Source organism: Halomonas sp. FeN2, assembly GCF_020595105.1.
In the GTDB taxonomy this organism is placed as follows: domain Bacteria; phylum Pseudomonadota; class Gammaproteobacteria; order Pseudomonadales; family Halomonadaceae; genus Vreelandella; species Vreelandella neptunia.
The window spans coordinates 1,211,104-1,672,476 of record NZ_CP074200.1 but is presented as its reverse complement, the minus strand read 5'-3'; the positions used below and the strand labels follow the sequence as shown (position 1 = coordinate 1,672,476).

General features: G+C 55.5%; 407 protein-coding genes, 10 tRNA genes and 3 rRNA genes (2 of these 420 cut by a window edge). 257 read left to right on the top strand and 163 right to left on the bottom strand.

All coding sequences use genetic code 11. The annotated features are described in order from the left end of the window. From KF947_RS07770 to dctP (KF947_RS07760), 3 genes are all read right to left on the bottom strand, one after another. On the bottom strand, window positions 1–998 hold the 5' portion of the coding sequence (locus KF947_RS07770; RefSeq protein ID WP_133733315.1) for a TRAP transporter large permease. Its footprint begins 337 nt before the window's first position; 998 of the gene's 1,335 nt are visible here — the first part of the coding sequence; the start codon lies at window positions 996–998; the stop codon falls past the left edge of the window. A gap of 2 nt (window positions 999–1,000) precedes the next feature. Next, entirely contained in the window at window positions 1,001–1,522 is a 522-nt protein-coding gene (locus KF947_RS07765) for a TRAP transporter small permease subunit (protein ID WP_133733314.1), read from the bottom strand. Between the two features lie 100 nt (window positions 1,523–1,622). Next, on the bottom strand, window positions 1,623–2,618 hold the full coding sequence (dctP, locus tag KF947_RS07760; RefSeq protein WP_133733313.1) for a TRAP transporter substrate-binding protein DctP: 996 nt from the start codon (window positions 2,616–2,618) through the stop codon (window positions 1,623–1,625). A 156-nt stretch (window positions 2,619–2,774) separates the two neighbouring features. Between dctP (KF947_RS07760) and KF947_RS07755 the strand changes: the two genes are divergently transcribed. The 3 genes from KF947_RS07755 (at window position 2,775) to KF947_RS07745 (ending at window position 5,740) form a co-directional block, all read left to right on the top strand. Beyond that, window positions 2,775–3,458, top strand: a complete 684-nt coding sequence (locus KF947_RS07755) for a GntR family transcriptional regulator (protein ID WP_133733312.1) — start codon at window positions 2,775–2,777, stop codon at window positions 3,456–3,458. Window positions 3,459–3,578: 120 nt separating this feature from the next. Beyond that, window positions 3,579–4,586 carry a GlxA family transcriptional regulator gene (locus KF947_RS07750; RefSeq protein WP_227405877.1) on the top strand — a complete coding sequence of 336 codons (1,008 nt, stop codon included), beginning with the start codon at window positions 3,579–3,581 and terminating at the stop codon, window positions 4,584–4,586. Beyond that, the gene (locus KF947_RS07745) at window positions 4,577–5,740 is read left to right on the top strand and encodes an MFS transporter (RefSeq protein ID WP_223288631.1); all 1,164 of its coding nucleotides are present in this window, start codon (window positions 4,577–4,579) and stop codon (window positions 5,738–5,740) included. Before KF947_RS07750 ends, KF947_RS07745 begins: the two co-directional genes overlap by 10 nt. Here KF947_RS07745 and KF947_RS07740 read toward each other — a convergent pair. From KF947_RS07740 to KF947_RS07720, 5 genes are read right to left on the bottom strand one after another with little or no spacing between them, the layout of a single operon-like run. Further along, on the bottom strand, window positions 5,737–6,183 hold the full coding sequence (locus KF947_RS07740; RefSeq protein WP_133733309.1) for an HAD family acid phosphatase: 447 nt from the start codon (window positions 6,181–6,183) through the stop codon (window positions 5,737–5,739). The two genes, KF947_RS07745 and KF947_RS07740, sit on opposite strands and share 4 nt — an antisense overlap. Then, entirely contained in the window at window positions 6,171–7,262 is a 1,092-nt protein-coding gene (locus tag KF947_RS07735) for an MBL fold metallo-hydrolase (protein ID WP_227405876.1), read from the bottom strand. Before KF947_RS07735 ends, KF947_RS07740 begins: the two co-directional genes overlap by 13 nt. Then, window positions 7,259–8,350, bottom strand: a complete 1,092-nt coding sequence (locus KF947_RS07730; protein WP_227405875.1) for an ABC transporter ATP-binding protein — start codon at window positions 8,348–8,350, stop codon at window positions 7,259–7,261. Before KF947_RS07730 ends, KF947_RS07735 begins: the two co-directional genes overlap by 4 nt. After that, window positions 8,338–10,068, bottom strand: a complete 1,731-nt coding sequence (locus KF947_RS07725) for an ABC transporter permease (protein ID WP_227405874.1) — start codon at window positions 10,066–10,068, stop codon at window positions 8,338–8,340. Before KF947_RS07725 ends, KF947_RS07730 begins: the two co-directional genes overlap by 13 nt. Before the next feature lie 2 nt (window positions 10,069–10,070). Then, a complete protein-coding gene (locus tag KF947_RS07720) occupies window positions 10,071–11,075 on the bottom strand; it encodes an ABC transporter substrate-binding protein (RefSeq protein WP_227405873.1) in 1,005 nt (334 codons plus the stop codon). Window positions 11,076–11,209: 134 nt separating this feature from the next. Here KF947_RS07720 and KF947_RS07715 point away from each other — a divergent pair, with 134 nt between their 5' ends. Beyond that, window positions 11,210–11,962 (top strand): DeoR/GlpR family DNA-binding transcription regulator, encoded by a 753-nt coding sequence (locus KF947_RS07715; RefSeq protein WP_035538847.1) that lies wholly within the window; start codon window positions 11,210–11,212, stop codon window positions 11,960–11,962. A 223-nt stretch (window positions 11,963–12,185) separates the two neighbouring features. Next, complete coding sequence (locus KF947_RS07710; protein ID WP_035580731.1) at window positions 12,186–12,452, top strand: DksA/TraR family C4-type zinc finger protein; 267 nt, start codon at window positions 12,186–12,188, stop codon at window positions 12,450–12,452. 110 nt (window positions 12,453–12,562) lie between these two features. Here the strand turns inward: KF947_RS07710 and KF947_RS07705 are convergent, their stop codons facing one another. Further along, the gene (locus KF947_RS07705; protein WP_227405872.1) at window positions 12,563–12,847 is read right to left on the bottom strand and encodes a YrhK family protein; all 285 of its coding nucleotides are present in this window, start codon (window positions 12,845–12,847) and stop codon (window positions 12,563–12,565) included. Window positions 12,848–13,040: 193 nt separating this feature from the next. Between KF947_RS07705 and KF947_RS07700 the strand changes: the two genes are divergently transcribed. Continuing rightward, on the top strand, window positions 13,041–14,288 hold the full coding sequence (locus KF947_RS07700) for a diguanylate cyclase (protein ID WP_227405871.1): 1,248 nt from the start codon (window positions 13,041–13,043) through the stop codon (window positions 14,286–14,288). 52 nt (window positions 14,289–14,340) lie between these two features. Continuing rightward, the gene (gene mtnK / locus KF947_RS07695; protein ID WP_133733300.1) at window positions 14,341–15,603 is read left to right on the top strand and encodes an S-methyl-5-thioribose kinase; all 1,263 of its coding nucleotides are present in this window, start codon (window positions 14,341–14,343) and stop codon (window positions 15,601–15,603) included. A gap of 80 nt (window positions 15,604–15,683) precedes the next feature. Here the strand turns inward: mtnK and KF947_RS07690 are convergent, their stop codons facing one another. From KF947_RS07690 to mtnB, 3 genes are read right to left on the bottom strand one after another with little or no spacing between them, the layout of a single operon-like run. Then, window positions 15,684–16,232, bottom strand: coding sequence for a 1,2-dihydroxy-3-keto-5-methylthiopentene dioxygenase (locus KF947_RS07690; RefSeq protein ID WP_133733299.1), 549 nt, complete (start codon window positions 16,230–16,232; stop codon window positions 15,684–15,686). Between the two features lie 11 nt (window positions 16,233–16,243). Continuing rightward, on the bottom strand, window positions 16,244–16,930 hold the full coding sequence (gene mtnC / locus KF947_RS07685) for an acireductone synthase (RefSeq protein ID WP_133733298.1): 687 nt from the start codon (window positions 16,928–16,930) through the stop codon (window positions 16,244–16,246). Window positions 16,931–16,944: 14 nt separating this feature from the next. Beyond that, window positions 16,945–17,532, bottom strand: a complete 588-nt coding sequence (gene mtnB / locus KF947_RS07680; protein ID WP_227405870.1) for a methylthioribulose 1-phosphate dehydratase — start codon at window positions 17,530–17,532, stop codon at window positions 16,945–16,947. Between the two features lie 111 nt (window positions 17,533–17,643). Here mtnB and mtnA point away from each other — a divergent pair, with 111 nt between their 5' ends. Further along, a complete protein-coding gene (mtnA, locus tag KF947_RS07675) occupies window positions 17,644–18,669 on the top strand; it encodes an S-methyl-5-thioribose-1-phosphate isomerase (RefSeq protein ID WP_227405869.1) in 1,026 nt (341 codons plus the stop codon). 3 nt (window positions 18,670–18,672) lie between these two features. Here mtnA and KF947_RS07670 read toward each other — a convergent pair whose 3' ends face one another. The 8 genes from KF947_RS07670 to KF947_RS07635 form a co-directional block, all read right to left on the bottom strand. After that, on the bottom strand, window positions 18,673–19,353 hold the full coding sequence (locus KF947_RS07670; protein ID WP_227405868.1) for an RES family NAD+ phosphorylase: 681 nt from the start codon (window positions 19,351–19,353) through the stop codon (window positions 18,673–18,675). Beyond that, window positions 19,350–19,751 carry an MbcA/ParS/Xre antitoxin family protein gene (locus tag KF947_RS07665; RefSeq protein ID WP_133733294.1) on the bottom strand — a complete coding sequence of 134 codons (402 nt, stop codon included), beginning with the start codon at window positions 19,749–19,751 and terminating at the stop codon, window positions 19,350–19,352. The genes KF947_RS07670 and KF947_RS07665 overlap by 4 nt, the downstream gene beginning before the upstream one ends. A gap of 166 nt (window positions 19,752–19,917) precedes the next feature. Continuing rightward, window positions 19,918–21,744 (bottom strand): DNA helicase RecQ, encoded by a 1,827-nt coding sequence (gene recQ / locus KF947_RS07660; RefSeq protein WP_227405867.1) that lies wholly within the window; start codon window positions 21,742–21,744, stop codon window positions 19,918–19,920. 62 nt (window positions 21,745–21,806) lie between these two features. Further along, window positions 21,807–22,649 carry a carbohydrate ABC transporter permease gene (locus tag KF947_RS07655; RefSeq protein WP_227405866.1) on the bottom strand — a complete coding sequence of 281 codons (843 nt, stop codon included), beginning with the start codon at window positions 22,647–22,649 and terminating at the stop codon, window positions 21,807–21,809. After that, on the bottom strand, window positions 22,646–23,530 hold the full coding sequence (locus tag KF947_RS07650) for a carbohydrate ABC transporter permease (protein ID WP_133733291.1): 885 nt from the start codon (window positions 23,528–23,530) through the stop codon (window positions 22,646–22,648). Before KF947_RS07650 ends, KF947_RS07655 begins: the two co-directional genes overlap by 4 nt. Before the next feature lie 63 nt (window positions 23,531–23,593). Continuing rightward, the gene (locus KF947_RS07645) at window positions 23,594–24,874 is read right to left on the bottom strand and encodes an ABC transporter substrate-binding protein (RefSeq protein ID WP_227405865.1); all 1,281 of its coding nucleotides are present in this window, start codon (window positions 24,872–24,874) and stop codon (window positions 23,594–23,596) included. A gap of 29 nt (window positions 24,875–24,903) precedes the next feature. Next, a complete protein-coding gene (locus KF947_RS07640) occupies window positions 24,904–26,034 on the bottom strand; it encodes an ABC transporter ATP-binding protein (RefSeq protein WP_227405864.1) in 1,131 nt (376 codons plus the stop codon). Between the two features lie 113 nt (window positions 26,035–26,147). Continuing rightward, a complete protein-coding gene (locus KF947_RS07635) occupies window positions 26,148–27,566 on the bottom strand; it encodes a sigma-54 interaction domain-containing protein (protein ID WP_133733288.1) in 1,419 nt (472 codons plus the stop codon). Between the two features lie 223 nt (window positions 27,567–27,789). Here KF947_RS07635 and speB point away from each other — a divergent pair, with 223 nt between their 5' ends. The 6 genes from speB (at window position 27,790) to KF947_RS07605 (ending at window position 35,414) form a co-directional block, all read left to right on the top strand. Beyond that, window positions 27,790–28,740 carry an agmatinase gene (speB, locus tag KF947_RS07630; protein WP_227405863.1) on the top strand — a complete coding sequence of 317 codons (951 nt, stop codon included), beginning with the start codon at window positions 27,790–27,792 and terminating at the stop codon, window positions 28,738–28,740. A gap of 105 nt (window positions 28,741–28,845) precedes the next feature. Then, window positions 28,846–30,228 (top strand): YjiH family protein, encoded by a 1,383-nt coding sequence (locus KF947_RS07625; RefSeq protein ID WP_227405862.1) that lies wholly within the window; start codon window positions 28,846–28,848, stop codon window positions 30,226–30,228. Between the two features lie 10 nt (window positions 30,229–30,238). After that, the gene (locus KF947_RS07620) at window positions 30,239–31,897 is read left to right on the top strand and encodes a 5-guanidino-2-oxopentanoate decarboxylase (RefSeq protein ID WP_227405861.1); all 1,659 of its coding nucleotides are present in this window, start codon (window positions 30,239–30,241) and stop codon (window positions 31,895–31,897) included. Then, window positions 31,887–33,197: a purine-cytosine permease family protein gene (locus KF947_RS07615; RefSeq protein WP_223288649.1), complete on the top strand. Its 1,311-nt coding sequence runs from the start codon at window positions 31,887–31,889 to the stop codon at window positions 33,195–33,197. Before KF947_RS07620 ends, KF947_RS07615 begins: the two co-directional genes overlap by 11 nt. Beyond that, entirely contained in the window at window positions 33,194–33,928 is a 735-nt protein-coding gene (locus KF947_RS07610; RefSeq protein WP_223288650.1) for an MBL fold metallo-hydrolase, read from the top strand. Before KF947_RS07615 ends, KF947_RS07610 begins: the two co-directional genes overlap by 4 nt. 13 nt (window positions 33,929–33,941) lie before the next feature. Further along, entirely contained in the window at window positions 33,942–35,414 is a 1,473-nt protein-coding gene (locus KF947_RS07605; protein ID WP_227405860.1) for an aldehyde dehydrogenase family protein, read from the top strand. Here the strand turns inward: KF947_RS07605 and KF947_RS07600 are convergent. Next, window positions 35,411–36,352: a hydroxymethylglutaryl-CoA lyase gene (locus KF947_RS07600; RefSeq protein WP_227405859.1), complete on the bottom strand. Its 942-nt coding sequence runs from the start codon at window positions 36,350–36,352 to the stop codon at window positions 35,411–35,413. The two genes, KF947_RS07605 and KF947_RS07600, sit on opposite strands and share 4 nt — an antisense overlap. Before the next feature lie 10 nt (window positions 36,353–36,362). Next, window positions 36,363–37,568 (bottom strand): CaiB/BaiF CoA transferase family protein, encoded by a 1,206-nt coding sequence (locus tag KF947_RS07595; RefSeq protein WP_223288652.1) that lies wholly within the window; start codon window positions 37,566–37,568, stop codon window positions 36,363–36,365. A gap of 149 nt (window positions 37,569–37,717) precedes the next feature. Here KF947_RS07595 and KF947_RS07590 point away from each other — a divergent pair, with 149 nt between their 5' ends. The 4 genes from KF947_RS07590 (at window position 37,718) to KF947_RS07575 (ending at window position 41,850) form a co-directional block, all read left to right on the top strand. Continuing rightward, window positions 37,718–38,617 carry a LysR family transcriptional regulator gene (locus KF947_RS07590; protein ID WP_133733279.1) on the top strand — a complete coding sequence of 300 codons (900 nt, stop codon included), beginning with the start codon at window positions 37,718–37,720 and terminating at the stop codon, window positions 38,615–38,617. A 309-nt stretch (window positions 38,618–38,926) separates the two neighbouring features. Further along, entirely contained in the window at window positions 38,927–39,907 is a 981-nt protein-coding gene (locus KF947_RS07585; protein WP_227405858.1) for a TRAP transporter substrate-binding protein, read from the top strand. 108 nt (window positions 39,908–40,015) lie between these two features. Continuing rightward, the gene (locus KF947_RS07580) at window positions 40,016–40,558 is read left to right on the top strand and encodes a TRAP transporter small permease (protein ID WP_227405857.1); all 543 of its coding nucleotides are present in this window, start codon (window positions 40,016–40,018) and stop codon (window positions 40,556–40,558) included. After that, window positions 40,555–41,850: a TRAP transporter large permease gene (locus KF947_RS07575; RefSeq protein ID WP_133733276.1), complete on the top strand. Its 1,296-nt coding sequence runs from the start codon at window positions 40,555–40,557 to the stop codon at window positions 41,848–41,850. Before KF947_RS07580 ends, KF947_RS07575 begins: the two co-directional genes overlap by 4 nt. A gap of 74 nt (window positions 41,851–41,924) precedes the next feature. On the opposite strand, the gene KF947_RS07570 is transcribed toward KF947_RS07575, so the two are convergent. From KF947_RS07570 to KF947_RS07560, 3 genes are read right to left on the bottom strand one after another with little or no spacing between them, the layout of a single operon-like run. After that, the gene (locus KF947_RS07570) at window positions 41,925–43,346 is read right to left on the bottom strand and encodes an FAD-binding oxidoreductase (protein WP_227405856.1); all 1,422 of its coding nucleotides are present in this window, start codon (window positions 43,344–43,346) and stop codon (window positions 41,925–41,927) included. Then, complete coding sequence (locus tag KF947_RS07565; RefSeq protein WP_227405855.1) at window positions 43,346–44,647, bottom strand: L-fuconate dehydratase; 1,302 nt, start codon at window positions 44,645–44,647, stop codon at window positions 43,346–43,348. Before KF947_RS07565 ends, KF947_RS07570 begins: the two co-directional genes overlap by 1 nt. 46 nt (window positions 44,648–44,693) lie before the next feature. Beyond that, window positions 44,694–45,857 carry a fumarylacetoacetate hydrolase family protein gene (locus tag KF947_RS07560; RefSeq protein ID WP_133733273.1) on the bottom strand — a complete coding sequence of 388 codons (1,164 nt, stop codon included), beginning with the start codon at window positions 45,855–45,857 and terminating at the stop codon, window positions 44,694–44,696. 236 nt (window positions 45,858–46,093) lie between these two features. Between KF947_RS07560 and KF947_RS07555 the strand changes: the two genes are divergently transcribed. The 8 genes from KF947_RS07555 (at window position 46,094) to nanR (ending at window position 54,241) form a co-directional block, all read left to right on the top strand. After that, window positions 46,094–46,858, top strand: coding sequence for an SDR family NAD(P)-dependent oxidoreductase (locus tag KF947_RS07555; RefSeq protein WP_133733272.1), 765 nt, complete (start codon window positions 46,094–46,096; stop codon window positions 46,856–46,858). Further along, on the top strand, window positions 46,855–47,856 hold the full coding sequence (gene pdxA, locus KF947_RS07550) for a 4-hydroxythreonine-4-phosphate dehydrogenase PdxA (RefSeq protein WP_227405854.1): 1,002 nt from the start codon (window positions 46,855–46,857) through the stop codon (window positions 47,854–47,856). The genes KF947_RS07555 and pdxA overlap by 4 nt, the downstream gene beginning before the upstream one ends. Beyond that, the gene (locus tag KF947_RS07545) at window positions 47,853–49,043 is read left to right on the top strand and encodes a four-carbon acid sugar kinase family protein (RefSeq protein WP_227405853.1); all 1,191 of its coding nucleotides are present in this window, start codon (window positions 47,853–47,855) and stop codon (window positions 49,041–49,043) included. The genes pdxA and KF947_RS07545 overlap by 4 nt, the downstream gene beginning before the upstream one ends. A 208-nt stretch (window positions 49,044–49,251) precedes the next feature. Beyond that, the gene (locus tag KF947_RS07540; RefSeq protein ID WP_133733269.1) at window positions 49,252–50,253 is read left to right on the top strand and encodes a sialic acid TRAP transporter substrate-binding protein SiaP; all 1,002 of its coding nucleotides are present in this window, start codon (window positions 49,252–49,254) and stop codon (window positions 50,251–50,253) included. Between the two features lie 109 nt (window positions 50,254–50,362). Beyond that, entirely contained in the window at window positions 50,363–50,896 is a 534-nt protein-coding gene (locus KF947_RS07535; protein WP_133733268.1) for a TRAP transporter small permease, read from the top strand. A gap of 36 nt (window positions 50,897–50,932) precedes the next feature. Then, complete coding sequence (locus KF947_RS07530) at window positions 50,933–52,312, top strand: TRAP transporter large permease (RefSeq protein WP_223288657.1); 1,380 nt, start codon at window positions 50,933–50,935, stop codon at window positions 52,310–52,312. A 62-nt stretch (window positions 52,313–52,374) separates the two neighbouring features. After that, entirely contained in the window at window positions 52,375–53,451 is a 1,077-nt protein-coding gene (locus KF947_RS07525; protein ID WP_227405852.1) for an Ldh family oxidoreductase, read from the top strand. Window positions 53,452–53,515: 64 nt separating this feature from the next. After that, window positions 53,516–54,241 carry a transcriptional regulator NanR gene (gene nanR, locus KF947_RS07520; protein WP_133733265.1) on the top strand — a complete coding sequence of 242 codons (726 nt, stop codon included), beginning with the start codon at window positions 53,516–53,518 and terminating at the stop codon, window positions 54,239–54,241. 175 nt (window positions 54,242–54,416) lie between these two features. Here nanR and KF947_RS07515 read toward each other — a convergent pair whose 3' ends face one another. The 5 genes from KF947_RS07515 to KF947_RS07495 form a co-directional block, all read right to left on the bottom strand. Beyond that, window positions 54,417–56,054, bottom strand: a complete 1,638-nt coding sequence (locus KF947_RS07515; RefSeq protein ID WP_227405851.1) for a UxaA family hydrolase — start codon at window positions 56,052–56,054, stop codon at window positions 54,417–54,419. Next, window positions 56,051–57,106: a zinc-binding alcohol dehydrogenase family protein gene (locus KF947_RS07510; RefSeq protein ID WP_227405850.1), complete on the bottom strand. Its 1,056-nt coding sequence runs from the start codon at window positions 57,104–57,106 to the stop codon at window positions 56,051–56,053. The genes KF947_RS07515 and KF947_RS07510 overlap by 4 nt, the downstream gene beginning before the upstream one ends. Window positions 57,107–57,120: 14 nt before the next feature. After that, the gene (locus tag KF947_RS07505; RefSeq protein WP_227405849.1) at window positions 57,121–57,972 is read right to left on the bottom strand and encodes a fumarylacetoacetate hydrolase family protein; all 852 of its coding nucleotides are present in this window, start codon (window positions 57,970–57,972) and stop codon (window positions 57,121–57,123) included. Between the two features lie 125 nt (window positions 57,973–58,097). After that, window positions 58,098–58,847 (bottom strand): SDR family oxidoreductase, encoded by a 750-nt coding sequence (locus tag KF947_RS07500; protein ID WP_227405848.1) that lies wholly within the window; start codon window positions 58,845–58,847, stop codon window positions 58,098–58,100. A 302-nt stretch (window positions 58,848–59,149) separates the two neighbouring features. Next, a complete protein-coding gene (locus KF947_RS07495) occupies window positions 59,150–60,226 on the bottom strand; it encodes a TRAP transporter substrate-binding protein (RefSeq protein WP_227405847.1) in 1,077 nt (358 codons plus the stop codon). A gap of 324 nt (window positions 60,227–60,550) precedes the next feature. Between KF947_RS07495 and KF947_RS07490 the strand changes: the two genes are divergently transcribed. The 4 genes from KF947_RS07490 to KF947_RS07475 are packed head-to-tail and all read left to right on the top strand — an operon-like array spanning window position 60,551 to window position 65,078. Beyond that, window positions 60,551–62,353, top strand: a complete 1,803-nt coding sequence (locus tag KF947_RS07490) for an IlvD/Edd family dehydratase (RefSeq protein WP_227405846.1) — start codon at window positions 60,551–60,553, stop codon at window positions 62,351–62,353. A gap of 16 nt (window positions 62,354–62,369) precedes the next feature. Beyond that, window positions 62,370–63,314 carry a DMT family transporter gene (locus KF947_RS07485; RefSeq protein ID WP_227405845.1) on the top strand — a complete coding sequence of 315 codons (945 nt, stop codon included), beginning with the start codon at window positions 62,370–62,372 and terminating at the stop codon, window positions 63,312–63,314. A 31-nt stretch (window positions 63,315–63,345) separates the two neighbouring features. After that, on the top strand, window positions 63,346–64,116 hold the full coding sequence (locus tag KF947_RS07480; protein WP_227405844.1) for a FadR/GntR family transcriptional regulator: 771 nt from the start codon (window positions 63,346–63,348) through the stop codon (window positions 64,114–64,116). A gap of 35 nt (window positions 64,117–64,151) precedes the next feature. Beyond that, window positions 64,152–65,078 carry a Gfo/Idh/MocA family protein gene (locus KF947_RS07475; RefSeq protein ID WP_227405843.1) on the top strand — a complete coding sequence of 309 codons (927 nt, stop codon included), beginning with the start codon at window positions 64,152–64,154 and terminating at the stop codon, window positions 65,076–65,078. 6 nt (window positions 65,079–65,084) lie between these two features. Here the strand turns inward: KF947_RS07475 and KF947_RS07470 are convergent, their stop codons facing one another. The 5 genes from KF947_RS07470 to KF947_RS07450 form a co-directional block, all read right to left on the bottom strand. Beyond that, window positions 65,085–66,659 carry an aldehyde dehydrogenase (NADP(+)) gene (locus KF947_RS07470; protein WP_227405842.1) on the bottom strand — a complete coding sequence of 525 codons (1,575 nt, stop codon included), beginning with the start codon at window positions 66,657–66,659 and terminating at the stop codon, window positions 65,085–65,087. Between the two features lie 31 nt (window positions 66,660–66,690). Further along, entirely contained in the window at window positions 66,691–67,677 is a 987-nt protein-coding gene (araD1, locus tag KF947_RS07465; RefSeq protein ID WP_227405841.1) for an AraD1 family protein, read from the bottom strand. A 33-nt stretch (window positions 67,678–67,710) separates the two neighbouring features. Continuing rightward, window positions 67,711–69,012 (bottom strand): TRAP transporter large permease, encoded by a 1,302-nt coding sequence (locus tag KF947_RS07460; protein WP_133733254.1) that lies wholly within the window; start codon window positions 69,010–69,012, stop codon window positions 67,711–67,713. Beyond that, on the bottom strand, window positions 69,012–69,617 hold the full coding sequence (locus KF947_RS07455) for a TRAP transporter small permease subunit (RefSeq protein ID WP_133733253.1): 606 nt from the start codon (window positions 69,615–69,617) through the stop codon (window positions 69,012–69,014). Before KF947_RS07455 ends, KF947_RS07460 begins: the two co-directional genes overlap by 1 nt. Before the next feature lie 83 nt (window positions 69,618–69,700). Continuing rightward, window positions 69,701–70,720: a TRAP transporter substrate-binding protein gene (locus KF947_RS07450; protein WP_133733252.1), complete on the bottom strand. Its 1,020-nt coding sequence runs from the start codon at window positions 70,718–70,720 to the stop codon at window positions 69,701–69,703. Between the two features lie 237 nt (window positions 70,721–70,957). On the opposite strand from KF947_RS07450, the gene KF947_RS07445 reads away from it, so the two are divergent. Next, window positions 70,958–72,703: an IlvD/Edd family dehydratase gene (locus KF947_RS07445; protein ID WP_227405840.1), complete on the top strand. Its 1,746-nt coding sequence runs from the start codon at window positions 70,958–70,960 to the stop codon at window positions 72,701–72,703. Here the strand turns inward: KF947_RS07445 and KF947_RS07440 are convergent. Continuing rightward, entirely contained in the window at window positions 72,700–73,641 is a 942-nt protein-coding gene (locus KF947_RS07440; protein WP_133733733.1) for a LysR substrate-binding domain-containing protein, read from the bottom strand. The genes KF947_RS07445 and KF947_RS07440 overlap by 4 nt on opposite strands. Window positions 73,642–73,811: 170 nt before the next feature. On the opposite strand from KF947_RS07440, the gene KF947_RS07435 reads away from it, so the two are divergent. From KF947_RS07435 to KF947_RS07415, 5 genes are all read left to right on the top strand, one after another. After that, window positions 73,812–75,023 carry an aldose epimerase family protein gene (locus KF947_RS07435; protein ID WP_133733732.1) on the top strand — a complete coding sequence of 404 codons (1,212 nt, stop codon included), beginning with the start codon at window positions 73,812–73,814 and terminating at the stop codon, window positions 75,021–75,023. 106 nt (window positions 75,024–75,129) lie between these two features. Continuing rightward, window positions 75,130–76,125 (top strand): arabinose ABC transporter substrate-binding protein, encoded by a 996-nt coding sequence (locus tag KF947_RS07430; protein WP_133733731.1) that lies wholly within the window; start codon window positions 75,130–75,132, stop codon window positions 76,123–76,125. A 46-nt stretch (window positions 76,126–76,171) separates the two neighbouring features. Beyond that, complete coding sequence (gene araG, locus KF947_RS07425; RefSeq protein WP_133733730.1) at window positions 76,172–77,665, top strand: L-arabinose ABC transporter ATP-binding protein AraG; 1,494 nt, start codon at window positions 76,172–76,174, stop codon at window positions 77,663–77,665. 55 nt (window positions 77,666–77,720) lie between these two features. Beyond that, window positions 77,721–78,737 carry an L-arabinose ABC transporter permease AraH gene (gene araH / locus KF947_RS07420; protein ID WP_133733729.1) on the top strand — a complete coding sequence of 339 codons (1,017 nt, stop codon included), beginning with the start codon at window positions 77,721–77,723 and terminating at the stop codon, window positions 78,735–78,737. Window positions 78,738–78,800: 63 nt separating this feature from the next. Further along, window positions 78,801–80,546, top strand: a complete 1,746-nt coding sequence (locus KF947_RS07415; protein WP_227405839.1) for an IlvD/Edd family dehydratase — start codon at window positions 78,801–78,803, stop codon at window positions 80,544–80,546. 42 nt (window positions 80,547–80,588) lie between these two features. Here the strand turns inward: KF947_RS07415 and KF947_RS07410 are convergent, their stop codons facing one another. Continuing rightward, complete coding sequence (locus KF947_RS07410; RefSeq protein WP_227405838.1) at window positions 80,589–81,902, bottom strand: ROK family transcriptional regulator; 1,314 nt, start codon at window positions 81,900–81,902, stop codon at window positions 80,589–80,591. A 125-nt stretch (window positions 81,903–82,027) separates the two neighbouring features. Here KF947_RS07410 and KF947_RS07405 point away from each other — a divergent pair, with 125 nt between their 5' ends. From KF947_RS07405 to KF947_RS07330, 16 genes are all read left to right on the top strand, one after another. Beyond that, window positions 82,028–83,539 (top strand): sugar ABC transporter ATP-binding protein, encoded by a 1,512-nt coding sequence (locus KF947_RS07405; protein ID WP_133733246.1) that lies wholly within the window; start codon window positions 82,028–82,030, stop codon window positions 83,537–83,539. Next, window positions 83,532–84,557 (top strand): ABC transporter permease, encoded by a 1,026-nt coding sequence (locus KF947_RS07400; RefSeq protein WP_227405837.1) that lies wholly within the window; start codon window positions 83,532–83,534, stop codon window positions 84,555–84,557. Before KF947_RS07405 ends, KF947_RS07400 begins: the two co-directional genes overlap by 8 nt. A 114-nt stretch (window positions 84,558–84,671) precedes the next feature. Continuing rightward, on the top strand, window positions 84,672–85,625 hold the full coding sequence (locus tag KF947_RS07395; RefSeq protein WP_133733245.1) for an ABC transporter substrate-binding protein: 954 nt from the start codon (window positions 84,672–84,674) through the stop codon (window positions 85,623–85,625). Window positions 85,626–85,716: 91 nt separating this feature from the next. After that, window positions 85,717–86,769 (top strand): sugar phosphate isomerase/epimerase family protein, encoded by a 1,053-nt coding sequence (locus tag KF947_RS07390; RefSeq protein WP_227405836.1) that lies wholly within the window; start codon window positions 85,717–85,719, stop codon window positions 86,767–86,769. Window positions 86,770–86,806: 37 nt separating this feature from the next. Further along, window positions 86,807–87,970 (top strand): Gfo/Idh/MocA family protein, encoded by a 1,164-nt coding sequence (locus tag KF947_RS07385; RefSeq protein ID WP_133733243.1) that lies wholly within the window; start codon window positions 86,807–86,809, stop codon window positions 87,968–87,970. Window positions 87,971–88,013: 43 nt separating this feature from the next. After that, on the top strand, window positions 88,014–88,784 hold the full coding sequence (locus tag KF947_RS07380; protein ID WP_227405835.1) for an SDR family NAD(P)-dependent oxidoreductase: 771 nt from the start codon (window positions 88,014–88,016) through the stop codon (window positions 88,782–88,784). A 331-nt stretch (window positions 88,785–89,115) separates the two neighbouring features. After that, entirely contained in the window at window positions 89,116–89,409 is a 294-nt protein-coding gene (locus KF947_RS07375) for a hypothetical protein (RefSeq protein WP_166650429.1), read from the top strand. 188 nt (window positions 89,410–89,597) lie between these two features. After that, on the top strand, window positions 89,598–90,722 hold the full coding sequence (locus tag KF947_RS07370) for a heparan-alpha-glucosaminide N-acetyltransferase domain-containing protein (RefSeq protein ID WP_227405834.1): 1,125 nt from the start codon (window positions 89,598–89,600) through the stop codon (window positions 90,720–90,722). Between the two features lie 56 nt (window positions 90,723–90,778). Continuing rightward, complete coding sequence (locus KF947_RS07365; RefSeq protein ID WP_133733250.1) at window positions 90,779–91,882, top strand: serine hydrolase; 1,104 nt, start codon at window positions 90,779–90,781, stop codon at window positions 91,880–91,882. Between the two features lie 49 nt (window positions 91,883–91,931). After that, window positions 91,932–92,210: a peptidylprolyl isomerase gene (locus KF947_RS07360; protein WP_007112840.1), complete on the top strand. Its 279-nt coding sequence runs from the start codon at window positions 91,932–91,934 to the stop codon at window positions 92,208–92,210. Between the two features lie 83 nt (window positions 92,211–92,293). Further along, the gene (locus tag KF947_RS07355; RefSeq protein WP_133733239.1) at window positions 92,294–93,229 is read left to right on the top strand and encodes an ABC transporter ATP-binding protein; all 936 of its coding nucleotides are present in this window, start codon (window positions 92,294–92,296) and stop codon (window positions 93,227–93,229) included. Further along, on the top strand, window positions 93,226–93,987 hold the full coding sequence (locus KF947_RS07350; protein ID WP_133733238.1) for an ABC transporter permease: 762 nt from the start codon (window positions 93,226–93,228) through the stop codon (window positions 93,985–93,987). The genes KF947_RS07355 and KF947_RS07350 overlap by 4 nt, the downstream gene beginning before the upstream one ends. 32 nt (window positions 93,988–94,019) lie before the next feature. After that, the gene (locus KF947_RS07345; protein ID WP_133733237.1) at window positions 94,020–95,033 is read left to right on the top strand and encodes a nucleoid-associated protein; all 1,014 of its coding nucleotides are present in this window, start codon (window positions 94,020–94,022) and stop codon (window positions 95,031–95,033) included. A 36-nt stretch (window positions 95,034–95,069) separates the two neighbouring features. After that, window positions 95,070–95,534 (top strand): TerB family tellurite resistance protein, encoded by a 465-nt coding sequence (locus KF947_RS07340; protein ID WP_133733236.1) that lies wholly within the window; start codon window positions 95,070–95,072, stop codon window positions 95,532–95,534. Then, window positions 95,527–96,120: an exopolysaccharide biosynthesis protein gene (locus KF947_RS07335; protein ID WP_133733235.1), complete on the top strand. Its 594-nt coding sequence runs from the start codon at window positions 95,527–95,529 to the stop codon at window positions 96,118–96,120. Before KF947_RS07340 ends, KF947_RS07335 begins: the two co-directional genes overlap by 8 nt. A gap of 31 nt (window positions 96,121–96,151) precedes the next feature. After that, window positions 96,152–96,712: a YqhA family protein gene (locus tag KF947_RS07330; protein ID WP_133733234.1), complete on the top strand. Its 561-nt coding sequence runs from the start codon at window positions 96,152–96,154 to the stop codon at window positions 96,710–96,712. Window positions 96,713–96,723: 11 nt separating this feature from the next. Here the strand turns inward: KF947_RS07330 and KF947_RS07325 are convergent, their stop codons facing one another. Further along, entirely contained in the window at window positions 96,724–97,746 is a 1,023-nt protein-coding gene (locus KF947_RS07325; RefSeq protein ID WP_133733233.1) for a serine hydrolase domain-containing protein, read from the bottom strand. Between the two features lie 206 nt (window positions 97,747–97,952). Between KF947_RS07325 and KF947_RS07320 the strand changes: the two genes are divergently transcribed. Genes KF947_RS07320 through KF947_RS07310 form a run of 3 tightly spaced genes read left to right on the top strand, consistent with a single transcriptional unit; the run spans window position 97,953 to window position 98,810 of the window. After that, window positions 97,953–98,249, top strand: a complete 297-nt coding sequence (locus tag KF947_RS07320; protein ID WP_133733232.1) for a helix-turn-helix domain-containing protein — start codon at window positions 97,953–97,955, stop codon at window positions 98,247–98,249. Further along, window positions 98,246–98,494, top strand: a complete 249-nt coding sequence (locus tag KF947_RS07315; RefSeq protein WP_227405833.1) for a HipA N-terminal domain-containing protein — start codon at window positions 98,246–98,248, stop codon at window positions 98,492–98,494. The genes KF947_RS07320 and KF947_RS07315 overlap by 4 nt, the downstream gene beginning before the upstream one ends. Continuing rightward, window positions 98,466–98,810, top strand: coding sequence for a HipA domain-containing protein (locus KF947_RS07310; protein ID WP_244286602.1), 345 nt, complete (start codon window positions 98,466–98,468; stop codon window positions 98,808–98,810). The genes KF947_RS07315 and KF947_RS07310 overlap by 29 nt, the downstream gene beginning before the upstream one ends. Before the next feature lie 356 nt (window positions 98,811–99,166). On the opposite strand, the gene KF947_RS07305 is transcribed toward KF947_RS07310, so the two are convergent. Continuing rightward, on the bottom strand, window positions 99,167–99,508 hold the full coding sequence (locus KF947_RS07305) for a hypothetical protein (protein ID WP_133733231.1): 342 nt from the start codon (window positions 99,506–99,508) through the stop codon (window positions 99,167–99,169). Between the two features lie 172 nt (window positions 99,509–99,680). Here KF947_RS07305 and KF947_RS07300 point away from each other — a divergent pair, with 172 nt between their 5' ends. From KF947_RS07300 to cysQ, 17 genes are all read left to right on the top strand, one after another. Continuing rightward, entirely contained in the window at window positions 99,681–101,009 is a 1,329-nt protein-coding gene (locus KF947_RS07300) for a UDP-glucose dehydrogenase family protein (protein WP_227405831.1), read from the top strand. Between the two features lie 129 nt (window positions 101,010–101,138). After that, the gene (fliD, locus tag KF947_RS07295) at window positions 101,139–102,500 is read left to right on the top strand and encodes a flagellar filament capping protein FliD (RefSeq protein WP_223288680.1); all 1,362 of its coding nucleotides are present in this window, start codon (window positions 101,139–101,141) and stop codon (window positions 102,498–102,500) included. A 208-nt stretch (window positions 102,501–102,708) separates the two neighbouring features. Further along, the gene (gene fliD, locus KF947_RS07290; RefSeq protein WP_227405830.1) at window positions 102,709–104,100 is read left to right on the top strand and encodes a flagellar filament capping protein FliD; all 1,392 of its coding nucleotides are present in this window, start codon (window positions 102,709–102,711) and stop codon (window positions 104,098–104,100) included. A 412-nt stretch (window positions 104,101–104,512) separates the two neighbouring features. Beyond that, the gene (locus KF947_RS07285; protein ID WP_133733227.1) at window positions 104,513–105,700 is read left to right on the top strand and encodes a FliC/FljB family flagellin; all 1,188 of its coding nucleotides are present in this window, start codon (window positions 104,513–104,515) and stop codon (window positions 105,698–105,700) included. Between the two features lie 187 nt (window positions 105,701–105,887). Continuing rightward, the gene (locus KF947_RS07280; protein ID WP_227405829.1) at window positions 105,888–109,547 is read left to right on the top strand and encodes a glycosyltransferase; all 3,660 of its coding nucleotides are present in this window, start codon (window positions 105,888–105,890) and stop codon (window positions 109,545–109,547) included. Next, window positions 109,548–110,333, top strand: a complete 786-nt coding sequence (gene rfbF, locus KF947_RS07275; RefSeq protein ID WP_287018803.1) for a glucose-1-phosphate cytidylyltransferase — start codon at window positions 109,548–109,550, stop codon at window positions 110,331–110,333. Then, complete coding sequence (rfbG, locus tag KF947_RS07270) at window positions 110,330–111,388, top strand: CDP-glucose 4,6-dehydratase (protein ID WP_227405828.1); 1,059 nt, start codon at window positions 110,330–110,332, stop codon at window positions 111,386–111,388. Before rfbF ends, rfbG begins: the two co-directional genes overlap by 4 nt. A 16-nt stretch (window positions 111,389–111,404) precedes the next feature. Then, on the top strand, window positions 111,405–111,965 hold the full coding sequence (locus tag KF947_RS07265) for a dTDP-4-dehydrorhamnose 3,5-epimerase family protein (protein WP_133733223.1): 561 nt from the start codon (window positions 111,405–111,407) through the stop codon (window positions 111,963–111,965). Further along, window positions 111,962–113,185, top strand: coding sequence for a class I SAM-dependent methyltransferase (locus tag KF947_RS07260; RefSeq protein ID WP_133733222.1), 1,224 nt, complete (start codon window positions 111,962–111,964; stop codon window positions 113,183–113,185). The genes KF947_RS07265 and KF947_RS07260 overlap by 4 nt, the downstream gene beginning before the upstream one ends. Before the next feature lie 7 nt (window positions 113,186–113,192). After that, the gene (locus KF947_RS07255) at window positions 113,193–114,341 is read left to right on the top strand and encodes a DegT/DnrJ/EryC1/StrS family aminotransferase (RefSeq protein ID WP_133733221.1); all 1,149 of its coding nucleotides are present in this window, start codon (window positions 113,193–113,195) and stop codon (window positions 114,339–114,341) included. Between the two features lie 2 nt (window positions 114,342–114,343). After that, entirely contained in the window at window positions 114,344–114,991 is a 648-nt protein-coding gene (locus KF947_RS07250; RefSeq protein WP_227405827.1) for a GNAT family N-acetyltransferase, read from the top strand. Between the two features lie 216 nt (window positions 114,992–115,207). Then, on the top strand, window positions 115,208–116,008 hold the full coding sequence (locus KF947_RS07245; protein ID WP_227405826.1) for a cephalosporin hydroxylase family protein: 801 nt from the start codon (window positions 115,208–115,210) through the stop codon (window positions 116,006–116,008). 161 nt (window positions 116,009–116,169) lie between these two features. Beyond that, window positions 116,170–116,361 carry a hypothetical protein gene (locus KF947_RS07240; RefSeq protein WP_133733218.1) on the top strand — a complete coding sequence of 64 codons (192 nt, stop codon included), beginning with the start codon at window positions 116,170–116,172 and terminating at the stop codon, window positions 116,359–116,361. 322 nt (window positions 116,362–116,683) lie between these two features. Then, window positions 116,684–117,454, top strand: coding sequence for an amino acid ABC transporter substrate-binding protein (locus KF947_RS07235; protein ID WP_227405825.1), 771 nt, complete (start codon window positions 116,684–116,686; stop codon window positions 117,452–117,454). A 68-nt stretch (window positions 117,455–117,522) separates the two neighbouring features. Next, a complete protein-coding gene (locus KF947_RS07230) occupies window positions 117,523–118,191 on the top strand; it encodes an amino acid ABC transporter permease (protein WP_022521971.1) in 669 nt (222 codons plus the stop codon). After that, entirely contained in the window at window positions 118,188–118,943 is a 756-nt protein-coding gene (locus KF947_RS07225; protein WP_133733216.1) for an amino acid ABC transporter ATP-binding protein, read from the top strand. The genes KF947_RS07230 and KF947_RS07225 overlap by 4 nt, the downstream gene beginning before the upstream one ends. 29 nt (window positions 118,944–118,972) lie before the next feature. Further along, the gene (cysQ, locus tag KF947_RS07220; protein WP_133733215.1) at window positions 118,973–119,776 is read left to right on the top strand and encodes a 3'(2'),5'-bisphosphate nucleotidase CysQ; all 804 of its coding nucleotides are present in this window, start codon (window positions 118,973–118,975) and stop codon (window positions 119,774–119,776) included. On the opposite strand, the gene KF947_RS07215 is transcribed toward cysQ, so the two are convergent. Beyond that, complete coding sequence (locus tag KF947_RS07215; protein WP_227405824.1) at window positions 119,763–121,739, bottom strand: diguanylate cyclase; 1,977 nt, start codon at window positions 121,737–121,739, stop codon at window positions 119,763–119,765. The two genes, cysQ and KF947_RS07215, sit on opposite strands and share 14 nt — an antisense overlap. Before the next feature lie 312 nt (window positions 121,740–122,051). Here KF947_RS07215 and rpsT point away from each other — a divergent pair, with 312 nt between their 5' ends. From rpsT to KF947_RS07150, 13 genes are all read left to right on the top strand, one after another. Then, a complete protein-coding gene (gene rpsT, locus KF947_RS07210) occupies window positions 122,052–122,318 on the top strand; it encodes a 30S ribosomal protein S20 (RefSeq protein ID WP_022521977.1) in 267 nt (88 codons plus the stop codon). A gap of 110 nt (window positions 122,319–122,428) precedes the next feature. Continuing rightward, window positions 122,429–124,012 carry a murein biosynthesis integral membrane protein MurJ gene (murJ, locus tag KF947_RS07205; RefSeq protein ID WP_166650426.1) on the top strand — a complete coding sequence of 528 codons (1,584 nt, stop codon included), beginning with the start codon at window positions 122,429–122,431 and terminating at the stop codon, window positions 124,010–124,012. A gap of 66 nt (window positions 124,013–124,078) precedes the next feature. Next, window positions 124,079–125,161 (top strand): bifunctional riboflavin kinase/FAD synthetase, encoded by a 1,083-nt coding sequence (gene ribF, locus KF947_RS07200; RefSeq protein ID WP_133733213.1) that lies wholly within the window; start codon window positions 124,079–124,081, stop codon window positions 125,159–125,161. Further along, a complete protein-coding gene (gene ileS, locus KF947_RS07195; protein ID WP_133733212.1) occupies window positions 125,145–128,009 on the top strand; it encodes an isoleucine--tRNA ligase in 2,865 nt (954 codons plus the stop codon). Before ribF ends, ileS begins: the two co-directional genes overlap by 17 nt. 55 nt (window positions 128,010–128,064) lie before the next feature. Then, on the top strand, window positions 128,065–128,562 hold the full coding sequence (gene lspA, locus KF947_RS07190; protein WP_133733248.1) for a signal peptidase II: 498 nt from the start codon (window positions 128,065–128,067) through the stop codon (window positions 128,560–128,562). A 19-nt stretch (window positions 128,563–128,581) separates the two neighbouring features. Further along, entirely contained in the window at window positions 128,582–129,028 is a 447-nt protein-coding gene (gene fkpB, locus KF947_RS07185; protein WP_133733211.1) for an FKBP-type peptidyl-prolyl cis-trans isomerase, read from the top strand. Between the two features lie 38 nt (window positions 129,029–129,066). Further along, complete coding sequence (ispH, locus tag KF947_RS07180) at window positions 129,067–130,044, top strand: 4-hydroxy-3-methylbut-2-enyl diphosphate reductase (RefSeq protein WP_208862727.1); 978 nt, start codon at window positions 129,067–129,069, stop codon at window positions 130,042–130,044. A gap of 81 nt (window positions 130,045–130,125) precedes the next feature. Continuing rightward, the gene (locus tag KF947_RS07175; protein ID WP_287018804.1) at window positions 130,126–130,539 is read left to right on the top strand and encodes a type IV pilin protein; all 414 of its coding nucleotides are present in this window, start codon (window positions 130,126–130,128) and stop codon (window positions 130,537–130,539) included. Next, entirely contained in the window at window positions 130,526–131,110 is a 585-nt protein-coding gene (locus tag KF947_RS07170) for a Tfp pilus assembly protein FimT/FimU (RefSeq protein ID WP_227405822.1), read from the top strand. The genes KF947_RS07175 and KF947_RS07170 overlap by 14 nt, the downstream gene beginning before the upstream one ends. Then, window positions 131,107–131,535, top strand: a complete 429-nt coding sequence (gene pilV / locus KF947_RS07165; RefSeq protein WP_227405821.1) for a type IV pilus modification protein PilV — start codon at window positions 131,107–131,109, stop codon at window positions 131,533–131,535. Before KF947_RS07170 ends, pilV begins: the two co-directional genes overlap by 4 nt. Beyond that, window positions 131,522–132,061: a PilW family protein gene (locus KF947_RS07160; RefSeq protein WP_227405820.1), complete on the top strand. Its 540-nt coding sequence runs from the start codon at window positions 131,522–131,524 to the stop codon at window positions 132,059–132,061. The genes pilV and KF947_RS07160 overlap by 14 nt, the downstream gene beginning before the upstream one ends. 8 nt (window positions 132,062–132,069) lie before the next feature. Then, window positions 132,070–133,539: a hypothetical protein gene (locus KF947_RS07155; RefSeq protein WP_227405819.1), complete on the top strand. Its 1,470-nt coding sequence runs from the start codon at window positions 132,070–132,072 to the stop codon at window positions 133,537–133,539. 64 nt (window positions 133,540–133,603) lie between these two features. Beyond that, window positions 133,604–134,626, top strand: a complete 1,023-nt coding sequence (locus tag KF947_RS07150) for a tryptophan--tRNA ligase (protein ID WP_227405818.1) — start codon at window positions 133,604–133,606, stop codon at window positions 134,624–134,626. A 138-nt stretch (window positions 134,627–134,764) separates the two neighbouring features. Here KF947_RS07150 and KF947_RS07145 read toward each other — a convergent pair whose 3' ends face one another. Continuing rightward, complete coding sequence (locus tag KF947_RS07145) at window positions 134,765–135,283, bottom strand: Hcp family type VI secretion system effector (protein WP_009287534.1); 519 nt, start codon at window positions 135,281–135,283, stop codon at window positions 134,765–134,767. Between the two features lie 644 nt (window positions 135,284–135,927). Between KF947_RS07145 and tssB the strand changes: the two genes are divergently transcribed. From tssB to KF947_RS07060, 17 genes are all read left to right on the top strand, one after another. After that, on the top strand, window positions 135,928–136,437 hold the full coding sequence (gene tssB, locus KF947_RS07140; protein ID WP_223288689.1) for a type VI secretion system contractile sheath small subunit: 510 nt from the start codon (window positions 135,928–135,930) through the stop codon (window positions 136,435–136,437). 53 nt (window positions 136,438–136,490) lie between these two features. Further along, a complete protein-coding gene (tssC, locus tag KF947_RS07135; protein ID WP_227405817.1) occupies window positions 136,491–137,972 on the top strand; it encodes a type VI secretion system contractile sheath large subunit in 1,482 nt (493 codons plus the stop codon). 15 nt (window positions 137,973–137,987) lie between these two features. Beyond that, a complete protein-coding gene (gene tssE / locus KF947_RS07130) occupies window positions 137,988–138,419 on the top strand; it encodes a type VI secretion system baseplate subunit TssE (RefSeq protein ID WP_022521991.1) in 432 nt (143 codons plus the stop codon). Window positions 138,420–138,437: 18 nt separating this feature from the next. Next, on the top strand, window positions 138,438–140,201 hold the full coding sequence (gene tssF / locus KF947_RS07125) for a type VI secretion system baseplate subunit TssF (protein WP_227405816.1): 1,764 nt from the start codon (window positions 138,438–138,440) through the stop codon (window positions 140,199–140,201). Beyond that, window positions 140,165–141,184 (top strand): type VI secretion system baseplate subunit TssG, encoded by a 1,020-nt coding sequence (tssG, locus tag KF947_RS07120; RefSeq protein WP_133733199.1) that lies wholly within the window; start codon window positions 140,165–140,167, stop codon window positions 141,182–141,184. The genes tssF and tssG overlap by 37 nt, the downstream gene beginning before the upstream one ends. Before the next feature lie 3 nt (window positions 141,185–141,187). Beyond that, on the top strand, window positions 141,188–142,654 hold the full coding sequence (gene tagH, locus KF947_RS07115; protein ID WP_227405815.1) for a type VI secretion system-associated FHA domain protein TagH: 1,467 nt from the start codon (window positions 141,188–141,190) through the stop codon (window positions 142,652–142,654). Continuing rightward, on the top strand, window positions 142,651–143,190 hold the full coding sequence (gene tssJ / locus KF947_RS07110) for a type VI secretion system lipoprotein TssJ (RefSeq protein WP_227405814.1): 540 nt from the start codon (window positions 142,651–142,653) through the stop codon (window positions 143,188–143,190). The genes tagH and tssJ overlap by 4 nt, the downstream gene beginning before the upstream one ends. Then, complete coding sequence (gene tssK, locus KF947_RS07105) at window positions 143,190–144,524, top strand: type VI secretion system baseplate subunit TssK (protein ID WP_227405813.1); 1,335 nt, start codon at window positions 143,190–143,192, stop codon at window positions 144,522–144,524. The genes tssJ and tssK overlap by 1 nt, the downstream gene beginning before the upstream one ends. A gap of 3 nt (window positions 144,525–144,527) precedes the next feature. Further along, window positions 144,528–145,373, top strand: coding sequence for a type IVB secretion system protein IcmH/DotU (gene icmH, locus KF947_RS07100; RefSeq protein WP_227405812.1), 846 nt, complete (start codon window positions 144,528–144,530; stop codon window positions 145,371–145,373). A gap of 8 nt (window positions 145,374–145,381) precedes the next feature. Continuing rightward, complete coding sequence (gene tssH / locus KF947_RS07095) at window positions 145,382–148,003, top strand: type VI secretion system ATPase TssH (protein WP_227405811.1); 2,622 nt, start codon at window positions 145,382–145,384, stop codon at window positions 148,001–148,003. A gap of 4 nt (window positions 148,004–148,007) precedes the next feature. After that, window positions 148,008–149,591, top strand: a complete 1,584-nt coding sequence (locus tag KF947_RS07090) for a sigma-54 interaction domain-containing protein (protein WP_227405810.1) — start codon at window positions 148,008–148,010, stop codon at window positions 149,589–149,591. 62 nt (window positions 149,592–149,653) lie between these two features. Continuing rightward, window positions 149,654–150,247, top strand: a complete 594-nt coding sequence (gene vasI / locus KF947_RS07085; RefSeq protein WP_227405809.1) for a type VI secretion system-associated protein VasI — start codon at window positions 149,654–149,656, stop codon at window positions 150,245–150,247. Between the two features lie 18 nt (window positions 150,248–150,265). Beyond that, entirely contained in the window at window positions 150,266–151,729 is a 1,464-nt protein-coding gene (gene tssA / locus KF947_RS07080; RefSeq protein WP_227405808.1) for a type VI secretion system protein TssA, read from the top strand. A 177-nt stretch (window positions 151,730–151,906) separates the two neighbouring features. After that, window positions 151,907–155,437 (top strand): type VI secretion system membrane subunit TssM, encoded by a 3,531-nt coding sequence (gene tssM / locus KF947_RS07075; RefSeq protein ID WP_227405807.1) that lies wholly within the window; start codon window positions 151,907–151,909, stop codon window positions 155,435–155,437. After that, the gene (locus tag KF947_RS07070) at window positions 155,421–156,038 is read left to right on the top strand and encodes a GNAT family N-acetyltransferase (RefSeq protein ID WP_227405806.1); all 618 of its coding nucleotides are present in this window, start codon (window positions 155,421–155,423) and stop codon (window positions 156,036–156,038) included. Before tssM ends, KF947_RS07070 begins: the two co-directional genes overlap by 17 nt. A 195-nt stretch (window positions 156,039–156,233) precedes the next feature. Beyond that, a complete protein-coding gene (locus KF947_RS07065) occupies window positions 156,234–157,445 on the top strand; it encodes a YeeE/YedE family protein (protein WP_133733188.1) in 1,212 nt (403 codons plus the stop codon). A gap of 227 nt (window positions 157,446–157,672) precedes the next feature. Beyond that, window positions 157,673–159,352, top strand: a complete 1,680-nt coding sequence (locus KF947_RS07060) for an NAD-dependent malic enzyme (RefSeq protein WP_133733187.1) — start codon at window positions 157,673–157,675, stop codon at window positions 159,350–159,352. 64 nt (window positions 159,353–159,416) lie between these two features. On the opposite strand, the gene acnA is transcribed toward KF947_RS07060, so the two are convergent. Continuing rightward, window positions 159,417–162,149, bottom strand: coding sequence for an aconitate hydratase AcnA (acnA, locus tag KF947_RS07055; RefSeq protein WP_227405805.1), 2,733 nt, complete (start codon window positions 162,147–162,149; stop codon window positions 159,417–159,419). A 271-nt stretch (window positions 162,150–162,420) separates the two neighbouring features. Here acnA and trxB point away from each other — a divergent pair, with 271 nt between their 5' ends. Further along, window positions 162,421–163,374, top strand: a complete 954-nt coding sequence (gene trxB / locus KF947_RS07050) for a thioredoxin-disulfide reductase (protein WP_227405804.1) — start codon at window positions 162,421–162,423, stop codon at window positions 163,372–163,374. 29 nt (window positions 163,375–163,403) lie between these two features. On the opposite strand, the gene KF947_RS07045 is transcribed toward trxB, so the two are convergent. Further along, complete coding sequence (locus KF947_RS07045) at window positions 163,404–163,931, bottom strand: GspH/FimT family pseudopilin (protein ID WP_223288702.1); 528 nt, start codon at window positions 163,929–163,931, stop codon at window positions 163,404–163,406. A gap of 134 nt (window positions 163,932–164,065) precedes the next feature. Here KF947_RS07045 and thiO point away from each other — a divergent pair, with 134 nt between their 5' ends. Then, window positions 164,066–165,169 (top strand): glycine oxidase ThiO, encoded by a 1,104-nt coding sequence (gene thiO / locus KF947_RS07040; RefSeq protein ID WP_227405803.1) that lies wholly within the window; start codon window positions 164,066–164,068, stop codon window positions 165,167–165,169. 13 nt (window positions 165,170–165,182) lie between these two features. Here the strand turns inward: thiO and KF947_RS07035 are convergent, their stop codons facing one another. Beyond that, on the bottom strand, window positions 165,183–165,455 hold the full coding sequence (locus KF947_RS07035; RefSeq protein WP_039859573.1) for a PP0621 family protein: 273 nt from the start codon (window positions 165,453–165,455) through the stop codon (window positions 165,183–165,185). 143 nt (window positions 165,456–165,598) lie between these two features. Between KF947_RS07035 and KF947_RS07030 the strand changes: the two genes are divergently transcribed. Further along, on the top strand, window positions 165,599–167,233 hold the full coding sequence (locus KF947_RS07030) for an NAD+ synthase (protein ID WP_133733182.1): 1,635 nt from the start codon (window positions 165,599–165,601) through the stop codon (window positions 167,231–167,233). Window positions 167,234–167,268: 35 nt separating this feature from the next. On the opposite strand, the gene KF947_RS07025 is transcribed toward KF947_RS07030, so the two are convergent. The 3 genes from KF947_RS07025 to KF947_RS07015 form a co-directional block, all read right to left on the bottom strand. Beyond that, on the bottom strand, window positions 167,269–168,987 hold the full coding sequence (locus KF947_RS07025; protein WP_133733181.1) for a putative bifunctional diguanylate cyclase/phosphodiesterase: 1,719 nt from the start codon (window positions 168,985–168,987) through the stop codon (window positions 167,269–167,271). A gap of 90 nt (window positions 168,988–169,077) precedes the next feature. Further along, window positions 169,078–170,781 (bottom strand): methyl-accepting chemotaxis protein, encoded by a 1,704-nt coding sequence (locus tag KF947_RS07020; protein WP_227405802.1) that lies wholly within the window; start codon window positions 170,779–170,781, stop codon window positions 169,078–169,080. Between the two features lie 237 nt (window positions 170,782–171,018). Further along, window positions 171,019–171,834: an outer membrane protein assembly factor BamD gene (locus tag KF947_RS07015; RefSeq protein WP_133733179.1), complete on the bottom strand. Its 816-nt coding sequence runs from the start codon at window positions 171,832–171,834 to the stop codon at window positions 171,019–171,021. A 216-nt stretch (window positions 171,835–172,050) separates the two neighbouring features. On the opposite strand from KF947_RS07015, the gene rluD reads away from it, so the two are divergent. The 9 genes from rluD (at window position 172,051) to rrf (ending at window position 185,779) form a co-directional block, all read left to right on the top strand. Then, entirely contained in the window at window positions 172,051–173,010 is a 960-nt protein-coding gene (gene rluD, locus KF947_RS07010) for a 23S rRNA pseudouridine(1911/1915/1917) synthase RluD (protein ID WP_133733178.1), read from the top strand. After that, window positions 173,007–173,762: a peptidoglycan editing factor PgeF gene (gene pgeF / locus KF947_RS07005; protein ID WP_227405801.1), complete on the top strand. Its 756-nt coding sequence runs from the start codon at window positions 173,007–173,009 to the stop codon at window positions 173,760–173,762. The genes rluD and pgeF overlap by 4 nt, the downstream gene beginning before the upstream one ends. A gap of 166 nt (window positions 173,763–173,928) precedes the next feature. Then, window positions 173,929–176,526 carry an ATP-dependent chaperone ClpB gene (gene clpB, locus KF947_RS07000; protein ID WP_133733176.1) on the top strand — a complete coding sequence of 866 codons (2,598 nt, stop codon included), beginning with the start codon at window positions 173,929–173,931 and terminating at the stop codon, window positions 176,524–176,526. A 475-nt stretch (window positions 176,527–177,001) separates the two neighbouring features. Continuing rightward, complete coding sequence (locus KF947_RS06995) at window positions 177,002–178,726, top strand: acetolactate synthase 3 large subunit (RefSeq protein WP_133733175.1); 1,725 nt, start codon at window positions 177,002–177,004, stop codon at window positions 178,724–178,726. Next, the gene (gene ilvN, locus KF947_RS06990; RefSeq protein WP_009287561.1) at window positions 178,726–179,217 is read left to right on the top strand and encodes an acetolactate synthase small subunit; all 492 of its coding nucleotides are present in this window, start codon (window positions 178,726–178,728) and stop codon (window positions 179,215–179,217) included. The genes KF947_RS06995 and ilvN overlap by 1 nt, the downstream gene beginning before the upstream one ends. Before the next feature lie 201 nt (window positions 179,218–179,418). Next, complete coding sequence (gene pssA / locus KF947_RS06985) at window positions 179,419–180,321, top strand: CDP-diacylglycerol--serine O-phosphatidyltransferase (RefSeq protein ID WP_133733174.1); 903 nt, start codon at window positions 179,419–179,421, stop codon at window positions 180,319–180,321. A 514-nt stretch (window positions 180,322–180,835) separates the two neighbouring features. After that, window positions 180,836–182,368: ribosomal RNA gene (locus KF947_RS06980) — 16S ribosomal RNA — on the top strand. A gap of 246 nt (window positions 182,369–182,614) precedes the next feature. Beyond that, window positions 182,615–185,513, top strand: a 23S ribosomal RNA gene (locus KF947_RS06975). A 150-nt stretch (window positions 185,514–185,663) separates the two neighbouring features. Beyond that, window positions 185,664–185,779: ribosomal RNA gene (rrf, locus tag KF947_RS06970) — 5S ribosomal RNA — on the top strand. Together the 16S, 23S and 5S rRNA genes form the textbook arrangement of a ribosomal RNA operon. A gap of 219 nt (window positions 185,780–185,998) precedes the next feature. Here rrf and hisC read toward each other — a convergent pair. Beyond that, on the bottom strand, window positions 185,999–187,060 hold the full coding sequence (hisC, locus tag KF947_RS06965) for a histidinol-phosphate transaminase (RefSeq protein WP_227405800.1): 1,062 nt from the start codon (window positions 187,058–187,060) through the stop codon (window positions 185,999–186,001). Window positions 187,061–187,226: 166 nt separating this feature from the next. Between hisC and KF947_RS06960 the strand changes: the two genes are divergently transcribed. From KF947_RS06960 to mnmH, 4 genes are all read left to right on the top strand, one after another. Continuing rightward, window positions 187,227–187,673, top strand: coding sequence for a copper resistance protein NlpE N-terminal domain-containing protein (locus KF947_RS06960; protein ID WP_133732045.1), 447 nt, complete (start codon window positions 187,227–187,229; stop codon window positions 187,671–187,673). Between the two features lie 154 nt (window positions 187,674–187,827). After that, window positions 187,828–189,198: a DNA repair protein RadA gene (radA, locus tag KF947_RS06955; RefSeq protein WP_053857190.1), complete on the top strand. Its 1,371-nt coding sequence runs from the start codon at window positions 187,828–187,830 to the stop codon at window positions 189,196–189,198. A 57-nt stretch (window positions 189,199–189,255) separates the two neighbouring features. Then, entirely contained in the window at window positions 189,256–190,293 is a 1,038-nt protein-coding gene (gene selD, locus KF947_RS06950; protein WP_133732046.1) for a selenide, water dikinase SelD, read from the top strand. Then, window positions 190,290–191,390 carry a tRNA 2-selenouridine(34) synthase MnmH gene (mnmH, locus tag KF947_RS06945; RefSeq protein ID WP_227405799.1) on the top strand — a complete coding sequence of 367 codons (1,101 nt, stop codon included), beginning with the start codon at window positions 190,290–190,292 and terminating at the stop codon, window positions 191,388–191,390. Before selD ends, mnmH begins: the two co-directional genes overlap by 4 nt. Before the next feature lie 27 nt (window positions 191,391–191,417). Here the strand turns inward: mnmH and KF947_RS06940 are convergent, their stop codons facing one another. Then, the gene (locus KF947_RS06940; protein WP_227405798.1) at window positions 191,418–192,107 is read right to left on the bottom strand and encodes a type 1 glutamine amidotransferase; all 690 of its coding nucleotides are present in this window, start codon (window positions 192,105–192,107) and stop codon (window positions 191,418–191,420) included. Between the two features lie 123 nt (window positions 192,108–192,230). Between KF947_RS06940 and KF947_RS06935 the strand changes: the two genes are divergently transcribed. Continuing rightward, window positions 192,231–192,833, top strand: coding sequence for a YjaG family protein (locus KF947_RS06935; RefSeq protein ID WP_227405797.1), 603 nt, complete (start codon window positions 192,231–192,233; stop codon window positions 192,831–192,833). A 3-nt stretch (window positions 192,834–192,836) separates the two neighbouring features. Here KF947_RS06935 and KF947_RS06930 read toward each other — a convergent pair whose 3' ends face one another. The 5 genes from KF947_RS06930 to hisB all read right to left on the bottom strand — a co-directional run bounded on the left by KF947_RS06930 (window position 192,837) and on the right by hisB (window position 196,204). After that, entirely contained in the window at window positions 192,837–193,337 is a 501-nt protein-coding gene (locus tag KF947_RS06930; RefSeq protein WP_227405796.1) for a hypothetical protein, read from the bottom strand. Between the two features lie 27 nt (window positions 193,338–193,364). Further along, complete coding sequence (gene hisF, locus KF947_RS06925; protein ID WP_227405795.1) at window positions 193,365–194,138, bottom strand: imidazole glycerol phosphate synthase subunit HisF; 774 nt, start codon at window positions 194,136–194,138, stop codon at window positions 193,365–193,367. Then, on the bottom strand, window positions 194,135–194,881 hold the full coding sequence (hisA, locus tag KF947_RS06920; RefSeq protein WP_227405794.1) for a 1-(5-phosphoribosyl)-5-[(5-phosphoribosylamino)methylideneamino]imidazole-4-carboxamide isomerase: 747 nt from the start codon (window positions 194,879–194,881) through the stop codon (window positions 194,135–194,137). Before hisA ends, hisF begins: the two co-directional genes overlap by 4 nt. Before the next feature lie 11 nt (window positions 194,882–194,892). Then, complete coding sequence (hisH, locus tag KF947_RS06915; RefSeq protein ID WP_223288920.1) at window positions 194,893–195,534, bottom strand: imidazole glycerol phosphate synthase subunit HisH; 642 nt, start codon at window positions 195,532–195,534, stop codon at window positions 194,893–194,895. A 76-nt stretch (window positions 195,535–195,610) separates the two neighbouring features. Then, on the bottom strand, window positions 195,611–196,204 hold the full coding sequence (gene hisB, locus KF947_RS06910; RefSeq protein WP_009288591.1) for an imidazoleglycerol-phosphate dehydratase HisB: 594 nt from the start codon (window positions 196,202–196,204) through the stop codon (window positions 195,611–195,613). A gap of 197 nt (window positions 196,205–196,401) precedes the next feature. On the opposite strand from hisB, the gene KF947_RS06905 reads away from it, so the two are divergent. The 7 genes from KF947_RS06905 to KF947_RS06875 all read left to right on the top strand — a co-directional run bounded on the left by KF947_RS06905 (window position 196,402) and on the right by KF947_RS06875 (window position 201,281). Further along, a complete protein-coding gene (locus tag KF947_RS06905) occupies window positions 196,402–196,884 on the top strand; it encodes a GNAT family N-acetyltransferase (RefSeq protein WP_009288590.1) in 483 nt (160 codons plus the stop codon). Continuing rightward, a complete protein-coding gene (locus tag KF947_RS06900; RefSeq protein ID WP_133732052.1) occupies window positions 196,884–199,223 on the top strand; it encodes an AsmA family protein in 2,340 nt (779 codons plus the stop codon). The genes KF947_RS06905 and KF947_RS06900 overlap by 1 nt, the downstream gene beginning before the upstream one ends. Before the next feature lie 121 nt (window positions 199,224–199,344). Next, a complete protein-coding gene (mutY, locus tag KF947_RS06895) occupies window positions 199,345–200,439 on the top strand; it encodes an A/G-specific adenine glycosylase (RefSeq protein ID WP_227405793.1) in 1,095 nt (364 codons plus the stop codon). 59 nt (window positions 200,440–200,498) lie between these two features. Then, window positions 200,499–200,774 (top strand): oxidative damage protection protein, encoded by a 276-nt coding sequence (locus KF947_RS06890; protein WP_223288922.1) that lies wholly within the window; start codon window positions 200,499–200,501, stop codon window positions 200,772–200,774. Window positions 200,775–200,976: 202 nt separating this feature from the next. Beyond that, window positions 200,977–201,052: transfer RNA gene (locus KF947_RS06885), tRNA-Phe, on the top strand. 6 nt (window positions 201,053–201,058) lie between these two features. Beyond that, window positions 201,059–201,133, top strand: a tRNA-Gln gene (locus tag KF947_RS06880). A 72-nt stretch (window positions 201,134–201,205) separates the two neighbouring features. Next, window positions 201,206–201,281 (top strand) — tRNA-Thr (locus KF947_RS06875). 224 nt (window positions 201,282–201,505) lie between these two features. Here the strand turns inward: KF947_RS06875 and KF947_RS06870 are convergent. Continuing rightward, the gene (locus tag KF947_RS06870; protein ID WP_166650393.1) at window positions 201,506–201,892 is read right to left on the bottom strand and encodes an META domain-containing protein; all 387 of its coding nucleotides are present in this window, start codon (window positions 201,890–201,892) and stop codon (window positions 201,506–201,508) included. A 357-nt stretch (window positions 201,893–202,249) separates the two neighbouring features. Here KF947_RS06870 and thpD point away from each other — a divergent pair, with 357 nt between their 5' ends. Further along, window positions 202,250–203,269 (top strand): ectoine hydroxylase, encoded by a 1,020-nt coding sequence (gene thpD / locus KF947_RS06865; RefSeq protein ID WP_133732056.1) that lies wholly within the window; start codon window positions 202,250–202,252, stop codon window positions 203,267–203,269. 118 nt (window positions 203,270–203,387) lie between these two features. Next, a complete protein-coding gene (locus tag KF947_RS06860) occupies window positions 203,388–204,053 on the top strand; it encodes a fumarylacetoacetate hydrolase family protein (protein ID WP_133732057.1) in 666 nt (221 codons plus the stop codon). A gap of 140 nt (window positions 204,054–204,193) precedes the next feature. On the opposite strand, the gene speA is transcribed toward KF947_RS06860, so the two are convergent. Beyond that, window positions 204,194–206,110, bottom strand: coding sequence for a biosynthetic arginine decarboxylase (speA, locus tag KF947_RS06855; RefSeq protein ID WP_227405792.1), 1,917 nt, complete (start codon window positions 206,108–206,110; stop codon window positions 204,194–204,196). Further along, window positions 206,107–207,066: a homoserine kinase gene (locus KF947_RS06850; protein WP_133732059.1), complete on the bottom strand. Its 960-nt coding sequence runs from the start codon at window positions 207,064–207,066 to the stop codon at window positions 206,107–206,109. The genes speA and KF947_RS06850 overlap by 4 nt, the downstream gene beginning before the upstream one ends. Before the next feature lie 179 nt (window positions 207,067–207,245). Between KF947_RS06850 and polA the strand changes: the two genes are divergently transcribed. The 6 genes from polA to cydC all read left to right on the top strand — a co-directional run bounded on the left by polA (window position 207,246) and on the right by cydC (window position 216,575). Further along, window positions 207,246–210,035, top strand: a complete 2,790-nt coding sequence (polA, locus tag KF947_RS06845; protein ID WP_227405791.1) for a DNA polymerase I — start codon at window positions 207,246–207,248, stop codon at window positions 210,033–210,035. A 259-nt stretch (window positions 210,036–210,294) separates the two neighbouring features. Then, window positions 210,295–211,866 (top strand): cytochrome ubiquinol oxidase subunit I, encoded by a 1,572-nt coding sequence (locus tag KF947_RS06840; RefSeq protein ID WP_227405790.1) that lies wholly within the window; start codon window positions 210,295–210,297, stop codon window positions 211,864–211,866. Then, window positions 211,863–213,005: a cytochrome d ubiquinol oxidase subunit II gene (gene cydB, locus KF947_RS06835; protein WP_287018769.1), complete on the top strand. Its 1,143-nt coding sequence runs from the start codon at window positions 211,863–211,865 to the stop codon at window positions 213,003–213,005. The genes KF947_RS06840 and cydB overlap by 4 nt, the downstream gene beginning before the upstream one ends. A 12-nt stretch (window positions 213,006–213,017) precedes the next feature. After that, a complete protein-coding gene (gene cydX / locus KF947_RS06830; RefSeq protein WP_053856982.1) occupies window positions 213,018–213,137 on the top strand; it encodes a cytochrome bd-I oxidase subunit CydX in 120 nt (39 codons plus the stop codon). After that, a complete protein-coding gene (cydD, locus tag KF947_RS06825; RefSeq protein ID WP_227405788.1) occupies window positions 213,121–214,836 on the top strand; it encodes a thiol reductant ABC exporter subunit CydD in 1,716 nt (571 codons plus the stop codon). Before cydX ends, cydD begins: the two co-directional genes overlap by 17 nt. Further along, window positions 214,824–216,575 (top strand): thiol reductant ABC exporter subunit CydC, encoded by a 1,752-nt coding sequence (gene cydC / locus KF947_RS06820; protein ID WP_227405787.1) that lies wholly within the window; start codon window positions 214,824–214,826, stop codon window positions 216,573–216,575. Before cydD ends, cydC begins: the two co-directional genes overlap by 13 nt. Before the next feature lie 90 nt (window positions 216,576–216,665). Here cydC and KF947_RS06815 read toward each other — a convergent pair whose 3' ends face one another. Beyond that, entirely contained in the window at window positions 216,666–217,691 is a 1,026-nt protein-coding gene (locus KF947_RS06815; RefSeq protein WP_227405786.1) for a Fe(3+) ABC transporter substrate-binding protein, read from the bottom strand. Window positions 217,692–217,934: 243 nt separating this feature from the next. Between KF947_RS06815 and KF947_RS06810 the strand changes: the two genes are divergently transcribed. Beyond that, window positions 217,935–219,053 (top strand): ABC transporter ATP-binding protein, encoded by a 1,119-nt coding sequence (locus tag KF947_RS06810; RefSeq protein ID WP_227405785.1) that lies wholly within the window; start codon window positions 217,935–217,937, stop codon window positions 219,051–219,053. Here KF947_RS06810 and KF947_RS06805 read toward each other — a convergent pair. From KF947_RS06805 to dctP (KF947_RS06790), 4 genes are all read right to left on the bottom strand, one after another. After that, window positions 219,050–220,735 carry an ABC transporter permease gene (locus KF947_RS06805; protein WP_223288120.1) on the bottom strand — a complete coding sequence of 562 codons (1,686 nt, stop codon included), beginning with the start codon at window positions 220,733–220,735 and terminating at the stop codon, window positions 219,050–219,052. The two genes, KF947_RS06810 and KF947_RS06805, sit on opposite strands and share 4 nt — an antisense overlap. Before the next feature lie 210 nt (window positions 220,736–220,945). Then, entirely contained in the window at window positions 220,946–222,277 is a 1,332-nt protein-coding gene (locus KF947_RS06800; RefSeq protein WP_133732068.1) for a TRAP transporter large permease, read from the bottom strand. Beyond that, on the bottom strand, window positions 222,274–222,777 hold the full coding sequence (locus KF947_RS06795) for a TRAP transporter small permease subunit (protein ID WP_133732069.1): 504 nt from the start codon (window positions 222,775–222,777) through the stop codon (window positions 222,274–222,276). The genes KF947_RS06800 and KF947_RS06795 overlap by 4 nt, the downstream gene beginning before the upstream one ends. Before the next feature lie 61 nt (window positions 222,778–222,838). Then, window positions 222,839–223,942, bottom strand: a complete 1,104-nt coding sequence (dctP, locus tag KF947_RS06790; protein WP_223288119.1) for a TRAP transporter substrate-binding protein DctP — start codon at window positions 223,940–223,942, stop codon at window positions 222,839–222,841. A 382-nt stretch (window positions 223,943–224,324) separates the two neighbouring features. On the opposite strand from dctP (KF947_RS06790), the gene KF947_RS06785 reads away from it, so the two are divergent. Together KF947_RS06785 and KF947_RS06780 are read left to right on the top strand one after the other, a co-directional pair. Next, complete coding sequence (locus tag KF947_RS06785) at window positions 224,325–226,466, top strand: tRNA(Met) cytidine acetyltransferase TmcA (protein WP_133732158.1); 2,142 nt, start codon at window positions 224,325–224,327, stop codon at window positions 226,464–226,466. Between the two features lie 27 nt (window positions 226,467–226,493). After that, window positions 226,494–227,960 carry an aminoacyl-histidine dipeptidase gene (locus KF947_RS06780; RefSeq protein ID WP_227405784.1) on the top strand — a complete coding sequence of 489 codons (1,467 nt, stop codon included), beginning with the start codon at window positions 226,494–226,496 and terminating at the stop codon, window positions 227,958–227,960. 63 nt (window positions 227,961–228,023) lie between these two features. Here KF947_RS06780 and KF947_RS06775 read toward each other — a convergent pair whose 3' ends face one another. Both KF947_RS06775 and KF947_RS06770 read right to left on the bottom strand, forming a co-directional pair. After that, window positions 228,024–228,500 carry a Dps family protein gene (locus KF947_RS06775; protein ID WP_027958621.1) on the bottom strand — a complete coding sequence of 159 codons (477 nt, stop codon included), beginning with the start codon at window positions 228,498–228,500 and terminating at the stop codon, window positions 228,024–228,026. A 233-nt stretch (window positions 228,501–228,733) separates the two neighbouring features. Continuing rightward, window positions 228,734–229,867, bottom strand: a complete 1,134-nt coding sequence (locus KF947_RS06770; RefSeq protein WP_227405783.1) for a glycerate kinase — start codon at window positions 229,865–229,867, stop codon at window positions 228,734–228,736. A 139-nt stretch (window positions 229,868–230,006) separates the two neighbouring features. Between KF947_RS06770 and KF947_RS06765 the strand changes: the two genes are divergently transcribed. From KF947_RS06765 to KF947_RS06750, 4 genes are all read left to right on the top strand, one after another. Next, on the top strand, window positions 230,007–230,567 hold the full coding sequence (locus tag KF947_RS06765; protein WP_166650395.1) for a hypothetical protein: 561 nt from the start codon (window positions 230,007–230,009) through the stop codon (window positions 230,565–230,567). Continuing rightward, complete coding sequence (locus KF947_RS06760) at window positions 230,564–230,923, top strand: hypothetical protein (protein ID WP_223288116.1); 360 nt, start codon at window positions 230,564–230,566, stop codon at window positions 230,921–230,923. Before KF947_RS06765 ends, KF947_RS06760 begins: the two co-directional genes overlap by 4 nt. Further along, window positions 230,920–231,579 carry a DUF1007 family protein gene (locus KF947_RS06755; protein ID WP_223288115.1) on the top strand — a complete coding sequence of 220 codons (660 nt, stop codon included), beginning with the start codon at window positions 230,920–230,922 and terminating at the stop codon, window positions 231,577–231,579. Before KF947_RS06760 ends, KF947_RS06755 begins: the two co-directional genes overlap by 4 nt. Window positions 231,580–231,657: 78 nt before the next feature. Then, on the top strand, window positions 231,658–232,707 hold the full coding sequence (locus KF947_RS06750) for a nickel/cobalt transporter (RefSeq protein ID WP_227405782.1): 1,050 nt from the start codon (window positions 231,658–231,660) through the stop codon (window positions 232,705–232,707). Window positions 232,708–232,714: 7 nt separating this feature from the next. Here KF947_RS06750 and KF947_RS06745 read toward each other — a convergent pair whose 3' ends face one another. Continuing rightward, window positions 232,715–233,134: an HIT domain-containing protein gene (locus KF947_RS06745; RefSeq protein WP_227405781.1), complete on the bottom strand. Its 420-nt coding sequence runs from the start codon at window positions 233,132–233,134 to the stop codon at window positions 232,715–232,717. Between the two features lie 173 nt (window positions 233,135–233,307). Between KF947_RS06745 and KF947_RS06740 the strand changes: the two genes are divergently transcribed. Together KF947_RS06740 and KF947_RS06735 are read left to right on the top strand one after the other, a co-directional pair. Next, on the top strand, window positions 233,308–233,439 hold the full coding sequence (locus KF947_RS06740) for an entericidin A/B family lipoprotein (protein ID WP_007113892.1): 132 nt from the start codon (window positions 233,308–233,310) through the stop codon (window positions 233,437–233,439). A 101-nt stretch (window positions 233,440–233,540) separates the two neighbouring features. Next, on the top strand, window positions 233,541–233,912 hold the full coding sequence (locus tag KF947_RS06735; protein WP_227405780.1) for an I78 family peptidase inhibitor: 372 nt from the start codon (window positions 233,541–233,543) through the stop codon (window positions 233,910–233,912). 6 nt (window positions 233,913–233,918) lie between these two features. Here the strand turns inward: KF947_RS06735 and KF947_RS06730 are convergent, their stop codons facing one another. Continuing rightward, on the bottom strand, window positions 233,919–234,524 hold the full coding sequence (locus tag KF947_RS06730; RefSeq protein WP_227405779.1) for a LysE family translocator: 606 nt from the start codon (window positions 234,522–234,524) through the stop codon (window positions 233,919–233,921). A gap of 98 nt (window positions 234,525–234,622) precedes the next feature. Here KF947_RS06730 and KF947_RS06725 point away from each other — a divergent pair, with 98 nt between their 5' ends. Further along, window positions 234,623–236,017 carry a PLP-dependent aminotransferase family protein gene (locus tag KF947_RS06725; RefSeq protein ID WP_227405778.1) on the top strand — a complete coding sequence of 465 codons (1,395 nt, stop codon included), beginning with the start codon at window positions 234,623–234,625 and terminating at the stop codon, window positions 236,015–236,017. A 1-nt stretch (window position 236,018) separates the two neighbouring features. Here the strand turns inward: KF947_RS06725 and KF947_RS06720 are convergent, their stop codons facing one another. The 7 genes from KF947_RS06720 to KF947_RS06690 all read right to left on the bottom strand — a co-directional run bounded on the left by KF947_RS06720 (window position 236,019) and on the right by KF947_RS06690 (window position 243,135). After that, entirely contained in the window at window positions 236,019–237,023 is a 1,005-nt protein-coding gene (locus tag KF947_RS06720; RefSeq protein ID WP_227405777.1) for an ion transporter, read from the bottom strand. Between the two features lie 23 nt (window positions 237,024–237,046). After that, window positions 237,047–237,574 (bottom strand): acyl-CoA thioesterase, encoded by a 528-nt coding sequence (locus KF947_RS06715; RefSeq protein ID WP_133732081.1) that lies wholly within the window; start codon window positions 237,572–237,574, stop codon window positions 237,047–237,049. Between the two features lie 91 nt (window positions 237,575–237,665). Continuing rightward, entirely contained in the window at window positions 237,666–238,976 is a 1,311-nt protein-coding gene (locus tag KF947_RS06710) for a short-chain fatty acid transporter (RefSeq protein ID WP_133732082.1), read from the bottom strand. A gap of 158 nt (window positions 238,977–239,134) precedes the next feature. After that, the gene (locus tag KF947_RS06705) at window positions 239,135–240,433 is read right to left on the bottom strand and encodes an MATE family efflux transporter (protein WP_133732083.1); all 1,299 of its coding nucleotides are present in this window, start codon (window positions 240,431–240,433) and stop codon (window positions 239,135–239,137) included. Window positions 240,434–240,438: 5 nt separating this feature from the next. Next, a complete protein-coding gene (locus tag KF947_RS06700; protein ID WP_133732084.1) occupies window positions 240,439–240,687 on the bottom strand; it encodes a YfhL family 4Fe-4S dicluster ferredoxin in 249 nt (82 codons plus the stop codon). A 73-nt stretch (window positions 240,688–240,760) separates the two neighbouring features. After that, window positions 240,761–241,255 carry a pantetheine-phosphate adenylyltransferase gene (gene coaD, locus KF947_RS06695; RefSeq protein WP_071694222.1) on the bottom strand — a complete coding sequence of 165 codons (495 nt, stop codon included), beginning with the start codon at window positions 241,253–241,255 and terminating at the stop codon, window positions 240,761–240,763. Next, window positions 241,252–243,135, bottom strand: a complete 1,884-nt coding sequence (locus tag KF947_RS06690) for a beta-ketoacyl synthase (RefSeq protein ID WP_227406282.1) — start codon at window positions 243,133–243,135, stop codon at window positions 241,252–241,254. The genes coaD and KF947_RS06690 overlap by 4 nt, the downstream gene beginning before the upstream one ends. A gap of 221 nt (window positions 243,136–243,356) precedes the next feature. On the opposite strand from KF947_RS06690, the gene trmB reads away from it, so the two are divergent. From trmB to KF947_RS06660, 6 genes are all read left to right on the top strand, one after another. Further along, window positions 243,357–244,022 (top strand): tRNA (guanine(46)-N(7))-methyltransferase TrmB, encoded by a 666-nt coding sequence (gene trmB / locus KF947_RS06685; protein ID WP_227405776.1) that lies wholly within the window; start codon window positions 243,357–243,359, stop codon window positions 244,020–244,022. Continuing rightward, window positions 244,019–244,348 carry a DMT family transporter gene (locus KF947_RS06680; protein ID WP_133732086.1) on the top strand — a complete coding sequence of 110 codons (330 nt, stop codon included), beginning with the start codon at window positions 244,019–244,021 and terminating at the stop codon, window positions 244,346–244,348. Before trmB ends, KF947_RS06680 begins: the two co-directional genes overlap by 4 nt. Before the next feature lie 9 nt (window positions 244,349–244,357). Then, the gene (gene dacB, locus KF947_RS06675; RefSeq protein ID WP_227405775.1) at window positions 244,358–245,827 is read left to right on the top strand and encodes a D-alanyl-D-alanine carboxypeptidase/D-alanyl-D-alanine-endopeptidase; all 1,470 of its coding nucleotides are present in this window, start codon (window positions 244,358–244,360) and stop codon (window positions 245,825–245,827) included. 34 nt (window positions 245,828–245,861) lie between these two features. Next, the gene (locus KF947_RS06670; RefSeq protein WP_133732088.1) at window positions 245,862–246,233 is read left to right on the top strand and encodes a diacylglycerol kinase; all 372 of its coding nucleotides are present in this window, start codon (window positions 245,862–245,864) and stop codon (window positions 246,231–246,233) included. Window positions 246,234–246,280: 47 nt separating this feature from the next. After that, on the top strand, window positions 246,281–249,268 hold the full coding sequence (gene glnE / locus KF947_RS06665) for a bifunctional [glutamate--ammonia ligase]-adenylyl-L-tyrosine phosphorylase/[glutamate--ammonia-ligase] adenylyltransferase (protein WP_227405774.1): 2,988 nt from the start codon (window positions 246,281–246,283) through the stop codon (window positions 249,266–249,268). A gap of 62 nt (window positions 249,269–249,330) precedes the next feature. Further along, complete coding sequence (locus tag KF947_RS06660; RefSeq protein WP_133732090.1) at window positions 249,331–250,224, top strand: AEC family transporter; 894 nt, start codon at window positions 249,331–249,333, stop codon at window positions 250,222–250,224. 47 nt (window positions 250,225–250,271) lie between these two features. On the opposite strand, the gene KF947_RS06655 is transcribed toward KF947_RS06660, so the two are convergent. Further along, on the bottom strand, window positions 250,272–250,655 hold the full coding sequence (locus KF947_RS06655) for a hypothetical protein (protein ID WP_133732091.1): 384 nt from the start codon (window positions 250,653–250,655) through the stop codon (window positions 250,272–250,274). Window positions 250,656–250,913: 258 nt separating this feature from the next. On the opposite strand from KF947_RS06655, the gene KF947_RS06650 reads away from it, so the two are divergent. Continuing rightward, window positions 250,914–252,539, top strand: coding sequence for a BCCT family transporter (locus KF947_RS06650; protein ID WP_133732092.1), 1,626 nt, complete (start codon window positions 250,914–250,916; stop codon window positions 252,537–252,539). 278 nt (window positions 252,540–252,817) lie between these two features. Here the strand turns inward: KF947_RS06650 and KF947_RS06645 are convergent, their stop codons facing one another. From KF947_RS06645 to KF947_RS06630, 4 genes are read right to left on the bottom strand one after another with little or no spacing between them, the layout of a single operon-like run. Continuing rightward, entirely contained in the window at window positions 252,818–253,492 is a 675-nt protein-coding gene (locus tag KF947_RS06645) for a GGDEF domain-containing protein (RefSeq protein WP_227405773.1), read from the bottom strand. Beyond that, window positions 253,446–254,105, bottom strand: a complete 660-nt coding sequence (locus tag KF947_RS06640; RefSeq protein ID WP_227405772.1) for a hypothetical protein — start codon at window positions 254,103–254,105, stop codon at window positions 253,446–253,448. Before KF947_RS06640 ends, KF947_RS06645 begins: the two co-directional genes overlap by 47 nt. Continuing rightward, window positions 254,105–254,860, bottom strand: a complete 756-nt coding sequence (locus KF947_RS06635; RefSeq protein WP_227405771.1) for a substrate-binding periplasmic protein — start codon at window positions 254,858–254,860, stop codon at window positions 254,105–254,107. The genes KF947_RS06640 and KF947_RS06635 overlap by 1 nt, the downstream gene beginning before the upstream one ends. Before the next feature lie 6 nt (window positions 254,861–254,866). Beyond that, entirely contained in the window at window positions 254,867–255,529 is a 663-nt protein-coding gene (locus KF947_RS06630) for a substrate-binding periplasmic protein (protein ID WP_227405770.1), read from the bottom strand. A 262-nt stretch (window positions 255,530–255,791) separates the two neighbouring features. Between KF947_RS06630 and KF947_RS06625 the strand changes: the two genes are divergently transcribed. From KF947_RS06625 to KF947_RS06605, 5 genes are all read left to right on the top strand, one after another. Continuing rightward, on the top strand, window positions 255,792–257,162 hold the full coding sequence (locus tag KF947_RS06625) for an MFS transporter (RefSeq protein WP_133732095.1): 1,371 nt from the start codon (window positions 255,792–255,794) through the stop codon (window positions 257,160–257,162). A 42-nt stretch (window positions 257,163–257,204) separates the two neighbouring features. Continuing rightward, entirely contained in the window at window positions 257,205–257,720 is a 516-nt protein-coding gene (locus KF947_RS06620) for a TIGR02281 family clan AA aspartic protease (RefSeq protein WP_133732096.1), read from the top strand. A 72-nt stretch (window positions 257,721–257,792) separates the two neighbouring features. After that, a complete protein-coding gene (locus KF947_RS06615; RefSeq protein WP_223288106.1) occupies window positions 257,793–257,972 on the top strand; it encodes a PLDc N-terminal domain-containing protein in 180 nt (59 codons plus the stop codon). A 507-nt stretch (window positions 257,973–258,479) separates the two neighbouring features. Beyond that, on the top strand, window positions 258,480–259,238 hold the full coding sequence (locus tag KF947_RS06610; RefSeq protein WP_064234128.1) for a response regulator: 759 nt from the start codon (window positions 258,480–258,482) through the stop codon (window positions 259,236–259,238). A 20-nt stretch (window positions 259,239–259,258) separates the two neighbouring features. After that, window positions 259,259–260,854: an ATP-binding protein gene (locus KF947_RS06605; protein WP_223288105.1), complete on the top strand. Its 1,596-nt coding sequence runs from the start codon at window positions 259,259–259,261 to the stop codon at window positions 260,852–260,854. Here the strand turns inward: KF947_RS06605 and KF947_RS06600 are convergent. Beyond that, a complete protein-coding gene (locus KF947_RS06600) occupies window positions 260,817–261,755 on the bottom strand; it encodes a LysR family transcriptional regulator (RefSeq protein ID WP_133732099.1) in 939 nt (312 codons plus the stop codon). The genes KF947_RS06605 and KF947_RS06600 overlap by 38 nt on opposite strands. Window positions 261,756–261,870: 115 nt before the next feature. On the opposite strand from KF947_RS06600, the gene metE reads away from it, so the two are divergent. Continuing rightward, a complete protein-coding gene (metE, locus tag KF947_RS06595) occupies window positions 261,871–264,168 on the top strand; it encodes a 5-methyltetrahydropteroyltriglutamate--homocysteine S-methyltransferase (RefSeq protein WP_227405769.1) in 2,298 nt (765 codons plus the stop codon). Window positions 264,169–264,244: 76 nt separating this feature from the next. Here metE and ppk1 read toward each other — a convergent pair whose 3' ends face one another. Together ppk1 and hemB are read right to left on the bottom strand one after the other, a co-directional pair. Beyond that, complete coding sequence (ppk1, locus tag KF947_RS06590; RefSeq protein WP_133732101.1) at window positions 264,245–266,434, bottom strand: polyphosphate kinase 1; 2,190 nt, start codon at window positions 266,432–266,434, stop codon at window positions 264,245–264,247. 107 nt (window positions 266,435–266,541) lie between these two features. Continuing rightward, window positions 266,542–267,552 carry a porphobilinogen synthase gene (gene hemB / locus KF947_RS06585; RefSeq protein ID WP_133732102.1) on the bottom strand — a complete coding sequence of 337 codons (1,011 nt, stop codon included), beginning with the start codon at window positions 267,550–267,552 and terminating at the stop codon, window positions 266,542–266,544. A gap of 200 nt (window positions 267,553–267,752) precedes the next feature. Between hemB and elbB the strand changes: the two genes are divergently transcribed. Further along, on the top strand, window positions 267,753–268,412 hold the full coding sequence (gene elbB / locus KF947_RS06580; RefSeq protein WP_227405768.1) for an isoprenoid biosynthesis glyoxalase ElbB: 660 nt from the start codon (window positions 267,753–267,755) through the stop codon (window positions 268,410–268,412). A 77-nt stretch (window positions 268,413–268,489) separates the two neighbouring features. Here elbB and tatC read toward each other — a convergent pair whose 3' ends face one another. From tatC to KF947_RS06515, 13 genes are all read right to left on the bottom strand, one after another. Then, a complete protein-coding gene (gene tatC, locus KF947_RS06575; protein ID WP_133732104.1) occupies window positions 268,490–269,281 on the bottom strand; it encodes a twin-arginine translocase subunit TatC in 792 nt (263 codons plus the stop codon). Then, on the bottom strand, window positions 269,278–269,763 hold the full coding sequence (gene tatB, locus KF947_RS06570; RefSeq protein ID WP_227405767.1) for a Sec-independent protein translocase protein TatB: 486 nt from the start codon (window positions 269,761–269,763) through the stop codon (window positions 269,278–269,280). The genes tatC and tatB overlap by 4 nt, the downstream gene beginning before the upstream one ends. Before the next feature lie 3 nt (window positions 269,764–269,766). Beyond that, entirely contained in the window at window positions 269,767–270,045 is a 279-nt protein-coding gene (gene tatA / locus KF947_RS06565; protein ID WP_133732106.1) for a Sec-independent protein translocase subunit TatA, read from the bottom strand. A gap of 139 nt (window positions 270,046–270,184) precedes the next feature. Continuing rightward, the gene (locus KF947_RS06560) at window positions 270,185–270,559 is read right to left on the bottom strand and encodes a phosphoribosyl-ATP diphosphatase (RefSeq protein ID WP_133732107.1); all 375 of its coding nucleotides are present in this window, start codon (window positions 270,557–270,559) and stop codon (window positions 270,185–270,187) included. Window positions 270,560–270,590: 31 nt separating this feature from the next. Then, on the bottom strand, window positions 270,591–272,213 hold the full coding sequence (ubiB, locus tag KF947_RS06555; protein WP_133732108.1) for a ubiquinone biosynthesis regulatory protein kinase UbiB: 1,623 nt from the start codon (window positions 272,211–272,213) through the stop codon (window positions 270,591–270,593). Next, a complete protein-coding gene (locus KF947_RS06550; RefSeq protein ID WP_223288102.1) occupies window positions 272,210–272,866 on the bottom strand; it encodes an SCP2 domain-containing protein in 657 nt (218 codons plus the stop codon). Before KF947_RS06550 ends, ubiB begins: the two co-directional genes overlap by 4 nt. 37 nt (window positions 272,867–272,903) lie before the next feature. After that, window positions 272,904–273,659, bottom strand: coding sequence for a bifunctional demethylmenaquinone methyltransferase/2-methoxy-6-polyprenyl-1,4-benzoquinol methylase UbiE (gene ubiE, locus KF947_RS06545; RefSeq protein WP_009287442.1), 756 nt, complete (start codon window positions 273,657–273,659; stop codon window positions 272,904–272,906). A 148-nt stretch (window positions 273,660–273,807) separates the two neighbouring features. Next, window positions 273,808–274,191 (bottom strand): gamma-butyrobetaine hydroxylase-like domain-containing protein, encoded by a 384-nt coding sequence (locus KF947_RS06540; protein ID WP_133732109.1) that lies wholly within the window; start codon window positions 274,189–274,191, stop codon window positions 273,808–273,810. Window positions 274,192–274,303: 112 nt separating this feature from the next. After that, the gene (gene hslU, locus KF947_RS06535) at window positions 274,304–275,626 is read right to left on the bottom strand and encodes an ATP-dependent protease ATPase subunit HslU (RefSeq protein ID WP_133732110.1); all 1,323 of its coding nucleotides are present in this window, start codon (window positions 275,624–275,626) and stop codon (window positions 274,304–274,306) included. Window positions 275,627–275,677: 51 nt separating this feature from the next. Next, window positions 275,678–276,211, bottom strand: a complete 534-nt coding sequence (hslV, locus tag KF947_RS06530) for an ATP-dependent protease subunit HslV (RefSeq protein WP_007113850.1) — start codon at window positions 276,209–276,211, stop codon at window positions 275,678–275,680. Between the two features lie 138 nt (window positions 276,212–276,349). Then, window positions 276,350–277,081, bottom strand: a complete 732-nt coding sequence (locus tag KF947_RS06525; protein ID WP_227405766.1) for an SPOR domain-containing protein — start codon at window positions 277,079–277,081, stop codon at window positions 276,350–276,352. Window positions 277,082–277,084: 3 nt separating this feature from the next. After that, entirely contained in the window at window positions 277,085–278,770 is a 1,686-nt protein-coding gene (argS, locus tag KF947_RS06520) for an arginine--tRNA ligase (protein ID WP_133732112.1), read from the bottom strand. A gap of 355 nt (window positions 278,771–279,125) precedes the next feature. Next, window positions 279,126–281,315, bottom strand: coding sequence for a primosomal protein N' (locus KF947_RS06515; RefSeq protein ID WP_223288100.1), 2,190 nt, complete (start codon window positions 281,313–281,315; stop codon window positions 279,126–279,128). Between the two features lie 265 nt (window positions 281,316–281,580). Here KF947_RS06515 and rpmE point away from each other — a divergent pair, with 265 nt between their 5' ends. Together rpmE and KF947_RS06505 are read left to right on the top strand one after the other, a co-directional pair. After that, on the top strand, window positions 281,581–281,796 hold the full coding sequence (gene rpmE / locus KF947_RS06510; protein ID WP_081742600.1) for a 50S ribosomal protein L31: 216 nt from the start codon (window positions 281,581–281,583) through the stop codon (window positions 281,794–281,796). Window positions 281,797–282,152: 356 nt separating this feature from the next. Continuing rightward, window positions 282,153–283,424: a malic enzyme-like NAD(P)-binding protein gene (locus KF947_RS06505; RefSeq protein ID WP_227405765.1), complete on the top strand. Its 1,272-nt coding sequence runs from the start codon at window positions 282,153–282,155 to the stop codon at window positions 283,422–283,424. 68 nt (window positions 283,425–283,492) lie between these two features. Here the strand turns inward: KF947_RS06505 and KF947_RS06500 are convergent, their stop codons facing one another. Next, window positions 283,493–284,311, bottom strand: a complete 819-nt coding sequence (locus tag KF947_RS06500; RefSeq protein ID WP_227405764.1) for an acyl-CoA thioesterase — start codon at window positions 284,309–284,311, stop codon at window positions 283,493–283,495. 113 nt (window positions 284,312–284,424) lie between these two features. Here KF947_RS06500 and tadA point away from each other — a divergent pair, with 113 nt between their 5' ends. Beyond that, on the top strand, window positions 284,425–284,892 hold the full coding sequence (tadA, locus tag KF947_RS06495; protein ID WP_133732116.1) for a tRNA adenosine(34) deaminase TadA: 468 nt from the start codon (window positions 284,425–284,427) through the stop codon (window positions 284,890–284,892). Window positions 284,893–284,895: 3 nt separating this feature from the next. Here tadA and KF947_RS06490 read toward each other — a convergent pair whose 3' ends face one another. Together KF947_RS06490 and mltF are read right to left on the bottom strand one after the other, a co-directional pair. Beyond that, window positions 284,896–286,854: a diguanylate cyclase domain-containing protein gene (locus KF947_RS06490; RefSeq protein WP_227405763.1), complete on the bottom strand. Its 1,959-nt coding sequence runs from the start codon at window positions 286,852–286,854 to the stop codon at window positions 284,896–284,898. 12 nt (window positions 286,855–286,866) lie between these two features. Then, window positions 286,867–288,330, bottom strand: coding sequence for a membrane-bound lytic murein transglycosylase MltF (gene mltF, locus KF947_RS06485; RefSeq protein WP_133732118.1), 1,464 nt, complete (start codon window positions 288,328–288,330; stop codon window positions 286,867–286,869). Between the two features lie 184 nt (window positions 288,331–288,514). Between mltF and purL the strand changes: the two genes are divergently transcribed. After that, the gene (purL, locus tag KF947_RS06480) at window positions 288,515–292,465 is read left to right on the top strand and encodes a phosphoribosylformylglycinamidine synthase (protein ID WP_133732119.1); all 3,951 of its coding nucleotides are present in this window, start codon (window positions 288,515–288,517) and stop codon (window positions 292,463–292,465) included. A gap of 98 nt (window positions 292,466–292,563) precedes the next feature. Here purL and KF947_RS06475 read toward each other — a convergent pair whose 3' ends face one another. Next, window positions 292,564–292,803 (bottom strand): hypothetical protein, encoded by a 240-nt coding sequence (locus KF947_RS06475; RefSeq protein WP_133732120.1) that lies wholly within the window; start codon window positions 292,801–292,803, stop codon window positions 292,564–292,566. Between the two features lie 115 nt (window positions 292,804–292,918). Here KF947_RS06475 and KF947_RS06470 point away from each other — a divergent pair, with 115 nt between their 5' ends. From KF947_RS06470 to nadA, 7 genes are all read left to right on the top strand, one after another. Next, complete coding sequence (locus KF947_RS06470) at window positions 292,919–294,709, top strand: DEAD/DEAH box helicase (protein ID WP_227405762.1); 1,791 nt, start codon at window positions 292,919–292,921, stop codon at window positions 294,707–294,709. 101 nt (window positions 294,710–294,810) lie between these two features. Continuing rightward, window positions 294,811–295,761, top strand: coding sequence for a segregation and condensation protein A (locus tag KF947_RS06465; RefSeq protein ID WP_223288092.1), 951 nt, complete (start codon window positions 294,811–294,813; stop codon window positions 295,759–295,761). Beyond that, window positions 295,758–296,609, top strand: coding sequence for an SMC-Scp complex subunit ScpB (scpB, locus tag KF947_RS06460; RefSeq protein ID WP_227405761.1), 852 nt, complete (start codon window positions 295,758–295,760; stop codon window positions 296,607–296,609). The genes KF947_RS06465 and scpB overlap by 4 nt, the downstream gene beginning before the upstream one ends. Next, entirely contained in the window at window positions 296,596–297,471 is an 876-nt protein-coding gene (rluB, locus tag KF947_RS06455; RefSeq protein ID WP_227405760.1) for a 23S rRNA pseudouridine(2605) synthase RluB, read from the top strand. The genes scpB and rluB overlap by 14 nt, the downstream gene beginning before the upstream one ends. Window positions 297,472–297,655: 184 nt before the next feature. Beyond that, window positions 297,656–297,731 (top strand) — tRNA-Lys (locus tag KF947_RS06450). Between the two features lie 115 nt (window positions 297,732–297,846). Beyond that, window positions 297,847–297,922: transfer RNA gene (locus tag KF947_RS06445), tRNA-Lys, on the top strand. Window positions 297,923–298,169: 247 nt separating this feature from the next. Then, the gene (gene nadA, locus KF947_RS06440; RefSeq protein ID WP_227405759.1) at window positions 298,170–299,198 is read left to right on the top strand and encodes a quinolinate synthase NadA; all 1,029 of its coding nucleotides are present in this window, start codon (window positions 298,170–298,172) and stop codon (window positions 299,196–299,198) included. A 122-nt stretch (window positions 299,199–299,320) separates the two neighbouring features. On the opposite strand, the gene KF947_RS06435 is transcribed toward nadA, so the two are convergent. Continuing rightward, window positions 299,321–300,784, bottom strand: coding sequence for a M48 family metalloprotease (locus tag KF947_RS06435; RefSeq protein ID WP_133732126.1), 1,464 nt, complete (start codon window positions 300,782–300,784; stop codon window positions 299,321–299,323). A 217-nt stretch (window positions 300,785–301,001) separates the two neighbouring features. Between KF947_RS06435 and KF947_RS06430 the strand changes: the two genes are divergently transcribed. Continuing rightward, entirely contained in the window at window positions 301,002–301,265 is a 264-nt protein-coding gene (locus KF947_RS06430; RefSeq protein WP_133732127.1) for a sulfurtransferase TusA family protein, read from the top strand. After that, window positions 301,262–302,371: an AI-2E family transporter gene (locus tag KF947_RS06425; RefSeq protein ID WP_133732128.1), complete on the top strand. Its 1,110-nt coding sequence runs from the start codon at window positions 301,262–301,264 to the stop codon at window positions 302,369–302,371. Before KF947_RS06430 ends, KF947_RS06425 begins: the two co-directional genes overlap by 4 nt. 67 nt (window positions 302,372–302,438) lie before the next feature. Here the strand turns inward: KF947_RS06425 and KF947_RS06420 are convergent, their stop codons facing one another. Next, window positions 302,439–302,915: a peroxiredoxin gene (locus KF947_RS06420; protein WP_133732129.1), complete on the bottom strand. Its 477-nt coding sequence runs from the start codon at window positions 302,913–302,915 to the stop codon at window positions 302,439–302,441. A 280-nt stretch (window positions 302,916–303,195) separates the two neighbouring features. Here KF947_RS06420 and dapA point away from each other — a divergent pair, with 280 nt between their 5' ends. From dapA to purC, 3 genes are all read left to right on the top strand, one after another. Beyond that, window positions 303,196–304,080, top strand: a complete 885-nt coding sequence (dapA, locus tag KF947_RS06415) for a 4-hydroxy-tetrahydrodipicolinate synthase (RefSeq protein WP_071694177.1) — start codon at window positions 303,196–303,198, stop codon at window positions 304,078–304,080. Window positions 304,081–304,157: 77 nt separating this feature from the next. Beyond that, window positions 304,158–305,141 (top strand): outer membrane protein assembly factor BamC, encoded by a 984-nt coding sequence (gene bamC / locus KF947_RS06410; RefSeq protein WP_133732131.1) that lies wholly within the window; start codon window positions 304,158–304,160, stop codon window positions 305,139–305,141. A gap of 32 nt (window positions 305,142–305,173) precedes the next feature. Next, a complete protein-coding gene (purC, locus tag KF947_RS06405) occupies window positions 305,174–305,890 on the top strand; it encodes a phosphoribosylaminoimidazolesuccinocarboxamide synthase (RefSeq protein ID WP_008955951.1) in 717 nt (238 codons plus the stop codon). 19 nt (window positions 305,891–305,909) lie between these two features. Here the strand turns inward: purC and tsaA are convergent, their stop codons facing one another. Next, complete coding sequence (tsaA, locus tag KF947_RS06400; RefSeq protein WP_223288088.1) at window positions 305,910–306,644, bottom strand: tRNA (N6-threonylcarbamoyladenosine(37)-N6)-methyltransferase TrmO; 735 nt, start codon at window positions 306,642–306,644, stop codon at window positions 305,910–305,912. 140 nt (window positions 306,645–306,784) lie between these two features. Between tsaA and KF947_RS06395 the strand changes: the two genes are divergently transcribed. After that, the gene (locus KF947_RS06395; RefSeq protein WP_227405758.1) at window positions 306,785–307,309 is read left to right on the top strand and encodes a GNAT family N-acetyltransferase; all 525 of its coding nucleotides are present in this window, start codon (window positions 306,785–306,787) and stop codon (window positions 307,307–307,309) included. Window positions 307,310–307,312: 3 nt separating this feature from the next. Here the strand turns inward: KF947_RS06395 and nadC are convergent, their stop codons facing one another. Continuing rightward, complete coding sequence (nadC, locus tag KF947_RS06390) at window positions 307,313–308,167, bottom strand: carboxylating nicotinate-nucleotide diphosphorylase (RefSeq protein WP_227405757.1); 855 nt, start codon at window positions 308,165–308,167, stop codon at window positions 307,313–307,315. 93 nt (window positions 308,168–308,260) lie between these two features. On the opposite strand from nadC, the gene ampD reads away from it, so the two are divergent. From ampD to KF947_RS06355, 7 genes are all read left to right on the top strand, one after another. Next, window positions 308,261–308,839, top strand: coding sequence for a 1,6-anhydro-N-acetylmuramyl-L-alanine amidase AmpD (gene ampD, locus KF947_RS06385; RefSeq protein ID WP_227406281.1), 579 nt, complete (start codon window positions 308,261–308,263; stop codon window positions 308,837–308,839). Between the two features lie 437 nt (window positions 308,840–309,276). Further along, the gene (gene aceE, locus KF947_RS06380) at window positions 309,277–311,949 is read left to right on the top strand and encodes a pyruvate dehydrogenase (acetyl-transferring), homodimeric type (RefSeq protein WP_133732136.1); all 2,673 of its coding nucleotides are present in this window, start codon (window positions 309,277–309,279) and stop codon (window positions 311,947–311,949) included. 58 nt (window positions 311,950–312,007) lie between these two features. Continuing rightward, complete coding sequence (gene aceF, locus KF947_RS06375) at window positions 312,008–314,056, top strand: pyruvate dehydrogenase complex dihydrolipoyllysine-residue acetyltransferase (protein ID WP_227405756.1); 2,049 nt, start codon at window positions 312,008–312,010, stop codon at window positions 314,054–314,056. A 272-nt stretch (window positions 314,057–314,328) separates the two neighbouring features. Further along, window positions 314,329–314,982, top strand: a complete 654-nt coding sequence (gene adk / locus KF947_RS06370) for an adenylate kinase (protein WP_133732138.1) — start codon at window positions 314,329–314,331, stop codon at window positions 314,980–314,982. 141 nt (window positions 314,983–315,123) lie between these two features. Next, window positions 315,124–315,822: a tRNA (adenosine(37)-N6)-threonylcarbamoyltransferase complex dimerization subunit type 1 TsaB gene (gene tsaB, locus KF947_RS06365; protein ID WP_223288084.1), complete on the top strand. Its 699-nt coding sequence runs from the start codon at window positions 315,124–315,126 to the stop codon at window positions 315,820–315,822. After that, a complete protein-coding gene (locus KF947_RS06360) occupies window positions 315,819–316,538 on the top strand; it encodes a class I SAM-dependent methyltransferase (protein WP_227405755.1) in 720 nt (239 codons plus the stop codon). Before tsaB ends, KF947_RS06360 begins: the two co-directional genes overlap by 4 nt. Window positions 316,539–316,579: 41 nt before the next feature. Continuing rightward, window positions 316,580–317,701 (top strand): phospholipase D-like domain-containing protein, encoded by a 1,122-nt coding sequence (locus tag KF947_RS06355; protein ID WP_227405754.1) that lies wholly within the window; start codon window positions 316,580–316,582, stop codon window positions 317,699–317,701. 185 nt (window positions 317,702–317,886) lie between these two features. On the opposite strand, the gene KF947_RS06350 is transcribed toward KF947_RS06355, so the two are convergent. Then, window positions 317,887–318,546, bottom strand: a complete 660-nt coding sequence (locus KF947_RS06350; protein ID WP_133732142.1) for a YecA family protein — start codon at window positions 318,544–318,546, stop codon at window positions 317,887–317,889. Window positions 318,547–318,609: 63 nt separating this feature from the next. Here KF947_RS06350 and KF947_RS06345 point away from each other — a divergent pair, with 63 nt between their 5' ends. The 3 genes from KF947_RS06345 (at window position 318,610) to KF947_RS06335 (ending at window position 322,213) form a co-directional block, all read left to right on the top strand. Next, window positions 318,610–319,158, top strand: a complete 549-nt coding sequence (locus KF947_RS06345) for a SprT-like domain-containing protein (protein WP_227405753.1) — start codon at window positions 318,610–318,612, stop codon at window positions 319,156–319,158. A 194-nt stretch (window positions 319,159–319,352) separates the two neighbouring features. Next, window positions 319,353–321,302, top strand: a complete 1,950-nt coding sequence (gene acs, locus KF947_RS06340; protein WP_133732144.1) for an acetate--CoA ligase — start codon at window positions 319,353–319,355, stop codon at window positions 321,300–321,302. A gap of 248 nt (window positions 321,303–321,550) precedes the next feature. After that, window positions 321,551–322,213, top strand: a complete 663-nt coding sequence (locus KF947_RS06335; protein WP_007113812.1) for a response regulator — start codon at window positions 321,551–321,553, stop codon at window positions 322,211–322,213. A gap of 38 nt (window positions 322,214–322,251) precedes the next feature. On the opposite strand, the gene KF947_RS06330 is transcribed toward KF947_RS06335, so the two are convergent. From KF947_RS06330 to KF947_RS06315, 4 genes are all read right to left on the bottom strand, one after another. Next, the gene (locus tag KF947_RS06330; protein ID WP_223288081.1) at window positions 322,252–326,193 is read right to left on the bottom strand and encodes a NahK/ErcS family hybrid sensor histidine kinase/response regulator; all 3,942 of its coding nucleotides are present in this window, start codon (window positions 326,191–326,193) and stop codon (window positions 322,252–322,254) included. A gap of 106 nt (window positions 326,194–326,299) precedes the next feature. Next, on the bottom strand, window positions 326,300–326,809 hold the full coding sequence (locus tag KF947_RS06325; RefSeq protein WP_133732146.1) for a hypothetical protein: 510 nt from the start codon (window positions 326,807–326,809) through the stop codon (window positions 326,300–326,302). A gap of 134 nt (window positions 326,810–326,943) precedes the next feature. After that, window positions 326,944–328,725: a sodium:solute symporter family protein gene (locus tag KF947_RS06320; protein ID WP_223288080.1), complete on the bottom strand. Its 1,782-nt coding sequence runs from the start codon at window positions 328,723–328,725 to the stop codon at window positions 326,944–326,946. Between the two features lie 6 nt (window positions 328,726–328,731). After that, window positions 328,732–328,992, bottom strand: a complete 261-nt coding sequence (locus tag KF947_RS06315) for a DUF4212 domain-containing protein (protein ID WP_133732148.1) — start codon at window positions 328,990–328,992, stop codon at window positions 328,732–328,734. A gap of 710 nt (window positions 328,993–329,702) precedes the next feature. Between KF947_RS06315 and KF947_RS06310 the strand changes: the two genes are divergently transcribed. The 3 genes from KF947_RS06310 to ttcA all read left to right on the top strand — a co-directional run bounded on the left by KF947_RS06310 (window position 329,703) and on the right by ttcA (window position 333,401). Further along, window positions 329,703–331,559 (top strand): DUF294 nucleotidyltransferase-like domain-containing protein, encoded by a 1,857-nt coding sequence (locus KF947_RS06310; protein WP_227406280.1) that lies wholly within the window; start codon window positions 329,703–329,705, stop codon window positions 331,557–331,559. A gap of 5 nt (window positions 331,560–331,564) precedes the next feature. Beyond that, entirely contained in the window at window positions 331,565–332,218 is a 654-nt protein-coding gene (locus KF947_RS06305) for a DNA polymerase III subunit epsilon (RefSeq protein ID WP_223288134.1), read from the top strand. Between the two features lie 262 nt (window positions 332,219–332,480). Beyond that, window positions 332,481–333,401, top strand: coding sequence for a tRNA 2-thiocytidine(32) synthetase TtcA (gene ttcA / locus KF947_RS06300; RefSeq protein ID WP_227405752.1), 921 nt, complete (start codon window positions 332,481–332,483; stop codon window positions 333,399–333,401). Here the strand turns inward: ttcA and fnr are convergent. From fnr to ccoN, 11 genes are all read right to left on the bottom strand, one after another. After that, window positions 333,394–334,140, bottom strand: coding sequence for a fumarate/nitrate reduction transcriptional regulator Fnr (fnr, locus tag KF947_RS06295; protein WP_133729747.1), 747 nt, complete (start codon window positions 334,138–334,140; stop codon window positions 333,394–333,396). The two genes, ttcA and fnr, sit on opposite strands and share 8 nt — an antisense overlap. A gap of 84 nt (window positions 334,141–334,224) precedes the next feature. After that, entirely contained in the window at window positions 334,225–335,658 is a 1,434-nt protein-coding gene (gene hemN / locus KF947_RS06290) for an oxygen-independent coproporphyrinogen III oxidase (RefSeq protein ID WP_227405751.1), read from the bottom strand. 78 nt (window positions 335,659–335,736) lie between these two features. Then, window positions 335,737–336,429 (bottom strand): sulfite exporter TauE/SafE family protein, encoded by a 693-nt coding sequence (locus KF947_RS06285; protein ID WP_223288077.1) that lies wholly within the window; start codon window positions 336,427–336,429, stop codon window positions 335,737–335,739. Further along, window positions 336,426–336,671 (bottom strand): cbb3-type cytochrome oxidase assembly protein CcoS, encoded by a 246-nt coding sequence (gene ccoS, locus KF947_RS06280; RefSeq protein WP_223288076.1) that lies wholly within the window; start codon window positions 336,669–336,671, stop codon window positions 336,426–336,428. The genes KF947_RS06285 and ccoS overlap by 4 nt, the downstream gene beginning before the upstream one ends. Continuing rightward, entirely contained in the window at window positions 336,668–339,157 is a 2,490-nt protein-coding gene (locus KF947_RS06275) for a heavy metal translocating P-type ATPase (protein WP_227405750.1), read from the bottom strand. Before KF947_RS06275 ends, ccoS begins: the two co-directional genes overlap by 4 nt. Then, the gene (locus KF947_RS06270; protein WP_088699413.1) at window positions 339,154–339,687 is read right to left on the bottom strand and encodes a FixH family protein; all 534 of its coding nucleotides are present in this window, start codon (window positions 339,685–339,687) and stop codon (window positions 339,154–339,156) included. Before KF947_RS06270 ends, KF947_RS06275 begins: the two co-directional genes overlap by 4 nt. Window positions 339,688–339,693: 6 nt before the next feature. Continuing rightward, window positions 339,694–341,130 (bottom strand): cytochrome c oxidase accessory protein CcoG, encoded by a 1,437-nt coding sequence (gene ccoG, locus KF947_RS06265; RefSeq protein ID WP_223288073.1) that lies wholly within the window; start codon window positions 341,128–341,130, stop codon window positions 339,694–339,696. 220 nt (window positions 341,131–341,350) lie between these two features. Next, complete coding sequence (gene ccoP, locus KF947_RS06260; RefSeq protein WP_088699415.1) at window positions 341,351–342,280, bottom strand: cytochrome-c oxidase, cbb3-type subunit III; 930 nt, start codon at window positions 342,278–342,280, stop codon at window positions 341,351–341,353. Beyond that, complete coding sequence (locus KF947_RS06255; protein ID WP_088699416.1) at window positions 342,277–342,501, bottom strand: cbb3-type cytochrome oxidase subunit 3; 225 nt, start codon at window positions 342,499–342,501, stop codon at window positions 342,277–342,279. Before KF947_RS06255 ends, ccoP begins: the two co-directional genes overlap by 4 nt. A 3-nt stretch (window positions 342,502–342,504) precedes the next feature. Beyond that, window positions 342,505–343,113: a cytochrome-c oxidase, cbb3-type subunit II gene (ccoO, locus tag KF947_RS06250; protein WP_088699417.1), complete on the bottom strand. Its 609-nt coding sequence runs from the start codon at window positions 343,111–343,113 to the stop codon at window positions 342,505–342,507. A gap of 19 nt (window positions 343,114–343,132) precedes the next feature. After that, window positions 343,133–344,557 (bottom strand): cytochrome-c oxidase, cbb3-type subunit I, encoded by a 1,425-nt coding sequence (ccoN, locus tag KF947_RS06245; protein WP_133729755.1) that lies wholly within the window; start codon window positions 344,555–344,557, stop codon window positions 343,133–343,135. Window positions 344,558–344,721: 164 nt separating this feature from the next. Here ccoN and KF947_RS06240 point away from each other — a divergent pair, with 164 nt between their 5' ends. From KF947_RS06240 to KF947_RS06215, 6 genes are all read left to right on the top strand, one after another. After that, complete coding sequence (locus KF947_RS06240) at window positions 344,722–345,498, top strand: alpha/beta fold hydrolase (RefSeq protein ID WP_223288072.1); 777 nt, start codon at window positions 344,722–344,724, stop codon at window positions 345,496–345,498. A gap of 104 nt (window positions 345,499–345,602) precedes the next feature. After that, a tRNA-Val gene (locus KF947_RS06235) sits at window positions 345,603–345,678 on the top strand. A 73-nt stretch (window positions 345,679–345,751) separates the two neighbouring features. Beyond that, window positions 345,752–345,828, top strand: a tRNA-Asp gene (locus tag KF947_RS06230). 40 nt (window positions 345,829–345,868) lie between these two features. Continuing rightward, window positions 345,869–345,945, top strand: a tRNA-Asp gene (locus KF947_RS06225). An 81-nt stretch (window positions 345,946–346,026) separates the two neighbouring features. Next, window positions 346,027–346,102: transfer RNA gene (locus KF947_RS06220), tRNA-Val, on the top strand. A 77-nt stretch (window positions 346,103–346,179) separates the two neighbouring features. Continuing rightward, window positions 346,180–346,256 (top strand) — tRNA-Asp (locus tag KF947_RS06215). A 126-nt stretch (window positions 346,257–346,382) separates the two neighbouring features. On the opposite strand, the gene KF947_RS06210 is transcribed toward KF947_RS06215, so the two are convergent. From KF947_RS06210 to glcD, 4 genes are all read right to left on the bottom strand, one after another. After that, entirely contained in the window at window positions 346,383–346,787 is a 405-nt protein-coding gene (locus KF947_RS06210) for a heme-binding protein (RefSeq protein ID WP_223288071.1), read from the bottom strand. An 85-nt stretch (window positions 346,788–346,872) separates the two neighbouring features. Further along, window positions 346,873–348,105: a glycolate oxidase subunit GlcF gene (gene glcF, locus KF947_RS06205; RefSeq protein WP_223288070.1), complete on the bottom strand. Its 1,233-nt coding sequence runs from the start codon at window positions 348,103–348,105 to the stop codon at window positions 346,873–346,875. A 14-nt stretch (window positions 348,106–348,119) separates the two neighbouring features. Beyond that, window positions 348,120–349,214, bottom strand: coding sequence for a glycolate oxidase subunit GlcE (gene glcE / locus KF947_RS06200; protein ID WP_227405749.1), 1,095 nt, complete (start codon window positions 349,212–349,214; stop codon window positions 348,120–348,122). 68 nt (window positions 349,215–349,282) lie between these two features. Beyond that, window positions 349,283–350,782, bottom strand: a complete 1,500-nt coding sequence (gene glcD / locus KF947_RS06195) for a glycolate oxidase subunit GlcD (protein WP_223288068.1) — start codon at window positions 350,780–350,782, stop codon at window positions 349,283–349,285. A 205-nt stretch (window positions 350,783–350,987) separates the two neighbouring features. Here glcD and glcC point away from each other — a divergent pair, with 205 nt between their 5' ends. Together glcC and KF947_RS06185 are read left to right on the top strand one after the other, a co-directional pair. Beyond that, entirely contained in the window at window positions 350,988–351,767 is a 780-nt protein-coding gene (gene glcC / locus KF947_RS06190) for a transcriptional regulator GlcC (RefSeq protein ID WP_223288067.1), read from the top strand. Between the two features lie 40 nt (window positions 351,768–351,807). After that, window positions 351,808–352,332, top strand: coding sequence for a gamma carbonic anhydrase family protein (locus KF947_RS06185; protein ID WP_133729762.1), 525 nt, complete (start codon window positions 351,808–351,810; stop codon window positions 352,330–352,332). A gap of 95 nt (window positions 352,333–352,427) precedes the next feature. Here the strand turns inward: KF947_RS06185 and KF947_RS06180 are convergent, their stop codons facing one another. Beyond that, window positions 352,428–354,119: an L-lactate permease gene (locus tag KF947_RS06180; protein WP_133729763.1), complete on the bottom strand. Its 1,692-nt coding sequence runs from the start codon at window positions 354,117–354,119 to the stop codon at window positions 352,428–352,430. A 378-nt stretch (window positions 354,120–354,497) separates the two neighbouring features. Between KF947_RS06180 and KF947_RS06175 the strand changes: the two genes are divergently transcribed. From KF947_RS06175 to KF947_RS06165, 3 genes are all read left to right on the top strand, one after another. Further along, complete coding sequence (locus KF947_RS06175; protein WP_133729764.1) at window positions 354,498–355,190, top strand: glutathione S-transferase family protein; 693 nt, start codon at window positions 354,498–354,500, stop codon at window positions 355,188–355,190. Between the two features lie 114 nt (window positions 355,191–355,304). Continuing rightward, window positions 355,305–355,994: a glutathione binding-like protein gene (locus tag KF947_RS06170; protein ID WP_223288064.1), complete on the top strand. Its 690-nt coding sequence runs from the start codon at window positions 355,305–355,307 to the stop codon at window positions 355,992–355,994. Window positions 355,995–356,174: 180 nt separating this feature from the next. After that, on the top strand, window positions 356,175–356,531 hold the full coding sequence (locus tag KF947_RS06165) for a phasin family protein (RefSeq protein WP_133729766.1): 357 nt from the start codon (window positions 356,175–356,177) through the stop codon (window positions 356,529–356,531). 105 nt (window positions 356,532–356,636) lie between these two features. On the opposite strand, the gene uraD is transcribed toward KF947_RS06165, so the two are convergent. Then, entirely contained in the window at window positions 356,637–357,176 is a 540-nt protein-coding gene (gene uraD, locus KF947_RS06160) for a 2-oxo-4-hydroxy-4-carboxy-5-ureidoimidazoline decarboxylase (protein WP_227405748.1), read from the bottom strand. A 137-nt stretch (window positions 357,177–357,313) separates the two neighbouring features. Here uraD and uraH point away from each other — a divergent pair, with 137 nt between their 5' ends. The 3 genes from uraH to KF947_RS06145 all read left to right on the top strand — a co-directional run bounded on the left by uraH (window position 357,314) and on the right by KF947_RS06145 (window position 359,841). Then, a complete protein-coding gene (uraH, locus tag KF947_RS06155; RefSeq protein WP_133729768.1) occupies window positions 357,314–357,667 on the top strand; it encodes a hydroxyisourate hydrolase in 354 nt (117 codons plus the stop codon). 59 nt (window positions 357,668–357,726) lie between these two features. Next, a complete protein-coding gene (locus KF947_RS06150; RefSeq protein ID WP_227405747.1) occupies window positions 357,727–358,929 on the top strand; it encodes a urate hydroxylase PuuD in 1,203 nt (400 codons plus the stop codon). Between the two features lie 165 nt (window positions 358,930–359,094). Further along, window positions 359,095–359,841, top strand: coding sequence for a GntR family transcriptional regulator (locus KF947_RS06145; RefSeq protein WP_088701988.1), 747 nt, complete (start codon window positions 359,095–359,097; stop codon window positions 359,839–359,841). Between the two features lie 69 nt (window positions 359,842–359,910). Here the strand turns inward: KF947_RS06145 and ilvY are convergent, their stop codons facing one another. Then, window positions 359,911–360,789 (bottom strand): HTH-type transcriptional activator IlvY, encoded by an 879-nt coding sequence (ilvY, locus tag KF947_RS06140; RefSeq protein ID WP_227405746.1) that lies wholly within the window; start codon window positions 360,787–360,789, stop codon window positions 359,911–359,913. Between the two features lie 208 nt (window positions 360,790–360,997). On the opposite strand from ilvY, the gene ilvC reads away from it, so the two are divergent. Together ilvC and modF are read left to right on the top strand one after the other, a co-directional pair. Beyond that, window positions 360,998–362,470: a ketol-acid reductoisomerase gene (ilvC, locus tag KF947_RS06135; RefSeq protein WP_088701989.1), complete on the top strand. Its 1,473-nt coding sequence runs from the start codon at window positions 360,998–361,000 to the stop codon at window positions 362,468–362,470. A 139-nt stretch (window positions 362,471–362,609) separates the two neighbouring features. Further along, complete coding sequence (gene modF / locus KF947_RS06130; protein ID WP_227405745.1) at window positions 362,610–364,112, top strand: molybdate ABC transporter ATP-binding protein ModF; 1,503 nt, start codon at window positions 362,610–362,612, stop codon at window positions 364,110–364,112. Window positions 364,113–364,182: 70 nt separating this feature from the next. Here the strand turns inward: modF and KF947_RS22110 are convergent, their stop codons facing one another. The 7 genes from KF947_RS22110 to KF947_RS06100 all read right to left on the bottom strand — a co-directional run bounded on the left by KF947_RS22110 (window position 364,183) and on the right by KF947_RS06100 (window position 369,807). Then, on the bottom strand, window positions 364,183–364,359 hold the full coding sequence (locus tag KF947_RS22110) for a type II toxin-antitoxin system RelE/ParE family toxin (protein ID WP_264478631.1): 177 nt from the start codon (window positions 364,357–364,359) through the stop codon (window positions 364,183–364,185). Further along, window positions 364,356–364,490 (bottom strand): type II toxin-antitoxin system RelE/ParE family toxin, encoded by a 135-nt coding sequence (locus KF947_RS22105; protein ID WP_264478630.1) that lies wholly within the window; start codon window positions 364,488–364,490, stop codon window positions 364,356–364,358. Before KF947_RS22105 ends, KF947_RS22110 begins: the two co-directional genes overlap by 4 nt. Next, a complete protein-coding gene (locus KF947_RS06120; protein ID WP_227405744.1) occupies window positions 364,490–364,744 on the bottom strand; it encodes a type II toxin-antitoxin system ParD family antitoxin in 255 nt (84 codons plus the stop codon). Before KF947_RS06120 ends, KF947_RS22105 begins: the two co-directional genes overlap by 1 nt. 115 nt (window positions 364,745–364,859) lie before the next feature. Beyond that, on the bottom strand, window positions 364,860–365,564 hold the full coding sequence (locus KF947_RS06115) for a hypothetical protein (RefSeq protein WP_227405743.1): 705 nt from the start codon (window positions 365,562–365,564) through the stop codon (window positions 364,860–364,862). 478 nt (window positions 365,565–366,042) lie between these two features. Then, window positions 366,043–367,512: an NCS1 family nucleobase:cation symporter-1 gene (locus KF947_RS06110; RefSeq protein ID WP_227405742.1), complete on the bottom strand. Its 1,470-nt coding sequence runs from the start codon at window positions 367,510–367,512 to the stop codon at window positions 366,043–366,045. 29 nt (window positions 367,513–367,541) lie between these two features. After that, a complete protein-coding gene (locus KF947_RS06105; RefSeq protein WP_227405741.1) occupies window positions 367,542–368,900 on the bottom strand; it encodes an NCS1 family transporter in 1,359 nt (452 codons plus the stop codon). 154 nt (window positions 368,901–369,054) lie between these two features. Then, entirely contained in the window at window positions 369,055–369,807 is a 753-nt protein-coding gene (locus KF947_RS06100; protein WP_287019090.1) for an aspartate/glutamate racemase family protein, read from the bottom strand. Between the two features lie 311 nt (window positions 369,808–370,118). Here KF947_RS06100 and puuE point away from each other — a divergent pair, with 311 nt between their 5' ends. The 6 genes from puuE (at window position 370,119) to KF947_RS06070 (ending at window position 375,177) form a co-directional block, all read left to right on the top strand. Next, a complete protein-coding gene (puuE, locus tag KF947_RS06095; RefSeq protein ID WP_088698977.1) occupies window positions 370,119–371,054 on the top strand; it encodes an allantoinase PuuE in 936 nt (311 codons plus the stop codon). 22 nt (window positions 371,055–371,076) lie between these two features. Continuing rightward, complete coding sequence (locus tag KF947_RS06090; RefSeq protein ID WP_223288050.1) at window positions 371,077–371,952, top strand: MurR/RpiR family transcriptional regulator; 876 nt, start codon at window positions 371,077–371,079, stop codon at window positions 371,950–371,952. A gap of 322 nt (window positions 371,953–372,274) precedes the next feature. After that, window positions 372,275–373,129, top strand: coding sequence for a transporter substrate-binding domain-containing protein (locus tag KF947_RS06085; protein ID WP_223288049.1), 855 nt, complete (start codon window positions 372,275–372,277; stop codon window positions 373,127–373,129). 8 nt (window positions 373,130–373,137) lie between these two features. Further along, window positions 373,138–373,815: an amino acid ABC transporter permease gene (locus KF947_RS06080; protein ID WP_133729782.1), complete on the top strand. Its 678-nt coding sequence runs from the start codon at window positions 373,138–373,140 to the stop codon at window positions 373,813–373,815. Next, the gene (locus tag KF947_RS06075) at window positions 373,812–374,468 is read left to right on the top strand and encodes an amino acid ABC transporter permease (RefSeq protein WP_022522260.1); all 657 of its coding nucleotides are present in this window, start codon (window positions 373,812–373,814) and stop codon (window positions 374,466–374,468) included. Before KF947_RS06080 ends, KF947_RS06075 begins: the two co-directional genes overlap by 4 nt. After that, on the top strand, window positions 374,449–375,177 hold the full coding sequence (locus tag KF947_RS06070; protein WP_227405740.1) for an amino acid ABC transporter ATP-binding protein: 729 nt from the start codon (window positions 374,449–374,451) through the stop codon (window positions 375,175–375,177). Before KF947_RS06075 ends, KF947_RS06070 begins: the two co-directional genes overlap by 20 nt. On the opposite strand, the gene KF947_RS06065 is transcribed toward KF947_RS06070, so the two are convergent. Continuing rightward, window positions 375,174–376,616 (bottom strand): YfcC family protein, encoded by a 1,443-nt coding sequence (locus KF947_RS06065; RefSeq protein WP_227405739.1) that lies wholly within the window; start codon window positions 376,614–376,616, stop codon window positions 375,174–375,176. The two genes, KF947_RS06070 and KF947_RS06065, sit on opposite strands and share 4 nt — an antisense overlap. Before the next feature lie 247 nt (window positions 376,617–376,863). Here KF947_RS06065 and KF947_RS06060 point away from each other — a divergent pair, with 247 nt between their 5' ends. The 7 genes from KF947_RS06060 (at window position 376,864) to KF947_RS06030 (ending at window position 383,085) form a co-directional block, all read left to right on the top strand. Further along, the gene (locus KF947_RS06060; protein ID WP_227405738.1) at window positions 376,864–377,694 is read left to right on the top strand and encodes a bifunctional allantoicase/(S)-ureidoglycine aminohydrolase; all 831 of its coding nucleotides are present in this window, start codon (window positions 376,864–376,866) and stop codon (window positions 377,692–377,694) included. A 133-nt stretch (window positions 377,695–377,827) separates the two neighbouring features. Next, on the top strand, window positions 377,828–378,316 hold the full coding sequence (locus tag KF947_RS06055) for an ureidoglycolate lyase (protein WP_227405737.1): 489 nt from the start codon (window positions 377,828–377,830) through the stop codon (window positions 378,314–378,316). A gap of 119 nt (window positions 378,317–378,435) precedes the next feature. Then, window positions 378,436–379,911, top strand: a complete 1,476-nt coding sequence (pyk, locus tag KF947_RS06050; protein WP_227405736.1) for a pyruvate kinase — start codon at window positions 378,436–378,438, stop codon at window positions 379,909–379,911. Then, window positions 379,898–380,674, top strand: a complete 777-nt coding sequence (gene modA, locus KF947_RS06045) for a molybdate ABC transporter substrate-binding protein (protein WP_227405735.1) — start codon at window positions 379,898–379,900, stop codon at window positions 380,672–380,674. The genes pyk and modA overlap by 14 nt, the downstream gene beginning before the upstream one ends. 65 nt (window positions 380,675–380,739) lie before the next feature. Continuing rightward, the gene (gene modB / locus KF947_RS06040; RefSeq protein WP_088698967.1) at window positions 380,740–381,408 is read left to right on the top strand and encodes a molybdate ABC transporter permease subunit; all 669 of its coding nucleotides are present in this window, start codon (window positions 380,740–380,742) and stop codon (window positions 381,406–381,408) included. Beyond that, window positions 381,401–382,549, top strand: a complete 1,149-nt coding sequence (locus KF947_RS06035) for an ABC transporter ATP-binding protein (RefSeq protein WP_227405734.1) — start codon at window positions 381,401–381,403, stop codon at window positions 382,547–382,549. Before modB ends, KF947_RS06035 begins: the two co-directional genes overlap by 8 nt. Before the next feature lie 2 nt (window positions 382,550–382,551). Next, on the top strand, window positions 382,552–383,085 hold the full coding sequence (locus tag KF947_RS06030) for a DUF192 domain-containing protein (protein WP_133729790.1): 534 nt from the start codon (window positions 382,552–382,554) through the stop codon (window positions 383,083–383,085). Here KF947_RS06030 and KF947_RS06025 read toward each other — a convergent pair. Further along, entirely contained in the window at window positions 383,082–383,936 is an 855-nt protein-coding gene (locus KF947_RS06025; RefSeq protein ID WP_133729791.1) for a DMT family transporter, read from the bottom strand. The genes KF947_RS06030 and KF947_RS06025 overlap by 4 nt on opposite strands. Window positions 383,937–384,277: 341 nt before the next feature. Here KF947_RS06025 and KF947_RS06020 point away from each other — a divergent pair, with 341 nt between their 5' ends. The 7 genes from KF947_RS06020 (at window position 384,278) to KF947_RS05990 (ending at window position 389,969) form a co-directional block, all read left to right on the top strand. Beyond that, on the top strand, window positions 384,278–385,165 hold the full coding sequence (locus tag KF947_RS06020; protein WP_227405733.1) for a sugar phosphate isomerase/epimerase family protein: 888 nt from the start codon (window positions 384,278–384,280) through the stop codon (window positions 385,163–385,165). 47 nt (window positions 385,166–385,212) lie between these two features. Beyond that, complete coding sequence (locus KF947_RS06015) at window positions 385,213–386,112, top strand: hydroxypyruvate isomerase family protein (RefSeq protein ID WP_133729793.1); 900 nt, start codon at window positions 385,213–385,215, stop codon at window positions 386,110–386,112. A 36-nt stretch (window positions 386,113–386,148) separates the two neighbouring features. Continuing rightward, on the top strand, window positions 386,149–387,837 hold the full coding sequence (locus KF947_RS06010) for a GMC oxidoreductase (protein WP_227405732.1): 1,689 nt from the start codon (window positions 386,149–386,151) through the stop codon (window positions 387,835–387,837). Beyond that, the gene (locus KF947_RS06005; protein ID WP_133729795.1) at window positions 387,834–388,493 is read left to right on the top strand and encodes a gluconate 2-dehydrogenase subunit 3 family protein; all 660 of its coding nucleotides are present in this window, start codon (window positions 387,834–387,836) and stop codon (window positions 388,491–388,493) included. Before KF947_RS06010 ends, KF947_RS06005 begins: the two co-directional genes overlap by 4 nt. A gap of 17 nt (window positions 388,494–388,510) precedes the next feature. After that, complete coding sequence (locus KF947_RS06000) at window positions 388,511–389,287, top strand: DUF1080 domain-containing protein (RefSeq protein WP_133729796.1); 777 nt, start codon at window positions 388,511–388,513, stop codon at window positions 389,285–389,287. A gap of 137 nt (window positions 389,288–389,424) precedes the next feature. Further along, entirely contained in the window at window positions 389,425–389,697 is a 273-nt protein-coding gene (locus KF947_RS05995; protein ID WP_133729797.1) for a CopG family ribbon-helix-helix protein, read from the top strand. After that, complete coding sequence (locus tag KF947_RS05990; protein WP_227405731.1) at window positions 389,694–389,969, top strand: type II toxin-antitoxin system RelE/ParE family toxin; 276 nt, start codon at window positions 389,694–389,696, stop codon at window positions 389,967–389,969. The genes KF947_RS05995 and KF947_RS05990 overlap by 4 nt, the downstream gene beginning before the upstream one ends. A 419-nt stretch (window positions 389,970–390,388) precedes the next feature. On the opposite strand, the gene KF947_RS05985 is transcribed toward KF947_RS05990, so the two are convergent. Genes KF947_RS05985 through KF947_RS05975 form a run of 3 tightly spaced genes read right to left on the bottom strand, consistent with a single transcriptional unit; the run spans window position 390,389 to window position 393,932 of the window. Continuing rightward, entirely contained in the window at window positions 390,389–391,615 is a 1,227-nt protein-coding gene (locus KF947_RS05985) for a nucleoside permease (protein WP_227405730.1), read from the bottom strand. 59 nt (window positions 391,616–391,674) lie between these two features. Then, window positions 391,675–392,751, bottom strand: a complete 1,077-nt coding sequence (locus KF947_RS05980; protein ID WP_227405729.1) for a sugar phosphate isomerase/epimerase family protein — start codon at window positions 392,749–392,751, stop codon at window positions 391,675–391,677. Window positions 392,752–392,753: 2 nt separating this feature from the next. Further along, window positions 392,754–393,932, bottom strand: coding sequence for a Gfo/Idh/MocA family protein (locus tag KF947_RS05975; protein WP_227405728.1), 1,179 nt, complete (start codon window positions 393,930–393,932; stop codon window positions 392,754–392,756). Between the two features lie 264 nt (window positions 393,933–394,196). Between KF947_RS05975 and KF947_RS05970 the strand changes: the two genes are divergently transcribed. The 12 genes from KF947_RS05970 to KF947_RS05915 all read left to right on the top strand — a co-directional run bounded on the left by KF947_RS05970 (window position 394,197) and on the right by KF947_RS05915 (window position 409,182). Then, on the top strand, window positions 394,197–395,195 hold the full coding sequence (locus tag KF947_RS05970; protein WP_133729802.1) for a LacI family DNA-binding transcriptional regulator: 999 nt from the start codon (window positions 394,197–394,199) through the stop codon (window positions 395,193–395,195). A 107-nt stretch (window positions 395,196–395,302) separates the two neighbouring features. Beyond that, window positions 395,303–396,313: a DctP family TRAP transporter solute-binding subunit gene (locus KF947_RS05965; RefSeq protein WP_133729803.1), complete on the top strand. Its 1,011-nt coding sequence runs from the start codon at window positions 395,303–395,305 to the stop codon at window positions 396,311–396,313. A gap of 61 nt (window positions 396,314–396,374) precedes the next feature. Continuing rightward, a complete protein-coding gene (locus KF947_RS05960) occupies window positions 396,375–396,854 on the top strand; it encodes a TRAP transporter small permease (protein ID WP_133729804.1) in 480 nt (159 codons plus the stop codon). Further along, window positions 396,844–398,151 carry a TRAP transporter large permease gene (locus tag KF947_RS05955; protein ID WP_133729805.1) on the top strand — a complete coding sequence of 436 codons (1,308 nt, stop codon included), beginning with the start codon at window positions 396,844–396,846 and terminating at the stop codon, window positions 398,149–398,151. The genes KF947_RS05960 and KF947_RS05955 overlap by 11 nt, the downstream gene beginning before the upstream one ends. A 323-nt stretch (window positions 398,152–398,474) precedes the next feature. Next, window positions 398,475–399,455 carry a TAXI family TRAP transporter solute-binding subunit gene (locus tag KF947_RS05950; RefSeq protein ID WP_227405727.1) on the top strand — a complete coding sequence of 327 codons (981 nt, stop codon included), beginning with the start codon at window positions 398,475–398,477 and terminating at the stop codon, window positions 399,453–399,455. A 156-nt stretch (window positions 399,456–399,611) separates the two neighbouring features. Further along, on the top strand, window positions 399,612–402,206 hold the full coding sequence (locus KF947_RS05945; protein WP_227405726.1) for a TRAP transporter permease: 2,595 nt from the start codon (window positions 399,612–399,614) through the stop codon (window positions 402,204–402,206). Between the two features lie 11 nt (window positions 402,207–402,217). Then, the gene (locus KF947_RS05940; protein ID WP_133729807.1) at window positions 402,218–402,646 is read left to right on the top strand and encodes a universal stress protein; all 429 of its coding nucleotides are present in this window, start codon (window positions 402,218–402,220) and stop codon (window positions 402,644–402,646) included. A 329-nt stretch (window positions 402,647–402,975) separates the two neighbouring features. Further along, on the top strand, window positions 402,976–403,794 hold the full coding sequence (locus KF947_RS05935) for a DUF2189 domain-containing protein (protein ID WP_227405725.1): 819 nt from the start codon (window positions 402,976–402,978) through the stop codon (window positions 403,792–403,794). A gap of 165 nt (window positions 403,795–403,959) precedes the next feature. After that, window positions 403,960–404,457 carry a molybdopterin-dependent oxidoreductase gene (locus tag KF947_RS05930; RefSeq protein WP_133730214.1) on the top strand — a complete coding sequence of 166 codons (498 nt, stop codon included), beginning with the start codon at window positions 403,960–403,962 and terminating at the stop codon, window positions 404,455–404,457. Next, window positions 404,447–406,690: an ATP-binding protein gene (locus KF947_RS05925; RefSeq protein WP_227405724.1), complete on the top strand. Its 2,244-nt coding sequence runs from the start codon at window positions 404,447–404,449 to the stop codon at window positions 406,688–406,690. Before KF947_RS05930 ends, KF947_RS05925 begins: the two co-directional genes overlap by 11 nt. After that, a complete protein-coding gene (nosP, locus tag KF947_RS05920; RefSeq protein WP_133729810.1) occupies window positions 406,671–407,837 on the top strand; it encodes a nitric oxide-sensing protein NosP in 1,167 nt (388 codons plus the stop codon). Before KF947_RS05925 ends, nosP begins: the two co-directional genes overlap by 20 nt. Beyond that, the gene (locus KF947_RS05915) at window positions 407,806–409,182 is read left to right on the top strand and encodes a hybrid sensor histidine kinase/response regulator (protein ID WP_227405723.1); all 1,377 of its coding nucleotides are present in this window, start codon (window positions 407,806–407,808) and stop codon (window positions 409,180–409,182) included. The genes nosP and KF947_RS05915 overlap by 32 nt, the downstream gene beginning before the upstream one ends. Window positions 409,183–409,192: 10 nt before the next feature. Here KF947_RS05915 and KF947_RS05910 read toward each other — a convergent pair whose 3' ends face one another. Beyond that, on the bottom strand, window positions 409,193–409,870 hold the full coding sequence (locus KF947_RS05910) for a response regulator (protein ID WP_133729812.1): 678 nt from the start codon (window positions 409,868–409,870) through the stop codon (window positions 409,193–409,195). A 116-nt stretch (window positions 409,871–409,986) separates the two neighbouring features. Here KF947_RS05910 and KF947_RS05905 point away from each other — a divergent pair, with 116 nt between their 5' ends. Together KF947_RS05905 and adhP are read left to right on the top strand one after the other, a co-directional pair. Further along, window positions 409,987–411,507: an aldehyde dehydrogenase family protein gene (locus tag KF947_RS05905; RefSeq protein WP_133729813.1), complete on the top strand. Its 1,521-nt coding sequence runs from the start codon at window positions 409,987–409,989 to the stop codon at window positions 411,505–411,507. A 137-nt stretch (window positions 411,508–411,644) separates the two neighbouring features. After that, complete coding sequence (gene adhP / locus KF947_RS05900; RefSeq protein WP_041158852.1) at window positions 411,645–412,673, top strand: alcohol dehydrogenase AdhP; 1,029 nt, start codon at window positions 411,645–411,647, stop codon at window positions 412,671–412,673. 99 nt (window positions 412,674–412,772) lie between these two features. Here the strand turns inward: adhP and dauA are convergent, their stop codons facing one another. The 3 genes from dauA to KF947_RS05885 all read right to left on the bottom strand — a co-directional run bounded on the left by dauA (window position 412,773) and on the right by KF947_RS05885 (window position 417,329). Then, complete coding sequence (gene dauA / locus KF947_RS05895) at window positions 412,773–414,500, bottom strand: C4-dicarboxylic acid transporter DauA (RefSeq protein ID WP_133729814.1); 1,728 nt, start codon at window positions 414,498–414,500, stop codon at window positions 412,773–412,775. 152 nt (window positions 414,501–414,652) lie between these two features. Continuing rightward, window positions 414,653–416,701, bottom strand: a complete 2,049-nt coding sequence (gene betT / locus KF947_RS05890; protein ID WP_133729815.1) for a choline BCCT transporter BetT — start codon at window positions 416,699–416,701, stop codon at window positions 414,653–414,655. Between the two features lie 205 nt (window positions 416,702–416,906). Further along, the gene (locus tag KF947_RS05885; protein ID WP_133729816.1) at window positions 416,907–417,329 is read right to left on the bottom strand and encodes a hypothetical protein; all 423 of its coding nucleotides are present in this window, start codon (window positions 417,327–417,329) and stop codon (window positions 416,907–416,909) included. A 149-nt stretch (window positions 417,330–417,478) separates the two neighbouring features. On the opposite strand from KF947_RS05885, the gene KF947_RS05880 reads away from it, so the two are divergent. Continuing rightward, window positions 417,479–418,441, top strand: coding sequence for an alpha/beta hydrolase (locus KF947_RS05880; protein WP_133729817.1), 963 nt, complete (start codon window positions 417,479–417,481; stop codon window positions 418,439–418,441). Here KF947_RS05880 and KF947_RS05875 read toward each other — a convergent pair. From KF947_RS05875 to KF947_RS05860, 4 genes are all read right to left on the bottom strand, one after another. Beyond that, window positions 418,426–419,121 (bottom strand): response regulator, encoded by a 696-nt coding sequence (locus KF947_RS05875; protein ID WP_133729818.1) that lies wholly within the window; start codon window positions 419,119–419,121, stop codon window positions 418,426–418,428. The genes KF947_RS05880 and KF947_RS05875 overlap by 16 nt on opposite strands. A 72-nt stretch (window positions 419,122–419,193) precedes the next feature. Further along, window positions 419,194–420,600, bottom strand: a complete 1,407-nt coding sequence (locus KF947_RS05870) for an ATP-binding protein (RefSeq protein ID WP_227405722.1) — start codon at window positions 420,598–420,600, stop codon at window positions 419,194–419,196. Beyond that, on the bottom strand, window positions 420,600–423,722 hold the full coding sequence (locus KF947_RS05865; protein WP_227405721.1) for an efflux RND transporter permease subunit: 3,123 nt from the start codon (window positions 423,720–423,722) through the stop codon (window positions 420,600–420,602). Before KF947_RS05865 ends, KF947_RS05870 begins: the two co-directional genes overlap by 1 nt. Next, window positions 423,719–424,933: an efflux RND transporter periplasmic adaptor subunit gene (locus KF947_RS05860; protein WP_227405720.1), complete on the bottom strand. Its 1,215-nt coding sequence runs from the start codon at window positions 424,931–424,933 to the stop codon at window positions 423,719–423,721. Before KF947_RS05860 ends, KF947_RS05865 begins: the two co-directional genes overlap by 4 nt. A 203-nt stretch (window positions 424,934–425,136) precedes the next feature. Between KF947_RS05860 and KF947_RS05855 the strand changes: the two genes are divergently transcribed. Beyond that, on the top strand, window positions 425,137–425,727 hold the full coding sequence (locus tag KF947_RS05855; protein WP_133729822.1) for a TetR/AcrR family transcriptional regulator: 591 nt from the start codon (window positions 425,137–425,139) through the stop codon (window positions 425,725–425,727). 22 nt (window positions 425,728–425,749) lie between these two features. On the opposite strand, the gene KF947_RS05850 is transcribed toward KF947_RS05855, so the two are convergent. Continuing rightward, window positions 425,750–426,553 carry a helix-turn-helix domain-containing protein gene (locus KF947_RS05850; protein ID WP_133729823.1) on the bottom strand — a complete coding sequence of 268 codons (804 nt, stop codon included), beginning with the start codon at window positions 426,551–426,553 and terminating at the stop codon, window positions 425,750–425,752. A 170-nt stretch (window positions 426,554–426,723) separates the two neighbouring features. On the opposite strand from KF947_RS05850, the gene KF947_RS05845 reads away from it, so the two are divergent. After that, window positions 426,724–427,608 (top strand): alpha/beta fold hydrolase, encoded by an 885-nt coding sequence (locus KF947_RS05845; RefSeq protein WP_227405719.1) that lies wholly within the window; start codon window positions 426,724–426,726, stop codon window positions 427,606–427,608. A 59-nt stretch (window positions 427,609–427,667) separates the two neighbouring features. Here the strand turns inward: KF947_RS05845 and fabF are convergent, their stop codons facing one another. Beyond that, window positions 427,668–428,939, bottom strand: coding sequence for a beta-ketoacyl-ACP synthase II (gene fabF, locus KF947_RS05840; protein ID WP_227405718.1), 1,272 nt, complete (start codon window positions 428,937–428,939; stop codon window positions 427,668–427,670). An 81-nt stretch (window positions 428,940–429,020) separates the two neighbouring features. Between fabF and KF947_RS05835 the strand changes: the two genes are divergently transcribed. The 3 genes from KF947_RS05835 (at window position 429,021) to KF947_RS05825 (ending at window position 432,368) form a co-directional block, all read left to right on the top strand. Then, window positions 429,021–429,662 (top strand): TetR/AcrR family transcriptional regulator, encoded by a 642-nt coding sequence (locus KF947_RS05835; protein WP_133729826.1) that lies wholly within the window; start codon window positions 429,021–429,023, stop codon window positions 429,660–429,662. 181 nt (window positions 429,663–429,843) lie between these two features. Then, a complete protein-coding gene (locus tag KF947_RS05830; RefSeq protein WP_227405717.1) occupies window positions 429,844–432,027 on the top strand; it encodes an OsmC domain/YcaO domain-containing protein in 2,184 nt (727 codons plus the stop codon). A gap of 125 nt (window positions 432,028–432,152) precedes the next feature. Further along, window positions 432,153–432,368 carry a DUF2798 domain-containing protein gene (locus KF947_RS05825; RefSeq protein ID WP_133729828.1) on the top strand — a complete coding sequence of 72 codons (216 nt, stop codon included), beginning with the start codon at window positions 432,153–432,155 and terminating at the stop codon, window positions 432,366–432,368. A gap of 67 nt (window positions 432,369–432,435) precedes the next feature. Here the strand turns inward: KF947_RS05825 and KF947_RS05820 are convergent, their stop codons facing one another. Continuing rightward, complete coding sequence (locus KF947_RS05820; RefSeq protein ID WP_133729829.1) at window positions 432,436–432,816, bottom strand: type II toxin-antitoxin system VapC family toxin; 381 nt, start codon at window positions 432,814–432,816, stop codon at window positions 432,436–432,438. After that, complete coding sequence (locus KF947_RS05815) at window positions 432,813–433,022, bottom strand: type II toxin-antitoxin system VapB family antitoxin (RefSeq protein ID WP_133729830.1); 210 nt, start codon at window positions 433,020–433,022, stop codon at window positions 432,813–432,815. The genes KF947_RS05820 and KF947_RS05815 overlap by 4 nt, the downstream gene beginning before the upstream one ends. Window positions 433,023–433,365: 343 nt before the next feature. Here KF947_RS05815 and KF947_RS05810 point away from each other — a divergent pair, with 343 nt between their 5' ends. Together KF947_RS05810 and KF947_RS05805 are read left to right on the top strand one after the other, a co-directional pair. Continuing rightward, the gene (locus KF947_RS05810) at window positions 433,366–434,829 is read left to right on the top strand and encodes an alanine/glycine:cation symporter family protein (protein WP_227405716.1); all 1,464 of its coding nucleotides are present in this window, start codon (window positions 433,366–433,368) and stop codon (window positions 434,827–434,829) included. A 39-nt stretch (window positions 434,830–434,868) separates the two neighbouring features. After that, the gene (locus tag KF947_RS05805) at window positions 434,869–435,882 is read left to right on the top strand and encodes an asparaginase (protein ID WP_227405715.1); all 1,014 of its coding nucleotides are present in this window, start codon (window positions 434,869–434,871) and stop codon (window positions 435,880–435,882) included. 5 nt (window positions 435,883–435,887) lie between these two features. On the opposite strand, the gene KF947_RS05800 is transcribed toward KF947_RS05805, so the two are convergent. From KF947_RS05800 to KF947_RS05765, 8 genes are all read right to left on the bottom strand, one after another. Continuing rightward, complete coding sequence (locus KF947_RS05800; protein ID WP_227405714.1) at window positions 435,888–436,754, bottom strand: DMT family transporter; 867 nt, start codon at window positions 436,752–436,754, stop codon at window positions 435,888–435,890. A 163-nt stretch (window positions 436,755–436,917) separates the two neighbouring features. Beyond that, a complete protein-coding gene (locus tag KF947_RS05795; protein ID WP_227405713.1) occupies window positions 436,918–438,147 on the bottom strand; it encodes a nucleoside recognition domain-containing protein in 1,230 nt (409 codons plus the stop codon). An 88-nt stretch (window positions 438,148–438,235) separates the two neighbouring features. Continuing rightward, window positions 438,236–439,573, bottom strand: coding sequence for a four-carbon acid sugar kinase family protein (locus tag KF947_RS05790; RefSeq protein WP_227405712.1), 1,338 nt, complete (start codon window positions 439,571–439,573; stop codon window positions 438,236–438,238). After that, window positions 439,570–440,838, bottom strand: a complete 1,269-nt coding sequence (locus KF947_RS05785; RefSeq protein ID WP_227405711.1) for a ribulose-bisphosphate carboxylase large subunit family protein — start codon at window positions 440,836–440,838, stop codon at window positions 439,570–439,572. The genes KF947_RS05790 and KF947_RS05785 overlap by 4 nt, the downstream gene beginning before the upstream one ends. A gap of 18 nt (window positions 440,839–440,856) precedes the next feature. Beyond that, window positions 440,857–442,131, bottom strand: a complete 1,275-nt coding sequence (locus KF947_RS05780; protein WP_227405710.1) for a TRAP transporter large permease — start codon at window positions 442,129–442,131, stop codon at window positions 440,857–440,859. Further along, on the bottom strand, window positions 442,128–442,658 hold the full coding sequence (locus KF947_RS05775; RefSeq protein ID WP_227405709.1) for a TRAP transporter small permease: 531 nt from the start codon (window positions 442,656–442,658) through the stop codon (window positions 442,128–442,130). Before KF947_RS05775 ends, KF947_RS05780 begins: the two co-directional genes overlap by 4 nt. Window positions 442,659–442,723: 65 nt before the next feature. After that, complete coding sequence (locus tag KF947_RS05770) at window positions 442,724–443,722, bottom strand: TRAP transporter substrate-binding protein (protein WP_227405708.1); 999 nt, start codon at window positions 443,720–443,722, stop codon at window positions 442,724–442,726. Window positions 443,723–443,781: 59 nt separating this feature from the next. Beyond that, on the bottom strand, window positions 443,782–444,609 hold the full coding sequence (locus KF947_RS05765; RefSeq protein WP_227405707.1) for a phosphogluconate dehydrogenase C-terminal domain-containing protein: 828 nt from the start codon (window positions 444,607–444,609) through the stop codon (window positions 443,782–443,784). Window positions 444,610–444,843: 234 nt separating this feature from the next. On the opposite strand from KF947_RS05765, the gene KF947_RS05760 reads away from it, so the two are divergent. Beyond that, window positions 444,844–445,554 (top strand): transcriptional regulator NanR, encoded by a 711-nt coding sequence (locus KF947_RS05760; RefSeq protein WP_227405706.1) that lies wholly within the window; start codon window positions 444,844–444,846, stop codon window positions 445,552–445,554. On the opposite strand, the gene KF947_RS05755 is transcribed toward KF947_RS05760, so the two are convergent. From KF947_RS05755 to KF947_RS05745, 3 genes are all read right to left on the bottom strand, one after another. Further along, window positions 445,551–446,483: a lysine exporter LysO family protein gene (locus tag KF947_RS05755; protein WP_227405705.1), complete on the bottom strand. Its 933-nt coding sequence runs from the start codon at window positions 446,481–446,483 to the stop codon at window positions 445,551–445,553. The genes KF947_RS05760 and KF947_RS05755 overlap by 4 nt on opposite strands. Then, window positions 446,484–447,125 (bottom strand): hypothetical protein, encoded by a 642-nt coding sequence (locus tag KF947_RS05750; protein WP_413614128.1) that lies wholly within the window; start codon window positions 447,123–447,125, stop codon window positions 446,484–446,486. Between the two features lie 172 nt (window positions 447,126–447,297). Further along, a complete protein-coding gene (locus tag KF947_RS05745; RefSeq protein ID WP_227405703.1) occupies window positions 447,298–448,233 on the bottom strand; it encodes a 2-hydroxyacid dehydrogenase in 936 nt (311 codons plus the stop codon). Between the two features lie 305 nt (window positions 448,234–448,538). Here KF947_RS05745 and doeA point away from each other — a divergent pair, with 305 nt between their 5' ends. From doeA to KF947_RS05695, 10 genes are all read left to right on the top strand, one after another. Beyond that, window positions 448,539–449,738 carry an ectoine hydrolase DoeA gene (gene doeA / locus KF947_RS05740; protein ID WP_133729841.1) on the top strand — a complete coding sequence of 400 codons (1,200 nt, stop codon included), beginning with the start codon at window positions 448,539–448,541 and terminating at the stop codon, window positions 449,736–449,738. A 38-nt stretch (window positions 449,739–449,776) separates the two neighbouring features. Next, the gene (gene doeB, locus KF947_RS05735; RefSeq protein ID WP_133729842.1) at window positions 449,777–450,796 is read left to right on the top strand and encodes a N(2)-acetyl-L-2,4-diaminobutanoate deacetylase DoeB; all 1,020 of its coding nucleotides are present in this window, start codon (window positions 449,777–449,779) and stop codon (window positions 450,794–450,796) included. A gap of 8 nt (window positions 450,797–450,804) precedes the next feature. Then, a complete protein-coding gene (locus tag KF947_RS05730; RefSeq protein ID WP_133729843.1) occupies window positions 450,805–451,281 on the top strand; it encodes an Lrp/AsnC family transcriptional regulator in 477 nt (158 codons plus the stop codon). 223 nt (window positions 451,282–451,504) lie between these two features. Continuing rightward, a complete protein-coding gene (locus tag KF947_RS05725; protein ID WP_227405702.1) occupies window positions 451,505–453,001 on the top strand; it encodes an NAD-dependent succinate-semialdehyde dehydrogenase in 1,497 nt (498 codons plus the stop codon). 200 nt (window positions 453,002–453,201) lie between these two features. Next, the gene (locus tag KF947_RS05720; protein WP_088698902.1) at window positions 453,202–454,635 is read left to right on the top strand and encodes an aspartate aminotransferase family protein; all 1,434 of its coding nucleotides are present in this window, start codon (window positions 453,202–453,204) and stop codon (window positions 454,633–454,635) included. A 129-nt stretch (window positions 454,636–454,764) separates the two neighbouring features. Continuing rightward, the gene (locus tag KF947_RS05715; protein WP_227405701.1) at window positions 454,765–455,442 is read left to right on the top strand and encodes a haloacid dehalogenase type II; all 678 of its coding nucleotides are present in this window, start codon (window positions 454,765–454,767) and stop codon (window positions 455,440–455,442) included. Window positions 455,443–455,503: 61 nt separating this feature from the next. Beyond that, window positions 455,504–455,851: a putative quinol monooxygenase gene (locus tag KF947_RS05710; protein WP_088698900.1), complete on the top strand. Its 348-nt coding sequence runs from the start codon at window positions 455,504–455,506 to the stop codon at window positions 455,849–455,851. A 33-nt stretch (window positions 455,852–455,884) separates the two neighbouring features. Beyond that, window positions 455,885–456,352 carry an S-ribosylhomocysteine lyase gene (locus tag KF947_RS05705; protein WP_035559056.1) on the top strand — a complete coding sequence of 156 codons (468 nt, stop codon included), beginning with the start codon at window positions 455,885–455,887 and terminating at the stop codon, window positions 456,350–456,352. A gap of 290 nt (window positions 456,353–456,642) precedes the next feature. Continuing rightward, on the top strand, window positions 456,643–457,680 hold the full coding sequence (locus KF947_RS05700; RefSeq protein WP_133729846.1) for a CNNM domain-containing protein: 1,038 nt from the start codon (window positions 456,643–456,645) through the stop codon (window positions 457,678–457,680). 226 nt (window positions 457,681–457,906) lie between these two features. Next, window positions 457,907–458,557 carry a peroxiredoxin gene (locus tag KF947_RS05695; RefSeq protein ID WP_133729847.1) on the top strand — a complete coding sequence of 217 codons (651 nt, stop codon included), beginning with the start codon at window positions 457,907–457,909 and terminating at the stop codon, window positions 458,555–458,557. A gap of 102 nt (window positions 458,558–458,659) precedes the next feature. Here the strand turns inward: KF947_RS05695 and KF947_RS05690 are convergent, their stop codons facing one another. The 3 genes from KF947_RS05690 to KF947_RS05680 all read right to left on the bottom strand — a co-directional run. After that, complete coding sequence (locus tag KF947_RS05690) at window positions 458,660–459,928, bottom strand: PAS domain-containing methyl-accepting chemotaxis protein (protein ID WP_227405700.1); 1,269 nt, start codon at window positions 459,926–459,928, stop codon at window positions 458,660–458,662. A gap of 577 nt (window positions 459,929–460,505) precedes the next feature. Beyond that, window positions 460,506–461,189, bottom strand: coding sequence for a DUF3047 domain-containing protein (locus KF947_RS05685; protein WP_227405699.1), 684 nt, complete (start codon window positions 461,187–461,189; stop codon window positions 460,506–460,508). After that, window positions 461,176–461,373 carry the 3' portion of a zf-HC2 domain-containing protein gene (locus KF947_RS05680; protein WP_227406278.1) on the bottom strand. The gene runs 12 nt beyond the window's last position, so only the last 198 of its 210 coding nucleotides appear in the window; its start codon lies off the right edge, out of view; it ends in the stop codon at window positions 461,176–461,178. The genes KF947_RS05685 and KF947_RS05680 overlap by 14 nt, the downstream gene beginning before the upstream one ends.

The window sequence follows — 461,373 nt, the reverse complement described above, 5'->3', positions numbered from 1 at the left end:
ATCAGCGCCCAGCGGTTAACTTCAAGATCGGCAATAGCGGCGGCTACTGTTTGGGTGATAAACATGGAAGAGAGTGCGTAGGCAAACACTTCGGCGGTGGCGATCACCAGCATGATCATCACGCTTTCGCGCAGTGAGTCGCGCATAATCAATTTGATTGGGCCCAACTGCCACATGCGGTAGATCAGGATAGCTAGCGCCAAACATAGGAAGGCACCCACGCCCGCCGCTTCCGAAGGTGTTGCCACCCCGCCATACAAGGCAAACAGGATACCCGCGACCACGCCCAGGAAAGGTAGAACACGCACGAGCGCTTTCAGGTTGGTATCAACATTCTGCTTAACGTTCTGCTTTAGCCGTTCGACGGACTCCGCCATCGGGTTGTTATAGCCACCGGCCATCTTGCAGGCGATCATCGTCCAGATCATGAACAGGCCCGCAAGCATAAAGCCTGGCACTACCCCGGCAATAAACAGTCGACCAATAGAGGTTTCGGTGGAGATGCCGTAGATGATCATGGTGACCGACGGCGGAATCAGGATACCCAGGGTGCCGCCCGCGGCAATACAGCCCGCCGCTACGCCATCCGGGTAGCCGCGCATGCGCATTTCGGGAATGCCCATTTTACCAATCGCCGCACAGGTGGCCGGTGACGATCCCGAGAGCGCAGCAAAGATTGAGCAGGCGCCGATATTGGAAACCGCCAAGCCGCCGGGCAGTTTGCCCATCCATAGATCCAGCGAGCGATACAGATCGCGCCCGGTGGGGGAGGAGGCTACCGCAGCGCCCATCAGAATAAACATCGGAATGGCGACAAAACCAAACTCGGCGATGCGGTCAAAAAAGGTTTCACCGAAATAGGTGAGCTCGGAAAGACCACGGTCATAAATCAGTGCCAGCAGCGATACACCGCCCAGGGCAAAAGCGATAGGGGTGCCAATGGCCATCAGCGCAATCAGTGCGATGGCGACAATAATGCCTAAGGTAATGGGATCCATGCTTAGTTCTCCCCACGCAAAATTTCAGCCACATACTGCAGTGACAGCACAGTGACGCCGACGGCCATAGGCAGCAGGGCTGGCCACAGTGGTGGATTCCAGACAGAACCCGTCGTCCACTCACCGTGAAGTGCTTCAAAAACATAGACCCAGCTGGCATACGCCAGGGCGGCGCAGAAACCTAATCCAAACAAGGAAGCGATCAAGCGCATGATGGTGCGGGTCATACCGCCCAGCGCATCGGGAACAATGGTGATAGCCACATGCCCGCCGGTCATCAGCACATAAGGGCTCCCCATCAACATCGCAGCGGTTACTGAGAAGATGGTAAATTCGGTCTGCCAACTGGTGCTCATTCCGAGTAAGTAGCGAATAAATACCATCTGGCAAATCACTAATACGCCAGCGATAAACATGGCGCAGGCTAAATAGGCGGAAAGCCGCGAAAGCTTATCCATGACGCGAATGTAGCCGCCGATAATGCCCCCTCGCGCCAGAGCATTGTGTGTCGTTGCAGGTGCCATATTTCCCTCGTCAAGCTGGTTATTTCACCAAGCTAAGCAAGCATCAGTTGAAAACGGCCACCCCGAAGGGCAGCCGAGCCGTTAGGCATTAATGGGTTGCTTACTCGACGGCCAGCGCTGCATCGATAATGGCTTGGCCATTGGGAACATTGTCGGCAAAGTTTTTGTAGGAGGTTTCCTTGGCGATATCGAGCCAAGCGTTGTAGTCGGCCTCGCTCATTTTGACCACCTCGACGCCGTTCTCTTCGTAAAGGTCGACCATCTCCTGGTCAATGGCGGCTGCTTCTTCAGCGAAGAACGCTTCGGCGGCTTCACCGGCTTCCATCAGTGCTGCTTGCTGCTCTTCGTTAAGCCCCTGCCACACTTGTTCGGAGATCAGAATCGGCTCGTACATATACCAGAGCGCGAAGTCGCCTGGCTCTGTCAGGCACTCGACCTGCTCGTAAAGCCGATAGGAGATAAACGACATCGACGAGGTGTTGGCGGCGTCCAATACGCCGGTTTGCATGGCGGTATACACCTCGGAAGAGGGCATGGAGGCAATAGAGGCACCAGCGGCCTCAAGCATTTGTTCAAACGCAGGTCCGGCAGCGCGGAAATTTTGGCCCTCGACGGTATCCGGGGAGGTAACGCACTGTTCACTAGATGCAAAGCCACCGGATAACCAGGCGTCTGCAAGTACTCGAGCGCCGCCTTCGCGAATGACCTCTTTAATCATGTCCATATATTCAGAGTCATTCAGGCGTTGAGCATGGGCCTGATTACGCACTAAGCCCGGCATCAGCGTAGCCGAAAATTCCGGATGCCGACCACTAGCGTAGTCCAGCGGGAGAGAGGTGATATCGAGGCGACCACGAGCGATAGCGCCCCACTGTTCACGCGCTTTGAACAGCGATTGGCCCGGATAAACTTCTATGGTCAGCCCTACACCGGCATCGGCTACTTCGCGGGCCATCATTTGCACCATTTCGTCGCGAACATCTCCCTGACCCCCGGGGAATTGATGCGATGCGCGTAGCACGGTATCGGCAGAGGCGTGGGAAGCGGCAATGGCGAGACCGAGGGCGGCAGCAGTTGAGATCAAATAGCGTTGCATTTGGCGTCTCCAACAGTTGTTGTTGTGTGTTTGGATTGACTATATGTATCTATCAGTCGAGCTGATATATATATCAATAGGCGTTGCGTATGCTAATGTCAACTCTATGGCAGCATTAAAACGGTAAAGGTGAGTTGCGATCCAAGGAGGTAAAACATGACGGGCACCAAGCGATCCAACGCTCAGAAATTAAGAGATTCTCTTGAGGATGACATCATCAATGGCCGCCGTTTACCGGGAGAGCGCCTTGATCCAGAGGCCTTGGGGCGCGAGTTTCAGGTTTCGCGAACGCCAGTGCGCGAAGCCTTTCAACAGTTGGTCGCCAGCGGCTTGGTCACCGTTTCCCCTAAGAAGGGCACCTTCGTGGCGAAAGTGGGGATTGATCAACTGATTGAGATGTTTGAGGTGATGGCGGAGTTGGAGGGCATGTGCGGCCGCTTGGCGGCACGCCGGATTACTGAGCTGGAGTTGGCCGCGTTACGCGAAGCACATCAGCGCTGTGAAGCAGCGGCCCTGGCCGGTGACAGCGACGAGTATTACTACGAAAACGAAGGCTTTCACGACTGTATCTACACCGCTAGCCACAACGCCTTTTTGGCCAGCGAAGCGCGTCAGCTAAAGCAGCGCCTAAAGCCCTACCGGCGCCTACAACTGCAGGTGCGCCAGCGGGTCAATACTTCCCTCAGCGAGCACCAAACCATCGTCGAGGCTATTGAGCGGGGTGACTCTGTGGTCGCTCAGCAAGCACTGAGCGACCATGTATTAATTCAGGGCGAGCGATTTAGCGATTTTGTTTCCAGTGTACGCAGGATGGAGTCACCGTTAGAGAGAACGGGCTGATCCGAATGTATCGGTTTTTATAAGTATGTCCGAATCGGTTGGGTAATCGTCCTTGCCGACATAGGGCGCAGCGCTGACACTCTCTCTAATGCTTCGAATCCCCGTTAGCGGAGAGAGACTGTGACTCGCCATATTGCTCTATTTGCCTACCCCGACTGCCAACTGCTGGACGTCAGCGGCCCCTGGCAGGTGTTTGCCAGCGCCAATGCGCTAAGCCCCCAGCCGCTCTACCAGTTGACCTTGGTCGCCGACGCCGTCGGCCCGGTTGCCACCAACGGCGGCTTAGCTGTGCACGCTACGCACTCCTACCACCAACTTACGCATTTACTGCCTCTGGATACACTGTTGGTGGCGGGCGGCAGTGGCGTGTTGCAGCAGCGTGAAATAGCCGCAGTGAAGCAGGTGCTTTGTGAGGTCGCCCCGGAGGTGAGGCGGCTAGGTTCGATCTGCTCCGGGGCATTTTTGTTAGCCGCTGCAGGGTTGCTGGATGGCTGCCGCGTCACCACCCACTGGCGCCATGCACCTCAATTGGCAGATGAATACCCCGCACTAAGCGTCGAGCCGGATGCGCTCTATATCGAAAGCAACGGCCGCTACACCAGCGCCGGTGTAACGGCGGGGATTGATTTGGCGCTTTCGCTGGTAGAGGCAGATCACGGTGCTGATCTAGCCGGGCGAGTGGCCCGTGAGCTAGTGGTGTTTTTGCAGCGCCCAGGTGGGCAGTCGCAGTTCAGCGAGATACTGCGACACCAACAAGAGGCGGGGCCACTGCGCCGCTTGCTGGATCAACTCCACGCCGATCCCAGCGTAGATCACGGGCTTGAGAGCATGGCCGACCTGATGGCGGTCTCCCCGCGCCATTTAACCCGGCTATTTAGGCGCTACTTAAATACCACCCCCGGCGCTTACCTGACCCAGCTACGCCTTGAACAAGCGCGCTTGGCGCTGCTCAACGGGCGCGAAAACGTATCCCTTGAGCGCCTGGCACAGCGCTGGCGGCTGGGCGGCGCGGAGCAGCTGCGCCGCCAGTTTCAGCGTTACTACGGCGTATCACCCTCGGTATATCGACAGCGCTTTGCGTCTTCCCAAACAGATGATTCTATTCAGGAGAAAGTTTCATGCCTTTAACCGTCACCCTATTGTCGCTCTGCCAGGCGCTACTGGTTACCGGTAATGTCTTACTGATTGCCGTTTCTCCGCTGATTGGGGCGTCTTTGGCGCCAAGTGCGTCCTGGTCTACCGCGCCTGTCGCCACCCAGTGGCTGGGGCTGATGTGTGCGACCATTCCCGCCTCGTTAATTATGGCCAGGCTGGGCCGGAAGCGCGGCTTTATGCTGGGCAACCTGGTGGGACTGGTGGGCGCACTGCTCGCCGTACAGGCGCTAATCGGCGAGCGCTTTGGGCTGTTCTTGCTGGCAACCTGGCTGATTGGTATCGGCATTGGCTTTGGTCAACTCTATCGCTTTGCCGCGGTAGAAGCTGCCCCTACGCCGATGCGTGATCGGGCGATTGGTTTGGTGATGGGGGGTGGTGTGCTGGCTGCGTTTGCCGGGCCGTGGCTGGCCAGAGTGAGCCGTGAGCTGGGTGAGGTGCCGTTTCTGGGCAGCTTTGTGGGCTTGGCAGCGCTCTACGCACTGGCGCTGGTGGTGCTGATGCTGACGCAACTGCCGCCTGCATCCCGTACCCACGGTGAAGGCACCGCACTGCCGCTGGGTAAGATACTCCGCCAGCCTGGATTTATTGTGGCGGTGAGCGCGGCAATGGTCGGGTACGGCGTAATGAATCTGGCCATGACCGCCACACCGCTCGCCATGGCGGGGGCGGGGCACCACTTTAACCACGTTTCAATGACCATTCAGTGGCACGTGGTGGCGATGTTTTTACCCTCGTTCTTTACTGGCCATTTGGCCACCCGCTTCGGCGCTAAGCAGGTCATTTTGGCAGGCTGCCTGCTGCTGGTGGCCAGTGCCTTGGTCGCTCAGTTGGGTATCGGTTTGGCCGGTTTCAACGTGGCGCTGATTTTGCTGGGCCTGGGCTGGAACTTCACCTTTTTGCCCGCCACCGGGCTGCTCACCGAGAGCTACCGCCCGGTAGATAAAGCGCGCACCCAGGCCGCCAACGAGTTTTTAGTCTTTGGCACCGCCGCGATCACTGCGTTGCTCGCTGGGCCCTTGGTCAGCGGCTTAGGTTGGGCGACGCTTAACCTGGTGTTGATCCCCATCGCGCTGGTGCCCTTGGCGGTGCTGGTGTGGCAGCACCGAACCCGGCTGGCAAACGCTTAAAAATCCCCCGGCGCGCACTGCAGGCAAGTAAGCCCGAGCGCGCGCCACTGGGCGACCACGGCATCACGATCATCCAGCACCAGCCAAGGCGCAAAGCCGTCGCTGCGCATGCGCTCCAGTAACGCCTCTTTTACCGCTTCATCATCCACATGGTCATCGCCCTTAGGACGCAGGTACATGGCATCAAAGGGGATGGTGTGGCGCTCTAGCCAGCGCTGGGTATGCTCACGGTGGCTATCCGGGCGACCGCTGCAGATAACGATCTGCTGGCCTTGGGCCTTCAGGATTTTAACCAGCTTGGCCACCGCTTCGATCACCGGCGCTTCGGCCATATGGGCAAAGAAGGGCTCCCACTGTTTTTGGCTGCCCAGCACCCAGTCACTGACCTGATGGGGGTGAAACTCGGCTAAGGTGCCGTCAACATCAACAATTACTGCGGACATGCAAAACTCCCTAAACTGGAAAGGGTGACTAGACGTGAATGAGCGGATAAACGCTGGGCAGTGCAGAGGCGCTCGCCTAGTAGTCCATGCCAGGCATTCAATTCGTTATTGGCAAGCTGGGTAAATAGCGGCACCACTTGAGTAGCGCCCAACTGATCGGCGAGCGCCACCAGGTGTGACGCGCGCAGGTGCACATTCCAGCGCTGCCAGCTGATTTGGCCTGCCGCTAGCTCGGCGCGGCGATCAGGGGTTAAGTAACCGGTGTGAAGCAGGCGATGGTCGGGCCACTGTTGTGGGGTGTCATCGCGATCACGCATTAGTCTTAGCGTGGCATTTTCATCGTCTCCTCGTGCCAATACCTTGGCGATAGCGTCATTAGTGCCAGGGCGCCGCAGCGTCTCAGGCATTGCCAGTAGGGCGGCAAGATTGGTGCGAATATCGGCGTCGATGGCGAGTGTTAACCCTCGCGCCGAAGCCTCATCAACCAGCCATAGAGCCATTTCCAACGCACGGCCGGTTTCCGGCACCGGAAACGCCAGCGGCTGATCAAGGCGCTCACTAATAGCCTGCACACACTGCGTTTGGGGTTGGTCGTAGCAGCCGTAGGAGGCATCCAGTAGCGCAATAGCCGCTTTAGGCGGGGTATCAAAGGGAAACAGTCGCGACTCAAAACAGGCGTCGCCGCTATAGTAAACACCGCCCCCTACAGCTAAATGTAGCCACACACCGCCTAGCGAGTGCCCCGCCTGGCCGGTGGTAACGGTGATGCCTTCCACCTCTAACGTGCCGCGTTCGGGCAAGGAGCGCCACGCGCGGTTGTGAGGCAAGGCCTTGGCTACCAGCGGCGTGCAATAAAGCGGCATGCCCTCCGCTAGCTCGGCCACGCCGCCGATATGGTCAATATGATCGTGGCTAATCAGTACGGCATCCACATCCAGGCTGTTCGCCCAGGTAATGGTGTCATCCGGGTGGAGTGCACCGCCTGCGTCCAGGAGTAGGCGTTTGCCCTGGGCTTCTACCACTATCGCGGCAGGGCCTTTGGCGCCTAAGCCACTGAGAATCTTGATATTGACACTCATTGGTCGGGCTCCAGGCACCAGCCCTGCTGAAGGTCGACGACAACCTGGCTACCCAGGTCAGGCGCGGATTGGTGGTAGGCCAGTAGTGTTTCCCCACTGGGCAGGCGCAGTGTGAGCTCATAGCGCTCGCCGCGGAAAATCACGCTTTCCACCTGGGCGACAAGCTGGCTATGCGAGGGAGCCGTGGAGGAGGCGGGTGGCATGGTGATCTGAATGTGCTCCGGGCGCACCAGCACGCTTTGGGTTCGTTCGGACGTGATGGCGTTCAGCCCGCGCATCAGGGCCGCGTTCTCAAGGCGCTTTCCAGGGTGACCGGCGGCGACCTTTAATTGACTGCCCTGGCCGATAAAGCCCGCCACCCAGGCGGTTCTCGGCTGCCGGTAAAGGGTTTCAGGGGTGCCCCACTGAACCAGCTTGCCCGCTTTCATCACCGCGATTTTATCCGCTAGCGCCATGGCTTCGGTCTGGTCGTGGGTGACGTAGACCAGCGTTGCGCCCGTTCGCTGATGAAAATCGCGGAAGCTGTGCTCCATAGTGGCGCGCAGGTGACGGTCAAGATTGGCCAGCGGCTCATCCAGCAGCACCACAGAGGGGTCGCTCACTAAACAGCGCGCCAGGGCGACGCGCTGGCGCTGGCCGCCACTGAGGGCCTGGGGCATGCGGTCGGCATAAGCATCGAGCTCCACCAGGGCCAGGGCCTGCTGCACCTTTTGGTGATACGCCGCCCCGCGCAGGCCGCGCAGTTTGACCGGGTAGCCGACGTTGTCCGCCACGCTCATATGCGGCCAAAGCGCATAGGATTGGAACACCATGGCCATATTGCGCTGCTCGGGGGGCACATGGATATCGGCGCTGGCCAGGGTACGATTGGCTAATTGGATCGTGCCGTCGTTGGCGGTTTCAAACCCCGCCAACATGCGCAGCATGGTGGTTTTACCACAGCCACTGGGGCCGAGCAGAGCGACAAACTCGCCTGGATTTATCGTCAGCGACAGCGCATCAACGGCCGTCTGTTCGCCAAAGCGCTTGGTAACACGATCGATCGATAGCCCTGCACTAGATGGCACTGCCATGCCTAACTCTGCCATGGAATGACTCCTTTAGGTAAACGCGGCGCCAGTAAACTGAGTGTCAGCATCAGCGAGGCGACCATGATCACCACCAGCACTGACACCGCAGAGGCCAGCACGCTTTCGCCGCCTTCGTCGAGGTTGAAAATCAGCACGCCGAGGGTTTCGTTACCGGCGCTCCATAGCAGGGCTGACACGGTCAGTTCGTTGACCGCCAGCAGAAACACCAGCAGGCCGCCTGCGAACAGCGCGGGCGCGACCAGGGGTAAAATAATGCTGCCCAGGCGTCGCCAGGGGCCTGCCCCCGCGAGCTGTGCTGCCTCTTCAAGGGAAGGATCCAGCTGCGCCAGACTGGTGGCGACAGTCTTGACGCAGACCACCAGAAAGCGTGCTAGATAAGCGATAAAAATCAGCCCCAGGGTCCCGTAGAGCGCCACATTGATAATCGGCAGCGGGCGGACAAAGAGCAGGATGCAGGCAATCGCCAACACCACGCCGGGAAGCGCATAGGGAATCTCGATGGCACTGAGTACCGCCCCCCGCCAACGTTCCGGCAGACGCTGTAGCCGGTAAGCCAGTGGCAGACTCAGCAGCATCAGTACCACCGCCGCGCTGCCCGCCAGCCACAGACTGTTGTTCACCGCTCGCCATGTGGCGCCTTGGCGTCCCATCACTTCAGCGTAAGCGTTCAGGGTGGCGGTCTCGGCGTTTAACGGCACGCCCATGGCCGGCACCAGCGAACTGATAATGAGCGCAAGCAGCGGCGCGACCAGAATAATCAGTAAGATCCCGACGAGCGTGGCGGTCACCAGCGAGCGCCAGCGGCCCAGGGTAAAATCGTGGGAGCGTCCACTATGGCCGCCCAGCCCAAAGCGGCTGCGGTTCATAAGCTGCTGCTGCAGCGCCACCCCGGCCAGCGCCAGCAACCCAATCAGCAGTGATAGGGCGGCCATTTCTGCCAACACGCCGGTACCGAAGTTGGCCATACGCTGGTAGATCAGCGTGGGCAGCACGTAATAGCCAGCGGGAATGCCTAGCATGGCAGGAATGCCGAAGTTGCCAAGACTCGAGATAAACGCCATCGCACCCCCGGCGATCAAGCCGCTACGGGTCACGGGCAGAATAATATGGCCCCACACCTGGGTCTGTTTGGCACCGCTAATGCGGGCGGCTTCGATCAGTTCCCGGGGCAGCGAGAGCAGGCTGGTGCGCAGGGCCAGAAACACCAGTGGCGCGCTCTGGATGCCCAGCAGTAAAGCGATGCCTTCAGCGGAATAGAGCGGTTGCGGGCTGCCTAGCGGCGGCGCTATGCCCATACTTTTCAGTAGCGGACTGGCCGGGCCAAAGAGCTGCAGCCAGCTCAAGGCGGTAACCTGGGGCGGAATCATCATCGGCAGCATAAAGCAGAACACCAGCCACGCTTTGCCGCGCACATTGGTGAGCGTGATGGCAAAGGCGAACAGGCTACCCAGGATCAGGGCGATCAGCATGCCGAGCCCCGAGGTATACAGGCTCTGCCACAGTGCTCGCCAAGTGCTGGCACTGTTGAGCACCTGCCACAGAGGTGACTGGCGGCCTTGGGTAAGGTCGCTCAACGCCTCGATCAGCAGGCGCAGGCTGGGCGCCAGGCTCAGCAGTACAATGGCGATCAGCAGGCTTGAAAGCAGCCAGCGGTGCTGGCTGCCGTACTTGTTGCCGCTGCCGGTCTTGTTGTCAAAGATGAGAGCGGGCGTCATGATTACCCGCCGAAGAGGTCGCTAAAACGCTGTTTAAGTTCTTCTTCCTGCGCCAATGCTTGCTCGGTATCAACCGGCATCAGGGTAATGCTATCGCGCTCGGGGAAGCCTTCAGGTGGGGGCACGTCGTTGTGGGCAGGCAGGTAGCCCTGCTGGCTGACCAGTTCCTGGCCCTGCTGGGAGAGCACGAAATCAACAAACTTTTGCGCGGCATCGACATTCTCTGCACCCTGCATAATAGCGACCGGCTCGGTCACCGCGCTCACGCCCTCTTCCGGGAACACGAATTCGACCGGCGAGCCTTTGGCAGCTTCACGAATTGGCAGGAAATCCACCACGATGCCGTAGGGCTTGGTGCCCGCGGCCACGGCGTTAAATACGCCGCCGTTCCCACCCTGGGCTTCGGTGCGGTTTTCATGAAGCGCTTCGTAATACGCCATGCCAAGGTCAGGGTTGGCAGTGATCGCCGCCATATGGATCAGCGCAGCGCCGGAGTAGAGTGGGCTGGGCATAGTGACCAATCCTTCGTAGTCAGGCCCCAGTAGGTCTTGCCAACTTTGCGGCTGATGCTCGGCGCCGGTGTTATAGACAATTCCGGTGGTGATCAGCTTGGTGCCGTAGTAGTAGCCTTCTGGGTCATACAGGTCGGCGTCATAGGCCTGGCGCTCATCGCTTAGGTAAGGCTGTAAATGGCCTTCTTGCTTGAGTGATTCCATGGTCATGCTGTCGGCAATCAGCAGTACGTCAGGGTTGCTCACCCCGGCTGAAAGCTCCGAGCGCAGCCGTGTCATCAAGCGCGTCGTACCGTCGCGTACCCACTCCACTTCAATGTCGGGATAGGCCGCTTCAAAGGCGTCAACGGTCTGTTGGGCGTCGCTATTGGGCTGGCTGGTGTAGAGCGTTAGCGTTTCGTTCGCCGCTACCTGAGCCGAAAGGGAAAAGCTGGCTACCGCAACAGCAGCAGTAAGGGCAGATGTCGGAATAGATAACAGGGGGCGCTTCAACATGGGTAAACCTCCAGTGAGTGAACCCCACCTAAGCTACTGTCATCTGCTTACAACAAAGTGACACTATGCTTTCGTTCAACATTTTATGGCTTTCGTTTACCGCACTTTTTGCTTTCGTTGTGCTGAGAGGGGCTATGCGCCAGTTCGAACGTCGACAACAGCTGTTGCAGCGAATCCACTCACAGGGGCGCCAATCGGTAGACAGCCTGGCAGGCGAGTTTGGGGTTTCTGTGCAAACTCTGCGTGGAGATATTCGCCACCTGGCTGATAAGGGCCTGGTGTTGCGTCGCCAAGGGGAGGTGCTGCCGTTTCCCGAGCAGGAAAATATCGGCTACGACCAGCGTCAGATTGTGAACGTGGCGGGTAAACGGCAGATCGCGGCCCGGGCAGCGAGCTTGGTACAGGATCATCAAGCACTGTTCTTAGGCACGGGCACCACGGTTGAGCAGTTGGCCGATGCGCTGAGTGATAAGCAAGGTCTGCATATCATGACCAATAACCTGCATGCGCTGATTAAGCTGTGCCAGTTGAAGTGCGAGCTAGTGGTGGCCGGTGGGCGAGTGCGTCGGCGCGATCAGGATGTGATTGGCGGCGATGCCTGGCGCTTTTTTCAACGCTACCGTGCCGATGTGGGGATTGTCTCGGTGGGGGGAATGGATAGCCATGGCCAGCTTTATGACTATAACGACGACGAAGTGATGGCCCGTGAGGCGCTGTTGGCCCATGCCGGTTATCGCGTGTTAGTGCTGGATAAAACCAAGTTCGACCTGCCACTACGCTGCGCCGCGGGTCAGCTGGGTGATTATGATGCCGTAGTGACCGATGTGCCGCTGCCAGACAAGCTTCGCAGCCCATTGGCTGCTCAAGGCGTTCGGTTTTTAGGCTAAGAAACCTCTGATTAACTATTGCGCTTGCCCATACGGCGTTAAAAATCGCCTCAAAATGCTCATTTACAACCCGTAAACTCCGCTTTTTCGTTGATTTTTGCCTTGTCTCGCCTGCGCCCATCACGTTAATTAGAGGTTCCCTAACGGTGAGTCGCCCAGCTTACTGCTATGCTTAAAGACAGATTTTGCACAGTTGTTTTTGAAAAAAAGGAGGGAGGACACCATGGCAGGTGGATGGGCAAAAGATGGCGCCGAACAAGAGCAGATGGAAAGCACACTGGAAGATGCGGTGCAGCGTGCCCGTAGCCAACTACCTCGGGGAGAAAGTCTTGAGACTTGTGAGGAGTGTGGCGACCCCATTCCGGAACCGCGCCGTAAGGCGATTCCGGGCGTTCGGCTGTGCGTGGTGTGTCAGGGTGAGTTAGATAAAAAACAGTCGGCCTTTAGTGGCTATAACCGTCGTGGCAGTAAAGATAGCCAGCTAAGATGAACGGGCTTGTATTTCACGGATTTAATGCGCCTCATTAATACAGGCATTACTGAAAAAGTAATGCCTACTTTAAACATTAGCTGAAGCCGCCAATGCTAAGCCTCGTACGTCTAAGCGTCCTGGTCGGTGTCCGGTAACTGCTTAAAATAGACATAGCGGTGAAGACGAATCGCTGGACGAATCAGCAGTTGGATGCTGCCTATCACAAACAGCCACACGCCGACAGTTTGAATCGCACCCTGGTAAAAAAAGCAGACACTGCCGATCGTAAACCAAATACCCAGCATAAAGTCATTGATCATGCTAAGCACTTCATAGCGCTGGTGCACAACGAGCTCGCGATGCCCAATGATGAAAGTCCAGTCGTTGGTCATTGGATCCTGCTGACGCTGCATCATTAGCCTCCTGGTTGAATGCTCAATTAATGAAAATTGGGATGAGTTTCGTTTAACGTTTGTATCAACATTCATTTTAACTAAACGCTATTGTGGCACACTATCTTTGTACTCAAAGGTAACGGTTGGCTTCTGGTGTTTATTAATGATGCATGAAAGCCGTAGGTAATCGGATGAAGCATTGAGGGCGACAATGTTCAATGACACGTTGCTGACAGCGGTGGAAGACGAGTTGGAAAGGAGGGCTTGGCGGTTACGCTTTAGCGATGAATTGGAGGCGCGTTTTGAAGCTGATACCCAGCGCAAACGAAGCCGTAGCTTGGTCGTGGCAGGTTTGATATCGGCGGTCATCTACTGCGTGTTTTTGATCAATGACTACAGCTTTCGTCCCGACTCTTTTACCACAGCCCTGATATTACGCATTGGGGTGATGCTGCCTATTGGCTTGCCCATTCTATGGTGGGTCTACCGAGGCGTGCCCCCGCCCCTTCGTGAGACCTTAATGGCAAGCACTGTAATCGTTGCTACGGTTGTCTCCTGCTTAATATTTGTGAGCTCCAGTGTTGCCTACTCGTATTTGGACGTTTTCTCTTTCGGTCTTATCCTTCTGGTAGGTAATATCGTTTACTCATTGCGGTTTAGCTATGCCTGTGTGTCATCCGCCATTAGTATATTTATAATATTAGGTTTTGTTTTGCACTACGAACCAATGCCGCCAGAAGTGAAGCGGCTAGCTATCTTTACTATCATCGCTCAGGCGCTGTTCACCTTAATGGCTAACTATCGCTTCGAGCGAAGCGAGCGAACCTCTTACCTGCATGTGTTGAAAGAAAAGCTCCGGGCGGGCTATTACTTCCAAGACAATCAAAAGTTGACCCAGATGTCGGTCACCGATTCCTTAACGAACCTTGCCAATCGACGCCAGTTCGATGCGGTCTTCCCTGTGCGCTGGCAGGAGGCCGCCGATAAAGGTCTCTGTTTAGGGCTGATGGTTATTGATATCGATCATTTCAAAGCTTACAACGATTACTATGGACACCCCCAAGGTGATGTCTGTTTGCAGCAAGTGGCAAAGGCCATGCAGGCCAATAGCCGTGACTCCGATTTAGTCGTACGCTTTGGCGGTGAAGAGTTTTTAGTGCTGATGACCAATGCAACACCAGAAACGGCAATACCCGCGGCAGAGCGAATAAGATGCAGCGTGGAGGCCTTAGGGATTCCTAATCACGGTAGCTCGGCACATAGCGTTGTTACCATCAGTATTGGTATTGCGTTGCTACGCCCCGCAGTAGGCCTTACGCCCACCGACTTGTTGTTAAAAGCAGATGAAGCGCTTTATGAAGCTAAACGGCAGGGCCGTAACCGTATCAGGAAGGCCAGTGTGGTTGATTTACCCTCCGCCGATGACGCTGTTGGTGGTTTAGGGGTATCAGCACGGTAGTTGCGGGCAGTGTGGCCAATAATACATTTAAACGTTCTGTGAGGAATGACCTTTGGAGATTGATCAAGATTACCGCGCGCTCAGTGTCGACACCCTATCTCAGCGGCTTGGTGGTGTTGACGCGGTGGCTAGTCGAGTGGGCGGAGAACCCGCTAGCTGGGGCATTCGCGAGGTGGGTGACGGCAACCTCAACCTTGTGTTTATTGTCTCCGGTGACGTGGGCAGTGTAGTGGTTAAGCAGGCGCTTCCCTATGTACGTATGGTCGGCGAGAGCTGGCCGCTACCTATCTATCGCGCCCACTTTGAGTACTACGCCTTGGTGCGCCAGGCCAAGCGCGCGCCGGGGATTGCCCCTGAAGTCTACTACTTCGACAAGCCCCAGGCGCTGATAGTGATGGAGTATCTCCACCCGCACAGAATCTTGCGCCGTAAGCTGATCGACGGTGAGCGCGTTGACCAGCTTGGCGAAACCATTGGCCAATTCTGCGCCCGCACGGCGTTTCGTGGCTCGGAGCTTTCGCTGAGCAGCCCTGAGAAAAAGGCGGATGTAGGGCTGTTTTCCGGCAATGTGGCGATTCCCGCTATTACCGAATCGCTGGTATTTACCGACCCCTATTACGGCGCCGAAATGAATCACCACACGCCGGAGCTTTCGCCGGTGGTGGACGAACTGCGCCGCAATGCGCGGTTAAAAGCCAAAGTGCAGCGGCTGTTGATGAAGTTCACCGCCAACACTGAAACCATGCTTCATGGTGACCTGCACTCCGGCTCGATCATGGCCACGGATACTGAAGTGCGCGTGATCGACCCCGAGTTTTCCCAGTACGGGCCGATGGCCTTTGACCTGGGCATGGCGGTAGCCAACTTCCTAATGGCCTATTTCAGCCAGCCCGCTCACCGTCAAGAGAGCGAGCTTGATGAGTATCAGGCGTGGATTCTTGAAGTGATTGAGGCGTGCTTTAACCACTTTAATGCCGAGTTCCGTCACCTTTGGCAAACCGAGCGGACGGGCATTCTTTTTCCCAAGTCGCTGTTTGAAGAGCAGGGCAATAGCGCCGATGACGCTTGTGATGCGCTGCTTGAAGAGATCCGCCTGGATGCGCTGGCCTACTGCGGCATCGAAATGCACCGCCGTGTTTTATCACTGGCCCACAACGCGGACTTTGAAGAGATAGAAGACACCGCGCTGCGCGCCAAGCTTGAAGCGCGCAATGTGCTGATGGGTCAAACGCTGATTATGGAGCCGGAAGCCTATAGTGACCTTACCGCGCTGGCGGATTTAGCCAGGGCATATAACCAGCAAGAAGTGTTGTAGCAAGGGCTGATTGTCCAATAGCAGCTTTAGCGGTTCGCGAGCTAAAGCTGCATCCATTATAGATGATGGTTACCGGCAGCTTACAACTGATCCAGGCGATCAAATTTCCCGGCGATATCGCTTTCAGTCCAGTGGGGTACCCAGCCTTCCACATTATCGAAGAAGCGTAGCGCGGTGAATTCTGGCGCTGGGCCCATATCGAACCAGTGGGGTGTGTTGGCGGGTACGCTGATCAGGTCATTGCGGGTACACAGTACCTGATACACCTTGTCATCAATGTGCAGACAAAATAGCCCTTGTCCTTTGACGAAGAAACGTACTTCATCTTCATGGTGGCGATGTTCGTTCAAGAACTTTTGGCGCATGGCGTCTTTGTCTGGGTGCGTTGGCACCATATGCAACACATCGACAGTTTGATAGCCGCCCATGGCTTTGACGCGGTCGATATCGTCTTGATAAAGCGCCAAAATATCTTCCTGGGTGGCGTCGTCGGCAATTTCGCCCGGCGCTGCCCAGCGCTCGAACAGCACGCCCACTTTGTTTAGCTCAGTAGTAATCTGCTCGCCGTCGGTGGTGTCGATCAGGGCATTGTTAGGGTTCTGATCAGCAAATACTTTCAGTTGCGACATCGTCGGTTCTCCTAAAGCGCAATTTCATCAAAGCGAGTAACGCAAGCATGGGTGTTGCCAGGCTGGGTGCCTTCGCGCACCAACTGCAGGGTTTGCATGCCTGCCTGTTTGGCGGCGTCCAATTCTTCGATCACGTCCGACAAGAACAGCACCGCTGCCGGTGGCAGGTCAAGCTCGGCGACAATACGCTGATAGGCAGTAGCCTCACGCTTATGGCCAATATGGGTATCAAAGTAGCCGCTAAATAGGGGGGTTAGGTCGCCCGCATCGCTATAGCCAAACAGCAGCTTCTGCGCCTGAACAGAACCAGATGAATAGACGTACAGCGCCTTGCCCAAGTCCTTCCACTGACGCAGGGTAGGGGCTACATCGCTATAGAGATGGCCTTTAAAGTCGCCGCGCTGGTAGCCATCGGCCCACACCATACCTTGCAGTGCTTTCAGCGGAGTTACTTTTTGGTCAGTCTCGATCCAATGTAGTAACTGCGCAATGACTGCTTCCAGCGTGGCATCAGGGGCACCCATTTCACTGCGCACGGCGTCGATCTGCTCGACAACCGCAGGTGTGTCTGAATTCGCGCGAAGAAAGTCTGGTAGTTTGGCGTGGGCGTAGGGAAATAGCACCTTATGAACGAAGTTAATGTCCGTGGTGGTGCCTTCAATATCGGTCACAATAGCGTGAACAGTTGAATTACTCATTTAAGGCTACTCATTTAAGACCAGCGACTCTCTTCAAGAACACAGGCAAGTAAAAACTCAATCGCTTCCAGGTGGCGGCGACAGCTGGCAATGCTATCGCCCACGGCATATATGCCATGCCCCGCGACCAAAAAGCCCCAGGGCATCGGCCAGCCGCTGCGTACGTGCTTGGCCAGTTCTTGCATATCCTGGGAGTTGGGTACCACCGGTAACCGGATGCTAGCCTCGTGGGTCACGTTACCCGCTAAGGCTTTTTGCATTTCAAAGCCGCTTAGCTCAATACCCTCTGGGAAGCGACGCGAGAGCACCGTGCTGGCTATCGTGTGGGTGTGCAACACGCAGTTAATGGTGCTGTCCAAACGATAGAGGGCGGCATGCAGATCGCTTTCCGCGCTAGGTTTCCCATCGCCGGATAGCACCTTGCCATCCAGGTTGCAGAGCAAGAGGTCATCGGCCTTAATGCGGGTTTTATCCCGGCCAGAAGCGGTGACAAGATAGCCCGCCTCGGTACGGGCGGAAAAGTTACCGCCAGTGGCGGGTGTCCAGCCTTGCTGCGCCGCCCATGAAATGGCGTCCAGCAGTTCAGTTTGTAGCGTCATCATAGGATCTGCGTCGCCTCTTCTAGTGGCAGCCATTCTATATGATAAGCTTCGCGCCTGATAAGCCGCGCTGTTGTTCTGCTAGTCAAGTTCAAGTGCTCAAGGAGCCCATCAATGCCTCATCTTCAATCACGCAGTTTGCGGATCTATGCCGACCACCTTGAGTATTTGGATCAAACCCAACTGCCTCAGGCGGAGCAGTGGGTGCGTTGTGACTCGCCAGAAGAGTGGCAGGTAGCGGTAAAAAGCTTAGCGATTCGCGGTGCGCCGCTGATTGGTTTGAGCGCCGCTTTCGTGCTGGCCCAATACGCCGCTCGCCACCCACAAAGTGATTGGCAGTTGGTGAGCGATCGCTTACGCGCCACGCGTCCCACGGCAGTTAACTTAATGTACTGCCTGGATGCCATGGAAGCCTGCTTTGAGCAAGGCGTCAACGCCCTGGCCAAAAGTGCCGCTGAACTGTTTGCAGAAGACCGCTCGCTATGTCAACGCATGGCCGAGCGGGGCGCTGACTTATTACACTCGGGCGACCGCGTGCTCACCCACTGCAATACTGGCGCACTGGCCACCGCAGGGGTGGGTACGGCCATTGGTGCGTTGGCAGTGGCCAAACAGCGCGGTATAGAGCTGCATGTGTTTGTAGATGAAACCCGCCCGCTGTTGCAAGGCGGCCGTTTAACCGCCTGGGAAATGGCCGACCTGGGCATTCCCTACCAGCTAATTACCGACAGCATGGCTGCAAGCCTAATGGCCGCAGGGAAAGTCGACAAAGTGATGGTGGGGGCCGACCGTATCTGCGCCAACGGCGACTTCGCCAACAAAGTGGGTACTTACATGCTGGCGGTGATCGCTCACTACCACCAGGTGCCGTTCTATGTGGTGGCTCCCTACACTACTGTTGATCCCGCTTGTGCCACGGGTGCCGAGATTCCTATCGAGCAGCGTGATCCCGCCGAGATCCGCGGCGTCGCTGGTGCCTTTGGTGAGGTGACTTGGGCACCCGACAACGCCCCGGTATGGAACCCCGCCTTTGACGTCACTCCCGCCAAGCTCGTGACGGCTTGGGTATTGGACACCGGCGTATTTGATGCCGCCGCGATCGCACGCGGCGAACACTGCCTGGGGCGGGGCGAAAGTTAATCGCTAACCCAATAGCGTTAGCTCATAGACATGGCGGATGTGCTGACCATCCCAGTCGTAGCCAAGATGCCGCCCTTGCCGTGTGGCGGAGAGCACGGGGGGACGAAGCACCGCGGCACACTCGCCTTCAGGGTCTCGAACGCTAGGGTAAACGATGCCGTCGGTTTGTTCCTCCCAGGCTTTTTTACCCAAGGTTTGTCCGGCTGCCCAGCTATCCGGTCTAAGAAGCGTTTGGGCCGCATCCTGCCGACGTAAATCAATCAGTTGGCCCGTTAAATCCGACAGGTAAACACGCTGCTGAAGCATCAAAGGTGGCTGGTTCGACTCGCCCATAAAGCGTTCTGCATGGTAAACGGTTTCGGCAATGGCGGTGGCTTCGGTGAGTGCGCAGTAGTAGGCGCCAAAGGTGCCATCGCTAAAACGCGAACCGGTCACAGGGAAGTGGCAGAAGGCCGCCATGACGGGCGTCCAGCCGGGGCCGTAGCGACGGTCATCATCACGAACCAAGTGAATAGCTCCCGCTTCCTCACGCAGCCTTGCGGAGGTTTCACCCTCCAGCTCATTGAGTAAGTCCCGGTCATCAGCGTTGCTGTTGACGCCTTCGAATAAATCAATGGGAGGAAATCGCGAGGGAATAACCCGGTAGCTGGGTCGCCACGTAACGTTGCTCAGCGGGAATGTCATGCATGACCCCCACCACGCGCGGCATCTAAATGTTGGCGAACAACGTAGAGGTCGGAGACTTGTCCATTCAACAGACGCTCCATTGGTGTGTGGCCAGCAAAAAGAGGGTTACGGTTGGCTCGCTGCAACCAGCTGTTAGCCGCCTCTTTATTGGGCAACAGTATATGCAGTGCTTTGTAGATGCCGAGAATCAACGACATCCGCTCTAGATGATTAGCATCCAGTCGGGCATTCTCTGGTGCCTGCTTCCAACGCCGATAGGTGGAATCAGGCACCCCTAGCAGCAGAGCGGCTTCGCTCTCTTTCAACCCCCATGCGTGTGAAATATTGGGGTAGGTACGCATCGCAGCGGCCCCCATTTCGCGGCGCTTGTCGGCTGTTTTGTGCTGAATAGCCATATATTTTCCTCCTCACTTATCTATACATTACGCCAAGTGAGCGAGTTTTGAAAATATCGACCATTTGAGCTTATCTAATTCCCACCCTTAACAAAGACTGCACGAGCTAGTGCTGGAAAAGCAGGACGCCGAACTAAATGGCGATACCGCCTGTGGGCACGCTGGTTTAGCTGTTTTGCTCGCTGTCCTGATGCGCCAGAATGACGTCCAGAAAGCCCTCGCCGTAATCCGCCAATTTGCGCGCGCCGATGCCGGAGATCGCGCCCAGAGCCGCTAAGCTCTGGGGGTTCTGCTCGACCATCTCGGCCAGGGTGGCGTCGTGGAAAATCACATAGGCAGGTACGCCCTGGGCTTCAGCCAGTTCCCGGCGGTGCTGGCGCAGGGCTTCCCATAGCGGGCCGTGGCCCTGGGGCGCAGAAGCGCTTTTGCTTCCCCGTCGAGTTGCTTTGGCTTTGCTTGGTTTGCGCAGGGTTAGGGGCTGCTCGCCGCGTAGCACCGGCTTGGCATTGGCAGTGAGCTTAATGCCGCCGTGCCCCTCCATATCCACGCTTAAAAAGCCGCTGGCAATCAGCTGGCGAAAGAGCGCTTTCCATTCGCTGGCCGCGAGGTCTTTACCAATGCCGAAGGTGCTGAGGCGGTCGTGACCAAAGCGGGTGATGCGCTCGTTGCTTTTGCCTAGCAGCACGTCCACGAGATAGGTCACGCCGAAACGCTGCTCGGTGCGGTAGACACAGGAGAGCGCCTTTTGCGCCGCCACGGTGGCCTCCCAGGTCTCGGGTGGGGTGAGGCAGTTATCGCAGTTGCCGCAGGGGGCGTCCAGGTGATCGCCAAAATAGTGCAACAGCGCCTGGCGACGGCAGCTGATGATTTCACACAGCCCCAGCATGGCGTCGAGCTTCTGCTGTTCGATGCGCTTTTGATGGTCGGCGGCGCTGGAGTCCTGCTGCATCTGGCGCAGCGTGATCACATCCTGAAGTCCATAGGCCATCCAGGCATCGGCGGGCAGGCCGTCACGCCCGGCGCGGCCGGTCTCCTGGTAGTAGGCTTCGATGCTCTTGGGCAGGTTAAGGTGGGCCACAAAACGCACGTCCGGCTTGTCGATGCCCATGCCAAAGGCGATGGTGGCCACGACGACCACGCCATCTTCACGTAGAAAGCGGGTCTGGTGGTGCTGGCGCTGCTCCGGGGGAAGCCCCGCGTGGTAGGGCAGTGCCGTCAGCCCCTGGCGCTCCAGCCAGGCGGCGGTCTCCTCCACTTTGCGCCGGGAAAGGCAGTAGACGATACCCGCCTCGCCGTCGTGGTGCTCGCGAATAAAGCGCAGCAGCTGTTCCTTGGCGTTACCCTGATTCTCAGCGATATGGTAGCGAATGTTGGGCCGGTCAAAGCCGCTGTTGTAAAGCGCTGCCTCCTGTAGCTGCAGATGCTCCATGATATCGCCCCGGGTGGGCACATCGGCGGTGGCGGTCAGGGCTATGCGCGGTACCTGGGGAAAGCGCTGGTGAAGCTGGGAAAGCTGGCGATACTCGGGGCGAAAATCGTGGCCCCACTGGGAGACGCAGTGGGCTTCATCAATAGCGAACAGCGCAATCCGGGTCTGCTCCAGCAGCATCTGCATACGCGGCGTAGCCAGCCGCTCGGGCGCGACATATAAAAGATCCAGCTCCCCAGCCCGTAGGCGATTCTCTACTTCGACCGCCTCATGGTAATCGAGGCTGGAGTTAAGGTAGTCCGCCCTGACCCCGTTCTGCTTAAGCGCCGCGACCTGATCCTGCATCAGTGCGATCAGCGGCGAGACCACAATGGCGGTGCCTTCGCGCAGCAGTGCAGGGATCTGATAGCACAGCGACTTGCCGCCGCCGGTGGGCATCAATACCAGCGCATCGCCACCGGCCATTACATGTTCGATGACGGCCTGCTGCGGGCCGCGAAAGCTGTCGTAGCCAAATACCTCCTGCAGTACCTTGAGGGCTGCCGGGTGAGGGTCGCCGTGCATCGATGCTCTCCTTATCGCGTGCTTGAGGGAGAATTGTCGCACGAAAGCTCAAAGGATTTTGCCTAGCGAATCCCCGCCCGTAAAAACGACTGCACGAACTGACGTTGGAATAGCAGGAAAGCTACTAGCAGGGGCGCGATACTGAGCAACGTTGCGGCGCTCACAGTCGCCCAATTGACGCCGGTTTCCGGCGCAGAAAAGACACCTAACCCCACCGTGAGCGGGCGGCTCTCTACCGAGTTGGTGACCACTAGCGGCCAGATAAAGTTGTTCCAGTGGTGGCTGATCGAGACTAGGCCATAAGCCAAATAGGTGGGCTTGGCGAGCGGTACGTACACCTTCCACAAAATTTCCAGCCAGTTGCAGCCTTCGATGCGGGCGGCGTCTTCCAGCTCACGAGGGATGGTTTTAAAGGTTTGGCGGAGCAGAAAGATACCCAGGGCGCTAGCCACATAAGGTAAGCCAATCCCGGTGATGGTGTTGATCAGCCCCAGCTCACTGGCGATGCGGTAGTTCTCGACAATCAGCACTTCGGGGAACACAAAGAGCTGAATCAGCACCAGCATAAACAGAACGTTTTTGCCGGGAATCGGAAAGCGCGCAAAGGCAAACGCTGCCAGGGTACACACGATAAATTGTCCGATCACCACGCCTGTCACCAGCGCAAAGGTGTTCAGGTAGTAGCGGGCAAAGGGCGCTTGAGACCAGGCGTTAGTGAAGTTCTCCAGTGTCAGCGGGGCGAAGAGCTCAAAGTTCACCATAAATTCGCTGGGGTGGAAGGCGGCCCAAAAGGCATACAGCAGCGGAAAAATCCAAATAATCGCCAGTAGCCACGCGGCCACGGTTTCCAGCGCTGGAATTGAGAAGAAAAGGGAGCGGGGCGCATAGGTAGTGGTTGTATTCATTGATAGTGCGTCCTGCGATCTAAAATCGTGAACTTAAGCGTGGCCACTACCGCAAGCACCAGCAGAATAACCACCGTAATGGTGGCTGCCGTGGTGCGGTCAAAGAACGAGAACGCATTCTCGTAAACGTAGTAGAGCAGCAGGTTGGTGGCGTTATTGGGCCCGCCCTTGGTCAAGATAAATAGGTGATCCACGACCCGCACCGAGTTAATCAGGGCATTGATCAGCACAAACAGCGTGGTGGGCATGAGTAGCGGAAATGTGACCCGCCAGAAGAAGCTCCAGCGGCTAGTGCCTTCTAAGTCAGCTGCCTCTTTTAGCTCGGGTGGCACACTCTGTAGCGCCGCCAGGTAGAAGATCATAAAAAAACCGGCTTCTTTCCACACCGACATCACGATCACCGAGCTTAACGCAACGCTTGGATCGCCGAGCCAGTTCACCCCTGAAAACCCCAGTGCACCGAGCAAGCTATTGAACAGGCCAATCTGCGGCGCGTAGAAAAACATCCAGATATTGGCCGCGGCGATCATGGGTAGAATCGTCGGCGTAAAGTAGGCCATGCGCACAAAGCCCCGCCCGCGAAGCTTGCCATTGACGAACAGCGCCATACCCAAGGCCAGCGCGATAGACGTAGGAATCGTACCGACGGCGTAAATTAAGTTGTTACGCGCTACTTTCCAAAACGTCGGGTCATCGAACAACACCTGATAATTTTCAAGGCCTACGAATTCAGTGGGTGCATCGCGAAAGCCGGGTAAAAACAGGCTGTTAATGACCGTTGTCACGGTTGGTAAATAAGCAAACGTCGTCAGCAGTAGCGCAGCGGGCAGCAGCAGAAGCGCGCCGTAGAGCTGCATTTTGCGGTGGTTGGTGAATGACATAGAGACGTACCGCACGTTGGAAAAGCCGGGGCATGCCCCGGCAAACAGTGAAATGCCTAACGATTAGCGGGCGTAGCGGCGCAACACGCTGTCGGCCTCTTGCTGCGCCTGACTAAGCGCTTCTTGCGGTGTCATTTGTCCGGTGAGTGCCGCCTGTACGGCGTTATCCAAGGCGCGGCGAATGCGGCCACCCTGGTAGGTAGAAAGCTCTGCCGTGCCGTGTTCAAGCTGGTCGCGGGCGACCGCTGCTGGCGCGAACTCTTCCACGTAGCTTTGCAGCGCGTCGGTCTCATAAGCGGCGGGGCTAACGCCCATATAGCCGGTCTCAATCGACCAGGCAGCGGCACGCTCGGGAGCGGTCATCCAGCGAATAAAGGTCATCGCTGCGCGCTGCTCTTCTTCCGTCGCATCTTCAAAAATGTAGAAGTTGCCGCCGCCGGTGGGGCTGCCGCGCTGGGTTTTCATCGGCAGCATGGCGACGCCAAAATCAAAATTGGCTTCGCTGCGTACGGCGGTCAGGTTGCCCGTGGTGTGCCACATCATCGCCGTGGACTCTTCAAGGAAGTTCTGGCGCAGGGTGCCCCACTCGATGGTGCCGTCGGGCATGGCATTGTGCTCGGTGGCCAGCGACACCCAGTACTCCAGCGCTTCAACCGCTGCGGGGTCGTCGAAGTAGACCTCGGTGCCATCTTCACTCATTAGCCGGTGGCCGTTCTGAAAGGCGAAGGCCTGGAACATCCAGTAGGGGTAGCCAGTCGACGGCACCATCACGCCCCACTGCTCGCCATTGGAGGCTTCGCGCACGGTCGACGCCATCTCGGCCATCTCTTCCCAGTTTTCCGGGGGTGTTTCGGGGTCTAGGCCAGCGGCTTCAAAGGCGTCCTTGTTCCAGAACAGTACGATGGTGGAGCGCTGGAAGGGGATGCCGTAGGTTTTGCCATCCAGCTGGCCATTTTCCATCAGCCCTGGGTAGAAGCCATCGAGCCATTCGCGCTCTTCATCGGTTTCGACCAGGTCGTCAAAGGCGACGATGGCGTTCTGCTCAATCAGCTCGTACAGGTCGATGGAGAACATGACCGATAGTTGGGGCGTATCACCCGCTTCCATCGCCGACATGGCGCGCACGCGGGTGTCGTCGTAGTTACCGGCGTAGATCGCTTCCACATTGATATCGGGGTATTCGCTCTCAAACTCTTCCACCAGGTTATCAACCACGTCGGTGAGTGCACCGCCCACCGCGACCGGGTAGTACATGGTCAGATCGACGCTATCCGCGTTTACCTGGGCGGCGCTTAACAAGCCCGCTGCCAGGGCGGTCATTGCAAAAGGGGTACGCAAACGCATAAGAGACTCCGCAAGTGTCAATACTGCTGTCAGTGTTGGAAAGAGCCCACCGCCGGTGGACGAGGAATGCTTCGAGATGAGCTGGGTAATGGGGTCGGCGTCAGGTCATCCCGCCGCAGGCCTTCGGCATCGAAAAGGTGTGTATTCTCTGACGTCCAATAGAGGCTGCATGGCTGGCCTGTTAGTGTCTGCTTGCCGCTAAGCCGCACGCGTAGGGTGTGCGAACCCACCGCGACATACGCAATAGTGTCCGCTCCCAAGTACTCTTCACTTAATACGTTAGCGGGCACGCCGGAACCGGGTGCAATTCGCAGCTCAACATCTTCCGGGCGGATGCCCAAGTGACAACCAGCGGCCTCCAAGGGGGCTACGGGGGTACTGGGTTCACCTTCGATAACGGCGCCATTCTCACCGGCCACTAATGGCAGCAGATTCATGGCGGGGCTGCCAATAAAGCTGGCGGCAAAAGCGCTAGCGGGGCGGTTGTAGAGCTCGTCTGGGGTGCCGTCCTGAACGATTTTGCCATGCTGCATCAGAATCACACGATCACCCATGCTCATGGCTTCCACCTGGTCGTGGGTGACGTAAATCACCGTCATGTTCAGGCGGCTTTGTAGTGCTTTGATTTCCCGGCGCATATCGCTGCGCAGCCGGGCGTCCAGGTTGGAGAGTGGCTCGTCCATCAAGCAGATCGGGTGTTCGGAGATCACCGAGCGCGCCAAAGCCACCCGCTGGCGTTGGCCGCCGGAAAGCTGGGCAGGTTTGCGGTTTAGGTAATCGGTTAAATCGACCAGTTCGGCGACCTTGGCCAGTCGCTGGCGCTGCTCGGCTTTGGGGACTTTGCGGCTGCGCAGGCCAAACACGATATTGTCAGCCGCACTCAAATGCGGAAACAGCGCATAGGACTGGAATACCATGCTTAGCCCACGGTCGCCGGGCGGCAGGCGCGTGACGTCGCGTTCGCCAATATGAATTTGGCCGTCGCTGGCTTCTTCCAAGCCTGCAATCATGCGTAGCGTGGTGGATTTACCGCAGCCTGAAGGGCCGAGCAGAATGACAAACTGCCCTGGGGTAACATCAAACGAAATACCATCCACAGCCGCAGAGGCGCCCCAACGTTTAGTGACGCCCTCTAAGCGTATTCGCGATTGGTTTGACATAGCACACACATCACCGGCTGTTGGTTGTTATTGGTTCAGCTTGTGTTGAAGGTGTTGCCGTTTCATGACACTTACATGGATGGTTGATGACAGCAGTTGTGTCAAGCAGAGAATCACCTGGCGACCTTAATGCCATAACGCTGCAGCCTGCGCACCACGCTGGATTGGCTAATGCCCAGTCGTTCGGCAATGGCGTAGGTGCTGGGGAGTGTGTTGCACAGCTCCTCAAGGGTTTCACGCTCCAGCCGCGCTAGGTATTGCTTGAGGGTTTCCTGGGGTTCGAGTGCTACTGCCGACGTTGCTGGCGAGGCGCTCGGCAAGTTGGCCGGATGCTGCTCGGCGTGAGGGAGTGCGGCGGGCACCTCGATTTGATCGGTGGGGCTGGAAAGCCAGGCTCTTTCTAGCCAATTCTCCAGCTCACGGACATTCCCCGGCCATTCGCTGCCCATCAGGGTCGACCAAACGCGGGTATCAAGGATTTTTTGCCGCCCATAGCGCTGGTTGAGCCGGTTTAAACACGCTTCAACCAGGTCGGGGATATCCTCCCGCCGGTCACGTAGCGGCGGCAGGGTCACGGGGATCACATTGAGGCGGTAGTAAAGATCCAGACGGAAAAGTCCGGCCTCTACTTGCTTGCCCAAATCCTGATTGGTCGCCACAACCAAGCGGAAATTGACCTTGCGTGATCGGGTGTCACCCAGTCGGGTCAAACTACCGTCCTGGATCACCTTGAGCAGTTTGGTTTGCATTAGCAGCGGCAGCTCGCCTATTTCATCCAAAAACAGCGTGCCGCCCTCGGCCTGCTCTAACAGCCCGGCTTTGCCCTGGCGAGCGGCACCGCTGAAAGCGCCGGGCTGGTAGCCAAACATCTCGGATTCAAACAGATTCTCGGGAATCGCCGCGCAGTTAACGTCAATAAAGGGGCCGTCACAGCGCTGGCTCCAGCGGTGTAGCTGTTTGGCAAAGGCGCTTTTACCCACACCTGATTCCCCCAGCATCAGCACGTTGGCATCCGAAGGGGCGACCCGTTTAAGCAGCAGCGCAATTTCACGCATCACGCTGCTGCGCACCTGCAAATTGTCCAGGGCGTCATCCAGCGCCTGCTCTTCCGCGTCTGGCGCTGCCTGACTGCGCTTTAAGTGTTCGCTAAAGCGTTTTTGCAGCAGCGCATACTCGTCCTGCAATAGCTGCAAGTCGGTTAAATCCCGCGAGCGGCTGATAATGCGCTCAAGCTTGCCGTCGACGAACACTGGGTAGGCTTCGGCAATCACCCGGCGGCCTGTTCCGGTGACCTGCATAAGCTGCGCAGGCCGGCGGGTGCGCATTACTTCCATGGTGATGGAGGGTTTGAGTACCCCGGCCGCTTGCAGTTGCTGCACACTGCTGGAGAGCAACTCCTCTCTGGATACTCCGTAAACCGCTTCGGCTCCTGGGCTGATGTCCACTATTTGCCCATCGCCACTGACAATAAAGAAGTGGTCGTTTGCGGTCTCCACAATGGTTCGCAGCACGCGCCTGTCTATTTCACTCATCGCAGCCGCCTCCTCTGAGTGATTCATTTTTGAATTTTTGATTCAAGAATGAATTGAAAAAGCTTCTATTTGATTCATTTTTGCATCGTTTGGTCGCTAATCCCACCACTTTATGGGCATCTTCGACTTGGCACGGTCTGTGCAGTGTCTTTAGAAGATGAGTGAAAAGAGCTAGGCCAATACCTACACCGTGCTCACCGCCAAAAAATATAAGGAGATGTGTATGTCGGAGTTTAATCAGCCCCTGGGCGGCAACACCATGCCGCGCTTTGCAGGCCCTGCCACCATGATGCGCCTGCCTACTCAAGAAACCGCCGAGGGATTAGACGCGGCATTTATTGGTATCCCTATGGATATTGGCACTTCAAATCGTCCTGGCACGCGGCTTGGGCCGCGCCAGATTCGCGACGAGTCGCGCATGCTGCGCCCCTACAATATGGCGACCCGCGCCGCGCCCTTTGAAAGCCTGCAGGTCGCCGATATCGGCGATGTACCCATCAATACTTTCCACCTGCCTAAAAGCGTCGACATCATCACCGCCTTTTACGATGAGGTGCTGAAACATGACTGCATTCCGCTGACCCTGGGCGGAGAACATACGCTCACGCTGCCTATCCTCCGCGCCATGGCCAAAAAGCACGGCCCGGTGGGGCTGATTCATATCGATGCCCATGCCGATGTCAATGAGCACATGTTCGGCGAGCCAATTGCCCACGGCACGCCGTTTCGTCGTGCCCAGGAGGAGGGTTTATTGGCCCATGGCAAGGTAGTGCAAATCGGCCTGCGCGGTACCGGCTATGCCGCTGAGGATTTTGACTGGTGCCGCGATCAGGGCTTTCGCGTCGTTCCCGCCGAAGAGTGCTGGTATCGCTCTCTAGCGCCGTTGATGCAGGAAGTGCGCGAGCAGATGGGCGATATCCCGGTGTACATCAGTTTCGACATCGACGGCCTGGATCCTTCTGTTGCCCCCGGCACCGGCACGGTGGAAATGGGGGGACTGACCTCTAGCCAAGGATTGGAGCTGGTTCGCGGTGCCGCTGGGCTGAATATTGTCGGCTGCGACCTGGTGGAAGTATCACCGCCTTACGACCCCAGCGGCAACACTGCACTGATGGGCGCCACGCTGCTGTATGAAATGCTCTGCGTACTGCCGGGCGTAAAGCGTGGCGAGTGACGCTAACCGAATAGCTATCAAAGAAATAGCGATTAAATAATAAACGTACTGACCTAACAACGCCGCCAGCCCACCTCCAATAATCACTTCCAATGGGTGAATCCTATGTCGTATAGCAACATTAAATCGGAAGAGCCGACCTCGTCGGCGCCGATACCGCTCGCGCATTTACTGAAGTTTATCATTCCCTCGCTAATTGGGGTGCTGCTGTTTCTCGTCCCTTTTCAGGTGGGCGATACCATTAACATCGGCATGGGGCTCATGGCCGATAGTTTGCAGGCCTTGCTGGGCTCGGCGCTGCCAGCTATTGCGGTAGTGGTACTCTGCCTATCGGTGGTAGCGACGATTTACGCCAAGTTAGCTAACCCATCCTGGGCCAAAAAGGGCATGCTGCACGAAATGTTTCATGTTGGCCCGGTGTGGCTTGCGATGCGCGTATTAGGCGCGCTTTTTGCTGTGATGACCTATTTTCAGTTCGGGCCTGAGTTCGTGACCGCTTCCTTTACCGGTGGCGTGATGCTCAATGACTTGGCGCCGGTACTGCTCACCTTCTTTTTCTTTGCCGCGCTGCTGCTGCCGTTTCTGGTCGAGTTTGGCTTTATGGAGTTCATCGGCAGTATGGTACGTAAGCCATTTCGGGTGATTTTTAACCTGCCGGGGCGCAGCGCCATCGATGCCACTGCCTCCTGGATGGGATCGGGCACCGTCGGCGTGCTGATCACCACGCAGCAGTACGAGCAGGGCTTCTATAACCGCCGCGAAGCCTCGGTCATTGCCACCAACTTTTCGGTGGTCTCGATTGCGTTTGCGCTGCTCGTCACCAGCTTCGTGGATATCAACCACCTGTTTGTGCAGTTCTACTTCACGGTGGTGGTCTCCGGATTGATCGCGGCGGTCATCGTGCCGCGCCTGCCGCCGCTGTCGCGCAAGTCCAATGACTATTACGAGCCGGTGGGCTGCCAGTTGAGCGAAGAGCGCACTGAAAAAGTGGGTCTGTTTCGTTACAGCTTGATTCAGGCTACCAATCGCGCCGCCGGAGCTCCTGGGCCCCGAGAGCTGGCACGTTTGGCGCTCCTCAACGTGATGGATATTTTCCTCGGCTTACTTCCCTTGGTGTTCGCCATTGGCACGGTGGCGTTGATTCTGGCGGAATTTACCCCGCTGTTTACCTGGCTTTCCTACCCCATGGTGCCGGTGCTTGAGCTGCTGCGGATTCCCGAGGCAGAAGCGGCGGCGCCTGCCACCCTGGTGGGCTTTGCCGATATGTTCCTGCCCGCGGTGCTGGCGACCAATATCGAAAGCGAACTCACCCGCTTTGTGATTGCCTGCCTGTCGCTCACCCAGTTGATCTACATGTCGGAAATCGGCGCGCTGCTGCTCAAGTCGAAAATCCCCATCAAGCTCTGGGAACTGGTCGCCATCTTCCTGCTGCGTACCGCCATTACGCTGCCGATCATTGCCTTTATGGCCCACACGTTTTTCTTCTAAGGGGCCTGCAATGAACGCTGATGCAACGAGCAATCAATCGACCATGACCTGTGCCGAACTGCTGATCCGCCTGCTGCGCGATACTTACGGGGTGCGGGCCCTGTTCGGCATCCCAGGTGTGCACACGGTGGAGCTTTATCGCGGTCTGGAAGGCAGCAATGTGCAGCATATAACCCCGCGCCATGAGCAGGGCGCGGGGTTTATGGCCGATGGCTATGCCCGCGCCAGCGGACAGCCGGGGGTGTGCCTGATTATCACCGGGCCTGGGATGACCAATATGGCGACCGCCATGGGCCAGGCCCTGGCGGATTCGATCCCCATGCTGGTGATCTCCAGCGTGAATCGTCGCGATACGCTTGGGATGGACCAAGGGCGGCTGCACGAGCTGCCCAGCCAGCAGCAGATGATCAGCGGCGTTGCGCGGTTCAGCCATACGCTGCTGGACGCCAATACGCTACCCGAGGTGCTGGCCCGCGCCTTTGCCGTGTTCAACGGCGCGCGGCCGGGCCCGGTGCACATCGAAATCCCCATCGACCTGTTCAATGCACCGGTGAACGCGCCGGTGAGTTGGCAGGCGCCGAGGCTTTACCGCGCCGCGCCTGATCCGGAAGGGCTTGTCGAAGCTGCTCGCCTGCTGAAGGCGGCGAAGCAGCCTCTGGTGCTGCTGGGCGGTGGCTGCGCGGCATCACCCGAGGCGGCACGAGCATTGGTAGAAAAGCTCGATGCGCCTACGGCGACCACGATCAACGCCAAAGGCCTGCTGGGCCGTGACCACCCGCTGGATTTGGGTGCCAATGCAGCTTTGCCCGCGGTGCGCGAGCTGGCGGCCAACGCCGATGTGATTCTGGCGGTGGGCACTGAACTTGGCGAGACCGACTATGACGTGGTGTTTGATGGTGGCTTTCATCTCAACGGCACGTTGATTCGTATTGACCTCGACCCAGAGCAGCTGGTGCGCAACCAGCGCGTAGCGTTGGGGCTAGTCGGCGATGCCGGGCGTAGCCTTGAGCTTCTACTGGGCCATTTCTCCGAGCCATTGCAGCGCGACGGCAAGGTGCGAACCGCTGCCGTATTGAGCGCGCTGAATCTACCCAACGACCCGGCCTTCAGCGACTTTGTGCCGCTGTATGCAACGCTTGCCGAGCACCTACCTGAGGCCATTCTGGTGGGCGACTCCACCGCGCCGGTGTATGCCGGTAACCATCTGGTCAGCCAGCCCGCGCCAAGGCGTTATTTCAATGCCTCAACGGGCTACGGCACCTTGGGCTATGGGCTACCGGCGGCGTTGGGCGCACAGCTGGCGCGGGCGGATCTGCCGGTGGTGGCACTGGTGGGCGACGGCGGGGTGATGTTTACGCTCTCGGAAATAGCAACGGCGGTAGAAGCGCGTCTGCCGGTGGTGATTGTGCTTTGGCACAACGCCGGTTACGAAGAGATTCGTCGCTATATGGATGCCAACGGTGTGGCGCGTTTGGGCGTGGATATTCAAGCACCCAACTTCCTCACCCTGGCCGAAGGCTTTGGCTGTCCCGGCGTACTGGTAGAAAGCCCCACTGAGTTTGCCAAGGCGCTCGCCAACCGTGAAGCGACCGGGCCGTTACTGATCGAAATTGACGCCGCTGCCTGGCAGAAAAACCTGATGTTACCAGGAGATAACAATGAAGAATAATCATGTGCTCGGCCAGGACACCCTGTCAGCCGACGACGTTGAACACAGCCTTGGGCTGCCGGGAACCTTTGCGCTGTGGCTCGGCGCCAACGTGGTGGTCACCACCATCCTGACCGGCATGTTTTTAGTCCCTGACCTGACCTTCCAACATGCCATGCTGCTGATCTTGATTGGTTCGGCAATCGGCATCATCCCGCTGGTATTGATCGGGGTGATGGGCCAGCAAACCGGCATGACCACCATGGTGCTGGCGCGGGGCACCTTCGGCAGAAAAGGCGCTAATTTCCCCGCCTGGGTGAATCTATTGGCGCTGATAGCGTGGAGCTGGATTCAGGCGCTGCTCGCCGGCATGAGTCTGGACTACGCCGTGGAAAGCCTGACCGGTTACTCCAATGTGGCGCTCTTCACGGTCATTTGTGAATCCCTGGTGGTGCTGATTGCTCTGCGTGGCCACCTGGGAATCGAGAAAGTCGAGAAGATAGCGGCACTGCTGATGCTGGGGCTCTCGGCGGTGGTGCTGTTCGCGCTCAATCGCCATTACGATCTGCCGAGCATCACCCAGCTGGAACCCGAAGGCGTGTTGGGCGGCGGCGTGGTGTTCGATATCGTGGTCGCGACGGCTTTCTCCTGGATTCCATTGGCGGCGGACTACAACCGCCACTGCCGCTCGCTAAAAGCTGCCGTTGTGGGCACCTGGGGCGGCTACGTGGTGGCAACGCTGGTGGCGATGGGCTTAGGTGCGACGGTATCAGCGCTGTCGATCAGCGTGGGTATGGAGCCCACCTACGACCCGACGACCCTGCTCAGCGGCTTCGGTTTCGGACTGCCCGCCGCCCTGGTGATTTTCTTTTCAGTGCTGACCACCAACGTGATGTGCGTCTACAGCGCGACGCTTTCGTTCATGAGCGTGCGCCCGAAGGTGCCGTTCTGGAAACCGGCGTTGATCATTGGCGTGGTGTCGGTCATCGGTGCGCTCATCCCCGGCATTCTTGACCAGTTCCAGACCTTTCTGTTGATTATCGGCAGCGTCTTTATTCCGGCCTTTTCGCTGATGATCGTGGATTACTACCTGCTGGGGCGCCAGCGCTATACCTCGGCACAGCTGATCCAGGCTGAACATAGCCTTCCCGCCTTCAACTGGCTGGCGCTGGGCAGCTACGCGGTCGGCGCGCTACTTGCTTACTACTGGAACTGGGTCGCACCGCTTGATTTTGGCGCGTCGCTGCCGGTTTTCGTGATCACCGGTGCGCTCTATTTTGTGGTCAGCAAGGTTGCCCTCGCCAAGCGGGTGCCCGCATGAGCCTTGAGCGCATCAATGCCCAGCAGTGGTACCGTACTGCCAGCAAGGCAGACGGTATCACCCTGATCGACGAGCCGTGGATCAAGCCGTTTTATCGCTGCAATATCTGGCATGTCCAGGGCAGCAAGCGGGGCATGGTCGTGGACTTTGGCCTGGGAGCAGTGCCGCTACGTCAGCACGTGGCACAGCTTGCCGAGCGTGACCTGCTGGCGGTGGCCAGCCACACGCACTTTGACCATATCGGCGCCGCCCACGAGTTTGGCTGTTGCCATGTGCATGCCGCTGAGGCGGACATCCTGGCCTCACCCGATAACACGCGCACCCTGGCTGACCTGTTTCTCAGCGATGACATGTTTGAAGCGCTGCCTGCCAAGCCTTATTCGCACAGCCGCTACCGCATCACGGCACCGCAGCAGGTGTGCCCGCTGGCGGATGGCGAAATACTGGACTTAGGGAACCGTCAATGGGAAGTGATCCATACCCCGGGTCACTCCCCCGGCGGCATTGCCCTGTGGGAGGCGGCCACCCAGACGCTGATCTCGGGCGATCTGATTTACGATGGCCCGCTCATTGAAGACCTCTGGCACAGCGACCTTACCGACTACGCTGCCAGCATGCGGCGGCTGCGCAGGCTGCCCGTCCGCACCGTGCACGGCGGCCATTTCCCCAGCTTTAGCGGCCAGCATCTCACAACGCTCATCGATGATTGGCTTCGCCAACACGACCTATAAAGGAGCCACGATAATGCCCATGACCTCCCTGATTGATTACCCTTCGGTTGTTGACCACCAATTCATCAACAACCAGTGGGAGCCCTCGGCGGGCACCCGCCTGCTCGACGTGATGAATCCTTACCGCGAAGTGCGGATTGCCCAGGTTACGGCAGGTGACGCCGCGGATGTCGATGCTGCCGTCAAAGCCGCAAAGCAGGCGCAGCCCGCCTGGCAGGCGCTGGGCGGCAGCGCACGGGCAAAATACCTTGAGAGGTTTGCCGATGCGCTGGAAGCCCGCCGAGATCCGATTATCACGCTTTCGGCGACCAACAACGGTAAGCCGCTGGCAGAAGCGGAGATCGATCTAGACGACGCGATTGCCTGCTATCGCTACTACGCCGGGCAGGCCAAGGCACTGGATGCCCGCCAGGGCGAGTTGGTCAGCGTGGAAATGGAGGGCGTTGAGGCGCGCACTTATCACGACCCCGTGGGCATAGTGGGGCTGATTGCGCCGTGGAATTTCCCGCTGGTGACCAGCGCCTGGAAGCTGGCGCCCGCCTTGGCGGCCGGTTGTGCCGCGGTGCTCAAACCGTCCGAAGTCACTCCGCTCCCCGAGCGGGTGCTGGCAGAAATAGCCCTGGAAATTGGCCTACCTGCTGGGGTGCTCAACCTGCTAAACGGCGACGGTGAGGGCATCGGTGCACCGCTGACCAACCATCCGGATGTGGATAAAATTTCTTTTACCGGCAGCAACCGCGTCGGTGAAGCGGTGATGCAAGCGGCAAGCGCCCGTACCGCCAGCGTCTCCTTGGAGCTGGGCGGAAAATCGCCGATCCTGGTGATGGAAGACACCGACCCCGAACAAGCCGCTGACTGGGTAATGGCCGGTATCTACTTCAACGCCGGCCAGATATGTTCGGCGACCTCGCGGCTATTGGTGCACGAAGACGTAGCAGAGGCACTCTATACCGCTCTCGCCGAACGTATGGATGCTCTTACCCTCGGCGACCCCCTCGACGCAGGCACGGATTTAGGCCCGTTGACCAGCGCCAAACAGCGCGACGCCGTGCAGCGCTATCTGGGTCTGGCCGAACAGGAAGGGCTCACAGCCGTGCGCGATGGCAAACACCGCACGCTGCCTGCTCAAGGCTATTTCCTCGCGCCCACGCTGTACCGTGATGTACCGGTGGAAAGCCGCCTATGGCAGGAAGAGATTTTCGGCCCGGTGCTCTGCGGCCACAGTGTGGCAAGCGAAGCCGAGGCGATTCAGCTTGCCAACGACAGTGCCTATGGCCTAGCCGCCACGGTGATCAGCGGTGACCCCGAGCGGGCAAAACGCATTGGCCGCCAGCTTAAAGCCGGTAGTATCTGGTACAACAGCGAGCAGCTGGTGCTACCCGAAACCGGCTGGGGCGGCTTCAAGCGCAGCGGTATTGGGCGTGAACTAGGCCCTTGGGGGCTAAGTGCTTATCTGGAAGTGAAGCATGTGATTGGGCCGGCTTAAGCATCGCGAACAGGCATCGCATAACGCCGAGTCGATTTCCCGGCTTTTACAACCTGCCCCGGCACATCATGGCCGATAAGGTCGGGAAGGGTGGCAGCTACTTCAAGCAGTGCATCCAGATCGACGCCGGTATCGACGCCCATGGCTTCAAACATATGCACTATGTCTTCGGTGCATACATTACCGCTAGCGCCTGGGGCGAAGGGGCAGCCGCCCAGCCCACCTAGTGAGGCATCAAATCGGCTAATACCTGCTTCCCACGCCGCTAGGGCGTTGGCTAAGCCCATGCCGCGAGTGTTGTGGAAGTGCAGCGTGAACGGCGTTTCCGGCCAGCGCTCCAGTGCTGCTTTGCATAGGCGTTTGACCTGGGCAGGGTTGGCCATACCGGTGGTATCGCAGAGCGTGACGCCCTGAATGCCAAGAGCCACGAGCTTTTCAACAAGCTCTAATACTCGCGCTTCGGGTACCTCGCCTTCAAATGGGCAACCAAAGGTCGTCGATAGCGAGGCGTTGATAAACACGCCGCTTCCCTGGGTCACTTCCAATATCGCCGCGAACTGTTCAAGGGACTGTTCCGGCGTCATGCGCAGGTTGGCCAGCCCATGGCTATTGCTGGCAGACATCACTAGATTGATCTCATCCACTTGGCAGGCAAGCGCCCGCTTGGTGCCCTTAACGTTGGGCACTAGAACGGTGATATCGACCCCTTCCCGACGCTGGATGCCGGTCACCACTTCAGCAGCATCGCGCAGGTTGGGAATCGCTTTCGGTGAAGTGAACGAAGTTGCTTCGATTCGCCGTAGGCCTGTGGTGGAGAGTGCGTCTATACAGCGGATTTTCTCTTCCGTCGGCACAAAGCGCGCTTCAATCTGCAGGCCGTCCCGAGGGGCAACTTCGTTGATCTCGATCTTAGTGGGGCATGGGATTGGCTGGGTCATGATGCGTTCCTTAAATAATGCCCGCTTGGCGAAGCTTGGCGCGAGTTTCGTGGTCAATGCCCAGCTCATCCAATACGTCGTCGGTATGCTGGCCAAGCGTGGGGCCGCCGTCGCCGATTCGCCCTGGGGTAGCGCTTAGCTTGGGCAGTACGCCGGGCACTTTTAACGGTTTACCGTTAGGGCGGGTAAAGGTTTGAATCATCTCCCGCGCCAAATAATGGGGATCAAAGGCAATATCTTCGGCCGTGTAGGGGTAGCCTGCGGGCACGCGGGCGTCATCCAGGGCTTGCAGAATGGCATCCCGTGGTCGCTCTGCTGTCCAGGCTTGAATGGCGGCATCAATCATATCGGCTTGCTGGCTGCGCCCATCGTTGTGTGCCAGTGCCGGGTCGTTGGCGAGATCATCACGACCAATCACGCCCATTAAGCGTTTGAAAATGCTGTCGCCATTGCCGGCAATCAGTACGTAATCGCCGCCCTGGCAGCGGTAGGCGTTTGAGGGGGTAATGCCGGGCAGGGCGCTGCCGCTGGGTTCGCGAACCTGGCCGCTGGCATCGAACTCTGGCAGCAGGCTCTCCATCATGGCAAATACCGACTCGTACAGCGCGACATCAATCTCTTGACCCAGACCGCTGCGGTTGCGCTCCTGAAGCGCCAGTAGTGTGCCAATCACGGCATAGAGCGCGGAAAGCGAGTCGCCGATGCTCACCCCCACCCGCACCGAAGGCTCTCCCGGCTGGCCGGTGAGGTAACGCAGCCCGCCCATGGCTTCGCCAATCACGCCAAAACCAGGCTTGTCGCGGTAGGGCCCCGTTTGCCCGTAGCCGGAAATATGCACCATGATCAGCCGTGGGTTGAGCTGAGAGAGCGCTTCCCAGCCCAGCCCCCAGTTGTCTAACGTGCCGGGGCGGAAGTTTTCCACCACCACATCGGCCTCGGCGGCGAGCTGGCGCACCAGGTCTTGGCCCTCTTCGCTGCGTAAATCTAACGCGACCGAGCGCTTGTTGCGGGTTTGGACGTGCCACCACAGCGAGGTGCCGTCTTCAATCATTCGCCATTTGCGAAGTGGATCGCCAGTGCCGGGGGGCTCGATTTTAATCACGTCGGCACCGAATTCGCCCAGCAGTTTGGTGGCGAAAGGCCCTGCAATCAGTTGGCCAAGCTCAAGTACTTTTAAGCCCTGTAGCGGAAGCTGGCGCGCTTCGGAAGCATTCATTAAGGCTCTCTCTTATCATTGGATTATTACTATGTTGCCAGCATGCGTGAGCTAACTAGAGGGGACAATTAGGCAATGGGTAACAAAGGGTTCGTGGCTGGCGAAGGTGTGGGCTACCATAGGGAGCTTGCTTTCAAGGAGTTCGTGGGATGCGCCGCTTTGATTTTGTCACCCTTAAACTGTTTATCTCCGTGGCGGATGAGGGTCGTTTGACGGCGGCAGCGGAGCGTGAACACTTAGCGCTAGCTGCGGTGAGTAAGCGAATAAGTGACCTGGAAGCGCTGGTGGGCACCACGCTGCTCTATCGACGGCCACGAGGGGTGGAGCTGACGCCCGCAGGCCAAGCGTTTCTTCACCATGCCCGCCGTATTATGGATAACATTGAGCGCCTGCAGGCCGAACTCAGCGAGTACGGGGAAGGCGTGCGCGGCCATGTGCGTATCCACTCCAATACCTCGGCAATCATTGCCTTTCTTCCCCAGGATCTCAGCGCCTTTTCTCGCCTCTATCCTGAAATCAAAATTGATCTTCAGGAGCGGGTCAGCAGTGAAATTATCGCTGCCGTTCGCGATGGCCTGACCGATATCGGTATCTTTGCCGGCCATGTGGCGGCGCCCGACCTTCAGCAGCTCTCCTATCGACAAGATCGACTCGTGTTGATGACCCCTATCGATCATCCTTTGGCTGGGCGCGAGAGCATCGCTTTTAATGAAGCGCTGGCCTTCGATTTTATTGGCTTACAGCAGGATGCCTCGCTGCAATCGCTGTTGAATGAGCAAGCTAACCTAGCAGGTAAAGCGCTACGCATGCGCATTCAAGTGCGCAGTTTCGATGCCATTTGCCGCATGATCCACCATGGTATGGGCGTTGGCGTACTGCCTGAGCAAACCATCTACCGTGACTTAGGCGATCTGCAGCTGAAAAGCATCCCGCTGAGCGACCCTTGGGCCCAGAGAGAACTGGTGATTGGCATGCGCCGTTACGCCTCGCTTCACGTGACTGCCCGGCATTTGGTGGATCACCTTACCCTGAAAGAGAATGAGCAATAGCTCAAGAAATTCTCCTTATGACTTCGTGGTTTGAGAAAGCAAAGCACCAATAGCTACCCTTTCAATGGCCTAAACCAAGCTAAACAGCGGTTGATTAAAGGAGCTCGGTATTCATCTTTGGTCGTACGGCCGTGATGGGGCGGATTTAAAAGCCCGTTATAGCAGCGTTTCTAGCCATCGTATTTTACGAAGTCAGCCTTCTTGAACGTCGATTTGAGCCCGTGGGATGCATGTTTCAAGATCACGTAAGCGTTACCTGAAAGTTACAAGAACCACATCCAATAACGACAACCGTAGAGAGTCTATCCCATGCGGAAACAACTGCTTGCCACGCTGGCTACCCTAGGCATGATAACGACGGCCCCGTTCGTTTTAGCTAACCCCATCGAAATTCAAGTTAACAACACCATGAGTGAAGGCGGCTCGGAAAGCGCTGCGGTGGAACGCTTTGCTGAGTATCTGGAAGAGCAGGCGCCAGGCCGCTTTGAAGTGCGTCCCTTTTTGGCGGGCTCTTTGGGCGGTGAGAATGCCGTGTTGGAGCTGCTTAACCTGGGCCAAACCCAGCTCTCCCTGACCGGTGGTAACTGGCGTCAACAGTATGCGCCTGAGTATGACGCCATTACGGTTCCCTTTGTCTTTACCACCTGGGATGAAGTCGACGCCTATATGGAGAGTCCTTCCGGCCAAGCGCTGGTTGAAAAAGCAGAAAACCAGGGCGGCCTGAAGTATTTTGGTCTGCAGCACCGCGGGCCCCGCCACATGACCGCTAACAAGGAGATCCACTCGCCGGCGGATCTGGAAGGTTTCCGCCTGCGCCTGCCTTCGCTACCAGTATGGCTGGAAGTGTGGGAAGAGATCGGCGCTCAGGTAGTGAACGTGCCAGCGCCAGAGATTTATCTCGCCATGCAGACCGGCCAGGTAGATGGCCACGAGAACTCGCTTTCCTCACCCTATACCCGTCGTTTATGGGAAGTGCAGGACTACCTGATCATGACCAGCCACGTGCAGTTTCCGTGGAGCTGGGTGGCTAGTTCTCGCTGGTGGGAGGGACTAGAAGAGGAAGATCAAGCGCTGATCGAAGAGGCGATCGACGTAGCTCGTCAATACGGATCAGAGCAAGAGCGTGAACTTGATGAGTTCTATCTGGATGCGCTTCAGGAGGAAGGCATGACTGTCATTGAGCCGGATGTTACGCCTTTCCGCGAAGCGGCGTTACCGGCCATCGATCGTGTCATGGCTGAAATGGCCGACGGCGTTCGTGAAGATGCGCTGGGTAACGACAGCGAGTAATATACGCACCGGACAGACGCAACGACGGCCCATTGGGCCGTCGTTGTTTTACCAGCCAAGTAAGTTGTCATTGACGACCAAGAAGACGTCAGGGTAAGGAGTTCTCCTGTGGAAGACGCCGTAGCGCCCAACAAGGGCCTGGATCGAATTGCTTTCTATACGCTGCGCAGCGTTACTCGTCTTTGTGACGGGGTGGGCGTGGCGCTCATGGCGGCTATTCTGCTGTTAATCGTGGCGGCCGTCATTGCCCGTGACCTGCTCGGAATCGGTATGCCCTGGACCGAGGAGATGGCGTCTATGCTGGCCATCTACGCGATTGGCTTTGGATCACTGTCTGCATGGGTACGCAGCGAGCACCTGGCGGTGGATCTGTTTAGCCATAAGCTTTCTGGTTTAGGTAAAAATATCCAATACCGTCTCACCACCCTAATCTCATGCGGCTTTTTCGCGCTTGCCGCCTGGGGCGCGTGGATCATGTCGGACATGAGTGCCAACAATAAAACCGTCTCGTTAAGTATTAGTTTTAGCTACCTCTATTACGGCATCTTTTTCAGCTTTGTGGGCATGGCGTTGATTGCCCTTTGGCAATGCTTGCGTGGCCCAGTGGTGTGGTTGGAAGTATCCCATGAAGAGGAGATCTCTCAACCATGACCGAACTTATGATCTTTGTCGGTGGCCTGTTGGTACTGATGGCCATTGGTTTGCCCGTTGTGGTCGCCATTGGCGTGACCTCGTTTATCGCCCTGGTGGTAACCGGCACCGGCGGGTTACCTGTCGAGCTGCTTCCGCTGCGCATGGTGCAAACCCTCAATAACTTTACGCTGCTGGCGATTCCGTTGTTCATTCTGGCCGCCAACATCATGAATATCGGCTCTACCACCACGCGCATTTTTGACTTTGCCACTGCGCTGGTGGGCTTTACCAAGGGCGGCCTGGGCCACGCCAACGTGGTGGCCAGCTCCATTTTTGCCACCATGTCGGGCACTGCCGTTGCCGATGCCGCAGGTCTTGGCAGCATCGAAATCAAGGCCATGAAAGAGCGTGGCTATGAGCTGGGTTACTCGACGGGCATCACTGCCGCCTCCAGCGTTATTGGGCCAATTCTCCCCCCCAGTATCGCGTTGGTGGTGTATGGCTGGTTGGCCAATGTAAGTATTGGCGGTCTGTTTATGGCGGGACTGGTGCCGGGCATATTGATGGCGCTGTTACTCATGGGGATGACCATTCTGCTGTCTGCCAGTGGCAAGGTGGTGATGCCTAAGCCGACACCCTTTGATGCCTGCGAAGTCGTCCGCACTGGTAAGCGTGCCATCTTGCCGCTGATGATGCCGGCGATTATCGTTGGCGGTATCTGGGGTGGTTTTTTTACACCGACTGAAGCGGGGGCGATTGCATCACTTTACGCAGTGATTCTCGGTGGCCTCGTTTATCGAGACCTGAATTGGCGAGATCTATTCAATGCCTTTCGGCGTACCCTGATGTTCAGTGCGGTCATCCTACTGATTATCGCCGTCTCCAGTTTCTACGGTTGGATACTGGTGCGCATGGGGATCCCTCAGGCGTTGGCGGGCCAAGTCGCCAGCATCGATATGCCCATGTTTGCACTACTCCTCTGCTTTGCGCTGTTTTTCCTGCTGATCGGCTGCTTTATGTCGGTGATCGAAAGCATCCTGATATTCACCCCGATTGTGGTGCCAGCAGCGCTGAGTGCGGGGTTAGATCCCGTTCATTTCGGTATCGTGATGGTCATTACGCTATCGGTAGGGGTCATTACCCCACCCTTCGGTACGGTGCTGTTTTTAATGGTTGGGATCACGCGGCTTCGCTACGGCCAGGTTGTTACGGCGATCATACCGTTCTTACTGCCAATTATTGCCACCATTCTGCTGCTCATCGCCGTGCCGGGGCTGGCTACTTGGCTGCCGGATATCATGGGCTATTGATCAAAGTGTTTACCTGGAGCAAAAGCCCCGCAGGGTTGTTTCTGCGGGGCAGGTGGGCATAGCTATTAATACGCCTATTCGGCAGGCAAAATCCTGCCTGGATTCATCAGGCCCTTAGGGTCAAACAGCGCTTTAACACCGCTGACCATCTCTCGCTCAATCGGCGATAGCCGCGCCAGGTAGGGTGCCTGCTTGGTGCGGCCAATACCGTGCTCGGCGCTGATGCTACCGTGAAAATCATCGAGCACTTCAAACAGCCGCTCCTCCAGGTCGTGCAGGTGGGCTTTCTTATCGCTATCCGCCATTGTCATGGGCGGTAGAATGTTGAAGTGTAGATTGCCGTCGCCCACATGCCCGTAGGCAATAATTTCGCACTCGGGTGACGCCGCCATGACCACGTCGCTGGCTTGGCTGACGAAGTCCGGTATCGCCGAGATAGGTACTGAAATATCGGTGCGCAGGTGCTCTCCGCGCCGCCGCTGGCCTTCTAACATGCTTTCGCGGAACTGCCATAGCTGAGCGGACTGGGTGTCGCTGGACGCTAGGGCGCCATCCAATACCAGTTCGCTTTCCATGCCATTTTCCAGCAGTTGTTCCAGCATCGAACCGAGATCCACCGGCCCCGTGGCGGCCACTTCCATCAATACGTACCAGGGGTAGGGGCTGTCCATCGGGTCACGTAGCTCGGGGGTTGCTTCCATGGCCAGCTCGATACAGCGGCGGGGAATCAGCTCGAAAGCGGTTAGCAGATCACAGCAGTCGCGGCGCGCCAGGCCATACAGGTCGATCACCGCTTGAACGGAGGGCAGGCCCAGCAGGGCGGTACGGTTCTGGGTCGGGCGCGGGCAGAGCTTTAACACCGCACCGGTGACGATGCCAAGAGTGCCTTCGCTGCCCAAAAACAACTGCTGAAGGTCGTAACCGCGATTGTCTTTATGAAGCGCGTTAAGGCTCTCCCATACACGGCCATCGGGCAGAACCACCTCAAGTCCCAGTACCAGCTCGCGCATCATGCCGTAGCGCAGTACGTTAAGCCCGCCTGCATTGGTGGCGATATTACCGCCAATCTGGCAGCTGCCTTGAGCGCCCAGCGAGAGCGGAAAGTCACAGTCATGATCAAAAGCCGCCAGCTTGACGTTCTCAAGGATGCAGCCGGCGTCTACGGTAATGGTGAAGTTAATCGGATCGATGGCGCGCACGCTATTTAAGCGCTCAAGACTGATCACCAGTTCCTGACCGTTTGCTGCGGGCAGTGCGCCTGCCACCAGACCGCTATGGCCCCCTTGAGGCGTCATCGCGACCCCTTGTTCGTAGCAGCGCTTTACCACCTCGGCGACTTCTTCTGTGCTAGCTGGGCGCGCTACCGCCAGCGGTGTGCCCAGCGTATCCCCTGCCCAGTCGCTAACGTAGCGGGCCATGGCGTCCGGCTCGCGCAGCAGACCGCGCTCGCCGAGCAGGTGGGTCAGTTCATCTAAAAAGGTGGTCGTGTCGGTCATTAATGCTCTTCCTGCCAGGCCGCGCCTTCGGGGAAGCGGTGCTGTGCTTGGGATTCTGTGTGCATGGCAATACTGTAACCTGGCGCTTCTGGCACTTGATAGCGGCCACGGTTGATGACCACTGGATCAATAAAGTGCTCGTGAAGGTGATCTACGTACTCCAGCACACGACCTTCGAGGCTGCAGGATACCGCGATGTAGTCGAACAGTGAGATATGCTGGGTATATTCGCAAAGCCCAACGCCACCGCCGTGGGGGCAAATCGGCACGCCGAACTTGGCGGCCATGAGCGTTACTAAAATCACTTCGTTAAGCCCGCCCAAACGCGCTGCATCTAGCTGGCAGTAGTCGATGGCATCTGCCTGGAAGAACTGCTTGAACATCACTTTGTTGTGGCAGTGCTCGCCGGTGGCGACGCCGATAGGCGCAACCCGATGGCGGATTTCGGCGTGGCCGAGAATGTCGTCAGGGCTGGTGGGCTCTTCGATCCACAGCGGATCAAACTCGGCCAGTCGACGCATCTTGGTGACGGTCTCATCGACTTCCCACACTTGGTTGGCGTCCATCATCAGCACGTTTTCCCAACCGATCTCATCGCGAAGCAGCGCTGCCCGACGGGCGTCTTCTTCGATATCGCCGCCAATCTTCTGTTTGAAGTGAGTCCAGCCTTCGGCCAATGCTTCCCGCGCCAGGCGGCGGACTTTCTCGTCGCTATAGCCCAGCCAACCCGCTGACGTGGTGTAGCCAGGGTAGCCATCGCGGCGCATTTCGGCTTCGCGGGCTTCTTTGCCGGAGGCCTGACGGCGCAGCAAACAGATCGCTTCTTCCGGCGTTAACGCATCGGTGACGAAGCGGAAATCAAGGCAGCGAACCAGCTGTTCCGGCGTCATATCCACTAGCAGCTTCCACACCGGTTTGCCTTCTTTTTTCGCCCACATATCCCATACGGCGTTGACGATGGCGGCGGTGGCCAGGTGAATCGCGCCTTTATCGGGGCCGATCCAGCGTAGCTGGCTGTCGCCGGTGATTTCCCGCCAGAAGGTGCCCATATTGTCGGTAATAGAGGCCAGCGAGCGACCTTCAATTAGCGGCGCCAACGACTGTAAAGCAGTGACCACAATCTCGTTGCCGCGGCCAATGGTAAAGGTTAATCCGTGCCCCTCGGGGCTGTCATCATCGGTGTGCAGGATGACGTAGGCGGCGGAGTAGTCCGGCGCGGCATTCATGGCATCCGAGCCATCCAGCGAGCGCGAGGTGGGGAAGCGGATATCCTGGATCTCGACGCGAGTGATGGTTGTCATGGTGCGCTCCTAGGTAGTGATATGAGTGGCGTATTGATTGTTACGATCAGCGGCGCGCCAAGTGGCGCATCAGTTCGCGAATACCGTAAGTCCAGGGCGGCAACTGATCGCTTCTACCTACCCGGTTGACCAAGGCGCCCAGAGCAGGCGTGGCGATGGTGACACGATCATTCAGATGATGGGTAAAGCCCTGACCCTCGCCGTCGCGATCCTGAATGGGCGAAAACATGGTGCCGAGGAACAGCATAAAACCGTCCGGATATTGGTGGTGATCGCCGATGGTTTGGCTTACCAAGTCAAGAGGATCGCGGCTGATCTCGCGCATATCGCTCTCGCCCTGGAGTAGAAAATCGTCATCCTCACCCTCAATGCGCAGCGAGACCTGGCAATTGCGCACGCTATCGATATCGAAGTGGTCATCAAACAGGCGAATGAAGGGGCCAATGGAGCAGGAGGCGTTGTTATCTTTTGCCTTGCCGAGCAGCAGGGCGCTGCGCCCTTCCACATCGCGCAGGTTAACGTCGTTGCCCAGAGTCGCACCGCGCACCTGGCCGCGGCTGTCTACTGCCAGGACAATTTCCGGCTCGGGGTTATTCCATTTTGAAGACGGGTGCAAACCCACCGGTGTGCCAAAGCCTACCGATGAGAGCGGCTGAGACTTGGTAAATACCTCTGCATCCGGGCCGATGCCAACTTCCATATATTGTGACCAGCCGCCGCGCGCCTGAAGCGCTTTTTTAAGCGACATGGCCTCGTCAGAGCCGGGCTTAATTTTAGAAAGATCTTTGCCGATCAGTGCCTGCAAGTCATCGCGTAGTTCCACTGCCCGCGCCGGGTCGCCGCCCGCTTGCTCCTCGATGACTCGCTCTAACAGGCTGACGGCGAAGGTGACGCCACAGGCTTTAACGGCCTGAACATCGCAGGGAGCGAGCAGGTAGGGCGCTTGTGGTTGGGGTAACTGAGAGTTTTCCAGCAGAGCCTCGACACTGCCCAGGTTAGGACCTTCCGCCCGTCGCACGACCTCTTGTAGGTCATCACGTTCCAGCAGGTCTGCCATGGTCGGGCCAAACGCGGTGATGTCGATCACCTGGCCGTTATTGACAGTCACCAGCGCAGGGCCAGAATGGCTACCGTCCAGCCATACCCGGCCAACCAGCAGCGCGTTATCCAGGTCGTCGGGAAGTGTGTCCGTCGATGAAAGTGGATTCATGTACTTCTCCATTCGTTCTTAGAATTAGTTTAAATCTTTAGCACGGGGTACGACTGGCGCTAAACACACCATCGGCTATCATGTTATAGATGTCGTGTTGTATGACAGGTATGCCAGTTCATGGCTTACTTTAGCGCACCGCTCCATTTCGGGTCGATAGTTAAATCTATCTGGTTGAAGACGGTATCGCTTAGCAGCGCGCTCACCATAAAACAAAAAGTGGTAAGGAGAATTTCATGTTAGACGAGTGGAAAGGGAAACGCGTGCTGATCACCGGTGCCAGTCGTGGCATTGGTGCGGCGGTTGCGAAACAGCTGGGGGCGTTAGGAGCGCACGTAGCAGTGCACTATCACAGCAGTGAAGCCCCCGCTGAAAAGGTGGTTAACGCTATTTGCGATGCGGGTGGAAACGCTTTTGCCCTTAAAGCAGACGTCAGCCGCACTAGCGAGACCCAACAACTTGTCGATGATGCCGCCGAGCGTCTGGGCGGTTTGGATCTGCTGATCAATAACGCGGGGGACATGATGGGCCGTGTTGGCTTGGATGAGATGGACGATGACCAGTATGACCGGGTCATGGATCTCAATGCCCGTTCAGTGATTATGGCTAGCCGGGCGGCGCTACCGCATTTCCGGCGCGCAGGCGGGGGTAATATTATTCACACTACCTCGATTGCCGCGCGCAACGGCGGTGGGGGAGGTGCCGGGTTGTACGCCTCTGCCAAAGGCTTTGTAAGTACGATAACGCGTAATATGGCTAAGGAGTTGGCAGGGGATAATATCCGCGTCAACGCCGTTGCCCCCGGCACGATTGCCACCGATTTCCATGAGCGCCACTCCAGCGACGCCCATTTAGCCGCGGCACGAGCGTCAATTCCTATGGGGCGGTTAGGCACGGCGGAAGAGTGCGTGGGCGCGTACGTTTTTCTGGCCACCGATACGCTCAGTGGCTACGTCACGGGCCAAATTATCGAGGTCAACGGCGGGCAGTTAATGCCATGAATGTCTCCCCACGCTGTTATGAAATTGCGATCACCATGGGGGATCCTGCTGGCATCGGTCCGGAGATCATCTGCCGTGCACTGAGTGCTATGTCCGCCACCGAACGCGCCACCGCGATGGTCATAGGTGACCCGGCTATTTATCGCCGTGCAGCGGTGAGTGTTGGTGCCGCGCTGGAATTCGTGCCATTGGAGCAGGCAGAAAGTGGTCAGGATCATGTGGCGGTCGGCGTGGTCGAGGTGCCGGAAGGCGTTGAGATTCCCGATGGTCAAATCAGCGCCGGGGCGGGTGACATGGCGTTTCGCTGCGTCCACAAAGCCGTGGAATTGGTTCAGGCTGGGCGGACGCAGGTGATTGTCACCGCGCCACTGAACAAGGCGGCGCTGCATGCGGCCGGGCACCATTACGATGGCCACACAGGGATGCTGGCATCGCTGACCGGTGCATCCTCGTCGTTTATGCTGCTGGCATCAGAGACACTTTCGACACTGCATGTTTCTACCCACGTATCGTTGCGCGATGCGATTGATCGGGTCACCCCCGAGCGCATTATTGCCACCGTTGAGGCGGGGCATGCGCACTTGGTTGCGCTGGGGATGCGTGCCCCGCGTATCGCCGTCGCCGGGCTTAACCCCCACTGTGGTGAAGGAGGGATTTTTGGCGATGAAGATAGCCGCTGTATCGCCCCGGCGGTGGAGCACTTACGCCAGAGCGGTTTCGATGTGAGCGGGCCTATCTCGGCAGACACGGTGTTTTACCGCGCCTCAAAAGGCGAGTTCGACCTGGTGATTGCCCAGTATCACGACCAGGGGCATATCCCCGTCAAGCTAATCGCCTTTGATACCACGGTGAATGTCAGTCTCGGCTTGCCGCTTCAGCGTACCTCGGTGGATCACGGCACTGCCTTTGATATTGCCTGGCAGGGCAAAGCCGACGCGACCAACATGGGATCAGCGATTGCCTACGCCCGGCGATTAGCCAGTGGCGCAAAGGAATGAGTCGCTGCCGGTTGGTGATTATTGCCGACGACCTGTCAGGCGCGCTGGACACTGCCGCACCGTTCGCCGCGCGGGGCGCAGATGCCCGGGTGGTGATCAGCCTGGAGGCATTAGCGACAACGCTAGAGGCGTGGCAAGGCCAGTGGCCAGAGGTCATTGCCGTGAATACTCAATCCCGCCATCTGCCATCCGATGAGGCAGCGCTTCGGGTGAGTGAAGCAGTGCGTTTACTCAAGCGAGTAGCGCCGCAGCAGTGGTTTAAGAAAGTCGATTCAACCTTGCGTGGCAACGTCGTCGCCGAGTGCACGGCACTGCGGGAAGCGCTTGGTTTGCCCCTGCTGCTGGCTCCCGCGGTACCGGCCCAGGGGCGAACGGTGCGTCATGCCGAAGTGTGGGTGGACGGCATTCCACTGGCCGATACCACCTACCAACAGGATGCTCTCTCAACACCCCTGGTCGGCCCCATTGATCAGGCATTTGCCGTCAGTGGTTTGCCGCTGCAGCGCTATCAACCTGAGCGTGACGTTCAACTCCCTAATGGCGACTGCATCGCCGATGCAGAAAGTGACGAGGAGCTTTCTGTGCTCTATCAGCTCGTGCTGAGTGCTGGTGGCCGCCGAGCGATGGCGGGGGCTGCAGGGCTGGCAACGGCTATCGCCCAGCAATTTTTCGGGCGCCCCGATGCACCGTTTCGAAGGTTGAGTAACGTAAATGCAGTGCTTTATGCCATCGGTTCCAGAAGCCCACGTGCTGCCGAACAGCTTCAACAGTTGCGCCGACATGTGCCCGGTTTGGCCGTGATTAAAGCGTGTACCAATCCCTTTGCTACTTCCTGCCAACCCAGTAACAGCAGCCCCGTTTTAAATGCTTGTGCGGTCGTGCCTGGAGAGGGTGAGGAACGCACGGCAAGCCAAGTCGCCGAGTCGATAGCGGCCAATGTGGCCGACATTACATCTGCCTGGCGGGAAGATGATGCGTGTTTGCTATTTTTAACCGGCGGGGATATCGCCATGGCCGTGTTGACCCAATTGGGGGTGAGCTATATCTCTGTCGAGACGGAGTGGTCACCTGGGGTGGCACTAGGGAGTATGGATGGCGATAGGCGAAAGCAAGTGATGACTAAAGCGGGTGGCTTTGGCGATCCTCAGTTGCTGGTGCGCTTACACCATCAGGTCGCGACGGCTTGAATCATCATCGGCACTACGAAAATCGTTACCTGGATAGTTGCGCGATTGCGGGTAGCCAACTAAGTTTGAAACTGGTGGTATGACACGTATACAGCACTACAATCGGTTACGCTGGCTGCCGCCGCTTAAAAAATAACCAATACACCACAATAAATAGCAGCAAATCACACTACCCAAAAACAAATCCAATGGTTGTGAGGAGTACACGATGAGCCACAAACGCCAACACTCGCTTAACATGGCCCGCCTGCTGACCGCTACGCTTATCGCCGGTGGTCTCTCAGTGACCGGTGCTGTGCATGCGCAAGAAGAACTCACCTTTGCTCACGTCTATGAGACATCCGAGCCTTACCACGAGTGGGCACTGTGGGCGGCAGATGAAATCGAGGAGCGTACTGATGGCCGTTATTCGATCGGTGTCCACGCGGCGTCGTCGCTGGGTAAGGAGGCGGACATCAACGAAGGTTTACAGCTTGGCACGGTTGATCTGATCTACACCGGCAACCAATTTGCCGGACGTTTCTATGGCCCGGTGGGTATCGCTGGCGCGCCCTATATGTTCCGCGATTTTGATCACTGGCAGGCCTATGCCGATAGCGACCTGTTCAAGGAAATTGCCCAGGGCTACCAGGATGAAACCGGTAACGTACCGCTGGCTATGAACTACTACGGGCGCCGCCATGTAACCTCCAATAAACCGATCAATACGCCGGAGGACATGAAAGACCTGAAAATTCGTACGCCCAATGCGCCTATGTACATGATGTTCCCCGAAGCGGTGGGCGCCAACCCCACTCCGATTGCTTTCTCTGAGGTTTATCTGGCGCTGCAGCAAGGTGTGGTGGATGCTCAGGAAAACCCACTGCCGACCATTCGCGCCAAGGCGTTCCATGAAGTGCAGGACTATATCAATCTGACCGGGCATATCACTGATTCGCTAATCACTATCGCCGGTGGCCCGCTGTGGAATCGTCTCTCCGAAGAGGATCGCGAGATTTTCCGTGAGGTCTACACCGAAGCCGGTGAACGCATCACTCAAGATATCCTGGCGTCCGAGGAAGAGCTGGTGGCTTGGTTCGAAGAGCAGGGTGTGACCGTCAACGAAGTCGATATAGAACCCTTCCGCGAAGCCACGATTCCTGCCCATAACGGTGAAGCGGCTACTTGGGATCAGGAAACCTATGATCGCCTGCAGGCTATCGGCCTGTAATACCGTGAGGCCTGAGTTTTCCAGGCTTTTTACGTTTCCGGGATCGTTTTTTTCGTAGACCAAGACTCGCCTCACCCAGGCCTTGGGTGGGGCGAAGCGGGAGCCTTCCATGAGCCAAACCGACCCCACTGACGAGACCAGCCTTGCAGGTCTCGACGATGATTCTTTTAACATTCATGACTATGCCCTGGAAGATTTCCTGACGCTTGGGATCTTCTGGCTGCTGGCACTGGATGTCTTTATGCAGTTTTTCAGCCGCTATGTGCTGGGTAATTCCATCGCCTGGACGGAGGAGATGGCGCGTTATCTATTGGTCATGGTGGGCTTTATGGGCAGCACCATGGCCGTGCGAAAAGGGTCGCATATCGCAGTGGAATTTTTCTATCGCTACATGCCTGGGTGGCTGGGACGCTTGATGTCGACGCTGGTAGACCTGATCAATATTGCCTTCTTCGCCAGCATGGCCTGGATCACCTTCAAACTGGCTGACCGTACCAGTGCCATGATGACCTCGGTGGATATCCCTAAAAGCTGGCTTTACTACCTGGTGATGGTGGGCTTTATCGTAATGCTGGTGAGAGGGGTGCAGGTGGCTATTCGTCACTGGCGCTCGGGCACCAGTGAACTGCTCAATACCCAATAACAACACGGCAACACGCTACTCTCGGAGATCACCCCAATGCCTAACATTCTGGCTGTGAGGCGCGGCGGTGCGATAGTGCCGCCATTGGTCGCGGCTGTCGCGATACTCGGCTGTATCGCATTGGCCGTCACCCAGCACTATCTACTGTTCCTGTTTGCAGCACTCTTTACCCTGCTGGTGATGGGAGTGCCGATCGCCATTAGTCTTGCTGGCTCGTGCCTGCTGTATGTACTGCTGACCGGCAGAGTACCCGATGTTGTTGTGATGCATCGCATGATCAACGGTGTCGACAGCTTTCCCCTGTTGGCGATTCCGTTCTTTATACTCGCCGGTAACCTGATGAACAACGGCGGCATTACCGTGCGGATATTTGATTTTGCCAAGGCGTTGATGGGCTGGATGCGTGGCGGTCTGGGGCACGTTAATGTAGGCGCCAGTATTGTGTTTTCCGGCATGTCAGGAGCCGCAGTCGCCGATGCTGGGGGGCTAGGCACCATTGAAATCAAGGCCATGAAAGATGCCGGTTACGACGAGGAATTCTCGGTGGGTATCACCGCGGCATCTTCGACCATTGGCCCGATTATTCCGCCGAGCCTGCCGATGGTCATCTACGGCGTAATGGCCTCGGTGTCTGTCGGCCAACTGTTCGTCGCCGGCCTGGTGCCGGGCCTGTTGATGGGGCTGGTGTTAATGGCCATGATCACGATCATTTCACGGCGGCGCGGCTATACCCGCGATGCGGTGTTCTCGTTTCCGGTGCTTGGTCATACGTTCAAACGTGCCTTCCTGTCACTCTTAACACCGGTCATCATCGTCGGCGGCATAATGTCGGGGGCCTTCACGCCTACCGAAGCGGCGATTGCTGCGGTGGTTTACGCCTTGGTGCTGGGGGGAGTGGTTTATCGTAGCCTGACCTGGCGCCGCCTGCTCAAGGTGAGCATGGAAACTATTGAAACCACTGCCGTGATCCTGCTGATCGTTGCGGGTGCCTCGATATTTGCTTGGATATTGACCAGCAACCAGGTCACCCAGCATGTGGTCACCCTGCTTGGGCCGTTTGCCGACAATCCCATCGCCACGCTGATCATTATCAACCTTGTGCTGATTCTGGTGGGCTGCTTTATGGAGACCATCGCGGCGATCACCATCCTGGTGCCGGTATTGTTGCCGGTGGCCGTGACTGCGGGTGTCGATCCGGTGCACTTCGGCGTGATCATGGTGCTAAACCTGATGATCGGCTTGTTAACGCCGCCGGTTGGCATGGTGCTGTATGTACTGTCGCGAGTGTCCGGAATTTCCTTTGAGAAGTGCATGCGTGGCACGCTGCCGTTCCTAGTGCCGCTGGTCATCGCTTTACTATTGGTTACCTTCATTCCAGCCATCTCGCTATGGCTGCCGACACTGATTTATCGTTAAGCATTACCGGGGCTGGCCAAAGGTCAACTAATAGCCCGACTGGCACCAGGAGCTATTGATTAATGAAAGATACATCGTCAAATTTTCGCGTCGCTCGCGAAGACCTTGCCCGCTTCATGCAAGCCGTTCTGAAGGCGGCAGGTGCCGATCAGGCATCAGCAAACGCGGTCACTCGCGCGTTGATTACCGCCTCACGTATGGGAACCGACAGCCATGGCCTGCGACTGCTGCCACACTATCTGCAGGCGCTCAAGGGCGGGCGGATCAACGGCGCGCCCGAAATGCAGTTCCACCAGCGCCTGGCGGCGACCGGTTTTCTGGATGCTGACAACGGGCTTGGCCACTTAGCGGGTTACACCGCCATGGAACACGCCATGGCGATGGCAGAGAAGGTGGGGATGGGCGCTGTGGCGGTGGGCAACTCTTCGCACTTCGGCGCGGCAGGTTGTTATGCATTGGCGGCGGCTGAGCTCGGTTATCTGGGTATGGCGTTCTGTAATTCGGATCCTTTTGTGCTGTTGCATGAGGGCGCTAAGCCCTTTCACGGTACTAATCCCATCGCCTTTGCGGCACCTGTAGAGGGTGAGGCGCCATACCTGCTGGACATGGCGACAAGCTCGGTGCCCTGGAATCGCGTGCAACAGTATGGTGCGATTGGGCGTGAACTGCCTGATCAGGTCGCGGCGGATGCTGCCGGGAAGGTAAGCCGCGCTCCCGGTGACGTGGCCGCACTGTTACCGCTGGGGGGGAGTAGTTTCGGCTTCAAGGGCGCGGGGTTGGGGGGCATGGTTGAAGTTCTGAGTTCGATGCTGTCGGGCATGCAGCATGGCTTCAAGCTGCTGCCCATGGGCGGGCCTGACATGTCGACGCCACGCGGGGTAGGGCACTTTTTCCTGGTCATGAAACCGGATGCGTTTGCGGATGCAGGCACTTTTATGCGCGCAATGGCCGAGTATCTAGCCGACCTGCGCGCGCAGCCCGCTGTACCCAATGCCCTGGTAATGGCACCTGGGGATCGTGAATGGCGATGCCAGGCCCAGCGTGATGCCGAAGGCATTCCGCTCGATTCTGCCAATCAAAGAGCCTATGCCGAAATTGCCGATCAGTACCACATAGCGCCGCTCTCTCGACTGGATTGAAGGATAATGACCTGAAATGCAGTAAAATGGCGGGAAATTCCAGGTTAACCAGGGGTGACTGCCTATGAGCAGATACCGGATCGAGCGCAAAACGCTGTCCGAACAGGTCGCTGAACAGCTTGAAGCGGAGATTCTCGAGGGGCGGCTGAGTGAAAATGATCAACTGCCTTCAGAGAGGGAGTTGATGGAGCAGTTTGGTGTTGGCAGACCCGCGGTGCGTGAAGCGCTGTTCCACCTGCAACAGCTAGGGCTTATCGCGATAAACAGTGGTACCCGTGCCAGGGTTATTCGTCCCACCGCCGAGGCGGTGATGGCCAGACTTTCCGGGGTAACCCGGCAGCTGCTTGCTAAGCCTGATGGCCAGCAGTACTTTCAAGAAGCGCGAGCCATGTTCGAGATTTCGTTGGCTCGCTACGCCGCTAGCCATGCCAGCGAAGAGGATTTGGCCAGGTTACGGGACGCCTTGGCAGACAATCGCGATGCCATCGGCGATGAAGCACGCTTCAAGCGTTCCGATAACGACTTTCATGGCGTGTTGGCGAGCATTGGTCGCAACCCCATTTTCGATGCCATCCACGTGGCGCTATCGGAATGGTTGGATGACCGACGTGCCCAGGTGCTGCAACAGAAGGATGAAGATAAAGCCGCCACCGCCGCGCATACTGAGATTATCGAGGCCATTGAGTCGCGTGATCCAGACGCCGCCGAGGCGGCGATGCGCCGTCATTTAGAACGCCACTACGGCACTTACATGCAGCTTAAAAAGCGCCTGGCACCCAAGCCTGATTGATACGGCCTGCCACACGAGCTTTGCATGCAATAAAAACCTGGCCCGCTTAAAAGCGGGCCGCTTTTTTGGAAGCATGGTTTTTCGGTGCGAAGCGTTTCGGTGTGTGGCTTTTCAGAGCACGGCTTTTCAGAGCAGGGCTTTTCAAAGCATTGTGATTGGAGCGTCTTGGGTAATGCTATAGCGACACCCCGCGTTTCCAGGGAATGAAATCGTACTGAGCAAGTTCCACCGCACGCGGCCTATAGCGCCCTGACGCTGTTTCGATACACATTTCTAGCAAGCGGTCGGCCAGCTCGCCGATCTCTACCTCGCCACGAATGATCGGGCCCGCATCGAAGTCAATGACGTCGCTCATGCGCGTGGCAAGCGCACTGTTGCTGGCGATTTTAAGTACCGGCGTGACTGGGTTCCCAGTCGGTGTGCCAAGTCCTGTGGTGAACATGATCAGATTGGCACCGGAGCCGGCAAGTGCAGTGGTTGATTCCACGTCGTTGCCGGGTGTGCACAGAAGACTCAGCCCTGCGCGTGTTTGTGGTTCGGTATAGTCGAGTACGTCGACCACCGGGCTGTCACCGCCTTTCTTAGCGGCACCGGCGGACTTCATAGCATCAGTGATTAGGCCGTCACGGATATTGCCAGGTGACGGGTTCATAGAGAAGTCGGCGCCAACCAGCGCCGCGTGACGCTGATAGGCTTCCATCAGCTCGCTGAAGCGTTGGGCGACTGCATCGTCACTGCAACGGGCGACAAGCTCGTGTTCCACGCCACATAGCTCCGGGAACTCGCTTAAGATGCCGCTGCCGCCCAGCGCCACTAAGCGATCTATCACCGCACCTACCAGCGGATTGGCGGAAAGCCCTGAAAAACCGTCCGAACCACCGCATTCCACCCCGATGCTGAGCTTCGACAATGGCGCCGGGGCACGCTGGACTTGGTTGGCAGTGGCTAGCCCATCGAAGATAGTGGTTAGTGACTCGCGAATCAGTGCTTGCTCACTTTGACTGGCCTGCTGTTCGAGATAGTGCACTGGCTTCAGCCCTTCGGGATCGCGCGTCTCGATGGCCGCCTTGATCATGTCGATCTGCGCCTTCTGGCAGCCAAGGCTCAAGACCGTGGCACCGGCCACGTTGGGGTGGCAGATATACCCAGCGAGCAATTGGCAGAGCGCTTGGGCGTCGCCATCTGTGCCACCGCAGCCCAGGGTATGAGTCAGAAATCGAACCCCATCGACATTCGGAAACAGTCGTTCACGGGGTGGCGGTGATTGCGCAGCTGCATCGCCATGCAGAAGCTTGCGGGCCAGCTGCTTATAGTCGCGGTAGGGGTCTTCGCCAAGGGCGTCAGCGACGCACTGGCGCAGCACCTCAATATTGCGGTTTTCACAGAACACCAGCGGTACCACCAGCCATACGTTGGCGGTGCCGACTTGGCCGTTCGGGCGGTGGTAACCATCGAAGGTGGCTCCCTGAAAATGCGCTACATCCGGCGCCTGCCAACTGCCGCGTTTCGCCTGAGGCGTTGAGCTGGCGGTACTGTGTTCTACGTTCTCGGTGGTAATGGCCGCACCTTGGGCGATGGGGCGGGTAGCACGCCCCACAGTCACCCCATACATGATCACGCTGTCCCCGTGCTCAAGGGCCGCGAGGGTGAACTTGTGCTTGTGACGAACCGCCTCGGTGAGGGCGATGCGCTGGTCGTTGTCGGCGACGATGGTGCCGGCAGGAAGATCCTTCAAGGCGACACGTACATTGTCGGCGGCATGCACACGCAGGGAGTCTTGCTGGCCGCTGTCACTGACGATGGTTTGGCTCATGAGGAAGATCTCTGTATGGATAGTCGAGGCGTGTCACTGATTTCGATCATCGCTTTAACTACGCCGGTGGCTGGCGTGCACCAGGCGGGCATCCGCTCGGGCACATCGGCCAGTTCAGCACGGTGAGTGATCATGGCATCGACCTTCAGACGACCACTTTCCATCAAGTGGGTCACGTGATCGAAATCAGCACGCGTAGCGTTGCGGCTGGCTATTAGGGTCAGCTCCTTGCGGTGGAAGTCAGGGTCGTGGAAGCTGATATCAGACTTGACGATGCTCACCAGTACATAACGCCCAGCTTGCCCCAATAGATCGAATCCGGCCTGCATGGCGGCGGGACTGCCGGTGGCATCGAACGCCACATCGGCGAGCTCATCATCGCTCAAGGCCTTGAGAGCGGCATTGATGTCGTCTTCGCTGGGGTTCAGGGTCATTTCAATGCCGAGCTTATCGCGGCAGAAGGCCAAGCGCTCGGCGTTGGTGTCAATCACTACCACCCGCGCACCGCACTCACGCGCAAACTGGGCTACTCCCATGCCGATGGGCCCAGCGCCGGTCACTATCGCCAGTTCGTCCTGGACTAGCCCACTACGGCGCACCGCATGGGCGCCGATAGCCATGCACTCGACCAGCGCCAGTTGATCAAGTTCTAGGGTTTCGGAAACCACCAGATGGTTGAGGGGAACCGCCAGGGTGTCACACATGCCGCCATCCCGGTGAACTCCGATGACTTGTATCCGCTGGCAGCAATTGCTGTGTCCTTTGCGACAGGCGCGGCACTGACCGCAGTGCAGATAGGGAATCACATAGGCGCGCTGCCCAATCAGCTTGGGGTCACCCTCGCTACCCACCTCGATGATTTCACCGGCCAGTTCATGACCCAGTACGCGTGGATAGCTGAAGTAGGGCTGATTGCCGCCGTAGGCGTGTATATCGGTGCCGCACACACCGATACGACGAATTCTCAGCAGCGCTTCCCCTTTGCCGCAGCGGGGGGGATCGCGATGTTCAAGAGCCATGTAACCCGGTTCGGCACATACGACAGTTCGCATCTTGGCCTCCTGGCTCAGCGTTTCTGGTCGGCTACGACGGTCTGCTGCTGCTCACCCAGCCCCTGGATACCCAGGCGCATACGTTGGCCAGGTTTGAGGTAGACCGGCGGCTGTTGCCCCATGCCGACACCGGGCGGGGTGCCAGTGGAGATCACATCACCTGGCTGTAGGCTCATAAAGCGGCTCAGGTAGCTGATCAGAAACGGGATCTGATAGACCATGGTGCGGGTGTTGCCATCCTGGTAGCGCTTACCATCCACGTCGAGCCACATGTCGAGCTGATGGGGGTCTGTAACCTCGTCGGGCGTGACAAGCCACGGACCCAGGGGGCCGAAGGTGTCGCAGCCCTTGCCTTTATCCCAGGTGCCGCTGCGTTCGAGCTGGAACTCGCGCTCGGAGACATCGTTGATCACACAGAAGCCAGCAACGTGCTGCATGGCATCGGCTTCTACGATGTAACGCCCAGCCTTGCCGATCACGACACCCAGCTCCACTTCCCAGTCGGTTTTCTCGGAATCACGCGGGATAATCACCTCGTCATTGGGGCCGCAAATGGCGCTGGTCCATTTATTGAAAATCACCGGCTCCGGGGGAACCTGAGCGCCGGTTTCGGCGGCGTGGTCAGAGTAGTTAAGACCAATGCAGATGAACTTGCCCACGCCAGCAACGCAGGGGCCGATACGCGTATCGGCGGGCACTTCGGGCAGACTCGATGGATCAAGCGCAGCAAGCGCTTCGAGGGCGTGGCGGTCGAGAGCTTCTCCGGCCAGATCGGTGACATGCGCTGACAGGTCGCGAATCACTCCGTTGTCGTCCAACAAGCCGGGCTTTTCATGGCCGCGGGGGCCGAAGCGTAAAAATTTCATTGATCCGTTCCTTTGTGGTTCAGAAAATTAGCTTTAAGCGCTAGTTGCTAAGAATTAGTTGCTAAGAGTTAGTTGTCTTACAAACCGACATCGCATTGGAGATGGGGAGCTCGGCGCTCACTCGGTCAGATCAGCCAGCCACCATCAATGATCTGGGTGGTACCGGTGGTATAACTAGACTCATCGGCAGCTAAATAGAGGGCCAAGGCAGCAATTTCTTCAGGGTTGCCCAGTCGCCCCTGGGGCTGACGGGCGATGAACTCGGCGTAGACATCCCCCTCCTTGCGCCCCTGTCGCTTGGCTTGTTCGCCAATGCGCTGGCGTAACGAAGGTGAGTCCACCGTGCCGGGGCAGATGGCGTTGCAGCGAATTCCCTGCCCGATGTAGTCGGCGGCCACTGATTTAGTCAGGCCAATTACCGCCGCCTTGGTAGTGCCGTATGCGCAGCGGTTGGGCACGCCTTTGAGGCTTGAGGCCACCGAAGCCATATTGATGATACTGCCGCCGCCGTTGTTGAGCATGGCCGGCAGCAAGGCGCGCGTCATGCGCATCATCGCCATCACATTGAGTGATAGCGATAACTCCCAGTCGTCATCGCTACCTTCCAGTAGCGAGCCGTTGGCCACAAAGCCAGCGCAGTTGAAGAGGATGTCGACGGCGCCCAGCTCAGCGGCTAATGCGTCAATGGCGGCGGTATCCAGCACATCGAGCTGGCGCGTGTTGATGCCAGGTGTCGCGGCCAGCTCTTCGAGGCTTTGGGTGTTGATGTCTGTGGCAATGACCCGCGCTCCTTCTGCGGCAAAGTGCAGTGCCGTAGCCCGGCCAATTCCTTGGCCTGCAGCGGTAATTAGAGCCGTCTTGTCTTTAAGTCGCATGGCGGTTCCCGGTGTGGTTGTTGTTGATCCGGTACTGCTGTTGATCCTATTAGCGCCCCTTGATGGTCTATTGCATTAGCCACTGCGTCAGTGGCGGTAATTACCTTTATGACGAAAGTCATATGGTATGACAGGATGCTAGGATGATGTTTGTCTAAGTATGGCCTAGATGATGGCAGTTGCCAATATTCTGCAAGTCATCATGAAACGCAAAAGGGACGGCCGAAGCCGTCCCTTTAAATACTCATGAATGAGTTTATTTTAAATGCTTGATAACGGGAGAGGTTCCAGCATTGAAGTGATCAGTCCGTCATAGACGACTCAGCAATGCGCTGAAACTCAGCCACTAGATCTTCACCAATACGCGGGGCCCACTCTTCGTAAACCGGCTCTACGGCTTCCTGGAAGGCGGCAATTTGCTCGTCATCAAGGCGGGTGATTTGCATACCACGCTCTTCAAGTTGATCCCGAGCCCAGTCGTCGTACTCGCTGGAAAGCTGGATTTCATAATCGGCAGCCTGCAGCGCCGCTTCCTGAACAAGCTCCTGATACTCAGGGTCGAGGCGATCCCAGGTACGCTGAGAGATCATCTTGATGAAGGGAGTGTAAACATGGCGGGTTTCGGAGCCGTAGTCCTGCACCTCATAGAAATTGGAGGTCAGAATGGTGCTCCAAGGGTTCTCCTGGCCATCGACCACGCCTTGTTCCATGGCGGAGAAGAGCTCACCAAATGCCATCGGGGTCGGGTTGGCGCCCAGTGCTTCCCAAATAGCTAAGTGCACCGGGTTTTCCATGGTGCGAATTGATAGACCGCGAACGTCTAGGCCCGCCACATCCTCTGGAGAGGAGACTTCCCGCGCGCTATTGGAGAGCTGACGAAAGCCATTCTCAGAAAATGCTAAGGCTTTGATGCCGCTACCATCGAAGGCGTCTAGCATTTCCTGAGCAGCATCGCTACGCATGGCCTCAATAGCCGCTTCCCGGGTAGGTAGCAAGAAGGGAAGGTCGAAAACTGCCAGCTCCTCAACGTAGCCGGTAGCGGGTGAAGAAGAGGGATAAGTCATATCCAGCGTGCCGGTCTGCAGCATTTCCATCATCTGCACATCGTCGCCAAGCTGGCTGTTAGGGAAGATATTAACGCTGATGCGGCCTTCGCTGCGCTGGTTAAGAATATCCGCGAAGTACTGGCTGGAGATGTACTGGGGCGAACTTTCCGCTAAGCCTAGCCCCATACGCAGGGTGACGCTGCCGTGGTCACCCACTATATCGCCATCAATCGCTGGCGGGTCAGATAGATCAGGGGTTTGCGCATTGGCGATACCTGAACTGAGCAGCGTAGCGCCGGTTATTAATAGAGTACGTTTCCAAAGGTGGTGCATAGTCGTCACTCTCCTGGCGAGCTACAGACCGCTTCGCTAAGGGTGTCTTCCAAGCGGACTGCAGCGTGGTTAATTGTTGTTGTGTAAACGGCGCTCGCTTCTAGAGGTGTGAGCGCCGCAACCCTTAGGTGAATGTCTAATGTTTTCAATATATGTTCAACATATACTTTTGTATGTATCGACGTCGCAGGGAAGAAAGCGTACCGTCATGCCAACTCTCCCCTACACTTTAGGGAGCTTACTTAATCGATAATGTCGGTGGGGCAGTTTCAGTGTCTACGCGCCGACTGACTTTTATATTTACTTTAGGCGTGGAGCGGAACCATGGCCAATTTTCAGCGAATAACGCCTGAGCAGTTACGTTCACGTTACTGGTTCGATAACCCTGATCACCCTGGAACCACGGCGCTGTGCATCGAGCGCTACCTTAATTACGGCATTACCCTGGACGAGCTGACCAGCGGCAAGCCGATTATCGGTATTTGCCAGTCGGGCTCTGATTTAACCCCGTGCAACCGCCACCACATCGACCTGGTCAAACGGGTGAAAGACGGCATTCGCGCGGCGGGCGGTGTGCCGTTTGAATTCCCCATGCATCCCATCCATGAGAACGTGCGGCGCCCCACCGCCGCGCTGGATCGTAATCTCGCGTATCTAGGCATCGTTGAAGTGCTGCACGGCTATCCGTTGGATGGTGTGGTACTGACCACTGGCTGCGACAAGACCACCCCGGCGGCGTTGATGGCCGCTGCAACGGTGAATATCCCCGCCATCGTGCTGTCCGGCGGGCCGATGCTCAACGGCTGGCGCGGCGCTGAGCGGGTGGGCTCGGGCACCATCATCTGGGAGCTACGCAAGCGCCTGGCGGCGGGGGATATCGACTACGCCGAGTTTCTCTCCCGCGCCAGCGATTCGGCGCCATCGATCGGCCACTGCAATACCATGGGCACGGCGTCCACCATGAACTCCATGGCCGAAGTGCTGGGCATGAGCTTACCCGGCTCGGCGGTGATACCCGCACCCTATAAAGAGCGCGCGATGGTGGCTTTTGATACCGGCACGCGGATTGTCGATATGGTCTGGGAAGACCTGCGCCCGCTGGATATTCTGACCCGCGAAGCGTTTGAGAACGCCATTGTGGCCTGCTCGGCCTTGGGTGGTTCTTCAAACGCGCCGGTGCACATCAATGCAATTGCTCGCCATGCGGGTATTGAACTGGATAACGACGACTGGCAGCGCCTGGGCCATGAAATCCCGCTGCTGGCCAACGTGATGCCTGCCGGTGCCTTCCTGTGCGAAGAGTTCTACCGCGCCGGGGGAGTGCCTGCGATTCTCCACGAGTTACAAACGGCGGGTAAACTGCACGGCGATGCGCTGACGGTCAATGGCCGCTCCATAGGCGATAATCTGCAGGGCCGCGAAACTCAAGACCCCGATGTGATTTGTCGCTATAACGACCCATTGGTGAGCCACGCAGGCTTCCTCAATCTCAAGGGCAACCTGTTCGACTCGGCGTTGATGAAAACCAGCGTGATCTCGCGGGATTTCCGCGAGCGCTTCCTCAATGACCCCAACGACCCTGAAGCCTTTGAAGGCAAGGTGGTGGTCTTCGATGGCTCCGAGGATTACCACGCCCGTATCGACGACCCGGCGCTGAACATTGATTCACGCACCATTCTGGTAATGCGCGGAGCAGGCCCCGTAGGCCACCCTGGCGGTGCGGAAGTGGTCAATATGCAGCCACCGGAGGCGCTGATCAAACAGGGCATCGAATCGCTACCGTGCCTGGGCGATGGCCGCCAGTCGGGCACTTCCGGCTCGCCGTCGATTCTCAACGCCTCTCCAGAAGCAGCCACCGGCGGTGGCCTGGCGCTACTGGAGAGCGGCGATCGGCTGCGGGTCGATCTTAAGCGTGGCGAGGTACAGCTACTGATCGAGGATAGTGAGTTGGAAGCGCGCCGCGAGCGTTTAGCCCAGCTGGGCGGGTACCGCTACCCAGGTCACCAGACTCCCTGGCAGGAGATTCAGCGCAGCATGGTCGAACCGTTGGATCGCGGTATGACGCTAGAACCCGCCACCAAATATCGCGATGTGGCCCGCCAGCATCCGCCCAGGGATAATCATTAAAGAGGCGAGCACTTAGATGAGTCGTTGGAGTACCTTGTCGCACCGCCAGCAGGGCCTGCTACTGACCGGTGGTGGCGCGATGATCATGGCGCCGGATGCCTTGCTGATTAAGGTAGCCGACCTGCCAGATGCAGAAATTTTGATGTGGCGCGGCTTTCTCTCTGGGCTGGGATTTTTGCTGATTGCCCTGCTGCGCTATGGGCGCGGCATCCTGGCGGCCTATCGGCGCTGCGGCTGGACGGGCATCGCCGTCGCGCTGCTGTTCAGCCTGACCACCTGTGGCTTTGTGCTGGGCAACCAGTACACCAAGGCGGGCAACGTGTTGATGATCCTTGCCAGTTCGCCGTTAATCGCGGCCGTGCTCTCCTGGATCATCCTCAAAGAGCGCCTGTCCAGGCGTACCTGGCTGGCGATATTGCTGTGTATGGCGGGTGTCGCCATGATTGCTCTCGATGATGCAGGGGCCGGTTCCTGGATCGGCAATGCGTTCGCCTTGATGGCGGCAACAACCCTGGCGATTAACTTTACCCTCTGCCGTACGCGTCCGGGCGTGGATATGAGCCCGATGCTGGTGTTTAACGGCCTGATTGTTGGCAGCACTGCTGGGCTGTTTTGGCTGGCGGGGAGCGAACCCGCACTGCCCGCTGTTAACCAGCTGGCTGTGGTGATCCTGCTCTGCCTGATTATTGTGCCCTGCGGCGTGACGCTGCTGCAGCGCGGACCACTCTACCTGCCCTCCGCTGAGGTGGGCCTACTGATACTGCTGGAAGTGGTGCTGGGCACGCTTTTGGCCTGGTGGATCCTGGCGGAGCAGCCCGCGCCGATGGCCATGGTAGGCGGCGTGCTGGTGTTGGGTACTTTGGGTGCCAAGGGTCTCTATGAGCGGCGCTTAGAGCTAAGGATGCGCGCCGGACTCGAACCTTCGCCATCGGTAACAGTAGACCGGTCAAGTACGTTATGATTGACAGGAATCGAAATAGGGTCTTATCGCAGTGACGTCATCTCCCAGCAAGCCAGCCGCTCGCCCCAGTATCGCCGAACATCTTGCCGAGGAGATCTTCGGTGGGCGCTACCACCCCGGTGATCTCGTGCCTCGGGAAATGGATCTATGCGAGCGATTCGCCATTAACCGCTCAGCGGTGCGCAGTGATCTGCGCCAACTGGTCGATGCCGGTATTATCGAGCGTATCTCCGGCCACGGATCCAGGGTGCGTGAGTACTCCGAGTGGCATATTCTCGACGCCCAGGTGACCGACTGGTTAACCCGCTACGCAGCGCCCAACCCAGACATTCAGCGTGAAATCCTCGCCTTCCGCCTTGACGTTGAACCCTATGTGGCGATGACCGCCGCCAAGCGCGCCAAGGCGCGGGATTTGGTTGCTATCGAAGAGGCGTTCGAAGGGCTGGGGCAGAATCTGCGCAATGCCACCTGCGAAGAGGAGCGACGGCTGCACAGCGAGTGCGATGTCGCCTTTCACGAAGCTATCTTTAAGGCGACCCACAATATCGTCTGGGCGCAGCTATCGCATATCCTGCGGCCCTCCATCTATATGCTGATCTCCATGTCCAATGAGAACGCCCCGGATCCTGAAGAGAGCCTTGAGCGCCACCGCCAGCTGATGGAGAGCATTCGGCTACGCCGCCCTCGGGAGGCGTTTTTAGCGTCCCAAGCGGTTTTGGCGGGCACCGCCGCCGCGTTGGGGCTTGAGCACAGCGTCAGTTCATTGGGGCTCAGCGTTGAGCTGCCCCACACCTCTTCCTGACCCCATTTTCAATGGTAAATAACAAAGGCAAGCGTATGTCTGACTTCAACCTCGGCTTAGTGGGCGTGGGCAAAATCGTCCGCGACCAACACCTCCCGGCCATAGCCGCCACCCCAAACTGCCATCTTGTCGCCACGGCGGATCCCTACGCCTCGCTGCCGGATCTACCCGGCTATCAAGACCTGGAATCGATGCTAGACGCCCACCCTGAAATCACCGCTGTCTCAATCTGCACGCCGACACATCTGCGCTATTCTCAGGCGCGGGCGGCGCTGATGCGAGGCAAGCACGTGCTGCTTGAGAAACCACCGGGGGCAACGTTAAGCGAAGTGGAGGACTTGATTGCCTGTGCCAAAGAACAGGGCGTTAGCCTATTTGCAGCCTGGCACTCGCGGTTTGCCCCCGGCGTGGCCCAAGCCCAGCAGTGGCTTGCCGAACGGCAGGTACAGCGGGTAGAGATCGAGTGGAAGGAGGATGTGCGGGTATGGCATCCAGGCCAGGCGTGGATCTGGCAGCCCGGTGGCATGGGAGTTTTTGATCCCGGTATCAATGCGCTGTCAATTGCGACTGAAATCCTGCCCCAACCGTTCTTTCTGCAACAGGCGCGGCTGCTGGTGCCGAGCAATGCGCAAACCCCAATTGCGGCAAAGTTATCCTTTACCGACCCAGAAGGGGCGGCGATCGAGGCCGATTTCGACTTCCTGCAAAGTGGCCCGCCGACCTGGGATATGCATATCGATAGCGATGGCAGCCGCTTGAGTCTCACCCAGGGTGGCTGTCGATTGGTCATCGACGATGAACTGATCATTGAAGAGGAGGAGCGCGAGTATCAAGGTTTATATGCGCGCTTTGCCGAGCTGATCGCAAACAAGCGCAGCGAGGTGGATGTTGCCCCGCTGCGCCAGGTCGCCGATGCGTTTCTATACGGTCATCGTGAAACCACCGACGCCTTTATCGAGTAACGCCAGTTATTCACGCTTGCCATCGACCAAGCGTGATACTCCACAAGGGTTACCGTCACGGATCGCTTCGGGCAGTAATCCTTCCGGCAGCGCTTGGTAGCATACCGGGCGCAGGAAGCGGAAAATGGCCGCGCTACCTACTGAGGTCGTGCGTGAATCCGAGGTTGCTGGGAAGGGGCCGCCATGTACCATGGCGTGGCACACTTCTACACCCGTCGGCCAGCCGTTGGCTAGAATACGGCCCGCCTTGCGCTCCAGCGTCGGCAGTAGTTGCTTGGCTGTCGCCAAGTCACCGTCATCCATCTGTAGCGTAATGGTGAGCTGGCCTTCCAACTGAGCAGCCACACGCGCCACTTCCTGGGCGTCCGCACAGGCGATCACCAACGAAGTTGAACCAAACACCTCTTCTTGAAGGGCGGGGTCGTTGAGGAATGCCTCGGCCTGGGTAACGAACAGTCCCGCCTGGCAAGGGTTCGCTGTTTCACCCGCTTGACCACGTGCGATCTCGGTGACCTTGGCGTGGTTGGCGAGCCGATCAACACCCTGTTGGTAAGCGTCGTGAATGCCCGGCGTCAGCATGGTTTGCGCAGCGCTGGCCTTGACCGCTTCACCGGCCGCTTCAACGAAGGCATCCAGCTCCGGGCCCTGAATCGCAATCACCAACCCAGGGTTGGTGCAGAACTGCCCGGCGCCCATGTTAAGTGAGCCGACAAACCCTTCGGCAATCGCTTTACCGCGTGCCTTGAGGGCTTCCGGCAGCAGAAAGACCGGATTGATCGAGCTCATCTCGGCGTAAACGGGGATTGGCTGTGGCCGCGCCTGGGCAGTGGCCATGAGTGCCGTGCCGCCATTGCGTGAACCGGTGAAGCCCACCGCCTGGATGCGCGGGTCAGCGACCAGTGCCTGGCCGATGTCGCGGCCTGAGCCAAACAGTAGTGAGAAAACGCCTTCAGGCAGGTTGCACTTGGCAACGGCGCGTTGAATGGCACGACCCACCAGCTCAGACGTTCCGGGATGGGCAGAGTGGCCCTTGACCACAACCGGGCAGCCAGCCGCCAGTGCTGAGGCAGTATCGCCACCGGCCACACTAAAGGCGAGCGGGAAGTTGCTGGCGCCAAATACCGCCACCGGGCCCAGCGCGATATGGCGCTGGCGCAGGTCGGCACGCGGCAGCGGCTCACGATCCGGCAGGGCGGGATCGATGCGCACATCGAGCCACTCGCCAGCCCGCACCACGTTGGCGAACAAGCGTAGCTGACCGCAGGTGCGGCCACGTTCGCCCTGCAGACGGGCTTCGGGGAGGCCGGTTTCGGCGACGCCACGCTCGGTTAGCTCTTCGCCGATGGCCTCGATCTCGCTGGCAATGGTTTCGAGGAAAACGGCCCGCTCTTCAAGCGAGGTTTCGCGGTAAGTGGCGTACGCCGCTTCGGCGAGTTCGCACGCTTGCTCGACTTCCGCTTTGCTGCCGCCGGGGTAAGCGGGCGCGAGGGTCTCGCCGGTGGCGGGATTCACCGCTTGAATGTCAGCCTGTTGGCCGCTGATGGCCTGCTGGCCAATAAGTAGTTTGCCTTCCAGAGTCATGCAACCTCCTGCTGGTGTAAAAATGCGGGTGTTAAAGCGATTTTACGCTGATGGCCCGAGCGTCTGTTTCCAACCGTAGCGGGTTGCGCAGTGCGCGGCCAAATTCATTGATTTTGATCTCAAAACGATCGCCTTCGCGCACCTTAATGCCGTCGGCGAAGCTCAGCGTCGCGGTGCCGAAAAAGTGTACATGCACATCGCCGGGGCGTCGGAAGCCCGGGTATTTAAAATGGTGATACTCCAGATTGGCCAGACTGTGAGCCATATTGGCCTCACCGGTCAAAAAGGGTTTTTCCCACAGTGTTTCGCCACTACGCTGGATTCGGCTGGTGCCTTCGAGATTTTCTGGCAGTTCGCCGATCAAAAGCTCGGGACCAAAGCTGCAGGCGCGTAGCTTGGAATGGGCTAGCCACAGGTAGTTGAAGCGCTCGGTCACGTGGTCAGAAAACTCGTTGCCGATGGCGTAGCCGACCCGCCAGGGCTGGCCGTCATCACCAATCACATAGAGGCCCGCTAGCTCAGGCTCCTCGCCTGCATCTTCGGCGAAGGCGGGGGATGGAATCTCTGCTTCTGGCGCCACCACGCACTGGCCGTCTCCCTTATAGAACCACTCAGGCTGGGCACCAAGCTGGCCTGCGTCGGGTTTGCCGCCCTCTACGCCGAGCTTGAACATGCGCATGGAGTCGGTCATGTCTTCTTCAGCAGCTTGGGCTTTAGCATGCATCGCCGAGCGCGTGTCGGCACTGCCCAGGTGGGTAAGGCCGGTGCCGGTGACCAGGCAGTGGGCCGGGTCAGTATGCGTTAATGGAGGCAACAGCTGCTTGGCATCGACCAGCGCTTGATAATCCAGGCGCGTGTCGGTCAGCGCTTCCGTCAGCATGTCGCTAAGCGGCTTACCGGCGCTAATGGCCCGGTTGGCCAGGGTGTAGGTATCACAGTCGAGCAGTCTTACCTGCTCTTCACTCTCGACCAGAGCGGCGCGAACCTGGCCCTGGTGGTCACACTGAATCAGTCGCATGGTGGTCTCCTCATGAAGCCAGTTTTGTCGTTATCAGAGCGGCCAAATGGCCAGTTGCGGCCACATCAATAGCGCCGCGAGTATGCACAGCTGAATGGCCATAAAGGGCAGTACGGACAAATAGATATCCTTCAGGCTGATATCCGGCGGTGCTACGCTTTTAAGGTAGAAGGCGGCCGGCCCGAAGGGCGGCGACAGGAACGATACCTGCATATTCACGGCGAAGAGAATGCCGAACCAGATCGGGTCGAAACCGAGCTGGATAACGATAGGCAGAAAGATGGGCAGGGCCAGCATGGCGATCCCGATCCAGTCGAGGAACAGCCCGAGCACCAGCATGATCGCCATCATCACAAGTATGATCACAATCGGCGCGACGTCGAGCCCGAGAATCAGGCTCGAAACAAAGCGATTGCCGCCCATCAAGTTATAGACGCCCACCAGGGCGGCGGCACCTATGCCGATCCAAATGATCATGCCGCAGGTGTTCATGGTCTGACCCAGACTATGGTGCAGCATGCCGGGAGAAAACTCGCCGCGCACAATGGTCGCCAGCAGTACGCCGAAGACACCCATGGCGGCTGCTTCGGTGACCGAGGCGATACCACCGTAGATAGTGCCCAGTACTAAAAAGGCAATCAGGCCGGGCAGCAGAATGGCTTTCACTGCCTCCAGCTTACTGGCGAAAGGGTTATCCTCAGTGTCTTTATCCAACGGAGGGCCTAGCGCGGGATTCCTCAGGCAGCGCACCAGTACATAGGCAATGTAGGAGCCCATTAGAATGACTGCTGGGGTTACGGCCGCAGCAAACAGGTCTGCAATCGATACGCTGGCGATCAGGCCGTAGATAATCAGCACGATGGAGGGCGGCATCATGGTGCCCAAGGCGCCACCGGCACACACCACCCCGATGGACAGGTGCTTGTCATAGCCCAGGCGCAGCATTTGCGGCAGCGCCAGAATCCCCAGCAGCACGATTTCACCACCGATGATGCCCGAAAGGGCGGCCAGGAAGAACGCCACGACGATGGTCTGCACCGCCACGCCACCTGGCAGGCGACCGGCGAAGACGCGCATGGCGTTGAACAGGTCTTTGGCGATGCCGGAGCGATCCAGCAGTGATGCCATCAATACGAACATGGGCACCGCCACCAGCGAATACTCGGTGATAAACCCATAGACCCGGCTGGTGACCAGCGGCAGTGCCGCCTCGCCGAACCAGCCGAAGGTGAAGGCCATGGCCACCAAACCAGTGATAAACGCCAGCGGTAGACCAGTGACCAGCAGCGCAAAAATCGCCCCGACCATGAGGATCGTAGCGGTTGAAATATCCATCAGCGCGCCTCCTCGGAGCGGGGTTTCGCCTTAATCGATTGCCAAAGATGCAGTGTGGCCTGCAGTGCCATCAACGTCAGGGCAAACAGAATCATGCCCTTGACCATGGCCGGAAAAGGTGGATTCCAGGAGGTGCCGGAGCGCTCCAGCGACCATTCGCCAAGCGGGTTATGTGACGCTCCCCAAAACATATGAAAAGCGGCGTAACTCATTGTCAGGCAAAAAATCAGGGTGAGCAGATCGTTGAAACGATCCATCCAGCATTTCAAGCGGGGGCCGGCGCTGTCGTACAGCACCTTGACGCGAATATGGCTATTGCGCGCCATGGCCGCAGGGCCACCCAGTACAAAGATAACGGCGATCAGAAATACCACGGTTTCGTGAACCCAGGAGGTGGGGTTATTGAACCCGTAACGCATGAATACCTCGATGACGCTGATGCCCATCGCTACCAGCACCAACCAGGAAACGGCGCGGCCACCCCGTGCCACCAGGCGGTCTAACGCATTACGTTCAGGTGCGATCTCCTCCACCGTTTCGAGGATCTCAGGAAGATCATGGGTGGGTGGGGAACGGTATTGATTGTCAGGTGTTTTTTGAGACATGGCGCGACTCTACGCGCATCGCTCGGGATGCTTCCCGAGCGATGCGTTGGTTAGGTTAATGAAGCAACGTTGAGAGCAGAGCGTTAAAGCAGATTGCGTGAGCGCAAAAAGGCGGTCGCGGAATCATAAACCTTCTGGGTCATTTCATTTTCACCCGCCCACTCTTGCCACTCCTGCTCAGCCGCGATGCGGAATTTCTGACGCTCTTCTTCAGGCAAGTTGAAGGGGTGAACATCTGGGTCATCCTGAAGCCGTTGCAGGGTCTCAATATCCTGCTCCTTGAGCCGGGCGATCAGGTCGTAGGCCATGCCATCAAAAGCGGTATTTAGGGTCGTCTGTAGCTCCTCGGGCAAGCCATCCCAGATGTCTTTGTTGATCGACACAGCGATCATGGGCATGGAGTGGAAGCCAGGATAGAGCGGGTAGGGGGCGAAAGCGTGCAGACCCATAGCGTCGTTGTTCGAGAGCACAGTGGAGTCCGCGGCATCAATCACGCCTTTTTCCAGACCGGTATACACCTCAGAGCCCGGCAGGTTGACAGGCGTGGCGCCAATGCGCTCGAAGATGTTGTAGACCATACCTTGGGGAGCACGGATTTTTAGCCCTTCAAAATCAGCGATGGATTCGATGGGAACCGTGGAAGGCACAGACTCCAATGGGAAGGTCGCCGCACTGATCAAATGCGCACCGTATGGCTCGACCAGTTCGTTGTAGAGCTCTTCACCGCCGCCGTACTTCATGTACTCAAGGAAGTCATAGGGGTTTTGCCACGCGCCGACAAGATTGCCGAGCATGCCGAAGGCGGGGTCCTGGCCTGAGAAGTAGCTGGGATCAGTCATGTGGCCTTGCAAGATGCCGGCACTAACGGCTGTCAGCGTTTCGGTGGGGCCCACCACTGAATTAATCGGCATTACCTCGATCTCGACACGACCATCGGTCATTGCCGTGATTTTCTCAGCCCACTCCTGCTTGATCTTAAAGCTGGGTTCGCCCGAGGTTTCTGACGCTTGAAATTTCCATTCGTACTCAGCTGCCTGGGCCGCGGAGAGACCTAGCAGTAGTACGGAACCGGTGAGTATTGAACTGTATTTCGATTTGAGCATGGCACTATTCCTCAAGATTGTTGTTGTGAAGAGCGTGGTGGTTAAGGGTGTGATGCAACGGGCCAATAACCCGTGTGGAAGGGTAATGTTGAACATTAAGAGCAATTGTTCAACATATACTTTTGTATGGTCGACTAGATTGGCGAGGTAGTTTAGTGTCTTGCGCATTCAACAACTGCTCTCGACGCAACGCTTAGGTCGTCAGCCGTCACCAAACTAAAACAAGGAGTTAACCCCATGGGCCAACGTCAACGTCCGCTGCGCAGTGCTGAATGGTTTGGTACGGCCGATAAGAACGGTTTTATGTACCGTAGTTGGATGAAAAACCAGGGGATTCCCGACCATGAGTTCCAGGGCAAGCCGATCATCGGTATCTGCAACACCTGGTCGGAGCTGACGCCCTGCAACGCCCACTTCCGCAAATTGGCGGAACACGTGAAGCAGGGCATCCTGGAGGCGGGCGGCTATCCGGTGGAGTTTCCGGTGTTTTCCAACGGCGAATCCAACCTGCGTCCCACGGCCATGTTCACCCGCAACCTGGCCAGCATGGACGTGGAAGAAGCCATTCGCGGCAACCCCATGGATGGCGTGGTACTGCTGGTGGGCTGCGATAAAACCACCCCGGCGCTGCTGATGGGCGCGGCAAGCTGCGATATTCCCACCATCGTGGTCACTGGCGGGCCGATGCTCAACGGCAAGCACAAGGGCAAGGATATTGGCTCCGGTACCGTGGTGTGGAAGCTCTCCGAGCAGGTCAAAGCCGGTGAGATTTCGCTGCACGACTTTATGGCCGCCGAGGCAGGCATGTCCCGCTCCGCTGGCACCTGCAACACCATGGGCACCGCCTCCACTATGGCCTGTATGGCCGAATCCCTGGGTACCTCGCTGCCCCACAACGCGGCGATTCCCGCGGTGGACTCCCGCCGCTACGTGCTGGCTCATTTATCGGGTAACCGCATTGTCGAGATGGTCAACGAAGACCTGCGGCTGTCCAAGATCCTCACCAAGGAAGCCTTCGATAACGCCATTCGCACCAACGCGGCGATTGGCGGCTCCACCAACGCGGTGATTCACCTCAAGGCCATTGCTGGGCGTATCGGCGTCGACCTGACCCTGGACGACTGGAGCCGCGTCGGGCGCGGCACCCCCACGGTGGTCGACCTGCAGCCCTCCGGGCGCTTTTTGATGGAAGAGTTCTACTACGCTGGAGGCCTACCGGCGGTACTCAGGCGCCTGGGTGAAGCCGACCGGCTGCCCTTCAAGGACGCACTCACCGTCAACGGCAAAACACTTTGGGAGAACGTTCAGGACGCCCCACTGTACAACGATGAAGTCATTCGTCCGCTGGACAACCCCCTCACCGCAGACGGTGGTATATGCGTGGTGCGCGGCAATCTGGCCCCCAACGGTGCGGTGCTCAAGCCCTCGGCGGCGACCGCCGAGCTGATGCAGCATCGCGGTCGCGCAGTGGTATTTGAAGACTTCGACGATTACAAAGCACGCATCAACGACCCGGATTTGGACGTGGAAGCCAACGACATCCTGGTCATGAAACACTGCGGCCCCCGCGGTTATCACGGCATGGCAGAGGTAGGCAACATGGGCCTGCCGCCCAAGATCCTCGCCCAGGGGATTACCGACATGGTGCGTATTTCCGATGCGCGTATGAGCGGCACCGCCTACGGCACCGTAGTGCTGCACGTAGCCCCCGAAGCCGCCGCCGGCGGCCCGCTAGCGGCGGTACGCAACGGCGACTGGATCGAACTCGACTGCTCCAGCGGCGGCCTGCATCTGGAGATCAGCGATGAAGAACTGGCCTCGCGTCTGGCCGAAAGCGACCCCACCGCCGCCTCGACGCTGATCGCCAGCCAGGGCGGCTATCGCCAGCTGTATATCGAGCGGGTGCTCCAGGCGGATGAAGGCTGCGACTTTGACTTCCTGGTCGGCTGCCGGGGGTCCGACGTGCCGCGTCATTCGCATTAACTGGACTGAGCAATCACTTCTCGCAAGGTACTCATTAACGCAGCGGCACCAGGTGAGAGGCGTTGGTGGCGCAAACTCACCAGCCCATAGGGCTGAACGCTCAGCGTCTCGCTGAAGGGCAATAGATGAAAGCGCTGCGGGTGGCACAGCAGGTCGGCGGCTTCCCGGGTAGTTACTGTGATGGTGTCGGATTTATCCACCAGCGCCAGCGATAACAGTAGATCCGCGGTATCGACGATCTGGCCGGGCGGCACGACCTTATGGTGAAGAAATAGACTATCTACCCGCTGGCGCATCAACGCGCCAGCGGGCTGCAGTGACCAAGGGAAGCCCGCCATATCAGCAAGGCTCAGTGTTTGTTTATCGGCTAATGGATGTCCTTGGCGGCACACAAAGCAGAGTTCTTCCTCGCCAATTTCCTCGAAGATAAAGCGCTCGGTATCGATGCCTGAGGGTATACGAGTAATCGCGAAATCCAGCTCGCCCTCCAGTAGGCGCGGTACCAGCACTTTACTTACATCCACATCAACGCTGATTTTTAACCCTGGCCGGTCGCGGTGCACTCGCTCGATAGCGCTAGTGAGCAGCGTAACCGCCGGGGCCATTACCGTGCCGACGGCTACCGTGCCAGCACTGCCCGCCCCGAGAGCATTCAGTTCCTCACCGGTGTGGCGTAGCGCTGAAAGCATGCTGTGCGCGTGGCGAATCATAATTTCGCCGTACCAGTTGGGCGTTAGCCCGCGGGGGTGGCGATCAAAAAGCCGAATTCCCAGGTGGGCTTCCAGATCACTCAATAGCTTTGACGCGGCGGGTTGGCTCATATTGAGCTGATTCGCTGCACGATGCATGTTGCGCTGCTCTTCCAGCGCCAAAAAAAGTTGAAAATGCCGCAACTTTAGTCGCACGTCTAGAAACCAGTTATCGCCGAGAACGCCCATAGGATAAGCCTTGAGTTGTTGTTGATATTGAGAAGTGTATCAATGTTGATGAGTTTGTATATTGGTTGGTTATGGCGGAGTTCTCTACTGTAAGGGCTGTAACAACGGTATCGATGCCGTTCTAATAACGACACTCCCATAACAACAATGATGCTCTTCAGGAGAAAGTTATGTCTCTCATATACGTCCAGAAAGCTGGCGTTGGATCAAAAGTACTGTTAGGCGTCGGGTTGGCTGTATTGATGTTCAATGCAGCTCAGGCACAAACCGAAACAGCCGCTGAGAGTGGCATGGAGGTAACGGTGTTTGGTCAATTGCCCGATGGTCGCCAGGTCGATGTTTATCAATTTACCAACGCCAATGGTATCGAACTGAGGGTGACCAACTACGGCGGCATCATCCTGTCGCTGAAAACCCCCAACTTAGCGGGTGAGTTTGATGACATAGCGCTGGGTTTCGACTCTCTTGAGACATATCTCTCAGAAGAGTACCGCCAGGCTAACCCCTACTTCGGGGCGATCATTGGGCGTTACGGCAACCGTATTGCGGGTGGTCGGTTCGCTCTTAACGGGGAAACCTATTCGTTAGCCACTAACGATGGCAACAATCATCTCCACGGCGGTGATCAAGGATTCGATAAAGTGCTATGGGAGGCCGAGCCGTTCGAGAGTGATGAAGGCACGGGGCTTGTGCTGCGCTATACCAGCGAAGATGGCGAGGAAGGTTATCCTGGCAGGCTGGAGACCGAAGTTACCTATACGCTGACCGATAATGATGAGCTGATGGTGGATTATCGGGCGGTAACCGATAAAGCCACCCCGATTAACCTTACTCAGCATAGCTATTTCAATCTAAAGGGCGAAGGTAGTGACACCATTCTCGATCATCAGCTAATGATTAACGCCCCTGCGTTTACCCCGGTTAACGACACGCTGATCCCTACCGGCGAGATTCGCGCAGTAGATGGCACGCCGTTCGACTTTACCCAGGCGACGCCTATCGGCGAACGGATTGAGCAGGACAACGAACAGCTCTCTTTTGGCGGCGGTTATGACCACAACTTTGTGCTGGCCCGTGATAACGCAGCATCGGATGAACTGGTCTTGGCTGCCAAGGTGTGGGAGCCGCAGAGCGGACGCATGGTGGAAATCACTACCACCGAACCCGCGATCCAATTTTACTCGGGCAACTTTCTTAACGGCGACCTGACCGGTAAACAGGGTAAGGCCTACGGCCACCGTTCTGGCTTTGCGCTGGAAACCCAGCACTACCCTGATTCGCCCAATCAGGATGCGTTTCCCAGCACCATCCTAGAGCCCGATGATACTTACCTTTCTCGTACGGTATACCGTTTTTCCGCCCAGGAATCTTTTGATGAGTAACGCGCAGCGTTCGTTACTAGCAACCTGAGCAAGCAACAATCGCCACAATTAAAAACAGCTCATTCACAGCGACGCAAAAATAATCAATAAAAGTAGGAGTAAGACCATGCAACTAACCAAAACATTTACTCGTTTAGCTCTCGGCAGCGCCATCATGCTGGCCTCGCTGGGGTCAGTACAGGCACAGGAAGACGAGGTGAAGATTGGCTTTATCGTTAAAAAACCAGAGCAGGCATGGTTTATTAACGAACAACAGGCCGCGACGGCAGTCGGCGAAGAGCTTGGTTTCGACGTGGTACGCCTAAGCGGCGAAGATGGCCAGGAAGTGCTCACCGCCATTGATAACCTCTATGCCCAGGGTGCTGAAGGCTTTGTAATCTGTCCGCCGGACGTGCGTCTGGGGCCCGCCATCATGAACCGTGCTAACCAGTACGATATGAAAGTAGTCACCGTAGATGATCAGTTCGTTAACTCGAGCGGCGAACCGATGGAAGGCGTACCGCACCTGGGCATGTCCGGTTATAAGATTGGTCAGCAGGTAGGCGATGCGATTGCCGCCGAAATAGAAGCGCGCGGCTGGAATCCTGAAGAGGTGGCCGCGCTACGCATCACCAATAACGAGCTACCCACCGCCGTTGAGCGTACTGATGGTGCCACCGCTGCGCTACTTGACGCTGGCTTCCCTGAAGGCAATATCTTTGATGCGCCACAGCAGAACAGCGATACCGCCAGCGCCTTCTCGGCCGCATCCCCGGTGCTCTCGCAGCGTGGCGATTATGAGCATTGGGTGATCTATGCCCTTAACGAGGAAAGTGTGCTGGGTGGCGTCCGGGCTACCGAGCAATACGGTCTGGCACCAGAAGATGTGATCGGCGTAGGTATTAACGGCTCCGGTGCTGCCTTTGCGGAGTTCTCACGCGATAACCCCACGGGCTTTCACGGTACCGTGGCTGTCAGCTCTACTATGCACGGACGTCAGACCGCTGAAGATCTCTATCGCTGGATTAGCGAGGACAAACAACCGCCAGCCAATACCGAAACCTCAGGCGTGTTGATGACGCGTGAGAACTGGCAGGAAGTGCGCGAAGACCTGGGTCTATAAGAAAACGGCGTCTGTAACGATAAGTGACCGCGGGAGTAATTGAAGCATGTCTGATGCTTATCTACGTTTCGACGCGATTAGCGTCGTCTTCCCTGGAGTGCGGGCGCTGGATGGTGTGAGCTTCGCGGCTCACACCGGCCAAGTGCATGCGCTAATGGGCGAGAACGGCGCGGGTAAATCAACCCTGCTCAAGGTGCTGAGTGGTGTTAACCGCGTGGCGGAAGGGGCGTTGTGGATCAACGGCCAGCGCCACGTGTTCAGTAACGCCCGTGAAGCGCTGCGGGAAGGGATTGCCATTATCTACCAGGAGCTGACGCTCTCGCCCAATATGTCGGTGGCCGAGAACCTGCTGCTGGGCCAACTGCCTACGCGGCGGGGCTTTGTTAACCGTCGCCAGTTGCGCGAAAAAGCGCTGGCGATTCTGGCCGACCTTGGTGAGGGGAATATCCACCCCTCGACCAAGGTGCGCGATCTCTCGATCGGCCAACAGCAGATGATTGAGATTGGTCGTGCACTGCTGCGCGACGCCAAGATTATCGCCTTTGATGAACCTACCAGCAGCCTTTCCATTCAAGAGACTCGCCAGCTAAAGCGCATCGTCAAACGGCTGCGTGACGAGGGTAGGGTGGTGCTCTACGTGACGCACCGTATGGAAGAGGTGTTTGACATGTGCGATGCGGTGACGATCTTCCGCGATGGTCAGCATATTCGCACCCACGAGGATATGTCGGCTCTGAATCACGACCTCCTAGTGAGTGAGATGGTGGGCCGGGATATCAACGATGTTTACGGCTATCGCCCTCGCGAGCATGGCGACGTGATATTGAACGTCGAGGGCATTCAGGGGCGTGGCCTTAAGGCACCGGTAAGTTTCTCCGTTAAGCGCGGTGAAGTATTTGGGTTGTTTGGTCTAGTCGGCGCCGGACGCAGCGAGTTGCTGCGGCTGGTCTGCGGGGTCGAGTCTCCCAAAGCGGGTAGCGTGCAATTCAATGGTGAGGTGCGACGGTTTAAAAGCCCTCAAGATGCCATTCGTGCAGGGATTGCCATGTGCCCGGAGGATCGTAAATCCCAGGGTATTTTCCCGGTGGCAAGCGTCGCCGACAACCTCAATATCAGCTGTCGACGCTTTTTTAAACGCTGGGGAATGTTCCGCCACCCTGGCCGTGAACGGCGTAATGCCGAGTCGTATATCCAGCAACTCAGCGTTAAAACGCCGGGCCCGCGAACGCCCATTGGTAAGCTCTCGGGCGGTAATCAGCAGAAGGTGATTCTGGCCCGTTGGCTGGCTGAAGAGATTGATCTGTTCGTGATGGACGAGCCGACCCGAGGCATCGACGTGGGCGCGCGGCGAGATATTTACTCGCTGCTCTACGACCTGGCCGAACAGGGAAAAAGCGTCGTGGTGATTTCCAGTGACCTGGCGGAAGTCAGTTCCATCTGTGACCGCATCGCGGTGATGCGCGACGGGGAACTGGTGGACGTGGTGCCGCGGGAATCGGCCACCCCCGAACGCCTGTTGGGGCTGGCATTGCCCGCCTAAGTCGGCTTTTTTTCAGCACGCTCGCTCTTAAAAGAACACGCTCAGGACGATAATCATGACAACGAACGATGTAACCCAAAGCGATGGCCATAAAGCGCCCGCTCGCCCGGCGGGGCGCCAAGGGCTTATCAAGCCGCTACGTACACTGCTCGATACCTCGGGCATGATCGCGATTTTTTTGTTGTTGTTTATCGCGCTAGCGGTGCTCATCCCTGACTTCCTAACCGGCCGCAATATGGTCGGGTTGCTGCTGTCGGTGACCTTAATCGGCAGTTTAGCCGCCACCATGATGTTGGTATTGGCGCTGGGTGAGGTGGATCTTTCGGTGGCCTCCACGGTGGCCTTTGCAGGGGTGGTCGCCGCAACGGTGACCACCAGCACCGGTAGCGTGTTTATTGGCGTGATAGGGGGCATTGTGGCTGGGGGCGCGGTAGGTGCCTTTAACGGCCTGGTCATTGCCAAGTTCGGCATTAACTCGCTGATCGCAACGCTGGCGGCAATGGAGTTTGTGCGCGGGTTGGCTTACATCACCTCTGGTGGTGACGCCGTGATGATTACCGTGCCGGGCTTCTTTGATCTGGGCAGCGCCTCCTTTCTCGGTCTAACCCTGCCGGTATGGACGATGCTGGCCTGCTTTGTGATCTTTGGCGTGATACTCAATATGACCGCCTTCGGACGCAATGTGCTGGCGACTGGCGGTAACTCCGAGGCCGCTGCGCTGGCGGGGGTCAACGTCCGCCGCCTCAAAATTATTGTCTTCGGTCTTCAGGGTGTGGTGGCTGGCATCGTAGGGGTGCTGCTGGCCTCGCGCATGGGGCTGGGCGACCCCAATACCTCCATGGGGCTGGAGTTGGCAGTAATCTCTGCCTGTGTGCTGGGCGGGGTCGCGCTGTCGGGCGGTGTGGCGACCATCACCGGCGTGGTGGTCGGGGTGCTGATCATGGGCTGTGTGCAGAATGCCATGGGCCTGCTCAACGTGCCGACGTTTTACCAGTACCTAGTACGCGGTGGAATTCTACTGCTGGCCGTGATGTTTGACCGCTGGAAACACACTCGTCGTCAGCGGGCCTAACACCACATATCGATGCCTTTTTTACCATGAACTTTTTCACCGATTTTTTCCGGAGAGATTCCCATGTCTGATCGCAAGCCGCCCCTACGCTCCGCCCAATGGTTCGGCACCGCCGATAAGAACGGTTTTATGTACCGTAGTTGGATGAAAAACCAGGGGATTCCCGACCATGAGTTTCAGGGCAAGCCGATTATCGGTATCTGCAACACCTGGTCGGAGCTGACGCCCTGCAACGCCCACTTCCGCAAATTGGCGGAACACGTGAAGCAGGGCATCCTGGAGGCGGGCGGCTATCCGGTGGAGTTTCCGGTGTTTTCCAACGGCGAATCCAACCTGCGTCCCACGGCCATGTTCACCCGCAACCTGGCCAGCATGGACGTGGAAGAAGCCATTCGCGGCAACCCCATGGATGGCGTGGTACTGCTGGTGGGCTGCGATAAAACCACCCCGGCGCTGCTGATGGGCGCGGCAAGCTGCGATATCCCCACCATCGTGGTCACTGGCGGGCCGATGCTCAACGGCAAGCACAAGGGCAAGGATATTGGCTCCGGTACCGTGGTGTGGAAGCTCTCCGAGCAGGTCAAAGCGGGTGAGATTTCGCTGCACGACTTTATGGCCGCCGAGGCAGGCATGTCCCGCTCCGCCGGTACCTGCAACACCATGGGCACCGCCTCCACCATGGCCTGTATGGCTGAATCGCTGGGTACCTCGCTGCCCCACAATGCGGCGATTCCCGCGGTGGACTCCCGCCGCTACGTGCTGGCCCATTTATCGGGTAACCGCATTGTCGAGATGGTCAACGAAGACCTGCGGCTGTCCAAGATCCTCACCAAGGAAGCCTTCGATAACGCCATTCGCACCAACGCGGCGATTGGCGGCTCCACCAACGCGGTGATTCACCTCAAGGCCATTGCTGGGCGTATCGGCGTCGACCTGACCCTGGACGACTGGAGCCGCGTCGGGCGCGGCACCCCCACGGTGGTCGACCTGCAGCCCTCCGGGCGCTTTTTGATGGAAGAGTTCTACTACGCTGGAGGCCTACCGGCGGTACTCAGGCGCCTGGGTGAAGCCGACCGGCTGCCCTTCAAGGACGCACTCACCGTCAACGGCAAAACACTTTGGGAGAACGTTCAGGACGCCCCACTGTACAACGATGAAGTCATTCGTCCGCTGGACAACCCCCTCACCGCAGACGGTGGTATATGCGTGGTGCGCGGCAATCTGGCCCCCAACGGTGCGGTGCTCAAGCCCTCGGCGGCGACCGCCGAGCTGATGCAGCATCGCGGTCGCGCAGTGGTATTTGAAGACTTCGACGATTACAAAGCACGCATCAACGACCCGGATTTGGACGTGGAAGCCAACGACATCCTGGTCATGAAACACTGCGGCCCCCGCGGTTATCACGGCATGGCAGAGGTAGGCAACATGGGCCTGCCGCCCAAGATCCTCGCCCAGGGGATTACCGACATGGTGCGTATTTCCGATGCGCGTATGAGCGGCACCGCCTACGGCACCGTAGTGCTGCACGTAGCCCCCGAAGCCGCCGCCGGCGGCCCGCTAGCGGCGGTACGCAACGGCGACTGGATCGAACTCGACTGCGCCAGCGGCGGCCTGCATCTGGAGATCAGCGATGAAGAACTGGCCTCGCGTCTGGCCGAAAGCGACCCCACCGCCGCCTCGACGCTGATCGCCAGCCAGGGCGGCTATCGCCAGCTGTATATCGAGCGGGTGCTCCAGGCGGACGAAGGCTGCGACTTCGACTTCCTGGTCGGCTGTCGGGGTTCTGACGTGCCGCGTCACTCGCATTAGCCGCTCTCCCGTCGCTAACGTATTACAACACTCCCAATCTGGTTAAGCCTCCCTAGCGGTTTGACTATCTAACAGCGTCTGGGCATCGGTGGCGTGTAGCGCCAGTGCGATGCCGCCCATGCAGGTCATGTCGCGATCCCAGGCACAGCTCTCGATGCGGGTGGTGCCAATCAGCTCTGTAACGAGCGCTTCGTCAATGGCGCTATGCATGGCGGCTTGCATGGCTTCAAAGCCTCGCACGCCAGAGCCGGTAATCAGCACTAGATCGGGATTGAACAGCGCCAGCACGTTGGCGATACCATGCCCCAGCGCGCGGCCCGCTTTTGCATAAATACCCTGTGCCAACGGGTCGCCTTGCAGTGCCATTTGCGTGAGGGCCTGCATTTGCTGTTCTGAAGGGTACGCGGTGTCGCTATTAAACAGCGCCAAATGGCGAACGGCTTCGCGATAGAGCGCGTAATCGCTGGCATAAGCTTCAATGCAGCCCCGTCGCCCGCAGGCGCATAGGGCGCCATCGGGCTGGTATTTGCTATGCCCAAACTCAGCCGCCGAGCCAGTGGCGCCGAGATAAGGCACGCCGTTAATCAACACCGACATGCCGATGCCATAGCCCAGCATAATAACCACCAAGTTGGGGCAGTCTGCATAGGCGGGCTGTGCCGCTAGCACGCTGGCGATGCAGTTGGCATCGTTTTCCAGCAGTACGCTGCAGTGAAAACGTTCTGCTAAACGAGCCGATATAGGTGCGTTCCGGAAGCTTAAAGCGGGGGACCAGATAATCGACCCGCTTTGCGATGACACCACCCCCTGCACGGCCAAACAGATCCCCGCCAAGCGTTGAAACCCTTTTAGCTGTTGCGCGCAAACAGCGCTGATCTTCTCTTCCAGCAACGCTTCCAGATCGTCGGCGCTCAGCGTCAGGGTGGGCACCGTGTGGTGCTCGCTATGGCGTACCTGACCCGAAAAATCGCCCACCACCAGTTGGATCTCATTGATCGATAGCTTGATGCACACCACGCAGGCGGCATTAGGGTCGAGTTCAATCAAGGTTTTTGGTCGGCCACGCCCGGTGGGGCGGGGTGTTTCGGGCGGCCGCTCACAGATCAATCCCTGCTGGAGTAGTTCGGCGCTGATCGAGGTGACGGTGGCAGAGCTAATGCCATTGAGTGCGCCCAGGTCGATGCGTGCCACCGATCCTTGGTCACGCAGAGTACGGATCACCGCCAGAGTGTTATCGAGGCGGCTGGTATCAGTCGACGGTAGGGCCATAGGGTCGCCGTTATAGTTCGTGTTGAAAAAAAGCAGTGCTGCACTTTGCTGAGCGCTCTCATCGTGGGGGTTGAGCGCAAATGCCAAAATACGACCTAAGTTGCATATGCAGATATTTATTTTAGCACCTAAAGTAAATCAAGCATCAGTCTAAAGCAATCGATGTTGATAAGCCCCCAACACAATAACAACAGACTTCATCAGGTGGCCCCATGCTGTTATCAGCGCGCAAACTCTGCCGCTCGTTTGGCGAAAACCAAGTGTTATTCGACGTTGATCTCGACTTGCAGGCGGGCGAAGTGCACGCCCTGCTGGGTGAGAACGGCGCTGGCAAATCGACCCTGGTAAAAATTCTGGCCGGTTATCTTCGCCCCACCGCCGGCGAGGTATGGGTAGACGGCAGGCAACGGCACTACCGCTCCAGCGGTGAGGCGGAGGCCGACGGCGTGGTAATGATCCACCAGGAACTGGCGCTAGCGGAACAGCTCAGCGTGGAGGAGAACATCTTCCTGGGCCGCGAACTGCGGCGTGGCATGTTTCTGGATCGGCGAGCCATGCGGCAACAAAGCCGGGAGGCGCTAGCGGAGCTTGAGACCGACGTTGACCCACGCGCCCGCGTGAAAGACCTGAGTACCTCTGATCAGCAGATGGTGGAAATTGCCAAGGCAATCACCCGGGATGTACGTGTGCTGATTATGGATGAGCCCACCGCGACCCTGACTGAAAATGAAGTGAAGGTGCTGTTCGCATTGATTGACCGTTTGCGAAAGCGGGGCGTGGCGATTCTGTATATCTCCCACAAGCTGCTTGAAATTGAGCAGATCGCCGACCGCGTGACGGTATTGCGCGACGGCCATTTGGTGGATAGCGGCTCCATGGCCGGGCGCAGCAAAGAGGAGTTGGCGCGGCTGATGGTGGGGCGTGAAATCACGGAAATGTACCCACCGCGCACTCAGCTTCCTGTCGATGCACCGGTGGTGCTGGAAGCGCGAGATATGGTGGTGCCCGGTGCCGTTAAACAGGCCAGCTTTACCCTGCGTCGAGGAGAAGTGTTGGGGTTTGGCGGCATCGTGGGCGCTGGCCGCACCGCGCTGCTTGAAGCCATGCTGGGGCTACGCGGTAAAAGCGCCGGTCAAGTGCTGCGCAACGGCCAGCCAGTGGTGCTGCGCCACCTGCGCGATGCGGTGCATCAGCGAATCGCCTATCTCACCGAGGATCGCAAGGGAAAAGGCCTGGTGCTCAATATGGACTTGCGCTCCAACGTTACGCTGCTCAATTTACGCGCTCACTGTCACCCGCTTATTGACCGCCGCCGTGAAGAGCAGGCCTTTCAACAGGCTATCCAGCGTTTTGATATCCGCCTGCGTACGGCGGCGCGCACCGCTGCCGAACTCTCCGGCGGTAACCAGCAGAAGCTGCTGCTCGCCAAAGTGATGTCCATTGACCCTGAAATCGTAATTATCAACGAGCCGACCCGGGGCATCGACGTGGGCACCAAGCACCAGGTTTATCACTTTATCCATGAATTAACCGAGGCGGGCTGCTCGGTGATATTGATCTCCTCAGAGATGGGTGAGCTGATCGGCCTTTCCCACCGGGTAGCGGTAATGTGCGCCGGGGTACTCACCGGGGTGCTTGAAGGCGAGCAAATTAACGAACACGAAATCATGCAGTACGCATCGGGTATCAAGGGAGCCGGGATCGATGAGCAGCGTTATGGCTAATAACAAAACAACTGACAAAGCAGCTAACAAAATGACCAAGCAGAAAGGCTTCGCCATAGACCTGAAAACCTGGGGGCCTTTTGTGGCGCTGGTGGCTCTGGCGCTACTGGGCGTGTTGATCAATCCGGCGTTTTTGGGGCTGGATAATCTCTCGAACATGCTCACCCGCAGTGCTTTTATCGGCATTATCGCCATCGGCGCCACCTTCGTGATTACCGCCGGTGGGTTGGATCTTTCGGTAGGGGCGATGGCGGCCTTTATTGCCGGGGTGATGATTATTTTGATGAACAGCCTCGTCGAGCAGTTTGGCGCGGGGCTGACCACCGTGCTGCTGGGCGTGGGCGCCTCGCTGCTGCTGGGGCTGTGCGCGGGTTTTATCAACGGCATGGTGACCACCAAAGGCAAGATCGAGGCTTTTATCGTCACTCTCGGCACCATGGGGATTTACCGCTCACTGGTGACGTACCTCGCTGATGGCGGCACCCTCACCCTGGACTGGGCAGTGCGCGATATCTATCGCCCAGTCTATTACGGCAGCTTCCTGGGCATCACCATTCCGGTCTGGGTGTTTCTGGCGGTCGCGATTATTGGCTATATCCTGCTCAACTATACCCGCTTCGGGCGCTACTGCTTTGCCATCGGCTCCAACGAAAAAGTCGCCGAATACAGCGCCATCCACGTCGACCGCATCAAAACCATGACCTACATGCTGCAGGGCGTGTGCGTGGCCTTGGCGACGATTATCTATGTACCCCGGCTGGGATCGGCATCGGGTGCTACCGGGGTGCTTTGGGAGCTGGAGGCAATTGCCGCGGTGATCATCGGCGGCACCATGCTCAAGGGTGGGCATGGACGCATCTGGGGCACGGTGGTGGGGGCCATCATGCTCACCATGATCGGCAATATTCTCAATTTGACCGACGCCATTTCCAACTATCTCAACGGTACGGTGCAGGGGATCATCATCATTGTGGCGGTCTACTTGCAGCGTGCATCGTGGAGGAAATCAGCGCCTTAAGGCACTGCAGCAAATGTAAAAACTGGGAGAACGTCCGCAACATCAACCCTTAGCAGCTCGCAACACAGCAAGTGAAAACAGCAAAACAATTACAAACATGAAAGGAGCACCACTATGCGAATCATCAAAACAGCCGTGGCGGCCTGCGTCACTGCCGCAGCAATAGGCCTTTCCGGCGCCGCCGTTGCCCAGGAATATACCATCGGCGTATCCATTCCTGCCGCCACCCATGGTTGGACGGGGGGCGTTAACTACCATGCCGAAGAAGCCAAAAAACGCCTTGAGGAGCTCTATCCCGATATTGAGATCACCATCTCCACAGCGGGCACGGCGGGTGAGCAGGCCAATGATCTCGAAGACTTGGTGTCGCTGCGCAACATCGACGCGCTGGTGGTGCTGCCGTTTGAATCCGGCCCGCTGACCGATCCGGTACGGCGCGTCAAGGATTCGGGCGTGTTTGTGACCGTGGTGGATCGCGGGCTCAATCAAGAGGGCATCGAAGACCTCTACGTGGCGGGCAATAACCACGAGTTAGGCCGCGTGTCCGGCGAGTACATCCGCGATCGCCTGGATGGCGAAGGCGACATTGTTGTGCTGCGCGGCATTCCCACCGTGATCGACGATGAGCGGGTGGAAGGTTTCCAGGAAGCGATCGAAGGTTCCGACGTCAATATTCTCGATATGCAGCACGCCAACTGGAATCGCGACGATGGCTTTGAAGTCATGCAGGACTACCTATCGCGCTTCGATAACATCGACGCCGTCTGGGCCCAGGATGATGATATCGCCCTTGGCGTCATTGAAGCCGTGCGTCAGGCGGATCGTGAAGACGAGCTATTTATCGTCGGTGGCGCGGGCATGAAGGACATCATCAAGCGAGTCATGGAAGGCGACGAACTGGTGCCGGTGGACGTGCTCTATCCGCCCGCCATGATTGCCACGGCCATGGATCTCACCGTGCAGCACTTTGTCTCCAATGGCCCGGTATTGGGCGAGTACATTCTGGGCTCGCCGCTGATCACCCAGGAGAACGCCGAGCAGTACTACTTCCCCGACTCGCCGTTCTGATTGCGTAGTGATTAATAGGCGCGGGTAAAAACACACCTCTCCTTCCCGCGCCTACCCAAGCACTTTATCCAAACGATATTGAGAGAGTCCTATGAAAACAATCAAAGGGCCAGCGCTCTTTCTCGCCCAGTTCGCCGGTGATGACGCCCCTTTTAATAGCCTCGACAGCATTGCTGCCTGGGCGGCGGGACTGGGTTATAAGGGCGTACAGATTCCCAGTTGGGATGCACGCATGATCGATCTCAAACGCGCCGCCGAGAGCCGCACCTACTGCGATGAGGTCAAAGGCACCCTGTCCGAGCACGGCCTGACGCTCACCGAACTCTCCACCCATCTTCAGGGCCAGTTGGTCGCCGTGCATCCCGTTTACGACGAGATGTTCGACGGCTTCGCGGTGCCCGAAGTGCGCGGTAATCCCAAGGCGCGCCAGGCCTGGGCGGTTGATCAGCTCAAGCTGGCCGCCAAGGCATCGCAAAACCTCGGCCTCACCGACCACGGCACATTCTCCGGGTCGCTGGCATGGCCGTTCATCTACCCCTGGCCCCAGCGCCCGGCGGGGTTGGTCGAGACGGCGTTCGACGAGCTGGCGAATCGCTGGCGACCGATTCTGGACGCCTTTGACGAAGCGGGCGTGAACCTCTGCTACGAGATTCATCCCGGCGAAGACCTGCACGACGGCATCACCTTTGAAATGTTCCTAGAACGGGTCGGTAACCACCCGCGCTGCCACATTCTTTATGACCCCAGCCACCTAATTCTGCAGCAGCTCGATTATCGCGGCTTTCTGGACGTCTATCGCGACCACATTCAGATGTTTCACGTTAAGGACGCCGAGTTTAACCCCAGCCCAAAGCAGGGCGTTTACTCCGGCTATCAGTCCTGGACGGAGCGCGCGGGCCGCTTCCGCTCCCTGGGTGACGGCCAGATCGACTTCAAGTCGATCTTCTCCTGGATGGCGGCCAACGACTACCACGGTTGGGCGGTGCTGGAGTGGGAGTGCTGCCTGAAACACCCGGAAGTCGGCGCACGGGAAGGCGCGACCTTTATCCGCGATCACATTATTGAGGTAACCGAGCGGGCGTTTGATGACTTCGCTGACAGCGGCTCAGACCAAGCCGCCAATCGGCGCATCTTAGGTCTTTAGCGATTTGGGCCTCCACTAGACGACAGGACAAAGCGATATGAGCAATCAACACGACACGCCGCGTCGGCTCCGCCTGGGCATGGTCGGCGGCGGCCAGGGGGCGTTTATTGGCGGGGTACACCGCATCGCCGCAAGGCTGGATGACCACTACGAGCTGGTCGCCGGGGCTTTTGCCTCTGACCCCGAGCGCAGTCGGGCCGCCGCCGCGGAGCTCCACGTTGACGCCGACCGCGCCTACCCCGACTACCAAACCATGGCCGAAGCTGAGCGCAACCGCTCGGATGGTATCGACGTGGTCGCCATTGTGACCCCCAACCATGTGCACTTCGACGTGGCGCGCACCTTTATTGAGGCGGGCTTTCACGTCATCTGCGATAAGCCGATGACGATTACTTTGGAGGAGGCGCAAACCCTCTCCGAGCTGGTGGAACGGACGGGGCTGTTCTTCGGCTTGACCCATAACTACTCCGGCTACTCGCTGGTTCGCCAGGCGCGAGAGATGGTGGCTAACGGTGAGCTGGGTGATCTTCGCGTCGTCCAGGTGGAGTACCCGCAAGATTGGCTCTCCACCCGCCTGGAAGAGAGCGGCGTCAAGCAAGCCGAGTGGCGCACCGACCCCAAACGCAGCGGCCCGGCGGGCTGTTTGGGCGATATCGGCACTCACGCCTACCACCTGGCGCGCTATGTGACCGGCCTGGAGCTCGAATCCCTCGCCGCCGATATGCACACCTTTGTGGAAGGACGCGCGCTGGATGACAACGTGCATATGCTGCTGCGCTTCAAGGGCGGCGCGCGGGGCATGCTGTGGTCGAGCCAGGTGGCGCCGGGCAACGAAAACGGCCTGCAGCTACGCGTTTATGGAAGTAAAGGTGGCCTGGCCTGGCGCCAGGAAACGCCCAATCAGCTAGTACATTCGCCACTTGGAGAGCCACCGCGGATCTTGACCCGCAACGGCCCTGGTCTGGGCGAAGCCGCCATGGCGGCCGTGCGAATCCCACCCGGGCACCCGGAAGGTTATCTCGAAGCCTTTGCCCAGCTCTATCGCGATTTCGCCGTGCAAATTCACGCCCATCAACGGGGTGAACGCGCCGAGGCACTGGCGATGCAAACACCGGGGGTAGCCGACGGTGTCGAAGGCCTAACCTTTATTACCCGCGCGCTGGCCTCGTCCGCCGCCGGTGGGCAGTGGGTGGATATGTGAAGACGGCCGCCTGAGATAACAACAACATCAAGAGAGAGCCGCTATGAACCAGCACTTAGCGCGTTATGGGTGCCTTGAGCAGCGTGTGGTCTTTATTACCGGCGGCGGGAGCGGCATTGGCGCTTCGCTTACCCGTGCCTTTCATCATCAGGGCGCCCAGGTGGTGTTTGTCGATATTGACGACGAAGCAAGCGAATCGTTGGTCGCCGAGCTGAGCGCCGAAGCCGGGGAACCACCGCTTTACCACCACTGCGATATTCGCGATGTGGAGAGCCTGCAAAAGGTCATCGCCGATACCGGCCAAAACGTCGGGCTGATTCATACCCTGGTGAACAATGCCGCCAGTGATGATCGTCATCGCTGGCAGGATGTCGATGTTGCCTACTGGGATGAGCGCATGTCGCTCAACCTGCGGCCAATGTTTTTTGCCGCCCAGGCGGCGGCTGAACAGATGATCCAGGCAGGCGGCGGCTCGATTATTAACTTCGGCTCGGTCAGCGTGCAGATGGCGCTGGGCGGCTTGCCCGCTTACGTCACCGCCAAGGCGGCAGTGCATGGCTTAACCCGTAGCCTGGCGCGCGATATGGGTGAGCACAATATTCGCGTCAATACCCTGGTACCGGGGGCGGTCATGACCCAGCGGCAGCTTGAAAAGTGGATTGGCCCCGACGATGAAGCCGCCATTCAAACCCGCCAGTGCCTCAAATTAAGGCTTGAGCCTGAGCATATCGCCCCTGCAGTACTGTTTCTAGCCAGCGACGAAAGCCTAGCCATCAGCGGCCAGGAGTTGGCGGTTGATGCTGGCTGGGGGTAGGCACGAAAGGTAATGATCGTTGGTAGGGCATCAGCTCTAAAAACCTTCCTTTATTGCCATGATGGCCTGATTCATTGGGGGGCATGTGCCTATTTTAAACAGCAGAGGGCTAGTTTTTGTTAATAAAATCAAAAGGTTGTTGTGTGTTTGAGATATATAAGCAATTGTTTAACAATGCTTTTTGTTAACGATTGGCACAGGCTGGCATGGGCACTGCAATGCAGTCGGTAAGAGTGGAACAGGTAGGACGACCTGACGCTCTTACCCATTAAACTCAGTGCGATGCTCGCACCGATGTTAAGTAGCAACGTTTGATAGGAGCAGTATCATGATGAAGACGGAATCTCTCAAGAAACTTGGCATCCTAGGTGTATCATTTGGCCTGTTGGCCAGCCCGCTTGCGTTTGCTCAAGTCGACAGCAGCGACGAGTACGAACCGACCCCACAGGAAGAAACGACGCAGGATGATCCAGGCACCTACAACAGTTACGACACTGAGCAAGATAAAGGTTCGGATGTAGGTACTGAGTACGAAGAGGAAGAGCAAGAATTCACTTACGAAGAAGAGGAAGAGGAGCAAGAAGTACCCGCCACCGATGAAGAGGAGGATGATTCCGGCTGGTAATTTGCAATCTTTAAGGAATAACTTTTCTCGGGCTCAAGGATGAGTCGATGGATGCCCCGCCCACTGCGGGGCATCTTTGTGTGTGGCCGTTAACAGCATCAACCAAAGCGCACGATATAATTTCGCGCTAAGGTGTTAAGCACCGGCGAGCTTAATAATTTGACGACGCTACCCACAAGGATGTCTCGATGCCCCCGAACTGGTCGCCCCTAAAATGGACAGAAAAGCCCCAACTGCCCAAGGGCGAGGGCCGCATAGCAGCGATTGATCTAGCCCGTGGTATCGCAATAGGCTTGATGATTGTCAGCCACTCGGTCAGCGGATTAGTGGGTATTCGCAACGTGCCTGATTGGGGCATGGTGCCGATCCATTTTCTGACCAAATTTTCTTCTTCGCTGTTTATTCTGGTCTTTGGCATTGCGCTGGCGGTGGCGTTTCTTTCCTACACTCAAAGCGATGACTGGCCTAAGCGTCGGTTAAAGTTATGGCTACGCGCCGTAGAAGTATGGTTTTGGTATAAGGCGCTGCTGGTCATCGAAATGCTGCCCTTTTACCCGCCCAACGAAATCGTCGATGCGCTCCTCTATGGCCGTTTTGCGATTTGGGTCGAAATCTTAGGCTTCTACGCCATCGCGCTGCTTTGGGTGCCGCTAATGTTGCCACTATGGGCGCGGGCGCCGCTCTGGGGTCGACTTGCCACCATTGGCGCGTTAATCGCGCTGACTATTTGGCTGCAAAGCCTTACGTTTGGCGGCAACGATATTCTGAAGGCGCTGCTGGTCGATCATGAAGACCACTACACCTGGGGGCAAATTAGCCGTGCGCCGATGATTCTCGTCGGGCTGCTTATCGGCGAAGCGCTGCTCCGCTGCTACTTCGACTCCGCCAAACGGCGCCGCTTAGTGCTCACTCTGTTAAGCCTGGGTGCGCTGATGGTGGCGGGGTTTTATGCATTGGCATTTGCCAGCGGCGATGTACCTGCGGCGATGCTAGCGGTGGCCAATAATGTCGGCAAACACCCGCCAGGGCTTGGGTTTATGCTGTTTAGCGTGGGCGGTGCGCTGATGCTGTTAGCCCTTGCGTTAGCCGGTGGCGCCAAAGCCGCGAAGGCACTTTTGCCGCTGACGATGGTCGGTTCAGATGCCCTTAAAGCGTTTATTTTCCATATTGTGATGGTTTTCTTAGTGCTGCGCTTTTTGTGGGAAGGCGAGGGGATGTACACCTATCCACAGGCACTGGGCGTAGGTGGCCTGTTGATACTTGGCGCCGCGGCGTGGATTTGGGTGACCCGCTGGATGGCGAACCATCGTTAAAAGCAATCAATAACTGCTGGAGTGACCAATTGCGACACTGGATACAACGTGGACTAATGGCAGTAGCGCTGCTGGTTGCGCTCCCGATTTACGCAGATGGGTATAATACAAATTGGTACTATGAGGTCGATAAAAAGAGCGCTTGGCAGGGTGATTTAACCGCTCGCTTGAAGGCCATTGAAGGTGTCTTTGAGGGTCAACTGGGCGTTTATGTACAAAACCTCGCCAGTGGCGAAGCGTTTTCATGGCGTGCCCATGACCCTTGGTATTTAGCCTCGCTGATTAAAATACCGGTGGCGGCACAGGTACTCGCAGAGCGTCAGGCGGGCACGCTAACACTGGATGATCGGTTAACGCTGGCGCGCAGTGACTTTGTCGATGGCGCGGGGCCTACTAATTGGCACGACCCCGGCACGCCTATCTCCATTCGTTACTTGATGGAGCAGATGATTACCGTCAGCGATAACACCGCCACCGATATGCTGATTGACCGCGTGGGGCTGGCGGCAGTTAACGCACGCGCCCGTGCGATGATCGCCGCAAGCGGCGGTAACCCCGATGAGATGGGCCCTATCTCTAAACTGGTCGGCGTGCGCCAAGGCGTTTACGGTGAACTCCACCCTGACGCACGAGAACTTGGCGGAATGGATTTTATCGCCCTGCGACAGCACTCGGTGAGCCAGCGCGGGCAGGCGTTAGCGCGCGTGTTAGGCGTTAGCACTGATACTTTCGCCCAGCCTGATTACGACCATGCGTTTGATGCTTACGAAGCCACCGGTGAAAACGTGGGCACCCTAAGCGCCTTTGGCGACCTGCTTGCCAGCCTGCACCCTGCTCGACAAGCAGGTGCCATGGAAGATGTAAATGACGAGCAGCGGCAAACACTGTTGGCGCTGATGCTGCGAACCCGTTCCGGTAAACAGCGTCTTCAGGCGGGTATGGGGAGCGTCATAAGCTTCGCCCACAAAACCGGTACTCAGCAGCGGCGTAGCTGCGATGCCGGTATAGCCGAGCGCACTAACGCGGTTATGGCAACACAAGGGCCCTGGGTGATTGTCACCTGTACTCGCGGGCCAGAGGCGGTAAGCGCTCACGAACGCGCCTTGGCCCGTGTGGGCGAAGCATTGCGTTATAGCGGAGCCCTGGGTAAGGCGTGGTAAACTACCGCCCCGAATGACCCCTTAGAACATCATTAGTTAGGAGTAACCTATGACACGCGCCAGCGCCCGCCACATTTTGGTCAGCAGTGAAGAGCAGTGCCTAGCACTCAAAGAAGAAATTCAAAATGGCCGCGACTTTGCCGAAGTCGCTAAAGAGCACTCCAGTTGCCCCTCTAGTCGTCAAGGTGGCGATCTCGGTAGTTTTGGCCCCGGCCAGATGGTGCCCGAGTTCGATAAGGTTGTCTTCAACGACGAAGTAGGTCAGGTACACGGCCCGGTGAAAACCCAGTTTGGTTACCATCTGTTGGAAATTACCGAACGCACTTAACTTTTCCTAACCAAACGCTCTTAATTGCGCCTAAAAGGCCGTCAAGCGTTGCGGTCATTCGACCGCAACGTGAGGAGTACGCCTTGAACGACCCGATTATTACGATTAACGGCCTGAACAAAACCTACGAGGGTGGCTTTCAGGCGTTGACCCATATCGATTTAACTATCCAGCGCGGCGAGATATTTGCTCTGCTTGGCCCCAATGGGGCGGGTAAAACCACGCTGATTAGTGTGGTTTGCGGATTGGTTAATCCCACCGCGGGTCATGTGTTGGTAGACGGTTTCGATAATATTACCCACTACCGTCAAGCCCGTGAGCGTATTGGGCTAGTACCCCAAGAGTTGACCAACGAAGCGTTTGAAACCGTCTGGAACACCGTCAGTTTCAGCCGTGGTCTGTTTGGCAAAGCGCCCAATCCTGCGCATATCGAAAAAGTGCTCAAGTCGCTGGCGCTTTGGGATAAGCGCAACAACCGCTTGATGACACTCTCGGGTGGCATGAAGCGCCGTGTGCTAATCGCCAAAGCGCTCTCCCACGAGCCGCGCATACTGTTTCTGGATGAGCCCACCGCAGGGGTCGACGTTGAACTGCGCCGGGATATGTGGGAAGTCGTGCGCCAGCTACGCGATAACGGCGTGACGATTATTTTAACCACCCACTACATCGAAGAAGCCGAAGAGATGGCCGACCGCATCGGCGTTATCAATCGCGGTGAGCTGGTGCTGGTGGAAGGAAAAGCGGCGTTAATGAGCAAACTGGGCAGCAAACAGCTAACCCTGAACCTGCACAGCCCGCTGACAGAGATACCTGCAAACCTGCAGCGCTTTGAGCTAAGCCTGGCCGCTGAAGGGCATGAGCTGATCTATACCTACGACGGTAGCCAGGAAGAGGACGGTCACGCGATTTCGGAGCTATTGACCGCACTTGAGCGAGAGGGCGTCACCTTTAAAGATCTGAATACTCGGCAAAGCTCGCTTGAAGATATTTTTGTTGATTTGGTTAAGGAGCGAGCATGAACCTGCATCCCGTTCGCGCTATCTATATGGCGGAAATGGCGCGCACGCGCCGCACGCTACTGCAAAGTATTGTCTCGCCGGTCATCTCCACGTCGCTTTACTTCGTCGTCTTTGGTGCCGCGATTGGCTCGCGAATCAGTGAGGTCAACGGGGTTAGCTACGGCGCCTTTATTGTGCCGGGGCTGATTATGCTAATGCTGCTCACCCAGAGCGTCTCAAACGCCTCTTTCGGCATTTTCTTCCCCAAGTTTTCCGGCAGTATTTACGAGCTGCTGTCGGCGCCTATCTCGCATTTAGAGATTGTGATCGGCTACGTGGGAGCGGCGGCTTCGAAATCGATTCTGCTGGGGCTGATTATTTTGGCTACCTCGGGCTTGTTTGTACCGCTGGAAATAGCCCACCCGTTCTGGATGCTGACCTTCCTGGTGCTAACCGCCGTCACCTTTAGCCTGCTGGGTTTTATCATCGGCATCTGGGCCGATGGCTTTGACCGGCTACAGCTGGTGCCGCTGCTAGTGATTACCCCGCTGACCTTTTTAGGGGGCAGCTTCTACTCCATCGATATGCTGCCGCCGTTCTGGCAAACCATCACGTTGGCTAACCCCGTGGTGTACCTGGTGAGCGGCTTTCGCTGGAGTTTTTACGGTATCAGCGATGTAAGCCTTGCCGCGAGTGTGGGCATGATTGCCCTCTTTCTCGCGGCTTGCCTGGTCGCCATTGGCTGGATTTTCCGTACCGGTTACCGCCTTAAACCCTGATTTTTTTAAACCCTGGAAGCTAGTAGACCTTTATGCCACTACTGCAAAGTATTGTGCACCGCCTCGATCCGACGCTTGACGGTGAGCGCCTAACCCTAACCGCCGCGCCCCAATCAGAGCAGGCAGCGCCCAGTGACGATTCGGTGATGGCGAGCCTGGTGGGTGCGCTTAACGACACCTACAACACCAAGCCCAAAGGCTGGGGGCGCTTTGCCGAAGAGGGCGAACAGGCAGGGCCCCTGGCCATGTGGCTGCGCGACTATTTGGCGGGTGATAAAAGCTTTGCTGAGCTTTCTGTTGCGCTGGCCGAAAGGCTCGCCAAGCAGCTTCAGGAGCAGCTGTCAGTAAGTGGTTACTTAGTGTTCAGCCACCAGCGCCAGGGCGATACTGAAACGCTGCTGATGGCATTGGTGCACCAGCGCGAAGGGATTGGCATTAATGAGGGTCACCACGCGGTGCCTGCTGCCCAGCTCAACACCGGCCAGCTTACCCTGGCGGCGCGTATCAACCTTACCCAATGGCAGAGCGAGGCACCCAGTGCCCAGTATGTCTCGTTCCTTAAAGATCGCGGCGGTAAAAAACTCGCCGAGGGCTTGGTGGCATTGCTGGGTATGGAAGAGGGCGTCGATGCCCCGGCAGAAACCCGCACGCTGCTGAAAGCGTTTAGCGACTACGTTGAGAAAGAGGATTACGACGACGAGGTGAGTCGTGAAAAAACCGACACGCTGGTGGATTACGCCAATGAACAGCTGCGCCGCGGCGAGCCAATGACGCTGGAAGAGCTTTCGGGATTGGTGGACGAACAGCAGCCGAAAGCGTTTTACGACCATATTCGCAACGCCGATTACGGGCTCTCGCCGGAGATACCCCCTGATAAACGCACCTTGAGTCAGTTCCGCCGCTTTACCGGCCGAGCGGGTGGCGTCTCTATTAGTTTTGATTCGCACCTGCTGGGTTCTAGCATCGAATACGACGCCACTCAGGATCGCTTGATTATCAAGCAAGTGCCCAAGCAGTTAAGAGAGCAGCTTACCAAGAAGGATTGAGGTAAGGACGACGCTGTAGCTACCTAGGAGCCCCCTATGCTGAACGCCATTAGTGATTTCTTCCAGCGCACCCTGGCGCAACCCGAGCAGCGCGAAAATCAAACGCTCACGTTGGAGCTGGCCACTGCCGCGCTGCTGTGTGAAATCGTTCGCGCCGACTACGAAAACACCGACGAAGAGCTTGCCGCGCTGCGTAGTATGCTAACTGAGCGCTATCGTCTAAGCGCAAGCGATGTGGACGAGTTAATGGCGCTGGCGCAAGCCGAAGTAGATGATGCCGTCGATCACTACCAGTTTGTTAGCTTGATCAAAGAGCACTATAACTACGATCAGCGCTGTGAGCTGGTCGCGCAGATGTGGCAACTGGCCTGGGCCGACGGCAACGTTGACCCTTTAGAAGAACACCGTATTCGTCGTTTGGCAGACTTACTGCATGTTAGCCATAGCGATTTTATCCGTACCAAACTGCAGGTAGAGGAGCGCAATAAACCCGATGCATAACCGTAACGAAGACTCGAATTTAATGGATCTAATCAGCTCGATTGAGCATATGGAGCAGGATGCTTCGCGGGTCAGCGTTGACGATGTTGTTCACGCCGTTGGACGGCGCTCGTTTGGGCCGCTGCTGTTGGTCGCTGGGATCATTACGCTCACCCCCATTATCGGTGATATACCCGGCATGCCGACGTTAATGGCTGCGCTGGTACTGTTGGTTTCCGTACAGCTGCTAGCGGGGAGTGAAGCATTTTGGTTGCCCGGCTGGCTGCTGAAGCGTTCGATTTCCCAGCAAAAGTTCGATAAAGGCATTCAGCTGATGAAAAAGCCTGCCCGCTGGATAGATGGGCTATTGCGGGTACGGTTACCTTGGCTGACGGGCTATATCGGTATTCGGGTAACAGCCGTGGTGTGTTTATTGATTGCCTTGGCCATGCCGCCGATGGAGTTTATTCCCTTTTCGGCCAACGGGGCGGGGCTTGCGCTTACCCTGTTAGGGTTAGGCTTGGTTGCCCGTGATGGTATCGTGCTACTGCTGGGGTTCGTGCTGTTCGGCGCCACCTGCGCCTTCATTACGATGAGCCTGATATAACAAAACCTGAGATAACAAAAGGAGTATCGGCATGTCTGATCCGGTTTCAACGCCGCCGCCTAAACCCCCAGAGAGCCAGCACCACTGGGAGCGGCGCATTGAAACGGCGCTGTGGAATTCGCGCTTTTTGGTGATGTTGGCGGTCGTACCCAGCTTATTGGGTTCGTTGATGCTGTTTATCGTCGGTACCGTGGATATTTTCAAGGTAGTCGCTGATGTGATGGGATACTACCTACTGGGTGGCACCCAGGACATTCACGACAGCCTGGTGCCGGATATCATCATTGCCGTGGATATCTATCTGATTGCGATCGTATTGCTGATTTTCGGCTTAGGTGTTTACCGGCTGTTTGTCTCCCGCATTGATCAGGCTGAAGAGAGTAATTTGCGCCATCCCTTTAATGTCGCCTCATTAGACCAACTGAAAGATAAAATCGCCCGGGTGGTGATTCTGGCGGTGATTATTGAGTTTTTCCGCGCCGTGGTAGATATCCGTTTTGCCACGCCCCTGGAAGCTATCTATTTAGCCCTTTCAGTATTGGCGCTGGCGGCCGCGCTCTATTTAATGAGCCTAGGCCACAAAGGCGAGTAAGCGTGCCTGTGCTACTCGTCATTTTCAGCTAACAAACCGTCTACCAGTCTGTTTAACCGCTGTTGGAACTGCCCACCCGGCGAGGGTGGGTTAGGGTCTGAGGTGATCACTACGGTCATCTCCCGTTCTGGAATAACATAAAGCGCCTGACCGCCGTAGCCACGCCCGTAGTACACATCTTCGCCTGCCAACTGAGTAATAAACCAACCAAAGCCGTATCCGTCGCCAGTCCAGCGCGATGTACCGCGCGGCTGCCACGACTCTTCTACCCAACCTTCAGGCAGAACGCGCTGCTCGTCTCCTGCCCCATTAACCACAATGCCATCATTCCGATACAGCTCGCCCACCTCAATCAATGCCCGTGGTGAGAGCTGCATATCATTGCCGCCAAAATAGATCCCTTGCGGGTCGCGTAGCCAGGGGCGAATGGTGATATTAAGCGGATCTCCCAATAGGCGCTGGGCAAGGGAATGGGTCGTTTCGCCGCTGGCGTGGGTGAGCGCAGCGGAAAGTAGATGGCTGGTGCCGGTGGAGTAGAGCATCTGCCCACCCGGCTCATCGACGAATGGGCGCGTCATCGCATCGTTCACCCAGTTGGCGCTGGCCACCCAGGCGCCATAGTTGCTGCCAGAAGTGCGCTCAAGCCCCGCCTGCTGGGCGAGCAGGTGGGCCACGGTAATGTCCCCAACTTGTGGATCAATACCGCTAGGTAGATGTTCGCCAAACAGCTCCACCATGGGTTGATCAGTTGATTCAATGATGCCTGCTTCAATCGCCGCCCCAGTAATGGCAGCCAGCACCGTTTTCGACAGCGATTTAATGTTCGCAGGTGAGGCCACTCCCGGCCCACCCTGGTGAAGTTCGTGGATAATCTCACCGTCGTAGGCCACCACCACGCTGTGTACGCGTTCAAGCTGGCCGGTTTGCTGGTCTAGTATCTGAAGTGCGTTTGTAGAAGGCTCATTAGCGGCTGCATAGGTGGCGGGTAATAGCGAAGTAACAGCAAACGAAACAAGCAAAGCAGTAGCGCGCATCGCAACACCTTAGGCAAGTAAGTGGCAAAGGTTCGAGGTGTAGAAGTGGCTGAGGTTCCACAACCGATACTCGCTAGAAGTAAGATCAGGTAGTACTTTCTGAGTCTGGGGCCATGTTTCTGAGGTTTTAAGGTTCATATTTGGACTTTTATGGTCATTTTCAGTATATAGTGGGTTATAAATGAGCCATTATTTAGAGGTTTTCTATGGCCCTGACTCACTCTCTACTTGCTCCTGGCGAACTGTCCCAGCAGGTCGGTGCCAATGCACGAGAAGCGCGACTGGCGCAGAACCTTTCCCGTAAAACCTTGGCGCAGATGGCAGGTGTTTCCGAGTCCACCATTAAACGATTCGAATCCAGTGGGCAAATAACTCTCGATGGTCTAGTGCTCATTGCCACAGCGCTGGGCGCCACACGCCAAATTGCCGAGCTATTCGAGCAGGAACACCCCGTCTCACTTGAAGAGATCAAGCAGACGGGGCGTACCCGGGGGCGAAAATGAAGCGTATCAACAGCGTAGAGGTGCTGTTAGCGGGTAATCCTGTGGGGGAGCTGGTCGCTAGCCGACAGGGCATCTACTTTGCCTACCACCCTCATTGGGTGGCGGAAGGCTTCAATTTGTCGCCTCTGAACATGGGTTTTACTACCCAACCACAGAAGGCGCCAGATCCACTTCTTTTTGCTGATCTACCGGGAGCATTTGCTGACTCGCTGCCTGATGGCTGGGGAATGCTGCTATCACGATGACCACGCTAAGAACTTTGCTTTTTTGTATGACCAAGGCCGATGGACACTAGCTCCTGCTTACGACCTGACTTATTCCCCTGTCCGGGGCTATGCAGATGAGCATACAACATCTTTCAGTGGGGCAGGCCTGGCTACACGTAAAAAGCTCAAACAGGTTTGCGCCCCTTTCAGGTACTTAACCCCGGATCTCTATATTGAGCAAACCCTTGATGCTCTATCCGAATGGTCATTCCTTTGCCGAGAATTAGAAATCGATGCAAAGCAGCAGAAAATGATTCAGCGAGCATTCGACGAGAAACGCCAGCGTCTCGGATAACGCTATCAATGCGGCCACGCTAATACAGCCACTTTCTAAGAGGGAAATGTAGCGATATTACGCAAAAACTGAAAAAGCCTGCTAGGCTAGGAGTGTCAATTCATGGGCAAGCAAGCCCTTGATTTCCCTAAAACGCAATAAGCAAGGAGCGCCCTATGCGTAATATTATTTACATTATTGGTCTTATCGTGGTTGTGCTGTTCATTCTTTCGATGCTCGGTCTGCGCTAATATCTAGGTACTCGTTACAAAAAACATGCCAATAAAAACCGCCCGAAGCGTTTGCTTACGGGCGGTTTTTATTATGAGCATCTTTTATGAGCTGTTGTGTTCAGCAATGTTAGGCAACAGCTTACGTTAAGCGCAATCAGCAGCCCCCTGGCCAAACATATCAAACATTATTTCACGACCAAGACGGGTCAAAACAAAGCGACCATACTCATTGAAAGTGGCCGCTTCACTGGCTTCCATGACCTTCTGACAGGTTGCCCAGGTGGGCGCTGCGGCACAAAGTGTGAGCAATTCACGGTGCGCTAAACCGCGTTGGGGCAAGGTAATGGTTTCAAGCACATGGCCATTGTCATAGAGCAGCTCAGCGGCAATCGATAAACACTGACGAAGGCTTCGTTGAACGTTCGCAGTAGTCGACAGCCCATGTGACGAGGGGGCAGCGTGTTCTTTCGTAAGCTCGGGAGTCATTGCATGTTCTCCAGCGGTCAGCACCAAATCGGGCTTGTTGCAGCGCATTATAAACCAAGGTCGATGTTAGACCAAGGTCTATAATTTAGAGGGAGTCCCCCACTATTGAACTCATCAACGGTGGGTCAATGTGCTACGCTCGCTACCATATATTTTAGCGAGTTAATAAGTCATGCATATCAGTGTATTCGGAACCGGTTATGTCGGCCTTGTCGCAGGCGCCTGCTTAGCCGATGTTGGTCATCAAGTCACCTGTATGGATGTTAATGCTGAGCGAATTGATCAGCTTAAGGGCGGAGAGGTGCCGATCTTTGAGCCAGGGCTAAGCACTATCGTTGCCCACAACGTGGCGGCTGGCCGTTTACGCTTTACTACTGACGCTGCCCAGGCGGTAGCCGATGGCGAACTGCTGTTTATCGCCGTGGGAACGCCGCCCGACGAAGATGGCAGTGCCGACCTACGCTATGTACTAGAGGTGGCGCGCACGATTGGCCAGCATATGGATAGCTATAAGCTGGTGATTGATAAGTCTACCGTGCCGGTGGGCACTGCAGAAAAAGTCCACGCTGCTATCAGCGATGTGCTCGAACAACGCGGTGTATCGCTCGCGTTCGATGTGTGTTCGAACCCTGAGTTTATGAAGGAGGGGGCAGCGATAGATGACTTTACCCGTGGCGCGCGGATTATCGTCGGTACAGAAAGCGAGCGGGTGAAAGCGCATATGCAAGAGTGCTACGCCCCTTACAACCGCAACCACGAAAAACTGATGTTTATGAGCGTGCGGGCTGCCGAGCTAACCAAATACGCCGCCAATGCCATGCTCGCCACCAAAATCAGCTTTATGAACGAGATCGCCAATCTTGCCGAACGGCTTGAGGTGGATGTCGAAGACGTGCGCCGAGGGATTGGCAGCGACCCACGTATTGGCTACCACTTTATCTACCCTGGCTGCGGTTACGGTGGCTCTTGCTTCCCCAAAGATGTCCAGGCATTAGAGCGGGCAGCGCGTCAACTAGGCTATACGCCGGAACTGCTCAGCGCCGTCGAATCGGTTAATTTGCGTCAAAAGCAAACCCTGTTCACAAAACTGCAAGACAACCTAGGCAGTCTAAGTAGCAAGACTATTGCTGTTTGGGGCTTGGCCTTTAAACCCAACACAGACGATATGCGCGAAGCCCCTAGCCGCACGTTAATGGAAGCACTCTGGCAAGCGGGCGCTAAGGTGCAGGCGTTCGACCCTGAAGCCATGACAGAGTGCCGCCGCATTTATGGCGAGCGGGATGACCTAATGCTGGCAGGAGATCGGATTCAGGCTGTTAAAGGTGCCGATGCTTTGGTTATCTGCACCGAGTGGAAAGAGTTTCGCAGTGTCGATTTTGATTGGCTAGCCGACCAGCTGGCTGAAAAAGTCGTCATTGATGGGCGTAACTTGTACACGCCAAGTGCTGTTGAAGAAGCGGGGCTGCGTTACATAGGGGTGGGGCGGAAAAGCCACGATTAGGTAGCGAGCTAAAAAAAGGTTTAAGTTTAATGTTAAATGGTCGATAGTTATTAACTACTAGGATGATAAATTACTTCACGAGCAGTGTAATCAGTAGCGTGATGACGTTATAAAAGAGGACGGTAAAGTATGGCTTCCATTTCATCACTTGGTATTGGCTCAGGCTTGGATCTCAACGGTTTATTGGATCAGTTGAAAGAGGCCGAGGAACAGAAGCTTGTGCCGATTCTTGAGCGGCAGGAAACACAGCAGACCAAAATTTCCGCTTATGGTCAGTTGAAGAGCGCGCTCTCTCAGTTTCAAACTGCCGCTGATGCGCTTAATGACAGCACTCTTTACGAAAGCCTTTCCACTAATGTGGGTGGTTCAGCCATCACTGCCGCTGCTGATGCGGAAGCACAGCCAGGTAGCTATAATGTTACCGTCGACACTCTAGCCACTCGCGGCACGCTTGCTTCAGAAGGGGTAGCCGCCGCAGATGAGGGCATCACCGCTGCTGACCAAAAATTAACCCTGAACTTCGCTGATGGTTCCACCCAAGAGATCGATATAGCGTCAGGCAGCACTCTGGAAGGTATTCGCGATACGATTAACGCCACTGAAGACGCTGGCGTGAACGCGACTATTATTAATGATGGTACCAATTTCCGCCTCGCACTTAGCTCTAGTGAAACCGGGGCAGATGCCTCTATTGCCGATTTCAGTTTTGACGGTGCTGCCCCGTTCACTTCAGATACCGCTAATACGCTGCAAAGCGGTACTGATTCAGCGCTTACCGTTAACGGTATTGATATCACCAGCTCCACTAATCAAGTTGAAGGCGCTATCCAGGGCGTGACGCTAAACCTTCAAGAAGAGGGTGATAGCACGGTCTCCGTTGAGCAAGACACCCGCGCTGTTCGCGAGGCTGTTACCAATTTTGTAGAGGCCTATAACGGTCTCAAAGATAAAATTGGCGATTTAACCAGCTTCAATTTTGAAACCGGCGAGGCAGGCGAGCTGTTGGGAGACGGTACCGTCCGTACCGTCGAGTCTCGCTTGCGTGATGTGCTGGGTGGGGCTGTGGAGGGTGAGCTCTCCATTCTTAGCGATATCGGTATTTCGCACAAGTACGATAGCGGGCTGGGGTATAGCAAACTTGAGGTCGATCAAGACAAGCTTGATGATGCCATTGCTAATAACCAAGGTGCGCTTGCAACCTTCTTCGCAGGCGATTCGGATGAGGCGGGTATGGCAGGGCAAATTAATACAGCTGTCGAACAATTGCTTGGCTCTAATGGCCGCGTGGAAGGAGCGATTAGCGGGGCGGAAAATCTCAACAAGTCGCTTGTAGAGCAATACACCCGTATGGAGCAATCAATTGAGCAGACGATGTCTCGTTACCGCAGCCAGTTTGGTCAACTGGATGGCATGATTGCGCAAATGAACCAGACCAGCAGCTATCTTACCCAACAGTTCGATGCATTAGACGCCCAACTAGGCCGTGGCTAATCCGCTCTGTTGCTTTCCCTCCTCGTCCCCAATGAACGCCTGCGCTAAGCAGGCGTTTTTATTAGCAAAAGAAGAATAATTAACTTAGCGAAAGAAAAAGCGCTAAAGTTGCCCGCTAATCAGCCGATAAAATTACATACCACAATTGCCAGCGTGCCCATGCGCTGAATGTTTCAGGTTTAGCCTTTTTTACTGAGGAACAGTCAATATGGCGACGATAACCTCCCTTGGCGTTGGCTCGGGTCTTGACCTGACTGGCCTATTGGATCAACTGCAGAAAGCAGAGCGCGGCAAGCTTGCGCCCATTACGCAGCAGAAAACACAACAGCAAGCCAAGGTTTCGGCCTATGGCCAGCTGCAAACATCGCTGAACGCTTTTAAAGACGCCGTAGGAAAAATCAACGACCCTGAACTCTATCAGAGCCTGTCTGCCAATGTGCAGGGAGAGGGCGTAAAAGCAACAGCCACCGCCGATGCATTGCCCGGCAGTTACCGCGTTCAAGTTAGCCAGTTGGCCACCGCAGGCACGCTCGCGTCTACCCGCGTTACCGCTCAAGATGCAGCGCTCGACTTACAAGGTGCAACTGCGTTTAAGCTTAGCTTCGGCAATGGCGATAGTGTCGATATTGCCCTAACAGCCGATAGCAGTCTAAGCGATATTCGTGATGCAATTAATGCTGACAAAGAGTCGGGAGTCAGTGCCTCTATCATCAATGACGGTACGGGCTATCGATTGGCGCTGAGTTCCAAGGAAAGCGGCGCTGAGGCCTCAATCAATAGTTTCAGTTTTGTAGATGCCGGTGGTGTGGCTGTGGCTGGCCCCTTTAGTGAAGATGCGGCTACCCAGCAGATGGGCAAAGATGCCATGTTGAAGGTCAATGGCATTGATATCACCAGTGCCAGTAACCAAATTGAAGATGCGATTCAAGGCGTCACACTCAACATTGCAAGTTTAGCGTTGGAAGACGGCGGGACGGCTACCAGTACGGTAAGTGTTGAACGAAACACCCTGGGGGTGCGCGAGGCGGTAGGTGCATTCGTCAAAGCCTATAACGGCTTAGAAGGCACAATCAATAACCTGACAAAATACGATAGTAAAACCCAGACCGCCGGCAAGCTGCTAGGAGACAGCACGGTGCGCACCATAGAGTCTCGGTTGCGCAGTGTGATGATAGGAAGTGTTGCAGGCAGTGAGCTTTCTACCCTTAACCAGCTAGGTATTACCTTGCAGCGTGACGGTACGCTAAAACTTGATGAAGACAAGTTAAGTGATCTGGCGGCCAACAGTCCTGACTCGCTCAGCGATTTTTTTGCAGGCAAAGATGAAGCGAGTGGCATGGCTGGGCAGCTAACCACGACGTTAACTAACCTGTTGAGCGATAACGGGACTATCAAAGGGGCCATTACGGGAGCGGAGAATCGCGTAAAAAGTTTAGATGAGCGCTACGCACGTATGGAAAAGACCATTGAGAGCACCATCGACCGCTATCGCAAACAGTTTGGTCAGTTGGATGGCATGATCGCGCAAATGAACCAAACCAGCTCTTACCTCACCCAGCAGTTTGATGCACTTGACGCTCAGTTAGGCCGCAAAAAGTAGAGCCATCTCAGCAGGCATTGTTTTAAAATGACAAAACAGCGCTTAGCGCTGTTTTGTCATTGTGGTGGGAAGCGGCTTTAGTTCACGGAGATTTCTGCTTCCAGCCGGACTGTTGCAATCGTGGGACGTAGCTTTAGCTCGCGACGCTTTTTGCTTCCAGCTGGACTGGTGCAATTGTGGGAGGTAGCTTTAGCTCGCGACCAAAGCGCGAAATCCAGTGAAGCGATCTCATACTCTCACGGCCACCCCGCCCAAGCATGAAACTCTTCACTATTCAGTTACCAACGTTTACATCTTTTTTTACCACTTCCCCTAAAGAAACCTCACGCGCTGCCGTTAATTAATATAACGGCACAAACAGTGGCCGAAAGCAGGCCTCAGGGCCAGTGTCCAAAGCAAGGAGTATCATCCCATGTCAGTGATCAATACCAACATCACAGCAATGATCGGCCAAAACAACCTTGGCAAATCACAGAACGCACTGTCTACCGCCATGGAGCGTTTGTCCTCTGGCCTGCGCATCAACAGCGCTAAAGATGACGCCGCTGGCCAAGCCATCGCCAACCGTATGACTTCACAGATCACTGGTCTGTCACAGGCTCAGCGTAACGCCAACGACGGTATCTCCGTTGCGCAAACCGCTGAAGGCGCCCTGAACCAGGTAAACGACAACCTGCAGCGTATTCGTGAACTGGCCGTTCAGTCTCAGAATGACACCAACTCTGCTGACGACCGTGCTTCCATCCAGGACGAAATTACTCAGCGTCTGACCGAAATCGATCGTATCTCTGAGCAGACTGACTTCAACGGCGTTAAAGTTCTGGCCCAAGATCGCAGCCTGTCTATCCAGGTAGGTGCCAACGACGGTGAGTCCATCGACGTTGCGCTGGAAAAAATCACTGCTGACACACTGAGTTTGGCTAGTTTCAACGTAAACGGTCCAGGTGCGAATCTTGGCGCTGCCGTAGCTGCCGACTATACCGCAGCATATGGTGAGGGTACTGGCGTAACCAGCAATACTGTCAATGATTTCTCAGGTGCTTTAGCCACTAACTTGGGTGTTTCCGCGGCAGCAGTAGATAGCGCTGCTACAGCGCAAGTTGATGATAGTGGCAACTGGTACGTTAACGTTACTGTTACTGCTCAAAGTAATGCAGAAGCGAACTCTCTTAGCTTGCAAGGTATCGAAGCCACTTCTGGTACCGCAGTTACCTTCCAAGTAGCGCTTGATCCTTCTGAAGCAGCTGTAACTACGGGAAACACCACTGCTGCATATACTGTTCCTGGTGCTGAATTGGGTGCAAAAGACCTGCTTAGCAGCGCGACTGCTAACCCGATGGAGCAGCTTGATAAGGCTCTCAAGCAAGTCGATGAGCTACGCTCTGGCTTGGGTGCGATCCAAAACCGCTTTGAGTCAGCGATTACTAACCTGCAGACTAACGAAACTAACCTTTCCGCTGCTCGGTCGCGTATCGAAGATGCTGACTACGCAAGTGAAGTAGCCAACATGACCCGTGCACAGATCCTGCAGCAGGCTGGCACCTCTGTACTGGCCCAGGCTAACCAAACTCCGCAGAACGTACTTTCTCTGCTGGGCTAAGCCTTCAAGCTACTTATCCGTATCGTTCGGATTATCTACAGGCCTCCTCGATGGAGGCCTGTTTTTTTATTTAGGACATTGCTCTATTCAGTTGGCTGGGTTATTGGACGCTTTTCCCCCCTTAGTTCAGTTGGCCCCTTTGCTATGATAAAAAGTTAGTGTCGCTGCCATCAGGAACGTTTCTGCCATGTCGAATAAAAAGCCCAATCGCCCTTCACAAAATGCTCGCCAACGTACTTTGGGTGCTAGGGGAACCGCACAGGCATTAAAAAAAGCCAAAGATCGCACGGTACAACAGCCAGCCAGTGTGGCTGCATGGAAACAGTTGGGGGCAGAGCTTTCAGAAGCCGGTCAGTTTCAAGAAGCATTAGAAGCTCTAGATCGAGCCAGCTCACTGGTTGCTGATGATGCCGAAACATTGGCTCTTCAGGGCCGGATAACCCATCAAGCTGGTGACCCAGTAAGAGCACTGGCATTTTTACACAGTGCAATCGAGATCAACCCTAAATACGCCAAAGCACAGCATTATATTGGTTATATTTATTACACCCAGGCACGTTTTGATGAAGCGCTAAAACATGCCGAAATTGCCTGTGAGTTAATGCCAGGTGATGTCGATATGCTCAATACCTTAGGCAATACGTTGATGCAGACCTTCGATTATGCCCGAGCTAGAGATGCACTTGAAAAAGCCGTAAAATTAGCACCTAAAAATTACCTTTCGTGGAATAATCTGGGTAATGTATATAATGCTATTGGTGATCTTGATAAGGGCCTTGAAAGTTACTGGCAAGCCCATCGCGTAAATCCCCAGGCTCCAGGGCCATTTTCTAATATTATTACAACCTATCACTATCATCCGAATAAAACAGGACAAGAAATTACAGTGCTATGTAAGCAGTGGCATCGTAAATATTCTCCTGAGGTGATGATCCCTCTGCCTAGATCAACGCCAATAGCCAGTAAGCAACTACGTATTGGCTTAATATCTGACGGTTTTCGCGGTCATCCTGTTGGTAGAATGATAACTTCGGCCTTAGAGCAGGTTCCTAAAAGTCAAGCTGAGTTCTATTGTTATAGCACAAATAATGTTAATGATGGAATTACTGAAAGGCTAAAAGCAGTATCAGAAAAATGGATGAGTGTTCAGCCGCTTAAAGATCAGCAAGTGGCACAACAAATTGCTAACGATGAAATTGATATATTGATTGATCTTGTCGGACATAATGCCGGCAACCGTGTATTGTCAGTTGCAATGCGCCCTGCACCGCTACAGGTTAAGTGGGTAGGGGGGTTGATCAATACAACGGGTGTTGAAGCCATTGACTATTTAATCAGTGATAGCATTGAAACGCCTGTGGGTGTAGATAACGATTATGTGGAAAAGCTAATACGTTTGCCTGATGACTATGTTTGCTATGTCCCACCTAATGGATACGAGCCAAGTGTAAGGACATTACCTGCACAAAGGAATGGTTACATAACATTAGGCTGCTTTAATAATGCCGCCAAGCTTAATGATATACTTTTAGTACAGTGGGCAGAAATAATGACATGCCTTCCTGGTTCAAAGTTGCTTTTGAAAAGTATGCAGTATAAGAGTGAAGAGCGGCGACAAAAAATTATTGACTTAATGGTCATGAATGGTATTGAAAAAGAGCGCTTATTGATTGAGGGGCCTTCACCGCATGCTGAGTTATTAGAAACGTATAATCGAGTAGATATTTCTTTAGATCCATGGCCTTACTCCGGTGGCTTGACGACGTGTGAGTCGTTGCTAATGGGAGTGCCAGTAGTCTCTCTTCCTGGCCCCACCTTTGCAGGACGCCACAGTGCTACTCATTTGATTAATGTGGGTATGCCAGAACTTGTCGTTGGTTCTTGGGAGGAGTATCGAGAAAGAGTTTTAGAGCTTGCATCTGATTTAGATAGCCTTGCCACTATTAGGCAGCACCTTCGTCAAGTCTTATTAGAGTCGCCGGTATGCGATGCTACCCGGTTTGCAAAACATTTTACTGATGCAATGCGCGCTATTTGGCAACGCCACTGTGAAGGGAAGCAACCTGCCGCGCTAACGTTCGATAAAACTGGGCTAGCGAAATTTGAAGATGAAGAAGCGCCCGTAGATGTTGTTTATGCAGAGAGCCTGGAAGTCGAAACGGCTGGTTTTCACTGGTCACTACCCAGCAAGATTATAGCGCTGGATAATGGTTCAAAACTAGTTGTTGAAAAAGGTATTGATACACTTAGGAAGTTAAATTCATTTGGTATAGTCGCCTTCGACCCAGCAAGCCAAGTAATAAATACTGAGCGGTTTGAGGGCAGCAAAGATGTGCAGGTTTTTACCCATGCTGTTTTAGGAGATGGTAGTTCGGCGACGCTTTATTCGTGCTTAGATCCAGCATTGAGCAGTACCCTGGAACCGATGCCAGTGGAACAACAGTACGGAGCTAACCCTGCTGGTGCAAGCGTGCTTGCTAAGCTTCCAATCAATACTATCGCGTTAGATAGCATCGAAGGTCTGGATAGTCTGGATTGGTTGATTCTGGACGATTTAAGTGATTCGGCCGCAATCCTTGAGAATGGTGAAAAAGCCCTTAAAGATACGCTAGTCATCCAAGTGCGTATTGCCTTTCAACCGACGCATAAACGACAGCCAAACTTAACCGAAATTCAGCACTGGATGTCACGCCATGGTTTCCGTCTATACCGTTTCAACAATCAGCAGCACTTAAGCCACCTGCCAGACAGCGTACCTGCAGAAATTCGTCAAGCTACCGAGCTGCAAAGTGTCGATGCCGTTTTCCTGCCCACTCACGAGCGGTTGGCCGAGCTAAGTGAAAACCAGATCACCAAGCTAGCTTTCCTGCTGCATACCGTGTATGGCATCAAAGATATGGCATATTCGCTGTTGGCTAGAGTGAATGAGGATAAAGCGGAGGAGTATTTGATTGAAGAAGGCTTAGCTAATAAAAAGCTAGTGCCTGCTATGAAGCGTGAGGTGATTTATGATCCCAATCAGCTTGAGTGCAATCAACGTGAATTTACTCTTTGTGTAGGGGTGCCGGTTTACAATGAAGAGAAATATATTCGCGAAACCATTCAGTCATTAAAAAACCAAGATTTTGAGAATGTCAGGTTTTTGATTGCGGATAATTGCTCAACGGATGACACGCTGAATATCATTTGCGAAGAAACAGCAGATGATGATCGCTTTGAAATATTCCAACAGCCTAAAAATATAGGTGCATCAAGAAATTTTGAATTTTTGATTTCAAACACTAAGTCAAAGTACTTTATGTGGTTAGGGGCACATGATGTTTTGTCAGAGAAATATTTATCATTGGCTGTTGAGGAAATAGATAAGACTACAGATGTCGCTATGGTTATGGGTAAACCAATGGCAATAAGTAAAACATCTAATCTGATAGGTTTTGTGAAAGATGCTGTTTATGATTTTACTAGTAATAAAAGAGAAGAGCGTTATCTGAAGTCGGTAGCTGAGCTTGCAAACTGTACCGTGGTGCATGCTGTGTTTGTTAGAGAAGCGTTAAAGGATTTTGAATTTAGGGTAACTGTATCTCCTGACCATGTCTTAATCAGCCACCTTCTTTGGTATGGAAAATTGAAGAATATAGACGGCGCTAGCTATTTCAGACGCTATTTTGATGCTAGGAGTGAAAGTCAAGCTAACAGAGTTAGCGGTGGCGAAGTAAAGCTAGATAGAGAAGATTTTTTTGAGTATTACTTGGATGATTTAAATGGTTTGGCTAATGAGTCTAACTATTTTTTGGGTAAGGGTTTTTCTAATAAGATAAAGGGTATTCTTAAAGCTAGGTTTTTATAGGTGGGTGAGATTATGAAATGTGTCATACTAGCCGGTGGTTTGGGTACCAGAATTTCTGAAGAAACGCACTTAAAGCCAAAGCCGATGATTGAAATAGGAGGCAAGCCAATACTCTGGCATATAATGAAACTTTACTCTTTTTATGGGGTGAATGATTTCATTATTTGTTGTGGTTACAAAGGCTATGTTATTAAAGAGTACTTTGCTAACTATTTTTTGCATATGTCTGATGTAACGTTTGATATGTCAAGTAATACGATGCAGGTGCATGAAAAACATGCAGAGCCATGGCGGGTTACATTAGTCGATACGGGAGAGGAAACGCTGACCGGTGGGCGTCTTAAGCGGGTCGCCAATTATGTCCGAGATGAGCAAGCTTTTTGCTTTACCTATGGTGATGGAGTGGCCAATATCGATATTGGTGCTCAACTTTCTTTTCATCAGCAGCATGGAAAGCTCGCTACTGTAACTGCGGTACAACCTCCTGGTCGTTATGGGGCATTGCTGCGTAACGGAACTGCCGTCCGTGGTTTCCAGGAAAAACCCCCTGGCGATGGTGCGTGGATCAACGGTGGTTTTTTTGTCCTAAACCCGCAAGTTCTGGACTTTATTGATGGCGACCAGTGTTCATGGGAAGGTCATCCATTGGAGAGCATCGCCAATAATGGGCAGTTAGAAGCTTTTGAACATCTTGGATTCTGGCAACCCATGGATACTCTGCGTGAAAAAAACCATCTAGAGCATCTTTGGGATTCAGGAAAAGCCCCCTGGAAATTATGGTCATGAATAAATTGTCGTTACCGTTTTGGCAAGGTAAACGAGTGCTGGTGACCGGTCACACAGGTTTTAAGGGGTGCTGGTTGACTTTGTGGTTGCAGCGCTTAGGAGCGGAAGTAACAGGGGTTGCTTTGGCGTCAAATACACACCCCAACTTGTTTACGCTTGCCAATGTAAGTAACAACTTGAAGAGCTACGAATGTGATATCCGCGATGCATATAAAGTTTCGCGCGCCATACAAAAATCTAAACCAGAAATAGTCTTTCACTTGGCTGCGCAGTCATTGGTTCGTGCTAGCTACCGAGATCCATTGGCTACCTATGCTACTAATATCCAAGGTACGGCCAATGTGTTGGATAGCCTACGCGGATTGGAGCAAGCACGGGTAGTTGTGGCGATTACCACCGATAAGGTGTATCGCAATCTTGAGCAGCCATACCCCTATCGCGAGACCGACCATCTTGGTGGGCATGATCCTTATAGTGCCAGTAAAGCAGCCGCAGAGTTGGTGGTTGCAAGCTATCGGGATGCTTTTTTGGAGGAACAAGGGGTTGCTGTGGCTACTGCTCGAGCTGGCAACGTTATTGGCGGCGGTGATTGGGCTGAAGATCGCTTATTGCCTGATGCTGCGCGCGCTTGGAGTGCCGGGCAGCCTTTGTATATTCGACGGCCGGAATCAGTACGCCCCTGGCAGCATGTGTTAGAGCCGCTTTCAGCTTATATGCGCTTGGCCGAACAGCTCTATGTGGAGCCGCAAAAAGCAGGAGCTTATAACTTCGGTCCTCTCCCTCATGATGCAGCTACAGTAGAAGACGTTATTACACAGGCGTGCAAATCATTTGGGAGCGGTGAGATTGAATGGGGCGATGGTCGTGCAGGGCCACATGAAGCAAATTGGTTGGCTTTAGAGACTGCCAAGGCGCGAACTATACTGGGCATTGAGCCGAATTGGGAGTTGGTGCAAGCTGTAGACTACACTATGAATTGGTATCGACGCCAGCTTGCAGGGGAATCAGCTCAAGCGCTGTGTTTAGAAAATATCACTGCCTATGAGTCACAATAAAAGGTATGAAAGCATAATGGGCCTACTGACTGTGAGCAATACCCCGTTAAATGGACTGATGCTTGTGCAAAGAGGGCAAGTTGGAGATCACCGAGGTTTTCTTCAGAGGCTTTTTTGCGGTGATTTTTTAAAGCAGGTTGGTTGGCATGCTCCTATTGCGCAAATCAATCATACCTTTACACAACACTGCGGCACTGTTCGTGGCCTACATTTTCAATACGCGCCGTATACTGAAATGAAACTGGTAACCTGCTTGAGAGGGGCGGTGTGGGACTTAGCCGTAGATTTACGTCCCGGTACTCCTACGTTTCTCCATTGGCACGCGGAAGAACTTAGTGCAAAGAACCAACGGTCGCTGCTGATACCCGAAGGATTTGCGCATGGTTTCCAAACCTTAAGTGATGACGTTGAAATGCTCTATTGCCATTCCCAAAGCTACACGCCAACCATGGAAGGAGGTTTGCATCCGCAAGACCCTAGTCTAGCTATCACTTGGCCACTCCCTATTAACAAATTGTCGGATCGAGATGCTTCTCACAAGCTGATTGATAAAAACTTTGAAGGAGTCGTGCTTTGAACTGTCGGCATTGTGCAACCCCGTTAAGTCATACGTTTCTTGACCTAGGGTTTGCCCCGCCATCAAACGCCTACCTTACCTCCGCCGAACTTTTTAAGCCCGAGAAGTATTTTCCCCTTAAAGTGAAGGTTTGCGACCAGTGCTGGTTAGTGCAGACCGAGGATTATACTCAGGCGAATGAACTCTTTAGCTCTGACTACGCCTACTTCTCCAGTACCTCTAGCGGCTGGGTGAGCCACGCTGAGCATTATGTTGAACAGGTATCCAGTGAGCTGAATCTTAATTCTGAGAGCCTAGTTATAGAAGTGGCGTCAAATGATGGGTATTTGCTTAAAAACTTTGTTGCCATGGGGATCCCATGCCTTGGCATTGAGCCAACAGACAGCACCGCTATGGTCGCGGAAGCGAAAGGCATTCCTGTCCTACGTGAGTTTTTTGGCGAAGTGCTGGGTAAGCAACTAGCCTGTGAGGAGAGACAAGCAGATCTAGTTGTTGGTAACAATGTTTACGCCCATGTGCCGGATATTAACGACTTTACCCGAGGTCTTAAGGCGGTACTTAAGCCAGGCGGAACGATTACAATAGAATTCCCTCACCTAATGCGCTTGCTTGAGCAATGTCAGTTCGACACTATCTATCATGAACACTACTCTTATTTATCGCTCTCCGCGGTAAGTCGTATCTTCCAGTCTGCAGGCCTGCGTGTTTGGAAAGTTGAAGAGCTGAATACACATGGAGGGAGTTTGCGTATATTTGGCTGTCATGATGAGGATGAGAGGGAAAATCATAAATCAGTTACAGCAATACTGCAGTTGGAGTTAAACCGTGGCTTGCAACAATTGGAGACCTATCTTGACTTTCAGGCTCGCGCAAACAAAATAAAAGATGATCTACTAGATTTTCTTATCAAGCAAAAGCGCGCAGGAAAAAAAGTGGCTGCCTATGGAGCTGCTGCTAAAGGCAATACCTTGCTTAACTACGCTGGTGTCAAGCCAGATTTACTTCCTTTCGTGTGTGATGCTGCGGCATCCAAACAAGGAAAATTTATGCCTGGCAGTCACATACCGATTTTGTCGCCAGAGCAACTTGCGGATAAACAGCTAGACTATTTGCTGATCTTACCCTGGAATATTGCAGAGGAAGTACAGCAGATAAATAGCGAGATCCAAGAAAGAGGAACGGCATTTGTTATTGCTGTTCCAGAACTTCGAATTTTATGAGAAAAAAATGAAAAATAAAATTGAACCACAGATACCGGTTTTCAGGCCTCTTATCGAAAAGAGCGAAATCGCTGCAGCAATTGAATCGCTGGAGTTGGGTTGGCTTGGCATGGGAAGCTATGTAAAAGACTTTGAGGCTGCAATATCTCGGGTCTGTGATTTTGCCCCCGACGAAGATCGCCATATTGTAGCTGTCAGTACAGGGCATGCAGCACTTCATCTTTCGCTGTTGATGATAGGTGTGAATTCTGGTGATGAAGTCATAACTCCATCATTTAATAATGCAGCTGATTTTCAAGCAATTCGCGCCTGCGGAGCAGAGCCAGTTTTTGTTGACATACAAGAAGATACACTCTGTATTGATGTTGATAAGGTTGAGGGCCTGATAACAGATAAAACCAAATGTATTATTTGTATGGATTATGATATTTTTCTCTGCGATCATGATGCATTGAGTACAATTTCAAAAAAACACAACATACCAATTCTCCATGATGCTGCACACTCTTTTGGCTCGTGTTATAAGGGCAGACCCACGGGTAATCAGCATGAATATACCATGTTTAGCTTTGATCCTGTTAAGGCAGTGACCTGTATTGATGGAGGAGCTATTGTCATTAAGGGTGCGGAAAATATGAAGCGCCTACAAGCGATGCGTTTGATTGGTATGACTCAGTCTGCTGAGCAAATGTATACAAACTCAAGGGCTTGGACGTATGATATTGAAGGGCTAGGATTTAGGTATCACATGGCTAACTTACATGCTGCGATAGGACTTTCCCAAATTTCAAAGCTTGATAAAATCCGAAGTACTCGACAGGAAGCATGTAAGAAATATTATGATGAGCTCTCTCCAATTAATTGGTTAGAAGCTCCTAAAGGTGACTTTGAGAAAGTTAGTCCTTTTCTTTATTATATTAGGGTTCTGAATGGTAGTCGTAATAAGCTACGTGAGCATATGAAATCACATGGAGTCGATACAGGTATTCACTGGCAGGCAGGCCATGAATTTACATATTTTAAGGATTGCCGCAGAGGAGATCTAGTTGTAACTGAAAAAATTGTTGATCAAATTTTATCTCTTCCTCTTCATAGTTGTATGAGCGATGAAGATCAGAGACGCATTATTCAATCTATTGTATCTTTTCAAGGTTGAAAATGAAATATCAAGATATCTTTCAAGCGCTGAAAGGGGTTGGTGATATAGATTTGTCTGCCCTAGCATTGCCTGTAGCTGAAACAGACTTTGCATTGTATCCCATCAATTGTAATCCTGATTGTGTTGATGAGATTGTTGTGAGTATGTTGACTGAGGCTCGAAATAGAAATCGTGATTCATTTCTGACGTATTTCGAAGCTACTCCTGAACGAACATTTCATTGGATTACAAGTTCTGTTGCCAAAGACAACACAAGAATCCTGTTTGCACTAAGGGAGGTTGGAACAAGAGAGCTTTATGGCTATATGGGGCTTGCCTATGGCGATGCTGGTGGGGGGCGTATCGAAGGGGACGCAATTGTTCGTTTTAGCGACATCAGTCGCCCTGGCTTAATGCGTGCGGCATTTCTTAGCTTAGTTGAATGGGTGATGATTGATATAGGTATCAAAGAGGTGTGGGTTAGGGTTCGATCAAGCAATCCGGCTGTTAAGTTTTATAATCAGTGTGGGTTTTCAGTAGAGTTTGAAGCGCCTTTGTATGAAATAAATGGATCTCTAGGTGAGCTTGTAGAGCTTAGCGAAACCCCTCTACAAGACTATGCCGTGACGTCAGATGATTCACTTTTTTATATGAAGTACCACCGTTAAAATTGATGAGAGAATTGCTCAAGCTAAGCGAATGTGCATGATTTTTCGTATCAGTGGTGGATAAAATTAGGAGCTTTTAGGATTTTCAAGTCTTTCTTTATTTTGTATAGATGATTGATTTTCTAAAATTTATTGTGCTAATGAATCGTGCACAGGAATAGCTTGAATTAGTTTTAAATTATAGCATTAATAAGTTTTTTAATATAAGTGATGGGGATGAATATGAAAAGCAGTGGCCATAATCCATTTGCACAGTTTTTACAAGAAAGTCATGACTCAGTGAGTAGTTATTCTTCTCAAGCTGAGTGGAATCGTCAATCGAATGAATGGCTAGTGAGAGCCTTTGATAAAAGGTACATGTACAACTTTCTGTGGATGGGTAGGCCGATTATTCAAACGCCGGTTGACATGACTGCCATTCAGGAGCTTATTTGGCAAATAAAACCGGATTTGATCATCGAGACAGGCATCGCCCATGGTGGTTCGCTAGTGCTAAGTGCATCCATGCTAGCGCTGCTGGATATGTGCGAAGCAATTGAAACAGGCGAAGTGATTGACCCCAGGCTGTCTAAACGTAAAGTGTTGGGTATCGATATCGACATTCGCGCGCACAACAGAGAAGCTATTGAAGCCCACCCCATGGCCTCACGTATTGAAATGATCCAAGGCTCAAGCATTGCCCCTGACGTGGTTGAGCAGGTTCAACAAATAGCCAAGGGATACGAACGCGTGCTGATTTGCCTGGATTCCAACCACACTCACGAGCATGTACTGGCAGAGCTGGAAGCTTATGCGCCGTTGACCAGTGTTGGAAGCTACTGTGTAGTATTCGACACCATCGTTGAAGATATGCCAGCTGATATGTTCCCTGATCGTCCCTGGGGGCCGGGCAATAATCCAAAAACGGCTGTGTGGGAATACTTAAAAGAGCATAGTGAATTTGAGATTGATAAGCATATTCACGATAAGCTTATGATCACAGTTGCGCCAGATGGTTACTTAAAGAGAGTCAATTGATAAAGATTTATTCACATTGAAAAAAGACACGAGGTGAAGAGGGCGATGGGGGGAATCTGTGGCTGCAGTAAGTGGTTTTGTGGTCAGCGTTAAATAAATTTATATGGCCGTCAGTATCAAATTGACGGCCAATTACTATGGAGGAGAGGGGTGGAGTGTGATTGAACAATAGCCAACACCAACTTACTATCGACAAGCTTCAATTGCTAATCGACGGCACACAAGCCACGCTTGCCTGTTTCGAGCAGAAAGGCATGGATATAGAGATGGCTGACGATTATATTAAATTACTGGATATTTTGGATGATGCCGTCAAGCAGCAGCGGGAGCATACAAAGGCGATGCTTTCTTAACAACAGCATGAACATTCCGCACTCCTTAAGGTTGTACCTAACAATACAAGTGCCAGGTAGCAACTAGGTCACTTGATGCCCGTCTAACTCTCTCGCGAGCAACACCAGGTAGCGGAGTTGGAGAAAGAAACGCTAGCGTCGTGAAGTGAAGGATCACATAGCGCCTCTGATCGGTGTTAATTCTAAAAAAATATAAGAAGACGGTTTATTATTTCTTTTTTGCTGCTATCTTGATGCCATTCTGCTGGTGTTTGAGACATAAGCGACTTACCCCGCGCCTATATCTACATCAGATTATTTGTATTCATAGAGGAAAGTGATAATGGCCTATCTACGCCGCTGGAAAAGAACCGTTGCTGCTCTTTCACTTAGCATGGTGGGTGGTGTGCTATCAGTGGCTGCCCAAGCCGATACGCTCCGTGTGGGCATGTCCGGCGGTTACTTCCCCTTTACCTTTGTTGAGCAGGATGAGCTTAAGGGTTTTGAAGTTGATGTCATGAATGCCGTGGGTGAGGTCACCGGTGATGACATTGAGTTTGTCACCGCGAGTTTCTCGGGCCTGGCGGGGATGCTTGAATCTGGCCGTATCGACACCATTGCCAATCAGATCACTATTACCCCAGATCGCGAAGCGAAGTATGTGTTCACTTCGCCTTACGTGTATGACGGTGCTCAGGTCGTGGTGCGAGCAGGCAATGACACCATTGAAGGTGTTGAGGATTTGTCCGGTAAAAGCGTGGCCGTCAACCTGGGCTCTAACTACGAACAGTTACTGCGTGAGCAGCCGAACGCAGATGAAATCGACATTCGCACCTATGAGTCTAATATCGAGCAGGATGTGGCATTGGGCCGGGTAGAAGCCTTTGTGATGGATCGTGTTAGTGCTACGCAGGTCATTAAAGAGAAAGGCCTGCCGTTAGAGCTGGCGGGCCAGCCTTTCTCGACCATTGAGAACGCATTACCCTTCCGTGACGACGAGGCGGGCCGCGAGCAACGCGATCGTGTAGACGCAGCCCTTGCTGAACTTCGCGAAAACGGTGAGCTGCGCGAGATATCGGAAAAGTGGTTTAATAGTGATATCACTCAGCCCTAACCGCTGGGATCATCCGTATAACGCGGCCGTGGCATTGCCACGGCCGTTTGCTTATAAGCGATCTTGATATGCTTAATCTTGAATATATGTGGGGGCTGTTGCCGGTTCTGCTGCGCTACTTGCCGCTCACCCTTCAAATGGCAACGATTGCCATGTTTTTTGCGCTGGTTTTGGCGTGCCTGCTGGCGGTGGTTCGCGTATCAAAAGTGCCGTTCTTGAACGGTTTCTCGCTGCTGTTTATCTCGTTTTTCCGAGGTACGCCTCTGCTGGTTCAGCTATTTCTTTTCTACTATGGCTTGCCGCAGTTGATCAGCGCGTTAATCTCGATTACCGGCGTTACCGCCGCCGTGCTAGGCCTGACGCTGCACTTCTCTGCTTACATGGCCGAGTCTATTCGTGCGGCGATTGTCGGGATTGATCGCAGCCAGACGGAAGCCGCGCTCTCCATCGGGATGACTCAGTCGCAGTTAATGCGGCGTATCATTTTGCCCCAGGCCACTCGTGTGGCAACGCCGACGCTAATGAACTATTTCATCGATATGATCAAAGCGACCTCGTTGGCCTTTACGCTGGGGGTGACCGAGTTAATGGGCGCTACCCAAAAAGAGGCCGCGGGCAGCTTTCTCTATTTAGAAGCATTCCTGCTGGTGGCGCTGATTTACTGGGCGATTGTGGAAGTGCTCTCTTGGGGGCAGCGCCGGTTAGAAATTTATCTGAATAAGGCCTACCAACGATGATTTCGCTGCAGGGCATTACCAAGCGTTTTAGTGGCCATACGGTGTTTAAAGATATCGACTTGAGCCTTGCTCAGGGCGAGATCATTGTGATCATTGGGCCTTCCGGGACGGGTAAGTCGACGTTGCTGCGCTGCATTAACTTTCTTGAGCGCCCTGATGCAGGCCGTTTGCAGGTGGGGGATCTGAGTGTTGATACCCAGCATGCCAGCCGGGCTGATATCCTGGCACTGCGCCGGCGTACCGCCTTTGTATTTCAGAACTACGGCCTGTTCGCTAACAAAACCGCGCTGGAGAATATCAGCGAGGGGATGATCGTGGTGGATAAGTTGCCGAAAACTAAGGCCCACGCCCGTGCCAGGGAGATTCTCGAGCGCATTGGTTTGGCGGATAAAGCGGATGCTTACCCGGCTTCGCTCTCCGGCGGTCAGCAGCAGCGGGTGGGTATTGGTCGGGCGATGGCGGCCAATGCTGATGTAATTCTGTTTGACGAGCCCACCTCTTCACTTGACCCTCAGTGGGTAGAGGAAGTATTGAGCCTGATGAAGCAGTTAGCAGTAGAACGCCAGACGATGATCGTGGTCACCCACGAGATGCAGTTCGCCCGGGATGTGGCAGACCGAGTGGTGTTTATGGACGAAGGCGGCATCGTCGAGCAAGCCCCGCCAGAGGAGTTGTTCACTGCGCCGAAAGATGATCGAACGCGTCACTTCTTGCGCAAAATTTTAGCGCCTACCGGGCAGGCTGTCCCTTAAAGCCTAAATCCTTACTGCCTGAGGTTACTATGCCCACGATTAACAAGGCATTGCTAAAAAGCATTGAGCAGTTAGCCTGGGAAGCGGGCGAGGCGATCATGCAGGTATATCGCCGTGACTTCGCCGTTGAGATAAAGGCTGATAATAGTCCGCTCACCGAGGCGGATAAAGCGGCTCATGCGATTATTGCCCGCGGTTTGCAGGCGCTTACTCCTGATGTGCCGATACTTTCCGAAGAGGATACCCAAAGCTTTAAGGGTGCCAACGCCGAGGGTTTTTATTGGCTGGTCGACCCGTTGGATGGCACCAAAGAGTTTATCAAGCGTAACGATGAGTTCACCGTTAACATTGCCTTGATTGAAGAGGGGAGGCCAGTACTCGGCGTGGTGGTGGCGCCCGCCTTAAAGCTTGCTTATCTCGCCGCCAGAGGTTTAGGCGCATTTAAAGCGGATGATGATGGTCAGTGGCAGCCGATTAGGGCGGCATCGCCTCCGTTAAAAGGGCAGCCGTGGCGTGTTTTGGGAAGCCGTTCACATGCGGATTCCCGTTTGTCGTCTTGGCTTGGCGAACTGGGTAAGTATCATCTTCAGCCCATGGGCAGTTCGTTGAAGGCATGTTTTATCGCTGAAGGAAATGCCGATGTATACCCTCGGTTTGGGCCAACCAGTCTGTGGGATACCGGTGCTGCTCAAGCGGTTGTTGAGCAGGCCGGGGGGCGGGTGGTTACTTTTGATGACCAGCCGTTGGGCTATGCCATGCTAGAAGATGCCACTCCCGTGCAAGTGCTCAACCCCGATTTTGTCGTGTGGGGTCGGCCGTCTACGCTGCGTTAACGACTACTTGATTGCGGCCGTTTGCTTTCGCCTGATATAGGCCGATGTCTGCGCGTTTAAGGGCAGGTTTCAGCGCCTTTTCGGTGGCCAATATAGCGGTTATCCCAAGTGATACGGTCAGCCTGAGCACTTTTTCTGAGTGCTCTTCTGAGATGTTAATGGGGGTGGAAGCAGCTTTGCTCCGTATGCGTTCGGCTACCTGTTCCGCTTGTGCAAGCGAGGTGTTGGGAAGCAAAATCGCAAACTCTTCACCGCCTACTCGGCATAGTAAGTCTTCCTGGCGAAGCAGTTCGGTCACTATTTTTGTGAAGCTTTTTAGGACGTCATCACCAACGTCATGACCATACGTATCGTTAATACGTTTAAAGTGGTCAATATCAATAGCGATGAGTGCGATTGGGTGGTGTTGCCTCCGCGCCCGGGATATTTCTGTCGTCGCTTGGGCCTGTAAATAGCGCCGGTTGAATACGCCCGTTAGAGGATCGGACATGGCTTGGGCGCGTAATTTTTCTTCGAGTCTTTTGCGTTCTGTAAGATCAAACACAGTGGCGCGTGAATGGACAAATTGGCCATTGCGATAATAGGCGGAGGCCTTAATCATAACGTGGCGCTGCTCTCCGTCTCGCGTTAATAGGCTGCACTCGGCGCTACCAGGATGATTGTTTTTGACATTTTCGAAGGCTTTATCAAACCGGTCGCGCGTTTCTGGCGTGATCAGTTCTCGGTATGTGATATGACCAATAACTTCCTCTTCGGCGTAACCTAGCCAGGCGAGCTCGGTGCGGTTCATTTTTATGATCCGTCCTGTGCTATCGAGCGAGTGGTAACCGCAAGGGGCATTTTCATATAGGTCGCTGACTTCATGGGCGTGGCGCTGAGCCGCCTTACGAAGCTGCCGCTGACGCTGGCTGCTGAGAGCCCAGAATATTCCAAAAGCGACGGCGACACTGTAGGTAAGCAGCAGAAACCAGAGAACGGTGGTCTCTTCTTCAATCAGTGAGCGCCAAGAGGGCTGTGGAAGTGTCACGCCTAACTTCCAAGGGTGATAGTCGTTTTCACTGAAAATAGTGCCCGCTAGGCTACGGTAGCGTAGGGTTCGTATATCTTCGGTCTGGAAACGTAATAGATGATTATCTACGCTGGCATGACCTGCATTGCGTTGCTGGATAGCTTGCCAGTAGTGAGGGGCTAGGGAGGCAAAATCACCACCAAAGCTGGCGGCGTCGAGGGGGGGTATGCCTTCGTCGAGCAGCCAACGGCCTTGAGCGTCGATCAGGATTGCATTCGCATTTGGGTCAAGCAGCATGGCTTGGCGTAAAGCGTTTGTGAGGTAGCCCCAATTGAGGCTTAAAAGCACCACGCCACGGCGTACACCCATCGCATCAAAGACGGGGGTGGAAACGTTGACCACCGGGATCACGTCGTTACCCAATAGCTCAAATTGCAGGTTGCGACCCGGTGGTGAGATATAGAGGTCGCGTGGCAGCAGTGAGGATGCTTCTCCGAAGTAGTCGGTATAAGCATGATAGTTGCCCGTCACTCGCGGCCCTGTTTCATTGCTTGTGGGGGCGCGGAGTACTTCGCGCCCTTGGTTATCGATCAGTACCAGCTTGGTATAGCGGGGGTTGTGATTGATCAGCGTGTTTAAAAACGTTGAGAGCTGCGATAAGTCACTTAGAGAATAGTGCTGGTCAACTATTAATGTCTCGTCTTGCCCTGTCAGGTACCGCCTTAATGCCGGCATTTCGGCAATCGCCAGCGCGTAATTGAGGCTTTCATTAATATCGCGTGTTAGCGCCTCTTGCCCAACTTTCAACAAGGCATCGGCTTCGGTATAAAGGCTATCTAGTCGGGATTCCATATGGACATGGAGCACAGGCAGCAACGTTGCCGATACGAGAATCAACGGTATGCAAATGGCTAGCAGTAAGCGAATATATAGACGCCGCAATGACACTGACATGTTTCCTGTAAGTAGGTGTTCACCCGAAGGCAGCCTGCTTTAGCGTTATACGTTACGCTGGTACATGCGCTGCTAGCAAGCGCGGCTAGCGCGTGATAGACTATGCCATCCTCTCAGACAAGACCCGTGAGCGGGCAGCTTAATTTAACTGTCCGCGATATGTTTTGGTAGGGTAAAACGCCTGCCAAATCAACAGGTTTTATAGAAGTGTCGTGTTGCGGAAACGTCGTGCTATGACAGCGTAGCCGACGAACACATATTTAATTTCGTTGCCGTTTTATCGGCAACCTTTATTCTCCAAGGAGATACCCTGTGGCGAACAGCAAGCAAGCTCGCAAGCGCGCCCGCCAGGCCGAGAACCGTCGCGTCCTGAAATCCAGCCAGCGCAGCATGGTTCGCACCTACATCAAGCGTGTAGTGAAAGCGATCGGCACCGGCGACCACGCCAAGGCAATGGAAGAGTTCAAGGCAATGCAGCCGGTCGTTGACCGTATTGCAGACAAAGACGTGCTGTCTAAGAAGAAAGCAGCTCGCCTGAAGAGCCGTTTGAACAAGCGTATTAAGGCACTGGCGGCGTAAGCCGGCAGGCGCCATAAAAAAACCGGCTGCGGCCGGTTTTTTTGTGTCTGGATGATTTTTCCAGATGCTTTTTCTGAATGGTTTTTCTAGGTGGTTTTTCCGGATAGCTTATGACAGCGAAGAAAGCGCCCAATACATCTTCAGGCACCGCAATCGTGCGCCGTGGGCTAATGCGTTCGGGGCTTGTGGTCAGTGCCATGACCATGCTGTCGAGAGTGATGGGGCTGGCGCGGGATGTTGTGATCGCTACCTTGTTAGGGGCGGGGAATGGTGCCGATGCGTTTTTCGTGGCGTTTAAGATTCCTAACTTTCTGCGCCGTCTGTTTGCCGAAGGGGCGTTTAACCAAGCCTTTGTACCCGTGCTTTCGGAGTACTCCACCCAGCGAAGTCGGGAGGAAATACGCGCGCTGCTGAATGCTACTGCTGGTAGCTTAACGGCGGTACTGGCGCTGATTACCGCCGTGGCGATGCTTTGTGCGCCGTGGCTGATTTGGGTGTTCGCCCCTGGCTTTGGCAGTGATCCGGAAAAATTGGCACTGACCGCCGATATGCTGCGCTTAACGTTTCCCTATTTACTGTTGATTTCGCTCACCGCATTTTCCGGTAGCGTACTGAATACCTGGAACCGCTTTGCGGTTCCCGCGTTTACCCCGGTGCTGCTTAACCTTTCGCTGATTGGGGCGGCGCTGTTTTTAATGCCGCTAATGGAAGAGCCCGCCATGGCGTTGGCCTGGGGCGTGTTGATCGCCGGGGCGGCACAGTTGGTTTTTCAGGTGCCCTTTTTACTGCGCTTGGGATTGATGCCCACGCCCTGGCCTAATTTTGCCCACGAGGGCGTGCGACGCATACTGAAACTCATGGGGCCTGCGCTGTTTGGGGTATCGGTATCGCAAATTAACCTGCTGTTGGATACCGTTTTGGCGTCATTGCTGGCGGCGGGTAGCGTATCGTGGCTCTACTACTCGGATCGTTTGGTGGAACTGCCGCTGGGTGTGTTTGGGGTGGCCATTGGTACCGTGATTTTACCGGCACTCTCTAAACGCCATGCTGACCAGTCCAAGGAGCACTTTGCGGCGATGCTTGATTGGGCTATCCGCATTGTATTGCTGTTAGGCTTGCCTGCGGCGCTGGCGCTGGCGGTGTTGGCCGAACCACTGTTGATTACGCTGTTCCATTACGGGGCAATGACCGACAACGACATCCAGATGGCGGCCATGAGTCTGCGTGCTTATGCCTTTGGCTTGGTAGCCTTTATGCTGATCAAAGTATTGGCACCGGGATTTTTTGCTCGCCAAGACACCAAAACCCCGGTGAAGGTAGGCATTATTGCCATGGTCGCTAATATGGTGCTTAACCTGTTGCTGATTTGGCCGCTGGCCCACGCAGGGTTGGCGTTAGCCACCGCACTTTCTGCCTTCTTAAACGCGGGCCTGCTGGGTTACTTACTGCATAAGCAGGGAGTGCTGGTCTTTCAGCCCGGTTGGAAACGCTATTCAGTGCAGCTATTGGGTGGAAGCGGGTTAATGTGTGCAGCACTCTATTTTATCGCACCCGACTGGCAGGCATGGCTAGCGTTTGGCCTTTGGCAGCGAATAAGCTGGGTCACCGGGTTAGTGGTGCTGGGCGGCTCGCTCTACTTCGCGTGGCTGGCTGCACTGGGTTTGCGCGTTCGTCATTTTAAAATGCACTCATAACACTGCATCCTGGGGTGTGGGTTCGTTATAATCAGAGGCTTTATGTCCTCCAACGGCTGAGGTGCCATGCGCGTCATTCGAGGTCTGCACAACTTGAGAGCGGCTCATCGTGGTTGCGTTGCCACCATTGGTAATTTCGATGGGGTGCATCGCGGCCATCAAGCCATCCTTCAGCAGTGCCGCGAGCACGCGGCGCGCTGGAGTGTGCCGCTGACAGTGGTGGTATTCGAGCCCCAGCCGCGGGAGTTTTTTGCCGGCGATCAAGCGCCGCCGCGTTTAACCCGGCTGCGCGAAAAAGTGCGGCTACTGCGCGATTTTGGCGCTGAGCAAGTGCTGGTTCTGCCGTTTAACGATGCGCTGCGTAGTCTTACCGGGCGTGAGTTTATCGATCAGGTGCTGATTGGTGGCCTGGGCGTTAAGCACCTGGTCGTGGGCGACGATTTTCGCTTTGGCTGCGATCGCCGTGGTGATTTCGCGCTGCTGGCGGAGGTCGGGCGTGAGCAGGGGTTTGGTGTAGAGCACACGCGTACTTTTACCGTGGATGACGAGCGGGTTTCCAGTTCGCGGGTGCGTACCTTGCTTGCCAGCGGCAATTTTTCTGCCGCTGCGCGTTTGCTGGGCCGAGCCTATTCGTTACATGGACGTGTGGTACGCGACCAGCAGTTGGGACGCACCATTGGTGTGCCGACTGCCAATTTGCCGCTGATGCCCCAGCCATTAACGCTACGTGGGGTCTATGCGGTAGTGGCTGAACTTGAAAACGGCGAGCGCTACCCAGCGGTGGCTAACGTTGGCTTCCGCCCTACGGTAGGTTCGAAACGGCCAACGCTGGAGGTGCACCTGCTGGATTTTAAAGGGGATCTCTACGGCCAACGTATGACGGTGTTTCCCTGCGCACGCCTGCGGGGCGAAGTGAAATTTGACGGCCTTGAAGCGCTGAAAGCGCAAATTGAACGTGACCAGAACCGCGCACGCCACTATTTAACGGCGGCGATGGGTGAGAAAGACAGTGCTCAGCACCACGATGCTGAGCAAGACGATGGTGAACAATACTATTCTCTTCCGCTGGCCTCGGCCCCGCTTGGGCGTGAGACCGCTTCTTCTGATTCTTCCTCGGCGGGAAATTCCGCTGATGCTAACGACGGCTGACCGGACTATGGATTACAAGCACACGCTGAATTTGCCTGAAACTGATTTCCCCATGCGCGGCATGCTCCCAAAGCAGGAGCCAGGGCGGGTTTCCCAGTGGCAGGATATGAACATTTACCAGCGCCTGCGAGAAGCGCGCGCGGGTGCGCCGCTGTTTGTGTTGCACGATGGCCCTCCCTACGCAAACGGCAGTATTCATATTGGTCACGCCGTTAATAAAATCCTTAAAGATATTATCGTTAAATCGAAGAATTTAGCTGGCTTCGACGCCCCCTACGTGCCGGGTTGGGATTGCCACGGTTTGCCCATTGAGCACAAAGTGGAAACGACTCATGGCAAGCACCTGGCACCGGAACACGCCCGTGAGCTTTGCCGTGAATACGCCGCTGCCCAGGTTGAAACACAGCTGGCCGACTTTGTGCGCTTGGGCATTATTGGCGACTGGGATCACCCGTACCGCACCATGGATTTCGCCAACGAAGCGGGCGAAATTCGTGCCTTGGCCGAGATGGTCGACGCGGGCTATGTGTTTAAAGGCTTGAAGCCGGTCAACTGGTGCTTTGACTGTGGCTCGGCGCTGGCGGAAGCCGAAGTCGAGTACGCTGATAAGAAGTCCGACGCCATCGACGTCGCCTTCCCGGTAGAAGATGCCGACAAGCTCGCCGCTGCCTTTGGTTTAAGTGAACTGGTTAAGCCTGCGGCAGTGGTGATCTGGACGACCACGCCGTGGACTATCCCGGCCAACCAGGCGCTTAACGTTCACCCTGAGTTCACCTATGCACTGGTCGATACCGGTGAGCGTTTGCTGCTGCTGGCGGAAGAGTTGGTGGAGAGCTGCCTAGAGCGCTTTGGCCTGCAAGGCGAAGTGATTGCTACTACTCAAGGCAAGAATCTTGATCTGATCAATTTCCGTCACCCATTCTACGATCGTCTCTCTCCCGTCTATCTGGCAGAGTACGTCGAGTCTGAGGTGGGTAGCACTGGTATCGTTCACTCCGCCCCCTCTTATGGCATGGATGACTTTATCACCTGTCGTGAGCATGGCATGGAGTTTGACGACATGCTCAACCCGGTGCAGGGCAATGGCGTTTACGTTGACGACCTGCCGTTCTTTGGCGGCCAGATGATTTGGAAAGCCAACCCCCATATCGTCGAAAAACTGCGCGAAGTGGGTGCGCTGATGGCGCATATCCCGATCAAACATAGCTACATGCACTGCTGGCGCCACAAAACGCCGGTCATCTACCGTGCCACGGCGCAGTGGTTTGTGGGCATGGATATCAAAGGCAAAGACGGCAAAACCCTGCGTGAACGTGCTCTTGAAGGCATTGAAGCGACGGCGTTTACGCCTGCTTGGGGCCAAGCGCGTCTGCACAGCATGATTGCTAACCGCCCTGATTGGTGTATCTCCCGCCAGCGCAACTGGGGCGTGCCGATTCCATTCTTTCTTCATAAGCAAACCGGTGAGCTGCATCCGCGCACCGTTGGGTTGATGGAAGAGGCGGCCAAACGCGTTGAACAGGAAGGCATCGATGCCTGGTTCAAACTCGATCCGGCAGAGCTGCTGGGTGCGGAAGCGGCGGATTACGACAAAGTCACTGACACGCTTGATGTTTGGTTCGACTCTGGCACCACTCACCGTCACGTACTGCGCGGTTCGCACCCCCATGGCCACGAAAACGGCCCGCGGGCGGATCTATACCTGGAAGGTTCCGATCAGCACCGCGGTTGGTTCCACTCGTCACTGCTCACCGGCTCGGCGATTGACGGCCATCCGCCGTATCGTCAGTTGCTGACCCACGGCTTTACCGTCGACTCCCAGGGCCGCAAGCAGTCCAAGTCGCTGGGCAACGTAGTCGCGCCCCAGGAAGTGATGGACAAGCTGGGCGGCGATATTCTGCGCCTATGGGTCGCTTCAACCGACTACTCTGGCGAAATGGCCGTCTCGGACGAGATTTTGAAGCGTACTTCCGATGTGTACCGTCGGATTCGCAACACTGCTCGCTTCCTGCTTTCGAACCTTAACGGGTTTGAGCCTGAGCAAAACCAGGTAGCGTTTGGCGATATGCTGGCGCTGGATCAGTGGGTGGTGGATCGTGCCCACCAATTGCAGGCGCGGATTGAAAAAGCCTACGAAGAGTACCGCTTCCTGGATGTTTACCAACAGGTGCATGGTTTCTGCGCCCGTGAGCTGGGTGGCTTCTACCTGGATGTGATTAAGGATCGCCAGTACACCACGCAAACCGATTCGTTGGCGCGTCGCAGTGCACAAACCGCGCTCTATCACGTGGTGGAAGCGCTGAGTCGTTGGATTGCGCCGATTCTCTCCTTTACCGCTGAGGAGATTCACGAAAACATCCCCGGTAAGCGCGGCGACAGCGTGCTGCTGGAGACTTACTACACTAACCTTGGCAGCCTGAACGACAACGCTGAACTGGGTCGTGCTTTCTGGGAGCAAGTGCTGGAAGTCAAGCACTCGGTCAACAAGTGTCTTGAAGATGCCCGAAATGCCAAAGTCATTAAAGGCAGCTTGGCAGCTGAAGTCACGCTGTATGTCAGCGATGACCTGCAGGCGACTCTGGCTAAACTGGGCGACGAGCTGCGCTTTGTCATCTTGACCAGTGAAGTCACTCTCAAGCCTCTCTCTGATGCTAGTGAGGTAGGTGACGCTGAGGCGACGGAACTTGATGGCCTGAAAGTCGCCGTCAAAGCCAGCGATAACACCAAGTGCGAGCGCTGCTGGCATCACCGCCCAGATGTCGGTACTCATGCTGATCATCCGGATCTATGTGGTCGCTGTATCAGCAATCTCCCCGAAGGCAGCGGTGAGATTCGCTACTATGCCTAACGATAAAAACGCGCCGAGCGATACAAACACGTCTGATGCAAGCGCGCGGCCGACGATGCAGCGGCCGCTGCGCTGGCTATGGCTAGCAGTGGCAGTGATCGTGTTAGATTTGGCCACTAAATACGTGGCCAGTAGTCAGTTGGGCTACGCTCAGCCGGTCGAGGTACTGCCGTTTTTTAACCTGACGCTGCTACACAACACTGGCGCGGCGTTCAGCTTTTTAGCCACGCATCCCGGCTGGCAGCGCTGGTTCTTTGCATTGATTGCCATAGGTGCAAGCGTGGCGCTGACGGTGTGGCTTTCGCGCATCAAAAACGATGAAAAGCTATTGGCGATAGCTCTGCCGCTGATTATTGGTGGGGCGCTAGGCAATCTTTATGACCGCCTGGTGCATGGCTATGTGGTCGACTTTTTATCGTTTCACGTCGCTGGGTGGTACTACCCGGCGTTTAACGTGGCGGATATAGCGATTACCCTGGGGGCGGTCGCTTTAATCTGGGAATCCATTATGGGCGAGCGGCGGCGCAAAAAAGCGGCCAAGACTTCCCATTAATCGAACGTTGAGAACTGCAATGAGCGACTATTTGATCGATGACGGCATGGAAGTGACGCTGCACTTCACCTTAAAGCTGGAAGATGGCACCTTGGTGGACTCCACCAAAGACAAAGCACCGGCCACCTTCGAGTTTGGCGACGGAAACCTGCCCCCCGGTTTTGAGCATCCTATCAAAGGCATGGCCGCAGGTCAGGATGCTACCTTTCAGATAACCCCTGAGCATGCGTTCGGCCAGCACAACCCGCAAAATATTCAGACCCTGAAGCGGGCAGATTTTGGCGATGAAGCCCCGGAAATTGGTATGGTGATGTCGTTTGCCGATAAAGCGGGAACGGAATTGCCAGGTGTGGTCAAAACCATTGACGGTGATCGTATCGAGGTGGACTTCAATCACCCTCTGGCAGGGCGTACCCTAACGTTTGAGGTCGAAGTACTCGACGTTAAACCGGTGACAACGCATTAATTCACTAAGCGATGCCGCTTACGCATCAAGGCGATACTATGCAATCGACGCAAGCACAGCCCATTCAGATTAAATTGGCCAATCCGCGTGGTTTTTGCGCCGGTGTGGATCGCGCCATCGATATCGTCAACCGCGCACTGGATGTGTTTGGCCCGCCGATTTACGTACGCCATGAGGTCGTGCACAACCGCTTTGTGGTTGAAACGCTGCGCGCCCGCGGAGCGGTGTTTGTTGAAGAACTGGATGAAGTGCCAGACGATGTCATCGTTATCTTCTCCGCCCACGGCGTCTCCCGCGCGGTGCAAGCCGATGCTGAGCGGCGGGGGTTGAAGGTGTTCGATGCCACCTGTCCGCTGGTCACTAAAGTGCACCTGGAAGTTTTGCGCTATGCCAAGCGTGGCCAGGAGTGCATTCTCATCGGCCATGAAGGCCACCCGGAAGTCGAAGGCACCATGGGGCGTTATGACACCTCCCACGGTGGGCGTATCTATTTGGTAGAGGATGAAAAAGACGTTGCTAAGCTGGAGGTGAATGATCCCTCGAAGCTGGCCTTCGTGACCCAAACGACGCTGTCGATGGATGACACCGCCAAGGTAATTGACGCCTTGCGTGGTAAGTTTGCCGAGATTCAGGGGCCACGCAATGACGATATTTGTTACGCAACGCAGAACCGACAAGATGCGGTGCGTGAGCTAGCGACCCAGAGCGATCTATTGCTGGTAGTGGGCAGCCCCAATAGCTCTAACTCTAACCGCTTGCGTGAGCTTTCTGAGCGTATGGGTACGCCCGCCTACTTGATCGATAACGCTGATCAAATCGATCCTCAATGGCTTGAGAATGTAGCGCGCGTCGGAGTAACAGCTGGTGCCAGTGCTCCCGAAGTATTGGTTAAAGGTGTGGTTGCCAAGCTGCAAACCATGGGCGCCGCATTACCTGAAGAGCTACAGGGCCGCGAAGAGACTATTACCTTCTCTATGCCGAAAGAGCTGCGTGAAAAGGTCATCGCCAGCAGCTGATCGCACGCTTCGTAATGCAAAGCGTATTGGTTTGCGACATACTGAAACAGTATGAGCCAACTAATACGGGAGCGAAGCCGCGTGTCTTATGTCTCTAATCTTTCTAATGGCCGTTCTTTACTGAGTGGCCGTTCTTTACTGAATGGCCAGCGCGGCTTCACCCTTATTGAATTGATGATTGTGCTGGTGATTATCGGCATCGTCGCCTCCATTGCCTACCCCAGCTATACCCGCTACGTGCAAAAATCAGTGCGAACCGACGCTCATGCGGGCCTTATGCAGGCTGCTTCCGAGCTTGAGCGCTGCTATACGCGGACTTACACCTATAGTGATTGCCCTATCAGTAACTCCTCTCCTGAAAGCAACTATACGATTGCGGTAAATGTTAGTGGCAACGGCTATCTATTGACCGCCAGTACCGATCAGAATGACGGCTGCGAAGATAATATTACGCTAAATTCGAGTGGCGAAAGGTTACCCAATGCCTGTTGGTGAGCTGAGACAACAACGTGGGTTTACCCTGATTGAGCTGCTGGTCACGCTGATTATCGCAACTATCATCGCTATTATGGCAGTTCCTGCTTTCACCGGCTTTCTTGCTCGTCAGCAGCTAGCCAGCGAGGTCAACGAGATAATTTCTGTCTTGAGCTTTGCCCGCAGTGAGGCGATCAAACAACGCACCGATATATCCGTTAACTTTTCCCCCTCCAATGCCATCACTTCTAACCGTCGCCCTGAATCCTGTCGAGATAACGAAATCGCTGAAGATTCGGCTGAAAACAGTCAAGGGAGCGCTCGTTACCGTTATTCGGGAGGGTGCTATTGGGTCACAAAGAGCGTCGCACCTGATGAGATCTTACGAGTAGGACAATCGACCAACATTAGCTCGCCAGAGCAAGAATTCTCGCTTACTTTCCAAAGTTTGGGCGATGCTGATATCTCCAGTTGTCCGGACTCACCCTGCGAAATGACGCTAAAAGCCACTGGGGGAAGTGCATCAACTAGTCCTGTAACGTTGGTGATTCGTACAACGGGCAGCATTCGTAGGAAGGGGAGTGAGTCATGAGCTCTCAGCGTGGCTTTAGCTTAATAGAAGCGCTAATCGCACTGGTGGTGCTCTCGATTGGCCTGATCGGTGTGGCCGCCATGCAGCTTAAAGCGCTGCAAAGCGCAAATGCTGGCTACCAGCGTTCGGTGGCAAGCGTGGCGGCTGTGGATGCACAGGAAAGGATTTGGGCGGAATGGGCAAGAGATGATGTAAATAGTTGCGCAGATATTGATGTTGAAGCGGATTGGCAGACTCATTGGTTTGCAGATAAGAATGCGAAGCCTTTGCGTAATGTGACTGAGCAGGGGAGTGCCATAGTGCCGAATGGGTGTGAGTTTACTATTGTCATTGATCTAAGTAGTCAGCCTGGTGATGAGGAATCATACGAACTGACGTATACGCTTCTTCTCCCTCAGTTGGATGAAGGCAATGATGTTGAATAAACAAACTGGATTTACGCTTGTCGAGCTGATGGTGGCAATGGCGATTGGTACTGTCATTATACTGGGAGCAGGGCAGCTTTTTCTGACCACTTTTCAAACATTTAGAGCAGTGGATGAGTTAAGCCGTAAGCAAGAAGCATTAATTTTTATAACAGGAACTATGGCTCAAGATATCCGGTCTGCAACTGATATCAGTCTAGCGCTAGATGACGGCACTGTAGAGCTTTCGATATTATCTCAAAATGGGGCTTGCAATGAAGGTGAGCCTTTGGATAAGAGATATTTTGTAACTGAATCAAACGAAAGTTTTTCTTTAAGTATAAGAAGGAAATGTGCAAACGAAAATAGTTGGGGTAATTCTGAACCGCTTGTAGAAGGTTTTTATGACGCTAGTGACGACTCATTCTCGGTTGAAGAGCTTGATGATGGGCTTTACAAGCTGACAATCAGGCTTGCTACTGAAAAAGGTCAAAATTACGAAGAGTTTGTAATTCACATTCAAAATAGAATAAGCGTATTTTCATAGGTGATGATATGAAACATCAGCAAGGTGCTGCGTTAGTGATTGTTATGGCGCTGCTCTCCGGCGCGTTGATGTTAGGTATGTCGGGTATGCAGAGTGCGTTGATTGACGAGCGGTTGGCGGGGAATTATCGTGCTTCAGTCCAAGCGCAAATGAACTCTGACAGTATGATGTCAGAGTTTAGAAATTATTCAGGCTCATCATCAGGCTTATTGGATGACATTTATAATACAGAGTGTGATGGTGCACAGGAGTGTTATCAAGGTTTTGAAGGTGACGTTTTGAACCATTTAAACTCGGTCACAAGAATTGAAACCCTTTCGAAAGCGGTAGATATACGTGTCGATAAAGAAAAAGGAACCATCACTGTAATAACAAGAGATCAGGGTACTAACAATAATTCCGTTCGAGAAACGATTGCCACTTATCGTAGGGGCGGAGATGAAGACCCTGGTTCAGGAGGTGGTGGTAACGGTGATGATAGTGAAGATGAAGCGGTGACTCCTTTCAGTTCAGCGGTGACGGTATGTCAAAATATAACGTTCAAAGGTAGTCCCAGGATAACCGGGGGGGTGTTGGCTGGGAACAATGTAGTGGTTGATGGAAACCCCGCACCGCCGGACAGTATTTTCGCAGGTGGTAAAATTATTGCTCCAAACTGGTGGCGGAATCAAAATGGACAGGCAGTTGCGAATTATCAAGACAGCAGCGATGGTTATGAGTTTACCGAGACATGCGACAATTTAGGCATACTAGATATAGATGAAAATGGTCGTACCTTTTTTGAAGCAATTGCTGCTGAGCGAGATGTTGTAGGTGCCGCTCAATGGTTGCAAGAACAAGGGCGAGACCACTATTTTGAAGAAAGTGACAATGCTTTTACCTTAACTGGAGGGCGGAATAACCAGGATGCTTCTATCTCTTATCTTGGTGTGCCAGGTATCGAAACATCTCTAAGCATTAACAAAAATTTAAGGACGAGTGGGCGCTTGCAGCGATTAGTAGTGGATGGGACTGTCAATCTTTTTGTAGATGGTGACTTTGATCTAGGCGGTAATACTTCACTTGAAATTTCACAAGACGCAGTCTTGAACCTATATGTTAGCGGTAAGGTTACGCTATCTGCTGGGAGCGAATTAGCACTGGGCGCAGAAAATTTTATGCGTCAGGATAGCGCTGGGGTTGAGCGGCCAGCAGTGAGCATTTATAGCGCATATCAGCAAGCTGGCAGTCAAAGTGGCGTTAAAATCGGCGGTAGTAACAATACTTATGCGGCTATTTATGCCCCAGGTTCCAATGTGGATATCGGAGGCAGCGGTGCTCTTTATGGCAGTTTACGTGCCCAAAATGTAGAGATGTTCGGGTCGGGTCGTTTAGAGTATGTGCCGGAACTCGCAGACTATAGAGTGGGCACTTCAGGGGAGACATCTGATGTATCTCCTGGAAGTGGCAGTGGATGGAGTCTAGTAGGTTGGCAATAACGCCATTCGCCACGTGCTCAAGTGCGCGTTATCATAGGGGTATTTGCTTAAGAGTCTGAAAACCATGAGTCAGTCTGCCAAAACCCGCGTTCTCACCGGCATTACCACCACCGGTACGCCACATTTAGGTAACTACGTTGGGGCGATCAAGCCCGCCATTGAGGCAAGCCAGGATCCCAACGTACAGTCTTTCTATTTTTTAGCCGACTATCATGCGTTGATCAAGTGTCCGGATCCCAAACGTGTGCAGGCGTCTCGCTTGGAAATTGCTGCTACTTGGCTGGCAATGGGGCTGGATACCGATAATGCGATTTTCTACCGCCAGTCGGACATTTCAGAAATCCCAGAGCTGACTTGGATGCTCTCCTGCGTTTGTGCAAAAGGCCTGATGAATCGCGCCCATGCCTACAAAGCAGCGGTTGCAGAGAACGAAGAGGCGGAAAACCAGGATCCTGATAAAGGCATTACGATGGGCCTTTTTGGTTACCCCGTGCTGATGGCCGCGGATATTTTAATGTTTAACGCCAACAAGGTGCCGGTAGGGCGTGATCAGATTCAGCATATCGAGATGGCCCGCGATATTGCCGGGCGTTTTAACCACCTCTACAAAGGTCAGCACTTTACCCTCCCTGAGGCCGTGGTAGACGACAAAATACAGCTACTGAATGGGTTGGATGGGCGCAAGATGTCCAAGAGCTACGACAATACCATTCCATTGTTTGTGACTGAGAAGAAGCTGCAAAAGCTGGTACGTAAGATTAAGACCAACTCGCTGGAACCCGGTGAGCCGAAAGATCCAGACACCTGCACGCTGTTTCAAATCTACTCCGCCTTTGCGACGTCTGAAGAGACCGCTAGCCTGCGTGAGCAGTACGTAAACGGTATTGGTTGGGGTGCAGCTAAGGATCAAGTTTTTGAGTACTTGAACGCCCACTTGAGCGCGCCGCGTGAACGCTATAACGCACTGATGGAAGACCCCGCCCATATTGAGGCGGTACTGCAGAAAGGCGCTGAGCGAGCCCGTGAAGAAGCCGCTGTAACGATGGATCGTTTACGTGCGGCTGTTGGCTTGGGGCGGTTTGTTTAATCCCTAAGCCTCGCTGCAATACCCATAGCAAAATGCCTGTTACGAGAAGCAGAAAAGACGAAGCCCCTTCCGGTTGGAAGGGGCTTCGCTTGTTTGAGGCCTTGTTATTCAGACCTGATCTAGGCCAAGAGCAACAGCTTAGCCTTCGATCGGGGCGCGCCAGTCGTCGGAACCAGAGGTACCAGCGACAGTGTGTTCCCAGTCAATCTTGCGGTAAGCCAGTGACACATCCATCAACTGGGTGAATTCAGACTTGGTGATGTCTTGTGCGTGTGGCATACGCAGGTTGATGTCAACGATGGTGGCATCGGTCAGCGTGGTGGTGAAGAAGTGCTCTTGCTTACCTTCAACAGAGGTGCGGTACCATTTCAGCTCAACATTGGGCAGCATTTCGCCAGACGCTAGGGCGTTGTACATCAGCGGTACTGATTTGTTTAGGGCAACGGTAAAGATAAAGGGCTTGTGTGCACGTTGGCCGGACGGCTGACCAGACTGTGGGTCAGTAGGTACGGTAACGACATGCTTAAATTCTTGCACCAGCATCTGGTCTTCATGACCTTCAACGTAGATGTTACCTACGGAGTCAGGGGTAAAAGCGCCGGCGGTGATGTTGCCCTGAGTTTGGCCTTCGATGCTGATATAACATGGTGTTGGCATGGTCTGCTCCTTGACTGAAAAATTAAAGAAATGTCACGTGGACTCAAACAACAGAGCAGCTTCAGGGCCAGGTTTATTAAATTATTTATATATCAATAATTTATGTTTTTTTATGGTGTGGCGCTTCTTTCTCTGGGGCAAAGAGTTGCTTGCGCTGGGCAAGATATTGCCTGGTAGGGCAAGAACTTGCTTGCTTACTTGTTACATCTATATGCGCTTAGTAACGCTGGGTTGCATCTACCGTTACCTTGCTTTATGGCTAAAGCTTTTCTTGGAATTTTAAGCAGAAACAGGGCCAGCGGAGCAATATTTTTGCCGCAAAAAAATGACGGTACTGCCCATTTAAGCACCTCTCTTGTATGAATTTTGCTCGTCGTTTTGTAAGAAATCAGTGACAGTTTTTGTAAGAGATCTCTTACAAATGCGGCGTTAAAAGGCCAATTTTAATTAGTATGTTTTGTTTTGCTTCTAAAATCCTCGAAAATGGTTTTAAAAAACGTCATCTTGAAAAACTTCTTTCCTCAGATTGCCGCAATGTCTACTTAGGGCCATTTGGTACTTTCGGCGTAAATCCGGTAACTTCCCGCGATTAATAAGCATTCTTCTTTGAATCGAAAATGTTCTAATTTTTACGGGCGAAAACCATGGCTAAGCAAGGAACGGTCGCGCCGAAAGAGCGCATCAATATTAAATATGTACCCGCTACAGGTGATCAGCAGGCCGAGACGGAACTGCCGTTAAAATTATTGGTGGTCGGTGACTTCAAAGGTGGAGAGGAAGAGACCTCCATTGAAGAGCGCGAAGCCGTTTCTGTTGATAAGAACAACTTCCAGTCTGTTATGCGCGAGGCGAACCTTGGTTTGCAGGCTGCGGTTCCCAATCGGTTGCAAGAAGAGGGTGAAGCAAGCGATTTGGCCGTCAATTTGGAATTCAAATCTCTCCATGATTTTGCGCCCGACAGTATCGCTCGGCAGGTGCCTGAGCTGCGTAAGCTAGTCGAATTAAGGGAGGCGTTGGTGGCCTTGAAGGGGCCACTGGGCAACGTACCTGCTTTTCGTGATCGTTTGCAGAAACTACTCGAAAGTGACGAAACGCGTCAGCAACTGTTGGCGGAGCTAGAGCTGCTTGATTCTGACCCTAATCGTAACGAATAAGCATCGCTATTTTCGTGCTAGTCCAGTAACCGGATTGTATTCGAGGCATCTCTATGAGTGATACGGCGCAAAAGAAAAGCCAAACGGTGGAAACCCAGGAAGAGGTTTCTTTACTTGATCAAGTGATGGCGCAGACGCGTATGGCGCCAGCGGATGAAGGCTACGACGTTGCCAAGCAAGGCGTTGCCGCTTTTATTTCCGAACTGTTAAGCGGCGAGAACGCTGCCCCGCAGGTTAATAAAGCCGTTGTAGATAGCATGATCGTTGAGCTTGACCGGAAAATTAGTCATCAAGTTGATGAGATTCTTCACGACAATAGCTTTCAGCAGCTGGAGTCTGCATGGCGTGGCTTGAAGCTGTTGGTTGATCGCACCGATTTCCGCGAAAATATTAAACTTGATGTGCTTCACGCCACCAAAGAAGAACTGCTGGATGACTTTGAGTTTGCCCCGGAAATTACCCAAAGCGGGCTTTACCAACACGTTTACGCAGGTGGGTATGGTCAGTTTGGCGGTGAGCCGGTAGCAGGGATTATCGGGCATTATGATTTCACCCCCTCGACCCCGGATATGAAACTGTTGCAGCACACGGCTGCTGTAGGGGCGATGGCCCATGCGCCGTTCCTGTCAGCGGTAGCGCCTTCTTTCTTCGGCATCGATAGTTTTGAAGAGCTGCCCAATATCAAAGATTTTAAAGCCATCTTTGAAGGGCCCAAGTACGCGCGCTGGCGTAGTCTGCGCGAGTCAGAAGACGCGCGCTATTTAGGTCTGACGGCGCCTCGTTTCTTGCTGCGGATGCCCTACGACCCGGTCGAAAACCCCATCAAGACATTTAACTATCGTGAAACCGTCAGCGAAGATCACGACCATTATCTTTGGGGTAATACGGCGTACCTGCTGGCCGAGCGCTTGACCGACAGCTTTGCAAAATACCGCTGGTGCCCGAACATTATTGGCCCCCAAAGCGGCGGTGCGGTTGAAAACTTGCCTGTCCATACCTACGAAGCGCTAGGCCAGCTGCAGGCTAAAATCCCCACCGAGGTGCTGGTGACGGATCGCCGCGAGTTCGAGATGGCCGAAGAGGGCTTTATTTCGTTAACGATGCGTAAGGGCAGTGATAACGCTGCTTTCTTCTCGGCAAACTCCGTACAAAAGCCCAAGGTATTTCCGAACACGCCCGAAGGCAAAGACGCTGAGACCAACTATAAGCTGGGTACTCAGCTGCCTTATATGTTCATCATCAACCGTCTGGCTCACTACATTAAAGTGCTCCAGCGTGAGCAGATCGGGTCGTGGAAAGAGCGTCAAGACCTTGAACGTGAGCTGAATACCTGGATTCGCCAATACGTGGCCGACCAAGAGAACCCGCCCTCCGATGTACGCAGCCGCCGCCCGCTGCGTGCCGCCTCTATTCAGGTGTCGGATGTCGAAGGCGATCCGGGTTGGTACCAGGTATCTATGTCGGTGCGCCCGCACTTTAAGTACATGGGTGCCAACTTTGAGCTGTCGTTAGTCGGACGTCTCGACAAGGAATAAGGGAACCTCTCCATCATGGCTATTAACCATGGCAGCCTGCTAGGTAGCCGTCTATTTGAGCGTCTTGCGATGCCTGAACAGCCGTTAGCGCATGGGGAGGATGAAAGGCTGGCGGAAACTGTTGAGTCGATCAAACGCCACTTAGTGGAGTTGCTCAACAGTCATCCGGGCAATAGCGCCTGTGAGCCTGAGTTGGGGTTGCTGGACTTCAATGATGCAACGATCGGCGTGCTGGATTTAGAGCTGAATATCCAGCGCGCCATTCGGCAATGCATCGAACGCTTTGAGCCTCGGGTTCAGCACGTTGAAGTTGAGTCATTACCCAATAATGGCGACCCCTTACAACTGCATTTTCAAGTACATGCCACCGTAGCGTTAGGGCGAGATAACGCCCACGCCACGATCGACTTATTGCTCAATAATAAGCGCTATCAGTGTCTTAACTGATAGGCTTGCGAGGCCCGAATGCTAAATCGCTATTACCGGGACGAGCTCAATTTTCTGAAGCGCCAAGGGCGAGAATTTGCGGAGGGCAACCCCGGCCTGAGTCGCTTCTTGTCTGAGCGTAGTACCGATCCTGATGTTGAACGTCTACTAGAAGGCTTTGCCTTTCTAACCGGCCGCATGCGTGAAAAAGTGGAGGATGAGTTCCCTGAACTTACCCATTCGCTGATCAGCATGCTATGGCCGAACTATTTGCGCCCGGTGCCTAGCATGACGGTGGTGCAATTTACCCCTACGTGGCATGCACTGAGTACCCATCAGCTCCTGGAGCGAGGTACGGAATTAGCCAGTAAGCCAGTGGACGGCACTACCTGCATGTTTCGCACTTGTCATGACGTGACGCTCTATCCGCTGGAGCATGCGGGGGTTGAGGCACGCCATACACGTGATGCCTCCATTGTTGAGTTGGCGCTTGATGTTCATAGCGATCAGCCTCTCAGCGCGATGGGGATTGATACATTGCGTTTGCACCTGGGGGGAGACGCTTATACAGCGCGCACGCTTTACCTGTGGATGAGCCATTACTTAGCCCGTGTGGAGCTGGAAATTGATGGTAAGCGGTTGCCCCTGCCCAAGCAGTTGCTGCAGCCGGTGGGATTTGACCGTCACCATGCGCTCCTACCCTACCCGCGGAATGTGTATCAAGGGTATCGGATACTGCAGGAATATCTGTGTTTTCCTGAAGCTTTCCACTTCTTTGATGTAACCGCTCTGAACCAACACTTGCCTGCCATTTCCGCAGACAAACTTATTTTGCGCCTAGAGTTTGAGCGTACCTTACCGACCGACGCGAGGGTGAAAGACGAGCATTTTGCTTTGTATTGCTCGCCGGCGATCAACCTGTTCTCTCATGATGCAGAACCTGTCGATGTTAGCGGTGAGCGCAGTGAATACCGCATTCATCCCAATAGTCGATCTCCCGGACACTATGAAATTTTTAGCGTCGATAAGGTCGAGGGCTGGTTAGAGAGCGAGAACGGTAAGGGGCGTGGTACGCCGCGTGAATATGTGCCTTTTGAAAGCTTTCAACACCAAGTCAAGAGAGACCGTGGCAACGATGCCTCCTATTACCGGCTACGCGTGCGCGACAGCTTGCGTGGGGACGGGTTTGATCACGACATCTCCTTTGTGCGTGGAGATGAGCGCAGCTACATAGGTATGTCCGAAACCGTCTCGCTCGGATTGACGTGTAGTAACCGTGAGCTGCCTGAGCGATTGACAGTAGGCGATATTTGCTACTCAACGGAAGAGAGCCCCTCTTATGCAATGTTTCGCAATATCACCCGCCCCACGCCAGTGTTGCGCCCCACGCTGGACGGCAGTTTGCTATGGACACTGATTTCTAATCTATCGCTTAACTACTTATCGCTACTGGAGCGTGATGCGCTGTGTTCTGTGCTGCGTGCTTACGATTTCCGTGCCTTAGTCGATAGGCAGGCCGAGCGAGTGGCTCAAAAGCGACTGGCAGGCATTGTTAGCATTGAAACCCAACCCATTGATCGGCTGAAAAAAGGACTGCCCATTCGTGGTCTGCGTTCGGTAATGACGCTAGATCAAGATGCCTTTGGCGACGAAGGGAGTCTGTATTTATTTGGCATTGTGCTGGCGCGGTTCTTCTCTCTGTACGCCAGTATCAACTCGTTTCATGAGCTGCATGTTATTAACCGTCAAAATCACGAGCGCTACAAATGGACCTTACAGTCGGGGCAACAGCCTCTGATGTAGCGCTTGCCCCTTTGATGGCAAAGGCGCGGCGTTACGATTTTTATCAACTAGTAGAGCTTCTGCATCGTCATCACGGCGATGACCTTGAGTGTGGCCAGCGAGGCGCGCCCGCTTTTGAGCGTGTGCGCTACAGCGCCTCCGCGTCACTAGGCTTTCCCAGCAGTGATGTGCTCTCACTGGCTTTTCAGCCTGAGGGCCATTATGAACTGGAAGTTAGCTTCTTGGGCCTGCAGGGCTCTCAGTCGCCGTTGCCCAGCTATTACCTTGAAACATTAGCGCATGAGGCCGCCCACCACGACGGTGTTGCAGGCGATTTCCTGGATTTTTTCAATAACCGCTTACTGGCGTTAGTGCACCGCAGTTGGCGTAAATATCGCCACTACATCCGCTATCAGGATGGCGCTAGCGATGGATTTTCGGCGGCCATTTTTGCTTTGGTGGGATTGGCGGACAGTGACCTGCGCGTTGAGACGCCTATCAACTGGAGCAAGATGCTGGCTTATGCCGGTTTGCTGGCAGGCCGTTCGCGTTCACCCGAGGTCGTCTGCAGCATCGTCGGGCACTGCTTTGACCTTGATGATGTGCAGATTGAAGAGTGGGTACATCGCTGGGTTCAGATTCCGATGGATCAACGCAGCCGAAGCGGTATGGCAGCAATGACCTTAGGCAGCGATGTAGTGGCCGGTGAGCGCGTTGCTGATGTTAACGGCAAATTCGTGCTGGGTTTATTTGGCCTTACCTTGGAGCGTTTTCGCGACTTCCTACCCGATGGCAGGGAGCATGCTCCATTGCGCACCTTGGTTGAATTTGTGCTACGCGAGCCGTTGGCCTACGACCTCGAGCTAGAGCTGTTACCCAGCGCCGTAAAACCGATGCGGTTAGGCGATGCTGGCACCTGCCAGCTCGGCTGGACCACCTTTGTTAATCCCGAGTCCGGCAGCGCCTCAAAACGCCGCCGAGTGCGTATTCAGATGACAGGTTAAACAATGAACGCCAACCCAATTTCCGCTGTAACGCTGGTCATTGCCAATAGTGAGCGCCTAGAAGGCCGTTCAACAAGCAGTCATGTCTTTCATGAAATCGGCGGCACCCTGGGCTGCTCAACCGATGATGACTGGTTATTGCAAGATCACGCCGGCCGCATTCGCCCGCAGCATGCCCAAGTGAGCAAAATTGACGGCAAGTTCTGCCTGATTGATAGCAGCGGGCACACCTTTATCAATCACGCCACTCTACCGATCGGGCGAAACCGCAAGGTTGCCTTGAGTGAGGGCGATGAGCTGTTAGTCGGTGAGTACCGCCTTAAAGTGCATTTGGGTGATCGGCAGAGCACTCAACCCGGTGCTCAACCTCTTGCTTCGTTAGTCAATGAAGAGCAGGAGGCGGTAGATGCGTATGGCCGTCCTTTAGTGCAAGAAGACCAGCCGCTACGTGCGGAAGCCGCAAAAAAAGAAGATCCCATGGAGGCACTTGGCGGGGTAGCGCGTGGAGTGGGTCACGAAGACCCAATGGCCGCTCTCGACCCCCGTTCTGCCAATGCTCAGCTTTCCGAATCCATTGAAGAGATGCCCGAATTGCTGGGTTCCGAGCGGCGCGTTGAAGGAAGTGTGGGGCGTGACCAACAAGAGCGGCGCGAAGGCGCAGTGCGCATGCCAGCGATCAAACGCAAGCCAGGCAGCCATTCACCGGACAGCTATTCACCAAGCGGTTATTCACCAAGCAGTCATTCGCCAAACGGCTATACAGCAGGCAACCAGACAGAGAGGAGCAGTAGCATGGATGAGCGGGCAATAGATGACCTCGAACGTTCCGTTGGCGAGCAGTTAGAGGATCGCTGGCAAAAGCCTAGTGGCCGTTCCCTTGGCCATGTGGGGGCCGACCCGCTATTAAGGGGGTTGGATATCGACATTCCCTTCCGTGATAGCGAAGAGCAGCAGGCGTTTCTTGAAGAAGCGGGCCATACGTTACGGGCTGCTATTAATGGCTTACGTGCTCTGCAGCAAACCCAAAACGATAGCAAATACCCCCTCCGGGATCGTCGTTTACAGCCTATCGAAGATAACCCCCTGCGCCTTGGCCAGGCTTACGAGGCCACTGTCGAGACGATGTTTTCGGCCCAGCGTAGCCCGGTTCACCTTTCGGCGCCGGAAGCAGTGGGGGAGTGCCTTCGTCATCAAGGCCATCACCAAGCGGCAGTTGAGGAAGCCATCGAGTATGCCCTAACCGCTATTTTGGACGCCTTTTCACCTGAAGCGCTGCTCAAACGTTTCCATGCATATCGGGGGGCAGGAACCCGCATTGAAGATGAAAACGGCTGGGCCTGGGAAATGTACCGCCACTACTACCACGAGCTTAACTCAGGCCGCCAGCTAGGCTTCCAAAAACTGTTCTGGGAAGTTTTCGAGCAGGCGTATGACCAGTCTGTTCGTCGCCAGCAGCGGGAGGACGCATGAGCAAGGCCAAGAGCCTCGGGCTTGTTGGGGTGCTTTTAGTGCTGCTGTCAATCACGGGCTGTGCCTCGACCCGTGAAGCAGCCGGTAAAGCCTGGGAAGTCATGCTAGACCCCTCGATACCGGTGGGCTATCCGGAAGATCAGCCCACTCTGGTCGATTTAAGCATGGTCGCAGAACCCGATGTGAACCCGAACATCGATGGCGAGGGGACGCCGCTGCGCTTTCAAATTTTGCAGCTTAAAGATGACTCCATGCTAATGGCGGCTGACATGGATCAGTTAAGGGAGGATCTGGAAGCAGCATTGGGCACGAACTATCTGACCCATGACGACTTCACCTTGCTACCTGGCCAGTGGAAATTCTACGAACCCTTCGCCATTGAAGAGGACACGCGCTATATCGGTTTGATTGCGTTCTACGCTCAGCCAAACGAGGCGGAGTGGAAGAAAGTCGTCAAAGTGAAAGCCAGTTCAGAGAATTATCACTTGCTGGTTCATCTGCGCAACAGTGAAGTAGAACTAAGGAAGGAAGAGTGATGGCCAGTCGCAATCGCGTGGTATGGAGTGAAGGGCTATTTATCAAGCCGCAGCACTTTCAACAGCAGCAGCGCAGCCTCGAAGGGTTGATTGATACGCGGCTTAAAGGGGTTAGTCACTATCTGTACGGATTTTTGACCCTTGAGTTGAACAACGAATTTTTAAGCTTTGGCCGGATTGCGATTAGCCGGGCGAGCGGTGTCATGCCTGATGGCGTTGCCTTCCAGTTGCCTGAAGATGATTTAGAGCCCTCTGCGCTGGAAGTTGTTGATGCCGGCATTACTAACCAGGTGGTGTATTTAGGCTTGCCGCTAGCCACGGATAGCGTTGGGGAAGTGCGCTGGCCCGATGACGAACTGCCCGCACGTTATCGCCTTTCGCCTCGCAGCGTGCGTGACCTGCACTCCCGCGACGGTGATATGGCTGACCTGGACGTGGCGCGCGTTTCACCGCGCTTGCTATTAGAGCGAGAGGATCGTAGTGGTTATGCCTGCTTGGCCGTTACGCGCATTCTAGAGCGCCGCCCCGACGGTAGCTTGGTACTGGATGAGCAATTTATTCCCACCTTGTTGAACGTGCAAGCAGCGCCAAGCCTGCAGCGGTTTGTGGGGGAAATGGCCGGTTTGATGAGAGAGCGGGCGCGCAATATTGCTCAGCGGCTGTCGACGCCTAACCAGGCAGGGGTTGCCGACGTGACCGATTTCATGCTTTTACAACTACTGAACCGCGCCCAGCCACGGTTTCAGCATCTGTCACGCTTGGGGCAAGTTCACCCGGAGCGGCTCTACGACACTATGTATGAAATCGCTAGTGAGTTGGTGACGTTTACCGATGAGTCGCGTTTGCCGCCTGAGTGTCCTGCTTATGACCATGAGCATCCCGAGCGCGGATTCCGGCCCTTGATGCAGATGATGCGCCAAGCTCTCTCCACCGTGCTTGAACCCCGCGCTATCGCCATTCAGATACAGGCCCGGAAGTTTGGCTTACTGGTGGCGCCGCTTTCGGATACCAGCCTGTTTGAAACAGCCGAATTCATTTTGGCAGTGCGTGCCGATATGCCTAACGAACGCCTGCGTAAGCAGTTTCTACAGCAAACCAAAGTGGCCAGCGTCGAGCGTATTCGCGACCTTATTAGTCTGCAATTACCGGGTGTGCCCTTGGAGCCGTTACCGGTGGCCCCCCGCGAACTGCCTTATCACGCGGGCTACACCTACTTCCAACTCAGCCGACAAAGCGAAGCCTGGGGAATGCTGGATGGTGCAAGCGGTTTTGCCTTCCACGTGGCGGGCGAATTTCCCGGGTTGGAGATGCAGTTTTGGGCGATCAGGAGTTAAGCCATGCAAGATATTGCCACGCATCAAAATGACGCCAAAAACGACTACCCGATGGGTGAGCCGGTTCGCCATGAAGACCATATAAAAGACAGCGGCGTTGAGCAGTTGGTGCATAGCCATGCCCAACACCTGAATGCTGACGAGGATTACTGGTTTCGACTGCGCGGGCACAACTTAAACCCGCTGGTCGATGCATCGAGCAGCCTGCTGGGCATGGCGGTGCGCGTCCGTCAGGTGGACGGCGCTGATGATATCGAGCGCTTATATCGCCAGGTGGTGGACGAGATTGCCTCAATCGAAATTGAGTTAACCGAGCAAGGGTATGACCGCCCGACACTGCTCGCCTACCGCTATGTGCTCTGCTCATTTATCGATGAAACCGTGATGGGCATGCCCTGGGGGCGGCAAAGTAAGTGGGCCGAACACTCACTGCTGGCAAGGTTTCATAACGAGACCTGGGGTGGCGAAAAAGTCTTCTCTATTCTCGCGCGGCTGCAGCAAGAGCCTCATCGCTATCGCGACATGCTGGCCTTTATCTATTTGTGCCTGTGCCTTGGGTTTGAGGGGCGTTACCGGGTGAAAACCCACGGTCGTGAAGAGTACGACCAAATTGTACGCGCGCTTGGCGATCAACTGGCGTCACTTGATGAACCGCCAGATGAGATGCTGACCCAGCCACTTAGGCATGTGGTGAAAGGGCGTGGTAAAGGGATGCACGAGGGGTTACCGCTGTGGGCCATCTTTGCTCTGTTCGGCGTTACGTTGGTGGGTATTTATTTGGGGCTTTCTTGGTCGCTGGATCAGCAGGCTGAGCAAGTCAGAGCTTTACTCGATCAGATTTATCGTTAGGAGATAGCATGCTTAGGGTAGAGCTACCGGCGCTTATTAGTCGACTGAATGGAATTTCTCGTCATGGCCTCGAGCAGGCCGCCGTGCTGTGCGCAGAGCAGCAAGCACCGGAGGTGACCACCGGTCACCTGCTGCTGGCGCTGGTCGACCAGCCGCTATGTGATGTGCGCTTACTGTTGGAAACGCTTGATATTGATGTCGAGGAGCTGCGCGCAAGAATGGCTGAGGAGAGCCGTCCGCCGCGTGACCTTGAGGTATCGACACCCAGCTTTTCGCCGTTATTAGTAGAGCTGCTGCAGGACGCGTGGTTACTAGCGGCCACCGAGTACGGACATCAAGCGCTTCGCAGCGGCGTGCTTTTCACGGCGCTACTGCACAACGCCCCGCGTTACTTAGGGCCGAAGAGCACGGCGCTGCTGGAAGAGATCAATCGCGAAAACCTACGCCGCCACTTGGAGCGTCTTACGGCCGATTCAGCCGAAGCGCCTCGGGACGGTGCCGACGCTAAACAACGCCAAACTGCCCAGCCTGCTGGCGATGACAGTGCGCTTGCCCGTTTTGCTACCTCGCTGACCGAACAGGCGCGCAATGGTGAGCTTGACCCTGTCCTTGGGCGTGACCCGGAAATCGACCAAATGCTCGATATCCTGGGGCGTCGGCGCAAAAACAACCCCATTGTAATTGGCGATGCCGGGGTGGGTAAAAGTGCAGTGGTAGAAGGTTTAGCGGCACGCATTGTGGCTGGGCAGGTACCCGCTGCGCTGGCAGATGTTGAGCTGCTGACCCTTGACCTAGGTGCGCTGCAAGCCGGTGCCGCGGTGAAAGGCGAGTTTGAGAAGCGCCTGAAAGCGGTGATTGACGAAGTCAAAAATGCTCCGCGCCCTACGCTGTTATTTATAGATGAAGCGCACACGCTGATCGGTGCTGGTAACCAGGAAGGCGGCGGTGACGCGGCCAACTTGCTCAAGCCTGCCCTGGCCCGTGGGGAACTGCGTACTATCGCCGCTACTACCTGGCGTGAGTACAAAAAGTACTTTGAAAAAGACCCGGCACTCTCGCGGCGTTTCCAGCCCATTGCGCTTTCCGAGCCAAGCGTTGAGCAAGCGCTGGTCATCCTGCGCGGTTTGCGGGATGTGTATGAGCGCGCCCATGGCGTGCTGATCGGCGACAGCGGCCTGCGTGCTGCTGCTGCGCTTTCTGCCCGTTACCTGGCCGGTCGGCAACTGCCCGATAAGGCCATTGATGTGTTGGATACCGCCTGTACCCGATTGGCGCAGGCCCTGGATACCCTGCCCCGTAAGCTAAGCCACTTACAGAGTGAGCATATCGCCGCGCTACGTGAGCGTGACCAGGTCGAGCGTGAACGTCTGCTGGGGCGTGAACCCGATAGCGAGCGCCACCACGACTTAACCGAACGTTTAGCCAAGCTGGAAGAGGAGTTGGCAAGCCTGGAAGCCGCCTGGCAAGCGCAGCGCGAATGCGTCGATGCCATTGTGGCGCTACATCGCCAGCTGCTAGAGGCAACGGAGGGCGATGCCGTTGATCAACTTCCCGAGGGCGTTCATCAAGAACTCGCCGAACGGGAGCAGCAGTTGGCCCAGCTGCAAGAGACGTTTGCACTGGTTAATCCTAGCGTTGAAGAGGCGCAAATTGCTCAGGTGATTGGCGATTGGACCGGTGTGCCGGTCGAGCGCATGACCAGCGACGAGCTAACCCGGCTCACCGAACTGCCGACCCATCTGGATGCGCTAATCCAGGGGCAGGGCAGTGCCATTGAGCGTATCCATCGCCACTTGCTAACCGCGCGTGCGGATCTGCGCCGCCCGGGGCGGCCATTGGGCGCATTTCTGCTGGTAGGCCCCAGCGGCGTGGGTAAAACCGAAACCGTGGTGCAAATCGCCGACCAGCTGTATGGCGGTCGTCAGTTTCTTACCACGATCAATATGTCGGAATACCAAGAGAAGCACACGGTTTCACGTCTGATTGGTTCGCCGCCGGGGTATGTAGGGTTTGGGGAAGGCGGGCTACTCACCGAAGCGATCCGCCAGCGCCCTTACTCGGTGGTGCTGCTGGACGAAGTCGAAAAAGCCCATCCCGATGTGCTTAACCTCTTCTACCAAGCGTTTGATAAAGGCGAACTGGCCGACGGGGAAGGGCGCGTGATCGATTGCAAAAACGTGCTGTTTTTCCTGACCTCTAACCTGGGCTACGAAGCCATCGTTAGCTATGGCGATGACCCCGCGGCGCTGGATGCCGCGCTCTACCCGGTGCTGGCTGAGTTCTTCAAACCGGCGCTATTAGCGCGTATGGAAGTAGTGCCTTACTTGCCGCTGAACGGCGATACCCTGCGCGACATCGTCAAGGCCAAGCTGGATACCTTGGCAACACGCATCCGTGAGCGCCATCGCCATGCCGAAGTGGTGCTGGATGACAGCCTGGCCGAGGCAATTTGCAAACGTGCGACGCGGAGTGAAAACGGCGCGCGGATGCTGGAGTCGGTGATCGATGGTGAACTGCTGCCGCCGCTTTCCCGTGCCCTGCTTGAGCGTATGGCGCGGCGCGAGAACGTCAGCCGGGTAGTGCTGGGCACGGATGCCGACAGCGGCGTCTTTACTGCGGAGGTGGCATAGCGCCATGCAGGTAAAGGCTCTTGACCAGCGCTCCGCTAGCGATGCACAGCCTTTAGCCGGGCTGGCGGCTATGCCCATGGCGCTTGCGCTGGTTGAAAGTACCACTCCACGGGAGCTGCGTTTACGCAGCCGCCAACTGCTGGGTAATAGCCTGGGTCTGGCGTGGGTAGAGTGCCTCTATCTGGACAGCAGCGGTCGCTGGGTGGGCCGTGATAATAGTGAGGCGCGCTTCAACTGTGATGAGTTTAGTCACCCCTACGCCCATGCCATCCGCACCGGTAAACCGGTGACACTGGGCGTGGGGGAGGCGCGTACCCGGCTTGATCATCCCGGTTTTCAAGCCCAAATAGCCTCCCTTAGCGGTGATTTGCGGCTACACGTGAGGCCGTTACGACTCCAGGACAGTTCCCGTGAGTGGCTAGGCGTGCTGGCCTTCGTAACGGAAGCGGCAACCTTGACGAACCTCATGGAGTGCAGCGGTTTTGTCGCTTTTGAGGCCCTGCTGTGCCGGTTGTGGTCGCGCCTGGCAAGTAGCCAGGGAGAGCGCCAGAAATCAGCGGTATTGCGTGACTCGTTAGCCAAGCTCAACGACAACACCCGGCGCCAGGGGTTAGCGGCCAAGCTGGCGAGTGATTTGCTGGGTAACTCCATCGCCATGCAAGAGCTTCGGCAGCAGGTGATTCGTGCGGCCGAAACCAATTTAGCGGTGCTACTCCAGGGTGAAACCGGCACTGGTAAAGATCTCGTGGCGAGAGCGATCCACCGTTTCTCGTCACGCGCCAAGGCGCCGTTCATGGCGATTAACTGTGCCGCGATTCCTGAGTCGCTGCTGGAGTCGGAGCTGTTCGGCCATTCTAAAGGGGCGTTTTCAGGCGCTGACCAGGCCAGGGCAGGGCTCATCGCCCAAGCCGACGGCGGTACGCTGTTTCTGGATGAAATCGGCGATATGCCGCTAGCGCTGCAAGCCAAACTGCTCAGGGTGCTGGAGAGCGGCCGCTATCGGCCCCTAGGGTCGAACGAAGAACGCTGTGCAGACCTGCGTCTGATAGCGGCTACCCACCAGCCGCTACGCGAGCAGATCAAACAGCAGCGGTTTCGCGCTGACCTCTACTATCGCTTAGGCCAATTCCCGCTTTCGCTGCCTTCGCTGTCGGCACGGCGTGAAGACATCGCCTTTCTGGCCGAGCACTTTGTTGCTGATTTCTGTGCCCGGGAAGAACGCAGTGAGATGGGCATCACACCTGCCGCGTTGCGACAGCTAAAAGAGCGTGATTACCCCGGCAACGTGCGCGAGCTCAAAAACTTGATCGATTATGCCTGCGCCATGACCCCTGCCGGTGGCGATATTGAAGCCTTGCTCCTGCCCAGCGATACCGCCAGTGGGGCTGATTCAGCGACACCAGAAACCAGCGGCACGCTGAGTAAGATCCATGATCTGCGCCAAGCGGTTCGTGATTATGAAGCGCAATTGATTAGCCAGCGATTGCTTTACTACGGCGGGAATCGTGCCCTTGCAGCAGAGAGCCTGGGAATACCCAAGCGAACGCTCTCCCATAAATGCCAATTGCTAGAACTGGATGCTAAATGAAAGTGACATTCGTAAGTTGCCGATGGCTGCACAGGCTATTGATTTGCCTCTGGCTATTAAGCATGAGCAGCGCACTACAAGCAGAGGATAGCGCAGCTGTATTGGAACAGGCGCATCAGTGCGGCCAAGAAAACTCGCGTTTGGATCGCCTGGGGTGCTACGACAATCTGTTCCTGGACGAGCAGAGCACACCGAGTGATAGCGCTGAATTCCCGCCACTTTGGCACGCAGTTGTCAGCCAAGAGGAGAAACGCAATCCCGATGACTTTGGCCTGATAGTGAGCGCCGAGGGAAGCCAAGTATTAATGACGGTGCCCGCACGGGGCACAACGCCTCCGCGGCCCGTCTTGGTACTGGCCTGCGAGAAGTTAATTACCCGCTTCCAGGTGCACCTGCCCAATGCCTTGGATACCCCCCGCGTGTCGTTGCGGGTCGTCGCGGATGGGCGTGATGTCTCTCAACAGTGGCGAGTGCGCGATGACGGCCACGTGGTAAGCGGTGGGCGCGGCCTGCCCGCCATTGAAACGCTGCGGCAATTATTGAGCGCCAACGAGCTTGTGTTGAGTAGCGACGCAGCGGCACTGGACGGGCTGCGTTTTGATGTATCAGGACTGCGTCAGCAAATTCAACCGCTTCGCAGCGCTTGTCGCTGGTAGTGGGTAGAGGAGTTCGTGATGCGTATAACGGCGGATAGCCACCTTGAACCCCTGCTAGCACCTCTGCCTGCCAATGAGCAGGGCGAGGAGATCGGCGTTGTGCTGGAGGACAGCGCCGATTACCTGCGTCTTGAGGCTGAAATGATGAAGGTCGGTTCATTGCAGCACCAAGACGTTGATTGGGATACGGCAGAAGCATTAGCAATCACTATGCTCAGCCGCAAAGGCAAAGACCTAAAGGTGTTGGGACACTTGCTGCACTGCCTGCAGCATGAAGGCAATGGCGTGCGTTTCGCGCTTTCCCTAAGGCTGCTGACCGGCTGCCTTGAAGCCTGGTGGGCGTTGGCATACCCCTTCAATGGCACACGTGGGGCTAAGTTGCGGCCCAGGCTGTTCCAGCAATTTACCCAACGCACGCTGAAGCTTGCCGCGGGCCTCGACTTTCATAATGCCGAGGATGAGTTTCTGGCCTGCCGCCACTCGCTGGAGAAGCTGCAAACGTTAGCCGCGGACAAGCAGTTGCCCGCTGACTCACTTGACGAGCTGATGCGCCTGCTGGATGAAAAGCAGCCTAATCAAAACCGTGCTGCATCGGCTTCTCAAGGCGGCGACGCTTCCGGTAGCGATGCACGGACGGCTGCGCCTTCTTCCTCCAGTGGTGCTGAAAAGGTTGAGCAGCCCGGTGGGGCAAAAGTCCCCGAACTGCGTCTGGAGGCGGGCAATGAGCGCGCCAACCGCCAGTCTCTGCTCAAAATGGCCGATTTTCTAAACGAGCAAAACCCGGGCGAGCCGCTGGCATACCGCTTGCGTCGCTATGCCATCTGGAGCGCCATCCAGGCGTTACCTGCCGCTCGGGAAGGCGGGCGTACCGAGTTAGCCCCTGTAGCTGCTGACCGGGTGGCGGATTATCGAGAGGCGCTTTCCCGGGGCGGTGACGAAGCGCTTTGGCAGCGCATAGAGAAAAGCGTTGCGGTCAGCCCCTACTGGCTAGAAGGGCATCGCTTGAGTGCCGAGCTGGCCAAGCGCCTAGGGCGGCCGCGGTGCGCTGAGGCTATTCGCGATGAGTCGGTGCGGTTTGTGGAAAGGCTCCCCGGTATTGAGTCGTTAACGTTTAACGATGGCTCGCCTTTTCTAGATAAGGAAACGCAGCAGTGGCTGTATAGCGGCGCTGGCAACGGCGCAAATGACGGCGCCGGTGGCGGTGAAGCATGGCACGCGGGGTTAGAGGAAGCGCGTAGCTATATGGGGAGTGAAGGGTTAGGGCCTGCCTTGCAGGTGCTTGACCAGGGGTTAGCGTCGGCACGCTCCTTGCGCGAGAGCACGTACTGGCGCTTGGCCAGCGCTGATTTGCTGCAGGAGGCGGGGCTAGAAACGCTCGCCCAGCAGCACTACAGCACGCTGCACCAAACTGTTAATGAACTTGATTTAGAGCAGTGGGAACCAGCGCTGGTTTCGCGGCTTCAGGCATCGCTTAGGACATGACCTCAGGGTATGGCAACGATGATCGACTTTATCACTAGGGACGAGGATTAAAGGCTCATGTGGGGAACATTGAAATCAAGGCTGAGCCGCTGGGTGCCCGGCTTTTCACGTGCACAGAGCACTCACAATCGCGCCAAAGCGCAAGCTAACAGAGTCAAGGGGTTAGGGCGGCTTTCCATGGCCATGTGGGGCGTATTAATCGTGCTCCTATTAGTGGCCATCTGGTGGTTAGGGCCTAGCTGGGAAGTGCGTGACAGCTACCCATTAGGCCCCTGGGTCAATCGTTTACTGGCCACCTTGGCGCTAGTAACGTTAGTGGCGGTGATTTGGGGCGTTCGGCTTTCCCGTCGACTGCGCGAAGCCGATGAGCTCGCGCAGGATATGGAGTCGCAGCAGGCAGACCCCATCCAGGAAAGTATCGACCAGCAGGAAACCTCGCTGAACAGCGTGCTATCCGAAATTATTGATAGTGTTGGCAGTGGGGACAGCAGCCGCTATCGCCTTCCCTGGTATTTGGTCATGGGGGTCGAAAACGCGGGCAAAACCAGCTTGGTCAATCGCTCGGGGCAAAATTTCGCTCTGTCCAATGTCATGAAAGCCTCTGGCATCAGCAGCAAGAAAAATCGCTTTGGTTTTGACTGGTGGATTGGCGATAAAGCGATACTCATCGACCCTGATGGCGAGTTATTGACTCAAGGCGCACTGGAAACGGGCGAGCCTGACGAACTGAATAGCCGCCTATGGGATCACTTCACCGAGTGGCTAGAGCGTAACCGCCCACGCCGCCCGCTGGACGGCGTTGTGCTGGTGTTGGATCTAGCCCGTCTTAGCCACGCCCAGGTAGCCGTTCGTAAAGCGTACGCGACGCTGTTACGCAGCCGCCTGCGCGAGTTGATGGAGCGCCACGGCAGCCGACTACCGGTTTACGTCACCTTCAGTAAAATGGATTTGCTGCACGGTTTTGACGATTTTTTCCGCCATTACTCCCGTGTTGCACGGCGGGCGCCGTTAGGCTTTACCTTCTCGGCTAAATCCATCGATACACCGGGACAGTGGGAAGAAGAGTTCGCCGCCGCTTACGACAACATGCTGGAACGCCTTAATCGCGCAATGCCTACCATGCTGGCAGAGTGCCGCGACCGGGAAGAACGGGAATCGGTATTTCGCTTTGTGCGCCAGCTAGCAGGGCTGCGTGATGTATTGCTCGGCTTCCTCAGCGAGGCGCTTTCCAGCGACCGCTTTTCCACCGCGGCGATTGTACGCGGCACGTATTTCACCTCGGTTTATCAGCAGGGGGTGCCTGAAGATCCTTTCGTTGATGCAGCGGCCCGCCGTTATGGCATGTCCGAAAGCGTTCAGCCTGCGCACCGTGCCACGCGCAGCGCCCTGTATTTCACTGAAGAACTGTTTGAGAAAGTCATTTATCCAGAAGCGGGGCTGGCCGGTGATAACGCAAAAGTCGCCCGCCGTCGCCAGCGCACTCGCCAGGCGTGCATCGTCGGTTGCATGTTAGTGAGTGCGGTAATGATCGGTGGGTGGAGTCATTTCTACCAGAAAAACGCGACCTCGCTTTCCACCGTCGAGCACCGGGCGGAAACTTTCCTGGCCACCCATCCCGAAGAGTTTCAGAGCGACGACCCAACGGGCTACGAAATGCTGGCGCCGTTGGATCGCCTGCGCGATGCGATGCACACCTTTGAAGACTACCGAACGCACACGCCGTTCCTGGCTGATATGGGGCTGTATCAAGGCCACATTATTGGTGGCCAGTTAGAAAACGCCTACCTCGCCATGCTGGAGTACCAATTCCTACCGGCGTTGATGGTGGGCATCATGGATGACATGAATCGCGAAGAGGAGGGCAGTAACGCCAAGCTGGCGCTGCTGCGCATTTTGCGCATGATGTCTGACGCCAGCGGCCGCCAGCCCGAACGCGTACACGACTTTATGGCGCAGCGTTGGCAGTCGGATTTCCCCCAGCGTGGTGAAATCCAAGACCGCTTACTGGCTCATTTAGATTACGCCCTGCAGCACAGCGATTTGGAAAGCCGGGTTGCCGCTGGTAATCGGCGCGCTGAATATGCCATGGCGCCACTACGCGGCAGCTTAGTCGCCGCAATTGACGACCTATCACGCCTGCCGATGGATGAGCGGGTCTACGCCACCATGAAAGCTGACAGTAGCCGACGCGGTGATCCTCTCGACCTGCGCCGTCAGGTGGGGTCGATGTTCAACACGGTGTTTATGGCGCGTAACGATGAGCCGTCTTATGTTCAACTGCCGTATCTGGTTACCCGGGGAGGCTTTGAAAATCACTTCCTGCAACAGCTTGATAGGGCAACCGAGCTAGCGCTTATCGACCTGTGGGTCTTGGATCAGCGCGAAGACATCAACTTCAGCAACGCTGACCGGCAGCAACTGCAAGACGCCCTGCGTGACTATTATGTCAGTGATTATCGCGTGAGTTGGCGTGATGCCCTGCGCAACACCCAGCTTGTGCCCCTGCCGGATATTCACCAGGCAGCGGTGGTCGCCGATGCGCTGGTCAGCGCAGAGCGCCCGTTAGACCGTCTGTTAGCAGCGGTCGAGCAGAATACCCGTCTCTATCCCGAACTGCCTGAAGATGACGAGGAAGCACGTGAAGCGCTACAGCGCTCACCGCGCTATCAGCTTGCTCACGATATCGAGCAGCAGTTTACCGCGATTAACAAGCTCTCCAATCCTCAAGAGGGGGATCCCTCCTCGTTGGAGGAGATCAAATCGGCGGTGACGGAGTTGCGCGATTACCTGCTCGATATAGAAGAGGCCAGCGACCCAGGGCGTGCTGCTTTCATCGGTGCGCGTGACCGCTTATCGCTGCGCGGCGATGATCCCATTTATCGCCTGCAACGTATCGCTGACAGCTCTCCCGAGCCGGTGGCGGGCATGCTGAAAAGCCTGGCGGATCAAAGCTGGCAGCTCATCATGGCAAGCGCTATCAGTCACCTGGAAAATATCTGGATAGATGAGGTAGTGGCGCCCTATCAAGAGCGTTTAGCCGGGCGCTATCCGCTGGTGCCCAGTGCAAGCCGGGATGCTTCGCTAAGCGACTTTGAAGCCTTCTTTGCCCCTGAAGGCATCCTCGACAACTTCTATCAGGATAACTTGCAGCCCTTTATCGAAGGTGCGCCTGAGCAACTGGTGGATACCCAGGGCAATTCGCTACTGCGTGAAAACGTGTTTGCCGCCGTGTCACAGGCGGAACAAATTCGCCGTGCCTACTTTGGCCCTGATGGTGCGCTAGACGTCGAGTTCTCTCTTGAGCCGATCAGCTTAAGCCCCGACAAGCGGCGCAGTGTGATCAGCGCCGATGGCCAGCTCATCGAGTACACCCATAGTGCCAGCAGCCGGGTATCGATGATTTGGCCTAATACGCTGCGTGGCGGCACTGATAGCCGCATTACCATGGTGCCCAGCCAGGTAAACCGCTCGCCGCGGAGTATGACCCGCGATGGCGCCTGGGCCTGGTTCCGGCTGTTGGAAGAGGCCAACATCACCAGCGTTAATGAGCGTGAGTTAGAGCTACGTTTCAACGTTGACGGGGGCGCTATGCGTTATCGCCTATTTACCGATAGCGCCCCCAATCCCTTTACCCGTTCGCCCGCCGCAGGCTTCCAGCTACCGTCAGCACTCTATGCAGAACGAGGCCCCTATGCTGACGAAACTTAAGCAGTGGCTCTCTCCCTCACCTAGCGCGACCCATGGCCACCCAGGTGGCCATGCGGATAGCGGCCCTAATGTTAATGGCCAAGCATCTTCGCGTGCACTTGAAAACGCCCGCGAAGGGGATATCGATAGTTTTATCGAAGCCGTCCAGCGTGCCGATGCAAAAGGGCATTCGCCCTGGGTACTGCGTGACAAGGCCTACCTGGATACGCTGCGTCGCGCGCTGGAATTTACCCTGCATCGCCAGGTGTGGTTGCAGCGCGAGCAAGAGCACGTTGAACACTGGCAGGGGCGTTTACTCGCCCTGCGCCATGGGGATGGCCCGCCGCTGGGGATGGTGTTGGCCTGCCGACCCGATGACGAAGCCGCCTGGCAGCTGCGCTTCTTCTTTATCAGCCAAGAGTGGAAAGGCAGCGGCCATGGCGCACGCCTGCTGACCGCTGCGCGGCTGAGTCTAAGCGGCGTACCGCTACAAACGCGGCTACCGCTGGGCTGCCACACGGCGATTCAAAGCCTGGAAGCGGCGGGATTTCAGCGCATGTACGTTGATGCTTTTGAGGTAGCGAGCTACGAAGCGCCCGCTCAGTGGGATGTGAGACAGTGAAAAGGATTCTCATAGTGGCTGATGGTACCGGTCTGGGAGCAGTTTTAATATTATTTATGCCATAATGATATAACCACCTTTCAATAAAGAATTTCCCGCATTCTACAGCTATCGTTAGGCTTATAACTATTGTCCACGTCTACCAAAAGCGCCTGTTTGTTAACAGGCGCTTTTGGCATTGCAAAAGGTGAGTGTATGTCTACAACGACTGCTGCTGTGCCGCAGAGCTATCGCGTACCACTGATAGCCACAGCGGCGATTGTGCTGGGTGCGTTGCTTATTGGGGTTGTCTTTGACGCCAATATTGGCCTGCTGATGATCGTCGGCGGGCTGTTTGGCATGGTGCTGTATCACGCTGCGTTTGGTTTTACCTCAGCGTGGCGGGTATTTATTACTGAGCGGCGCGGGCGTGGCTTGCGTGCCCAGATGGTGATGCTGGCCATTGCGGTGGTGCTGTTTTTCCCTGCCTTGGGGGCGGGCTCCCTGTTTGGCAACGAGGTGTCGGGCTTTGTGGCGCCCATTGGTATCTCTGTGCTTGTGGGGGCGTTCCTGTTCGGTGTGGGCATGCAGTTGGGCGGCGGCTGTGCCTCCGGCACGCTGTTTACTGCGGGCGGTGGTAACGCACGCATGCTGATCACGTTGGTGTTTTTTATTGTCGGCTCGGTGATTGGCAGCGCGCATTTTGCCTGGTGGCAGAGCTTACCGGCCTTTCAACCGGTATCGCTGGTTAATGTCGCCGGGGTCAGTGGCGGGATCGCCATTAGCCTGGTGCTGTTTGCTGCTATTGCGGCGTTTACCTGGGTGATGGAGAAGCGTCGCCATGGTCAGTTAGAGCAGGCGCCTATGGTCGATAAGCATGGCTATGAGCGCTGGTTGACTGGGCCTTGGCCGTTAGTGGCTGGCGCGGTGGCGTTGGCGCTGCTCAACTTTGTCACCTTGGCATTGGCGGGCCGCCCTTGGGGAATTACCTCTGCGTTTGCGCTGTGGGGGGCTAAAGGCTTTGAGCTGGTGGGCGGCGATGTCAGCCAGTGGGGCTATTGGCAGTCCCCAGGTAACGCCGCGGCTCTTGAAGCCAGCGTATGGAGCGATATCACCACGGTAATGAACGTCGGCATTATGTTGGGCGCGCTGGCTGCTGCAAGCTTGGCGGGGCGCTTTGCGCCTAACTTCAGGATTCCGCTGAAATCTATCTTGGCCGCAGTCATTGGCGGCATCTTGCTGGGTTATGGCGCGCGTTTGGCGTTTGGCTGCAATATTGGTGCTTACTTCAGCGGCATTGCCTCTGGCAGCCTCCACGGTTGGGTATGGTTGGTAGCAGCGTTTGCAGGCAACATGTTTGGCGTTAAGCTGCGGCCGTTCTTTTTTGCTGGCGTAGAGGGCCGCAAACCTACCGCTAAAACGTGCTAAGGCGTTGTTGATGATATAGCTGATAACTTAGCTAATGGCATCGGTAAGGGAATAGTTAATAGTGTCATTACGCCTCGGTTTAGTCGCCCTAAATCGAGGCGTTTTTATGTCAACATGGTCGCTCTCTTCCACCTTTGTCGCAGGAGCATGTTACATTACGCTCAAACGCCGCAAACGCCCGATGTTGCTGCATTGCAGCAGTGATTGACATAAAAAAGAGAGTGCTTATGACTACCCAGAGTAGACGCCCCCTATACCTTCCTTACGCCGGTCCTTCTTTGCTCGAAATGCCGCTATTGAACAAAGGCAGCGCGTTTACTCAGCAGGAGCGCTTGGCGTTTAACCTGATTGGTTTGCTGCCGCAAAAGGTGGAAACCATTGAAGACCAGCTTGAGCGTGCCTATCGCCAGTACCAGCAGTGCCATAGCAGCCTTGAGAAGCATATACATCTTCGCGCCATTCAAGATGACAACGAAACGCTCTATTTCCGTCTCGTATCCCAGCACCTTGAAGAGATGCTGCCGATTATTTATACCCCCACGGTAGGGCAGGCGTGTCAGGAATTTTCCAATATTTACCGTAACCACCGCGGCCTGTTTATTAGCTACCCTGACCGCGAGCATATGGATGATATCCTGCGCAGCGCCACTAAAGATAACGTCAAAGTGATCGTAGTGACGGACGGTGAGCGTATTCTAGGCCTTGGCGACCAGGGGATCGGGGGCATGGGTATCCCGATTGGTAAACTGGCGCTGTATACCGCCTGTGGCGGCATTAGCCCCGCCTACACGCTGCCGATCATGATTGATGTGGGCACCAATAACAAAGCGTTACTGGATGACCCCATGTACATGGGCTGGCGCCAGGAGCGGGTAGGGCAAGAAGAGTACGATGCGTTCATGGCGGAATTTATTGCCGCGGTGAAGCGTCGTTGGCCAAATGTATTGCTGCAGTTTGAGGACTTTGCCCAGGCCAATGCGGTGCCGCTGTTAGAGCGTTACCGCAACGAGCTTTGCTGCTTCAATGACGATGTGCAGGGCACCGCCTCTGTGGTGGTCGGCACCTTGATGGCCGCTTGTCAGGCCCGGGAAGAGACCATTGCCCAGCAGCGGGTAGTGTTTGTGGGGGGCGGTTCGGCGGGTTGTGGAATCGCCGAGCAGGTGGTCGTAGCGATGGAAGCGGAGGGTTTGACCGAAAGCGAAGCGCGATCGCGCATTTACATTGTCGATCGCGAAGGCTTGATGACCAGCAATCAAGAGTGGCAGCGCGACTTCCAGCGCCGGCTAGCCCATGACCCTTCGCTAGTCGCGGAGTGGAACGGCCAGGGCCTGGAAGAGACGATCGCTCAAATCAAGCCGACGGTATTGATCGGCGTTTGCGGCCAGCGCGGTATCTTTACCGAGCAGGTGGTGCGCACCATGCATGCGGGCTGTGAACACCCGGTCATCATGCCGCTGTCTAACCCTACTTCCCAGGCAGAGGCCGTGCCAGAGGATGTTATTCGCTGGACCGACGGCCAAGCCTTGGTAGCGACCGGTAGCCCCTTTGCGCCGGTGGTTTACAACGGTCGCACTTATCCGATTGCCCAGTGCAACAATGCCTATATCTTCCCGGGCATTGGATTGGGCGTGATTGCTGCCAGTGCTAATCGAGTCACCGACGAGATGCTGATGAGTGCCTCACGGGCGCTGGCCCGTGAAGCGCCGCTGGTTAAAGAGGGCAAGGGTGCTTTGCTGCCGCCGCTGTCGCGTATTCGCGATATCAGCAAGTCGATTGCATTTGAAGTCGCTGCTCAGGCGCAGCAGAACGGGGTGGCGTTAAAAACCAGTGGTACGACGCTGCGCGAGTTAATCGAAAAAGCGTCCTGGACTCCGGATTACCGCACGTATCGTCGTCGCGCTTTTTAAGCGTTCGGCTAAAAAAAAGCCCCCACCGAGGTGGGGGCATGCAAGCATTGGTAGGTTTTACCCTTTAGGCTGCGCCGATCATCTTGCGCAGCACGTAGTGAAGGATACCACCGTGACGGTAGTAAGCCAGCTCGTTTACCGTATCAATTCGGCACTTGGCATCAACGCTACGTTCCCCGTCGGCATTTTTGATCACGATTTTGACGTTGCCACCTGGCGTCAGGTCGCTTAAGCCGGCAATCGAAATCTCTTCATCCCCGGTTAATCCCAGCGTTTGACGGCTTTCGCCTTCGGCAAACTGCAGCGGTACAACGCCCATGCCGATCAGGTTAGAGCGGTGAATACGCTCGAAGGATTCGGCGATCACCGCGCGGACACCCAGCAAACGAGTGCCTTTGGCTGCCCAATCCCTTGAAGAGCCGGTGCCGTACTCTTTACCGGCGATGACTACCAACGGTTTGCCTTCCTCTTTGTACTTCATGGCCGCATCGTAAATAGCCATCTGCTCACCGCTGGGTACGTGGCGTGTTTCACCGCCGACCACGCCATCGAGCATCTCATTCTTGATTCGCACGTTGGCGAAGGTGCCGCGCATCATGACTTCATGGTTACCCCGGCGTGAGCCGTAGGAGTTGAAGTCGACTGGTTTGACACCGTGCTCTTGCAGGTAGCGCCCGGCGGGGCTGTCAGGCTTGATGGCACCGGCTGGGGAAATATGGTCGGTGGTCACCGAATCACCCAGCATGGCAAGTACACGGGCGCTGTGCACATCTTCAATGGCATCCGGTTCGCGGCCCATGCCTTCAAAGAAGGGCGGGTGCTGAATATAGGTAGATCCAGGCCATTGATAGACCTTACTTTCTGACACGTCGATGGCTTTCCAGACGTCGTCACCCTCAAACACCGCGCCGTACTCTTTACGGAACATGGCGGTGTTGACCTGTTCGACGGCGCTGGCAATCTCGGCTTGGCTGGGCCAGATATCTTTGAGGTAGACCGGGTCGCCGTTACTGTCGTTGCCCAGTGGCTCCTGGGTAAGGTCAAGCTGGACATTGCCGGCCAGGGCGTAAGCCACCACCAGGGGCGGTGAAGCCAGCCAGTTGGTTTTGACCAACGGGTGTACGCGGCCTTCAAAGTTACGGTTACCGGAGAGCACAGAGGCCACGGCGAGGTCGCCGCTGTTGATCGCTTTTTCGATCTCATCGGGCAGCGGGCCGGAGTTGCCGATACAGGTGGTGCAGCCGTAGCCGACCAGGTTGAAGCCCAATGCATCTAGGTCGTCGTTTAATTCAGCGGCTTCCAGATAATCGGTGACCACTTTGGAACCCGGTGCTAAGGAGGTTTTTACCCAGGGCTTGGTGGTTAACCCCTTTTCACGCGCTTTACGTGCCAGCAGACCGGCGGCCATCATTACGCTGGGGTTAGAGGTGTTGGTGCACGAAGTAATCGCTGCAATCACCACCGCCCCTGGGTCAAGGCTGAAATCATGATCGTCAAGCTTGACGGTCTGGCTGGTGTCATCTTCGAAGCTGCGCGCCACCCCCACGGCGGTTTGGCCCCCTTCAGAGGAGAGTTTCCCCTTTGCGCTGGCATCCGCGTTGACGTCTTCTTGCATGAACTTATCAAAGGCCGCCGCCATGTCTTTCAGCGCCACGCGATCCTGAGGGCGTTTGGGGCCCGCTAAGCTGGCCTCTACCTCGGTCATGTCCAGTTCCAGCGCGTCGGTAAAGATCGGCTCATCGCTGGGTTCACGCCATAGCCCTTGGGCTTTGCTGTAGGCTTCCACCAGAGCGACTTGCTCATCTTCACGCCCTGTTAAGCGCATATAGTTCAGCGTTTCATCATCGACCGGGAAGAAACCACACGTAGCACCATACTCAGGGGCCATATTGGCGATAGTGGCGCGATCCGCTAGCGGCAGATCTTTCAAACCGTCGCCGTAAAACTCGACAAATTTACCCACTACCCCTTTTTTACGCAGCATTTCGGTAACGGTGAGTACTAGATCCGTGGCGGTGATACCTTCGCGAAGCTTGCCGGTTAATTTAAAGCCAATCACTTCGGGGATCAGCATCGACACCGGCTGCCCGAGCATGGCTGCTTCGGCTTCAATGCCGCCCACGCCCCAACCAAGCACGCCCAGGCCGTTGATCATGGTGGTGTGGGAGTCGGTGCCGACGAGGGTGTCGGGGTAGGCAAAGGTCTTACCGTCTTCGTCCTTGACCCATACCGTTCTGCCTAGGTACTCCAGGTTGACCTGGTGGCAAATGCCGGTGCCGGGGGGCACCACGCTGAAGTTGTCAAACGCCTGCTGTCCCCAGCGCAGAAACTCATAGCGCTCGCGGTTGCGCTGCATTTCGATATCGACATTCTCTTGAAATGCAGCCGGGTTGCCGAACTTATCGACCATTACCGAGTGGTCGATCACAAGATCGACGGGGGAAAGCGGATTAATTTTCGCCGGGTCTTCGCCCAGGCTTTCAACCGCGGCCCGCATGGAGGCTAAATCCACCACGCCGGGCACGCCGGTAAAGTCCTGCATGAGTACCCGTGCCGGGCGGTAGCCGATTTCGCGGCTGGATTTGCCCTCGGCCTGCCAGTCGACCAGGGCCTGCATATCTTCTTGATCTACGCTTTCGTCATCGGCGAAGCGCAGCTGGTTTTCGAGTAGAATCTTGAGCGTCTTGGGTAGCCGGTCAATGTTGCCCAGGGTATCGGCCGCTTGGGGCAGGCTGTAGTAGTGATACGTTTTACTGCCAACCTCTAGGGTGCTTAGCGTATCGGGTATCTTGCTCATATCTCTCTCCTCTGGTTGCTGAGCGCTGAGCTCAGCGGTACGGTCACGATCTTTCTTTAGTATGGGTTTCCCCCAGTATGGCGTTGATTTAGTAATAACACATGGGTCTTTACACTAGGGCTTTCAAGGTTTCTTCGCCTAATAGCGTAGACGAAACCTTGCAATAGCTTGTACTTGACACCATTTCAGGCAGACTCTGTGGCTAATTTTTTCAAAGCTATTAACACAGCTAGCGACAAAGCTATCAGTCAGATATTTACAAGGTGGTGTCATGGAAACTCGTCATGAGCGTTTAATTATTCTTGGATCCGGCCCTGCCGGCTATACGGCTGCTGTGTATGCCGCACGGGCCAACCTGAAGCCACTGCTGATTACCGGTATTCAGGCGGGTGGCCAATTGACCACCACAACCGATGTGGATAACTGGCCCGGCGACGCTGAAGGCGTACAAGGGCCGGAGTTGATGGAGCGTATGAAGCAGCACGCCGAACGTTTCAATACAGAGGTGCTGTTTGATCACATCAATGAGGTTAGCTTAGGTGAAAAGCCCTTTACCTTAAAAGGCGATAGCGGCATTTATACTTGCGATGCCCTGATCGTGGCGACCGGTGCCAGTGCACGTTACTTGGGGCTGCCCACAGAACAACAGTTCATGGGCCAAGGGGTATCTGCCTGCGCTACCTGCGATGGCTTTTTCTACCGCAACCAGGAAGTCATTGTGGTGGGCGGTGGTAATACCGCTGTGGAAGAAGCTCTTTATCTCTCTAACATCGCTTCCAAAGTGACCTTGGTACACCGCCGTGACACGCTGCGGGCGGAAAAAATTCTCCAAGATAAGCTGTTCGAGAAAGCTGAGGCGGGCAAAATCGCCCTTGAGTGGTTCCAGGAAGTCGAAGAAGTGCTCGGCGATAACTCCGGCGTTACGGGAGTGCGGGTTAAATCCACTAAAGATGGTTCAAGCAAAGAGATCCATGCGCCTGGTCTATTTATTGCCATTGGCCATAGCCCCAACACGGGGATCTTTGCTGGTCAGTTAGACATGAACGGCGGCTATATCAAGGTGCACTCAGGCCTTGAAGGGAATGCCACCGCGACCAGCGTTCCGGGCGTGTTTGCCTGTGGCGATGTTATGGATCACATTTACCGTCAAGCGATTACCTCGGCGGGCAGTGGCTGCATGGCAGCGCTGGATGCCGAGCGCTATTTAGACGGTATTGCCGGGTAAACCTTAGTCACGTGGAGCGTCAACAGGCCTTAGCAATCAATAGGCGCTCCATCAACACGCAAGCGGCCCAATTGGCTAAGTACCAGTTTCTTACCTTTGGCGCCGCTGCCTGAGCAAATAGCAAAACTGCCGTTGTAACCGCTGGTATAGCCTAACGGGCTGTAACGGATACGCGACCAGCCCCGGTTGTAAGACACTTGCGTACCTTGTTGCGCGGGGACAATACGCAAAATATCGTCTTCAGTGATGCTCTCGGTTTTATTGCCTCGCACGATCATTAGTTCTCCACTCCAGTCATTAGCGCAGGCCTTGTGGTTTGCAGAGGCGGGGCAAAGCGTCAACTGGCGGCGTTGGCTAATCGCCGTATTGCGCGCTAACGAAAACGCACTCTGGAATCGATTAATCTCGCTGGTCTGTGCAGCACGCTTCCCCAGTGCTTGAAAATTGGGCAGCCCCCAGGCGGCGATAATACCCACCAGCAGCAGCGTGACCAGTAGCTCAAACAGCGTAAACCCGCTTTCAGGTGTGGTGTGCGTCTTGACGTGAAAACGGCTCATCGTCTCTCCTTACTTGACCTTGTTATCGCCCGCGCTATGCTCACTCTCCTTTACCAGCTGCGAACACAACGTCGTTAATAGGTCATCCTAGGCGACGCTACGCTTTTTTTATGTAAGCCAAAACGGACAATGTTGTGAGAGATTTCTTAATTATTGGCGGTGGCGTGATCGGTATGATGACGGCGCTGCAGCTAGCCGATGCGGGGCAGCAGGTCACGCTGGTCGATCGTGGTGAGTGCGGTAAAGAGGCATCCTGGGCGGGCGGTGGTATCGTTTCGCCGCTCTATCCCTGGCGATACGATACTGCGGTATCGCAACTTTCCCGCTGGTCGGAAGGTGTTTACCCCTCTTTGGCTCTGCGCTTATTGGAAGAGACCGGTATTGACCCCGAATATCGCCAAAAAGGGCTGCTCTACCTAAATGTGGATGATGACGACAAAGCGCTGGGATGGGCGCGTCAGCTAGGTAAGCCACTAGAGCGGGTAGGGGCAGACTTTGTTCACGAAAAAGAGCCTGGTGTGGCAATGGCTAACGACAGCGCACTGTGGATGCCGACACTGGGTAGCGTGCGCAATCCGCGGTTAGCCAAGGCGTTGAAGGCGCGGTTAGCCGCGATGCCCCAGGTAACGCTGAAAGAGCAGTGTGAGGTCAGTGGCTTTATCCTGCACGGTAGCCAAGTGGAAGGCGTGGTGACGTCGCAAGGGCCGTTAACGGCTGAACGCATTATTGTTTGCGGCGGTGCCTGGGCCGCACAGCTTTTGTCGCAGTTGAATGTGCAGTTGCCGGTAAGACCCGTTAAAGGTCAAATGATTGCTTACCAAGCACCCAAAGGGTTGGTGCAGCGCGTGGTGTTAAAAAATGGGCGCTATATTATTCCGCGTGCAGATGGACTGCTATTGGTTGGTTCTACGCTGGAAGAGGTGGGCTTTGACAAGCGCACCGATACGGCGGCATTGGCGTCGCTAAAGCAGAGTGCTGAAGCTATCCTGCCCGCTTTGGCAACGTGCCCGGTAGCGCACCAGTGGGCCGGTCTGCGGCCTGGATCACCAACGGGCCTCCCCTTTATCGGCGCGCTTCCTGAATGGCCAAATGTTTTCGTCAATGCCGGGCACTATCGCAACGGCTTGGTGTTGGCGCCTGCCTCGACCCATTTACTGGTGGATCAGCTGCTGGGGCGCGCGCCACTGATTGACCCCGCGCCTTACCAGCCTACGCCAGGGCGGCTAATACAAGCTTAAGACCAGTACAAGTTTAAGGTGTGCCGTCCTTGTCCTGCTGCTCCTGCAGGAAGCGGTCGCGATGGGCGCTGGAGCAGAACCACTGTTCCTGGTCACGCAGTGCTTCGTCTTCAGGAACGTGTACCTCACACCAGCGGCAGCGCACCATTTTGCCACCCTCGTGGCGGTTGACTTTTTTATGCTGCGCTTCATGCTCAAGCTTACGTTGCCGGTAAATGCCGTATAGCTTTAAACCGGCATAGAATATAACGGCGAAGATAATCAGCCGAATGATCAAGAGGTTCATCCTTTTGTGTCTCCCAAAGTGGGAATCTAGGCACAAGGCGTTAGGATAGACCCGCAGCCTTTGCCAGTTGGCGGCCCTTGCGGGACAATACGACTATGTCGGTGTAACCCTATTTTAAAGATTCTCAAGAGATTTTGACGCCCATGCAAGACTTAACGCTGGTAATGGCCCAACTCGATCCTCTGGTCGGGGATATTCCCGGCAATGCCGCACGCGCGATTGAAGCAGTGCGCGAAGCGCGGATTGAGCATGGGGCGGATATTGTTGTCTTTCCAGAGCTTTTTCTGTCGGGCTATCCGCCGGAAGATCTGCTGCTGCGCCCCTCAATGGAAACCCGCCTGCGTGAAGCTCGCGCGCTAATGGCATCGAAGGTCGCCAGTGATGTGCTGGTGATCATTGGCTATCCCGGCGTGCGTGAAGGCCGCTGTTACAACTTGGCGGGCCTGCTTTACAACGGTCAGTGGGAAGCTGAATACGCCAAGCAGGCGTTGCCTAACTACCAAGTGTTTGACGAGCAGCGCTATTTTACGCCCGGCACTGAAACACTGGTGTATGAGCATAAAGGCGCCAAGCTTGGCATCGTGATCTGCGAGGATCTATGGGATGGTGCGCCGGTTAGAGCTGCCAAGGAAGCGGGGGCTGAAGTGCTGATCACCTTGAACGCCTCGCCCTATCACCAGGATAAACCCACTGAGCGACTGAGCTTATTGGAGCAGCACGCCCAAGACGTCAATCGTCCGATTGTGTATGTGAACACTATCGGTGGTCAGGATGAGCTGGTGTTTGATGGCGGCTCTTGCTGCGTTAACGCCAGCGGTGAGTTGCAGGTGCTGGCGCCGTATTGGCAGGCGGGCCTGATGCCAGTTCAGTTTTTACAAACCAGCGCGAGGGTCTGGGAACCCCAAGCCGGAGAGATTGACCCCGAGGTAGAACCGGAAGAGAGCCTATATTGCGCGTTAGTCACCGGGCTGCGCGATTACGTCAACAAGAGCGGTTTTGAAGGCGTGGTGTTAGGGCTTTCCGGCGGTATCGACTCGGCGCTCTCTTTGGCCATTGCCGTTGATGCCCTGGGCCCACAGCGGGTGCAGGCGGTGATGATGCCTTACCACTACACTGCGGATATCTCCAAGCAGGACGCTGCAGAGCAGGCCAAAATGCTCGGCGTGCATTACGAGATCATGCCGATCGAGCCCATGGTAGAAGCCTTTATGGGCACGCTGGCAGAGAGCTTCGCAGGAACTGAGCGAGATACCACCGAAGAGAACCTGCAGTCCCGCTGTCGCGGCGTGCTGCTGATGGCGATCTCCAATAAAAAAGGCTTGATGGTACTGACGACCGGTAACAAGAGCGAAATGGCGGTGGGCTACGCCACGCTGTATGGCGATATGGTGGGCGGTTTTAATGCCATTAAAGACGTGTATAAAACCTGGGTGTATCGCTTGGCCCGCTGGCGTAATACGCAATCACCCGCGATCCCCGAACGGGTCATTGAGCGCCCACCCAGCGCGGAGCTGGCGCCGGATCAGCAGGATAGCGACTCGCTGCCTGATTACGACGTGCTCGATGCAATCCTATTAAGCTATATCGAAGGCGACATGAGCGCTGAAGCGATCATCGCCGGTGGCTTTGACGCTGAAGACGTTTATAAAGTAGTGAAACTGGTTGACCGCTGTGAGTATAAGCGCCGCCAGGCGCCCATTGGTGTCCGAGTGACGCCGCGGGGCTTTGGTCGCGATCGCCGCTATCCGATCGTCAACGGCTGGCAGCCCGGCGAGTAGCCGGGTACTGCTTCATAACGAGTACTACCTCCGTATTAGGCGAGCATTGGTGGTGGGCCCAAGCTACGCTGTACCATCTCGTTTGCGGATATCGGTTTGCAAAAATAATATCCTTGAAAAGCATGACACTGGTGTTCGCTTAGGTAGCGCCAGTGCTCTTTGTTTTCTACACCTTCGGCGATAACCTGCAATCCGAGCGAACGCCCCATGGCAATAATGGTTTGTACGATGGCCTTATCGTCCGTGTCTTTATGTAGGTTGAACACAAACGACTGGTCGATTTTGATTTGATCTAAAGGGAGCCGTTTGAGGTACTGCAGCGACGAGTAGCCAGTGCCAAAATCGTCTAAGGAAAAGCTAACACCCAACGACTTGAGCTGGTGCATGCGGGCAATGATGTTATCTATTTTGCCGATCATTGTGCTTTCGGTCAGCTCTAGCTTTAGGCGATGTGCCAAGGCACCGCTTTTAGATAGCGAGGCGCAAACAGTGTCCACGAAATCGGGCTGTTGAAACTGTTTGGCGCTGACGTTAACTGCTAGTGTTAGATGCTTCGTGCGCTCGTCGTTGGCCCAGGCGACCAACTGCTCGCAGGCAGCTTCCAGCACCCAGTTGCCAATCGGTACGATTAGGCCCGTTTCCTCGGCTAAGGGGATAAAGGTACCCGGTGAGACAAACCCGTTACTAGGATGCTCCCAGCGGATCAATGCCTCTGCGCCAATGACTTGCCCAATGCTATCCACTTGCGATTGGTAAACTAATATAAACTCTTGTCGCTCGATGGCTAAGCGCAGATCGTGCTCTAGTGCGGTTTTGGCTTCTAGTTCGGCTTGCACTACCGGATCGTAAAAACGTAACCCGTTGGGGCTCGTTAGTTTGGCAAGATGAACGGCCGCGTTAGAATATTGAAAAAGGCTATCAATGCTCTCTTGAACGCCATTAAACAGTGCGATTCCCAAACTCACACTGAGGAAGTGCTTTTTATTTTCCACACTGTAGCAGGGGCTCAGCGTTTGCTGTAACTGTGCGGCAAATAGCTCAGCTTTCTCGGCCGCTTTTAGCTGTTCGTTGGCTAAGCCATCGATTATCACCATAAACTCATCGCTGCCTAGACGGCCAATGGTGGTGCCTTCTACTCTCAATCCAGTAAGGCGCTCGGCAATCTGCTGGAGTAGTTTGTCGCCCATACGGTGACCACAGCTATCGTTAATGCGTTTGAAATCGTCAACGTCTATATAGATCAGCGCGCCGTAGGTATCGGTCTGCTGGCTTGTATCAAGCGAATGCTGAAGATGCTCTTTCATCAATTGCCAGTTGGGCAACTGGGTTAGCGTGTCGTAATACGCCAATCGGTGAATCTTACACTCGGCTTCCTTACGTTGCTTTTCTGCATCTTGAAACGTCATTAGTGCGATGGCAATGCGCTTCAAAGAGCCTCTGCGCTGACGGCTCAACTGTTCAATCGCTTGGAAATTGGATAGTTGTTGCTGGCTATTGGCGAGCGATAAAATAGCGTCTCCGATGATCATTAAACGCTTATTGCTACGCCAGACGAAAAAAAAAGCAGCCCCAATTAGCCCAATCATCACACCAATTCCCAGCCATATTGTTGCAACCTGAGCGATAGTGTCTAATTTGTCGAGCGACTGTTTCCCCCGCATTTCCATGGCAATCGTCATGAGTAATAGTGCAGGAAGCGCTACCATTAAGATCGGTAGTAAGAACATCTTAAATAGGCTTTGAGTGGGCTTCATCGTCATCTCGGGGGGAGGGCTATTAAGAACGGCCCCTAAGGGTTAGGAGCCGTATCCCTCTAAACAGTTAATCGAAAAACCATTTTTAATTTAAAAACTTTCCCACTCCGGTGCTGCCTGCTGACGTGTTGCGGCGGGCAAAGCCTGCGTGTTGGAAGAATGACTACGTGCAGGTGACAGTGCGGCATGCGATGGCTGTGTTTTTGGGAGAGCGTTCGGCAATTTGAAGACTTCCATGGTATGCAGCAGAGAGCGAGCGTTTTTGCGCAAGTTGTTAGCAGCCGTGGCGCTTTCATGTACCAGTGAGGCGTTCTGCTGGGTGACCTGATCCATCTCGGTCACTGCTCTACCCACTTCTTGCACGCCGGTGCTCTGCTCAGCGCTGGCGTGGCTGATCTCTTTCATGATGCTGGTTACACGCTCGATAGCCGCGACGATCTGTTCGGTCGATTTGCTGGCTTCTTCGGCGCGCTCGTTGCCGTGGTTAACCCGCTCAAGGTTGCTGGAAATCAGGGTGTTAATCTCTCGCGCGGCCTCGGCGCTGCGCTGTGCTAGTCGACGCACTTCCTCGGCGACTACCGCGAAACCTCGGCCATGTTCACCAGCACGGGCGGCTTCTACCGAGGCATTGAGCGCCAGAATATTGGTTTGGAAAGCAATCGCATCAATAGTAGAGATAATGCCGGCGATTTCCTGAGAGCTCTTATTGAGATCGTTCATGGTAGCAACGACCTGATTCACCGCTTCGCCGCCTTGCTTGGCGGTGTTTGATGCACTAGAGGCTTCCTGGCTTGCCTGTTCGGAATTCTCAGCGTTAAGTTTTACGGTGCTGTTGAGCTCTTCCATTGCCGAGGCCGTCTCCGCGAGCGCGCTGGCCTGCTGTTCAGTACGCGAAGAGAGGTCGTTATTACCCTCAGCAATTTGCTCACTGTTGCTGGCTACCGCTTCTGCAGAAGCGCGTACCTGGGTCACAATGGTTTGTAGCTGATGTGCCATGGCAACCTGCGACGCCATAATACTGCGGGTATCACCCTTCTTGAGCTGCCCCTGACTGGTTAATTCGCCGCGACCAATGGCTTCTGCGAAGGCTTTGACTTCGTAGGGCTCGGCACCCAATTCACGTAGCAGTTGGCGGGATAGAAACACCGCGATCAAACCGCCTACCAGCAACGCAAAGAGTGTTAGCCCCAGCATCTGCATTTGAAAGCCGGAGGCGGTGTCGCGGGCTGTCGCTGTAGTAGCGTCGTTCAACTGCTGCTGAAGATTGATAAATTGATTTATGCGGTTAAGCCACTCGGTGTAAGCGGGGCCTGCCTGTTCAAGTAGCAGCGTTTGCGCCTCTGCATACTCGTCTGCTTGACGGGCGGCTATTACTTGCTCTGTCAGTTCCCGTGTCAGTATGGCTTGGTCATTGATACTGTTAATAATAGTCTGCTCTTGAGCAGTGCCAGCGTATTCGTTGGACACTTGCTCCATGCCTGTCGTGGCTGTGCTGTAAGCGCTACGCAGACGTTCCATTTCACTCTCTAAGGAGCGGAGGTTGCCATTCCCGGCGGTGATCACAATGTCACGAAGCACGATAGCGCGGTCGTGTACACTGCCTCGCCAGTCCACTGCAAAGCGTTGCTTGGTTCCGTTGACGTCGTTGATTGTCGATAAGTCGCGGTCAATTTGATTGACCTGGTAAATTCCGACAGCGGTTAACAGAATCAGCAACCCAAGCAGGGCAGCAAAACCGAGCGTTAAACGCGTACTAATTTTGGTGTTGCTGGAACGTGCTTTAAAAAATGACATTGATTGCTCCCTTAGGCGCCGTTAAGACGCTTTATTATGTAAGACGAGAGGATTATATCTTGATGTACAACATTTGTATAGAAAATAGTGTTTGCCTGTATAGTATCTTTAGCCTGCTTGTATTTTTCTCTTTAATATTATTTGCTTACTGTGTTTTTTGAATAAAAAAACCACGCCGAGGCGTGGTTTGGTAGGTAGGTCTTGTACAGCTTTTAGCGATTGAAAGCTCGCAATGGTTTAATCATTTTGACCTAAGTGCTTGGGAATAAATCGGCTGCCTTGCAACTGGTCGTGATCGGGCGCGTTCTCACGCAGCACAGCGAGCACCTCATTGGCGCGATCATCCATGTCTAGGCCTTGATAGCCTTCCACCATGGTGGCCAAGGCATCCCGGGTAGCGTTCGACTCTGGGTAGTTTTCGATTACCCAGCGGCCGCGTTCAACCGCTGCTAGATATGCGCCGCGGCGCAGGTAGTAATCGGCAACGTGCAGCTCATGGCGGGCCATCAACTCACGTAGGTAGACGATACGCTGCTGGGCATCGGCGGCGTATTCACTCTGCGGGTAACGCTGAATCAGCTCGCGGAAGTCATTGTAAGCATCACGGGAAGCACCCAGGTCGCGCTTGGAAATATCGATCAGGCGCAGCCGCTCTAAGCTAAAACGGCCCGCTTGCCAAGCAGAGAGGCCACGCAGGTAATAGGCGTAGTCCACTTGAGGGTGGTCGGGGTGAAGGCGAATAAATCGGCTGGCTGCTGCGCGAGCTTCTTCCCAATCGCTGTTTTCATAGTAGGCATAGATCAGCTCAAGCTGGGCTTGCTCGGCATGGGCACCAAACGGGTAGCGGGTATCGAGAGCTTCCAAGCGTTCTATCGCAATTGGGTAGCGGTTGCTGTCTAGGGCTGTGCGGGCCAGTTCATAGAGCTCACGCTCCTGAACCCCAGCAAATTCATCGTCCTCTTCTTCACTTGTATCGTTACTCGCACAGCCCGCTAGAAGGGCAAGGCTTAGGGCTAGAGCACCAAAGCGGTTGGCAGCTGAAATAACGCGCATCATCATCCTCGTTGCAAACAAGCCTCGATCACCAAAAAGCGACGATGGCCATAAGTAGAAATGGTAGAATAGGTCGCAGTCCGCCCACTATAAAACACCTCGGCTCAAAACGCAGGTTTAGCGACGTTTCGTCGGGTGTCGTCACAGCTTATTTTTCCATGTCGGGGCTGATTTTTTCGCCTTGCTGGGGGTTTTTGCGTCTTAAAGAGGTTTTTCATGTCTCGAATAGTTGAAGACACGCAGCGCGTGCCCGCTACGCTAGCCGGCGCGCGTTTAGACCAAGCGGCGGCTGAGTTGTTCAGTGATTACTCCCGTGAGCGCTTAAAAGCGTGGATTAACGCCGGTGAATTGACGGTGGATGGCGCTCAAGCCAAGCCGAAAGCCAAGCTGCATGGCCATGAAGTGCTGGCGCTTCAGGCGACCATTGAAGACGATACGCGCTTTGAAGCCCAGGACATTGCGCTGGATATCGTTTACGAAGACGACACGGTGATGGTGATAAACAAAGCTGCCGGTATGGTGGTGCATCCTGCCGCAGGCAACCCGGATGGCACGCTATTAAATGCGTTGCTGCATCACCAGCCGTCGCTTGCCGAAGTGCCCCGGGCAGGCATTGTTCACCGTTTGGATAAAGATACGACTGGTTTAATGATGGTAGCGAAAACGCTGCCCGCCCAGACGGCCCTGGTTGAACAACTACAGGCGCGGAGCGTGTCACGTCAGTACGACGCCGTTGTGATTGGTAAGCCTGTATCGGGTAGTACCATTGACGCGCCCATTGGGCGTCACCCTAAAGACCGTAAACGGCAGGCCGTGACGGCTTCGGGTAAACCTGCTATTACCCATTTTCGCGTGGTTGAGCGCTTTCGTGCCCACACCCACGTGCGCTGTAAGCTGGAAACGGGACGCACCCACCAAATTCGCGTGCATATGGCCCATGCCCGCTATCCGTTAATTGGCGACCCCATGTACGGCGGTCGTGCCAAGTTACCGCCTGGCGCCGCTGAGCCTCTGAAGGAGATCCTGCGTGAGTTTCCTCGTCAGGCCCTTCACGCGCGTAAGTTGATTTTCAAACACCCGGTAAGTGGCGAAACATTAACTTTTCAGGCAGACCTCCCTGATGATTTGTTAATGTTGTTGGACTACCTGCGCGAAGATAATGAGACTATGCGATGAGCGATGCCATTAATTTACGGCCAACGCTTTTAGTGCCCGACTGGCCAGCGCCGACCAATGTGCGTGCCTTTGTGACGACCCGTGAATCGGGGCCTAGCCAGGGGGATTTCGCTGCCTTTAACCCCGCTTCCCATGTCGGCGATAATGCTGATCATGTCGCGTTGTGCCGTCGTTTGCTGCAAAAGGAAATTGGCGATGAGCGGCCTCTGCTGTGGCTGAACCAGACCCACGGCGCCCGTGTACAGCAATTTTATCAGCCCGAGGCTGCCGACGCGGATGCCGCCCTTGCGACCTCCAATGAGTACGCTTGCGTGGTGCTGACGGCAGACTGCCTGCCAGTGATGTTCTGCAATCGAGCGGGTACCCAGGTGGCGGTTGCCCATGCCGGTTGGCGCGGTTTGGCGGGCGGTGTGCTGGAAGCAACCATTGCCGCGATGAACACTGATCCAGACGATATTCTGGTGTGGTTAGGGCCGGCTATCTCCAACGCTCAATTTGAGGTTGGCCCGGAAGTTTACGGCGCTTTTGTTGCCGTTCACCCGGATACCGCTGATGCCTTTGACCATAGCCCTTACCGGCTAGGTCATTACATGGCCGACTTATACCGGCTGGCGCGCTTTCGGTTAGAGGCACTGGGCGTCAATCACATTAGCGGCGGCCACTTCTGCACCGCCTGCGAGTCACGCTTCTACTCCTACCGCCGCGATGGTGGTAAGACAGGGCGCATGGCAAGTGTGATCTGGATCAATTAATGTGAATTAAAGCGTCCATAAGCCAGCGGTTCACACCGCCACCTCTTGAAAAGCCTGGAACTGACGCCATTTAACTTGTCAAGCTAATAGTTATTTAGCACGTCTAATGACACGTTATCGGGTCACGCGGTGCGTCTAAACGCACGGCTACCCCAGGAGGAATTCCATGCGTTTTGATAAATTTACCGCCAAGCTCCAAAGCGCGATTGCCGAAGCGCAGTCGCTGGCCGTTGGCCGTGGCCATAATCAGCTAGACCCAGCACACTTGCTGTTGGCCCTACTAGACACCAAAGACACCGGTATTAAAGCCCTGATTGAAAAAGCCGAGGGCAATCCTTCGCGTCTGCGCGATGGGCTGGTGCAGCAGTTGGATAACCTACCTAAGGTGGGGCAGTTCGACGGCGAAGTGCAGCCATCGCGGGATTTCATCAAGCTTTTTAACTTAACCGATCGCGAAGCGCAGAAGCGCGGCGATCAGTTTATTGCCAGTGAGCTCGTTCTATTGGCTGCGCTGGAAATGAATTCAGCGATTACCAAGCTGCTTAAAGATGCGGGGATTAACCGTAAATCCCTTGAGGCTGCCATTAACAGTCTCCGCGGTGGTGCTACCGTGGACGATGCTAACGCCGAAGATCAGCGTGAAGCGCTCAATAAATACACCATGGATCTAACCCAGCGCGCGCTGGACGGCAAGCTCGACCCGGTGATCGGCCGCGACGACGAAATTCGCCGCACCATTCAAGTACTGCAGCGGCGCACCAAGAATAACCCGGTGTTAATCGGCGAGCCGGGGGTGGGTAAAACCGCCATTGTCGAAGGACTGGCCCAGCGCATCGTTAACGGCGAAGTGCCGGAAGGCTTAAAAGAGAAGCGCGTGCTTTCGCTGGATATGGGCTCGCTATTGGCGGGTGCCAAATTCCGTGGCGAGTTTGAAGAGCGCTTGAAAGCGGTACTCAAGGAGCTTTCCCAGGAAGAAGGCCGGGTGATCCTGTTTATTGACGAGCTGCACACCATGGTCGGCGCAGGCAAAGCCGAAGGCGCCATGGATGCAGGCAATATGCTCAAACCCGCCCTGGCACGCGGCGAGCTGCACTGCGTGGGGGCGACCACCCTTGATGAGTACCGCAAGTACATTGAGAAAGATGCGGCACTAGAGCGCCGCTTCCAGAAAGTGCTGGTTGATGAGCCTTCCGAAGAGGACACCGTGGCGATCCTGCGCGGCCTAAAAGAGCGCTACGAAGTGCACCACGGCGTGGATATTACCGACTCGGCGATTATTGCCGCAGCCAAGCTCTCGACCCGCTACATCACCGATCGCCAACTGCCCGACAAAGCTATCGATCTAATCGATGAGGCCGCCTCGCGGATTCGTATGGAGCTTGACTCCAAGCCAGAGGCGATGGATCGCCTTGATCGACGCCTGATCCAGCTCAAAATGGAACGTGAGGCGCTTAAGAAAGAGACCGACGAGGCCACCAAAAAACGCCTGGAGGCACTTAATACCCAGATTCACGAGCTAGAGCGCGAATACGCTGACCTTGATGAGATCTGGAAAGCCGAGAAAGCCAGTATTCAAGGGGCTGCTCAGTTTAAAGCTGAGCTTGAGCAGGCACGCATTGACCTTGAACAGGCCCGTCGTCAGGGCGACTTGGGTCGGATGTCGGAAATTCAGTACGGCAAGATTCCAGAACTAGAGAAGAAGATTGCCGAAAGCGGGGAAGGCGAGGCGGATACCTCAAGCCATCAGCTGCTGCGCTCTAATGTCACCGAAGAGGAGATCGCCGAAGTCGTCTCCCGCTGGACGGGTATTCCTGTTTCTAAAATGCTCGAGGGCGAGCGCGATAAGCTCCTGCGCATGGAAGAGGCGCTGCATCAGCGTGTGATTGGTCAAAACGAGGCCGTAGAGGCAGTGGCTAACGCCGTACGCCGTTCGCGGGCAGGGCTCTCTGATCCCAATCGCCCCAACGGTTCGTTTCTGTTCCTCGGCCCCACCGGGGTGGGTAAAACCGAGCTGTGTAAGTCACTGGCCAACTTCCTGTTCGATACCGAAGAGGCAATGGTGCGTATCGATATGTCCGAGTTTATGGAGAAGCACTCCGTGGCTCGCTTGATCGGTGCGCCCCCGGGCTACGTAGGCTACGAAGAGGGTGGTTACCTGACCGAGGCCGTGCGCCGCAAGCCTTACTCGGTGCTTCTGCTTGATGAGGTGGAGAAAGCCCACCCGGATGTCTTCAACATCCTGCTGCAGGTATTGGAAGATGGCCGCTTAACCGACGGCCAGGGGCGCACGGTGGATTTCCGCAACACCGTGATCGTGATGACCTCGAATATGGGCTCTGACATTATCCAGCGCATGGGCGGTGACGTCAGTGCTGATAAAGACAGCGACTATGAGTCGATGAAAAATATGGTCATGGAGGTGGTGGGTAACCACTTCCGGCCTGAGCTGATCAACCGTATCGATGAAGTGGTGGTGTTCCACGCCCTGGGCCAAGAGCAGATTCAGGCGATTGCCGGTATTCAGCTTGAGCGCTTAAAAGTGCGCCTCGCCGAACACGACCTGAAACTTGAGGTTAGCCCAGAAGCGATGGCGCAATTGGCGGTCGTAGGCTTTGACCCTGTGTACGGGGCGCGGCCACTCAAACGGGCGATTCAGAGCCGTATCGAGAACCCGCTGGCGCAAGATCTGCTGGGTGGCAAATTTGCCCCTGGTGATACCATCCATATCAATGCAGAAGAGGGTAAGTTGGTGTTTAGCTCGTAATTGATGCCGCCAATTTGCGCAATTGAATAGGTAAAAAGCTCCGTTAGCAAAGCTAGCGGGGCTTTTTTAATGGCTTCTTGCGACCTTTGTTGCGTTTGGACTGATCGGAGGTTGACAGGCTGAGGGCGCTAATGGAATCTTGTCGGTTCCTGATTTGCGGGCGCGGACTCAACGGGCAACCCCTTATTCCCGCGCGAAGGATAGGCGAAAGCCTCTACCCGCCGAAGGACTTCCGGGCTTGGGCTAACCGCTCAACCTGGCCAACGCCCCGACACGGCGAACTGCCGTGAAAGGGAGCGTGTGATTTATGTCGACATAATTCACACGCTCCCGATAAGAGTGCAGGCCCTAACCGGGCCTCCTGCCAGGGTTTGGCATCAGGTGTCGGCAAGGGCCGACAGCGGCATACCGTCGCACTCGACACCGTGCCCATGTGGGTACGGATCGCACTCGAGACCTCCAGGGGAGAAATACAGTGGAACTGCTTTCCGGCGCAGATATGATCGCCCGCTTCTTGCAAGATGAGGGCATCGAATACATTTATGGTTACCCCGGCGGTGCAGCGCTGCATATTTACGATGCACTCTTCCGCCAGGACAAAGTGAAGCACATTCTAGTGCGTCACGAACAAGCGGCTACCCACGCCGCCGATGGCTATGCCCGCGCCTCGGGCAAGCCCGGCTGCGTACTGGTTACCTCAGGCCCCGGTGCCACCAATGCCGTCACCGGCATCGCCACCGCCTACATGGACTCTATCCCCATGGTAGTGCTGTGTGGCCAGGTGGCGAGCCACCTGATCGGTGAAGACGCCTTCCAGGAAACCGATATCGTTGGCGTGACGCGACCCATCGTGAAGCACAGCTTCTCGATTCGCCACCCGTCTGAAATACCGGAAGTGCTCAAAAAGGCGTTCTATTTAGCCGCCACAGGCCGTCCGGGCCCGGTGGTAGTCGATATCCCGAAAGATATGACGGCTCCCACCGAGCGTTATGAGTACATCTATCCGAAAAAGGTCAAGATGCGCTCGTACAACCCCGTCACGCGTGGCCACACGGGGCAGATCAAAAAAGCCGTTGAGATGATACTCAAAGCCAAGCGTCCGGTGTTCTATACCGGTGGCGGCGTGGTCACGGGCAAAGCCAGCGAAGGCTTGACTGATCTGGTCAAGCAGCTGGGCTACCCGATCACCACCACGCTGATGGGCATTGGTGCGTATCCACAAAGTGACCGGCAGTGCTTGGGCTGGCTGGGCATGCACGGCTCCTATGAGTCAAACATGGCCATGCACCACGCCGACCTGATTATTGCCATTGGCGCGCGCTTTGATGACCGCGTGACCAACAGCACGTCGAAGTTTTGCCCGACCGCTAAAATCATCCACGTTGACGTTGACCCAAGTTCGATCTCAAAAACGGTGCGTGCCGATGTGCCGATCGTGGGCCCGGCATCCAGCGTTATCAACGAGATGATCAGTTTGGTGCAGGGACATAAAATTGCCCATCCTGAAGCACTGACTGAGTGGTGGGAGAAGATAGATGGCTGGCGTGCCGACCGTGAAGGCAAGCTTTATGAGCCTTCCAAGGAGGGTGAAGCGCTTAAGCCACAGGAAGTTATTGAAGCGCTTTGTCGGGTAACCCGAGGCGAAGCCTACGTGACTACCGATGTTGGTCAGCACCAGATGTTCGCGGCGCAGTACTACAAGTTTGATAAACCCAACCGACTGATCACCTCAGGTGGTTTGGGCACCATGGGCTTTGGCTTTCCCGCCGCCATGGGTATCAAGCAGAACTACCCGGATGATGACGTAGTGTGCGTCACCGGTGAAGGCAGCTTCCAAATGATGATGCAGGAGCTCTCTACCTGTAAGCAATACGGTGTAGGCGTTAAGATCGTCAACCTTAACAACGCGTCGTTGGGTATGGTGCGCCAGTGGCAGGACTTGAACTATAAGTCGCGTCACGCGCACTCCTATATGGAGTCGTTGCCGGACTTCCATATGCTGATTGAGGCGTATGGGTTTACCGCTATTACCGTCAATACGCTTGATGAGTTGGAGCCTGCGCTGGAGCGTGCCTTTGCTGATAAGCACGAACTGGTCTTTCTTGACGTGAAGGTCGACCCTTTTGAGCACGTCTATCCGATGCAGGTGCCGTTAGGTGCCATGCGCGACATGCTGCTGTCTAAAACGGAGCGTACCTGATGCGTCATATCATCTCGATTCTGTTAGAAAACGAACCGGGTGCGCTGTCACGTGTAGTCGGGTTGTTCTCCCAGCGTAACTTCAACATCGAAACGCTAAACGTTGCGCCGACTGAAGACCCGTCGCTGTCGCGCTTAACGGTCACCACCATAGGCGATGACCGGGTGATCGAGCAGATCACCAAGCATCTCAATAAGCTGATTGATGTGGTCAAGCTGGTGGATCTCACCGAAGGCAACCACATCGAGCGCGAACTGATGCTGGTAAAAGTGAAAGCGCTAGGCGCGGCACGCGATGAAGTGAAGCGCACGGTGGATATCTTCCGCGCGCAGATCGTCGACGTAACGCCCAGCCTGTATACCGTGCAGATCACCGGCGATGCGGGCAAGCTCGATGCTTTCCTTCAGGCCATGGCACCAGTGGGCATTCTTGAGGTCGCCCGCACTGGGGTCTCGGGTATTGCACGAGGCGATAAGGTGTTGTCGCTCTAAACACGAAAGTACGTAGCCTTTACAGTCAGCACTTAAGCATAAGCGTCGCTTCTTTCCCGGAGCGGCGCTTTTTAGTTATTAGCCTGTCAGAGCTCGCTGATGCAGAACATCAATCCAGCAATTGGCTGGCTGAGTGGCACTCACCGTGTAGAATGAAAGCGACTACTGTTCCCGTGACTTCACTTTTAATGGATGAAACCTATGACACAGGACGCTCGCGATCAAGAGCATTCAAGCTCCGATCAGTCAAAGCCAGGCCCGTCGGGCTCGGATCAGCCTGATAAAGCTGAGCAGCCAGATAGTGCCCATCAGTCAGAAGTAGGCAACGAAGATTTGGCGGCTGCCTTCTTGCGCGAAACCGAAGTGGTAGAAGAGGCGGTAGAGGACGGTAAAAAGATTCGTCGTCGAGGTATCTATTTACTGCCCAACCTATTTACCACTTCGGCACTTTTTGCCGGCTTCTTTGCAGTGGTTGCTGGCATTAATGGTGAGTTTACCTCGGCTGCCGTTGCGATCTTTATTGCCATGGTGCTGGATGGCCTGGATGGCCGTGTTGCCCGTATGACTAACACGCAAAGTGAATTCGGCGCTGAGTACGATAGCCTAGCTGACATGATCTCCTTTGGCATGGCGCCCGCTTTAGTTGCCTTTACCTGGATTCTTCAAGACATTGGTAAGACGGGATGGGTAGTGGCTTTTCTCTACGTTGCCTGCGCGGCACTGCGACTTGCGCGCTTTAATGTGCAGATTGGTAGCGTCGATAAAAAGTGGTTTATCGGTTTGCCAAGCCCTTCTGCAGCCGCGCTAGTAGCGGCCAGTGTGTGGACCTTCCATAGCTTTGATGCGGATGCCTTTGGTTTCAAGCTGTTGATGTTAGTCGTGGTAGCTGCGGCGGGTGTGCTGATGGTGAGTAATATCCGTTACTACAGCTTCAAAGATCTCGATTTTAAAAAGCCGGTACCTTTTGTTGTGCTGCTAGCCATAGTGCTGGCGTTTGTGTTGATCTCGGTCGAGCCTTCGGTGATGCTGCTATTGCTGTTTGGTACCTACGTGGCGTCAGGCCCTGTATTAGCCGTTATGCGTAAGGCTAAAGCTAGCAGCTAGTACTTTTCTCCATTTTTTTGAAAGTTATTTCAAAACAGCCCTTGCCAACCCGGCAGCGAATCCGTAAAGTACGCATCCGCTGCCGGGGACGCCAAGCGTTACCAGCGGTGAATGAAGTGTAAAAGCTTTGGTTTGTCAGGTAGTTAGTGCTTTTACGAAAGCCAGCGGTTTTGGATGTGGCCAGGTTTGCATCGAAAACAACGCCCTTGACAACCACCAGGAAATGCGTAGAATACGCCTTCCTCGCTGAGGCAAGCCAAGTCAACGGCAGCCCGATCGCTTTCACAGCAATCTAGCAGCGAAACAGCTCTTTAACAATTTGATCAGGTAATTCATGTGGGCGCTTGCTGATGTTGGTGACAAATCACCAAATATCAAGGCAAGCGACTCAAGCAATAAGGTTTTAAAGGATTCGTCCTTTGGGATCTGTTTTGAATGAATTCGTTTGAACCTTGAGCCAAGTTTGGTTCGCTTCCGTCACTTTCGAGTGGCGGGTAAGAACCGCATAGATCTTAAACTGAAGAGTTTGATCATGGCTCAGATTGAACGCTGGCGGCAGGCCTAACACATGCAAGTCGAGCGGTAACAGGGGTAGCTTGCTACCCGCTGACGAGCGGCGGACGGGTGAGTAATGCATAGGAATCTGCCCGGTAGTGGGGGATAACCTGGGGAAACCCAGGCTAATACCGCATACGTCCTACGGGAGAAAGGGGGCTCCGGCTCCCGCTATTGGATGAGCCTATGTCGGATTAGCTAGTTGGTGAGGTAATGGCTCACCAAGGCAACGATCCGTAGCTGGTCTGAGAGGATGATCAGCCACATCGGGACTGAGACACGGCCCGAACTCCTACGGGAGGCAGCAGTGGGGAATATTGGACAATGGGGGCAACCCTGATCCAGCCATGCCGCGTGTGTGAAGAAGGCCCTCGGGTTGTAAAGCACTTTCAGCGAGGAAGAACGCCTAGTGGTTAATACCCATTAGGAAAGACATCACTCGCAGAAGAAGCACCGGCTAACTCCGTGCCAGCAGCCGCGGTAATACGGAGGGTGCAAGCGTTAATCGGAATTACTGGGCGTAAAGCGCGCGTAGGTGGCTTGATAAGCCGGTTGTGAAAGCCCCGGGCTCAACCTGGGAACGGCATCCGGAACTGTCAAGCTAGAGTGCAGGAGAGGAAGGTAGAATTCCCGGTGTAGCGGTGAAATGCGTAGAGATCGGGAGGAATACCAGTGGCGAAGGCGGCCTTCTGGACTGACACTGACACTGAGGTGCGAAAGCGTGGGTAGCAAACAGGATTAGATACCCTGGTAGTCCACGCCGTAAACGATGTCGACCAGCCGTTGGGTGCCTAGAGCACTTTGTGGCGAAGTTAACGCGATAAGTCGACCGCCTGGGGAGTACGGCCGCAAGGTTAAAACTCAAATGAATTGACGGGGGCCCGCACAAGCGGTGGAGCATGTGGTTTAATTCGATGCAACGCGAAGAACCTTACCTACCCTTGACATCTACAGAAGCCGGAAGAGATTCTGGTGTGCCTTCGGGAACTGTAAGACAGGTGCTGCATGGCTGTCGTCAGCTCGTGTTGTGAAATGTTGGGTTAAGTCCCGTAACGAGCGCAACCCTTGTCCTTATTTGCCAGCGAGTAATGTCGGGAACTCTAAGGAGACTGCCGGTGACAAACCGGAGGAAGGTGGGGACGACGTCAAGTCATCATGGCCCTTACGGGTAGGGCTACACACGTGCTACAATGGCCGGTACAAAGGGCTGCGAGCTCGCGAGAGTCAGCGAATCCCTTAAAGCCGGTCTCAGTCCGGATCGGAGTCTGCAACTCGACTCCGTGAAGTCGGAATCGCTAGTAATCGTGAATCAGAATGTCACGGTGAATACGTTCCCGGGCCTTGTACACACCGCCCGTCACACCATGGGAGTGGACTGCACCAGAAGTGGTTAGCCTAACGCAAGAAGGCGATCACCACGGTGTGGTTCATGACTGGGGTGAAGTCGTAACAAGGTAGCCGTAGGGGAACCTGCGGCTGGATCACCTCCTTAAACGATGCGTCACAGTCGGTAAGCGTCCACAATGAATTACCTGATCAGATAGCTGTTGATGAGCAGTGATAAGCCAGACGCCTCCAGCGTTGCCTTATCACTGCTTATAGCAGTCGCTCTTTAACAATGTATATCATGCTGACAAGAACACTTCGCAAGAAGTGCTTCTTAAATTGTGATACGCGCAAGCGTATCCGGCAAAATGAAACGTGATTATTGCGAACCCCAGACTCCTTCGGGTTATAGGGTCAAGCAATTAAGCGCACACGGTGGATGCCTAGGCAGTCAGAGGCGATGAAAGACGTGGTAGCCTGCGATAAGGTTCGGTGAGGTGGCAACAACCTGTGACCCGGACATTTCTGAATGGGGAAACCCACTGGCCATAAGGTCAGTATCTTACACTGAATACATAGGTGTAAGAGGCGAACCAGGGGAACTGAAACATCTAAGTACCCTGAGGAAAAGAAATCAACCGAGATTCCCCTAGTAGCGGCGAGCGAACGTAATCAGCCCTTAAGCATGTGAATGATTAGGCGAACAGATTGGGAAGTCTGGCCGTAGCGGGTGATAGCCCCGTAGTCGAAAATCTGATCATGTGAAATCGAGTAGGTCGGGGCACGAGAAACCTTGACTGAAGACGGGGGGACCATCCTCCAAGGCTAAATACTCCTGACTGACCGATAGTGAACCAGTACCGTGAGGGAAAGGCGAAAAGAACCCCGGAGAGGGGAGTGAAATAGATCCTGAAACCGTGTGCGTACAAGCAGTAGGAGCAGACTTGTTCTGTGACTGCGTACCTTTTGTATAATGGGTCAGCGACTTATATTCAGTGGCGAGGTTAACCGTATAGGGGAGCCGTAGGGAAACCGAGTCTTAACTGGGCGACACAGTCGCTGGATATAGACCCGAAACCGAGCGATCTATCCATGAGCAGGGTGAAGGTTGAGTAACATCAACTGGAGGCCCGAACCAGGATCTGTTGAAAAAGATTTGGATGACTTGTGGATCGGAGTGAAAGGCTAATCAAGCTCGGAGATAGCTGGTTCTCCTCGAAAGCTATTTAGGTAGCGCCTCACGTATTACCGCCGGGGGTAGAGCACTGTTTCGGCTAGGGGGTCATCCCGACTTACCAACCCGAGGCAAACTCCGAATACCGGTGAGTAGAGCGTGGGAGACACACGGCGGGTGCTAACGTCCGTCGTGAAAAGGGAAACAACCCAGACCGTCAGCTAAGGTCCCGAAATCCTGGTTAAGTGGGAAACGATGTGGGAAGGCTCAGACAGCTAGGAGGTTGGCTTAGAAGCAGCCATCCTTTAAAGAAAGCGTAATAGCTCACTAGTCGAGTCGGCCTGCGCGGAAGATGTAACGGGGCTAAACCAGGTACCGAAGCTACGGGTGAGTTCATATTTCGATATGGATTCGCGGTAGAGGAGCGTCGTGTAAGCCAATGAAGGTGAATTGAGAAGTTCGCTGGAGGTATCACGAGTGCGAATGCTGACATGAGTAACGATAAAGGGAGTGAAAACTCCCTCGCCGGAAGACCAAGGGTTTCTGTTCGACGCTAATCGGAGCAGAGTGAGTCGGCCCCTAAGGCGAGGCCGAAAGGCGTAGTCGATGGGAAACGGGTCAATATTCCCGTACCGGACATGGTTGCGATGGGGGGACGAAGAAGGCTAGGTGAGCCAGGCGTTGGTTGTCCTGGTGAAAGTGAGTAGGCTTGGATCTTAGGTAAATCCGGGATCCTTTAAGGCCGAGACACGAGATGAACTGACCACGGTCAGGAAGTCACTGATGCCACGCTTCCAGGAAAAGCCTCTAAGCTTCAGATCATGTGCGACCGTACCCCAAACCGACACAGGTGGTCAGGGTGAGAATCCCAAGGCGCTTGAGAGAACTCGGGTGAAGGAACTAGGCAAAATGGTGCCGTAACTTCGGGAGAAGGCACGCCGGCGTAGGGTGATGAGACTTGCTCTCTAAGCCCGAACCGGTCGAAGATACCAGGTGGCTGCAACTGTTTATTAAAAACACAGCACTCTGCTAACGCGCAAGCGGACGTATAGGGTGTGACGCCTGCCCGGTGCCGGAAGGTTAAATGATGGTGTTAGCCGCAAGGCGAAGCTCTTGATTGAAGCCCCGGTAAACGGCGGCCGTAACTATAACGATCCTAAGGTAGCGAAATTCCTTGTCGGGTAAGTTCCGACCTGCACGAATGGCGTAATGATGGCCACGCTGTCTCCACCCGAGACTCAGTGAAATTGAAATCGCCGTGAAGATGCGGTGTACCCGCGGCTAGACGGAAAGACCCCGTGAACCTTTACTATAGCTTCACACTGGACGCTGATGTTGCCTGTGTAGGATAGCTGGGAGGCTTTGAAACTCGGACGCCAGTTCGGGCGGAGCCAACCTTGAAATACCAGCCTGGCATCATTGGCGTTCTCACCTCAGGTCCGTTATCCGGATCGAGGACAGTGTGTGGTGGGTAGTTTGACTGGGGCGGTCTCCTCCTAAAGAGTAACGGAGGAGCACGAAGGTACCCTCAGCACGGTCGGACATCGTGCATTGAGTGCAAGAGCATAAGGGTGCTTGACTGCGAGACAGACACGTCGAGCAGGTGCGAAAGCAGGTTCTAGTGATCCGGTGGTTCTGTATGGAAGGGCCATCGCTCAACGGATAAAAGGTACTCCGGGGATAACAGGCTGATACCGCCCAAGAGTTCACATCGACGGCGGTGTTTGGCACCTCGATGTCGGCTCATCACATCCTGGGGCTGAAGTCGATCCCAAGGGTATGGCTGTTCGCCATTTAAAGTGGTACGCGAGCTGGGTTTAGAACGTCGTGAGACAGTTCGATCCCTATCTGCCGTGGGCGTTGGATGTTTGAGAAGGGCTGCTCCTAGTACGAGAGGACCGGAGTGGACGACCCTCTGGTGTTCCGGTTGTCACGCCAGTGGCATTGCCGGGTAGCTATGGTCGGACGGGATAACCGCTGAAAGCATCTAAGCGGGAAGCCCCCTTCAAGATGAGACATCCCTGAGGCCTAGAGCCTCCTGAAGGGCCCAGCGAGACCAGCTGGTTGATAGGCACGGTGTGGAAGCGCTGCAAGGCGTTGAGCTAACGTGTACTAATGGCCCGTGAGGCTTGACCCTATAACACCCAAGGGGTCTGGTCGTAATGATGACGTGAATGAATGCCGGATACGCAGCGTGTGGCCCAGGCAACAGACTGCCAGGGCGGCAGGCAATGAGACGCTCACAATTTAGTTAAAACAGTCAGCATGATATGCATTAACAGTTACGCCTGACGACCATAGCATGCGTGAACCACCTGATCCCTTGCCGAACTCAGAAGTGAAACCGCTTAGCGCCGATGGTAGTGTGGGGTCTCCCCATGCGAGAGTAGGTCATCGTCAGGCACTTATTATGAAAAATCCCCCAGGGCTGATGCCTTGGGGGATTTTTTTATGGGTAAAACTAAAACTGTCGCGAGCTGAAGCTCCCTCCTACAATACCACCGCACTAAAGGCGCTGCTGAATCAAAGCCACAGTGTTAAGAGTGGGTTGTGGGAGGGCGCTTTAGCGCGCGAATGGGGAGCAGCCTTCTGCTTGCGAGTGCTTGCAGAAGGCAATAACGCTTAACCGCAGATTGTCTCCAGTGCCTCAATCAAACTATCCATCTCATCATCGGTGCCGATGGTGATGCGTAGGAAGTTGTTAAGGTCTGAGGTATTAAAATGGCGCACCAGAATGCCTCGCTCACGTAGGCTAGCAAATAGCTGCGCGCCTTCGTAGTCAGGGTGCTGGGCAAGCACAAAGTTAGCCTTAGAGGGCAGCACTTCAAATCCCAACCCTACAAGGCGCTGGCGGGTGCGTTCGCGAGTGGTAATAACACGCTCGCGACAGGCTTCAAAATGCTCGACATCTTTGAGTGCGGCGATGCCTACTAAGCTTGCCAGGCTATCCACTGGATAAGAGTTAAAAGAGTCTTTTACCCGCAGTAAGCCATCAATCAACTCCTCTGAGCCCACCGCATAGCCCAGGCGCAAGCCTGCCAAGCTGCGTGATTTAGAAAACGTACCGGTGACAAGCAGGTTAGGATAGCGATTAACCAGCGAAACGGCACTTTCAGCGCCGAAATCGACATACGCCTCATCCACCAGCACGACACGATCCGTGACGCGCTTTAGCAGCGTCTCTATCGCCGAAAGCGAGTGTGCATGGCCAGTTGGCGCATTAGGATTGGCAAAGATAACGCCGCTACGCTCAGCGCCCTTTGTAAGAGCATCAATATCGACTTCCCACTGCTTATTGAGTGGATGTTTGCGCAGCTCTACGCCATAGAGATTGGCGTAAACAGGGTAAAAACTATAGGTTATTTCAGGCACATCAAGCGGCGCTTGATGGCAAAAGAAAGCTTGAAAGGCAAACGCGAGAACCTCGTCTGAACCATTACCTACAAACACTTGGCTGCTTGATACCTGAAACGTCTCTGCAAGAGCTTCGCGCAACGCTTTAGAGGTAGGGTCAGGGTATAAGCGCAGATGGTCTGTTGCATAATCGCGCAGCGCCTCACCAACGCCTGGCGCAGGAGGGTAAGGGTTTTCATTGGTATTGAGCTTAACAAGCTGCTCGCGGGGCTGCTCGCCGGGCACGTAAGGCGTAAGTTCGCGAACAGCCGGACTCCAGTATTGGCTCATGTGGGTAACCTGATTATCCTAGCAAGGTACACCATGGTCGCTTGAAGGTTAACGAAGCGCAAGCATTCGCATCGCTAGGGGTGTGCGTCGCACCTTGTAACGGTTATGCTGTCACAACTGCGCATAAACAAATGTGATGTCCAACACGAGATTAAGGAGACACTCTATGCAACTTAAGAGTTTGCTGGCCGGTTCGGCCATGTTGGCACTGCTGGCTGGCTGTGCAAGCAGCCCCATGGAGCAACAGCAAGAAGAGGCGGCTACCGCACAGCAAAATTATCAAGGTTCACTACCTTGCCGTAACTGTGATGGTATTGATCTGGACGTCACGATGGTGGGTGAAGAGATGGGCGCGGCTGAAGAGCGCACCTTCACTCTGAACGCTTCTTACCGTAACCATCCTCAAACACCGCCGGATGAAAACTATGCGGGTAACTGGGAAGTGCTAACCGGTACGCCTTCCGATCCGGACGCCACTGTTTACGAACTGACGCCAGATGGCGATGGTCAAATCTACTACTTCATGCGTATTGATGAGAGCACGTTGGAGTTGATTGATCCAGAGCGTCGCCGCTTTGAAAATGGTGAAATGCTGCAGCTAAAGCGTCAATAAGACGTTAGCCAGTAGTACAAAAGGCGGCCACTGGCCGCCTTTTGTGTTTGCTGGCACTCATGAGCACAAAGTACGCGACAGTAAGTGATGAATACTAGCGGCAGCCAAGCGTAAGTTGCCACTTAGTGACAGCAACAGTAGGAGTGTAATGGCAGTGGCCAAAGCCAAAAGCGCCTTTGTGTGTACCGAGTGCGGCGCCGAATACCGTAAGTGGCAGGGGCAATGTAGCAGTTGCCAAGAGTGGAACACGCTTAGTGAAGTGCACTTGGCGAGCGCTCGCCCTGGCGGCGGCGCAGCCCCCGGTCGATCTGGTTACGCGGGTGATCTGTCACGCGAAGTGATCGACCTGGGCAATGTGGATCTTAGCGAAGTACCCCGCATGAGCTCCACTTTCGCAGAGTTTGATCGCGTGCTGGGCGGTGGGCTTGTGCCCGGCTCGGCGGTGCTTTTGGGTGGCAATCCTGGCGCGGGTAAATCGACCCTGCTGCTGCAAACGGCCTGCAAGTTGGCCCAGCAGCGGCGTATCCTCTATGTAACCGGTGAGGAGTCGCTCTCCCAGGTAGCGATGCGTGCGCACCGCCTACAGTTGCCTACCAATGGCTTGAAAATGTTGGCCGAGACCAGCGTGGAAACCATCTTGGCGGTGTCTGAGCGGGAGAAGCCAGAGATTCTGGTGATTGACTCCATCCAAACCATGCATCTGGAAGATATCAGTTCTGCACCCGGTGGCGTTGCTCAGGTGCGCGAGTCAGCCGCGGCGCTAACGCGCTTCGCCAAAAAGACTAATACGGTTTTGCTACTGGTGGGGCACGTCACCAAGGACGGTTCGCTGGCGGGCCCTAAAGTGCTTGAGCATATGATTGATGCCTCGCTGCTATTGGAGGGCGGCGCCGACTCACGCTTTCGTACCCTGCGAGGGCAGAAAAACCGCTTTGGTGCCGTCAACGAGCTAGGCGTCTTCGCTATGCTTGAACAGGGCCTTAAAGAAGTTAAAAACCCCAGTGCGATCTTTCTTTCTCGCCAGGAGGAGCAGGCGCCAGGTAGTTTGGTGATGGTGGTGTGGGAAGGCACACGGCCGATTCTGGTAGAGGTACAGGCGCTGGTGGATGAGTCCGCGCTGGGTAACCCTCGTCGGGTAGCGGTTGGCGTGGATCAAAACCGTTTAGCCATGCTGCTGGCGGTACTTAATCGCCACGGTGGGTTATTTACCGGCGACCAGGATGTGTTTTTGAACGTCGTCGGCGGTGTCAAAGTGCTCGAAACCAGCGCCGACCTGGCAGTACTGCTAGCGGTGGTTTCTAGCCTGCAAAATCGCGCGCTACCCAAAGAGCTAGTGGTATTCGGTGAGGTGGGGCTATCGGGCGAGATACGCCCTGTGCCCAGCGGTCAAGAACGCATTGCCGAAGCGGCCAAGCATGGCTTTCTACGTGCCATTGTGCCGCGGGCTAACGCACCCAAGCAAGCGCCTAAGGGCATGGAGGTGATTGCCGTGGATAAGCTTAGCGATGCGCTGGATGCCCTGTAGCCTGAACGATACTGGGTTAAACTGATGATATTCCCCCAAGTGCCAAGGAGAGACACGATGAGTTCGATTCGCTTGACCCAATATAGCCACGGCGCGGGCTGTGGCTGCAAAATCGCCCCGGACGTGCTGGATGGCATTCTTGCCAAGGCGGGGCCAGCGGCGGGCCATAAGCGGCTTATCGTCGGCAATCAAGGACGCGAAGACGCGGCCGTCTACGATCTGGGCGATGGCCGCGGCATGATTGCCACCACGGATTTCTTTATGCCCATTGTCGACGACCCCTTCGATTTTGGGCGTATCGCGGCGACCAATGCCATCAGCGATGTATACGCCATGGGCGGCACGCCGGTGATGGCGTTAGGTATTCTCGGCTGGCCGCTGGATAAACTCAGCGCTGAAGTGGCGGGGGACGTAATGGCCGGCGCCCAGGCGGTGTGTCGCGAATTAGGCGTTGCCCTGGCGGGCGGTCACTCCATTGATGCGCCCGAGCCGATTTTCGGGCTCGCGGTAAATGGTTTAGTCGACCTGGATAAGCTCAAGCTAAACAGCACCGCCAAGCCCGGTGATTTACTGTTTTTAACCAAGCCGTTAGGTGTGGGTATGCTAACCACGGCAGAGAAACGTGGCTTGTTGGAAATGGGCCACCATGGTCTTGCTCGTGAAACCATGCTCAAGCCCAATAACATTGGTGTGAAGCTTGCCAATGTAAAAGGGGTGAACGCCATGACTGATGTCACTGGTTTTGGATTGGCGGGCCACCTTGCTGAAATGTGTCAAGCCAGTAACGTCATGGCCCAGATTGATTTCCGTAAGTTGCCTCGTCTGGCTGAGGCAGAGTCCTACCGCCGCCAAGGCGCCGTGCCTGGCGGTACACTGCGCAATCGTGATGCGCTGGGAGAGAGCCTGCCGGCCATGGATGATGCCCACTGGCAGTGGCTGTGTGATCCGCAAACCTCCGGTGGTTTACTGCTAAGCGTTGACCCTGCCTGGGAGGATGACGTTGAGCGTATTGGCCGCGAGTTCGGGCTTTCATTGCGCTCATTTGGCGTCATGAAGGCGCGCCAGGGTAAAGTCTCCGTTGAGGTGGTCGGGTGACACTGGCCACAAACCCAGCCACCACACCGGCGGTATTGAGTTTACTCAGAGAAGAGCGGCCACTAATAGATGTGCGTGCCCCGGTAGAGTTTGCCCAGGGCGCGCTGCCCGGTGCCGTCAATCTGCCCTTGATGGTCGATGACGAGCGTCATCAGGTGGGCATTGCTTATAAGAAGCATGGTCAAGCCGCGGCGATTGAGCTGGGCGAGCGTTTAGTCAGTGGCGAGGTCAAGCAGGCTCGGATCGCAGCGTGGCAGAGGTACTTAGCCAAATACCCAGATGCATTGATTTACTGCTTTCGCGGTGGACTGCGCTCGCAAATTGCTCAGCAGTGGCTGGCAGAAGTCGGTATCTCAAGGCCACGGCTGGAGGGGGGCTGGAAAGCCATGCGCCAAGCGCTCTGTGCGCGTATTGATGCGGCAGCGCTCCAGCCGATGTTGGTGGTCGCGGGGCTGACCGGGTGTGCAAAAACAGCGCTGATTAATCAGCTCGATAACGGCGTCGATCTAGAGGCCTATGCGCACCACAAAGGCTCTGCCTTTGGGCGCAGGCCCGAGGAGCCTGCTACCCAAATCAACTTCGAGCATGCACTGGCCAAAAGGTTAATCGGGCTGACGGAAGGGCTGGTCATCGAAGATGAGTCCCGTCAGATTGGCAACGCCAATATTCCCTTGAGCTTCTGGCGAGCGCAGCAGCAAGCGCCGCGGGTGCGTATCGAAATGCCACTGGATTGGCGCCTTGCTCAGATTCAGCAGGATTATATTATCGACCTGGAGCAGGCCTATGCCGCTCGTCATGGGGCCTACCAGGGCTGGCAATTAATGCAGGCGCAGTTAAGTAATGCGCTTATCCGGCTAGGAAAGCGCTTGGGCAACGCGCGGCTTCAGCGCTTGCAGCGGCTGCAGGCGTTGGCATTCAAAGAGCATACCCAAGGCAATCCCCAAGCCCATGAAGCCTGGCTCGCGCCGCTGCTCACCGAGTACTATGACCCGCTTTACCGGCACCACTTAGAGAAGCAGCGCGCCGCTGCGCCGCCAGAGATTCATGTGGGCGATTGGGACAGCTGCCTAGAGGCCGCCAGGCAGTGGAGCCACTGACGGCTTTATAGTTTGCTCTTGCTACGGTTACGCTGCTTTAAGCCACTGGGTCATCAGTCGGTCGAGCTGCGGCGCGAGATGAATAAAGCGGTTGGGGTCTGCTAATATTTGGCTCGCATCCTGAACATAGCGGGTAGCGGAAGGTGACGCACTGGGCCACTCGGCGGTGCCCAGCAGCTGTTTTACGCTAACCGATGTGGCTTCCAGGTGGCACAGCAGGCCGATGACACGACCTCTGTCCCAGGCAAACCCTTGCAGCGGTGCTGCTTCGCTACCGCCTAGGGGCAGCGCATCGTCGGGTAAACTGAAGACATAGCGATGCCACATAAATGCGGTGAATGTTTCGGGTAAATCCAGCGAGCTCTCCGGCGCTAGGGTGACCGTATGCCAGCCTGTTTCAGTATAAGTGCCAGGTGCCACCACTGAGCCCAGCGCCTGGGCTATCCAATGGGCGCCTACGCCAATACCCAGCAGCGGTTTTTGGCCATCCAGATAGCGGTTGATGAGTTTATCTTCGGCTTTAAACCACGCCGGTGGTTGGCTGAGTAGCTCCTCTGGGCCATCCAGTATAATCAGTGCATCAGACTCATTTGGGCGGGGGGTTAGCTCGCCTGCGTAGAGATGAAAAACGGTGTAACTATGACCCATACTGGTTAGCCAATCGGTTAACCGGGCGGGGCCATGGTCAGGGCCGTGCTGTAGCAGATGAATATGCATGGTAATCTCCTCGCCGGCCGTACAATCATTAAAGCGCTGGGGAACCGCCCCAAGCGTAGAGAGACGATAACGTACCCGCTACTTTTCACCAATATCCCACGTCAAGCGATCCAGGAAATCAGTATGGTGTCTAAACCCCAGGGCTTTTACCAACGGTTACAAGAACTCCCGCTACCTGCCCAGCAAGCCTTTATGGCGGCGTTGTGTGAGCGTTTGCTGCCTAACTATATGCTTTATGAGCAAACCACCGGCCAGGGTGATAGCCATACGCTAGGTACCGTGCTGAGTTTGGTCTGGGAGCGGCTTAATGTGCCTAATGCCAGTATCGACTTTGCCCGCCAAGCGGAAAAGTTAGCCGAGTGTGAGCCGCCGGAAGAGGATGATAGCTTTGGTGCCCGGCGCGCCCTGGATGCAGTGGTGTCGGTCTCAGCGCTGCTGGACACCCTGCAAGGCGACTCCCCAGAGGCCGTGCTGGATGTGAGTCGCACCTCCCGAGCGGGCGTACGCGCCTTTATAGAACTCACTGAAGGCGAGGTGGACGCGCAGAAGCTAGCGCTGATTATTCGCGACCATCCGTTGATGGACGACGAAAACGATTTTCAGGATGCCGTCTTGGAAGCCGTCAGCGAACCGCTGGATAAGGCGTCGCTGAAAGAGGTGCGTGAATTAGGTCGCAATGGTGGCATCAGCAATCTGGGTTTATCGCTAGACGACGCTGAGGGGTAGCGACTAAAAGCGCACTCCTGCGGTTATCATCATGCCTGCAGCGCCGAAAATGATCAGGTCTGACTCAAACTGACCCCATTGTATGCCGATGCTAGGCAGAGCTGCTGGGGCGATTTCCAAGTGATTAAGCGGGATTTTGTCGCGATACTCACCCTGGTAGCCGCGCAAGAGCCCACCGGTTAGTTTGGCGCGCACGTTTATCCCCTGATCGGTTTGCCAAAGAGGGAACTCCCGCCCTGCATAGAAGTACCAAGAGGGTTGATCAAAAGAGTTTTTGAACCAAGCCCCGCCCGCTAACCAGTGATTCGGATTATGCAGTTCAATGCTAACCAGGTCTTGCTGGTTAGTGTGTTCCGGCTCGGGGCTGAAGTGGCGGGTATAAAGACTGGTTTGCACCAGGGTATGATCCCACTCCAACGACGGAGGCCAATCAGAGAACGCTGTAGCAGGCATGCTGAATAGCATGCCTGCTAGCCATCCCCACCATGGGTGTGAATGAAACATTCGAAGTTCCTGGTCGATAAAGGGCATTTAAAGCCGCATTTCGATACCGCGTTCGGCCATATAGCGCTTAGCTTCAGGAATGGTGTACTCGCCAAAATGGAAAATACTGGCGGCCAGCACCGCATCGGCACCACCTTTGAGGACGCCATCCACTAGGTGATCCAGGTTGCCCACACCGCCTGAGGCGATCACTGGAACGCTCACCGCTTCGGAAATCGCGTGGGTTACGCCCAGGTCAAAGCCAACCTTGGTGCCGTCGCGATCCATACTGGTGAGCAGTAGCTCGCCCGCCCCGAACTCAACCATCTTCTTCGCCCACTCAACGGCATCAAGGCCCGTTGGGCGGCGGCCGCCGTGGGTGAAAATCTCCCAACGGGGCGTTTCACCCTCTTTGGAAACCCGTTTAGCGTCAATCGCCACCACGATGCACTGGCTACCAAAACGCTCGGCGGCTTCGCGCACAAACTCTGGGTTAGTGACCGCTGCGGTATTGATCGAGACCTTGTCTGCTCCGGCGTTCAGCATGGTGCGAATGTCGTCACAGCTGCGAATGCCGCCGCCGACGGTCAGCGGAATAAACACTTCGCCAGCAATGCGCTCGACCATCTCTACCGTGGTGTCGCGGTCTTCGTGGCTAGCGGTAATGTCGAGAAAGGTGATTTCATCGGCGCCCTGCTGGTTATAGCGTTGGGCAATCTCCACCGGATCACCGGCATCGCGAATGCCGACAAAATTAACGCCTTTGACCACGCGCCCGGCGTCTACGTCCAGGCAGGGGATAATGCGCTTGGTAAGGCTCATGAACCGCCCCCCGTCAGTTGGTCGCTCAGCCGCTGAGCTTCGGCAACATCCAAGCTACCTTCGTAAATTGCCCGACCGGTAATAGCGCCCAGGATACCGCTGTTAGCAACCTCGCAGAGTGCTTTGATGTCGTCCAGGTTGGTCACACCACCGGAGGCAATCACCGGCAAACCGCCTTCGCGGGCAAGCGCAGCGGTGGCTTCGACGTTGACGCCTTGCATCATGCCGTCGCGGGCAATGTCGGTATAGACGATGCTAGAGACACCGTCGTTGGCGAAACGCTTGGCCAGCTCAGTGGCTTTTACCGTGGAGACTTCGGCCCAGCCATCGGTGGCGACATAGCCATCTTTGGCATCAAGTCCAACGATCACATGGCCGGGAAAAACGCGGCACATCTCGCCCACAAAAGCGGGCTCTTTCACCGCTTTGGTGCCGATAATGACGTACGAGACACCGGCGCTTAAGTAGTGCTCGATGGTTTCCGCACTGCGAATGCCGCCACCGATTTGAATCGGCAGGTTGGGGTAGGCTCGGGCGATAGCGGTGACAGCGTCACCGTTCACCGGTTTGCCTTCAAAGGCACCGTTCAAATCCACCAGGTGCAGGCGACGGGCGCCAGCTTCTACCCAGCGCGCCGCCATGGCCACCGGATCATCGCCGTAGGAAGTTGCGTCTTCCATGCGACCCTGCTTCAACCGGACACACTGGCCGTCTTTGAGATCAATAGCGGGAATTACCAACATACAAAATCCTCTCAGGGCGTCCAGGTAACAAAGTTTTCAAGCAGGCGAAGGCCCGCACGGGAGCTTTTTTCCGGGTGAAACTGCACCGCGAAGGTCGCGTCACGGCCAATGGCAACGTGGGCGCTTACCTTGCCGTATTGGGTCGTACCAAATATTTGTGCATCTTCATCGGCATTAACGTAGTAGCTATGCACGAAGTAAAAGTGTTCGCGATTATCAATACCTGCCCAGAGAGGGTGTTCATGGTGCTGCTCTACCACGTTCCAGCCCATGTGCGGTACTTTCAAGCGCTGCTCGTGGGCGTCGCGCATATCGCCAGGAAAACGATCTACACTGCCTTTAAAGAAACCCAGGCACTCTACGCCGCCATTCTCTTCGCTGCGCTCCAGTAGCATCTGCTGGCCCACGCAGATACCCAGCAGCGGTTTAGCCTGGCGGGTTAAGATATCCTCTACCAACCCGCGTAACTCGGTGCGCTCGAGTTCGCCAACGCAGTCGCGAATGGCCCCTTGGCCAGGCAGCACTAAACGCGTTGCGCCGAGTATACGGCGCGGGTCGCGGGTAATGACGACATTCTCATGGGTCACATGCTCCAGCGCTTTGGCTACAGAATGAAGATTGCCCATTCCATAGTCGATTACAGCAATGGTCATGAAGCGCTCCTTGTGGAGGTAGACAAAAAGAGGCGAGCGGCATAGCCGGTCATACAGCCCGTCATGTAGCGCAGCATTACAAGCTCCCTTTGGTGGAAGGCATTTGGCCTGCCATACGCGGATCTTCCATCACGGCCATGCGGAGTGCTCTGCCAAAGGCCTTGAAGATCGTTTCCGCCTGATGGTGAGCATTAAAGCCTTTGATGTTGTCGATATGCAGCGTCACGCGGGCGTGATTGACAAAGCCCTGGAAAAACTCCCAGAACAACTGAGTGTCCAGGCTACCGATAGTGTCGCGGGTGAATTCAACATTCATAAACAGGCCAGGTCGACCAGAAAAGTCGATCACTACCCGGGAGAGTGCTTCATCAAGAGGAACATAGGCGTGACCATAACGGTAAATGCCGCGCTTATCGCCAATTGCTTCAAAAAAAGCTTGGCCTAGCGTAATACCCAGGTCTTCTACGGTATGGTGGTCGTCAATATGCAGGTCGCCAGTGGCGTTGATGTCGAGATCGATCATCCCGTGGCGAGCAACTTGATCAAGCATATGATCCAGGAACGGAACGCCGGTTTGGCAGCTAAGACGGCCTTCGCCGTCGAGATTGACGCTGACCTTGATCTGCGTTTCGTTGGTGTCACGGCTAACCGTGGCAATACGCGCTGACATGTTGCATCTCCTGCGCTGAAGCGCACTCTGAGGGACGGCTGGTGGCGATCATCAACTTACCACTGATTTGATCAGCCTGTGGCGAAGCGACCATTATAGTGAATCGGCGCCCTCATCCGCTACAATGCGCGAAATGTAGCCGCAATCAATTGCGGCAGAAATAGCAGCCAGGCTGCTTTGGCGAAGAGGATTTCACCATGCCGGTGACACTGCACCATGTCGACCAGGCCCGTTGGGAAGCCGATGAGCAGGTGCGCCTTGATCTTATGCGCATCTACCAGGATGCGCCCCAAGAGCGTATGCCCACCCCAACGGTTGAGCCATTTATTGAGCAACATTTTGCAGGCCAGCACTTTTTTGCCTGCGCACTCTTCAACGATCGGCTGCTGGGGGCCGTCGCCGTTCAGGAGGGCGCAGACCGGGCGTGGTGGCTGTCTGAGCTCTGCGTGCGCAAAACCACCCGTCGCCGTGGCGTCGGTTCGCGCTTGATGGCACTGCTTGGCGAGCAAGCCAAGCAGGAAGGCCGCGTCCTGCGCATTGAAACGTCCACTTTACCACTGGCCGACCGTGTGCTGCTCTCCAAGCTAGGTTACCGGCCAATGGCCAATCCAGAAACGCCGGCAGCGGGTATGCCCGCCACCAGTGATTTTGTTGAGTTAGACCCACAAGGGAAAGGGTAATGAAACAGCTATTACGTATCTTGCTGGCAGCGGTCGGCATTCTCGCCATCGTTGCGGTCGCCGCCGTGGTCTATGTGACCACCTTTCTGGATCCAGAAGACTTTAAGCCCCGATTAACTGCTGTCGTGGAAGAGCAAACGGGACTCAACTTGGCGTTGGAAGGCCCGATTACCTGGTCATTTTACCCGCGTATCGGTGTCAGTGTAGAGAAAGCCCGCGCCTGGTTGCCCGAGCAGACAGAAGAGAGTGCCGCCTTTGCCGCTATTGACCGCGCCGAGGTAAGCGTCGCATTCGGCCCGCTACTGCGTGGAGAAATAGCCGTTGACGGCCTAACCTTGGACGGTATGCGCCTTAACTTAGAGCGTGATGAACAGGGTGAGGGTAACTGGGAACCCTTGTTAGAGCGCCTCTCTGAGCACAATGAAAGCGCCGCTGAAACGGTGCTGGCGCCCGCCAGTGCTGGCCCAAATGCGGACGCCGGTAGCTTGGCCGTGGTGTTGAGTATTGCCAGCGTTGAAGTGAAAAACGCCGACATTCGCTTCCGCGATGCGCAAACCCAAGCACTGTGGCGTATGCAGCAACTGAATATCTCGGGTAGCAACGTTAACCCGCTGCGCGCCTTTCCGCTGAAGGCTATGTTCACACTGACCAAACATAACCGGCTCGATGCCGAGGTATTGGAGCGTGCCCCTGATCTGACCAGCGATATCAATCTCGAAACTCGCGTGCGGCTTGGGTTGGCAGATAAGCTTTTCGCTCTGGAAAATATGGCGCTGACCACTCGAACCTCCAAGGGTACAGAGAGCGAGCCACAGCAGCTGAGCTTGAAGGCGACCGAACTGGTTGCCCGCATGGGTGAGCAGCAGCTCACTATTAAAGAGGGACTGCTTGAGACGGGTCTGCGCAATGCGGATAACTGGCAGGGCAGCTTGGCGTTGGCGCTCGCCTTTGGTCTGGAGAGCGATTGGCAGGCGCAAACGGCGCAGTTGAAAGACTTGCAGCTCACCGGGCCGGATGGTCTAAGGGTGAGTGGGCACCTTAACATTGAGCAGTTGCGCGATGCCCCCCGTTATCGTGGTCAGCTAACCGCTGCCCCCTTTACGCTACGCCCCTGGCTTGCCCGTGCTGGCGTTACCCTCACCACCGCGGGCGAGGCTGCGCTCAGCGATGTGGCCATGACCAGCCCTATCGAAGGTGATGCCGAGCAACTCTCTTTGCCTAGCCTCTCGTTGGTAGTCGACGACAGCACCTTTACCGGCGAGCTAACGGCGGCGCTGAATGGCTCACGCCTGGCGTTTGATTTAGCCGGTGACCAACTAGACCTTGATCGCTATCTTCCCGGTGAGGCCACCGCCAAACAGGCGAGTCGCGGCTTGCTACGTAAAGCCTTTGCTCAGGAAACCAACACATTAGTGCCGCAATCGTTGCTCAGCGGGCTGGCGCTAGAGGGCGACCTGAGCGTGGATACGCTTATTTTTGCGGGCCTGACCTTCAACAATCCGCGCTTGCAACTGCGTGGCGACGACGGCGTTCATCGGCTAACGGCGTTTGAGTCAGGCTTCTACGAGGGTGAGCTCAGCGCTACCGGTCAGGTTGATGCTACGGATTCCATCCTTGAGTGGGCGCTATCGCCGACTATTAACAACGTCCAGGTGGCACCGTTGATTGAAGCGATCAGCGAAAAAGAAGAGGCATCACCACTGCGCGGCCGCTTTAATTTAACCGGAGATGTCACCAGTCAGGGCAATACTCGTGAAGCACTCATCGGCAACCTCAATGGCGCGCTTAATGCTCGTCTAAACGAAGGCGCCATTTTAAATACCAATATCTCCAAGCAGATGTGCGAACTGGTTGCTCAGTTAGAGGGGCAGGGCACTTTGCGGGATTGGCACACCGATACGCGCTTTGAGCGTTTTGATGCTACCTTCCAAATTAGCAACGGCTTAGTGGAGAGTGATGACCTGCTGATCACCCTGCCCGGCATCGATGTGCGTGGAGAGGGCGAGTTGGATCTCGCCAGCTTGAACTTTGATACTCGTGCTAATGCTCGCTTGGTCGACACCGCCGACGCGGCCTGTGAAGTTAATCCGCGTCTGGAACAACTGCCGCTGCCCGTACGCTGTGAAGGTAATCTTGGCGATGAACGCACCGAGTGGTGCCGGTTCGACCGTGAGATGTTCCAAACCGCTGTGGTTGACCTGCTGCGCAATGAAGCGGGGGATCGTGTTAATGAAGAGCTGGAGGAGCGCCTAGGCGACTCTTTAGATGAGTTAGATGAACGCCTTGGCGAAGGCGCTGCTCAAGAGCTTCGCGATGGCCTACGCGGTCTGTTCAACTGAGCATTGATGCAGGATGTAAAGTGACGCATTTCTAGAAACAGTAAGTGCTGCGCCGGCCTAAACGCCGGCGCTTTTTTATTGGTTGCTGTTTCATATACCCATTTCTGTTTAAGGAGCGTGCATGGCAGATATGCCCGCGCCGCGGCTAGCGGCAAGCGAATTCCAACAGCGCCTACTGGACTGGTTCGACCGCTACGGCCGTCACGACTTGCCGTGGCAGTCGCCGCGAAGCGCCTACCGGGTGTGGGTGTCGGAAATCATGCTGCAGCAAACCCAGGTCGCCACCGTTATAGGCTATTTTGAGCGTTTTATGGCGCGCTTTCCTACCCTGGAGAGTCTCGCCAAGGCCCCACAGGATGAAGTGCTGCACCTCTGGACGGGCCTTGGCTACTACGCCCGTGCGCGCAACTTGCATAAAGCCGCCCAGGTTGCGTGGGAGGAACACAATGGCGAGCTGCCGACGGAAAGTATCGATACGTTAGTGGCTTTGCCTGGTATTGGTCGCTCCACCGCTGGCGCTATCCTTGCGCAAAGTACAGGGCAGCGGGCGGCTATTTTAGATGGCAATGTAAAGCGCTCACTCACTCGCCTGCATGCGCTGCCCGGCTGGCCGGGCAAGCCTGATGTGGAGAGAAAGCTGTGGGCGCTGGCGGAGTACTACACTCCAGCCGAGCGCCTGGCGGATTACACCCAGGCAATGATGGATTTTGGTGCCATGCTATGTAAACGCAGTAAACCAGACTGCCTGAGCTGTCCATTTAACGATGTCTGTTTGGCCTACGCCCAAGGCGAGCCAAAGCGCTACCCGGAATCCAAACCTAAAAAGGCGCTGCCCACACGACAAACGATCATGCTGATGCTGCGTGACCCTAAAGGCCGGATATGGCTGGAGAAACGCCCTCCCAGCGGTCTGTGGGGCGGGTTATGGAGTTTGCCGCAGTTCGAGAAGCACAGCGAACTCAACGACTGGCTTGAAGACAACGCCGTTAACCCTAAGCGGGGAACTACGGCACCTAGCTTTTACCACACCTTCAGTCATTTTCGCTTAGAGATTACCCCGCAGCCGGTGAGCTGCGATAGGCTGGGCGGTGTTCGCGAAAGCGGCGTATGGTACGACGTTAACCATCCGCCCGAACTGGGCCTTGCTGCCCCCGTTAAAGCGCTGCTCAGCCAGCTAACGCCCTTTAGCCTCAATCCAACGCCAGGGCACGCCTAAGCGTTTGCTAACTGATTGGATGAGATCATTGAATGAAGACGCAGAACCAGGAGCACGTTATGAGCAATACCGTTTTTTGCCGCAAGTACCAAAAAGAGCTGGAAGCTCTGCCGTTCCCGCCTTTGCCGGGTAAGCAGGGGCAGGAGATTCAGGCCACCGTTTCCAAGCCCGCCTGGGAAGCATGGCAGGCGTTGCAAACCCGCCTGATCAATGAGAAACACCTCAACATGCTCGACCCTGAATCCCGTGCGTACCTAATGGATCAGATGCAGCGCTTCCTGGATAACCAGGAAACCGACCAAGCCGAAGGCTATGTACCGCCGACACAGGCATGAAACCAGGGAATGTTCGTGCTGAGTGGCGAGTGTTGTGACTGAGCAGTGGACTTGTAAACACTCGCTATAGGTAGGTTTATGCAGGAGGCCAAGCTAGCGGTGGCGTAGGAAAAAAGCCCCCTAAGCATCGGTATCGAAAGAAAGTTTCACAAAGGTGTTGACGAAAAGCGGCGTTTTTAGTTTAATACGCACCGTTGGCAGCGGCCAGATAGCTCAGTTGGTAGAGCAGGGGATTGAAAATCCCCGTGTCGGCGGTTCGATTCCGTCTCTGGCCACCACACTGCTGGGGTATCGCCAAGTGGTAAGGCACCGCTTTTTGGTAGCGGCATTCCCAGGTTCGAATCCTGGTACCCCAGCCATTGCCAACAAGATTTCTTGTTGATTGTAGAGCCTAACAGCGAAGCAATCATGTTCTCAAGAAAACGTGAAGCGCCGACATAGCTCAGTTGGTAGAGCAACTGACTTGTAATCAGTAGGTCCCGGGTTCGACTCCTGGTGTCGGCACCACTAATTAGTGGTTAAAAGTTAAGCGTTGGAGAATTAGATTAAGCCGTCCGAAAGGGCGGCTTTTTCGTATCTGCAGTATCTATCCAGTATTGACGTTATCCACACCCACTACTTAGATATGCCTGTGGATAACGAGCTATCCATAATGCTTGCTTTCATCAGCATATACGTCAGAAAACCAGCCAATGTTATAACCTTAAAGATAATGTTGCCTGCCCATAGTGCTAATAAAGATGCACTGCCTCGAAGGCCGCCAATGGTTCACTGTCATCGCCCAGCAGCACAAGCTTTGAGCCATCCACACTCCATGCTGTTACTTGCTTGAGTGCGGCTAGAAAATTTCGCTCAGTTTTCATTTGAGGCGCAGGGCAGGCCATTTTAGTGCTGGCGATTTGCCCAAATGCGATGCGATCGTTTGCCATCAGGTAGCTGCCCATCAGGGTATTACAGCCGGTAGCGCCGGCTAAGCGGGAAGCCTCTTGATGAAGAACCAAGTGCGCTTCACGGAAATTCTCATGGGTGACGACCGGCGCTCCATCAAGCGTCACCAGCTTCCAGTAGGTGTTGATCAATGCTTCATTAGGGTGATGCGCTGTCTCGTGGGTATCCATTGTTGCTGAGGAGCACCCGGCGGTTATTAATAGCGCGCTGATAAATCCATAATTCGGTAGCCGCCTTTTCAAAGCATGATTTCCCATTTAGTTAGATAAAAAGATGAGTAACATTAGCCGCTATCATTGTGGCTTGAAGTGAGCTGTTTAGGTGACTTATTGCCTAACAAGCCACTTTTCAATTTTTTTCACGTAACCTACGTTATCAAACCAGAAATTATGCCTTGCGAGGGAATTTTAGTGGTCTAGGCTACTGCCTGCACGACGTTACAACCGTGCTCTTTGTTTATATGTACGCTAATCTTTATACGTGCAATATGTTCGATCTGAAACCTAATCATACAAGGAGTGGATTAGATGACAGTCAAAAGCACACCGCTAAATGCTGTAACCGCCCATAAGCAATATAGCGAAATGGCCGATACACCTAACGTTCATACTACTAATAGGAACGTTCGCAGTACGCAGGGTCAGCGGACACAGGGTCAGGATGCCTACCCGTCGCGCTTAGCCAGTGCTCCTGCACAAACCTGGCTGCCACGCCAAGATGCAGTGGTTAAGGGGCGTCAGCTTTCCGGCCCTTTAAGCCAGGCGCAACTTGATGAGTTTGAGCGTAAAGGGTTTCTGTTTATTCCCAACCTCATTGAAGGCGCAGAGCTTGAAGAGCTGCGCCAGGAAATGAAGGCGCTGATGAGCAACGATGAATATCTCAATCAAGACTTCAGTGTCACTGAGCCAGAGAGCCAGGAAATCCGCTCGCTATTTGCGGTGCACTTCCTCTCTGAGCGGTTGGGAAAGCTGGCCAGCGATGAGCGTGTCGCGGGCGCCGCTCGTCAAATTATTGGCGACGACCCTTATGTGCATCAGTCGCGTATTAACTATAAGCCTGGATTTGCCGGTAAGGGTTTTAACTGGCACTCCGACTTTGAGACCTGGCACGCGGAAGATGGCATGCCTGCGATGCACGCAGTTAGCGCATCGCTGATCTTAACCGACAACCATGAGTTCAACGGCCCGTTAATGTTGATTCCCGGTTCGCACAAAAAGTTTGTGCCGTGCTTAGGGGAAACGCCTGAAGATAATCACAAAAGCTCGCTGAAAGCACAGGAAGTTGGCGTGCCAAGCCCCGAGGCACTTACCGAGCTAGTGGCTGAACACGGTATTGAAGCGCCAAAAGGCAAGGCGGGCGGTTTGCTGCTGTTTGATTGCAATACGCTGCATGCTTCTAACGCCAACCTGTCACCTGACCCGCGTAGCAACGTATTCTTTGTGTTCAATCGCCAGGACAATCGCTGCCGGGAGCCTTATGCGGCGGCTAAACAACGGCCTGATTTCCTGGCTCATAGCCCTGATCAGCAGGCTCAGCAATATCGCTAACGTGCAGTGGGGAAACAAATTCATGGCTGAAGGGTGTGGAACCTTCGTATAGGTGGGGTAAACTGTTGCGCCTGTCGTTGCAAATGCGGCACGCATAATGAGAAGGAGAATACCCGCCATGCGTTTTGTTCCACAATTTACCGATGGCCAGGAGTTTCCCCACCCGCTGGGCAAGGTTGTCTGCATTGGTCGTAATTATGCTGACCATGCGAAAGAGTTGGATAATCCGGTTCCCACAGAGCCGCTGCTATTCATAAAGCCCTCCACCAGCGTTGTGGATCTCGCTAAACCGCTGGATCCGCCGTTTTCACTCGGTGACATGCATTTTGAAGTCGAGCTTGCGTTGTTGGTGGGTGAAACCTTAACCCACGCCACCCTGGATGAAGCCGAGCGTGCGATTGTCGGTATCGGGTTAGCGATGGATCTAACGCTACGCGATGTACAGACGAAGCTAAAAGAGAAAGGGCACCCTTGGGAAATCGCTAAAGGCTTTGATGGTGCTTGTCCGCTTTCGGCGTTTCTGCCGCTAAGCCGTGTTCCTAACTGGAATGCACTAGCATTCACGCTTGAGATTGATGGTGAAGAACGTCAGCATGGTGAAGGTGCTGATATGATTTTTGCGGTACCTACGCTGGTTGCCGAAATGAGCCGCCACTTCACATTGGAGCCGGGCGATGTGATTTTGACCGGTACGCCTTCAGGGGTTGGTGAACTGGTTCGCGGTTCAAAATTACGTTTAACCCTGACCGGCGGTTTGGAAGTTGAAACCAGCGTTGTCGAGTAGCGAATTGCTAGACAGTGTGGGATCGTAAAGAAACGCCACCCCAAAAATCAGGGTGGCGTTTCTGTTTGGCATAACCCAACACTTGCTATTTAGTGTGGGCTATTCAAGACGAGCTGTTCAAGACTGAGTTTCAAGATCGGTTATTCAAGATAGGTGTAGCCTTCCAGCCCTTCGCTTAGGCTCGCTGCGAAGCGCGCTTGCTCGTCAGCAGTAAAGCCGCTTGCGGCTAGCTGGTCGGTAAGCTTCTGCTTGAGCACATTGGCATTGAAGTTGACGTAGGCAAGCACCTGGGCCACCGAGTCCCCGGCTAGCGGGTTAGATAGCGTCCACTCGCCATCTGCATTGAGCGCAGCGTCTACGGAGTCGGTGTCGCCGAACAGGTTGTGTAAGTCGCCAAGAATTTCCTGATAGGCGCCCACCAGGAAGAACCCCAGCCAGCGTTCATCCTCTGAAGCCCACTCTGGAAGCGGCAGGGTGCTCTCTACGCCTTGGCCATCGACATAGCTGTCGATGCGGCCGTCGGAGTCGCAGGTAATGTCCTGAATCACTGCCCGCCGGGTGGGCGCTTGATCCAGCCCGCTAAGAGGCAGTACCGGGAAGATCTGCTCGATACCCCAAACGTCAGGCACTGATTGAAACAGAGAGAAGTTGACGAACAGTTTATCGGCGAGCTTCTCCGCCAGCTCGTCCATAATTTCCCGATGGGCACGGTTACGGGTATCCAGCTGGGTGCGCAGTCGCGCGCAGGCGGCCATATAGACCCGCTCGCCTTCAGCGCGGGCGGTGATGTCACTCAACCCCATCACAAAACGTTCCTGCAACTCGCTCACCGCTTGAAGCAGGTCGTGCCAAGCTTCGACCAACATGCGCGGTTCTTGGGCAGTGGCGAGTTGTTCGAACACACGCCAAAGTAACTCAACTTGAGTATCCTCTTGGGCGTGTCGTTCAGGCGGGGTGTCATCAATACGCTCTTCGCCAATCACGTTGGTGATCAGCACCGCGTGGTGGGCGGTCAGCGCGCGGCCTGATTCGCTGATGAGATGAGGCTGGGGCAGATCCGCCTCTTGGCACAGCTGGGCAAAGGCGCTGACGACGTTACGGGCGTACTCTCGCATCGAGTAGTTGGCGGAGCAGAAGCTGCGTGAGCGAGTGCCTTCGTAATCGATGCCCAGACCGCCGCCTACGTCCACGGTGTCAATGGGCGCACCCAACTGCATCAGGTTCTGGTAGAAGCGCGCGCACTCGCGGAGACCGCGCTGAATATCGCGAATATTGGCGATCTGGGAGCCCAGGTGGAAGTGCACCAGCTGAAGACTTTCCAGCGCCTCCTCGCGACGCAGCGTGTCTACCACCTCAAGAATTTGGCTGGCGGTGAGGCCGAACTTAGATTTCTCGCCGCCGGTATTCTGCCATTTGCCTTTACCCACCGAGGCTAGGCGGGCGCGAAGGCCAATACGCGGAGTAACATCCAGTTCTCTCGCCTCTTCCAAAATCAACTGCAGCTCGGAGAGCTTTTCGACCACCAAATAGACCTTGTGGCCGAGTTTTTCACCCAGCAGGGCAAGCCGCACATACTCGCGGTCTTTGTAGCCATTGCAGACAATCAGCGAGGAGCCGCCGTCGGAAAGCGCCAGCACTGCCAGCAACTCGGGCTTACTGCCCGCCTCCAGCCCCACACGGCCATTGCCGCGCTCGGCGGTAGCCAGAATTTCTTCGACCACCCGGCGCTGCTGGTTCACTTTAATCGGATAAACGGCGGTGTAGCCGCCCTGGTAGTCGTAGTCGCTCATGGCGGCATCAAAAGCGCCACACAGCTGCTCCACCCGATCGTGAAGAATATCGCTAAAGCGTACCAGCACCGGCAGGCGCAGCCCGGCACTTTGCAGCTGACGAACCAAGCCGCTCAGCGGTAGTGCCGGGCCTTCCGCATCACTACCCAGCGGCCGCACCAGGGCCTGGCCTTGGTCATCAACATCGAAGTAACCGCTACCCCATTGATCGATATTCCAGGTGCGCCGTGCGCGAAGGGCAGGGCTAGTCGTCGCCATCACACTCATGCAGAAACCTCAGGTAGCGGCAGTGCACCGTGGGCAATGCGCGCAGTTAATATGGTTCGAAAACGCTCGGGGTCGTGGGGCGTCAAATCGTGGGCCGGAGGGTCAACATAGACCACCAGCAGGCGTGACAGCCAGTAGCGCAGTGCTGTCATGCGCAGCATGGTGGGCCATAGCTCCCGTTCATCTGCCGTTAACGGCCTGCGCGCCAGGTAGGCGCTCAACAGCGTATTGTAGCGCTCAGCGTTGAGCGTGCCATCGTCATTAGAGGCCCAGTCGTTGACCACAATCGCCAGATCAAACAGAAGATCCCCAGTGCAGCCGTTATAAAAGTCGATAATACCGCCAAGCTGGTCACCCTCAAACAGGGTGTTGTCGCGAAACAGATCACCATGCAGGGCGCCTTGGGGCAATTCACCGTGTTGCATAAAGGCGCTTTCGAAATCGTCGACTTCGTCCTTCATCAACGTTTGATCCGCGGGGCTTAGGTAACTCAAAACTTTATGGTGCATCACGTGCAGCCAGTTGAGATCCCGCGGGTTGGGGCGGTGGCCGGGAAAATGTTTTGAGACCACGTGTAGGCGACCCAAAGTATCGCCTAAGGCACGGCATTGGGCTAAATTGGGCGCTTCTGGATGGCGGCCAGGCAGGCGCGGAAATAGCAGCGCCGGCTTGCCCTCCAGGCTATGCAGCGCGATCCCTTCACGATCGTGAATCGTGCCGGGCACCGGTAAACGGTGCTCGTCCAAGTAGTCCAGCAGTTCGACAAAGAACGGCAGTTCCGCGTGCTCGCCCTGTTCGAACAGGGTTAACACCAGCTCGCGGTGGTCGGTAGTCACAAAAAATGTCGAATTTTCGGTGCCGTTCGCGACTCCCTTAAGGGAAACAAAACTGCCCACATCAAATTTTTCTAAAAACGCGGCGACCTGTGCGTCGCTAAGCGGAGTAAATACAGCCATGAGAGTCTCGCCCAGGTTGCTAAGCCCATTATTGTAGCGGCTTGGTCGCTCAGTTGGCAGCGTTGTTGTGATAAGAGAGTCGAGTTTGGTTCTGCAGGCTGCCTGTGCAACGCGTATCATATGAGTCACTCTTATTGGCAATTCTTTGAAGCAATTTTATTTAACAATGGAACTTGGTTATGGCTCGCGCTCCGATCGTCCTCGTCGATGGCTCTTCCTATCTGTACCGTGCCTTTCATGCGCTGCCGCCGCTAACGACCTCCAATGGTCAGCCAACGGGCGCGGTGAAAGGCGTGTTGAACATGCTCAAGCGGCTGATTAAGGATTACCCTGAAAGCCCTATGGCCGTGGTGTTTGACGCGCCGGGCAAAACCTTCCGTGATGAGCTGTACAGCGACTATAAAGCGCACCGTCCGCCGATGCCTGATGATCTGCGCAGCCAGATCGCGCCACTGCACGCCTGCGTAAAAGCGCTAGGCCTGCCGCTGCTGTGTATTGAAGGCGTCGAAGCGGACGATGTGATTGGCACCCTGGCCCATCACGCCACCCAAGCGGGCCGCGATGCAGTGATCTCCACCGGCGATAAGGATATGGCGCAACTGGTCAATGCCCATATCACCCTGGTGAATACCATGAAGGATGAAACCCTGGACGAGGCGGGCGTGGAAGAAAAATTCGGCCTGCCGCCCGCATTGATTATCGATTTTCTCGCCCTGATGGGTGACAAGGTCGATAACATTCCCGGCGTGCCCGGCGTAGGGGAAAAAACCGCTATCGGCCTGCTACAAGGCATGGGTGGTGGGCTGGAGACCATTTATGGCGATTTAGAGCGAGTAAAAACGCTCACCTTCCGGGGCGCCAAAACCCTTCCCAAGAAGCTTGAAGAGCATCGCGAGCAGGCGTTTCTCTCCTATCAGTTGGCCACCATCAAAGTCGACTGCGAGTTGCCGGTAGGACTGGATGATTTGGATATTGCCCATCCGGATCGTGAAGCGTTGGTCACCCTGTATAAAGAGATGGAGTTCCGCCAGTGGCTGGGCGAGCTGCTGGAAGGCAAAGACGAAGGCGTGGATGACGTTAAAGGTGGCGAGCCTGCGCCTGCAAGCGCCGAGGAAGTTAGTAGCGAATCCGAGAATGCGAGCACTTCTGTGCAAGCCTCTGTCCGTGAAGATCAGGTCATTCTCGAACAGGCAGACTTCGAGCGCTGGCTGGATCGACTGCAAAACGTCGAGCGCTTCTGCTTTGATCTGGAAACCACCAGCCTTAATTACATGGACGCAGAAATCGTCGGGGTTGGCTTTTCGCTGGAAGCGGGGGAGGCGGCTTATATTCCGCTTGCCCACGACTACCTGGATGCACCTAAGCAGCTTGACCGCAAAACGGTGCTGGCGGCGCTAAAACCGCTGCTGGAAGACCCGACAAAAACCAAGATTGGCCAAAACCTCAAGTACGACATTTCCGTGCTGGCCAACTATGCGATTTCCGTGGCAGGTCCTTTTGCTGACACCATGCTGGCCTCCTATGTGCTCAACTCCACCGCCACCCGGCACGATATGGATTCGCTGGCGCTCAAGTATCTGGGTGAAAAGACCATTTCCTTTGAAGAGATTGCCGGTAAGGGCGCCAAGCAGTTGACCTTTAACCAGATTGCCCTGGAACAAGCGGCGCCCTATGCCTGCGAAGATGTTGATATTACCCTGCGGCTGCAGCAAACGCTGCGTCCCCAGGTCGAAAGCGAAGGGCGCCTGGCCGAAGTGTTAGACAATATCGAGCTACCGCTGATCAAGGTGCTCTCGCGCATTGAACGCAACGGGGTAGCGGTAGATGCCGAGCTACTGCACAAACAGAGCCAACAGTTAGAGCAGCGCATTGGCGAGTTAGAACGTGAGGCGTTTGAGCTGGCCGGGCGCGAATTTAATCTCGGTTCGCCCAAGCAGTTGGGGCAAATTCTGTTTGAAGAGCAGAAAATCCCGGTGCTCAAGAAAACCCCTAAAGGCGCGCCCTCTACCGCCGAAGGCGTGCTGGAAGAGCTGGCGCTGGATTACCCGCTGCCCAAAGTGATTATGCAGCACCGGGGGCTGGCCAAGCTGAAGTCCACCTACACCGATAAGCTACCCCGCTTGCTCAATAAAGCTACTGGCCGGGTGCATACCAGCTACCACCAAGCGGTTACCGCGACCGGGCGGCTGTCGTCGTCGGATCCCAACTTACAAAACATTCCCATCCGTACCGAAGAGGGCCGCAAAATTCGTCAGGCGTTTATTGCCCGCCCCGGCTACCGTATCGTCGCCGCCGATTACTCGCAAATTGAGCTGCGCATTATGGCGCATTTATCTGAAGATAAAGGGCTGCTGGAAGCGTTTGCCGAAGGGCGTGATATTCACACCGCCACGGCGGCAGAAGTCTTCGGCACCTCCCTTGAAAAGGTATCTGGCGATCAGCGCCGCAGCGCCAAGGCGATCAACTTTGGTTTGATCTATGGCATGAGTGCCTGGGGGCTGTCCCGCCAGTTGCATATCGAGCGCAACCAGGCGCAAACCTACATTGATCGCTACTTTGACCGCTATCCCGGTGTGGCCCGCTATATGGAGCGTATTCGCTCCCAGGCAGCTGAAGATGGCTTTGTCGAAACCGTGCTGGGGCGGCGGCTTTATCTACCGGAAATTCAGTCGCAAAACCGTAACCGCCGCCAAGGCGCCGAGCGCACTGCGATTAACGCGCCGATGCAGGGCACTGCCGCCGACATTATCAAGCAGGCGATGATCGACGTGGATGCATGGCTAGCGGAAGGCGAGTTCGATGCGCTGATGGTGATGCAGGTGCACGATGAACTGGTGTTTGAGGTAGCCGATAAGCAGGTCGAGGCGTTTATCGAGCAGGTGCAAAAGCGCATGCAGGGCGCGGCTGAACTGAAAGTGCCGCTAATTGTGGAAGCCGAGAGTGGCGCCAATTGGGATGAGGCGCACTAGCAGCCTGTCGGACTTAACACTGATCTACTGCGAATCCGTGCTTCTCGCGACGATCGGTCAAGCCCGACAGGCTGCTAGGTTGGCTTGGAGGGCATTTTGTCGCAACCGTGGAGTGCATGGATAAGGAGTTGATCAAGGTCAAATTTTTGGCTCAGGTGGAGGAATAAGCTTATATCCATCGCTTTGCCTGGGTGAGTTTCAACTTGCGGCTTCCCGGTGGAGCGAGGGGTGTATTTACGCTATCCATCGGGAGTCACTCATGGACATTGTTGAATTATCCAGGTTGCAGTTCGCCTTTACGGCGATGGTGCATTTCCTGTTTGTACCCTTAACGCTAGGGCTGTCGATACTGCTGGCGATCATGGAGTCGGTCTATGTGATGACCGGTAAGACCATTTATCGTCAGATGACCAAGTTCTGGGGCAAGCTATTTGGTATTAACTTTGCGCTGGGGGTAACCACCGGCATCGCCATGGAGTTCCAGTTCGGAACCAACTGGTCGTACTACTCTCACTATGTCGGCGATATTTTCGGTGCGCCTCTGGCAATAGAAGCCTTGATGGCGTTCTTCCTTGAATCGACGCTGGTCGGGCTATTCTTCTTTGGCTGGGATCGGCTGTCGAAAGAGAAGCATCTAGCGGTTACCTGGCTCATGGCGTTGGCAACCAATATGTCAGCCTTATGGATTCTGGTGGCTAATGGCTGGATGCAGCATCCTGTCGGCTCTGAGCTTAACCTTGCCACCATGCGCATGGAGTTGGTCAGCTTTGCGGAGGTGCTGCTCAATCCCGTCGCCCAAGTCAAATTTGTGCATACCGTGTCAGCGGGGTACGTCACCGGCGCGGTGTTTGTGCTAGCGATTTCAAGCTGGTACTTGCTCAAGGGCCGCGAGGTTGCCTTTGCTCGACGCAGCTTCGCTATTGCGTCTGCCTTTGGTTTGGCCAGTGCGCTGTCGGTGATTGTCCTCGGTGACGAGTCCGGCTATGAGCTGGGGGACGTGCAGAAGGTCAAGCTGGCCGCCATTGAGGCTGAATGGCAAACCCATCCCGCGCCGGCTGCCTTCACACTCTTTGGGCTCCCCAACGAGTCGAAACAGCACACCGACTTTGCCATCCGCATACCTGGCGTGATGGGTTTGATCGCCACGCGCTCGCTGGATACCGAAGTGATGGGTATTCGCGAGCTTAAGGAAGAGCACCGCGAACGCATCGTCAACGGCCAGGAAGCCTACGCTCTCATGCAGCGCCTGCGCAGTGGTGAGGAGCGCGATGGGGATCAGGCCCGGTTCGAAGCAGTGCGCAGCGATCTAGGCTATGGGCTACTGCTTAGCGCCTATAGCGACGATGTAGCCAATGCGACCACAGCCGAAATTAACCAAGCCGTAGAGGCGTCGATCCCCAAGGTTTGGCCGCTTTTCTGGTCTTTTCGGGCCATGGTCGCCGCGGGTTTTAGCATGCTGCTGCTGTTCGCACTGGCCTTCTGGCATAGCGTACGTCGTCAGCCAGAGAAGTCCCCGTGGCTACTTCGCTTTGCGCTGTTCAGCCTACCGCTACCCTGGATTGCCTCTGAAGCAGGCTGGTTCGTGGCTGAATATGGACGCCAGCCCTGGGCCATCGGCGAGATCCTACCGGTGCACCTAGCTATTTCCAGCCTAACGTCCGAACAGGTGCTCACTACTCTGATTGCCATCGGCATCCTCTACACCACCTTCGTCATTATCGAAATGTGGTTGATGCAGCACTTTGCCCGCAAGGGCCCCTCCGGCAGCGGTTACCTGGATGAGGAAACCGACGCTGACTATCCACTCCCAACCCCCACACGGGAGGCATGATGATGGACTACGAAACACTTAGGTTTGTCTGGTGGGTGCTGATTGGCGTGCTGTTGATAGGCTTTGCGGTCACCGATGGGTTTGATATGGGCGTTGCCACCTTGCTCAAAATAGTCGGGCATGGCGACGAGGAGCGCCGGGTGATGATCAACTCCATGGCGCCTCACTGGGATGGCAATCAGGTCTGGCTGGTGACTGCCGGGGGCGCACTATTTGCCGCCTGGCCGCCGGTTTACGCGGCAGCTTTCAACGGCTTCTATTTCGCCTTGATGCTGACGCTGTTTGCGCTTTTCCTGCGTCCCCTAGCGTTCGATTATCGCTCCAAGCTGGAAAACTCCACCTGGCGCAGTCGCTGGGACTGGGGGTTGACGATCGGCTCCGCCGTTCCTGCACTGATCTTTGGTGTTGCCTTTGGCAACCTTCTTCAGGGTGTGCCCTTCCAGTTCGATGACTATCTGCGCTTGGAGTATCAGGGTGGTTTGCTAGGCCTATTGAACCCCTTTGCACTATTGGCCGGGCTTTTGAGTCTGTTGATGTTCGTCACCCATGGAGCAGCTTGGCTGCAGCTTAAAACCGAGGGCGAACTGCGCAGCCGTAGTGCGGCCATCGGCAGCCTGACAGCGCTGGTATGCGCGGCACTGTTCGTGCTGGGTGGGGTGTGGCTGCTCCTGGGCATTGATGGCTACCAAGTGACTAGCGTCATCGACACCCAGGGGTACAACGATACCACCGGTAAAGTCGTGGCGGTGAGTGCTGGCGGCTGGATGACCAACTACAGCCGCTTCCCGCTGTTGTGGTTACTGCCAGTACTGGGCGTACTGGGTTTTGTGCTCTGCGCGCTGACCATGAAGCTGGGTCGCCATGCGCTGGCATTTACCAGTTCGGCTGTTGCCATGGCGATGGTGGTGGTCACAACGGGCGTGACGATGTTTCCCTTCGTGATGCCGTCGTCGCTGAACCCCAATCATAGCCTGACCATGTGGGATGCCACGGCGAGTGAGCTGACGCTCAAAATCATGTTCGTGGTGGTGTGTATCTTCGTGCCGTTGATATTGCTTTATACCGCCTGGAGTTACTGGGTCATGCGCGGTCGTCTGAATGAGCAGTTTATTCGTGATAACGACAAAGCGCTTTACTGAGGAGGGGATCGTATGTGGTATTTCGCCTGGATTTTGGGTGTCACGCTGGCCGCTGCCGTCAGTATTCTTAACGCCATGTGGCTCGAAGTGAATGGCTATGAAGGCGAATCCGAGCATGAGCGGAGCGACTGAAGCCACTGACCCAGCGCAGCGACTGAAGCGATGCCTAGCCCCGCAATGCTGGTGGTTGCGGGGTGCCACGCTGCTGGCAATGATCGGCGTGGTGCTGCTGATTGCTCAGAGTTGGCTGTTGGCCACGCTTTTCCACCATTGGTTACTGCTTTGGCAGGGTAGGGAGTCGACGGGCCATCCGACGGCTTGGCTAGCAGGTCTGGTCATTTGCATCGTGCTACGCCCCTTTCTCCACGCTGGCCGGGAATGGCTGTCTCGTCAGGCCAGTCTGCGTGCCCGTGACGCCTTACGCAGCCAGTTATTAACGCAGCTTGGCCACCTTGGGCCGGTTAGACGTCAGTTTGGCAGTGATGGCGCCTTGGCCACCCAGATGCTGGAGCAGGTGGATGCCTTGGACGGCTACATTAGCCGCTATCGGGTACAGAGCTTGCTGGCGGTGCTAGTGCCCTGCCTGATAGCGGCAGTGGTAGCGCTTTATAGCCCGTTGGCCGCGGGATTGATGCTGATGACCGCGCCATTGGTGCCGCTGTTTATGATCCTGGTGGGGCGTGCTGCTGCGGGGGCCAGTCAGCAGCAGTTCGTCGCCTTGGCGCGTATGGGGGGCCGCTTCCTCGACCTGGTTCGTGGGATGGCGACGCTGCAGCGTCTGGGAGCAACTGACCAAGCAGAGGCCAAGGTCGCCCAGGCAAGTGACGCCTACCGTGTGCGTACCATGCGGGTACTTAGACTCGCCTTTCTATCCAGCGCGGTGCTGGAGTTTTTTGCTGCCTTGGCGATTGCCCTGGTGGCGCTCTACCTTGGCTTGGGGCTACTTGGCCTGTTGCCCTGGGCGAAAGCAGAAGTGCCGGTGCCGTATCAGGGGGCGCTGTTTATTTTACTGCTGGCACCTGAGTTCTACGCGCCGCTGCGCCAATTGGGCAGCGATTATCATGCTCGTGCTGAGGCCGTCGGTGCCATGCAGGTGTTGACGCCGCTGCTGGATGCTAACACTTGGCAACCCCAAGGGGCGCCGCTATTTCCGGTAGTGGACAGCGCTGAGCCCCTGGCCTTGGCATGTTGCGAACTGAGTGTTAGCGGTGAGGGCGGGCGCCTGCGTCTGGCCCCACTTAACCTGACGCTGGCCGCGGGCGAACGGCTGCTAGTGCAGGGGGAAAGCGGGGTGGGCAAATCGAGCCTGTTGCAAGCCCTGCTGGGATTTACCGCCTACCAGGGCAACCTGAAGGCGAATGGTCGCGAGCTTTCCCAGTGGTCTCGCATCGCTTGGCAAGGCCAGCTTGGCTACCTGAGTCAGCAACCGCCGATACAGTCTGGCAGCGTTGGGGAAAACCTACGCCTGGCGGGCCCGGATAAAACAGATGAAGAGCTTGTTGAGGTTCTGACCCTGGTCGGGCTCTGGCCGATTTTACAGCGCGGTAATGGGCTTGCCACGCAGTTGGGCGAGCGCGGACAGGGGCTCTCCGGTGGCCAGCTACAACGTTTGGGATTGGCGCAGTTGCTACTTCGCGATGCTGCGCTATGGCTCTTCGATGAGCCCACGGCGCATCTCGATCCAGATGCCGCTTGGCAACTCAATACATTGATCGGAAAGCTTAGCCGCGGGCGTAGTGTGATCATCGTCAGTCACGAGTCGGCGGGGTTGGAGTGGGTTGACCGCGCAATAGAGCTGACATCAAGAGAGGCCATGGCATGCTGCGGCTAAACAAGACACCTTCTGCGGAACAGCCTGCCAACATCCGGCTGCGTGATTTGCTGCTGCTTCGGCGTGGCGGCTGGTCGCTGGCGTTCTTGCTAGGCGCCGCTACGCTGCTGGCTGTGATTGGCTTGCTGGCTATCTCGGGTTGGTTTATTACCGCGGCTGCAGTTGCCGGTACGATGACGGCGACCGCCTTCGGTTTCGACTATTTTCGCCCTGCAGCGCTGATTCGGCTGTGTGCCATCGTTCGCACGGCCGGGCGCTATGGTGAGCGCCTAGCCTCACATGATGCCGCGCTGGGATTGCTCAAGGATCTGCGCTGTCGATTTTTTGTGGCATTGGGGCAAAAACCGTTGCAGGTGGATTCCCACTCATCCCTCACTTCCTGTCACACCACGGCCAGCACCATGCATCGGCTGGTCACCGATATTGACCAGCTGGATCAGGTTGTATTGCGGGCGCTACTACCCTGGGGGTGGGCCGGGCTAATGGCGATGGTCGTTATGGCAGGCCTTTACTGGCTAAGTGACCCACTGTTATGGGCCGCGATGCCGGGGTTGCTGGTGGCTTGGCTGGGATTGCCGCTGCTGGCGTTATGGCGCGGTATTGGTCAGGCCCGGCAGAGTGCCGAGTTTGCCGAGCGCCGCCGCATGGCGCTGATCGAACCTTTGCCGTCGATTACCTCACTGGTGCTGTGGGGACGATGGGCGGAGATGGCGCAAAGAGTGAAGTATTGTGATGCTGCCTACCTGGCGCATCAGGAACGCCAATTACTGCTTGCCAGCCTGACCACGGCGTTGCAGCAGGTGGCGCTGGGTATGAGCATCGTTGGCGTGCTATGGCAGGCAGAGGCACTGTTAGCGGCCAGTTTGTTGACGGTGCCAATGCTGTTGGCGGCGATTTTAGCGATCCTGGCATTAGGGGAAATACTGGCACCGCTGACAGCTAGTTTTCTTGCTTTGGGCGCGAGCCTTGCCGCCCGGGATCGTCTCAATGCTTTGACGGAAACAGCGCCAAAGACGCAAACCGCTACTCAAGAGTCGCAAACCACACCGCTCACCTGGCAGCTAAATATCAGCCAACTAACAGCGCGCCTGCCCGGCGCACTGGTGGGGCCGCAGCGTATAAGCCTGGCATTAACGAGCGGGGAAATACTCTGTTTGCATGGCCCCTCTGGGTGTGGGAAATCGACTCTTTTACAGGTATTGGCCGGTGAGTTGCTGCCGGTGTCCGGGGAGTGTTGGCTTAACGGCTACCCCATTGAGCAGTGGTCGATGAACAGTACCGTCGGCTATCTGCCTCAACAGTGGGATTTGTTCGACATGAGTTTGGCCGAAAACCTACGCCTTGGAGACCGCAATGCCAGTGATAGCCAGCTATGGAGCGTGCTTGATGATCTAGCGCTGGGCACCTGGGCGCGAGGGTTACCCCTGGGGCTGGAGACGCCTTTGGGTGAGTATGGCGCAGCCGTCTCCGGTGGGCAGGCGCGACGTATTGCCCTGGGGCGCGTGCTGCTGGCGCAAAGGCCCATTCTGCTGCTTGATGAGCCGTTAGCCGGGCTTGATGCGGTAACTCGGCGTCATGTCGTCACTAGCCTTGTGCGCCGTGTTCAGCGTGGGATTCTGGTTATTTCTAGCCACGTACCATTAGAGCTGCCTGAAAGTCAGGTGCGTACCTTCTATCTGCATGAAGATGGTCGACCCCGAAGCTTGCCGCCAGTGCCAGCATGTTTAGGCGCGCTATAACGCAAAACACCCGCAGCTGCGGGTGTTTCTAGCCTCTACTTAGGCGATTTTTGTCTAGCGATGTTCTTCCCTTAATGCGGGAAGGGAGGCTTAACGCCAGCCGACGCGATCAAAAATGCGGATCGCTTCAGGGTTGTTTTCACCCAGCACGCTGATGTTCACGTCATCCGTTTTGAAGTTGCCCCAGGATTCCAGCACCGGATCCTTCTTGATGCCTTCAACTACCGGGAACTCATTGTTGCCGGAGGCGAAAATTTCCTGAGCAGTGTCGGAAGAGAGGTACTCTAGGAAGCGAATGGCGTTTTCGCGGTTAGGTGCTCCTTCCACCACACCGGCGCCGCCAATGTTCACGTGAGTGCCGCGGTCATCCTGGTTGGGGAAAATGATACCCACTTTGCGGGCGGCTTCGCGCTCGGCGTCGTCATCAGACTTCAGCAGGCGAACATAGTAGTAGTGATTGGCCACTGCGATGTCACACTCGCCGCTGGCCACGCCCAGAATCTGGTCGGTATCGCCACCTTCCGGATCCCGCGCCATGTTGTTAACCACGCCCTGGGCCCACTCTTCGGCACCCTCTTCGCCATGGTGCTCAATCATCGCGGCGAGCAGCGACTGATTGTAAATATTGTTGGAAGAGCGAATGCATACCTTGCCTTCAAACTGCGGGTCAGCAAGATCTTCGTAGCTAGAGATCTGGCTCGGATCGAAGTTTTCGCGATTATAGAAAATAACCCGGGCACGCTGACTAAAGCCGAACCACAGGCCGTCAGGGTGGCGCATGGCTTCAGGCAGGCGCTCGTTGAGAACGTCCGACTCGACACTTTGGAAGATGCCTTCATCTTCAGCGCGCCAGAGGCGGCCAGCATCGACGGTGAGCATGATGTCAGCAGGGCTGGCCACGCCTTCGCGCTGAATGCGTTCGATCAACTGGTCGGAATCGCCTTCAAGGATGTTGACTTCGATGCCTGTCTCTTCGGTGAACGCATCATAGAGGCGCTCGTCAGAGTCGTAGTGGCGCGCGGAGTAAAGGTTGAGCTCGTCTGCAGCGACCTGACCGGCAAACGTAGCACCCACCATCATCGCTGCCATCGGAGCAACAAAGCGTACGGTTTTCATCAAGTACATCCTTATTTATTGAATGATAATAAGTTACATTATTAACATTGTTATTGAAGCGTTTCATTTGTTCTACGTCAAGAGGAAACGCCTACCCAAAAGGTGGTACGTGCATAACCGGCCAATAAAAAATAGAATGCAAACAACTTACAAATGTACTGAATCCGCGTTTATTCTTCTTGAGGTGCGGCTTGCTCACCTGAAAAGTGCTATTCAGGCAGTGCTAATTAATAGCGGTGATTTATGACAGCAACTCTAAAGGTAATTGAAAGAAGGGATGCTGAGGCAGCAACTCGCTCATCGGCGTTAACCTTGCACAATGTACGCCACGCTTATGATGGCCATACGGTCGTCAAAGGGGTGGACTTAAGCGTTGCTCCGGGCGAAGTGGTCTGCCTATTGGGTCCCTCTGGTTGCGGTAAAACAACGCTACTGCGTATCGCGGCGGGCTTAGAAGCTCTGCAAGAGGGCAGCGTTTCCTTGGAGGATATGTATATTGCAGGCCCGGGGCAGCGTCACGTGCCGCCTGAAAAGCGCAATGTCGGGTTGGCGTTTCAAGACTCGGCTCTTTTCCCCCACTTAACTGTTTTGGAGAATGTCACCTTTGGGCTTAAACATTTAGCCTCTCGCGAGCGTCGAGAGCGGGCGGCCAAGCTGCTGGAGCAGTTGGGTATGGCCGCGTATATCGATGTTTACCCGCACATGCTTTCAGGTGGGCAACAGCAGCGGGTGGCCCTGGCACGAGCGCTGGCGCCATCTCCGCGCTTAATGCTGTTGGATGAACCGTTCTCAAGCCTGGATGCGCGTCTACGCGATCGCATCCGCGACGACACGCTGCACGTGCTGAAAAAAGTCGGCGCGGCGACGCTGTTGGTGACCCATGACCCCGAAGAGGCCATGTTTATGGCCGATCGCATCGCGCTGATGCGGGACGGACGGATCGTCCAAACGGGAACGCCACGAGAGCTTTACTGCGCCCCTCAAGACCCTTTTGTCGTGACCTTTTTTGGTGATGTCAATGAGCTGCAGGGCAAGGTGCATAATGGCGCGGTGAACACGCCAGTGGGGCGGGTGCCGGCCGGTGGGCTAGCGGAAGGCAGCGACGCACAGGTCATGATTCGGCCTGAGGCGCTGCGGATTGTTGAACGTGAACTGCCTGCGGATGAGCACCGCCATAGTCATGTGGTAATGGCGAAGCTGCTGGGCCGTACCAGCCTTCTGCACCTGTGTGCTCATGGTGAAAACGGTCTTGAGGCCCACCTGCACGCCCGTGTACCAGGGGTGTTTTTACCCGCTGAGGGGCAGCCGGTGGATATTCACCTCGACCTTTCCCAGGTGTTTGTTTTCCCGCTCAAACCTTAGGATTTAGCCCCGGGTCGTGAGCGGCGCATGGCCATGCTAAGCAGAATAACCGGCAGGATGCCCACTACCACAATGGCCAATGACGACGTCGATGCTTCGGCCAACCGCTCGTCAGAGGCGAGGTTATGCGCCCGCACGGCCAAAGTGTCGAAGTTGAAGGGGCGCAGGATAATTGTCGCGGGCAGCTCCTTCATGACGTCAACGAAGACTAAAATTCCTGCCGCCAACAGGCTGCTGCGCATCATTGGCGTATGAATGTGGCGCAGCGTGCCCCCCGCCGTTTGGCCCAGGGTACGCGAGGCGGCATCCATGCTGGGTGTCACTTTGCCTAAGCTCGCCTCAACGGCATTGAACGAGACGGCTAAAAAGCGCACGACATAGGCGTATAACAAAATAAATGCCGACCCACTGAAGACCAAGCCAACGATGTACTCATAGTGATTATTCAGCCAGGTGTTGAGGGCGTTATCCAGCCAGGCAAACGGAATCAGAATACCCACCGCCACTACCGAACCGGGAATCGCGTAGCCCATAGAGGCGACTCGAGAAGCCACTCGCGCAAACGTCGTATCGTGCATGCGCACGCCGTAACTCAGCACAACGGCCAAGCCGACGGCGATCACCGCGGCCACCGTTGCCAGCCCCAGGCTATTCCAGGCGTAGCCGATAAAGCGTGAGCCCCACAGCGAATCGCCCCCTTGCAAGGCTAAATTGAGCAGAATTCCGCTGGGCAGTAAAAAGCCCACCAGTACCGGCACCAGGCAGGCTAGTGTCGCCGCTGCAGCGCGCCAGCCGTTCAATACGTATTCGGGCAACTGCTGATAGCGATTGGTGGTGTGGAAATAGCGGCGCTTACCCCGTGACCAGCGTTCCAGCAGCACTAGCACAATCACGAAGGTGAGCAGGCACGCTGCCAGCTGCGCCGCCGCTACCTGTTCACCCATGCCAAACCAGGTGCGATAGATACCGGTGGTAAAGGTATCGACGCCGAAGAACTGAACCGCCCCAAACTCGTTAAGTGTTTCCATCAGCACCAGCGATACCCCACCCACCAGCGCCGGACGTGCCAACGGTACGGCGACGCTGGCAAACAGTTTCCAGGGGCCGCGGCCGAGGGTGCGGCCTACATCCAGCACGCAGACCGACTGTTCTAAAAACGAGGCGCGGGCCAGCAGATAGACGTAAGGGTAGAGCACCAGGGTAATCACCGTTGCTGCGCCACCCAGGGAGCGAATGTTAGGAAAGTAGTAATCGCCATACCCCCAGCCAAACGTCTCGCGTAGCAGGCTTTGTAACGGCCCAGCAAATTGGAGAAAGTCGGTGTAAGCGTAGGCGATAACGTAGGTGGGTACGGCTAACGGCAGCAGTAGCGCCCACTCGAATAGCCGCTTGCCGGGAAAGCGGCACATCACCACCAGCCAGGCCGTCCCTGTGCCTATGATCAGCGTGCCGAGTCCTACGGTCACAACGAGCCAGAAGGTGTTGTTTAAATAGCGGCCAAGTACGGTGCTGGCCAAGTGTTGCCAAACGCCGTCGGTGGGCATCGCGATATGGGCAAATACCACCAGCACAGGCAGCGCTACGACGAGCGCCACTGCGATCAGGGCAATTGACCAGGGGCTAGCGCGACGGCTAAGCGAAGAGGAGAAGGCGAATAGCCCGCGATAGCTGGATCTGAGCAAGCGAACACTCCTTGCCTTGACTAAAAGCAGTAATAGAAAACCGGAAAGTAGCGCAGCACACGTAATGCGAAACTCAATACGAAATAGTGACGGGCGTGAATAGTAGCACTGGCGCTGCGCTGCTGCAGCTTTGCAGGCGGGTAGGCGGTGCAAAAAAGCCCGCCGAAGCGGGCCATAATGGTTGCACGTTAAGCTTTAAGTTCAGAGGGCCTAGTAACCACCCAACAGCATTCTAGGCAGGCCGGTAATCAACCAGGGGAAGAACGCCATTAGCGTACACGCTAGTAGTATCAAAGCGACGAAAGGCACTACCGCTTTGTACAGGTCGACGATTTCGACCCCGGGGGGAGCCACGCCTTTTAAGTAAAACAGCGCATAGCCAAAGGGCGGAGTCAGGAATGAGGTTTGTAGCACTACTGCCACCATCACCACGAACCAGAGTATATCCACGCCCATGGTTTCGACGATGGGCAGCATGATCGGGAAGCTCAGCAGCACGATGCCGGTCCAATCCAGGAACATGCCCAGGATAAATACCAGGAAGAGCATTAGGATCAGCGCGCCAACGGTGCCGCCAGGCATGGCCAGAACAAAGTCGCTTATCACGGTCATGCCGCCGCCAATCGAGAATACCCCGGTAAAGGCTGTTGCCCCAACCAGTACCAACATCACCATAGTGGTGGTTTTACCCGCCTCAATAAGCGTGTGATAGCAGGTCGATAATTTACGATCACCGAAAATCAAAAACAGTAAGAAGGCGATAAACACACCAATCGCTGAAGCTTCAGTGGCAGTCGCTACCCCTGTGAATAGTGCGCCCAGTACGCCAAGAATCAGCGTCATCGGCGGCACTACATACTTCCCCAGCATGATCAGCAGCTGTTTAGTACTAACTTCTGCGCGCTCTTCTGCAGGCACTTTCGGGCCATAGCTGGGTTTCAGCCAGCAGATCACCAGCACATACAGAGCGTACATTACACCGAGCAGTAAGCCGGGTATTAGCGCGCCCGCAAATAGTGCGCCCACGGAAACCGGTGAGTAGCTAGCCATTAAAATCAGCATGATGCTAGGCGGAATCAGAATGCCCAAACAGCCGCTGGCCATGATGACACCGGCGCTTAGCTCTTTGTTGTAGCCATACTTTAGCATTGGCACCAAGGCAATCATGCCCATGACGGCAATGGAGGCTCCAACGATGCCGGTAGTTGCCGCCAGTAGCACTGACACAACTACAACGGTAAGCGCAAGCCCGCCCCTAAGGTTGGCTAGCAGTAGCCGCATAGCATCAAACATTTTTTCGGTAACGCCCGAGTCGTTAAGAAAGCGCGCCATCAAAATAAACAGCGGAATAGCGACCAGGACATAGTTATCCATCGCGTTGCCATAGACATTGTTAATAATGATTCCAAGTGTGTTGGTACCTGGCCCTAGATAGGCGCCTATTACCGCCATTCCACCGAGAACGAAGGCCAGCGGGTGGCCCATAAACAGGCCGACTAACAGCCCCCCAAACATGACCAGGGTCAGTAGTTCTGCGCTCATGCGGTCTCCTCCTCACGAAGCTGCATGATGGCGCGCAGCACAATAGCGATCGCTTGTAACAGAATAAGCGCTGCTGCCACTACAATGACCCCTTTTACCGGGTAAACGGGAATAGCGACCATGCCGTAGGTGGTTTCGCCACGACTGAACGAGCGCTCAAAAAAGCTCCAGCCGTAGGTTAGCAACAGCCAAATAAACGGAACAAAGAACACCAAGTAGCTGATTAGCTCTAAAACTGCCTGCTTTTTGCGCGACAGTAATCGTTTCAACACGTCGACTTCCACATGCGCATGGTGGCGTAGCCCATAAGCGGCCATCAGCATAAAGTGAGCGCCAAATAACATTTTGGTGACATCAAATGCCCAGTCGCTTGGCCGACCAAAGAAAAAGCGGGACACTATGTCGTACAGCACTATCAGGGTGATGATGGCAATTAAAGGCGCAATAATGCGGCCAAACAGCTCGTTAATCGCATCGATCGCCTTGGCAATCGCATTCATGGAAACTCTCCACAGCCCAAAACCAACCGCCCCAGAGTAGCTGGGGCGGTACCTAAACGCCTTACAGGCAGGCTTCGATCTCTTCTAGTGAAGGCAGATTGTCGATAGTGCGGGTCATATTGAACGGTGCCGTCACATCACGCCAAGGGGCATACTCCTGCATATAAGTAATCATTGAGTGGTACACTTTTGCGTGATCGGAGTCTTCACACGCGCCCCGCAAGATGACTTCGTTAGTCACGTCTTGAATGCGGGCCAAGTCTTCTTCGGAGAACTGATTGATTGTCACGCCCGCGTCAATAAACTTCTGCGTGGCTGCGGCTGATTCGTGCTCAGACCAAGAAAGCGACCAAGCCATCGTCGCTTTCGAAGCGATTTTTAGTGTTTCCTGGGTCTCTTCGGAAAGGGCATCCCAGGCATCTTTGTTGATCATAACGCCGAAGACGCTGGCCGACTGGTGCCAGCCGGGCGTTGCCCAATAGTCGGCCACTTCCGCAAAGCCCGCGTTGAAGTCTACGCCGGGCGTGGAGAACTCACCGGCATCGATAACGCCGCGCTCAATGGCTTGGTACACTTCGCCACCCGCCAGGGTGACCTGCGAACCGCCCAGTTCTTCAAGCACACGTCCCTGGTCGCGTCCCGAAAGACGCAGACGTTTGCCCTCTAGGTCGGCGATGCTTTCGATCGGTGTTCGGCCCATAAAGCCGGATTCATTGTTAGTAACACCGTAGGGCAGGTACACCATATTGTACTGGCCATAGATCTCCTGATAGAGCTCAAAACCGCCCCACTGCTGGATCCAGTTCATATAATCCACGGCATTAAACAGGCTGGTGGTGGTCGCCAGAGGTGAGAAAGCCGGGTTTAAACCTGCCCAGTAACCGGGCCAATCGCCAGAGGCTTGAATAGCACCTGTTTCGGTGGCATCGAACACTTCAGTGCCGGGCATTAGCGTGCCGCCGGCACGGAAGTTGATCTGCAGCTCTTCGCCCGCCAGTTTATTGACCAGCTCCACCCAGTGCTGGTCAATCTTGATCAGATCAAGGTTTTCCGGCCAGGTGGTGGTCATTGTCCACTGTTCTTGTGCTTGTGCGGTGGTTGTTAGAGTCGCTAAGGCAATACCAGCGGCGAGGCCAGTGAGGGCAAATTTGGTCATTTTTTTCATGATGTATTTCCTGGTTTGGCGTGTGGCGTTATTAGTGTTGGTTACCTGAAGTCAGGAAAGTGCAGCGCCACTGGGTTACGTTTACGTAAACAAGTATTTTGGCGCTTCAGAGCTAAATTAGCACATCAACCCCGCTGCGGTGCAATATCAGTAATGTAAGAGATTTCAGTCATGGGTTTGTATAGAAAAACTTTATAAAAATAATTAAAACAAATCGTTATGTGTATTTTTTAGCGTCAAGGAGAGTGGCTAAGTAGCTCGAAAACGTTGAAAGGAGTTAAATTGTTCAACCAAAGTTGTAAGCATAAGGCACGCGATAAGACGCTCACCAGCACACTGACACATTTAAAAGGGTAACGTGATGGGAAGCAGTCGCTCTGAAATGGAGAGTCATTTGCTAAATACCCCTGTGCTAGCGAATAAATCGCAAGAGCGGATGGTGGTGGCGCTGGTTCATCATGCCCAGCGCTTAGCCCGCCGCCATTGGCGCCAGCTAGTGTGGCTAAGCGGCGATGCCGAGCAGTGCCAGTCCATTGCGCAGGCTTTATGGCAAGTCCACGCCTGGAGTGCGCCGTTATGGGTGGGAGATGAGCACCTTTCGCCACGCAAGGCACGCACGCGCCTGGGTGCAGAGCATCAGTTGGTAGTGCTCGACACCCACGGCACCGGGTTTGATCCCGAAGCCTTGGGGGCATTGTCGGGAACGCTCACCGCCGGAGGTTTGCTGGTATTGCTTACCCCGCAGCCGTGGGGGAAGTCACCAGATCCGGACTACGTACGCTTTGCTGATCATCCTTGGCACTGGTCAGAGCTGAGCTGTCACTACCTGGCGCGCTTGGTGCGTCATCTGCAGGCCGCGCCTCAGATAGTGCGCTGGCGGGCTGACCAGGCGCTGTATCTGCCTCGATTGCCTGTGTGCAAAGCAGGCGAAACCGCAAGTGGCGATAGCGACTGCCTGACCTCAGATCAAGCTTACGCAGTGAAACAGCTGGTTGGTTTAAAGCGCCGCCGTCCGTTGGTCATAACCGCTGATCGTGGGCGTGGCAAAAGCGCCGCGCTGGGTATTGCCTGCGCTCGGCTGCTAACCCGCAAAGCCCAACGAGTAGTGCTCACCGCGCCGCGGCTGAGTGCGGTGGAGAGCGTGTTCGAGCGGGTAGCGGCACTTTGCCCGGACGGCCGTCGCACTGCCCCAGGCCAGTTTGTGCTGGCCCAGGGCAGCGAACTGATTTTTTTACCCCCGGATGTTCTCACCGAGCAGATTACCGCCCAGCAGCAGGGCGGTGATGGCAGTTATCTAATGGTCGATGAGGCGGCGGCGATTCCCGCGGCGCTGCTGGGCCAGTGGCTCGCCGCTTTTCCGCGTATTGCTTTTGCCACCACGGTGCATGGCTATGAGGGGTCGGGGAGAGGTTTCGCCTTGCGCTTTCGCGCTACCCTTGATCGCCTGACGCCCCAGTGGAAAGCGCTAACGCTTAACGCGCCCATTCGCTGGCGCAGCGGCGACCCGTTGGAAGCTCTGGTCAATCAACTGCTGTTGTTAAAAGCACCGCTGCCCAGCGCTCAGACGGATGGCGGAGCAGTGGCAGCCAAGGTGATTGATCGAGCTCGGCTCGCCCATCAAGACGCTATGTTGGAGAAGCTGTTTGGGCTGCTGGTACAGTCCCACTACCGCACTTCACCCAATGACCTGCGCCAACTACTTGACGGCCCAGGGACTCAGCTACGCATGATTGAGCAGGCAGGCGAGCCTCAAGCGGTATTGGTTACCCGTGAAGAGGGCGGCTTTGAGCCAGCCCTCGCCGACCTGGTCGCCCGCGGTGAACGACGCCCTCAGGGGCATTTGTTGGCGCAATCACTGGCGACCCACGTCGGTAGCCGCGAAGCACTGACCGCTCGCTGGCGGCGGGTAGTGCGTATAGCGACCCACCCCGAACGGCGTCGCCAAGGCTTGGGGCAAACGTTGCTAGACGAGGATATGGCCGCTGCCAAACAGCAAGGCGTGGCACTTTATGGTGCGACCTTTGGCGCTGAAGCGTCACTGCTGCGTTTTTGGCTGGCGCTGGGTTTTACGCCGGTACGTTTAGGGATGACCCGGGAGACGTCCACCGGTGAGTTTGCCGTTATGGTGGCCAAAGCGCTGACTTCGGAGGGCGAGGCGGTGCTTGGGGATCTCCGTGAGCGCTTTCAGATGGCGCTTCCAGCTCTGTTGGCCTTTGAGCTGAAAGCGCTGCCCGCTGAGGTGCTCGTAGTGCTGCTGGCTCAAATGCCGAGCATGCCACTGAGTGACCGAGAGTGTCAGGATATTGAGGACGTAGCGACCGCCCATCGCGACCCAGCTCTTGCCCGCCCAGCTCTGCAAGCCTTGGCCCGCGTAGCCAGCCACCGTGCTTTAACTGAGCCACAACAGCAGGCGCATCAACAGTTATCTGCCTGGGCGTTTCAAAATATCGCCTTAGCAAATGCTCACAATGACGCCATGAAAGCCCTACGCCTCGCTGTTAATAGTCTCATTGAGGTAAAGTAGCCCGGTTACCGATAACGAAGAGTCTTTATGAACGCACATCTTGACGCGCTTGAGCCTTCCTTGGTTTGGCGCCACTTTCGAACGCTTTGTAACACGCCGCGCCCCTCTGGGCATGAGGCGGCACTCGTCGCTACCCTCGAAAGCTGGGCCGATGCCCAAGGCCTCGCCCACGACCGGGATACCTTCGGTAATTTACGTCTGCGTAAACCGGCCTCTCCCGGCTGTGAACAGGCTCCGGGCGTGGTACTCCAGGGTCATCTGGACATGGTGGCCCAGGCCAACAGCGATCATGCGCACGACTTTACCCGTGACCCGATCGCTACCTATGTCGCCGACGGCTGGTTGCACGCCGAGGGCACCACCTTGGGCGCCGACAATGGGATGGGCGTGGCGGCGATTCTCGCCGTGCTGGAAGACCCTGATTTACGCCACGGGCCGCTGGAAGCGCTGTTCACTCTGGAGGAGGAGACCTCGATGGGCGGCGCGCTGAACCTGGCTGAGGACTGGCTCGAAGGCTCGCTGCTACTCAACCTGGATAGCGAAGATCGGGGGCAGGTTTATATTGGCTGCGCAGGTGGGGCTGATGTTGAAGTTGATGCCCAACTGCCCAGCGCTGCTGCTGGCGACCATGAGCAGGTGATCGAAATCACCTTGACCGGCCTGAAGGGCGGCCATTCCGGAGCGGATATCCATAAGCCGCTGGGTAACGCCAACCGGTTGTTGGTCAGAGTGCTGCGTTCGCTGGAGGCCTTTGATGCGCGCTTGATTAGCTACCATGGTGGCACCTTGCGCAATGCAATCCCCAGAGAAGCCTTTGCCCAGGTGGCGCTGCCCGCCGATGAAGTGGATGCGGCCATGGTGGCTATCGCCGGGCTGGAAACGATTCTGTTAAGAGAGTTAGGCAGTGGCGACAGCGGCCTTAAAGTTAGCGCCCAACGTCTGACTGAGATACCCGACGCGGAGCCGCTAACCTTGGACGCCAGCGTTATGTTGCTGGCCGCGCTTCACGCGGCCCCCTGTGGCGTCGAACGGATGAGTGCGGATGTGCCAGGCGTGGTGGAAACCTCCAATAACCTGGGCGTACTAAGTCTGGAGAATGGGCGGTTGCACCTTTGTGCACTGGTACGCTCACTCCACGACAGTGCAGTGATGGCCATGGCGGATCGCTTTCAAGCGCTGTTTGGATTGATCGGCGCACGGGTAAAAGTGGAAAACGGCTACCCCGGTTGGGCGCCGAATCCGAACGGCGAGCTTCTAGCGACCTTTAAAGCCCGCCATGCGGCGCTGCTGGGCCGTGAGCCGGAGGTGAAGGTGATACATGCGGGGCTCGAGTGTGGCATTCTTGGCAGCAAATACCCGCATTTGGAGATGATATCCTTTGGCCCGCTGATTCGCGGCGCTCACTCGCCGGATGAGCGGGTGGAGATAGCCTCTGTGGCGGAGTTTTGGTCAATGCTGCGGGCGCTGATTGAAGATCTTGCCGATCAGCGTTAATCCTCCCGCGCGAATACCAAAGCGGCACCTCGACGGTGCCGCTTTTACATCAAAACATGACGCTTACTTGCTTAAATAGGCGTTGAGCATCCAGATGGTTTTTTCCTGCTCGCGGATGTAGTCACCGGCTTGCGCCGCGGTGCCTTCATCGTCGGCGTCAGACGCTAGCGCCAGCAGTTCACGCTGTAGTTCAATGATCGTTTGGTAGCCTTTCAGCACGCCTTTGACGCAGGTGGTGCCGTCGTGAACGTCTTTATCTTCCTGAATACGTGACAGCGTTACGTAGTCGCTGTAGGCGTGTACCGGCTTGTGACCCAGGGTCAGAATACGCTCGGCAACCTCGTCCACTTTGGTCAGCAGGTCGGTATAGAACTCTTCAAACTTGGCGTGCAGCTCGAAAAAGTCGCTACCGCGAACATTCCAGTGGTAGCCGCGCACGTTCATATAGAAAATTTGGTAGTTGGCCAGCAGGTGGTTGAGCTTTTCGGCGAGTTGACTAGCGCTTCCTTCGTGTAGACCAATGCTATTGGTGTCAGTCATATCCTGCTTCCTCTTTATGCCGCAGTGTTTATGTCACAGTAGGCGGCGGTTGATGCGTGTTTCCAGAATAGGGTGTCATTGGGGCGATGCAAAACAAGTTTTTTGCATCGCTGCCATAGAGCTTTGACATTAGCGCTTTGACATTAGCGCTTTGACATTAGGCCGCTGTCGTTACCTTTTGCTAATTTAATAGATGCTGGCGGCAAGAGCTTTTTTCAAGGTCTACATAGATTTCAAGGTCTGTGCACCCACAGCCGAAGCAGGCTTTCACAGCGTGCTTCCAGTAGCTCAGCGGTGCGCGGTAGCGCATCGGCTAGCGTCATGGGGCCATCGGCTAACGCGAAAGCGGCGGTGACGCCTTCATCAAAACAGGCTTGCCAGCCGTCTCCTAGGCTGCCTGCCAGCACAATGACGGGTTTGCGAAGACGCTTGGCGGCACGGGAGACGCCAATGGGCGTTTTACCCGCCAGGCTCTGTCCATCCAAACGGCCTTCGCCGGTAATCACCAGGTCGGCGCGGGCCAAGAGCGACGCCATGTCGGCCTGCTGCATAATCATCTCAATGCCGGGCTTTAGCGTGGCATTTAAAAAAGCCTTGGCCGCAAACCCCATGCCACCCGCCGCCCCTGCGCCTGGTAGCGTTCGATAATCATCGCCTAATGCATGAGCGCTGATATCGGCGAAGTGACCAAGCGCACGATCCAACTGCTCGACTTCTTCAGGCGATGCCCCTTTTTGCGGACCAAATACCGCGCTGGCACCGCGCTCGCCCAGCAGTGGGTTGTCTACATCAACGGCGGCTTCCAGGGTAAGCTTGGCTAATCGCGGGTCTAGCCCGTTGAGCTCTAAGCTAGCCAATTGGTTTAGCGCCGCGCCGCCGGGGGGGAGCTGTTCGCCGTGTTGATCTAAAAAGCGCGCACCTAGTGCCTGCAGCATACCGGCACCGCCGTCATTGGTAGCGCTGCCGCCAAGCAGCAAAAGCGCTTTTTCAGCGCCTTGATCCAGGGCCGCTAACAGCAGCTCTCCCACCCCGACCGTGGAAGTGTGGAGGGCATTGCGCTCATCAATCTCAAGATGCTGTAAGCCACTGGCTTCTGCCAGCTCAATAAACGCGGTACGCTTGTCGCTCAGCCAGCCCCAGGCCGCTTGACGTGGACGACCCAGGGCGTCTTGAACGTTTAGCTGGCGCCGCTCGGCGCCGGTGGCGGCGATCAGTGCGTCTAAACTGCCTTCGCCGCCGTCAGCTAAAGGGCAGACCTGAACTTGCGCCTCAGGTTTAGCTCGCTGTACGCCCCGCGCCATGGCGGCCGCGGCGTCTTGGGCGCTTAGTGCATCTTTGAAGCTGTCGGGGCAAAGCAAAACATTCATTAGCACGATCTCCGCAAAACGGTGTCTTCAAGACGGTGTCTTCATTACCCTACAATGTCAGTTAAGTATGACCACCTTTGGCGAGCTTAGCGCGCTAGACTGCGCCAAACCAGCGACCTCGCCCATTAGAGGGACTAACATGAAGTCGATTCCTATTAGCTTCACCTGCTTGTTGGCGCTTGCTGGCTGTCAAGTGGTTCCTGATCGCTTGCCGCAAGCAGAACCAGCGCCTGCGGCCTCGTGCTATTTTCCCGCCACCCATGAACGGGCGCTAGAAGCCAGCGTTGAGGTGCTCACTGAATGGGGGTTTACTCTGAACTCTACCGATACCTCCCTGGGCTTGATCAGCGCCAGCCGTGAACGGCCACTGCACGGTTATTATGATCCTTACGATGATGCTTACAGCTTTGGTCATGGAATGCGCCTGTTTGGTGGTTTGGGCATAGGGCGCGGTGGTTCCGGTGTCGGTTTTGGCATCGGGGGGATTGGTTATGGCGGTGGCGTGGGCCAGCAGCCGGTGGAGGTGGAGCGTGTATCGCTATTGGTGGACGACACGCATATTCGTATATCCCGAGACATCCGCCGCTTCGATCACTGGGGGGATCTGCGTGAATCCTACAGTGCCAGCAACGACGATTTTTGTCAGCGCTTTCAAACCAGCTTTACGCAAACGGTACCTGCGACCGGGAGGCCGTTATGAAAATTCGCCACTGGTTGTTAATGGTGCTACTGGGAGGATTGGCTGGCTGCGCGACGACAACGCCTTTGGAACCCCGTGAATTGGTTTACGCTACCTCTTCAGAGGAAACCTTTCGCGAAGCCGTGGAATTGATGGTAGAGCAGGGCTATGTGGTACGCCATGCGGATCTGTCCTTGGGGCGCGCCGAGGCATCGCTTGCCCGTTGGCCTGAGTACCGCCTGCAGTTGCAGGTGAGTGAAGAGGGCAGTGGCAGCCGCGTGCGCGTGTCGGCGCTGAAGGGGAGTCAACCCTTGCCGCCCTATTTGCTCGATCCTTGGCTTGTCGCCTTGCAGCATAAGCTGGGGGTCGCACCATGAAGTGGGCAGGTAGCGCAGTCGCCGTTTGCTTGGGCATGAGTAGCCTTGTGGTTAGTCCCGATGCCCGTGCCCACCCTCACGGCTGGATCGACCTGAGTGTGCGGGTCATCACCGATGATCAGGGCATGGTGAGTGGCCTGCATCAAACCTGGCGGATGGATCCTTTCTACAGTCTGGTCGTTTTTGAAGAGCTACAGCAGGTGGAAAACGCCAGTCTAGAAGAGGGGCTTGATCAGCTTGGTAAAGAGATTCGCGATAATCTTGCCGGGCAGCACTATTTAACCGAAGTGAATATAAACGGGGAACGCCAGGCATTGGGCGAGGTAAGCGAATATACCGCCATGGAGCGGGATGGACGGCTAACCTTTATGTTTATCCTGCCGCTGGAAAGTCCCCAGGCGCTGAATGACGCTCTGCTTACGTACCAAGTGTTTGACTCCACCTACTACATCGAAGTGGTGCACGAGGAGGAGGGTGGTCAGCCACGGGATGATGCGCTGATTCTTCACGGTGAACCTAGTTGCGAGTTGTCTATTCTCCCCGCTGACCCCGACCCTGAGCTGGTGATGCAAGCGGCGCTGCTCGATAAAGATGAGAGTGGTGAGCCCGGCTTGGGGCGCTATTTTGCCGAAACCGGCCAAGTTGATTGTCGCTAGGCGCTGTTCGAAAACAGGCGGTGCCGTGTTATGTTATTTCCATGTTACCTTATAACAACTTCTCGATGGAGCGGTTAGATGTCCTTAACACGACCCTTTACACGTCAGTTAGGGTTAATGCTGGGCCTGCTGCTAGTCGCGGCGGTGCTCATCATGGTTTGGCAAGGTGGGTTTCAGAGCGTGAGCTATCAGTTACTTGGTTGGCAGCGTGATCTGCACCGTTCGCTAACGCTGGCGATTACCGAACTGTCGCGCACCCCCACCATGGCGACATGGGTAAGCCTACTGAGTATCAGCTTCGCCTATGGCGTGTTTCATGCTGCTGGGCCTGGGCATGGTAAAGCCGTCTTGGCGACTTACCTAGCCACCCACGGAGGTGCGGTAAAGCGTGCCTTGGGACTCTCTTTCGCCGCCTCATTACTGCAGGGCGTGACCGCCATTGCACTGGTCGTTGTGCTGGTTTATGGCCTAGGCTGGGTAACCCGGCAGGCCATGGGCAGCGTTGTCTGGGTGGAGCAGGCTAGTTTTTTGCTGGTGGCAGCGTTAGGGGCGTGGCTATGCTGGCGGGCCGTCAAGCAATTGCGGAGAGCCTACCAGCCCGAGCGAGCGGCTCATTCGCACAGCCCAGACCATGAACATAGTCAAGACCATGAACATAATCAAGACCATGAACATAGCCATGGTCATGACCACAGCCACTGTTGCGGTGGTGCTCACCATATTGAACCGCATCAGGCGTTAGATTGGCGTACGGCGATGATGACGGTCGGCGCCATTGGTATGCGCCCCTGTAGTGGAGCGGTATTAATGCTGGGGGCGGCCAGCTTGCTGGATCAATTTGAGGTGGGCGTGGCGTCGGTAGTGGCCATGTCGGTCGGCACGGGGATCACGGTGTCAGCGCTCGCCCTGGCGAGCATTTTTGCCCGTGGCTGGGCGCAGCGGCGCTTATCTAGGCAGCAGTACAGCCAGCGCGGTGTACAAAAAACTACCGGCTGGGTGGCTCTGACCGGCGGTGCGCTGATAGTAGTGCTGGGGATTTCGCTTAGCGTTGCGGGTGTCGCACAGCCTGCCAGTGGGCCGCTTCCCAATGAGCCGCCTGCTCGGCAAGGCCACCCATTAACGGGGTAGAAGTATTCTACACATCAAGCCCATCAATAAGTGCCAGCAGCTGATCCCTTAACTGCGCCTGACCATCCAGATCGTAAGGTTCGGGACTGCCATTGCCCCATACCGGTGCTGGCCACGTCGCATCGCTGTGACGTCTAAGCACAACGTGTACATGCAGTTGACTAACCACGTTGCCTAACGAGGCAATGTTGACTTTGTCACCCTTAAGCGCTGTTTTCATTGCCTCGCCTAGCAGAGTGGCTTCACGCCACAGCTGCTGCTGGTCGTCGCCAGAAAGCTCAAATACTTCGCTGATAGTGGCCTGGCGCGGTACTAAAATCACCCAGGGATAGCGCGCGTCATTCATCAATAGCACGCGGCTTAACGGCAGATCTGCGATGGGCAAGGTGTCAGCAGCAAGGCGTTCATCTAGCTCGAATTTGATCAAATCATAGGCTCCAGGCAGCGGTTTAGATAATTGTTAGCATAGCAGCCGCGAAGTGAAGTAGGGAAAGCGAGCGCGATTGCCAAAACGCTGTTACCCTGAAAAAACTCCCAAGTGGCAAATTAAGTTGCCAGTGGAGTTTCCCGATGTTGAACGACTCGTTAAGGAGAACGGAAATGAAAAAATTATTGGCCATGAGCTTTATGCTGCTGATGACAGCGGGTGTTCTAACTGGTTGCAATACCATCGCTGGCGCTGGCCAGGATGTGCAAGAAGGCGGTAAAGCTGTCCAGGATGCTGCGAGTTAACTTTTCATTAGAAAGATAGTGGTATCCCACGGGCCAGGCTAACGCCTGGCCCGTGGGGTTTTATAGCCTATACCCATAACCTACTTTTTGGAGATTCAAGGATGAAATCCTGTATTACGCTGGTTAAATTTGCCGCTGTTAGCGCTTGCGCGCTGCTGCTAACGGCTTGCGTTAGTTCCCAAATGCCGATTTCTCCTGCCAACGACGACGTAGACGCAGCGCCACCGCCGCCTACGGTAACGCCGAACGGTTCCAGTGATGAGCAGGCTGCCAAGTGTGATCTGGACGCTATTCAATCCGCTATTGGGGAGCCCTTCGAAGAGGCTAACGTTTCGCAGTTACAAAGTGATAGCGGCGCTCGACAGGTGCGCGTGCTGCGCCCTGGTGATATGGCTACCATGGATCACCGCCCGGATCGCTTGAATATTCATCTTGATGATCAAGATGTTATAGAAGCGCTGCGCTGCGGCTAACGTATTTCATCCTAAAATCAGCACGACGCAGGCGGCGGTCAGCATGCCCATGGTGATATTGAACGCCCGCCACGCGACATCGGTTTTGATCCACTGCCCGATCGCACTACCAAAGGCGGCCCATAGCGCAATACAGGGCAGCGCCACCATCTCCGCAAAGCCTGCAAGTAGCAATGCATTAAATACCGGTTGGCCACTTTCAGGTAGAAACCCCGCCATCAGCGCTAGTCCCATTACCCACGCTTTAGGATTGGCGAACTGAAACACCGCTGCCTGCCAAAACGTAAAGGGTACGCTATGAGCCTGTGCCTTAAGATTAGGCGGTGGGGCGCTGGCAATTTTCCAAGCCAAATAGAGCAAATACGCGCTGCCTATCCAGCGCAGTGCCGTTTGAATCGCCGGGTAGCTTTCAAACAGCACGCCCAAGCCCAACGCTATGCCCGCAAACAGCAAAAAGCAGCCACCTAAAATCCCCCACATATGCGGCAGCGTGCGCCTAAAGCCGAAGTTGGCGCCAGAGGCGGTCAACATAACGTTGTTTGGCCCTGGGGTAAGCGTCATCGACATCATATAGAGCGCGGCAGGACCGAGAATTAACCATTCGCTGTTCATCTGATTGTATCCATACAATATGGGGTGGGGGATTGTTTTAGTGTGGCTTTTACCAGCATAATGGGGATTAAATTGACGTCAAAGGTTTTATTGTCACCATGACAATTTGGGTGCCTTCGCTTAAGGAGTTTTCTGGTTCACGCTACCGGGCTATTGCCAGCGCCATTGAAGCCGCTATTCAGGCGGGAACACTGCTGCCTGGGCAGCGATTGCCGCCCCAGCGCCGCTTGGCGGACGCGCTAGGTGTGACTATCGGCACGGTAACCAGGGGGTACGCTGAGGCTGAACGCAATGGCTGGGTATCGGCAAGGGTGGGTAGCGGCACCTATGTGAAGAGCCAAACCCAAAACAATGCTTTTAGCCTGACGTTTCCCGCTGACGAAACGGCCGGTGTGATCGATTTAAGTCTTAGCCTGCCACCGCCTCATCCGTTACGGCAGACGCTGTTGAGCGAAGCGCTGCTCGCTTTAAGTCAATCAGGGGCAGCATTAGAGCGCGGTGTTACCTACCAACAGGCACAGGGGCGTCATGAGCATCGTGAAGTACTCGCTAGCTGGTTAAATACTTTGAGTATGCCGCTGATGGCCGATGAACTGCTCATTACCCAGGGTGGGCAGCATGGCCTTAGTTTGGCGCTCAGCACCTTGCTAAGGCCGGGCGAGCTGCTGGCCGCCGATGCCTTGACCTATCCCGGTGCCATCAGCGCAGCGCAGCAGGGGCATCTAAAGTTGGTAGGCATTGGTCAAGACAGTGAAGGGATGCGCATGGATCTGCTTGAGGCGCAGTGTGCCCGGCAGCCACCTAGAGCGATATATCTAACGCCGGAACAGAATAACCCCACCGGCGCGTGTTTAAGCGAATCGCGCCGCGAACGACTGGTAACGCTGGCACGGCGCTACGATATCTGGCTGATTGAAGACGGCGTGCAGTATCTTCCCGCTGAGCAGCGCGGTACCCCCCTTTACCTGCTTGCGCCAGAGCGCGCGCTGTTTGTATTTAGCACCGCTAAAGTGCTGGCGGGTGGTCTGCGAATTGGCGTACTGCGTGCGCCTAAAGGTTTGCACGAGCGGTTAGCGGCAAGCCTTCGCGCCCAGAGTTGGATGGTGCCACCGCTAATGGTCGATGTGGTTTGCCATTGGATTAATCAGGCCGCGGCGGAAAAACTACTTAACTGGCAAACCCAAGAGCTCGCGGAGCGTCAGCAGTTGGCCGCCGAATGGCTAAAAGATTTTTCCTTGAGCGGGCGCTCACACAGCAGCAATGTATGGCTTGCGCTGCCAGAGGGGAGCCGGGCCGTAGAGCTGTGCGAGCGGCTACTGCAGCGGGGTGTTAAGGTCAGCAGCGCAGAGCCCTTTTGTGTGGGGAGCACGCCAGCGCCGCAAGCGATTCGGCTATGTATTGGGGCCGCGGCGGATCGCCGTGAACTGATTAAGGCATTGAATATCATCGCCGCCTGTTTAACCGAGCGCCCATTAGCCCCTGTCACGTTGTGAATTACTCGTAGCGGTCTTTCCAGCCCTGGTGGCGCACCTGATCTTTGAGCATTTCGAGCACGTCGTACAGCACCTGTTCGGTGACCCGGTTGCTGCCTTCGTCAACCGTCAGCCAGGTGTCAAAGCCGCTGTCGGCAGTGCGCTCCACTAACTGCCTAAACTCATCCGAATGAATGCCTAGCAGCAGCTCATCGACGAGCCGCTGGGCAACACCGCTGAGCGATGCTTCCATCGCGCTGGTGGCCTGCACCCCCATGGGTAAACGATTCAGGCGCTGAATCTCGGGGCTTTCACGTAGCGTACGGCTAACTAAATCGCTGATTGCCGTCATAATGGATTGGCGGTTGTGCTGGTAGGCTTTGCCGATAGTGCTCTCTAACCGCTGAGCGATCTCATGAATCAGTTGGGCCTTACGCGGCATGATCACACGTTCGATCACGCGCTCGGTCAGCGAATCGCTGGCGCGTATCTGCTGCTGTACGTTGCCCAACAGGCGTAGGGCGATACGGTCGGAAAGCTCCTCAAGCAGAATGTCGTAATACTTGGCCACAAATTGATAGATGTACCAGTGGGTAACATCAATAAGGCCGAGGCGATGCAGTCGGTTGATCAACGAGATGACACGTAGAATACGCAGCAAGCGGAAGCCTACTAGGGGAATACAACCCAGCACGTCGTACCAGTGTACGAAGGGATAAAAGAACCAGCGGTGGTAGCGCCGCTCGGCAATGGCGATTGACCAGCCCAGCAGTACATCGGCGATAAAAAAGCTGACAAATACCAAATCGATGGTGATGAAGCGGCTATGAATCACGTCATCGTAGAAAGTGTGAAAACCGGGAGCGAGGTTGGCGATGCCCTGGTTAATAGGGCCGAGTAGAAACAGCGAATCAAACAGCAGTAGCGAGAGATTAATCACCACCAGCGTCAAAATGAAAAAATCCCAACCAATATGGGCGTATTCAACCGCTTTAGGCAGGTGCGGATAGCGATCCCTGGCGGGCATACGAACTCCTTATCGTTGGGTCTTTAGTGGGCCTGGGACTGATGATGCTGCTGGGTCAGCAGTTCCTCTCTTTCCGCCTGTTTGCGTAGCTTCTTGCGTAGCGCAGCCTTTTCAAAACGCAGTTTCTGGAGCGACGTGGCTAAATTGAGCGGCGGTACGCTGGCAGGTTTACCATCAGCGTCCACCGCGACCATGGTGAGGTAGCAACTGTTGGTATGCCGGATCAGCTTATTACGAATATCTTCGGCCACGACCTTGATGCCCACTTCCATCGACGAGCGACCAACATGATTGACGCTGGCTAGAAAGGTGACCAGCTCGCCGACATGAATCGGCTGCTTAAACAGCACCTGATCTACCGACAGCGTCACCACATAGTGGCCCGAATAGCGGCTGGCGCAAGCAAAAGCGACTTCATCGAGCTTTTTAAGAATCGCGCCACCATGGACTTTGCCGCTGAAGTTCGCCATATCGGGCGTCATCAATACGGTCATGGAGAGCTCATGCTGCCCAGGCAGGGCAGCGTTAGCGCTGATTTCGGCGTCTGTCATACGTTGCTCCTGCTGTTACTTAAGCCCAATAACGGCTGCCCGCTACCCATAGGCTGGGCAAACTGAGCGGCGGGCAGTCATTGGCGGTTTTTTAAAACCATACCAGACCGACGGAAATAATAATGCCGGTGATAAAAAGCTGAATCAGGCAGAAGCCCATAATATCTTTTGCTTTTAGGCCTGCAATGGCGAGCACCGGGAGCGCCCAGAAGGGCTGTAGCAGGTTAGTCCAGGCATCGCCCCAAGCCACCGCCATAGCAACCCGCGGAATATCAGCTCCTAAGGCCTGAGCAGCCGGTAGCATCACCGGTGCCTGAACTGCCCACTGGCCGCCGCCGGAAGGGACGAATAGATTGACAATACCCGCACTGATAAACGACCAGAATGGCAGCGTATTGGCGGTTGCAAAGGAAACCAGCCACTCGGACATGCTCTCGGCTAGCCCGGACTGCACCATGATAGCCATGATGCCAGCGTAAAACGGGAACTGGATGACAATCCCCGCGCCGCCTTTAATCGCTTCGTGCAGGCTGTTGAGCAGATTACGCGGCGTGCGGTGCAGCACAATGGCTAGGAACAGAAACATAAAGTTAACGACGTTAAGGTTTAAGCCGCCACCCCGTAGCAGGAAGTGATCAAGCAAGAACAGTAGCCCCGGCACGCCGACCAGCAGAGCGAGTGTAAAGCTATTCTCCAGGCGCTCCGCAGGGCGTGTAATGCGGCCAACCGGCTCGGGTTCATCATTCAGTACGCTGGGGTCGACGTAGACGCTATCTTTCTCGTCCGGCAGCATCATGCGGTTTACCAGCGGGATGGCGATAAACAGGCAGACCACAATAGCGAGGTTGAAGAAGGCGAAAATCGTAGAGCCGGTGCCAATCACCCCAATTTGGTCGGCGGAAAAATGCCCCTCGGTCGCGATGGTTAGCGGGATCGAGCCTGCCAAACCGCCGTGCCACACCACAAAGCCGGAGTAGGCACTGGCGACGAGCAGCCGGTAGTCAACGCGGATCAGTCGAGCCAGCTCTTTGGCAAATAGCGCGCCGACCACAAGCCCAAACCCCCAGTTAATCCAGCTGGCTACCAATGAGACCAGCGTCACTAGAATGATCGCTCCGCCGGGTGACTTAGCGGTGCTGGCTATTTTCTGCAAAATGCGTTTTACCGGCGGTGAGCTTGCCAGCATAAAGCCGGTAACCAGCACCAGCAGCATCTGCATAGAGAACGTCAGCAACCCCCAGAAGCCATCGCCCCAGAAGCGCAATACTGCCAGCGGGGTTTGGCGCTCAATGGCGATCGCGGCGACCGCGGCAATTAACGTCAGCAATAGGACGAAAATATACGGGTCGGGGAGATAGCGCTCCACCAGCTTTACCGCCGGTTTTGAGATCATTTTAAGCATGGGATGCTCTCTTTATTCATTATTAGGAAGTGGCTAAGCAAGGTCTTGGAAATGTAACGGCATAGCTAATATACGGGTGAGTACGGAAATTTTCACGTTGAAGCTGTCCGCTTAATCTTACGTTAGCGTAGTTGAGGTTAAATGCGCCTGTTTTAACGCTAATGGTTTAACCGGTAGGGGCGGTGGTAGTGAAAATAGTAGTAGACGATCAGCACCGCCGAGCGCACCAGCGTGAACAGCATAAACGCCAGCCAGAGCCCATGATTGCCCAGTCCCTGGGTTAGCCACCAAACGGGCAGATAGGCGGCTAGGCCAATAAAGATACTGTTACGCATTTCACGCACCGCAGTGGTGCCAATAAACACCCCATCAAGCAGGTAGCTCCATACCGCAATCAGCGGCATGACGACCATCCAGGGCAAGTACTGCGCCGCGGTGGCACGCACCTCTTCAAGGCCCGTGAGCAGTGCAATGAGCGCATTGCCGCCCAGCGCGAACAGCAGGGCAGCCGCGCCAGCCGTCCAGAATGAAAAGCGCGCGGCGGCGCGCACGGTCGCGGCAAACTCATGCCAATCCCCTCGGCCAAAGGCGCGCCCAATCAGTGATTCGGCAGCGTGGGCAAAGCCATCCAGGGCGTAACTGGTGAGCATGATAAATTGCAATAGTACGGCGTTGGCAGCAAGTACCGTATCGCCCTGGCGCGCGCCCTGGGCGGTAAAGAACGCCATGGCAAACAGCAGGCCGAGGGTGCGCACAAACAGGTTGGCGTTAACGTTAAACAGGGCTGTGTAAGCTGCGAGCGCGAGCAGGCGCTCGCGCAAAAAATGGCCCTCCAGCCGGGTTAGCTGGCGTAGCACCAGGTAGCTACCAAACGCTAGGGCACTGTAGTCGGCGATTACGCTCGCCCAGGCCACGCCGTTACTGGTCATTCCCAGGCCTACTACAAACCATAAATCCAGCACGATATTAACGCTGTTGGTTAGCAGCAAAATCATCAGCGTAACGCGGGAGTTCTGTTGGCCCAAAAACCAGCCCAGAATGGCGTAGTTGGCGAGTACTGCTGGCGCTGACCAGAGGCGGATATGGGCGTACTCGCGGGCTAGATCGGTCGCTACTTCACTACCATCTAACAGCCATAAACCCAGTGTAATCAGCGGCGAGGCAAACACAATCAGCAGGCTACCAATCACCAGCGCCATGATCAGCGATTGCCCCAGCAGGTTGCGCACATCTGTGTCGCTCTCGCGCCCCATGGCTTGGGCGACTAGCCCCGTAGTGCCCATGCGCAAAAAGCCAAAGCCCCAGTAGAGAAAGCTAAACAGCGTGGCACCGAGAGTAACGCCGGCTAAGTAACGGGAGTCGGGTAAATGACCGACCACAGCGGTATCCACCAACCCGAGCAGCGGGACGGTGATATTGGAGAGAATGATTGGCCAGGCAAGGGCCCAAATCCGCATTCGACTTAGGCGGCGGTGATGATGCGGTACTTCTTCATCAGCTCTTCTTGGCTTTCGTGGCGCTCAGGGTCAAGCGGAATGCAGTCCACCGGGCAGACCTGTTGGCACTGGGGCTCGTCATAGTGACCCACGCACTCGGTGCATAGATTAGGATCGATGACGTAGATCTCCTCACCGGGAGAAATAGCATCATTGGGGCATTCGGGCTCGCAGACGTCGCAGTTAATGCATTCGTCGGTAATCATCAGGGCCATGGGCATACCTCGCGGATGGCATTCACACCCAGGCTGTCTAATACCTGAGTGTTTTACTCAACAATGGCGTTGGCTAGCTAGTGTAGTGCTTACGTAGCGCTTCGGCGACCTGAGGATGCACTAGGGGGGAAATATCGCCACCTAGCTTGGCAATTTCGCGCACGATGGTCGAAGAAATATACGAGTTTTCCACCGCCGGGGTTAAAAATACGCTTTCAAGCTCCGGGTTCTGCGCGCGGTTCATATTGGCCAACTGCAGCTCGTACTCAAAATCGGAGACTGCGCGCAGGCCGCGCAGAATAATCGTCGCGCCCTGTTCGTGCATCATGGTGGTGAGCAGGGTCGAGAAGCCGATCACCTCAACGTTAGGCAGCGACGCACAGACCGCTTTAGCTAGATCCATGCGTGTTTCCAGGTCGAGGTTGGGGCTTTTGCCAGGGCTTGCCGCCACCGCGATGACCACCTTGTCGAACATGCGAGCACCGCGCTCGATCAAGTCGAAGTGGCCGTTGGTGATGGGGTCGAAGGTGCCGGGGTAGACGGCGATATTCAGTTTACGCGTGGTCATTCCTCGCTCTCCTCGTCCAGGCAGCCAAACGGGTTATCGCTGGTTAATGAGACGGCGTGATCGTAACCGGGGATATGAATCCGGTCAGCGTGAATATCCAGCTCTGGGCCTTCCAGCACCGCTTCACCAAACTGGTAGCGTGGGGCGTAGTGACCGTGGTTTGCCTGGGCAAGGTAGGCCGCTGCCGCTTCCCTGGTGGTTTCGCGACGGGTTTTCCAGGCATTCACTGCCGCCGCGCCGTGGCGCTGCGTCAGCAGGCGTTCGGTCACCGCAGGTGAAAGCACCACGCCAGTGGCATTGTTGCCGCCGAAGCCCTTGGCGTTGATAAAAGCAGCGTCCGCACGAAACGTTTGTGCCGTTTGCGAAAAGCGCAGCCGCTCGGCATAGACATCGTCAGCCACCGCATCCAGCGTGGGAATGCCCGGCAGCAAGTCGTGGGCAAAACTGCCCAAGGCACTCGCCAACTGATCGCCCGCTGCGGAGCCTTGGGAGTGGCCGATAAAAGCTTTAATCGCAACTACCGGCCACTCGCTAATACCGTTGGCGCGGGCAATTTCGTCGAACACGTGGGATTCGGTAATGCGGTTCTTGGGCGTGCTGGTGCCGTGAGCGTGCAAAAAGCTGCGCTCTTTAAGGGCTTTTTCGCCCAGCATATCGCGCACCAACGCAGTCGCTTTGCCGAGGGTGATGTAGTTGCCGATGCCCGGCGCTGAAATCGAGCGCTTATAACCGTCGGCATTCACGAACACATCAGGCACCGCGCCGAGGATATCCGCGCCGACTTCCAGTGCCAGGGCGTCGTCCATCAACAGCACGAACTGGCTGGCTTCTGCCATGGTAAAGCCGCAGTTGCGGGCAAAGGGACGGCAGGCGCGCTGATAATCGCTGTCAGTAAGCAGCTCCAGCGCATCCAGGGCTTTCAGGCCGGCGTCGTCAGCCAGCGCCCCCATGGCCCGGAAGCCCTCAATGATTTCCGGAGTAATCGGCGCGTCGGCGGTACCCACCATCACCACACGACGGCGCCCGGCGCGAATGTCATCAATGCCCAGGCGCAGGTTATAGAGAAAGCTGGCGCAGGCGCCTAACGCTGCGCCGGTGCCACCTACGCTGCCCAACACATAGGCATTCAAAAAGTCGGCGGGCATCTGACCATAGCCCAGGGGCATCTGCTTGGAGGTGGCGCGCTGGCCGCTCACCAGGCTTTTCAGTAAGCCGCCCCAACCCTGATCGTCTAGCTGGCCGATGGAGTTACCGGCGTACACGGCAATATGATCTGGATTCAACTGCTGTCGCAGCGTCTCCCAGGAGAGGCCGCTGGCGCCCAGGCAGTCGCTGGCGCCAAACACCGCCAGCGATAGCCCGCGGGGGTGATGTACGCTGCGGTAGAGGTTCGCGGGGTCAAAGCCGCTGGGTAGCTGAGCTGCCGCGCGTACTTTGGGCAGCTGCGCGTCGGGCAGCAGCACCTCCAGCACCCCTGCGGGCACCGTTATTTCTACCTCGCGGGCATCAATGTCGCGCACCTGCCAATCCAGCGGTAGATTTTCAGGTAGCTGGCGGCGGCGCAGGGTAAAGCGCAGCGGCTCGGCCAACTGCATACTTGCCTGCCGGTTAGACGGCATGCCGGGGTCGAGAAAGCGCGGGTCTTCGTTGCGCCGAATCAGGGTGTGCTTCAGCACCTGATCACGCAGCGACTGCGCCGGGTCATCTACGGGTTGGCCTTGACTGTCGCGCCACCCCTTTTCGGAGTGCTCTACTAGGCGCATAAGCGCCGCCAAGCCTTCCAGTGTCTGGCGTTGCTGGTCAGCAGGAAGAGCATCAAGCACAGTGCGGCGGAAGGCCTGATGGCCAGAGGTTCTGCCAGCGGGATTGATGCCGCCCATGCCGACAATCACCGGTAAGTGTGACAAGCCGGGTTCCTCGTGGTGCGGTGGTGGTAATAAAAATTATTGGCATGGCTACTGAGCACAATTCGTCCAGTACCATGCGCTTAATAAGGTCACTAATAACTATGTCAGGCGTGATCATAGCACCGGCTGTGCAACGGCGTCATGCCGCAAGCGTTCGAGACTGATAGAATCACGCTTTTCAGCCGGGTAATGGCATGCAGCATAATTCTCGACCAGTGATTTCTAACCAGCCAGGCCCGCATCAGGATTTGGCACGCCGGGTGAGCCGGGCGCTAGCGCATCCACTGCGTAAACCGATCGCCGAGCATACGCAGTATAACTTTGCCCTGGCGGCGGAGTGGCTCGCGGGTCGTCAAACGCCTTTGGTACTTGATTCAGGCTGTGGCGTGGGGATATCGACACGTCAACTGGCAGCGCAGTTCCCCGCCCATGCGGTGATTGGCGTTGATCGCAGCGAGGATCGCCTGGGGCGCGACCACGGCAAGCTGCCAGAAAATGCTCTGCTGGTGAGAGCCGACCTTGTCGATTTTTGGCGTTTGGCCTACCAAGCAGGCTGGGCGCCCGAGCACCACTTTCTGCTTTATCCAAATCCTTACCCCAAGGCGGCGCACTTAAAAATGCGCTGGCATGGCCATGCGGTTTTACCCACACTACTGGCCCTTGGAGGGCACCTTGAACTGCGTTCAAACTGGTCACTCTACGTTGAAGAGTTTGCCTTGGCGGTGGCCCAGGTAACCGGTAAGCAGTCGGCGGTAACTGAAATTGCGCCTAAAGATGACTATTTAACTCCCTTCGAGGCTAAGTATGCTCGAAGTGGTCAGGCTCTGTGGCGTTTATGCGTTGAGTTGGAGCGAATATGACGTTTGTCTATTTGGTGCTGGCGATAGTGGCCGAAGTGATCGCCACGAGTGCCTTAAAGGCCTCCATGGGGTTTACGCGCCCATTGCCCAGCGTGGTGGTGGTAGTGGGCTACGGGCTAGCTTTTTATTTGCTTAGCCTAGTGCTGCGCACGCTGCCGGTGGGGGTCGCCTATGCGATTTGGGCGGGCTTGGGCATTGTGCTGGTCACCTTAGTCGGCATAGTGGTATTCGGTGAAAAGCCCGATTTACCGGCAGTGGTCGGAATTAGCTTGATCGTGGCGGGCGTCGTCATGCTGCAAGTGTTTTCTAAAATGAATGTGCATTGAGGTATCGTAATGGGGTGTTTTTTTGCAAGTAAGCGTCTGCAGCGCTGGTCGCTGATGGCCGGGGTTGCCACGCTGGCGCTGTGCGCCAGTGCCAGCGCGCTCGCCGATTTCAACCGCCTGGGCCAACTGCAGAATAAAGGCTTTGCGATTAGTGCCGAGGCGCGTCTTTTGGATGCCGGCGCCAATGTGCTGTTAGGCAGCATCACCCCGGATCGCCAGCTGTCACCCGCTTCGGTCACTAAAGCCTATCTTGCGGCGGCGGCGCTGAACCGGTTTGGCCCCCAACACCGCTTTACCAGCCAACTAGTCAGCGCGGGTAGCGTCGAAGGTGGCGTGCTGCGCGGTGATTTAGTGTTTGAAGGCGGCGGAGATCCGGGACTAACCACTGAAAACCTATGGCGCTTGGTGCAGCGTTTGTACTTATCCGGGGTGCGTGAGGTCGATGGCGCTTTGGTGGTCAGCCAGTGGCGCTTTGGGTCAGTGGACTGCATTACTACCGACCGCTGCAATGCCCTGACCCGCGTTACCAATGCGTATAGTGCGCCGCTCTCCTCGGCTGGCGTTAACTTCGGTAGCTGGTGCGTGAATGTCGCACCAGCCATTACCGCAGGCGAGCCTGCCCAAGTGGGGCTATGCGATAGCCAGACGTCTTTGATCACCATTGATAACCAGGTGGTCACCCGCCCAGCCAATAGCGGTACTGAGATTAGCGCTGAGCGAATTACCGATGAGCGTGGCGACGTGATGCGTTTGACGGGGCAGATCTCCACCAACGCTACTGCCCGAGATGTCTACCGCGGCGCGGGCGATGCCGCCGAAACCACCGCGCAAGTGTTAACGGGCATGTTGAATCAGGCGGGTATTCAAGTGCGCGAACCATGGCGCATCAGCTCGTCTCAGCCGCCCAGCAGTGCCCAGCGTCTGGCAGCGGTGGACAGTCAACCACTGCAAGAGCTATTGCTGCGCATCATGAACTACTCCAATAACTACATGGCCGACGTGCTGGCGCTGGATCTCGTCGAGATACCTCAGGCGCAGCTCCGCCAAGCAGGGCAAGCCATTGAAAATTATGCCCAGAGCCTGCCAGGGCACGGCCCGTTAACGCTGTATAGTGGTAGCGGGCTAACCACTGAAAACCGCACATCGGCTCAAGGCGTTAACGTGATGCTGGAGGACATGTTTCGTCAAAGCAGCCTGTTTCCCAGCTTTGTAGCGGCCTTTCAGTCGCCGGCTAACGGGGTAATGCGCTTTATTCGGCGGGGGCCCTCCACGTTTCAAAACAATGTCATGATCAAAACCGGCACGCTGAACCAACCCTTTGCCGTGCGCGCTGCGGCGGGCTATTTTCGCACTGCGCAAGGGCGCTGGGGAGTGTTTAGTGTCATGGTCAATGGTAACAGCAGCACGCCTTACTTAAGCTGGTCTGAGGTGCTGGATCCGTTGTCACTGGATCTAGAAGCAATGATATTAGCGAACTGAACAAACTCCACGCTCACAAGGTGAGGCGACCTGCATGAAACCTGGGCATACCGGTTTAACACATTTGGTTCACTCCACGCGCTATTCGTGGAAAGGCTTGAAAGCGGCGTTTAGAAACGAAGCGGCTTTTCGCCAGGAGGTGGGCATTACTGCGGTGTTGCTGCCGCTTGCTTGGTGGATTGGCGAAGGCCCTATCAGTTGGCTGCTGTTGGTGAGTAGCCTGTTTTTTGTGCTGATAGTGGAGCTGCTGAATAGTGCGATTGAAAACGTGGTTGACCGGATCGGCACCGAGCACCACGAGCTTTCCGGCCGGGCCAAGGATATTGGCTCGGCAGCAGTGATGCTGTCGCTGATGATGGCCGGCCTTACCTGGGGGCTATTGGGCTGGGAAAAATTCTTTGGCTAAGCTGATTTAAAACCACTCATTTTTAGCACGCTGTCAGCGAGGTCGTTATGCAAACATTTAAAGGACTTAGGAACGACGATTTTTTACCGTTGTCGACGCTGCCAGCGTCGTTACAAAAAGCCACCCAAGCTGCTTGGCAGCGGCTAAGCGATGCGCTTGTTCAAGCCGATAATGTCGCTGAGATGACCCAGCAGGAGTTGCCTTCCAGTAGCTGGCAGGGGCTTTCTGAGCCGCGCCGCGAGGCCCTGGCGAGAGTGCTGGCCATTTCGACCTTCGCGCTGGATACCCTGGTGCGCCACCCCCATTGGCTAGCTGAACTGGACATCGCCGGAGAATTGGACGCAAACCCAGGGCGCGATGAGCTAGCCAACTGGTTGAATGAGACGCTGGAAAGCGCCGAAGATGAAGAGGCGATGCAGCGGGCGATTCGCCGTTTTCGCCGCAAGCGGATGCTGGGGATTATCTGGCGTGACCTTAATCGTGCTCCCAGCTATAGCATGTGGGATACCGCCAAGGCGGTGTCTGAGCTTGCCGAAATTTGCTTGGAAGCGGCATTAACCTGGCTTGAGCAGTTTTACGCACCAAGATGGGGCTTACCTGCCCCACGCAAAGATGGCACGCCCCAGCGTCTGGTGATCCTGGGCATGGGTAAGCTGGGCGCGGGGGAGCTGAATCTATCCTCCGATATCGATTTGATTTTTGCCTTTCCCGAAAAAGGCGAAACCCAAGGTGGACGCAAGCCCTTAGAGCACCAGGAGTACTTTACCAAGCTGGGGCAAAAGCTGATTGGCGCACTAGACGCCATGACCGCCGACGGCTTCGCCTTCCGCGTCGATATGCGCTTAAGGCCCTTGGGCGACGGCGGGCCGCTGGTGGGCAGTTTTGCCATGCTCTCCAGCTACTACCAGGATCAAGGCCGCGAGTGGGAGCGTTACGCCATGCTCAAAGCGCGCCCGGTCGCCGGGGATTTAGACGCCGGAGATGAGCTGCTGGCCGGGCTGCGCCCCTTTGTGTATCGCAAATATCTCGATTTTGGCGCTATCGAGTCGCTGCGTGAACTGAAGGCTATGATCAATCGCGAAGTGAAGCGCAAAGGCATGCAGAGCAATATCAAACTTGGCCCTGGCGGCATTCGCGAGGTTGAGTTCGTGGTACAGGCGTTCCAACTAATTCGCGGCGGCCGCGATACGGAGCTGCAGGTGACATCGCTGAAAACGGCGCTTAATCGCTTGCCTGAGCTAGGCCTGTTACCCCAAGAAGTGGTCGATGAACTGCTGCCCGACTACGCCTTTCTGCGCGATGTCGAACACGCGCTCCAAGCGTTGGAAGATCGCCAGACACAAACCCTGCCCAACGATGACGGTGATCGTGAACGGGTAGCCTTCGCCATGAATCATGAAGACTGGCCGGGGCTGGTCGCCCAGCTTGACGAAGTGCGCGAGCGGGTTCGTCAACACTTCGACGCAGTGATTGCCGACCCCGAAGAGGATGTCGACGAAGCCAACGATGATAGCCAGCTAGGCTTGGCCCAATGGCGGCTTATTTGGCGCGGCGAGTTAGAGGGGGAGGAGGCCAGTGCCCACCTTGCCGAGGCGGGTTTTAACGAGCCTGAAAAAGCCTTGAAGCGGCTGCAGAGTCTTTACCACTCCCGGCAAGTGCAAAGCATGCAGCGGATTGGCTTTGAGCGCCTGGATGCGCTGATGCCGCTACTGCTAGGTGCCGTGGCGGACAATGAGGTACCGGATACCGCGCTTGAACGGGTGCAGCCGCTGATTGAAGCCGTGCTACGGCGTACGGCTTACCTCGCCCTGCTGCGCGAAAACCCCCAGGCGCTGGAACACCTGATGCGGCTGTGCGCCGCCAGTCCTTGGATAGCTGAACAACTGTCGCGTTATCCCATTCTGCTCGACGAGCTGCTGACGCCAGAAACGTTGTATACCCCCGCCGATAAAGCGCGCCTTGCCGATGAACTGCGCCAAACGCTGAATCGTTTGCCAGAGGATGACGAAGAGGCCCAGTTGGAGGCATTGCGCGTTTTTAAACACGCTCAAACCCTGCACGTAGCGGCATCGGATATCGTCGGTACCCGGCATTTGATGAAAGTAAGCGATTACTTAACCTATATCGCCGAAGTCATTCTCGATGCCGTGTTGGCTATGGCGTGGAAGCATATTACCCGTAAGCATGGTGTTCCTGAGGGGCTGAATGCCCGCGAGGCGGCATTTCTGATTATCGGCTACGGCAAGCTGGGCGGTATTGAGCTGGGTTACAGCTCCGATTTAGACCTGGTTTTCCTTCATGACAGCGATGGGCAGGGCACTACTGACGGCCCACGGCCCATTGATACACCGGTATTTTTTACCCGCCTGGGTCAGCGCATTATTCACCTGCTCACCGCGGTAACGCCCACCGGCACGCTTTATGAAGTGGATATGCGCCTGCGGCCTTCGGGTAATTCCGGTCTATTGGTGACATCACTCAAAGCCTTTGCCGAGTATCAGCGTCAGAATGCATGGACCTGGGAGCATCAGGCATTGGTGCGCGCCCGAGTGGTGGCGGGTAGCGATGCGCTGGCCGAGAAATTCAGTCAGCTGCGGGGCGATATTCTTGGCGAGGAGCGAGATAAAGCTGCACTGCGCGAAGAGGTGGTCAAGATGCGCCAGAAAATGCGCGACCATTTGGGCAGCAAAACCACCAGCAATACTTTCAACGTCAAACACGATGCGGGCGGCATGGTGGATATCGAGTTTCTCTGCCAATACGCGGTGTTAGCGCTTGCTCACCAAACGCCTGCGTTACTTACCTATAGCGATAATATCCGCATTCTAGAGAGTCTAACGGAGAGTGGGCACTTACCAGCTGAAGAGGCGGAACGTCTTCGCGAGGCTTATCTGGCTTATCGCAGCGCTACGCACCGAGCAGCGCTTACCGGTCAGAAAGCACTCAGCGATGGCGAGGAGTTCCGCTCTCATCGCGATATAGTCACCGCGCTCTGGCAGCGCTTTCTTGAACCCTCCACCGCTGATAACAGCTAGGTAGACGGCTTTACTAACCAGGAATCAACAGTGATCACAAGGAATAGGGCAGGGCGGCCCGCATGATTGGACATATTCTGGCCACGCTATTGCCGGTATTTTTAATTGCAGGGTGTGGCGCTGCCTATGGGCGCTACCGTACGCCGGATATTCGCAGTCTCAATACGCTCAATATGGAGCTGTTCGTTCCGTTATTAGTGTTCGCCGTGCTGGCCGACCGTCAAGCCCCGTTAGCCGAGTACGCCTGGCTTGCCACGGCGGCGATGGCAGTGGTGCTGGGGTCTGGGATTGTGCTGTGGCCGCTGGCTAAGTGGCTAAAGCTTGATAGCAAAATCTTCCTGCCGCCGATGATGTTCAACAACGCGGGCAATATGGGGGTGCCGCTACTGGTGTTGGCATTTGGTGCTGAGGCTCTTCCAGCTGCGGTGGTGGTGTTTATCGTTGAAATGCTGCTGCACTTTTCGGTGGGGCTCTACATGCTTAACCCGCGCACTTCGCTATGGCGAATGCTGCGCATGCCGATTGTGCTCGCGAGTCTGGCGGGGCTTACTGTGAATATCAGTGGCCTACCGCTGCCAGGCTGGCTGCTAGAGGCAATGCACATGCTGGGCGGAGTATCTATTCCGCTGATGCTATTTGCGCTAGGGGTGCGGCTCTTGGAGATCGATTTTAGCGATTGGCGTACGGGGATACTGGGGGCGGTGCTTTGCCCGCTTTCCGGGTTGGTGATTGCCTTGCCGTTGATGTGGCTGCTGCCGCTTAACGAATTGCAGGCGGCGGTGCTGCTGGTATTTGCGGCACTACCACCTGCAGTGTTGAACTACCTGGTCGCGGAGCAGTATAAGTTGGCGCCACAAAAAGTGGCTTCGCTGGTGCTGATTGGTAACCTGGGGAGTTTGGTAGTTATGCCGCTGACCTTGGCCGCGGCATTTACCTGGGTTTACGCACCACTTTAATAAAGTACCTAGCACTGGGTGGCACGAAAAAGTGACTAACTGGTTACTTAACGATCATCTTTAACTTCGTAGCTGCCTTCCAAGACATCCTGATGACCAGGACGGTTTTGCGCAGACGAATGCGTGGAAGCATGCCCTTGAGAATGTCCTTGAGAATAGCCACCACCGATATCCTGAGCCTGCTGAGCGCGCATCTGCTCCATGCGCTTTTTCATTTTATGACGCATAAACGGCATCATTGCCCAGCCAATGAGCAAGAAAAACAGGCCGAGTACCACGCCTACAATCATTAACGCGCCAAACGCCAGCCATGTAAACAGTAGCTTAAGGCTACCCGCCAAGCCGGTGGGCTGGGTTTGCGCAGCACGGGCGCGCCATTGGTTTGCCGCTTGCCATGCAGCGTTGCGTTGGTCGCGATTCATCTGTGGCATGAGAGCCTCCATGGGTTGTTCGCACCCATTGGAACACAGGTGCTCTAGCAAGTTCACTGCTTGGCTATAACAGGCAGTAGTGTCGCCATTCTTTAGGTGTCAGGTTCTACGTAGGGTTTATACCTCCAATTCTTACGTACAGTGCGAGTAGGTTTTTCAACTGTTACCATTAAGCTGTACAGGACAAGTTTAGTTGTACAAGCATGCGCTTAATATGTCGTGCTTATCTAAACAGAGCTCATCTAACAGGACGGTTATATGGCTAATCATGGAGGCAAGTCGGTATTCATCTCATCGGTGGTGATTATTTTTGGCTTGGTAGTTGTTGGAGCGTCATTTCCTGAAGGATTTGCCAACGCTGCGGAGGGGGCGCTGTCCACCATTACCGGGCTATTCGGGTGGTTTTATCTATTTTCGGTTTTTGGGTTTGTGATTTTTTTGTTTGGCCTGGCGCTTAGCAGGTACGGTAAGGTGCGCTTAGGCCCCCAGGACAGTCGGCCTAACTATACGTTTTTTTCATGGATAAGCATGCTGCTGGCGGCAGGCTTTGGTGTGGGGCTTGTCTTCTATGGCATGGCAGAACCCATGTTTCACTTCATCGAGCCGCCTTATGGCGACAGAACCGCTGAAACCGAAGCGGCAGCTCGCTACGCTATTCAATACAGCTACTTTAACTGGGGGATACACCAGTGGGCGGCTTTCTCGATTGTCGGCTTGATCATCGCCTATTTTCAGTTCCGCAAGGGACAGGCAGGGCTGGTATCGTCCGTATTGTCGTCAATAACGGCTAAGAATCCTAAAATTCGCCCCTATGCTTCCTGGCTGGATGTGTTTGCCGTGGTCGCCACCGTAATGGGTGTGGCTACTTCGTTGGGGTTGGGTGTGCTGCAGATGAACGGCGGTTTAAACGCCGTGTTTGGCCTCCCGGAAAACGGTTTTTGGCAGTTTGTGATTCTTTTCGTGATGTTTTGCGCCTATATGGCATCCACCTGGTCAGGCTTGGATAAAGGTATTAAACGCCTCTCTAACCTGAATATGATTTTATGTATCGGTTTGATGCTGTATGTGCTGTTTACTGGCCCAACCGTGGCGATATTAGAGACCATCACGGTGGGGATTGGTGACTATCTCCAGAACTTTATCGGCATGAGCCTGCGCATTTCCCCCTACAGCGATAATGAGTGGGCGAGCAGTTGGACGATTTTTTACTGGGCCTGGGTGATTGCCTGGTCGCCCTTTGTCGGTACCTTTATTGCCCGGGTGTCCCGTGGCCGTACCATCAAAGAGTATGTGTTTGGGGTGCTGTTTGTACCGCCGTTACTCGCCTGCTTGTGGATTGGCGTATTCGGTGGCGCGGCGCTTCACATGGAGTTAAACGGCACCGATATCGGCCTAGCTGCCGCGACTCAGGATAATATAACCGTCGCGCTGTTTGAGATGTTTGAGCTGATGCCCTTCACCGGCCTGCTGTCGGTTGTCGCGATGCTGCTGATCTTTATTTTCCTGGTCACTTCCGCTGACTCGGCCTCGTATATCGTGGCGCAAATGACCGATAATGGTTCGATCAATCCGCCGCTTTACAAACGCATCATCTGGGGTGTGCTGATCGCCGCTATCTGTCTCACGCTGATCGCCTCGGGTGGTTTGACGGGGCTGCAGTCGGCTTCGGTGCTTTCGGCGCTGCCGTTCACCTTTATCCTGTATATGATGGTGTTTGTATTAGTCCAGGAACTGCGCGCAGACCGCAAGGCGATGTTAACGCAGCTTTATCGCCGCCATGGCGAAACGCCGGTGGGTGCGGACGCTTTTGAAGCCGAGCTGTTAGGTGAAGAAGAGCGCTTACGTCGTGCACCGAGTGTGGTCAACCGGCGCATTAATAGTTAGCATCACTCATCAGTACTAATAAAAAGCGACCAAGCCTTCGATTGCGGGGCAAGGTAGATGGGGAGCAGCGACACATGAAGCGAAAATGCTGATGGCGCGGCAAGGGCGCCATGGAGCGACACGAAGGCAAGCTAAAGGAGTCTCCTTCGATCGCTGGCTAGATAAGGTAGTCACAGTGGCGGTGCTAACGGCGATGATTATTGGCCTGGCTGCTGTGGCCGCTCACTGGCTGCTTTGAAGTACCTGCTATCCGCAATATGTGTGCTTAACGCCTGGCTTTATGCCGGGCGTTTGCGTGTTTCAACCCGGTTTCGGCCCAGCCGTTTGGCGTGATAAAGGTGCTGGTCGGCACGCTCAATCAGCGCTTCAGCGCTGATTAAAAAGCCGGGCGACATGCTGGCAACACCCATGCTAACGGTGAGCTCTGAATGGGTGCTTGAAAAAGCATGGGGAATAGCCAGCGAGAGCACCGCTTCGCGCAGACAGTTGGCAACGCCCACTGCATCGTCATGATCCTGGCCTGGCAGTACACAGACAAACTCTTCGCCGCCGTAGCGGGCGAGTAAGTCGCTGGCGGGGTCAATGCATTGATTGAGCGCTTTAGCCACGGCGCGCAGCGTATCGTCGCCCATGGCATGACCATAGTGATCGTTAAACTCTTTGAAGTTATCGATATCGATAAAAATCACCGATAGCGGCTGCTGGGTTTGCTGTGCCAAATGCCAGTGACGTTGATAAAATTCATCAAAGTGGCGGCGATTAGCCACGCCCGTTAAGCCATCTATATTGGAAAGGTGATGGAGCTGGTCGCGCTGCTCTAAACCTTGCTGGAAAGCTTTTAACAGGTGATCCAAACTATCCACCAGATGCCCCAGCTCATCATGCTGGTGGCCACGCAACGCTGGCTTAGGCCACTGGCCTGTGATTAGGATCCGTTTGGGTAATAGCAGCATGTACTTTGAGCAGCGGACGAGTAATAAACAGATGGAAAAAAGCGATCACCAGTATGCTTAAAATAAACGCTTCTAAAATACTCACCCCGACCACCGTGTAAATACGCGCCAGGAACTGCTGGGTTAAATAACCCTCTGCCAGCATCAGCTCAATCTTGCCGACGACCGCTTCCGGCATATCGCTGCCCATGTAGTAGGCGAGATCGGTTTGATGGTGCAGTATGTCACCAAATAAATACTGGCTGAGCCAGGTCGAATCAGCCTGCTCGGGACTCTCATATTCAGCGAGCGAGCGGCCAAAGTCGTCACGAATAGATACCCAGGCAACCTCACTATCACTAAATAGCCCATAGGCTATTTGATGGGCGAGGTCGGGGTTAAGCTGGAAAGCGGCTTCTGCTGCTGCGCCGTTGACCACCGCTAACTGCTGTTGGATGCGTTGTTCGGTTTCCTGGCGCATGTTATTGGCGTGGCTGAGCAGTTCAATACTGCCTGCTACGCTACTAATCAGCATAGCGATCAGCAGGGTGAGTAGCGCTTGCTTAGTGGTCAAGCTGCCTTTTTTAGGCCCCGCGCCAGGGGCCGAAAGAGGAAATCGGGGACGTGGGATCATCACTGCATGTCCTTCTGCATATCACTATGCAGGGCATCCAATTGCGTTTGCAATCGCGCCAGCAGTGCTTCCGACACGCTGGGATGGCAGGCGAGATACAGCGGTGCGCGGTGAAACGTAAATAAATGCGCTAGCGCTATGTTCTGTTCTTGTGCCATAAATTCACCGGTTGCTTTGCCTGTCACAATCACATCTAACAGGCCCGCCTCTAAACGCAGGATATTGTCTCGCTCCGAGGGAGCAAGCAGCACGCTAATGCCGAGAGCGGCAACGTAATCGCCGACGGCATCTTCGCGAAAACTGCCTACTCGCCAAGCGTGTAGACCTGAAAGTGAAGCAATGCTGAGCTCGCGCTCGGCTAAACTAAACGCGGCCCACTCATTAACCACCAGCGGCCCCACCCAGTGAAACAGCGCTTCACGCTCTGGAGTGCGCGTCGTGGAGTAGACGCAGTGATGGTCGCGCAAGCGTGCTTCGGTGTAAGCGCGCGCCCAAGGCAGTAGCCGAAAACGAGCCTCAATGTCTGCCTGGCGTAGCGCATCCCGCAGCAGTAACGTTGCACTGCCGATAATTTGCCCTTGGTCGTCCGCATAGTTGAACGGTGGGTACTCTTCGGTATTGATCGTTAGCGGCAGGGCTTCCGTTGACATAGCCTCTGACGGCATCGCGTGCAGTGACAGGGAAAAACTACCGACAGTCGTTAGCAGAGCAACGCCCATGCAGAACCGCCACCGGTGAGTTATCAGATTAGTCATCGTCGACTACCTCCGGGGCCGTTCCGCTAGCACCCTGTCTAATGCCTGCTGCATTAGCGTTACCAAGCGTTGGTCAGTGGCTTGATTAATGGCAAAGTATAGCGAAGATTCACTGAGGGTGTGTATCGGGATTAAACTACTTTTAGGATAACCTTCGGATTCAGCTATCCAGCCAGCCACATCTTCACTGTAAGCCCATAAGTCAACTCGTCCACGATTCAACATATTGAGCGCGCTACGGTTATCAATGGCCGGTATCAGTAGTCGTTCTGGGTAGCCTGCTTCCAACAGCGCCTGGGCGCCAATATCTTCACGAATGACTGCCACGGTCAGGCTGCGATCAATCGCCTCTGGCAAAGAAGCAATCACCATCGGTGCGTCACGGTGGGCAAGCAGCACGACCCGGTCTTGAGCAATCGGCCCCACCCAGTGAAAGCTGGACTCTCTGGCTGGGGTGCGAGTGGTGGAAAATAGCACCGTATTAGGTTGGCTTAGTGCCAGCTCATAGCCACGAACCCAAGGGTAGTAGCGGACGTCATGACGGCTTAATGGCGTTTTTGTCGTCGCAAAAATAGCCTCCAACAAATCAATGGATACGCCGGTCAGCTGCTGCTCATCGATATAGTTGTAGGGCGGGTACTCTTCAGTAATAAAGGTTAATGTTGCCAAAGTATCGGACGCGTCAGCCTCTACGTTTGCGACGTTTGCCAGCCAGAGGCATAGCACGACCATCAACCTATTTAATCTTGGTCGATATAATCGCCGTGGAGATGGCTGGGCTAATCCCATCGCAGTCTATCCATATTACTTATCAATCAATCAAACTTAGAGCAACGCTGGTCGGCTGTCACCTCTAATCTACCAACGCAAGCCGTGGCGTCCTCCTGGCTGCACCTGCTAGGCTTACGGCTTCCCCTGTGAGAGAAAACTAATGCTGTCTGCTAACTCTGCTAAGGCGACGGATGGCTACGCATCGCGTCGTGAAATATTCGGCTGGGCGATGTTCGATTTTGCCAACCAGGCCTACACGCTACTGATTATTACCGTGGTATTTGGTGAGCTATTTACCACCGTCATTGTGGGGGATCGCGGCGATAACTTCCGGCTTGCCAACTTCCTATGGAGTCTTGCCCTGGCGGTAAGCTATCTAATGGTAGTGATCACGGCGCCGCTATGCGGCGCCGTGATGGATTACCGGGCGGAGAAAAAACGCTTTTTGCTGATTAGCTACCTAGCCACCGTAGTCACCACGGCGATGCTTTACTTCGTTGAACCGGGCTACGTCATAATCGGTTTATTATTGATTGTGCTGTCTAACTACGCTTACTCCATGGGGGAGTCATTTATCGCCTCCTTTTTACCCGAGCTTGGGCCGCCGCAATCGCTGGGCAAAATTTCCGGTTTTGGTTGGGCGTTAGGCTACATTGGTGGTTTATTTGCGGCGGGCTTCACTCTAGTGGTGCTAGGCGAGGCCAGTGCAGATAACTTTGAGCGCATCCGTTGGGTGGGGCCCTTCGCTGCCGGATTTTTTCTGATTACCGCTATTCCGACTTTTTTATGGCTAAAGGAGCGCGGTACGCCCCAGCCTCGCGGCGTCTCTTATCGGCATATTGCTCTCAATCGCGTCACAACCACTTTTCACGAATTGCGCCACTTTAAAGATCTGACCGTGTTTTTGATTTCATTGCTGTTCTCAATGGCCGGTGTCTACATCATCATCGCCTTCGCCTTCATTTATGGTGCTCAAGTGATTGGCTGGGATGAAAGCGTGCGCAATATCATGTTCATTATTGTTCAAATCACCGCGGCGGCGGGAGCACTGGGGTTCGGCTGGATACAGGATCAGCTAGGCGCCAAGCGGACGTACCAAATGACGCTGGCGCTATGGGTGCTGGCGATCATTGCCATCTGGGCAACGCCCGAGGTGACTCAGTGGGTAAACGGGCGCTTTGGACTGCAGTGGCAGGCTCAGCATGTATTCCTGGTGGTCGGCTGTCTGGCGGGGCTAAGCCTTGGTTCTAGCCAATCGGCAAGCAGGGCTCTGGTGGGGCTGTTTTCACCCTTGGCTAAATCAGCCGAGTTTTTCGGTTTCTGGGGGCTGGCTAATAAGCTCGCAGGCGTTCTGGGTATCGTCATGTTGGGGGTGTTGCAAACGCTGATTGGCTTACAAGCGTCTATTCTATTATGTGTTGCCCTGTTCGTTACCGCGATGCTGATTTGCGCCAGGGTCAACGAGCGTCGTGGCCGGGAGGCCGCGCTTGCCTGGGAGGCCAATAGTCATATCAACAACTATAAAGCTTGAAAGGGCGCCCTGACCTCAGTGAGGTGGAGTATGGCAACGCACATGGCAAGTCATAGAGCCCAGGGTGGCGGTATCGTTATGATGCTGCTTTTTTGGGTACTGTTAATGGCGGTGGGCACTTGGTGGATTCACGGTGGTCTGGAAGAGATGATGCGGCCCAATGCGAATATTGTGCATACGCTGCCTGCGGGGGAACCGGTTACTCTAAAGCGCAATCGTGCTGGGCACTTTGAGGCGCCGGGTAGTATTAATGGCAAGCCGGTGACCTTTTTGCTCGACACTGGCGCCACTTATGTAGCCATACCTGCCGACTTGGCAAGCGAGCTAGGCCTCGAACCTGGACGTAGCGCTTGGTTCAATACTGCCAATGGCCGGGTAGAAGGTACCTTAACCGAACTCGATGAGGTTTCGCTGGGCGGACTTAAAGTGCAGAATGTGCAGGGGTCAATCAGCCCCGGCATGGAGCGCGACACCGTACTCCTCGGCATGAGCTTTCTGAATTTATTTTCGATTGAAATACAGTCGGGTGAGATGGTTCTGAGCCTTCCCGAGCAGTGAGTCCAGCTTGTGAATGTGCCATTGATATGATTGTCTAAATTGACACGAGTGCCAACACGACAAGGAGTTGCTATGGGCATTGAAGTAGGTGGATTATTAGGATTAATTTGGCTCATCATTGTGATATGGGCCATTGTCAAAGTGGCTAAAAGTGGGGCAGGTAGCCTGGGTAAGCTGATATGGATACTAGTGTTGCTGTTTTTCCCGCTAGTCGGCTTAATCGCATGGTTTCTGTTTGGGCCCAAAGGGTAGCGGCTGAAAAGTACTCGTTCCGAGTAATGTATCAAAGCGTATAGCTGAAAAAGTAGTTGAGAAAAGTAGTCCAAAAAAAAGGCAGACCACCGATGGTCTGCCTTTTTGATATGCTTTAGCAATTGTTGCTGAATACATTACTCAATGGTGTCGTTTCCTTCCCCGGGCGGCGCCTTATAATGCCCCGGGATTTTTAACTTCTCCCCATTGGGCAGGTCGCGCACTTGGGCTGGAACGTAAACACGTTTTATAACACTTTTCGTTTTGCTACTTCCCATGGCAGGCTCCCCCTGTCAGATTGTCGACAGTTAGCGTTTACACATTAGTCCTCGCTTGAGGAAGAATCAAGTGTCCGGCCACACGCTTCCATCAATACGCGCAGTTGTAACGACAGAAGCGGGTGTTTTGGTGGTTTTGAGTTATCCTGAGTGCCAATCATGGGCGCCTGCGTTGATATTGGGTGAGCAGGTGAGAAAACAAACAGCCTAAGCGGAGTGCATAAAGAGGATGGTAGATCATTTGGAACAGCAATTTCAGGCGCTTGAGTCGCAAGAGTCTGTAACGCCTGACTATCCCGATCAAGATCATGTTTTGATCATCGAAGATGACCAGCGTCTGGCCGAGCTTACCCGTGATTACTTGGAAGCGAACGGCTTCCAAGTAACGCTGGAAGCAGACGGCGCAAAAGGGGTCGATCGTATTTTAACCCTGCAGCCTGATCTGGTGATTCTAGACTTAATGCTGCCAGGGGAGGACGGTCTAGCGATTTGTCGCCGCGTTAGACCTAATTTTGCCGGCCCGATTATGATGCTCACCGCGCGTACCGACGATCTCGATCAGGTCTTGGGGCTCGAAATGGGCGCTGACGACTATGTGCCTAAGCCGGTTCAGCCGCGAGTGCTGCTGGCGCGCATGCGAGCGCTACTGCGTCGCGCTGACGGGCCTGCACCGGACGGCGAAATGCGGCTGCGTTTTGAAAACCTCGAGATCGATAACGCGACTCGCGAAGCATGGCTCTCCGGTGAGCGTATTGATTTAACCAGCGCCGAGTTTGACCTGCTTTGGCTACTGGGGCGTAACGCAGGCCGAGTGCTCACCCGTGAAGAGATATTCAGCGACTTACGGGGCATTAAGTACGACGGCCAAGACCGCTCTATTGATGTACGCGTATCGCGCATTCGACCCAAAATTGGCGATGATCCTAATCAGCCTCACCGGATCAAAACCGTGCGCAGTAAAGGTTATCTCTTCGTCAAAGATAGTTGATCATTCAGAGGGACGGCATCATGCGGCGGGTGCTCAGTAACGGCTCGTTTTTACGCTTCTATTTGCTGCTGGGCATCGCGCTATTAGTGGTGTTTGTGATCGCGTTAGCGGGGCGTTCCTTTATCGAACAAGTACGCCGCGAAGACTATCGTGAGCAGCTCGCCGCGCTCCCCATGTCATTGATGACGCGGCAGCTAGCCGAGACGCCTGTAGAACGTCGAGATGCCGTGCTTGAGCATTTTTCAGAGCAGCTCGATTTGCAACTGACACTGCAGCCCGTCAATGAGGCGGATTTGGGCTATTTTGAGCGGTCTCGGCTGGAGCAAGGCAGAATACTGGTTGCCGAAGACCCTTGGCTTTTGCAGCAGCGTTTGCCTGGCGACACCTGGCTGCTGCAAGCACGCCTTGATGACTGGAGCGAGCACCAGTGGCATGGCAGCATTGAGCTGCTTGGTGAGTGGCTCGCTGCAGCGCCCGCGCAAGAGCGTGATGATCGCATTGCCCAACTGCGCCCAGGGAGTTGGCCGTTGCAGCTATTGCCTTCGTTGCCTGCGGGCCTAACGGCGGCGCAGCAGGCCCAGCTGGCCAGGGGCAACGTCATCACCCGACTCGTTTCTGATAAGCTTTCTATTACCCTGCTCTACCAGTTGCCAGACGAGTCACAATGGCTGCAAGCGGGGCCTATTTCCCGTGGCGACACCCTACCGGTAAATTTGCACTTACCCCTTTTGATGGGGCTAATGATCGTTCTCAGCCTGATTATTTATTTGATTATGCGCAGCATTGAAGCCCGCATGGCGCGGCTGGAGCTAGCCGCCACGCGGATTGCCAGTGGCCGCCTGGAAACCCGGGTGAAGGTAGAGAGTGGCGACTTTTTAGGTCGCTTGGGCATGGCTTTTAATGGCATGGCCAATCAGGTGCAAAGTCTGCTGCGCGGCCAGCAGGAAATGATACGGGCGGTTTCCCACGAGCTGCGCACCCCCGTCGCGCGCATTCGCTTTGCCGTGCAGATGGTCGAGGATATGACCGACCAACCCGCTATTCGTCGTCAGCTACAGGGTATCGATGCGGACATTGCCGAACTCGATGAATTGGTCGATGAAATTCTCACCTATGCACGCCTAGGTGGGGAAACGGTTAACGGCGCTGAGCTTGAAACCGCGCTGGTAGAGTGTCGGGCCATGGCGGAACGGGTGATTGATACGCTGTCGCCGCTGCATAAGGGCTTAGCGCTGGCGCTGGCGCCTGGGCCAGAAATCGAGCTGCTGGCAGAGCCGCGCTATCTCCAGCGCGCGGTGCAGAACTTAGTCGGCAATGCCTGCCGCCATGCCAAGTCCCAGGTGGTGATTCACCTCTGGGATGAACCCAATCTGGTGCGTATAGACGTTGAAGATGACGGCCCCGGCATTCCGCCGGAAGCGCGGGCGGATATTTTCAAGCCGTTTGCCCGGCTGGACGACAGCCGCGCCCGCAGCTCTGGCGGTTACGGGTTAGGGCTTTCGATTGTGCAGAAAATTATGGCCGGGCACGGCGGCAGCGTGACCATCGATACCAGTCCCACCTTGGGCGGCGCGCGGTTTACGCTGCTGGTTCCGCGCCGCGATCCGCTGGCTTGACCCCCGTTAGCACCGCAAAGGAAGTCTCCCGCGCCGTGCGTAAAAAATCCTGCATCCATGGTGCTTCGCGGGTCTCCTCGCGAATCGCTGCATACAGCGTACTCCATACCCCATCCTCTCCTAGCTTCACCGCGCTCACATAATCGCGCTGCAAATACTCGGTCAGCGCCCAGTTGGGTAGTGCACACACGCCACGCCCGCTGGCCACCAGCTGCATCATCATAATCGTCAATTCAGCGGTACGAATTTCCCGAGGGCGCACATTCGCCGGCTGCAAAAACTGGGTAAAAATATCCAGCCGCGATTGTTCAACGGGGTAGGTGATCAACGTTTCCTCGGCCAGCGCCTGGGGCTCTATATAGCCCTGGCCTGCAAAAGGGTGCTGGCGGGCGACGGCCAGTAGCCCCTCATAGCGAAACAGCGGGGCGTAGTGAATCCCTTCAAGAGGTTGGGGGTCGGCGGTGATCACCAGATCCAGCTGCTCGCGGGCAAGCGCCGGAAGCGGGTCGAAGTGGTGACCGCTGGGAATGTCGATTTCCACTTCCGGCCAGTGATCGCGAAAATAATCCACTGTAGGCATCAGCCACTGAAAGCAGCTGTGGCACTCGATGGCCATATGCAAGCGCCCCTGCTCGGTGCCTGCCAGGCGCGTTAAATCACGCTCCGCCTTGCGTACTTCAGGCAGTATCTGGTCGGCCAGGGCGAGCAGCCGCAGTCCCGCTCGGGTGAATTCCACCGGACGGGTTTTACGCACAAAAAGCGCGCTGTCCACGCGGCTCTCAAGATCCTTGAGCTGGTGGGAAAGCGCCGATTGGGTCAAATGCACGCGATCGGCAGCATCGACAAGAGAGCCGGTTTCGCGCAGAGCCAGCAGCGTGCGGAGGTGTCGTAACTCAATCATATAGTGGCTCTATTATTGTGAGTATTTTTCATCTTTAGTATTAAAAACTTTAGTTTGATTCATTAGAGTGTGGTGACCAGACTGTGTGAAATTATTCACGTTGGTAGGGTTCATCATGACAGTTTCTCATATTCTCGGCTATCCCCGCATCGGCGCTCAGCGCGAGCTTAAAAAAGCCACGGAAGCGTACTGGAAAGGCGAGTGCACGCGTAGCGAGCTTGAAAGCACCGGCCGCAAGCTGCGTTTGCGCCACTGGCAGGCGCAGCAGGATGCGGGTTTGGATTTCGTTAGCGTGGGCGATTTCGCTTTTTACGATCAAGTGCTGAATGTTTCGGTGGCGCTGGGAGCTGTGCCTTCACGTTTTAACGCCCAAGCAGAGGTCGCTGGTGGCGATATCGATCTCGACACCACCTTTCGTATGGCCCGGGGTAGAGCGCCCAGGGGGGAGCCCGCCGCAGCCTGTGAAATGACCAAATACTTCGATACCAACTACCACTATCTCGTCCCCGAACTGCACGAGGGGCAAACTTTTACCCTGGCATCCAACCGTCTGTTTGACGAAGTGGATGAGGCGCTGCGCGCGGGTTTTACCCCGAAAGTAACCCTGACGGGGCCGTTGACCTGGCTATGGCTTGGCAAAACCAAAGGCGGGGATTTTGACCGCCTGACGCTACTCGACAGCGTACTCGACGTGTATAGCGAAATATTAGCGCGGCTTGCTACCCAAGGCATTGAGTGGGTTCAGCTGGACGAACCTGCTTTGGTGCAGGATCTGCCGCTGGCATGGCAGCAGGCCTATGAGCGTGCCTATCATCGCCTTCAATCTGCGCCGCTAAAGCTATTGCTAGCCACTTACTTCGGCGGCTTGGGCGACAACCTCTCGCTGGCGACCCGCTTGCCCGTGGCGGGGTTGCACATTGATGCCGTGCGCGCACCGCAGCAAGTCGAGAGTGTAATTGACCGCCTTGGCCCCCATCAGGTGCTATCAGTAGGGTTTGTGGATGGCCGCAATATCTGGCGGGCCGATTTGGCTGCCTTGCGGGAACGTCTGCTGCCATTAAAAGTGCGTCTGGGCCAGCGGCTTTGGTTGGCGCCGAGCTGCTCGCTGCTGCATGTGCCGGTGGATTTGGCTCAGGAAACAGAGCTTGGTGATGAGCTAATCAGCTGGCTGGCCTTCGCGCGGCAGAAGCTTGACGAGGTGGTCACCCTGGCGCGCTTGATCGACAACCGCACTACGCCAGTCGACGAGCAGCGGCTGGATCAGGCCACTCGAGCGCTGGATGCCCGGCGCGAGTCAACGCGTATTCACCAGACTGTGGTCAGTGAGCGTTTGGCGGCGGTTCGCCCTGCTGATAGTCAGCGCCAGGCGCCTTACACCGTGCGTGCCGAGGCGCAACGCCGGGCGCTCAAGCTACCGCTATTTCCTACCACGACGATTGGCTCTTTTCCGCAAACCGACGTAATTCGTGCCGCCCGGCGTGCTTTTAAGGCCGGTGAGCTGGCGTTAGCCGACTACGAAGCCCGTATGCAGGCCGAGATCGTCTACGCCGTTGAGCGTCAGCATGCGCTGGATATCGATGTGCTCGTTCACGGTGAAGCCGAACGTAATGACATGGTGGAGTACTTTGGTGAGCAGCTTGAAGGCTTTGCCTTTACCCGATTTGGCTGGGTGCAGAGCTACGGTTCACGCTGCGTTAAACCGCCGGTGATCTTCGGTGACGTATCGCGGCCTGCACCGATGACGGTGCGCTGGAGCGAATACGCCCAAACCCTGACCGACAAACCCATGAAGGGCATGCTGACCGGCCCTGTGACGATTCTGCAGTGGTCATTTGTGCGCGATGACCAGCCGCGGGAAACCACCTGCCGCCAGATTGCCCTGGCGCTGCGCGATGAGGTGTTGGATCTGGAAGAGGCCGGGATCAGCATTATTCAAATCGATGAGCCAGCGCTGCGCGAAGGGTTACCGCTGCGCCAACATGAGTGGCAGTCGTACCTTGATTGGGCAGTAGAGAGCTTCCAGCTGAGTGCCGCAGGCGTGGCTAATGCCACTCAGATTCATACCCATATGTGTTACTCGGAGTTCAACGACATCATTGGCGCGATTGCAGCACTTGATGCCGATGTGATCACCATCGAAACGTCACGTTCGGATATGCATCTGCTGGATGCCTTCCAGGACTTCGCGTATCCCAACGAAATCGGCCCAGGGGTTTACGATATCCATACCCCGAATATTCCCGAAGTGAGCTGGATGGTCGATTTGATGGAAAAAGCCCTGGAGAAAATTCCCGCCGAACGGCTGTGGGTAAACCCGGACTGCGGCCTCAAAACCCGTGGTTGGGCGGAAGTAGAGCCAGCGCTAGCCAATATGGTGGAAGCGGCGAAGGTGCTACGCCGACGCTATGCATAAATGGGAAGAAGTCAGAATCACCCCCGCTGCTCTAAGCAGCGGGGGACTGACTTTTCGGCGCTTAGTTTTTTGACGCCTAGCTTTTCGATGCATAGGCGTAGAGCAGGGTTTCCTGGGCACTGATGGCATCGCTGTCACCCGGATCCTGGAGTCGGTAGCTGCCGTCGGTCTGAAGAAGCCAGCTCTGGCAGTTATCCACCAGGTAGGTCTCCAGGTCTTTACGCACCCGGTTGGCGAGCTTCTTATCCAACAGCGGAAAACAGGTCTCCACACGGTGGAACATATTGCGCGACATAAAGTCCGCGCTTGAGCACCAGGTCTCCGATTTACCGTCGTTGTGGAAGTGGAAGACCCGGGTATGCTCCAGCAAACGGCCGATAATCGAGCGCACGCGAATATTGTCGGAAACCCCCGGCACCCCTGGCTTCAAACAGCACATACCGCGAATAATCAAATCGCACTCTACGCCTGCCTGCGAGGCCCGGTAGAGTGCTTTGATAAGCTTTGGCTCGGTTAACGAGTTGCACTTAATGATGATGTGCCCGCGCTTACCCTTGCGCGCTATTTGCGCTTCCCGGTCGATCATTTCCACCAGCCGCTCATGTAGCGTGAAGGGCGCGTGCAACAACGTGTCGATTTTGCGTGCCCGGCCCATCCCCGAAAGCTGCTGAAATACTTTATGCACATCCGCACATAGCGCTTTATTGGCGGTCAGCAGACTGTAATCGGTGTAAAGCTTGGCAGTTTTAGAGTGGTAATTGCCGGTGCCCAGGTGGGCGTAATAGCTCAGCTCACCTTTTTCCCGGCGAACGATGTGCAGCATTTTGGCGTGGGTCTTGTAGGCCATGATGCCGTAGACAACGATTGCCCCTGCTTCCTGCAAACGTGAAGCCAGCTGTAGGTTGTCGGCCTCATCAAAGCGCGCGCGCAGCTCAATGACCACAGTGACCTCTTTGCCCTGGCTGGCCGCCTCTACCAGCGCGTTGACGATGGCTGAGTCAGCGCCAGTGCGGTAAAGGGTCTGTTTTACTGCCAGCACATGAGGGTCGCGGGCGGCTTCGCGCAGCAGGTCTTCAATCGGCGTAAATGACTGGAAGGGGTGATGGAGCAGGATGTCGTTCTTGGCAATAGCGTCAAACAGGCTACCCGCTTTGAGCGCTTTGGGAATGCTGGGGGTGAATGGCCGATAGAGCAGTTCGGGGCGATCCACATCACCCAGCACCGACATCATACGGGTTAAATTAACCGGCCCTTTGACGCGATATAAGTCGTCGCTTTCCAGTTCAAACTGGCGTAACAAAAAATCAGTTAAGTCATCAGGGCAGCTGTCGGCGACTTCCAGGCGTACGCCGCTGCCGTAGCGGCGCGCCAACAGTTCACCGCGCAGCGCTGAGGCGAGATCCGAAACCTCCTCAGGGTCAACGCTCATATCCGCGTTGCGGGTCAGCCGGAATTGGTAGCAGCCGCGTACGCTCATGCCGGGAAATAGCTCCTCGGCGTGGGCATGAATCATCGACGAAAGAAAAACATACTCCGAGAAACCCTCTTCACAGAGTTCCTTGGGCAGTGCCATCAGGCGCGGTAGCGAGCGCGGCGCGGGTAGAATGGCCATACCACCAGCGCGACCAAACGCATCTTTACCTTCCAACTCAACTATAAAGTTGAGGCTTTTATTCACTAAACGCGGGAAAGGGTGCGAGGGGTCGAGGCCGATCGGGCTGATGACCGGCATAATTTCGTTATCGAAAAAATCTTTAACCCAAGCTTTCTGTTCATCAGTCCACTGATCGCGGCGCCGAAAGCGCAGCCCATGGGTTTCCAGCGCGGGTAACAAGGTGTCGTTGAGTATCTGATACTGGCGGTCAATTTGCGCGTGAGCAAGTTGCGATATCTCTGCCAACACCGCTTTGGGCAGGCGGCCGTCAGCGGCGGTAGTGTCGTCGCCCAGGGCAATTTGGTGCTTTAAGCCCGCCACGCGAATCTCGAAAAACTCGTCCATATTGGAGGAGAAAATCAGCAGGAACATTAACCGGTTGAGCAGCGGGTGAGCATCGTCTAACGCCTGCTCCAACACGCGAATATTGAACTGTAGATGCGACAGCTCGCGGTTGAAGTAGAGCTGGGTATCGTCGAGGTCGGTTTCAGGCTGTGCTTCACGTGCCTGGACGCCGGTCGGGGTACGATTAATCCGTAGCGGCATATCGCCGTCGCTGCTGGTGTGATCGGTAGACGATAGTGGTAAGGAATCTGAAGCTTGTTCGTCCATGGTGGATCTCCCCGCGTTGATAGCTCGAAGGTATCATAGCCTGATACTTGTATATCAGTGCAGTATGCGGGGAGAAGATGACAAATAGGTGTCACCTGTTTGTCATCTTAGCGCTGCTGAAGTAAACGCGCTGCGTCGAGGGCAAAGTAGGTGAGAATGCCATCCGCGCCTGCCCGTTTGAAACACATCAGCGACTCCAGTATTACCGGCTCCGCTTCCAACCAGCCGTTATCAAAGGCAGCGCGGTGCATCGCGTACTCGCCGCTGACTTGATAAGCGAAGGTGGGTACCTGCAGTTCGCTTTTTACCCGGCGTACGATATCCAAGTAGGGCATTCCTGGCTTGACCATCACCATATCAGCGCCCTCGGAGATATCCATGGCCACTTCGTGTAATGCTTCATCGCTGTTAGCGGGATCCATTTGATAGGTGCGCTTGTCCGCTTTGCCCAAGTTAGCAGCCGAACCGACCGCATCGCGAAAAGGGCCGTAGTAGTGTGACGCGTATTTGGCACTGTAAGCCATAATACGCACGTTATGCAGGTGTTCCTGCTCTAATACCAGGCGAATAGCGCCAATCCTCCCATCCATCATGTCAGAAGGGGCGACCACGTCGGCGCCGGCTTCGGCATGGGAGAGCGCCTGTTTGAGCAGCGTATCCACCGTGCGGTCATTCTGCACGTAGCCGTGTTCGTCAAGAATGCCGTCCTGGCCGTGGCTGGTATAAGGGTCAAGCGCTACGTCGGTGATAATGCCTAATTCGGGCAGCGCCTCCTTGAGAGCGCGCACGCTGCGCTGAACTAGACCGCTAGCGCTATAGGCCTCTTCAGCAAGCTCACTCTTGTGCTCGGGGCCAACCACAGGAAACAGCGCCAGCGCTGGAATGCCCAGTTCATACGCCTCGCGAGCTTGCTCGATCAGTAAATCGATAGACAGCCGTTCAACGCCGGGCATGGAGGCGACGGCTTCACGCTGATTTGTGCCTTCAAGGACGAACACCGGCAGGATTAGGTCTGACGCAGTCAGGCTGTTCTCCTGCATCAACCGACGTGAGAAGTCATCGCGGCGCATACGGCGCATGCGCGTGGCGGGAAAATGGCGGGCAGTGGGTGTACTCAAGGGAGTTCTCCATTAGAGGTCGTAAAGATCAGCGAACGTGAACACTCAGGGTCGCAAATAAACATGCCCGAAGGCCTGGCGTCAGTATATCAGCCATACCTTGCGGCGAAAGCCGTCTTGTGGCGACACGGCAGACTGACTAAAGTGGGCGATTGCTTTGCTGTATTGCGTTCGGCAGACCCTGGGATAAGGAGATAGGCATGACCAAACAGGTGGCAGTGATTTTGGCCGGCTGCGGCGTTTACGATGGTTCAGAAATATATGAGACCACGCTAACGCTGCTGCGCTTGGATCAGTTGGGTATAGGTTACCGTTGTTTTGCCCCAGATATAGAGCAGCACCATGTGGTCAATCACCTCACTCAAGAGGTGGTAGAGGGCGCGCAGCGTAACGTGCTGCTGGAGTCCGCCCGCTTGGCACGGGGTGAGATCAGCCCGCTGGAGGAGTTAGATGCTGACAGCTTCGGCGCAGTGATCGTACCCGGCGGTTTTGGCGTCGCCAAGAACTTGTCGGACTTCGCCAGTGCCGGTGACAGCATGCAGGTGCTAGAGGCTTTAAAAGCGGCCTTGGTGGGGTTTCGTGAAGAGGCCAAGCCGATTGGTTTGATGTGTATTTCCCCCGTACTGGTGCCTCGCCTATTGGACGAGGGCATTGCGGTGACGGTGGGCAATGACCCGGCGATTTCCGGGGCCATTAGCGCCATGGGCGGCCTGCACCGTAGCTGCGGCGTAGAAGATATCGTGGTGGATCTTGAGCACCGCGTGGTCACTACGCCTGCCTATATGCTGGCAACGCGTATTAGCGAAGCTGCTATCGGTATTTTTAAGCTGGTAGATCGCATTGCAGAAATGATGGATTAAGCTCGACGCTGTGCTGATACCAAAGCCGCCGCCATTAACGGCGGCGGCTTTTAAATATCTGCACGTTGAACCCGTGCTTAGAGGTCAGCCTCTTGCTCTTCAGCAGCCTCCTTCTCCTCTTTACGCTTGCGCACCAGGCGGCCAAATAGCAGCCCAACTTCGTAAAGCAAATACATCGGGATCGCCAACAGGCTCTGAGAAATCACATCCGGAGGCGTTAGCAACATGCCGACAACAAAGCAGCCTAAAAGAATATAAGGGCGCTTTTTAGACAGGCTTTCCACCGACGTGGCGCCAGATAAGATAAGCAAGAAGGTCGCGATAGGAATCTCAAACGCTACACCGAAGGCAAAAAACAGCTTGAGCACGAAGTTCAAGTACTGGTTAATGTCGGTCATCACGGCGACGTTTTCCGGCCCAGTTTGGGTGAAAAACTCAAACAACAGCGGAAAAACAACGTAGTAGGCAAACGCCGCGCCGCCGTAGAAAAGCGCAATGCTCGAAACCAGAATCGGTATCGCCAGCGCTTTTTCATTGTCGTAAAGCCCTGGCGCGATAAACGCCCAGGCTTGATGCAGCACAAAGGGTATAGCGATAAAGACCGCGACCACCAGGGTGAGCTTGAACGGCGCTAAGAATGGCGAAGCGACTTCCGTGGCGATCATCTGCGAGCCTTCAGGCAGTAGCGCCATTAACGGCTCGGCAACGAAGGTATAGATATCATTGGCAAAGGAGTAAAGGCCTAAAAAGACCACCAAAATCACGATCACGGCGCGCATAAGCCGTGAGCGTAACTCAATCAGGTGCTCAATCAGGGGGGCTTGGCTCGGCTCTTCCCGCGGCTCCTTTGAATCGCCAGACATACTCATTGGTGATTACGATCCTTATTAAGTATAGCCGACTCAGGGTTAGGCATTTCAGGTTTGGCCTCGCGGGTGGGCGTAGTCGAGGCAGGTGCAGATGATGACGAAGATGTTTCTTCACGCACCGTTTCCTCTCGCACCGTTTGCAAGGCGTCATCCAATCGAGAGCTGGCCTGGGCAACGCGCTGCTCAGTGTCACTCTGCTTCGCTGGCGCTGCGTCTGAGGGGCTATCGGCAATGCTCTCTACGTCCAGCTTCGCTTTCTTCAAGCTGTCATCGAGCTTCTTTTGCTGTTCGTTGAGCTTTTGGCGCAGCTCTTCTGCTTCCAGTTGGGCGCTGATTTCACGCTGCATACCGGATACCGTACGCTTGATTTTACCAATCCACATGCCCGCCGTTCGGGCAGCGCGTGGCAGCCGCTCCGGGCCAAGCACCAACAGCCCGACGACGCCAATCAGCATCAGTTCAAGAAAGCCGATATCCAGCATGGTTTATTTGCGCTCTTCGTTGCGGTCGTGGGCGGCCTGTTTCTCTTCAGCTTGAACGTCGTAAGTGTTGCCCGGCTCGTCATGGCTCACTTTGGCATGGGGCTGGTCGGCGTCCTCTTTGTCCGCGTCTTTATTTTTCTCCTCATCGTGCATGGCTTTCTTGAAGCCTTTGACAGCCCCGCCTAGGTCGGTGCCCACGTTACGCAGTTTTTTGGTGCCGAAAACCAGAATGATGATGCCCAGCACAATCAGCAACTGCCAAATACTAATACCACCTAACATATGCGTTTCCTCATGGGAGCAGGTTAACAATCAATTGAGTGCTATCTCTTTTACCACTGAGCAAGTGAATACGAGCCCAATGGCTAGGAGCAGTACTACAGTACGCGCGTTACCACTATGCGACAGCCATTTGTGGCAACTAAGGCTGGCGAGCGGCTTTTTCCTCGTGTCCGGAAATGCCGAAGCGCCGGGCCAGTTCGTCTAAAACGGCCTGATGATCCATTCCCAGGTGCGACAGCATCACCAAGCTATGAAACCACAGGTCGGCGGTTTCAGAAATCAACGCTTGGCGATCAGCCTCGCTACCATGCTCGGCATCTTTTGCCGCAAGCACTGTTTCTGTCGCTTCCTCGCCCACCTTTTCGAGTATCTTGTTCAAACCCTTATGATGCAAGGAGGCAACATAAGATTCTTCTGCCGCTGCATGGCGCCGTTGCTTTAACACCTCATTGAGCGTACCCAGTACATCGGTATGGCTAGTCGAATTGTTAGGCGATAATGCGTTGCTGTCCATGGGAATCCTTGTAAACGTTGAGTGCGTCACTCTATTGCCACACCAGCAGCAGTAGGCCAATGGCTGCGGCCGCGAGTATCGGCCACTCTTGAAGCGCAATCCAACCGCTTAATGGCTGCCAAGCCAGTGCCAGCGCCAGTAGAATAAGGCCAAGCCGAAGGCGGTAGAGGCGTTTTCCCTGGCGCGCCATCTGCACGCGCATGGCGTTGATCGAGTCGACCTGCTGGTGGCGCTGGCGATGCTCATGCTCCATACGGCTTAGCGCCTGATGAGCCAGTACGGGCAGTTCGGGCAATTGATGCGAAAGCTCCGGCGCCTGGCGCTTTAACGACTCCCATAAACCGCTGACCCCGGCACGCTCTTTCATCCACTGCTCTAAATAGGGCTTGGCGGTGCTCCACAGGTCTAAATCTGGGTAGAGCTGGCGGCCCAGACCTTCAATATTGAGCAGCGTCTTTTGCAACAATACCAGCTGCGGCTGCACTTCCATATTAAAGCGTCGTGCGGTTTGAAACAGTCCTAATAACACCTGGCCGAAGGAAATATCTTTCAACGGCTTCTCTAAAATCGGTTCACAAACGGTGCGAATCGCTGCCGCGAACTCATTAGCGCGGGTGTTCTCACCCACCCAGCCGGATTCAATATGCAGTGCAGCGACTTCGTAATAGTCCTGGTGGAAAAACGCCAGTAGGTTACGCGCCAAGTAGTCCTGATCTTCCCGGGTCAGGCTGCCCACAATGCCGCAGTCGATGGCAATGTACTGGGGATCTTCGGGGTTGTCACAGTTGACGAAGATATTACCCGGGTGCATATCCGCGTGAAAGAAGTTGTCGCGGAATACCTGGGTAAAGAAAAGCTCGACGCCGCGTTCGGCAAGCTTCTTCAAATTAGTGCCACGAGCAATCAGGGTATCTAAATCGGCGACCGGAATACCGCGAATGCGCTCTTGCACCATCACATGGCGGCGGGTGAAGGGCCAGTAGATGGTGGGTACAAACAGCAGCGGTGAGTCTTTAAAGTTACGCTTGAGCTGCGAGGTGTTGGCGGCCTCTTTGTAGAGATCCAGCTCGTCAAATAGCGTGGCTTCGTAGTCGCGAATGACTTCCACCGGACGCAGGCGACGCGCCTCGGGGATTTTGGAGAATAGCTTGGCAACTTGGTACATCAGTGCCATATCCTGACGCATCACGCGATCAATGCCGGGGCGAATAATTTTTACCACCACGTCCTCACCGCCGTGGAGCCTTGCCGCGTGCACCTGGGCAATCGACGCCGAGGCCAGTGGCACTCGGTCAAACTCAGCAAAGGCCTCTTCCAGCGACATTTCCAGGGCTTTCTCGACGCGAGCGGCGGCTTGATCACCGGGAAAAGGCGGCACCTGATCCTGAAGACGCTTTAGCTCATCGGCGATATCTGCTGGTAGCAGGTCGCGACGGGTCGAGAGCATTTGGCCAAATTTAATAAAAATCGGCCCTAACGCCTCTAGTGACAAGCGCAGACGTTCGCCCCGTGAGCGTTTGCCAACGGGGATAAGACGTAGCGGAGAGAACCATAGCAGCGCCCGAAGCCACCAGGGCAATCGCTCTAGCGGCAGCAGTGTGTCCAGTCTATGGCGGCTGATCACCCAACTTATCCGCAGCAGACGCAGGCTCATGGGCGCGACTCCTGCGGCGCGGGCTGAAGCTGTTCTAGCCGGCGCTGTAAACGGTTTAAACGTGCTTCCAGGCGATCGGTCGCCACCTCTAACTCGGTCAGGTGCTCGCGGAGCAGGCTACGCTGCTGCGGCCCTGGCAGCAGGCGTGCCTCTTCAAAGACATATTCAGACACATCCTGCATCAGCTCGTCTTTGGCGCGCAGCCCCCAACGGGCAGTGCGCCGCAGGCCCTCGGCCAGGGAGTGGGCGGGCATATCGCCCAGCCAGCGGGCCAGCTCGCTCTCCCAGTCGATGTCCAGGTCGAAGAGCAGGTCTCGAGTGGCTTCAAGCAGATGAATACGCCCGCGCACGGCCAGCTTGCCGTCAAACATAAGGCGCTCAATCGAAGCACCGCTGATCCACTCGGAAAACGTTTCCGGGGTGAGCTCGACCACTGCATCTACGTCGGTTTCATCAACATCATCGCCGCGCATCAGGTCGAGCCCGGCGTAATGGTAGTGAATGACCAGCGCTAAGTGAGGCTGCTCAAGGCGCACCAGTAGACGGCTGCCCGCCAGTGCCGCTAGCCGTGCGGGGGCCGCAGGGTCGCGGGCGAGTAGGGCGTTGAGCGTGCGTTCACAACCGGCCAGCAGCAGGGTCGGGGTTACCAGCATGCTGACCTCTTGGCAGGAGACATCAGGTTGCAAACCGTCATAGCTTAATGCCGCGGTGTAGAGCGACGATACCGCCGGTGAGATTGGTGTACTCAACCCGCTCAAGCCCTGCCTCTTCCATCATGGCTTTGAGCGTTTCCTGATCCGGGTGCATGCGAATCGACTCCGCCAGGTAGCGGTAGCTGTCGCCATCCCCCGCCACTAGTTCGCCCATTTTGGGCAGCAGGCGGAAAGAGTACTCATCGTAGGCCTTGGAGAGCAGCGGATTGTTGGGTTTGGAGAACTCCAGCACCAGCAGGCGACCACCCGGCTTGAGCACCCGGGCCATGGAGCGCAGCGCGGCGTCTTTGTCGGTGACGTTGCGTAGGCCAAAGGCAATGGTAATGCAGTCGAAGCTGTTATCGGGAAACGGCAGGCTTTCAGCATTGGCTTGAACATACTCGACGTTGCCGCCTACGCCGTTATCCATCAGTTTGTCGCGGCCCACTTTGAGCATTGAGGCGTTGATGTCGGCCAGTACGACTTTGCCCCGGGGGCCAACCAAACGGGAGAACTTAAGCGTTAAATCCCCCGTGCCGCCCGCGATATCCAGTACGTGGTGGCCTGGGCGCACCCCTGCGCGTTCAATGGTAAGGCGTTTCCAAACTCGGTGTATGCCCATGGACATCAGGTCGTTCATCACATCGTAGCGGGCAGCCACGGAGTGAAAAACATCGGCCACTCGCGAGGCTTTTTCATCAACAGGAACTTCTTGAAAACCAAAGTCAGTGGTGCGTTTTTCTGTGGGGCTCATTGGGCAGTAGCTCCCGAATTCGAGGCGGTGGCAAATCGGCCTTAGGTCTTTTGACCTTAAGCCCGACGCGATTAAAAGTTAACGCCATTGTAGCCTTGTCCACCCAGCCTTGTCTGCCTGGCTTCTTGTATAGGGCTGAGTCAGGTAGTCACAGTTGCTTGAATTGAATGCTGGCGGGCTCACGTGAGGCACCGGCCTCTTTTAAGCGTTGCAAGTAGTTGTTCCAGTAAGCTTCCTGATGGGTTGCCAGGTCATACAGATAGTTCCAGCTAAACAGCCCGCTGTCGTGGCCATCGTCAAAGTGCAGTTTCAGCGCGTAGTTGCCTGCCTGAGTAATATTTTGCAGGCCGACATCTTTTTTACCCACTTGCAGTACCGCCGTGTCACCACCGTGGCCGCGCACTTCGGCGGAAGGTGAATAGACGCGTAACAACTCGACCGGGAGGTGAAAACTCTCCCCATTGGCGTAGCCAAGTTCCAGTTCGCGGTTCTGCTTGTGGTAGTGAACCCGAGTGGGGGTAGGGGCATTCATGATGAGACCTCATCGCTAAGTATCCATGGCTTACGAACATAGCAGCAAGCCCGCCAAGAGCGGGCTTGCTGTTGCTGACGCTACCAGTGCTGATAATAACGGCAGACGTAGCTTATAAAATATACCGCGACAGATCTTCGTCGACCGCCAGTTCGCCAAGCTGCGCATTGACGTAGTCGCCGTCAATCACCAGCGGGCTCTCCATATCGCCGCCTCGGAAAGAGGCTTCCTCTAACAGCCGCTCCATCACCGTGTGCAGGCGGCGGGCGCCGATATTTTCAGTGCCTTCGTTTACCTGCCAGGAGATCTGCGCGATGCGCTCGATTCCGTCGGGGGTGAACTCAACGTCCAGCCCCTCGGTGGCCAGCAGCGCCTGATACTGCTTGGTCAACGAGGCAGAGGGCTCGGTGAGGATGCGCTTAAAGTCGTTGGGCGTTAGCGCGTCAAGCTCAACCCGGATCGGCAAGCGGCCCTGTAGCTCTGGAATCAGATCCGACGGGCGCGACAGGTGGAAGGCACCGGAGGCGATAAACAGAATGTGATCGGTCTTTACCATGCCGTACTTGGTCGAGACGGTGGAGCCCTCAATCAGTGGCAGCAGGTCACGCTGGACGCCCTCACGGGAGACTTCGCCACCGCTGGACTGGCCGCTGCCCTTGGCGACTTTATCGATCTCATCCAGGAACACGATACCGTGTTGCTCGACCGAGTAGACCGCGCGGGATTTGATCTCTTCTTCGTTGACCAGCTTGCCCGCTTCTTCATCGCGTAGCAGTACCAGCGCCTCTTTGACCGTTACGCGGCGGTTTTCACGCTTCTGCTGGCCCATATTGGAGAACATGCTCTGCAGCTGGCTGGTCATCTCTTCCATGCCTGGCGGCGTCATGATATCGATGCCGGGGCCCTGGGAGGCGATTTCGATATCAATCTCTTTATCGTCCAGCTGCCCTTCACGAAGCTTCTTGCGGAAGGTCTGGCGGGTACCGCTCTCTTCTCGCGGCTTATCTTCCTGACCCCGTGGCGGCGGCAGCAGGGCATCCAGTACGCGGTCTTCTGCAGCATCTTCGGCGCGGTGGCTAACTTCCTCTTTGGCCTGCTCGCGCACCATCTTGATCGCCGCTTCCATGAGATCGCGAATAATCGACTCAACATCACGGCCCACATAACCAACTTCGGTAAACTTGGTCGCTTCGACTTTAATAAACGGGGCTTTGGCCAGTTTGGCCAGGCGGCGGGCAATCTCGGTTTTACCCACACCTGTGGGGCCAATCATCAAAATATTTTTGGGGGTGACTTCTGGGCGCAGGTCGTCATCGAGCTGCATACGGCGCCAGCGGTTACGCAGAGCGATTGCAACGGCGCGTTTGGCATCCTGCTGGCCAATAATGTACTGGTCTAGAGCGTGAACAATTTCGCGGGGTGTCATCTGAGTCATATAAGTAACCTTAGTGTGCAATGAGCGGCGTTAGGGGATCGCGTAAGCTGATTAGCGATCGTCAATCGACAGCTCTTCGAGGGTCACGTGGTGGTTGGTGAATACACAGATATCACCAGCGATCGAAAGCGACTTCTCGGTGATTTCACGCGCTGACAGCTCGGTGTTTTCCAGTAGCGCTCGGGCACTGGCTTGGGCGAAGTTGCCGCCAGAGCCAATGGCAATAATGCCGCGCTCGGGTTCGACTACGTCACCGTTACCGGTAATGATCAGCGAGGCGCTGTGATCTGCAACGGCGAGCAGCGCTTCCAGGCGGCGCAGCGCCCGGTCAGTGCGCCAATCTTTGGCAAGTTCCACCGCTGCCTTGGTCAAATGGCCTTGATATTTTTCAAGCTGTGCTTCAAAGCGCTCAAACAGGGTGAACGCATCCGCCGTGCCACCCGCAAACCCGGCCAGTACCTTGCCGCGGTAGAGGCGGCGAACTTTGCTGGCGTTACCCTTCATTACGGTATTGCCCAGCGATACTTGGCCGTCGCCAGCGAGGGCGACCTGATTACCACGACGAACGGAGACAATAGTGGTCATGGAGATAACTCCTTGGGGGAGGCGAACTCCCGATGACTGGCAGGCCACTCAATAAGCGACCATTGTTTAAGCGTTCACAACAAAATGCGGGCGGCTGATAAAAAATCAACCGCCCGCAGGGTATTCCAGGAGGGAATATTAGTTTTGCAGTTGGATAAGCAGGGGCTCGATACCTTGGGTATTCATTAAATCCTGGGCCCGGTTCAACTCCCGGGTGTCCTCGTAAGGCCCCACTTGTACCCGGTGCCAGGTATTGCCATCCGCCTGTACTTCGCTGATTTCCGCCAGCAGGCTTAAATTGCGCAGTCGGCCGCGCAGCTGTTCGGCATCACTTGCCTCTCGAAATGAGGCCGCCTGAAGCATATAGCGCCCTGGGGTATTGGTGGCTGTCTCATTCTCTTGGGCTGCCGATACCTGATCTTCAGGCCGGGTATTGGCAGCAATGACCTGGGCAATAGGGTCGTCGCTTGCAGCGCCCGCATCGCTATCAGCTGTTTGTTCAGGAGCCTCCGGGCGCACAACGCTTGACGGCAGAGTGACGCCGGGGGCAATGACCTCGGTTTCCGGCAGCAGGGTATAAAACTCAAACGTCGGCATCGAAGGTTCGGCGGCTTCTTCGGTTTCCCGAGCGGCGGCGCGCTCTTCGCTACCCGAGGGCTTGGGTAGCACCGTGGCCTGAGGCGTTTCACTCGGCTGCTCTTGCCAGGGGGCGGTGCCGTGCTGGTGCTGAGCCAGAAAGAAACCTGCCGCCATACCGGCAAGACCCCACAGCCAGCCGGGGAGGCGAAAGCCCCCGCCTGAACTGCGGCTGGACTTGCGCTGCGAGGTGGCTCCGCGGCGGGGGGCGGGCTTTTTGCGCGGGCTAGCCATTGCTTACATCTCCTCTGGGGCGCTAACCCCCATTAAATCAAGCCCGTTGCGAAGCACTTGACGGGTGGCGAGGCCCAGCGCCAGACGCGTATTGCGTAGGGTGTCGTCCTCGACCATCACTTTGACGGCGTTGTAGCAGGTGTGGAAGTCGCCGGAAAGGTCGAGCAAATACTGGGCAACCTGCTGGGGCTCGCGGTTTCTGGCGGCGGTTTCCACGACTTCAGGGAAGCGCGCTAGCCGGTTAAGTACGGCTTTCTCCTGGTCGCTGTCCAGCAGCGCTAGGTTGGCCAGTGCCAAGGCGTGATCAAACGGTTGGTCAGCATCCTGGGCCTTGCGCAGCATGCTGCAGACCCGGGCATGGGCGTACTGGATGTAGTAGACCGGGTTGTCATTTGACTGGGAGCGGGCCAGGTCGATGTCAAAGGTGAGCTGTGAGTCCGCGCGGCGAGCGGCGAGGAAGAAGCGCGTGGCATCACGGCCCACTTCGTCGATCAAGTCGCGCACGGTGACATAGCTGCCCGCGCGCTTGGAGAGTTTTACCTCGACGCCTGAACGGGTGACCATGACCATCTGGTGGAGCACGTAGTCGGGCCAGCCTTTGGGAATACCGACTTCCAGCGCCTGCAAACCGGCGCGTACGCGGGTGACGGTGGAGTGGTGGTCGGCACCCTGTTCGTTGATCACGGTTTTGAAACCGCGCTGCCACTTGTCCAGGTGGTAGGCCACATCGGGGAGGAAATAGGTGTAGCCACCGTCCTGTTTGCGCATCACGCGGTCTTTGTCATCACCGAAGTCGGTGGTGCGTAGCCACATGGCGCCATCTTCTTCATAGGTGTGGCCCGCGTTCACCAGCTTTTCAACGGTGGCGTCCACCTTGCCATCTTCATAGAGTGAGGACTCTAGGAAATAGACGTCAAACTCCACGCCGAAGGCTTTTAGATCCAGATCCTGTTCGCGACGCAGCCACGCCACGGCAAACTCTTGAATGGCGGCTAAATCATCCGGGTCTTTTTTGGCGGTGACTTCGCGGTCATCGGCACTTACTGTTTTACCTGCCAGGTAGTCGTTGGCCACATCGACGATATACTCGCCTCGATAGCCATCTTCTGGCCAGCTATCGTCGTCAGGGCCAAAGCCTTTCACCCGGGCTTGTACAGAACGCGCGAGGTTGGCGATCTGGGCACCCGCGTCGTTGTAGTAGAACTCGCGGGTGACATCAAAACCGGTGGCTTCGAGCAGGCGGCATAGGCAGTCGCCTATGGCCGCGCCCCGGCCGTGACCTACGTGCAGCGGGCCGGTGGGGTTGGCGGAAACGAACTCGACTTGAACCTTCTCGCCTTTGCCCACCATGCTGCGGCCAAAGGTGTCGCCGCAGTCGAGCACCTGGGCAACGATTTGCGCCGCGGCATCGGCGGCGGCGAAAAAGTTGATAAAGCCGGGCCCCGCAATCTCGGTTTTTTGGATAGCGTCGCTTTCGGGTAGCGCGGCTACCAGCGCGTTGGCTAATTCGCGCGGATTTTGACCTGCCGGTTTGGCCAGCATCAGCGCCAAGTTGGTGGCGTAATCGCCGTGGGCCTTGTCTTTGGTAGGATCCACTTTGATGGTGGGCTGAAGGTCGTTTGGCAGCACGCCTTGGTGCTTGAGCGCGGTGACCGCGCCTTCGAGCAGAGAAACTATCGTATCTTTCATGTGGGTATCCGGTTACGTCTGTGGCGTGCATCTGTACGAGGTGTGCCAACAAGGCGGCTATTATCGGCTCTTCGTCAATTATTTCTGCCAGCCTGATAACTGAGCTGTGGGAGGTAGCTTTAGCTCGCGACTATTTAGCCTGATAGCCTTGAGGGTGCCTGTGGCACCCATCGCCCGCTGAAGCGGCCTCCCACAACATATAGTTGGCATAGTGTTTCGATCTGAACCGTGAGACATAAAATGGCCAATTAATCTTAAGCCCACGCTAGATGACGAATAGGCCTATTATCGGCAATTGAGCCGCAGTTTCAAAGGCGTGTTGCTAAACAAGTACCAAGAGATAAAGAGATAAGCGCTACGCGAGGGTTTGTGGGTCGATATCAATCGACCAGCGTACCTTGCGTGCCTCGCGATTGGCTTCCAGCCACTGCACCAGCCAGCTAACGGCCGGGTGTAGTTGGCTGCGCTTATCGGCTGCCAGCATAACGTGTAAATGGTAGCGGTTCTGGCGTCTTTCCATCGGTGCGGGCACCGGCCCCAGGCAGCGGGTGGCTACGCCGGACTCTTTTAGCCACTGGCGTAGGGCTTGGGCTGCCTGTTGCGCCAGCGCCAAAGCGGCCTCCTCCTTGGGGCTTTCGATGCGTAGCAGCGCCATAAAACAGAACGGCGGCAGCTGGGAAATGCGTCGCTCTTCCAGCATGTTGCGTGCGAGCGCCCCGTAGCCGTGTTCAGCCAACTGGCCCAAGTGAGGGTCGTCGGGGTGCAGGGTTTGCACCAGTACTCGGCCTGGGTGGGCGGCGCGACCGGCACGGCCCGCCACCTGTTCAAGTAGTTGGGCGCTGTGCTCCAGAGCGCGAAAGTCAGCGGCGTAGAGGCCGCCGTCGGCATTGACCACCACGACAAGTGTGACGTGGGGTAGGTGGTGCCCTTTGGCGAGCATTTGAGTGCCGACCAGTACGCAGGGTTCGCCGCGTTGGATCTCTTTGAGTACCTGTTCAAAACTATCCTTTCGCCGGGTGCTATCCCGGTCGATGCGGTGGATAGTGGTTTTCGGGAACAGCGTTTGCAGCGTCTCTTCGGTGCGTTCTGTGCCGCTACCCAAGGCCCGCAGATCGCCGCTGCCGCACTCGGGGCAAGCGTCCGGCAGGGCGCGGCGGCTATCGCAGTGGTGGCAAGCCAGTAGGGGAGGCTGGCGGTGTAGCGTCATGCGCGCATCGCACTGATGGCAATCGGCCATCCAGCCGCAGGCGTGGCAGGCAAGTGTCGGTGCAAAGCCGCGCCGATTGATAAAAATCAGCACCTGCTTACCAGCGCTCAAGGTGCTTTTAATCGCTTTGATGGCAGCGGGCAACAGGCCGCCCTGACGGCGCTGATGGCGTAGATCAATCAGTTCCAGTTTAGCTGGCGGGTGCTGGCTGGGGCGCTGGGTCAGGCGCAGATGGCGATAGGCGCCGCTAAGCGCCTGGTGCAGGCTCTCCAGGGAGGGGGTGGCACTGCCCATCAGCAGTGGAATTTTATGGTAGTGGGCTCGCGCCACGGCTAAATCGCGGGCGTGGTAGCGCAAACCGTCGTGCTGTTTGTAGGAGCCGTCGTGCTCCTCATCGACAATAATCGCGCCGGGGTTGGCCAGCGGGGTGAAAATCGCCGAGCGGGTGCCGATGATAATCAGCGCCCGGCCGCTGGTGGCGGCTTCCCACACGTCTAGTCGCTCGGGGTCGGTGAGACCTGAGTGCAGCGCCACCACGGGTACCCGAAAGCGGCTTCTAAAGCGGGCGAGCGTTTGTGGTGTTAAACCAATTTCCGGCACTAATACCAGCGACTGCTTGCCCTTGGCGGCGATTGCTTCAATAAGCTGCAGATAGACTTCCGTTTTGCCGCTGCCGGTGACGCCTTCGAGCAAGCAGGGGTGGTAGCCATCGAGCTTCTCATGCAGTGCGGCTAGCGCTGTCGCCTGTTCACGGTTAAGGGGGAGAGCCGGCGTTGCCAGTAAGTTGCCGCTGGGGGGCGTTGGGGCAGTGAGAATGTGTTCCTGGCTGGATGCCAGGCCTTTCTTCTCCAGCGCTAACAGCTGGTCGCGGGCAAAACCGTGGGCGCTAACCGCTCGGCCTGGCAGCCCATGAGGATGTTGGCGCAGCAGCGCATACAGCTCGGCTTGCTTGGGCGCTCGGCTGAGCATTTCTTCTGCGCCTTCGCCTTGGGCAAGCCAGAGGGTCTGGGTACGACCCGCCATGGGGTGCCCCTGGCGAAGCCGCGCAGGCATGGCATGGTGCAAGGTGTCGCCTAGGCTGTGCTGATAGTAACGGGCGGCGAAGCGGCATAGCCACAGCCAATCTTCCGGCAACGGGGCATCATCCAGCGCTTCACTGATACTACGCAGTTGGCTGCGCGGAAGGTCGCTGCGGTCTGCTAGTTCGACGACCACGCCGACGACTTCGCGCCGCCCAAAGGGCACCCGCACTCGCAGCCCCGGCTGCCAGCCGCAGGGGGGAGCTTCCCTGGATGGCAGGTAGTCGAACAGGCGGCGCAGCGGCGAAGGCAGGGCCACTTTGAGCACTTGACCGAGTGCTTGAGAAGGTCTTTGAGACGGTCTATGCGAAGATGCCTGTGAAGAAAAAGAGTCAGCCAATTGGCCTCCGGCGTTAGTTTTGCTAGAATATGCGACCGCTCTGAATCCTAACGATCTTTACCGATCCATTTGTAAAGACCTATCGTAACGACAGAGCGGCTAACCGGTTAGTCGTTTTTTCCAAACCCGTATGCGGTACCTGGCACGAGATCAGGTGGCGGCATATAGCTTCGTGAGGCTCGAAATGAGACAAGGTATTCACCCGAATTACAACACGGTCACCGCCAGCTGTTCTTGCGGCGCCACTTTCCAAGTAGGCACGACCTCTGGTCAAGACTTCTCTTTGGATGTGTGCTCTAACTGCCACCCGTTCTACACTGGTAAGCAGAAGCAAGCGACCACTGGTGGCCGCGTAGAGCGCTTCAACAAGCGCTTCGGCGCTGCTGTTAAGCGCGGCTAATCCCAGTCGGATAGCCATATCGCCAGCATGCCTGTTCATATCAGGTTATTCCTATAAGGCTATGCTCGCGCAAAACCCACGCCCCGGCGTGGGTTTTTTGTTAATGGGGTATACTTGCTGCATGAGCCGTATGTGGAAAATTTTTCCATAAATGCTGTGATGCAGCAATAAGTAAAGCGTTATGAGCAAAGGCTATTTGCATAAGTTTCTGCAAATAGTGGCTAAAAGTGACGAATGTGAAGGGAAAATTCAGTTAAACGAGCGTTTTGTCGTAAGTTGACGGCGCGCTTGAGGCGCTATGGTTTTTTCTATATTCTGACGCGACTTATCTACTTTATGTTAACTGGACTCTGACCATGACGGATGCAAATAAGCAGGCTGCTTTGGATTATCACGCGAAACCGATTCCCGGTAAGCTTTCGGTGGAGTTGACCAAACCCACCGCGACTGCACGGGATTTGGCGCTGGCGTATAGCCCAGGCGTGGCTGAGCCAGTGCGTGAAATTGCCCGGGAAGCTGAAAATGCCTACCGTTATACCGGTAAAGGTAACCTGGTCGCGGTTATTTCCGATGGCAGCGCTATTCTTGGTCTGGGTAATCTTGGCCCGCTAGCCAGCAAGCCGGTGATGGAAGGGAAAGGCGTGCTGTTCAAGTGCTTTGCTGGCATCAACTCAGTGGATATCGAAGTGGATGCGGAGAGCCCGCAGGCGTTTATCGATACCGTCGCGCGCATTGCCGATACCTGGGGCGGCATCAACCTTGAAGACATCAAGGCGCCGGAGTGTTTTGAAATTGAGAAAGCGCTGATTGAACGCTGCAGCATCCCGGTCTTCCACGATGACCAGCACGGCACCGCAATTGTGACAGCAGCCGGCATGCTTAATGCCTTGGATATCGCTGGCAAAAAAATTGAGAACGTCAAAATCGTTTGCATGGGTGCAGGGGCGGCGGCGATTGCCTGTATGCGGCTGCTGGTCTCCTGTGGTGCAAGTAAAGAGAACTTGATAATGCTGGATCGGCGTGGCGTTATTCATACCGATCGCGAAGGTATCAATGAATATAAGGCTGAATTCGCCCGCGATACAGAGATGCGCACCTTAGACGATGCCATCGACAACGCTGACGTCTTTATCGGCCTGTCAGGCCCGGGGCTGCTCTCTGCTGAGCAGGTGAAGAAAATGGCGCCTGACCCGGTGATTTTTGCCTGCACCAACCCGGATCCGGAAATTCACCCTGACGTTGCCCGGGAAGTGCGCCCTGATGTGATCATGGCCACCGGCCGTTCGGACTTTCCCAACCAGGTCAACAACGTGCTGGGCTTCCCGTTTATCTTCCGCGGCGCTTTGGATGTTCGCGCCACGCGGATTAATGAAGAGATGAAGCTGGCCGCGGTGCATGCCTTGAAAGACCTGGCCCGTGAGCCGGTTCCTCAGGAAGTGCTGGACGCCTACGAGCGCACCGAAATGAGCTTTGGCCGCGAGTACATCATTCCCACGCCGGTCGATATCAGACTGCTGGCACGTGTCTCTTCGGCGGTAGCGCAAGCCGCGGTTGATTCTGGTGTCGCCCGTAAGCCTTTCCCTGCACACTACCCGCTGCAGTCAATTAACGACGTCTATGGCGACTAAATCGCTGCGCTCTCGCCATTACTTACGCCCGCTTCTTGCGGGCGTAAGTGTTTTGAGAGACTGCCTATTTAGTTTTGTGAATAGCGCGTTAGCCCTTCCTGAGCGGTGGAGGCCACTAAGCGGCCATCGCGGCTGTAAATATGCCCCCGCGCCAGCCCGCGGGCGCCGCCTGCCCAGGGTGAATCGATAACGTATAATAGCCAGTCGTCCAGGCGGGTGTCCTGGTGGAGCCACAGGGCATGGTCAAGGCTGGCGATGCGCAGCTTGGGGTCTCGGTACTCAATGCCATGGGGAATCAGGCTGGTGGTCAGCAGATTGAAGTCAGAAGCATAAGATAGCAGATGGCGGTGCAACGCCGGGTCGTCTGGCAGCGTGCCGGAAAGACGAAACCATAAGCATTGGCCTGCAGGTGTGCCGTGGTCAGGGTTGCCGGGTAAATGTACAAACTCAATGGGGTGGCCGGGAAAGCGGTCGTGCTTGGCCTCGCCGTTTTCGATTAACGCTTCCGGTGTTGGCACATCCGGCATGGCGCGCTGATGGCTAAAGCTTGCCTCTTCGCTTTGAAAAGAGGCGCTGCAGAAGAAGATCGGCCGGCCCTTTTGAATGGCGGTGACGCGACGAGTGGTGAAGCTGCCGCCATCGCGAATGGTATCCACTTGATAAACAACGGGACGGTGGGGGTCACCAGGGCGCAGAAAATAGCCGTGTTGAGAGTGCGGTTGACGCTCAATGGGTACTGTGCGTGCGGCGGCTGCAAGCGCTTGGCCGAGTACCTGGCCACCATAGAGCTGAGGAAAGCCTAGATCCTGACTCTGGCCACGATATAGCGTCTCTTCCAGCGTTTCTAGCTCCAGTAACGCTACCAGTTTATTCAGCGCGTCTGTCATTCTCGGTATCCTTGCGGCTGTCTCAATCGAATGCTGTCGATGAAAGTGAGTTGCTAGGACAGGGGGCAACCCTTTCATACGATCGTTTAGCTACCTTAGCGGAGTTTACGTTTATGCGCAGCGATGAATTTTACATGTACCGGGCGCTTGACCAAGCCCACTTGGCCGCTGCGGCAGGTGAGGTGCCCGTAGGGGCGGTTGTTGTCGATGCGCAGGGGGAAATCATTGGCGTTGGTTACAATGCCCCGGTGGCCAGCTGCGACCCTAGCGGCCACGCGGAAGTTCGTGCGCTGCGCGAGGCGGGGCAGCAGCAGGGTAACTATCGTCTGGAGGGCTGCACCCTATTTGTTACCTTAGAGCCGTGCATGATGTGCGCAGGGGCGATGATACATGCACGTCTAGCCCGTTTGGTTTACGGTGCTGCTGAGCCTCGGGCGGGAATGGTCGAATCCAAAGCTAACCTGTTGGCGCAGCCGTGGTTTAACCATCAGGTGTCGGTGACTGGCGGGGTGTTGGCATCGGCTTCGCAAAAATTGCTAAAAAGCTTTTTTGCCGCGCGGCGAGAGTTGGCCGGTAAGTAGGCGTTAAGCCCCTTCTGTGGTATTGCGTTCACCGCACTCGACGCGGTTGCGGCCGTTGTGCTTGGCGCGGTAAAGCGCTTCGTCGGCGGCTTGCATCATGCGCGCAAGATCAACGTTTTCAGGGTGACTGATGGTCACGATCCCGGCGCTTAAAGTGAGTGGCTTGCCGTCGGCATGTGAGAGGCTTGAGGCAGCCAATTTTTGACGCAGCTCATCCGCCACTTGAAACGCTGATGGCTGGTGGTGGCTGGGTAACCAGGCAACAAACTCCTCTCCACCATAGCGGGCAAAGATGCCGCCATATTGCTCGATATGTGATTTGCCCAGTTGTGCAAAAAAGAGTAAATGCTCGTCGCCAACTAAGTGGCCCAATTGATCGTTGATTCGTTTGAAATAGTCGATATCGAACAATACAAGACTGATGGGTCGTACCCCCTGCAAGGCTTCGACCTGTTCTAAAAAGTGTCGTCGGTTAGCAATACCGGTTAACTCATCGTGGCGCGCCAGCCATTCGACCTCCTGCTGCAACTTACTGCGTTGGTGTATCTCCTGCTGCAGATGAATGTTGCTGTTCTGCATGGCGCTGTGCTGCTGCCCCAGGCGCTGAAAGGTATACAGCACGAGATAGAGTAAATACGTCAGTATTAGCCCAGTAACCAAACTGATCGTAGGCAGGCGTGAAAGCTGGCTGACGAGGTATTCCCAGCGCGGTTGATAGGAGAGCGTAAGCGTTTTATCCAATAAATTGACCGGGTAGTCGTATGCCCAGGGGCCTGGGAGGGTAGCGTCTCCGTGGTGTGCTAGCAGTTTAGTTCCGTCGTGCCAACGGACCACTCCCTCCTCGGCAGGCAGTTGGGCAAACAGCGTTTCCGCGAACATCGGGAAACTCACCGCCATCGCCGCTGCGCCTAAAGGGACGCCCTGCGCATTGAGTACCGGGAAGTAGTGGATGACGCCTGGATCACCCTGGAGTAGTTCAATCACATCGGTACTGCCCTCTTGCTGCCCCCGGAGTGCTGGTTCAAGTACGTCTCGCCCTGCCGGTTGAACGTCAAAAAGGTGTCGTCCCAAGAGGCTTAAGTTGGGCGTGTTAATGGGGTACACGTGGCGTATGACGCTGTCAGGCGTGATGAAGGCAATATTGATTAAATAGGTAAAGTCCTGGCGGTACCCCGCCGCTTGATCCGTCCACTGCTGGGAAGTCGGTAGCGTCGTTTGTAGTTGCCAAATGCGGGCGAAACCGCGCATGGCATTTAAGTGGGTCTCAATCTCTTGGGAGAGCTGGTGGGTCGCTTGCAGTGCGCGCGCTTCAACCTGCTGATACAGCGTTTGTTCGGCCTCATTGTGCAGTTTCTCCCAGAGTAGCAGTACCGCAACGAGCAACCCACAGGCTGGCCAAAGAGCTTTGGTCAAACTGCGTTTGCCGCGCCAGTGTGGAGTTGACTGCAGATATTGCCCAAGCAGCACTATGCCCAGGGTGAGCAGACTAGGCCAGTCTGCCTCATAGCGCAGCAGGGGGGTAAATGCTTGGCTGCTGGCAGCGAGCTGTAAACCTATGAGTAGCAGAGTTGCGACCAGCAGTAGCGGTGCGCCTAAGCGGGCACGCTGGTGGAGCAGTATCGACAAGGCGCTCAGTTGAAGAGCCAGGGTCATTAGTAGCGGCGCGCGGAAACTTTCAAACGTGGCGGGATGCGCCCAGGAGACCAGTGCTTGCCAGTTAGCGGTGGTAACCCAGTTTTCCGGGGTTAAGTAGCTTATAAACCCTGGCAACAGTAAACCAATAGCGCTACTGCACAGCAGGTAGGTGAGCCAACGATAACCACTCAGCGTACTCAGCTGGGCTAGCGCCACAAGCATCAGCGCGATAGAGCTAATATTAGGATGAAGCGCTACAAGTGTAACGGCACAAAAGGCAGCAATAATCGGTAGCCAATGTGCAGCACGAGCAATGGGAAAAGGCATTGCATCCTCACGTTAATTAAGCGGCGGCACAAGCTCGAACAATAGCAGCGGATCATCGTTGACAGGCGTTTGTTCTAGTTGGAAAAACTGCTGGCGGCTACGCTCAACATACTCAATCATTTCGTAGTAGCGGCGGATATTGCGAACGTATATCACCGGCTCGCCACCTCTGGCGTAGCCGTGACGCGTTTGGCTATGCCATTCACGCTGCTGTAACAGGGGGAGCGCAGCGCGAACATCCACCCAGCTGTCGGGGTTGCCACCGCGCATTTCAGCAATCTTGCGAGCGTCGTATAAATGACCAAGGCCCACATTATAGGCAGCCATGGCCATAAACAGGCGGTCGTCACCGGTGATGCTTTCTGGTAGGCGCTCCTTGATGCTGCGTAAATAGCGGGCACCGCCATCAATGCTCTGGGCCGGATCTGTACGGTCACTGACGCCCATCTCGCTTGCGGTGGGATTGGTCAGCATCATCAAACCGCGCACCCCGGTTGGCGAGACTGCATCCGGATCCCAGTGAGACTCCTGGTAGCCCACGGCTGCTAGTAATTTCCAATCAAACCCTGTTTCCCGAGCAGACTGTTGAAAAAGGTCTGTGTAACGAGGTAGGCGCGCGTCCAGGTGATCAAGAAAGGTGCGAGTGCCGACATACTCTAAATAGTCATCATGGCCAAAATAGCGGCTTACCAGCCGATCCAGTGTGCCGCTCTCCTGCAGGTCTTGTAGAAAATGATTAGCGGCTTCAAGGAGTCCCAAACCTCGACCACTGGGCACCGCCCACGCCATGGAGAGTGGATCACCGAGAATAAAGCCACGCTCTACGTTAGGGAAAAACAGCCGATTTAAGCGGAACTGGTGTTCAAAAATAACCGCTGCGTCCAAAGTGCCATTCTCAACCCGGGCGAGTAGTTCGGCCACCTCCAACTCATGGGACTCTTTCCAGCTCAACGTTGGGTGGCGATTCTGAAGGTCGCGCAGTGCTTCGCTGGTGCCCGCTTCGCTAAGCGTACCAAGCTCCAGGCCGACCAGGTCGCTCGGTTCACTAATACCATTAAGGCCGCGCCGGTATACCACCAGCGGCTGCATTTGAATAATCGGTCGGGTGTAGTAAATGCCGGAAGGGTTGGGGAGTAGAGGTAGCGCTGCCGCGCCCAGATCGCCGCTCTCCCGGACCGCCGGCAGCACGCTTTCAGGGTGGTGGCGAGCGTTAAGGTTAAGACTTACCCCAAGGTAGTCAGCAAAGCGGTGCATCAGCTCGTACTCAAAGCCGGTAGGGCCTTGGCGACCCTCGTAATAAGTAGTAGGTGTATTGCGGGTATGAACGGTAATAAAATCTTTTGCAGTGATCTGCGTCAGGTGCTCGCCGGGGGGAGTCAGGGAGAGCGTCGGGACCAGCGACAAAAGCATAATCGCTATCAGCGCATAATAAGCGCTGGCGCAGGCTACAAAATGTCGGCAAATCAACGTCAGCATGGCGTCTTGTCGGCATGAAACAAGCTGCCACGATACCCAGCCAGGGGCAGGCTGTCACCTTGTTGATTTCGTGTGGCGGCTGGTTTCCAGTATCATAGGCTATTTTCGGCACCATAAAAGCATGGTCGCATAGCGGCCCGGTGATTTCCCTGCTCGAATTTCCCTGCTCTAGAGGCTTCTGGATATGCTCGAACTGCGAGGCGCGCCCGCCCTTTCTGCCTTCCGTCATGCTCGGCTGTTAACGGTGCTGCGTGAACGTGTTCCCGAGGTGGAAGCGCTGTCTGCCCACTATGTTCATTTTATCGATGTTCACTCCCATGACCGCCGCGACGAGTTAGATGACGCTGCCCACGAACGTTTGGTGCAGTTACTGGATTACGGTACTCACTCAAACGTAGAGGTTCCTGAGCGTGCTCAGCGCTTTTTGGTGGTGCCGCGTCTAGGTACCCAGTCGCCCTGGTCGTCGAAAGCCACCGATATCGCCCACAACTGTGGCTTGCTCCAAATTAGCCGCATCGAGCGCGGCATCGATTACCGGGTCAGCTTCACCGCTATGCCGGACGAAGAGAGTTTGGGCGCGCTGGCTGCACTGCTGCACGACCGTATGACCGAAACCGTGCTAGCCGATGCCTCGGACGCCGCTAAGTTGTTTACCCAGCACGAGCCGGCACCGCTGGGCAGTGTGGATATTCTTGAGGGGGGGCGTGACGCGCTGGCAACGGCCAACCAGGCGCTGGGGCTGGCGCTGGCAGAAGATGAAATCGACTATCTTGTCGATGCTTTCAATGAGCTGGGGCGTAACCCCAGCGACGTTGAGCTGATGATGTTTGCTCAAGCTAACTCTGAGCACTGCCGTCACAAAATCTTTAACGCCGATTGGGTGATCGACGGCGAGCTGCAGAGCCACTCGCTTTTCAAGATGATCAAGAATACCTTTGCATCGTCGCCGGACAACGTCTTATCGGCTTACAGCGACAATGCCGCCGTGATCAAGGGCAGCCAAGCCGGGCGTTTCTTTGCCACGCCGCTGACAGGCGCTGACGACGAGCGTGCACTCTACGCCACTCATCAGGAACCCATTCATATCCTGATGAAAGTAGAGACCCACAACCACCCTACCGCGATCGCCCCTTTCCCGGGGGCGGCGACCGGCTCCGGTGGTGAAATCCGTGACGAAGGTGCTACCGGCATTGGCGGCAAGCCTAAAGCGGGCCTTTCAGGCTATACCGTTTCCAATCTACGCATCCCTGAGTTCGTACAGCCCTGGGAGGCGTTTGATTACGGCAAGCCCGAGCGGATGCAGTCGGCGCTCAATATTATGCTCGATGGCCCCATCGGGGGCGCTGCGTTTAATAATGAGTTTGGTCGACCCAATTTAACCGGCTACTTCCGCACCTACGAGCAGGAGTCGCTTAACGAGGGCGGCATCGAGCGTCGCGGCTTCCATAAGCCGATTATGCTCGCCGGCGGTTACGGCAATATTCGCGCCCACCATGTTCAGAAGGGCGATATCCCCGTCGGCGGCAAGCTGATTGTGATGGGTGGCCCGGCGATGTTGATTGGCTTGGGCGGCGGGGCAGCCTCCAGCATGTCATCCGGCACATCCAGCGCCGATTTGGATTTTGCTTCGGTACAGCGTGAGAATCCTGAGATTGAACGCCGTGCTCAAGAAGTGATCGACCGCTGCTGGGCGCTGGGTGATCATAACCCGATCCGCTTTATCCACGATGTGGGCGCGGGTGGGCTTTCCAATGCGCTGCCGGAGCTGGTCAAAGACGGTAACCGTGGCGGCCGCTTTGATCTGCGCGCAGTACCTAACGCGGAGCCGGGCATGAGCCCGCTGGAGATCTGGTGTAACGAAGCGCAAGAGCGCTACGTACTTGCGGTTGCACCCGAGGATTTGGACACCTTTGACGCGCTTTGTAAGCGCGAGCGCTGCCCCTATGCGGTCGTCGGCGAAGCGCTGGAAGCACACCACCTTGAAGTGCGCGACGGCCACTTTGACAGCAAGCCGGTGGATTTGCCGATGAGTGTACTGTTTGGCAAAGCGCCCAAGATGCAGCGCGAATTTGAGCGTCACGACCCTGAGCTTTCCGGTGTAATGCTGGATAACCTTGACTTGCGTGAAGCGCTGGATCGGGTGCTGCGTCTGCCCACAGTGGCCTCCAAAAGCTTCCTGATCACCATTGGCGATCGCTCGATCACCGGCCAGGTGGCTCGCGACCAGATGGTTGGCCCCTGGCAGGTGCCGGTAGCCGATGTGGCGGTGACCACGGCAAGCTTTGATACCCACACCGGTGAAGCCATGGCCATGGGGGAGCGTCCGCCGGTCGCCTTGATCAACCCTGCGGCCAGCGCTCGCTTAGCGGTTGCCGAAGCGATTACCAATTTGGCGGCAGCACCGATTGCCAAGCTGAGCGATATCAAGCTCTCCGCTAACTGGATGAGCGCGGCGGATCACCCAGGTGAAAATCAGGCCCTTTACGATGCGGTATATGCGGTAGGTATGGAAATGTGCCCGGCGCTGGGCATTGCGATTCCGGTGGGCAAAGACTCCATGTCGATGCGCACTTCCTGGGTCGATGAGAAAGAGGAGGGTGAACACGAAGACAAAAGCGTCACCTCGCCGCTTTCGCTAGTGGTGACCGGTTTTGCCCCGGTGACCAACGCCCTGGCGACGCTCACGCCGCAGATCAATCTGGATCAAGACGAGTCGGATTTGATTTTGATCGACCTGGGCAACGGTCAGAATCGGTTGGGTGGCTCCGCTTTGGCCCAGGTGTATGGCCAGGTGGGCAATGACTGCCCTGATGTGGACGACCCGGAAGATATCAAAGCGTTCTTCGAAGTTATTCAGGGTTTGAACCGCGACGGCAAGCTGCTGGCGTATCATGACCGTAGCGACGGCGGCCTGCTGGTAACGCTGCTGGAAATGGCCTTTGCTGCCCACGCAGGGCTTGAGATCAAGCTCGACTGGATGATCGACGAGCCAGTGGAGGCGTTGAACGCGCTATTCTCGGAAGAGCTGGGTGCCGTGATTCAGGTCAATCGTGAACACACTGAAGAGGTGCTGGCGCAGTTTGCCGTGGCAGGTATCGAAACCTGCGGCGTTATCGCCCGCCCGCGTTACGATGACCAAGTGCGCGTCACACTGTTTGAAGAGCCCTTGCTGGAAACCACCCGCCAGCTTACCCAGCGTACCTGGGCAGAAACCAGTTACCGTATGCAGGCGCTGCGCGACAACCCCGAATGCGCCAAGAACGAATACGACAATCTGCTCGATATCCGCGACCCGGGGCTATCTGTCACGCCCACCTTCGATATTAATGAAGATATCAGCGCGCCGTTCGTTAACACTGCCAAGCCTGCCATGGCCGTGCTACGTGAGCAGGGCGTCAATGGCCAGGTAGAAATGGCCTGGGCTTTCGATAAGGCCGGGTTTGAGGCAGTGGATGTGCATATGAGCGACATCCTGGAAGGACGCGTTTCGCTGGAAGAGTTCAAAGGGCTTGTGGCCTGCGGTGGCTTCTCCTACGGCGACGTGCTCGGCGCAGGCGGTGGCTGGGCCAAGTCGGTGCTGTTTAATGAGCGCGCCCAGGAGCAGTTTGCGGCCTTCTTCGCCCGTGAAGATAGTTTCTCGCTGGGCGTATGCAACGGTTGCCAAATGCTCTCGCAGTTGAAATCGCTAATTCCTGGCGCTGAAAACTGGCCGACTTTCGTGCGCAACGAATCCGAGCAGTTTGAGGCGCGGGTTTCGATGGTGCGGGTTGAAAAGAGTCCCTCGATTCTGCTGGCCGGTATGGAAGGCTCTCAGTTGCCTATCGCCGTTGCTCATGGTGAAGGGCAGGCGGAGTTCCGCGACAGCGCTCATCTGCGCAGCATGCAGTCGAGTAACCAAATCGCCCTGCGCTACATCGATAACTACGGCCAGGCGACCACGCGCTACCCGGCAAACCCTAACGGCTCGCCTGCGGGCATTACCGGCCTGACCACGCCGGATGGCCGGGTGACCATTATGATGCCCCACCCCGAGCGCGTTGCTCGAGCGGTCACCAACTCCTGGCGCCCGGCAGAGTGGACTGAAGATGGCGCCTGGCTGCGGCTATTCCGCAACGCTCGGGTGTGGCTCAACTGATTCCAGTAATGCTCCCGATAGTGCGTTGGGCCTAAGCGCCCATGCTAACGGCGGATTTTTTCCGCCGTTAGCAGTTACGCGAGTCGTGACAACAGTCATTAAGAGTGCCGCTGGGGAGCGCTAGCCGGAGTTTTATCAGCTCCTTCGGGCGGCAATCCTAGTTTAGCCTCCAGCGTTTCAAGCTCTAACCGGTAGCGCTCAACGAGGTATTCAAAGCGCCCAAAATCATGTCCGCAATCCATGCAGAACACATGGGCTTTGCCACGCCGCGTGGCGGGAAGGCGTTTTAAGCGACTGCTGCATTCCGGGCACTCAGGGCTGAAATGGTTGGTAGTCATGGCTCACCTCACTATTCTCTTCTCGCTGATAAACATTGCGAGTTCAGGGATTATTTAAACCATCACTACTACGACGCGACGAAAGTCGTAATGGTTCAGTAACGGGCTAATTAATTTGTCGACACCTAGCTCCTCACAAGCCCCTTCACTAACACCCCAGCTTCGCCCCTATCAGCAGGAGGCGGTCAAGCGCGTGGTAGTGCACTTTCGCGCTTCCAGCGATCCGGCTTTGGTCGTGCTACCCACCGGTAGCGGTAAATCCCTGGTAATTGCTGAGCTGGCAAGATTAGCGCGTGGGCGCGTGCTGGTGCTGGCCCATGTGCGTGAACTGGTAGAGCAGAACCACGCTAAATATCAGGCGTATGGGCTTGAGGCGGACATTTTTAGCGCTGGTTTAAAGCGCAAAGAGGCGAGTCGCCAAGTGGTATTTGGCTCGGTGCAGTCGGTGGTGCGTAACCTGGAGAGCTTTAACGACGCTAATTTTACCCTGCTGGTCATCGATGAGAGCCATCGCGTATCGCTCAACGAAGACGCTAGCTATCGTCAGGTGATTGAGCACCTGCGCCAGCACAATCCGCAGCTTAAAATACTCGGGCTAACCGCTACGCCGTACCGTTTGGGGCAGGGGGTTATTTATTACCGCCACCATCACGGCATGGTGCGGGGCAGTGAAGAGAGTTTTTTTCGTGACTGCGTCTTCGAGCAGCCGCTGCGTCTGATGGTAAAGCAGGGGTACCTCGCCGCGCCCAAGCGCCTGGATATGGCGATTGAGGGCTACGACTTCTCTGCACTCAAACCCTCTTCAAGCGGCCTGTTCCAAGAGGAAGAACTTAATCGTGTGGTGGCGGGGAGCCGTGCAACGCCGGGCATTATCGGGCAAATCGTCGAGCGCGCGGTTGATCGCCAGGGGGTGATGATTTTTGCCGCCACCGTGGCCCACGCTGAAGAAATCATCGGTTATTTACCCCGGGCAGATGCCGCGTTAATCACAGGCGCAACTCCGTCTAAAGAGCGCACTGCGCTGATCGATGCCTTTAAAGCGCGGGAGTTGAAATACCTGGTGAACGTGGCGGTGTTGACCACCGGTTTCGATGCTCCCCACGTGGATTTGATCGCCATTTTGCGGCCTACCGAATCGGTGAGTCTCTACCAGCAGATGGTGGGCAGAGGGCTGCGTCTGTCGCCGGGCAAGAGCGACTGCCTGATTCTGGATTACGCCGGGAACCCCTGGGATATCTACGCACCGGAAGTGGGTGAGCCGAAGCCGGATAGTGACAGCGAACCGGTTCAGGTAGAGTGCCCTGACTGCGGTCATGCCAATCTTTACTGGGGTAAGCGCGACGGTGATTTAGTGATTGAGCACTTTGGTCGTCGCTGTCAGGGGCTAATTGAAGATGATGAAGGAAAGCGGCGCCAATGCGACTTCAGGTTCCGCTTCAAAGTCTGCGATGAGTGCGGCGCCGAGAATGATATTGCTGCTCGCCGCTGCCATGGTTGCGAAAAACTACTGGTAGACGCGGATGATAAACTCAAAGACGCCCTAAAGCTGAAAGACGCCAAGGTACTGCGGGTAAGCGGTATGCAGCTGGAAGCGACCACCAACGGCCGCGGCCTGCCGCGCTTAAAAGTCACCTATCATGACGAAGATGGCACCCATCTTTCCGAGTGGTACGCGCTGGAAACCCCCGCTCAGCGGCGCGCTTTCTATGCCGCCTTTCTGCGCTACCATCTGCGCGCACCGGGAGGTAAATGGCAGCCGCTAAGCGCCGAGGAAGTCGTCGCCGAACAGCGCCGCCTACGCCATCCTGATTTCGTCGTAGGCCGCAAAGTGGGGCGCCATTTCCAAATCCGTGACAAGCTGTTTGACTATGCTGGCCGTTACCGCAAAGCGGTGGAGGCGGGGTAATCACGCTAGTTTTACCCTCTTGATAGAGAGACGCGAATGTCGCTGAGTTTGCTAAACTGTCTGCCTGTGCTGATTTCCACTTTTCAAGAGAGCCGACCCGCGTGAGCGAGACGCCAAGCGCTACTGTTGATATAGAGAGCCCTGATCCCGAACCCACCGAGCCAGTGGCAGCCTCGTTTGGGCGTCTGTTTGATGAGCCGATTACGCAAATGCCGGAGGATTTATACATTCCTCCCGAGGCGCTACGGGTATTTCTAGAGACCTTTGAAGGCCCACTGGATCTGTTGCTCTACCTGATTCGCCGCCAAAACCTGGACATTCTGACCATTAACGTAGCGACCATCACCCACCAGTACATCGAGTACGTGGAGCTGATGAAGGCTATGGAGATCGAACTGGCGGGGGAGTATCTGCTCATGGCCGCTATGCTCGCTGAGATCAAGTCGCGCACCTTGTTGCCCCGTCCGCCGAAGGCTGAGGGCGATGACGAGGAGGATCCACGCGCTGAGCTTATTCGCCGTCTGCAAGAGTACGAACGCCTTAAAGAGGCAGCAGAGACGCTGGATACACTGCCGCGTATGGGGCGTGACTGGTTCAGCGTGCAGGCGGGCTTACCGCCACTGGAATCCCGTGTGATTCACCCTGAGGTGGAATTGGATGAATTGCTCAGCGCGCTCTCCGATATCCTCAAGCGCGCCGAGCTGGTGCAGGCCCACCAGATCAGTCGTGAAGTACTCTCTACTCGCGAGCGCATGCTCAGGATTATGGAGCAGCTAAGTCACGATGACGCCCATCAGCGCTATACCCCCTTTGAAGCGCTATTTACTTTAGAAGAGGGGCGCGCCGGCGTGGTGGTCACATTTATGGCGATTCTTGAGCTAGCCAAAGAAGCCATGATTGAAATTGTCCAAAATGCGCCGCTGTCGCCAATTCACGTGCGCGCGCGGCGCGCTGCCCTTGCTGACGGCGAGGAGAGCGCTTTTGATGAGAGCGAGATAGATGAGGATGCCTATGGCGAGTCCGCTTTTGAACCTGGCGAGGAGGCGCCATGAGTAACGCCGTCACCGCGTTAGATGACACTGTTTTAGATGACATTGTTGAAGCCGCACTGCTGGCCGCAGGCGAACCCTTGCCCCTTGAGCGCTTGGAAACGCTTTTTCTGGAGGGCGAATGCCCAACGCGCAGAGAGTTCCGTGACGTCCTGGAACGTTTGCAGCAGCGCCATTCCGGCGGTGCTCTGGAGTTGCTGGAAACGGTCTCGGGCTATCAGCTGCGCATTCGTCCGCGGCTTTCCCAGTGGGTGTCGCGGTTATGGGATGAGCGCCCCCAGCGCTACTCGCGGGCGCTGCTGGAAACGCTGGCGTTAATTGCCTATCGGCAGCCGGTTACTCGTGGGGATATTGAAGAGGTGCGTGGGGTCAGCGTAAGTAGCTCCATTATGCGCACCTTGGCAGAGCGCGGCTGGATTCGGGTGGTTGGTCATCGTGATGTGCCCGGTCGTCCGGCGGTATACGCCACTACACGCAGCTTTTTAGACGATTTTGGGTTAAAAACCCTCGATGCGTTGCCGCCCATGCACACCCTGGCAAGCTGGGACGAAAACGAACTACCTGAAGAGCCGGGGGTGACGAAGGGTACTGGCATTCAGGAAGAAAATGACCCCGGTTCAGACGATGAAGCACTAGACGAAACGATCAAAACGGTGCAGGATGCGCCACCCCAGAAAGAACAGATAACCTCGGCTGAGATAGCCGACACGCACGCCGAGACGGCGTTAACCCAGCCGCTGAGCTTTGCCGACCTACAGGCTCGGCTCGCGGCACGTGCCAAGCGCCAACAAAACGAGCGCGAAAGCACGGAGACTACCGATGTGAGGTCAGACGACCATGAGTCAGAGTAATAACACCACGCCCCCCGCCAGCGAAAAGCTGCAAAAAGTCTTGGCCCGTGCAGGCCTTGGCTCGCGTCGTGAGATGGAAACGGCGATTTCCGCCGGCCGTGTTAAAGTGAACAGCCAAGTGGCTAAGCTGGGCGACCGCGTTGAAGCGCGGGACAAAGTCAGTTTTGATGACCGTCCGGTGGCACTGCGACCAGAAGAAGAAGTGCCGCGCCGGGTGATTATGTACAACAAGCCGGAAGGCGAGCTGTGCACCCGCAAGGATCCAGAAGGCCGCCGCACGGTGTTTGACCGTTTGCCGCGCCTTAAAGGCGAGCGCTGGATTGCGATCGGTCGCCTGGATATCAACACCAGCGGTTTGCTGCTGTTCACTACCGACGGTGAGCTGGCCAACCGTTTGATGCACCCCTCTACCCAGGTGGAGCGCGAGTATGCGGTTCGCGTGATGGGTGAAGTGAAGCGTGAGCATATCATGGCCATGGTCGATGGGGTCATGCTTGAAGATGGCCCGGCGCGCTTTACCGATGTTCAGGAGTTTGGTGGCGAAGGTATCAACACTTGGTTCCACGTGGTGATTCTGGAAGGGCGTAACCGCGAAGTGCGTCGTCTTTGGGAATCTCAGGCGCTGACGGTTAGTCGCCTTAAACGCGTACGTTACGGCAACATCTTCCTTGATAAGCGGGCGAAAGCCGGCGAATGGGTCGAGCTTAGCCAGGATGAAGTGGATGACTTGGCCACGCTGGCTAACTTAGAGAGCCGCAAAGTGCCCGCCCTGACGCCAGATGAGAAGAATCGCTGGAACCGCGATAAGCACAAGCGTAAGCCGGTACAGGCACTGCGCAAACCGAAGAGCAAGGCGCGCTAAACGCGCGCCTTGCAGAGCCTGTTGAACCGCTTGGTGGTCAGTCGTTAGCAGTTAGGCTGATAAGCGTGCCTGTCAGCATTGAGTGACGCTAGCAGGTACGCAAATGGTTCATTATTGTAGAGTGAAAGAGAAAAAACGCTTGCTATCAATAAGGTGTAAGCGTAGGATATGCATCCGTTCAGGCGGGTCGTTAGCTCAGTTGGTAGAGCAGTTGACTTTTAATCAATTGGTCGCAGGTTCGAATCCTGCACGACCCACCATTCAAACGACTGATCAGTTTGGAAAAAGTCAGTTTGAACTCGGTGATGAACGTTTAAGGTATGTGTAGTAACAGTACGTTTAGCAAAGCTGGTCAGTGAACAGCACAGCAAGTTTGGGTCGTTAGCTCAGTTGGTAGAGCAGTTGACTTTTAATCAATTGGTCGCAGGTTCGAATCCTGCACGACCCACCAAATTCAACGCCCCTGGCAGTTTAGCTGCCAGGGGTGTTTTGCTGTGTGTGACATTCTGTTTGCAGTCAAACGCTATTCCCCGCCAAAATGGTTTAGAATAAATCTGTTCAGAACAGATTTTAAGCGATGGCCATCGCGAGAGACGCAGCGGCTCATCGCCCTTACGAGCGGCGCATGTGCAAGACGTACTGCGCCGTAGCCCAGTGTTTAACAGGGGGATTCCCTGTTCGTCACAGTGGTAGACACAATGACTATTATGACTACTCAAGCGAAGCTTGAGGCTCCGCTACCCACAGCCTACTGCCCGACCCGCATTCCGGCGGAAGATCAGGCCCGGGTTGAAGAGATCAAACGACTGTTGAAGGCCCATAACGCCGTTTTGGTCGCACACTATTACACCGATGATGCTATTCAGCAGCTGGCGGAAGAGACCGGTGGCTGTGTCGCTGACTCGCTGGAGATGGCGCGCTTTGGTGCTCGCCACGAAGCCACCACGCTGGTCGTCGCCGGTGTCCGCTTTATGGGCGAAACCGCCAAGATCCTTTCGCCTGAAAAGCGCGTGTTGATGCCCACCTTGGAAGCCACCTGCTCGCTGGATATTGGCTGTCCCGCCGATGAGTTCAGCGCCTTCTGTGATGCCCACCCTGACCGTACCGTAGTGGTGTATGCCAATACCTCTGCAGCCGTTAAGGCACGGGCAGACTGGGTGGTGACTTCGTCGATTGCAGTCGAGGTGATTGAGCACCTGCAGGCCAAGGGCGAGAAAATTCTCTGGGCGCCCGATAAGCATTTGGGCGGCTATATCCAGAGCAAAACCGGCGCCGATATGCTGATGTGGGACGGTGCCTGTATCGTTCATGAAGAGTTTAAGGCCAAGGGCGTTGAAGACCTGAAGCGCATCTATCCAGATGCCGCGGTACTGGTGCATCCCGAGTCGCCTGAGTCAGTAGTAAAACTGGCGGACGTGGCAGGCTCCACCTCGCAGTTGATTAAGGCCGCGAAAGAGCTGCCCAACGATAAGCTGATTGTAGCGACGGATAGGGGCATCTTTTTCAAGATGCAGCAGGCGGTACCGGATAAAACGCTGTTTGAAGCGCCGACGGCAGGCAACGGTGCTACTTGCCGCAGCTGCGCGCACTGCCCCTGGATGGCCATGAACGCGCTGGATAACCTGGCGGGTGCGTTGCGCAAGGGAAGTGGAGAAATTCAGGTGGATGAAGCGCTGCGCCTGCAGGCTTTAAAGCCCCTTGAGCGGATGCTTAACTTCAATGCATGAATTGAAGATCATAGCTTGAAGTCCATAGCTTGAAGGCCATAGATAGCTTAAGGCTGAGCCTGCTAAAAGCATGTAGCGCCCGTGCTGCTTAACGCATGGGCGCTTTTGCATGCTTCAGGGCATCAACTAAAATCTTCCAGCGCTTCACGATACTCAATAAACTCTTCTCTGCGCTGCTCGATTCTTGCCAACGCCTGCTGGTTGTTTTCCCGCTCCGCGGCATCCCGGGCGATGGAGAGCTGGCGAATGCCGCGATCGACGCGGCCGGTCAGTTGAAGGTGCTCTGCACGGGCTAAATGCCCCCAGCTGTCGTGTCCGCTACGTCCGGCGGCTTCCGCCAGCAGGTTAAAGCCCTGAGGGTTTTCCGGGTTTTGGGAGGTGATGTCGCGCAGCAGGTCATAGGCAGCCTGTGGGTCGCGCTGCAGCTGCGCTTCGGCCAGTACCAGTTGGGCAGGTAGGTAGTTGGGCATAAAGCGTAGCAATTGCTGGCTGCGCTGAATCGCCTGATCGTAGCGCCCTGCTTCCAGAGCGACACTGGCTGCAGAGGCGGGGAGCATGGCAAAGTCGGGATGCTCGTTAGCAAGCCTATCCAGCTGCCCCAGAGCGCTATCGGTTTGGCCGTTGCGAGCATCAATGAGTGCGGCTAAGTAGTCCTGAGCGGCTTGTTCGGCGCCTTCCTGAGCAAGGCGCGAAGCAGCTTGCTGCGGCGTGTTAGTGTAAATGCTTAGCAACGCTCGGGCGCGCATCATGTCGTAGAGAGTGTCGCTGGTATATGCATCGGCGACATTGAGCTGGGCGGCGCGGGCTTGCGCGGCACTTAAACGATTGTCGGTGACCGGGTGGGTCAGCAGGAACTCGGGTGGCGTATCACCCTGAAGGCGCGCCATGCGCTGCATGGCCGAGAACATGCGCACCATTGCCTCGGGGTCATAGCCTGCATCGGCCATGGCCTGAAGCCCGATGTTATCGGCTTCCTGTTCAAACAGCCGTGAGTAGCTAAGCTGATCCTGAATCAGCGCCGCCTGGGAGCCCATGGCAGCCGCCATGCCAGCGTCGCCGCCGCCACTGGCAGCAATCAGCATGCCTGCCAGCATGGCCGCCATAGCGGGCAGTTGGGTCTGAGCCGCGCGGGCGCTGCCACGGGCATAGTGGCGTTGGGAGAGGTGGCCCAGCTCGTGAGCTAGCACCGAGACAAAGGCACCTTCATCTTCGGCAAACGCGAATAGCCCAGAGTTGATCCCTACCACGCCGCCTGGGACGGCAAAGGCATTCAGTGACGCGTTATCGACCATCACGGTGATCGTGCGCAGGCCGTTAATATCACTATGCGGGGCCAGTCGGGCAATTAGGCTTTGCAAATAATCATTGGTTATAGGGTCTTGCCACTGGGGGGCTTGGGCACGAAACTGGCGCAACCAGGCGCGGCCCAAGCGGTACTCTTCATTGCTGACGGAGGTAGACGCTGCCCCTAAGCTCGGCAAGCCGTAATCATTGGTAGCAACGCTTGGCGGACTAAACAGTAGGCTGCCACAAGCACAAGCGAACGCACATATCCAGCCTGGGGAAGTGGTACGAAGGGTCGGCATGGCATCCTCATAAATAATAGTTAAGCAAAGTGGTCTGGGTGTGGCATTGGTTAAAAGTGTGACATTGATAAAGACTGGGAAGTGCCGTTAAATCGACAGCCTAGTGAAATCAATCGCTAAAGACAGTTTATGCCGCAGCGTTTATTAAACAATGTTTATGCAACGACGTGTATAAATCTACGCCGTGAAATAGGCAGGTCATCTTGAGGGAGTATGTATGTCTGAGCAAACCGGGGGCTTTCAACCCGACACGGTGCTTGACGCTTGTGGGCTGCACTGCCCATTGCCACTGCTAAAAGCTAAGCAGGCCCTGTCAGGCTTGGCGGCAGGCCAGTTGCTTGAAGTACGTTCAACGGATGCTGGGTCGTGGCGGGATATGGCATCGTTTACCGATCAGAGTGCGCATGCCCTTGAGGGACGGGAACAGCGCGGCGATGTTTATGTGTATTGGATTAGAAAAGCGGGAGATGCGCACTCATGACCCTGCGCACGATTCTGAAAAGCTGGGTTGAGCGCTACTTCTCGGATGAGGAAGCACTCATCCTACTGGTAGTACTGGTGGCGGGTTTTGCCGCGATCATCTGGTTTGGTCGCATGTTGGCGCCATTTTTTACCGCACTGGTGATCGCGTTTCTGTTGCAGGGCGTAGTAAGCGCGTTTACCCGGCGGGGGGTGCCGCATTTGCTGGCGGTGATCCTGGTCTTTTTAGCCTTTATCAGTGTGCTGCTCACCCTGGCGTTTATTCTTATGCCGTTGATCTGGAACCAGCTAGTGGGGCTGGTGCAGGAGACGCCGCGGATGTTCGCCAGTGGCCAGGGCTGGTTGGATGAACTGCAGGCGCGCTACCCGAACATTATTACGCCGGATCAGATGCAGAGCTGGATAGGCGTAGCAAGCCGCGAGATTAGCCAGCTAGGCCAGCGCGCCTTAACGCTTTCACTGGCCTCGCTCGGCAATATCATGTCGCTGATTATTTACCTGGTGCTGGTGCCGATACTGGTGTTCTTTATGCTCAAGGATCGTGACGTGCTGGTCGGTTTTATGCTTTCGCTGCTGCCCCAGAAGCGTACGCTGCTATCGCGTATTTGGCGTGAGATGGATGATCAAATTGCCAACTATATTCGCGGTAAGTTTATTGAAATCATTATCGTGGGTACGGTGGCGTTCTTTACCTTTGCATTCTTTGGCTTGCCGTATACGGCGCTCTTGGCGGTGTTGGTCGGGCTTTCGGTGCTAGTGCCTTATATCGGTGCTGCGGTGGCTACGCTGCCGGTCGCCGCGGTAGCTGGGTTCTATTTTGGTCTTAGCGAAGATTTTGTGTATGTGCTGGTGGCTTATGGCGTGATTCAAGCGCTGGATGGCAACGTGTTGGCACCGGTGCTGTTCTCTGAAACCAATAATATTCATCCGGTTTCTATCATTGTGGCGGTGCTGTTCTTCGGCGGAATTTGGGGCTTCTGGGGTATTTTCTTTGCCATTCCCTTGGCCACGCTGCTGAAGGCGCTGATTTACGCTTGGCCCCGCGGCATGCATGGGCGTGAGGAGCGACGTGGGCTGCAAGCCCCGGCGGTTCAGGAGACCGAGTAGGTTTACCCATTACCCGTGGTGAATCGGCACGGGTAATGGAGTTAGCTGTAAAGGGGCTTTGTGAAAGCTAGCTGGAAGCGTTAAGTTTTTCAGCCGCAGCAAGCACTTCTTCAGCGTGGCCAGGTACCTTAACGCCGCGCCACTCGTTGGCTAGCTTACCTTCCTTATCAATCAGGAAAGTGCTGCGCTCGATGCCCAGGTGCTCCTTACCGTACATTTTCTTGAGTTTGATTACGTCAAACAGTGTGCAAACATTTTCATCTTTGTCGGAGATAAGATCGAAATTGAAATCCTGTTTGGCTTTAAAGTTTTCTTGAGCGCGTAGACCGTCGCGAGAGACGCCGAGAATCACTGTATTAGCGGCGTCAAAGGCGGGTTTACGGTCGCGAAAGTCGCCGCCCTCGGTGGTGCATCCGGGCGTGCTGGCTTTGGGGTAGAAGTAAATGACCACTTGTTTGCCGTGCAGTTCGGACAGCGTCACGGTGGTATCACCAGTGGCGGTGGCGGAGAAGTCGGCAACGGGCTTACCAATTTCAACAGACATAAGGCGTCCTTATTGACGTGGGTGTTAACAGTGAAGTGCGAAGCACGATTACACGTAAGCCGGGGGCCATTGTCAAAGCTCAAAACAGGGTGACGACAAACTCTCATCGCTTTACGCTGTACAGGCTCGAATCGCCTGAGTACCATTTGTCCTCTGTGCGGTGTAGTGCTTGAGGCAAAATAGCCCGATCGCGCTCGGTTTTGAGAAGTATCTAAAACACTTAGCACTTAAAAAAACCTAGATAGTTGATATCACAATTTGGCTGGTGAGGAATAAACGGATGATCACAGGCAGCATTGTCGCCCTGGCGACGCCTATGAAAGTCAATGGCGACATCGACTGGGAGGCGCTTCGTCGCCTGGTGAACTTCCATCTCGAAAATGGCACCGATGCCATTGTGGCGGCTGGTACCACGGGCGAACCGACAACCATGTCCTTCGCGGAGCACTTTGACGTGATTCGCAGCGTGGTAGAAGAGGTCAATGGCCGTATTCCGGTCATAGCCGGTACCGGCTCGAACAACACCACCGAAGCAGTGGAATTGACCCGCTACGCGAAAGAAGTCGGTGCAGATTACTGTCTGACGGTGGCTCCCTACTACAACAAGCCTACTCAGGAAGGCCTGTTTCAGCACTTCAAAGCCACCGCCGAGGCCAGCGACCTGCCGGTCATTCTTTACAATGTGCCTGGCCGCACCTGCTCGGATATCTATAACGAGACCGTGTTACGTCTGGCCGAAGTTGATAATATTATCGGTTTAAAAGACGCTACGGGGAACCTAGAGCGTGCTGAAGATCTAATTACTCGCCTAAAGGGCAGTGGCTTTATGCTCTACTCCGGCGACGATGCGACCGCCTGCGATTTTATGTTGATGGGGGGGCATGGCGATATCTCAGTAACCGCCAACGTTGCTCCTCGGGCAATGCATGAGCTTTGCACGGCAGCCGTCGCCGGTGATGCCGATAAGGCACACCAGATTAATACGCGTTTGATGCCGCTGCACACCAATCTGGGTATAGAGTCGAATCCTATTCCGGTGAAGTGGGCGCTGAATCGTATGGGGTACGCGGACGCGGGTATTCGCTTACCGTTAACCTGGCTGTCGGAAAAGTACCACGCCACAGTGAGCGAAGCGCTGCAGCTGGCGGGCGTCGTAGAGGAGTAACCCGACGCAATACCCTTTGCTACCCAGCTCATCTACCGCTGAGCTGGGTACCTGATTTGTTGACTTAAGGTGGCTTGATGAGCTCTGTGCTTGAAATACGTGCGCTTAAATGGGTTCCGCTGGCACTCGCAGCGGCTGTCGCGCTCTCTGGTTGTGCGCGGGATGGTTTTTACCACGACCGTAACCTGGACTACACCGAGGCCGCACCAGCGCCGCCTTTGGTGCTGCCAGAGACCCGCAATACCCAACGCTACCGTGATGCGCTGCCGGTTCCTCAAGCCGCCACCCAAGGGACACGGCTTGACGAAGCGGCAGAAATTCGTCCACCTCAGTCATTGGCGATTGGTAGTGGGATGGAGCCTGAGTATGTCGAGCGTCGCGAAGTGGGCGATCAAACCTGGCTAGTGGTGGCCGCCGATACCGGTACGGTGTGGCCGCAGTTGGAAGAGTTTGTACGTACTCGTCAGTTGGAAGTGCTGCAGAGTAGCGCTTCCCAGGGCGTTATCGTCACGCCCCAGGCGGAAATTCGCCTGCAAAGTGCACTACGCGCAGGTAGCAGCGAAGTTCGCTGCGAGCGCGGCGGGCAAACCATGGCGAGCTGTCTCGATGCGCTAGAGAGCCATTTAAGCGCACGCAGTGCATCTGCCAGCGTCTCCTCCTCCTGGACGGCTCAGCGTCTGACCGATGAGCAGACATTGCAGATCCGCCAGCAGGGCGACGAATGGGAAGTGGTTATTCCACAGCCGGTTGATCGAGTATGGGCCGAGCTGAACCACTATCTTGAGCTGGATTTTGCCCAGGAAGGCCAGCGAGATTTGCTCGCCGCCGACCCCGCCAGTCATGAGTTTATGGTTGAGTACATGACTGAAACCGAGCGTAACCGCAACCCGCTGCAAATCGTCTTCAGCCCAGATGTGCGCAAAATGTCCCAGCAGATCCGTCTTGCCCTGCAGCCTAACGGCGATCAGACGATTCTGCGTGCCATCAATGCCAGCGAGCGGGCATTCAGCGCAGATGATCAGCGCGAGCTGCTTGAGCGTGTCTCCGGCTATTTACGTTAATTTGTTGATCCTTCACCCCTTACGGAGCCCCCATGGAAAAGCGCCAAGAACTCTACGCCGGTAAGGCGAAATCTGTGTATACCACCGACGATCCGGATTTGTTGGTGCTCAATTTTCGTGATGACACCAGCGCCTTTGATGGCAAAAAAGTGGAGTCGCTGGCCCGCAAGGGAATGGTCAATAACATCTTTAACGCCTTCATTATGGAGCGGCTGCAGGAAGCGGGTATTCCTACCCACTTCGAAAAGCAGCTATCCAATACTGAGAGTCTGGTCAAGAAGATGCAGATGATCCCGGTGGAGTGCGTGGTGCGCAACATCGCCGCGGGTGGCTTGGTAAAACGGCTCGGTGTAGAAGAGGGGATTGCCCTTACGCCACCTACTTTTGAATTGTTCCTGAAGAACGATGAGAAGGGCGACCCGATGATCAATGAGTCGCTGGCGGAGACCTTCGGTTGGGCAACGCCTGAGCAGTTAGCCAAGATGAAAGCGCTAACCTTCAAGGTTAACCATATCCTCAAAGCGCTGTTTGCTGAGGGCGATATGCTGCTGGTGGATTACAAACTGGAGTTTGGTGTATTCAAAGGCGAGGTGGTGCTGGGAGATGAGTTCTCTCCAGATGGTTGCCGCCTTTGGGACGCCAACACCCGTGAAAAGCTCGATAAAGATCGCTTCCGTCAGGGATTGGGCGGTGTGATCGAGGCGTATGAGGAAGTTGGCCGCCGCTTGGGTATTACCTTCCCTGCCTGATAACGCCAGGCTTTTGCCATTATTCGGCGTAAGGTTCGATAGCCATCACCTCTAAGGTGGTGGCTTCGCCTTTCTGGCGAGGGCAAAACTTAACGTCCACATCGCGCAGGCGTACGCCGTAAAGGCGCTCAGACTCCCTATCCTTTTGCTTATAAGCGGGCCTTGGGTCTTGGCTTAGCACCTGCTCAATTAATGCCAGTAGGGTGGCACTGTCCTGGCGCTGGGCGAGCATATCAAGCGCCGTTGGATGAAAGGTGACAGCCATCAGTGACGGTGTCTCAGGGGCAAATCCGGCCTGTGCGTTAGGATGAGATTCGGCCCACGGCAGATAAGGCTTGATATCGACCACCGGGGTGCCGCTGACTAAGTCGCACCCCTGGAGCTGCAGGGTAACGCCGTGCTGGGTGTCGATACCGACTAATCTCACCAGTGAGAGCCCCAGGCGGTTAGGGCGGTGGGTGCTGCGACTGGCAAAAACTCCCACCTTTTTATTACCCCCCAGGCGCGGTGGTCTTACCAGTGGAGACCAGCGTTCGGGGCTTTGATGAAAAATAAAGCTCAGCCACAGGTGGCTGAAGTCTTCCAATCCGCGCACAGCGAGTGGCTCGTTGTAAGGAGCGGTGAGCACAAGCCGGGCATTGGCCGCCGGTGCGAGCCCCGGTTGGCGCGGGATACCGAATTTATCGGGGTAGTCGCTGATTACATGGCCAATGGGCGTCAGCGTAAAATGCTCGCTGTTAGGGGCATCGTCCATCACACTGCCTTCTGCTAGGGTTGATTCGCGTAGAATTGATCCAAGTAGTATAAAGCAGGCCAATGGCTTAGGCGCGACCAAATAGGGCGTGATCGAATGTGTCTTGATCAAATGATAGCGAAACAGCGCAGAGGTGACGCATGACCAATACCGAGGAGCAGCAAGCGCCAACCGGTACGCGGGTAATGTATCGCGCGGCACTGGCACGTGATGCCGCTGACCAGGCGGAAGTGTTTTACCACGCTGTCATGCAGGGGGCAGCCACTCACTACACGCTGGATGAGCGACGTGCGTGGGCTAATGCACTGCCTCGAGAAGGCAGTGCGTGGGGAGTGCGGCAAGCGCTCTACACGACCTTAGTGGCTACCTGCGATGGGCGCTGCGTGGGGTTCCTGGAGTTGGATTTAGTCGCCGGTCGGGTTGTAACTCTTTACGTATGGCCCTCACTGGCCGGCCGCGGTATTGGCACCACGCTGCTGGTGCATGCCGAGCGCCTGCTGCTAGAGCAGGGGCTTGGGCGGGTGGAAATAGAGGCCAGTTCGATGCTCTATGAGCGCCTAATGCGCCGTGGTTGGGAGAGCCACGGCGAAGAGTGGGTCGAGCGAAGTGGGGAACGACTGCTGCGTTATAAGCTTTCCAAGCGGCTTAATGCCGTCGAAACTTAATCATCACACGCTATAGCTGCGGGTAATACGCATGGAAAGATCGATCGAGGCGATGTCCTTGGTCAATGCGCCGCTAGAGATACAGTCAACGCCGGTGTCGGCGATTGCCCGCAGAGTGGTGGCATCCACGTTGCCCGAGGCTTCCAGGGTGGCTCGGCCGCCGTTAATTTCAACCGCAACGTGCAGGTCTTCAATGGCGAAATTGTCGAGCATGACAATATCAGCCCCCGCTGCCAGCGCCTGATCCAGCTCTTCAAAGGTTTCTACCTCGACTTCTACAGGCAGGTCGCTGGCTAGCTTGCGCGCCTGGGCGACCGCCGCTTGAATGCCTCCGCAGGCAGCAATGTGGTTCTCTTTGATCAAAAACGCGTCCCAAAGGCCAATGCGGTGGTTGTGTCCACCTCCGCAGGTGACCGCATATTTTTGCGCCAAGCGCATGCCAGGTAATGTTTTACGCGTATCAAGCAGACGTACACCGGTGCCTTCAATTAGGTCGACATAAGCGCGGGTGGCGGTGGCGGTGGCGGATAGCGTTTGCAGCACGTTAAGCGCCGCCCGCTCGCCGGTGAGCAGGACACGGGCGGGGCCTTCCAGGGTTAAAAAGCACTCACCGGCCTCTAGCTTATCGCCGTCAGCGGCGTGCCAGGTCAGGCTTACCCGACTATCCAGGCGGCGAAACAGCTCATCTACCCAGGGCGCGCCACACAGCACCGCATCTTCACGGGTAATTACATTGGCGCTGGCCCACTGGTGCTCAGGGATCAATTGCGCGGTAATATCACCCGGGCCAACGTCCTCTGCCAACAGGCGAGCGGCGCTGGCGCGGATTTCTTCAGCAAGAGCGGATTGATAATGCATGGCAGTGATTCTCTGAACGTCGTCGATTGTGGGCGGCCATTATAATGAAAGTGAGCCGTGGAAGAACGCGTTACCGTAGAGGAGACCATGCGTATGGAAGACAAACAACCCCTTAGCGGTTGGTGGAGTGGCGCTCGGCAAGTCGTTTCGCCCAACTGCGATGCCCGGCCCGATGAAGAGGTCTCGCTGCTACTCATTCATGCGATTAGCTTACCTCCTGGCGAGTTTAGCGGCGGCGCTATTGAGGCGCTATTTACCAATCAGCTGACGGTTGGTGAACACCCGTTTTTCGCTGAAATTGCTCACTTAAGAGTCTCTGCGCATCTGCTGATACGCCGCGATGGTGAATGCGTACAGTTTGTTGATACAGATCATAGAGCGTGGCACGCAGGGCGTTCAGGATGGTGGGATGCCCGCCAGCTAAGCTGGCGAACGGCACTCAACGATTTTTCGGTGGGCATTGAGCTTGAGGGCGATGACGTTACTCCCTATAGCAAAGCGCAGTATAACGCGCTAGCAGAGGCGGTAGTGTGGCTAATGGCGCGCTATCCACAGCTCAATGCTGATCGTATTACCAGTCATGCGCATGTTGCGCCGCTGCGCAAAACTGACCCCGGCCCGGCATTTGATTGGGCTTATTTTCGGCAGCGGCTATCGTCGCGCCTTGAGTGATGATGGTCTACTCAACTATTTTAGTCACCAAGTGGGTGAATGACTGAGTGTTTCAGTAACTAAGTAACTCAATAGCAACGCAATAAAACGGTAGTTTAATTACAGCCGATTCTCTGTTGGTAGTAGTGGCAAATGCTATATGTTTTGCTTATGTTGCAGTGCAATAGTTTGTTTTCGATAGGCTTTTCCGCTGCGACAGAATTGGCAGCGTGGCGACTTTGAGGTATCTTCGCCTATACAAAAGGCTAACCTTTAACAGAATTGTGTAGCTTTACTACATTAACAAGCACGTAGCTTGTTGAATGTAGAGCTAAAACCCCTATCCGGCGTTTGATCACCGGCTGATTGTTGGCGCGTGGTGAATTTTCGCACCGCCGCCCCAGGCCCTTTAGGGTAGCGGGGATTTTTGTCATTTATCGTCATTCGGAGAGACCTCTATGAGTCTGGAGACAAGAGAAGATCTCGATCCGATCGAAACTACGGAATGGATTGATTCCCTAGAGTCGGTACTGGATCGTGAGGGCGAAGATCGTGCCCGCTACCTGATGACCCGCCTGGCGGACCGCCTGCGCCGGGACGGCATGAAGGTGCCCTTCTCGGTGACAACCCCGCACCGTAATACGATCCCGGTTCACCGCGAAGCCCCCATGCCTGGCGACCTGTTCATGGAGCGGCGTATCCGCTCCTTGATCCGTTACAACGCCATTGCCCAGGTGATTCGTAATAACCGTGCCAAGCCGGGCCTGGGCGGCCACATTGCCAGCTTTATGTCCTCGGCCACCCTGTATGACGTGGGCTTTAACCACTTCTTCCGCGCCCCCCAGGGCGATTTTGCCGGTGACCTGATTTATATCCAGGGCCACGTAGCGCCGGGCATCTACGCACGCTCCTATTTGGAAGGACGTCTATCAGAAGAGCAGATGGACAAGTTCCGTCAGGAAGTGGATGGCGATGGCCTCTCGTCCTACCCGCACCCCTGGCTGATGCCGGACTACTGGCAGTTCCCCACGGTCTCCATGGGGCTTGGCCCGATTCAAGCGATCTACCAAGCCCACGTGATGAAGTACCTGCATCACCGTGAGCTGAAGGATATGTATGACCGCAAGATCTGGTGCTTTATGGGCGACGGTGAGTGTGATGAGCCGGAATCCCTGGGTGCCATTTCACTGGCCGGTCGCGAAAACCTCGACAACCTGATCTTCGTTATCAACTGCAACCTGCAGCGCCTGGACGGCCCGGTACGCGGCAACTCCCGGGTGATGGACGAGTTCGAAGGCGTCTTCCGTGGCGCTGGCTGGAACGTGATCAAGGTCGTCTGGGGCCGTCACTGGGATCCGCTGTTCGAGAAGGACAAGAAAGGCATCCTTCAGAAACGCATGGATGAAGCGGTCGACGGCGAGTACCAGAACTACAAAGCCAACGGCGGCGCTTACACCCGTGAGCACTTCTTTGGCAAATATCCCGAAACCGAGGCGATGGTCAACGACCTCTCCGACGAAGATATCTGGAAGCTCAACCGCGGTGGCCACGACCCGTTCAAGGTTTACGCGGCGTATAACGAAGCGGTGAACACCTCCAACGGCAAGCCCACGGTCATCCTGGCGCATACCGTTAAAGGCTACGGCATGGGCAGCGGCGATGGCGAAGCGGCCAACGAAGCGCACCAGGTCAAGAGCATGGAGTACGAAGCGCTCAAGACCTTCCGCGATCGCTTCGGTATTCCGTTAACCGACGAACAGCTCAAAGAAGTGCCGTACTACAAGCCGGAAGACGACTCTCCCGAGCTCAAGTACATGCACCTGCAGCGCGAGCGCCTGGGCGGCTACCTACCCAGCCGTCAAAGCGACTTCGAGGCCCTGGAGATCCCCAGCCTCGAAGACAAGACCTTTGCCTCGCAAATGGGTGGCTCCAAAGGGCGTGAAGTCTCCACCACCATGGCGTTTGTGCGGGTGCTTAACGGCCTGGTCAAAGATAAAACGCTGGGCAAGAAGGTCGTACCGATTATTCCTGACGAAGCGCGAACCTTCGGTATGGAAGGCATGTTCCGTCAGCTGGGTATCTACACCTCGGAAGGTCAGAAGTACGAGCCGGTGGATAAAGGCCAGATCATGTTCTACCGCGAGGATCAGAAAGGTCAGATCCTCGAAGAGGGCATTACCGAAGCCGGCGCCATGTCGGCCTGGATCGCCGCGGCGACCTCCTACAGCAACAACAACGTCACGCTACTGCCGTTCTACATCTACTACTCGATGTTTGGCTTCCAGCGCATCGGCGACCTGGCCTGGGCGGCGGGTGACCTGCAAGCCCGTGGCTTTATGGTCGGCGGCACCGCAGGGCGCACCACGCTCAACGGCGAAGGCCTGCAGCACCAGGATGGCCACAGCCTGATTCAGGCCTCCACCATCCCCAACTGCCGCAGCTACGACCCGACCTATGCCCATGAAGTCGCCGTGATTCTGCAGGATGGCCTGAAGCGCATGTTCACCGACAAGGAGAACTGCTTCTACTACCTGACGGTGATGAACGAGAACTACGAACACCCTGCGCTGGAAAACGTGCCCGCCGACGATATCGTCAAAGGCATGTACCTACTGCGCGAAACCAAAGGCGACAAGGGCCGCGTACAGCTGCTCGGTTCGGGTACGATTCTGCGCGAAGTGGAAGCCGCCGCTGAGTTACTCGAGAACGATTGGGGCATCGGCGCCGACATCTGGAGCGTGACCAGCTTTAACGAGCTGCGTCGTGAAGCGCTGCTGCTGGATCGTGAAGCCTTCCTGAACCCGGACGCCGAGGCCACCAAGCCTCACGTCACGCAGTGTCTGGAAGGGCGCGACGGCCCGGTGATCGCGTCGACCGACTACATGAAGCTGTATGCCGATCAAGTGCGTGCCTGGGTACCGGGTGACTACACTGTACTGGGTACCGATGGCTTTGGCCGTTCAGACACCCGCGAGAAGCTGCGCTACTTCTTCGAAGTAGATCGCTACTTCGTGACCGTGGCGGCGCTACGTGCGCTGGCTGAGCGTGGCGAGATTGATCGCAAGCAGGTTGGTGAAGCGCTTAAGAAGTACGGCATTGATGCCCATAAGCCTAACCCGCTGACTAGCTAAACCGCTGACCGGTGGGCGGTGGCCCACCGGCTCGATCCGATTTGGAAGGAGCGCGACCTTGAGTAGCGAAATCATCAAAGTTCCCGATATCGGCGGCGATACCGATGTCGAAATCATCGAGATTGCGGTGTCAGAAGGCGACGTCATTGAAGCGGAAGACACCCTAATCACGCTGGAATCCGACAAAGCCAGTATGGACGTACCGGCCCCGAAAGGCGGCAAGGTACTCAAAGTGCTGGTCAAAGAAGGCGATAGTGTCTCAGAAGGGGACGATATCGTTGAGCTGGAAGTCGAAGGTGGTGGTGGCGACGAGCAGCAAGAGAAGAAGCAAGAGAGCTCGTCTGACAGCCAGCCTGAAGAGGCCCCAGCCAAGCAAGAAAAAACCCAAGAGCCGTCTCAAGAGCAGAAGCCCGCAGCTAAAAAGTCCGCCGGTGGCAAGCAGACGGTGGATATCAAAGTGCCCGATCTCGGCGGCTCGGACAGCGTCGAAATTATCGAAGTCGCGGTCAGCGAAGGCGATGAGGTTGAGGCCGAAGACACCTTGATCACGCTGGAGTCTGACAAAGCCTCCATGGACGTGCCCAGCCCCCATAGCGGTAAGATCGTTAGCTTTACCGTGAAAGAGGGCGACACGGTGTCTGAGGGCGATGTGATCGGCCAGATGGAGATCGTCGGCGAAGGCGGCGACAGTGAAGACGCATCGGAAGAGAGCTCTTCACCAGAACCGTCCTCTAGCCAAGCCAGTAGCGAGCCGGAAGAAACGGCTGAAGATGAGCAGGAAGAGGCTGCTAGCGAATCGCCTGCGCGCAAAGAGATTCGCGTCCCGGATCTTTCTGGCTCCTCTGATGTGCCGATTATTGAGATCGGCGTAGCGGCGGGTGACGAAGTCAATGAAGAAGACCCGTTGATCACCCTAGAGTCTGATAAAGCCTCTATGGACGTGCCCAGCCCCTATAAAGGCAAGCTCCTTGAGCTGACCGTTAAAGAGGGCGATACCGTCTCTGAAGGCGATGTGATCGGCTATATGGAAGTGGCGGGTGCCAAAAAAGCGGCACCGAAAAAAGCCGCACCAGAAAAAGCCTCGCAGAGCAGTGATAGCAAGGACAGCGCTAAACCTACTGAGTCTCCGGCGGGCACGCCCAGCCCGGAAGCCCAAATGGCGGCGCATAAGCCCCGGGATGGCAAGCTGGTGCACGCAGGCCCTGCGGTGCGTATGCTGGCCCGTGAGCTGGGTGTCGACTTGGGGCTCGTTAAGCCCAGCGGCCCGAAGGATCGCGTGCTCAAAGAGGACGTACAGTCCTACGTGAAGCAGGCGATTGCCAATCAGGGTAAAGCCCAGCCCGGCGCGGCAGCCGCGGCTACTGGTGGCGCGGGTATTCCGCCCATTCCGGAAGTCGACTTCAGCCAGTTTGGTGAAGTGGAAGAGAAACCGATGGGGCGTCTGCTCAAGATGGGCGCGACCAACCTGCATCGTAGCTGGCTCAATGTGCCCCATGTCACCCAGTTCGACGAAGCGGACATCACCGAACTGGAAGCTTTCCGCAAGGCGATGAAGGCCGAAGCGGAAGCCCAGGGCGCCAAGCTGACACCGCTGCCGTTTATGGTCAAAGCCTGCGCCTTTGCGCTGCGTAAATTCCCGCAGTTCAATGTTAGCTTGAAGGGTGACGGTGAAACCTTGGTATGGAAGAACTACGTCCATATCGGTATTGCCGTGGATACGCCTGATGGTCTGATGGTGCCGGTAGTGCGCAACGCCGATCAAAAATCCTTGATCGAGATTGCCAAGGAGATGGCGGAGCTAGGCAAGAAAGCCCAGACTAAAAAGCTCAAGCGCGACGAGATGACCGGTGGTTGTTTCACCATTTCGAGCCTCGGTTCGATTGGTGGCACGGCGTTTACCCCGATCGTCAATGCGCCGGAAGTGGCCATTCTGGGCGTGTCCAAAGCCCAGATGAAACCGGTTTGGGATGGCAGCGCCTTCCAGCCGCGCCTGATGATGCCGCTATCGCTCTCCTATGATCACCGTGCGATCAATGGCGCCGACGCGGCACGCTTTACTGCCTTCCTGGCAGATGTGCTGACCGATATTCGTCGCTTACTGCTGTAATTGGTAGCGATGTGCTTATACAAGCGGCGCCCCTCGGGGCGCCGCTTGTGTTTACTCAACTTAAAGGCTTGCTAAATCTATCGCAGGGCGACCAAAGTGGTAGATTTAGGGCATTTGGCTGTTTTAATTTAAAAAAATTGAAATAAAAGCGGGTCTCTCAGGCTTTTGGGGAGTTGTGTCGCTTGAGAGGCGCGGTTATTGTCAGTTAACAGAATTTACATACTCATTCTTCATACGCTTTTTTCATACCAAGAACTTCAAGGAGCAGTGCCATGCGTTTAATCCTGTTGGGTGCCCCCGGCGCGGGGAAGGGGACTCAAGCTCAGTTTATTTGCGAGCAATTTAAGATTCCTCAGATTTCCACCGGGGATATGCTGCGCACGGCCATTAAAGATGGCACTGAACTGGGACTGAAAGTAAAAGAGATCATGAACAGCGGTGGCCTGGTCTCCGATGACATCATCATCGACTTGGTCAAAGAGCGTATCAGCCAGCCAGACTGCGAAAACGGCTTTCTGTTCGATGGTTTCCCACGCACGATCCCCCAGGCCGACGCCATGAAAGAGGGCGGCGTTAAGCTGGATCACGTAGTGGAAATTGCCGTGCCCGACGAGGAGATCGTTAGTCGCTTGGCGGGACGCCGTGTGCATCAGGCATCGGGTCGCGTTTATCACGTTGAGCACAATCCGCCCAAAGAGCCGGGTAAAGATGATGTGACCGGTGAAACGCTTATTCAGCGTGAGGACGACCAAGAGTCCACGGTGCGTAATCGCCTATCTGTTTACCACGATCAAACGGCGCCGCTGGTCGATTACTATCAGCAGTGGGCCAAGCAGGATCCGCAGAATGCGCCCCAGTACCACCGTATTGAAGGCGTTGGCAGCGTGACGGATATTACCCGCCAGGTTAAAGAAGCCCTTAGTTGATAAGAGCCTTCAACTGAGAAGAGCCTTCAGCTAACAAAAGCGTTTTACGCCTTTGCCGATGGCCCGCTTAATGCGGGCCATCGTCGTATTAGTATGACAAAGGTATAATGCCGCAACCTTTCTTTCGAGTGGCTACTTGCTATGCCGTTACATCTGCTTGCCCTGGACGCCTCTTCAAGCGCCTGCTCTGCAGCCTTACTGCGCCAAGATGATTCGGGCACTGAGTGCCTGGCGCGCTTCGAAATGACGCCCCGCGCCCATACCCGCCGGCTGCTGCCGATGGTGGATGAAGTGCTTGCCGAAGCGCAGCTCACCCCTTCCCAGCTCGACGCGATAGCCTTCGGTCGGGGGCCAGGTTCGTTTACCGGGCTACGCATCGCGGCGGGCGCTGCCCAGGGGTTGGCGTTTGGCCTGGACTGCCCTCTGCTGGGTGTTTCTACTTTGGAGGCGCTAGCGCTTCAGGCCCATCGCCGCTATCACCTACGCCACGTGGTGACTGCCTTAGACGCCCGCATGGGGGAGGTGTACGTCGCCACCTGGCACTGCCTTAAAGATGCCATCACGCCGATGAGCGCTGAGGCGGTATTAGCCCCTGAGTCGCTGCGCCTGCCGGGGGAGGAAACCGACTGGGTAGGCGTGGGTAGCGGATTTACGCTGTGGGAGCGCTTCACTGTCGATGTGCAACTGAGCATGCCTCAGCATTTGGATGATTTAGAGCCCCGTGCCGAAGAGATGGCGTGGCTGGCGGCGCGTGATTTTGCTGCTGGGCTGGGGCAGGCCGCGCACTTGGTTCAGCCGGTTTATCTGCGCAACGACGTTGCCTGGAAAAAGCCCGCATGAGCTTTGTGAAGAGCGATGTTGAAAGCATCGTGCTACCTGACGGCCTGCGCTTGGTGCAGGACGAAGCAGGGTTGGCGCTGGGCGGTGATGAAAAACGCTACGGCAAGCCGCTTAGCGTTGATTTTGTGGCGGGCCAAGCGGCCCATCGGCGCCGCTTTGGCGGTGGGCGTGGCCAGCTGGTTGCAAAGGCTTGCGGGCTAGCCAAGGGTGTTAGCCCTTGTGTTGTCGATGCCACTGCCGGGCTGGGGCGCGATGCCTTTGTGTTGGCCAGCCTAGGCGCCCAGGTGTTGTTAATTGAGCGGGTCGAGGCGATTGCTGCGCTGTTGGAAGATGGCTTGAGGCGCGCCTCCAGACATAGCGATACGGCAGACATCGTCGCCCGCATGACTCTGCGTCATGGTGACGCCGTGCAATCTCTAGCTGAACTGGTTGCCAGTGCTCACTTTTCTCCCCAGGTGATACATCTGGATCCGATGTTTCCCCACCGTGAGAAATCCGCGCTGGTGAAAAAAGAGATGCGTCTGTTTCGTGAGTTGGCCGGTGACGATAATGATGCTCCGCGTTTGCTCGAGGCAGCGCTGGATGTGGCCACTCACCGCGTCGTGGTTAAGCGGCCCCGGAAGGCGCCACCTATTGCGGGCCCTGTGCCGCAGCATACCCTTGAGGGTAAAACCAGCCGCTACGATTTATATGTACATCGCTCATTAGCACGGTAGCTTGTTAGTGTACTTACTCAGTGGCAAAGCAAGGAGCACCCATGCAGAACGCGTGGCGAGAAGGTAATCGATTTACGCTACTGCCGGAGGCCACACGCTTTCTGCCGGCCATGTTTGAGGCGGTCAGTACTGCGCGACGCTATGTGCTGGTAGAGCTCTACTTGATGGAGTCAGGAGAGCTGGCGGATCAAGTCAGCGATGCGCTAATTGAGGCTGCCCAACGCGGGGTCTGCGTCTGTTTGTTGTTGGATGGGTATGGCTCGATGGGCCTCTCCAGCCATGATCGCCAACGGTTGAAGCAGGGCGGGGTTCAACTGCGCTTTTTTAATCCCATAGGCCTTCACTCCTTGGCGCTGAACCTGAGTCGCGATCACCGCAAAATAGTGGTTATTGATGGTGAACTGGCGTTCACCGGTGGCTTTGGCGCGGTGGATGAGTTTTTGAATGCCTGGTACGAAATTGCTCTGCGTATTGAGGGGCCGGTAGTGGCCGATTGGGAACTGCTGTTTCGGCGCCTGTGGCACTCGCGGCTGACCCGTACTGAGAGAGGTGATGGCCGTCAGCAGGCTCTTCCGGAGCGCCGTGAACCACAGGCGCTTGCCAATGGCGTGCCTGGTCGGGCGATGTCGGCGCGAGGTTACCGTTATCAAGCGATTCGTCACTCACTGCATTATCGGGTCAGCCAGGTAAATGAACGACTCTGGTTATGCACGCCCTATTTTGTGCCCACCTTTGCCCTGCGTCGGCGCTTGGTTCGAGCGGCTCGCAGAGGGATAGACGTACGCTTACTGCTGCCGGGGGCAAAGCATGACCATCCCAGCGTTCGCTTTGCCGGTCAGCGCTTTTATCACACCATGCTCAAGGCTGGGGTACGCATTTTTGAGTTTCAGCCGACCTTTATCCACGCTAAATTTGTGCTCGCCGATGAGTGGGTGAGCATTGGTTCGTGTAACTTTGACCACTGGAATTTGCACTGGAACCTAGAGGCAAACCAGGAGGTGGTTGATCCGCAGCTCGCGGCAGACGTGTGCGAACTGTTTGAGCGAAATTTTGCCGCTAGCCAGGAGGTAGATGCCGCGACTTGGGCGGCGCGCCCCTGGGGGCAGCGCGCCCGTGAGTGGATCTATGGCGTGCTGGATGCCATGGTTACGCGGCTTAAATAGTGCTTAAGCTAAGTGCTTAGCCTAGCAGCCTGTCGGACTTAACACTGATCTACTGCGAATCCCGGTATTTTGGCCAACTTTATTCGATCAATTTCGTTAAATAGCGAGCTATTCGCCTCAATCGATCGATAAATTTGGCTCAAAATCCGTGCTTCTCGCGACGATCGGCCAAGCCCGACAGACTGCTAGCCCTTTTTACCCTTTGCAGGCGTTTTTTTACGCGGTTTGGGTTTGGGCGTTTCCGGTGGCACGCGGTAGTGCAGGTAAAGATCCAAAACCAGCTCCGGTAATTGTACTACCAGCGATTCCTGGCGCTGTTGATCCTTGGCCAGCTCGGCCATGTCCGGCTCTTCGTCGAATAGCCCAGAAAGCAGCATAAACGGCAGCAGCAGGGTGGCGGCAGCTTCTTCATCGTCCTGGAACCAAGCGCTTTCGTCACTGAAGACGCCTTCCATAAAGCCCGCACACCAGTCGCCAATGGGGGTCTCCTCGGCGGGCTCCCCCCCCAGGGTTAGCTCAAACGGCAGTTCAGGCAAGCCGCCTTGCTCGAGTACCGCCACTGCGTTGTCGCGCAGCAGCGTGAGCAGGGTAATAATCTCATCACGCTCGGCGTCATCGGCGTAGCGAGGCTCGCCCTGAAACAGCTCAGCCAGCCACTGGGTAGGCGGCACTTCGCTGGGGGCCACGGCAAGGGCCACTAAAAAGCCATGGGCGGAGATAAGATCCAGGGCGTCTTCATCGACTTGATCCGAGTCGAGGAAATCGTCCAGTCTATCCAACTGCTCATCCTCGAGCAGTGGCTGCGGTGGCGTGTTCGTTTCAGGCGTATCGCTGCGCTCTGCCATGAGTAAAGCCTCGTTAATACAAACGTTCATCAATGGTTATTTATAGCGGCTAGTTTATCACTAATGAAGACCTCACCACTGCCCCCTTGGCCTGCCTCTGAATTGGCGACCATGTCGGAAACAGAGTTACACCAGGCCACGCTTACTCGCGTTGAGCAGGCGTGGCAGCGCTGCTGTGAAGTGTGCCCTGCTCTACCAGCCCCAAAAGTGTGGTTTAACCTGCGCGGCGCTTCGGCCGGTCAGGCGCACCTTGGCCACGGCGGTCTGCGCTTTAACCCGGTACTACTGAGTGAGAACCGCACGGCGTTTTTTGATGAGGTGATCCCTCACGAAATGGCTCACTGGCTGGTGTTCCATTTGGACAATGGCCCGCGTTTAAAACCTCACGGCCGCGAGTGGAAAACGGTCATGCGCGACCTTTTTGGCTTAGTTCCCAGCGTAACCCATCGGTTTGATATTAAGCAGGCGCAGTCCGCACCTTATCGTTACCAATGCGATTGCCGCTTTCATCAATTTACCCCGAGACGTCATGCTTTAGTGGTAAACGGGCGTCATTATCGCTGCCGATACTGCGCTAAGACCTTGGTCTACAGGCCGGAAGCTGTCTCGTAATTCGTTTATAAATCTTTGTTTTTTAAATAAAAAATGATAATACCAATGTCTAAAGGGAAGCCCGCGCGAGGAGGTTTATGCTAGGGGAACATTAATGGCAGTCGATACTCCCGATAATGGCTAATCAGCCCCATAAATAAGCTTATCGACTACAGTTTCTTAGAGAGTGCATTTTCACGGACAGAGGCAATTTTATGAGCGATCAACAGAACGTCTATCCGGTGCGCGACGATTTCGCCGCCAATGCCTGGGCCGATAAAGCCAAATATGAGGCCATGTATCAGCAGTCGATAGACGACCCTGAGGGCTTCTGGGCTGAACAAGCCAAGCGGCTCGACTGGATTAAAGCGCCCAGCAAAATTAAAAATACCTCCTTTGCGCGTGACAATGTCGATATTCGCTGGTTTGAGGATGGCCTGCTTAACGTCAGCGCCAACTGCCTCGATCGCCACCTGGATAAACGCGGTGATCAGACGGCGATCATTTGGGAAGGCGACAATCCCGATGATTCCAAGCACATTACTTATCGTGAACTTTATGCACGCACGAATCAGCTGGCCAACGCGCTGAAAGAGCTGGGTATCGGTAAAGGCGATACCGTCACGCTATATATGCCGATGATTCCCGAAGCGGCCATGGCGATGCTTGCCTGTTCGCGCATCGGGGCCGTTCACTCGGTTGTCTTTGGTGGCTTCTCGCCAGACGCCGTTGCTCAGCGGGTCATTGGCGCTGACTCCAAGCTGGTGATTACCGCCGATGAGTCGGTGCGCGGTGGTAAGCACGTGCCGCTGAAAGAGAACGTGGACGCCGCGCTGACCCGTGACGGCACTGATGTGTGCAAAAACGTCCTGGTAGTGAAGCGCACCGGCGGTGAGATCGATTGGAAAGAGGGCCGCGATGTCTGGTTTGACGAGCTGGTCGACAAGCAGTCCAGCGAGTGTGAGCCGGAAGCTATGGGCGCCGAAGACCCGCTGTTTATTCTCTACACCTCGGGTTCTACCGGTGCGCCGAAAGGCTTGAAGCACACTACTGGTGGCTACCTGACCTACGCCGCCATGACCCACCAGTACGTGTTTGACTATCAAGAGGGTGAAATCTACTGGTGCACCGCGGATGTTGGCTGGGTCACCGGGCACAGCTATATCGTTTATGGCCCCTTGGCCAACGGTGCGACGACCCTGATGTTTGAGGGCGTGCCCAGCTATCCTACCCATGGCCGGATGGGGGATATCGTTGATAAGCACAACGTTAATATTCTTTACACTGCGCCCACCGCGGTGCGTGCTTTGATGGCCCATGGCGACAATGTCATGGATTCGAGCAAGCGCGATACTCTGCGCCTGTTGGGCTCCGTGGGTGAGCCAATTAACCCGGAGGCCTGGGAGTGGTTCTACCGCGTTATCGGCAACGAAAAATGCCCGATAGTGGATACCTGGTGGCAAACCGAAACCGGCGGCATCATGATTGCGCCGCTGCCGGGCGCTACCCCGCTTAAGCCTGGCTCTGCGACCGTACCGTTTTTCGGTGTGAAGCCCGCGCTGGTCGATAACGAAGGCAATAAACTGGAAGGTGCCACTGAAGGCAACTTGGTCATCCTTGACGCCTGGCCGGGTCAGGCGCGCTCTATTTGGGGTGACCACGAGCGCTATGTTCAGACCTACTTCTCGACCTACGACGGTATGTACTTCACCGGTGACGGCTGTCGCCGCGATGAGGATGGCTACTACTGGATCACCGGGCGTGTGGACGACGTGCTGAACGTTTCGGGCCACCGTATGGGCACCGCTGAGATTGAGTCCTCTCTGGTCGCCCACAGCGCCGTTGCGGAAGCAGCCGTTGTTGGCTTCCCGCACGATATTAAGGGACAAGGCATCTATATCTATGTCACCCTGAATGACGGTATTGAGGCGACAGACGAACTCAAAAAAGAGCTGACCCAGTGGGTGCGCAAGGATATTGGCCCGATTGCTTCGCCGGATGTTATCCAGTGGGCGCCAGGTTTGCCTAAAACTCGCTCGGGTAAAATCATGCGCCGCATTTTGCGCAAGATTGCCGCCAATGAGTGCGATGGCTTGGGTGATACCAGTACGCTGGCCGACCCGTCGGTGGTCGATGAGCTGATTGAGCATCGCGCCAACCAATAATGGCGACAACACTGTAGGCTATCTAGCCCAATAAAGCTTGTTTGCCGACTCAAAACCGTGCCGACCTGAGTAGGTCGGCACGGTTGCGTTTATAGATACGTGTTTCACTTGTGTGAACGATCTATTATAAATTGTGCATGTGATGCTTGGGCATGATGAAGCCCATGGGGTACCATGCTTCACAACCGTAAGAGCCTAGCGTCGCGGCGGCAGACAACCCCGCTGCTCGAGGAACCGGAGGAATATCCATGGCAGTAGCTCATAAGTTTATCGTCGCTGACGATCACCCGCTGTTTCGTGCAGCGCTGACCCAAGCGTTACGCCAGTTGGCCCCCCAGGCGGAAATTGTCGAAGCGGATACCATGGAAGCAACCACTGACGTGGTGAACCGCCACCCAGATGCCGATTTGATTCTGCTCGATCTGCACATGCCGGGAGCCCACGGCTTCTCTGGTTTGATCCAACTGCGCGGCCAGATGCCCGATATCCCCGTTGCGGTCGTGTCTGGCAGTGATGAGCCCTACGTGGTGCGTCGTGCTATTGACTACGGCGCGTCGGGTTTTATCCCCAAATCATCGTCTCTACAACTAATTGCTGAAGCCGTCGGTGAAATTCTGCAAGGCGAAGTGTGGTTGCCTGAAGCGTTGGCCAACGTGCTGGAAGAGACCAGCGAAGAGGAGTCGCGTTTTGCCGAGGCGATTGCATCGCTGACGCCCCAGCAGTTCCGCGTCTTGAATATGCTGACCGAAGGTCTGCTGAATAAACAGATCGCTTATGAACTGAGCGTCTCAGAAGCCACGATCAAGGCCCACGTGACCGCGATTCTACGCAAGCTGGGCGTGCACTCACGTACCCAGGCAGTTATCGCGGCTCAGAAACTTGAAGTCGAGCCGCCGAAAGTCGTTTCCTAAGCAATTAGCAAGTACTGCCGGCGTTAACCGCGGCGCGCTTAACGCGCCGCGCGATTGGCCTGCAGTGTGCGCGTCAACAGTGCCCGCAGCGCCGCCGGTTTAACGGGCTTCAACAGCAGTTGATAGCCCGCCCGCTTGATCTCCTCAGCCACCGCTTCGGTGCGGTCAGCGGTAATCACAATCCCCGGCACTGCCCCCTCAACACGCTCGCTGAGTGCCTCTAGCGCCATTAAGCCGGTGACTTCGTTATCCAGGTGGTAGTCCGCCAGAATAGCGTCAGGGTCGCCATCCATATTACGTAAGATGGATTTGGCCCCGCCGATGCTAGTGGCGGTAAATACCTCGCAGCCCCAGCCGCTAAGCATGGCGGTCATGCCTTCCAGAATTAGTGTCTCGTTATCGATACAAACAATCCGCGTACCGCTCAGCTTATGGCTGCCGCGCCGGGTCTGTGGCTCAAGCTCGGTGTTGCTTGACTCGTGGGCGGTGACAATCGGTACGCTGACTGAGAAAACCGCGCCTTTGCCTACCGTTGAGCGTACCTTGATAGGGTGATCCAGCACGCGGCTCATGCGGTCGGCAATGGAGAGCCCAAGACCGAGGCCTTTTTCGCTCTCTTTGTGGCGGGAGACCTGATCCAAGCGACGGAATTCCTGAAAAATCTCGCTCAATTTAGACTCGGGAATGCCGGGGCCGCTGTCCCACACTTCAATAGAGAGCCAGCCGTTTTGGCGACGGCAGCCCAACAGCACGCGCCCCTCTTGAGTGTAGCGAATCGCATTGGACAAGAAGTTTTGCACAATACGGCGCAGCATTTGAGGATCTGAGTCGACCCAAAGCTGGGTAGGCACGACTTCTAAGTCCAGTCCGCGATCGTCTGCCATCACCTCAAATTCAGCGCGTAACGGTCGGAAGATATCCGCTAGGGCAAAGTGACTGCGTCGGGGCGTTAGGGCGCCTGCGTCCAGCTTGGAGATATCCAGCAGGGTGCTTAGCAGTTCCTCGGCGGCCTGCAGCGAGTTATCGATATGGCCAACGATGCGCTGAGTATCGGTGGTGGTCACGTTCTGCATCAGCGCAGAAGTAAATAGCCGCGCCGCGTTCAGGGGTTGCAGCAAGTCGTGGCTGGCCGCGGCCAAAAAGCGCGTCTTTGAGGCGTTGGCATCTTCCGCGAGCTGCTTGGCCTGGCGCAGCGCAAGCTCCGCCTCGGCGCGTACCCGGTTCTCCTGGCGCAATGCCGCGTTGGCTTCAGAGAGCGCCTGGGTGCGTTCGCGGACGCGCTCTTCAAGAGTTTCGTTGGTCTCTTTAAGGGCAATTTCAGCCTGACGGCGTTCGGTAATATCCTGGTAGAGCGCAAAGAAGCCCAGGATTGCCTGGCTGTCGCCAAAGTGCGGCGTGTAAGTGACCAGCATATAGCGCATGGCGTTGTTCACCCGCAGCGAGACTTCAAAGCTGACCCGTTCGCCGTTCAAGGAGCGCGCGACCCATGGCGCGCGCTCCTCCGCCTGCTTAACTGGCAGCACGTCTTCAAAGCGCCGACCAATGACCGCATTGCGGTCAATATTGAACGCCTGCTCGTAGGCACGGTTGGTAAATAGGTAACGGCACTCTTTGTCGAAGTAGGCAATCAACGCGGGCACGTTGTCGGTATAGATACGGATATTGTTTTCCGAGCGAATTAGCGCCTCTTCGATGCGCTTCTGCTGGGTAATGTCCTGGTAGGTATACACAAAGCCGCCGCCGGGCATTGGGTTGCCCTGCACTTCCAGCACGCTGCCGTCCTGGCGGTAGCGCACGTAGCGGTGGGGCTGGCCTTCGCGAATATTGTCGAGCAGTAGCTGGACATGCTCTTCCGGGTCGCCCGGGCCATACTCGCCGTTGTGGGCGTTGTAGCGGAATATACGGTCAATGGGTGCGCCAACGCGAATCAGGTGGTCAGGGAAGCGGAAAAGCTCCAGATAGCGCTGGTTCCACACCACCAGGCGCAGGTTCTGGTCGACCACGCTGATACCCTGATTAATATTTTCAATGGTGGCCTGGAGCAGCGCCCGGTTGAACTCCAATACCTGGGAGGCTTCATCGACTATCGAAATCACATCCGAGATGCCGATACCGCGCCCCTGAAGTGCCGAGTTAACCACGATGCGTGCCGATGAAGCGCCCAGCACCGAGGCCAGAAAGCGCTCGGTAAACTGGATAATATCAATCGAGGCTCGGGTGCCGTCATCCAGCGGTTTACCCACTCGGCGGGCGTAGTCTTCAAAGGCGCGATCCACCTGACCCGCGCCTAAAAAGCGCTCGCAGAGGACTTTTAAATCGCCCACGGTGGTCGCCCCAGTCCAGGGGCGGTTAACCGAGGTTTGACGCGTTTCCACGCTATCCACGAACAGCGAGGCCTGAATACGCTCGACCACACGCTGAGAGGTAATTTGGGAAACAAAAATGTAGCAGAACAGGTTAACCCCGAGGGATAGCATCACGCCGTGGGTAAAGCTGTCACCCAAGTTGAGGCCGAATAGCGCCGTGGGCGATAGCCAATTGAGCCCCAATGGGCCACCGTCAAGCCAAGCGGTAGGCAGCACGCCTGCATTGATCATCGCGGGCATTAGCAGGCTATAGGCCCAGATGGCGAAGCCCGCATTCATCCCGACGATGACTCCAAGCCGGTTACCGCGCTTCCAGTAGAGCCCGCCAATCAAGGCTGGCGCAAACTGGGCAGCGGCAGCAAACGAGAGCATGCCAATCGAGGCCAGCGAGGTAAATTCAGCAATCAGCTGATAGAAGCCGTAGGCCATGGCCAGTACGGCGACAATGGTTAAACGCCGCGCACGCAGCACCAAGCGACCATAATCCCGCGCCTTGGTATCAAACCAGCGCAGTCGGAATAGCGCTGGGATAACGATTTCGTTGGAGATCATGATCGACACGGCCACGGCGGCAACAATCACCATGCCCGTTGCCGCCGAGAAACCGCCGATAAAGGTGAGTAGCGTTAACCACTGGTGGCCCGAGGCCATGGATAGTGCCAGTACGTAGGTGTCGGGCTCTACGCCGCTTTCGGAAAACAGCAGCAGGCCAGCGGCGGCCAAGGGCACCACGAAAAAGGCAATGGCCAGCAGGTAGAGAGGGAACAGCCAGCGTGCTTTCGTGGCATCGTCAGGGTGAATGTTCTCCACCACAGCCACATGGAACTGGCGCGGTAGACACAGAATTGCCAACATAGCGAGCAGCGTTTGTGCCCAGAAACTTTGACCAAAATCCTGGTTGGCAAGCTGGCGCTGGAGCTCGAGCTGACTTTCGGCGTGCCCCATCAGCTCGCCCAGGCCATCAAACATGCCCCAGGTAACAAAGGCGCCAAGCACCACGAAGGCGAGCAGTTTGACCAGCGATTCAAACGCTACTGCGTGGATTAAGCCTTCGTGGTGTTCGGTGGCATCGGTGTGGCGGGTACCAAATAGAATCGCGAAAATCGCCATCACAATGGCCACATAGAAGGCCGTATCGCCAAATAGCGGCGTATGGGTCACATCTGTGGCATCGGTAAGAACGCTAAAAGTCGTGGAAACTGCTTTTAGCTGTAGGGCAATGTAGGGCAGGGTGCCTACCAGGGCGACCAGGCTGGCAAAGGCGGCCAGCGACTGGGTTTTACCGTAACGGGAGGCAATGAAATCGGCAATCGAGGTGACGTTTTGATGCTTGGCAACCCGGATCATCTTGGCCAGCACCGGCCAGAATAGCAAAAATGTTAAAATTGGACCGACGAAGATGCTCGCAAACGACCATCCCGCTGTGGCGGCTTGACCAACCGCGCCGTAAAACGTCCACGAGGTACAGTAAATAGCCAGCGCCAGGCTATATATGATCGGACGCCGACGGGTGGCGCCATGGGTACGCGCGCGGCGGTCACCGTACCATGCGATGCCGAATAGAACGGCAATGTAGAGTAACGAAACCGCTACCAGTAGCCCGCCGTGAAACATGCCTTTCTCCCCGCCAGAGTGTTTAACGTGCGTCAGTCAAAAGGCTTCATTCTAGGCGAAACAGCGGGTCGTGTACGACCGTTTGTACCACGAGCTGTTTATTTGTCTATGTGCATACGTTGCTGAGCAGCGGTGATGTTTCGCGCAGCGTACGTATCTCTTCAAGAATAGGGTCACGGCTGTCTTGATCCAGAGGTACCAACTCACGACTCTCACAGTTGAGTATATAGGGCTGGGTGATCAAAATGTCAGTGTGATGGCGCTCAAACTGATAAAGGATGAACTCCGCTAAACGGGCACCATCCTGCTGGGTAATACGGATGTTCTCGCTGTCCACCACGGTGAACTTGGTGGTCATGGGAATGGCAAAGGTCCAGGGGCGCCATACCGCCGTGGTGCTTTCGGTTGAAATAACCGTGGCGGTCTCGGGCAGTTGCGCCTGCTTGTGGTCAAACCAGCTGTACTCCACCTGAACTTGATAGCCCAGCATACCCAGCCCGCCAAACACCGGCACTATCCACTTGGGCAAACGTTTGCCGCTCAAATTACGCAGTATCAGGCCAATCCCCGCGGCCGCAAGGCCTGCGAAAACGGCGGCGATCAAATGCCAAATCATAAATCATCCTTTCAAAAAGCCGGCTATAAAAGCTATCTATAAAAGCCATCGGGCCTCCCTAAGGAAGCCCGATGGTGAGGTCGATTCCAAAGCGTTACCGCCGTAGGCGACAACGCGTCAGGAAGGAGTATGACTTAGTGATCTATCGCCATGCCAGCACCTTTCGGATAGCGAACGCTTTCCACCAGATCCTGAATTTCCTGCGGCGGTGCAGCTGTCACTCTGGAAACCGCGAAGGCAACGGCGAAGTTGATCATCGCACCTACGGCACCGAATGAGAGCGGCGAGATACCGAAGATCCAGTTATCCGGCGTGTTGGCCAGCATATTGGTCTCTGGTACGAAGAACCAGCCCAGATAGGTGAAGATGTAAAGCAGAGTACAAATCAAGCCCGCCAGCATACCGGCAACCGCACCTGAACTGTTCATCCGCTTAGAGAATATACCCATCATAAGCGCCGGGAACAGCGATGCACCGGCGATACCAAAGGCCAACGCCACCGTTTGCGCCGCAAACCCAGGCGGATTAAGCCCTAAGTAAGTGGCCAGCAATATCGCGCCGCCCATGGAGATTCGCGCCGCCAACATCTCGCCTTTTTCGGTGATCTTGGGATTGATCATGGTTTTGATCAAGTCGTGACTGATCGCCGACGAGATCGCCAGTAGCAAGCCTGCTGCGGTAGACAGTGCCGCCGCGATACCACCTGCTGCGATCAAACCAATAACCCAGCCAGGCAAGTTGGCAATTTCCGGGTTGGCGAGTACCAGAATGTCGTTATTAACGGTTAGTTCGTTGCCTTCCCAGCCACGATCCGAGTAGTCAGCAGAATCATTATATAGCTGAATACGGCCATCGTTGTTGAGATCGTTGAAGCTGATCAGGCCGGTTTCTTCCCATGTGCGAACCCAATCTGGACGCTCTTCGTACAGGATAGGGTTTAGCGCCGCCTCTTCATAGTTTTCAGTCTGACCAGCCATCTCTGGGTACACGGTTGTCGCCAAGTTAAGGCGCGCCATCGAACCTACCGCTGGAGCGGTGAGGTAAAGCAGTGCAATGAATACCAGTGCCCAGCCTGCAGACCAGCGCGCATCGGCGACTTTCGGGACGGTGAAGAAGCGAATGATAACGTGGGGTAGACCGGCAGTACCGACCATCAGCGACAGGGTGAACAACACCATATTGAGCTTGTTGTCCACGTCAGCAGTGTAGTCCCGGAAGCCAAGTGCATTGACCACATCATTTAACTTGGCCAGTAAAGGCATGCCGGATTCTGTGTGGGTACTGAACATACCGAACATCGGAATCGGGTTGCCAGTTAGTTGGAAGGCAATAAACACCGCAGGAATGGTGTAAGCGATGATTAGAACGATGTACTGGGCCACCTGGGTGTAGGTGATGCCTTTCATGCCGCCAAATACGGCGTAGAGGAAAACGATCAGCGCTGCTAACCAGATACCCCAAGTGTTGCTGACTTCAAGGAAGCGCGAGAAAGCCACGCCCGCACCGGTCATTTGACCGATAACGTAGGTAACCGAGGCCACAATCAAGCACACGATCGCAACGAGGCGAGCGGTGTTGCTGTAGAAACGGTCACCGATGAAGTCAGGCACGGTGAACTTACCAAACTTACGCAGGTAAGGTGCTAACAACATCGCGAGGATAACGTAGCCACCGGTCCAGCCCATGAGGAAGGTGGAGTTGGCGTAGCCACCCGAGGCCAGCAGACCCGCCATGGAAATAAACGATGCCGCTGACATCCAGTCAGCTGCGGTGGCCATGCCGTTGGTGATGGGGTGAACCCCGCCCCCGGCAACATAGAAGTCTTTCGTTGAGCCGGCGCGCGCCCAAATAGCAATGCCTATATACAAGGCAAAGGAGGCGCCGACGAACAGTAAGTTAATTGCAAACTGGCTCATACCGGCTTACTCCCCAAGGCCAAATTTTTGATCGAGCTTATTCATCTTCCAGGCGTAGAAGAAGATCAGCGCGATAAATGTCAAGATAGAGCCCTGTTGTGCAAACCAGAAGCCAAGATCAGTGCCGCCAACCGGAATGCCGGCGAGCAGTGGGCGAAAAAGGATAGCGCATCCGTAAGACACAAATGCCCAAACAGCCAGGCATCCGAAAATTAAGCGGACGTTTGCTTTCCAGTATTCAGCAGCATTGGTTTTGTCGTCTGCCATTGTGTTGCTCTCCACTTGTGATTTTTAAGGTTGGGAAAGTTCACGAGGAATAGCGTGTGACCCATCAGGGCAATCGCACGTCTAAAGCCACTCAAACATTAGGAGTGGTGAGTCAGCTTCTCTTGGCACGTCACCTTATTATTCGATATGAAATTTCGAGTTAGTTAGCGACGTGCGATTACCCTGCATGACTCATTGTTAATACTGGGCAATAAACGTCAAAAAATAAATCCCAGACTTTGGTATCAATAAACAGCTAAGTGGCTTTTTTCAACCTGCATGTCGTTGAAAATATGAGTTTTTAAAGGCTGTTTAAGCGAAGTTTGCAGGTGTTTGCAAGGCTATGGGACGATAGTCTAGTAAGCAAATAAAAGCAGTTATTGGCTACTTTAAATACATGCACAGCGTTTAATAGGGAGTGACGGTTAGTATGAGTCGATACTTTGGTCGCGTATCAAAAGTCGCTTCGACTTTAGCGTGATAGCTAAAGGTATAACAAGGTTCTACTTGCTACTTGGGAAGTGAATCCTTTATACCCGTACAGCCACCTTCATATAATAATCGACAACAGTTTTTTTGAAGCGCTGGTGTGGGCCAATTTATGTGGGCCAGTATCGAGTCACGACGTTTATTTATTTTTGCTTATGTCTGCTAGCTCGCCATAAGGCAAGATCCGGTTAGTCGCAGCCTGTTTAATGAGGTTATACCCCATGGTCGATGTGGATCTATCCCAGTTGCCGTTTACGCTTCTTGATGATGAGGGGCGTGACCACATTCGCCGCGGTATTGACCTTGCCTATTTTGACCGTGACGAAATCATTTTAGAGACCGGGCAAGCGGGTGAGTTTGTTTTTCTGATTCATAAAGGCGAAGTGGCGGAAATTGATCCGACGCTACCCTCATCTACATCACGCATTGGCCACTACACGGCGGGGGATCTGTTTGGGGCGATCAGCATACTCAATGGTAAAAGCCGCTACCGCTTTAAGGCTGAGCAGGAGTGTCTTTGTTACCTGCTACCCAAAGCGCTGTTTCAACAGTTGTGTCGCCAATACCCTGATTTCAGCAATTTTTTTCGCCAGTCGCTGACCCATAAAGCGCGCCTGTTGACCGAAAAGCGCGCCGAAGGTGGTGTCACCATGGCGGGGTTTATGTTGGCAAAGGTGAGCGAGTGTATGCGCGAGCCGCTGCTGATGGCGGCGGCGACCGATATTGCCAGCGCTGTAAAACAGCTCAAAGAAAGCCACGCCGACAGCCTGTTGGTAGAGACCCAGGACATCCTTGGCATGGTGACCAAAACCGATCTGCTCAACGCGTTAGTGTTGAAAGGTAGCGCGGTAACATCAGCGGTGGATGAGATCGCCCATTTTAATTTAGTGACCGTGGCGCCGGATCAGTACTTATTTGAAGTGTTGGTGCTAATGACCCGCCATAAAGTCTCGCGGGTGGTAGTGATGGAGCAGAACGCCTTGAAAGGCGTTGTAGAACTCACTGACGTGCTTAGCTACTTCTCAAGCCGAAGCTATGTGGTGAGCCTGCAGGTCGAGCAGGCGGCCAATTTGGAGGCGCTTTCGGCGGCCAGCCAGCGCACGCCGGAGCTCGTCAAAGCGCTGATGGCTCAGGGCGTTAAGCTTCGCTTTGCAATGGATCTGCTCGCTGCACTGAATGGCCGTATTATAAGTAAAGCCTGGGAGTTCACCATTGATGAGCGCTACCACGAGCAGAGCTGCATGATGGTGATGGGCAGCGAAGGGCGCGGTGAGCAGATTCTAAAAACGGATCAGGATAACGGCTTGATACTTGCCGATGACACCCAGTGGCCTGATCTTGCCAGCCACATGCAGACGCTCACCGATACCCTGATTCAGCTTGGTTACCCGCCGTGCCCCGGCAATATTATGGTGTCTAATTCCGAGTGGGTGGCTACGGTATCCCAGTGGAAAGGCAATATTGCCAAGTGGGCCAGGGAGCGTGATGGCGATAGTCTGATGAAGCTGGCCATTATGCTCGATGCCCATGCCGTAGCGGGCAACCCCAGCCTGCTTGAAAGCGTCCGTGATGAGTTATTTGAACGCTGTTCGGGCGATGAGCTGCTGCTTTCCTATTTTGCTCGTACGGCGCTACGTTTCTCGACGCCTCTGACGCTGTTCGGCTCCCTAAAAAAGCCTCAGCACGGTATCGATATTAAGAAAGGCGGTATTTTCCCTATCGTTCACGGCGTGCGCACCATGGCGCTTGAGCGGCGCATCAAAGCCACCTCGACGTTTGATCGTTTGGATGCACTGGCTGCTGATGGTCGGTTGGATCGCCGTTTTGCCGATGACCTGGGTGAAGCGTTGGCACTGTTTTCCGAGCTACGTCTTAAACAGCAGCTAACCGCGTTGGAGACGCCTGTCGGTGCTCAAGCCAGTGCCCAGGACGCTAGCTCCCAAAACAGCAGTCGCGCTAACCGTGTTGTAGTGCAAAACCTCTCTTCCCTGGAGCGCGATCTTTTGCGTGAAGCGATGCATATTGTCAAAGACTTTAAGCAGCGGATTTCCCATCGTTACCATTTGGAGTATTCGTGAGCGGAATGCGGCTGTTAGATCGACATGTGGCGCTATTTAGCGGCTCTCTGCGTACCCTGCTACGTCGCGAAAGCGACCGGCGACGCTGTGCAGAATCCCCCTACGCCTGGCTGTTTCAGCCCTATATGGGGGAGGAGCTGGTGGCGCTTGCCTGCACCGTCACTCCCACGGCCTGCGTACCGATCATTAGCTTGGCAGCAGTGGTACTGAGCCAGCAGCAGGTGCATACCAGTCGTGCCTTTGTAATCACCTTGGGCAGCACGAAGCAGCCCGAAAGTGCAACGCTGCGCCGTCATCACTTGCTATGCGAGGCGGGGGCGGTGCTGCCGCCAAGCAGTGATAACTTGGGCGCGTTAGTGGAATTTATCGGCAATCGTCCCATCGTTGGCTGGCAGTTGGAGAAGCGCATCGGGGCGTTAAATGCACTTCTCACTAAGCGGCTGAATTTTGCTCTGCCCAACGCCCAGGTCGATGTAGCAAAGCTTCATCAACGCCAGCTACGGCGTTTGCACCCGGAGGTCGAGGCGCCCAGCAGCTTCGCCCAGGCGTTGGCGTGTTGGCAAGTGCCCGCCATAGACGTGCAGAGTGTGCTTGGAGAGGCCACCGCCAGCGCACTGCTGTATATGCGCCTGCAGCGTATTATGGCGGAGGTGGCATAGTAGTCTCCTTCATCGTGGCGAGGGCAGCTTTCCGCGAGGGCGCTGTGAACCCCTCCCTGGGCGCTACTTTTGTCATCCATGACAAAAGACCCTCGCTCCAAGCTACCCTCGCACCGAGATATGGTACAGCGTTCAAAATAGTCATTTTCAATTGCGATATCTTGTGTGGCTACGTCTGATTAGTTGGGTCAGGCGGTGAGTGTTGTTAGAATAGTTATTACTTTTTTATCTCACGCCTTCTACCCTCGGCAGTGCTTATACCATGCAAACTCTTGATCACTTTGATCCTGCTCACCTTAATACGGTTGGAGCCACCCCAGCTGACGCTGAGCACGACCAGCCTGAGCTGGCTGATGCGAAGCAGAAGCGTGAATTTAACAAGCTGCAAAAGCGTCTGCGCCGAGAAGTGGGCAATGCGATCATTGATTACCAAATGATCAATGAAGGCGATCGCGTGATGGTCTGCCTCTCCGGTGGAAAGGACAGCTACACCATGCTGGAGATTTTGCGCAATTTGCAGCGCAATGCGCCGGTCAATTTCTCGCTGGTAGCGGTCAACCTGGATCAAAAACAGCCGGGCTTTCCCGAACACGTACTGCCCGCTTATCTGGATAAGCAGGGCGTGGAGTACCACATTGTCGAGCGCGATACTTACTCGGTGGTGAAAGAGAAAACCCCTGAAGGTAAAACCACCTGCGCGCTCTGTTCACGGCTGCGGCGCGGCTCGCTATATGGTTTCGCTGAAGAGATTGGCGCCAATAAGATTGCCCTAGGCCATCACCGCGAAGATATTCTCGAAACCCTGTTTCTCAATATGTTCTTTGGCGGCAACCTAAAAGCAATGCCGCCCAAGCTGCTATCCGATGATGGTAAGAATATCGTTATTCGGCCGTTGGCCTACTGCAAAGAGGCGGACATCGCCGAATTTTCGCGGCTGATGGCGTTTCCGATTATTCCCTGCAATCTATGTGGCTCCCAGCCCAATATGCAGCGCCAGGTCGTCAAAGAGATGCTCGCGGAGTGGGACAAAAAGTTTCCCGGCCGCCTGGAAAGCATGTTCAAGGCCGTCACCAATATTGCCCCTTCCCAGTTGGCTGACCGCAGCCTGTTCGATTTTGAAGGTCTAGAGGCCAAGCAGGCAGAGCTGCTGGCGGGGCGCATCCAGGCCTTTAACGTCAGCTAACCGTTTGCTCTTCCTCTTCGGCGAGGGTAATCAAACGCTGCATATCGAGAATGTTGACCTCTCGCCCGGAGACCGCCACCACATTCTGTTGCTGAAAGCGGCTTAGTATGCGGCTGACCGTTTCAACCGCGAGGCCCAGATAGTTGCCGATATCAGCCCTGGGCATTGAGAGGCGAAAGCTGTAAGGCGAATAGCCGCGGCGACGAAAACGGTCCGAAAGGGTAATCAAAAAGGTGGCCAGCCGCTGATCGGCGGTTTTGCGCGAGAGTAGGCGCATCATGCGTCGGTCATCGCGCAACTCTTTGCTCATGCTCCGATACAGCTGGCCCCGCAGTTCGGGCAACTCTTCTGAGAGTAAGTCCAGGCGGTCAAAAGGAATCTCACAGACGGTGGTGGTTTCCAGGGCGATAACGCTACCGGGGTAGTGCTCTTCGTCAATGCCATCCAGCCCCACCAGCTCACTGGGTAGGTAGAAATTGGTTAGCTGTTCGCTGCCGTTACCTTCAGCGCTGGTCTGCTTCAAACTGCCCGAACGTACAGCGTAAACGCTGGTAAAGGCGTCGCCCTGACGAAACAGCGGTTCGCCTTTTTTAAGCGGCGCGCGACGACGAATAATGGCGTCAAACTGCCCCACATCATCCAGCTCAAGGGCAAGTGGCAGGCACAGTGAGCTCAAACTGCAGGTTTGGCAGCGAGCTTCATGGAGTAGCGAGCGCCGACGGCTCATGGGTTCCAACATGCTTTGCTCCTTGAGAGAATCCCGCTTATCAATTAGAAAAGCCTTACCTATTGTAGTCGCTTTAGCATGCCTGCTTAAAGATGATTAAACAATCTTTGAGTAACGTTGGCCCGTTTGCTGCGCCAGGTGAGCATCGAACGCCATCGCTATATGGCGAATCAGCAGCCGCCCCATCGGCGTGGCGTTAAGCTGGTCGCCGCTGCGGGTCAGCAGGCCATCCTGCTCGGCGCTCTGCAGGCGCTCAAGCGCTGGCGCAAAGTAGCGGGGGGCATCGATGTTCCAGCGTTGGCTAACGGCGGCCAGATCAATGCCCATATCGCACATCAGCCGCTCAATCACGTCCCGCCGGATCAGGTCGTCATCACTCAACCGCACGCCACGCCCGGTAGCGAGTTGACCCTTATCCAGCGCCGCTTCGTAGCTTGCCAGATCGCTAGGATTCTGCGCATAGACGTCATCAATGCGTGAAATCGCCGAAACGCCAAGCCCGATTAAGTCGCACTGAGCGTGGCTGGAGTAGCCTTGAAAGTTACGCTGTAGCGAGCCTTCGCGCTGAGCAATAGCCAGGCTATCGTCAGGTCGGGCAAAGTGATCCATACCAATATGCACATAGCCTGCTGCGGTGAGCATTTCGATGGTGGTGCGCAGAATCGCCAGTTTCTCATCGCCACCCGGCAAGTCATCGACATTAATACGCCGCTGCGGGGCAAAGCGCTCGGGCATATGTGCGTAATTAAACACTGAAAGGCGCGCCGGGTTGAGCTCGATCACCTGGCGTAGCGTGTCGGCAAAGCTTTTTTCAGTCTGAAATGGCAAACCGTAAATTAGATCGAGATTGAGCGAGCGAAAGCCCAAACGATGCGCCTCATCCATCAGCGTTTCGGTAAGTACCCGAGGTTGAATGCGATTAATCGCTTTCTGCACCAGAGGGTTTAAATCCTGCACGCCCAGGCTAATGCGATTAAAGCCGAGGGATTCGAGATGGCGCAGCGTAAACACATCCGCTTCGCGAGGATCTATTTCAATCGCGTAATCGCGATCAGTCGACGACGAAAGGCCAAAGCGGGCATCCAGGCGATCAATCAGGTCGCCCATCTGGTTCAAGCTGAGAAACGTCGGCGTGCCGCCGCCCCAATGCAGCTGCTCCACCGGTCGTGATGTATCCAAGTGGCGTGCGGTCAGCACCATTTCACGGTCAAGCCGGGCTATATAGGGCTCGGCCAGGGCGGTGTTTTTGGTGGCGATTTTATTACACGCGCAGTAGAAGCAGATTTTGCGGCAGAAGGGCACGTGAACATACAGCGAAAGCGATCGCTTGCTGGCATTGCTACGCTCCAGCGCCTGGGTCAGGTTGCTAGGGGTAAATTGCTCGTGAAACGACAGTGCCGTGGGGTAGGAGGTGTAGCGTGGGCCGCTGGTGTCGTAGCGGCGCAGTAACGCTTCATCCCACACCGGCTGCATAGGGGCTGCGGCAGCTGCGGGTGCAAGAGGCAATGCAGCGGGGGCATGAACGGGCATGAAGGGGCGCTCCGACGTTAGGAAATGCCGCTAGCCTAACCCGCGACGAAGGCGTAAAGGTTGAGCCACGTCATGCTATTAGAGATTGTGTGCGGTGAGTGTCCACAGCTGCCACAGCGCAAAAGCGATAATTGTCAGCGCTGCCACACTGCGGGTCGCGGGGTGACGTATCAAATGACTGAGTTGGCGGGCAGCGAGGCCAGTGGCAAGTAGTGCAGGCAGGGTGCCAAGCCCAAAGGCGCCCATGAGTAGCGCGCCCTGAAGCGGGTCGGCAATCGCCAGGCTCCAGGCCAGCATGGAGTAGACCAAACCACAGGGGAGCCAGCCCCAGAGTGCCCCCAGGGCAAAGGCTTGGGGAAGGTGCACCACGGGCATTAAGCGACGCCCCACGGGCTCAATAAAGCGCCATAGGCGGCGGCCTACGGCCTCAATTTTGAGCAGCCCTTTCCACCAGTTGGCGATATACAGTGCCATTAAGATCAGCATCAGCGCGGCAAATATCTGCAGCAGCAGGCGTGCCGTAGCAGAAAGGGAAAACAGCGTGCCTAGCAGCGCCACCAGCGCGCCTGCGCTCATATAGCTAATAATACGGCCTGCGTTATAGCTGAGCAGCAGGCCCCCCATGCGTGCCGGGTGGCGCATGCTAGGGGGTACTGCAAAGGTGAGCGCACTCATAATGCCGCCACACATGCCGATACAGTGGGCGCCACCCATCAAGCCGAACACAAACGCCGCCATGAGCGGCGGCAGATCGAGCCCCGTCGGATTCATGAACGGGGCTCTGGGTCGTCGGGTGAGTTTGCATCGGCTGGCGCAGCGTTTTTTTGCTTGGTTTGCTGACGCTGGCGGCGCTGCTCGGGGCTGAGGTCGTTTTCATCCTCATCAAATAGAATCCGGTGCGCCGGACCTTCTAAGTCGTCGAACTGATCATTTTTCACCGCCCAGAAAAACGCCCAGACGGCCAGGCCGAGCAAAATCAGCGAGAGTGGAATTAGCAGGTATAGAATCGTCATGCGGTTACCGGTGTTGAAGTGTCGAGCGCTGGCGCGGGCTGGGTGCGCCAGCGAGACAGTCGCAGCGCATTACCCACTACCACTAACGAACTAAGCGACATACCAATCGCGGCTAGCCAGGGCGGCACCAGCCCCATCGCTGCAAGCGGTAGTGCCGAAAAGTTGTAGCATACTGACCAAATCATGTTCTGGCGCATGATACGCCGCGTCGCGCGGGAAATCTCAATGGCCTCAAAAATCCGCATCAGGCGCGGGCTGAGTAGTACCGCGTCCGCGCGGGTGCGGGCTAGGTCAGTTGCGCCATTCATGGCAATCGCCACATCGGCTCCGGCTAACACCGGCACGTCGTTAATGCCGTCACCAATCATCACCACGGTTTCGCCTGCGGCTTGGAGCTCTTTCATCCGGGCTAGCTTGCCTTCCGGGCTGGTGCCCGCATGCCAGGTGGCAATATCAAGTTGGTTGGCCAAGCTTTCCACGGCATCCTGGGTATCGCCAGAGAGCAGCTCAACGCTTAACCCCAGGGCCTGGAGGGCTTTGATCGTTGCCGCAGCGTCATCGCGGACGCCGTCGTGCAAGCCGAACCAGGCGCGGGGCGCACCGTTTTCGCTAAGCAGCAACCACTGGCCTTTGGCAGGCGCCGCTATGACGTCATCCACGGCGCCATTTATTGCGCTATCCAATGCAAATTCGGGCTTACCCAACCGCCAACGAGCACCGTTTAGGCTCCCTTCGAGCCCTTGCCCGGTGTGGCTGTGAATATCTTTGGCTTGCAGGGTAGCCTCCCGGAACGGCCGAAAGGCGCGGGCGATCGGGTGTTCCGAGTGGGCTTCAAGGGCGGCGGCAATGGCCCGTGCACGCTCGGCGGTTAATTCACCAAAGGGCTGGGTTTGGGTAAGGTGCATTTCGCCGCGGGTTAGGGTGCCGGTTTTATCAAAGATCACCCGGGTCACGTTAGAGAGCGTCTCCATAGCATCGGCGCGGGTGATCAATACGCCGCGCTTACGCAGTTGGCCGTGACCGGCGGTCAGTGCTGCTGGGGTGGCCAGCGCCAGCGCGCAGGGGCAGGTTACCACCAGCACCGAAAGTAGCACCCAGAGCATCCGTGAGGGGTCGATAAACCACCAGGCGATAGTCACGCAGGCTGTGACCACTAGCAGGCGCAGCACGAATAGGTGCGCCATACGCGCAGCCATCTGGGCAAGCCTAGGGCGGCTGGCAAAGGCACGGTCGGTAAGATCGACGATACCCGCGACACGGGCATCGCGCCCGGCGTGGGTCACCCTGATGACCAGTGGGTTTTCCATGTTTTGGCTACCGCCAGTAATCGGGTCGCCCATCCGGCGAGTAACCGGTAGGTATTCACCGGTCAGCATCGATTCATCCAGGCTCGATTCGCCCTCTTCAATGATGCCATCAGCAGGTACGCCATGGCCGGGCTTGATCAATACACGGTCACCTGGGGCAAGTTCGCTGGCAGGCAGAATGCGCTCGCTGCCGTCGCTTTCCAGGCGCGTGGCCGAAATCGGCAGCACGCCGCTCAAGGCATTGCCGCTATGCCCACTGCGGCGTCTGGCACGGCCTTCCACGTAGCGGCCAAACAGCAAAAAAAAGGTGAACATGGCCACCGAGTCAAAATAGACCTCGCCGACGTCGAATAGCACGGCATAGCTGCTAGCAAGATAAGCGCCACCAATGGCTAACGAGACCGGTACGTCCATGCCCAGTACGCCGGTGCGCAGGTCGCGCAGGGCGTTGCGGAAAAACGGCTGGGCGGAAAAAAACACCACCGGTGTGGCCAGGGCAAAGGAGAGCCAGTGAAACAGCGCGTAGAAGTCGTCGCTGATTTCACCGGGGCCGGAGACATAGATCGGGATAGAGAACATCATCACCTGCATCATGCCGACAGCGGCGATGATCAGCCGACGCACGTTCATACGCTCTTCATGCTGCATGCGCGTCTGAGCCTGATCTGGCTCGTAGGGCTGGGCGTCGTAGCCAATGGCGGCCAGTTCTGCCAGTAGTTGCGAGAGTTTCAATTGCTGGGGATCCCAGCTCACTCGCAGGCGGTGGTGGGTTAAATTCACCGCGCTGGAGGCAATCCCTGTTAAAGCATTTAAACGGTGTTCGATCAGCCAGGCACAGGCGGCACAGGTAATGCCTTCGATGGCGAGGGTCGCTTTGACATTGCCCTCATCGCCGTCGGGGTGAACAAACTGCGCCTGCAGGCCGGGGTCGTCAAACACCGACCAGGTATCGGCCTTGGCAGCCTGGCGCTCATCCGGACGTTCGGGCAGTTCGGTGCGGTAGCGGTAGTAACTTTCTAAACCACCGTCGACGATGGCATGAGCCACTGCCTCGCAGCCAGGGCAGCAGAGCGGATGGGCATGATCATCAAGGGTAATCGACCAGGGAGCCCCAGCGGGCACCGGGTTACCACAGTGATAGCAGGGCGCAGGAGTCGTTACATCCGTTACATCGCTCATTCGCTTTCTGTACGCCCTCCTGGCAGTAGCGCGACGCTGTTTTCATCGGGGAACGTAGCCTCACCGGTAAGGCGCCAATCGGCATTTTCCAGCGCGGGTTGAATCTGTAGATACCAGCGGTAACGCAGGTTGTCAGGGCCTTGGGTGATATAGCGCCCATCGCGGACATGCTCAAGTACAAAGGATTGATCACGGTCATCTTCGGTCGGGAAGATAAGATCTAAATAAAGTCTGTCCGGTCGCGCATCGCCGCTTAAATCAATCACAATGTCGCTGGTAAGCGGATCAAGGCGTAAATCTGCGCTTAGGTTTAACTCTCGGGCACGGTCTTGCTTGGCAAGTACCATATTGATGGCTTTACCATGCTTGTAATAATCCTCCTGAACAACCATGCCATCGAAGCTCTTAACCGACATAACGGCAAAAGTAATGCTAAACATAATGGACGAGAGCAGAATGCCGATTAAAAACCACGGCCAAAACTGTTTATACCAAGGCGTCACCTTATCGCCAGAAGGTAGGGATGACATAGTTGCTTATCTCCTAATGTTGCCCAGGAAGCTGGTTTCGCGCTCAAGGCGAATATCCGCATCCTGTTGAGCCTGCAGCGTAAATACAATGGGATGGCTGGGTTGCTGTAAATCGTCGGGATCAGCGGTCACAGTGACGGCTTCGAAGCGCGATTCCCCTGCAGGTACTCGAATCGTACTGCTGTCTAGAGTAAGGCTGGGCAATCCAGCAACGCTCAGCTGGTAGGTGTGGTCTTGATCATCCAGGTTTCGAATGGTCAGGCTAAATACATTGCTAATCTGGCCGTCACGAGTCATTTGGTAAAGCTGGGTACGCTCGCGCTCAGCGTCAAAATTGAGCGGCATGCGGTCGTTAATGGCCCAGGCAAAGGCACCCATCATCAGCACCAGAGCGGCGAAGTAGCCGAGCAGGCGCGGGCGCATGATGTGGCTCTTTTTACCCTCAAGGGCGTTTTCGGTGGTGTAGCGCACCAAGCCTCTTGGGTAGCCCATTTTATCCATCACGCTATCGCAGGCATCAATACAGGCGGCGCAGGTAATGCACTCGTACTGCAGCCCATCGCGGATATCAATGCCGGTAGGGCAGACCTGCACGCAAAGATCGCAATCGATACAGTCGCCATAGCCTGCCTCGCGGGCTTCTAAGTGGCTTAAGCTTTTTTTGCGATGGCCACGGGGTTCGCCACGTGATTCATCGTAGGAGACGATCAATGTATCGCGGTCAAACATGACCGACTGGAAACGCGCATAGGGGCACATGTAGATGCACACCTGTTCGCGCAGCCAACCAGCGTTGAGGTAAGTAAATACCAGGAAAAAACCAACCCAGAAGTAAGACCAGCCGTGAGCTTCAAGGGTGGGAAGCTCTGTCACTAAATCGCGAATCGGCGTGAAGTAACCCACAAAGGTAATGCCGGTGGCGAGGGCAATGAGCAGCCAAGCCGTGTGTTTAGCCCCCTTGCGCCAGGCTTTGTCGGCGGTCATCGGTTGGTTATCGAGTTTGATGCGCCGATTGCGCGAGCCCTCAATACGGTGTTCAAGCCAAATGAATAGAAACGTCCAAACGCTTTGTGGGCAGGTGTAACCACACCAGACCCGGCCCGCAAAAACGGTAATAAAAAATAGCCCAAAGGCGCAGATAATCAGCAGCCATGAGAGCAGAATAAACTCCTGCGGGTAAAACGTGGCGCTAAAAATATGGAACTCACGGTTAGGCAGGTCGAAGAGAATTAATGGCCGCCCGCCGATGTTAATCCACGGTAAGAGAAAAAATGCCAGCATTAATGCCCAGTTGGCGCTGCGCCGTAACTTTTGAAAAACGCCTTTTATTTCGCGCACGTAAATGTGTCGCCGCTTGGCGTACATTTCCTGGGTAACCGTTTCAGAGGGGGCGTGATGCCCCACCGGATTCGGCGTGACGTCTTGGGTTGGTATCTTTTCCATGGCGATATTCCCGGCTCAGAAGGCAGGAGAGGTGGCACCTTTCTTCAACTAAACGAAATGCTCAATTAAACGAAGTGCTTTTTTAAGTGTGATGCTTAGTCGCGGTCTAGGCGTTTCGCTAATATTGTATCGGGTTGGGTATAAAGAAAGGGTGCGGTTTGGGGCCGCACCCTTGCTTGGCTAGCGTTGCAGACAGTAATGACTATCTGTCTGCAGTCAATCAGTCCGCTAAGCGCAGGCTGTACACGTAGGCGGCGACCAAGTGAACACGCTCTTCACCAATATAAGCCGCTTGCGCAGGCATATGGCCATTACGGCCGTTACGCAGCGTTTGACGAATAGAGTCACCGACATCCTGGCCGGGTGCCAGATAAAGCCAAGTGTTATCGGTCAGGTTGGGTGCGCCAAGAGCCGTATTACCCGTTCCGCTGGGGCCGTGGCAGGCTGCACACACCGCGCCGAAGGTGCTTTCGCCGCTCGCCGCGCGTTCAGCATCGTGCTCTTCATCAGAAAGCGACAGAACATACTGCGTAAGGTTCTCAATATTCTCCTGCCCCAACTGCTGCCAAGAAGGCATGTTGCCGTTGCGGCCTTGGTTGAGGGTGGTCAGGATATTTTCTGGTTCACCGCCGTACAGCCAGTCGTCGTCGGTCAGGTTGGGGAAGCCGTAACCGCCCTGAGCGTTGGAACCGTGACACACCGCGCAGTTGTTCTGGTAGATACGTTCAGCAACCTGCATCGCCTCGGGATCTTCGGCAAGCTCAGGAATGGGCACTTCCTGATACTGGGCAAAAATCGGTGTGAAACGCTCTTCGGCCTGAGCGACTTCCTCTTCCCACTGGCCCTCTTGCGACCAGCCCAGTATCCCCGCGTAGTTGCCCAAGCCGGGATAAAACACCAGGTAGCCCAGTGCAAAGACCACGGTTAGGACGAATAGCTGAAACCACCACTTTGGCAGTGGGTTGTCATACTCTTCGATGCCATCGGCGGCATGGCCCGTGGTTTCAACGTTACCGTCCGCGTCAGGCGTTTTATCGGTGCGGCGATTGGCCAGCAGTATCCATACGCTCAGCGCGATCGTGCCCAGCGTAATGATAATGATCCAGGCGCTCCAGAAGCCGGATAGGGAGTCACCCCATAGATTGTTCATATATTCTTATCTCCCCTGTCGTCGCGGGAATGCGCTTCGCTGTCGCGTTCACGCGAAGCGTGCTTGTCACTGGTCGGTAGCTCATCGTCGTCGGCAAAGGGCAAATTAGCCGCTTCGTCGAAATCTGGCTTGCGTCGCTTGGAGTACGCCCAGAGGGCGATGCCAATAAACGCGAAAATCAAGATTAGCGTGATGAGACCGCGAAAAGTTCCCGTATCCATAACTTAGCGAGTGCCCTCGAGCACGGTTCCGAGCTGCTGTAGGTACGCGACCAGGGCAGTGATTTCCTGAGTACCGCGAACATCGTCAGTGGCGTTGGCAATATCTTCGTCGGTGTACGGCACGCCTAGCTGGCGCAGGGTGCGCATTTTAGCGGGAGTAGCGTCACCATCGAGGGTATTTTCAAACAGCCAGGGGTAAGCCGGCATAACCGATTCAGGAACTACATCTCGGGGATTGTAGAGGTGAGCACGGTGCCAGTCGTCGCTATAGCGGCCGCCAACACGCGCCAGGTCTGGCCCGGTACGCTTGGAACCCCATAGGAAGTTGTGCTCGTAAACCTGCTCACCTGCCACGTTGTAGTGGCCGTAGCGCTCGGTCTCCGCGCGGAACGGACGCACCATTTGCGAGTGACAGCCCACGCAGCCCTCGCGGCGGTAGATGTCACGGCCTTCCAGCTCCAGAGCAGACAGCGGCTCCAGGCCTTCAACCGGCTCGGTGGTCTGCTTCTGGAAAAACAGCGGCACCACCTCAGCCAAGCCGCCGAAACTGATCACGACAAGGATCAACACGGCAAGCAGGCCAACGTTTTTTTCGACAATCTCGTGTTTCATTGGTCTCAACTTCCCCGGTTTAGGCAGCTTGTGGCGCTGAATGGCTGATAGCCTCACGACGTTTAACGGTCATGTACACATTGAACGCCATGATCAGCATACCGGTGACCCAGAAGAGGCCGCCGATTAAGCGAACAAAGTAGCCCGGCCCGCTGGCTTCAACGGATTCAACGAAGGTGTACATCAAGGTGCCGTCAGGGTTGATCGCACGCCACATCAGGCCCTGTAGAATACCGTTTACCCACATGGAGGCGATATACAGCACGGTACCGATCGTGGCCAGCCAGAAGTGCACGGCGATCAGGTTGACCGAGTACATTTCAGTGCGACCAAAGACGCGCGGGATCAGGTGATACATGGAGCCGATGGTGATCATCGCGACCCAGCCAAGCGCACCGGAGTGAACGTGACCGATTGTCCAGTCAGTGTAGTGCGACAGCGCGTTGACGGTCTTAATCGCCATCATCGGGCCTTCAAAGGTGGACATGCCGTAGAACGACAGCGCAACCACCAAGAAGCGTAGCGTTGGATCCGTGCGCAGCTTATGCCAAGCCCCTGACAGGGTCATCATGCCGTTGATCATGCCACCCCAGGAGGGGGCCAACAGGATGATGGACATGATCATACCTAGCGACTGTGCCCAGTTAGGCAGCGCTGTGTAGTGCAGGTGGTGAGGGCCTGCCCACATGTAGATCATGATCAATGCCCAGAAATGGACAATTGAGAGGCGGTAAGAGTAGATCGGCCGCTCAGCTTGTTTCGGCACGAAGTAGTACATCATGCCCAGGAAGCCTGCAGTCAGGAAGAAGCCTACCGCGTTGTGCCCGTACCACCACTGCACCATGGCATCTACCGCGCCAGCATAGATCGAGGTGGAGTACATGGGAGTGACAGGGATAGCCGCGTTGTTGACGATGTGCAGCACCGCAACCGTCAAAATAAACGCTGCAAAGAACCAGTTCGCCACATAAATATGCGACGTAGTACGTTTCTTGATCGTCATCAGGAACACGATGGCATAGCTGATCCATACGACCGCGATCAAAATGTTGATCGGCCACTCCAGCTCAGCGTACTCCTTGGTCGTGGTGTAGCCCATAGGCAGCGACACGACTGCTGAGATAATGACCGCTTGCCAGCCCCAGAACGTAAAGGCCGCCAACTTGTCAGAGAAAAGCCGCGTCTGACAGGTGCGCTGTACTACGTAGTACGACGTGGCAAAGAGCGCCGAACCGCCAAAGGCGAAAATTACGGCGTTAGTGTGTAACGGACGCAGGCGCCCAAAGCTAGTCCAAGGTATGCCAAGATTCAGTTGCGGCCAAACCAGTTGCGAGGCGAGGATGACACCCACTGTCATTCCCACAATGCCCCACACAACGGTCATAATCGCGAACTGCCGAACTACCTTGTAGTTGTAGGTCGGGTGTTCAAATGCTGTGCTCATGTCATGTTCCCATCGAACGCGGTTAGGGGGTAACCCGTGGCATTTTGCACGGGTGCGGCCACCCGCTTGATGATGCAGGTCAAGATCCGACCAAGATTCTAGCGCAGCAGAGGCTTAACCTGAACACACCAATTGGTTAAAGACTGAATTATCAGGAGTGATGGGTGTCCTACTACGCTTTGTCTGGATATATCGAAGTGCCTCCCAAGGCATTAAAAGAGGCGCTTCAACGCCAACCCAATGGCGCTTTTCTGGTGCAGGGCATGGGGCCGTTGGCCATTCATGGGCAGGCCAGGCTGGGTCGATTGCTGTTTGCCCATGGCGCAGGGGCTGGTCAGCAGTCTCCCTTCATGCGTCAATTTGTCACCTCGCTGGCGGCTCAGGGTGTTCAGGTTTTATGTGTTGATTTCCCCTATATGCAGCAGATGCAGGAAACCGGCAAACGTCGACCGCCGCCACCTATCGCCCAGACCCTTGACCAGTTTGCCCAATGGTATGCGCTACTTGCTGACCTATTTGACGAACCGCTATGGATTGGAGGCAAATCGATGGGCGGCCGTGTGGCGACCCTATTTGCCAGTAAACAGCCAACCAGTAACCCGCTAGCCAGTGAACTGTCCTCTGATAGCGCGGTGCCGGGAGTGGTGGTCGCAGGTTACCCGTTTCATCCTATTAAAGCGTCTGACAAGCTACGCCTGGATCACTGGCCTGCAATTGCCTGCCCCATGCTGATTTTACAGGGCGAGCGTGACCCCTTCGGTACTCAAGACGAGGTAGCCGGCTATACATTGCCGTCGAACGTGCAGCTTGCTTGGCTGAGGGATGGCGACCATGACTTCAAGCCGCGGCGATTTTCTGGCCTGACCCAAACGGTTTTGATTGACGAAGCTACCCAAGTTGCGGCATCCTTCGTCCGCGCTCATGGCACAGGCCTTACGTAAGAGAGTAACGCGCTGTTTTAAATCCTAGTTTAGACGACAGTTTTTAAACGCAGCATGTTGACATTCGGTAAGCCTTCTGTAGAATGCAGCGCCACGTGACCAGCGGGTGGTTAGCTCAGTTGGGAGAGCACCAGCCTTACAAGCTGGGGGTCACTGGTTCGAACCCAGTACCACCCACCATCTTAAGTTGTTGAAAGATGGTCTGGAAGTGTGAAAGTAGTACCTAGTACGACTTGTATTTGATGTGCATAGCGGACCGGTAGTTCAGTCGGTTAGAATGCCGGCCTGTCACGCCGGAGGTCGCGAGTTCGAGTCTCGTCCGGTCCGCCATCATCAAATCAACGTCTGCTAAAAGTTGTTATCGCAATTCGGACCGGTAGTTCAGTCGGTTAGAATGCCGGCCTGTCACGCCGGAGGTCGCGAGTTCGAGTCTCGTCCGGTCCGCCACGATAACTGCTAAGCCAAGCTGGTGAGAACTAAGCTGGTGAGAAAAAGTTGGTAAGCACAGCAAATACTTACCAATAGATTGGGTGGTTAGCTCAGTTGGGAGAGCACCAGCCTTACAAGCTGGGGGTCACTGGTTCGAACCCAGTACCACCCACCATCGCCTACCTTTTAGAAGCGCCTCTGAACCGCTTATAACTGTTAGCTTTGATGGTTGTTTTGAAAGTGCTTTAACGTGGACCGGTAGTTCAGTCGGTTAGAATGCCGGCCTGTCACGCCGGAGGTCGCGAGTTCGAGTCTCGTCCGGTCCGCCATTAAGCATTTTGTTGTTAGCCATTTGTGTTGTTAACAACCTGTCGGCATCTGCCGAACGAATTCAAAAAAAGCCTGGATCATTGATCCGGGCTTTTTCGTATGTCTGCGTGTTAATGGGCAGTTTTTTAGCCTGTAATCGCGGCAACACCGGCTTTGGCAACCTGCACATCCTGGTCGGGTTTTACGCCGGAAATGCCCACAGCGCCCACTACATGGCCATCAACCGTAATTGGCACGCCGCCTGAGAGCAGGCCTTGCAGCGGTGCGGTGACAAACGCAGTGCGGCCGCCATTAATCATCTCTTCAAACACCTGGGTCTCTTTACGGCCTAGCGCTGCACTGCGTGCTTTGTGAGTAGCGACTTCGGCACTGAACGGGGCCGCGCCATCCAAACGCCGCAGCGCCAATAAATGGCCTCCGTCGTCGGTCACCGCGATGGTTACCGGCCAGTTATTACTGTCCGCCTCTTTCTGTGCGGCATCGAGTACGTTGATCACATCGGCCTGAGCGAGAATGGCTTTTGTTTGCATATTTAAATCCTTGTTAAGGGAGAGAGTGAAGTGGCCGCGCGGTTCAGGTCTGCGCGGCCGGGGGTTAAACGTTAGTGTTGAAGCGCTAGCTGAGCGCGGCATCGACGATTTCAACCCAGTGGCGTACCGGAGTGCGATTGGCGCCCGCCAAGTGGGTTTGGCAGCCGATATTGGCCGTTACGATCACTTCCGGCTCACCGGCCTCCAGGGCGTTGAGCTTATTGTCACGCAGCTGGGTGGCCAGCTCTGGTTGAGTGATCGAATAGGTACCCGCCGATCCGCAGCAAAGATGCCCATCCTGCACCGGGGTTAACGCAAAGCCAAGCTTGCTCAGCACGCCTTCGACTGCACCGTTAAGCTTCTGGGCGTGCTGTAGCGTGCAGGGGCAGTGGAACGCCAGTCGTTGTGACGCGTTAACGTTCAAGGCGTCCAGCGGCTCATTGCGCAGGATTTCGACGATATCTTTGGCTAGAGCGCTCACCTTTTGCGCTTTAACGGCGTAGTCAGGGTCATCCTTGAGCATGTAACCATACTCTTTGACAAAGGCGCCGCAGCCACTGGCGGTTTGAACGATGGCTTCGGTGCCTTGCTCAATGTACGGCCACCAGGCATCAATGTTGGCGCGCATGCGCGCACGGCCATCGTCCTGGGCATTAAGGTGGAAATCAACGGCGCCACAGCAGCCCGCTTCAGCCACCGGCGTTACGCTAATGCCCAGCCGATCAAGAATGCGCGAAGTGGCAGCATTGGTGTTGGGTGACAGCCCCGGCTGAACGCAGCCTTCCAGTATTAATACCCGCCGGGTATGGCGGTTGGCATCCGGGCGTTCGCCTGCATCTATCGGCGCTGCGGGCATTTTATTGCGCAGCTTGCTAGGCACCAGTGGTTTAAAGGTTTGCCCCAGTTTTAGCAGCGCTTGGAAACGTTTAGGCTCGACCATCATTTTTCGCAGCGCATAGCGCTGGGCCCGCTCAGCTGTCGGGCGAGGAACGCGCCGCTCAATTTCGGCACGGCCAATGTTGAGCAGCTTGTGGTACTCCACGCCGGAAGGGCAGGTGGTTTCACAGTTAAGACAGGTAAGGCAGCGGTCAAGGTGCAGGCGCGTCTCATCGGTGACCTGGTCGTCATCGTCGCGGCTCTCCAGCAGCTCCTTCATCAAATAGATGCGCCCACGGGGGCCATCGCGCTCATCCCCTAACAGCTGGTACGTCGGGCAGGTGGCGTTACAAAAACCGCAGTGAACGCAGGTGCGCAGAATGCGCTCCGCTTCTTGAATATGCGGTTTCTGAAGGTCGGCATCGGTAAAGTGCGTCTGCATGTCAGCTCTCCTGATTAAAACGCCGCATAAAGACGACCGGGGTTAAAAATGCCATGGGCATCCAGCTCCGCCTTTAGATTACGATGATATTTCCCCACCACGGCATTGAGCGGTGTGAACGGCTCTGCGGCGCCGCCCTGGAGCTTGGGTGTGTAGCAAGTGGCGTGGCCGCCTACTGCGCGACAGGCATCGCGTAGGGTGCTGGCATCCAGGGTGGTTTTTACCCAGCGCTGGCTACCGGCCCAATCGTAAAAAATATCGGCCTCGGGAATATCCAGCGCCAACGGTGCTGTATTTGGCGGTAGTGACAAGCGCCATAGCGCTTGGCCGTTGTTACAGGCGAAGAAAGCGTGAGTATGGTCGCGCAGCTCCTGCCAGAAGTTAGCATCAAGCGGCTCGCCGCCTAGGCTTGCCTGAGTCGCGCTAACAGAGCTTTTGCCGCCTTCCAAACGCAAAAACAGTTCGCCGTGGTGCCAAGCTGCGGCGGTAATCGGCAGCGGCTTTCGACCCAGTTCGGCGAGTTTTTTGAGTGCCTCATCCAGCCCGACGGTTAAGCGCAGGCTGTGAGTCGCGGTGGGAATAGGCAGCACTTTAAAGGAGATATCGGTCAATACGCCGAGCGTACCCTGGGCGCCTGCCATCAGGCGCGACAGGTCGTAACCGGCGACATTTTTCATTACTTCGCCGCCAAAGCGGAGCAGCTTGCCCTCCTGGGTGATGATTCGCGTGCCCAGCACAAAGTCTCGTGCAGCACCTGCCCAGGGGCGGCGTGGGCCGGAGAGGCCGGTGGCCACGGCGCCGCCAATGGTGGAAGCCTCACCAAACATGGGGGGCTCAAAGCCCAGCATTTGGTGCTTCTCGGCCAGCACTTCCTGCAGGTCGCTGAGTCGCGTGCCGGCGCGCACGGTCACCACCAGTTCCACCGGGTCGTAGCTCACAATGCCACTATGTTCGGCCATCTGCAGTGCTTGGCCTTCCACCGGTCGGCCATAGAAGGCGCGGGTATCTCCGCCTACAATGCGAAGCGGTGTGCGTGCGTCATAGGCACTGCGAACCTGTTCACACAAGGCGCCAGCGATATCGCGGTCGGCAATCGCTCGTTCAGTCATGGTCTTTCCCACTATTGGTCTTTTCCATTATTCGTTTTGGCTAATTATTATCACGGCTAGGCTAGCGGCTAGAAACGCGGCAGCTCCGGGTGCGGTAGTTCGTTGTTATGCACATGCATAGCGCCAAACTCAGCGCAGCGCGCCAGCGTCGGAATGTTTTTGCCGGGGTTGAGCAGTCGCTGTGGATCAAAGGCAGCCTTCAAGGCATGAAAAACGCTGATTTCATCCGCCTGGAATTGGCTGCACATTTGATTGATCTTTTCGCGCCCTACGCCATGCTCGCCGGTGATCGAACCGCCCGCGGCTACGCAGAGTTCCAGAATCTTACCGCCCACCTCTTCGGCAAGCGCCAGCTGGCCTTCTTTATTGGCATCAAACAGAATCAGCGGGTGCATATTGCCATCGCCGGCGTGGAACACGTTGGCCACCGCCAGGCCGCTCTCTTCGGAAAGTGCGGCAATGCCTTTCAGCACTCGGGGTAGCTCGCGGCGGGGAATAGTGCCATCCATGCAGTAGTAATCCGGCGACATGCGGCCCACCGCAGGGAAGGCGTTCTTACGCCCAGCCCAGAACTTGGCGCGCTCGGCTTCATCGCGAGCCTGCTGAATATCGGTGGCACCCGCGGCTTCCAGTACGCGGCGCACGGTATCGCAGTCGTCGTCTACGTCAGCTTCAACGCCATCCAGCTCGCAGAGCAGAATCGCTTCTGCTTCCACTGGGTAGCCTGCTTTGATGAAATCCTCGGCGGCTTTAATTGCCAGTTTATCCATCATCTCTAAGCCGCCGGGAATAATGCCTGCCGCTATGATATCGCCGACGGCGCGTCCGGCTTTCTCAATGTCATCGAAGCTCGCCATCAGCACTTTGGCGGTTTCCGGCTTGGGCAGCAGCTTGACGGTAATCTCCGTGACGACGCCGAGCATGCCCTCTGAGCCGTTCATCAATGCCAGTAGGTCAAAGCCCGGCGCATCAAAAGACTCCGCGCCCAGGGTCATGTGCTCGCCCTCGATGGTGAGCACGTCCACGCGCATGACGTTATGCACCGTTAGGCCATATTTTAAGCAGTGCACGCCGCCGGCATTTTCCGCCACATTGCCACCAATGGAGCAGGCAATTTGCGAAGAGGGATCCGGCGCGTAGTAGAGGCCGTAAGGCGCAGCGGCTTCGGAAATTGCCAGGTTGCGCACGCCGGGTTGAACCCGCGCCAGGCGGGCATCAGGATCGACTTTAAGAATTTGGTTAAAGCGCGACATCACTAGTAGCACGCCCTGTTCCAGCGGCAGCGCGCCGCCGGAAAGTCCGGTACCCGCGCCGCGGGTGACTACGGGCACGCTAAGCGCATGGCAGCGCTTGAGCAGCTCTTTCACCTGGTCAAAGGTTTCAGGCAGCGCCACCAGCATAGGTAGCACGCGGTAGGCCGCCAGCCCATCGCACTCAAAGGGGCGCAGGTCTTCTTCACGGTGCAGCAGCGTCATGTCGGGGACGGCTTGCTGCAGGTCGGTTAAAACCTCGCTTTTATCGCGCCGAACCAGTTCGCCGTCCAGGCGCTCATCAAAGAGGATATTCATTAAGACATCCCATGCTTATTATCGTTAAAGGTAAATGCTAAAACGGTCTGTAGATAACATGGCCTCAATTTGGGCTTTTTTTACCCGCCTGTCTAGGTTGTGGTGCATTGGTCTGACCAGTAATTAGTCGACTGTGTTGTCTTCTTTGTTTAGTACTGGGTTAAGTACTGGCAAGCTGGACATAAAGCCCATCAGGAGAGCTAACATGCCAGAGGAGAATCAAGCTTTGTCGCCCGGGCTGCGAATGCCGGATCAGGTGGCTACCCGGCTTGAGCGTTTAATTCTTGATGGCGTTTTTCGACCCGGCCAACTGCTTCCTTCTGAACGGCGGCTGTGCGATCGGCTGGGCGTCTCACGTGCTTCGTTGCGCGAGGGGTTGAGAATTCTGCGCAGTAAAGGAATTATCGATACCCGCCAGGGCCATGGCTCGACGGTTGCCACGCTTTTACCGGTGGGTAACCAAAGCCCATTGATGCACCTGTTTAAAGATCATCCGCGCACGCTATTTGACCTGTTAGAGGTGCGCGCCTTGCTGGAAGGGGAGTCGGCGCGGTTAGCCGCGAGTCGTGGCACCTCCGCCGACCGGGTGCTGATCACCCGACGCTATCGCGAAATGGCCGACTACGCGGAAAGTGCAGAAACCATTGATGTCGAGCGCCTAGCTCGACTTGATCACGCCTTTCACCTGGCGGTTTCCCAGGCATCCCACAACCCGGTGTTGGTGCATACGCTGCAGAGCCTGACCGATTTACTGCTCAGCTCGGTATTTGCCTCGGTCAAGCATCTTTATCACTTGCCGGCGCCCAGAACGATGATCAATCAGCAGCATGCGCAGCTGCATGAGGCGGTAGTCAACGGCGAGGCGGAGCAGGCAGAACAGGTGGCGCTGGAGCACCTCTCCAGCATTAGCCAACTGCTGCGCGATTTAGAAGAGGAGCACGAACGGCTAGAGCGCTCCTCAATGCGCCTTGAAGAGTGGCAGTAGTTCAATCATTAATACACCAACAACAACCCAGGAGGTCAACGTGGCCATTTATCAATACGGCGAGTATCGGCCCGATATTCAGGACGACGTGTATATTGCAGAAACGGCGGATGTTATCGGCCAGGTCACTTTAAAAGCACGCTCAAGTGTCTGGTATCAGGCCGTGTTGCGCGGTGATAGCGACCATCTTGAAATAGGCGAAGAGAGCAATATCCAGGATGGCGCGGTTCTCCACGCTGACCCAGGCTTTCCGCTGAAAGTAGGCAAAGGGGTGACGGTCGGGCATCAGGCCATGCTGCATGGCTGCACCGTTGGCGATGGCTGTTTAATCGGTATACAAGCGGTAGTGCTCAATGGCGCGGTGATTGGTGAAAATAGCCTGGTCGGTGCCGGTGCTTTTATTAAGGAAGGCGCGGTGTTTCCGCCCAACTCGTTAATCGTTGGCTCGCCTGCCAAAGTAGTGCGGGCGCTTTCCGATGAGGCCATTGCGGGTTTGAAAAATAATGCCCAAGGCTATGTCGAGCGCGGTAAGCGCCATAGTCAGGAGCTAAAGCGAATAGACTGACGCTAGCTGGCTAGATTGATCACACCAAAACGACAAAACCCCCAGGTTTAGGCCTGGGGGTTTGCGGTTCTAGCGTAGTGGTTACGACCGCTACATCACATCAACGGGTCCGTGACCCCAATCACGTAGAACGCCACCAGCGCGATGATGCCGGTAAAGATGAGGTAGTAGATGGTGGGCAGAATCGTCTTACGGATTGTAGCCCCTTCGCGGCCTAACAAGCCGACCGTTGCCGATGCTGCGACTACGTTATGGATGGCGATCATATTACCCGCCGCTGCACCCACTGCCTGCAGCGCTACCATCATGGCCGTGGAAAGCCCCAGAGTTTCCGCAACGCTAAACTGGAATTCCGCCAGCATCAGGTTGGAGACCGTGTTGGAGCCTGCAATGAAGGCGCCCATCGCCCCTACCATTGGCGCAAAGAAGGGGTAAATACCGCCAACGCTATCAGCCACTGCCTGGGCCATCATTACCGGCATTGAAACAAGGTCTGCGCCGTTAACGCCGGAGTTGATCAAGATGCGCACCATCGGCACGGTAAAGATCAAAACGAAACCCGCCCCAAAAATCGTTTTGGTAGATTCAGACACCGCAGCGCTAATCTTTTGCGGATTCATGCGGTGCAGGAAATAGGTCACAATGACCACGGCAATTATAATACCGCCGGGCAAGTAGAGCGGCTGAACCCCACCGCTGATGCCCGCTTCACCAAGAATATTGTTCCAACTGAGGTTAATAGAGGTAAGTGCTGTTTTGAGGGGCTCAATAATGCGAGAGGCCACTAAAAACAGTGCGAGCAGCACATAGGGTACCCAGCCTTTAAAGGTGGACATCGGCGCTCTGCCGACAACGTCGTCAAGCTTGATCTGCAGGTTGCCGATCCACTCGTCTGGCCAAGAAGAGGACTCGGGGAAATCCCAGGTATCTTTAGGCATCAGAAAGCCGCGTTTGGCTGCGGGTACGACAATCGCCAAGCCCACCATCGCGCCGATCATTGACGGGAATTCAGGGCCCAACAGCACGCCCACCAGCATGTAAGGCACTACGAAGCAGATACCGGTAAAGATGGCGAAGGGGGTAATCGACAGTCCTTCTTTCCAGGAGCGGTTGGCGCCGAAGAAACGCACCATCACGGTAACGAGAATCAGCGGCATTAAAATGCCCACGATGCCGTGAGTAATCGCCACTTCGCTGGTGACAAGTTGGAAGAAGACATCCCAGCTTGAGCCTACCGAGTCGAGTTCGGCGCTAATGCCAGCACGATCCAGGCCACTACCGACCCCGACCACAATAGGCGTGCCCACCGCGCCAAACGAGACAGGCGTTGATTGAATCATCATGCCCACAACCACCGCCGCCAGCGCCGGAAAGCCAAGAGCGACCATTAGTGGTGCCGCAACGGCGGCGGGTGTACCGAATCCTGACGCCCCCTCGATAAAGCAGCCGAACAGCCAGGCAACAATCAGCGCCTGTACGCGACGGTCAGGGCTAATGCCTGAAAAGCCATTACGGATAGCGGTGATGCCACCGGAGTGCTTAAGGGTGTTAAGCAGCAGTATGGCGCCAAAGATGATCCACAAAAGACCCGCAGTTTGAATCAGGCCTTGAATGGTCGACGCCGCCACGCGGCTAAAGGACATATCCCAAGCGGTTAAGCCAATAATGGCCGCGGTCAGGAAAACAATCGGCATCGCTATCTTGGCAGGTATTTTAAACCCTATGAGCAAAATACCGGCCAGCAACAGCGGCAGGAAAGCCAGAAGTGCAAGTATCGTTTCATTCATGGAAGGAACTGCCCCTTGTTATTGATTTGGTATGCTCCGCAATATCCGTCTAGCAGTTGTACCGCCAGTCGGGTGTAGGTGAAAGATACGATTAGGCTAACCATATGACTACATTGGAAAATTGGTCTTACCACTGAAGTGCTTGTTTGATAGCTGGTTTTACACGGCTGTTGTTTTCTTATGTGTTTGTTCTTAAATGGTTTTTTGATGAATGGTTGGAAGTCTAAACGCGCTGAGTCATTAGACTAATAGACAGTACAGTTGCCAGCAAAAGGATAAGTACAGAACTCGCCAGTTGCGTCACAGCTGGCTTACGCTCATTGTTATCGGCTGAAGTGCTGTTTACTCACTATGAACAACCACACGGAGGTTATGACAGTGGCAATGACTCTTTATGATCTTTGCGGCCGGGACGAACGGCTCCGCTTCTCACCTTATTGCTGGCGCGTACGTATGGCACTCGCCCATAAAGGGCTGGAATTCACCTCAGTAGCGTGGCGATTCCTCGATAAAGAAGCGCTAGCGTTTGCCAACTACGACAAAGTGCCGGTGCTTTGTGACGGCGATCAGGTCGTTACCGACAGTTTCGAGATCATGCGCTACCTGGATAAGGCGTATCCCGAGGCACCCGTGTTGGGCGAAGGCGTCAGCTATCAGCGGGTATTACTGTTCAAATACTTTGTTGAGCGCAGCGTGAATCCTGCGCTATTCCGCATTATCGGCATGGATTTATTTGCCGCCGTCCACCCCGAAGACCGTAGTTATTTCCGTGAAACCCGCGAAGCGCGGTTTGGCTGCACGCTTGAAGAGTTCCAACAACCCGAAAAAGGTAAGCAGCAGCTTAAGCAGGCGCTGGCACCGGTGCGTGACCTGCTGCGGGAGAGCGCATTTTTAGACGGTGATGCACCCAGCGGCTCAGATTACCTTCTGTTTGGCAGTATGATGTGGGCTCACGTCGTATCGACACAGGCGGTAGTCGAGCCTGGCGACCCGGTGGATGAGTGGTTTAAGCGTATGCTCAGCGTGCACAATGGGGCTGCCGGTAATGCCATAACCGTACGCGATATATAGCGCTAACGGCTGGATGACCTGATCAGGGCGGTACGCTAAGGTACCGCCCGATAAATTTTGAAAGCTTGGTAGGCTCATGGCGAGTGAATCAAGGTTTTCAACAAGGAGATGGCAATGATTGACCTGTATTATTGGACAACACCTAACGGCCATAAAATCTCCATTATGCTCGAAGAGGCCAATCTGGCGTACCGAGTGAAGCCGATTAATATTGGCCGAGGTGAGCAGTTTGATCCTGAATTTCTCACTATTGCCCCCAATAACCGCATTCCCGCTATTGTCGATCACTCACCACAGGATGGCGGCCAGCCGCTGTCGATGTTTGAGTCTGGCGCAATCCTTGAGTACCTGGCCGACAAGAGTGGCCTTTTCTTACCCGCGTCTGGTCGCGAACGCTATATCGTATTGCAGTGGCTACACTGGCAAATGGGCGGGCTAGGGCCCATGGCAGGCCAAAATCACCACTTTTGCCACTATGCGCCGCAAAAGATCGATTACGCCATTGAACGTTACGTGCGTGAAACCAATCGGCTTTATAGCGTATTAGACCAACGTTTGGCGCATCATACTTATGTGGGTGGTGATGACTACTCGATTGCCGATATGGCGATCTATCCCTGGATTGTGCCTTGGGAAAAACAGCGTCAAACCTTGGAAGAGTTTCCTGATTTAGAGCGCTGGTTTGACATGATCAAAGCACGCCCAGCCGTACGTAGAGCTTACGCATTGGTCGAAGATGTTAACCCCCAGTCCGGCGTAGAAATGGATGAGCAGGCGCGTAAGCATTTGTTCGGTAACCGCTAGTAGCAGGCTACACTCAGTCTTACTAACGATCTGCGAGTGAGCAGGCGCAGCATGAAGAAAAATCATGTTGCGCTGCACAAAAAGCACTGCTAGCTTTAAGGACAGCAGAGGCAAAAGCCTGGCTAAGAACCGCCTAATCAAGGCGTGTTTATGTGCTAGCTCACTCTTGGAGATACGATTATGAATAAAGCGACTGAGAAAACCACGCAACAGTTTGAGTCTGTTTTTGTTTCACCGATGCGCTCGTACACGCTGACAGCGCTTGACTACTATGACCAGCTGTTTACAGCCCAGATGGACGCCGCACGTGCCTACTCGGATATGGCGATCTCACAAGCGCGCACCTGGCTTGATGTAAAAGACGCAGACAGCTTCAAGAAAGCCATGGAAAGCCAGCAGAAAACGGCAAGTAATTTTATGGAGCGTGTGAAAGGAGACACAGAAAAAGTGACCTCCATTAGCAAAAGCTTTGCTGAAGATAGCCAGAAGCAAGTAGAAGAAACCACTAAGAAAGCGGTAGAGACTGCCAAGCAGTAATCGAATAGGCAGACGTCGAAAAGTAGTACCGCTAAATTGCGCCGCGCCCCAATGGGCGCGGCGTTTCTGTATACAAAATGAGCGCTTATCCTGTGTTGTTTAACACTAGGATTTTGTCGCCCGGTCAATTAAGCGGAAACGTGCAATACGGATGATCTGCTCAATAGCCGTTTCCCGTTCGGTGGCCGTATCGTTGTTCAGGCGCTCTTCAAAGGCGGCTAGAATGGCATGCCGATCCAGCCCTTTAACGGCAATGACAAACGGAAAGCCAAATTTCTCCTTGTACGTCGTATTGAGGTATTCAAAGCGCGCGAATTCCTCAGGGCTGCATTGATCAAGCCCGGCGCCTGCTTGCTCGCTGGTTGAGTCTTGGGTTAACTCACCGGCCATAGCAGCTTTGCCTGCAAGGTCAGGGTGCGCCTGAATCACCTTGATTTGCTGTTCACTGCTCGCCTGCTGCAACATAAGCCCCATCAGCTCGGCTAATGCGTCAGGCTCGTCGTGGGCTTCAGTCAGGCCGTGCTGCCAGGCCGCTTCGGCCACCCAGGGGGAGTGCTCATAAACATCTCCATAGTGATGGGTAAGCATTTCAAGGCTGCACTTACTCGGCGCGGGTGAAAGCAGTAACGGATGTGATGTTGGCACTGGCACTCTCCAAAGCGGGTAATGTTAAAGCGTCGTTGATTCACAATGTTCGAGGGTGGAATTACTGTATACAACAAATAGCATCAAAGGTACTCTTTGACCAATTGGTCAAACAACGCTATCAATAAGGAGTGGCTATGGGACGCTTAACCACCCACGTACTGGATACCGCCAAAGGTCAGCCCGGTCAGGGTATTACCATTGAGGTGTTTCGCCTTACCGGCAGTGAGCGCCAGCATCTTAGTAGCGTGATCACCAACAGTGACGGGCGTTGCGATGCGCCCATTTTAGAGGGTGATGCGCTCACGCCAGGCGAGTACGAACTGGTGTTTCATGCCGGTGACTACCTGCGTGCCCAAGGCGTTGAAGCGGCCGAACCGCGCTTTCTAGACGTTATCCCGCTGCGCTTTGGCGTTGCGGATGCCAGCCAGCACTACCATGTGCCGCTGCTGCTCTCGCCCTATGGCTACTCAACTTATCGCGGTAGCTGATTTGTCTGAAACCTGGCTGCTCTCGCCGAGTTTTCAGGCAAACCTAACGGGATTTATTTATGCAAGCGTACCTAATCGATTTTGTTAATTTGCTACTGCGCTGGCTGCATGTGATTGCGGCCATCGCCTGGATCGGCGAGTCGATCTACTTTGTAATGCTGGATAATAGTCTGCGCGCACCGAAGGCAGAGGAAGATCGCGACAAGGGCGTGTTTGGCGAAATGTGGTCGGTGCATGGCGGCGGTTTCTACCACAACCAGAAGTACGCCACGGCACCGGCCAAGCTGCCCAATGATCTGCACTGGTCATTCTGGAAAGCCTACACCACCTGGCTTTCCGGCTTTGCGCTGTTCGTCATTCTCTACATGGTTAATCCGGGCTTCTATCTGGTAAACCCCAATAGTCCCTGGGAGTGGGCCGCCAACATGACGGGCTGGCAGGCCAACCTGCTGGCGCTGGCATTTTTGCTGGGTGGTTGGGTGGTTTATAACGAGCTGTGTAAACGCATTAGCCCCAATATGGATCGTGACGGCCTGCTCAGCGTTGCGGTTGCCGTAATGATGGTGGTCGTTGCCTACCTGAGCACGCAGATGTTCACTGGTCGGGCAGCCTTCCTGCTCACAGGGGCGGTAATGGCGACGGCAATGTCGGCTAACGTCTTTTTCTGGATTATTCCCGGCCAGCGCCGCATGGTAAAAGCCATGAAGGCGGGCGACGCGCCTAATCCTTTGGATGGCAAACGCGGCAAGCAGCGCTCGGTGCATAATACCTACTTCACGCTGCCGGTCGTGTTGTTGATGGTGAGTAATCACTACTCCTTTATCTACTCCCATGAGCTTGCCTGGGTCGTGATGGTGTTGTTTATCTTTGCCGGTGCTTTGATTCGTCAATTCTTTGTGTTGATGCATGCAGGCAAAACCCAGCCAGCGTATCCCGCCGTTGGGGTAGGGCTCATTCTGTTAGCCTTTTGGGTGGCCGCACCAAGTTCATCGCCGCCTAGTGGTAATGACGGCGTGCAAGGGCCGGATCAGGCGCAAATCACCGGCTTGATTGAGCAGCACTGTGTTCAGTGTCATGCTCGCAACCCTGAACATGCCGGATTTTCGGCACCGCCCGCCGGGTTTGCTTTCGAAAGCTGGGATGAAATTCTGGGGCAGAAAACGCAGATTCAGCAGGTCGTGGCCAGCCGCTATATGCCGTTAGGCAATATGACCAACATGAGCGATGAAGAGCGCGATATGATTGCCGCTTGGGAGGAGTAATCAGGCTTTGAACGAAAACTGCCTGCGCTCGACAATACTGCGTTAAAAATCGCCTCGAAATGCTCATTTACACCCCGTAAACTCCGCTTTCTCGTCGATTTTTGCCTTGTCTAGTCTTCGCTCGCCGACTTTTCGTACAAACCCTTAGGCCTTGAGAGGATAGCTATGAGTGATGCGCAGGCGCCGGAAAAGCGGCGTGCTCCTGTTAAAGAAGGCAAAGAGAGTAAAAAAGAGAGCAAAGAGGGCGATGAGCGCCACGAGGCAATCTACCGGGCGGTGAGCGATGCTATCGTCGAGCAGCGTTTAAAGCCCGGCGCACGGCTGCGTGAAGATGCGCTGGCGGATGTCTTTGGCATTAGCCGCACCGGTATTCGTAAAATCCTGCAGCGCCTGGCGCTGGAGCAGTTAGTCACGCTGACACCGCGCCGAGGCGCCAGCGTCACTCGGCCCACTGCCGATGAAGCCAAAGACGTTTTCGATGCCCGCCAGTTAATCGAGTGCGGGTTAATGCCCGACGTAGCCCGGCGCATGGGCGAAAAAGAGGCCGCGGAGCTGCGCGAAATGGCTCGCGAAGAGCGTCAAGCGCTGCGCAGTGGCCAGCAGAGCGTGGCTATTCGGCTATCGGCAGACTTCCATGTGCGCTTAGCGCAGCTATCAGGCAACGCCACCCTGGCAGAGTTTGTCGAGCGGCTCTGCTCCCGCTCATCGCTGATACTCGCCGTCTACGGCCATCGTGGCCACTTAGGCTGTGAATCCCACGACCACGACGATCTGATCGGCTATCTGGAAGCAGGCAACGGCGAGCGCGCCAAAGCCTTTATGAGCCGCCACCTAAAAGCCATCGAAGCGTCACTCTCCATGGTGGAAGAGGAAGAAAACGTGCCGGATTTGCAGCAGATCTTTGGGGGTTAAGCACGGTTGTGTCGGATCGCTAAAAAACAGCGCCTGGGGCTTATGTAAGAAGGGCTTATTAAAGAGGGCTTACATCAAGCGCCAAAAGGCGTCGACCAGCGGGTTCTTTAGGTTTTTCTTGAGGGTAAATAAACCAATATCGTAGGGCTCCAGTTCCGGCGTCACGTCGAGCACGCGGATGCGATCCACCAAGGGGCTGTTGTCGAGAACGATTTTTGGCACCACGCCAATGCCAAAGCCCAAGCTCACCATACTCACAATGGCTTCATTACCGGTGACCTGTGCATAAATGCGCGGAGAGACATCCAACTGACGAAACCACTCATCCACACGGGCTCTTGAGACACCGCTCTCTGATAGAATCATAGGGATGCTCGCCCACTCTTCCGGTGTGGTTGGCGTGTTCGTTGGCACATTCGGCACCTGCTGCTCAATGGGCGCAATAAACAGCAAAGGCGACGTGGCAATGGATTTAAACGCCAGGCCACGCGGCAAGTTGGCAGGCTGGGCCGCGATGCTAAGATCTTCTTTACCGTCCAGAACATGGGCAATAGCGTGTTCTGGATCCCCTGTGCGCAGCTTGATTTCTATGATCGGGTAGGCAATACGAAAGCGGCGCAGGAGTTCGTGCAAAAAGCTGTAGCTGGCGGTGACGGAGCCATATAGGCTGATTTCCCCGCTTAATTGATCAGGATTGTCCGTCAATTCATGACGAATCAAATTCCATTGGCTGCTGGCATCGCGGGCGTACTTGAGAAACTTTTGCCCCTCCTGGGTCAACATCACCGTACGGTTGTCGCGATTAAACAGCGACACCCCCAGTTCCTCTTCCAAATGCCGGATGTTGCGCGACAGGGCAGAAATGCTGACGTAGCACTCATCGCTGGCGCGACCAAAATGCAGGGTTTCTGCCAAGGCCAGGAACTGTTTTAAAATTTTAAAATTCATAAACGCCATGATAATTGAGTTTTGCAGAAAAAGGGACATGCTGTTGCAAATATATCAATTTAAGAAATGGTCGTTTTTAGGTAGATTAGCCTTACTCACATAACGCTGGATCTCGCATCTAGCGGCTGTGTCACTCTTTTAAGTACCGGTTTTAGCATCGATGTGCCTTACATCGATGTCGTGCTCATAACATATTAGGATGCTAACGATGGCTAACTACTTCAATACGCTGCCACTACGCGAGCAACTGGCGCAACTCGCCAAATGTCGTTTCATGTACAGCTCTGAATTTGCTGATGGCGTAGAAGCGCTTAAAGGCAAAAAAATGGTCGTGATCGGCTGTGGCGCCCAAGGCCTTAACCAGGGCTTGAACCTACGCGATAGCGGCTTAGACGTCTCTTACGCACTGCGCCCTGAAGCTATTGAGCAAAAGCGTCAGTCCTGGAAAAACGCCACCGAAAACGGTTTTACAGTAGGTACCTACGAAGAGTTGATCCCCACGGCCGACGTTGTTTTGAACCTGACGCCTGATAAGCAGCACACCGCTGTTGTGACAGCGGTCATGCCGTTGATGAAAGAGGGCGCCTGCCTCTCTTACTCCCACGGTTTCAACATCGTAGAAGAGGGCATGAAAATCCGTGATGACTTAACCGTCATCATGGTAGCGCCCAAGTGCCCAGGTTCTGAAGTTCGCGCTGAATACGTGCGTGGTTTCGGCGTTCCCACCTTGATCGCCGTTCACGAAGCCAACGATCCCAAAGGCGAAGGCCTTGCCCTGGCAAAAGCCTACGCAGTGGGCACTGGCGGCCACAAAGCGGGCGTGTTGATGTCCTCTTTCATCGCCGAAGTTAAATCCGACCTGATGGGTGAACAGACGATCCTTTGCGGCATGTTGCAAACCGGTTCTCTCCTCTGCTTCGACAAAATGATTGAAGAGGGCATTGAGCCTGGCTACGCCGCTAAGCTGATTCAGTACGGCTGGGAAAACATCACAGAAGCATTGAAGTACGGCGGCGTGACCAACATGCTGGATCGTCTCTCTAACCCAGCCAAGATCAAAGCCTTTGATCTTGCCGAAGAGCTGAAAGAGATCATGCGTCCGCTCTACAACAAGCACCAGGACGACATCATGAGCGGCCACTTCTCGCACACGATGATGGAAGACTGGGCGAACGATGACGCTAACCTGCACAAATGGCGTGCCGAAACCGCAGAAACCAACTTCGAGAAAACCCCTGCGGGTGACGTAGAAATTACCGAGCAGGAGTACTTCGACAACGGCATCTTGATGGTAGCGATGGTTAAAGCGGGCGTTGAGCTGGCTTTCGAAACCATGACCGCAGCGGGCATTATCGCCGAGTCTGCTTACTACGAGTCGCTCCACGAAACGCCACTGATCGCCAACACCATCGCGCGTAAGAAGCTGTACGAGATGAACGCGACTATCTCCGATACAGCGGAGTACGGTTGCTACCTTTACAACCACGCGTGCGTACCGCTCTTGGCTGACTTTATGAAAGGCATCAAGTCCGATGTTATCGGTAAAGGCCTGGATCTGGACGACAACGGCGTTGATAACGCCCGCTTGATCGAAGTTAATGATGCGCTTCGCGCTCACCCGGTAGAAGCCGTTGGCGCAGTGCTGCGTGGCCATATGGCGGACATGAAGAAGATCGTTTAATCGGCTGATTAAATGATAGCTCGTCAAAGAATAGACCGCTAAGTCATCTAAAAAGCCGAGATATCGCCACGATATTCTCGGCTTTTTTGTCTCATTACATGCGAACACTGACTTTTTCCAAACAATAAGGAACACATTGATGGAGCCTTCAAGCCGCTTAGCGCGTATTCAGCTAAACAAAGCGACGATCAGTTTTGATGATCGCTTCACCCTAAGCGAGATTGATTGGATCATCGAACCCCACCAGCATTGGGTCATCACGGGCACCAATGGCTCAGGCAAATCGGCCCTGGCGGCGGCGCTGGCGGGTGTGGGTAAGATTGAAGCGGGCAGTGTTCAAGGGCTGCCCAAAAATGTCGGTTTGGTCTCTTTCGAAGCGCAGGCCGAGCTTATCGCCAAAGAGCTGAAAAAAGACGATGCCGATATCATGGATGTCATCTCACTCGGCACACCCGTTAGTGAAATGATTTTCGAGCAGTGCCAAGACCCTGAACTTGCCAGCGAGCTGGTCGAAAAGTTCGGTCTTACGAAGCTACTCGACCGCGCCTTTCGCAAGCTCTCCACGGGCGAAACCCGCAAGGTCATGCTGATTCGTGCTCTGTCGAGCAAGCCGGACTTGCTGATTTTAGACGAGCCGTTTGATGGTTTGGACGTCGACACTCTAGCCATGCTGCAAGCCCATCTCGCCTCCATCATCGACACCGTTCCCATGGTGATGGTACTGAACCGCTTTGATGAAATGCCGGACTTCATTACACATATTGCCTACTTAAATAAAGACCCTGGGGATAAAGAGCGCTTGGAGAAAAAAAGAGGAGATAAAAAGCGGGGAGATGGTGGGCGATTAGCGTTCACGGTAGAGCGTCAGGATGAAGCTGCCTTCAATGAGCTTTATCAGTTGCTGCATTTGAAAACCACCGACCTAAGCCTGCCCGAGGCTGACCCAGCCAATAAACTACCCGCTCTCGACCCCAGCCAGCCGTTAGTAAAACTCAAGCAAGCAACGATCCAATACGGCGACACCGTGATTGTCGATAAGCTCGATTGGACGATAGAGCAGGGCCAGCACTGGCAACTGAGTGGTCCCAACGGTAGCGGTAAAACCTGCATCTTGTCCCTGATCACGGGGGATCATCCGCAGTGTTATACCAACGATATTTTTGTGTTTGGCTTCCAGCGCGGTAACGGCGAAAGCATCTGGCAGATCAAGCAGTTTATCGGCTATGTCTCCACTGCCCTGCAGTGGGAGTATCGCGTCAGCACCAGCTGCAAAAACGTGATTATTTCCGGTTTCTACGACAGCATCGGCGTATACACAAAAGCCACCGATCATCAGAAAAAAATCGCCGACCAGTGGCTCGAACTACTCGGCATGCAAGAGCGCGCCGATCAGCCCTTTAACAAACTCTCCTACGGCGACCAGCGTCTGCTACTCATCGCCCGCGCCATGGTCAAACACCCGCCCCTGTTGATTCTGGACGAGCCTTGCCTGGGCCTGGACGATATGAACCGCCAACTGGTGCTAGCGCTTATTGAGAAAATCTGTGCAGGGAAAGAAACCACGGTGCTTTACGTCAATCACCACACGGAAGATAAGATAAAGGAAATAGACAATCATTTGGCGCTGGAGAAGAATCACTAGTTGTAACCGCCGCTCGCGATATGCACCGAAAGGAGAGGGCTGTTTATGACTAGCTAAAAAAGATGCCCCACTACTCTAGAAGCCTTTCCGGTGCATCCATGTCTTCGTGAAGCACACGAACAACGAGCACTTCCGATTCATGCAGTTGATAAAAAACAGCGTGGTGCTCGACCTGTAATCTACGATACCCAGAAAAAACATGGTCGTAGTTCGCGCCAAGTGATGGATGATCAATCAGCCGTTTCATGCCGGTCTCAAGCCGATCTCAAGCCGATCCAGGTAGTTATCCGCCTGATCAACGCCCCATTCCTCACAGGTATACACCCAAATTCTGATGAGATCTGATTCCGCCTTCGGCGTGACATTCAGCTCAAGCACTAATCAACCGCCTTGATCCGCTTACGGCCAGCCGCCTTAATAGCCGATATATCCAGGGGGGTCGGGTTCCCGCTTGACTCACCCTCAACGAGGGCTTCCCTCAGTATGGCAAGACGTTGTTTGGCCTGCTGATCCCTTCGGATGAGATCGCGAATGTATTCACTATCGTTGCCAAAGTGGCCGCTTTCAATCTGGGCTTTCACCCAGTCGTCTTGCTGTTCAGTCAGCGTGATGGTTTTCCGGTGCATGCTCATGGCTGATGCTCCAAACATGGGTAAGGTATGACATTATCATACTCCTCCCGACCTCTGAATCAATGATGCTCTTACGCTTGCAGTTGCGGCAGGTACGGAGCGCAGCGTAGTATTGTTATAGATCAATTGAAAGTTGCGAGCTTTTGAAATGTAATACGCTTTCGCAAAGGTTGAACAACCTCGGAATTAATTCATCGTGGCATTTTTCAATAAAGGATATTACGTTCTCACCTATTACTGTCTCGGGTTTAAAATTGACTCTCCCCTGCACATTACGACAAGGCTTTTTGTAGGTATATTCTTCGAATTCTAAGTGATCCCATTGGTTGGAAATCCTGATCAGATGTTTGTGCTTTATGGTATTTACGTATCCTTTAACCTTATGAAAGGTAGTATCCGTTAAGAGCCCTAATAGCTCGTCATAAAAAGCCATGCCCTCATATTTTTTGATGAAGCTTTCGTGCCATTTAATGCTCGTAGACTCAGGGTCTTCTTTTACTGGGATAAAGAGATTCAGAAGATAAGGAAATGAATCAAGCAAAGCATGGAGGCTGTTGAGGAATGCAGCAATATTAGCCTCGTAAACATACCTGACAGGAACTGTTTCTCCCGCTCGTCGATAGACTGAAATTCTATCGAGCCTCAAGTTAGACTCCGTAGCGGTTTCCACGAGGATAACGTAGTGATATTCGCAATACTGGAGCCAGCGATAAATCGACTGGGTGCACACTTCCAGCTTCGCGATTGCATCGCTTTCCTCAGCGCCAATCTCCTGCTTTTTTAGCGATATGAATCTGCCAATATCAAGCTGTTGTTCCACGGCCTCTGCCACCTTCTGATGATCTATAACAGTTTATTCATACACATGCGCGTTTTCCAGGGAGGCTAAATCCAACAATAAGAAATAAGTCTCTGATATGAAATAAAAAATACTCACTTTTCCCTGTTAAAGGCTGCCAGAAAATTGCACATGCGCATAACATTTCAGGTCGCTCTTTTAATTTGCGTATAAATACATATAACCTTTTATAATTTGTTGTTTTTAATTTTTTAATTAACTTCTTTTGGTAAAAATAAGCATATAGCTCCGTGGGCTACCAGAAAAACACGCACTACAACTCGAAAATATCTCATTTCGCTGAGTTTTTATACCGCAAAATACGTTGCTTGGTAGAGGCATAGGAGCATGCATGCAGGCTCCCAACTGACCGCGCTAGCCTGCGAACCAAAAAAAGCGCCATCGGCAAAACCGATGGCGCTTGTATTAGCTTCTAATCAGCTAGTTACGACCCTTTTGTCTACTGCTGAGCTAACGCAGGCTCCGCCTTAAACTGCTTCATCAACCCGTAGTAGAACAGCCCACCTAGACCCGCGCCAATCAGCCAGCCGTAGCCGCCCAGGCTGGATAGTGCGGGTACTAACACGGTAGAAAGCGAGAACAGCGCTGCCACGCCAAAGGCGATAAGGGCGCGGGTGTTCCAGCCGTTTACGTAGTAGTAAGCGCTGCCCGGTGCTGATGAGAAGAGCTCCTGCATGTTCAAGTGCTGGCGCTTAATCAGGTAGTAGTCGACTACGATAATGCCGTAGAACGGCGCCACAACTGCCCCTAGCGCATTCACAAAGCCGGGTACGCCGATCTGGCTGATGACTGAGAGCCATAGTGCGCCGACAAAGAATGCGATTACCGCGGTAATCAGGCCGCCCATCTTGAAGCTGATTTTGCTGGGAAACAGGTTGGCAAGGTCGTAGGCGGGGGGAATAAAGTTGGCGACCAGGTTGATACCCACCGTGGCGGCGAAGAAGGTCAGCGCGGCGACAATCGTGAGCGGCAATGAATCTACCCGCTCAACGATATCGGCGGGGTTGGTCAGCGCCTCGCCAAACAGCACCAGCGTGCCCGCAGTAATAATCAGCGCGATAAACGAGAAGAACGCCACGTTGAGCGGCAAGCCCAGCAGGTTACCCAGCTTCATCTGGCGCTCGGTTTTCACAAAGCGGGTGAAGTCGCCGAAGTTGATCACCACCGCTGCAAAGTACGCCACCATGGTGCCGACAATCGCCATAAAGGCTGCGATTGAACTGCCGCTGGTTTCACTGCCACCGCTGAAAATGGTGCCAATGGCAGGAATCAGCTCGCTTCCCGCCTGATACCAGACAATAATCATCAGCACCAACATCACCACGTAGACCAACGGGCCAGCCCAGTTGAGGAAGTGCTTAATGCGCTCAATGCCTTGCCAAAAAATCGCGATCTGAAACAGCCACACAATGACGAACGACACCCAGGCCACGCCGGAAAGCCCCAGGAAGGTGCTGCCATTGCCTGCGCCAAAAAACGCCGTAATCAGTAGGGTGACGGCGGTAGACGCGAAGTAGGTTTGCACGCCGTACCAGAAAATCCCCACGATGGCGCGCAGCATCGCGGGTAGGTTGGCGCCGCGTACCCCCATGCTTGCACGCACCATCACGGGGAAGGGGATGCCGTATTTAACGCTGGGCTTACCGGTGAGATTGACCAGAAACATCACGATCACGCCCGCCAGAATAATCGCCGCCATCACCGCCCAGCCGTTCAGGCCATAGGTTAAAAACAGCGAGGCCGCCAGGGTGTAACCAAACAGGCTCTGGATATCATTAGACCAAACGTTAAATATCTCAAACGCGCCCCAGTTACGATCCTGGGGTTTAAGTGGCGCGAGATCCTCGTTATAGAGCGTGGGATCTATGTGCTTAATATCCAGGTCACTTACGTCGTTACTCTCTTTCATCTTATTCGCTCTTCGGTTGGCAAAGGGAGTTACTGGCTAAAGCGCTGGCAGGGAGCCCAGTACTTCATAAGTAGGTAGTAGGTAACACCTGCGGGTATCAGGCTGGCGTACCACGAGATAGCCGAGAAAGAGAGCGCCGCCACAATGCCCACCGCCGTGGCGATGAAAGCGGCTAAGTTCACGCCTTGATAGGGGCCGTTGGCGTCATACAGTTTGTTGATATCCAGCGTGCGGCGGCGAATCACATAATAATCGACCACCAGAATGGCGAAGATGGGGCCTAGAAAGGCAGAGTACGTTTGAACAAACAGCTGTAGGCCCGCCGCAGAGCCTGGCTGAACAAGTTTCCAGGGGAAGGTGGCGAAGGCCAGTAGGCCAACGATCACCGTGGCGACCGAGAACTTGATCTTGAATACGTCCATCAACACATAGGTCGGCGGCACCACGTTGTTGAGTACGTTGGTGGTGACCTGGGCAAAGGCGATGAACAGTAGGGTGGTCATCAGCAGCGGGGTGTTGTCGACGGCATTGGCAAACACCTGGATAGGGTCGGCGGTGCCGGTGGCCTGGGAGACCATATAGCCGATCAAGCCCATAAACAGCGTGCAGGGCAGAATCGACATGGCATAGATAGTGGTCAGCAGGCTTTGGGCGGTGCCCTTTTTATGCTCGCGTGAGTAGTCACTTACGTTGAGCATCATGGTGCTGTAGATACCCAGGAACAGCATGGTCGCGCCCCAGAACGGCATGCCCCAGGAGCCTTCCATGGTCAGCAGGCTGGCGGAAAGCTCATCGCCATAGCGCTGCACCGTGGCGTAGAACATATACACCAGCGAGGCGAGGATAAAGGCGCTGCCGATATTCTCTAACCACTTGATGCCCTGGAAACCCATTACCGAAAGACCAATTTGCAGAAACTGGAAGGTAATGAAGTAGAAGATAAGATTGTCGAAGCCGAACAGGGTAGCCGACACCATATTGAGTGCCCCGGCGCCAATCCAGCTTTGAAAGCCGTACCACACTACCGCTGGCACTGCGCGTACCAAGCCCGGTAAGCGCGTGCCCGTAAAGCCGAACGCGCTGCGCGCCTGCACCATAAACGGAATGCCGTACTTGTAGCCCGCGGCCCCGTTAATGGCCAGGGCAATACCGATCACAAAGCAGCCGATGGCAATGGCCAGGGTGGCTTGTAACAGGTTCAGGGTGCCGACTACGCTTGAGCCCATGGCAAAGGTGCCAATGGAAACGCAGCCGCCGAACCAGGCCAGAAAATAGGAGCCGCGCCCCATAATCCGGGTGTGTTGCGGGGCCAGGCTTTCTGCCCCGAGTGCTTTTGATCCAGCATCGGATCGTTCTTCTGACGCAAGAGCCGAGGTTGAAGCGCTCATGTTGTCGTCCTCGCAAGATTGTCGGTTTTTATTAATCCCCGATTAGGTATCGGGAAACGCTTGCGGCGTGGCGTGCTAATGGACGTACTATTTAAAATTCTATTTAAACTATTGTTATTAGGTGTTGCTGAGTCACTATTATTATTTGGAACTGCTATTTAAGCGGTAGCGCAAGATCCGAGAGCTCAGAAAACTTACCGGTGAAGGTCTTTGGCCGTGGGTAGGCAAGGTCTCCATATTTACTGGTATGCAGCCCCAAACTCACCAGTGATTCCGCCAGTTTCAGCGCGGCGGTAACACCTTCTACGACTGGCAGGCCCACTTCGCGGCTGATCTGCTGGGTCAAATTAGCCATGCCACCACAGCCTAAAACGATGGCGCCAATGTCATCTTCATCCCGTGCGCGGCTGCACTCTTCCACAATGCGGGTAAACGCCACTTCAGGATGATGCTCAAGATCAAGCACCGGAATTTCAGCGGCACGTATACGGCGGCAGTGGTGGCTAAAGCCGTACTGCTGAAGCAGATGTTCGGCGATAATGCCGGTGCGGCCCAGGGTGGTGACAATGGAAAAGCGTGTACTCACCAGCGTAGCTAGGTGAAAGGCCGCTTCGGCGATGCCAATGACCGGCGCACGGGTTAGTTCTCGTGCTGCGAGCAGGCCGGGATCGCCAAAGCAGGCCACCACATAGGCGTCGATACCGCCTTCACGCTCACCTTTGAGAACTTCTTCGGCCACCCCTACCGCGCTGATTGCTTCATCGAAATGGCTCTCGATAGAGACCGGGCCAGCGTCCGGCTGCGAAGCGCTAACCGTGGTGCCAGGCCCCGCCTGCTGCTGTGCTGCCTGACCCATAGCAGCGGTCATAGAGGCCGTGGTGTTAGGGTTAATAATGCGTATATGCACGATAGGTATTCCGTGTGTAAACAATATGGAATTTCTTGTATACAAAAATAGGGCGGTTTTTTTCGTGACGCAAGGGGCTAACCAGCAATCGGCGATAAAAAAGCGGCTGAGAAAACTTGACCATTTGTTCAGGATTCAATGGCTTAACGCCTTTTAAACTGAGAAACGCTATTCGCGTCAGGGGATTAGCGGTCGACCGCGTTGCGGTTGGTTGTGAATGTCGCTATTTTGTATACAAATAATTTTGTGTATTGCTGGGTGGCTATTTGCCAGTGATCTGCCCGGGTTTTGGATGAATCAAGGAGCTAGCTATGTCGTCGTCACCTAAGGGGCACTATCCCCGCGATTTGATCGGTTATGGGCGCAACCCGCCCCACGCCAACTGGCCAAACAAGGCCAAAATTGCCGTTCAGTTTGTGCTTAACTACGAAGAGGGCGGCGAAAACTGCGTGTTGCACGGTGACTCAGGCTCTGAGCAGTTCCTGTCGGAAATCATCGGTGCACCGGCTTATCCGGATCGCCACTTGAGCATGGAGTCGATCTACGAGTATGGCTCCCGCGCCGGGGTATGGCGCATTCTGCGCGAGTTTGAAAAGCGCGGTTTGCCGCTCACGGTGTTTGGCGTTGCCATGGCGCTGGAGCGCAACCCGGATGTCGCCATGGCATTTAAAGAGCTGGGCCACGAGATTGCCTGCCACGGCTACCGCTGGATTCACTATCAGGAAGTGCCCGAACACGTTGAGCGGGAGCATCTACAGCAGGCCATGGAGATTTTTCAGCGCCTTTACGGTGAAAAACCCCAAGGCTGGTACACCGGGCGCGACAGTCCCAACACCAGACGCTTAGTACTCGATGAGGGTGGATTCCTTTACGATAGCGACTACTACGGCGACGACTTGCCTTTCTGGACGCAGGTGACCGATAGTCAGGGCAGTGACCACAACCACCTGATTGTGCCCTACACGCTGGACAGCAACGATATGCGCTTTGCCGCGCCGCAAGGTTTCAACACTGCGGATCACTTCTTTACCTACCTGCGCGATGCCTTTGATGTACTTTACGCAGAAGGGGAGGAGGCGCCCAAAATGTTATCAATAGGCATGCACTGCCGCTTGTTGGGTCGCCCTGGGCGTTTTCGCGCGCTGCAGCGTTTCTTGGATTATATCGAAACCCACGACCGCGTTTGGGTGGCCCGGCGGGTTGATATTGCCCGTCACTGGGCAGAGCACCACCCTGCCACTCGTTAATAAAGTAGCTTAATAGGATGCTATGACGCCGCATATCGGACAGCGGATTACCGCCCAGTTTGACGCGCTAACTGCCCAGGAGCAGCGGGTGGCGAGCTTTATCCTCGATCACTTTGATGATCTGGCGGTGTATAGCGCCGCTGATTTGGCGCGTTTGACCGGGGTATCCAAATCGACGGTCAGCCGCCTATTCAAGCGGCTGGGGTTTGAAAGCTACCGCACCGTTAAAGACCACGCCCGCCAGCTACGTAACCTGGGCGTGCCTTTGGTGATCGACCCCAACGCCATGCAAGAAGAGGTCGGGGCGCCGTTCCAGCGTCATTTGCAGCGGGAGCAGGATAACCTGCAGCGCTGCTTAAACGGCATTGCGGCGGATCAATTTGCGGCACTGGTAGAGCGGTTGGATAGCGCGCGTCATGTGGTCGTGATCGGTTTTCGTAACAGCTATCCGCTAGCGCTGCACTTTCGCCAGCAGTTGATTCAGGCGCGCACCCAGGTGCGGGTAGTGCCTCACCCTAATCAGTCGTTAGCGGAAGAGATTGTCGATCTCACCGAGCAGGATGTGGTGGTGCTGTTTGGTTTTCGCCGCCGTCCAGCGGCCTTTGCTTCGCTAATTGATGCACTTGAGCGCTCACCTGCCAAGGTAGCCTTGCTGGCTGACCCCACCGCGGTCAACTTTGCCTCACAGGTAACGTGGTTTTTTGAAACGCCGCTGGAAAGTCTCTCGGCGTTTGATAGCTACGCCGCCGCCAATAGCCTGATCTGCCTGATTGCCAACGGTTTACTGCACCGTCGTCTTGCCGAAGGTCGAGAGCGAATCAGCGCGATCAGTGAAGTTTACGCTGAGCTTAGCGAGCTGGAAGCGCCGACCATGAGCGTGGATTGGAGCGCTCAATAGGCTAGACCTCCTTTCATGGTGCATCTCGTCCTGTTGGTGGATGAAAACTGCACCAACACATTGCATCTCTCTCCTTTGAAATCCTCTTCTCAGCGCGGCAATCGCTGCGTTGTGGTTTCGCGTGTCCGCTAAGCTGCTGTTCTAAAAAATGTTAGCCACTTCTGGTATCGCTGTTGCTATTAGGTGATCGGGTGAAACGAAAGTTTCTTTGTTAGATTTTATGCAACAAAGCTTTCACTCGCTCTGCATCCCTAGCTAATACCGCTACGGCTACTGACTGACCGACATGCCCTTGTCAGGTTGCTCTTATTAGGAGAACACCATGAAATCGCTATCGCGCCGCTTCAATCACTCTTTCTCTAACCAATTCAAACGCCTACAGTCCGGTGTCTTAGCCACAGGGCTGAGTGCCGTCGTTGCCCTCGGTGCTATTACCATTAGCCCAAACGTTCAGGCGGATGCGCTAGAGGATATCGAGTCACGCGGCACCATCCGGGTAGCTGTCCCGCAAGATTTCCCACCGTTTGGCTCAGTAGGTACCGACCTGCAGCCGCGCGGCTACGATATTGATATGGCCCAATACCTGGCTGATGAAATGGGCGTTGAGTTAGAGCTGATCCCCGTTACCAGCGCTAACCGTATTCCCTATTTGCAAACCGGGCAGGCGGATCTGGTGATCTCTAGCCTGGGTAAAAACCCTGAGCGTGAAGCGGCAATTGATTTTTCCGATGCCTACGCGCCGTTCTTTCTAGGCGTGTTCAGCGCCGATGAAGATGAAAGCGTAGATGGCCCGGAAGGCTTGGCCGATAAAACCATCGGGGTAACCCGCGGCGCCGTGGAAGATATGGAGCTTTCTGAGATTGCCCCGGACTCCACCACAGTGCAGCGCTTTGAAGATAACGCCACGACCATTTCTGCGTTTCTTTCCGGCCAAGTCGACTACGTCGCCACCGGTAACGTAGTCGCCGCTGAAATCGCCGAGCGAAACAGCGATCGCGCGCCCTCGCTGATTTATCAGCTCAAAGATTCACCCTGCTATGTGGGCATGAATAAAAACGAACCTGCGCTAATGGAAGAAGTGAATCGCCTGATCGCCCAGGGCCTGGAAGATGGCACCTTGAATGAGATGTCCCAGCGCTGGTTCAGTGCCGACCTGCCTGAAAACTTCGGTAGCTGAGGTTCATTATGGGGCCAACACTCGATTTTCTTACCCTGTTGCCCTACGTCAGTGAGCTCCTCAAAGGTCTTACCACCACGGTCATTTTGACCGTGGTGACCACCTTGACGGGACTAGCGCTGGCGGTGGCAGTGGCGTATTTACGCGTCAACGCGCAGCCATGGGTGCGCTGGGGGCTAGGCGGCTACGTCGAAGTAACCCGCAATACGCCCTTCATTGTGCAACTGTTCTTTATCTTCTTCGGGCTACCCGGGCTCGGCATCAAAATTGATGCCATTACTGCGGCATTCATTGCCATGACGCTCAACCTGGCCGCTTATAGTGCCGAGATTTTACGCGCCGGTATTAGCGCCACGGCCAAGGGGCAGTTGGAAGCCGGTCGTGCACTGGGCATGACCACGCTGCAAAGCTATCGCCATATCGTGCTGGTGCCTGCCTTTGCTCGGGTCTACCCGGCGCTTATTAGCCAATCGATTATCGTGATGCTGGGCTCAGCGGTGGTGTCGCAGATTTCCGTATTCGACCTGACCTACGCCGCTAACTTTATCCAGTCCCGCAACTTCCGCAGCTTTGAAGTCTACCTGCTGATCACGCTGGTCTATTTGCTCCTCGCCTTCGGCATGCGGCGCAGCTTTATGCTGGTGGGCAAGCGGGTATTCGCCTATCAGCAAGGAGAACAACGATGATTGAGTTCACCTTCTGGGACATTCTGCGCAACCTGCTGCTGGCAACCCGCTGGACCATTGTGCTGTCGCTGATTGCCTTTGTGGGCGGTGCGACGGTGGGGCTGCTGTTAACCTTTATGCGCCTCTCCAGCAACCGTTGGCTGCAGCGCTTAACGTCTCTTTATGTTGATCTGTTCCAAGGTACGCCGCTGTTGATGCAGCTGTTCTTGATCTTCTTTGGTGCTGCCGCCATGGGGCATCCGATCTCTGCCTGGCTGGCGGCTTCTATTGCGTTGACGCTGTTTACCAGTGCCTTCCTATGTGACATCTGGCGCGGCTGCTTGGAAGCAGTGGCCAAAGGGCAGTGGCACGCGGCGCGGGTGCTGGGCATGAACTACTTCCAGACCATGCGCCATGTGATTCTGCCTCAGGCGCTACGGCTTTCGATTCCGCCTACGGTGGGGTTCTCGGTACAGGTCATCAAAGGCACAGCGCTGGCCTCCATCATTGGGTTTGTCGAGCTGACCAAGGCGGGCACCATGCTCAATAACGCCACCTTTGAACCCTTCACCATTTTTGCCCTTGTGGCCCTGCTTTACTTCGCGCTGTGCTACCCCCTTTCCTGCTACGCGCGCTATCTGGAGAAAAAGCTCTATGACGCTGGTCTACGTTGATAACGTTCATAAAGCCTTTGGCGACCTGGAAGTGCTTAAAGGTATTAACCTTTCGGTTGCCCAAGGCGAAGTGGTGGCGATTATTGGCCGCAGCGGCTCGGGTAAAAGCACTCTGCTGCGCTGCCTGAATCAGCTGGAAAAACATGACAGCGGTCAGATCACCATTGCCGATAAGCAGCTGGATGCGGCGTCAATGTCGCCCAAAGAGCTGAGTGAAAATGTCGGCATGGTATTCCAAAGCTTTAACCTGTTTCCCCATAAAACCGTAGGTGAAAACGTCTGCTTGGCGCCGCTGGTGGTGCGTGGCGAGGAGAAAGCCGAGGTCGAGAAAGTCGCCCGCGAAGTGCTCGAGAAAGTGGGGCTCTCCGACAAATACGATGCCTACCCGGCGCAGCTTTCCGGTGGGCAGCAGCAGCGGGTCGCCATCGCTCGGGCGCTGGCCATGCGCCCCAAAGTGATGCTCTGCGATGAGGTGACTTCCGCCCTCGACCCTGAGCTGGTCGGGGAAGTGCTGCGCGTGCTCGAAGCGTTGGCAAAAGAGGGTATGACGCTGATTCTGGTCACCCATGAAATGAGCTTTGCACGTGATGTGGCCGACCGCGTGGTGTTTATGCACCAGGGGCGCATCCATGAAGAGGGCGCCCCCAGCGAGCTATTCAGTAACCCACAAACGCCGGAGCTAAAGCAGTTTATCTCTGCCGTACTCTAGCCGATCCACTGCGTTGCCTGGGCGAAAATAAGAAAGCCCAGGGCAATCACTATCCAGACGCAAAAAAGTGGGAAGAAGAATTTGACCCACTTTTGCCACGGCACGCCAGCAAGCGCCAGGGTTGCCATAAAGTAGCCTGAGGTCGGGTATAAAATATTGCCAATACCGTCACCCAGCTGGAATGCCAGCACTGCCGTTTGGCGGGTAACGCCGATGATGTCGGAGAGCGGTGCCATCAATGGCATGGTAACCAGTGCCTGGCCACTACCGGAGGGGACAATGAAATTGAAGCCTAGCTGGGCGAAGAACATGCCAATCGCCGAAAGCAGGGTAGGCAGGCCACCGACAAGGTTGCCAAGCCCAAACACCAGGGTGTCCATGATTTGGCCATCTTCCAGCATCACGGCAACACCCCGAGCGACGCCGGCGATCATGGCCCCGACTAATACATCGCGAAAGCCCTGGTTAAAGCCTGCGCATATTTCATCGGTATCGAGACCCGCAATAAGGCCAACTACGATGCCCATGATGATAAACAGGCCGGCCATTTCCATCATGAACCAGCCTTGCTGCAGCACGCCATAGACGAGTACCGCGAAGAAGGCGAAGGTGGCGACGGCAGCCAACTTCTGGCGAACGCTGGCGATTAAGGCAGGACTATTGTCAGCATGTTGATAAAGCGAGCGTTTTTCGGATTCGCTAGTGTCACTGCTCAGCAGGCTAAGCGAAGGTGTCTGGCGCACCCCGCGGGCGTAACGCATAACGAAGAAAATGGCCGCGGCCAACATCACCACAAACGCCATGACGCGCAAGCCATAACCGGAGTAGAGAGGAAGATCTGAGAGTTGCTGCCCAAGGCCGGTATTGATGGGGTTGAGCACCCCCGTGGTGAAACCGACCGTGGTAGCACAAAGTGCCACCGCCGCGGCGGTGACTGAATCAAAGCGCAAGGCAATCATCAACGGAAGGATGACCGGCACGTAGACCAGCGCCAACTCTTGGGTACCGATAACCGTCGCTATGAGGGCAAAGACCGTCATCAACACGGGGATAGTGAGCAGGCTCTGTCGCGCAAAGCGTCGCGTTAACTTGTCTACCCCTATTTCAATAATCCCGGTGCGCCTTAGCACCATGAACATACCGCCGATCATGAAGGTGAAAAAGACAACTTCACCTGCACTCATCAAGCCATTTGGAATCGCCAGCATAAAGTCGACGATACCAATCGGTGAGGAGGCGATCTGTTCATAAGAGGTCGGGTCAATAGTGATACGACCATTTGGGCCAGGAACACGCTCGAACTGCCCGGCAGGCACAAAATGCGTCGCTATCGCGGCCAAGCCGATAAATATGAACAGAACCGCGTAAATATCAGGGATCCGGCACCAGCTTTTCTTGGGCGTTGGGCTATCGGGGGAAGAGGGAGTGTGTTGGGACATGCTATGCCTCGCGTTTGTTATAAGTAGCTGACCTGAGCAGCGGTTAGCGGGCGTCACGCCGCGCCGAGGTTGCTGTTTTTTGACATGCTCGTATGATCTTAGAATTGTGAAACGAAAGTTTCTAAAGAAGTTACTATTGGGAGGAGTGTTTCACAAGGCCTTTGCTAAAGATCGCTTTATTGTGGTTCGCTAATCTTGTATACAAGATGAGTAACGTGTGTGTTTACTAAGTCAAATAGGTTTAAAAATGCCAGCTAACTACTACGCCCCCACCGGCGGGCACCCGCCGCAAACGCAAATCACCGCTGACCGTGCCGTGTTCACAGAAGCGTATGCGCTGATCCCCAAAGGCGTGATGCGCGATATCGTCACCAGCAATCTTCCCTTTTGGGAAGGCACCCGGCTGTGGGTGCTGGCGCGGCCGCTGTCGGGGTTCGCCGAGACGTTCTCCCAGTACATCATGGAAGTCCAGCCCCAAGGGGGCAGCGATAAGCCCGAGCCTGACCCTCAGGCGGAGGGAGTGCTGTTTATTGTGGAAGGTGAGTTAACGCTTACTTTGTCAGGCGAGCGCCACACCCTGCAGCCCGGCGGCTATGCGTTTATTCCCCCTGGCAGTTCGTGGCAGGTGCGCAACGAGTCTAACGCGCCGGTGCGTTTCCACTGGGTACGCAAGGCCTATGAGTTTGTGGAAGGGCTCGAGGTGCCAGCGGCGTTTGTCACCAACGAGCAGGACATTGCGCCTATCGAAATGCCGGGCACGGAAGGACGCTGGGCCACCACACGCTTTGTCGACCCTGCGGACGTTCGCCACGATATGCACGTTAATATCGTGACTTTCCAGCCCGGTGGCGTGATTCCTTTTGATGAAACCCATGTCATGGAACACGGCCTTTACGTGCTCGAAGGTAAAGCTGTTTACCACCTGAATCAAAATTGGGTAGAGGTAGAAGCTGGTGACTTTATGTGGCTACGCGCCTTCTGCCCCCAGGCCTGCTACGCCGCTGGCCCCGGGCCATTTAGGTACCTGTTATACAAAGATGTTAATCGCCATCCTGCTCTTCGTCTGGGTGCTCGTTAAAACTGGCTGCGCCAGCTTTTCAAGCAGGCAGCTTTAAAGGGTCGCGAGCTAAAGCTGCCTCCCACTAGTGCATTTATCAGGCTGGCAGTGGCTTGCCACGCTGAGTAACAAAGAACTTTAGAAGGACACAACAATGCTAGAACTAAAAGCCGAGCCGCTAACGGCTGACGCCTTCGCCCCTTTTGGCGATGTGATTGATGCACGCACCTCCGCGTCGTTTCCCATCAACGCCGGGCGCACTCAGCGCCACCATGATCTTGCCAAGGTGGAAACCCTGGGCGAAAACGCTCACACGCTGATTAATATCTTCGTGAGCCAGCCGATTACACTGCCGTTGGAGCTAACGTTTTTAGAGCGCCACCCCCAGGGCAGTCAGGCGTTTATGCCGCTGCATCAGGAGTGCTTTATTGTGGTGGTAGCCCCGCCGGGAGAACATATTAACCCTGCAGACGTGCGGGCTTTTGTCACCGATGGCCGCCAAGGGGTGAACTACCGCGCAGGCACTTGGCACGCCATTCAATCGGTGCTGGAGCGCGAAGGCGAGTTTTTGGTAGTGGATCGGGGCGGTGATGGCAATAATTGCGATGAGTTTCCTCTCGCGATCACCGTGACGTTGACTTAACCCCACCCCCTGCGTTGCACTGCTGTCATATAGAGCGCGTTAAACTGGTAAGCTAGGGCTACCGAATAGAGTTACTTAATTAAAAGTCACTACACGCTAAATTGCATGGTTGGAACATTATGAACGCACTGCACTTCTCCTCGATCCGTCGTACCAAAATTGTCGCCACCCTTGGGCCTGCCAGCGACCGGGAAGGCGTATTGGAAGCCATGCTCAAGGCGGGTGTCGATGTGGTGCGTCTTAACTTCTCCCATGGTACAGCGGATGATCACCGCCGCCGGCTAACCGAGGTGCGTGATATCGCCGCCCAGCTAGGTCGCAGCGTCGCGGTGTTGGGCGATCTGCAGGGGCCCAAAATTCGTATTGCACGGTTTAGAGATGGGGCTGTGGTGCTCAAAGAGGGCCAGCCGTTTATCCTCGATATGGCGCTGGATGGCGATGCGGGCGATATGCATCAAGTCGGCTGTGACTATAAGACCTTGTCCCAAGACGTGACCGCCGGTGATCGCCTGCTGCTAGATGACGGCCGATTAGTGCTGGATGTGGCCCGTGTTGACGGCCAACAGGTGCATACCACCGTGGTCGTGGGTGGCAAGCTCTCTAACCATAAAGGCATCAATAAGCAGGGCGGTGGGCTCTCAGCTCCAGCACTGACCGAAAAAGATAAAGAAGACCTTAAGACCGCCGTTGAAATTGGCGTCGATTACCTGGCCATTTCTTTCCCCCGCCATGCGGAAGATATGCTCGAAGCACGCCGCTTATTGGGCGAGGAAGGAAAAGAGATTGGCCTGGTGGCTAAAGTCGAACGTGCCGAAGCCGTAGCGGATGACGCCACCCTGGATGGCATTATCGAAGCTTCTGAAGCGGTTATGGTGGCGCGGGGTGATCTAGGCGTAGAAATTGGCGATGCCAAGTTGGTCGGCGTGCAAAAGCGCATGATCAAACGAGCGCGTTCGCTCAACCGAGCGGTCATTACCGCCACACAAATGATGGAAAGCATGATTTCAGCGCCACTTCCCACCCGCGCTGAGGTGTTTGACGTGGCCAACGCGGTGTTGGATGGCAGCGATGCGGTCATGCTCTCGGCGGAAACCGCGGCAGGCGACTATCCGCTGGAAACCGTAGAAGCCATGTCACGTGTTTGCTTGGGTGCTGAACGGGAAAAAACCGCCCAGGAGTCCGGTCACCGTATTCATGAAGGCTTTACCCGCCCTGACGAGACCATCGCGCTCTCCGCCATGTACGCGGCCAACCATATGACCGGCATTACCGCGATTGCCTGTATGACCTCATCGGGCTATACGCCATTGATCGCTTCGCGCATTCGTTCGGGTCTGCCGATTGTCGGCTTGGCGCATAACCCTATCGCCCAGCGTCGTATGGCGCTCTACCGCGGCGTCGTTTCGTTGCCGTTTGATACCTCCGAAATGAGCGCCACCGAGCTAAACGATCGTGCCTTGGAGCTGCTAGTGAAGACCGGCATCTCCAAACCAGGCGACCATGTGATCCTGACTCGCGGCGACCATATGAACGCCCATGGTGGCACCAATACCATGAAGGTAATGGAGATTACTGACGAGCATGCGAAAAGCTAAAGTAATCTATGGGTGGCTGCTAACCTGTTTGCTTCTGGTAGGCGCTCCCGCACAGGCGGGGGCGCCTATCGTGGCGGCGGCCTCTGATCTGCAGTTTGCGCTGACCGAAGCCGCCGAGCAGTTTCAGCAGGAAACCGGCCACGCTCTGCGGCTAAACTTTGGCTCGTCGGGCAACTTCCGGCGTCAAATAGCCCAGGGTGCGCCTTTTGAGCTCTATCTCTCTGCTGACGAGCGCTACGTTCAAGCGCTCTATGAAGAGGGCTACACACAAGATGAGGGCGTGATTTACGCCATTGGTCGTTTAGTGTGGCTGCAGCGCGCTGGGCTTGGTGATTTGCCTAACGAGGAGACGCCTCTTGAAGCGGTGCAAGCCGCGTTAGAGGCGGGTGCTTCTGAACGCATCGCCCTGGCCAACCCCGAACACGCGCCCTATGGCGTGGCGGCACAGCAGGCGCTTGAGCACGCCGGGCTTTGGGAGCAGACAGAGCCGCTGCGGATACTGGGCGAAAACGTCTCCCAGGCGGCGCAGTTTGCGCTCTCCGACGATGCGCGGGGTGGCCTGGTGGCTTACTCCTTGGCGCTGGCTCCCACACTAGGTGAGCGAAGTGAGTACGTACTCATCCCTGAGGATTGGCATAGCCCGCTTCGACAGCGCATGGTACTGACCAACCAGGCTGGAGAGATTGCCACGGCCTTCTATCAGTGGTTGCAAGAGGATGAGGGACAATCCATTTTGCGTAACTATGGTTTTAACGCTGAATAAGGGTTTTAACGCCGAATAATGGCTTTAGCGTCGAATGAAAATCGCTTCTTAATGGATGACATTTAATGGATTGGTCGGCGCTTTCGGTCTCGTTACGCCTTGCGGCATTCACCTGTCTCATCTTACTGCCCATTGCCATTTGGCTAGGCCGCTCTCTGGCCTATGCGCGTTTCCGCGGCAAAGGGCTATGCGAAGCGCTGATCGCACTACCGCTAGTATTGCCGCCTACCGTGCTGGGCTTTTATCTGCTGTTGAGCTTTGGCCGCGACGCGCCAGTGGGCTCGTTTTGGGCAAACATAACCGGCAGCGGGCTGAATTTCACCTTCACGGGCATATTACTGGCTTCCCTGATCGCCAATTTGCCGTTTGCCGTGCAGCCCATTCAGCGCGCCTTTGAACATGTGCCCCACAACCTGCGTGAAGCGGCCTGGTGCAGTGGTTTGAGCCCTTGGCAGACGCTGCTGCGCATTGAACTGCCCTTGGTGTGGCCCGGCATTATGTCAGCGGCAGCGCTCACCTTTGCCCATACGCTGGGCGAATTTGGTGTCATCTTGATGGTGGGTGGCGCTATTGATGGAGAAACCCGCACTCTCGCCATTGCCATCTATGATCGCGTCCAGGCCTTCGATGAGCAGGGTGCTGCACAGATGTCGGCGCTGTTGCTGTTGGTATCGTTTATTACCTTGGGGCTCGTCTATGGGCTGGCCGGGCGCAGGCGGTGGATCCGTGGCTGATTCGCGCATCGCAGGGCTAGGCGCAGGACTACGCGTAGCGGTCAATCAAGCGGGGCCGATTCCACTGGCCGCCGAGTTTGTTTGCCAACCCGGTGAACTGCTGGCGCTGGTAGGGCCATCGGGTAGCGGAAAAACCACGCTGCTGCGCACCATTGCCGGGCTTTATCGCCCCCAGGGCGGGCGGGTGGAGTGCGCTGGCGAGGTTTGGTTTGACGCCGAACGTAAGCATTCACTCTCGCCCCAGCATAGACAGGTCGGCATAGTGTTTCAGGACTATGCGCTATTTCCGCACCTGACCGCTTCGCAAAATATTCAACTTCCTCTGCGCCACTTGCCTCAACCGCAACGCCTTGAACAGGCCGAACAGTGGTTAGCCAAAGTGCGTTTAGACGGGCTGGGTAAGCGCTACCCCAATGCGCTTTCCGGTGGCCAGCGCCAGCGTGTGGCGCTGGCACGTGCCTTGGCCCGCGACCCCAAAGTGCTATTACTCGATGAGCCGTTTTCAGCGGTTGATCAAGTGACCCGGCGGCGGTTGCAGCGGGAACTGGCGCTGCTGCGTCAGCAGATCGACATTCCCATTGTACTGGTCACCCATGACCTGGAAGAAGCTGCCGCACTTGCCGATCAAATCTGCGTGTTACATAACGGTGCCAGCCTGCAGCAAGCCGCTCCCGAGGCGCTGTTTAGACGCCCCGCGTCACCTCTGATTGCTCGCTTGTTAGACCGGCACAACCTGTTTGAAGGTGTCGTCGTTGACGTAAAGGGCCAACCGCGGCTGCAATGGGGGGAGACGTACTTGGAAGTTGCCGAGGGGATCGTCGACCTGCCACTGGGTGAAACCGTGGCCTGGTATCTGCCGCCGTCGGATATTGTGCTCCATCGCCGCGACCGCCCTTCATACGGCGAGCGGGAGAATCCGCTGGCGGCCAAGGTAGAAGAGTTAGTGGTGCTTGGGGGGATTACGTCAGTTTCACTGCGCGTCCATCATGGCGATATGTTACGTTTCGATATCGCCACTCATGCCGCACGGCGAAACCAGTTAACCCGCGGTGCTGTGGTGAACGTTTCGCTACTGGCGGCAGGCATCCATCTGATGCCAGGCCATCAAGTTCGCGCAGATGCGCATGATAGAAGGAAGTAAACATGGATCCCACGCGTCGCACGCTGCTTAAGGCGTCTTTACTGTTCCCGATGGCGGCGCTGCTGCCGATGTCGCTACTCAGCTCCTTTGCTTGGGGGCAAGCGTCGGCGCAAGAGATGCAGACGCTGGCGCTGGCTATTCACAGCGAGAGCGGCCCGCATCGTCTAGAGGTTGAAGTGGCGGAAACGGCTTCTCAGCGTCAGCGCGGGTTAATGGGGCGTGAGAGCCTGCCCGAAAACAGTGGCATGCTGTTTCGCTTTGAGAGCGAGCAGTCGGCCAACAATGCCTTTTGGATGTATCGCACGCTGATTCCCTTGGATATTGCCTTTATCGATAGCGATGGGCGGATTGTGGCGATTAATACCATGCAGCCCTGCGAATCCTCCTCGCCGAGTGACTGCCCCTCTTATCCAGCGGGTGCGGCTTATCATTCAGCGCTAGAGGTTAACGGCGGCTATTTTGCCGAGCGCGGTATCAAAGTAGGTGATTGTGTTTCCATTCCTGACGAAGCGGGCTTCTGCCAGCCCGCAGATTAAGCCGTGCGACGGCGAAATCTGATCACAATCAGGGCAATACCTGCGACCACTAAGCCGCCACCGACGAGTTTATGCACGCCTAGGCTGTCGCCCATTAACAGCGCGCCTAGGCCGACCGCCAATACCGGTACGAGTAGCGTCATGGGTACCACGCGATTAACCGGGTGACGGCGCAACAGCGCGTACCATATCCCGTAAGCGACAATCGACGACATTACGGCGGTGTAAATCATCGCTCCCCAGCCCAACCAGCTCGCTTGTTTAATCGCCTGCCACTGACCGCTCTCAAATAGCCATGAACCCAGCGCTACCTGCGGCACCGCAAACAGCGCCACCCAGCCTGCCAACGCCATCGGCGCAATGGGCGGACCGCGCTTGATCAACAGCTGTGACACCGCCCAGCCCATCGCACTCATCAGTAAAATGCTTAACGGTAGAGGCGAAGGCAGCGTTGGCCCACCGGCTAGCACGACTACCCCCGCAAACGAGAGCAGCAGTCCAACAATACGTTTGGGGCCCAGCTTCTCTTTTAGAAAGATGACCGCTAACAAGGTGGCAAAGGGCGTGCCCATCTGTACTAAAAGCGCGCCGGTACCTGCTTCCGCATTCTCCAAACCAATAAACAGCAGAGCGAAGTGCAGGCTCCCAAAGGTAACGGATAGCAGGAGCAAAAACGGCAGTTGCACCCGTGCCACCGGGTAGAAGGGCACCAGCAGAATTGCGACCAGCATAAAGCGTAGGGTGGTCATCAATAGCGGCGGTAGCTCCGTCACACCGACCTTTATAACAATGATATTCAGCGCCCAAATGGCGATAACAAATAGGCCGAGCAGCAGGTCGCGTAGTGGCACATTGATGTCCGTTCGTTGATGTTAGTAGCTAGATGGAAAGAAGCGCCATTATACCAGCTTGGTAGATGGCAAAAATAATAGTGAAATGAGTTGCTGTTAAGCGCTACTACTATTCTATACCAAAGTATTAGGGCTTTGCTTTAATCGTCTATATGTTGTTGATAACCAATTGGTTGTGAATTGATTTAGGTGAGTATTAAGTATTTTTTGTCACCTTTATAGCGATGAAAAAAGCTGCTGACTTGCACATTCAACTGAGATGTTCTAAAAAAATGTAACCGATTACATTTTTGCGTCGGCGCTTTCACAACCTATAACAATCCAACAACAATGAGGTGGATATGGATACCCCGCTACGCCCAAAACGTTTGAGCTCACAGGCGCTGCTGGCTGCTAGCGCAGTGACGCTGTCAGTGCTGAGTGTGCCTGGCGTTGCCCAAGCTCAGCAAAGCAGTACAGCAGAATTACCCATTGCTGTTCAAATGTATACGCTGCGTGATTTTGGTAATTTGGAGGAGCAGTTAGCCGCCGTAAATCGGGCGGGAATCTCTGCCATTGAGACGGTGGGCACCCAGGAAGTGTCAGCCGAAGAACTCAACGCTTTGTTAGAAGAGCACGCGGTTGAGGTGATCTCAAGTCATGTGCAGCTAGACGATTTGCGCAATCGCTTAGATGAAACGGTGGCTTTCAATCAGGCGGTGGGTAACGACACCTTAACAGTGCCTTATCTAGCCGAGGACGCACGCCCTAGCGATGCTGAAGGCTGGCAGGCGCTGGGTGAAGAGCTAGGTGATATTGCCGCAACGCTCGATGCCGAAGGTTTCCGGTTGGCGTACCACAACCATGATTTCGAGATGGAAGTGTATGACGGTAAAACCGCGTTAGAGCACCTGTTTGATGCGGCTGGAGCTGATCTGCTGGCAGAGTTGGATATCGCCTGGGTGGCACGCGGTGGGTTTGACCCGGCTGAGTATGTCTCGCGTTTCGATGGCCAGCTGTTTGCTGTTCACGCCAAAGATAATGCACCAGAAGGCACCGCCGAAGAAGAGGGCGGTTTCGCCACACTAGGGAAAGGTGTACTGGATTGGGATGCAATCTTGCCCGCCATCGAGGCCACTGATGTTGAGTGGTACATCATCGAACACGATATGCCACTCGACGCAGAAGCGGTGATTACCGAGGGCAACAGCTTCTTACAGGAAAAACTGACAGCGCTTCGAGAAGAGTAATGCACGCCTAGGCCATCTCATTTAGATGACGAACGCGAGGATACTTTATGAAGCGCTACCTTATTGATCGGCGTAGCCTGCTGCGCCACAGCGTTACCGGTGCTATTGGCTTGGCCGCCCTGCCTCAGTTTGGATCTCGAGCCCTGGCTGACGATAGGCCTTCTCAGCGGGCACTAAAAGGCAATATCCATCATGCGGTCGCCCGTTGGACATTCGATTTTCTGTCTCTGGAAGAGCTTTGCCAGCTTTCAACCGAGCTGGGCATTACGGCGATTGATTTGGTGGGGCCAGAAGAGTGGCCTGTGCTTCAGCGGTATGGGCTCGACTCCTCCATGTGTAATGGCGCTGAGCTGAGCCTTGAAGATGGCTGGGGCGATACCCGCTTTCATACAGAGCTGATTGAGCGATACCGCCATCATATCGATCTGGTCAGCCAAGCGGGTTATACCAATCTCATCTGCTTTAGCGGCAACGCTCGGGGTATGAGCCCTGATCAGGGTTTGCAAAATGCCGAAACGGGACTGAAGCAGATTCTTGCCCAGGCAGAGGCGAAAGGCGTGGTGCTTCAGATGGAGCTGTTCAACAGCAAAATCGACCACCCCGATTACCTTTGTGACAACTCTGCATGGGGGATCGAGCTTTGCCATCGCCTCAATTCGCCCAATTTCAAACTGCTCTATGACATCTATCACATGCAGATTAGTGAAGGCGACGTCATTCGCACCATCCGTGAAAACTCCCATTTTTTCGGCCATTACCATACGGCCGGTGTGCCTGGGCGGCATGAAATAGATGACACCCAAGAGCTCAACTATCCCGCGATTTGTCGCGCTATTCGAGATACCGGCTTCAAGGGCTATATCGCCCAAGAATTTATCCCTGACCGGACTAGCCAACAGGCAAAAATAGAATCACTGCAGGCGGCTATTCATCGCTGCGACGTGTGATTCGACTCTAAAAACAACACAGTAAGGAAGATAACCATGCCAGATAATCACTACGATGCCATCGTGGTTGGCTCAGGCATTAGCGGCGGTTGGGCTGCTAAAGAGCTAACCGAGAAGGGGCTAAAGGTTTTGCTGCTTGAGCGTGGGCGTAATATTGAGCACGTAAAGGATTACCACAATGCCCATAAAGAGGCGTGGGATTACCCCCACCGTAATGAGCCAACCCAGGAAATGATCGCTAAACACCCCGTGCTCAAGCGCGACTACCCCCTTAACGAAGCCACCATGGGCATGTGGGCGGATGAACAGGCCAATCCCTACGTGGAAGAGAAGCGCTTCGACTGGTTTCGCGGCTATCACGTAGGGGGGCGCTCACTGCTTTGGGGGCGGCAAAGCTATCGGCTTAGCCCCATGGACTTCGAGGCCAACCAGCGTGAAGGCATCGCCATTGATTGGCCGATTCGCTATGAAGATATCGCCCCGTGGTATGACTATGTGGAGCGCTTTGCCGGTATTGCAGGCACCCAGGAAGGATTAGATGTTCTACCCGATGGTGAGTTTCTGCCGCCGATACCGCTTAACTGTGTGGAAAAAGATGCCGCCAAGCGTATTAAAGAGGCCTTTGGTGGGCAGCGCCATCTTATCCACAGCCGGGTAGCTAATATTACCCAACCAAAGCCAGAGCAAAACCGAGTCGACTGCCAATACCGCAATAAATGCTGGCTGGGTTGTCCTTATGGTGCCTATTTCAGCACCCAGTCCGCTACGCTTCCCGCGGCGGTAGCCACGGGGAATCTAACGTTGCGGCCGTTCTCGATTGTTAGCCAGGTGCTGTATGACAAAGACCGTCAGCGGGCGCGGGGCGTTGAGGTGATTGATGCCGAAACCCATGAAACCCACGAGTACACTGCCGATGTGGTGTTCCTTAACGCCTCGACCTTCAACACTACCTGGATTTTGATGAATTCCGCCACCGATGTCTGGGAAGGGGGCTTGGGCAGTAGCAGCGGCGAACTGGGTCACAACGTGATGGATCACCACTTCCGCTGCGGTGCCAGTGGCGAAGTGGAAGGCTATCTCGACAAATACTACTTCGGACGCCGTCCTGCGGGCTTTTACATTCCGCGCTTTCGTAACGTAGGCGATGAGGAGCGGAGCTATGTGCGCGGGTTTGGTTATCAAGGCGCGGCTAGCCGTCAGGGCTGGGATCGTGAAATTGCTGAGCTCAATATTGGCGCTGATTTAAAGCAAGCGCTTAGCCAGCCAGGTGGTTGGACGATCGGTATGACCGGCTTCGGTGAAATGCTGCCCGACCATGATAACCGCATCTCTCTTGACCACAGCATTCGCGACAAATGGGGGCTGCCGGTGCTGTCGATCAACGTTGAGCTCAAGCAAAACGAGTTCGATATGCGCCGGGACATGGTTCGAGATGCGGTCGATTTACTTGAGGCCGCTGGCGTGAAGAACGTCAAAGGCGACGTAGGCGATTACGCGCCGGGTATGGGGATCCATGAAATGGGCACCGCGCGCATGGGCCGTGACCCGAAAACTTCAGTGCTCAATAGCCATAACCAAGTATGGGATGCGCCCAATGTGTTTGTCACCGATGGCGCCTGCATGACGTCATCCTCTTGTGTAAATCCTTCTCTAACCTATATGGCGCTTACCGCTCGGGCGGTGGACTATGCCGTGGAAGAGCTCAAGCGGGGGAATTTGTCATGAATCGTCGCGAATTACTCAAAATGATCGCCCTGACGACCGGTACAGCCATGATCGGAGGCAAATCCCTATTTGCCTTTAGCGATGCTGGTCAGTCAGATCACCCCTTTAGCAGCCAGGATGTAGAGCTACTGGACGAACTTGCCGAAACCATTCTACCGAGAACCGATACCCCAGGCGCCAAAGATGCTGGCGTCGGGGAGTTTATGGCCCTGTTCGTCAGCGACTGCTATACGCCCTCAGAAAGAGAGGTGTTTTATTTTGGTTTGGCGCAGCTTGAGGCGCGCAGCCGGGCTGCTTACGGACGTGATTTTATAGCGCTGAGTGGTGAGCAGCGATTAGAGCTCATAACCGAGCTAGATCGCGAAGCGATGGCGCACGCCCAGCAACAGGCTCGTAGAGAGCAGCCAACCCCTGCTGAGGCACTGACCGCAGAGACCCAGACCGCGCAAAATCAAACGGCGGAAACCCAGTCATCCCAGGAGCACGCGGATAGCGAGGAAGCGCTTCCACACTACTTCACCATGATGAAGCAGTTAACGCTGTTTGGCTTCTTCACCTCAGAAGTTGGCGCGACGGAGGTCTTGCGCTACGAAGCGGTGCCAGGCCGCTACGATGGCTGCGCGCCTTATAACGGCGAGCCTGCTTGGGCCACATAATGGAAAGGAGAGCATTGATGAACTATCAATACACCCAGGCACTCTGCTTATTGGCTTGTGGCAGTTTGTTGGCATTCGACAGTGCGGCTCAGGAGGGCGGCTCGGATAAGTCGCTGACACCCGAACAGCAATCCACCAAAACCGAAGTGTGGGAGCCGGTGCCCCCTTCAGTTTCGGTGCCTGAGACGGGCGTTCCCTCCGATTCGATCGTGCTATTCGATGGCGCCGACTTAGACGCGTGGGAAGCTGAAGAGGGCGGGCCTGCCGAGTGGCACGTGGAAGACGGCGTGATGACGGTGAATCGCGGCGCGGGAGGAATTCGCACACGCCAGGATTTCTGCGATGTGCAGCTCTACTTGGAGTGGCGAGCACCGGCCGATATCGATGGCATGGAGGGCCAAGATCGTGGCAATAGCGGCGTTTTTTTACAGGAGCGCTATGAAATCCAAGTGCTGGACTCCTACGATAACCCGACCTATCCCAACGGCCAGGCGGCATCCATCTACAAACAGCATATTCCGTTAGTCAACGCATCGCGCCCGCCCGGTGAGTGGCAGAGCTATAACATTCTCTACACCGCGCCACGTTTTGATGATGAAGGCGCCCTTGAATCACCTGCCTACATCACCGTGCTGCATAACGGTGTAGTGGTTCAGCACCATGCTGAAGTGCAAGGCACCACTGAGTGGATTGGCAAACCCAATTACGACGAAGCCCACGGCTGCGCGCCCATTTACCTGCAGGATCATGATGCGGACGTTAGCTTTCGGAATGTCTGGGTGAGAGAGTTATAGCAGAGCGCTGATAAGCACCCTAAGCGAGCAAGCCCAGTCTTCTGATGCTAGACGGTATCGGGGGGCTGGGCTTTTTTGTACCGCTCTTATTGACTATGCTGTAATACATTGTAGTCATCAGGGTTGAGGGTATAGATATGGGTGTCACTACTGTTCGTCTTCAGGCGGATGTTGAACAGCATCTGGAAGCTATCGCTGGCAGGCTCCACCGGAGCAAAGGCTGGGTGATCAACCAGGCGTTATCGGAATACATCGAGAAACAACAGCTCGAGCAAGAGCGTTGGACGCAAACGCTGGAGGCAATGGAGTCTGCCGCACAGGGGAAGGTGGTTGATAGCAGCGAGGTGCATCGTTGGCTCAATAGCTGGGGAACGGAAAATGAGCAGGATGCGCCGAGGTCGGGTAGGTGAAACTGGTTTACACGGATGAAGCCATTGAAGATTTGCAGCGCCTTAGAGAGTTCATCGCTATTCATAATCCTTCTGCAGCAGGCAGGATAGCTGCAGAGCTGGTCGGTAAAATCGACTTACTGCCAGACTTCCCCAAAATGGGAACGCCTGTTGAAATGGCACCGGATTCTGTTCGTGACATGGTCTTTGGTAAGTACGTTATCCGCTATTCAGTGCATGCGAGCGTCATCATTATTTTGCGGGTATGGCACGAACTGGAAGGTGAGCGTTAGCCATTAAGCCAACTGCGATCCCCGGCTATGGCAAAATAGAAGTAAAAGAAAGTGGATTTGGTTATGTATTTATTTGTTACGTTTAACCGAAAAGGAGTTTTATGGACGGCTTTTTTGAAGAGATAGGCAGGGGGTTTTTTAGGGGAGTAGGTTACATACTGGCAGAGGTATTCTTCAGAACCATTTGTTACTGGGTTGGCTGGCCAATCTGCAAACTGGTTACTTTGGGAAAATACCCTTCGGCTTCTAAAGTGATATATCTCGATGAGCATAGGAGCCGAGCCGACGGCGCTTGGTGTGCAGTAGTGGGTTTGCTTGCGTTGATTGTGTTGGCGCTGTATCTGTTAGGACAGTTTTCGTACTAAGCTTAGTAAGCCGGGTGCCGCCCACACACCCGGCTGTTTTTTTGCTCTGTATCCTTACACGTTAGGCTTAGCCGTTACGTTTTTATCGTTTTTAAAGGTGAGGAAGAACAATACCAGCACCGCAATAGCAAATGCCGCTGGGAACATCCAGATACCTTGCCAGTCGTGGGCGCCGTTGGTGGAGAAGTGCTCGGTAATCTGACCGGCTACCCAGAAACCTATCAGCATGCCTACCCCGTAAGTGGCCAGCGTAATCATGCCTTGGGCAGAGCTTTTAAACTTCTCCCCTGCGCGGGCATCGGTGTAGATTTGGCCGGTCACGAAGAAGAAGTCGTAGCACACGCCATGCAGCGCAATACCGATCAAGAGCATAAATACCATCTCGTCGGCGTTACCGAACGCAAACAGCGCATAGCGTAGCGCCCAGGCCAGCATGCCGATCAGCAAGGTTTTCTTGATACCAAAGCGGTGAATAAAGACCGGTAGCAGCAGCATAAACAGCACTTCCGATACCTGGCCCAGGGTCATTTTGCCGGTTGGATTGGTTACGCCGATCTCGGCGAGAAAGGGGTTAGCGTTTTGGTAATAAAACGCCAGCGGAATACAAATCAGAATAGAGGCAATAAAGAAGATCGCGTAGTTGCGGTCTTTTAGCAGGGCCAGTGCATCTAGCCCTAGCACTTCTTTTAAGCCGACCGGGCCATCTGCTTTAGGCGGCGTCGCGGGCAGGCTAAAGCTATATAGGCCAAGGGCTAAAGAGGCGATGGCGCACATCAAGAAGGTGTTACGCAGCATGCCGTCTGCGATGCCTTGGGAAGAGTCCCAGGCGAATAAGTAGCTGATCCCCAGACCCGCGATAATCCAGCCAATGGTTCCCCACACGCGGATTTTAGCGAACTCCTGGCCTGGGTCGCTCATTTGGCGGAAGGAGACCGAGTTAACCAGCGCCAGTGTCGGCATGTAGATAATCATATACATCAACACCAGCGGGTAGAAAGTGCTGAAATCGCTTGCGACGTACAGGCCGTACATTAACGCAGCGCCCGCCAAGTGCAGAACACCGAGAATACGCTCGGCGTTGAAATAACGGTCAGCGATCAAGCCAATAATGAAAGGGGCAATAATCGCTCCCCAGGATTGGGTAGAGAAAGCCATGCCAATCTGGCCACCGCTGGCGTTGAGGTTATTGGCCAGGAAGGTGCCCAGGGTGACAAACCAGCCGCCCCAGATAAAGAACTGCAAAAACATCATGATACTGAGTCGGGTGCGTATCATAGCCATGACGTGATCCTTTGTTGTGGTTGTGATTGCTGTCTTGATTTAAAACCGTCAACAGTCAATTAACGGTGTGAAGGAAGACCAAGAATTCGGCGGTTGCGCGAAACACTGGTGGTGACACCGGCAAAATCATCAAAAGCGCGTCCGGCGGGTTGAATCAGATGGGCTTCGATAAAAGGCGCGCCCTCTGCAGCGCCTTGGGCGGCGTCTTTAATGCAGCACTCCCACTCAAGTACCGCCCAGCCATCAAAGCCGTACTGCGTCAGGCGGCTAAAAATCCCGCTGAAATCGATCTGCCCATCGCCTATTGAACGGAAGCGTCCAGGGCGCTCTACCCAACCCTGGTAACCGCCATAAACGCCGCTGCGGCCATTGAGGTTAAATTCAGCGTCTTTAACGTGGAACATGCCGATACGCTCGTGGTAGCGGTCGATAAACTCGAGATAATCCAACTGCTGCAGCAGTAAGTGGCTGGGGTCATAAAGAATTTTCGCCCGTGGATGGTTATCCACTGCCGCCAGGAACTGCTCGAAAGACGCACCGTCGTGAAGATCCTCGCCAGGGTGAATCTCAAAGCACAGATCAACGCCTGCCTCATCAAAGGCATCCAGAATTGGCCGCCACCGCCGGGCCAGCTCGTTGAACCCTTCTTCGACTAGCCCCTCAGGGCGTTGGGGCCAGGGGTAAACAAAGGGCCATAGCAGCGCCCCGGAGAACGTCGCGTGAGCCGTTAAGCCAAGCCGTTGGCTGGCTTTGGCAGCTAGTTTTAGCTCCTCAATGGCCCACTCGGTACGCTCCTGCGGCTTGCCGTGCAGCTCAGCAGGCGCGAAATCATCGAATAAGTCGTTGCAAGCGGGATGCACGGCGACCAGTTGGCCCTGTAAGTGGGTAGAGAGTTCGCTGATCACAACGCCGGCTTGTTCACAGCGGGCGTTTAACTCATCACAGTAACTTTGGCTTTCAGCGGCCTTGTGCAGGTCGATAAAACGACTGTCTGCAGTGGGTAGCTGAATGGCTTGATAGCCCTGTTCGGCCGCCCAGCGAGCGATTCCGTCGAGGCTATCGAAAGGCGCTTCGTCGCCGATAAACTGGGCCAGGAAAATGGCGGGCCCGCGGATGCCTTGATGGGTGTTGGGCATGATTAGGCTCCAGACAGTTGAGTGGCGGGCAGCGGCGTCCATTTCTGTTCGCTTTTGGCGCTGGTGGTGACTGCCTCGATAAATGCCATGCCACGTAGCCCGGAGGCCATGCCGGGAACGCCCTCAACGTCGCCTTGCTTGCCATGATGAATGGCGTGGGCAAAGTCGCGGTAAAGGTTGCCGAGTGCTTCCAGGTACCCTTCGGGGTGGCCGCCGGGTAGGCGCAAGCGCTGCATTGCGCTGGGGAAAAGGTCAGGTTGGTCGATGCCCGCACGGAGGGTGCGCATCGCTGCTTGAAGCGGGCGGTAGAGCAGGCTGTTGGGCTCCATTTGATGCCACTCCAATGCCCCTTTATCACCGTAAAGACGAATTTTGAGTGCATTTTCTTCCCCGCTGCAGACCTGGCTGGCCACCAGGGTGCCGCTGGCGCCTTGATCGGTGCGCAGCAACACATCGCCGTCATCGTCCAATTGGCGTCCGTCGGCGTGGCTGGCAAGCGAGGCGCATAGCTCGCTAACACGATGCCCGGAAATAAACTCGGCGAGGCCAAAAGCGTGGGTGCCAATATCGGCCATGCAGCCGCTGATACCTGCGAGCGAAGGGTCGGTGCGCCAAGCGGCCTGTTTATTACCCTGCTGTTCTAAACGCTCGCCTAGCCAGCCTTGGGGGTACTCCACATGAATTTTGCGAATACTACCTATTTGGCCCTCGCTCACCATCTCCCGGGCTTGCCATACCATGGGGTAGCCTAAGTAGGTATGCGCCAAGCCATACAGGCAGCCACTGGCCTGCCAGCTTTCTGCTAAGCGCTGAGCTTCTTGGAGTGAGACTGCCGCCGGTTTTTCGCAAAACACATGAAAGCCTGCCTGCATGGCCGCTTCCGCGATCGGTACGTGAAGATGGTTAGGCGTTACGATCACCAATAACTGCATGCGCTGTTCGACGGGAAGTTGCTGCTCGCTTTCCAGTAATTGCTGCCAATCAGCGTAAATACGCTCGTCGGGTAGGTGGCAAGCTTCGCCGGTCAGTTGGTTGTTATCCGCCGAGCGGCTAAAGGCGCCACATACCAGCTCGCAGGTGTCGTCAAGACGGGCAGCTAAGCGGTGAACTTGGCCGATAAACGCCCCTTGTCCGCCGCCGATCATGCCTAAGCGGATGCGGGGTTGATTGGTTCGCGGCATAGAGAGGCTCCTGCTTTAATAAAGCTTATGATTTTTCAGGTGGCGCTTGTTCAGGCTGCACGAGTATAGTCGACAATGTAACCGGTTACATTTGGCGTGAAATTAGGGCTTCACGCTATAAGCGTCAATGCGACAAAGGTCTATCGGTGCTTGATAAAGGTTGGAAAATAGCGCGCTGAGTTTAACGCTGGGATACGTTAAGCTGATATCAATAATGCCGCGCAACCACCTGCTTACGGCGATTACCTATTGATAAGGGAGGCCATGACCAATATACGTAAGGTCGCCGAGTTGGCGGGGGTGTCGGTAGCGACCGTATCACGCGCGTTAAAGTCGCCGGATATCGTCTCGCCCACCACCCGGGAAAAAGTGCTGAAGGCCGTTGATCAAGCGGGCTACAAACCTAATTTGATGGCGGTTCAGTTTCGCTCACAGCGCACTTATAACTTAGTGGTTTTGGTACCTACTATCGCCAACACCTTCTTTGCGCGGGTGATTAGCGGTATTCAGGAAGCGGCCCAAGAGCGCGGCTATGGCGTTCTGCTGTGTAACACGCTCGGTAATGAAGCGATGGAAACCCAGTACGCCAGTTTAGTCAGTACCCGCCAGGCCGATGGCGTGATTCAACTGCGTGCGTTTAACCCTTTTTCTGAAAAGGCGTTTCCCGCTGGGGCGGTATTGCCGATGATCAATGCCTGCGAGGTGCTGGACGACGCCCCATGCCCCACCGTCAAGCTCGACAATCGAGCGGCAGCCCGGGAGGCCACCGAGCATTTGATCGCCCTGGGGCATCGTCGAATCGGCATGATTAAAGGGCCTCGTCGCAGCCCTTTGACCCGCGACCGTGAACAAGGCTACCAGGATGCGTTGAGCGCGGCGGGCATTCCGTTAGATGAGAGCCTGCTTTGTCCTGGCGATTTCACGCCACTTTCTGGCTATCAGGCGGCTGAAACGCTTATTGCTTTAGCGGAGCGCCCCTCCGCCATTTTTTGTGAAAGCGATGAAATGGCCATAGGCGCTATAAGCCGTATCAAAGAAGCAGGCCTGCAGATCCCAGAGGATATTTCGGTGGCGGGTTTTGATGATATTGCGTTTGCTTCTTACAGCGACCCGCCGCTGACGACGATTGCCCAACCGGCGGAAGCGTTCGGACGCGAAGCCGTTGCGATGTTGATCGAGGTTCTGGAAGGGAGGCAAGTAGACAATTTGGTGCTGCCTTATACCCTGGTCTCAAGAGCCAGTACTGCAACATGCCGACCTTAGGCGACTTTCTTTCGCGCCCTAAGTGCATACAATAAGTGGGGCTTTCTCGAAAAGCCTCTCAACTGCTGTCCACGCACATCATAAAAATAGCTAAAAAAGGATCTACCATGACGCTGACACGCTCAATGGCTCGTTTAACCGCTGGCTTGGCCGGTGCGGCCCTGCTAACCGCCTCACTTTCTGCACAAGCACGCGAACTCTCGGTTTCTACGGTTTTGTCTGACGCTTTCCCCTGGGGTCAGGCGGCGGAGAAGTGGGCCGAACTCGTTGAGGAGCGTAGCGACGGTGAGTTAACGCTGCGCGTTTACCCCAACTCTCAATTGGTTTCCGGTGACCAAACCCGTGAATTTTCTGCTATGCGCTCCGGTCTGATCGACGCCGCGGTGGGTTCGACCATCAACTGGTCGCCCCAGGTGCCAGAACTTAATTTGTTCTCTTTACCGTTCTTCATTCCTGATGAAGCCGCCGTTGATGCGGTTACCGGTGGTGAAGCGGGAGAGTTGGTTTTTGAAGCAATTGAATCTCGTGGCGTTATCCCGTTAGCCTGGGGTGAAAACGGTTTCCGCCAGGTTTCCAATTCTCGCGGGCCGATTAGCCAGCCAGATGACTTGGACGGCCTGAAAATCCGCGTTGTTGGCTCTCCGCTGTTCCAGGATACCTTCTCGGCTCTCGGCGCCGACCCCACCCAAATGAGCTGGACGGACGCTCAGCCCGCGCTGACCACCGGCGCAGTAGATGGCCAGGAAAATCCGCTTTCGGTGTTTGATGTGGCGCGCATTGATCAAGTTGGCCAGGAGCATTTAACGCTTTGGAACTACATGAATGACCCGCTGATTTTTGCGGTCAATCAGCAGGTATGGCAAACATTGAGCGAAGAGCATCAAACCCTGCTGCGCGAAACCGCGGTAGAAGCCGGTGAGTGGGAAATCGCCATGACTCGTGAAGAGGAGGGCGAGCGTCTTGCGGCGATTAAAGAGCGCGGTGTCACAGTAACCGAGCTTTCCGATGAGCAGTATCAGGCGTTTGTCGATGCCACCCAGTCTGTTTATGAAAAATGGGCGCCGCGGATTGGCGAAGAAGTGGTAGACGCCGCACAAGCCGCTATCGACGCGCGCTAACTACCTTTGATGTTCAAACTCCCGGCCTTTAAAGCTGGGAGTTTTTTGCTGTGAGGCTGCCATGAAAGGCTTTCCTGATGCGCGCCCTGAGCGCTGGCTGGGCGCGCTGGCATTAATCATTATCTCTTTGATTAGTCTTGGTAATGTGATTACTCGCTACTTAACCGGCGGCTCTTTTTCATTTACCGAAGAGTTTTCTGTGTTTTTGTTGGTGGTGCTGACCTTTGCGGGTGCCTCGGTGGCGCTGCGGCGTAACCGCCATATTCGTATTGGCTTTTTGGAACGGGCATTGCCGCCCAAGTACCGCCGCGCGCTGATTTTATTTCAAGCGCTTTGTGGTTTCACCGTGCTGGGTTTGATCACCTGGTACGGCGGCAAGATGGCTTGGCAAGAGTATCAGTGGGAGTCGCTGTCACCTGGGCTTGGCTTGCCTCAGTGGTGGTATTTAGTCTGGCTGCCCGTGCTTTCTGCAGCCATGGTGTGGCGCTTATGCCAGCAAACCGCGGATCGTTTAACGGGGAGGCTCACCGATGAGCCCTGATGTGTGGATGATTCTGGCGTTTGCGGGACTGCTGATAGCGGGGGTGCCGGTAGCGTTTTCACTGGCGCTCTCCGGGGCCGTTGGCATCGTGCTGGGTTTGTCACCGGACATGCTCGCAACGATGGGTACCAATACCTACAACAGTATTGCCAAGTACCCCTTGATTGCGATTCCGCTGTTTATCTTAACCGGGCTTATTTTTGAGCGCTCTGGAGTGGCGCTGCGGTTAGTGCGTTTTGCCCAGGCGCTGATTGGCCCGCGCCACGGTGGTCTGGCGTTGGTGGCGGTGCTGGTGTGTATGATCATGGGCGGTATGAGCGGCTCAGGCCCTGCTGATGCGGCGGCGGTTGCGATGGTGATGCTGCCGAGTATGACTAAAGCGGGCTACCCCAAGCCGTTTTCCGCCACGCTGATTGCCGCATCGGCATCTACCGCCATTCTCATTCCCCCTTCGGTGGCACTGATTCTCTACTCGATTGTGGTGCCGGGCGTCGATTTACGCGCACTTTTCGCAGCGGGGTTGTTTCCCGGTATTCTGGCCGGGCTGGCGCTACTGGTGCCCGCTATGCTCGTTTCCAAACGCTACGGTTGGGAGGGCGGCACACCTAAAGAGGGGGCTGAAAGGCTAAGTGTGCGCTCCACTTTTAAACAGGCGATACCGGCGCTGTTTGCACCGGTGCTGATTTTGGGTGGTTTGCGTTCAGGGCTGTTTACACCCACCGAGGCGGCCGTGGTAGCCGTTGCCTATGGTGCGATTGTCGGTCTTTTTCTAACCCGCGAGCTGTCGCTGCGCGATTTATGGGAGCTATTGGGTGAGGCGGCGATTATTTCCGGCGTAGTCATGCTGATTATCGCTCTGGCGGGGATTTTTGCCTGGGCCGGCACCATGCTGGGCACCTTCCGCCACTTGGCTGAGTGGATCATTAGCCTGACAGGTAACGGCGTGCTGCTGCTAATCCTGGTAATGCTGGCGGTGCTGGTCGCGGGGATGCTGTTGGATGCGATCTCTATTTATCTGATCATGATGCCGATTTTGATCCCCGTAATGCAGCATTTTGAGTGGAACCCGGTGTGGTTTGGGATTCTATTGGCGATGAATATTGCCATTGGCCAATTTACCCCGCCGGTGGCGGTGAATTTGATGGTGACCACCGAAGTGGCCAAAATTCGTTTAGAGCAGACCATCGGATGGGCGCTGTTATTTGTCGTTGCAATGGGCTGTGCGCTAGCGCTGGTGGCAATCTTCCCCGCTATCGCGCTGTGGCTGCCGCGCGTTTTGGGCTATAACGTTGATTAATTTTGCTTACCCTTTTGCTTACCCTATGCAAAAGCGGTATAGCAGTTAACGCTCCCTAAACGATGAAGACCGCTACACTGAGTATTAGACGACTGCGAAATTCATTATTTAGCGTATTACATTTCGCTAATTAGGTTTTTTTCGCTAAAGTAGTGTTAGCAGGCAGCCATGGCTCGCCTGTAACCGTTTGTCTTGAAAATAGAATGTCTTAAAAACGTTTTGGGTCAAGGGTACCTGAGGGAACGGTTCATCAGGTGAGACCAAAGCGCGCGATGCTCGTAACATCAAATACGCTCATAACATCAATACAAAGAGGTGTGTTCATGAAACGCCATGTATTTTCCACTACTGCCTTCTCCGGTGCGCTACTTGCCGCCGCTGCCTTCGCCTCACCAGCAATGGCACAGGATGACGAGCAATTCATCACCATCGGCACCGGTGGCCAAACCGGCGTTTACTACGTCGTGGGTCAGTCGATCTGCCGTTTGGTAAATCGTCTCGAAGACAGCGATATTAAGTGTAATGCTCCTTCTACCGGCGGCTCTGTTGCCAATATCAATGGCATTAAGTCTGGTGAGCTGGACATGGGTGTTGCTCAATCCGATGTTCAGTATCAAGCCTACAATGGTACTGGCAATTTTGAAGGCGAGCCCTACGAAGAGCTGCGTGCGGTATTCCGTGTCCACGGTGAGCCGTTGACGCTGCTTGCGCGGGCTGACTCTGGCATCGAGACGCTTGATGATTTGGAAGGCAAGCGCGTCAATATTGGTAATCCGGGTTCTGGCCAGCGCAACACCATGGAAGTGGTGATGGACGCCAAGGGCTGGACTGAAGATACCTTCTCTCTGGCATCTCAGCTTGATGCTGCCGAGCAGGCGGCGGCACTCGCTGATAATAACGTCGATGCCATGGTATACGTGGTAGGTCATCCCAATGGCTCCATTCAGGAAGCGACCACCACCGTTGAAGCTCGTCTGATTCCGTTGAACGACGAAGACATTCAAGGCATCGTCGATGAATATCCTTACTACTCCGCATCGGTCATTCCGGGTGGTCTGTATCGCGGCAATGATGAAGATGTCGAAACCTTCGGCGTGGCAGCGACCTTTGTCACCACCGCTGAGGCTGACGACGAAGTGATCTATCAGACCGTTAAGGCGGTTTTTGACAACTTCGATCGTTTCAAGCGTTTACATCCTGCCTTCGAGAATCTTGTGCCGGAAGAGATGGTGACTCAAGGTCTTTCCGCACCGTTGCACGATGGGGCAGCGCGTTATTACCGTGAACAAGGCTGGATTGAGTAATCCAAGGTCTAAGGTATTAATGCCTTAGTAAGAAATGCGCGGTTACCCAAGGGTGCCGCGCATTTTGGTTTAGAATGTTGATAGGGCGTTTAGAATGTTGATAGGGCATTTCGATATGGCAATGATGCGTCAATCGACTCGGAGCGGGGCAGGCAGATGACAGACGATAAGAACAGGCCTTCGGGAGATGGAGTAGACTTGGAGGATATGGTCGCCTCCAGCGACACTGGAGCCCGCAAGCCAGCCGGCATGCCTGGTAAGCTTTTGGTAAGCATTGCGGCAGTGTGGTCTCTTTTTCAATTGTGGATAGCATCGCCAATACCCTTCGTTCTTGGGTTTGGCGTATTTAGTGCCACTGAAGCCCGTTCTATTCACTTGGCCTTCGCGCTTTTTCTGGCGTATATGGCCTACCCAGCACTTAAGCGCTCTCCGCGCGACCGTGTTCCGATTCAGGATTGGGTGCTTGCAGCAGCGGCAGCGTTTTGTGGCGCTTACATGTTTATGTTTTACGAGCAGTTATCCCAGCGCCCCGGCGCGCCGATACTCCAGGACGTTATTATTGGTATAGCCGGGATACTGCTGCTGCTGGAGGCGACGCGTCGAGCGCTTGGCCCACCGTTAATGATTGTGGCCTCGGTTTTTCTTCTCTATAGCCTGGCTGGCCCTTGGATGCCGGGTATTCTTTCCCATGGTGGAGTGAGCCTTTTTGGCTTGATTAACCACCAGTGGTTGACGACTCAGGGGGTCTTCGGTATCGCCCTGGGGGTATCAACCAGCTTCGTGTTCCTGTTTGTGTTGTTCGGTGCCCTGCTCGATAAGGCTGGCGCTGGCAATTACTTTATCAAGGTGGCGTTCTCGTTACTGGGTCACTATCGCGGTGGGCCGGCAAAAGCTGCTGTGGTGGCCTCGGCCATGACCGGTCTGATTTCCGGCTCCTCGATTGCCAATGTGGTAACCACCGGTACTTTTACGGTGCCGATGATGAAACGCGTTGGGTTTTCCGCGGAAAAGGCGGGTGCTGTCGAAGTGGCATCATCGGTCAATGGTCAGATTATGCCTCCGGTTATGGGGGCGGCCGCTTTCTTGATGGTCGAGTATGTGGGTATCTCTTATGTTGAGGTGATTAAGCATGCCTTCCTGCCCGCGCTGATCTCCTATATTGCGTTGGTCTACATCGTTCACCTTGAGGCCCTCAAGGCCAATATGCAGGGGCTGCAAAGCAGTAACCCACCTAAGCCACTGGTCAATAAAGTGATCGGCTTTCTCGGTGGTTTGCTACTGATGATGGTCACCGCCCTGGCTGTTTATTACGGACTTGGCTGGCTCAAGCCGGTACTGGGGGATGCAACCCCCTGGGTGGTAGCTGTTGGACTTACGGTCATTTATATTGCCCTGCTCAAGTTGGCAGCCGGTTACCCCGAGCTCGAACTTGATGACCCTAATGAGCCGATCTATTCCCTGCCGCAAACTAAGCCGACGGTGCTGGTAGGTTTGCAATATATCCTGCCGGTCATTGTGCTGGTCTGGTGTCTAATGGTGGAGCGTTTGTCGCCGGGGCTGTCAGCTTTCTGGGCCACTGTTTTCATGATCTTTATCATTCTTACCCAGCGACCCATCACGTCAATCTTTCGCGGACGCAGCGATATGAGGGCTGATCTTCAGGAAGGCGTGATGGATCTTTGGAATGGCCTGGTCACCGGTGCCCGCAACATGATTGGCATCGGCATTGCTACAGCTACCGCCGGTATCATCGTCGGTGCCGTCTCCCAGACCGGGGTAGGGCTAGTGCTGGCCGAGGTGGTGGAAACACTGGCCATGGGCAACCTGATGCTCATCTTACTGCTTACCGCAGTGCTTAGCTTGATCCTCGGTATGGGGCTGCCTACGACAGCAAACTACATCGTCGTATCGGCACTATTGGCGCCGGTCATCGTCAACCTGGGCGCTGAAAATGGCTTACTGGTACCATTGATTGCGGTGCACCTATTCGTATTCTACTTCGGCATCATGGCCGACGTTACCCCGCCGGTGGGGCTGGCCTCCTTTGCGGCGGCGGCAGTCTCCGGTGGTGATCCCATTCGAACCGGTTTCCAGGCGTTCTATTACAGCCTTCGTACCGCGGCGCTGCCGTTTCTGTTTATCTTTAATACCGATCTGCTACTTATCGATGTGACCTTCCTTCAGGGGGTGCTGATCTTTGTGGTGTCGACCATCGCCATGCTGATTTTCGCCGCCGCGACCCAGGGCTTTATGATTACGCGCAACCGCTGGTATGAGTCTATCGTGCTGCTACTGATTGCGTTCACGCTGTTCCGGCCCGGTTTCTGGATGGATATGATTCATGACCCCTATGAATCCATCCCGCCCGCACAATTCGTCGAAGCGCTAGGTGATGTGGACGAAGACTCTACTTTGCGTTTGCAAATTGCGGGTCTTGATGATTATGGCGATCCCATGACCACTTACATGACGCTACCGGTACCGGAAGGCGAAACAGGGCAGGAGCGTCTCGATAACCTGGGCATGGAGCTCTTTATTGAGGATGGCAAGGCCACCGTTGATATGGTGACCTACGGTAGCCAAGCGGCAGAGCTCGGTTTCGATTTCGATCAAGAAATTATCGAGGTTCTGGCCCCCGTCGACCGTTGGACTAAGGAGCTAATGTGGATCCCTGCCTTCTTGGTCTTTGGGCTGATTGTATTGATGCAGCGTCGGCGTCGTGATAACACGCAAGCTGCTGCCACTGCATGAAGGAGAGTGCCATGTACAGCAAGATTATGTTACCTGTGGATCTTAACGAGGAGTCTTCCTGGTCAAAGGCGCTGCCCACAGCCCTGACGCTATGTCGCACTTTCGGCGCCTCGCTTCATGTACTCACGGTGCTGCCGGACTATCGTATGCCCATGGTGGGCTCCTACTTTCCCAAGGACTTCGCTAAAAAAGCACATGTGGCGATCAGCGATGCGCTTCATGAGTTCATTAAGACGAATGTGCCTGACGATATTCAGGTGCAAAGTGTCATTGTGGATGGCTCCCCATGGGAGGCCATCATCAAGGCTGGTAAGAAATTGGACGTCGACCTAATCGTCATGGCCTCCCACAATAAGCGGAAGTTTGTCGATTATGTTCTCGGCCCCAACGCCGAGCACGTGGTGCACCATGCCAAGATGTCGGTAATGATTGTGCGCTAAATAGTCAAAGCGTCACGTAAGAAAAACTAAAAACTCCGGGCAGCAGCTGCTCGGAGTTTTTTTATGGCTATTTATAGCGCTTTTTGACTACATCTGTTTTTGCTAACGCAGCAATTTAATTGGCGCTTTTCAGCTGTTTCGTGGATTTTTTGTACGCGTATATCAAAGTGCCACCCTACAGGAGCTTTGGTCAGCTACATTAAGAGTGTATTAATAAATAATGTTAAGCCATTAACTTGGTATTAATACCATCGGCGAGCACAAGCGTTGATGCGTTAGAGGTAAATCCTGAATCCAGGGTCTATATCAGGAACAACAGGAGTGATGCCATGAATGCGGCTACAACAAAAACAAATCACCATGCGGATCAGCCCAGCGTTAAAATTAGTATCAATAAGGTCGGATTGGATCGGCCAAGGGCGTGGTTGGCGGCTGGCGTAGAGGATTTTCGCCGGGCGACGGTAGTGAGCCTCTCTTATGGCATGTTTTGGGTGGGGTTGAGTATTGCTATTACCCTAGGTGCGTTCACGCTGGGGTATTGGTACTGGCTACTGCCGATGATTGCCGGGTTTATGTTTATTGGCCCATTGGTAGCCGTTGGTTCTTATGGGATCAGCCGGGCATTAGAGCGAGGGCAGGTGCCTAATCTAGGCGATGCGTTTGGCAGTTGGAAGCCCCATGCCGGTCAGTTGGCGATGATGGGCGTCATGATGATGATTTTCTTCCTTGCCTGGATTCGTTTGGCTACGCTGCTGTTCGCGCTCTTTTTCGGTTTTGAAGTGCCTAGCCCCGCTTCGCTCTATACGGCGCTGCTAACCACCTCAGAAGGCTTGGGTATGTTGGCAGTGGGTACAGTCGCCGGCGGGATTTTAGCTTTTGGCGCCTTCGCCATCAGCGTTGTAGCGATTCCCACCCTGATGGATCAAGATCTAACCTTTATGGAAGGTATAGAAGCGAGCGTACGCTGTGTCGCGCGTAATTTTCGTGTGATGCTGTTATGGGCGGTGATTCTTACCCTGTGTGTGTTGGTGGGGGTGATGACGTTCTATATTGGTTTGGCGCTGATCTTGCCAGTATTAGGCCACGCCAGCTGGCACGCTTATGAAGAGTTAGTGCGCTTTGAACCCTTTGAGAAGATTAAATCGTAACTCAACGGTAAACACTTAATAACGCTTCAGTGACGAAAAAAACAGTATTTGCCCTGACCTAATCAAGGAGATGGCGTAATCTTTACGCTATCTTCTTTCGTTGTTCCTGGGTGAGGTAGCCTGCGAGCGATCCTGTGTGAGGTGTTTACTGTGAAAGCGTTGTTAATGGGGTGGGTCGTGCTGATGTTCAGCACTCCCCTGGCGGGGCTTGCGGAATCAACTGGTAAGCTAGACGTGCCTGACGGGCCCGTTATTTTGACGGTCAGCGGTAATATTGACCATACGAACGTTGGGAGTGAGGCTCAGTTTGACCGGGCCATGTTAGCGGCTTTGCCACAGCACGAGTTTGAGACCAGCACGCCTTGGACAGAGGGCAGTAGCTACTACAGTGGCCCTTTAATGCGTGATTTGCTGGCGTTATTAAGCCCAGAGTGTGAGGTGGTTCACGTTTCCGCGCTGAACGGCTATGAAGCCGAAATTCCGGTCAGTGATTTTAATGATTATGATGTTATCTTAGCTATAGCAAAGGATGGTGAGGCGATACCCATTCGCGAATATGGCCCTTTATGGGTGCTTTATCCCTTCGATCAAGATGAAACGCTATTAAGCGAACAAATACGCTTTAGAGCGGTATGGCAGGTTATGCATATTAATGTTCTCTAGCGCTTCTAATGCACAGGCCTCAAGCCTACTACGTTATCCTCGTCGTTTTAAGCTCGTTGCGATTGTTGCGGTGTTACTGTTCGCTGCGGCACTGGTCGTTGCCACCCTAGCTGCTTGGCGGCAGGAAAATCTCACTCAAAGCTTGCGGGAAGACACCGCTTGGGTTGTCTATAAACTGGATCGAGATGCGGTACAGCTACTCAACCATTTGTTGGCAGTGACTCGGAAGCCGTTATCACCGCAGGCCCACGATGAGCTAAATCTTCGCTTTGAGTTGCTCTATAGCCGTATAACGCTGCTTAACGACGGCGAAGTCAGCAACCTCATGCAACAGATTGATGCTGCCCGTGAGCTATTAGGCCAAATTCAGCAGCAGCTTGATGTGCTAGACATCATGTTTGAACCCTTTGGCGTGCTTGATCAATTACCTGTAGCTGCGCTAGAAGATGAACTACAGGAACTAACACGGCTAACAGAACGTTTGGTTATCGCGATTAACGGATATTTAGCAGAGTCTGCTACTGAAGAGCGTGCTCAACTCAGTCTGCTTTATAAGCTACTCATGGGTCTGATTATTGGCATGAGCTTAGCCGCCTTTCTGGTGATTGTCTTTTTGGTGCGTGAAATGCGCGAGAGCACGGCGATAAGGCGGAATCAGGAGAAGCTTGGCCGACAGTTGGAAGTCACCGCCAAACAGGCTCAGGCGGCGAATCAAGCCAAGTCAGACTTTTTAGCGATGGTCAGCCATGAAATTCGCACGCCGCTGAACGGCGTTATCGGCATGAGTGAGCTACTGCGTGAATCAGCGAGCCCGGCGCAAGTAGAAGATTACGCCAATACGATTCACGATAGCGCCAATCAATTGTTGGCCATGATCAATGAGATCCTCGATTTCTCAAAAATCGAAGCAGGGCACTTAACCCTTGAAACATCGCCCACGGAACTCAAGCCGCTGGTCGATAGTGTGGTGGTTCTATTTGCGCCCCGAGCCAAAATGAAAGGATTAGCGCTGAAGGTTAATGTAGATGCGCTGGTACCCGCGTGGGTGCTGGTCGATGCAGGTCGATTGCGGCAAATTTTGCTTAATCTTATTGCTAATGCGATCAAGTTCACCGATCAAGGCGAAGTCAGCATACAAGTCTCCTCCACCGTGGAGCACTTACTGTTTGAGATTAGCGACACGGGGTGTGGTCTAAGCGAAGAGCAACAGCAACGCCTTTTTGAGCCTTTTCAGCAGGCTGATGAATCAGTGGCACGTCGGTTTGGCGGCACGGGGCTAGGACTAGCAATTTGCAAGCGGTTAAGCGAAGCCATGCAAGGGCGTTTAGGGGTAAAAAGTCAGTTAGGTCAAGGTAGCACCTTCTGGTGCGAGTTACCCTTGATCACCGCTGACCCTATCACCACATCGCTGCCCCCAGCGCCCAAACGGGATTTTACCGGCACCACGCTATTGCTAGTAGAGGATAACGCCGTAAACCGCAAAGTCGCGATGGGCCTATTGGCACGCTTGGGTTGCGATATAATCTGGGCCGAGAGTGGTCATGATGCCTTGGCCATGGCCCAGACGCAGCAGGTGCATCTGATCTTTATGGACATCCAATTGCCTGATATGGATGGGTTAACTGTGACTAGGCGTTTGCGTGAACAAGGTGGGTGGTTAGCCAGTGTGCCGATCGTCGCTATGACGGCCGGTGGCGCCGAAGATGACCGTAAACGCTGCTTGGCTGCGGGTATGGATGATTACATCACCAAGCCACTGTCGCTCTCGGCATTAAGTAATGTACTGGCGTTGCAGCTTTTTGCGACCCCGGAGGCATCTTTAAAGGCGTTAACGGTATCTCCGACGCTAACCGGAGAGCAGTCGTTGCTAAATGGCGACACTCTTCGCATGTTGAAGACAACGCTAGGCGAAGCGAGCATGATTCAGCTAATCATGCTTTACCACCAGCAAGTCAGTGATTACTCCGCTCAACTGGCTTCTTGCTTGGCTGCAACTCCATTAACGTCAGAACAGGAGCAGCAGATCGCTCGGCTCGCCCACCAGTTGCGTGGCGAGTCATTGAGTATGGGGGCCGACCAGCTTGCCGAGCTGGCAAAGCAGCTTGAGCTATTAGCCAAAACCCAGCGGGCCACATCAGAGCAGCTTGATGAAGCGTTCAGCACGTTAAGGCTTGCAGCGGCGCATACGCATTCCGCGCTGGAGAGGTGGAGCCGTGACCACTTATCAAGTTAAACAAGGTGTTACCACAGCGGCCAGTGAGCAGACCAATCCTTGCCGGGCTGCTGAGGAGCTAGCAGGCGCCTTGCGCCACGAACACTTGGGGTTTGTACTGTTCTTCTGCAGCGCGGAGTATGATTTAGACGCCCTGGCGGATGCATTGGAAAGTAGCTTCCCCACCACGCCGCTAAGTGGCTGTACCACCGCTGGGGAAATAACCCCTGAAGGCTATGATCGCGGTTCTATCGTGGCGATAGGGTTTGATCGCCGTTTGTTTGCCATTGAAACGGCCCTGATCGACGACCTTAACCATTTTGAGTTGGCCGACGCTCAGCCGCTGGTCGATACGCTATTGGAGCGTTGTCGCCAACAAGCCATCGCACCGATCAACGAGCACAGCTTTGCTTTGACCTTATTGGATGGCTTATCCAGCCGTGAAGAGCAAGTGCTCGCCACTTTGGATGCCGCGCTAGGGCGTATCCCCAGTTTTGGTGGTTCAGCAGGCGACGATAATCACCTTAGCCATACCCATGTGTATACCGCAGGACGTTTTCATACCCGAGCGGCGGTAGTCGTGATGATTAACACGCGACTACCCTTTGAAGTGTTTTCGACCCACCATTTGATTCCATTGGCTCATAAGCTTGTAGTCACCGAGGCTGACCGTGAGCAGCGGCGAGTGATAGAGCTCAATGGTTTGCCTGCCGCCCAGGTGTATGCTGAGTTAGTCGGTGTGACTCCAGAGCGGCTGAGTGCCGCCGTTTTCGCCCACCACCCATTGGCGGTACGCATCGGCGGGCAGCACTATGTGCGCTCAATCCAGGGTGTCAATAACGACGGTAGTTTGAGCTTTTACTGCGCAGTGGAAAACGGCATTGTATTAACTGCCATGCAGCCAACACCGCTACTGGATGACTTGAAAGTGATGCTTGCGGGAGTTAGTGCAAGGCTTGGGACGCCGAGTATGATTATTGGCTGCGACTGCTTTCTGCGCAGGATGGAGCTCGAAGCACTGAAGCAACTGGATCAGGCGTCACAACTGCTGCGCCTAGCAGGCGTGGTGGGGTTCAATACCTATGGCGAACAGCATCACGGCATGCATGTGAATCAAACGTTTACGGGGGTGGCGTTTGGATCTCTTCCAGCTAACCATAAACACTGACACGGCAGATGCCGCAGCGCTGCGGGAAGATAACCGCCGCCTCCGTAAAGTGTGCCAAGCGCTGATGGAACGGGTGGAAACGGAAAGCGGTGCCGACCCCGCGCCCTATGCCGCGTTCGAGCGCTCGGTGTTACTTGCCGAACAGGTACGTGAGCGGACCGACGCGCTGCACCGCACCTTAGATGAGCTAAGCCAAGTCAATACACGCCTACTGGCCGCGAAAGCCGAAGCGGAAGCCGCGAACCTATCCAAAACGAAATTCCTGGCGGCGGTCAGCCACGACCTTCTGCAGCCACTCAACGCCGCTCGGCTGTTTGCCAGCGCGTTAGAAACCCACTCGCTTCCTGACGCCTCACAGGCTCTGGTCGGCCATATTGGTCGCTCGCTGAAGGATGTAGAAGGCTTGATAGGCACGCTGGTGGATATCTCGCGCTTGGATGCTGGCGTACTTCATGCCGATAAAGCGCCCTTCGCGGTGAGCACCCTATTAGATGCGCTAGCCGAGGAGTATCGCCAAGTGGCCGGGGTGCGTGGGTTGGCACTGCACTACGTGCCTTCCAGTGCGGTGGTCGAATCGGATCTGGCGTTGCTTGCACGAGTGATCCGCAACTTCTTAAGCAATGCGGTGCGCTACACCGAGCAGGGTCGCGTGCTGCTGGGGTGTCGGCGGCGGCGGCATGGGTTGGAAATCACGGTGGGCGATACTGGCCCTGGGATTCCCGAGCAGCAGCGGGAAGCAATCTTTCTCGAATTTCGCCGCGCTAACCAGCCCAACGGTGCTCATAGCCGCGGCTTGGGGCTGGGACTGGCCATCGTCGACCGTATCAGCGCCATGCTGGAGCAGCCGATTTCGCTCGCCTCTCGCCCTGGCGCGGGCGCGCTATTTTCGATCACCGTGCCCTACGCAACCGCGGCGACCCCCGCAGGGCAAAGCACTCACAACACGCCATTGCTTGATGATACAGAGAATCCGTTAAGCGGCTGTGTCATTTGGGTGATTGATGATGACCTGGCAATTATAGAAGGCATGCAGGCACTGCTGGGCAGTTGGGGGTGTCGGGTACGCGCCGCCGCCACTGCGAGCGCGTTGGAGGCCGCTAGCGACGGTGAACGCCCAGCAGTGCTACTGGTGGATTACCATTTGGGCGATCACCGCGAAACCGGTATTGAGTTGGCCGCGCGACTGCAGCGCCGTTATCCAGGCCTGGCAGCGGTAGTGATTACTGCCAATCACGAGGCGGAGATTAAGCGCGCAACCCGCGAAGCAGACATGCACTGCTTGCTCAAACCCCTAAAGCCCCTGCGGTTGCGCATGCTGCTGGGCACACTACTCAATAAGGCCTAACGGATGTCGCTTAGCGAGTGCGATTGGCCCGGTGAAAGCTTAGATCCTCCTCACCTGCGATAACAATGGCGTGAACCCGGCTCGTGGCATTTAACTTGCGCAGAATTGCCGAGACATGGGTCTTAACGGTGGTTTCGGCAATCAACAACTCCCGGGCGATATGCTTGTTCGACATGCCTGTCGTCATGCAAGCCAACACCTCTAACTGCTTATCGGTTAAGCGTGCTAAACGCTCGCTGTTCGAAGAAGCATTAATGGCGGAGGGGGGCGAAGAGGCGCGTGGTGCGGGGCGACGCATGACGTCGGGCGGTAGGTAGAGCTGGCCTTCAAGAATCTGCGTTAACGCGGCCAGCAGCGTTTCCCGGGGCGTGGACTTAGGAATATAGCCCACCGCGCCCAGGGTAATGGCATCAAGCACTAGTTGGCGCTCTTGATGCGCAGATACAATGGCCACCGGCAGCGAGGGAAATTCCTCGCGCAGCCGTGTTAGTCCCTCTAGCCCCTCCGCATCCGGTAGGCTTAAATCCAGCAGCAGTAGATCTAACTCAACGTTCGCTTCAATCAGCGCTATCGCATCAGCGAGGCTCTCCGCTTCCAATAGCTGGCTACCTGCCAAGCCCCCGCTAATCACGGTTTGTAGCGCATCGCGGAAAAGCGGATGGTCATCCGCCACCAACAGGGAATACATGGCGTCTCCTACCAAGGGATGAGGGCTAATCCTGCCATCGGGCTATATCGCCATTTGCTTTAGTGAACAACACTGTCCATGCACCTTTAATAATCATAATACGCAGGAGCAATACAATGATCTACGCCAACCCTGGTGATACCGGTTCTGTGGTGTCATTTGAAAAACGTTACGGCAACTATATCGGCGGCGAGTTTGTTGCCCCGGTGAAAGGCCAATACTTCGATAATATTAGTCCCGTGAATGGTCACGTCTTCTGTGAAATCCCTCGCTCAACGGCAGAAGATATCGATAAAGCGCTGGACGCGGCCCACAAAGCGGCACCTGCCTGGGGGAAAACCTCCGTTCAAGAGCGTAGCAATATTCTGCTGAAAATTGCTGACCGCATTGAGCAAAACCTTGAAGCCCTCGCGGTGGCTGAAACCTGGGATAACGGCAAAGCCGTACGTGAAACCCTGAACGCCGATATTCCACTAGCCGTTGACCATTTCCGCTACTTTGCGGGCTGCTTGCGTTCGCAAGAGGGCACCGCGGCGGATATCGATGCTAACACCGTCTCCTACCACTTCCATGAGCCATTGGGCGTGGTGGGGCAAATTATTCCCTGGAACTTCCCGATCCTTATGGCCGCCTGGAAGCTGGCGCCTGCACTGGCGGCGGGTAACTGCGTGGTCTTGAAGCCAGCGGAACAAACCCCTGCGTCGATTTTGAAAGTGATGGAAGTGATTGGTGATCTGCTGCCACCTGGCGTGCTCAATATCGTCAACGGCTTTGGTGCCGAGGCAGGACAAGCGTTGGCGAGCAGCAAGCGCATCGCCAAAATCGCCTTTACCGGCTCTACCCCCGTGGGCTCGCATATTCTGAAGTGCGCGGCGGAAAATATTATCCCATCCACCGTAGAGCTAGGCGGCAAGTCCCCCAATATCTACTTCGCCGACATCATGAACGCCGAACCGACCTTTATTGATAAAGCGGTCGAAGGCTTAGTGCTGGCGTTCTTTAACCAGGGCGAAGTGTGTACTTGCCCCTCTCGCGCGCTGATCCAGGAGAGCATGTACGACCAATTCATGGCCAAGGTGATCGAGCGCACCCAAACCATCAAGCGCGGTAACCCCCTGGATACCGATGTTCAGGTGGGTGCCCAGGCTTCCCAAGAGCAGTTCGATAAGATCATGTCGTACATGGATATCGCCCGGGATGAAGGTGCGGAGTTCCTCACCGGCGGCAATAAAGAGACCATGGACGACAGCATCAACGATGGTTACTACATTCAGCCCACGCTGCTGAAGGGTAACAACCAGATGCGTGTCTTCCAGGAAGAAATCTTTGGCCCGGTCGTGGCAGTCACTACCTTCAAGGATGAAGAGGAAGCCCTGGCGATTGCCAACGACACCGAGTTCGGCCTGGGCGCAGGCGTGTGGAGCCGTGATATCAACGTCGCCTTCCGCATGGGCCGTGGCATCCAAGCCGGGCGCGTTTGGACCAACTGTTACCACCAGTATCCCGCCCATGCAGCCTTTGGTGGTTACAAGAAATCTGGCGTTGGCCGGGAAACTCACAAAGTCGCCCTCGAACACTATCAGCAAACCAAAAACCTGCTGGTCAGCTACGACATCAACCCGCTGGGCTTCTTCTAAGCTGCCCCGTTTTTCTATGTATAGCTAGCCACACCGCCCGGCATCAGCCGGGCGGGATTGTCAGTCCCCCTGACGCTGACTCTACCGATAAGAGCCGTTTTTAAATGGCCGTATCGAAAACTATTAGGAGTTGCATCATGGATAGCACAATGCGCGCGGCGGTCGTTCGTGAGTTTGGCCAGCCGTTGGTTATAGAAGAAGTCGACGTACCTCGCCCTAAGCAGGGCGAAGTGTTGATGAAAGTGGCCGCCTCTGGGGTTTGCCATACTGATTTACACGCTGCCCATGGCGATTGGCCGGTAAAACCCTCGCCACCGTTTATTCCAGGGCACGAAGGCGTTGGGCATATCGTGGCGGTGGGTGAAGGCGTGACCCATGTCAAAGAGGGTGATCGTATCGGTGTGCCCTGGCTCTACTCGGCCTGCGGCTATTGCGAGCACTGTTTAGGCGGTTGGGAGACGCTGTGCGAGTCCCAGCAGAATACCGGCTACAGTGTTAACGGCGGGTTCGCGGACTACACCTTAGCGGATGCAGGCTATGTAGGACGCTTGCCAGATGCCGTTGATTTTATCGAAATCGCCCCGGTGCTGTGTGCCGGCGTAACGGTTTATAAGGGCCTAAAGATGACCGATACCCGCCCCGGTCAGTGGGTGGTGATTTCGGGTATTGGTGGCCTGGGCCATATGGCGGTGCAGTACGCTAAAGCCATGGGCCTGAACGTTGCTGCAGTGGACATTGATGACGGCAAGCTAGCCTTGGCCGAGCGCTTGGGTGCCACGGTAACCGTCAACGCTATGAAAACCGACCCAGCGGCGTACCTGAAGAAAACCATTGGTGGTGCTCACGGGGCCTTGGTGACAGCGGTGTCGCCGAAGGCGTTTGATCAAGCGCAGAATATGCTACGCCGCGGCGGCACACTGGTGCTTAATGGCCTACCACCGGGAGACTTCCCGCTGCCAATCTTTAGCACAGTGCTCAATGGCATTACCATACGTGGCTCTATCGTTGGCACGCGCAGTGACCTGCAGGAAGCGTTGGATTTCGCTGCCGAAGGCAAGGTTAAGGCCACGGTCGCAACCGATACGCTGGATAATATCAACGATGTCTTCCAGCGCATGATCGACGGCAAGATCGAAGGCCGCATCGTGTTGGACATGGCGAGCTAACAGCCAGCCAGTGGATGTTGCACCAGGGGGAGAAGACTCCCCCTTTTTAATCTCGAACTTGTCACTGAACAGTCGCTATTTAATCCTTTCCGCTTTCCATCAGCTCAGCCAACGGCGTGCCATACGCTCGGCGTGGGCAAGGTTGCTGGTGACAGCTAATTTACCTGCTTCGCGCTTAATGCCCGCGCGTTTGATTTTCAGTGCCATGCGAGGCGGTAATCCTACAAACATCACCCCTACGTTATGCTCGCCCAGCTCGCGGCGCAGCGTATCCAACGCCACCATGGCGGTGGTATCCAGGCTGGGCACATCGCGCATATCCAGCACAACTATCCGTACGCTGTGATCAATCATTCTGAGTGTGGCAATGGCCTTTTCTGCGGCGCCAAAAAACAGCGGGCCACTGATTTTATACAGCGCCACTTCCGGCGGGAAGCTTTCGCCGGTATCGGGTGCGGCCAAGCGTTGGGTATGAGTCAACTGTGCCATACGACGTATAAACAGCGCGGCGGCTAGGCCAATACCCACGGCCACCGCAATCACCATGTCAAAAATCACTGTTAGCGCAAAGCAGATCACCAGCACTGATACATCGCTGGCGGGGGCGCTTTTTAGCGTATGCACAAAGTGGCGCGCCTCGCTCATGTTCCAGGCAATGATAAACAGTAGGGCGGCCAGAGCGGCCATGGGTACATATCCCAGTACTCCCGCGAGCACAACCACGGCAAGTAGTACCACTACGGAATGCACCACCGCAGCGACAGGTGAAAAGGCACCGCTTTTGATATTGGTCGCGGTGCGGGCAAGGGCCGCTGTGGCGGTAATGCCGCCGAAGAAGGGCACCACCATATTGCCCAGCCCCTGGCCAATTAGCTCTGCATTGGGATCATGGCGGGTACGAGTTAAGCCATCTGCCACCACGGCACACAGCAGTGACTCAATGGCCGCCAGCAGTGCAATCGCCAATGCCGGGCCAAGCAGCGCCTGAATCAGTGCAAAGTTGATCTCAAGTGGGGTGCCATCTGCGCCGGGAAAATGCCACGGCGCGGTGAAGCTAGGCGCAAAGGGGGGGATTCCACTGCCGCTCTCACCTTCGAACTCCCAGCTAAACCGTGAAGCGATGGTATCGACTTCAACACCACCCATCAGCAATAGCGCAGCCGCTACCGTGCCCACCGCCAAACCTACCAGCGGGGCAGGTACAGGCGTATTCAGGCGGGGCCAGATTAACAGCGTCGCCAGGGTGATAAGCCCAACACTGATCTCTGCTGGTGAAAGTGTGGGTAGCGCCTGGCCAATCAGCATTAGGTTCTGCAGGGTGCTGTCGCCAAGCTCGACCCCGGATAAACCGAGAAAGTCAGGTAGTTGCAACAGCGCAATCACCACGCCAATGCCCGCCGTAAAGCCGAGAATGACCGGGTAGGGCACGTACTGAATCAGGCTTCCCAGCCGCGAAAGCCCCAGCGCGACTAAAATAGCGCCCGCCATGAGCGTGGCAATCAGCAGCCCACCCAGGCCGTGGTTGGCCACGATGGGAAACAGAATCACCACAAATGCGGCGGTGGGGCCGGAGATATTAAACCGCGAACCGCCGGTTAAGGCGATCACCGCGCCTGCCACGATGGCAGTGTATAGCCCGTGCTGAGGTGGCACGCCAGTAGCGATGGCCAGCGCCATGGAAAGCGGTACCGCCACCACACCAATCGTCAGCCCCGCCATTACATCCCGCTTGAATTTGGCCAGCGTATACCCTTCACGCCAGGCGTTAACCAACGCGCGGCCAGGCATCGGGAAAACGTATCCTGAAGATTGATGGACACGGGACATAGGGTCTGCCTCCTAAAAATAGGGAAAACAAGCCATTACGCTACGCCTGCGGTGAAATTTGCACAACAAGTCGTTAGTCGCGGAGTCGTTCGCGCATAAAAAAATCCCAGCCGCTTGGCTGGGATTTTTTTAGGCTAAGCGCAGATGCTTATTTATATCTGCGAGTCTTCAGGCGGTTCGCCGATGGTGCCAGGCATCGCCTGCACATGGCCCATCTGCTCACCGGCCAAGGTGAGGAAGTGTAAGTGGCGCTCATACTCAGCTACTAAATCACCAATCACCTGACCACGGGTGTAGCCGTTTAGGTCTTTCTCTTGACCCCCTTCCGCCAAGTAGACATCCAGACGTACATAGAAGTCGTCATCGGCCGGGATGAAGCTTGGTGTGCGCATGCGGTGTGGGCAGACCTGATAGACAAAGCTGGTGGCTTCGCCGAAGTCGACCTGAAGGGTCAAGTTCGGCAGCGCCTCGCCCTCAACGTGCTCTTCGGTCACATTGGCGGTTTGGCCACGGCTTTCAAGCTCCTGAGCAAACTGCGTCATCGCTGGGCGAATGGAGTGCTCAATCGTCGCAGCGGCGCCCGCACGATTAGAGGTATCCAGGGCGCGATCCAGGCGCTCCCGCCAGTCTCCACCGGGCGCGCCACCAGCAATCATGCGGCGGGCATCGGCTTTTTTGCCTTCCAGTTTCAGCGCTTTATACATACCCACCATCACTGCGAAAATAACTAATGAGAAGGGCAGTGCGGTGATAACGACGGCACTCTGAAGCGCGTTCAAGCCACCGGCCATTAGAAGGGCGATAGTGATCAAGCCGATGACTGCTGACCAGAAAATACGCAGCTTTACCGGCGCATCGTGGTTCACGTCGCTCAAAATAGAGGTGAAGTTAGCCAGAACCAGCGCCCCTGAGTCCGCTGAGGTAATAAAGAAGACGATGCCCAGCACGGTGACAACTGCCGCGGTTAGGCCAACGTAAGGATAGTACTCAAGCAGTGTGTAGAGCGTGGTTTGCGGGGTGTTAAGGGCCTGCTCACCCAGCTCGGCCACACCTTGGTTGGCGACCAGCTCGATGCCGCTATTACCAAATACCGACATCCATACCATCATAAAGGCCAGCGGAATAAACAAGGCGCCTGCGACAAACTCACGAATGGTACGGCCACGGGAGATGCGGGCCAGGAAAAGGCCGACGAAGGGTGTCCAGGCAATCCACCAGCCCCAGAAGAAGACCGTCCACCACATCTTCCACTCTTGGGCGCCCTCATCGGCAAAGGCGTAGGTATCAAAGCTTGCACCGACAAAGCCGGACAGATAATCACCGGCGTTATTGACCACTTTATCCAGCAGTACCAGGGTGTCGCCGGAAAAGAGCACAAACAGCATCAGCGCCAATGCCAGCAGCATGTTGAACTCGGAGAGGCGGCGAATGCCTTTCTCAACCCCGGTCACCACAGAAATCGTTGCTAATACCACCACCAGTACGATCAAAATCACCTGCACGGTGAGCGTTTCCGGCACGCCGAACATATAGGTGAGGCCGTAGTTGAGCTGCATTACCCCGATACCCAGACTGGTAGCAATGCCGAACACGGTAGAAATAACCGCGGTAATGTCCACCGCGTTGCCAATGGGGCCGTGAATGCGCTTACCCAGTATCGGGTAGAGCGCGCTGCGGATTGCCAACGGCAGGCGGTGGCGGTAGCTAAAGTAGGCCAGCGCCATACCCATCAACACGTACAGCCCCCAGCCGGAGAGCCCCCAGTGCAGATAGGTTTGAACGACGGCGTTACGCATCGCAGCTTGGCTCTCCGGGGTTAAATCCGGCGGTGCCAAATAGTGGGCCACTGGCTCGGCAACGCTGAAAAACAGCAGGTCGATCCCAATACCCGCGGCAAACAGCATGGCTGACCAGGAGAGTAGCGAAAACTCGGGTCGTGAGTGATCGGGCCCTAGGCGAATACTGCCAAAGCGTGACATGCCAATAGCGACCACAAATGTCAGGTAGGCAACGATCGCCAGCATGTAGTACCAGCCAAAGGTTTTGCTGACCCAGGCAAGCCCGGCATCAAAAAAAGCGCCGGCTTGCTCGGTGAACAGCATCGTAAGCACTAAAAAGATAAGAATACCGGCCACGCTGCCGTGGAAAACCACGGGATTGAGGCGGTCTCGGGAGGGGAGGATGGGATTGTCTTTCGCCATGCAGGCGGACTCCTGTTGTTGAAAGATGAATTTTTATTTTGAATGAACGTTCAAATAAAATACGCGATTAACTGTTCCCCTTCAAGTTAACCTCCCCTATATGAGTTGAATTAGCGTGGAGTTAGCAGTCTGCTGATCAAGGCGCAGACACAAAAACGCCCGGAAAAACCGGGCGTTGGATCAAAGTTCGAGGCTAGGCCTGCGTTTATTCGCTATCAGCGCTCTCGTCACTATTACCCTCGTGATGACCACGTTTACCGTGCTTGCCGCGGTACTCTTCATGGGCTTCTTGCATGGCGTTGCGCAGTGCTTGTTGCTCTTCTTCTGTAAGAATCTCAGCTACCCGCTCGTGATGTTCTTCACGCAGTGCCTGCATGGCTTCGCGATGTTCAACGTGTGCTTCGTTAAGCTCAGCCTGTTTCTCTGCTGAGATATCTGCACGCTCGTACACTTCCTGGCGACGCTCCTCCATGCGCTCTTCCATGCGTTCGCGATCTGGGCCTTGGCCTTCATGGTCACCGTGGCTATGCGCTTGGGCGGTAAACGCTAATGGCATAATGGCGACAGCCAGCAGGGCAGGGGCAAACAGTTGGCGAAATGACAGTTTCCTAGCACTTGAAACGTTCATAAGTTTTCTCCTGATGAGTTGACGATCACAGTATCCATAGGCGGCGTGCAAAACGTTTGCACAGAGTGTGCAACAATCATGATCTTATTGGCTTGTTGCAGGTCGTAGTCGCTAGGTGAGGGGTCACTTAATTTTCAAGGAGAAGTATGATGTCGCGAACCGAGCAACTTCGCGTATGGCAGCAGCATTGCGCGTTTACCTCCCTCCGCCGCGTGACTGGCCTGGGGGCAATTGCCTTAATGCTTAGTGGCTGTAGCGCTGCCCAACACCTTAGCCAAGGTGAGCCCGCGATTGAAAGCAGTGTGCTGCGCGACCCCCAGCCTTTTACGCGCTTGGCACCTGTCACTTATACGCCGAAAGAGTGGCCCCAGGCGTTAGCAGCCGATGTTTATCTACCCGACGACTCGAACGGTGGGTTGCGACCTGCTGCCTTGGTGGTGCATGGCGGCGGCTGGCGTAATCGCACACCGGAAGATATGCAGGGCATCGCTGAACAGCTAGCTGGTCAGGGCTACGTAGCGGTGAATATTGAGTACCGTTTTGCGCCTGAATATCGCTTCCCTAGTCAGCTGCATGATTTGCAGCAGGCGATGACCTGGATTCACGCTAATGCCGACGAGTGGCAAGTGGATACAAACCGAATTGTAGGCGTTGGGTTTTCATCCGGTGCGCATTTGGTGAGCTTGCTGGCGGTGGCGGGAGCAGAAGGGCCGCTGGCCGAACCCTACGGCGGCGAGCAGAGCCGTTTGGCTGCAGTATTGGCTGGGGGACTACCCAGTGATTTACTCAAATTTGATGATGGGCGCTTAGTCGTCGACTTTATCGGCGGTACCCGCGCGGAAGAAAACGAAGCATATCGCCTAGCCTCACCCGCGCGGCAACTTACCCCACAGGCGCCACCGTTTTTTCTGTTTCACGGCAAGTGGGATCAACTGGTGCCGGTGGATCACGCTACGGACTTTTATCAAGCCCTGCAGGACAACAATATAGAGAGCGAGCTTTACCTGCAGCGCTGGCGTGGCCACATTACTAGCTTCCTGCTGCGTGGCGGCGCCATAGATGCGGGCATCGCGTTTCTTAATCGGCAGGTCAATCCTTACCCCTCCGGCTGATACTTATAGCCGACGCCATATACCGAACGAATGATTTCCAGTTCAGGCAGCGCTTCGTGGATCTTCTTGCGCAGCTTTTTGATGTGGCTGTCCACGGTGCGCTCCGAGACGATGCGGTTGTCGCGATACATATGATCCATTAACTGTTCGCGGCTGAAAATTCGCCCCGGCGCCTGCATCATCACCCGCAATAGCTGAAACTCTACTGCCGTTAGGCCTAAATCCTGCCCGTGGGCGAGCGCCTGCCAGCCATCTTCGTTTAATACCACCGCTGCGTTTTGCACCTCGGATGGGGCATCGGCCGCCGCTTGGCTACGGCGTAGCACCGCTTTCACTCGGGCGACAACTTCACGGGGGCTGAACGGCTTGCAGATATAATCATCGGCGCCCAGCTCCAACCCCAGCAATCGATCCACCTCTTCCACTTTGGCGGTGACCATAATGATCGCAATGGTAGGCCACTTTTGACGTATTTCCCGGCTTAGGGTGAGGCCATCTTTACCTGGCAGCATGATATCGAGTAGCACCAACGCAGGGGAGTGCTGCTCCAGCCAGGGTATCACCTCATCGCCATGGCCAAGGGTGGTTACCTCAAAACCGTGGGTGGTTAGGTAGTCCTCCATCAGGCGGGCAATTTTTGGTTCATCCTCGACAATCAGTAAAGAGGCGGCATGAGACATAGGGGTAGACTCGCTTAACAGTGAACGTGAAAGCAGGGCTTAACGGTTCTTGTAGTATCAGTTCTTGAAATATTAATCAGCAGCCAACAGCGGAAAACGCAGCGTCCAACGTAGCCCCCCTAGCGTTGAGATAGAGGGCGTTAGCGTTGCACCATGGGCATTGACCAGAGCGCTCGCAATGGAGAGCCCCAACCCGCTGCCGCCGCTGGCACGGCTGCGCGAGCCTTCCACGCGATAAAGCCGCTCGGTCAAGCGCGCCAACACATTTTCCGGCACGCCCGGCGTGCTGTCTTCCCAGATGACTACTGCCATTCCCTGCTGTGCGGTGAGCGTAACACGCAGCTCGCCCGGCGGTTGGGTGTAGGCGCAGCTGTTATCCAACAGGTTGTTCCAGAGCTGGCGCAGGCGTTGGGCATCGCCACGAATCATAATGCCAGGCTTGATCTGTTCGGTCAGCGTTAAACCGCTTTCGACTAACCAGCGGTCGGCGTCGGTCAGGCGGCTGGCAAGGCAGTCGCTAAGATCCATCGGCGCCAGTTGAATATCCAGCGCGCCTGCGTCGCTTTGCGATAGCAAGCGTAAATCTGCCACTAAGCGCTCTAGCTGCCCCACCTCTTGGGCGAGGGAGCTAAGGTTCTCTTGATTCAACGGGCGAATACCATCCTGCATGGCTTCGATCTCACCGCGCAGCACCGCCAGCGGTGTGCGAAGCTCGTGGGCGGTATCAGAAACCCAGCGGGCGCGGGCATCGCGGCTGGCTTCCAGCGTTGCCGCCAATACGTTGAAGTCGCGCGCCAAGCGCGATAGCTCATCGCGACCGCGTTCAGGAAGACGGGTGCGATAGTCGCCCTCGGTAAGTCGCAGCGTGGCGCCCGCAAGTGCTCGAGTGCGTCGCCCCAGCCACCATGAGAGCCCGCCTGCCAGCAGCAGCGAGGCAATGCCGAGTGATACCACGATAAGCACTAGGTTGCGCTGCTGTCGCTCAAGAAAGCGACTCTCCATGCGCTCCATCATCTCTCGGGGTGGCCGAAAACCCAACGAGCCGATATGGGTATCGCCGCTACGCAGGGTGAGCCAATGCCAACTCCCCGAGCCTTCACGCCCGCTCCTGGGCGGCACCACAAAGCGGTCATCCGCTGCGCGCAGGGTAAAATCACGTGCCTCGCCGAGTGGCGAGGGGCGGTCACGGTGCTCCTGCCCCAGTTCAAAGCGGACAATATACGGCCAGCGTTCCGGTGACTGCTCCAGCCACTCCCAGCTCTGCTGGGTTTCCCAGCGAGTGACGAGGCCATCGGCCAGCAGGGTGGCGCGGCGCTCTTGAGCCTGGTTGAGGTAGTCGAGAAAGCCGCGGTCAATACTGTACGAGACGGCAAGAAACATACTGGCTGAGATTGCTACATTGACACTGAGAATAATGACGAACAGTTTTAGCCCCAGCCGAGAGGGGCGCCATTGACGTATCGCTGTGGGCAAGGCCATCAGTGGGCTCCTTTTTCTTGGCTAGGCTTTTTATCCAGTGCAGGTTGGCGTGGTGCGCTGAGACGTTCGCGAACATTTTCCATGCCTAGATAGAGGCAGGGCACCAGGATCAGCAGTATCAATGTGGCGAAAAGCATACCGAAGCCGAGCGAGATCGCCATGGGGATCATAAAGCGCGCTTGTCTGGAGGTTTCCAGGATCATCGGTGCCAGACCTAGAAAGGTCGTCAGCGTGGTCATCATTATTGGGCGTAAGCGTCGGGTGGCTGCTGCCACAATGGCTTCCCGGGCGGCCATGCCCTCACGGCGTTTACGGTTGGCGTAATCAATCAGCACCAGGGCGTCGTTGATGACCACGCCTGAGAGCGCCAGCATACCCAGTAGGCTAATGATGGATAGCCCGAAACCCATGATCATATGTCCAGCGACGGCGCCAACAATGCCAAAGGGGATCGCGGCCAGCACCAGCAGCGGCTGTAGGTAGCTTCTAAACGGGATCGCCAGCAGTGCATAGAGCGCGGCAATCATTAACCACATGGAGGTTTTGAGCGTGGCTAAGTTGTCGGCGGTATCCTGCTGACGGCCCCCCATGCTGACTTCCAGCCCAGGCCAAGTCGCTTCCAGATTGGGGAACACCTCTTCCTGTAACGTGGCAAGCACTTGATTGATGGCCACATCGCTTTCCGAGTCAGCGGTGACGGTAATAATCCGCCGCCCGTTAATGCGTTCAAGGCTGCTAGAGGCTTGGCTGATGGTAATGTCGGCCACCCTGGAAAGCGGCACACTCAGCCCATCAGGCGTGCGCACCGGCATGCGGTAGAGCTCGTTCAAACTGTCGCGGTTGTCGTTGGGTAAACGTACCTCAACGCTGATTTCGCTGCGCCCCACGTACTGTTCAAGCGCAGTGGCGCCCTGGAGTGGCCCGCGCAGGGCTTGGGCCAGATTATTACCCGTGAGCCCCAAGGCGCGGCCTTCGGCAGAAAGACGCATCTCTAACTGCGGTTTACCATCGCCAAGGCCGCTGTCGATATCCGTGAGGCCATAGCCGCCCAGCGTTTCCGCTAAGCGTTCGGCGGCGGCTTCGAGCACATGAGTATCAGGGTGCGATAGACGTAGGCTGAGTGCCGCGCCGCTACCGGGCCCGCCGACATCGGCTTCAAAACGCACCGACTGGGCGCCGAGCAGGTCGCCGGTGAGATCACGCCACTCCCGGGCGATACGCGAGGGTGGCCACGCTTCCAGGCTCTCGCTGGCAATATCCAAACGTACTTCCAAACTTTCGCCGTCCAGGCGGCTGCGTGAACTGCTAAAGCTTAGCGTTTCTTCGCGATCGCTGAGGGCATCGGCGGCGTCGAGCAGCTGTTGGCTTAGCTCGCGGCTAACGCTGATATTGCTGCCAATGGGCAGGGTGACCGTGGCCTGCACCTGATCCGACTCAACTCGTGGCATTAGGGAAAAGCCCAAACGTCCACTCATCGCCCAGGAGAGCGCGATCAGCAGAATCGCGATACCCAGCGAAATGCTGAGCAGGCGCTGATTGAGGGCGCGCTGCAGGAACGGTTCGAACTGGCGATAAGTGAAGTGGTGTAGGCCGCCCTGAAGACGTTGGCGTAGCGCTTCAAGGGGGCGCTGCCAAGCCGGGGTTTGGCGGGGCTTGCGACTATGTGCCAAGTGGGCAGGCAGAATCACCAAGGCTTCCAGCCAGGAGATTAAAAAGACGGTTACCACTACAACTGGCACGGTGGCAAAAATTAGCCCCAAAAAGCCGGGTAAAAATAGCAGCGGCAGGAAAGCGACGATATTGGACAGAATGGCAAACGTGAGCGGGGTAGCAATTTCGCTGGCGCCTTTTACCGCCGCATCGCGCAGTGAATAACCCTCTTCCCGGTAGCTGTAGATATTCTCACCCACGATAATGGCGTCATCTACCACGATTCCCAGGGCGATAATAAAAGCGAACATCGACATCATGTTGAGCGAGACGCCAATCCAGGGCAGAAACAGCATGGCACCCAGAAACGCAGTTGGGATGCCCAGGGTGACCCAGAATGCCAGCCGCGCTTCCAAAAATAGCGCCATGAGCACCAATACCAGCGCTAGGCCCATCCAGGCGTTTTTTAACAGCAGGCTAAGGCGGTCTTCGTAAATTTCTGAGCTATCGCGGGAAATATCCAGGCTAACGCCTTCCGGCATCCCGGCGCGCAGGCGCTCAAGCTCACCATTGACCGCTTCTGAAATACTGGTCGGGGTTTGGTCACCAATTTGGTAAACGTCCACTGAGAGACCGGGCTGGCCGTTATAAAACTCTTCCCGGTCGGTTTCGGCAAAGCCATCGCTGACCCTGGCGATCTCGCCCAGGGTAATCGGCGCCCCCTGGGTGCTGATCAGAATCGGCAGCTCGGCAAAGGCCTCGGCGCTGTTACGCCGCCCCTGATAGCGAATCAGCCACTCACCTTCTTCCGTTGTGAGCTGGCCACTAGCGAGGTCAAGGGCTTCTTCGGCAATGCGGCTGGCCAGTTCCTGGTGATCGAGGCCATAGCGCTCGATGGCCTCTTCATCCAAGTGAACTTGAATCTCCCGCTCGCGGTTGCCGGATAGCTCCGCACGGGAGATGCCGGAAGTGGCTTGCAGTTCACCGCGCACATCTTCGGCCGCGTTGTGCAGTGCCTCCAGACCGACGTGGCCGTAAACCTGTAGGCTCAACACGCTGCGGGAACGCCCCGCGAGGGTAAAGCGCGGTGGGTCGGCAGCGCTGGGCAGGGTAGTGATGGCGTTCACCGCCTGCTGGATATCCTGATAGGCGCGCATCACATCCACACCATCTATCAACGTTGCGTTGACGTTGGCACTGCCTTCGCTGGCCGTGGCGGTCAGCTCGTCGATGCCCTCTACATCGGCAATCGCGGCTTCCACCGGTAGCAGCAGGCTCTGTTCCACATCCTCCGGTGTGGCGCCAGGGTAGCTGATAGTGACTTGCACCACTTCGATGTCGAATTCAGGAAACACTTCCTTTTTAATCGCAAGCGAGGCCATTAGGCCGCCGACGATAAACAGCACCATCAGTAAATTAGGGGCTACCCCGTGATCCACCATCCATGCCAATGGGCCGCGTGGTACCTTCATGACTCATCTCCCGATTCATCTCCTGCTTGAGCCGGGGTCTCGTTAGGGCGACGAATGCGCACGAGTTGGCCTTCCCTAGGTTGGGCCAAACCCGCTGTGACGACCTGCTGACCGGGTTCCAAGCCGCTACGAATCAAAGCGTCATCTTCCCCGCGATAAGCCAGGGTGACCGACGTCCGGCGCAGGCGATTGTCTTCATCTACCCGCCACGCTACGTCACCTGGGCGAAGAGCCGCAGAAGGCAGTGAAATAAGTTGCTCCTGAATAGCCGGTTGAAAAGAGGCGCGTAGGACATCGCCCAGGCGTAGGGCAGGGCCGTCGGTCTCTAGGGCGAGCGGGTCGTTAACCGCAATCAACAGCTGCGCCTGCAGGCCATTCTCTTCAAGGCTGGGTAGCATAGAGACCAGGGTTCCTTCGCGTGTGGCGCCTTCGGGCCAGCCGCGACTGGTTAACGTAACGCTGCTGCCCGCTTCCAGCCACTCCGTCCACTCACCGGGCAGCGAGGCGCGCACCCAGAACTGCTCAACGCCCACCAAGTGCACTACTTCTGTACCCTGGCTTAGCAGGCTGCCGGCGCCGACCAAGCGCTCTTGCACCATGGCCCGCCAGGGTGCGGTGAGGGTGGCACGATCTACATTCAGCGCCGCTTGGTCGCGGGCCACCCGTGCTTGGGTGACTTGGGCCTGTGCTTGGCGCAGCTGCGGCTCGCGTAGTACCAGTGACCGCCGTTCTGCTGAGAGCTGACGACCAAAAGATTCGTACTCGCTGCGGGCGCGTTGCTGCTCCGCCTGCTCTAGCGCCAGTTGCGCTTGAGCATTGGCTAGTTGCGCTTCAGCATCTTCAAGGCTCAGGGCCAAGTCGGCTTGGTCTATATAGGCTACAGGGGCCTGCTGCTCGATCACCTGACCGGGCACAACGTTATCAGCAAAACGCTCCAACTGGCCCGCGACACGGCTGGCCAGCATCGTTTCCTGCTCTGCTTCTACGCGCCCAAAAGCGTATAGGTTGGGTGCCTGGTCACTAGCGCTCACCGTAACGACGTCTACCACACTAGGCAGAGGCTCAGGCGGTGGGGTACGCTCTATCCGGGGTGGTTGAGTAACGATCCACCAAGCAAGGGTCAAGGTGGTAATAAGAATCAATAATGCAACCACGGCACCCAAGCGAATGCGGCCATGTTGATTCGTAGCGTAATAGCGAGAAAGAGTCATTACCGCGCGTCATCCGTTGGGAGCGAAAATTCCTGAAAAATAAGCGTATGATGCTAGCATCGCGCACTGTTAAGCAGCCATTAGTCAAACAATGTGCAAATAATATGCAACTGCCACACACTTTGCTTTCTTACAAATTGGCTTTTATTCACTTGGCTTTCTCTCACTTGAAAGCAATAGACTGACTGGTCTACTTTAAACATATGAAAAATACCGCAACGCGCGACAAATTAATCGATAGCGGCGCCCAGCTGATTAGTCAGCAAGGCTACAACGCGACGGGCATTAATGCCGTTTTAAAAACGTGCGGTGTGCCCAAGGGCTCTTTCTATCACTACTTTTCCAGCAAAGAAGATTTCGGGCTGGCGGTAATCGAGCGCTTTGCCGCCAGCTATGATGAAACGCTGGTGACGCTACTAGAAGATAATGACACGCCGCCGCTTGAGCGTCTAAAACGCTACTTCGCGGCTGGCCGTGCGCATATGCACGAGTGCGACCACACCACGGGCTGTTTGATCGGCAACCTTGGCCAAGAACTTTCGGGTCAGAGCGATACCTTCCGTGATGCGCTAAATCTAGTCTTTCAGCGCTGGGAGCAGCGTTTTGTGCGCTGCCTGCAAGATGCCCAGGCGCGGGGAGATATTGCCACCCATACGCCCCCAGAAGCGCTCGCCAGCTTTATTCTTACCGGCTGGGAAGGCGCTATTCTACGTGCCAAGACGTTGAAATCTGTCGAGCCCATGGAGCACTTTGAAAAGATTCTGTTTCAGCAGGTGTTGGTGCCTGCCACTTAACGTCTTCCTAAACATACTTGCTCTAGTGACGAGCACGAAAGTGGTGCTCGTCAGCGGCCACATCGTTTCGAGTGGCGGCTATTAAGGCGTCATCAAGTGAAGGGTCATCCAGTGTTATTAAACCGCACTGTGCCAGCGCCTCACGCAGGCTGACCTGTTCATCCAGACGCTGATACACCACCCGCACACAGCAGGGCATGCGCTCGCTGTTATCCGCTACGCCCATTTTTAAGCCGGTCAAACGCGTCACTTGGCTCTGAAAGCTCGGAAACAGAATCGTCTGAGTGATTTCATGGCCGTTAAGGGTTTCGTGGTCGACCAAAAAGAGTCGATCCGCAAGCTTCACCGCGGTGCCCACATAGCGATTGTGACACGGTCGAGAGCCGGGCGTGGTCTGCATCCGCTCGGTGCGCTGATAGACTACGCCACCTTCCCGCGCTTCCAGGCACACCAAGGTTCGCATTAACTGCCCCGGCCGCGACATTGAGTGATAAAGCTCAAAGTAGCGGCCGATATAGCGCTCCATGCCTTCGCTGCCGCGCTGAACCAGTGCGTTCGGCCACGGCAATGCTGCTGGGGTTGCTTCTGACTTCAGCTGGCCGGTTTGCACCAGGGCACGAAAATCGTGGTGGGGAAGCGCGATATCCTCAGTGGTGACACCAAAAAAGTGGCAAATTCGCTGCAGGGCAGCGTGGCTGGGGCGGTAGCGGCCACTCAGGTAGCGGTTAAACTGAGCACGGTTGATCGTTAAACGCCGACAAACCTCTGCAATAGACGGGTAGTAGCTGCAGAGCAGGCGCAGGTTGGCCACAAAATCGTCATGCATGGGGTGACTCGATTCTCTTGTTGTCGTGGCTGCCTAATGTGATGGTTCACGCCTCAGAGTGCAACGCTTTCTCATTTGCCGGGCAACCCATGCCGTCACGGCTATATTATAGTCAGCTACATTACTAACATGCACAGTAAAAGGCTTCTGTAACAAACCAGGAGTAAGCCATGTTTCATGGGTTTGAAAAATTGTCGCGCCACGTTAATGGCGTCGAGATCGCTTTTCGACAGGGCGGCAGTGGGCCTGCGCTACTGTTGCTTCATGGCCACCCTCAGACCCATGTTATTTGGCACAAAGTGGCAGAAGAACTTGCCCAACATTTCACAGTTATCGCAGCGGATCTGCGCGGTTATGGCGACAGCAGTAAACCTGACGACGACCCTGAGCACCTTAATTACTCCAAGCGTGCCATGGCGAACGATATGGCTGAGCTAATGAGCGCGCTGGGTTTCGAGTATTTCAAAGTGCTGGCCCATGACCGAGGCGCGCGGGTCGCCCACCGCTTAGGTGTCGATCACCCGGAGCGAGTAGAGCGCATGGTGCTGTTGGACATCGCCCCGACGCTTGCCATGTATCGTGGCACTACCGAAGCCTTTGCACGCAGTTACTGGCACTGGTTCTTCTTGATTCGCCCCCGGCCGCTGCCGGAAATGCTGATCCAGAGCGATCCCGCCCAGTATCTGAAAAGCGTAATGGGTGCCCGCAGTGCCGGTATGGCGCCTTTCTCCCCGGAAGCCCTGGCCGAATATGAGCGCTGCTTGTCGCTCCCCGGTACCGCCACCGGCATTTGCGGCGACTACCGCGCCAGCGCCACCATCGATTTGGAGCATGATCAGACCGATATTGATGCGGGCGTAAAACTCACTTGCCCGATAAAAGTGATGTGGGGCGCGGAAGGTGCCATTGAAGCATGTTTTGATGCCTTGGCTGAATGGCGCAAGGTTGCCACCCAAGTCGACGGCAAAGCGCTCCCTTGCGGCCACTACATCGCCGAGGAAATCCCTGAAAAACTACTTGAGGAGGTGCTGCCGTTTCTATGCAAGGCAGGGTGACAACAGGGTTTAGAAAAACCGATCATAGCCAGTGGCAGATCGGTTTTCTCCATCCGCTTTTAACGCTCAATACTGCTAACAATAAGCGCCGCATTAACGCCACCAAAGCCGAATCCATTGCACAGTACATGCTTAGTGACGTGTTTCTGATCAGTTGCCGTGACGAAGGTTAAATCCTGCATATCGTCATCGCAGTGCTCAAGGTTGATGGTGGGCGGAAGCTGCTGCGTATTGGCTGCTAGTACAGAAAAAATACTCTCAATGCCCCCCGCTGCGCCTAATAGATGACCTGTGGCGGCCTTCGTTGCCGAAATAGGGATGGCGGGCAAGCGCTCACCAAATACGTTACGCAATGAGGCAATTTCAGCCCGGTCGCCAACGGGCGTCGAGGTGGCGTGGGCATTGATGTGGTCAATAGCATCAGTGGTGAGGTTCGCCATGCCTAGCGCCGCTTGAATCGCTGCTGCTGCGCCAGCCCCATCTTTTGGGCCTGCCGTTAGATGATAGGCATCTGCGCTGGTGCCGTAGCCGCTAATCACCGCTAACGGCGTTGCGCCCCGGGCGACCGCATGCTCAAGCGTTTCTATCACCATAACGCCAGCGCCTTCTCCCATCACAAAACCGTTACGGGCTTTATCAAAGGGCCTGGACGCGCGTTCGGGGTTGTCTGCTTCTGTGGAAACGGCCTTTAGAGCGTTAAAGCTGGCCAGTGAAAGGGGGTCAATACACGCCTCAGCGCCGCCTACGACGGCAACATCGGCTTCTCCGTTGCGTATGATGCGCATACCGTCGCCAATCGCCTGTAGACCTGCCGCGCAAGCCGTTACTGGGCACCCCAGTGGGCCTTGAAAGCCGTAACGAATGGACAGATTGCCCGCAGCCAAATTGGCTAGAAAGGCGGGCACCGTGAAGGGGGAAAGTTTGCGATAGCCGCGCTCAGCAAGGGTTTTTTGAGCTTGCGTAATGGTCGGGAAACCGCCAATGCCAGAACCGATAATGGTGGCCGTTCTGCGTTTTTGGGCCTGCTCATCGGGGAACCAGTTGGCCTGTGACAGTGCCTCTTTGGCTGCCGCCAATGCGTAGAGGCTGAACAAGTCCATTTTGCGCTGCTCTTTGGGGTCGGCTATCTCATCCAGGTCAATACCGCCGATGGGGTCATGGCTAATGCTCGGCACCACTCCGGCAATTTTGATTGGGATACTGCTAGTGTCAAAGCGGTCAATGGTGCTGATGCCAGACTGACCGTTAACCAGTCGCTGCCAACTTGTGTTGACGCTGTTGCCTAGCGGGCTGACCATACCCATGCCAGTAATCACGATAGGTGAGTGCATAGTGACTCCTGAGTTATTGATATGGTCACCCTAGCAATGGGCAATATATGATCAAGATAATATTTAGCTGACGAGGTAGATATGCCTTATCCCAAGAGCCATAAATCGAAAACCAAAGAGCGCATTTTGGCTTCGGCGACAGAGCTATTCAGCCGCAATGGGTTTCAAAAGGTATCGATTGGCCAGATCATGAAGCTAGCCAAGATGACCCATGGCGCCTTTTATGCGCATTTCGCTTCAAAAGAGGCCCTTTACAATGAGTCTGTTCGCCTAACCATTGATAACAGCCGGGCGGCTAGACTGGTAAAAGGCCCGCTTTCGTTACAGCACTTAACCGAGTTAGTCGCCAACTACTGCAATCTCCAAGAGCTGGAAGCTAAGCATAAGCCGGGGCCCGAAGCGGTACTGTTCAACGAAATTGGCAGTGAAAAAGCCGAAATCCGTACCCTGTTTGAAGCGTCATATATGAGTATGAAAAAGATGCTTGAAACGCGATTGATAGCGCTGAGTAAGCTGAAACAACTTCCCTTTGCCAATGACCGCAAAGAGATTGCTGATAAATCCCGGGTCATATTGGCCTCTCTGGTAGGGGCGGTAGCCATTGCCAAAAGTTTGCCGGGGGAGGTGGAGCGAAAGCAGGTGTTAGTAGCCACACAACGCCAGATTTTACTGATGCTCGGGGTTAGCGAAGCTGAGGCGGAGCGTATGATGCAAGCGCAATAGATTGGTCATCTATGTAAGCGAACCCCGAGTTGCTGCTTCAGCAAGCACAACCATTTTTGCACGACATGTGGTAGATGATTTGGGAGACTGACCAAGACGAAGCGGGTAAAAAACTGGATAATGGGCCGCAATTCGCCTACTGCCTACTGATAGGCAAACTCATTGCTCCGGATGCCCGCTCATGGAAATCAAAGTTAACTATCTCGACAACCTCCGCTTGGAGGCCAAGTTCGACGATTTTACGGTTATCTCCGACCAGCCGATTCGCTATAAAGGCGACGGCTCGGCACCGGGGCCGTTTGACTACTTCCTGGCGTCGTCTGCCATGTGCGCTGCCTACTTTGTAAAGGTGTACTGCAACGCCCGGGATATTCCTACCGAGAATATTCGTCTTTCCCAGAATAATATCGTCGATCCGGAAGACCGCTATAAGCAGATTTTCAAAATCCAGGTCGAGCTGCCTGAAGATATTTCTGAAAAAGACCGCCAGGGCATTCTGCGCTCCATTGATCGCTGCACGGTTAAGAAGGTGGTGCAAACCGGCCCTGATTTCCAAATCGAGACGGTAGAAAATATCGACGAGGACGCCCAGGCGCTGCTTATGGGCGCACCGGAAGGCGGCAGTACCTACATCGAAGGTAAAGATCTTCCCTTAGAACAGACAATCGCCAACATGAGCGCGATTCTGGCTGACCTGGGCATGAAGATCGAGATTGCCTCCTGGCGTAATATTGTGCCCCACGTCTGGTCGCTGCATATTCGCGATGCGGCCTCCCCGATGTGCTTTACCAACGGCAAAGGCGCGACCAAAGAGAGCGCCCTGTGTTCGGCGCTTGGCGAGTTTATCGAGCGCTTAAGCTGTAACTTCTTCTATAACGACCAGTTCTTCGGTGAAGAGATCGCCAATAGCGCATTTGTTCACTACCCAAATGAGAAGTGGTTCAAGCCAGGGCCGAATGACGAGCTCCCCGAAGGGATTCTCGATGAACACTGCCTTGATATCTACAACCCCGAAGGCGAGCTGTGTGGCTCGAATCTGATTGATACCAACTCCGGCCGCGAAGACCGCGGTATCGTGTCGTTGCCCTTTGTGCGCCAATCTGATGGCGAAACGGTTTATTTCCCCTCGAATCTGATCGAAAACTTGTTCCTCAGCAACGGCATGAGTGCGGGCAATACCCTGGTGGAAGCTCAGGTGCAGTGCCTGTCGGAAATTTTCGAGCGAGCGGTAAAGCGGGAAATCCTTGAGCAGGAGCTAACCCTCCCAGACGTACCGCAGGACGTATTAGCGAAATACCCAAGCATAGTAGAGGGCATTAACGCACTGGAAGCCCAGGGGTTCCCGGTGTTGGTCAAAGATGCCTCCATGGGCGGGCAGTTCCCGGTAATGTGCGTCACTTTGATGAACCCGCGTACCGGCGGCGTGTTTGCCTCCTTTGGCGCCCACCCGAGCTTTGAAGTGGCGCTGGAGCGCAGCCTCACCGAGCTGCTACAGGGCCGCAGTTTCGAAGGGCTTAACGACCTGCCGCTGCCGACCTTTAACTCACAGACGGTTTCCGAGCCTAACAACTTTGTTGAGCACTTTATCGACTCGGTAGGCGTGGTCTCCTGGCGCTTCTTTAGCGCCAAACCTGATTTTGAGTTCAGCGAATGGGACTTCTCCGGTAGCAACGAAGAAGAGGCTGAAACGCTATTTGGTATCTTTGAAGAGCTGGGCGCTGAAGTGTATATGGCGGTACACGAAGACCTGGGCGCACCGGTGTGCCGAATTCTGGTGCCAGGCTACTCGGAGGTATATCCCATCGAGGACTTGATCTGGGATAACACCAATAAGGCGCTGGATTACCGTGAAGATATTCTCAACCTGCACCGCCTCGACGACGATCAGCTCACCGACCTTGTCGAGCGGCTGGAAGAGAGCCAGATGGATGACCACGCCGATATCATTACGCTGATTGGTATTGAGTTTGATGAAAACACCGAGTGGGGCCAACTGACCATTCTGGAACTGAAATTGCTGGTTTATCTAGCGCTACAGCGCCATGAAGAGGCGCTGGACTGCGTGCAGATGTTCCTGCAGTACAACGACAATACCGTCGAGCGCGGCCTGTTCTATCAAGCGGTGAACGCGGTACTGGAAATTGTGTTGGACGACGAGCTTGAGCTTGAAGATTACCTGCACAACTTCCAGCGTATGTTTGGTGAAAATACCATGGCCGCAGTAGTGGGCTCAGTTGAAGGTTCTGTGCGCTTCCATGGTTTGACACCAACCAACATGCAACTAGAAGGCCTTGAGCGCCACCAGCGCTTGATTGAAAGCTATAAAAAGCTCCATGCAGCTCGGGCGGCGAAAGCGGGCATTTAAGCGTCAATCAAAAACGATAAACCTACTTTGCTGGTACTAGGCTACCCGCAGAGTAGGTTTAATGCCTTAAATATAGACCTTCTCACCTTGATTGATACATGTGAAACGATAGCTAAGGGCTTTTCATGAAACATAGAATTATCTTCGCTATTCTTATGTCGTTTACGCTAACGCTGATCATGTCTGCTTGGATTACGTTCGTTAATATTGGGGCACATCCCAATTTCTTTAGTCTCTGGTTGCATGCTTGGTTATTAGCATGGCCAGCCGCGGGGATCATTGCGTTTATCAGCGGCCCCTTTATCCATAAGTTAGCCCACCGCATTGCCGAGAAGGTCTAATTGCGTGTGATGGATTCTGTTGCACTTGCTAATGCAGTGAGTTCAACAACTGCACTGTGATCAGCTTTCAATGCATCGCGACTTGGTAGGCTGCATTGAACTTGCCCGCCATATCCGCGAGACGCTTGTCTAGCGTCCATAACTGCGTATCGGGCGTGATAAGTGTTGAGGCAAGCAAGCACATGTCGACTAAGCCGCAGCCCAGGCCATAGAGCTTTTCACGTTCGATGAAAGCCATCACTTCCGACAAACTAGCCTGATGACAGGATCGCAAGAGGGCGACACTCTCTAGCGTTTGAGTGCGTGGGGAAGGAGGTGTCCCGCAGGCTAATTCAACCAACACCATGGGGTGGTTCAGTACAAGATCCTTTTCGATCAATTCGACCAGGGCATCGTTGCGTTTTCTGAAATGATCCACCCAGACCGATGTGTCGACTAGCACACTCATTGCGCTGAAGGCTCCTCGCGACGGCGGGGTATGTCGGGCATCTCTGGCGCAGTCCCGCCCAATGCTGCAAGGCGCCGACCGGCTTGTACGCGGACATAGGTCTTCATGGCCTCGCGAAAGAGGTCTGATGGTTTATCCATTCCCGGCTCGGCAAACGCCAATGCTTGCTCGTACAGCTCATCGTCGATGGTAACAGTGGTTCGCATCGTTCACTCCTGCCTAGTCGTTCACTAGCCTGCATCAATATTGATGTTATTTAACGTCAATTTGTGCATCTTCTCAAGCGGGCATAGCAATAACACCATCAGATGACTGCTCGGTGCATTCTCACTAGCGGTCATCATCTCGCGGGGCTGTACGGCATCCATACGCCTGATGCACTATGGTGCACCCACTGATGCAGCGAGTGCACACAACTGCACCGTTGCGCCAAATTTAATCCTGCCCAACGCTTGGTAAAACATTCTCCGCGGCGCGAATTCCAAAAGCGCGATAGCAAACGACGCGAATTCAAACATAACGCTAATACAAAAACGCGGAGAGAATCACATGCTCGATATGCTCAATGACCTCCTGTGGGGGAAGGTTTTACTAGTGCTGCTGGTGGGCGTTGGCATCGGTTTTACCGTTGCGTCCCGCTTTGTGCAGTTTCGTTATTTCGGTGAGATGTTTCGCATCCTCGGTTCCGGTCAAGCCTTTAAGCGTAATAAACACGGCCATTTAAGCTCGTTCCAGGCGCTGGTGCTTTCGGTTGCCGGGCGTGTAGGTGGCGGCAACATCGCCGGTGTAGCGGTGGCGATTACACTGGGTGGTCCAGGGGCGATTTTTTGGATGTGGTTGGTGGGTTTGATGGGTATGGCTACCAGCTTTTTGGAGTGCACCCTGGCGCAGACCTATAAAGAGGCCGAAGGCGACGGCACTTACCGCGGCGGCCCGGCGTACTACATCGTTAAAGGACTGGGAAAACAGTGGCGCTGGCTAGCGGCTTTTTATTCGGTACTGTTACTGTTGACCTTCGGTTTTGCCTTTACCGCGCTGCAATCCTATGCGGTGGCAACCTCTTTCGGCGATGCTTTCGGCGTGCCGGTGCTGTATAGCGGCATAGCTCTGGCCATGCTGGTCGGGCTGATTATTTTCGGCGGCATCAAGCGTATTGCGCGTATATCTGAGTTTCTCGTGCCCTTTATGGCGGTCAGCTATATCGCCATTGCGCTGCTGGTTATCGCCATGAATATTACCGAAATCCCTGGCGTGATTGTGCTGATTGTAAAGAGTGCCTTCGGCCTTGAGCCACTGATTGGTGGCGGTATTGGCACGGCGATCATGATGGGTCTGAAGCGCGGTCTGTTCTCTAACGAAGCGGGCCTGGGCAGTGCGCCCAACGTGGCGGCAGTGGCCTACGTACCGCACCCGGCTAACCAGGGCATCGTGCAGGCGTTCTCAGTCTTTATCGATACCGTGATTATCTGTTCTGCAACGGCGTTTTTGATTCTACTCAGCGGTGTATACGACCCTGCTGCGGGCGCTGGCGTTGAGGGCATCGCTTTGACACAGGCAGCACTGGCTGATCATGTGGGTGAATGGGGCCGCACCTTTGTCAGCTTGGCACTGCTGCTATTCGCTTTCAGTACCATTCTCTACAACTACTACCTTGGCGAGAATAGCCTTAACTTCTTTAGCCGCGACAACCAGAACCTGTTTAACGCCTTCCGCGTGGCCATCGTGCTGCTAGTGTGCTGGGGCGCGACCACTGATTTGGGCACCGTGTTTGGCTTTGCGGATGTCACCATGGGGCTGCTCGCCGTGGTCAACCTGATTGCGCTGATCATGCTGTTCAAGTGCGGTCTGCGTATTTTGAAAGACTTCGATGTGCAGCGTCGGCAGGGAATCAAACAGCCGATTTTTGACGCGAATCAGCATCCGGATCTCGACCTGGATCCAAAAGCCTGGGAGCTAGAGCCTGAAGAAGCCGAAGCGTTAAAACAGCGCCTGGAAGGCGCGCCTGCGAAGTAAGCAGTTACCTAGATTGTACTGATAAGGAGAGGAGCGCCCATGCCCCGCGTACTGATGCTCTATACCGGTGGAACTATTGGTATGCAGCCATCGCCACAAGGTTATATACCCTGCGCGGGGCTGGCCGAACGCCTGGCGGCGCATCTGGCGCTGAGTGACCCTTACCGGCTGCCAGCATTTGATGTGATTGAGATGCAGCCGCTGATTGATAGCGCCGAGTTAATGCCCGAGGCGTGGAATCGTTTGGTGGCAGCATTGGAGACGCACTGGCAGGCTTATGATGCCTTTGTTGTGCTTCATGGCACCGATACTATGGCTTACAGCGCCGCGACGCTTTCGTTTATGCTCGGTGCGTTGAACAAGCCGGTGATTTTTACCGGCTCCCAAATTCCATTGGGTGAGCCAAGAAGCGATGCGCTGAACAATGTAGTCAGCGCGCTGCAGCTTGCAGCTCACCCAGCGACACCTTGCGAAGTCACCCTGGCGTTTCACGATCGGCTATTGCGTGGAAACCGGGCTCGTAAGGTGCGCGCACAAGGCTTAGATGCCTTCGACTCACCCAACTTCCCCTGGCTTGCCAATCTGGGCATTGGCATTAGTTTTCCCCAACCCTCAGCGCTGCTGAGCGGACTACCCAACTTTGCCCCTATTGAAGTGAACCATGAAGCGGTAGCGGTATTGCCGCTGCATCCAGGGATGTCGCTGCGCCGTGCCAAGGCGCTGCTGGAGGATAAAACACTAAAAGGGCTGGTGCTGTATAGCTACGGGGTTGGCAACCCGCTTAGCTTTGAAGGCGAACTGCTTAATGCCTTGAAGACGGCTAACGAGCGAGGCGTCGCGCTGCTTAACGTCACCCAGTGTGCCCAAGGCGAGGTAGTGCAGGGCGCCTACGCCACCGGCGCAGCACTTAATCAAGCGGGCGTGATTGCCGGCAGCGATATCACCCTGGAAGCCGCCATCGCGAAGCTCACCGTGCTAATTGGGCAAGGACTGGTGGGGCCAGCGCTGCGCAAGGCATTGAGTGCGCCCATGCGCGGTGAGTGTAGCCGTTAAGCCTATCAGCGGGAAGAAACGCTCAGCGCGGTGACGGTTAGCAATATGATCCCCATGCCTACCATTTGAATAACGCCCAGGCTTTCGTTTAACACCGCTGCGCCAAACAGGGTAGCGGTAATCGGCTCGACCATGGCAACCATGGAGGCCAGCGCAGGTGCCGCATGCTTGATACCTACCACGTACAGCAGAAAAGATAGCCCAGCGCCGAGAATGCCCAGCGCTACAAACAGCGGCAGCTCCGGTGCGCTGACGACGCTGACAGCCTGGCTAATATCCGTTGGTAACAGCAGTGCGATGGCCAGCACGGTGAAGGCAACCGAAAGAACTGCCTGGGGACTGCCATGGGGCGCGGCATACTTGAAACCAAAAATGAACGCTGCGTAAGAGAGCCCGGCAAGCAGCCCGGTGCCTACGCCAATTAACGAGAGACCACTGGCGCTGATGGCATACAGCTTGGTTAACAGCACAATACCCACCATGACCAGCGCAATGGCCAGCCACTTGGCAGCGGTGGGGCGCTCTAGTTTGAGGGCAAATGAGACGAGGTAGACAAAAACAGGTGCGCAGTACATCAAGGTGGCAGCGACCGCAACGTTGCCATACTCAATACTAAGAAAATAGAACGTAAAATTGCCAGCGACGCCCAGGCCTGCAACCACTGACCAGAACCAAAGCCGCTTGCTGTTCAAGCCGCTATGCCGACGTTGAAGCAGCAGCCACCCAAGTGCGAAGAGAAGCCCTACAAACCCCCGATAAAATGACACGACGGCTGCATCCCAGCCGTCGTCTAACAAAATGCCTGCGATTCCCCCGGATATCCCCCAGCACAAGGCTGCCAGCGCTATCAATATATTGCTTGCTCCTGCCATATCTCACCTGTCGTCCTTGAACGGTAAACACTCGGGAGCAACGAATGTTTAAACGCATTTCTACTGCTTAGCGATAGCTCCAGATCTACTGCCTGTAGACCTTAATGCGGCTCCCCTGAAAGGTAGACGCTGGGCCCAGTGAACGAAAGCCCGCGAACGCCAGCTATCCAAAAAACCAGTAGCACACCGCAATCGCCGTAGTCACGCCTGCCAAGTCGGCGACCAGCGCACAGCCTAGTCCGTGGCGAATGCGAGTAATGCCAACGGCGCCAAAGTAGACAGCCAATACATAGAAAGTGGTCTCGGTGCTGCCTTGCATAGTGGCGGCGAGCAACCCTGGAAAGCTATCGACGCCAAAGGTGTCCATGGTTTCAATCATCATGGCGCGGGCGCCACTACCGGAAAGCGGCTTTACAAAGGCGGTGGGCAGCGCATCGACAAAGCGAGTGTCCCAGCCAAAGCCCTCTACCAGCCAGCGGATACCGCCTAAGCCAGCGTCTAAAACGCCGCTGGCGCGCAGCACGCCGACCGCTACCAGCATGGCAATCAAGTAGGGCAGCAATGTGATGGTAAAGCTCAGCCCCTCTTTCGCACCTTCGATAAAGGCGTCATACACCCTCACACCCCGTAACGCCCCGACCACTAAAAACATCATTACGATGCTAAATAGCGTCAGGTTCCCGACTAGCGTAGAGGCTGCGGCCAGCGCCTGGGCGGACATGCCTGCCAGCGTGGTGATCAGTAGCCCCAACGCTAGAGCAGCAGCTAATAAATAGGCTAGCACCACGGGTTGCCAGAGTTTTAAGCGCTGCATCAATGCCACTGCCAAAAGCCCCGCCAGACTGGAGGCGGTTGTGGCCAGCAAAATAGGTAAAAACACTAGGGTGGGGTCGGCGGCGCCTTGCTGTGCGCGGTACATAAAAATCGTTACCGGCAGTAGCGTGAGTGACGAGGTGTTAAGCACCAAAAACAGAATTTGCGCGTTGCTGGCGGTCTCACTGCTGGGGTTAAGGCTCTGTAGCGAGTGCATCGCTTTGATGCCAATCGGCGTGGCGGCGTTATCCAGACCCAGGATATTTGCCGCGAAGTTCATACTGATCAGCCCCATAGCTGGGTGGCCGCGGGGAACCTCTGGCATTAAGCGGCAGAACAGCGGGTCGAGCACCCGCCCTAGCAAACGAATCAAGCCCGCCTTTTCGGCAATCGAAAGAAACCCCAGCCATAGCGTCATGGTGCCCAGCAGCACCAGAATGATATCGACGCTTACCTTCGCCATATCGAACAGTGACTGCACCAGACGGGCAAAGACCTCGCTATCGCCCCCCACCAGCCACTGCCAAAGTGAAGCCGCAAAGGCAGCGATAAAGAAGCTTAACCAAATTCCGTTGAGCATGGGGAGTGGGCATCCTGGGCAGCGAAACGAGCGATGACGCCAATCCTACCGAATTCAGGTCGTTACAACACTAGTGGGGTTAAGACGCCTAGGTTATGCCATCACGAATAGTCACAAAGTAGCTTTCACTGCCGATCTGCCCGCCTTTTAAGGCGACTTCCAAACCATCAAAGGCTGGCTGGTCGCTATGAGCGGTGCAGAGCGGTGAGCCCGGCGTTTCCGGCAGCGGTAGGCGCGTGGTAAGGGCGTGTACGCCAAGTTGGCTAAGTGCATGGCTGGAAGTGTCGCCCCCAGCGATCACTATGCGCTGAAGCCTATAGGCTTCTACCATTTGGCGTAATAACTGACCTAAAGAGCGACCAATAAGGTGGCGCGCCTTTTCCCCGCCCTGATGCACAGCATCCGCATCGCTGTTTGGCCCCATGGCCGTATACACAATGACGCTTTTGTTCTGACTGAGTGCCTCGATAGCCTCTTTCAATGCCTTGTTCATGGTGTCGGCATGCGTCAGAGGGTCGATAAGTTTGACGACATCAATGGCAATAGCGCGAAACCCTCTGGTTTCCGCGTGTCGAATTTGCCGGGCAGTTACTTCAGAGCAACTGCCCGACACCACGGCAATTTGTTCAACCGCTCCAGGAGAGGAGAACAGCGGTGGGCTTACGGGAATGAGGGCCTGTTCTCGCCAAGTATCTACTAACGCATACTCTATGGCGGACGAACCCACCACATAGCTGCCAGCGGGCGAGCGCGTTCGCCATAGCTGTGCGCCCACTTTTACCTGATGGTTGCGGTTCAGCGTGTCGTAGAGCAATACGTCATTCGAGCGGCTTAGTTGGTCAACCTGGGAACCGGTATTGGCTGATTCGATGCACAGTACGTCGGCTAAACCGATGGAGAGTCGGGTTTGTTTAGCCAAATGAAGCCTTAAATCGGCTTCTGCCATGGGCGTTACTGGATGGCGGCTCATTACAGGGTGACGATCAATACGGTGAACCTCGCCATCGAAGGCGGCAAAATGTTGGCCAAAAACGGTATAGCGCTTTAGCTGAGGGGCACCGACCACCAGGGGCACGCAGCTTTGCGCGAACAGGGCTTTGCCTATTTCCAGCGCTTTGCCGATATTGCCAATATTCGGTGCGCTATCGAAGGTGGAACACACCTTATAGTGACACAGTGAGGCGTTAAGGGATTGTAGCCATGCCAGGGCGTTGGTGAGGTGTGTTTCCATCCACTCAGGTGATTCGCTGCGGCTGGTACCCGCTAGGCCAATCGCTTGAAAATCGGCAAATGGAGCTAATTGCTCTTCGCTGGGCGGTGCCAGAAAAAGCACTGTTTCCACCCCGTTCAGGCTTAACGCTTCCATCACATCGGTGGAGCCAGTCAGGTCATCGCCGTAATAGGAGAGAAGAAGAGGCATGCTCATACGCTAAAGGTCTCCATGGCCTGGGCAAGTTCTCGGTGCCCAAGGGCATAGGTTGCCAGCGGGATACCCGCCATGGCGGCTTGCCACGCCTGACGCAGGCTGGCGACCCCGCCAGAAATGCCGCCGGGGTGAGCCATGATGCCGCCGCCACAGCAGTAAATCAGATCACTATTGCCAAGTGCCTGATAGGTATCAGCCACTTGGGCGGCGCTTTGCCCCGAAGAGAAGACTGGCATAATCTGATAACCCGCTGCAGGTGCTTCAAACATCGCTGCTTGGCAGGCGCGAGCGCTATTAATCACACTAGCGTCCTCTTCGCTGAATTTATTGCGTAGACCATTAACGTGGATATGATCCACTCCCGCTAGCCGCCACAGTTTATGGTAAGCGTCGAATGCCATCCCCAAGTGAGGTGAACGGCTTAACATGCCCCAGCCGGCGCGGTGGCCATGTAGCGCTACCTGGCAGTGGCGGCGTAAGTGCGCAACACCTGCTAAGCCAACGCTGTTAACAGCAACCATGACGCAACTGCCGCCAGCAGCCACCACGTAGTCATGCTGAGCGCGCATCTCGTCGATATCACCACTGATATTAAAGGCGTACATCACCTTTTTACCGGTGCGCTCAGCATGGGCGTTGATAATCGGCATGATGGCATCGACGCGCGCTCGCAGAGGGTTATGGGGCCCGTTGGCCTGCAGCTCGTCGTCTTTAATAAAATCAATACCTCCCGCCACAAGTTGCGCCACCATGTCAGCGGTTTCAGTCGGAGATAAGCCCACGCTGGGCTTAATAATGGTGCCTATTAGTGGGCCGCTGGTAATACCGGTTAGCTGGCGTGTGCCCGACATCCCAAATTGTGGGCCAGGGTAGGCGCCTGCGAAGGCGCTGGGTAAGTCGATATCCAGTAGCTTCAGTGCGGAAAACTCTTTGAGCTCAAACAGGTTGCCCGCAACGGTAGACACTAGATTCGGCAGGGAGGGGCCCATGTTTTCCAGCGGCCAGGAGAGCTCCACTAGTGCGCGCTGAAACAGAGCGTGGCCTTGCGGCGCCAAATCAGCGCGCATGGGCAGCGAAGGTGCCTCTACCGCCTCCAGTGTCTCAATATTTTCGACGACGGCCCCATGGGCTGCCCTCAAGGCATCGGTTTCATTGGCTAAGCGAGTAAAAGTGCCGGACGACTGCTCACCGGCCATGACTTGAGCCGCGTGCTCAACCGGATAGGGCGTCTCAATCAGGTAGCGGGCGTGAATGCGTGTGCTCATCAATTAGACTCCGGCAGTTCAAAAAAGGAGATCGCGCAGAAAAAGCGAGATCATCGGCACATAGGTAATCAGCATCAGGCAGGTGATGATGGTGAGTACCGGTGGCAACAAAAATCGAAATAGCTGTTCAACGGGTAGCTTGGCTACTTGCGCGGCGGCAAAAAGATTCACCCCTAGAGGCGGAGTAAACATACCCAACGCTAAATTCACGACGATCACGATGCCGAAATGCACTGGGTCAATGCCGAACCCAATCGCAATGGGGGCCAAGATGGGGGCAAGAATTAAAATGGCGGCGGAGGTTTCGATAAACATTCCCACCACCAGTAGCAACATATTGATGGCTAGTAGGAAGGTGTAGCGATTATCAAAAGTGTTTTGTGCCCAGGCGCCGATGTCGCTAGCTAGTCCAGAGCGTCCAATTACAAAACTAAGAATCGAGGCCGCGGCAATAATCAGCATGATCGAACCTGCCGATAGCGCGCTCTCGCGGAAAATGCGCGGCAGATCACTTAGTTTGATGGTGCGATAAACCACCATGCCTAAGAACAGCCCATACATCACTGCCACAGCGGAGGCTTCAGTGGGGGTAAAGATGCCGCCGTAAATCCCGCCAATGATAATGATCGGCATTAGCAGAGCGAGAAAGGCACTGCGAAATGCGGGCCAAATGGGCGAGCGTAAATCACCATCCTGGGTGCCATAGCCTTTTAAGCGGCACCATATAACGACCATTACAATCAAGGCTATCCCGATCATTAGGCCGGGGCCAAAGCCAGCGAGAAATAGCTGTGTAATGGAGGTTTCTGTGCTGACACCATAGAGGATCAGAGGTACGGAAGGCGGAATGATGATACCCAGTTCCGCAGAAGAGGCCTGGATAGAGGCAGCCATCGGCGCCGGGTAGCCACGGGCTACCATGGCAGGAATCAAGATAGCGCCAATGGCAAAGGTGGTGGCCACACTGGAGCCCGATATGGCGGCAAACATCATGCAGGTAACCACGCAGGTGCAGGCCAGGCCGCCTTGAATGCCGCCTACTAGTGAGCGGGCAAACTCGACCATGCGGGTGGCAATACCGCCGTTGCTCATGATATGGCCGGCTAAAATAAAGAACGGCACCGCCATGAGCGGAAAGCTATCCAACCCCACGAACATGCGCTGTGGAACGACCATGAGTGGAACGCTGCTGAAGAAATAAAGACCAATCACTGCGGTTAAGGCGATAGCAACCGCAATCGGTATCGACAAGGCAAACAGCGCGATCAACGCTGAGCTGATTGCCAGATTCATGGTGTTTCTCCTACATCAGGGCGGATAGGAGTCGTCCTGTGCTGCCCGTGATGATGCTGATACTCGGCACAGAGCTGGCGCGCAACCACTGCGACGATGGCGACGGCACAGCCAGTGGGTATAGCGGCATAAAACCAGGACATAGGAATTTCGAGCATGGCGATTTGTTGTCCAGATACGCGCAAGGTGATCAGGTACCCCTGCCAGACAAGAATTGTGAGTAGTGTTAATACGGCGGCGCATACCAAACGCTGACCATGAATGCGTAAACGCGGGGGCAAGCGATCAAGGAAAAGATCAATGGAGATCATGGCGCCATACCAAAAAGCTGCAGCACTGACTAAAAACACGCTCCAGACAATTAATCCTCGCGCCAGGATTTCTGACCAGGCAGCGGGGTCGCCGAGAATAAAACGGGTAAAGACTTGGAAGGAGACTAAAGCCACCGCAATGGCAAGAAGTAATGCAGCGAGATTATGAGTGAGCTTGATGAGCCCCTGGGCCAAGCTATTCAGTAGCGACAACATAAGCGTAAACCTCATCGTCGGGGAGAAAATGCCTCCCGAAAGGGAGGCATACAGCAGAGGATGGCTCACTCGGTTGCGCGGATACGCTCTAGTAGTTCACTGCCATACTGGTCGGCGTAGCGTTCGTAGGCAGGTTCGGCGGCGGCACGGAACTGCTCGTAGTCGATCTCGGTCACCACTTCCATGCCATGACTGCGAAGCAGATCAACGCCTTCCTCTTCAATACGCTGAACGGCATCGCGTGAGGTTTGGGCGGCTACCTGGGCGGCCTCTCGGAACCAGCCCTGCTGCTCTTCACTCAGGTCGTCCCAATAGATCTTGGACATCACTAGGGCCGTGGGGGAGTAAACGTGGCCAGTCAGCGTCAGGTAATCCTGGATCTCCCACATATTATTCACGGTCAAAATGGGTATCGGGTTTTCTTGGCCGTCGATGGTGCCTTGCTGAAGGGCCGTAATGACTTCTGTCCAAGATATGGGCGTTGGTGCTGCGCCCAATGCTTTGAAGGTTTCCAGATGCACCTGGTTCTCCATGGTGCGAATCTTCATGCCTTCCATGTCTTCGGGAGTTTCGACCGGACGCACGCTATTGGTGAGGTGCCGGAAACCGTTTTCCGCCCAGGCCAAACCAATTAAGCCTTCGTCTTCGAACTCCTCCAGCAGTGATTGGCCAATCTCGCCATCCAGCACTTTATGGGCGTGATCGTAATCGCGGAATAGGAAAGGAAAATCCAGAGCGTATACCGAGGGAACGAAATTACCGATAGGGCCGGTGGAGGTTAGCGTTAACTCTACTGAACCGATCTGAAGGCCTTCAAGTACGTCGCGCTCGCCGCCTAATGCACTGGCAGGGCGCAGATTGATTTTAAATTCACCGTCGCTAAGTCGGTCAATCTCTTCGGCAAATGCTTGGCCTGCCTCACCATAGTGGGAGTTGAGTGGCGGCGTGAACGCTAGATTCATCTCTTGAACCGCAAACGCTGAGGTGCTGGCGGTCAGTACAAGGGCTGAGACGAGGGTGGCCGCAATGCTGACTGATATTTTGTTGAGCTTGTAAGAGGTCATGTTCTACTCCAGTTTGTTGTAATTAGCGGTAGAGCTTAGGTGTTTATGTCGCATTAACCCTAGGTAATACGCCGAATGCTTTCGGCAATTTCCTCAGGCTCAAATACGCGTTTCCAGTCATCGCGCATCAACTGGGGCTTGCCATTCTCAATTGCTTTATTGCAGGCATCGGAGAACACGCCGGGCTGCTCCTCGAAAATGACTGCCGCCAGAATATTCATATGGCCGAGCAAAAAGTCGCGCGCGCACTCTTGGTCAACGCCGCGGGCGACGACTTCATCCATTGCTTCGCGCATTACTACCAGCAGCGTGGCGCATACGGTTTCAGAAAGGCCGGGCTCAAGCAGCGCCATCTGCTCAACCGACACTCGATGCGAGCGAACCACCGGGGCATAGATGGTTTTCGCGATCGCTTCGCCTAATGCATAAAGCTCTTCAGGCCCCTGCATCAGGGCATTGACGATGTGCTGCTTAGCCTTGGCGCCGCCAAAGTAGTCACGCTTGGCATCTAGATCCGTTTCATCATTGAAGATCGGTGGGTGGCAAGGGTGCGTCACGAAGTAGACCAAGTCGTCACGGTTGGGCAGGTGGCCAGCAAAAGGAGCCGCAGCATCCAGCGTGATCACCATGGTACCGCTGGCCATTAGTGGTGATAGTTCTTCCGCGACGCGGCCCACTAGCGTGTCGGGAACCGCGAGTATCACTACTTGGGCCTCGGGAGCTGCCTGATGGGCATCTACGCAGCTAATCCCCAGGCCTTCTGATAGCCGCTGACGGCCTGCGTCACTCAATTCAACGTGGCTGACGGTGTAATCCGATCGTTGCAGGTTGCTTGACAGGCGATAGCCCATCTTTCCGCCGGCGCCGATAAGGGCGATGTTGGTCATAGCAGACTCCAATAAAGACATTGCATGGCGCTAGCCATGTGTTGGCCGAGGATCTAAAGAGGAAAAGCTAATTGCCCGGCAACTGGTATGATGACATAATATCTATAGCAGTCTGTCAAATGCTGCTTTGGTCGTATATAAGTAAATTTTGCCCCGTTTGCACTAGTGCAGCGTTAGACTGCGGATGCTCATTGGACAACCAAGTCGCTGTTTGGCTTGTGAGGAGAAATCGCCGTGCAACCAGCCCCTAAAATTACTCGGCGCAAGCTGTCAGATGAGGTGTTTGATCGTCTGTATGAAATGATTGAAGCGGGCCAATACAAGCCTGGTGATACGCTGCCTTCCGAGCGCGAGCTGATGGATAGCTATGGTGTGGGAAGACCAGCAATCCGTGAGGCGATGCAAACGCTTGAGCGTATTGGACTTGTCGAGATAAATCACGGTCAGCGCCCTAAAGTACTGCAGCCGACGGCGGTAGGATTGATGTCGCAGATCGATTTAACCGCTCGTCACATGCTCGCCAGCTCGCCACAGTCGCTTGAACAACTTAAAGAAGCGCGCACCTTCTTTGAGCTGGGAATGGTAGAGAAGGCGACGGGGCAGGCCTCTGCGGAAGACATTGCTCACTTGAGAGAGCTGTTAGAGCAGCAGCGCGGGCATTTAAATGGCAATGCACAAGCCTTTATCGAGGTCGATATGGCCTTTCATACCGCCATTGCCGGGATAACCCGCAATCCGATTTTCATGGCAACTAGCCAAGCCATGCTGGGTTGGCTAGCGCGTTTTCACGCTAGTTTGCTGCATTGGGAGGGCAATGAAGATATTACCCTGCTGGAGCATGCCAAAATTATTGACTGCATCGAGCAGGGGGATAAGGAGGCTGCCGTCGAGGAGATGCGCAAACATTTAGAGCGCGCACGTCTGCTTTATTGCCTGAACAATTAGCCCGATAGAGAAAGAAAGAACAGAATTAGCGGCGGGGAGAGCAGTGAAAGGATAAAACCACTGACCACAGCAATGGGCACGCAGGCCACGCCGCCGTGCTGCTGAATCACCGGCAGGGTGAAATCCATGGAGGTGGCGCCACCGTAGCCAATCGCCAGTGCGGTATGGCGGTGGATCACCAGCGGAATCAGGATAAATGCCAGCAGTTCCCGAGTCAGGTCGTTGAAGAACGCCACACCGCCCATCAGCGGGCCTAGCTGGTCACCAATTAGAATCGCTGAAAGCGAGTACCAGCCAAAGCCTGACGCCATTGCCAGGCCTTCGTTCCAGCTTAATGAGAGCAGTGGGGCGGCAGCCAAGCCTGCCAGCAGTGAACTTATTGCCAACGTCACCGCAATCGCCAGCCCCATGCGGTTAAGTAAGATCTGCCTGAGCGGCATGCCGGAGTTACGCAGCTGGCAGCCGATCAGGGCTAGCAGCAGATAGAGCACCCATTCGGCCAGTAAATCTGCACTGTTGAAAAGCCTTTCGCCCAGGTGTGGCCCTAGCAGCAGGCCAGCGATAACGCCCCCAGCCACCACGGCGACCAATAACAGCGACCCCTGCATGGCCGCCAGCTTACTGGTAGGGGCATTTTTCACCACCGGTGAGTTGCCTGCCTTAAGGGATAAACGACGTGATAGCCACCATAACGCTGCTAAATTAAACAGCGTGGTAATACTAAACAGTAGTAGCGCGTTGCCGCCTAGGCGCGAAAGTTGGCTAGTCAGGTTTTCAAGTCCGGCAAGGCTTATGCCCATGAACAGCAGAATCAGGTAAACCGAGCTATTAACTGCTCGGTTGATCAAGTTCTGTAACTGTGTGGAGCGGACGCGAACCAGATAGCCAAGAAAAAGCGGTAGTAGAACAATCAATAAACCGGAAAGCATTTAGGGCGTCGCGCCACCGTTTGGGTTGAAGTTAGTTAATGTCAGCTGCGTTTCGCGGCGACCCTCTTTTCGATATACCGCAGAAAGAATCAGCCCGGGCCAGTCAGGGTGAAAGCTAATGGTTAGCAGGCGGTCGGGCTTCTCGATATCAATGAGCGATACGTTCAGTGCTTCAAACTCTCCTGCGGGAACCTCAATGCTGCCTGGGTCGGTAACGTAATATTGAAAGTGCTCATCGCGTCCTTTTTGATCGACAAACTCAATCGCGCAGGGGGCGTTCTGTGTGCAGTTTTCGTGCCCCGCCCGGCGCGAGAGATCAAACAGCGCCGCCTGGCGATCTAAGCTGGGAATATCACTTTCATTTAACTGATAGCTATCACCTACGCCCAGTACCGAATAGCTGCTGTTAAAAAGTAGCGCGTTAATGCCATTGTCATTGAGCGAAAAACGGCTGTACTCCTGGCCACGAGCTACAGTTATCGAGAAGCGCATATCGCTTAACCAGTGATTCCCTTCGTTAGAGAGGCGATGGGTAATAGTAGCCCCAGGCCAACCGCGAACCTCAAGCCGATACTGTGCTTCAAAGGGCCTAGGGGCTTCAAAAGACTGCGGCTCTTTGGACGTGTCTGCTGCTAACGCCATGTTGCTAGAGCACCAGACGGCAAAACTCAACCCCATCCCTGCGAGCACGCGGCTAGGCAGTCGTGCGAAAACATTGACCAAGGGCCTTTCCTCCATAAAGGGTATCTTCCTAAGAGCCTTTAGCCACTGCTTGGTTCCCAGAGTGCCAGTATAGCCTGGGCAGGGGTTGGCGTCAGTAACCTGCCTCCGGGTTGATAGTGGAGAGTTTTTCACCCGATTCAAAGGCATGCAAGTAAGCGATCACTTGGTCGATGGCATCGTTAAGCGGAGTAGGCGCCGCCATATGGGGTGTGATGATTACCTTAGGGTGCTGCCAGAGCGGGTTGTCAGTGGGCAGCGGCTCTTCCTGGAATACATCCAATAGCGCTCCACGCAGGTGACCCGGCTGTTTGCCGCTACCCAGTGCTTCCAATAGCGCCTGTTCATCAATCAAACTACCCCGACCAGGGTTAATCACACTAGCGCCTTGGGGCAGTTGGGCCAGCCGATCGGCGTTGAGAATATGGTGAGTGGCGGCCGTATCGGGCAAAATGGTGATTAGGCTCTGCACTTGGCCGAGCAGTTCGCTTAACCCGTCGTCGCCGTGAAAGCAGTCCACGCCGCTGATCTGTTTGGGAGAACGGCTCCAGCCCAGCACTGGGAAACCTGCTTGCTGCAGGGCGCTGGCCACAAAGCTGCCAATGGCACCCAGGCCTAATACGCCCACCCGCCACTGGGATTTTTCCACCACCTCCTGTGGTTGCCAAGTGGCGTTATGCTGCTGAGTGGCGTAACGATCCATGCTGCGGTAGAAGTGCAGCACGCCGTACAGGGCATAATCGGCCATCAGCTCGCCCATGCCCGCATCACGTAATTTTACAATCGGCACGTCTTTGGGCAGGCCTGGGGTTTTCAGCAGATAATCCACCCCTGCGCCTAAATTGATGATGCCTTTGAGCTGGGTCTGCTCTTGCAGCAAATGGGCGGGGGCTTTCCAGATGGCGAGATAGTCGGCATCTTTACGCTCATTCGCTGGCGCCTCGCTGGTGAGTACAGTGGCTCGGGGCAGGGCTTCAGCAAGCGCTGCTTGCCACTGTTTAGCCTCATCGATATGCACAACAATTTTCATCGCGTTCCCTTCCTGATAAAAGTGTCATCACTGCAAACTATCATGGTGAGCACTCAGGGTCGTTGCAAGCTCGCTTAGTGCAAATAACGATGCCGTATGCACTTTTTGTCATAAAGCCTTTGACCGCCAACCAAGGGTCGGTGCTAGTATCGGGTTAAGACGACATTGGCGGGCCTGCTGCAAGCGCGGCAGATGCAACCCCGACACCTGATCGGTGGTGGCCAGGTCGATCCTGTGGCCCAGCGTTGCGTGCCTATAGTAGGCAGTGCGCTGGTTCTTGGTGATCTTTAATGGCGAGTTGCCCGATGACTCAGGTTTCCCTGCCTTTCACGCGCGAAGAGTACGCTACCCGCCTGTGGAAAGTGCGTGCTGAAATGGCCAGTCGTGGCATTGACGTACTGATCGTCAGTGACCCTTCCAATATGGCTTGGCTAACCGGCTACGACGGTTGGTCGTTTTATGTGCATCAGTGTGTGCTGGTGGGCCTTGAAGGCGAGCCGGTATGGTTCGGACGGCGTATGGACGCCAACGGTGCCCTGCGCACCTGCTGGATCGATCCCGACAACATTACTTACTATCCGGATTACTACGTACAGAATCCGGACATGCATCCCATGGAGTACCTGGCCCAGTCGATCATGCCGGATCGCGGCTGGCATCTAGGCGTGGTGGGCATGGAAATGGATAACTATTACTTCTCCGCCAAGGCCTATTTAAGCCTGCTGCGCGAGCTTCCCCATGCACGCTTTATGGATGCCAATTCGCTGGTGAACTGGTGTCGGGCGATCAAATCGCCGCAAGAAGTGGCCTATATGCGGATTGCCGCCAAAATAGTGGAAGGCATGCATACGCGTATTTTGGAAGTGATCGAGCCAGGCTTGCCCAAGAGCAAGCTGGTGTCAGAGATTTACCGCGTTGGCATCGAAGGTTTTGTGGATGAGAATGGTAAAGTCTTTGGCGGCGACTATCCTGCCATAGTACCCATGCTGCCCACTGGTAAGGACGCCGCCGCGCCGCACCTGACCTGGGACGACACACCGTTTCGCAAAGGGGAAGGTACCTTCTTTGAGATTGCCGGGGTGTTTAAGCGCTACCACGCACCGATGTCGCGCACGGTATTTCTGGGTACGCCGCCGACGGATTTTATTCGCGCAGAATCAGCTCTGTTGGAAGGCATCGAAAACGGCTTGGCCGTGGCCAAACCCGGTAACCGCACGGCGGATATCGCCATGGCGCTGGGTGCAGCGATGGATAAATACGGCTTTGATCGCGGCGGCGCACGCTGTGGTTATCCCATCGGTATTTCGTACCCGCCCGACTGGGGTGAGCGCACCATGAGCCTACGCCCCTCCGATGACACTATTCTGGAACCGGGCATGACGTTCCACTTTATGCCGGGGCTCTGGGAAGAAAACTGGGGCTTGGAAATTACTGAAAGTATTTTAATTACCGATGATGGGTGCGAAACCCTGGCCAATTTTCCGCGCCAGCTGTTTGTGAAGTAGAGCTGATATAGCCGCCCGTAACAGGAAGGAAATTTTTCATGACGACAATGCGACCAAGTCCCATTTCCGCCACCGTTGATTTTGATGCCGATGGCGTGCAGCACGGCTTTTTAAAGCTACCGATTTCTACCGATGAGTCTGCCTGGGGCGCGGTGATGATCCCCGTGACCGTGGTTAAGAACGGCGAAGGCCCCACGGCACTGCTGACCGGCGGCAATCACGGCGATGAATATGAAGGCATCACCTCGCTGTTGAAGCTCTCTTCAACGCTGAAGGCAGAGGACGTGACGGGGCGGGTGATTATCGTGCCGTGCATGAATACCCCGGCGGTCATGGCCGGGAAACGCACCTCGCCCATGGACAAGGGCAACCTCAATCGCAGCTTTCCCGGCGACCCCAATGGCAGCGTCACGCCGCAAATTGCTGACTACTTCACCCGCGTATTGGTGCCGATGAGCGACGTGGTGCTAGACCTTCACTCGGGCGGCCGTACGCTGGATATTCTGCCCTTCGGCGCGTCCCATGTGTTGGATGATAAAGCGCAGCAGCAGGCTGCTCTGGAAGGTGCTAAAGCCTTCGGAGCCCCTTACGCCATGGTGATGTTTGAATTGGATGCAGAAAAACTCTTCGACACCGCCTGCGAGCGCCAGGGCAAAGTCTTTGTCGCCACCGAGCTGGGCGGCGGCGGCACCTCAACGCCCCAGAGTATCGCGATTGCAGAGCGTGGCGTGCGTAATTTCCTGATTCACTATGGCCTGGTAAAAGGCGAAGTGGAAATGCCCACAGGTGGGCAGATGTATCTCGATATGCCTGACGCCAGCTGTTACGTACAGAGCCAGCATTCTGGCGTGTTAGAGCTGTTGGTAGCGCTAGGCGACGAAGTGAAAAAAGGCCAAACCATCGCCTATGTGTACGACATGACCCGCAGTGGCACCGACCCGGTTGCTTACAAAGCCGAGCGCGATGGCATCCTGATGGCTCGCCGCGCGCCCTCGCTCATCAATATGGGGGATACCCTGGCGGTGATTGCCGATGTTGTTGAACGCCTGGAGGCGTAGCCCTCGGCATGATGAAACTTGACCGGTACGATCTGAAAATCCTCGACATCCTCTCCCGCGATGGGCGAATCACTAAGTCGAAGCTGGCCGAAGCGATCAATCTCTCGGTCAGCCCCTGTTGGGAGCGGGTAAAGAGGCTGGAAAAAGCCGGCGTGATCCAGGGCTACAGCGCGCGCATCAATAGCGAGGTATTGGTGCCGCGCAATGCGGTCTGGGTACAGATCGAGCTCAAACAACACAACGTGGACAGCTTTGCGCGTTTTGAGGCGTTGGTAATGCAAACCCCGGAAGTTACCGAGTGCGTGGCTGTGGGGGGCGGGGTGGATTACCTGGTCAAGTTTGAAGCGCGCACCATCGATAGCTATCAGCGTTTGATGGATAAGTGGCTGGTTTCTGAAGCCGGTATCGAGCGCTATTTTACCTATATCGTTACCAAAACCGTTAAGCGCGTTCCTATAGGTATTGATACCGACGATATTCTTTAATGCAGTTTTTGGTTCCCTATCGTAAGCCCACCAAAAAAAAGTACTGCCAAACGCCCTCTGACAAAAAAAGTCGCGTGATAAGTCTCGGTTTTCAAAAACACTTCGTGGCTCCTCTCCGTTAACCTGGGGGCATTCGACAGCAAGGCTTATGAGCGCTTGCTGACAATGCCACACAGTAATTGCAGCGCTCGGTTAGCCAGACTGCATTTGAGGAGAGGTTCCCATGACCACACTATCGACCACGCTCGCCAAGCGCCTGGAAGATCCGCGTCTGTTCCGGCAGTACGCCTACGTGAACGGTAAGTGGACCCACGGGGAAGGCGGTCGCGAAGAGGCTGTCTACGACCCGGCCACCAATGAAGCCATTGGCCATATCCCTTTGCTGGAAGCCGAGCAGATCACCGCTGCCGTAGACGCCGCTGAAGCTGCGTTTGTACAGTGGCGTGCGCTACGCGCTGACGAGCGCTGTGAGCGCTTGCTGGCTTGGTACGATCTGATTCAAGCCAACCGCGAAGACCTCGCCACTATTATGACCCTGGAGCAGGGTAAGCCGCTGCCCGATGCCCGTGGGGAGGTGCAGTACGGTGCCAGCTTTGTGCGCTGGTTTGCCGAAGAGGGCAAGCGTACCTATGGCGAAACCATCCCTAGCCATATCCCCAATGCATCACTGGGCACCATTAAAGAGCCGGTGGGTATCGCCGCAATGATTACGCCGTGGAACTTCCCGCTGGCGATGATTACCCGCAAAGCCGCGGCAGCGCTGGCAGCGGGCTGCCCGGTAATCGTCAAACCAGCTAACGAAACACCCTACTCAGCGTTGGCGCTGGCGGAGCTGGCCGAGCGTGCTGGGATTCCCGCAGGGATTTTCAACGTAGTGCTAGGCGATCCAGCGGAAGTCTCAAAGATCCTCTGCAGCGAATCGCGTATTCGGGCGCTGTCGTTCACCGGTTCCACCCGGGTGGGTCGCCTGCTGATCGAGCAGAGCGCTAACACTGTTAAGCGGCTCTCGTTGGAATTAGGCGGCAATGCGCCGTTTATCGTTGGGCCGGATATGGATCCCAAAGAGGCGGCCTTTGCGGCAATAGACGCCAAGTTCCAAACTGCCGGACAGGACTGCCTTGCCGCCAATCGCATTCTGGTACATGAAACTATTCACGATGAGTTCGTCGAGCATTTCAGCGAGCGTATGGCGGCGCTTACCGTGGGCAATGGCCTCCAAAGCGAGATAGACCTTGGCCCGCTTATTCACCGTCAGGCGGTGGAGAAAGCGGCGGCGATTGTCGATGACGCCATCTCCAAAGGAGCCACCGTGATCGGTGGTGATCAAAGCCAAGCGCCCGGCGAGAACTTCTTTATGCCGGTGATGCTGACCGGCGTAACGGCGCAGATGAAAGTGTGGCGGGAAGAGAACTTCGCGCCGGTGGCCGGCATCACCGCCTACAGCACCGACGACGAAGTGATTGAAATGGCCAACGACACCGAGTACGGCCTGGCTGCGTACATCTACACCCACGATATTCGCCGCATCTGGAAGCTAATGCGCGCGCTAGAGTACGGCATGGTTAGCGTCAACTCGGTTAAGATGACCGGCCCGCCGGTTCCCTTTGGTGGCGTTAAGCAGTCCGGCCTTGGCCGCGAAGGCGGCGCCACGGGTATCGATGAGTATCTGGAAACGAAGTATTACTGCCTGGGCGCGCTGGGTTCAGTGTCTGGGAGCTGAATTTGGAAGTTTAATCTCGGGTAGAAAAGCTTCGCGCGCTGAAGCGCCCTCCCACAACACCCGTTCAGGAGCTTGAGTTGGTTCTGTGGGAGGCCGGCTCCGCCGGGCGAAGGCGCCGCTAGGTGCCCAACATTTAGTCAGTCACCAAAGATAAAATACCTCCCCACTTATGGGGAGGTTTACTGTATAGAGAGAACGCTATGAGCTTGCATCAGGATTTGATCGAACGCGATCGTAAAGTTACTTTCCACGCCTCTACTCACCTACGTGACTTCGCCCACGGCGATGCGCCGGGGCGTGTGATTACCGGCGGCAAAGGCATCAATATCGTGGATAAAGACGGCCGTGAATTTATCGACGGCTTTGCCGGGCTTTACTGCGTCAACATCGGCTACGGTCGCACCGAAGTCGCCGAAGCGATCTATAAGCAAGCGTTAGAACTCTCTTACTATCACACCTATGTGGGCCACTCCAACGAGCCGCAGATCGAACTTTCCGAGCGTATTTTGAAAATCGCCGGTATGAACATGTCCAAAGTGTACTACGGCATGTCCGGCTCGGACGCCAACGAAACCCAGCTCAAGATCGTGCGCTACTACAACAACGTGCTGGGCCGCCCGCAGAAGAAAAAGGTTATCTCACGCATGCGCGGCTACCACGGCTCGGGCATTGCTTCCGGCTCGCTGACCGGTCTGAAAGCGTTCCACGACCACTTTGATCTGCCCATTGACACCATTCGCCATACCGAAGCGCCGCACTACTACCTACGCGCCGCCGAACAGCACGGTATGACCGAACTCGAGTTCTCCGCTTACTGCGCCGACAAGCTGGAAGCGATGATTCTGGAAGAGGGCCCGGATACTGTGGCTGCCTTTATTGGCGAGCCGGTTCTGGGTACGGGGGGTATCGTACCGCCGCCGGAAGGCTACTGGGATGCGATTCAAACCGTGCTGGCGAAGTACGATGTGTTGCTGATTGCTGATGAAGTGGTGTGTGGCTTTGGCCGTACCGGCTCTGATTTCGGCAGCCATCACTACAATATGAAGCCTGACCTGGTCACCATCGCCAAGGGCTTAACTAGCGCCTACCAGCCGCTCTCCGGTGTGATTGTGGGTGAGAAAGTCTGGCAGGTGCTGGAGCAGGGAACCGGTGAGTACGGCCCCATCGGCCATGGCTGGACCTACTCTGGCCACGCCCTGGGCTGTGCGGCAGGGCTAGCTAACCTGGATATCATTGAGCGTGAAAATCTGGTGGGCAACGCTGCTGAAACCGGCGGCTACTTCCAGCAGCAGCTAAAAGCTAACTTTGAAGGCCACCCGCTGCTGGGCGACGTACGCGGCGTTGGCTTAATGGCGGCACTGGAGTTCTCCCCGGATGCCAAGCAGCGCCTGCACTTCGACCCGGCACTTAAAGTCGGCCCTCGCGTGGCGGCTGCTGCCATGGAAGAGAACCTGATTGCCCGGGCCATGCCCCAAGGCGATATTCTCGGCTTTGCGCCGCCGCTGACCATTAATCGTGGGGAAGTGGATGAGATGATTGGCCGCGCCAAGCGCGCCATTGACCGGGTTACCGATGAACTGGTGCGCTCTGGCGACCTGAAAAGTGGTGAAAAAGAGGCCGCGTTTACGGTTTGATGACCTGATTTAGCCTTCGAAGCGCCGCTGCCTGTGCAGCGGCGCTTTTGTTATTGAAGGTGTCTACTATGCTAAAGATATAAGCTGAACTCAGGTCACAATTAATTGAAAGTTAAGGAGTAGCCAACGATGCAACCGGTCTTAGCCTTCGATGTATACGGTACGTTGATCGATACCCAAGGGGTTACCGTTGAGCTCGAACGTCGCCTAACGGATGCCTCCAAAGCCGGTGAATTTGCCCGCCGCTGGCGCGATAAGCAGCTTGAGTACAGCTTTCGCCATGGCCTGATGGGAGCTTACGTGCCGTTTTCGGAGTGCACCCGCGAAGCGCTGGTGTTTATCGACCGCGCACTGCAAACCGGGCTTTCGGATAACGACCAAGATCATCTAATGGCGGTCTACGGTGAGCTGCCCGCGTTTGACGATGTAGTGCCTGCGCTAGATCAGCTTCGCGATGCGGGCATACGCTGTGTGGCATTTTCGAACGGTACAGCGGATGCTGTGTCCAAACTACTTACCCGCGCAGGCGTTGAGAGTCATATGGACGATGTAATCAGCGCCGATGAGGTAAAACGCTTTAAGCCAGACCCCGCGGTGTACACTCATTTGCGTAGCCGCTTGGAGACACGCCCTGAGCAGACATGGCTGGTTTCCAGTAACCCCTTTGATGTGATTGGCGCCACCCATGCAGGCCTACGCAGTGCCTGGATACGGCGCAGCTCTGACGCCCCTTTCGACCCTTGGGGGATTGAGCCGGATATGACCGTGACCGATCTAGAAGCATTGGCAGAGCGCATCATCCGCTAGGTTGTTAACCTACATCGACAAGCCGCATAATGACGTACGCTTGACGACTTAGGAGATGATTATGTCAGAAAAGATTTACTGTATTGCCGGTTTTAAGCCCAAACCCGGCAAAGAAGAGGCGGTATTCAAAGCGCTTCAGTCGTTAGAGCCGAACACCCACCGGGAAGATGCGTGCATTCACTACACCGTGACCCGGCAGATCGATAATCCCTTCGCCCAGGGCACCAGTTACCCGATTGTGTTTCATGAAATCTGGGCCAGCCGCGAAGAGTTTGAAGCCCATTGCCAGCGCAAAGAGATTCAAGACTTCTTTGCCAAGCACGTTGAAGCGCCGGATGGCGATATCGAAGATGCCAACGTGTGTGTCTACACCGATGAGCCCTGGAATTTTGACGCGCCCAAGGTTTAAGCGAATCAAGCTTTAAGCGAAAAAGGAGCCAATATGACCGATAAAAAGATGAACGTAGAGAGCTTTAACCTGGATCACACCAAGGTAAAAGCCCCGTACGTACGTTTAGCTGATATTAAAGAAGGCCAGAACGGCGATCGTATCCATAAATACGACCTGCGTATCTGTCAGCCCAACAAAGATCATATGGAGATGCCAGCCCTGCACTCCCTTGAGCACTTGATGGCTGAGCTGTCGCGTAATCACACCGATAAAGTGGTCGATATCAGCCCCATGGGCTGCCAAACCGGCTTCTACATTGCGATGATCAACCACGACGACTACGACGGCGTGATCACCATCATCGAGCAAACACTAAACGACGTGCTAGAAGCCACTGAAGTGCCTGCCTGCAATGAAATGCAGTGCGGTTGGGCTGCCAGCCACAGTTTGGAAGGCGCCCAGGAACTGGCTCGCAACCTGTTGGCCAAGCGCAGCGAGTGGACTGAGGTGTTCGCCTAAGCGTTATATCGCAGTAAGCAGATAGTTAGCCTGACGCCTCCCCGATGCTACTTATAGCAAGGGGAGGCGTTTTTATTGAGAGCGCTTTAACGAATGGAAAACGCTGATCAACAGTGACATCCTGACGCGTTGGTCGCGGTTTTAAAGGCATCTTCGTTGCCATCGGTGCCGCGCTGCCGCTGCGCCCATGAATTTAGCTCTGCGGGCTTGATGAGTGCGTGATAGAGAAGTATTGACTTCCACTTATGGTGCCCCTATAAACCCGGTACAACCCATCACTCTAGGCCCTCATGTTCCTCCTAATCACGATTGCTACCCTTTCAATCGCGTTCTCGTTTTTATGTTCCATCCTTGAAGCGGCGCTTCTTTCAATTACGCCCAGCTATATTGCTAAGCAGAAAGAAGATAACCCCAAGTTGCACGCCTCGCTTACGCGCCTGAAGGCTAATATCGATCGGCCCCTAGCCGCTATTTTGACGCTCAACACGATTGCCCATACCGTGGGTGCAACGGCAGTGGGTGCTCAGGCCGCGGTCGTGTTTGGCGAAGCCTCTATTGCCATCGTCTCGGCGGTAATGACCATGGCGATTTTAATACTGTCGGAAATTATTCCGAAGACCATTGGCGCGACTTACTGGCGTGGTTTATCGCCGTTTTTGCCGCGCTTTTTAAATCCGATGATTATAGGCCTGCTGCCTTTTATCTGGATGTCGGAACAGATCACCCGTCGACTAGGTAAGTCAGAGCACGATGTCGATTTGCGCGATGAAATTAAAGTGCTGGCCCGTGTCGGTCTGGAAGAGAAGGTGCTGGATGCCGACGAGTCGCGCACCATTATCAATATGCTCAACTTGCACGATATCTTGGTTAGCAAAGCGATGACTCCGCGCACGGTGTGTGAAACCGTTTTGCCTGACATGACCGTGAAAACGTTTGATGAGCAGTATGGCAAAGCACCGTTCACACGCTTTCCAGTGATGGACAATGGTGAGCAGGCCTTTGGCTATGTGCATAAAGCGGATATGTATCATGCCGACGATGCCAAAACAATGCGTGAGTTGATGCATCCGATCGGCAGCGTGGACGTCTCACATAACGTTGAGCAGGTATTCACCTCCATGCTGAAAGACCACCTGCACATGCGGGTGGTCTACGATGAGCACGGTACCTTTGTAGGTTTAATAACGTTAGAAGACATTATCGAAACCATTCTGGGGCAAGATATTGTCGATGAGACCGACAATGTGGCCAATCTACGCCACTATGCGAAACAAAAGTGGATAAAGCGGGTGAAGCGGGAAGATAAAGACGCCAAAGCAGAGGAGTAATCCCTGGGAAGGGATGCTCTGTTTGTATAGCTAGAACGGCGCCTTCGGGCGCCGTTCTGGTTTTACTGGCAGTTATGTTCAGGCTTTTGTGCCGTTGGACTACGCTTGGCTGAGCGAGTGAACGTTGTGTTACGACTCGCTGTCTTAGCGCTAAATGATCTATAGTGAAGGTGTTGAAAGTCAAATAAGCTATTAGGGCGTCTAACGCCCATTTAAGGAGGAAAGCATGTCATTACGTATTAATGCCGTCGTGCCCGATTTCGAAGCGGAGACTAGCCAAGGGCCGATTCGCTTTCATGACTGGATTGGCGACAGCTGGGCAATCCTGTTTTCGCACCCTAAAGACTTTACCCCGGTTTGCACGACGGAATTCGGTGCCGTTGCACAGTTGAGCGCAGAGTGGACGAAACGCGGCACCAAAGTGATCGGTGTTTCCGTGGATGGCGTTGAAGACCACAAGCGCTGGGGCAATGACATCCAAACCGTCAGCGGCAGCGAAGTCGATTTTCCGATCATTGCCGATGATGGGCTAACGGTGTCAAAGCTGTACGACATGCTGCCCGAAGATGCCTATCTGCCCGATGGCCGTACGCCTGCAGACAGCGCCACGGTGCGTTCGGTGTTTATTATTGGGCCGGATAAGCAGTTGAAACTATCCATGACCTATCCAATGACCGTAGGGCGCAACTTTGCCGAAATCCTACGCGCCCTGGATGCATTGCAAACCACGTCCAAACACGGCGTTGCCACACCGGCCGATTGGACGATAGGTCAGGACGTGATTATTCCGCCTAGCGTTTCTGACGCGGATGCCAAGCAGAAGTATGGCGAATACGAAACGGTTCTGCCCTACTTGCGCAAAACGCCACTGCGCTAATGGCGTTAATAGAGTGATGTAAGAAGCGAAAAGCCAGCGCCTGTGAACTGCACCCCAAAAGTTGGACACTCATCCAACGATTGGGGTGTTTTTCATGGCGCATCAAGCGGATTCTAGCGCAAGCTGTTCAATGGACGTTGAAACGTTGCGTGCCCCGGTGAGTATCTCATTGACGATAATCTCAATTTCGCTAACGCTGGTTTGGCTTGATTTCCCCTGCTCCACTACCTGCTGCATGGCGTGAGTGGTGCGCTCGACTAAGGCGTTGTTCTCTTTTAGCACTCGGGTAATATCCTCTACCGCTTCACTAGAGCCTTTGGCCAGGCGGCGTACTTCGTTAGCCACCACCGCGAACCCGCGCCCCTGTTCACCGGCGCGTGCGGCTTCCACCGCGGCATTGAGCGATAGCAGGTTGGTTTGGTTAGCGATACGGGCAATCGACTCGGTAATGCTGTTAATACTCTGTGCCTGATTGTTAAGTGCGGCGATTAGCTGCTGTGCTTCTGCCAATGTTAGTGCCGCTTGTTCAGAATCACGCACAACGCGCTGCAGATGGCTAAGACCGTTTTGGGCGATCTGCTCTGTTTGAGAGGATGTGCTCTGGGCAGCAGTGACGGCACGTGTAGCGGACTCTGCCGCCTGAACGGAGCGGGTAATATCGGTGGCAAACTTGACCACTTTTACTACGTTTCCATGACTATCTTTAATCGGGTTGTAAGTCGCCTCTAGCCATACGCTGGCACCACGAGAATCCAAACGCTCAAACTTGCCTTGCATGTACTCGCCCTGAGCCAGCCGCTCCCAGAAGCGGGGGTTAGTTTGAGAAAAATTGGCGGGGCAAAACATTCTGTGGTGTGCGCCAACTAATTCATCATTTCGATAGCCCATGGCCTGCTCAAAATTTGAGTTGGCATTGAGAATTTCACCGCTAGGGGTAAATTCAATGACTGCCATGGAGCTATTTAGCGCTTCTAAAACGGCATTTTTGCGTTCTGCTTCCTGATGCGCGACGGTAATGTCATTGGCGATTTTAAGTACCTCGACAACCTTACCGCGTCGGTTACTGACCGGTAAGTAAGTCGCCTCTAACCAAATTTCTTCACCTTGGGCATCCGAACGGCGAAAGCGTCCTTGCTGGCTATGTCCCGCTGCCAGTGCTTGCCAAAAAGCACGGTACTCATGGCTGCTACTTTCTTCAGGAAAACAGAAAATCCGGTGGTGTTCCCCCTTTACTTGGTCAAGGGTATAACCGACGGCGCTTAGGAACGGCTCACTTGCCTTCTTGATAACCCCTTCAGGTGTAAAAGAGATACAAGCAGTATGTTGATACAGTGCACTGTGTAAACCATTAGAAGCGAGAAGTTTGAGCATGGCTATTCCTTTCAATGGGGCTATTCAAGACTTGTGTACAAGGGTAGAGCAGTCCCAGTTTGTAAGCATCACTTTGTATCTAGATGACACAAAATGTTGCATTTGTAAGGGTTTCGGTGTTTTTGATTAGTAGTTAGTTGCTAATATAGGCATTTAGTAAAATTGATAATGATATTTATTCGCATGTATCGTCACCTGAAAGCTATTTTTTCAAGCAATTTGAAAAGGCAGTAGAACTAGTCATACGTATTCGCTGCATTGTGTATAGGTTGTGTACAGCTATTATTGTATATGAATTGCTCGAGCAAAGCACTTTTTGCATAATTTTTGTATAGGTTTATATGGCAAGCATAAAAATCCATCCCGAGGGACAATGTTGGCGTAGTGGCTTGTAGTGTCTGACTGGTGGGGTTAATGGTTTAGCGCGTTTAGGGCAGGAAGGAGAGAAGCAAGTGTATACTTGTTAGCTAGCCAGACTGGTGGTGAACATTACGCTGCCTCAAGCGCTCGAAAGCTACGAGGTACGATCTGAAGGGGTGGTGGCTAACTCATCGTTTGTGCTGATTATTTTATACAGTTACTGCGGGCAGGCGGGTGCGTCTTTGCTGCTTGAAAAACCTAAATGGGTAAACCAAGCCGTTGCATTAACACCTGCATTATCGCCGTCGCTCATCAAAGCAATACCATCGATATGGCTAGGCGCGCTTCCGAAAAGTGCAGTAAAGTCAGCGCGTACATCGCGAACTTCTGCTACCCAATCGCCAACACGATTTTCACCGCTTTGCAGAGCGATTAGCTGCGCCCGCTGAGTAAATGCATTGGGCCAGGTAGCGCCCTGTGGCTGTGTAGAAGCCCACACATAGTTCACCGACTCCACCTGCCAAGGCAAAAGGCCCGTTTTATGCGCAACATAAACGCGGGCGGGGTAATCATCACCCGCTTTAGTGGTTTCGTCTAACCCTGCATAGGTGTTACTTACTTGCCAGCACCAGTGCAGGTAGGGCGTTTCATTTAAGTCAATTTCACGTTCAAGATAGCGAGCAGACGCTTGGCCTTGGGATTCGGATTCCAACACCCGGCGGCCTGCTCGTTCAACGATAGCGTAGCGTGTTTCCCCTTCAAAACTGCGGGTGGGCCAGGTCATTATCTGGTTAGGAGTAAAATACACTTCCTGGGCGATTGCCGCCCCCACTATAAGCAGTGAACTGCAAACAATAGCTCCTATCATCAAGACCGCATTTCTACAATTATTTCGGGTCATGACGGTCGCTCTTATCGTTTGATGCATCAGGTATGTCGGGGTGGTGGTGGCCGATCTTGTGTAACAGATCAAACTGGCGAGCACAGGTGCGGCAGGCCCCGCACATAGAGAGATGAAATCGTAGCGCGGCGCTTTCACGAAATGTGAGCGTTCTATCCTGTTTAAGCGACATTAAACGCGTCGC

Coding starts and splice junctions, on each gene's coding strand:
- KF947_RS07475 (WP_227405843.1), top strand. CDS start 64,152: ATGTCTGACTTCAACCTCGGCTTAGTGGGCGTGGGCAAAATCGTCCGC.
- KF947_RS07025 (WP_133733181.1), bottom strand. CDS start 168,987: ATGAAGCCCACTCAAAGCCTATTTAAGATGTTCTTACTACCGATCTTA.
- KF947_RS07145 (WP_009287534.1), bottom strand. CDS start 135,283: ATGCCAACACCATGTTATATCAGCATCGAAGGCCAAACTCAGGGCAAC.
- KF947_RS07350 (WP_133733238.1), top strand. CDS start 93,226: ATGAACCTGCATCCCGTTCGCGCTATCTATATGGCGGAAATGGCGCGC.
- KF947_RS07015 (WP_133733179.1), bottom strand. CDS start 171,834: ATGCGCGTTATTTCAGCTGCCAACCGCTTTGGTGCTCTAGCCCTAAGC.
- KF947_RS05770 (WP_227405708.1), bottom strand. CDS start 443,722: ATGACCTCTTACAAGCTCAACAAAATATCAGTCAGCATTGCGGCCACC.
- doeA (WP_133729841.1), top strand. CDS start 448,539: ATGACTCAGGTTTCCCTGCCTTTCACGCGCGAAGAGTACGCTACCCGC.
- KF947_RS06760 (WP_223288116.1), top strand. CDS start 230,564: ATGAAAATTCGCCACTGGTTGTTAATGGTGCTACTGGGAGGATTGGCT.
- KF947_RS06785 (WP_133732158.1), top strand. CDS start 224,325: ATGGAGAGTCATTTGCTAAATACCCCTGTGCTAGCGAATAAATCGCAA.
- KF947_RS06020 (WP_227405733.1), top strand. CDS start 384,278: ATGGATACCCCGCTACGCCCAAAACGTTTGAGCTCACAGGCGCTGCTG.
- KF947_RS06640 (WP_227405772.1), bottom strand. CDS start 254,105: ATGATCCCACGTCCCCGATTTCCTCTTTCGGCCCCTGGCGCGGGGCCT.
- hisC (WP_227405800.1), bottom strand. CDS start 187,060: ATGAGCCAATACTGGAGTCCGGCTGTTCGCGAACTTACGCCTTACGTG.
- KF947_RS05865 (WP_227405721.1), bottom strand. CDS start 423,722: ATGAAGGTACCACGCGGCCCATTGGCATGGATGGTGGATCACGGGGTA.
- purC (WP_008955951.1), top strand. CDS start 305,174: ATGGAAAAGCGCCAAGAACTCTACGCCGGTAAGGCGAAATCTGTGTAT.
- glcE (WP_227405749.1), bottom strand. CDS start 349,214: ATGACTGAACGAGCGATTGCCGACCGCGATATCGCTGGCGCCTTGTGT.
- tssC (WP_227405817.1), top strand. CDS start 136,491: ATGAGTGATACGGCGCAAAAGAAAAGCCAAACGGTGGAAACCCAGGAA.
- pdxA (WP_227405854.1), top strand. CDS start 46,855: ATGAATGTCTCCCCACGCTGTTATGAAATTGCGATCACCATGGGGGAT.
- KF947_RS06285 (WP_223288077.1), bottom strand. CDS start 336,429: ATGAATCCGACGGGGCTCGATCTGCCGCCGCTCATGGCGGCGTTTGTG.
- KF947_RS07230 (WP_022521971.1), top strand. CDS start 117,523: ATGCTTAATCTTGAATATATGTGGGGGCTGTTGCCGGTTCTGCTGCGC.
- KF947_RS07300 (WP_227405831.1), top strand. CDS start 99,681: ATGCATATCAGTGTATTCGGAACCGGTTATGTCGGCCTTGTCGCAGGC.
- hisB (WP_009288591.1), bottom strand. CDS start 196,204: ATGTCAGCGCGTATTGCCACGGTTAGCCGTGACACCAACGAAACGCAG.
- KF947_RS06605 (WP_223288105.1), top strand. CDS start 259,259: ATGCGGCGGGTGCTCAGTAACGGCTCGTTTTTACGCTTCTATTTGCTG.
- KF947_RS05830 (WP_227405717.1), top strand. CDS start 429,844: ATGGAAATCAAAGTTAACTATCTCGACAACCTCCGCTTGGAGGCCAAG.
- KF947_RS05970 (WP_133729802.1), top strand. CDS start 394,197: ATGACCAATATACGTAAGGTCGCCGAGTTGGCGGGGGTGTCGGTAGCG.
- KF947_RS07415 (WP_227405839.1), top strand. CDS start 78,801: ATGTCTGATCGCAAGCCGCCCCTACGCTCCGCCCAATGGTTCGGCACC.
- KF947_RS07170 (WP_227405822.1), top strand. CDS start 130,526: ATGCCTGTTGGTGAGCTGAGACAACAACGTGGGTTTACCCTGATTGAG.
- KF947_RS07670 (WP_227405868.1), bottom strand. CDS start 19,353: ATGACATTCCCGCTGAGCAACGTTACGTGGCGACCCAGCTACCGGGTT.
- KF947_RS05685 (WP_227405699.1), bottom strand. CDS start 461,189: ATGACCCGAAATAATTGTAGAAATGCGGTCTTGATGATAGGAGCTATT.
- KF947_RS05960 (WP_133729804.1), top strand. CDS start 396,375: ATGAAAGGCTTTCCTGATGCGCGCCCTGAGCGCTGGCTGGGCGCGCTG.
- KF947_RS07160 (WP_227405820.1), top strand. CDS start 131,522: ATGATGTTGAATAAACAAACTGGATTTACGCTTGTCGAGCTGATGGTG.
- KF947_RS06940 (WP_227405798.1), bottom strand. CDS start 192,107: ATGCATATTCATCTGCTACAGCACGGCCCTGACCATGGCCCCGCCCGG.
- betT (WP_133729815.1), bottom strand. CDS start 416,701: ATGGCGAAAGACAATCCCATCCTCCCCTCCCGAGACCGCCTCAATCCC.
- KF947_RS06270 (WP_088699413.1), bottom strand. CDS start 339,687: ATGTCATCCCTACCTTCTGGCGATAAGGTGACGCCTTGGTATAAACAG.
- aceE (WP_133732136.1), top strand. CDS start 309,277: ATGAGTCTGGAGACAAGAGAAGATCTCGATCCGATCGAAACTACGGAA.
- KF947_RS06780 (WP_227405784.1), top strand. CDS start 226,494: ATGAACGCACATCTTGACGCGCTTGAGCCTTCCTTGGTTTGGCGCCAC.
- KF947_RS07385 (WP_133733243.1), top strand. CDS start 86,807: ATGAGCAATCAACACGACACGCCGCGTCGGCTCCGCCTGGGCATGGTC.
- KF947_RS06655 (WP_133732091.1), bottom strand. CDS start 250,655: ATGCCACAGATGAATCGCGACCAACGCAACGCTGCATGGCAAGCGGCA.
- tsaB (WP_223288084.1), top strand. CDS start 315,124: ATGCCGTTACATCTGCTTGCCCTGGACGCCTCTTCAAGCGCCTGCTCT.
- KF947_RS06680 (WP_133732086.1), top strand. CDS start 244,019: ATGACGTTTGTCTATTTGGTGCTGGCGATAGTGGCCGAAGTGATCGCC.
- KF947_RS06730 (WP_227405779.1), bottom strand. CDS start 234,524: ATGAACAGCGAATGGTTAATTCTCGGTCCTGCCGCGCTCTATATGATG.
- glcD (WP_223288068.1), bottom strand. CDS start 350,782: ATGAATATCCTCTTTGATGAGCGCCTGGACGGCGAACTGGTTCGGCGC.
- KF947_RS07515 (WP_227405851.1), bottom strand. CDS start 56,054: ATGAGCCAAACCATCGTCAGTGACAGCGGCCAGCAAGACTCCCTGCGT.
- KF947_RS07430 (WP_133733731.1), top strand. CDS start 75,130: ATGCAACTAACCAAAACATTTACTCGTTTAGCTCTCGGCAGCGCCATC.
- KF947_RS05975 (WP_227405728.1), bottom strand. CDS start 393,932: ATGCCGCGAACCAATCAACCCCGCATCCGCTTAGGCATGATCGGCGGC.
- KF947_RS07575 (WP_133733276.1), top strand. CDS start 40,555: ATGACCGAACTTATGATCTTTGTCGGTGGCCTGTTGGTACTGATGGCC.
- fnr (WP_133729747.1), bottom strand. CDS start 334,140: ATGTTGGAACCCATGAGCCGTCGGCGCTCGCTACTCCATGAAGCTCGC.
- KF947_RS05705 (WP_035559056.1), top strand. CDS start 455,885: ATGACCGATAAAAAGATGAACGTAGAGAGCTTTAACCTGGATCACACC.
- KF947_RS06815 (WP_227405786.1), bottom strand. CDS start 217,691: ATGAAAACCGTACGCTTTGTTGCTCCGATGGCAGCGATGATGGTGGGT.
- KF947_RS07645 (WP_227405865.1), bottom strand. CDS start 24,874: ATGCGTTTGCGTACCCCTTTTGCAATGACCGCCCTGGCAGCGGGCTTG.
- KF947_RS05910 (WP_133729812.1), bottom strand. CDS start 409,870: ATGTATTCCCTGTTGGTGGCGGATGACCATCCGCTTTTCCGCGATGCG.
- dauA (WP_133729814.1), bottom strand. CDS start 414,500: ATGTCCCGTGTCCATCAATCTTCAGGATACGTTTTCCCGATGCCTGGC.
- KF947_RS06705 (WP_133732083.1), bottom strand. CDS start 240,433: ATGCGGATTTGGGCCCTTGCCTGGCCAATCATTCTCTCCAATATCACC.
- KF947_RS06935 (WP_227405797.1), top strand. CDS start 192,231: ATGGTGTCTAAACCCCAGGGCTTTTACCAACGGTTACAAGAACTCCCG.
- KF947_RS06810 (WP_227405785.1), top strand. CDS start 217,935: ATGACAGCAACTCTAAAGGTAATTGAAAGAAGGGATGCTGAGGCAGCA.
- KF947_RS06110 (WP_227405742.1), bottom strand. CDS start 367,512: ATGAAAGAGAGTAACGACGTAAGTGACCTGGATATTAAGCACATAGAT.
- KF947_RS06210 (WP_223288071.1), bottom strand. CDS start 346,787: ATGCAAACAAAAGCCATTCTCGCTCAGGCCGATGTGATCAACGTACTC.
- KF947_RS07225 (WP_133733216.1), top strand. CDS start 118,188: ATGATTTCGCTGCAGGGCATTACCAAGCGTTTTAGTGGCCATACGGTG.
- KF947_RS07505 (WP_227405849.1), bottom strand. CDS start 57,972: ATGAAATTTTTACGCTTCGGCCCCCGCGGCCATGAAAAGCCCGGCTTG.
- KF947_RS06690 (WP_227406282.1), bottom strand. CDS start 243,135: ATGGGCGGCATCAATCCCGCTGGCAGAACCTCTGGCCATCAGGCCTTC.
- KF947_RS07655 (WP_227405866.1), bottom strand. CDS start 22,649: ATGAATACAACCACTACCTATGCGCCCCGCTCCCTTTTCTTCTCAATT.
- dacB (WP_227405775.1), top strand. CDS start 244,358: ATGGGGTGTTTTTTTGCAAGTAAGCGTCTGCAGCGCTGGTCGCTGATG.
- icmH (WP_227405812.1), top strand. CDS start 144,528: ATGCAAGATATTGCCACGCATCAAAATGACGCCAAAAACGACTACCCG.
- KF947_RS07435 (WP_133733732.1), top strand. CDS start 73,812: ATGTCTCTCATATACGTCCAGAAAGCTGGCGTTGGATCAAAAGTACTG.
- KF947_RS05690 (WP_227405700.1), bottom strand. CDS start 459,928: ATGCTCAAACTTCTCGCTTCTAATGGTTTACACAGTGCACTGTATCAA.
- ribF (WP_133733213.1), top strand. CDS start 124,079: ATGCGCGTCATTCGAGGTCTGCACAACTTGAGAGCGGCTCATCGTGGT.
- KF947_RS07650 (WP_133733291.1), bottom strand. CDS start 23,530: ATGTCATTCACCAACCACCGCAAAATGCAGCTCTACGGCGCGCTTCTG.
- KF947_RS07585 (WP_227405858.1), top strand. CDS start 38,927: ATGCGGAAACAACTGCTTGCCACGCTGGCTACCCTAGGCATGATAACG.
- KF947_RS07345 (WP_133733237.1), top strand. CDS start 94,020: ATGCCACTACTGCAAAGTATTGTGCACCGCCTCGATCCGACGCTTGAC.
- KF947_RS06890 (WP_223288922.1), top strand. CDS start 200,499: ATGAGCAATACCGTTTTTTGCCGCAAGTACCAAAAAGAGCTGGAAGCT.
- KF947_RS07310 (WP_244286602.1), top strand. CDS start 98,466: ATGGCTGGGGAATGCTGCTATCACGATGACCACGCTAAGAACTTTGCT.
- KF947_RS06645 (WP_227405773.1), bottom strand. CDS start 253,492: ATGCTGCTATTACCCAAACGGATCCTAATCACAGGCCAGTGGCCTAAG.
- KF947_RS07020 (WP_227405802.1), bottom strand. CDS start 170,781: ATGTCATTTTTTAAAGCACGTTCCAGCAACACCAAAATTAGTACGCGT.
- KF947_RS07445 (WP_227405840.1), top strand. CDS start 70,958: ATGGGCCAACGTCAACGTCCGCTGCGCAGTGCTGAATGGTTTGGTACG.
- KF947_RS05750 (WP_413614128.1), bottom strand. CDS start 447,125: ATGGCGTTAGCAGCAGACACGTCCAAAGAGCCGCAGTCTTTTGAAGCC.
- ampD (WP_227406281.1), top strand. CDS start 308,261: ATGGAAGACAAACAACCCCTTAGCGGTTGGTGGAGTGGCGCTCGGCAA.
- KF947_RS07640 (WP_227405864.1), bottom strand. CDS start 26,034: ATGTCAAACCAATCGCGAATACGCTTAGAGGGCGTCACTAAACGTTGG.
- KF947_RS06750 (WP_227405782.1), top strand. CDS start 231,658: ATGTCCTTAACACGACCCTTTACACGTCAGTTAGGGTTAATGCTGGGC.
- KF947_RS06320 (WP_223288080.1), bottom strand. CDS start 328,725: ATGAGCCAGTTTGCAATTAACTTACTGTTCGTCGGCGCCTCCTTTGCC.
- KF947_RS06145 (WP_088701988.1), top strand. CDS start 359,095: ATGAGTGATGCGCAGGCGCCGGAAAAGCGGCGTGCTCCTGTTAAAGAA.
- tatA (WP_133732106.1), bottom strand. CDS start 270,045: ATGTTAGGTGGTATTAGTATTTGGCAGTTGCTGATTGTGCTGGGCATC.
- selD (WP_133732046.1), top strand. CDS start 189,256: ATGAGTTCGATTCGCTTGACCCAATATAGCCACGGCGCGGGCTGTGGC.
- KF947_RS07440 (WP_133733733.1), bottom strand. CDS start 73,641: ATGGGCGTTCTCGGCGATAACTGGTTTCTAGACGTGCGACTAAAGTTG.
- KF947_RS07525 (WP_227405852.1), top strand. CDS start 52,375: ATGAAAGATACATCGTCAAATTTTCGCGTCGCTCGCGAAGACCTTGCC.
- KF947_RS07700 (WP_227405871.1), top strand. CDS start 13,041: ATGTTCAATGACACGTTGCTGACAGCGGTGGAAGACGAGTTGGAAAGG.
- tssM (WP_227405807.1), top strand. CDS start 151,907: ATGGCCATGTGGGGCGTATTAATCGTGCTCCTATTAGTGGCCATCTGG.
- KF947_RS05710 (WP_088698900.1), top strand. CDS start 455,504: ATGTCAGAAAAGATTTACTGTATTGCCGGTTTTAAGCCCAAACCCGGC.
- KF947_RS07470 (WP_227405842.1), bottom strand. CDS start 66,659: ATGACTCTGGAAGGCAAACTACTTATTGGCCAGCAGGCCATCAGCGGC.
- KF947_RS06335 (WP_007113812.1), top strand. CDS start 321,551: ATGGCAGTAGCTCATAAGTTTATCGTCGCTGACGATCACCCGCTGTTT.
- KF947_RS06490 (WP_227405763.1), bottom strand. CDS start 286,854: ATGCCTTTTCCCATTGCTCGTGCTGCACATTGGCTACCGATTATTGCT.
- KF947_RS07530 (WP_223288657.1), top strand. CDS start 50,933: ATGCCTAACATTCTGGCTGTGAGGCGCGGCGGTGCGATAGTGCCGCCA.
- KF947_RS06070 (WP_227405740.1), top strand. CDS start 374,449: ATGACGCTGGTCTACGTTGATAACGTTCATAAAGCCTTTGGCGACCTG.
- KF947_RS07625 (WP_227405862.1), top strand. CDS start 28,846: ATGTCGTATAGCAACATTAAATCGGAAGAGCCGACCTCGTCGGCGCCG.
- KF947_RS06525 (WP_227405766.1), bottom strand. CDS start 277,081: ATGGCTAGCCCGCGCAAAAAGCCCGCCCCCCGCCGCGGAGCCACCTCG.
- KF947_RS05720 (WP_088698902.1), top strand. CDS start 453,202: ATGAGCTTGCATCAGGATTTGATCGAACGCGATCGTAAAGTTACTTTC.
- KF947_RS06725 (WP_227405778.1), top strand. CDS start 234,623: ATGACAATTTGGGTGCCTTCGCTTAAGGAGTTTTCTGGTTCACGCTAC.
- KF947_RS06840 (WP_227405790.1), top strand. CDS start 210,295: ATGGACATTGTTGAATTATCCAGGTTGCAGTTCGCCTTTACGGCGATG.
- KF947_RS07400 (WP_227405837.1), top strand. CDS start 83,532: ATGGCTAATAACAAAACAACTGACAAAGCAGCTAACAAAATGACCAAG.
- hslU (WP_133732110.1), bottom strand. CDS start 275,626: ATGACTCAGATGACACCCCGCGAAATTGTTCACGCTCTAGACCAGTAC.
- araG (WP_133733730.1), top strand. CDS start 76,172: ATGTCTGATGCTTATCTACGTTTCGACGCGATTAGCGTCGTCTTCCCT.
- KF947_RS06860 (WP_133732057.1), top strand. CDS start 203,388: ATGCGTTTTGTTCCACAATTTACCGATGGCCAGGAGTTTCCCCACCCG.
- KF947_RS06850 (WP_133732059.1), bottom strand. CDS start 207,066: ATGGCTGTATTTACTCCGCTTAGCGACGCACAGGTCGCCGCGTTTTTA.
- KF947_RS06670 (WP_133732088.1), top strand. CDS start 245,862: ATGAAACCTGGGCATACCGGTTTAACACATTTGGTTCACTCCACGCGC.
- KF947_RS06710 (WP_133732082.1), bottom strand. CDS start 238,976: ATGCTTAAAATGATCTCAAAACCGGCGGTAAAGCTGGTGGAGCGCTAT.
- KF947_RS07235 (WP_227405825.1), top strand. CDS start 116,684: ATGGCCTATCTACGCCGCTGGAAAAGAACCGTTGCTGCTCTTTCACTT.
- acnA (WP_227405805.1), bottom strand. CDS start 162,149: ATGAGCAAGATACCCGATACGCTAAGCACCCTAGAGGTTGGCAGTAAA.
- KF947_RS06015 (WP_133729793.1), top strand. CDS start 385,213: ATGAAGCGCTACCTTATTGATCGGCGTAGCCTGCTGCGCCACAGCGTT.
- glnE (WP_227405774.1), top strand. CDS start 246,281: ATGCAAACATTTAAAGGACTTAGGAACGACGATTTTTTACCGTTGTCG.
- KF947_RS06325 (WP_133732146.1), bottom strand. CDS start 326,809: ATGATTTGGCATTTGATCGCCGCCGTTTTCGCAGGCCTTGCGGCCGCG.
- KF947_RS07665 (WP_133733294.1), bottom strand. CDS start 19,751: ATGGCTATTCAGCACAAAACAGCCGACAAGCGCCGCGAAATGGGGGCC.
- KF947_RS05985 (WP_227405730.1), bottom strand. CDS start 391,615: ATGGCTATGATACGCACCCGACTCAGTATCATGATGTTTTTGCAGTTC.
- KF947_RS05850 (WP_133729823.1), bottom strand. CDS start 426,553: ATGCATGACGATTTTGTGGCCAACCTGCGCCTGCTCTGCAGCTACTAC.
- KF947_RS06650 (WP_133732092.1), top strand. CDS start 250,914: ATGGCTAATCATGGAGGCAAGTCGGTATTCATCTCATCGGTGGTGATT.
- KF947_RS07305 (WP_133733231.1), bottom strand. CDS start 99,508: ATGACTCCCGAGCTTACGAAAGAACACGCTGCCCCCTCGTCACATGGG.
- KF947_RS07490 (WP_227405846.1), top strand. CDS start 60,551: ATGGCCAATTTTCAGCGAATAACGCCTGAGCAGTTACGTTCACGTTAC.
- KF947_RS07620 (WP_227405861.1), top strand. CDS start 30,239: ATGAACGCTGATGCAACGAGCAATCAATCGACCATGACCTGTGCCGAA.
- KF947_RS07375 (WP_166650429.1), top strand. CDS start 89,116: ATGAAGACGGAATCTCTCAAGAAACTTGGCATCCTAGGTGTATCATTT.
- KF947_RS05700 (WP_133729846.1), top strand. CDS start 456,643: ATGTTCCTCCTAATCACGATTGCTACCCTTTCAATCGCGTTCTCGTTT.
- cydD (WP_227405788.1), top strand. CDS start 213,121: ATGAGCGGAGCGACTGAAGCCACTGACCCAGCGCAGCGACTGAAGCGA.
- KF947_RS06105 (WP_227405741.1), bottom strand. CDS start 368,900: ATGAGCGCTTCAACCTCGGCTCTTGCGTCAGAAGAACGATCCGATGCT.
- KF947_RS06165 (WP_133729766.1), top strand. CDS start 356,175: ATGAATAAAGCGACTGAGAAAACCACGCAACAGTTTGAGTCTGTTTTT.
- KF947_RS06355 (WP_227405754.1), top strand. CDS start 316,580: ATGCAGAACGCGTGGCGAGAAGGTAATCGATTTACGCTACTGCCGGAG.
- KF947_RS05845 (WP_227405719.1), top strand. CDS start 426,724: ATGTTTCATGGGTTTGAAAAATTGTCGCGCCACGTTAATGGCGTCGAG.
- KF947_RS07545 (WP_227405853.1), top strand. CDS start 47,853: ATGAGTCGCTGCCGGTTGGTGATTATTGCCGACGACCTGTCAGGCGCG.
- KF947_RS05765 (WP_227405707.1), bottom strand. CDS start 444,609: ATGACCAACATCGCCCTTATCGGCGCCGGCGGAAAGATGGGCTATCGC.
- KF947_RS07325 (WP_133733233.1), bottom strand. CDS start 97,746: ATGCGCGCTACTGCTTTGCTTGTTTCGTTTGCTGTTACTTCGCTATTA.
- rpmE (WP_081742600.1), top strand. CDS start 281,581: ATGAGACAAGGTATTCACCCGAATTACAACACGGTCACCGCCAGCTGT.
- KF947_RS06060 (WP_227405738.1), top strand. CDS start 376,864: ATGCCAGCTAACTACTACGCCCCCACCGGCGGGCACCCGCCGCAAACG.
- recQ (WP_227405867.1), bottom strand. CDS start 21,744: ATGCACGGCGACCCTCACCCGGCAGCCCTCAAGGTACTGCAGGAGGTA.
- ileS (WP_133733212.1), top strand. CDS start 125,145: ATGCTAACGACGGCTGACCGGACTATGGATTACAAGCACACGCTGAAT.
- KF947_RS05955 (WP_133729805.1), top strand. CDS start 396,844: ATGAGCCCTGATGTGTGGATGATTCTGGCGTTTGCGGGACTGCTGATA.
- ilvN (WP_009287561.1), top strand. CDS start 178,726: ATGCGTCATATCATCTCGATTCTGTTAGAAAACGAACCGGGTGCGCTG.
- KF947_RS06740 (WP_007113892.1), top strand. CDS start 233,308: ATGAAAAAATTATTGGCCATGAGCTTTATGCTGCTGATGACAGCGGGT.
- KF947_RS07765 (WP_133733314.1), bottom strand. CDS start 1,522: ATGGCACCTGCAACGACACACAATGCTCTGGCGCGAGGGGGCATTATC.
- KF947_RS06010 (WP_227405732.1), top strand. CDS start 386,149: ATGCCAGATAATCACTACGATGCCATCGTGGTTGGCTCAGGCATTAGC.
- KF947_RS05930 (WP_133730214.1), top strand. CDS start 403,960: ATGGGGTGGGTCGTGCTGATGTTCAGCACTCCCCTGGCGGGGCTTGCG.
- KF947_RS05905 (WP_133729813.1), top strand. CDS start 409,987: ATGATCTACGCCAACCCTGGTGATACCGGTTCTGTGGTGTCATTTGAA.
- modB (WP_088698967.1), top strand. CDS start 380,740: ATGGATTGGTCGGCGCTTTCGGTCTCGTTACGCCTTGCGGCATTCACC.
- araH (WP_133733729.1), top strand. CDS start 77,721: ATGACAACGAACGATGTAACCCAAAGCGATGGCCATAAAGCGCCCGCT.
- KF947_RS06350 (WP_133732142.1), bottom strand. CDS start 318,546: ATGGCAGAGCGCAGCGATACGCCTGAAACGAACACGCCACCGCAGCCA.
- KF947_RS06660 (WP_133732090.1), top strand. CDS start 249,331: ATGATTGGACATATTCTGGCCACGCTATTGCCGGTATTTTTAATTGCA.
- glcF (WP_223288070.1), bottom strand. CDS start 348,105: ATGCAGACGCACTTTACCGATGCCGACCTTCAGAAACCGCATATTCAA.
- KF947_RS06800 (WP_133732068.1), bottom strand. CDS start 222,277: ATGAGCGCAGAACTACTGACCCTGGTCATGTTTGGGGGGCTGTTAGTC.
- cydC (WP_227405787.1), top strand. CDS start 214,824: ATGCTGCGGCTAAACAAGACACCTTCTGCGGAACAGCCTGCCAACATC.
- fliD (WP_223288680.1), top strand. CDS start 101,139: ATGGCTTCCATTTCATCACTTGGTATTGGCTCAGGCTTGGATCTCAAC.
- KF947_RS07265 (WP_133733223.1), top strand. CDS start 111,405: ATGGGCCTACTGACTGTGAGCAATACCCCGTTAAATGGACTGATGCTT.
- lspA (WP_133733248.1), top strand. CDS start 128,065: ATGCAGCGGCCGCTGCGCTGGCTATGGCTAGCAGTGGCAGTGATCGTG.
- KF947_RS07455 (WP_133733253.1), bottom strand. CDS start 69,617: ATGTCTCAAAAAACACCTGACAATCAATACCGTTCCCCACCCACCCAT.
- KF947_RS06170 (WP_223288064.1), top strand. CDS start 355,305: ATGATTGACCTGTATTATTGGACAACACCTAACGGCCATAAAATCTCC.
- doeB (WP_133729842.1), top strand. CDS start 449,777: ATGACGACAATGCGACCAAGTCCCATTTCCGCCACCGTTGATTTTGAT.
- dapA (WP_071694177.1), top strand. CDS start 303,196: ATGATCACAGGCAGCATTGTCGCCCTGGCGACGCCTATGAAAGTCAAT.
- KF947_RS05695 (WP_133729847.1), top strand. CDS start 457,907: ATGTCATTACGTATTAATGCCGTCGTGCCCGATTTCGAAGCGGAGACT.
- KF947_RS06795 (WP_133732069.1), bottom strand. CDS start 222,777: ATGAATGCGATTGCCAAGGCGATCGATGCGATTAACGAGCTGTTTGGC.
- KF947_RS05800 (WP_227405714.1), bottom strand. CDS start 436,754: ATGGCAGGAGCAAGCAATATATTGATAGCGCTGGCAGCCTTGTGCTGG.
- KF947_RS06715 (WP_133732081.1), bottom strand. CDS start 237,574: ATGACAGACGCCGAAATCAGCGCTAACGCTGCCCTGCCTGGGCAGCAT.
- pssA (WP_133733174.1), top strand. CDS start 179,419: ATGACACAGGACGCTCGCGATCAAGAGCATTCAAGCTCCGATCAGTCA.
- KF947_RS06870 (WP_166650393.1), bottom strand. CDS start 201,892: ATGGATACCCACGAGACAGCGCATCACCCTAATGAAGCATTGATCAAC.
- KF947_RS06395 (WP_227405758.1), top strand. CDS start 306,785: ATGACCAATACCGAGGAGCAGCAAGCGCCAACCGGTACGCGGGTAATG.
- scpB (WP_227405761.1), top strand. CDS start 295,758: ATGAGTAACGCCGTCACCGCGTTAGATGACACTGTTTTAGATGACATT.
- ccoS (WP_223288076.1), bottom strand. CDS start 336,671: ATGACGATTCTATACCTGCTAATTCCACTCTCGCTGATTTTGCTCGGC.
- ccoN (WP_133729755.1), bottom strand. CDS start 344,557: ATGAGCACAGCATTTGAACACCCGACCTACAACTACAAGGTAGTTCGG.
- hslV (WP_007113850.1), bottom strand. CDS start 276,211: ATGACCACTATTGTCTCCGTTCGTCGTGGTAATCAGGTCGCCCTCGCT.
- hisH (WP_223288920.1), bottom strand. CDS start 195,534: ATGACCATTGCTGTAATCGACTATGGAATGGGCAATCTTCATTCTGTA.
- KF947_RS06120 (WP_227405744.1), bottom strand. CDS start 364,744: ATGAGCATGCACCGGAAAACCATCACGCTGACTGAACAGCAAGACGAC.
- tssK (WP_227405813.1), top strand. CDS start 143,190: ATGGCCAGTCGCAATCGCGTGGTATGGAGTGAAGGGCTATTTATCAAG.
- KF947_RS05725 (WP_227405702.1), top strand. CDS start 451,505: ATGACCACACTATCGACCACGCTCGCCAAGCGCCTGGAAGATCCGCGT.
- KF947_RS06255 (WP_088699416.1), bottom strand. CDS start 342,501: ATGGATACGGGAACTTTTCGCGGTCTCATCACGCTAATCTTGATTTTC.
- fliD (WP_227405830.1), top strand. CDS start 102,709: ATGGCGACGATAACCTCCCTTGGCGTTGGCTCGGGTCTTGACCTGACT.
- KF947_RS06765 (WP_166650395.1), top strand. CDS start 230,007: ATGAAGTCGATTCCTATTAGCTTCACCTGCTTGTTGGCGCTTGCTGGC.
- KF947_RS07245 (WP_227405826.1), top strand. CDS start 115,208: ATGAATATGAAAAGCAGTGGCCATAATCCATTTGCACAGTTTTTACAA.
- cydB (WP_287018769.1), top strand. CDS start 211,863: ATGATGATGGACTACGAAACACTTAGGTTTGTCTGGTGGGTGCTGATT.
- KF947_RS07070 (WP_227405806.1), top strand. CDS start 155,421: ATGCTGACGAAACTTAAGCAGTGGCTCTCTCCCTCACCTAGCGCGACC.
- KF947_RS07065 (WP_133733188.1), top strand. CDS start 156,234: ATGTCTACAACGACTGCTGCTGTGCCGCAGAGCTATCGCGTACCACTG.
- KF947_RS06905 (WP_009288590.1), top strand. CDS start 196,402: ATGCCGGTGACACTGCACCATGTCGACCAGGCCCGTTGGGAAGCCGAT.
- ilvC (WP_088701989.1), top strand. CDS start 360,998: ATGGCTAACTACTTCAATACGCTGCCACTACGCGAGCAACTGGCGCAA.
- KF947_RS05870 (WP_227405722.1), bottom strand. CDS start 420,600: ATGGCCTTGCCCACAGCGATACGTCAATGGCGCCCCTCTCGGCTGGGG.
- KF947_RS06770 (WP_227405783.1), bottom strand. CDS start 229,867: ATGAATGTTTTGCTTTGCCCCGACAGCTTCAAAGATGCACTAAGCGCC.
- KF947_RS07315 (WP_227405833.1), top strand. CDS start 98,246: ATGAAGCGTATCAACAGCGTAGAGGTGCTGTTAGCGGGTAATCCTGTG.
- mtnC (WP_133733298.1), bottom strand. CDS start 16,930: ATGAGTAATTCAACTGTTCACGCTATTGTGACCGATATTGAAGGCACC.
- KF947_RS06055 (WP_227405737.1), top strand. CDS start 377,828: ATGCTAGAACTAAAAGCCGAGCCGCTAACGGCTGACGCCTTCGCCCCT.
- puuE (WP_088698977.1), top strand. CDS start 370,119: ATGTCGTCGTCACCTAAGGGGCACTATCCCCGCGATTTGATCGGTTAT.
- KF947_RS07590 (WP_133733279.1), top strand. CDS start 37,718: ATGCGCCGCTTTGATTTTGTCACCCTTAAACTGTTTATCTCCGTGGCG.
- KF947_RS05730 (WP_133729843.1), top strand. CDS start 450,805: ATGATGAAACTTGACCGGTACGATCTGAAAATCCTCGACATCCTCTCC.
- KF947_RS07215 (WP_227405824.1), bottom strand. CDS start 121,739: ATGTCAGTGTCATTGCGGCGTCTATATATTCGCTTACTGCTAGCCATT.
- KF947_RS06345 (WP_227405753.1), top strand. CDS start 318,610: ATGAAGACCTCACCACTGCCCCCTTGGCCTGCCTCTGAATTGGCGACC.
- KF947_RS07610 (WP_223288650.1), top strand. CDS start 33,194: ATGAGCCTTGAGCGCATCAATGCCCAGCAGTGGTACCGTACTGCCAGC.
- rfbG (WP_227405828.1), top strand. CDS start 110,330: ATGAATAAATTGTCGTTACCGTTTTGGCAAGGTAAACGAGTGCTGGTG.
- KF947_RS06330 (WP_223288081.1), bottom strand. CDS start 326,193: ATGTTTCACGGCGGGCTACTGGTAGCGGTTTCGTTACTCTACATTGCC.
- ccoG (WP_223288073.1), bottom strand. CDS start 341,130: ATGGAAAAGATACCAACCCAAGACGTCACGCCGAATCCGGTGGGGCAT.
- tssG (WP_133733199.1), top strand. CDS start 140,165: ATGGACCTTACAGTCGGGGCAACAGCCTCTGATGTAGCGCTTGCCCCT.
- KF947_RS05805 (WP_227405715.1), top strand. CDS start 434,869: ATGCCCCGCGTACTGATGCTCTATACCGGTGGAACTATTGGTATGCAG.
- KF947_RS05965 (WP_133729803.1), top strand. CDS start 395,303: ATGACGCTGACACGCTCAATGGCTCGTTTAACCGCTGGCTTGGCCGGT.
- clpB (WP_133733176.1), top strand. CDS start 173,929: ATGCGTTTTGATAAATTTACCGCCAAGCTCCAAAGCGCGATTGCCGAA.
- murJ (WP_166650426.1), top strand. CDS start 122,429: ATGACAGCGAAGAAAGCGCCCAATACATCTTCAGGCACCGCAATCGTG.
- KF947_RS05715 (WP_227405701.1), top strand. CDS start 454,765: ATGCAACCGGTCTTAGCCTTCGATGTATACGGTACGTTGATCGATACC.
- KF947_RS05950 (WP_227405727.1), top strand. CDS start 398,475: ATGAAACGCCATGTATTTTCCACTACTGCCTTCTCCGGTGCGCTACTT.
- KF947_RS06550 (WP_223288102.1), bottom strand. CDS start 272,866: ATGCTGGTAACCCCGACCCTGCTGCTGGCCGGTTGTGAACGCACGCTC.
- nanR (WP_133733265.1), top strand. CDS start 53,516: ATGAGCAGATACCGGATCGAGCGCAAAACGCTGTCCGAACAGGTCGCT.
- KF947_RS05775 (WP_227405709.1), bottom strand. CDS start 442,658: ATGTTGTCGCTACTGAATAGCTTGGCCCAGGGGCTCATCAAGCTCACT.
- KF947_RS05940 (WP_133729807.1), top strand. CDS start 402,218: ATGTACAGCAAGATTATGTTACCTGTGGATCTTAACGAGGAGTCTTCC.
- KF947_RS06600 (WP_133732099.1), bottom strand. CDS start 261,755: ATGATTGAGTTACGACACCTCCGCACGCTGCTGGCTCTGCGCGAAACC.
- KF947_RS06930 (WP_227405796.1), bottom strand. CDS start 193,337: ATGTTTCATTCACACCCATGGTGGGGATGGCTAGCAGGCATGCTATTC.
- KF947_RS06755 (WP_223288115.1), top strand. CDS start 230,920: ATGAAGTGGGCAGGTAGCGCAGTCGCCGTTTGCTTGGGCATGAGTAGC.
- polA (WP_227405791.1), top strand. CDS start 207,246: ATGGCTCGCGCTCCGATCGTCCTCGTCGATGGCTCTTCCTATCTGTAC.
- KF947_RS06540 (WP_133732109.1), bottom strand. CDS start 274,191: ATGAATGCCCCTACCCCCACTCGGGTTCACTACCACAAGCAGAACCGC.
- ispH (WP_208862727.1), top strand. CDS start 129,067: ATGCAATCGACGCAAGCACAGCCCATTCAGATTAAATTGGCCAATCCG.
- KF947_RS05790 (WP_227405712.1), bottom strand. CDS start 439,573: ATGAGCATGCCTCTTCTTCTCTCCTATTACGGCGATGACCTGACTGGC.
- tssJ (WP_227405814.1), top strand. CDS start 142,651: ATGAGCAAGGCCAAGAGCCTCGGGCTTGTTGGGGTGCTTTTAGTGCTG.
- KF947_RS06775 (WP_027958621.1), bottom strand. CDS start 228,500: ATGACTGACACCAATAGCATTGGTCTACACGAAGGAAGCGCTAGTCAA.
- pilV (WP_227405821.1), top strand. CDS start 131,107: ATGAGCTCTCAGCGTGGCTTTAGCTTAATAGAAGCGCTAATCGCACTG.
- KF947_RS06090 (WP_223288050.1), top strand. CDS start 371,077: ATGACGCCGCATATCGGACAGCGGATTACCGCCCAGTTTGACGCGCTA.
- KF947_RS07280 (WP_227405829.1), top strand. CDS start 105,888: ATGTCGAATAAAAAGCCCAATCGCCCTTCACAAAATGCTCGCCAACGT.
- ilvY (WP_227405746.1), bottom strand. CDS start 360,789: ATGAATTTTAAAATTTTAAAACAGTTCCTGGCCTTGGCAGAAACCCTG.
- adhP (WP_041158852.1), top strand. CDS start 411,645: ATGGATAGCACAATGCGCGCGGCGGTCGTTCGTGAGTTTGGCCAGCCG.
- KF947_RS07035 (WP_039859573.1), bottom strand. CDS start 165,455: ATGAACCTCTTGATCATTCGGCTGATTATCTTCGCCGTTATATTCTAT.
- KF947_RS06620 (WP_133732096.1), top strand. CDS start 257,205: ATGGCAAGTCATAGAGCCCAGGGTGGCGGTATCGTTATGATGCTGCTT.
- KF947_RS07485 (WP_227405845.1), top strand. CDS start 62,370: ATGAGTCGTTGGAGTACCTTGTCGCACCGCCAGCAGGGCCTGCTACTG.
- KF947_RS06075 (WP_022522260.1), top strand. CDS start 373,812: ATGATTGAGTTCACCTTCTGGGACATTCTGCGCAACCTGCTGCTGGCA.
- KF947_RS05935 (WP_227405725.1), top strand. CDS start 402,976: ATGAATGCGGCTACAACAAAAACAAATCACCATGCGGATCAGCCCAGC.
- uraH (WP_133729768.1), top strand. CDS start 357,314: ATGGGACGCTTAACCACCCACGTACTGGATACCGCCAAAGGTCAGCCC.
- cydX (WP_053856982.1), top strand. CDS start 213,018: ATGTGGTATTTCGCCTGGATTTTGGGTGTCACGCTGGCCGCTGCCGTC.
- tssE (WP_022521991.1), top strand. CDS start 137,988: ATGGCTATTAACCATGGCAGCCTGCTAGGTAGCCGTCTATTTGAGCGT.
- pgeF (WP_227405801.1), top strand. CDS start 173,007: ATGAGCGATGCCATTAATTTACGGCCAACGCTTTTAGTGCCCGACTGG.
- bamC (WP_133732131.1), top strand. CDS start 304,158: ATGAGCTCTGTGCTTGAAATACGTGCGCTTAAATGGGTTCCGCTGGCA.
- KF947_RS07510 (WP_227405850.1), bottom strand. CDS start 57,106: ATGCGAACTGTCGTATGTGCCGAACCGGGTTACATGGCTCTTGAACAT.
- KF947_RS05795 (WP_227405713.1), bottom strand. CDS start 438,147: ATGCTCAACGGAATTTGGTTAAGCTTCTTTATCGCTGCCTTTGCGGCT.
- KF947_RS07635 (WP_133733288.1), bottom strand. CDS start 27,566: ATGAGTGAAATAGACAGGCGCGTGCTGCGAACCATTGTGGAGACCGCA.
- mtnB (WP_227405870.1), bottom strand. CDS start 17,532: ATGATGACGCTACAAACTGAACTGCTGGACGCCATTTCATGGGCGGCG.
- tssA (WP_227405808.1), top strand. CDS start 150,266: ATGCGTATAACGGCGGATAGCCACCTTGAACCCCTGCTAGCACCTCTG.
- KF947_RS07340 (WP_133733236.1), top strand. CDS start 95,070: ATGCTGAACGCCATTAGTGATTTCTTCCAGCGCACCCTGGCGCAACCC.
- nadA (WP_227405759.1), top strand. CDS start 298,170: ATGACTATTATGACTACTCAAGCGAAGCTTGAGGCTCCGCTACCCACA.
- KF947_RS05855 (WP_133729822.1), top strand. CDS start 425,137: ATGAAAAATACCGCAACGCGCGACAAATTAATCGATAGCGGCGCCCAG.
- KF947_RS22110 (WP_264478631.1), bottom strand. CDS start 364,359: ATGAAACGGCTGATTGATCATCCATCACTTGGCGCGAACTACGACCAT.
- KF947_RS07595 (WP_223288652.1), bottom strand. CDS start 37,568: ATGAATGCTTCCGAAGCGCGCCAGCTTCCGCTACAGGGCTTAAAAGTA.
- KF947_RS06180 (WP_133729763.1), bottom strand. CDS start 354,119: ATGAATGAAACGATACTTGCACTTCTGGCTTTCCTGCCGCTGTTGCTG.
- fabF (WP_227405718.1), bottom strand. CDS start 428,939: ATGCACTCACCTATCGTGATTACTGGCATGGGTATGGTCAGCCCGCTA.
- KF947_RS07365 (WP_133733250.1), top strand. CDS start 90,779: ATGGCAGTAGCGCTGCTGGTTGCGCTCCCGATTTACGCAGATGGGTAT.
- coaD (WP_071694222.1), bottom strand. CDS start 241,255: ATGACCACGCGTAAACTGAATATCGCCGTCTACCCCGGCACCTTCGAC.
- tagH (WP_227405815.1), top strand. CDS start 141,188: ATGAACGCCAACCCAATTTCCGCTGTAACGCTGGTCATTGCCAATAGT.
- dctP (WP_223288119.1), bottom strand. CDS start 223,942: ATGAAAAAAATGACCAAATTTGCCCTCACTGGCCTCGCCGCTGGTATT.
- KF947_RS06435 (WP_133732126.1), bottom strand. CDS start 300,784: ATGCCGACCCTTCGTACCACTTCCCCAGGCTGGATATGTGCGTTCGCT.
- KF947_RS05875 (WP_133729818.1), bottom strand. CDS start 419,121: ATGTCTCATGCCGCCTCTTTACTGATTGTCGAGGATGAACCAAAAATT.
- KF947_RS05995 (WP_133729797.1), top strand. CDS start 389,425: ATGGGTGTCACTACTGTTCGTCTTCAGGCGGATGTTGAACAGCATCTG.
- ttcA (WP_227405752.1), top strand. CDS start 332,481: ATGCAAACTCTTGATCACTTTGATCCTGCTCACCTTAATACGGTTGGA.
- KF947_RS07320 (WP_133733232.1), top strand. CDS start 97,953: ATGGCCCTGACTCACTCTCTACTTGCTCCTGGCGAACTGTCCCAGCAG.
- KF947_RS06625 (WP_133732095.1), top strand. CDS start 255,792: ATGCTGTCTGCTAACTCTGCTAAGGCGACGGATGGCTACGCATCGCGT.
- KF947_RS07715 (WP_035538847.1), top strand. CDS start 11,210: ATGCGCCAGTTCGAACGTCGACAACAGCTGTTGCAGCGAATCCACTCA.
- KF947_RS06615 (WP_223288106.1), top strand. CDS start 257,793: ATGGGCATTGAAGTAGGTGGATTATTAGGATTAATTTGGCTCATCATT.
- thpD (WP_133732056.1), top strand. CDS start 202,250: ATGACAGTCAAAAGCACACCGCTAAATGCTGTAACCGCCCATAAGCAA.
- KF947_RS07735 (WP_227405876.1), bottom strand. CDS start 7,262: ATGAGTGTCAATATCAAGATTCTCAGTGGCTTAGGCGCCAAAGGCCCT.
- KF947_RS05885 (WP_133729816.1), bottom strand. CDS start 417,329: ATGAACGTTTCAAGTGCTAGGAAACTGTCATTTCGCCAACTGTTTGCC.
- trmB (WP_227405776.1), top strand. CDS start 243,357: ATGCAGCATAATTCTCGACCAGTGATTTCTAACCAGCCAGGCCCGCAT.
- KF947_RS07390 (WP_227405836.1), top strand. CDS start 85,717: ATGAAAACAATCAAAGGGCCAGCGCTCTTTCTCGCCCAGTTCGCCGGT.
- KF947_RS05880 (WP_133729817.1), top strand. CDS start 417,479: ATGTCGCGAACCGAGCAACTTCGCGTATGGCAGCAGCATTGCGCGTTT.
- KF947_RS06065 (WP_227405739.1), bottom strand. CDS start 376,616: ATGTCCCAACACACTCCCTCTTCCCCCGATAGCCCAACGCCCAAGAAA.
- KF947_RS05780 (WP_227405710.1), bottom strand. CDS start 442,131: ATGAATCTGGCAATCAGCTCAGCGTTGATCGCGCTGTTTGCCTTGTCG.
- KF947_RS05745 (WP_227405703.1), bottom strand. CDS start 448,233: ATGAAAATTGTTGTGCATATCGATGAGGCTAAACAGTGGCAAGCAGCG.
- KF947_RS07535 (WP_133733268.1), top strand. CDS start 50,363: ATGAGCCAAACCGACCCCACTGACGAGACCAGCCTTGCAGGTCTCGAC.
- KF947_RS06360 (WP_227405755.1), top strand. CDS start 315,819: ATGAGCTTTGTGAAGAGCGATGTTGAAAGCATCGTGCTACCTGACGGC.
- KF947_RS06560 (WP_133732107.1), bottom strand. CDS start 270,559: ATGGACAGCAACGCATTATCGCCTAACAATTCGACTAGCCATACCGAT.
- argS (WP_133732112.1), bottom strand. CDS start 278,770: ATGAAAGATACGATAGTTTCTCTGCTCGAAGGCGCGGTCACCGCGCTC.
- KF947_RS06310 (WP_227406280.1), top strand. CDS start 329,703: ATGGTCGATGTGGATCTATCCCAGTTGCCGTTTACGCTTCTTGATGAT.
- KF947_RS06005 (WP_133729795.1), top strand. CDS start 387,834: ATGAATCGTCGCGAATTACTCAAAATGATCGCCCTGACGACCGGTACA.
- speB (WP_227405863.1), top strand. CDS start 27,790: ATGTCGGAGTTTAATCAGCCCCTGGGCGGCAACACCATGCCGCGCTTT.
- vasI (WP_227405809.1), top strand. CDS start 149,654: ATGAGCAGCGCACTACAAGCAGAGGATAGCGCAGCTGTATTGGAACAG.
- adk (WP_133732138.1), top strand. CDS start 314,329: ATGCGTTTAATCCTGTTGGGTGCCCCCGGCGCGGGGAAGGGGACTCAA.
- KF947_RS07060 (WP_133733187.1), top strand. CDS start 157,673: ATGACTACCCAGAGTAGACGCCCCCTATACCTTCCTTACGCCGGTCCT.
- KF947_RS05820 (WP_133729829.1), bottom strand. CDS start 432,816: ATGAGTGTGCTAGTCGACACATCGGTCTGGGTGGATCATTTCAGAAAA.
- KF947_RS06420 (WP_133732129.1), bottom strand. CDS start 302,915: ATGTCTGTTGAAATTGGTAAGCCCGTTGCCGACTTCTCCGCCACCGCC.
- KF947_RS05825 (WP_133729828.1), top strand. CDS start 432,153: ATGAAACATAGAATTATCTTCGCTATTCTTATGTCGTTTACGCTAACG.
- KF947_RS06635 (WP_227405771.1), bottom strand. CDS start 254,860: ATGACTAATCTGATAACTCACCGGTGGCGGTTCTGCATGGGCGTTGCT.
- KF947_RS07460 (WP_133733254.1), bottom strand. CDS start 69,012: ATGGATATTTCAACCGCTACGATCCTCATGGTCGGGGCGATTTTTGCG.
- KF947_RS07360 (WP_007112840.1), top strand. CDS start 91,932: ATGACACGCGCCAGCGCCCGCCACATTTTGGTCAGCAGTGAAGAGCAG.
- KF947_RS06475 (WP_133732120.1), bottom strand. CDS start 292,803: ATGACTACCAACCATTTCAGCCCTGAGTGCCCGGAATGCAGCAGTCGC.
- tadA (WP_133732116.1), top strand. CDS start 284,425: ATGCGCAGCGATGAATTTTACATGTACCGGGCGCTTGACCAAGCCCAC.
- KF947_RS06030 (WP_133729790.1), top strand. CDS start 382,552: ATGGATCCCACGCGTCGCACGCTGCTTAAGGCGTCTTTACTGTTCCCG.
- nadC (WP_227405757.1), bottom strand. CDS start 308,167: ATGCATTATCAATCCGCTCTTGCTGAAGAAATCCGCGCCAGCGCCGCT.
- KF947_RS07330 (WP_133733234.1), top strand. CDS start 96,152: ATGTCTGATCCGGTTTCAACGCCGCCGCCTAAACCCCCAGAGAGCCAG.
- KF947_RS06500 (WP_227405764.1), bottom strand. CDS start 284,311: ATGACAGACGCGCTGAATAAACTGGTAGCGTTACTGGAGCTAGAAACG.
- tssH (WP_227405811.1), top strand. CDS start 145,382: ATGCTTAGGGTAGAGCTACCGGCGCTTATTAGTCGACTGAATGGAATT.
- KF947_RS05810 (WP_227405716.1), top strand. CDS start 433,366: ATGCTCGATATGCTCAATGACCTCCTGTGGGGGAAGGTTTTACTAGTG.
- KF947_RS05835 (WP_133729826.1), top strand. CDS start 429,021: ATGCCTTATCCCAAGAGCCATAAATCGAAAACCAAAGAGCGCATTTTG.
- KF947_RS07560 (WP_133733273.1), bottom strand. CDS start 45,857: ATGAATCCACTTTCATCGACGGACACACTTCCCGACGACCTGGATAAC.
- KF947_RS07605 (WP_227405860.1), top strand. CDS start 33,942: ATGCCCATGACCTCCCTGATTGATTACCCTTCGGTTGTTGACCACCAA.
- modF (WP_227405745.1), top strand. CDS start 362,610: ATGGAGCCTTCAAGCCGCTTAGCGCGTATTCAGCTAAACAAAGCGACG.
- KF947_RS07615 (WP_223288649.1), top strand. CDS start 31,887: ATGAAGAATAATCATGTGCTCGGCCAGGACACCCTGTCAGCCGACGAC.
- KF947_RS07370 (WP_227405834.1), top strand. CDS start 89,598: ATGCCCCCGAACTGGTCGCCCCTAAAATGGACAGAAAAGCCCCAACTG.
- KF947_RS07705 (WP_227405872.1), bottom strand. CDS start 12,847: ATGCAGCGTCAGCAGGATCCAATGACCAACGACTGGACTTTCATCATT.
- KF947_RS07285 (WP_133733227.1), top strand. CDS start 104,513: ATGTCAGTGATCAATACCAACATCACAGCAATGATCGGCCAAAACAAC.
- cysQ (WP_133733215.1), top strand. CDS start 118,973: ATGCCCACGATTAACAAGGCATTGCTAAAAAGCATTGAGCAGTTAGCC.
- ppk1 (WP_133732101.1), bottom strand. CDS start 266,434: ATGGACGAACAAGCTTCAGATTCCTTACCACTATCGTCTACCGATCAC.
- rluB (WP_227405760.1), top strand. CDS start 296,596: ATGAGTCAGAGTAATAACACCACGCCCCCCGCCAGCGAAAAGCTGCAA.
- KF947_RS06720 (WP_227405777.1), bottom strand. CDS start 237,023: ATGCCCGCCAGGGATCGCTATCCGCACCTGCCTAAAGCGGTTGAATAC.
- KF947_RS07720 (WP_227405873.1), bottom strand. CDS start 11,075: ATGTTGAAGCGCCCCCTGTTATCTATTCCGACATCTGCCCTTACTGCT.
- KF947_RS07725 (WP_227405874.1), bottom strand. CDS start 10,068: ATGACGCCCGCTCTCATCTTTGACAACAAGACCGGCAGCGGCAACAAG.
- KF947_RS07540 (WP_133733269.1), top strand. CDS start 49,252: ATGAGCCACAAACGCCAACACTCGCTTAACATGGCCCGCCTGCTGACC.
- KF947_RS07030 (WP_133733182.1), top strand. CDS start 165,599: ATGCAAGACTTAACGCTGGTAATGGCCCAACTCGATCCTCTGGTCGGG.
- dctP (WP_133733313.1), bottom strand. CDS start 2,618: ATGCAACGCTATTTGATCTCAACTGCTGCCGCCCTCGGTCTCGCCATT.
- speA (WP_227405792.1), bottom strand. CDS start 206,110: ATGAGTGTGATGGCGACGACTAGCCCTGCCCTTCGCGCACGGCGCACC.
- KF947_RS07565 (WP_227405855.1), bottom strand. CDS start 44,647: ATGACAACCATCACTCGCGTCGAGATCCAGGATATCCGCTTCCCCACC.
- KF947_RS06080 (WP_133729782.1), top strand. CDS start 373,138: ATGGGGCCAACACTCGATTTTCTTACCCTGTTGCCCTACGTCAGTGAG.
- tsaA (WP_223288088.1), bottom strand. CDS start 306,644: ATGGACGATGCCCCTAACAGCGAGCATTTTACGCTGACGCCCATTGGC.
- KF947_RS05785 (WP_227405711.1), bottom strand. CDS start 440,838: ATGAGCACACGCATTCACGCCCGCTACCTGATTGAGACGCCCTATCCG.
- KF947_RS07500 (WP_227405848.1), bottom strand. CDS start 58,847: ATGCGACTTAAAGACAAGACGGCTCTAATTACCGCTGCAGGCCAAGGA.
- KF947_RS07395 (WP_133733245.1), top strand. CDS start 84,672: ATGCGAATCATCAAAACAGCCGTGGCGGCCTGCGTCACTGCCGCAGCA.
- KF947_RS07710 (WP_035580731.1), top strand. CDS start 12,186: ATGGCAGGTGGATGGGCAAAAGATGGCGCCGAACAAGAGCAGATGGAA.
- KF947_RS07450 (WP_133733252.1), bottom strand. CDS start 70,720: ATGCTCAAATCGAAATACAGTTCAATACTCACCGGTTCCGTACTACTG.
- KF947_RS07380 (WP_227405835.1), top strand. CDS start 88,014: ATGAACCAGCACTTAGCGCGTTATGGGTGCCTTGAGCAGCGTGTGGTC.
- hisA (WP_227405794.1), bottom strand. CDS start 194,881: ATGTTGGTAATTCCCGCTATTGATCTCAAAGACGGCCAGTGTGTCCGG.
- KF947_RS06735 (WP_227405780.1), top strand. CDS start 233,541: ATGAAATCCTGTATTACGCTGGTTAAATTTGCCGCTGTTAGCGCTTGC.
- KF947_RS06430 (WP_133732127.1), top strand. CDS start 301,002: ATGTCTGAGCAAACCGGGGGCTTTCAACCCGACACGGTGCTTGACGCT.
- ubiE (WP_009287442.1), bottom strand. CDS start 273,659: ATGAGCCCCACAGAAAAACGCACCACTGACTTTGGTTTTCAAGAAGTT.
- elbB (WP_227405768.1), top strand. CDS start 267,753: ATGACCAAACAGGTGGCAGTGATTTTGGCCGGCTGCGGCGTTTACGAT.
- hemN (WP_227405751.1), bottom strand. CDS start 335,658: ATGCCCGTTCATGCCCCCGCTGCATTGCCTCTTGCACCCGCAGCTGCC.
- ubiB (WP_133732108.1), bottom strand. CDS start 272,213: ATGAGCCTGCGTCTGCTGCGGATAAGTTGGGTGATCAGCCGCCATAGA.
- mltF (WP_133732118.1), bottom strand. CDS start 288,330: ATGCTGACGTTGATTTGCCGACATTTTGTAGCCTGCGCCAGCGCTTAT.
- KF947_RS06150 (WP_227405747.1), top strand. CDS start 357,727: ATGCAAGCGTACCTAATCGATTTTGTTAATTTGCTACTGCGCTGGCTG.
- KF947_RS07250 (WP_227405827.1), top strand. CDS start 114,344: ATGAAATATCAAGATATCTTTCAAGCGCTGAAAGGGGTTGGTGATATA.
- KF947_RS06305 (WP_223288134.1), top strand. CDS start 331,565: ATGCGGCTGTTAGATCGACATGTGGCGCTATTTAGCGGCTCTCTGCGT.
- KF947_RS06000 (WP_133729796.1), top strand. CDS start 388,511: ATGAACTATCAATACACCCAGGCACTCTGCTTATTGGCTTGTGGCAGT.
- KF947_RS05945 (WP_227405726.1), top strand. CDS start 399,612: ATGACAGACGATAAGAACAGGCCTTCGGGAGATGGAGTAGACTTGGAG.
- KF947_RS07495 (WP_227405847.1), bottom strand. CDS start 60,226: ATGCACCACCTTTGGAAACGTACTCTATTAATAACCGGCGCTACGCTG.
- KF947_RS07335 (WP_133733235.1), top strand. CDS start 95,527: ATGCATAACCGTAACGAAGACTCGAATTTAATGGATCTAATCAGCTCG.
- KF947_RS05755 (WP_227405705.1), bottom strand. CDS start 446,483: ATGCTTTCCGGTTTATTGATTGTTCTACTACCGCTTTTTCTTGGCTAT.
- KF947_RS05860 (WP_227405720.1), bottom strand. CDS start 424,933: ATGACTCTTTCTCGCTATTACGCTACGAATCAACATGGCCGCATTCGC.
- KF947_RS07045 (WP_223288702.1), bottom strand. CDS start 163,931: ATGAGCCGTTTTCACGTCAAGACGCACACCACACCTGAAAGCGGGTTT.
- tatB (WP_227405767.1), bottom strand. CDS start 269,763: ATGCTGGATATCGGCTTTCTTGAACTGATGCTGATTGGCGTCGTCGGG.
- KF947_RS07730 (WP_227405875.1), bottom strand. CDS start 8,350: ATGGCAGAGTTAGGCATGGCAGTGCCATCTAGTGCAGGGCTATCGATC.
- KF947_RS07740 (WP_133733309.1), bottom strand. CDS start 6,183: ATGTCCGCAGTAATTGTTGATGTTGACGGCACCTTAGCCGAGTTTCAC.
- tssF (WP_227405816.1), top strand. CDS start 138,438: ATGCTAAATCGCTATTACCGGGACGAGCTCAATTTTCTGAAGCGCCAA.
- araD1 (WP_227405841.1), bottom strand. CDS start 67,677: ATGCGACTGATTCAGTGTGACCACCAGGGCCAGGTTCGCGCCGCTCTG.
- KF947_RS07570 (WP_227405856.1), bottom strand. CDS start 43,346: ATGACCGACACGACCACCTTTTTAGATGAACTGACCCACCTGCTCGGC.
- modA (WP_227405735.1), top strand. CDS start 379,898: ATGCGAAAAGCTAAAGTAATCTATGGGTGGCTGCTAACCTGTTTGCTT.
- KF947_RS07600 (WP_227405859.1), bottom strand. CDS start 36,352: ATGACCCAGCCAATCCCATGCCCCACTAAGATCGAGATCAACGAAGTT.
- KF947_RS06505 (WP_227405765.1), top strand. CDS start 282,153: ATGACGGATGCAAATAAGCAGGCTGCTTTGGATTATCACGCGAAACCG.
- KF947_RS05980 (WP_227405729.1), bottom strand. CDS start 392,751: ATGCCCAACACCCATCAAGGCATCCGCGGGCCCGCCATTTTCCTGGCC.
- KF947_RS06085 (WP_223288049.1), top strand. CDS start 372,275: ATGAAATCGCTATCGCGCCGCTTCAATCACTCTTTCTCTAACCAATTC.
- KF947_RS06700 (WP_133732084.1), bottom strand. CDS start 240,687: ATGGCCCTGATGATTACCGACGAATGCATTAACTGCGACGTCTGCGAG.
- KF947_RS07255 (WP_133733221.1), top strand. CDS start 113,193: ATGAAAAATAAAATTGAACCACAGATACCGGTTTTCAGGCCTCTTATC.
- rluD (WP_133733178.1), top strand. CDS start 172,051: ATGTCTCGAATAGTTGAAGACACGCAGCGCGTGCCCGCTACGCTAGCC.
- ccoP (WP_088699415.1), bottom strand. CDS start 342,280: ATGAACAATCTATGGGGTGACTCCCTATCCGGCTTCTGGAGCGCCTGG.
- KF947_RS06960 (WP_133732045.1), top strand. CDS start 187,227: ATGCAACTTAAGAGTTTGCTGGCCGGTTCGGCCATGTTGGCACTGCTG.
- glcC (WP_223288067.1), top strand. CDS start 350,988: ATGCCAGAGGAGAATCAAGCTTTGTCGCCCGGGCTGCGAATGCCGGAT.
- KF947_RS07555 (WP_133733272.1), top strand. CDS start 46,094: ATGTTAGACGAGTGGAAAGGGAAACGCGTGCTGATCACCGGTGCCAGT.
- ccoO (WP_088699417.1), bottom strand. CDS start 343,113: ATGAAACACGAGATTGTCGAAAAAAACGTTGGCCTGCTTGCCGTGTTG.
- tatC (WP_133732104.1), bottom strand. CDS start 269,281: ATGAGTATGTCTGGCGATTCAAAGGAGCCGCGGGAAGAGCCGAGCCAA.
- KF947_RS07155 (WP_227405819.1), top strand. CDS start 132,070: ATGAAACATCAGCAAGGTGCTGCGTTAGTGATTGTTATGGCGCTGCTC.
- metE (WP_227405769.1), top strand. CDS start 261,871: ATGACAGTTTCTCATATTCTCGGCTATCCCCGCATCGGCGCTCAGCGC.
- KF947_RS07090 (WP_227405810.1), top strand. CDS start 148,008: ATGCAGGTAAAGGCTCTTGACCAGCGCTCCGCTAGCGATGCACAGCCT.
- KF947_RS05925 (WP_227405724.1), top strand. CDS start 404,447: ATGTTCTCTAGCGCTTCTAATGCACAGGCCTCAAGCCTACTACGTTAT.
- mtnA (WP_227405869.1), top strand. CDS start 17,644: ATGCCTCATCTTCAATCACGCAGTTTGCGGATCTATGCCGACCACCTT.
- KF947_RS06315 (WP_133732148.1), bottom strand. CDS start 328,992: ATGGCAGACGACAAAACCAATGCTGCTGAATACTGGAAAGCAAACGTC.
- KF947_RS05815 (WP_133729830.1), bottom strand. CDS start 433,022: ATGCGAACCACTGTTACCATCGACGATGAGCTGTACGAGCAAGCATTG.
- KF947_RS07745 (WP_223288631.1), top strand. CDS start 4,577: ATGCCTTTAACCGTCACCCTATTGTCGCTCTGCCAGGCGCTACTGGTT.
- KF947_RS07150 (WP_227405818.1), top strand. CDS start 133,604: ATGAGTCAGTCTGCCAAAACCCGCGTTCTCACCGGCATTACCACCACC.
- KF947_RS06275 (WP_227405750.1), bottom strand. CDS start 339,157: ATGAGCGATGTAACGGATGTAACGACTCCTGCGCCCTGCTATCACTGT.
- KF947_RS06900 (WP_133732052.1), top strand. CDS start 196,884: ATGAAACAGCTATTACGTATCTTGCTGGCAGCGGTCGGCATTCTCGCC.
- KF947_RS06425 (WP_133732128.1), top strand. CDS start 301,262: ATGACCCTGCGCACGATTCTGAAAAGCTGGGTTGAGCGCTACTTCTCG.
- KF947_RS07755 (WP_133733312.1), top strand. CDS start 2,775: ATGACGGGCACCAAGCGATCCAACGCTCAGAAATTAAGAGATTCTCTT.
- KF947_RS07690 (WP_133733299.1), bottom strand. CDS start 16,232: ATGTCGCAACTGAAAGTATTTGCTGATCAGAACCCTAACAATGCCCTG.
- hisF (WP_227405795.1), bottom strand. CDS start 194,138: ATGAGCCTTACCAAGCGCATTATCCCCTGCCTGGACGTAGACGCCGGG.
- purL (WP_133732119.1), top strand. CDS start 288,515: ATGCTCGAACTGCGAGGCGCGCCCGCCCTTTCTGCCTTCCGTCATGCT.
- pyk (WP_227405736.1), top strand. CDS start 378,436: ATGAACGCACTGCACTTCTCCTCGATCCGTCGTACCAAAATTGTCGCC.
- KF947_RS07405 (WP_133733246.1), top strand. CDS start 82,028: ATGCTGTTATCAGCGCGCAAACTCTGCCGCTCGTTTGGCGAAAACCAA.
- trxB (WP_227405804.1), top strand. CDS start 162,421: ATGGAAACTCGTCATGAGCGTTTAATTATTCTTGGATCCGGCCCTGCC.
- mutY (WP_227405793.1), top strand. CDS start 199,345: ATGGCAGATATGCCCGCGCCGCGGCTAGCGGCAAGCGAATTCCAACAG.
- KF947_RS06610 (WP_064234128.1), top strand. CDS start 258,480: ATGGTAGATCATTTGGAACAGCAATTTCAGGCGCTTGAGTCGCAAGAG.
- tssB (WP_223288689.1), top strand. CDS start 135,928: ATGGCTAAGCAAGGAACGGTCGCGCCGAAAGAGCGCATCAATATTAAA.
- fkpB (WP_133733211.1), top strand. CDS start 128,582: ATGAGCGACTATTTGATCGATGACGGCATGGAAGTGACGCTGCACTTC.
- acs (WP_133732144.1), top strand. CDS start 319,353: ATGAGCGATCAACAGAACGTCTATCCGGTGCGCGACGATTTCGCCGCC.